The 450,440-nt window shown below is 71.5% G+C and carries 431 protein-coding genes, 6 tRNA genes, 5 pseudogenes and 1 riboswitch (2 of these 443 running past the window's edge); of the genes and pseudogenes, 273 read left to right on the top strand and 169 right to left on the bottom strand.

Features of this window, described 5'->3' with window-relative positions:
• Window positions 1-1,131 carry the 3' portion of an amino acid permease gene (locus OOJ91_RS18300; protein WP_266246513.1) on the top strand. It extends 366 nt beyond the left edge of the window, so 1,131 of the gene's 1,497 nt are visible here — the last part of the coding sequence; its start codon lies off the left edge, out of view; its stop codon occupies window positions 1,129-1,131.
• Window positions 1,132-1,172: 41 nt separating this feature from the next.
• On the opposite strand, the gene OOJ91_RS18295 is transcribed toward OOJ91_RS18300, so the two are convergent.
• Genes OOJ91_RS18295 through arfA form a run of 5 tightly spaced genes read right to left on the bottom strand, consistent with a single transcriptional unit; the run spans window position 1,173 to window position 6,929 of the window.
• Window positions 1,173-2,150 (bottom strand): glycoside hydrolase family 43 protein, encoded by a 978-nt coding sequence (locus OOJ91_RS18295; RefSeq protein WP_266246511.1) that lies wholly within the window; start codon window positions 2,148-2,150, stop codon window positions 1,173-1,175.
• 35 nt (window positions 2,151-2,185) lie between these two features.
• Complete coding sequence (locus OOJ91_RS18290) at window positions 2,186-3,043, bottom strand: carbohydrate ABC transporter permease (RefSeq protein WP_266246509.1); 858 nt, start codon at window positions 3,041-3,043, stop codon at window positions 2,186-2,188.
• Window positions 3,044-3,053: 10 nt separating this feature from the next.
• Window positions 3,054-4,019 carry a carbohydrate ABC transporter permease gene (locus OOJ91_RS18285; protein ID WP_266246508.1) on the bottom strand — a complete coding sequence of 322 codons (966 nt, stop codon included), beginning with the start codon at window positions 4,017-4,019 and terminating at the stop codon, window positions 3,054-3,056.
• 6 nt (window positions 4,020-4,025) lie between these two features.
• A complete protein-coding gene (locus OOJ91_RS18280; RefSeq protein WP_266246507.1) occupies window positions 4,026-5,354 on the bottom strand; it encodes an ABC transporter substrate-binding protein in 1,329 nt (442 codons plus the stop codon).
• A 60-nt stretch (window positions 5,355-5,414) separates the two neighbouring features.
• On the bottom strand, window positions 5,415-6,929 hold the full coding sequence (gene arfA / locus OOJ91_RS18275) for an arabinosylfuranosidase ArfA (RefSeq protein WP_266246505.1): 1,515 nt from the start codon (window positions 6,927-6,929) through the stop codon (window positions 5,415-5,417).
• Between the two features lie 147 nt (window positions 6,930-7,076).
• On the opposite strand from arfA, the gene OOJ91_RS18270 reads away from it, so the two are divergent.
• On the top strand, window positions 7,077-8,084 hold the full coding sequence (locus OOJ91_RS18270) for a LacI family DNA-binding transcriptional regulator (protein WP_266246504.1): 1,008 nt from the start codon (window positions 7,077-7,079) through the stop codon (window positions 8,082-8,084).
• A 108-nt stretch (window positions 8,085-8,192) separates the two neighbouring features.
• On the opposite strand, the gene OOJ91_RS18265 is transcribed toward OOJ91_RS18270, so the two are convergent.
• From OOJ91_RS18265 to OOJ91_RS18255, 3 genes and pseudogenes are all read right to left on the bottom strand, one after another.
• A complete protein-coding gene (locus tag OOJ91_RS18265; protein WP_266246503.1) occupies window positions 8,193-8,918 on the bottom strand; it encodes a methyltransferase domain-containing protein in 726 nt (241 codons plus the stop codon).
• 154 nt (window positions 8,919-9,072) lie between these two features.
• Window positions 9,073-9,318, bottom strand: a pseudogene (locus tag OOJ91_RS18260) (hypothetical protein); the annotation flags it as partial.
• A 38-nt stretch (window positions 9,319-9,356) separates the two neighbouring features.
• Window positions 9,357-10,994, bottom strand: a complete 1,638-nt coding sequence (locus tag OOJ91_RS18255) for an ABC-F family ATP-binding cassette domain-containing protein (RefSeq protein WP_266246501.1) — start codon at window positions 10,992-10,994, stop codon at window positions 9,357-9,359.
• A gap of 62 nt (window positions 10,995-11,056) precedes the next feature.
• Here OOJ91_RS18255 and OOJ91_RS18250 point away from each other — a divergent pair, with 62 nt between their 5' ends.
• The 3 genes from OOJ91_RS18250 to OOJ91_RS18240 all read left to right on the top strand — a co-directional run bounded on the left by OOJ91_RS18250 (window position 11,057) and on the right by OOJ91_RS18240 (window position 12,661).
• Window positions 11,057-11,827, top strand: coding sequence for an ROK family protein (locus OOJ91_RS18250; RefSeq protein ID WP_007465527.1), 771 nt, complete (start codon window positions 11,057-11,059; stop codon window positions 11,825-11,827).
• An 89-nt stretch (window positions 11,828-11,916) separates the two neighbouring features.
• Window positions 11,917-12,285: a tetratricopeptide repeat protein gene (locus OOJ91_RS18245; protein ID WP_266246500.1), complete on the top strand. Its 369-nt coding sequence runs from the start codon at window positions 11,917-11,919 to the stop codon at window positions 12,283-12,285.
• A gap of 121 nt (window positions 12,286-12,406) precedes the next feature.
• Window positions 12,407-12,661, top strand: a complete 255-nt coding sequence (locus tag OOJ91_RS18240) for a Smr/MutS family protein (RefSeq protein WP_007465523.1) — start codon at window positions 12,407-12,409, stop codon at window positions 12,659-12,661.
• Between the two features lie 112 nt (window positions 12,662-12,773).
• On the opposite strand, the gene OOJ91_RS18235 is transcribed toward OOJ91_RS18240, so the two are convergent.
• From OOJ91_RS18235 to OOJ91_RS18225, 3 genes and pseudogenes are all read right to left on the bottom strand, one after another.
• Entirely contained in the window at window positions 12,774-13,163 is a 390-nt protein-coding gene (locus OOJ91_RS18235; RefSeq protein WP_266246493.1) for an Imm32 family immunity protein, read from the bottom strand.
• A 241-nt stretch (window positions 13,164-13,404) separates the two neighbouring features.
• Window positions 13,405-13,860: a hypothetical protein gene (locus tag OOJ91_RS18230; RefSeq protein ID WP_266246490.1), complete on the bottom strand. Its 456-nt coding sequence runs from the start codon at window positions 13,858-13,860 to the stop codon at window positions 13,405-13,407.
• A 107-nt stretch (window positions 13,861-13,967) separates the two neighbouring features.
• Window positions 13,968-14,345, bottom strand: a pseudogene (locus OOJ91_RS18225) (helix-turn-helix domain-containing protein); the annotation flags it as partial.
• Between the two features lie 490 nt (window positions 14,346-14,835).
• On the opposite strand from OOJ91_RS18225, the gene OOJ91_RS18220 reads away from it, so the two are divergent.
• Window positions 14,836-15,180 carry a hypothetical protein gene (locus OOJ91_RS18220; RefSeq protein ID WP_266246488.1) on the top strand — a complete coding sequence of 115 codons (345 nt, stop codon included), beginning with the start codon at window positions 14,836-14,838 and terminating at the stop codon, window positions 15,178-15,180.
• Between the two features lie 277 nt (window positions 15,181-15,457).
• On the opposite strand, the gene OOJ91_RS18215 is transcribed toward OOJ91_RS18220, so the two are convergent.
• Complete coding sequence (locus OOJ91_RS18215; RefSeq protein ID WP_266246487.1) at window positions 15,458-15,949, bottom strand: NUDIX domain-containing protein; 492 nt, start codon at window positions 15,947-15,949, stop codon at window positions 15,458-15,460.
• Here OOJ91_RS18215 and OOJ91_RS18210 point away from each other — a divergent pair.
• The gene (locus tag OOJ91_RS18210) at window positions 15,893-16,675 is read left to right on the top strand and encodes a uridine kinase family protein (RefSeq protein WP_266246485.1); all 783 of its coding nucleotides are present in this window, start codon (window positions 15,893-15,895) and stop codon (window positions 16,673-16,675) included. The two genes, OOJ91_RS18215 and OOJ91_RS18210, sit on opposite strands and share 57 nt — an antisense overlap.
• Before the next feature lie 5 nt (window positions 16,676-16,680).
• Here OOJ91_RS18210 and OOJ91_RS18205 read toward each other — a convergent pair whose 3' ends face one another.
• Window positions 16,681-17,259, bottom strand: a complete 579-nt coding sequence (locus OOJ91_RS18205) for an AAA family ATPase (protein WP_266246482.1) — start codon at window positions 17,257-17,259, stop codon at window positions 16,681-16,683.
• Between the two features lie 119 nt (window positions 17,260-17,378).
• Between OOJ91_RS18205 and OOJ91_RS18200 the strand changes: the two genes are divergently transcribed.
• The gene (locus OOJ91_RS18200) at window positions 17,379-17,855 is read left to right on the top strand and encodes a DUF4279 domain-containing protein (protein ID WP_266246480.1); all 477 of its coding nucleotides are present in this window, start codon (window positions 17,379-17,381) and stop codon (window positions 17,853-17,855) included.
• Between the two features lie 42 nt (window positions 17,856-17,897).
• Here the strand turns inward: OOJ91_RS18200 and OOJ91_RS18195 are convergent, their stop codons facing one another.
• Window positions 17,898-19,046, bottom strand: a complete 1,149-nt coding sequence (locus tag OOJ91_RS18195) for a helix-turn-helix domain-containing protein (protein ID WP_266246478.1) — start codon at window positions 19,044-19,046, stop codon at window positions 17,898-17,900.
• Window positions 19,047-19,233: 187 nt separating this feature from the next.
• Between OOJ91_RS18195 and OOJ91_RS18190 the strand changes: the two genes are divergently transcribed.
• Entirely contained in the window at window positions 19,234-19,461 is a 228-nt protein-coding gene (locus tag OOJ91_RS18190; RefSeq protein ID WP_266246476.1) for a hypothetical protein, read from the top strand.
• Window positions 19,462-19,536: 75 nt separating this feature from the next.
• Here OOJ91_RS18190 and OOJ91_RS18185 read toward each other — a convergent pair whose 3' ends face one another.
• Together OOJ91_RS18185 and OOJ91_RS18180 are read right to left on the bottom strand one after the other, a co-directional pair.
• Entirely contained in the window at window positions 19,537-20,532 is a 996-nt protein-coding gene (locus OOJ91_RS18185; RefSeq protein WP_266246474.1) for an aldo/keto reductase, read from the bottom strand.
• Window positions 20,529-20,960, bottom strand: coding sequence for a VOC family protein (locus OOJ91_RS18180; protein WP_266246472.1), 432 nt, complete (start codon window positions 20,958-20,960; stop codon window positions 20,529-20,531). The genes OOJ91_RS18185 and OOJ91_RS18180 overlap by 4 nt, the downstream gene beginning before the upstream one ends.
• Window positions 20,961-21,026: 66 nt before the next feature.
• Here OOJ91_RS18180 and OOJ91_RS18175 point away from each other — a divergent pair, with 66 nt between their 5' ends.
• Window positions 21,027-21,641 (top strand): TetR/AcrR family transcriptional regulator, encoded by a 615-nt coding sequence (locus OOJ91_RS18175; protein WP_266249752.1) that lies wholly within the window; start codon window positions 21,027-21,029, stop codon window positions 21,639-21,641.
• A gap of 62 nt (window positions 21,642-21,703) precedes the next feature.
• On the opposite strand, the gene OOJ91_RS18170 is transcribed toward OOJ91_RS18175, so the two are convergent.
• Window positions 21,704-21,880, bottom strand: coding sequence for a hypothetical protein (locus tag OOJ91_RS18170; RefSeq protein WP_007465502.1), 177 nt, complete (start codon window positions 21,878-21,880; stop codon window positions 21,704-21,706).
• 294 nt (window positions 21,881-22,174) lie between these two features.
• On the opposite strand from OOJ91_RS18170, the gene OOJ91_RS18165 reads away from it, so the two are divergent.
• Complete coding sequence (locus OOJ91_RS18165; RefSeq protein WP_266246471.1) at window positions 22,175-22,975, top strand: 2OG-Fe(II)-dependent halogenase WelO5 family protein; 801 nt, start codon at window positions 22,175-22,177, stop codon at window positions 22,973-22,975.
• A gap of 16 nt (window positions 22,976-22,991) precedes the next feature.
• Window positions 22,992-23,933, top strand: a complete 942-nt coding sequence (locus OOJ91_RS18160) for a threonine/serine dehydratase (RefSeq protein WP_266246470.1) — start codon at window positions 22,992-22,994, stop codon at window positions 23,931-23,933.
• Window positions 23,934-23,937: 4 nt separating this feature from the next.
• Here the strand turns inward: OOJ91_RS18160 and OOJ91_RS18155 are convergent, their stop codons facing one another.
• Window positions 23,938-26,088 carry a tetratricopeptide repeat protein gene (locus OOJ91_RS18155; RefSeq protein ID WP_266246469.1) on the bottom strand — a complete coding sequence of 717 codons (2,151 nt, stop codon included), beginning with the start codon at window positions 26,086-26,088 and terminating at the stop codon, window positions 23,938-23,940.
• 283 nt (window positions 26,089-26,371) lie between these two features.
• Here OOJ91_RS18155 and OOJ91_RS18150 point away from each other — a divergent pair, with 283 nt between their 5' ends.
• Window positions 26,372-26,860 (top strand): hypothetical protein, encoded by a 489-nt coding sequence (locus OOJ91_RS18150; RefSeq protein ID WP_266246468.1) that lies wholly within the window; start codon window positions 26,372-26,374, stop codon window positions 26,858-26,860.
• A 98-nt stretch (window positions 26,861-26,958) separates the two neighbouring features.
• Here OOJ91_RS18150 and OOJ91_RS18145 read toward each other — a convergent pair whose 3' ends face one another.
• Complete coding sequence (locus OOJ91_RS18145; protein WP_439117075.1) at window positions 26,959-29,379, bottom strand: M28 family peptidase; 2,421 nt, start codon at window positions 29,377-29,379, stop codon at window positions 26,959-26,961.
• 328 nt (window positions 29,380-29,707) lie between these two features.
• Here OOJ91_RS18145 and OOJ91_RS18140 point away from each other — a divergent pair, with 328 nt between their 5' ends.
• The 7 genes from OOJ91_RS18140 to OOJ91_RS18110 all read left to right on the top strand — a co-directional run bounded on the left by OOJ91_RS18140 (window position 29,708) and on the right by OOJ91_RS18110 (window position 38,493).
• Window positions 29,708-30,907 carry a PP2C family protein-serine/threonine phosphatase gene (locus tag OOJ91_RS18140; protein ID WP_266246467.1) on the top strand — a complete coding sequence of 400 codons (1,200 nt, stop codon included), beginning with the start codon at window positions 29,708-29,710 and terminating at the stop codon, window positions 30,905-30,907.
• Window positions 30,904-32,649 (top strand): sensor histidine kinase, encoded by a 1,746-nt coding sequence (locus OOJ91_RS18135; protein WP_266246466.1) that lies wholly within the window; start codon window positions 30,904-30,906, stop codon window positions 32,647-32,649. Before OOJ91_RS18140 ends, OOJ91_RS18135 begins: the two co-directional genes overlap by 4 nt.
• Window positions 32,646-33,098 (top strand): response regulator, encoded by a 453-nt coding sequence (locus OOJ91_RS18130; protein WP_007465485.1) that lies wholly within the window; start codon window positions 32,646-32,648, stop codon window positions 33,096-33,098. Before OOJ91_RS18135 ends, OOJ91_RS18130 begins: the two co-directional genes overlap by 4 nt.
• A complete protein-coding gene (locus tag OOJ91_RS18125) occupies window positions 33,091-33,900 on the top strand; it encodes an inositol monophosphatase family protein (protein ID WP_266246464.1) in 810 nt (269 codons plus the stop codon). The genes OOJ91_RS18130 and OOJ91_RS18125 overlap by 8 nt, the downstream gene beginning before the upstream one ends.
• A gap of 259 nt (window positions 33,901-34,159) precedes the next feature.
• Complete coding sequence (locus OOJ91_RS18120) at window positions 34,160-35,173, top strand: coiled-coil domain-containing protein (protein WP_266246462.1); 1,014 nt, start codon at window positions 34,160-34,162, stop codon at window positions 35,171-35,173.
• Window positions 35,174-35,209: 36 nt separating this feature from the next.
• Window positions 35,210-36,772 (top strand): fused MFS/spermidine synthase, encoded by a 1,563-nt coding sequence (locus OOJ91_RS18115; RefSeq protein ID WP_266246461.1) that lies wholly within the window; start codon window positions 35,210-35,212, stop codon window positions 36,770-36,772.
• A 71-nt stretch (window positions 36,773-36,843) separates the two neighbouring features.
• Window positions 36,844-38,493, top strand: a complete 1,650-nt coding sequence (locus OOJ91_RS18110) for a serine/threonine-protein kinase (RefSeq protein ID WP_266246459.1) — start codon at window positions 36,844-36,846, stop codon at window positions 38,491-38,493.
• A gap of 39 nt (window positions 38,494-38,532) precedes the next feature.
• On the opposite strand, the gene OOJ91_RS18105 is transcribed toward OOJ91_RS18110, so the two are convergent.
• Window positions 38,533-39,201, bottom strand: coding sequence for a potassium channel family protein (locus OOJ91_RS18105; RefSeq protein ID WP_266246457.1), 669 nt, complete (start codon window positions 39,199-39,201; stop codon window positions 38,533-38,535).
• A gap of 17 nt (window positions 39,202-39,218) precedes the next feature.
• A complete protein-coding gene (locus OOJ91_RS18100) occupies window positions 39,219-40,553 on the bottom strand; it encodes a TrkH family potassium uptake protein (RefSeq protein ID WP_266246456.1) in 1,335 nt (444 codons plus the stop codon).
• A 140-nt stretch (window positions 40,554-40,693) separates the two neighbouring features.
• Here OOJ91_RS18100 and OOJ91_RS18095 point away from each other — a divergent pair, with 140 nt between their 5' ends.
• From OOJ91_RS18095 to OOJ91_RS18070, 6 genes are all read left to right on the top strand, one after another.
• Entirely contained in the window at window positions 40,694-41,815 is a 1,122-nt protein-coding gene (locus OOJ91_RS18095; RefSeq protein ID WP_266246455.1) for a glycerophosphodiester phosphodiesterase, read from the top strand.
• A 1,395-nt stretch (window positions 41,816-43,210) separates the two neighbouring features.
• Window positions 43,211-44,410 (top strand): substrate-binding domain-containing protein, encoded by a 1,200-nt coding sequence (locus OOJ91_RS18090; RefSeq protein ID WP_266246453.1) that lies wholly within the window; start codon window positions 43,211-43,213, stop codon window positions 44,408-44,410.
• 2 nt (window positions 44,411-44,412) lie between these two features.
• Window positions 44,413-45,156 (top strand): ABC transporter ATP-binding protein, encoded by a 744-nt coding sequence (locus tag OOJ91_RS18085; protein ID WP_266246452.1) that lies wholly within the window; start codon window positions 44,413-44,415, stop codon window positions 45,154-45,156.
• Entirely contained in the window at window positions 45,156-45,881 is a 726-nt protein-coding gene (locus OOJ91_RS18080; protein WP_266246450.1) for an ABC transporter ATP-binding protein, read from the top strand. The genes OOJ91_RS18085 and OOJ91_RS18080 overlap by 1 nt, the downstream gene beginning before the upstream one ends.
• Window positions 45,881-46,771, top strand: coding sequence for a branched-chain amino acid ABC transporter permease (locus tag OOJ91_RS18075; protein WP_266246448.1), 891 nt, complete (start codon window positions 45,881-45,883; stop codon window positions 46,769-46,771). The genes OOJ91_RS18080 and OOJ91_RS18075 overlap by 1 nt, the downstream gene beginning before the upstream one ends.
• Window positions 46,768-47,871, top strand: a complete 1,104-nt coding sequence (locus OOJ91_RS18070) for a branched-chain amino acid ABC transporter permease (protein WP_266246447.1) — start codon at window positions 46,768-46,770, stop codon at window positions 47,869-47,871. Before OOJ91_RS18075 ends, OOJ91_RS18070 begins: the two co-directional genes overlap by 4 nt.
• 61 nt (window positions 47,872-47,932) lie before the next feature.
• Here OOJ91_RS18070 and OOJ91_RS18065 read toward each other — a convergent pair whose 3' ends face one another.
• Entirely contained in the window at window positions 47,933-48,754 is an 822-nt protein-coding gene (locus OOJ91_RS18065; RefSeq protein ID WP_266246446.1) for a hypothetical protein, read from the bottom strand.
• A 142-nt stretch (window positions 48,755-48,896) separates the two neighbouring features.
• Between OOJ91_RS18065 and OOJ91_RS18060 the strand changes: the two genes are divergently transcribed.
• From OOJ91_RS18060 to OOJ91_RS18045, 4 genes are all read left to right on the top strand, one after another.
• Window positions 48,897-50,600 carry an AfsR/SARP family transcriptional regulator gene (locus OOJ91_RS18060; protein ID WP_266246445.1) on the top strand — a complete coding sequence of 568 codons (1,704 nt, stop codon included), beginning with the start codon at window positions 48,897-48,899 and terminating at the stop codon, window positions 50,598-50,600.
• A 36-nt stretch (window positions 50,601-50,636) separates the two neighbouring features.
• Complete coding sequence (locus OOJ91_RS18055) at window positions 50,637-52,766, top strand: RecQ family ATP-dependent DNA helicase (protein WP_266246444.1); 2,130 nt, start codon at window positions 50,637-50,639, stop codon at window positions 52,764-52,766.
• A 379-nt stretch (window positions 52,767-53,145) separates the two neighbouring features.
• Window positions 53,146-53,376, top strand: a complete 231-nt coding sequence (locus tag OOJ91_RS18050; RefSeq protein WP_266246442.1) for a heavy-metal-associated domain-containing protein — start codon at window positions 53,146-53,148, stop codon at window positions 53,374-53,376.
• Window positions 53,369-54,304 (top strand): hypothetical protein, encoded by a 936-nt coding sequence (locus OOJ91_RS18045; RefSeq protein ID WP_266246440.1) that lies wholly within the window; start codon window positions 53,369-53,371, stop codon window positions 54,302-54,304. Before OOJ91_RS18050 ends, OOJ91_RS18045 begins: the two co-directional genes overlap by 8 nt.
• Before the next feature lie 111 nt (window positions 54,305-54,415).
• Here the strand turns inward: OOJ91_RS18045 and OOJ91_RS18040 are convergent, their stop codons facing one another.
• Entirely contained in the window at window positions 54,416-54,832 is a 417-nt protein-coding gene (locus OOJ91_RS18040; protein WP_266246438.1) for a helix-turn-helix domain-containing protein, read from the bottom strand.
• 240 nt (window positions 54,833-55,072) lie between these two features.
• On the opposite strand from OOJ91_RS18040, the gene OOJ91_RS18035 reads away from it, so the two are divergent.
• Window positions 55,073-55,513 carry a hypothetical protein gene (locus tag OOJ91_RS18035; RefSeq protein ID WP_266246436.1) on the top strand — a complete coding sequence of 147 codons (441 nt, stop codon included), beginning with the start codon at window positions 55,073-55,075 and terminating at the stop codon, window positions 55,511-55,513.
• A gap of 213 nt (window positions 55,514-55,726) precedes the next feature.
• Here OOJ91_RS18035 and OOJ91_RS18030 read toward each other — a convergent pair whose 3' ends face one another.
• Together OOJ91_RS18030 and OOJ91_RS18025 are read right to left on the bottom strand one after the other, a co-directional pair.
• Window positions 55,727-56,893 carry a class I SAM-dependent methyltransferase gene (locus OOJ91_RS18030; protein WP_266246434.1) on the bottom strand — a complete coding sequence of 389 codons (1,167 nt, stop codon included), beginning with the start codon at window positions 56,891-56,893 and terminating at the stop codon, window positions 55,727-55,729.
• Between the two features lie 89 nt (window positions 56,894-56,982).
• Window positions 56,983-58,692, bottom strand: coding sequence for a DEAD/DEAH box helicase (locus OOJ91_RS18025; protein WP_266246433.1), 1,710 nt, complete (start codon window positions 58,690-58,692; stop codon window positions 56,983-56,985).
• A 316-nt stretch (window positions 58,693-59,008) separates the two neighbouring features.
• On the opposite strand from OOJ91_RS18025, the gene OOJ91_RS18020 reads away from it, so the two are divergent.
• Window positions 59,009-59,659, top strand: coding sequence for a ferritin-like fold-containing protein (locus OOJ91_RS18020; protein ID WP_266246432.1), 651 nt, complete (start codon window positions 59,009-59,011; stop codon window positions 59,657-59,659).
• Between the two features lie 76 nt (window positions 59,660-59,735).
• Here OOJ91_RS18020 and OOJ91_RS18015 read toward each other — a convergent pair whose 3' ends face one another.
• Both OOJ91_RS18015 and OOJ91_RS18010 read right to left on the bottom strand, forming a co-directional pair.
• On the bottom strand, window positions 59,736-59,963 hold the full coding sequence (locus OOJ91_RS18015) for a DUF3107 domain-containing protein (RefSeq protein ID WP_266246431.1): 228 nt from the start codon (window positions 59,961-59,963) through the stop codon (window positions 59,736-59,738).
• Between the two features lie 62 nt (window positions 59,964-60,025).
• A complete protein-coding gene (locus OOJ91_RS18010) occupies window positions 60,026-60,664 on the bottom strand; it encodes a TetR/AcrR family transcriptional regulator (RefSeq protein ID WP_039909051.1) in 639 nt (212 codons plus the stop codon).
• A 147-nt stretch (window positions 60,665-60,811) separates the two neighbouring features.
• Here OOJ91_RS18010 and OOJ91_RS34615 point away from each other — a divergent pair, with 147 nt between their 5' ends.
• The 6 genes from OOJ91_RS34615 to OOJ91_RS17980 all read left to right on the top strand — a co-directional run bounded on the left by OOJ91_RS34615 (window position 60,812) and on the right by OOJ91_RS17980 (window position 69,508).
• Window positions 60,812-64,396, top strand: a complete 3,585-nt coding sequence (locus tag OOJ91_RS34615; RefSeq protein ID WP_439117074.1) for a hypothetical protein — start codon at window positions 60,812-60,814, stop codon at window positions 64,394-64,396.
• Window positions 64,397-64,419: 23 nt separating this feature from the next.
• A complete protein-coding gene (locus tag OOJ91_RS18000; protein WP_266246430.1) occupies window positions 64,420-65,394 on the top strand; it encodes an alpha/beta fold hydrolase in 975 nt (324 codons plus the stop codon).
• Between the two features lie 5 nt (window positions 65,395-65,399).
• On the top strand, window positions 65,400-66,260 hold the full coding sequence (locus OOJ91_RS17995) for a DUF3152 domain-containing protein (RefSeq protein WP_266246429.1): 861 nt from the start codon (window positions 65,400-65,402) through the stop codon (window positions 66,258-66,260).
• Window positions 66,261-66,350: 90 nt separating this feature from the next.
• Entirely contained in the window at window positions 66,351-67,187 is an 837-nt protein-coding gene (locus OOJ91_RS17990; RefSeq protein WP_266246427.1) for a DUF3152 domain-containing protein, read from the top strand.
• Window positions 67,188-67,308: 121 nt separating this feature from the next.
• On the top strand, window positions 67,309-68,490 hold the full coding sequence (gene moeZ / locus OOJ91_RS17985) for an adenylyltransferase/sulfurtransferase MoeZ (protein WP_266246426.1): 1,182 nt from the start codon (window positions 67,309-67,311) through the stop codon (window positions 68,488-68,490).
• Window positions 68,491-68,614: 124 nt separating this feature from the next.
• Window positions 68,615-69,508: a prenyltransferase/squalene oxidase repeat-containing protein gene (locus OOJ91_RS17980; RefSeq protein ID WP_266249748.1), complete on the top strand. Its 894-nt coding sequence runs from the start codon at window positions 68,615-68,617 to the stop codon at window positions 69,506-69,508.
• Window positions 69,509-69,521: 13 nt separating this feature from the next.
• Here OOJ91_RS17980 and OOJ91_RS17975 read toward each other — a convergent pair whose 3' ends face one another.
• Window positions 69,522-70,763, bottom strand: a complete 1,242-nt coding sequence (locus tag OOJ91_RS17975) for a glutamate-5-semialdehyde dehydrogenase (protein WP_266246425.1) — start codon at window positions 70,761-70,763, stop codon at window positions 69,522-69,524.
• Between the two features lie 11 nt (window positions 70,764-70,774).
• Window positions 70,775-71,884, bottom strand: coding sequence for a glutamate 5-kinase (gene proB, locus OOJ91_RS17970; RefSeq protein WP_266246424.1), 1,110 nt, complete (start codon window positions 71,882-71,884; stop codon window positions 70,775-70,777).
• A gap of 61 nt (window positions 71,885-71,945) precedes the next feature.
• Here proB and OOJ91_RS17965 point away from each other — a divergent pair, with 61 nt between their 5' ends.
• The 3 genes from OOJ91_RS17965 to OOJ91_RS17955 are packed head-to-tail and all read left to right on the top strand — an operon-like array spanning window position 71,946 to window position 75,294.
• Window positions 71,946-72,260 (top strand): MGMT family protein, encoded by a 315-nt coding sequence (locus OOJ91_RS17965; RefSeq protein ID WP_266246422.1) that lies wholly within the window; start codon window positions 71,946-71,948, stop codon window positions 72,258-72,260.
• Between the two features lie 32 nt (window positions 72,261-72,292).
• A complete protein-coding gene (locus OOJ91_RS17960) occupies window positions 72,293-73,765 on the top strand; it encodes an MFS transporter (RefSeq protein WP_266246421.1) in 1,473 nt (490 codons plus the stop codon).
• A complete protein-coding gene (locus OOJ91_RS17955; RefSeq protein WP_266246419.1) occupies window positions 73,762-75,294 on the top strand; it encodes a pyridoxal phosphate-dependent decarboxylase family protein in 1,533 nt (510 codons plus the stop codon). Before OOJ91_RS17960 ends, OOJ91_RS17955 begins: the two co-directional genes overlap by 4 nt.
• 48 nt (window positions 75,295-75,342) lie before the next feature.
• On the opposite strand, the gene OOJ91_RS17950 is transcribed toward OOJ91_RS17955, so the two are convergent.
• The 4 genes from OOJ91_RS17950 to OOJ91_RS17935 form a co-directional block, all read right to left on the bottom strand.
• Complete coding sequence (locus tag OOJ91_RS17950; RefSeq protein ID WP_266246417.1) at window positions 75,343-76,551, bottom strand: hypothetical protein; 1,209 nt, start codon at window positions 76,549-76,551, stop codon at window positions 75,343-75,345.
• Window positions 76,544-77,107 (bottom strand): SigE family RNA polymerase sigma factor, encoded by a 564-nt coding sequence (locus OOJ91_RS17945; protein ID WP_266246416.1) that lies wholly within the window; start codon window positions 77,105-77,107, stop codon window positions 76,544-76,546. Before OOJ91_RS17945 ends, OOJ91_RS17950 begins: the two co-directional genes overlap by 8 nt.
• A 174-nt stretch (window positions 77,108-77,281) precedes the next feature.
• Complete coding sequence (locus tag OOJ91_RS17940) at window positions 77,282-78,487, bottom strand: hypothetical protein (RefSeq protein ID WP_266246415.1); 1,206 nt, start codon at window positions 78,485-78,487, stop codon at window positions 77,282-77,284.
• On the bottom strand, window positions 78,480-79,046 hold the full coding sequence (locus tag OOJ91_RS17935; protein WP_266246413.1) for an RNA polymerase sigma factor: 567 nt from the start codon (window positions 79,044-79,046) through the stop codon (window positions 78,480-78,482). The genes OOJ91_RS17940 and OOJ91_RS17935 overlap by 8 nt, the downstream gene beginning before the upstream one ends.
• Before the next feature lie 294 nt (window positions 79,047-79,340).
• Here OOJ91_RS17935 and OOJ91_RS17930 point away from each other — a divergent pair, with 294 nt between their 5' ends.
• Window positions 79,341-79,733: a hypothetical protein gene (locus tag OOJ91_RS17930; protein ID WP_266246412.1), complete on the top strand. Its 393-nt coding sequence runs from the start codon at window positions 79,341-79,343 to the stop codon at window positions 79,731-79,733.
• A 63-nt stretch (window positions 79,734-79,796) separates the two neighbouring features.
• Here OOJ91_RS17930 and OOJ91_RS17925 read toward each other — a convergent pair whose 3' ends face one another.
• Window positions 79,797-81,011, bottom strand: coding sequence for a hypothetical protein (locus OOJ91_RS17925; protein ID WP_266246411.1), 1,215 nt, complete (start codon window positions 81,009-81,011; stop codon window positions 79,797-79,799).
• Complete coding sequence (locus OOJ91_RS17920) at window positions 81,004-81,552, bottom strand: sigma-70 family RNA polymerase sigma factor (RefSeq protein WP_266246409.1); 549 nt, start codon at window positions 81,550-81,552, stop codon at window positions 81,004-81,006. Before OOJ91_RS17920 ends, OOJ91_RS17925 begins: the two co-directional genes overlap by 8 nt.
• A gap of 167 nt (window positions 81,553-81,719) precedes the next feature.
• Here OOJ91_RS17920 and OOJ91_RS17915 point away from each other — a divergent pair, with 167 nt between their 5' ends.
• Together OOJ91_RS17915 and OOJ91_RS17910 are read left to right on the top strand one after the other, a co-directional pair.
• Window positions 81,720-82,301, top strand: a complete 582-nt coding sequence (locus OOJ91_RS17915; protein ID WP_266246408.1) for an NADH-quinone oxidoreductase subunit B — start codon at window positions 81,720-81,722, stop codon at window positions 82,299-82,301.
• A gap of 34 nt (window positions 82,302-82,335) precedes the next feature.
• Entirely contained in the window at window positions 82,336-83,652 is a 1,317-nt protein-coding gene (locus OOJ91_RS17910) for a DUF2252 domain-containing protein (RefSeq protein ID WP_266246407.1), read from the top strand.
• 17 nt (window positions 83,653-83,669) lie between these two features.
• Here OOJ91_RS17910 and OOJ91_RS17905 read toward each other — a convergent pair whose 3' ends face one another.
• A complete protein-coding gene (locus tag OOJ91_RS17905) occupies window positions 83,670-84,716 on the bottom strand; it encodes a glucose 1-dehydrogenase (protein WP_266246405.1) in 1,047 nt (348 codons plus the stop codon).
• A 116-nt stretch (window positions 84,717-84,832) separates the two neighbouring features.
• Here OOJ91_RS17905 and OOJ91_RS17900 point away from each other — a divergent pair, with 116 nt between their 5' ends.
• Both OOJ91_RS17900 and OOJ91_RS17895 read left to right on the top strand, forming a co-directional pair.
• On the top strand, window positions 84,833-85,663 hold the full coding sequence (locus OOJ91_RS17900) for an NADH-quinone oxidoreductase subunit C (protein ID WP_266246404.1): 831 nt from the start codon (window positions 84,833-84,835) through the stop codon (window positions 85,661-85,663).
• Entirely contained in the window at window positions 85,663-86,625 is a 963-nt protein-coding gene (locus OOJ91_RS17895) for a complex I subunit 1/NuoH family protein (protein ID WP_266246403.1), read from the top strand. The genes OOJ91_RS17900 and OOJ91_RS17895 overlap by 1 nt, the downstream gene beginning before the upstream one ends.
• A gap of 9 nt (window positions 86,626-86,634) precedes the next feature.
• On the opposite strand, the gene OOJ91_RS17890 is transcribed toward OOJ91_RS17895, so the two are convergent.
• Complete coding sequence (locus OOJ91_RS17890; protein WP_266246401.1) at window positions 86,635-87,654, bottom strand: glutathione S-transferase family protein; 1,020 nt, start codon at window positions 87,652-87,654, stop codon at window positions 86,635-86,637.
• Between the two features lie 79 nt (window positions 87,655-87,733).
• Between OOJ91_RS17890 and OOJ91_RS17885 the strand changes: the two genes are divergently transcribed.
• A complete protein-coding gene (locus OOJ91_RS17885) occupies window positions 87,734-88,162 on the top strand; it encodes an ester cyclase (protein WP_266246400.1) in 429 nt (142 codons plus the stop codon).
• Here the strand turns inward: OOJ91_RS17885 and OOJ91_RS17880 are convergent.
• Window positions 88,143-88,718, bottom strand: a complete 576-nt coding sequence (locus OOJ91_RS17880; protein WP_266246398.1) for a Uma2 family endonuclease — start codon at window positions 88,716-88,718, stop codon at window positions 88,143-88,145. The genes OOJ91_RS17885 and OOJ91_RS17880 overlap by 20 nt on opposite strands.
• Window positions 88,719-88,813: 95 nt before the next feature.
• Between OOJ91_RS17880 and OOJ91_RS17875 the strand changes: the two genes are divergently transcribed.
• From OOJ91_RS17875 to OOJ91_RS17835, 9 genes are all read left to right on the top strand, one after another.
• Window positions 88,814-89,425, top strand: a complete 612-nt coding sequence (locus OOJ91_RS17875) for a NuoI/complex I 23 kDa subunit family protein (protein ID WP_266246396.1) — start codon at window positions 88,814-88,816, stop codon at window positions 89,423-89,425.
• 40 nt (window positions 89,426-89,465) lie between these two features.
• The gene (locus tag OOJ91_RS17870; protein ID WP_266246394.1) at window positions 89,466-90,038 is read left to right on the top strand and encodes an NADH-quinone oxidoreductase subunit J family protein; all 573 of its coding nucleotides are present in this window, start codon (window positions 89,466-89,468) and stop codon (window positions 90,036-90,038) included.
• Complete coding sequence (gene nuoK, locus OOJ91_RS17865) at window positions 90,035-90,388, top strand: NADH-quinone oxidoreductase subunit NuoK (RefSeq protein WP_266246392.1); 354 nt, start codon at window positions 90,035-90,037, stop codon at window positions 90,386-90,388. The genes OOJ91_RS17870 and nuoK overlap by 4 nt, the downstream gene beginning before the upstream one ends.
• Window positions 90,385-92,319: an NADH-quinone oxidoreductase subunit 5 family protein gene (locus OOJ91_RS17860; RefSeq protein ID WP_266246390.1), complete on the top strand. Its 1,935-nt coding sequence runs from the start codon at window positions 90,385-90,387 to the stop codon at window positions 92,317-92,319. The genes nuoK and OOJ91_RS17860 overlap by 4 nt, the downstream gene beginning before the upstream one ends.
• Entirely contained in the window at window positions 92,316-93,824 is a 1,509-nt protein-coding gene (locus OOJ91_RS17855; RefSeq protein ID WP_266246388.1) for a complex I subunit 4 family protein, read from the top strand. Before OOJ91_RS17860 ends, OOJ91_RS17855 begins: the two co-directional genes overlap by 4 nt.
• Before the next feature lie 40 nt (window positions 93,825-93,864).
• Window positions 93,865-95,343, top strand: a complete 1,479-nt coding sequence (locus OOJ91_RS17850) for an NADH-quinone oxidoreductase subunit N (protein WP_266246387.1) — start codon at window positions 93,865-93,867, stop codon at window positions 95,341-95,343.
• Window positions 95,344-95,454: 111 nt separating this feature from the next.
• On the top strand, window positions 95,455-96,330 hold the full coding sequence (htpX, locus tag OOJ91_RS17845; protein ID WP_266246386.1) for a zinc metalloprotease HtpX: 876 nt from the start codon (window positions 95,455-95,457) through the stop codon (window positions 96,328-96,330).
• Between the two features lie 142 nt (window positions 96,331-96,472).
• The gene (locus tag OOJ91_RS17840; RefSeq protein ID WP_266246385.1) at window positions 96,473-97,732 is read left to right on the top strand and encodes an MFS transporter; all 1,260 of its coding nucleotides are present in this window, start codon (window positions 96,473-96,475) and stop codon (window positions 97,730-97,732) included.
• A 351-nt stretch (window positions 97,733-98,083) separates the two neighbouring features.
• Entirely contained in the window at window positions 98,084-98,611 is a 528-nt protein-coding gene (locus OOJ91_RS17835; RefSeq protein WP_266246384.1) for a dihydrofolate reductase family protein, read from the top strand.
• A gap of 10 nt (window positions 98,612-98,621) precedes the next feature.
• Here OOJ91_RS17835 and OOJ91_RS17830 read toward each other — a convergent pair whose 3' ends face one another.
• Window positions 98,622-99,116, bottom strand: coding sequence for a YajQ family cyclic di-GMP-binding protein (locus OOJ91_RS17830; protein ID WP_266246382.1), 495 nt, complete (start codon window positions 99,114-99,116; stop codon window positions 98,622-98,624).
• A gap of 147 nt (window positions 99,117-99,263) precedes the next feature.
• Here OOJ91_RS17830 and OOJ91_RS17825 point away from each other — a divergent pair.
• Window positions 99,264-99,347, top strand: a tRNA-Tyr gene (locus OOJ91_RS17825).
• 144 nt (window positions 99,348-99,491) lie between these two features.
• On the opposite strand, the gene OOJ91_RS17820 is transcribed toward OOJ91_RS17825, so the two are convergent.
• The 5 genes and pseudogenes from OOJ91_RS17820 to OOJ91_RS17800 form a co-directional block, all read right to left on the bottom strand.
• Window positions 99,492-100,100 (bottom strand): hypothetical protein, encoded by a 609-nt coding sequence (locus OOJ91_RS17820; protein ID WP_266246380.1) that lies wholly within the window; start codon window positions 100,098-100,100, stop codon window positions 99,492-99,494.
• 47 nt (window positions 100,101-100,147) lie between these two features.
• Window positions 100,148-101,026: pseudogene (locus OOJ91_RS17815) on the bottom strand (tyrosine-type recombinase/integrase); the annotation flags it as partial.
• Window positions 101,027-101,036: 10 nt separating this feature from the next.
• On the bottom strand, window positions 101,037-101,765 hold the full coding sequence (locus OOJ91_RS17810) for an adenylate/guanylate cyclase domain-containing protein (protein ID WP_266246379.1): 729 nt from the start codon (window positions 101,763-101,765) through the stop codon (window positions 101,037-101,039).
• A gap of 2 nt (window positions 101,766-101,767) precedes the next feature.
• Window positions 101,768-102,424 carry a Pycsar system effector family protein gene (locus OOJ91_RS17805; protein WP_266246377.1) on the bottom strand — a complete coding sequence of 219 codons (657 nt, stop codon included), beginning with the start codon at window positions 102,422-102,424 and terminating at the stop codon, window positions 101,768-101,770.
• Complete coding sequence (locus OOJ91_RS17800) at window positions 102,424-103,353, bottom strand: hypothetical protein (protein ID WP_266246376.1); 930 nt, start codon at window positions 103,351-103,353, stop codon at window positions 102,424-102,426. The genes OOJ91_RS17805 and OOJ91_RS17800 overlap by 1 nt, the downstream gene beginning before the upstream one ends.
• 219 nt (window positions 103,354-103,572) lie before the next feature.
• Between OOJ91_RS17800 and OOJ91_RS17795 the strand changes: the two genes are divergently transcribed.
• A complete protein-coding gene (locus OOJ91_RS17795) occupies window positions 103,573-104,259 on the top strand; it encodes a hypothetical protein (protein WP_266246375.1) in 687 nt (228 codons plus the stop codon).
• 363 nt (window positions 104,260-104,622) lie between these two features.
• On the opposite strand, the gene OOJ91_RS17790 is transcribed toward OOJ91_RS17795, so the two are convergent.
• Window positions 104,623-105,531 (bottom strand): aldo/keto reductase, encoded by a 909-nt coding sequence (locus OOJ91_RS17790; RefSeq protein WP_266246374.1) that lies wholly within the window; start codon window positions 105,529-105,531, stop codon window positions 104,623-104,625.
• A gap of 67 nt (window positions 105,532-105,598) precedes the next feature.
• On the opposite strand from OOJ91_RS17790, the gene OOJ91_RS17785 reads away from it, so the two are divergent.
• Window positions 105,599-106,639, top strand: a complete 1,041-nt coding sequence (locus tag OOJ91_RS17785; protein WP_266246373.1) for an ArsR/SmtB family transcription factor — start codon at window positions 105,599-105,601, stop codon at window positions 106,637-106,639.
• 75 nt (window positions 106,640-106,714) lie between these two features.
• On the opposite strand, the gene OOJ91_RS17780 is transcribed toward OOJ91_RS17785, so the two are convergent.
• On the bottom strand, window positions 106,715-107,647 hold the full coding sequence (locus tag OOJ91_RS17780) for a hypothetical protein (protein WP_266246372.1): 933 nt from the start codon (window positions 107,645-107,647) through the stop codon (window positions 106,715-106,717).
• Between the two features lie 297 nt (window positions 107,648-107,944).
• Between OOJ91_RS17780 and OOJ91_RS17775 the strand changes: the two genes are divergently transcribed.
• The 57 genes from OOJ91_RS17775 (at window position 107,945) to truA (ending at window position 152,137) form a co-directional block, all read left to right on the top strand.
• On the top strand, window positions 107,945-108,622 hold the full coding sequence (locus OOJ91_RS17775; protein WP_266246370.1) for a hypothetical protein: 678 nt from the start codon (window positions 107,945-107,947) through the stop codon (window positions 108,620-108,622).
• 33 nt (window positions 108,623-108,655) lie between these two features.
• Window positions 108,656-111,184: a putative bifunctional diguanylate cyclase/phosphodiesterase gene (locus OOJ91_RS17770; protein ID WP_266246368.1), complete on the top strand. Its 2,529-nt coding sequence runs from the start codon at window positions 108,656-108,658 to the stop codon at window positions 111,182-111,184.
• 93 nt (window positions 111,185-111,277) lie between these two features.
• Window positions 111,278-111,350 (top strand) — tRNA-Thr (locus OOJ91_RS17765).
• A gap of 24 nt (window positions 111,351-111,374) precedes the next feature.
• Window positions 111,375-111,447: transfer RNA gene (locus OOJ91_RS17760), tRNA-Met, on the top strand.
• A 132-nt stretch (window positions 111,448-111,579) separates the two neighbouring features.
• Window positions 111,580-111,747, top strand: coding sequence for a 50S ribosomal protein L33 (rpmG, locus tag OOJ91_RS17755; protein WP_007073056.1), 168 nt, complete (start codon window positions 111,580-111,582; stop codon window positions 111,745-111,747).
• 124 nt (window positions 111,748-111,871) lie between these two features.
• Window positions 111,872-112,318 (top strand): MaoC family dehydratase N-terminal domain-containing protein, encoded by a 447-nt coding sequence (locus tag OOJ91_RS17750; protein WP_266246361.1) that lies wholly within the window; start codon window positions 111,872-111,874, stop codon window positions 112,316-112,318.
• A gap of 1 nt (window position 112,319) precedes the next feature.
• The gene (locus tag OOJ91_RS17745; protein ID WP_266246359.1) at window positions 112,320-112,712 is read left to right on the top strand and encodes a MaoC family dehydratase; all 393 of its coding nucleotides are present in this window, start codon (window positions 112,320-112,322) and stop codon (window positions 112,710-112,712) included.
• Window positions 112,713-112,875: 163 nt separating this feature from the next.
• Window positions 112,876-112,948: transfer RNA gene (locus OOJ91_RS17740), tRNA-Trp, on the top strand.
• Between the two features lie 211 nt (window positions 112,949-113,159).
• Window positions 113,160-113,552: a preprotein translocase subunit SecE gene (gene secE / locus OOJ91_RS17735; RefSeq protein WP_007465334.1), complete on the top strand. Its 393-nt coding sequence runs from the start codon at window positions 113,160-113,162 to the stop codon at window positions 113,550-113,552.
• A 39-nt stretch (window positions 113,553-113,591) separates the two neighbouring features.
• Window positions 113,592-114,314, top strand: coding sequence for a transcription termination/antitermination protein NusG (gene nusG, locus OOJ91_RS17730; RefSeq protein ID WP_234583445.1), 723 nt, complete (start codon window positions 113,592-113,594; stop codon window positions 114,312-114,314).
• Between the two features lie 187 nt (window positions 114,315-114,501).
• Window positions 114,502-114,933: a 50S ribosomal protein L11 gene (rplK, locus tag OOJ91_RS17725; protein ID WP_007465329.1), complete on the top strand. Its 432-nt coding sequence runs from the start codon at window positions 114,502-114,504 to the stop codon at window positions 114,931-114,933.
• A 78-nt stretch (window positions 114,934-115,011) separates the two neighbouring features.
• Window positions 115,012-115,728 carry a 50S ribosomal protein L1 gene (gene rplA, locus OOJ91_RS17720; protein ID WP_266246353.1) on the top strand — a complete coding sequence of 239 codons (717 nt, stop codon included), beginning with the start codon at window positions 115,012-115,014 and terminating at the stop codon, window positions 115,726-115,728.
• 83 nt (window positions 115,729-115,811) lie between these two features.
• On the top strand, window positions 115,812-116,651 hold the full coding sequence (locus OOJ91_RS17715) for an ABC transporter ATP-binding protein (protein WP_266246351.1): 840 nt from the start codon (window positions 115,812-115,814) through the stop codon (window positions 116,649-116,651).
• On the top strand, window positions 116,648-117,337 hold the full coding sequence (locus tag OOJ91_RS17710; RefSeq protein WP_266246350.1) for a hypothetical protein: 690 nt from the start codon (window positions 116,648-116,650) through the stop codon (window positions 117,335-117,337). Before OOJ91_RS17715 ends, OOJ91_RS17710 begins: the two co-directional genes overlap by 4 nt.
• 342 nt (window positions 117,338-117,679) lie before the next feature.
• Window positions 117,680-118,228 (top strand): 50S ribosomal protein L10, encoded by a 549-nt coding sequence (rplJ, locus tag OOJ91_RS17705; protein ID WP_007465325.1) that lies wholly within the window; start codon window positions 117,680-117,682, stop codon window positions 118,226-118,228.
• A 52-nt stretch (window positions 118,229-118,280) separates the two neighbouring features.
• Entirely contained in the window at window positions 118,281-118,670 is a 390-nt protein-coding gene (gene rplL, locus OOJ91_RS17700) for a 50S ribosomal protein L7/L12 (RefSeq protein WP_266246348.1), read from the top strand.
• A gap of 574 nt (window positions 118,671-119,244) precedes the next feature.
• Window positions 119,245-122,676, top strand: a complete 3,432-nt coding sequence (rpoB, locus tag OOJ91_RS17695) for a DNA-directed RNA polymerase subunit beta (RefSeq protein WP_007465323.1) — start codon at window positions 119,245-119,247, stop codon at window positions 122,674-122,676.
• An 80-nt stretch (window positions 122,677-122,756) separates the two neighbouring features.
• Window positions 122,757-126,644, top strand: a complete 3,888-nt coding sequence (locus OOJ91_RS17690; protein WP_266246346.1) for a DNA-directed RNA polymerase subunit beta' — start codon at window positions 122,757-122,759, stop codon at window positions 126,642-126,644.
• A gap of 305 nt (window positions 126,645-126,949) precedes the next feature.
• Window positions 126,950-127,318 (top strand): hypothetical protein, encoded by a 369-nt coding sequence (locus OOJ91_RS17685; protein WP_007465321.1) that lies wholly within the window; start codon window positions 126,950-126,952, stop codon window positions 127,316-127,318.
• 614 nt (window positions 127,319-127,932) lie between these two features.
• The gene (locus OOJ91_RS17680; protein WP_266249747.1) at window positions 127,933-128,313 is read left to right on the top strand and encodes a hypothetical protein; all 381 of its coding nucleotides are present in this window, start codon (window positions 127,933-127,935) and stop codon (window positions 128,311-128,313) included.
• 501 nt (window positions 128,314-128,814) lie between these two features.
• A complete protein-coding gene (rpsL, locus tag OOJ91_RS17675; RefSeq protein WP_007465318.1) occupies window positions 128,815-129,189 on the top strand; it encodes a 30S ribosomal protein S12 in 375 nt (124 codons plus the stop codon).
• 1 nt (window position 129,190) lies between these two features.
• On the top strand, window positions 129,191-129,661 hold the full coding sequence (gene rpsG / locus OOJ91_RS17670; protein ID WP_007465317.1) for a 30S ribosomal protein S7: 471 nt from the start codon (window positions 129,191-129,193) through the stop codon (window positions 129,659-129,661).
• A 77-nt stretch (window positions 129,662-129,738) separates the two neighbouring features.
• Window positions 129,739-131,835 carry an elongation factor G gene (fusA, locus tag OOJ91_RS17665; protein WP_266246344.1) on the top strand — a complete coding sequence of 699 codons (2,097 nt, stop codon included), beginning with the start codon at window positions 129,739-129,741 and terminating at the stop codon, window positions 131,833-131,835.
• A 212-nt stretch (window positions 131,836-132,047) separates the two neighbouring features.
• On the top strand, window positions 132,048-133,241 hold the full coding sequence (gene tuf, locus OOJ91_RS17660) for an elongation factor Tu (protein WP_266246343.1): 1,194 nt from the start codon (window positions 132,048-132,050) through the stop codon (window positions 133,239-133,241).
• A gap of 350 nt (window positions 133,242-133,591) precedes the next feature.
• Window positions 133,592-133,900 carry a 30S ribosomal protein S10 gene (gene rpsJ, locus OOJ91_RS17655; protein WP_007073037.1) on the top strand — a complete coding sequence of 103 codons (309 nt, stop codon included), beginning with the start codon at window positions 133,592-133,594 and terminating at the stop codon, window positions 133,898-133,900.
• A gap of 11 nt (window positions 133,901-133,911) precedes the next feature.
• The gene (rplC, locus tag OOJ91_RS17650; RefSeq protein WP_266246328.1) at window positions 133,912-134,577 is read left to right on the top strand and encodes a 50S ribosomal protein L3; all 666 of its coding nucleotides are present in this window, start codon (window positions 133,912-133,914) and stop codon (window positions 134,575-134,577) included.
• Window positions 134,574-135,224, top strand: coding sequence for a 50S ribosomal protein L4 (gene rplD, locus OOJ91_RS17645; RefSeq protein ID WP_007465305.1), 651 nt, complete (start codon window positions 134,574-134,576; stop codon window positions 135,222-135,224). Before rplC ends, rplD begins: the two co-directional genes overlap by 4 nt.
• The gene (gene rplW, locus OOJ91_RS17640; RefSeq protein ID WP_088998352.1) at window positions 135,221-135,523 is read left to right on the top strand and encodes a 50S ribosomal protein L23; all 303 of its coding nucleotides are present in this window, start codon (window positions 135,221-135,223) and stop codon (window positions 135,521-135,523) included. The genes rplD and rplW overlap by 4 nt, the downstream gene beginning before the upstream one ends.
• Window positions 135,524-135,535: 12 nt before the next feature.
• Window positions 135,536-136,375, top strand: a complete 840-nt coding sequence (rplB, locus tag OOJ91_RS17635; protein ID WP_007465301.1) for a 50S ribosomal protein L2 — start codon at window positions 135,536-135,538, stop codon at window positions 136,373-136,375.
• A gap of 12 nt (window positions 136,376-136,387) precedes the next feature.
• Window positions 136,388-136,669, top strand: coding sequence for a 30S ribosomal protein S19 (gene rpsS, locus OOJ91_RS17630; RefSeq protein ID WP_007465299.1), 282 nt, complete (start codon window positions 136,388-136,390; stop codon window positions 136,667-136,669).
• A gap of 41 nt (window positions 136,670-136,710) precedes the next feature.
• Window positions 136,711-137,169 carry a 50S ribosomal protein L22 gene (gene rplV / locus OOJ91_RS17625; protein ID WP_007465297.1) on the top strand — a complete coding sequence of 153 codons (459 nt, stop codon included), beginning with the start codon at window positions 136,711-136,713 and terminating at the stop codon, window positions 137,167-137,169.
• Complete coding sequence (rpsC, locus tag OOJ91_RS17620; RefSeq protein WP_007465294.1) at window positions 137,169-138,038, top strand: 30S ribosomal protein S3; 870 nt, start codon at window positions 137,169-137,171, stop codon at window positions 138,036-138,038. The genes rplV and rpsC overlap by 1 nt, the downstream gene beginning before the upstream one ends.
• 3 nt (window positions 138,039-138,041) lie before the next feature.
• Entirely contained in the window at window positions 138,042-138,467 is a 426-nt protein-coding gene (gene rplP / locus OOJ91_RS17615) for a 50S ribosomal protein L16 (RefSeq protein ID WP_053653940.1), read from the top strand.
• A complete protein-coding gene (gene rpmC / locus OOJ91_RS17610; protein WP_007465283.1) occupies window positions 138,467-138,703 on the top strand; it encodes a 50S ribosomal protein L29 in 237 nt (78 codons plus the stop codon). The genes rplP and rpmC overlap by 1 nt, the downstream gene beginning before the upstream one ends.
• On the top strand, window positions 138,700-138,978 hold the full coding sequence (gene rpsQ / locus OOJ91_RS17605; RefSeq protein ID WP_030489590.1) for a 30S ribosomal protein S17: 279 nt from the start codon (window positions 138,700-138,702) through the stop codon (window positions 138,976-138,978). The genes rpmC and rpsQ overlap by 4 nt, the downstream gene beginning before the upstream one ends.
• 101 nt (window positions 138,979-139,079) lie before the next feature.
• Window positions 139,080-139,448, top strand: a complete 369-nt coding sequence (rplN, locus tag OOJ91_RS17600; RefSeq protein ID WP_007073026.1) for a 50S ribosomal protein L14 — start codon at window positions 139,080-139,082, stop codon at window positions 139,446-139,448.
• Window positions 139,445-139,765, top strand: coding sequence for a 50S ribosomal protein L24 (gene rplX / locus OOJ91_RS17595; RefSeq protein WP_179781030.1), 321 nt, complete (start codon window positions 139,445-139,447; stop codon window positions 139,763-139,765). Before rplN ends, rplX begins: the two co-directional genes overlap by 4 nt.
• Window positions 139,765-140,331 carry a 50S ribosomal protein L5 gene (gene rplE / locus OOJ91_RS17590; protein ID WP_124776994.1) on the top strand — a complete coding sequence of 189 codons (567 nt, stop codon included), beginning with the start codon at window positions 139,765-139,767 and terminating at the stop codon, window positions 140,329-140,331. The genes rplX and rplE overlap by 1 nt, the downstream gene beginning before the upstream one ends.
• 1 nt (window position 140,332) lies before the next feature.
• Complete coding sequence (locus tag OOJ91_RS17585) at window positions 140,333-140,518, top strand: type Z 30S ribosomal protein S14 (protein WP_007465272.1); 186 nt, start codon at window positions 140,333-140,335, stop codon at window positions 140,516-140,518.
• 116 nt (window positions 140,519-140,634) lie between these two features.
• Complete coding sequence (rpsH, locus tag OOJ91_RS17580) at window positions 140,635-141,042, top strand: 30S ribosomal protein S8 (protein ID WP_007465270.1); 408 nt, start codon at window positions 140,635-140,637, stop codon at window positions 141,040-141,042.
• Between the two features lie 16 nt (window positions 141,043-141,058).
• Complete coding sequence (rplF, locus tag OOJ91_RS17575) at window positions 141,059-141,601, top strand: 50S ribosomal protein L6 (RefSeq protein WP_266246314.1); 543 nt, start codon at window positions 141,059-141,061, stop codon at window positions 141,599-141,601.
• Window positions 141,598-141,987, top strand: a complete 390-nt coding sequence (rplR, locus tag OOJ91_RS17570) for a 50S ribosomal protein L18 (RefSeq protein ID WP_007465265.1) — start codon at window positions 141,598-141,600, stop codon at window positions 141,985-141,987. The genes rplF and rplR overlap by 4 nt, the downstream gene beginning before the upstream one ends.
• A gap of 33 nt (window positions 141,988-142,020) precedes the next feature.
• Window positions 142,021-142,635: a 30S ribosomal protein S5 gene (gene rpsE, locus OOJ91_RS17565; RefSeq protein WP_007465263.1), complete on the top strand. Its 615-nt coding sequence runs from the start codon at window positions 142,021-142,023 to the stop codon at window positions 142,633-142,635.
• Window positions 142,635-142,817 carry a 50S ribosomal protein L30 gene (gene rpmD / locus OOJ91_RS17560; protein ID WP_007465262.1) on the top strand — a complete coding sequence of 61 codons (183 nt, stop codon included), beginning with the start codon at window positions 142,635-142,637 and terminating at the stop codon, window positions 142,815-142,817. Before rpsE ends, rpmD begins: the two co-directional genes overlap by 1 nt.
• Entirely contained in the window at window positions 142,817-143,260 is a 444-nt protein-coding gene (gene rplO, locus OOJ91_RS17555; protein ID WP_007465260.1) for a 50S ribosomal protein L15, read from the top strand. Before rpmD ends, rplO begins: the two co-directional genes overlap by 1 nt.
• A gap of 231 nt (window positions 143,261-143,491) precedes the next feature.
• Entirely contained in the window at window positions 143,492-144,820 is a 1,329-nt protein-coding gene (gene secY / locus OOJ91_RS17550; protein WP_266246312.1) for a preprotein translocase subunit SecY, read from the top strand.
• Entirely contained in the window at window positions 144,821-145,474 is a 654-nt protein-coding gene (locus OOJ91_RS17545) for an adenylate kinase (RefSeq protein ID WP_007465256.1), read from the top strand.
• Window positions 145,475-145,562: 88 nt separating this feature from the next.
• Window positions 145,563-146,414, top strand: coding sequence for a type I methionyl aminopeptidase (gene map, locus OOJ91_RS17540; RefSeq protein ID WP_266246309.1), 852 nt, complete (start codon window positions 145,563-145,565; stop codon window positions 146,412-146,414).
• Between the two features lie 101 nt (window positions 146,415-146,515).
• Window positions 146,516-147,064: a DUF1707 SHOCT-like domain-containing protein gene (locus OOJ91_RS17535; protein ID WP_439117117.1), complete on the top strand. Its 549-nt coding sequence runs from the start codon at window positions 146,516-146,518 to the stop codon at window positions 147,062-147,064.
• Between the two features lie 316 nt (window positions 147,065-147,380).
• Window positions 147,381-147,602: a translation initiation factor IF-1 gene (gene infA, locus OOJ91_RS17530; RefSeq protein ID WP_007073013.1), complete on the top strand. Its 222-nt coding sequence runs from the start codon at window positions 147,381-147,383 to the stop codon at window positions 147,600-147,602.
• Between the two features lie 91 nt (window positions 147,603-147,693).
• Complete coding sequence (gene rpmJ / locus OOJ91_RS17525; RefSeq protein ID WP_012184307.1) at window positions 147,694-147,807, top strand: 50S ribosomal protein L36; 114 nt, start codon at window positions 147,694-147,696, stop codon at window positions 147,805-147,807.
• Window positions 147,808-148,073: 266 nt separating this feature from the next.
• The gene (gene rpsM, locus OOJ91_RS17520; RefSeq protein ID WP_007465236.1) at window positions 148,074-148,454 is read left to right on the top strand and encodes a 30S ribosomal protein S13; all 381 of its coding nucleotides are present in this window, start codon (window positions 148,074-148,076) and stop codon (window positions 148,452-148,454) included.
• A 17-nt stretch (window positions 148,455-148,471) separates the two neighbouring features.
• Window positions 148,472-148,879, top strand: a complete 408-nt coding sequence (rpsK, locus tag OOJ91_RS17515; protein WP_030329919.1) for a 30S ribosomal protein S11 — start codon at window positions 148,472-148,474, stop codon at window positions 148,877-148,879.
• 13 nt (window positions 148,880-148,892) lie between these two features.
• Window positions 148,893-149,519: a 30S ribosomal protein S4 gene (rpsD, locus tag OOJ91_RS17510; protein ID WP_007465229.1), complete on the top strand. Its 627-nt coding sequence runs from the start codon at window positions 148,893-148,895 to the stop codon at window positions 149,517-149,519.
• A 98-nt stretch (window positions 149,520-149,617) separates the two neighbouring features.
• Window positions 149,618-150,640: a DNA-directed RNA polymerase subunit alpha gene (locus OOJ91_RS17505; RefSeq protein ID WP_007465227.1), complete on the top strand. Its 1,023-nt coding sequence runs from the start codon at window positions 149,618-149,620 to the stop codon at window positions 150,638-150,640.
• Between the two features lie 34 nt (window positions 150,641-150,674).
• Window positions 150,675-151,235 carry a 50S ribosomal protein L17 gene (rplQ, locus tag OOJ91_RS17500; RefSeq protein ID WP_266246262.1) on the top strand — a complete coding sequence of 187 codons (561 nt, stop codon included), beginning with the start codon at window positions 150,675-150,677 and terminating at the stop codon, window positions 151,233-151,235.
• Window positions 151,236-151,306: 71 nt separating this feature from the next.
• Window positions 151,307-152,137 carry a tRNA pseudouridine(38-40) synthase TruA gene (gene truA, locus OOJ91_RS17495; RefSeq protein WP_266246260.1) on the top strand — a complete coding sequence of 277 codons (831 nt, stop codon included), beginning with the start codon at window positions 151,307-151,309 and terminating at the stop codon, window positions 152,135-152,137.
• Window positions 152,138-152,331: 194 nt separating this feature from the next.
• Here truA and OOJ91_RS17490 read toward each other — a convergent pair whose 3' ends face one another.
• Entirely contained in the window at window positions 152,332-153,411 is a 1,080-nt protein-coding gene (locus tag OOJ91_RS17490; RefSeq protein WP_266246258.1) for a hypothetical protein, read from the bottom strand.
• 102 nt (window positions 153,412-153,513) lie between these two features.
• On the opposite strand from OOJ91_RS17490, the gene OOJ91_RS17485 reads away from it, so the two are divergent.
• Genes OOJ91_RS17485 through OOJ91_RS17475 form a run of 3 tightly spaced genes read left to right on the top strand, consistent with a single transcriptional unit; the run spans window position 153,514 to window position 156,839 of the window.
• Window positions 153,514-154,119 (top strand): class I SAM-dependent methyltransferase, encoded by a 606-nt coding sequence (locus OOJ91_RS17485; protein ID WP_266246257.1) that lies wholly within the window; start codon window positions 153,514-153,516, stop codon window positions 154,117-154,119.
• 40 nt (window positions 154,120-154,159) lie between these two features.
• A complete protein-coding gene (locus OOJ91_RS17480) occupies window positions 154,160-155,839 on the top strand; it encodes an ABC-F family ATP-binding cassette domain-containing protein (protein WP_266246256.1) in 1,680 nt (559 codons plus the stop codon).
• A gap of 37 nt (window positions 155,840-155,876) precedes the next feature.
• Window positions 155,877-156,839 (top strand): aldo/keto reductase, encoded by a 963-nt coding sequence (locus OOJ91_RS17475; protein ID WP_266246255.1) that lies wholly within the window; start codon window positions 155,877-155,879, stop codon window positions 156,837-156,839.
• A 93-nt stretch (window positions 156,840-156,932) separates the two neighbouring features.
• Here OOJ91_RS17475 and OOJ91_RS17470 read toward each other — a convergent pair whose 3' ends face one another.
• Window positions 156,933-157,454: a hypothetical protein gene (locus OOJ91_RS17470; protein ID WP_266246253.1), complete on the bottom strand. Its 522-nt coding sequence runs from the start codon at window positions 157,452-157,454 to the stop codon at window positions 156,933-156,935.
• A gap of 72 nt (window positions 157,455-157,526) precedes the next feature.
• Entirely contained in the window at window positions 157,527-163,370 is a 5,844-nt protein-coding gene (locus OOJ91_RS17465; RefSeq protein ID WP_266246251.1) for a ThuA domain-containing protein, read from the bottom strand.
• A gap of 291 nt (window positions 163,371-163,661) precedes the next feature.
• A riboswitch (TPP riboswitch) is annotated at window positions 163,662-163,771 on the top strand.
• On the opposite strand from OOJ91_RS17465, the gene thiE reads away from it, so the two are divergent.
• From thiE to thiC, 7 genes are all read left to right on the top strand, one after another.
• Window positions 163,766-164,389: a thiamine phosphate synthase gene (gene thiE / locus OOJ91_RS17460; protein WP_266246249.1), complete on the top strand. Its 624-nt coding sequence runs from the start codon at window positions 163,766-163,768 to the stop codon at window positions 164,387-164,389. It overlaps the preceding riboswitch by 6 nt.
• Window positions 164,386-165,690: a glycine oxidase ThiO gene (thiO, locus tag OOJ91_RS17455; RefSeq protein WP_266246247.1), complete on the top strand. Its 1,305-nt coding sequence runs from the start codon at window positions 164,386-164,388 to the stop codon at window positions 165,688-165,690. Before thiE ends, thiO begins: the two co-directional genes overlap by 4 nt.
• Entirely contained in the window at window positions 165,681-165,881 is a 201-nt protein-coding gene (gene thiS / locus OOJ91_RS17450; protein ID WP_266246245.1) for a sulfur carrier protein ThiS, read from the top strand. The genes thiO and thiS overlap by 10 nt, the downstream gene beginning before the upstream one ends.
• Window positions 165,882-165,886: 5 nt before the next feature.
• Window positions 165,887-166,657, top strand: coding sequence for a thiazole synthase (locus OOJ91_RS17445; RefSeq protein ID WP_266246244.1), 771 nt, complete (start codon window positions 165,887-165,889; stop codon window positions 166,655-166,657).
• A gap of 107 nt (window positions 166,658-166,764) precedes the next feature.
• Window positions 166,765-167,478, top strand: coding sequence for a thiamine phosphate synthase (locus tag OOJ91_RS17440; protein ID WP_266249746.1), 714 nt, complete (start codon window positions 166,765-166,767; stop codon window positions 167,476-167,478).
• Entirely contained in the window at window positions 167,475-168,260 is a 786-nt protein-coding gene (gene thiD, locus OOJ91_RS17435) for a bifunctional hydroxymethylpyrimidine kinase/phosphomethylpyrimidine kinase (protein WP_266246242.1), read from the top strand. Before OOJ91_RS17440 ends, thiD begins: the two co-directional genes overlap by 4 nt.
• 17 nt (window positions 168,261-168,277) lie before the next feature.
• On the top strand, window positions 168,278-169,870 hold the full coding sequence (gene thiC, locus OOJ91_RS17430; RefSeq protein ID WP_266246241.1) for a phosphomethylpyrimidine synthase ThiC: 1,593 nt from the start codon (window positions 168,278-168,280) through the stop codon (window positions 169,868-169,870).
• Between the two features lie 105 nt (window positions 169,871-169,975).
• On the opposite strand, the gene OOJ91_RS17425 is transcribed toward thiC, so the two are convergent.
• The 4 genes from OOJ91_RS17425 to OOJ91_RS17410 all read right to left on the bottom strand — a co-directional run bounded on the left by OOJ91_RS17425 (window position 169,976) and on the right by OOJ91_RS17410 (window position 175,534).
• Window positions 169,976-173,413, bottom strand: a complete 3,438-nt coding sequence (locus OOJ91_RS17425; protein WP_266246240.1) for a hypothetical protein — start codon at window positions 173,411-173,413, stop codon at window positions 169,976-169,978.
• Window positions 173,414-173,490: 77 nt separating this feature from the next.
• Window positions 173,491-173,799 carry a cupin gene (locus OOJ91_RS17420; RefSeq protein ID WP_266246239.1) on the bottom strand — a complete coding sequence of 103 codons (309 nt, stop codon included), beginning with the start codon at window positions 173,797-173,799 and terminating at the stop codon, window positions 173,491-173,493.
• Window positions 173,796-174,746, bottom strand: a complete 951-nt coding sequence (locus tag OOJ91_RS17415; protein WP_266249745.1) for an LLM class F420-dependent oxidoreductase — start codon at window positions 174,744-174,746, stop codon at window positions 173,796-173,798. The genes OOJ91_RS17420 and OOJ91_RS17415 overlap by 4 nt, the downstream gene beginning before the upstream one ends.
• 2 nt (window positions 174,747-174,748) lie before the next feature.
• Entirely contained in the window at window positions 174,749-175,534 is a 786-nt protein-coding gene (locus OOJ91_RS17410; protein WP_266246237.1) for an ABC transporter ATP-binding protein, read from the bottom strand.
• Between the two features lie 271 nt (window positions 175,535-175,805).
• Between OOJ91_RS17410 and OOJ91_RS17405 the strand changes: the two genes are divergently transcribed.
• Together OOJ91_RS17405 and OOJ91_RS17400 are read left to right on the top strand one after the other, a co-directional pair.
• Window positions 175,806-176,837 (top strand): ABC transporter substrate-binding protein, encoded by a 1,032-nt coding sequence (locus tag OOJ91_RS17405; RefSeq protein ID WP_266246236.1) that lies wholly within the window; start codon window positions 175,806-175,808, stop codon window positions 176,835-176,837.
• Between the two features lie 100 nt (window positions 176,838-176,937).
• A complete protein-coding gene (locus tag OOJ91_RS17400) occupies window positions 176,938-177,798 on the top strand; it encodes an ABC transporter permease (protein WP_266246234.1) in 861 nt (286 codons plus the stop codon).
• A 189-nt stretch (window positions 177,799-177,987) separates the two neighbouring features.
• Here OOJ91_RS17400 and OOJ91_RS17395 read toward each other — a convergent pair whose 3' ends face one another.
• Window positions 177,988-179,169: an ABC transporter substrate-binding protein gene (locus OOJ91_RS17395; protein ID WP_266246232.1), complete on the bottom strand. Its 1,182-nt coding sequence runs from the start codon at window positions 179,167-179,169 to the stop codon at window positions 177,988-177,990.
• Between the two features lie 446 nt (window positions 179,170-179,615).
• Between OOJ91_RS17395 and OOJ91_RS17390 the strand changes: the two genes are divergently transcribed.
• From OOJ91_RS17390 to OOJ91_RS17375, 4 genes are all read left to right on the top strand, one after another.
• On the top strand, window positions 179,616-182,807 hold the full coding sequence (locus OOJ91_RS17390) for a sensor histidine kinase (RefSeq protein WP_266246231.1): 3,192 nt from the start codon (window positions 179,616-179,618) through the stop codon (window positions 182,805-182,807).
• Window positions 182,804-183,211 (top strand): roadblock/LC7 domain-containing protein, encoded by a 408-nt coding sequence (locus tag OOJ91_RS17385; protein WP_007465177.1) that lies wholly within the window; start codon window positions 182,804-182,806, stop codon window positions 183,209-183,211. Before OOJ91_RS17390 ends, OOJ91_RS17385 begins: the two co-directional genes overlap by 4 nt.
• 91 nt (window positions 183,212-183,302) lie before the next feature.
• Window positions 183,303-183,668 carry a DUF742 domain-containing protein gene (locus OOJ91_RS17380; RefSeq protein WP_007465174.1) on the top strand — a complete coding sequence of 122 codons (366 nt, stop codon included), beginning with the start codon at window positions 183,303-183,305 and terminating at the stop codon, window positions 183,666-183,668.
• Complete coding sequence (locus OOJ91_RS17375; RefSeq protein WP_266246220.1) at window positions 183,649-184,272, top strand: GTP-binding protein; 624 nt, start codon at window positions 183,649-183,651, stop codon at window positions 184,270-184,272. Before OOJ91_RS17380 ends, OOJ91_RS17375 begins: the two co-directional genes overlap by 20 nt.
• A 56-nt stretch (window positions 184,273-184,328) precedes the next feature.
• Here OOJ91_RS17375 and OOJ91_RS17370 read toward each other — a convergent pair whose 3' ends face one another.
• From OOJ91_RS17370 to OOJ91_RS17350, 5 genes are read right to left on the bottom strand one after another with little or no spacing between them, the layout of a single operon-like run.
• Window positions 184,329-185,417 carry a uroporphyrinogen-III synthase gene (locus OOJ91_RS17370; protein WP_266246219.1) on the bottom strand — a complete coding sequence of 363 codons (1,089 nt, stop codon included), beginning with the start codon at window positions 185,415-185,417 and terminating at the stop codon, window positions 184,329-184,331.
• On the bottom strand, window positions 185,417-185,764 hold the full coding sequence (nirD, locus tag OOJ91_RS17365) for a nitrite reductase small subunit NirD (RefSeq protein WP_266246218.1): 348 nt from the start codon (window positions 185,762-185,764) through the stop codon (window positions 185,417-185,419). Before nirD ends, OOJ91_RS17370 begins: the two co-directional genes overlap by 1 nt.
• Window positions 185,761-188,295 (bottom strand): nitrite reductase large subunit NirB, encoded by a 2,535-nt coding sequence (nirB, locus tag OOJ91_RS17360; protein ID WP_266246216.1) that lies wholly within the window; start codon window positions 188,293-188,295, stop codon window positions 185,761-185,763. Before nirB ends, nirD begins: the two co-directional genes overlap by 4 nt.
• Window positions 188,292-189,731 carry an FAD-dependent oxidoreductase gene (locus tag OOJ91_RS17355; protein ID WP_266246214.1) on the bottom strand — a complete coding sequence of 480 codons (1,440 nt, stop codon included), beginning with the start codon at window positions 189,729-189,731 and terminating at the stop codon, window positions 188,292-188,294. Before OOJ91_RS17355 ends, nirB begins: the two co-directional genes overlap by 4 nt.
• A complete protein-coding gene (locus OOJ91_RS17350) occupies window positions 189,728-191,860 on the bottom strand; it encodes a molybdopterin oxidoreductase family protein (RefSeq protein ID WP_266246211.1) in 2,133 nt (710 codons plus the stop codon). The genes OOJ91_RS17355 and OOJ91_RS17350 overlap by 4 nt, the downstream gene beginning before the upstream one ends.
• Before the next feature lie 274 nt (window positions 191,861-192,134).
• Here OOJ91_RS17350 and OOJ91_RS17345 point away from each other — a divergent pair, with 274 nt between their 5' ends.
• From OOJ91_RS17345 to glmM, 7 genes are all read left to right on the top strand, one after another.
• Window positions 192,135-192,830, top strand: coding sequence for a class I SAM-dependent methyltransferase (locus OOJ91_RS17345; RefSeq protein WP_266246208.1), 696 nt, complete (start codon window positions 192,135-192,137; stop codon window positions 192,828-192,830).
• Between the two features lie 83 nt (window positions 192,831-192,913).
• Window positions 192,914-193,171 carry a DUF6364 family protein gene (locus OOJ91_RS17340; protein ID WP_266246207.1) on the top strand — a complete coding sequence of 86 codons (258 nt, stop codon included), beginning with the start codon at window positions 192,914-192,916 and terminating at the stop codon, window positions 193,169-193,171.
• A complete protein-coding gene (locus OOJ91_RS17335) occupies window positions 193,161-193,454 on the top strand; it encodes a hypothetical protein (protein ID WP_266246205.1) in 294 nt (97 codons plus the stop codon). Before OOJ91_RS17340 ends, OOJ91_RS17335 begins: the two co-directional genes overlap by 11 nt.
• A 131-nt stretch (window positions 193,455-193,585) precedes the next feature.
• Window positions 193,586-194,968, top strand: a complete 1,383-nt coding sequence (locus OOJ91_RS17330; RefSeq protein WP_266246203.1) for a nitrate/nitrite transporter — start codon at window positions 193,586-193,588, stop codon at window positions 194,966-194,968.
• A gap of 209 nt (window positions 194,969-195,177) precedes the next feature.
• On the top strand, window positions 195,178-195,621 hold the full coding sequence (gene rplM / locus OOJ91_RS17325) for a 50S ribosomal protein L13 (protein WP_007465158.1): 444 nt from the start codon (window positions 195,178-195,180) through the stop codon (window positions 195,619-195,621).
• A 20-nt stretch (window positions 195,622-195,641) separates the two neighbouring features.
• On the top strand, window positions 195,642-196,124 hold the full coding sequence (gene rpsI / locus OOJ91_RS17320; RefSeq protein ID WP_266246197.1) for a 30S ribosomal protein S9: 483 nt from the start codon (window positions 195,642-195,644) through the stop codon (window positions 196,122-196,124).
• Window positions 196,125-196,241: 117 nt separating this feature from the next.
• Entirely contained in the window at window positions 196,242-197,600 is a 1,359-nt protein-coding gene (gene glmM, locus OOJ91_RS17315) for a phosphoglucosamine mutase (protein WP_266246194.1), read from the top strand.
• Between the two features lie 30 nt (window positions 197,601-197,630).
• Here glmM and OOJ91_RS17310 read toward each other — a convergent pair whose 3' ends face one another.
• Complete coding sequence (locus tag OOJ91_RS17310; protein WP_266246192.1) at window positions 197,631-198,818, bottom strand: pyridoxal phosphate-dependent aminotransferase; 1,188 nt, start codon at window positions 198,816-198,818, stop codon at window positions 197,631-197,633.
• Between the two features lie 89 nt (window positions 198,819-198,907).
• Window positions 198,908-199,435 (bottom strand): MmpS family transport accessory protein, encoded by a 528-nt coding sequence (locus OOJ91_RS17305; RefSeq protein WP_266246189.1) that lies wholly within the window; start codon window positions 199,433-199,435, stop codon window positions 198,908-198,910.
• Between the two features lie 728 nt (window positions 199,436-200,163).
• On the opposite strand from OOJ91_RS17305, the gene glmS reads away from it, so the two are divergent.
• A complete protein-coding gene (gene glmS / locus OOJ91_RS17300; RefSeq protein ID WP_266246188.1) occupies window positions 200,164-202,077 on the top strand; it encodes a glutamine--fructose-6-phosphate transaminase (isomerizing) in 1,914 nt (637 codons plus the stop codon).
• 57 nt (window positions 202,078-202,134) lie between these two features.
• Here the strand turns inward: glmS and OOJ91_RS17295 are convergent, their stop codons facing one another.
• Window positions 202,135-203,892: an alpha/beta hydrolase gene (locus tag OOJ91_RS17295; RefSeq protein ID WP_266246185.1), complete on the bottom strand. Its 1,758-nt coding sequence runs from the start codon at window positions 203,890-203,892 to the stop codon at window positions 202,135-202,137.
• The gene (locus OOJ91_RS17290) at window positions 203,889-204,185 is read right to left on the bottom strand and encodes a hypothetical protein (protein ID WP_266246183.1); all 297 of its coding nucleotides are present in this window, start codon (window positions 204,183-204,185) and stop codon (window positions 203,889-203,891) included. Before OOJ91_RS17290 ends, OOJ91_RS17295 begins: the two co-directional genes overlap by 4 nt.
• A 175-nt stretch (window positions 204,186-204,360) precedes the next feature.
• Here OOJ91_RS17290 and OOJ91_RS17285 point away from each other — a divergent pair, with 175 nt between their 5' ends.
• The 6 genes from OOJ91_RS17285 to ung all read left to right on the top strand — a co-directional run bounded on the left by OOJ91_RS17285 (window position 204,361) and on the right by ung (window position 209,822).
• On the top strand, window positions 204,361-204,729 hold the full coding sequence (locus OOJ91_RS17285) for a holo-ACP synthase (RefSeq protein WP_266246182.1): 369 nt from the start codon (window positions 204,361-204,363) through the stop codon (window positions 204,727-204,729).
• A 54-nt stretch (window positions 204,730-204,783) separates the two neighbouring features.
• A complete protein-coding gene (locus OOJ91_RS17280; protein WP_266246181.1) occupies window positions 204,784-206,253 on the top strand; it encodes an NAD(P)H-hydrate dehydratase in 1,470 nt (489 codons plus the stop codon).
• Window positions 206,254-206,343: 90 nt separating this feature from the next.
• Window positions 206,344-207,459: an alanine racemase gene (gene alr, locus OOJ91_RS17275; protein WP_266246180.1), complete on the top strand. Its 1,116-nt coding sequence runs from the start codon at window positions 206,344-206,346 to the stop codon at window positions 207,457-207,459.
• 2 nt (window positions 207,460-207,461) lie between these two features.
• Window positions 207,462-208,565 (top strand): alpha/beta fold hydrolase, encoded by a 1,104-nt coding sequence (locus OOJ91_RS17270; RefSeq protein WP_266246179.1) that lies wholly within the window; start codon window positions 207,462-207,464, stop codon window positions 208,563-208,565.
• Window positions 208,562-209,044 carry a tRNA (adenosine(37)-N6)-threonylcarbamoyltransferase complex ATPase subunit type 1 TsaE gene (tsaE, locus tag OOJ91_RS17265; protein ID WP_266246177.1) on the top strand — a complete coding sequence of 161 codons (483 nt, stop codon included), beginning with the start codon at window positions 208,562-208,564 and terminating at the stop codon, window positions 209,042-209,044. Before OOJ91_RS17270 ends, tsaE begins: the two co-directional genes overlap by 4 nt.
• Window positions 209,045-209,120: 76 nt before the next feature.
• Window positions 209,121-209,822 carry a uracil-DNA glycosylase gene (ung, locus tag OOJ91_RS17260; protein ID WP_266246175.1) on the top strand — a complete coding sequence of 234 codons (702 nt, stop codon included), beginning with the start codon at window positions 209,121-209,123 and terminating at the stop codon, window positions 209,820-209,822.
• Window positions 209,823-209,899: 77 nt separating this feature from the next.
• Here ung and OOJ91_RS17255 read toward each other — a convergent pair whose 3' ends face one another.
• On the bottom strand, window positions 209,900-210,604 hold the full coding sequence (locus OOJ91_RS17255) for a helix-turn-helix domain-containing protein (RefSeq protein ID WP_266246173.1): 705 nt from the start codon (window positions 210,602-210,604) through the stop codon (window positions 209,900-209,902).
• Window positions 210,605-211,075: 471 nt separating this feature from the next.
• Between OOJ91_RS17255 and tsaB the strand changes: the two genes are divergently transcribed.
• The 4 genes from tsaB to OOJ91_RS17235 are packed head-to-tail and all read left to right on the top strand — an operon-like array spanning window position 211,076 to window position 213,543.
• Window positions 211,076-211,753, top strand: a complete 678-nt coding sequence (gene tsaB, locus OOJ91_RS17250; protein ID WP_266246171.1) for a tRNA (adenosine(37)-N6)-threonylcarbamoyltransferase complex dimerization subunit type 1 TsaB — start codon at window positions 211,076-211,078, stop codon at window positions 211,751-211,753.
• Complete coding sequence (gene rimI / locus OOJ91_RS17245; RefSeq protein WP_266246169.1) at window positions 211,750-212,235, top strand: ribosomal protein S18-alanine N-acetyltransferase; 486 nt, start codon at window positions 211,750-211,752, stop codon at window positions 212,233-212,235. Before tsaB ends, rimI begins: the two co-directional genes overlap by 4 nt.
• Window positions 212,228-213,274 (top strand): tRNA (adenosine(37)-N6)-threonylcarbamoyltransferase complex transferase subunit TsaD, encoded by a 1,047-nt coding sequence (tsaD, locus tag OOJ91_RS17240; RefSeq protein WP_266246167.1) that lies wholly within the window; start codon window positions 212,228-212,230, stop codon window positions 213,272-213,274. The genes rimI and tsaD overlap by 8 nt, the downstream gene beginning before the upstream one ends.
• Window positions 213,275-213,288: 14 nt before the next feature.
• Window positions 213,289-213,543: a hypothetical protein gene (locus OOJ91_RS17235; RefSeq protein ID WP_039906914.1), complete on the top strand. Its 255-nt coding sequence runs from the start codon at window positions 213,289-213,291 to the stop codon at window positions 213,541-213,543.
• A 22-nt stretch (window positions 213,544-213,565) separates the two neighbouring features.
• On the opposite strand, the gene OOJ91_RS17230 is transcribed toward OOJ91_RS17235, so the two are convergent.
• From OOJ91_RS17230 to OOJ91_RS17185, 10 genes are all read right to left on the bottom strand, one after another.
• Complete coding sequence (locus OOJ91_RS17230; protein WP_266246165.1) at window positions 213,566-214,306, bottom strand: DUF4142 domain-containing protein; 741 nt, start codon at window positions 214,304-214,306, stop codon at window positions 213,566-213,568.
• Window positions 214,307-214,459: 153 nt separating this feature from the next.
• Window positions 214,460-214,768 carry a DUF1707 SHOCT-like domain-containing protein gene (locus tag OOJ91_RS17225; RefSeq protein ID WP_266246163.1) on the bottom strand — a complete coding sequence of 103 codons (309 nt, stop codon included), beginning with the start codon at window positions 214,766-214,768 and terminating at the stop codon, window positions 214,460-214,462.
• Window positions 214,769-214,787: 19 nt separating this feature from the next.
• The gene (locus OOJ91_RS17220) at window positions 214,788-215,969 is read right to left on the bottom strand and encodes an ROK family protein (RefSeq protein WP_266246162.1); all 1,182 of its coding nucleotides are present in this window, start codon (window positions 215,967-215,969) and stop codon (window positions 214,788-214,790) included.
• Window positions 215,970-215,991: 22 nt separating this feature from the next.
• The gene (locus tag OOJ91_RS17215) at window positions 215,992-217,254 is read right to left on the bottom strand and encodes a sugar ABC transporter permease (RefSeq protein WP_266246161.1); all 1,263 of its coding nucleotides are present in this window, start codon (window positions 217,252-217,254) and stop codon (window positions 215,992-215,994) included.
• On the bottom strand, window positions 217,251-218,069 hold the full coding sequence (locus OOJ91_RS17210) for an ATP-binding cassette domain-containing protein (RefSeq protein WP_266246160.1): 819 nt from the start codon (window positions 218,067-218,069) through the stop codon (window positions 217,251-217,253). The genes OOJ91_RS17215 and OOJ91_RS17210 overlap by 4 nt, the downstream gene beginning before the upstream one ends.
• Window positions 218,070-218,183: 114 nt before the next feature.
• Window positions 218,184-219,278, bottom strand: a complete 1,095-nt coding sequence (locus tag OOJ91_RS17205; protein WP_266246159.1) for a sugar ABC transporter substrate-binding protein — start codon at window positions 219,276-219,278, stop codon at window positions 218,184-218,186.
• A gap of 179 nt (window positions 219,279-219,457) precedes the next feature.
• Window positions 219,458-219,937 (bottom strand): Cys-tRNA(Pro) deacylase, encoded by a 480-nt coding sequence (gene ybaK, locus OOJ91_RS17200; protein WP_266246157.1) that lies wholly within the window; start codon window positions 219,935-219,937, stop codon window positions 219,458-219,460.
• A 10-nt stretch (window positions 219,938-219,947) separates the two neighbouring features.
• Window positions 219,948-221,144, bottom strand: coding sequence for a THUMP-like domain-containing protein (locus tag OOJ91_RS17195; RefSeq protein WP_266246155.1), 1,197 nt, complete (start codon window positions 221,142-221,144; stop codon window positions 219,948-219,950).
• Between the two features lie 146 nt (window positions 221,145-221,290).
• On the bottom strand, window positions 221,291-221,479 hold the full coding sequence (locus OOJ91_RS17190) for a DUF397 domain-containing protein (protein ID WP_266246154.1): 189 nt from the start codon (window positions 221,477-221,479) through the stop codon (window positions 221,291-221,293).
• Complete coding sequence (locus OOJ91_RS17185) at window positions 221,470-222,270, bottom strand: helix-turn-helix domain-containing protein (RefSeq protein WP_266246153.1); 801 nt, start codon at window positions 222,268-222,270, stop codon at window positions 221,470-221,472. Before OOJ91_RS17185 ends, OOJ91_RS17190 begins: the two co-directional genes overlap by 10 nt.
• Before the next feature lie 335 nt (window positions 222,271-222,605).
• On the opposite strand from OOJ91_RS17185, the gene groES reads away from it, so the two are divergent.
• The 3 genes from groES (at window position 222,606) to OOJ91_RS17170 (ending at window position 226,430) form a co-directional block, all read left to right on the top strand.
• A complete protein-coding gene (groES, locus tag OOJ91_RS17180) occupies window positions 222,606-222,920 on the top strand; it encodes a co-chaperone GroES (RefSeq protein WP_030330046.1) in 315 nt (104 codons plus the stop codon).
• A gap of 70 nt (window positions 222,921-222,990) precedes the next feature.
• Complete coding sequence (groL, locus tag OOJ91_RS17175) at window positions 222,991-224,625, top strand: chaperonin GroEL (RefSeq protein WP_266246149.1); 1,635 nt, start codon at window positions 222,991-222,993, stop codon at window positions 224,623-224,625.
• Between the two features lie 125 nt (window positions 224,626-224,750).
• Window positions 224,751-226,430, top strand: a complete 1,680-nt coding sequence (locus OOJ91_RS17170) for a molybdopterin-dependent oxidoreductase (protein WP_266246148.1) — start codon at window positions 224,751-224,753, stop codon at window positions 226,428-226,430.
• Window positions 226,431-226,538: 108 nt separating this feature from the next.
• Here the strand turns inward: OOJ91_RS17170 and OOJ91_RS17165 are convergent, their stop codons facing one another.
• Window positions 226,539-226,922: a WhiB family transcriptional regulator gene (locus OOJ91_RS17165; protein WP_266246147.1), complete on the bottom strand. Its 384-nt coding sequence runs from the start codon at window positions 226,920-226,922 to the stop codon at window positions 226,539-226,541.
• A gap of 256 nt (window positions 226,923-227,178) precedes the next feature.
• On the opposite strand from OOJ91_RS17165, the gene OOJ91_RS17160 reads away from it, so the two are divergent.
• Window positions 227,179-227,997 (top strand): helix-turn-helix transcriptional regulator, encoded by an 819-nt coding sequence (locus OOJ91_RS17160; RefSeq protein WP_266246146.1) that lies wholly within the window; start codon window positions 227,179-227,181, stop codon window positions 227,995-227,997.
• Between the two features lie 37 nt (window positions 227,998-228,034).
• Here the strand turns inward: OOJ91_RS17160 and OOJ91_RS17155 are convergent, their stop codons facing one another.
• Window positions 228,035-228,454, bottom strand: coding sequence for a DUF5319 domain-containing protein (locus OOJ91_RS17155; protein WP_007465090.1), 420 nt, complete (start codon window positions 228,452-228,454; stop codon window positions 228,035-228,037).
• Window positions 228,455-228,640: 186 nt separating this feature from the next.
• Between OOJ91_RS17155 and guaB the strand changes: the two genes are divergently transcribed.
• The 4 genes from guaB to OOJ91_RS17135 all read left to right on the top strand — a co-directional run bounded on the left by guaB (window position 228,641) and on the right by OOJ91_RS17135 (window position 234,496).
• A complete protein-coding gene (gene guaB / locus OOJ91_RS17150; RefSeq protein WP_266246143.1) occupies window positions 228,641-230,203 on the top strand; it encodes an IMP dehydrogenase in 1,563 nt (520 codons plus the stop codon).
• A gap of 27 nt (window positions 230,204-230,230) precedes the next feature.
• The gene (locus OOJ91_RS17145; protein ID WP_007465086.1) at window positions 230,231-231,349 is read left to right on the top strand and encodes a GuaB3 family IMP dehydrogenase-related protein; all 1,119 of its coding nucleotides are present in this window, start codon (window positions 230,231-230,233) and stop codon (window positions 231,347-231,349) included.
• Between the two features lie 157 nt (window positions 231,350-231,506).
• Window positions 231,507-232,928, top strand: coding sequence for a M1 family metallopeptidase (locus OOJ91_RS17140; protein WP_266246140.1), 1,422 nt, complete (start codon window positions 231,507-231,509; stop codon window positions 232,926-232,928).
• Window positions 232,929-233,035: 107 nt separating this feature from the next.
• Window positions 233,036-234,496 (top strand): M1 family metallopeptidase, encoded by a 1,461-nt coding sequence (locus OOJ91_RS17135; RefSeq protein WP_266249743.1) that lies wholly within the window; start codon window positions 233,036-233,038, stop codon window positions 234,494-234,496.
• Between the two features lie 50 nt (window positions 234,497-234,546).
• Here the strand turns inward: OOJ91_RS17135 and OOJ91_RS17130 are convergent, their stop codons facing one another.
• Entirely contained in the window at window positions 234,547-235,665 is a 1,119-nt protein-coding gene (locus OOJ91_RS17130) for an LCP family protein (protein ID WP_266246138.1), read from the bottom strand.
• Window positions 235,666-235,810: 145 nt separating this feature from the next.
• On the opposite strand from OOJ91_RS17130, the gene OOJ91_RS17125 reads away from it, so the two are divergent.
• The gene (locus OOJ91_RS17125) at window positions 235,811-237,508 is read left to right on the top strand and encodes an FAD-dependent oxidoreductase (RefSeq protein ID WP_266246137.1); all 1,698 of its coding nucleotides are present in this window, start codon (window positions 235,811-235,813) and stop codon (window positions 237,506-237,508) included.
• On the opposite strand, the gene OOJ91_RS17120 is transcribed toward OOJ91_RS17125, so the two are convergent.
• A complete protein-coding gene (locus OOJ91_RS17120; RefSeq protein WP_266246136.1) occupies window positions 237,505-237,960 on the bottom strand; it encodes a GNAT family N-acetyltransferase in 456 nt (151 codons plus the stop codon). The two genes, OOJ91_RS17125 and OOJ91_RS17120, sit on opposite strands and share 4 nt — an antisense overlap.
• Before the next feature lie 145 nt (window positions 237,961-238,105).
• Between OOJ91_RS17120 and guaA the strand changes: the two genes are divergently transcribed.
• Window positions 238,106-239,662, top strand: a complete 1,557-nt coding sequence (gene guaA, locus OOJ91_RS17115; protein ID WP_266246134.1) for a glutamine-hydrolyzing GMP synthase — start codon at window positions 238,106-238,108, stop codon at window positions 239,660-239,662.
• Between the two features lie 7 nt (window positions 239,663-239,669).
• Here the strand turns inward: guaA and OOJ91_RS17110 are convergent, their stop codons facing one another.
• Window positions 239,670-240,026 (bottom strand): PspC domain-containing protein, encoded by a 357-nt coding sequence (locus OOJ91_RS17110; protein ID WP_266246132.1) that lies wholly within the window; start codon window positions 240,024-240,026, stop codon window positions 239,670-239,672.
• A gap of 144 nt (window positions 240,027-240,170) precedes the next feature.
• Here OOJ91_RS17110 and OOJ91_RS17105 point away from each other — a divergent pair, with 144 nt between their 5' ends.
• The 3 genes from OOJ91_RS17105 to OOJ91_RS17095 all read left to right on the top strand — a co-directional run bounded on the left by OOJ91_RS17105 (window position 240,171) and on the right by OOJ91_RS17095 (window position 243,544).
• Window positions 240,171-241,121: an NUDIX hydrolase gene (locus OOJ91_RS17105; RefSeq protein ID WP_266246130.1), complete on the top strand. Its 951-nt coding sequence runs from the start codon at window positions 240,171-240,173 to the stop codon at window positions 241,119-241,121.
• 239 nt (window positions 241,122-241,360) lie between these two features.
• Window positions 241,361-242,257: an NUDIX hydrolase gene (locus OOJ91_RS17100; RefSeq protein ID WP_266246128.1), complete on the top strand. Its 897-nt coding sequence runs from the start codon at window positions 241,361-241,363 to the stop codon at window positions 242,255-242,257.
• A gap of 348 nt (window positions 242,258-242,605) precedes the next feature.
• On the top strand, window positions 242,606-243,544 hold the full coding sequence (locus tag OOJ91_RS17095; protein WP_266249742.1) for a CDP-alcohol phosphatidyltransferase family protein: 939 nt from the start codon (window positions 242,606-242,608) through the stop codon (window positions 243,542-243,544).
• A 57-nt stretch (window positions 243,545-243,601) separates the two neighbouring features.
• Here the strand turns inward: OOJ91_RS17095 and OOJ91_RS17090 are convergent, their stop codons facing one another.
• From OOJ91_RS17090 to OOJ91_RS17080, 3 genes and pseudogenes are all read right to left on the bottom strand, one after another.
• Complete coding sequence (locus OOJ91_RS17090) at window positions 243,602-244,855, bottom strand: phosphatidylserine decarboxylase (protein WP_266246127.1); 1,254 nt, start codon at window positions 244,853-244,855, stop codon at window positions 243,602-243,604.
• 565 nt (window positions 244,856-245,420) lie between these two features.
• Window positions 245,421-245,690 (bottom strand): annotated as a pseudogene (locus OOJ91_RS17085) (hypothetical protein); the annotation flags it as partial.
• Entirely contained in the window at window positions 245,687-247,720 is a 2,034-nt protein-coding gene (locus OOJ91_RS17080) for a PspC domain-containing protein (protein WP_266246126.1), read from the bottom strand. The pseudogene OOJ91_RS17085 and the gene OOJ91_RS17080, both read right to left, overlap by 4 nt.
• Window positions 247,721-247,879: 159 nt before the next feature.
• Between OOJ91_RS17080 and OOJ91_RS17075 the strand changes: the two genes are divergently transcribed.
• From OOJ91_RS17075 to OOJ91_RS17040, 8 genes are all read left to right on the top strand, one after another.
• Window positions 247,880-249,145, top strand: a complete 1,266-nt coding sequence (locus tag OOJ91_RS17075) for an ATP-binding protein (protein ID WP_266246124.1) — start codon at window positions 247,880-247,882, stop codon at window positions 249,143-249,145.
• A 2-nt stretch (window positions 249,146-249,147) separates the two neighbouring features.
• Window positions 249,148-249,834: a response regulator gene (locus OOJ91_RS17070; protein ID WP_039906898.1), complete on the top strand. Its 687-nt coding sequence runs from the start codon at window positions 249,148-249,150 to the stop codon at window positions 249,832-249,834.
• Between the two features lie 190 nt (window positions 249,835-250,024).
• Window positions 250,025-251,194, top strand: a complete 1,170-nt coding sequence (locus OOJ91_RS17065) for a thioester domain-containing protein (RefSeq protein ID WP_266246120.1) — start codon at window positions 250,025-250,027, stop codon at window positions 251,192-251,194.
• A gap of 664 nt (window positions 251,195-251,858) precedes the next feature.
• On the top strand, window positions 251,859-253,499 hold the full coding sequence (locus OOJ91_RS17060; protein ID WP_266246117.1) for a peptide ABC transporter substrate-binding protein: 1,641 nt from the start codon (window positions 251,859-251,861) through the stop codon (window positions 253,497-253,499).
• A 149-nt stretch (window positions 253,500-253,648) separates the two neighbouring features.
• On the top strand, window positions 253,649-254,575 hold the full coding sequence (locus tag OOJ91_RS17055; RefSeq protein WP_007465043.1) for an ABC transporter permease: 927 nt from the start codon (window positions 253,649-253,651) through the stop codon (window positions 254,573-254,575).
• The gene (locus tag OOJ91_RS17050; protein ID WP_266246112.1) at window positions 254,568-255,527 is read left to right on the top strand and encodes an ABC transporter permease; all 960 of its coding nucleotides are present in this window, start codon (window positions 254,568-254,570) and stop codon (window positions 255,525-255,527) included. The genes OOJ91_RS17055 and OOJ91_RS17050 overlap by 8 nt, the downstream gene beginning before the upstream one ends.
• Window positions 255,528-255,552: 25 nt before the next feature.
• On the top strand, window positions 255,553-256,581 hold the full coding sequence (locus tag OOJ91_RS17045) for an ABC transporter ATP-binding protein (protein ID WP_039909015.1): 1,029 nt from the start codon (window positions 255,553-255,555) through the stop codon (window positions 256,579-256,581).
• Window positions 256,574-257,587: an ABC transporter ATP-binding protein gene (locus OOJ91_RS17040; RefSeq protein ID WP_266246110.1), complete on the top strand. Its 1,014-nt coding sequence runs from the start codon at window positions 256,574-256,576 to the stop codon at window positions 257,585-257,587. Before OOJ91_RS17045 ends, OOJ91_RS17040 begins: the two co-directional genes overlap by 8 nt.
• 232 nt (window positions 257,588-257,819) lie before the next feature.
• On the opposite strand, the gene OOJ91_RS17035 is transcribed toward OOJ91_RS17040, so the two are convergent.
• The gene (locus OOJ91_RS17035; RefSeq protein WP_323178495.1) at window positions 257,820-258,209 is read right to left on the bottom strand and encodes a chorismate mutase; all 390 of its coding nucleotides are present in this window, start codon (window positions 258,207-258,209) and stop codon (window positions 257,820-257,822) included.
• A 313-nt stretch (window positions 258,210-258,522) separates the two neighbouring features.
• On the opposite strand from OOJ91_RS17035, the gene pcrA reads away from it, so the two are divergent.
• Entirely contained in the window at window positions 258,523-260,928 is a 2,406-nt protein-coding gene (gene pcrA / locus OOJ91_RS17030; protein ID WP_266246109.1) for a DNA helicase PcrA, read from the top strand.
• An 85-nt stretch (window positions 260,929-261,013) separates the two neighbouring features.
• Here pcrA and OOJ91_RS17025 read toward each other — a convergent pair whose 3' ends face one another.
• Window positions 261,014-261,781, bottom strand: a complete 768-nt coding sequence (locus OOJ91_RS17025) for a M23 family metallopeptidase (RefSeq protein WP_266246107.1) — start codon at window positions 261,779-261,781, stop codon at window positions 261,014-261,016.
• Between the two features lie 273 nt (window positions 261,782-262,054).
• Window positions 262,055-262,762 carry a M23 family metallopeptidase gene (locus tag OOJ91_RS17020; protein ID WP_266246105.1) on the bottom strand — a complete coding sequence of 236 codons (708 nt, stop codon included), beginning with the start codon at window positions 262,760-262,762 and terminating at the stop codon, window positions 262,055-262,057.
• A 426-nt stretch (window positions 262,763-263,188) separates the two neighbouring features.
• On the opposite strand from OOJ91_RS17020, the gene OOJ91_RS17015 reads away from it, so the two are divergent.
• From OOJ91_RS17015 to sucD, 3 genes are all read left to right on the top strand, one after another.
• Entirely contained in the window at window positions 263,189-263,593 is a 405-nt protein-coding gene (locus tag OOJ91_RS17015) for a cobalamin B12-binding domain-containing protein (protein WP_203178796.1), read from the top strand.
• Window positions 263,594-264,083: 490 nt separating this feature from the next.
• Window positions 264,084-265,262: an ADP-forming succinate--CoA ligase subunit beta gene (sucC, locus tag OOJ91_RS17010; RefSeq protein WP_266246102.1), complete on the top strand. Its 1,179-nt coding sequence runs from the start codon at window positions 264,084-264,086 to the stop codon at window positions 265,260-265,262.
• Window positions 265,263-265,264: 2 nt separating this feature from the next.
• Window positions 265,265-266,152 (top strand): succinate--CoA ligase subunit alpha, encoded by an 888-nt coding sequence (sucD, locus tag OOJ91_RS17005; RefSeq protein WP_266246100.1) that lies wholly within the window; start codon window positions 265,265-265,267, stop codon window positions 266,150-266,152.
• Between the two features lie 63 nt (window positions 266,153-266,215).
• On the opposite strand, the gene OOJ91_RS17000 is transcribed toward sucD, so the two are convergent.
• Complete coding sequence (locus OOJ91_RS17000) at window positions 266,216-266,476, bottom strand: DUF4190 domain-containing protein (protein ID WP_266246098.1); 261 nt, start codon at window positions 266,474-266,476, stop codon at window positions 266,216-266,218.
• A 201-nt stretch (window positions 266,477-266,677) separates the two neighbouring features.
• On the opposite strand from OOJ91_RS17000, the gene OOJ91_RS16995 reads away from it, so the two are divergent.
• Entirely contained in the window at window positions 266,678-267,997 is a 1,320-nt protein-coding gene (locus tag OOJ91_RS16995) for a cell division protein PerM (RefSeq protein ID WP_266246097.1), read from the top strand.
• 258 nt (window positions 267,998-268,255) lie between these two features.
• On the opposite strand, the gene OOJ91_RS16990 is transcribed toward OOJ91_RS16995, so the two are convergent.
• The gene (locus tag OOJ91_RS16990; protein WP_266246095.1) at window positions 268,256-268,843 is read right to left on the bottom strand and encodes a DUF4190 domain-containing protein; all 588 of its coding nucleotides are present in this window, start codon (window positions 268,841-268,843) and stop codon (window positions 268,256-268,258) included.
• A gap of 207 nt (window positions 268,844-269,050) precedes the next feature.
• Between OOJ91_RS16990 and purN the strand changes: the two genes are divergently transcribed.
• Both purN and purH read left to right on the top strand, forming a co-directional pair.
• Window positions 269,051-269,671 carry a phosphoribosylglycinamide formyltransferase gene (purN, locus tag OOJ91_RS16985; protein WP_266246093.1) on the top strand — a complete coding sequence of 207 codons (621 nt, stop codon included), beginning with the start codon at window positions 269,051-269,053 and terminating at the stop codon, window positions 269,669-269,671.
• Complete coding sequence (purH, locus tag OOJ91_RS16980; RefSeq protein WP_266246092.1) at window positions 269,668-271,239, top strand: bifunctional phosphoribosylaminoimidazolecarboxamide formyltransferase/IMP cyclohydrolase; 1,572 nt, start codon at window positions 269,668-269,670, stop codon at window positions 271,237-271,239. Before purN ends, purH begins: the two co-directional genes overlap by 4 nt.
• Before the next feature lie 91 nt (window positions 271,240-271,330).
• Here the strand turns inward: purH and OOJ91_RS16975 are convergent, their stop codons facing one another.
• The 5 genes from OOJ91_RS16975 to OOJ91_RS16955 all read right to left on the bottom strand — a co-directional run bounded on the left by OOJ91_RS16975 (window position 271,331) and on the right by OOJ91_RS16955 (window position 277,072).
• Window positions 271,331-272,365 carry an ABC transporter ATP-binding protein gene (locus OOJ91_RS16975; protein ID WP_266246090.1) on the bottom strand — a complete coding sequence of 345 codons (1,035 nt, stop codon included), beginning with the start codon at window positions 272,363-272,365 and terminating at the stop codon, window positions 271,331-271,333.
• Window positions 272,349-273,377, bottom strand: a complete 1,029-nt coding sequence (locus OOJ91_RS16970; RefSeq protein ID WP_266246088.1) for an ABC transporter ATP-binding protein — start codon at window positions 273,375-273,377, stop codon at window positions 272,349-272,351. Before OOJ91_RS16970 ends, OOJ91_RS16975 begins: the two co-directional genes overlap by 17 nt.
• Before the next feature lie 4 nt (window positions 273,378-273,381).
• Window positions 273,382-274,338, bottom strand: a complete 957-nt coding sequence (locus tag OOJ91_RS16965; protein WP_266246086.1) for an ABC transporter permease — start codon at window positions 274,336-274,338, stop codon at window positions 273,382-273,384.
• Window positions 274,331-275,269: an ABC transporter permease gene (locus OOJ91_RS16960; RefSeq protein ID WP_266246084.1), complete on the bottom strand. Its 939-nt coding sequence runs from the start codon at window positions 275,267-275,269 to the stop codon at window positions 274,331-274,333. The genes OOJ91_RS16965 and OOJ91_RS16960 overlap by 8 nt, the downstream gene beginning before the upstream one ends.
• 201 nt (window positions 275,270-275,470) lie before the next feature.
• Entirely contained in the window at window positions 275,471-277,072 is a 1,602-nt protein-coding gene (locus tag OOJ91_RS16955) for a peptide ABC transporter substrate-binding protein (protein ID WP_266246082.1), read from the bottom strand.
• Window positions 277,073-277,520: 448 nt separating this feature from the next.
• On the opposite strand from OOJ91_RS16955, the gene OOJ91_RS16950 reads away from it, so the two are divergent.
• The gene (locus OOJ91_RS16950) at window positions 277,521-278,381 is read left to right on the top strand and encodes a bifunctional methylenetetrahydrofolate dehydrogenase/methenyltetrahydrofolate cyclohydrolase (RefSeq protein WP_266246080.1); all 861 of its coding nucleotides are present in this window, start codon (window positions 277,521-277,523) and stop codon (window positions 278,379-278,381) included.
• A gap of 128 nt (window positions 278,382-278,509) precedes the next feature.
• Complete coding sequence (locus OOJ91_RS16945) at window positions 278,510-279,460, top strand: malate dehydrogenase (RefSeq protein ID WP_266246079.1); 951 nt, start codon at window positions 278,510-278,512, stop codon at window positions 279,458-279,460.
• Window positions 279,461-279,586: 126 nt separating this feature from the next.
• Here the strand turns inward: OOJ91_RS16945 and OOJ91_RS16940 are convergent, their stop codons facing one another.
• The gene (locus OOJ91_RS16940; RefSeq protein ID WP_439117073.1) at window positions 279,587-280,417 is read right to left on the bottom strand and encodes an MBL fold metallo-hydrolase; all 831 of its coding nucleotides are present in this window, start codon (window positions 280,415-280,417) and stop codon (window positions 279,587-279,589) included.
• 138 nt (window positions 280,418-280,555) lie between these two features.
• On the opposite strand from OOJ91_RS16940, the gene OOJ91_RS16935 reads away from it, so the two are divergent.
• Complete coding sequence (locus OOJ91_RS16935) at window positions 280,556-281,773, top strand: NADP-dependent isocitrate dehydrogenase (protein ID WP_266246076.1); 1,218 nt, start codon at window positions 280,556-280,558, stop codon at window positions 281,771-281,773.
• A 285-nt stretch (window positions 281,774-282,058) separates the two neighbouring features.
• Here OOJ91_RS16935 and galT read toward each other — a convergent pair whose 3' ends face one another.
• The 4 genes from galT to OOJ91_RS16915 all read right to left on the bottom strand — a co-directional run bounded on the left by galT (window position 282,059) and on the right by OOJ91_RS16915 (window position 287,197).
• A complete protein-coding gene (gene galT / locus OOJ91_RS16930; RefSeq protein WP_266246074.1) occupies window positions 282,059-283,135 on the bottom strand; it encodes a galactose-1-phosphate uridylyltransferase in 1,077 nt (358 codons plus the stop codon).
• Window positions 283,132-283,956: a DeoR/GlpR family DNA-binding transcription regulator gene (locus OOJ91_RS16925; protein ID WP_266246073.1), complete on the bottom strand. Its 825-nt coding sequence runs from the start codon at window positions 283,954-283,956 to the stop codon at window positions 283,132-283,134. The genes galT and OOJ91_RS16925 overlap by 4 nt, the downstream gene beginning before the upstream one ends.
• Before the next feature lie 111 nt (window positions 283,957-284,067).
• Window positions 284,068-285,597 (bottom strand): adenylyl-sulfate kinase, encoded by a 1,530-nt coding sequence (cysC, locus tag OOJ91_RS16920; protein ID WP_266246071.1) that lies wholly within the window; start codon window positions 285,595-285,597, stop codon window positions 284,068-284,070.
• Window positions 285,598-285,685: 88 nt separating this feature from the next.
• Window positions 285,686-287,197 carry a glycosyltransferase family 2 protein gene (locus OOJ91_RS16915; RefSeq protein ID WP_266246070.1) on the bottom strand — a complete coding sequence of 504 codons (1,512 nt, stop codon included), beginning with the start codon at window positions 287,195-287,197 and terminating at the stop codon, window positions 285,686-285,688.
• Window positions 287,198-287,435: 238 nt separating this feature from the next.
• On the opposite strand from OOJ91_RS16915, the gene OOJ91_RS16910 reads away from it, so the two are divergent.
• From OOJ91_RS16910 to OOJ91_RS16890, 5 genes are all read left to right on the top strand, one after another.
• Window positions 287,436-288,350, top strand: coding sequence for an ABC transporter ATP-binding protein (locus tag OOJ91_RS16910; protein ID WP_266246068.1), 915 nt, complete (start codon window positions 287,436-287,438; stop codon window positions 288,348-288,350).
• Window positions 288,343-289,248 carry an ABC transporter permease gene (locus OOJ91_RS16905; RefSeq protein WP_266246066.1) on the top strand — a complete coding sequence of 302 codons (906 nt, stop codon included), beginning with the start codon at window positions 288,343-288,345 and terminating at the stop codon, window positions 289,246-289,248. Before OOJ91_RS16910 ends, OOJ91_RS16905 begins: the two co-directional genes overlap by 8 nt.
• Window positions 289,248-290,159 carry an ABC transporter ATP-binding protein gene (locus OOJ91_RS16900; RefSeq protein WP_266246064.1) on the top strand — a complete coding sequence of 304 codons (912 nt, stop codon included), beginning with the start codon at window positions 289,248-289,250 and terminating at the stop codon, window positions 290,157-290,159. The genes OOJ91_RS16905 and OOJ91_RS16900 overlap by 1 nt, the downstream gene beginning before the upstream one ends.
• A gap of 4 nt (window positions 290,160-290,163) precedes the next feature.
• Entirely contained in the window at window positions 290,164-290,874 is a 711-nt protein-coding gene (locus OOJ91_RS16895; protein ID WP_266246062.1) for an ABC transporter permease subunit, read from the top strand.
• A 93-nt stretch (window positions 290,875-290,967) separates the two neighbouring features.
• Window positions 290,968-291,612, top strand: a complete 645-nt coding sequence (locus OOJ91_RS16890) for a hypothetical protein (RefSeq protein ID WP_266246060.1) — start codon at window positions 290,968-290,970, stop codon at window positions 291,610-291,612.
• Window positions 291,613-291,691: 79 nt separating this feature from the next.
• On the opposite strand, the gene valS is transcribed toward OOJ91_RS16890, so the two are convergent.
• The 6 genes from valS to OOJ91_RS16860 all read right to left on the bottom strand — a co-directional run bounded on the left by valS (window position 291,692) and on the right by OOJ91_RS16860 (window position 301,671).
• The gene (valS, locus tag OOJ91_RS16885; protein ID WP_266246057.1) at window positions 291,692-294,307 is read right to left on the bottom strand and encodes a valine--tRNA ligase; all 2,616 of its coding nucleotides are present in this window, start codon (window positions 294,305-294,307) and stop codon (window positions 291,692-291,694) included.
• Window positions 294,308-294,363: 56 nt separating this feature from the next.
• Entirely contained in the window at window positions 294,364-296,247 is a 1,884-nt protein-coding gene (locus tag OOJ91_RS16880) for an ABC transporter ATP-binding protein (protein ID WP_266246055.1), read from the bottom strand.
• Window positions 296,244-298,124 carry an ABC transporter ATP-binding protein gene (locus OOJ91_RS16875; protein WP_266246053.1) on the bottom strand — a complete coding sequence of 627 codons (1,881 nt, stop codon included), beginning with the start codon at window positions 298,122-298,124 and terminating at the stop codon, window positions 296,244-296,246. The genes OOJ91_RS16880 and OOJ91_RS16875 overlap by 4 nt, the downstream gene beginning before the upstream one ends.
• 37 nt (window positions 298,125-298,161) lie before the next feature.
• Entirely contained in the window at window positions 298,162-298,671 is a 510-nt protein-coding gene (locus tag OOJ91_RS16870) for a methylated-DNA--[protein]-cysteine S-methyltransferase (protein ID WP_266246051.1), read from the bottom strand.
• Complete coding sequence (locus OOJ91_RS16865; RefSeq protein WP_266249739.1) at window positions 298,668-300,122, bottom strand: AlkA N-terminal domain-containing protein; 1,455 nt, start codon at window positions 300,120-300,122, stop codon at window positions 298,668-298,670. Before OOJ91_RS16865 ends, OOJ91_RS16870 begins: the two co-directional genes overlap by 4 nt.
• Window positions 300,123-300,225: 103 nt before the next feature.
• Window positions 300,226-301,671: an FAD-binding oxidoreductase gene (locus tag OOJ91_RS16860; protein ID WP_266246049.1), complete on the bottom strand. Its 1,446-nt coding sequence runs from the start codon at window positions 301,669-301,671 to the stop codon at window positions 300,226-300,228.
• 245 nt (window positions 301,672-301,916) lie between these two features.
• Between OOJ91_RS16860 and OOJ91_RS16855 the strand changes: the two are divergent.
• From OOJ91_RS16855 to ychF, 3 genes and pseudogenes are all read left to right on the top strand, one after another.
• Window positions 301,917-302,342 (top strand): annotated as a pseudogene (locus OOJ91_RS16855) (hypothetical protein); the annotation flags it as partial.
• A 393-nt stretch (window positions 302,343-302,735) separates the two neighbouring features.
• Window positions 302,736-303,470 carry a peptidase E gene (locus OOJ91_RS16850; protein WP_266246048.1) on the top strand — a complete coding sequence of 245 codons (735 nt, stop codon included), beginning with the start codon at window positions 302,736-302,738 and terminating at the stop codon, window positions 303,468-303,470.
• A gap of 59 nt (window positions 303,471-303,529) precedes the next feature.
• A complete protein-coding gene (ychF, locus tag OOJ91_RS16845) occupies window positions 303,530-304,615 on the top strand; it encodes a redox-regulated ATPase YchF (protein ID WP_266246046.1) in 1,086 nt (361 codons plus the stop codon).
• A 27-nt stretch (window positions 304,616-304,642) separates the two neighbouring features.
• On the opposite strand, the gene OOJ91_RS16840 is transcribed toward ychF, so the two are convergent.
• Window positions 304,643-305,095, bottom strand: a complete 453-nt coding sequence (locus tag OOJ91_RS16840; protein WP_266246045.1) for a hypothetical protein — start codon at window positions 305,093-305,095, stop codon at window positions 304,643-304,645.
• A 437-nt stretch (window positions 305,096-305,532) separates the two neighbouring features.
• On the opposite strand from OOJ91_RS16840, the gene OOJ91_RS16835 reads away from it, so the two are divergent.
• From OOJ91_RS16835 to OOJ91_RS16825, 3 genes are all read left to right on the top strand, one after another.
• Entirely contained in the window at window positions 305,533-307,101 is a 1,569-nt protein-coding gene (locus OOJ91_RS16835; protein ID WP_266246043.1) for a mucoidy inhibitor MuiA family protein, read from the top strand.
• A 111-nt stretch (window positions 307,102-307,212) separates the two neighbouring features.
• On the top strand, window positions 307,213-307,974 hold the full coding sequence (locus OOJ91_RS16830) for a class I SAM-dependent methyltransferase (RefSeq protein WP_266249737.1): 762 nt from the start codon (window positions 307,213-307,215) through the stop codon (window positions 307,972-307,974).
• A gap of 133 nt (window positions 307,975-308,107) precedes the next feature.
• Window positions 308,108-308,260 carry a hypothetical protein gene (locus OOJ91_RS16825; RefSeq protein WP_266246041.1) on the top strand — a complete coding sequence of 51 codons (153 nt, stop codon included), beginning with the start codon at window positions 308,108-308,110 and terminating at the stop codon, window positions 308,258-308,260.
• A gap of 25 nt (window positions 308,261-308,285) precedes the next feature.
• On the opposite strand, the gene OOJ91_RS16820 is transcribed toward OOJ91_RS16825, so the two are convergent.
• Together OOJ91_RS16820 and OOJ91_RS16815 are read right to left on the bottom strand one after the other, a co-directional pair.
• Entirely contained in the window at window positions 308,286-308,690 is a 405-nt protein-coding gene (locus OOJ91_RS16820) for a hypothetical protein (protein WP_266246040.1), read from the bottom strand.
• A gap of 16 nt (window positions 308,691-308,706) precedes the next feature.
• Complete coding sequence (locus OOJ91_RS16815) at window positions 308,707-309,081, bottom strand: VOC family protein (RefSeq protein ID WP_266246039.1); 375 nt, start codon at window positions 309,079-309,081, stop codon at window positions 308,707-308,709.
• A gap of 132 nt (window positions 309,082-309,213) precedes the next feature.
• Here OOJ91_RS16815 and OOJ91_RS16810 point away from each other — a divergent pair, with 132 nt between their 5' ends.
• A complete protein-coding gene (locus tag OOJ91_RS16810; RefSeq protein ID WP_266246037.1) occupies window positions 309,214-309,654 on the top strand; it encodes an SRPBCC family protein in 441 nt (146 codons plus the stop codon).
• On the opposite strand, the gene OOJ91_RS16805 is transcribed toward OOJ91_RS16810, so the two are convergent.
• From OOJ91_RS16805 to OOJ91_RS16790, 4 genes are all read right to left on the bottom strand, one after another.
• Window positions 309,638-310,897, bottom strand: coding sequence for an MFS transporter (locus tag OOJ91_RS16805; RefSeq protein WP_266246035.1), 1,260 nt, complete (start codon window positions 310,895-310,897; stop codon window positions 309,638-309,640). The two genes, OOJ91_RS16810 and OOJ91_RS16805, sit on opposite strands and share 17 nt — an antisense overlap.
• A 146-nt stretch (window positions 310,898-311,043) precedes the next feature.
• On the bottom strand, window positions 311,044-311,775 hold the full coding sequence (locus tag OOJ91_RS16800; RefSeq protein ID WP_266246034.1) for a class I SAM-dependent methyltransferase: 732 nt from the start codon (window positions 311,773-311,775) through the stop codon (window positions 311,044-311,046).
• Between the two features lie 235 nt (window positions 311,776-312,010).
• On the bottom strand, window positions 312,011-312,373 hold the full coding sequence (locus OOJ91_RS16795; protein WP_266246033.1) for a PH domain-containing protein: 363 nt from the start codon (window positions 312,371-312,373) through the stop codon (window positions 312,011-312,013).
• Between the two features lie 51 nt (window positions 312,374-312,424).
• Complete coding sequence (locus OOJ91_RS16790) at window positions 312,425-313,309, bottom strand: LysR family transcriptional regulator (RefSeq protein WP_266246032.1); 885 nt, start codon at window positions 313,307-313,309, stop codon at window positions 312,425-312,427.
• 114 nt (window positions 313,310-313,423) lie between these two features.
• Here OOJ91_RS16790 and OOJ91_RS16785 point away from each other — a divergent pair, with 114 nt between their 5' ends.
• The gene (locus OOJ91_RS16785) at window positions 313,424-313,792 is read left to right on the top strand and encodes a DUF1801 domain-containing protein (RefSeq protein ID WP_266246030.1); all 369 of its coding nucleotides are present in this window, start codon (window positions 313,424-313,426) and stop codon (window positions 313,790-313,792) included.
• Window positions 313,783-314,196 (top strand): VOC family protein, encoded by a 414-nt coding sequence (locus OOJ91_RS16780; protein ID WP_266246029.1) that lies wholly within the window; start codon window positions 313,783-313,785, stop codon window positions 314,194-314,196. Before OOJ91_RS16785 ends, OOJ91_RS16780 begins: the two co-directional genes overlap by 10 nt.
• Here OOJ91_RS16780 and OOJ91_RS16775 read toward each other — a convergent pair.
• Window positions 314,183-314,491, bottom strand: a complete 309-nt coding sequence (locus tag OOJ91_RS16775) for a 4a-hydroxytetrahydrobiopterin dehydratase (protein ID WP_266246028.1) — start codon at window positions 314,489-314,491, stop codon at window positions 314,183-314,185. The genes OOJ91_RS16780 and OOJ91_RS16775 overlap by 14 nt on opposite strands.
• Window positions 314,492-314,674: 183 nt before the next feature.
• On the opposite strand from OOJ91_RS16775, the gene OOJ91_RS16770 reads away from it, so the two are divergent.
• Entirely contained in the window at window positions 314,675-315,109 is a 435-nt protein-coding gene (locus OOJ91_RS16770; RefSeq protein WP_266246027.1) for a (deoxy)nucleoside triphosphate pyrophosphohydrolase, read from the top strand.
• 114 nt (window positions 315,110-315,223) lie between these two features.
• Here the strand turns inward: OOJ91_RS16770 and OOJ91_RS16765 are convergent, their stop codons facing one another.
• The 5 genes from OOJ91_RS16765 to OOJ91_RS16745 form a co-directional block, all read right to left on the bottom strand.
• Window positions 315,224-316,291 carry a succinate dehydrogenase/fumarate reductase iron-sulfur subunit gene (locus OOJ91_RS16765; RefSeq protein WP_266246026.1) on the bottom strand — a complete coding sequence of 356 codons (1,068 nt, stop codon included), beginning with the start codon at window positions 316,289-316,291 and terminating at the stop codon, window positions 315,224-315,226.
• Window positions 316,288-318,216, bottom strand: coding sequence for a fumarate reductase/succinate dehydrogenase flavoprotein subunit (locus tag OOJ91_RS16760; protein WP_266246024.1), 1,929 nt, complete (start codon window positions 318,214-318,216; stop codon window positions 316,288-316,290). The genes OOJ91_RS16765 and OOJ91_RS16760 overlap by 4 nt, the downstream gene beginning before the upstream one ends.
• A 12-nt stretch (window positions 318,217-318,228) precedes the next feature.
• Window positions 318,229-319,035 (bottom strand): hypothetical protein, encoded by an 807-nt coding sequence (locus tag OOJ91_RS16755; RefSeq protein WP_266246023.1) that lies wholly within the window; start codon window positions 319,033-319,035, stop codon window positions 318,229-318,231.
• Between the two features lie 245 nt (window positions 319,036-319,280).
• Complete coding sequence (locus OOJ91_RS16750) at window positions 319,281-320,687, bottom strand: TldD/PmbA family protein (RefSeq protein ID WP_266246021.1); 1,407 nt, start codon at window positions 320,685-320,687, stop codon at window positions 319,281-319,283.
• A 58-nt stretch (window positions 320,688-320,745) separates the two neighbouring features.
• Window positions 320,746-322,182, bottom strand: coding sequence for a TldD/PmbA family protein (locus tag OOJ91_RS16745; protein WP_266246019.1), 1,437 nt, complete (start codon window positions 322,180-322,182; stop codon window positions 320,746-320,748).
• A gap of 651 nt (window positions 322,183-322,833) precedes the next feature.
• Here OOJ91_RS16745 and OOJ91_RS16740 point away from each other — a divergent pair.
• The 11 genes from OOJ91_RS16740 (at window position 322,834) to OOJ91_RS16690 (ending at window position 332,565) form a co-directional block, all read left to right on the top strand.
• On the top strand, window positions 322,834-323,877 hold the full coding sequence (locus tag OOJ91_RS16740; RefSeq protein WP_266246018.1) for an ABC transporter ATP-binding protein: 1,044 nt from the start codon (window positions 322,834-322,836) through the stop codon (window positions 323,875-323,877).
• The gene (locus OOJ91_RS16735) at window positions 323,874-324,938 is read left to right on the top strand and encodes an ABC transporter ATP-binding protein (RefSeq protein ID WP_266246016.1); all 1,065 of its coding nucleotides are present in this window, start codon (window positions 323,874-323,876) and stop codon (window positions 324,936-324,938) included. The genes OOJ91_RS16740 and OOJ91_RS16735 overlap by 4 nt, the downstream gene beginning before the upstream one ends.
• A complete protein-coding gene (locus OOJ91_RS16730) occupies window positions 324,935-325,942 on the top strand; it encodes an ABC transporter permease (RefSeq protein WP_266246014.1) in 1,008 nt (335 codons plus the stop codon). Before OOJ91_RS16735 ends, OOJ91_RS16730 begins: the two co-directional genes overlap by 4 nt.
• A 10-nt stretch (window positions 325,943-325,952) precedes the next feature.
• The gene (locus OOJ91_RS16725; RefSeq protein ID WP_266246013.1) at window positions 325,953-326,939 is read left to right on the top strand and encodes an ABC transporter permease; all 987 of its coding nucleotides are present in this window, start codon (window positions 325,953-325,955) and stop codon (window positions 326,937-326,939) included.
• Between the two features lie 146 nt (window positions 326,940-327,085).
• Entirely contained in the window at window positions 327,086-328,828 is a 1,743-nt protein-coding gene (locus tag OOJ91_RS16720) for an ABC transporter substrate-binding protein (protein ID WP_266246012.1), read from the top strand.
• Window positions 328,829-328,977: 149 nt separating this feature from the next.
• The gene (locus OOJ91_RS16715) at window positions 328,978-329,352 is read left to right on the top strand and encodes an ArsR/SmtB family transcription factor (RefSeq protein ID WP_266246011.1); all 375 of its coding nucleotides are present in this window, start codon (window positions 328,978-328,980) and stop codon (window positions 329,350-329,352) included.
• Entirely contained in the window at window positions 329,349-329,855 is a 507-nt protein-coding gene (locus OOJ91_RS16710; RefSeq protein WP_266246009.1) for an SRPBCC family protein, read from the top strand. Before OOJ91_RS16715 ends, OOJ91_RS16710 begins: the two co-directional genes overlap by 4 nt.
• Window positions 329,843-330,406, top strand: coding sequence for a dihydrofolate reductase family protein (locus OOJ91_RS16705; RefSeq protein WP_266246007.1), 564 nt, complete (start codon window positions 329,843-329,845; stop codon window positions 330,404-330,406). The genes OOJ91_RS16710 and OOJ91_RS16705 overlap by 13 nt, the downstream gene beginning before the upstream one ends.
• A 136-nt stretch (window positions 330,407-330,542) precedes the next feature.
• Complete coding sequence (locus OOJ91_RS16700; RefSeq protein WP_266246005.1) at window positions 330,543-330,914, top strand: DUF805 domain-containing protein; 372 nt, start codon at window positions 330,543-330,545, stop codon at window positions 330,912-330,914.
• A gap of 157 nt (window positions 330,915-331,071) precedes the next feature.
• A complete protein-coding gene (locus OOJ91_RS16695; RefSeq protein ID WP_266246004.1) occupies window positions 331,072-331,641 on the top strand; it encodes an AAA family ATPase in 570 nt (189 codons plus the stop codon).
• 177 nt (window positions 331,642-331,818) lie between these two features.
• The gene (locus OOJ91_RS16690; RefSeq protein WP_266246003.1) at window positions 331,819-332,565 is read left to right on the top strand and encodes a nuclear transport factor 2 family protein; all 747 of its coding nucleotides are present in this window, start codon (window positions 331,819-331,821) and stop codon (window positions 332,563-332,565) included.
• Window positions 332,566-332,593: 28 nt separating this feature from the next.
• Here OOJ91_RS16690 and OOJ91_RS16685 read toward each other — a convergent pair whose 3' ends face one another.
• From OOJ91_RS16685 to OOJ91_RS16675, 3 genes are all read right to left on the bottom strand, one after another.
• On the bottom strand, window positions 332,594-332,866 hold the full coding sequence (locus OOJ91_RS16685) for a DUF1737 domain-containing protein (protein ID WP_266246002.1): 273 nt from the start codon (window positions 332,864-332,866) through the stop codon (window positions 332,594-332,596).
• A 279-nt stretch (window positions 332,867-333,145) separates the two neighbouring features.
• A complete protein-coding gene (locus OOJ91_RS16680; protein ID WP_266246000.1) occupies window positions 333,146-334,066 on the bottom strand; it encodes an alpha/beta fold hydrolase in 921 nt (306 codons plus the stop codon).
• Window positions 334,067-334,153: 87 nt separating this feature from the next.
• Window positions 334,154-336,298, bottom strand: a complete 2,145-nt coding sequence (locus OOJ91_RS16675) for a S9 family peptidase (RefSeq protein ID WP_266245999.1) — start codon at window positions 336,296-336,298, stop codon at window positions 334,154-334,156.
• A gap of 86 nt (window positions 336,299-336,384) precedes the next feature.
• Between OOJ91_RS16675 and mshB the strand changes: the two genes are divergently transcribed.
• From mshB to OOJ91_RS16660, 3 genes are all read left to right on the top strand, one after another.
• Window positions 336,385-337,311: an N-acetyl-1-D-myo-inositol-2-amino-2-deoxy-alpha-D-glucopyranoside deacetylase gene (gene mshB, locus OOJ91_RS16670; protein WP_266245998.1), complete on the top strand. Its 927-nt coding sequence runs from the start codon at window positions 336,385-336,387 to the stop codon at window positions 337,309-337,311.
• Between the two features lie 17 nt (window positions 337,312-337,328).
• Window positions 337,329-337,766 (top strand): hypothetical protein, encoded by a 438-nt coding sequence (locus tag OOJ91_RS16665; RefSeq protein WP_266245997.1) that lies wholly within the window; start codon window positions 337,329-337,331, stop codon window positions 337,764-337,766.
• A gap of 79 nt (window positions 337,767-337,845) precedes the next feature.
• Window positions 337,846-338,310, top strand: coding sequence for a hypothetical protein (locus tag OOJ91_RS16660; RefSeq protein ID WP_266245996.1), 465 nt, complete (start codon window positions 337,846-337,848; stop codon window positions 338,308-338,310).
• Between the two features lie 131 nt (window positions 338,311-338,441).
• Here OOJ91_RS16660 and OOJ91_RS16655 read toward each other — a convergent pair whose 3' ends face one another.
• The gene (locus OOJ91_RS16655) at window positions 338,442-339,440 is read right to left on the bottom strand and encodes a GNAT family N-acetyltransferase (RefSeq protein WP_266245995.1); all 999 of its coding nucleotides are present in this window, start codon (window positions 339,438-339,440) and stop codon (window positions 338,442-338,444) included.
• Between the two features lie 79 nt (window positions 339,441-339,519).
• Here OOJ91_RS16655 and fdxA point away from each other — a divergent pair, with 79 nt between their 5' ends.
• From fdxA to OOJ91_RS16630, 5 genes are read left to right on the top strand one after another with little or no spacing between them, the layout of a single operon-like run.
• Entirely contained in the window at window positions 339,520-339,846 is a 327-nt protein-coding gene (gene fdxA, locus OOJ91_RS16650) for a ferredoxin (RefSeq protein ID WP_007464872.1), read from the top strand.
• The gene (dapC, locus tag OOJ91_RS16645; RefSeq protein WP_323178575.1) at window positions 339,843-340,949 is read left to right on the top strand and encodes a succinyldiaminopimelate transaminase; all 1,107 of its coding nucleotides are present in this window, start codon (window positions 339,843-339,845) and stop codon (window positions 340,947-340,949) included. Before fdxA ends, dapC begins: the two co-directional genes overlap by 4 nt.
• A 16-nt stretch (window positions 340,950-340,965) precedes the next feature.
• Window positions 340,966-341,994, top strand: coding sequence for a prephenate dehydrogenase (locus OOJ91_RS16640; RefSeq protein ID WP_266245989.1), 1,029 nt, complete (start codon window positions 340,966-340,968; stop codon window positions 341,992-341,994).
• A 10-nt stretch (window positions 341,995-342,004) separates the two neighbouring features.
• A complete protein-coding gene (locus OOJ91_RS16635; protein ID WP_266245988.1) occupies window positions 342,005-342,649 on the top strand; it encodes an SIMPL domain-containing protein in 645 nt (214 codons plus the stop codon).
• Window positions 342,649-343,296 carry a nucleoside/nucleotide kinase family protein gene (locus OOJ91_RS16630; protein WP_266245987.1) on the top strand — a complete coding sequence of 216 codons (648 nt, stop codon included), beginning with the start codon at window positions 342,649-342,651 and terminating at the stop codon, window positions 343,294-343,296. The genes OOJ91_RS16635 and OOJ91_RS16630 overlap by 1 nt, the downstream gene beginning before the upstream one ends.
• 13 nt (window positions 343,297-343,309) lie before the next feature.
• Here the strand turns inward: OOJ91_RS16630 and OOJ91_RS16625 are convergent, their stop codons facing one another.
• Complete coding sequence (locus tag OOJ91_RS16625; RefSeq protein ID WP_266245986.1) at window positions 343,310-343,942, bottom strand: dihydrofolate reductase family protein; 633 nt, start codon at window positions 343,940-343,942, stop codon at window positions 343,310-343,312.
• 9 nt (window positions 343,943-343,951) lie between these two features.
• A complete protein-coding gene (locus OOJ91_RS16620; RefSeq protein WP_266245985.1) occupies window positions 343,952-344,509 on the bottom strand; it encodes a sugar O-acetyltransferase in 558 nt (185 codons plus the stop codon).
• A 138-nt stretch (window positions 344,510-344,647) separates the two neighbouring features.
• Between OOJ91_RS16620 and OOJ91_RS16615 the strand changes: the two genes are divergently transcribed.
• Window positions 344,648-348,007: a S8 family serine peptidase gene (locus tag OOJ91_RS16615; RefSeq protein ID WP_266245982.1), complete on the top strand. Its 3,360-nt coding sequence runs from the start codon at window positions 344,648-344,650 to the stop codon at window positions 348,005-348,007.
• 51 nt (window positions 348,008-348,058) lie between these two features.
• On the opposite strand, the gene dapD is transcribed toward OOJ91_RS16615, so the two are convergent.
• A complete protein-coding gene (dapD, locus tag OOJ91_RS16610; protein ID WP_266245981.1) occupies window positions 348,059-349,018 on the bottom strand; it encodes a 2,3,4,5-tetrahydropyridine-2,6-dicarboxylate N-succinyltransferase in 960 nt (319 codons plus the stop codon).
• 78 nt (window positions 349,019-349,096) lie between these two features.
• Between dapD and dapE the strand changes: the two genes are divergently transcribed.
• Window positions 349,097-350,170, top strand: coding sequence for a succinyl-diaminopimelate desuccinylase (gene dapE, locus OOJ91_RS16605; protein ID WP_266245980.1), 1,074 nt, complete (start codon window positions 349,097-349,099; stop codon window positions 350,168-350,170).
• 81 nt (window positions 350,171-350,251) lie between these two features.
• Here dapE and OOJ91_RS16600 read toward each other — a convergent pair whose 3' ends face one another.
• Window positions 350,252-350,428, bottom strand: a complete 177-nt coding sequence (locus OOJ91_RS16600) for a hypothetical protein (protein ID WP_007464846.1) — start codon at window positions 350,426-350,428, stop codon at window positions 350,252-350,254.
• A 154-nt stretch (window positions 350,429-350,582) separates the two neighbouring features.
• Here OOJ91_RS16600 and OOJ91_RS16595 point away from each other — a divergent pair, with 154 nt between their 5' ends.
• The 8 genes from OOJ91_RS16595 to OOJ91_RS16560 all read left to right on the top strand — a co-directional run bounded on the left by OOJ91_RS16595 (window position 350,583) and on the right by OOJ91_RS16560 (window position 362,217).
• Window positions 350,583-351,446: a TIGR00730 family Rossman fold protein gene (locus OOJ91_RS16595; RefSeq protein ID WP_266245979.1), complete on the top strand. Its 864-nt coding sequence runs from the start codon at window positions 350,583-350,585 to the stop codon at window positions 351,444-351,446.
• On the top strand, window positions 351,446-351,991 hold the full coding sequence (locus OOJ91_RS16590; RefSeq protein ID WP_266245978.1) for a TIGR00730 family Rossman fold protein: 546 nt from the start codon (window positions 351,446-351,448) through the stop codon (window positions 351,989-351,991). The genes OOJ91_RS16595 and OOJ91_RS16590 overlap by 1 nt, the downstream gene beginning before the upstream one ends.
• Before the next feature lie 131 nt (window positions 351,992-352,122).
• Window positions 352,123-355,704, top strand: coding sequence for an ATP-dependent helicase (locus OOJ91_RS16585; protein WP_266245976.1), 3,582 nt, complete (start codon window positions 352,123-352,125; stop codon window positions 355,702-355,704).
• Entirely contained in the window at window positions 355,701-359,138 is a 3,438-nt protein-coding gene (locus tag OOJ91_RS16580) for an ATP-dependent helicase (RefSeq protein WP_266245974.1), read from the top strand. The genes OOJ91_RS16585 and OOJ91_RS16580 overlap by 4 nt, the downstream gene beginning before the upstream one ends.
• Before the next feature lie 226 nt (window positions 359,139-359,364).
• Entirely contained in the window at window positions 359,365-359,568 is a 204-nt protein-coding gene (gene cspE / locus OOJ91_RS16575; protein ID WP_007464836.1) for a transcription antiterminator/RNA stability regulator CspE, read from the top strand.
• Between the two features lie 222 nt (window positions 359,569-359,790).
• Entirely contained in the window at window positions 359,791-361,104 is a 1,314-nt protein-coding gene (locus tag OOJ91_RS16570) for a DEAD/DEAH box helicase (protein WP_266245958.1), read from the top strand.
• A 104-nt stretch (window positions 361,105-361,208) separates the two neighbouring features.
• The gene (locus tag OOJ91_RS16565; RefSeq protein WP_266245957.1) at window positions 361,209-361,808 is read left to right on the top strand and encodes a DUF2690 domain-containing protein; all 600 of its coding nucleotides are present in this window, start codon (window positions 361,209-361,211) and stop codon (window positions 361,806-361,808) included.
• A gap of 208 nt (window positions 361,809-362,016) precedes the next feature.
• Window positions 362,017-362,217: a hypothetical protein gene (locus tag OOJ91_RS16560; protein WP_266245956.1), complete on the top strand. Its 201-nt coding sequence runs from the start codon at window positions 362,017-362,019 to the stop codon at window positions 362,215-362,217.
• A gap of 107 nt (window positions 362,218-362,324) precedes the next feature.
• On the opposite strand, the gene OOJ91_RS16555 is transcribed toward OOJ91_RS16560, so the two are convergent.
• The 4 genes from OOJ91_RS16555 to OOJ91_RS16540 are packed head-to-tail and all read right to left on the bottom strand — an operon-like array spanning window position 362,325 to window position 365,502.
• Entirely contained in the window at window positions 362,325-362,786 is a 462-nt protein-coding gene (locus tag OOJ91_RS16555; RefSeq protein ID WP_266245955.1) for an RrF2 family transcriptional regulator, read from the bottom strand.
• Window position 362,787: 1 nt separating this feature from the next.
• Complete coding sequence (locus OOJ91_RS16550) at window positions 362,788-363,672, bottom strand: ABC transporter permease (protein ID WP_266245954.1); 885 nt, start codon at window positions 363,670-363,672, stop codon at window positions 362,788-362,790.
• A complete protein-coding gene (locus OOJ91_RS16545; protein ID WP_266245953.1) occupies window positions 363,662-364,441 on the bottom strand; it encodes an ABC transporter ATP-binding protein in 780 nt (259 codons plus the stop codon). The genes OOJ91_RS16550 and OOJ91_RS16545 overlap by 11 nt, the downstream gene beginning before the upstream one ends.
• Window positions 364,438-365,502: an ABC transporter substrate-binding protein gene (locus OOJ91_RS16540; protein ID WP_266245952.1), complete on the bottom strand. Its 1,065-nt coding sequence runs from the start codon at window positions 365,500-365,502 to the stop codon at window positions 364,438-364,440. The genes OOJ91_RS16545 and OOJ91_RS16540 overlap by 4 nt, the downstream gene beginning before the upstream one ends.
• 141 nt (window positions 365,503-365,643) lie before the next feature.
• Here OOJ91_RS16540 and OOJ91_RS16535 point away from each other — a divergent pair, with 141 nt between their 5' ends.
• From OOJ91_RS16535 to nudC, 4 genes are read left to right on the top strand one after another with little or no spacing between them, the layout of a single operon-like run.
• A complete protein-coding gene (locus OOJ91_RS16535; RefSeq protein ID WP_266245951.1) occupies window positions 365,644-366,759 on the top strand; it encodes an LLM class flavin-dependent oxidoreductase in 1,116 nt (371 codons plus the stop codon).
• Between the two features lie 10 nt (window positions 366,760-366,769).
• A complete protein-coding gene (locus OOJ91_RS16530; RefSeq protein WP_266245950.1) occupies window positions 366,770-368,080 on the top strand; it encodes a M16 family metallopeptidase in 1,311 nt (436 codons plus the stop codon).
• On the top strand, window positions 368,077-369,420 hold the full coding sequence (locus OOJ91_RS16525) for a M16 family metallopeptidase (protein ID WP_266245949.1): 1,344 nt from the start codon (window positions 368,077-368,079) through the stop codon (window positions 369,418-369,420). The genes OOJ91_RS16530 and OOJ91_RS16525 overlap by 4 nt, the downstream gene beginning before the upstream one ends.
• A 52-nt stretch (window positions 369,421-369,472) precedes the next feature.
• The gene (gene nudC, locus OOJ91_RS16520; RefSeq protein WP_266245948.1) at window positions 369,473-370,432 is read left to right on the top strand and encodes an NAD(+) diphosphatase; all 960 of its coding nucleotides are present in this window, start codon (window positions 369,473-369,475) and stop codon (window positions 370,430-370,432) included.
• 126 nt (window positions 370,433-370,558) lie between these two features.
• On the opposite strand, the gene OOJ91_RS16515 is transcribed toward nudC, so the two are convergent.
• The 3 genes from OOJ91_RS16515 to OOJ91_RS16505 all read right to left on the bottom strand — a co-directional run bounded on the left by OOJ91_RS16515 (window position 370,559) and on the right by OOJ91_RS16505 (window position 372,343).
• Window positions 370,559-370,834, bottom strand: a complete 276-nt coding sequence (locus tag OOJ91_RS16515; protein ID WP_266245947.1) for a hypothetical protein — start codon at window positions 370,832-370,834, stop codon at window positions 370,559-370,561.
• A 214-nt stretch (window positions 370,835-371,048) separates the two neighbouring features.
• Window positions 371,049-371,288, bottom strand: a complete 240-nt coding sequence (locus OOJ91_RS16510; RefSeq protein ID WP_266245946.1) for a DUF397 domain-containing protein — start codon at window positions 371,286-371,288, stop codon at window positions 371,049-371,051.
• A gap of 74 nt (window positions 371,289-371,362) precedes the next feature.
• On the bottom strand, window positions 371,363-372,343 hold the full coding sequence (locus tag OOJ91_RS16505; protein WP_266245945.1) for a helix-turn-helix domain-containing protein: 981 nt from the start codon (window positions 372,341-372,343) through the stop codon (window positions 371,363-371,365).
• A 216-nt stretch (window positions 372,344-372,559) separates the two neighbouring features.
• On the opposite strand from OOJ91_RS16505, the gene OOJ91_RS16500 reads away from it, so the two are divergent.
• Window positions 372,560-373,858, top strand: coding sequence for an MFS transporter (locus OOJ91_RS16500; protein ID WP_323178490.1), 1,299 nt, complete (start codon window positions 372,560-372,562; stop codon window positions 373,856-373,858).
• 66 nt (window positions 373,859-373,924) lie between these two features.
• On the opposite strand, the gene OOJ91_RS16495 is transcribed toward OOJ91_RS16500, so the two are convergent.
• Window positions 373,925-374,167, bottom strand: coding sequence for a mycoredoxin (locus tag OOJ91_RS16495; protein WP_266245943.1), 243 nt, complete (start codon window positions 374,165-374,167; stop codon window positions 373,925-373,927).
• Window positions 374,168-374,260: 93 nt separating this feature from the next.
• Between OOJ91_RS16495 and OOJ91_RS16490 the strand changes: the two genes are divergently transcribed.
• The 3 genes from OOJ91_RS16490 to OOJ91_RS16480 all read left to right on the top strand — a co-directional run bounded on the left by OOJ91_RS16490 (window position 374,261) and on the right by OOJ91_RS16480 (window position 377,292).
• A complete protein-coding gene (locus OOJ91_RS16490; protein ID WP_266245942.1) occupies window positions 374,261-376,426 on the top strand; it encodes an ATP-dependent DNA helicase UvrD2 in 2,166 nt (721 codons plus the stop codon).
• Window positions 376,427-376,581: 155 nt separating this feature from the next.
• Complete coding sequence (locus tag OOJ91_RS16485) at window positions 376,582-376,797, top strand: hypothetical protein (protein WP_439117116.1); 216 nt, start codon at window positions 376,582-376,584, stop codon at window positions 376,795-376,797.
• A 129-nt stretch (window positions 376,798-376,926) separates the two neighbouring features.
• Window positions 376,927-377,292 (top strand): WhiB family transcriptional regulator, encoded by a 366-nt coding sequence (locus OOJ91_RS16480; RefSeq protein WP_007464802.1) that lies wholly within the window; start codon window positions 376,927-376,929, stop codon window positions 377,290-377,292.
• Window positions 377,293-377,598: 306 nt separating this feature from the next.
• Here the strand turns inward: OOJ91_RS16480 and OOJ91_RS16475 are convergent, their stop codons facing one another.
• The 3 genes from OOJ91_RS16475 to OOJ91_RS16465 all read right to left on the bottom strand — a co-directional run bounded on the left by OOJ91_RS16475 (window position 377,599) and on the right by OOJ91_RS16465 (window position 380,432).
• Window positions 377,599-378,945 (bottom strand): ABC1 kinase family protein, encoded by a 1,347-nt coding sequence (locus OOJ91_RS16475; protein ID WP_266245940.1) that lies wholly within the window; start codon window positions 378,943-378,945, stop codon window positions 377,599-377,601.
• The gene (locus tag OOJ91_RS16470; RefSeq protein ID WP_266245939.1) at window positions 378,942-380,054 is read right to left on the bottom strand and encodes a hypothetical protein; all 1,113 of its coding nucleotides are present in this window, start codon (window positions 380,052-380,054) and stop codon (window positions 378,942-378,944) included. The genes OOJ91_RS16475 and OOJ91_RS16470 overlap by 4 nt, the downstream gene beginning before the upstream one ends.
• A 210-nt stretch (window positions 380,055-380,264) precedes the next feature.
• Window positions 380,265-380,432 (bottom strand): DUF5679 domain-containing protein, encoded by a 168-nt coding sequence (locus OOJ91_RS16465; RefSeq protein WP_007464795.1) that lies wholly within the window; start codon window positions 380,430-380,432, stop codon window positions 380,265-380,267.
• Between the two features lie 527 nt (window positions 380,433-380,959).
• Here OOJ91_RS16465 and OOJ91_RS16460 point away from each other — a divergent pair.
• Together OOJ91_RS16460 and OOJ91_RS16455 are read left to right on the top strand one after the other, a co-directional pair.
• Window positions 380,960-381,490 (top strand): M48 metallopeptidase family protein, encoded by a 531-nt coding sequence (locus OOJ91_RS16460; RefSeq protein ID WP_266245924.1) that lies wholly within the window; start codon window positions 380,960-380,962, stop codon window positions 381,488-381,490.
• A 189-nt stretch (window positions 381,491-381,679) separates the two neighbouring features.
• A complete protein-coding gene (locus OOJ91_RS16455) occupies window positions 381,680-382,288 on the top strand; it encodes a hypothetical protein (RefSeq protein WP_266245923.1) in 609 nt (202 codons plus the stop codon).
• A 132-nt stretch (window positions 382,289-382,420) separates the two neighbouring features.
• Here the strand turns inward: OOJ91_RS16455 and OOJ91_RS16450 are convergent, their stop codons facing one another.
• On the bottom strand, window positions 382,421-383,746 hold the full coding sequence (locus OOJ91_RS16450) for a zinc-dependent metalloprotease (RefSeq protein ID WP_266245922.1): 1,326 nt from the start codon (window positions 383,744-383,746) through the stop codon (window positions 382,421-382,423).
• 115 nt (window positions 383,747-383,861) lie between these two features.
• On the opposite strand from OOJ91_RS16450, the gene OOJ91_RS16445 reads away from it, so the two are divergent.
• The 7 genes from OOJ91_RS16445 to OOJ91_RS16415 all read left to right on the top strand — a co-directional run bounded on the left by OOJ91_RS16445 (window position 383,862) and on the right by OOJ91_RS16415 (window position 391,028).
• Window positions 383,862-384,875, top strand: coding sequence for a YlbL family protein (locus OOJ91_RS16445; protein WP_266245920.1), 1,014 nt, complete (start codon window positions 383,862-383,864; stop codon window positions 384,873-384,875).
• 96 nt (window positions 384,876-384,971) lie between these two features.
• A complete protein-coding gene (locus OOJ91_RS16440; protein WP_266245918.1) occupies window positions 384,972-387,974 on the top strand; it encodes a UPF0182 family membrane protein in 3,003 nt (1,000 codons plus the stop codon).
• A 187-nt stretch (window positions 387,975-388,161) separates the two neighbouring features.
• Window positions 388,162-388,671, top strand: a complete 510-nt coding sequence (locus OOJ91_RS16435; protein WP_266245916.1) for a SigE family RNA polymerase sigma factor — start codon at window positions 388,162-388,164, stop codon at window positions 388,669-388,671.
• Complete coding sequence (locus OOJ91_RS16430; protein WP_266245914.1) at window positions 388,661-389,593, top strand: hypothetical protein; 933 nt, start codon at window positions 388,661-388,663, stop codon at window positions 389,591-389,593. The genes OOJ91_RS16435 and OOJ91_RS16430 overlap by 11 nt, the downstream gene beginning before the upstream one ends.
• 60 nt (window positions 389,594-389,653) lie before the next feature.
• Window positions 389,654-389,727, top strand: a tRNA-Met gene (locus tag OOJ91_RS16425).
• A 125-nt stretch (window positions 389,728-389,852) separates the two neighbouring features.
• Window positions 389,853-389,929 (top strand) — tRNA-Met (locus tag OOJ91_RS16420).
• A 115-nt stretch (window positions 389,930-390,044) separates the two neighbouring features.
• Window positions 390,045-391,028: a helix-turn-helix domain-containing protein gene (locus tag OOJ91_RS16415; RefSeq protein ID WP_266245912.1), complete on the top strand. Its 984-nt coding sequence runs from the start codon at window positions 390,045-390,047 to the stop codon at window positions 391,026-391,028.
• A 24-nt stretch (window positions 391,029-391,052) separates the two neighbouring features.
• Here the strand turns inward: OOJ91_RS16415 and OOJ91_RS16410 are convergent, their stop codons facing one another.
• Window positions 391,053-391,685 carry a hypothetical protein gene (locus OOJ91_RS16410; RefSeq protein WP_266245911.1) on the bottom strand — a complete coding sequence of 211 codons (633 nt, stop codon included), beginning with the start codon at window positions 391,683-391,685 and terminating at the stop codon, window positions 391,053-391,055.
• Window positions 391,686-391,789: 104 nt separating this feature from the next.
• A complete protein-coding gene (locus OOJ91_RS16405; RefSeq protein WP_266245910.1) occupies window positions 391,790-391,981 on the bottom strand; it encodes a hypothetical protein in 192 nt (63 codons plus the stop codon).
• A gap of 371 nt (window positions 391,982-392,352) precedes the next feature.
• Here OOJ91_RS16405 and OOJ91_RS16400 point away from each other — a divergent pair, with 371 nt between their 5' ends.
• A complete protein-coding gene (locus OOJ91_RS16400) occupies window positions 392,353-392,607 on the top strand; it encodes a hypothetical protein (protein ID WP_007464771.1) in 255 nt (84 codons plus the stop codon).
• An 83-nt stretch (window positions 392,608-392,690) separates the two neighbouring features.
• On the opposite strand, the gene OOJ91_RS16395 is transcribed toward OOJ91_RS16400, so the two are convergent.
• Window positions 392,691-394,022, bottom strand: a complete 1,332-nt coding sequence (locus OOJ91_RS16395) for an ABC transporter substrate-binding protein (protein WP_266245909.1) — start codon at window positions 394,020-394,022, stop codon at window positions 392,691-392,693.
• 135 nt (window positions 394,023-394,157) lie between these two features.
• Here OOJ91_RS16395 and OOJ91_RS16390 point away from each other — a divergent pair, with 135 nt between their 5' ends.
• Complete coding sequence (locus OOJ91_RS16390; RefSeq protein ID WP_266245908.1) at window positions 394,158-394,991, top strand: phosphoribosylaminoimidazolesuccinocarboxamide synthase; 834 nt, start codon at window positions 394,158-394,160, stop codon at window positions 394,989-394,991.
• A gap of 191 nt (window positions 394,992-395,182) precedes the next feature.
• Here the strand turns inward: OOJ91_RS16390 and OOJ91_RS16385 are convergent, their stop codons facing one another.
• A complete protein-coding gene (locus OOJ91_RS16385; RefSeq protein WP_266245906.1) occupies window positions 395,183-395,605 on the bottom strand; it encodes a DUF3592 domain-containing protein in 423 nt (140 codons plus the stop codon).
• A 47-nt stretch (window positions 395,606-395,652) separates the two neighbouring features.
• Complete coding sequence (gene glpK / locus OOJ91_RS16380) at window positions 395,653-397,137, bottom strand: glycerol kinase GlpK (protein ID WP_266245904.1); 1,485 nt, start codon at window positions 397,135-397,137, stop codon at window positions 395,653-395,655.
• 77 nt (window positions 397,138-397,214) lie between these two features.
• Here glpK and OOJ91_RS16375 point away from each other — a divergent pair, with 77 nt between their 5' ends.
• Entirely contained in the window at window positions 397,215-398,153 is a 939-nt protein-coding gene (locus OOJ91_RS16375) for a ribose-phosphate diphosphokinase (RefSeq protein ID WP_266245902.1), read from the top strand.
• A gap of 25 nt (window positions 398,154-398,178) precedes the next feature.
• On the opposite strand, the gene OOJ91_RS16370 is transcribed toward OOJ91_RS16375, so the two are convergent.
• A complete protein-coding gene (locus tag OOJ91_RS16370) occupies window positions 398,179-398,637 on the bottom strand; it encodes an ATP-binding protein (RefSeq protein WP_266245901.1) in 459 nt (152 codons plus the stop codon).
• Between the two features lie 118 nt (window positions 398,638-398,755).
• Between OOJ91_RS16370 and macS the strand changes: the two genes are divergently transcribed.
• Window positions 398,756-399,880, top strand: a complete 1,125-nt coding sequence (gene macS / locus OOJ91_RS16365) for a MacS family sensor histidine kinase (protein WP_266245899.1) — start codon at window positions 398,756-398,758, stop codon at window positions 399,878-399,880.
• A gap of 14 nt (window positions 399,881-399,894) precedes the next feature.
• Window positions 399,895-400,542 (top strand): response regulator, encoded by a 648-nt coding sequence (locus OOJ91_RS16360; RefSeq protein ID WP_266249734.1) that lies wholly within the window; start codon window positions 399,895-399,897, stop codon window positions 400,540-400,542.
• 5 nt (window positions 400,543-400,547) lie between these two features.
• Here OOJ91_RS16360 and OOJ91_RS16355 read toward each other — a convergent pair whose 3' ends face one another.
• From OOJ91_RS16355 to OOJ91_RS16345, 3 genes are all read right to left on the bottom strand, one after another.
• Window positions 400,548-401,120 carry a DUF5709 domain-containing protein gene (locus OOJ91_RS16355; RefSeq protein ID WP_266245898.1) on the bottom strand — a complete coding sequence of 191 codons (573 nt, stop codon included), beginning with the start codon at window positions 401,118-401,120 and terminating at the stop codon, window positions 400,548-400,550.
• An 88-nt stretch (window positions 401,121-401,208) separates the two neighbouring features.
• Window positions 401,209-402,015 carry an ATP-binding protein gene (locus OOJ91_RS16350; RefSeq protein ID WP_266245897.1) on the bottom strand — a complete coding sequence of 269 codons (807 nt, stop codon included), beginning with the start codon at window positions 402,013-402,015 and terminating at the stop codon, window positions 401,209-401,211.
• Window positions 402,015-403,010, bottom strand: a complete 996-nt coding sequence (locus tag OOJ91_RS16345) for an SDR family oxidoreductase (protein ID WP_266245896.1) — start codon at window positions 403,008-403,010, stop codon at window positions 402,015-402,017. The genes OOJ91_RS16350 and OOJ91_RS16345 overlap by 1 nt, the downstream gene beginning before the upstream one ends.
• Before the next feature lie 228 nt (window positions 403,011-403,238).
• On the opposite strand from OOJ91_RS16345, the gene OOJ91_RS16340 reads away from it, so the two are divergent.
• A complete protein-coding gene (locus OOJ91_RS16340; RefSeq protein ID WP_266245895.1) occupies window positions 403,239-404,438 on the top strand; it encodes a glycosyltransferase in 1,200 nt (399 codons plus the stop codon).
• Window positions 404,439-404,466: 28 nt separating this feature from the next.
• Here the strand turns inward: OOJ91_RS16340 and OOJ91_RS16335 are convergent, their stop codons facing one another.
• The 4 genes from OOJ91_RS16335 to aroA form a co-directional block, all read right to left on the bottom strand.
• The gene (locus tag OOJ91_RS16335; RefSeq protein ID WP_439117115.1) at window positions 404,467-405,321 is read right to left on the bottom strand and encodes a hypothetical protein; all 855 of its coding nucleotides are present in this window, start codon (window positions 405,319-405,321) and stop codon (window positions 404,467-404,469) included.
• Between the two features lie 59 nt (window positions 405,322-405,380).
• The gene (hisN, locus tag OOJ91_RS16330) at window positions 405,381-406,199 is read right to left on the bottom strand and encodes a histidinol-phosphatase (protein ID WP_266245892.1); all 819 of its coding nucleotides are present in this window, start codon (window positions 406,197-406,199) and stop codon (window positions 405,381-405,383) included.
• A gap of 28 nt (window positions 406,200-406,227) precedes the next feature.
• Window positions 406,228-407,238, bottom strand: coding sequence for a ribosome small subunit-dependent GTPase A (rsgA, locus tag OOJ91_RS16325; RefSeq protein WP_266245890.1), 1,011 nt, complete (start codon window positions 407,236-407,238; stop codon window positions 406,228-406,230).
• 126 nt (window positions 407,239-407,364) lie between these two features.
• Window positions 407,365-408,714: a 3-phosphoshikimate 1-carboxyvinyltransferase gene (gene aroA, locus OOJ91_RS16320; RefSeq protein WP_266245888.1), complete on the bottom strand. Its 1,350-nt coding sequence runs from the start codon at window positions 408,712-408,714 to the stop codon at window positions 407,365-407,367.
• 102 nt (window positions 408,715-408,816) lie between these two features.
• Here aroA and OOJ91_RS16315 point away from each other — a divergent pair, with 102 nt between their 5' ends.
• The 5 genes from OOJ91_RS16315 (at window position 408,817) to rsrA (ending at window position 412,122) form a co-directional block, all read left to right on the top strand.
• Window positions 408,817-409,527, top strand: a complete 711-nt coding sequence (locus OOJ91_RS16315) for an SOS response-associated peptidase (RefSeq protein WP_266245886.1) — start codon at window positions 408,817-408,819, stop codon at window positions 409,525-409,527.
• Window positions 409,528-409,724: 197 nt separating this feature from the next.
• Entirely contained in the window at window positions 409,725-410,117 is a 393-nt protein-coding gene (locus OOJ91_RS16310; protein WP_266245885.1) for a WhiB family transcriptional regulator, read from the top strand.
• 54 nt (window positions 410,118-410,171) lie between these two features.
• Complete coding sequence (locus OOJ91_RS16305; RefSeq protein ID WP_266245883.1) at window positions 410,172-410,789, top strand: alpha/beta hydrolase family protein; 618 nt, start codon at window positions 410,172-410,174, stop codon at window positions 410,787-410,789.
• Window positions 410,790-411,005: 216 nt separating this feature from the next.
• Complete coding sequence (locus OOJ91_RS16300; RefSeq protein ID WP_323178488.1) at window positions 411,006-411,833, top strand: sigma-70 family RNA polymerase sigma factor; 828 nt, start codon at window positions 411,006-411,008, stop codon at window positions 411,831-411,833.
• Window position 411,834: 1 nt separating this feature from the next.
• On the top strand, window positions 411,835-412,122 hold the full coding sequence (gene rsrA, locus OOJ91_RS16295) for a mycothiol system anti-sigma-R factor (RefSeq protein WP_007464731.1): 288 nt from the start codon (window positions 411,835-411,837) through the stop codon (window positions 412,120-412,122).
• A 124-nt stretch (window positions 412,123-412,246) separates the two neighbouring features.
• Here rsrA and OOJ91_RS34610 read toward each other — a convergent pair whose 3' ends face one another.
• Complete coding sequence (locus OOJ91_RS34610; RefSeq protein WP_369814844.1) at window positions 412,247-412,321, bottom strand: 50S ribosomal protein bL37; 75 nt, start codon at window positions 412,319-412,321, stop codon at window positions 412,247-412,249.
• Window positions 412,322-412,544: 223 nt separating this feature from the next.
• Between OOJ91_RS34610 and OOJ91_RS16285 the strand changes: the two genes are divergently transcribed.
• Both OOJ91_RS16285 and OOJ91_RS16280 read left to right on the top strand, forming a co-directional pair.
• Window positions 412,545-412,766 carry a biotin/lipoyl-binding carrier protein gene (locus OOJ91_RS16285; protein ID WP_007464729.1) on the top strand — a complete coding sequence of 74 codons (222 nt, stop codon included), beginning with the start codon at window positions 412,545-412,547 and terminating at the stop codon, window positions 412,764-412,766.
• Complete coding sequence (locus OOJ91_RS16280) at window positions 412,763-413,272, top strand: GNAT family N-acetyltransferase (protein ID WP_266245878.1); 510 nt, start codon at window positions 412,763-412,765, stop codon at window positions 413,270-413,272. The genes OOJ91_RS16285 and OOJ91_RS16280 overlap by 4 nt, the downstream gene beginning before the upstream one ends.
• Before the next feature lie 41 nt (window positions 413,273-413,313).
• Here OOJ91_RS16280 and OOJ91_RS16275 read toward each other — a convergent pair whose 3' ends face one another.
• Window positions 413,314-413,925, bottom strand: a complete 612-nt coding sequence (locus tag OOJ91_RS16275; protein ID WP_266245877.1) for a TetR/AcrR family transcriptional regulator — start codon at window positions 413,923-413,925, stop codon at window positions 413,314-413,316.
• A gap of 112 nt (window positions 413,926-414,037) precedes the next feature.
• Between OOJ91_RS16275 and OOJ91_RS16270 the strand changes: the two genes are divergently transcribed.
• A complete protein-coding gene (locus tag OOJ91_RS16270; protein ID WP_266245875.1) occupies window positions 414,038-415,618 on the top strand; it encodes an MDR family MFS transporter in 1,581 nt (526 codons plus the stop codon).
• A 56-nt stretch (window positions 415,619-415,674) separates the two neighbouring features.
• On the opposite strand, the gene OOJ91_RS16265 is transcribed toward OOJ91_RS16270, so the two are convergent.
• Window positions 415,675-417,504, bottom strand: coding sequence for a tetratricopeptide repeat protein (locus OOJ91_RS16265; RefSeq protein WP_266245873.1), 1,830 nt, complete (start codon window positions 417,502-417,504; stop codon window positions 415,675-415,677).
• Between the two features lie 184 nt (window positions 417,505-417,688).
• Here OOJ91_RS16265 and OOJ91_RS16260 point away from each other — a divergent pair, with 184 nt between their 5' ends.
• Window positions 417,689-418,720 (top strand): SIS domain-containing protein, encoded by a 1,032-nt coding sequence (locus OOJ91_RS16260; RefSeq protein WP_266249732.1) that lies wholly within the window; start codon window positions 417,689-417,691, stop codon window positions 418,718-418,720.
• 30 nt (window positions 418,721-418,750) lie between these two features.
• Window positions 418,751-420,343, top strand: a complete 1,593-nt coding sequence (locus OOJ91_RS16255; RefSeq protein WP_266245871.1) for a PAS domain-containing sensor histidine kinase — start codon at window positions 418,751-418,753, stop codon at window positions 420,341-420,343.
• A 342-nt stretch (window positions 420,344-420,685) separates the two neighbouring features.
• Here OOJ91_RS16255 and OOJ91_RS16250 read toward each other — a convergent pair whose 3' ends face one another.
• Window positions 420,686-422,227, bottom strand: coding sequence for a glycosyltransferase family 39 protein (locus OOJ91_RS16250; RefSeq protein WP_266245869.1), 1,542 nt, complete (start codon window positions 422,225-422,227; stop codon window positions 420,686-420,688).
• A gap of 36 nt (window positions 422,228-422,263) precedes the next feature.
• Window positions 422,264-423,289 (bottom strand): aldo/keto reductase family protein, encoded by a 1,026-nt coding sequence (locus OOJ91_RS16245; RefSeq protein WP_266245867.1) that lies wholly within the window; start codon window positions 423,287-423,289, stop codon window positions 422,264-422,266.
• A gap of 62 nt (window positions 423,290-423,351) precedes the next feature.
• Here OOJ91_RS16245 and OOJ91_RS16240 point away from each other — a divergent pair, with 62 nt between their 5' ends.
• The 5 genes from OOJ91_RS16240 (at window position 423,352) to OOJ91_RS16220 (ending at window position 427,969) form a co-directional block, all read left to right on the top strand.
• A complete protein-coding gene (locus tag OOJ91_RS16240) occupies window positions 423,352-424,263 on the top strand; it encodes an ArsR/SmtB family transcription factor (RefSeq protein WP_266245865.1) in 912 nt (303 codons plus the stop codon).
• 292 nt (window positions 424,264-424,555) lie between these two features.
• Window positions 424,556-426,268: a nitrite/sulfite reductase gene (locus OOJ91_RS16235; RefSeq protein WP_266245864.1), complete on the top strand. Its 1,713-nt coding sequence runs from the start codon at window positions 424,556-424,558 to the stop codon at window positions 426,266-426,268.
• The gene (locus OOJ91_RS16230; protein WP_167517323.1) at window positions 426,265-426,426 is read left to right on the top strand and encodes a hypothetical protein; all 162 of its coding nucleotides are present in this window, start codon (window positions 426,265-426,267) and stop codon (window positions 426,424-426,426) included. The genes OOJ91_RS16235 and OOJ91_RS16230 overlap by 4 nt, the downstream gene beginning before the upstream one ends.
• On the top strand, window positions 426,423-427,184 hold the full coding sequence (locus OOJ91_RS16225; RefSeq protein ID WP_266245860.1) for a phosphoadenylyl-sulfate reductase: 762 nt from the start codon (window positions 426,423-426,425) through the stop codon (window positions 427,182-427,184). The genes OOJ91_RS16230 and OOJ91_RS16225 overlap by 4 nt, the downstream gene beginning before the upstream one ends.
• On the top strand, window positions 427,166-427,969 hold the full coding sequence (locus OOJ91_RS16220) for a sirohydrochlorin chelatase (protein ID WP_439117072.1): 804 nt from the start codon (window positions 427,166-427,168) through the stop codon (window positions 427,967-427,969). Before OOJ91_RS16225 ends, OOJ91_RS16220 begins: the two co-directional genes overlap by 19 nt.
• 83 nt (window positions 427,970-428,052) lie before the next feature.
• Here the strand turns inward: OOJ91_RS16220 and OOJ91_RS16215 are convergent, their stop codons facing one another.
• Entirely contained in the window at window positions 428,053-428,310 is a 258-nt protein-coding gene (locus OOJ91_RS16215; protein ID WP_088950012.1) for a WhiB family transcriptional regulator, read from the bottom strand.
• A 447-nt stretch (window positions 428,311-428,757) separates the two neighbouring features.
• The gene (locus tag OOJ91_RS16210) at window positions 428,758-429,708 is read right to left on the bottom strand and encodes a diacylglycerol/lipid kinase family protein (RefSeq protein ID WP_266245855.1); all 951 of its coding nucleotides are present in this window, start codon (window positions 429,706-429,708) and stop codon (window positions 428,758-428,760) included.
• A 43-nt stretch (window positions 429,709-429,751) separates the two neighbouring features.
• Between OOJ91_RS16210 and OOJ91_RS16205 the strand changes: the two genes are divergently transcribed.
• A complete protein-coding gene (locus OOJ91_RS16205) occupies window positions 429,752-430,141 on the top strand; it encodes a hypothetical protein (protein WP_266245853.1) in 390 nt (129 codons plus the stop codon).
• A gap of 122 nt (window positions 430,142-430,263) precedes the next feature.
• Here OOJ91_RS16205 and OOJ91_RS16200 read toward each other — a convergent pair whose 3' ends face one another.
• The 3 genes from OOJ91_RS16200 to sodN are packed head-to-tail and all read right to left on the bottom strand — an operon-like array spanning window position 430,264 to window position 431,683.
• Complete coding sequence (locus tag OOJ91_RS16200) at window positions 430,264-430,671, bottom strand: ATP-binding protein (protein WP_266245852.1); 408 nt, start codon at window positions 430,669-430,671, stop codon at window positions 430,264-430,266.
• Between the two features lie 32 nt (window positions 430,672-430,703).
• The gene (locus OOJ91_RS16195; RefSeq protein ID WP_266245850.1) at window positions 430,704-431,282 is read right to left on the bottom strand and encodes a GNAT family N-acetyltransferase; all 579 of its coding nucleotides are present in this window, start codon (window positions 431,280-431,282) and stop codon (window positions 430,704-430,706) included.
• Window positions 431,279-431,683, bottom strand: a complete 405-nt coding sequence (gene sodN / locus OOJ91_RS16190; RefSeq protein ID WP_266245848.1) for a superoxide dismutase, Ni — start codon at window positions 431,681-431,683, stop codon at window positions 431,279-431,281. The genes OOJ91_RS16195 and sodN overlap by 4 nt, the downstream gene beginning before the upstream one ends.
• 69 nt (window positions 431,684-431,752) lie before the next feature.
• Here sodN and OOJ91_RS16185 point away from each other — a divergent pair, with 69 nt between their 5' ends.
• From OOJ91_RS16185 to OOJ91_RS16175, 3 genes are all read left to right on the top strand, one after another.
• Entirely contained in the window at window positions 431,753-432,118 is a 366-nt protein-coding gene (locus OOJ91_RS16185; RefSeq protein WP_266245846.1) for a S24/S26 family peptidase, read from the top strand.
• 144 nt (window positions 432,119-432,262) lie between these two features.
• On the top strand, window positions 432,263-433,441 hold the full coding sequence (locus tag OOJ91_RS16180; protein WP_266245844.1) for an NAD(P)-dependent malic enzyme: 1,179 nt from the start codon (window positions 432,263-432,265) through the stop codon (window positions 433,439-433,441).
• Window positions 433,442-433,547: 106 nt separating this feature from the next.
• Complete coding sequence (locus OOJ91_RS16175) at window positions 433,548-434,510, top strand: zinc-binding dehydrogenase (protein WP_266245842.1); 963 nt, start codon at window positions 433,548-433,550, stop codon at window positions 434,508-434,510.
• Window positions 434,511-434,613: 103 nt separating this feature from the next.
• Here OOJ91_RS16175 and OOJ91_RS16170 read toward each other — a convergent pair whose 3' ends face one another.
• Together OOJ91_RS16170 and OOJ91_RS16165 are read right to left on the bottom strand one after the other, a co-directional pair.
• Window positions 434,614-435,579 (bottom strand): alpha/beta hydrolase family protein, encoded by a 966-nt coding sequence (locus OOJ91_RS16170; RefSeq protein WP_266245840.1) that lies wholly within the window; start codon window positions 435,577-435,579, stop codon window positions 434,614-434,616.
• A 126-nt stretch (window positions 435,580-435,705) separates the two neighbouring features.
• A complete protein-coding gene (locus OOJ91_RS16165) occupies window positions 435,706-436,755 on the bottom strand; it encodes an aldo/keto reductase (RefSeq protein ID WP_266245838.1) in 1,050 nt (349 codons plus the stop codon).
• Between the two features lie 90 nt (window positions 436,756-436,845).
• Here OOJ91_RS16165 and OOJ91_RS16160 point away from each other — a divergent pair, with 90 nt between their 5' ends.
• Window positions 436,846-437,307 carry a MerR family transcriptional regulator gene (locus tag OOJ91_RS16160; protein ID WP_266245837.1) on the top strand — a complete coding sequence of 154 codons (462 nt, stop codon included), beginning with the start codon at window positions 436,846-436,848 and terminating at the stop codon, window positions 437,305-437,307.
• Here OOJ91_RS16160 and OOJ91_RS16155 read toward each other — a convergent pair.
• Window positions 437,189-437,734 (bottom strand): nucleotidyltransferase domain-containing protein, encoded by a 546-nt coding sequence (locus OOJ91_RS16155; RefSeq protein WP_266245836.1) that lies wholly within the window; start codon window positions 437,732-437,734, stop codon window positions 437,189-437,191. The genes OOJ91_RS16160 and OOJ91_RS16155 overlap by 119 nt on opposite strands.
• A 328-nt stretch (window positions 437,735-438,062) precedes the next feature.
• Here OOJ91_RS16155 and OOJ91_RS16150 point away from each other — a divergent pair, with 328 nt between their 5' ends.
• Complete coding sequence (locus OOJ91_RS16150; protein ID WP_266245834.1) at window positions 438,063-438,236, top strand: hypothetical protein; 174 nt, start codon at window positions 438,063-438,065, stop codon at window positions 438,234-438,236.
• Between the two features lie 30 nt (window positions 438,237-438,266).
• Here OOJ91_RS16150 and OOJ91_RS16145 read toward each other — a convergent pair whose 3' ends face one another.
• From OOJ91_RS16145 to OOJ91_RS16130, 4 genes are all read right to left on the bottom strand, one after another.
• Entirely contained in the window at window positions 438,267-439,382 is a 1,116-nt protein-coding gene (locus OOJ91_RS16145) for an acetate/propionate family kinase (protein WP_266245833.1), read from the bottom strand.
• Window positions 439,379-441,448, bottom strand: a complete 2,070-nt coding sequence (pta, locus tag OOJ91_RS16140; RefSeq protein ID WP_266245832.1) for a phosphate acetyltransferase — start codon at window positions 441,446-441,448, stop codon at window positions 439,379-439,381. Before pta ends, OOJ91_RS16145 begins: the two co-directional genes overlap by 4 nt.
• 158 nt (window positions 441,449-441,606) lie before the next feature.
• A complete protein-coding gene (locus OOJ91_RS16135; protein ID WP_007464679.1) occupies window positions 441,607-441,792 on the bottom strand; it encodes a DUF6104 family protein in 186 nt (61 codons plus the stop codon).
• A gap of 130 nt (window positions 441,793-441,922) precedes the next feature.
• Entirely contained in the window at window positions 441,923-445,669 is a 3,747-nt protein-coding gene (locus tag OOJ91_RS16130; RefSeq protein WP_266245831.1) for a multifunctional oxoglutarate decarboxylase/oxoglutarate dehydrogenase thiamine pyrophosphate-binding subunit/dihydrolipoyllysine-residue succinyltransferase subunit, read from the bottom strand.
• 257 nt (window positions 445,670-445,926) lie between these two features.
• Between OOJ91_RS16130 and OOJ91_RS16125 the strand changes: the two genes are divergently transcribed.
• A complete protein-coding gene (locus OOJ91_RS16125) occupies window positions 445,927-446,265 on the top strand; it encodes a hypothetical protein (RefSeq protein ID WP_266245830.1) in 339 nt (112 codons plus the stop codon).
• Window positions 446,262-446,669 carry a hypothetical protein gene (locus OOJ91_RS16120; RefSeq protein WP_266245828.1) on the top strand — a complete coding sequence of 136 codons (408 nt, stop codon included), beginning with the start codon at window positions 446,262-446,264 and terminating at the stop codon, window positions 446,667-446,669. Before OOJ91_RS16125 ends, OOJ91_RS16120 begins: the two co-directional genes overlap by 4 nt.
• Before the next feature lie 51 nt (window positions 446,670-446,720).
• Here the strand turns inward: OOJ91_RS16120 and OOJ91_RS16115 are convergent, their stop codons facing one another.
• The 3 genes from OOJ91_RS16115 to OOJ91_RS16105 form a co-directional block, all read right to left on the bottom strand.
• On the bottom strand, window positions 446,721-447,542 hold the full coding sequence (locus OOJ91_RS16115) for an ABC transporter permease (protein ID WP_266245826.1): 822 nt from the start codon (window positions 447,540-447,542) through the stop codon (window positions 446,721-446,723).
• Window positions 447,539-448,474 (bottom strand): ABC transporter ATP-binding protein, encoded by a 936-nt coding sequence (locus OOJ91_RS16110; protein ID WP_266245825.1) that lies wholly within the window; start codon window positions 448,472-448,474, stop codon window positions 447,539-447,541. Before OOJ91_RS16110 ends, OOJ91_RS16115 begins: the two co-directional genes overlap by 4 nt.
• A 141-nt stretch (window positions 448,475-448,615) precedes the next feature.
• Window positions 448,616-449,260 (bottom strand): hypothetical protein, encoded by a 645-nt coding sequence (locus tag OOJ91_RS16105; RefSeq protein ID WP_266245824.1) that lies wholly within the window; start codon window positions 449,258-449,260, stop codon window positions 448,616-448,618.
• A gap of 151 nt (window positions 449,261-449,411) precedes the next feature.
• Here OOJ91_RS16105 and OOJ91_RS16100 point away from each other — a divergent pair, with 151 nt between their 5' ends.
• On the top strand, window positions 449,412-450,194 hold the full coding sequence (locus OOJ91_RS16100) for a GNAT family N-acetyltransferase (protein WP_266245823.1): 783 nt from the start codon (window positions 449,412-449,414) through the stop codon (window positions 450,192-450,194).
• Window positions 450,191-450,440 carry the beginning of a lysophospholipid acyltransferase family protein gene (locus OOJ91_RS16095; protein ID WP_266245821.1) on the top strand. It continues 689 nt past the right edge of the window, so only the first 250 of its 939 coding nucleotides appear in the window; the start codon lies at window positions 450,191-450,193; the stop codon falls past the right edge of the window. The genes OOJ91_RS16100 and OOJ91_RS16095 overlap by 4 nt, the downstream gene beginning before the upstream one ends.

The following is a 450,440-nucleotide window of genomic DNA, read 5'->3' as shown; positions in this document are numbered from 1 at the left end:
GGCGCGGCGGTGGTGGCCCGCGGCTGGTCCGGCTACCTCGCCGAGCTGCTCGACCTGCCGACCCGCTGGTTCGGTGAGGAGGGCAGCACCGTCAACATCGGCGCGATCGCGATCGTGCTGATCCTGGGCATCGTGGGGATCATCGGCATCCGGGAGTCCGCCCGGGTCACCAACCTGCTGGTGCTGGTCAAGGTGGCGATCTGCGTGTTCGTGGTGGTCGCCGGCCTGTTCTTCGTCAAGGCGGCCAACCTCAGCCCGTTCATCCCGGCGGCCGAGCCCGCCGGCAGCGGTGACGACGGCATCAAGCAGCCTGTCACGCAGGCGCTCTTCGGGTTGGAGCCGTCGGTCTTCGGCTTCGTCGGGGTGCTCAGCGCCGCCGCGGTGGTCTTCTTCGCGTACACCGGTTTCGAGGCCGTGGCCAACCTGGGCGAGGAGACGCGCAAGCCCAAGCGGGACCTCACGCTGGGTCTGCTCGGCACGTTGCTGATCTCCACAGTGCTCTACATCGGCGTCTCCCTGGTGGTCGTCGGCATGGTGCCGTACACCGAGATCGACCGGGGCGCTCCCATCGCGTCGGCGTTCGAGTCGGTGGGCGCCGGCTGGGCGGCCACGCTCGTCTCCATCGCCGCCGTCGCCGGCCTGACAAGCGTCATCCTGGTCGACCTGGTGGCGATGGGCCGGATCGGCTTCGCCATCGCCCGGGACGGCCTGATCCCGCCCGCGATCGCTGCCGTGCACCCGCGCTGGGGCACCCCGTACCGGATCTCGGCGATCATGACGGTGGCGGTCGCGCTGCTGGCCGGCTTCCTGCCGCTCTCCGCGCTTGCCGATCTGGTAAGCATCGGCGCGCTCTGCGCGTTCGTGCTGGTGTCGATCGCGGTGCCGATCCTGCGCCGCAAGCGCCCGGACCTGGAGCGGCCGTTCCGGGTGCCGTTCTCGCCGGTGCTGCCGGTCGTCTCGGCCCTTGCCTGCTTCTACCTGATGCTCAACCTGTCGGTGGAGACCTGGCTGCGGTTCCTGGCCTGGATGCTGCTCGGCGGGATCATCTACTTCGGCTACGGCTACCGCCGCAACCGGCTGGCCCAGCACGAACCGGCGGTCGCCCCGGCGCCGCGTGAGCCGAGCGCCTGAACGACGTGCGGAGGGGCCGAGCGCCCCTCCGCACGCTCAGCTCAGGGGCGAGGCTGCGGCTCCGCCGTCGGGCCCTTGACGACCGGCTTGCCGTCGACCCAGGTCACCTCGTCGAGCCACACCTGACGGCCCGGGTCGGTGCTGCCCTCCTGGCCCGGAGGCCAGGCGTGGTACAGCAGCCACGTCCGGCCGTCCTTGACCACCATCGAGGCGTGGCCCGGGCCCGAGGCGGCCTCGCTGCTCTTCAGGATCGGATTCTCGGCGGCCTTCACGCACGGCCCGGTCGGGCTCTCGCAGACCGCGTAGCCCTCCGCGTACTCGGCCCGGTCGTAGGCATTTGCGGCGAAGAAGAGCAGCAGCCGACCGTCCTGACGGTGGAAGAACGGCCCCTCGATCAGGGTGCCCTCCCACGGCTCGGTCTGCTTGAGCAGCTTCGTCGGCTCACCGACGAGGGTCAGGCCGTCGTCGGCGAGGCGCTGCGACCAGAGCCAGGTGTCGACGCCTATCGCGTTGCCGTCGTTCTTCCACAGCAGCCAGAGACTGCCGTCGGTGTCCCGGAACGGGCTGGCGTCGATCGCCCCGCCGAGGTCGGCCTGGCAGATCAGCGGGCCTGCCGCGTCGTCTCGGTACGGCCCCTGTGGTGCGGTGGCCACCGCCCGCCCGACGCACTGCCGACCGGACTCCCGGCCCGCGACCGTGTAGTAGAGCAGAAAGCGGTCGCCGGCGAGCTGGATGACCTCGGGCGCCCAGGTCCTGCCGGCGTCCGCCCAGTCCGGCAGCGCCGGCAGGGCGTCCCCGGCCTCGGTCCAGTCGACCAGATCCGTCGAGGTCAGCACCGGGACGTTGCGGCCGCCGGAGTTGGTGTGGAACAGGTACCAGGTGTCGCCCACCCGGATCGCCTGCGGGTCCGGGGCGTCGGTCTGCACGATCGGGTTGGTGAACATGCGGCTCCCGCTGCTCGTGTAGGTGGCCTCGTCGTCGGCGCAGCCGCCGACGAGCAGTGCGGCGGTGATGAGCATCGCCGCCGCACCACCTCGCCGGAGGTTTCCGGCCGTCATCCCTTCAGACCGCTGCGGGAGACGCCCTGGATGATGTGCCGCTGCGCCAGCACGAACAGGATCAGCACCGGCAGGCTCGCCAGCACCGCGCCCGCCATGATCACCGGGTAGTCGGTGACGTACGAGCCCTGGAGCAGGCCCAGGCCCGGCGGCAGCGTCAACTTCTCCGGGCTGAACAGCACGAAGATCGGCCACAGGAAGTCGTTCCAGTTGGTCAGGAACGACAGCACGGCCAGGGTGGCAAGCGCCGGCTTGGACAGCGGCAGCACCACCTTGTAGAAGATCTGCCACTGGTTGGCGCCGTCGAGGGTGGCGGCCTCCTCAAGCTCGTTGGGTAGCGAGAGGAAGAACTGGCGCAGGAAGAACACCCCGAACGCGCTGGCCGCGCCCGGCACCACCACCACGGCGAGGGTGTCGATCCAGTTGAGCTGGTCGACGATCAGGAAGTTCGGGATGATCAGCGAGGTCGGCGGGATGAACAGCGTCCCGACGATCAACGCGAAGGTCACCCCGCGTCCACGGAACCGCAGCCGGGCCAGGGAGTACGCGGCCATCGAGGCCGTCACCAGCACCAGCAGCGAGTGCAGCGTGGCGGCCACCATGCTGTTGAGGAACCAGCGCAGCACCGGGTTCGCCGAGTTGTTGAGGATCTGCTCGTAGCCGTAACCCGAGAGCGGATTCGGCAGCCAGGTCGGCGGGATCTGCTGGGCGGCCGTATAGGTCTTCAGCGAGGTGATGACCATCCACACAAGCGGAACCAGGAAGACCAGTGTCAGCGCGACCAGGATGGCGTAGAGCCCGACCCGGCGCAGCCCCGATCCGGAGCCGTTGGCGGTCGGCGTGGGCGTCGTCATGGCGATCCCCTCAGTCTTCCCGGTAGCGGAAGAGGCGGAAGTTGGCGATGCTCACGACCGCCAGCAGCAGGGCGAACACGATGCTCATCGCGGCGGCGCGACCGGCGTTGTTGTTTCGCAGTCCCTCCTCGACGATGAACCACACCACCGTGCGGGTCTCCGTGCCGGGCGTCCCCTGGGTGATCAGGAACGACTGGCCGAACATGTTCGCCGAGGCGAGCACCGTCGTGGTGATCACGAAGAGCAGCACCGGCCGCAGCCCGGGCAGCGTGACGTTGCGGAACCGCTGCCACGCGCTGGCGCCGTCCATCCGGGCCGCCTCGTACAGCTCCGGCGAGATGTCCTGCAGCCCGGCCAGGTAGATCACCGCGTTGAAGCCGGAGGTCCACCAGACGGTCACCCCGACCAGGGAGATCCACGCCCACGGCATGTTCGTCACCCAGGGGGTGTCCGACGGCAGCCCGACGGCTCCGAGCAGCCGGTTGACCAGGCCCAGGTTGGCGTCGAGCAGGAACCGCCAGAGCAGGCCGATCACCGCGACACCCAGCACGTACGGGGCGAAGTAGATCGCCCGGAAGAAGGTGCGGCCCGGGAAGGAGCGGTTCAACAGCAGCGCCAGCCCGAGCGGTACGACCACAAGCAGCGGCACCGACAGCACCGTGAAGATCGCCGTGGCCCGGATGCTCTCCCACCAGTCGCCGTAGACGGCGGAGTCGCTGGAGAACAGCTCCTTGTAGTTGTCCAGCCCGACGAAGGGTCGGTTGGGTAGCTGGAAGTCCCACTGGTGCACGCTCAGCCAGAGGCCGAGGATGATCGGCAGCAGGCCGAAGACCCCGAACAGGACCAGGTACGGGGCGAGGAACAGGTATGGCGTCGCCCGTCCGGTCCGGCGCGCCGAGGCGCCCCGGCGGGCTGCGGTGGCCGCCGGGGGCGGCGCGTCACCGCGCGCCGCCCCGACCTCGATCACGTCCGCCACGGGTTATCAGCTCCCGTACTTCTTGCGGTTGTCCTCGAGCTGCTTGTTGGCCTTGGACACCCCGTCGTCGAGCGCCTGCTTGGGCGACTTCTTGCCCAGCGCGGCCTCGTTGAACGAGTTGTAGAAGGTCGTCATGACCTCGCCCAGACCCGGTGCCGCCGGCGGGAAGGCCGCGTACTCCAGCTCGGGGGCGAGCGACGAGATCTCCGGCAGCGCCTTGAACTCGGCGCCCTCACGGACCTCCTTGCGGGCCGGGATCTGCCCGCCCTTGGCCCAGTCCAGCGAGTGCTGGCTCAGCCAGTTGATGAAGACCTTCGCCCCGGAGACCTTGTTGGCGTCGTTGGCCCGCTGCTTCACGATCGTGAAGTTGTGCGAGTTGGCCCAGGCCGAGGGCTTGCTGCCGATCTGGGGGAGCGGAGCGACGCCCCACTTGACCTCGGGGCTCTTCTTGAGGTCGTTGATCTGCCAGATGCCGTTCCAGGTGAAGGCGTTCTTGCCGCTCTTGAACGAGAGGTAGTCGGCGTCCTGGCCGACGTTTGCCGGCGAGTAGCCCTGCTTGATCATGTCGACAAGCCAGGTGCACGCCTCGACTGCCGGGTCGGAGTTGAACGTCGCCTTGGCCACCTCGGCGTCGAAGAGGGTGGCGCCCCACTGGTTGAGCAGGGAGTAGAACGTCATGCCGCCGGTGAACTGGAACGGGCTGACCCAGAAGCCCTGCACACCGGCCTTCTTCAGCTCGACCAGGGCCGACGTGTACTCGTCCTTCGTCGTCGGCGGCTTGTTCGGGTCGAGGCCGGCCTTCTGCATGACGGTCTTGTTGTAGTAGAAGCCCAGCGGGTGCATGTCCAGCGGGATGCCGTACCGCTTGTTGTTGTAGATCCCGCCCTTCCAGACGGTCGGCGCGAAGTCACCCTCGGAGAGCTCCAGGTTCTTGGCCACGTCGTCCAGCTCGGTGATCACGCCGCGGGCGGCGAAGGTGGCGAGCTGGTCCATGTGCATGACCGCGATGTCCGGGCCGTTGCCGCTGGAGGCCGCACCGGGGAGCTTGTTGTAGTAGTCCTCCCACTGGTACGTGGCCACCGACACCGCGATGTTCTTGTGCTCGGTGTTGAACTGGTTGACAAGCGCCTTGAAGATGTCGCCGTCGCCGCCGGTGAACCCGTTCCACAGCTTCAGGTCGACCTTCGGGCCGGTGTACTCCTTGCCGCCGTTGCCGGCGGCCGGCCCGGAGGTGCTGTCGCCACCGCCGCAGCCGGCGAGGGTCAGCGAGGCCGCGGCACCGATTCCGAGACCGAGGCCGAGCAGGCGCCGCCGGCTCATGTCGTTCTGGATCATGCTTTATCTCTCCTTGGAGGGGGACGGGATGAATTGTGCCTGCTCAGAACCGGTACGACATCAGACGCCGGTCGGGCCGAAGCGCAGCACGCTCCACGACACGGCGGGCAGGCGCACTGTGCACCGGCCGCCGTCGGGGGTGGGGGTGGGCAGTTCCCGAGGCGTCACCCGGTCGGGCTCGGCCTCGGTGTTCGTCGCCGACGGGTCGGACCCGGCAGCGATGCTCTGGAACGAGTAACCGGACAGTCCTGGCAGGCCGCGCAGGTCGATGTCCAGTGCGAGGTCCGTCGTGTCACGGTTCGTCGCGAAGACGGTCAGCTCGCCGGTCTCCTCGTCGTGCACGGCGACCGTGTCGAGCACCGGCACGTCCCCGTACTTCTTCGTGTCGTAGCGCGGCGACACCGGCTCGGTGCGCAGCACAGTGCCCCGGGCGTACCTGGCGGTGAGCGCGAACGGGTGGAAGATGCTCTGCCGCCAGGCGGGGCCGCCGTTGCGGGTGCGGATCGGCGCGATCACGTTTGCCAACTGGGCCTGGGCGGCGACCCCGACCCGGTCGGCGTGCCGGAGCAGGGTGATCAGCAGGTCGCCGACCACCACCGCGTCCACAGCCGTGAAGTCGTCCTCGATGAGCGCGGGCGCCTCGACCCAGCCACGCCGGTCCAGGTCGGCCTGTAGGCGGGACTCGTACCAGACGTTCCACTCGTCGAACGAGATCTTCAGCTTGCGCTTCTGCCGCTGCTTGGCGGCCACGTGGTCGGCGGTCGCCACGACCTCGGTGATGAAGTTGTCCATGTCCACGGCCGAGGCCAGGATGCTGGCCTGGTCGCCGTCGGACGGGTCGTAGTAGGTGTGTGCCGAGATGTAGTCGACGTGCTCGTAGGTGTGCTCCAGCACTGTCGCCTCCCACGCGGCGAACGTGGGCATCCGCCGGTTGGAGCTGCCGCAGGCGACCAGGCTGATCGAGGGGTCGATCATCTTCATCGCGCGGGCCGCCTCGGCGGCCAGCCGGCCGTACTCGTCGGCGGTCTTGTGGCCTACCTGCCACGGGCCGTCCATCTCGTTGCCCAGGCACCACAGCTGGACGCCGTACGGGTCTTCCGCGCCGTGCTTGCGTCGCAGGTCGGACAGCGCGGTCCCGCCCGGGTGGTTCGCGTACTCCAGCAGGTCGAGCGCCTCCTGGACACCTCGGGTGCCGAGGTTGACCGCCATCATCGGCTCGACACCGGCCTCGGCGGCCCAGGTCATGAACTCGTCCAGCCCGAACGCGTTTGTCTCGATCGTCTTCCACGCCAGGTCGAGCCGGCGCGGCCGGTCACCGACCGGGCCGACGCCGTCCTCCCAGCGGTAGCCGGAGACGAAGTTGCCGCCCGGGTAGCGGACCACCGAGACGCCCAGCTCGCGGGTCAGGTCCAGCACGTCGCGGCGCAGGCCGCGGGAGTCGGCGTTGGGGTGGCCGGGCTCGTAGACGCCGCCGTAGACGCACCGACCCATGTGCTCGACGAACGAGCCGAAGAGACGTCGGTCGGCCGGCCCGATCGAGAAGGCCGGGTCGATCGTCAGCTGCGCGGTCCGCAAGGGGATGCCACCTTTCCTCGGTGCTGGGAACCGGGTGACCGCAGTCACCGCCCACCCGGTGTCCTCGTTTGTACAACGTTGTAGGCAACGTTGTAAAGAGCTGATGACGAGGTATGGTGCGCGGGGTTACATCGGGGAGGTTGCGGCGTGCGACACAGGCTCAAGGACGTGGCCGAGCGGGCGGGCGTCTCGGTGAAGACCGTCTCGAACGTGGTGAACGGGTACGTGCACGTACGTCCGGACACCCGGGCCCGGGTCGAGGAGGCCATCGCCGAGCTGAACTACCGGCCCAACCTCTCCGCCCGTCACCTGCGCAAGGGGCGTACCGGGGTGATCGCCCTGGCGGTGCCGGAACTGGACATCCCGTACTTCGCCGAACTCGCCCGCTACGTGGTCACCGCCGCCGCCGACTACGGCTGGACGGTGCTCATCGACCAGACCGGCGGCCGTCGCGAGCAGGAACGAGTGGTCGCCTCCGGCATCACCGACCACCTGATCGACGGGCTCATCTTCAGCCCGCTGGCACTCACCGCCGAGGACCTGGCCGGCTTGGACGGCACCCCGATGGTGCTGCTCGGCGAGCGGGTCGACCACGGCCCGGCCGACCGCGTGGTGATCGACAACGTGACCGCGGCCCGCGAGATCACCGATCACCTGATCAAGCTCGGCCACCGCCGGATCGCGGCCATCGGCTCGCAGCGCACCGACGAGGGCGCGAGCGCCCGCCTGCGCCTGGCCGGCTACGCCGAGGCGCTGAGCGCCGCCGGTCTGGCCTACGACGAAACCCTCGTGGCGCCCGCGCCGGCCTGGCACCGCGCCGACGGCGCGGCCGCGATGCGCGGCCTGCTCACCACGGGGGTACGCCCCGACGCCGTCTTCTGCTTCAACGACACGCTCGCCCTGGGTGCTCTGCGCGCCCTGCACGAGGCCGGCCTGCGGGTGCCCGAGGACGTGGCGGTGGTCGGATTCGACGACATCGAGGACGGCCGGTTCTCGATCCCGACCCTGAGCACTGTCGCCCCGGACAAGGAGCAGATCGCGAGGCTGGCGGTGGAACTCCTCGCCAACCGCCTGGACGGCGACCGCTCCGCCCCCGCCAAAGAACTCAAGGCCCCCCACCACCTGGAACTACGCGAATCAACCCAAACCGCCTAACCATGCCCCGGTGATCAAGAGGTTTGCGTCAGAAATGCCGCTCACCTTGACGCAAACCTCTTGATCACCGGGAACAGGTGGGTGGGGTGGGGTGGGTGGTGGGTGGGGTTAGTCGAAGAAGCGGGCCAGGTGGGTGGGGGGTGCGGGGTCCGCTTCCGGGGGGAGGGGGGTCAGGTCGGCGAAGATGGAGGCGCCGTCGCAACCGGCGTGCAGTGGGAACCACCGCGGGGTGCCCGGAGGGCGGAGCTGACAGATCCCCTTGAACGTCTGCACGTCCATCAACCGGACGTGGGTCGGGTCGGCCACCGCGTTGACATGCCCCCACCAGGGGCTCATGACGTGGAGTACGCCGTCCGGGCGCAGCACCCGGTGACACTCGTCCACCAGGGGCAGAAAGTCGATCAGGTGCTCCAGGATGTGCACCGCGAACAGGACGTCCACCGAGTTGTCGGCGAGCGGCAGCGAGCCGGAGAGATCCGCCACCGCGTCCACTCCCGGCGCGGGGTAGATGTCCAAACCCAGGTTGCCCGACCACTGCTTGGTCGGCCCGCAGCCGAGGTCCACCACCACGGGCTTGCGCCCGCCGACCCCGACCCGGCACCAGACGCCGTAGACGCCGGCCAGCCGTCCCACCAGGTCGCGTACCAGCCGGAGTTCTCCGGGCTCGGCCACCTCGCCGCTGAGATGGGCGACCCCCCGGTCGAAGCGCACCTCGACCGCCAGACCGCGCAGCCGATCGTCGTGCCGGATCTGGTCCGCCCACGCCTGCGCGAGGGATTCGTCGATCAACCGCAGCCGGTCGGCCGAGGGCGGAGTCTGTGCCAAAGCGACCATTCGGGCCACCTCCCGCCGCGCGTTACCCGCATTCGCGCCCGGTATGCCCGCTCGGCCCCGCTCAGGGAGCGAAACGGGATCAGCCCGAGAGGGTACGGCGGCCCGGTCGGCCTCCGCCGCGCATGCGCTGCCGGGGCGGGGGAGCGGCGGTTTTCGGCCGCTTGAGGTGGTAGCGGTGCAGTTCGTGGTTGCCGGGCAGCGAAGGGTCCTCGCTCATCGCGACCAACTCCCAGCCCTGGTCACCGGCCCGGTTCAGGTGGGCCAGCGAGGTGTCGCCGTAGGGCGTCACGTCGACCATCGAGCCGTCCGGGCCGTACCAGACGAAGACGACCTCCCAGCCGAGGTCGTTGGTAGCCGCCTGGCGGCGGCGGACCAGCAGGGCGTACTCCCACTTGAGCATGGCGTCATTCTCACCCCGCGCCGGCCCGCGGGCACGGATCAATCCTCGGCGATCCGCCCGGCGTCCACCCGCAGTCGACGGTTCGTCTCGATGGCGGCCAGCATCCGCCGGTCGTGGGTGACCAGCAGCAGCGTGCCGGGGTAGCTGGCCAGCGCCGATTCGAGCTGCTCGATGGCGGGCAGGTCCAGGTGGTTGGTGGGCTCGTCGAGCACCAGCAGGTTGACCCCGCGGCCCTGGAGCAGCGCCAGCGCCGCCCGGGTCCGCTCACCGGGGGACAGGGTGGCCGCCGGTCGCGGCACGTGCGCCGCCCGCAGGCCGAACTTGGCCAGCAGGGTCCGCGCGTCCGCCGGAGACAGGTGCGGTACGGCCGCGTGGAACGCGTCGATCAGCGGTACGTCGCCGAGGAACAGTCCCCGGGCCTGGTCGACCTCGCCGACCACCACGCCCGGCCCGAGCGAGGCGGTGCCCTCGTCAAGTGGCAGCCGCCCGAGCAGCGCGGCCAGCAGGGTGGACTTGCCCGAGCCGTTCGCCCCGGTCACCGCGACCCGGTCCGCCCAGTCGATCTGAAGGTCGACCGGCCCGAGGGTGAACCCTCCCCGGCGTACCACGGCGGAGCGCAGCGTGGCCACGACGGCGCCGGCGCGGGGCGCGGCGGCGATCTCCATCCGCAGCTCCCACTCCTTGCGGGGCTCCTCGACCACGTCGAGCCGTTCGATAAGCCGTTCCGTCTGCTTGGCCTTGGCGGCCTGCTTCTCGCTCGACTCGCTGCGGAACTTGCGGCCGATCTTGTCGTTGTCGGTGGCCTTGCGGCGGGCGTTCTTCACGCCCTTCTCCATCCAGCCGCGCTGGGTGCGGGCCCGCGCCTCCAGGCCGGCCTTGGTGTCGGCGTACTCCTCGAAGTCCGCGCGGGCGTGCCGCCGCGCGACCTCGCGCTCCTCCAGGTAGGCCGCGTAGCCGCCGCCGTAGTGGTGCACCTGCTGCTGCGCCAGGTCCAGCTCCACCACTCTGGTCACCGTGCGGGTGAGGAACTCCCGGTCGTGGCTGACCAGCACCGTGCCGGCCCGCAACCCGGTGACGAACTCCTCCAGCCGCTCCAGGCCGGCCAGGTCCAGGTCGTTTGTCGGCTCGTCGAGCAGGAACACGTCGTACCGGCTGAGCAGCAGCGACGCGAGCCCGGCGCGGGCGGCCTGGCCGCCGGAGAGCCCGGTCGTCGGGTGGTCCAGGTCGACCGCGAGGCCCAGGTCCGCGCTCACCTGCTCGGCGCGCTCGTCCAGGTCCGCGCCGCCGAGGGCGAGCCAGCGCTCCAACGCGTCGGCGTAGGCGTCGTCCGCGCCTGCCGTCCCGGCGGTCAGCGCCTCGGTCGCCGCGTCCAGGGCCGCCTGCGCGGCTGTCACCCCGGTCCGGCGGGCCAGGAAGTCGCGTACCGTCTCGCCCGGCCGCCGTTCCGGCTCCTGCGGCAGGTGCCCGACGCTCGCGGTGGGCGGGCTGAGTCGCACGTTGCCGGCCTCGACCGGCAACAACCCGGCGAGGGTACGCAGCAGCGTCGACTTGCCGGCCCCGTTCGGCCCGACCAGGCCGACCACGTCGCCCGGGGCGACGACCAGGTCCAGCCCGGAGAAGAGTGGGCGGTCCCCGTGCCCGGCGGCCAGGTCCTTGACGATCATCGTGGCGCTCATCAGGACGGCAGCCTATCCGGCTGCTCGCATAAGAGCCGACGGCAGCGGGCAGACTCAACGGCGTGGTGACCACTCTGGCGATCGACTGCGGTGGCGGCGGCATCAAGGCGTCGGTCCTCGACGAGGCCGGCACGATGCGGGCCCGGCCGCTGCGGGTGCCGACCCCGTACCCGCTGCCTCCCGCCCTGTTCGTTCGGACCCTGCGGGAGCTGGGTGGGCGGCTGCCCACGGCGGACAGGTTGACGGTCGGCGTGCCCGGCATGATCCGGCACGGGGTGGTGGTGGCCACCCCGCACTACGTCACCCGCAGCGGGCCCCGCTCCCGCGTCGACCCGGACCTACAGGCCGAGTGGTCCGGCTGGGACGCGCGGGGCGCGCTGGCCGACGCGTTCGGTGTGCCGGCGCTGGTGCTCAACGACGCCGAGGTGCACGGTGCGGGTGTGGTCGCCGGTACCGGCTGCGAGCTGGTGTTGACCCTGGGGACGGGGCTGGGCAGTGCCCTCTTCGACGGCGGGGTGCTCGCACCGCACCTGGAGCTGTCGCACGCGCCGGTGCGCTGGGGCACCACCTACGACACGTACGTGGGCGAGCCGGAGCGTCGGCGGCTCGGCGACGCCTTCTGGTCCCGGCGGATCCGGCAGGTGGTGGACGGGCTGCGCCCGGTGTTCCGGTGGGACCGGCTCTACCTGGGCGGGGGCAACTCCCGGCTGATCCGGCCGGAGCAGCTGGCCCGGATGGGCGACGATGTGGTGGTGGTGCCGAACACGGCTGGGATCGTCGGCGGCGTCCGCGCCTGGGAGCTGGCCGCCGGCCGTCGCGACGCCCGCACCTGACCCGATTTCGACCCGGGGAACAGTCGCCAAACGCCGAGTGTTGTGCCAGCGTCGGAACAGGTGACGGCGCGACCCGAGGAGGTGGGCAGATGGATCTTCTGGCGGACTACCGGCGGGCGACCATGTTCTTCGAGACCGGTGACCCGAGCGGAGCGGCCCGACTGCTGGAGCCGATCGTGGACGCCGAACCCGGCAACGCGGCCGTCCGGCAGCTGCTCGCCCGGGCGTACTTCCAGTCGGCCCAGCTCAACCGGGCCGAGGAGCAGCTACGGGAGTTGGTCGACCGGGACCCGAGCGACCACTACGCGCACCACGTGCTGGGCCGGACGCTTGAGCGGCTGAACCGGCACACCGACGCGCTGCGGCACCTGCGGATCGCCGCGGCGATGTACCCGGCCAACGACGACTACCGGATCGCGCTACAGCGGGTGGAGACTCGCGTGGGCGGCACTCGCTGAGCGCGAACCCGGTGACGAGCGAGGGGCGGTCCTACGGGCCGCCCCTTCGTCGTCCTGTGGGGGAGCCGACGGGCGTGCCTAGGATGGCGGACATGGGACCTGACCGGCCGGGGGCTGCGGCATGAAGCTCAAGCTGGACCTGCACGAGATCTTCAACAAGGGGCAGGACATCGACCGCGCGCTGCGCGGGATCATGGACGAGGCGGTGGCGAAGAAGGCCACCCTCGTGGAGATCATCCCGGGCAAGGGGTCGGGTCAGCTCAAGAAGCGGGTGCTGCGCTTCCTCGACCAGAAGGACGTCAAGCAGCTCTACCACCGCGTGGAGAAGGACTCGAAGAACTTCGGCCGCCTCTTCGTCCACTTCCGCTGGAAGTAGCGGCGGCATAGCCTCTGACCTGCGTAGCAGGCCGCTGCCAGGGCCGTAGAACCATGATCATGCTCCGCGTGGCCCTGGTTACGGTCAGTGCCACCGCACGCCAGTCGTGCACCTACGCTTCTGGCCAGTCGGACACGATGACCAATGGGACTGAGTCCGGCGAGCGGTAGTCGTCACCAGGAAAATACTCGATGTGCTGATGCCGGTGGACGGTCCGGTCATCGGCGGTCTCGGCTTGCTCAGCCACACCATCGAGCGCGTCCCAGATGATCTCGAGATACTCACGCCCGCCGGAGAAATGCAGCCTGGTCCCGCCTTTCAGACTGACGAGCAGCGGGCCTGCAGTCGCCTCTTGACTGACGGCCCCGTCGGTGACCGCCACCTCAAAGGGCTCAGCATGATGGCGTAGCAGCCGGCTGAGGGCGCGGAGCGCAGCCGGCGGACCGGCAAGCTCCAGCTCGTCGTCGCTGACGAAGAGACGACAGCGTCGGTGATCGTCCATCGGCGCATTGTTCCTCACCGCGGCCCCTACCGTCGCCCACCGTGAAGGCCTCCGCGAGCGCCTTGAGGATCATGTCGGGCATCAGGTGGGACGCGAGCGTCAAGCATCTCCCGTGACGGGACAGGCCGGACTGCCGGCGGTGTCGGGTCTCAGGACCTGCGTGACAGATCAGTCTCGGGACATGGGTGACACGTCCGGCTAGACGATCTTCCGTTCAGGGCAGCGCTTGTGCATGCCCTGGCTAGTTGGGGTTTGCAAGGACTTCGATGTGGATTGGCTCTTGACTGTTGAGGTAGAGCGCGTAGCCCGCTTCGTCATCGTCGGTCGTGTCGACAGGAACCACCCCAAGCACGTAGTCCGGCCGGGGTAGGAATCCGAAGTCGGCGGGAGGATCGAACCTCTCGATGGAGGTCACCCGCACCTCCGTCGGTGGGATGCCCACGAAGCAGGGGTCACCGGTTTGAAGTTCGGAGGGGTCGGGCTCCAGTCGCCAGGGTGTGTTGTGCCAGCCGTGAGCATCAGGGTCACGAGGAAAACCCACGGTGCCGTCCCATGAGTTGTTCGACTCGGGGTCGGCCTCCCACCATGGCCAGTCGATGAGCAGGCGCTGGGGCGTGGTCCTGACGACCCGCGCGTCGAACGCTTCGGCTGAGATCAGGAGCAGGTCGCCGACGGTGTAGCCGAGCGCCTTCGTCAACCTGATGCTATCCATGTGATCTGCCAGTCTTCTTGCTCCAGCTCATGAGCGACAAAGCTAGGAATGGCACCGCCGAGGCGTCAAGCCTCACCCTGGTGCTGCGGGGTGCGGCCCGTGCGTGAGGGTTCGGGTTTGCGGAGTCGGATAAGCACCCGATGCACCGTGATCCGCGACGGAACCGGCCCCGGGCAGTCCCGGCGGCCTAGTTCGAAGACCAGGCGACGGGCACCCCAGCGAGGATGATTCCGGCGCAGCTCACAGATCAGCGCCTCCACCTCCGGCAGGGTCTGCCCAGGCGAGGAACGTGGCCGGCTGGACCGATCGGCCAGCCCTTCCAGACCCTCCTGCTCATACCAGGCCAGCCAGCGATGCACCGCCTGACGGGAGACCCCGAATCGTTCGGCGACGTCCGTGACCGTGGATCCGGCAAACACGTCCTGGACGGCTCGATACCGCTGTTCCATCACGCTCATCTCCACCAACACTCGGCGGAGTGTCACGCAGGTCCTGATACCGATGTGTCACGCAGGTCCCGAGACCGGACATCGGACTGCCGGCGGTGTTGTGCAAAGTTTCTGTACGTCTTCAAGGCGGCCCGAGACGGGCCGCAAGCGCCGCCGCCTGGGCGCGCGTCCGTCGCTCCGCTGGCGCTCCGACTCCGGCCACGCAGGACGCCCGGCGGCTGGCGCGGGAAGCGGTGAGCCCGGGGCCGCCGCAGACGGTGGGGCCGAGGGTTGTTGGTGTTCGTGGGCCGGCAGCCGGTCGGGCCGCGCCCCGAGCGGCGCGGCGCAGCGAAGGGCACGCCGGGTCCGCGCGGCGGGTCGCGGCGGCGGGTCGGTCAACACCACCGAGAGCAGCGCCGCAAGACTGACGCTCTGTAGTTGTCGACCCGTGCGATGGTGGTCGTTGGTCTACCGAAAGTGACGATCAACCCGATTCCCAAGCTGAGCGTCCGAAGCTGCGATGATGCTTCCCGTGAGTCAGACGGCGGAATGGGACCGCATGGTCGAGGGCGCTCGTGTCCGCTTCGTGCCCGGCCAGGGCGATGAACCTGCGACTGCCGACAACATCGATGCGCACCTTTACCTTGCTGACGGCACCCATCGTTACGCCACGTTCATGACGACGGATGAGATCGGTCGCGTCCTGCAAAGGTGGGCTGGGACCGGGGAGGCTGGTGGCGGTCGGTACTTCTGGTGCTCCGACTTGGTCATCGTTCCAAGGCCCGGTGTCGAGGCGATGGTGGCGGCCCTGGGAGAGATGATCCGATCCGGTGACGTCGACGTGATGCTTAGCAAGGTGGAGGACGGCGCGATCTAGCTGAGTGACTAAATCCATGGGCGCATCGAGATGGAGCCGTGTCACCGAGGCGCTCGAAGCTCCGTCATTGGCGCGGCGATGTGGTCGGGAACATCGAGTGCGTCCATCTTGAGGTGTCTCGCCGACCTTCTCGGCGTCGAACACCCGTGAATCCGGCAGCAGCTGCTGCACGAGCGCGCTGGTAGTCGTCTTGCCCACGCCGTGGGTGCCGTTGAGCCATACGATCACGGGACACGGTAACGCGCGTTCGATCGACCACGCCTCTCGCTGAGATCGATCAATCCGTCTCCGCACACGCGCGGCAGTCGGCCTTGGCGTCTCGGTCGTCCCGTTCGCAGTCGGTGCCAACTGAGTTCCCACGGGCCCACTCAAACTCGGGCAGGGAACGCACCATCGCCGCCAGGACGCCATGCGGGAGGTGAAGACCGCCCAGCTCGCTGATCCCGACCCAGGCGATGTCGTCGTGCTCGTCAGGTGCACGGTTGGTCGGAGAGCCGATCCACTCTGCGACCTGCCAGACGCCCACGTGCAGGGCGACCCCACCAATGCCGGCATGCAGGACGCCCAGCCGGGAAGCGGATGCCGCCACAATGTGCACACCGAGTTCTTCGTGCATCTCACGCGCGAGGGCTTGTAGTTCCGACTCACCGGCTTCGACCTGCCCGCCGGGCAGATCCCAGACATCGGGGAACGCCCGTTTCGTCGGCCTGCGATGCGCCAGCAGGACCGCGTCGTTGTCGACGAGCGCGCCTGCGACAACGACATGCATGACGGGAGTAGAACACGGGGGTGGGACAAACGGCGGCGGGGAATCATCGACAGGCGCTGGGGGTACGAACCGTCGATGCGCCTACATCCCGGTGAGACCGAAGCCGTTGGCTGGCGAGTGGTGACGGTTTCCGACGCCGTCCGGCAGCTACGCGACGCATCACCAGGTGTCACCGGGCGCCCGCGGGTGATCGCGATCGACGGCCGCGGTGGTGCAGGTAAGACGACCCTGGCGGAGAGGCTGCGCAAGGCGGAGCCCAACTCCGCCGTCGTGCACACCGACGACGTCGCCTGGAACCACGCCTGTTTCGACTGGGGGATCGTGCTCGCCGAGAACATCCTGCAACCCCTGCACCGAGGGGAGTCGGTCGACTTCCGTCCCGATGCCTGGATCAGCCACGACCGAGCCGGGTCGATCACCGTTCCTGCCGGCGCCGATTTCGTCTGGGTCGAGGGTACGGGCATCATCCGGGACGAACTTGGCCCGTGGTTGGACGCCTCGGTGTATCTACAGGGCGATCTTGATGAGCAGGAGCGGTTGCTGGTCGCTCGTGACGGCGACTCTCCCGAGCAGCAGGAGCACGTGACGAACTGGCTCCGGGAGGAACTGCCCTTCATGCTGCGCGAACGACCGTGGTCCCGAGCCACCCTGATCGTCGCCGGCCCGTCGCGGATCGACCACGACCCGGACACCGAACTGGTCGTGGCCTCACCGACCAGCCTTTAGCGCGCTTACTCCATAGTGCCTTGAGCCTGCTTCAGCGGGCCCGCTAGCCAGCGATCGGCGGCGGTGTGACTGCGGAGGCGGACCACGGGAAGGTCCGGACGTCGGACCGCCAGGGCCTCGATACGCGTGGCCGTCCGAGGATGCGTGTTCCACGCCCAGCGGACGATGTGCTCGGGGTCGGTGAGCAGGGTCCAGAGTGGCGGTTCGACGTTGCCGTTCCAGAGCCGTTGGCGTCGAAGGCGGCGTACGACGGTCCGCCGGACGACCTGGCGCATGACGGTGATCTTCGGCAGATCCAGCCACACCACCAGGTCGGCGAGGTCGGCGAGGTGGTCGCGGACCACCCCGTACTGCCACTCGGTCACCCAGGAGGGGCCTGCGCTGAAGAGGCGTACGTCGTCTTCGAAGGACGGACGTCTGGTCCACGACGGTCCGTGGAAGAGGCCGTCGATCTCGACGTGCGGCGCCTGCAACGACGTGGCGATGCGGGAGGCGAGGGTCGTCTTTCCGGCGCCCGAGGTCCCGGCGACGAGGACGCGTCGGGGACGGCGCGGCAGGGGATCGGCGGCGTCCAGGTGCGGCATGACGATGAGGCTAGTTCGACCTGGTCGGCGGCCTGGGTAGCTGGACGCCGGGAGCACGGCGTGAGGCCTGACCTGCTTCTTCGGCCGCTGGCGATGTCCTCGTGGGTACAGTGCCCGCCATGCTCGTCTCCCAGTACGCGTACTTCGCGCTGTCCTCGGTTCGGGTGCCAGCGGCCGAGATCACCGCCCGGTTGGGCATCGAGCCCGACGAGGTGGTCGTTCGTGGCAGTCGCCAGGTCGACCCGGCTCGGCCCGCCACTCATCGGTGGAAGATCGCGTGCCGGAAGCCCGGACTTGGCGTGGACGAGCAGATCGCGCAGATCGTGGATCGGCTGTTCACCCACGCCGGGCGGATCGGGGAACTCGCCGCCGAACTGGACCGCGTTGATGAGGCGTCCGGTGCCAGCGTCCTGCAGGTCGTGCGAGTGTTCGAGCACCCGGACGGCGAGGAGGAAGACCTGGCCGGCCCCGTCGACGGGATGCAGAAGCTCCCGGGGCAGCACCAGTTGCTGGGCTGGCACCTGGACGCCCGGGTGCTGGAATTCCTCCGGCGCACGCGGGCGGAACTGGACGTGGACGAGTACCTCTACGGATGAAGAACCCGATCTTGGTGATCATGGCGGGCATGCCCGTACTTGCTACCGAATCGCGTTCAGCGCGTCCCGGAAGTCGGCGGTGGCCTGTTCCTGGGGATAGCGCCTGTGAAGTTCGACGTCAACCTCACCGGCGACGAGCAGCAGCGAGGGCAGGGATCGGCGCGTAGCGGCGAACGCCACCGCTCCCTGTTCGACGGCCCGATCCAGCTCGCCAGCGCGCAGGGCGGTGGCGGCGAGAGTGAGTCGGGCTTCGGCCATCCGCATGGGTGACCGCTCGATGCCGTCCGAGCCGGTGCCGAGACGCAGAACCTCGTGGGCGTAGTGCTCGGCGAGAGTGTCGTGTTCGGCGAGGCGGTAGGCGTCCATCGCGTAGAACAGCCATTTGCCGGGATCGACCTCGAAGTGGTTGTCGGGCCGGTCCGGCGTACCGAGGTCGTCGAGTAGCCGCCGACCTCGATCGAGCGCCGTCCGCGCGCCCTGGAGGTCGCCGAGGCGTGCCAGCGCCTTGGCTTCCTGCGCGATCAGTTGCACCCCCACCCGCTGCCGACCTGCGGCCTCCTGGCCAGATCGAGCGGCGGTCAGCGCCGCCTCGTGCCGGGACTGGGTGAGTGCGAACCAGGCCGTCATCTCCCACGCCCATCCGGTGATGCCAGCGTGACCGGCTTCGTCACCGAGCTGGCGGGCGGCAGTGCGGGTGGCCTCGGCGCTGGCGCGCATGCCGAGGTCGTACTCGACACAGCCGATCAGCAGTGCCAGCCAGCCCGCGCACACAAGCAGTTCGCGGTGCTGCCGTAGCCCGGTGGGTCGCTGGAGCAGCCGGGCGACCTCACGCAGCCAACCCTGACCTTCGGCACGCAGATCCCAGGCGTCGCGCCACCCGTACTGGCAGCACAGCTCGGTCACGGTCGCCTGCAACGTCTCGATGGTGGCGGGGGCGGTGTCGCTGGCATGCATGCGATGCAGCAGGTCGACGGTCTCCGACGGCCGGGTGTCGGTGGCGGCGGCGACATCCAGGGCGGCGCAGGCGATCAGCTCCCCGCGAGCGGCGAGGACGTCGTCGATCCGGCGGGCCAGATCCTCGCCGGGTCGGCGGCGGCCGTTTTCAAGTCGGGAGAGGTGCCCCTTGTCGGCGGGCAGCAGCTCGGCGAGAGCGGCCAGGCTGAGCCCGCGCGCCTCCCGCGCTGTCCGCATTCGGGCACCGAACGTTGGCATCTCTCGCGCCTCCCGCCGGGGTTGCCGGGTTGCCGGTGCGGGTTGGCAACGCGCAACCCGTCGACCGATGTGAGCGTACCGCCGCACGGTGTATCGGACGAGCACGCGCAGTGACGGTGGGAGGCGTGGTGGAGGTTCGGGAGCGGTTCAAGCTCGGGATTTCCGGATGAACGGGGAGCACCTGCCACGCCGGCCGCAGTGGCACTGTCAGATGTGTGCGCCGGACACGCCCTGGCCGTGCCATCCCGCGCGGGTGCGCCTTGCCGAGGCGTACGGGCGGGACCGCATCGGCCTTTCCATGTACGTCGGTGGGCTGCTCTTCGTCGTCGTCGCGGAGTTGCCCGAGGTGGCGCCGGCCGAGTTGTACGAGCGGTTCGTGGCGTGGACGCGCTGACGGGCGTCATCCACCTGCGAAGACGAGCGCCGCCGTCGCCGTCCAGCAGATGACCGCCCCGGCATCCGCCGAGGGTCAGAGTGCGGCGGCGCCGAGAACCCAGGGCGTGGTCTGGGCGATGAAGTCAGCCGGGAAGCCGAGGTCGAAGTCGGTTGCCGCTTCCAGGCGCGTCACCAGTTCTGGCGGCAGCGTGACCGCTGTGCAGCCCAGGTTGTCCCGCAGTTGGTCGAGGGTCCGCGCGCCGATGATCGGCAGCACGCCGTCGCGTCGGCGGGTCCACGCGAGAGCGACCTGAGCAGGGGTGACGCCCAGTTCGCCAGCCACGTCCTGTACGACCCGGGCCACACCGAGGTCCCGGTCGCTGATCGCGTCCCGGTTCAGGCGCGTCCTTTCGCCCGGCGCAGCGGTGCCGTACTTACCGGACAGCACACCGCCGCCGAGCGGGCTCCAGGCCGTCACCGCCAGGCCGTACGCCTCGGCCATCGGTATCAACTCCCGCTCGGCGTCGCGGTTGATCAGGCTGTAGGGCACCTGGAGGCCGGCGAACGCAGTCCAGCCGCGCCACTCGGCCAGCGTGTTCGCGCGGGAGACGACCCAGGCCGGTGTGTCCGAGACGCCGATGTAGAGAACCTTTCCGGCGGTGACTGCGTCGTCGAGCGCCCGCATGGTTTCGTCGATCGGTGTGTGCCGGTCCCAGATGTGCACCCAGTAGATGTCGATGTGGTCGGTGCGCAGCCGGCGCAGGCTGGTTTCCAGCGACAGCCTGAGATTCTTGCGGTGGTTGCCGCCGCCATTGGGGTCAGCCGGGTCCCGGGTCACCGTGTACTTCGTGGCCACGACGAACCTGTCGCGCCGGCCGACCAGTAGCTCGCCGAGGATCTCCTCGCTGGCGCCGCCGCGGTAGTTGATGGCGGTGTCGATGGCATTCCCGCCGGCCTCGGCGTAGGCGTCGAGGATGCGCTTGCACTCCTCGATCGGCGCGCCGACGCCCCCCTGCTCACCGAACGTCATGGCACCGAGCACCAGCTCGGACACCCGCAGGCCGGTGCGCCCGAAAGTCGTGTGCCTCATGCGAACATCGCCGCCACGTGCTCGGCCATCTCGTCGGCGGGGACGTCGCGCAGGTGCCGGTTGATGGCCCAGCGGTGCCCGGACGGGTCGAGGAACTGTGCGGTGCGGTCGCCCCAGAACGCGTCGTGCGGCGGCTCGAACGCGGTGGCCCCGGCGGCGATCGCGCGGTCATAGGCGGCGTCGACGTCGGATACCGGCAGCTGGAAGGCGGCCGGGCTGCCGCCCAGGGCCGTCGGCGTGCGCAGACCACGGTCCGGCCATTCGCCCGCCACGGCGAGCACGGTGTCACCCACCCGCAGCTCCACGGTGAGCGGGCGGCCGTCAGGCCGCGGAACGCGACTGATCTCCCGAGCGCCGAGCACCTCCGTGTACCAGATGGCCGCGGCGTCGGGATCGTTCACCACGAGATGGACAGCGATCTGTGTCATGCATCGACCATACATCCTGTCTGGTCACGCCGTCCAGATGGTACGTACGGTAGGCTGTGAGCCGTGATGGCCCGACGTGACGAACCTCCGCGAAACGATGTCGAGCTGCGCGAACGCATCCTCGACGCACTGCACGAACTGCTGCGTGAGCGCACCTTCGACACGCTCAGCGTTGCCGAGATCATCGCGGCCGCCGGGGTCTCTCGGGCGAGCTTCTACTTCTATTTCGCGGGCAGGCAGGCGGCGTTGGCCGAGCTGGTGCGTCGCGCGGTCGGCGCCGGCCACGAGGCCGCGCAGCCGTGGGTGCAGGGCAGGTCCAGCCCGCACGAGGCCCTGCGGGCGGGTGTCGACGCGGGCGCCGAGCTGTGGCTGTCCAACGCGGCGGTGTTGCGCGCCATCGTGGAGAGCTGGGCGTCCGACCCGCAGCTACGCGAGCTGTGGCTGACCCAGATGGCGACGTTCACCGACGCCGCGGTCACCCGGATCGAGGCCGAGCGGCAGGCCAAGCCCGCCGTCAAGGCCCGGCTCGACGGCGTCGACGTGCATGCGCTCGCCGCATCGCTGACGTGGGCCGGCGAACGGCTCTACTACCTGGCCGCGTGCGGGGTGCCGCCGTTCGATGATCGGAATCGGCTGGTCGACACGTTGACCCATCTGTGGGTGTCGGCCCTTTACGACTGACGCCCACCCCGACCCGCACCACAAGGGTTGCGAAGCCTGAGTGGCCGGTCGGGTCGGTGGGCCTACGCGTCTGAGCGGGCGCCGTGGCCGGCCGGTCGACGGGACCAGCACTGCGGGCGCTGGCGTACGGCAAGCTCCAGCGAGAGGTGGTCGGACTCGATCATTTCCCGGGCTATTCGACGTGCCATCTCCAGGCGATCGACGTACGCGTCAAGATCGGTCGGGCCGGCGCCAGCCATAATCGAACTCCTCGTCCGCATTCGAACTACTCGCATCATGCACCGGGCCGGGAGCCGTCACCATTCCCCGATCGGTGGAATCCGCCCGCCGTACGGCTCTGTGTGACGTACCCCTGGTGGGGCCGATGGTAACGGCGCATCCGCCACCCCGCCGTTGGACTGCGGAAAGTGTTCACGACATGGGCTGCGGTCAATGGTGACGTGCGGGTTTGCCGGGGGTCGCTACATTGCACGGTGCGCGGATCGGGGGGCGCGACGTGTCCGGTGAGGGATCTTCGATACGGGAGGACCGCCGTGCGACAACCGAGCAGAACCGATCCGTTGTTCGTGGCCGTCGAATCGGCGGCGATCACCCGGGCGCACATCGCCGGGCTCGTGGCGGGACGGATCGCCGCCGTCCGGGTGCCGGGGCTGCTGCCCGCCGCCCGCTGCCATGCGATCACCGCCGCGCTCGCCGACGCGGAGATGGACCGGTACGACGAGAGTCGGGTCTTTCCCGTGGTCGCCAAGTTCGGCCCGTCCATCAACGATCACCGGGACGGCGGTGACCTGCGCGACGACTACTGGGAGGCCGCGCGTGTCGCCGAGAAGGGCTGGTCCACCCTGGGTCTGCCGGACGCGCCGCGTGAGCTGTGCCTGGCCGCGTTCCGGTCGGCCTGGCCGGAGGTGGCGCCCGGGCGGCGGCAGGGGCGGGAGATGCACGTCGGCATCGTCCGCGAGATCAACGCCGGGCTTCAGGTGCACTTCGACGACGCGGTCAGGGAGTACGCGGGCCGGCTGCTCGACGCCGAGGTGGTGGCCCAGTTGGCGTTCAACATCTACGTCCGGGTGCCGCCCGTCGGGGGTGAGACGGTGCTGTGGCGTCGCCGGTGGCAGCCGAACGACGAGGACCTGCGGGTTCCCGGCGGGTACGGCTATCACGAGTCGGTGGCCGACGGCACGCAGTCCCTGACGTTGCGCCCCGCGCTGGGAGAGGGATTTCTGTTTGACCCGCGGCACTATCACACGGTGCGTCCCGCGACTGATGGCCGGCGAATCTCCATAGGATGTTTCGTCGGGCTCACCGACGACGGTCGACTGGCTCTCTGGTCGTAGTGAAGGGCGTTTCCCCATGGTGGACAGAAACGACGTCGAGGCGGCTGCGGCGCTGGTCGAGGGGCGGGTCCGTCAGACGCCTGTCATCACCGTCGACGGCGCCGACCTCGGGGTGCCCGGACTGCTCAGCCTCAAGCTGGAGCTGCACCAGCACACCGGCTCGTTCAAGCCGCGCGGCGCGTTCAACCGGATGCTCCAGGGCGCGCTGCCGTCGGCGGGGGTGATCGCCGCGTCGGGAGGCAACCACGGCCTCGCGGTCGCGTACGCGGCCCGGTCGCTGGGCGTGCCGGCGGAGGTCTTCGTGCCGGTCACCGCATCGCCGGTGAAGGTGCAGCGCCTGGCCGGGCTGGGCGCGCAGGTGCGGCAGGTGGGCCAGCACTACGCCGAGGCGCTGGCTGCCAGCACCCAGCGGGCCGGCGAGACCGGGGCGCTCGTGGTGCACGCGTACGACCAGCCGGAGGTGGTGGCCGGGCAGGGCACCGTGGGTCGGGAGTTGGAGGGCCAGCTCGACGGGATCGACACCGTGCTGGTGGCGGTCGGCGGCGGTGGGTTGGTGTCGGGCATCGCGAGCTGGTTCGACGGGTCGGTACGCGTCGTCGGCGTCGAGCCGGAGCAGATCCCCACCCTGCACGCCGCCCTGAAGGCCGGCCGACCTGTCGACATCGAGGTGGGCGGCATCGCCACGGACTCGCTGGGCGCCCGCCGGATCGGTGACATCGCCTTCGACACCGCCCGTCGTACCGGCGTGGTCTCGGTGCTGGTGCGCGACGAGGACCTGGTGCGGGCGCGGCGGCTGCTCTGGTCGGAGCTGCGGGTCGCCGCCGAGCTGGGCGGCGCGGCCGCGTTGGCCGCCCTGGTCGGCGGCGCGTACGTGCCACAGGCGGGGGAGCGGGTGGCGCTGATCGTCTGCGGTGGCAACACCGACCCGAGCGACCTGGGCCCGGCGGCGCCGCACTGACGGGTCAGTCGCCCTCGCGCAGGCGACGCAGCGCGTGCTCCACCTGGAGGGTGTCCAGGTGGGTGTCCCCGAGCAGCCGCCGACGGTCGGCCAGCAGGCGCTCGTACACCTCGACTGCCGCATCGACCTGCCCGTCGAGCAGCAGCACCACGGCGAGGGTCGCCCGGATGGTGAGCACCTCGCTGCGGTCGGCGTGCCGGGGCTCCACGGTGGCGAGCGTGGCCCGCAGTTCCTCCTCCGCCTCGGCGAGGCGGTTCTGCTCCTGCATGCACCGGGCCAGCGTGTGCCGGGCCTGCCAGGTCTCGGGTTGGTTGAGCGGCCACAACCGGTAGCGGACCTCAAGGATCGCGTGCAGCATCTCCTCGGCCTCGGGGGCCCGGTGCTGGGCGAGGACGGCCAGCGCGAGGCTGTGCCGCACGATCATCGTGTCCCAGTGCTCGTGCCCGCGGACCTGGTCCTCCGCAGCGACGATCTGCCGCAGCTCCAGCTCGGCCTCCGGCCACTGGCGTTGCGCCATGATCGCCTTGGTGAGCTTGTGGCGGCTCGCGAGGGTGTCGGGGTCGTCGCTGCCCAGCACGCGGGTGCGGTCGGCGATGACGTCGCGGAGCACCCGGTCGGCCATCTCCGGCTGGTTGCGCTCCAGGTAGGTGCGGCCCAGCTCGTGGCGCAGCGCCAACACCTGGGGCCGGTCCAGGTCATGGTCGTACGCGGCGCAGCCCCGCACGATGGGATCCAGGATGTCGAACGCCGAGCCCGGCAGACCGACCGCGATGAGGTAGCGGGCGGTGAGCCGGGTCAGTTCCAGCGCCCGGAGCACGGTCTCGGGGTCGTGTTTCTGCCTCTGCGGCACCAGGTATTCGCGCACCGCCTCGACGAGGTGCGGCACCAGCACGTCCCAGTTGGCCCAGACCGCGGAGTCGTCGGGGCTCTGCCCCTCGGTGGCGGCGAGCAGCAGCTTCATGACCACGCCGTGGTAGTCGGCGATCTGCTCACGGACCTCGTCGCGGTCGCGGAACATCGCGTGCACCAGCGGGTGCAGCGACAGCACGTGCGCGAACGCCGGGTCGGCGACGTCCTCCCGGACGTCGAAGTCGACGAGGGCGAGGTCGCCGATGCCCTCCAGCACCTTCACGCGCTGCCGCGAGGTCATCCCCTCGAACAGCGGCGATCCGGCCAGGATGGCCGGCTTGAGCACCACCTCGTAGGGCACCGGGGAGACGCTCAGGCAGGCCAGCACGTTGAGCAGCGGTCGGCTCTGCTGGAGCTGGCGGCGGGCCAGCAGGTCAAGTGAGATGTCGTCGACCTCGCGGACGATCTCCAGGCCGAGCGACTCGTCGAGGTCGACGTCGGCGGCGTCGCGCGGCGAGCGGAACCGCCGCTCCACAGCCGTGCGGTAGTCGGCGAAGGTGGTGATGGTGGACGAGCCGCGCCAGACCGGGCTGGCGTTGACCGACCGCAGGTAGTTGCCGGCCGCCCGCAGGGCCAGGGGCAGGCCGCCCAGCTCCCGGGCCAGCTCGCGGGCGTCGTCGAGGCCGCCGGCCTGCGCCCCGGCCCGGTCGATGAGCACCTGCGCGCCGGCGTCGGCGTCGAGCGGGCGTACCTGGTGCAGGGTCGACCAGGTGCCCCACGTCGCCCGGTTGCCGTCCCGGGTGGTCACCAGGACCATGCCGTCCTCGGCCTCCGGCCTGCGCAGCCAGCCGGTGCCGTCGGCGAGCACCCCGTCGGTGGGGCCCAGCGTGCCGGGCTCGTCGACGCTGTCGAAGATCAGCAGCCAGGGTTGCTGGGCCTGGTTGAGGTAACGCCAGACCAGGTCGGTCGCGCTGATCATGCCGGCCCACGCCTGGTCGACCTGACTCTCCGAGGCGCCGAGCTGACTGACCACCTCGCGCATCCCGGAGTTGAGCCGGCCGGCCTGCACCCACCAGACGGTCCGGCCGTCCGCCCGGGCCTGGCGGCCGATCTCCAGGGCCACGTGGCTCTTACCGGAACCGCCCATGCCGCACAGGATGTGCACCGAGGGCTGTTCCCCGCCGGTGCCTGCCGGATGCATGATCTCGTCGATCAGGTCGTCGCGCCCGTGCAGTGGGCTGTCGAGTCGTCCGAGTGGTGGGTCGACCGAGACACGACTCGGCCGGTCGTACGCGGGCCGGGGCACGCCGGCATCCTCGGGTGGAACGTCCGCAGTCAATGCGGTCCCCCTTCGGTGGCGAAATTGCGACGCGGCGGGAGGCGGAAAGATCATGTCCACTGAGTGGACATTCGGAGGGATGATCGCCCGCACCGCGTCAACCGCAAGGATATCCACCGCCGTGCTGGCTTGCACACTCTCCTTTTAGGCCGCCCGGTTGACCGGAATCGGTGCCCACATTTCCATTCCGACGTTGATTCGGGCCGATCCGCCGTGCTCGTTCCTCGCGCAGTGCCTCCACGATGGACGCATGAACTGGTTGCCGTACCACGATCTCGTCGACTGGGGCTCGGTGCCGGACTGGTTCGGCGCGGTCGGCTCCATCGCCAGCGTGCTCGTCGTCTACCTCGGGCTCCGGCGGGAGATCCGTGCCCGCCGCAGAGACGAGCTGCGGGTCCGGGCCACTCAGGCCCGGCTGGTCTCGTCGGTGACCGAGGTGCGGGGAAACTCGGTGCTGCGGGTGACGGTGGCCAACGAGAGCGACGCCCCGGTGCTGGACGTGACGGTGCTGCCACGCCTCGTCCCACCGGACGATCCGGACGGTACGCCCACCGAACTGGGCGCGGCGAAACAGGTCCGCCGGATACGCGGCGGGGAAAGTTCGGACCTGTTCGTCACCGTCACGGCGGAGCACCGGTTGCGCGCTGCCGACACCGTTCTGGTGGAACTGACGTTCACCGATCACGACGGAAACCGCTGGCGACGTATCGGCTCGGGTCAACCCGAACCGGTGGGCTGATCGAATATCGTCCGGAACGGTGTGGGGCGCATTTCCTGTCGCACGCCGAGCGGGTGGTCTGACGGAAATGCGACTCCGTCAGACCACCCATTGCCATGTCAGATCTGATAGGTGCGGGCAACCGCCAACATTTCGGAGGTGTGCGACCCGACGATGCCGACGGCCGGCGGCCGGGGGCGGAAGCCGGGCACCCCGTCCAGCCCGTCACTGGCGTCCATGGCCCGCAGCGCCACCTGTGCGCCGATCGGGCGTAGCGTCAGGGTGACCTCGACTCCCTCCGGCGGCGGGGCGTGGAAGACCAGCCCGAAGCCCCACCGGCCCGTCCGTGGCTCCACAGGCACCGACCGGCCGGCCACCTCGGCTCGCAGCACCGTGGCGGTCGACGTGTCGACGTGCAGGGTGGCGGTCCGCACCGCCCGCTGCGGGGTGAGTCGCAGCCGCAGGGTGCGTTCGCCACCGGAGCCGCTGTCCGTCAACACGTCCAGCTTGGGCGCCGGAAGGTTCGCTGCCTCCGCCGGGCCGGCGCGCAGATCGTCGCCGCCGATCCCGGGGAAGTCGTCCGCGACGCTTGCCACTCCGTCCACATAACCGTCCGTCCAGGGCTGCGGGTCGGTCTCGTGGCTCAGCCAGCGGGCCTGCCCGGTGCCGGCGTCCAGGGCGTACATCAGGTGGGTGGGCGCGGGATGGGCGGCGTCGAAGCGGTCCACGGCCAGCCCGACCCCGGCGAGTACCACCGCCGCCAGGGCAGCGGCCGCGGCCGGCAGCGCCGCGAGTCGTCGGGCCCGGAGCGCCACCAGGCCGCGCTGCCCGCCGGCCTGCGGATGCAGCAGGTCGACCACCGGCAGCGCGGTCAGGCCGAGCAGCACCGCGACCAGCGCGGCCACCCCACCCATGGCCATGCCCAGCGCGGGGAAGAGCAGCACCACCGTCGGCAGCAGGATCACCACGCCGACCGCGGCGGCGGCCGTCACCGCCACCACCGGCCACGGCCCGGTCTGCCGCGTCCGCAGCGCGACGAGGCCGCCGAGGGCGCCGGCCAGGGCCGGCAGGGTGGTGAGGTACGCCCCGCCGGGCACCGCCACGGCGAGCAGCACCCCGAGCAGTGCCAGCCAGGCCAGCCCGCCCACGGCGAGCGCGGCCGGGCCGACCCGGCGGCGGACAAGCGCGTACCAGGTGAACAGGATGGTGGTGGCGAGCGCCAGCACGGCCAATCGGTACCAGATCGGCCGGTACGGGTCGAGCAGTTCCGCGTACCCCGGACGGATCGCGGTGATCGCCAGCCAGAGCAGTTGGGCGGCGACAGGCGCGACAACGATCGGTACGAGAGCGAGGCCGAATCCGGCCGCCAGCCGTCCCGTGCTGGCCCGGCCGCTGCGGCGGGTCAGCCAGGCCAGCGCCGCGACGGCGAGCACCGCGAGCAGGGCCAGTGGTAGGACGAGCCAGCCCGGGTAGCGGACCAGCCCGCCCGGGACGGGGAAGTAGGTGGCGTCGTATCCGGAGCGCAGGTCGGTGAGGTCGGTGCGGCCGAACTCCCGGGCCAGGCCCAGCGCGTTGTCCCCGTGCTGCTGGAGGCTGCTGCGATCCATCGCCGCCGGAGTGTCCAGCGGCGTGTGGTAGATCGCGCCACCGTCGATGTACGCCGAGTTCAGTCCGACGAACTTCTGGTCCAGGAAGGCGGTGAAGTCGGTGTCGTTGGGCAGCGCCCGGTAGATCTCCACCGCGAACGAGGTGCCCACGGGGTGCGGGGCGGCCCGGCCGAAGACGTCCACCAGCTTCGCGTTGTTCTTCGACGTCTCGAACATGATCACCGGACCGGTGGAGCCGCGGGCCTCCAGGTTGAGCACCACACCGCCGTCGGCGGCGAGCGGATGGCTCGCGGCGAATGCAGAGGCGCCGCAGAGGCACGCCTCCTCGGCGTCGGTGAGCACGAAGACGATGTCGTTGCGGGGCCGCGGGCCGGTGCTCAGCGCGCGGGCCACCTCCAGGATGGCCGAGGTGCCGGCCGCGTCGTCGTTGCCGCCCGGCCCGGTCTGCACCGAGTCGTAGTGCGCGACCAGGAACACGCGCCCCGTCGGGTCGGTGCCGGGCAGTCGGGCCACCACGTTGCGCACGCGGGCCACTGTCGCCCCACCGGCCGCCCCACTGAGCTGGCCGGCCTCCGGCGCGACGGTGTCCTGCACCTCCGTCTCCAGGCCCAGGCCGCGCATCTGCTGCTCGATGTGCGTGCGAACCTGGTCGTTGGCCGGGCTACCGGCGACGTGCGACCGGGCCGCGATCACCTGCACGTCCTCGTACGCCCGGGTGGCGCTGAAATCGCCCGCCGGCGCGTCCGCCGGTCGCGGCGTCGGGGTGCGCAGGTCGAGCAGACTGCCGGCGCCGACGGCCGCCAGCGCGACAAGCGCCGCCGCGGCGGCCAGGAGCCGCCGGCGTGGTCGGGTCAGCGCACGGTCGGCCGGGGGTACGCCCGGACCCGGCCGGAGCGGTACGCCCGCCGTGACGGGGGTGGGGGGTGCGCCCACGGGAACTCCTCGGGGGTGGTGGGGCCTGGGGTGGCACCATCCTGCCCTCCGACGCCCCGGGACGGGATGGCCGGGCGTCCACCGATCGTCCGCCCGTCGGTGGGGACGATCGGCCGCCCGGGCACCTACCGGCCGCCCGGTTTGTCCCCCGACGAGCAGTGATGCGGCCAACCCCCGCAAGTGCCGCGGCCACCGTGTTGTGTGCGACCGTTGTCTAATACAGGATCAGCAGGGCACTCGGAAGGAGCCCGACATCACCAGCGAACTCCCGCGTCTCGCGGCGGTGACCCGGCCGTACCGGGGAAGCGGCCTGGCCGGTTCCCCTGTCGTGCCGTACCCGCACGGTGGCCTGGCGCGGCACGGCAACCTGCCGCCCGGCGAGCGGTTGCGGGTGCTGCTGGTGGAGGACGACGAGGGCGACGCCTTCCTCGTCGGTGAACTGCTCGCCGAGACGAACTCGATGATCGACCTGGTGGTCGCCACAAGCCTCCGGGAGGCGCGGCAGCGGATCACTGGCGTCGACTGCGTCCTGCTCGACCTGGGCCTGCCCGACGCGCAGGGGCTGGACGGGCTGCGCCTGGTGCTGGAGATGTCGAGCGGGGCCGCGGTGTGCGTGCTGACCGGGCGCTCGGACGAGCACCTGGGTGTCGTGGCGGTCGCCGAGGGCGCACAGGACTACCTGGTCAAGGGCCAGGTCGACGGCGTGCTGCTGACGCGGGCGCTGCGCTACGCGGTCGAGCGCAAGCGCGCCGACGAGAACGCCCGCCGGCTGCGTGAGGTCGAGTTGCGCCAGGCCGAGTCGGCCCGCCTCGAACGCGGCCTGCTGCCGCAACCGCTGATGACGACAGACCAGGTGGCGGTGCACACCTTCTACCGACCGGGTCGGCACGCCGCCCTGATCGGCGGGGATTTCTTCGACGTGGTGCAGACCCGTCCGGACCGTCTCTACCTGATCGTCGGAGACGTGTGCGGGCACGGGGTGGACGAGGCCGCCCTCGGTGTGGAACTGCGGGTTGCCTGGCGGGCCCTGGTGCTTGCCGGCGTGCCTGACGACGAGGTGCTGCCCGCGCTCGAGCAGGTGCTGATGAGTGAGCGCCGGCTCCAGGAGATCTTCGCTACGGTCGCCACCACCCGACTCGACCTGGACGCCAACCGGGCCACCGTCCGACTGGCCGGGCATCCGCCGCCGCTGCTGCTCTCCGGTGGCCGGGTCGTCCCGGTGCCCGCGCCCGGCGGCCTGCTGCTTGGCGTACGACCTCGCCGGCCGATCGCCTACGACCTGGAGTTCGACACCGATGACTGGTCCCTGCTGATGTACACCGACGGCCTGATCGAGGGGCGGGTGGGCGCCGGCAACGAACGGCTCGACGTGCCGGGCCTGAGCGGCCTGCTCGACGAGCCGGCCAACCGGGAGGTGTCGCTGCCCGACCTGCCGGCCTGGCTGGTCGGTCGGGCCGAGCAGATCAACGGCGGCCCGCTCGCCGACGATGTGGCCATGCTGCTGGTCAGCCGTGGTGGTGGCCGGTGAAGCCGGTGATCGGCGGCTGGAGTCTGCGCCGCCGGGTCATCACGCTGCTCACAGTCGTGGGCGTGCTGCTGATCGGCCTGGCCACCGCGGAGGCGGCGATGGCCGCCCGCAACCGCACCCAGATCGACGCGATCCTGAACCAGACCGGCCCGCTGCGGGTGCAGTCGCAGGAGCTGCTCAACGCGGTGCTCGACCAGGAGACGGCGGTTCGCGGGTACGCGGTAAGCGGTGATCCGGCCGACCTGGGCCCGTACGAGGCGGGGCTGGACCAGGAGAAGGCCACCATCGGCGCGATGCGGACGCTGCTCCACGACTACCCGCAGATCGGCCAGGAGCTGCGGATCGTCGAGGAACGCGCCGAGCAGTGGCGGCTGTCGGTCGCCGAACCGGTGATCACCACGACGGAGCAGGACGGCACCCGCGCCGGCCAGGCGTTGGTCACCGAGCAGGCCCGGCAGCGGTTCGACGAGGTGCGGTCGGCAGTCGGCGACCTCCAGCAGGAGATCCTCGAGGCCCGGGAACAGGCCGCCGCGAACGTCCGCAACAGCAGCAACCTGCTGGTCCTCCTGCTGATCATCGCGGCCCTGGTGGTGGTCGTGGCCGGCGCGGTGCTGCTGCTCTCGCTGGACCGGATGGTGATCCGGCCGCTGACCGGGTTGGCCACCCAGGTCCGCGAGGTCGCCGAGGGCGACTACCAGCACCGCATCGCCACAGTCGGCCCACCGGAGTTCATCAGGCTCGGCGACGACGTGGACGCGATGCGCCAGAAGATCGCCTCCGACCTGGCCGAGGTGCGGGAGGCCCGCGAGCGCATCGAGTGGGTCAACAGCCAGCTGCAGAAGCAGGCCGAGGAGCTGACCCGGTCCAACCGCGACCTGGAGCAGTTCGCGTACGTGGCCTCCCACGACCTGCAGGAGCCGCTGCGTAAGGTGGCCAGCTTCTGCCAACTGCTCCAGCGTCGCTACGCCGGGCAGCTCGACGAGCGGGCCGACCAGTACATCGCCTTCGCGGTGGACGGCGCGCAGCGGATGCAGCGCCTGATCAACGACCTGCTCGCGTTCTCCCGGATCGGCCGCCTCACCACAGGCTTCGTCGACGTCGACCTGAACAAGGTGATGGGCGACGTGGCGGGTCAGACCGAGGCCGCCCGGCAGTACGCCGACGCCGAGCTGACCTGGACCGACCTGCCGGTGATCCGTGGCGAGGAGCCGCTGCTCACCAACCTGCTGGCCAACCTGGTCAGCAACTCGATCAAGTTCCGTCGTCCCGACGCGCCGCCGAAGGTGCACATCTCGGCCCGGCTGGTCGGCGCCGAGTGGGAGATCACCTGCCAGGACAACGGCATCGGGATCGAGCCGGAGTTCGCCGACAAGATCTTCGTGATCTTCCAGCGGCTGCACTCGAAGGACGCGTACCCGGGCACCGGCATCGGGTTGGCGATCGTCAAGAAGATCGTGGAATATCACGGCGGTCGGGTCTGGGTGGACACCGACGTGCCGGAGGGCACGGCGATCCGGTTCACCCTTCCGGCACGCCCGGAGGACGTGGAGGCGGCGGCCGCTGCGGCCACTGCCGCAGACCCCGCCGAGCGGCCGCAGCCGGCCGACGCGGGGGAGCAGACGTCCGCGGACGAGGTGTCGTCCGAGCTGCCGGAGCGCTCCGCCGGGGCGGACCAGCCGGACCGGGCCGACGGGGCGTCGGAAAGCGGTAGAACGGGTGACATGAGGGAGACGGTGGGATGACCGCGCCGGCGGACGGCAAGAGCCCGATCGAGGTCCTGCTCGTGGAGGACGATCCGGGTGACGTGTTGATGACCCAGGAGGCGTTCGAGGAGCACAAGCTGCGCAACCGGCTGACCGTCGTCTCCGACGGCGCCGAGGCGCTCGCCTACCTGCGGCGGGAGGGCCAGTACGCCGACGCGGTGGCGCCTGACCTGATCCTGCTCGACCTCAACCTGCCCCGCCGGGACGGCAGGGAGGTGCTGGAAGAGATCAAGAACGACCCGGAGCTGCGCCGGATCCCGGTGGTCGTGCTCACCACCTCGCAGGCCGACGAGGACATCCTGCGCAGCTACCAGCTGCACGCCAACGCCTACGTGACCAAGCCGGTGGACTTCGAACGCTTCATCTCCGTCGTACGGCAGATCGACGAGTTCTTCGTCAGCGTGGTCAAGCTGCCGCCTCGTGGCTGACACCCTGCTCGACGACGTCGGTGACCTGCTCCTGGAGGCCGCCGACCAGGTCGTGGTGCCGCTGTTCCGCAAGCTCGACGACGCCGACGTGTCGGAGAAGGCGCCCGGCGAGGTGGTCACAGTCGCCGACCGTCGGGCCGAGGAGCTGATCTCCGCCGGGCTGCGCAGGCTGCGGCCGAACTCGGTGGTGGTGGGCGAGGAGGGTGTCGCCGACGACCCGGGGCTGCTGCGGCACCTGCGCGACAGCGGTGACGTGTGGCTCGTCGACCCGGTCGACGGCACCGCCAACTTCGCGGCCGGTCGCCGACCGTTCGCCCTGATGGTGGCGCTGCTGACGGACGGGCGTCCGACCGCCGGCTGGATCCTCGACCCGCTGGCCGAGACGCTCGCCGCCGGTTGGGCCGACGAGGGCACACTGCTCAACGGCCAGCCGGTCGGCGCCGCCGACGCGGTGCCGCCGCTGGGTGACCTACGTGGCGCGGCGATGACCCGGTTCCTGCCGCCGGAATCCCGTGACCGGGTTCGCGCCGGCGGTCGGCGGCTCGGCGAGCTGCTGCCCGGCCAGCACTGTGCCGGCCGCGAATACCTGGACATCCTCACCGGCGAGCAGCAGTTCACCCTCTTCTGGCGCACCCTGCCCTGGGACCACGCGCCGGGCACCCTGCTGGTCCGTGCCGCGGGCGGTGTCGCCCGCCGGTTCGACGGCGTCGACTACCACCCGGCCGACGAGGGCAGCGGGTTGCTCGTCGCGGTCAACGAACAGGTCTGGACCGAGGTGCGCGAGGCTCTGCTCGACTCCTGATCACCGCACCGCGACGACGACGGCGCGGCGTTTCCACGTGGCACTGCGACAGTCGCGGCGTGGCCTTCTCCACGCAGCGTGCGACGACGGCGGCACGCTGCGTCGACACTGGGCTCTGAGGGCGGTCACGGGGCTGGTCACCGGCGCGCGTTCCGGTATCGTGACGGCGTTCTCCGCCAGCAGGCCGCCGACGGGCGCCGGCGGGGACGCCGCCGCGCAGAGTTCACCGGGGGCCGGCGGTCGACGGAAGGACGCTGCCGTGCCCAGGACCAGGCTCAGTCAGCGGCGCGTTCGCCGCGTACTGCTCGCTCTGCTCACCGCCGTCGCGCTGGTGCTCGCCGGCGGGGTGCCTGCGTACGCGGAGCCCGGCGAGGGCGGCACCAAGAAGTTGCAGGACGCGCTTGAGCTGACCGCCAAGGGCCACATCGAGGCCAAGGCCAAGCTGGACAACTCCAAGCGTCGGCAGACGGCGTTGACGGGTGAGCTGAAGGCCGTCGAGGTGCGGCTGGTCGGGCTCACCGCCCAGGTCGGCGAGGTGGCTGCGCAGTCGTACCGGGCCGGTCGGCTCACCCCGACGGCGATGCTGCTCAACACCGCCACGCCGCAGGCGTTCCTGCAACGTGCCGCCGACCTCGACCTGATGGCCCAGCGGGACAGCAAGCGGCTGCGCGATCTCACCGAGGCCCGGCAGCAGGCCCAGCAGGCCAAGATCGCCATCGACACCGAGGTCCGGGAGCAGCAGAAGCAGCTCGCCGTGATGGCGAAGAAGAAGAAGGAGGCCGAGGCGGCTCTCGCCGAGGTCAGCTCGGGCAGCAGCAACGGTTTCAGCGGCGGCAGCTCCACGTCGGCGAAGCCCGCGCCGCGTAACTCCGACGGCTCCTGGCCCTCGGAGTCCTGCTCGGTGAAGGACCCGACGACCTCCGGTTGCATCACCCCGCGCACCCTCAACGCCCTCAAGCAGACCCAGGCCGCCGGCTACAAGCGGTACGTCTCCTGCAAGCGCAGCGGCGGCGGCGGCGAGCACCCCAAGGGGCGGGCCTGCGACTTCGCGGCCGCCACGAACGGCTTCGAGGACAAGAACGCGACAGGCGGCGACAAGGCGTACGGGGACAGCCTCGCCGCCTGGCACGTGCGCAACGCCGACCGGCTGGGTGTGCTCTACGTGATCTGGTACCGGCAGATCTGGCATCCGGGCACCGGCTGGCGGTCGTACAGCGGCAGTGGCAGCCCTGCCGCCAGCCACACGAACCATGTTCATCTCTCGATGTACTGACCCGCGACGCCAGCTTCGCTGCGTACCATCGCGACGATGAGCTCCCCATCGTCGGACGTCGCGACCACGCCGGTCTCCTCGGGCCCGCCCGCGCCGGTCACCGGCCGGGCGCTGCCGGGCGGTCTGGCCGCCTTCCTGGTCTTCTTCGCAAGCGGTGCGGTTCTGGTGCTGGAGACCGTCGCGTTGCGTCTGGTCGGCCCGTACGTCGGGGTGACCCTCCAGGTGACCAGCTCGGTCATCGGCATCGCGCTGGCGGCGATCGCGTACGGGGCGTGGGCGGGCGGTTGGCTCGCCGACCGACGTGATCCGCGTGGTCTCCTCGCGCCCGCGCTGGTGCTGGCCGGGATCGCCACCGCGGTGACCCTGCCCGTGGTGCGCTACGCCGGGGAGGTCCTGCGGGGCGGGGCCGCCAGCGCCATCCTCCTGCTGGTGGCGCTCGCCGTGTTCGTGCCGGCGGCGCTGCTGGCCGCGGTCACCCCGCTTGTGGTGAAGCTCCAACTCGCCGACCTGCGCCGCACCGGCCAGGTTGTCGGCCGGCTGTCCGGCATCGGCACCCTGGGCGGCATCACGGCCACCCTGCTCACCGGCTTCGTGCTTGTCGCGGCCCTGCCCAGCACCGTCATCGTGCTGGCCCTGGCGGTGGCGCTCGGGCTGGTCGGCCTCGGCCTCGGCTGGTATCTGCGCCGCCAGGCGTCCACCGAACTGCCCGGTCCGGCCCGCACCCGGGCCGCGCTGGCCGTGCTCGGCCTGGTCGGGGCGGGGCTGACCACAGTCGCGCCGAACCCGTGCGACATCGAGACCGCGTACCACTGCGCCCGGGTGACCACCGACCCGGCCCGGCCCAGCGGCCGGACGCTGCTGCTCAACTCGGCCCAGCACTCGTACGTCGACCTGGCCGACCCGAAACACCTGGAGTACGCGTACACCAGGTGGATCGGCGCGGTCGCCGACGTGATCGCACCCGCCGGGCAGCGGCTGGACGCGCTGCACCTGGGCGGCGGCGGGTTCACCGTGCCGACGTACCTCACCGCCACCCGGCCGGGCACCGACAACCTGGTGTTCGAGATCGACGGCGGGCTCGTCGAGCTGGGCGAGCGGGAGCTGGGCGTACGCCCGGGGCCGGGGTTGCGGACGGTGGTGGGCGACGCCCGGATGCTTGTCGCCGGTGAGCCGGCGGACAGCCGTGACCTGGTCGTCGGCGACGCGTTCGGTCACCTGGTGGTGCCCTGGCACCTGGCCACCCGGGAGATGGCCGCCGACATCAGGCGGGTGACCCGCCCCGGCGGCGTCTACGTGCAGAACGTCATCGACTACCCGCCGCTGCGGTTCATCCGCGCCGAGCTGGCCACGGTGGCCGCCGAGTTCACTAACGTCGCGTTGATCGCCCCGCCGGAGGCGCTCGCCGAGGAGCGGGGCAGCAACTTCCTCATCGTCGGCTCCGACGCGCCGCTGCCGCTGGCCGCCGTCCGCGCCCGCCTCGACGAGGTCGACCGGAGCGTCAGCCTGCTCTCCGGCGCGGACCTCACGGACTTCGTCGGGGAGGCGCTGGTGCTGACCGACGACTACGCCCCGGTGGACCAACTGCTGGCGACCGCCTGAACGGGTGATATTCCTGACCGATTCCGATCCTTCAGGTGTAGCCCGGTCACCTGCGGGCAACAACGGCCACCATGGGCGGTGGGGACCGGAACGGCGCGCAACTGCTCGATGAGCGGTACAGGCTCATCGAGCAGCTCGGCGCAGGCGGCATGTCGGTGGTCTGGCGCGGTTACGACGAGGTGCTGGGCCGCCAGGTCGCGGTGAAGGTGCTGGCCTCGCGGCTGGCCAGCGACCGGGCCTTCCGGCACCGGATCCGCGTCGAGGCGCAGGCCGCCGCGCGGCTCTGCCATCCGAACATCACAAATGTGTACGACTACGGCGAGTCCCAGCAGGTCGGCCTGACCGTGCCGTACGTGGTGATGGAGCTCGTCGACGGTGGTTCGCTGGCCGCCCGACTCGGCCGTGAGCAGCGGCTGCCGTGGCGCGAGGCGGTGACCATCGGCGCGGAGGTCACCTCGGCGCTCGCCACCGCGCACGGTCGCGGGGTCGTGCACCGCGACGTCACCCCCGGCAACGTCATGCTCACCTCGACCGGGGTCAAGGTGGTCGACTTCGGCATCTCCGCGCTTGTCGGGGAGAGCGAGAAGGGGCCGGACGGGACGCTGCTGGGCACGCCCGCGTACCTCGCGCCGGAACGGCTGGACAACGGCCAGGTCTCCCCGGCCACCGACGTGTACGCCGTCGGGCTGTTGCTCTACCGGATGCTCACCGGCCGGCTGCCGTGGGAGGCGAACACGACCACGCAGATGCTGCGTGCGCACATGTACAGCGACCCGGACCCGATGCCTGCGGTGCCGGGGCTGCCCGACGAGGTGACCGACCTGGTGCGGCGCTGCCTGGCCAAGCGCCCCGCCGACCGGCCGGCCACCCCGGAGCTGGCCCGGACTCTCGCCGAGGCGGCCGGAATGCTGGCGGCGATGCCTGTCTCGCCGGCGGGCGGTCCGCTGGACGCCGCCGAGCTGGCGAACGCCGGCACCACGATCCTGCCCTGGTCGGCGGAGACGGATGCGCTCCCGCTGTCGCGTACCCGCAACCGCACCCAGCGCCGACGGGTCAACCGCCGTCGACGTGTGGAGGCCGGGGTGGCGGCCGTTGGGCTGATCGCGGTCACCGGGGCGATGTGGGGGTTCACCTCCCGCAGCCCCGCCAGTGGGGAGGACCGGCCCACGACCGAGGCCCGGATGGGCCTGCCCGAGACGGCGCCCTGCGAGGTGGCGTACGCGCTGCGCACCGACTCCGGCAAGGACTTCACCGCCGAGCTGACCCTGACCAACACCAGTGACCGCGAGCTGCGCGACTGGACGATGAACTTCACGTTCCCCGGCCAGCAGACGGTGACGAAGGCGACGCCCGCCCCGGTGCAGCAGCAGGGCGGCACGGTCCAGATCCGGCCCGCCGCGCAGCGGACGACCCTGGCGCCCGGCGCGGCCGAGAAGCTCACCCTGGCCGGGACGTACAGCGGGGCGAACCCGTTGCCTGTGGAGTTCCGGCTCGGCGACGCCACCTGCGGGGTACGCGTCTCCGGGGTGGCCGGAACGACCCCGTCCACCGCGCCGCCGAGCAAGGCGGCCCCGACGAAGGCCCCGACCAAGAAGACGACGAAGACCACCACGAGGGTCGCTCCGAAGGCACCGGCACCGCCGAAGGCGCCCGAGAAGGACAAGGCGAAGGCAGCGAAGCCCTCCAACGCGAAGGGGCCGGGTGGTCCGGGAAAAGGGTGAAGGTTTCTGAGGGGCACGCTCGTCACCCGAGGTGAGACGTCAGCGTCGCCCCGCGAACCGCTGCACCTGCTCGATGCCGCCCTCCACGACCAGCACCCCACCCTGCGGCAGCTCGGTGTCGTCCGAGGCGTACCGGAAGCGTTCGCCCGGCACCTTCGCGCCGATGACCCGGACCCCGTAGCGCTCGTCCGGACGCAGGTCGAGCAGCGTGCGACCGACAAGCGACTGCGGCACCCGGACGGTGGCGATAGCGAAGTCGTCGTCGAACTCGATGAAGTCGAGCAGCCGGCTGACGATCAGGTGGGCCACCCGGTCCCCGGTCTCCGCCTCCGGGAAGATCACGTGGTGCGCGCCCACCGACGACAGGATCTTCGCGTGCTTCTGTGACGTGGCGCGGGCCCAGATCTGCGGCAGACCCAGCTCGACAAGCGCCAGCACGGTGAGCACGCTCGCCTCCACCGACGCCCCGATGGCCACCACCGCCCGACCGAAGCTGGTGACGCCGAGCTGCCGCAGGGCGCCCTCCTCGGTCGCGTCCGCCTGGACCACCCGGTCGAGCTGGGTCGAGAAGCGCTGCACCTGATCCGCGTCGCGGTCGATGGCCAGCACCTCACGGTCCATCCGATTGAGAGCGCCGGCCAGGTGGCACCCGAACCGACCCAGCCCGATCACCACGATGCCGCTGCCGTCCGATCGTCTCGCCGACACCTCGACCCTCCTCTTCGTCAGCCGACAATTGGTTGTTCCTGGGGATAGCGGTAGAGCCTGCGCCGGGTGTTCAGGGCGATCGCCGACCCGAGGGTGAGCGGCCCGACCCGGCCGATGAACATCAGCACGGTCAACACCAGTTGGCCGCTGGCCGGCAACTCGCTGGCCAGACCGATGGTCAGGCCAGTGGTGCTGAACGCCGAGGTGACCTCGAACAGGGCGGCGACGAACCGCTCGCCCTCGGTGAGCAGCAGCAGGAGCATCGTTCCGGCCGTGACAAGCGCGACGCTGAGCAGAGCCACGGTGACGGCCTGACGCTGGCTGGCGGTGGCGACCCGCCGGTGCCCGACCGTCACGTCGGGCTCGCCGCGCAGCTCCGCCCAGATGGTGAACGCCAGCAGGAAGAACGTGGACACCTTGATGCCACCGGCCGTGCTGGCGCTGCCGCCGCCGATGAACATCAGCACGATCAGCAGCGGGTAGCTCTCCTCCTGAAGGTCCGCGATGTTCAGCACGTTGAAGCCGCCGGTGCGACTCAACGCGATCTGGGTGAACGACGCGAGCACCTTGCCCTCGGCGTCGTACGAGCCGATGGTGCTGACGTTTGTCCACTCGGCGGCGAGCAGGCCGGCGACGCCGAGCAGCACAAGCGCCGCGCTGCCCCAGATGGTCAGCTTGGTGGCCACCGCCCAGCCCGCCGGTCTGCGCCACTCGCGTACGGCCTCGAACAGGGCGGGAAACCCGAGCCCGCCGACGATGGCACCGAACGCCAGCGGCAGCGCCACCCACGGATCACGGTCGAAGGCCAGCAGGCCGTCGGTGTAGAGCGAGAACCCGCCGTTGTTGAACGCCTGGACGGCGTGGAACACGCCCGACCAGAGCGCCCGACCGGGCGTGTAGTCGTACGCCCACCAGAGCCGGCCGGCGACCACCGCGGTCATCACGGCCTCGCAGGCGAAGACGGTGATCGCGATCCGGCGCAGCAACCGGGCCACGTCGCCGATGCCGAACTCCGCCGTCTCGGCCTGGACCAGCAGCCGGTTACGCAGCCCGAGCTGGCGTGAGACCACGAGGATGACAAGCGCCGCGACGGTGAGGATGCCGAGACCGCCGAGCTGGGTGAGCAGGGTGATCACCAGCAGGCCCCAGCCGGACCAGTAGTTGGGGGTGTCGGTGACGGCCATGCCGGTGACGGACACCGCCGAGGTGGCGGTGAACAGGGCGGTGATCAGGGGCGGACGTTGGTGCTGGACGGTCGACCAGCGCGCCAGCAGCAGCCCGGTGCCGAGCAGGATCGGCACCAGGAACCCCAGCGGCACCAGCCGCACGGGGTTGCGGAAAAACCAGCGCACCAGACAATCTTCCTTTTCCGGGTGCCCGCCCGAGTGGGAACGCCCATTCCGGATTCACCTGCCGGCCAGCCATCGACCAACTCCCGGTCAATCGCGGACGGTCTGCTGTCTGCGACATCCCTCGATGACAGGAGACGGCGTTGCGACGTACCCTCTCGACTCTCGGCGTGGCCGGCGCGCTGCTCGCCGCCGCCGTGGCCGTGCCCACGATGGCCGCCGCCGACCCCTCGACCGGGGCGGACCGCGTCCGAGGCAACGCCCGGCCGATCGTGATCGGTCACCGGGGCGCCAGCGGCTACCGGCCGGAGCACACCCTGGAGGCGTACCGGTTGGCGATCCGGATGGGCGCCGACTACATCGAGCCGGACCTGGTGTCCACGTCCGACGGTGTCCTGGTCGCCCGGCACGAGAACGAGATCTCCGGCACGACCGACGTGTCGACGCACCCGGAGTTCGCCGCCCGGAAGACGACGAAGACGATCGACGGCGTCGCCGTGACCGGCTGGTTCACCGAGGACTTCACCCTGGCCGAGCTGAAGACGCTGCGGGCCAAGGAGCGGCTGCCGCAGGTACGCGTCGCGAACACCGCCTTCGACGGACGCTTCGAGGTGCCCACCCTCCAGGAGGTCATCGACCTCGCCCGCACCGAGGGGCGGGCACGGGGCCGCACCATCGGCATCTACCCGGAGACCAAGCACCCGACCTACTTCACGTCGATCGGCCTGCCGCTGGAGGAGCCGCTGCTGAAGGTGCTGCGGCAGAACAAGCTGGACCACAAGAACTCGCCGGTCTTCATCCAGTCGTTCGAGACGGCCAACCTGCGTCGCCTGAGCCGGCTGACCGACGTGAAGCTCATCCAGCTCCTCGACGCCACCGGTCGCCCGTACGACTTCACAGTCGCCGGCGACACCCGCAGCTACCAGGACCTCGCCAGCGCGGCCGGACTGAAGTGGATCGCCGGGTACGCCGACGGCATCGGGGCGAACAAGAACCTGATCGTGCCCCGGGACGCCGCCGGCGCCCTGCTCGCCCCGACCAACGTGGTGCGCGACGCGCACCGCGAGCGGCTGCTCGTGCACTCCTGGACGTTCCGTGCCGAGAACCAGTTCCTCCCCGTGGACTTCCGGATCGGCACCGACCCGAACGCGCGCGGCGACATCACGGCCGAGTACGAACTCTTCCTCGGCCTGGGTCTGGACGGAGTCTTCAGCGACCACCCGGACACCGCAGTCGCCGCCCGCGCCGGCCTCGCCACGCGCTGAGACCGTCCGCGCCTCGGCGGTGTCCCCGCCGGGTTGACCTCGGCTGGGAGCTGACCCGCTCCGAGCCGACCGCCGGGCCGATCACGCCCGGCCCACACGCTGGCCCGTCGTCCGCCACCCGGACGACGGGCCAGCGACACGTTTGCCCTGCCACATACCCGGTCAGCTGGCCTCGGGCGCGGGGAGGTCGCCCCGCGGGCGTGGGCAGGTGGCTCACGGCGTCGGTAGGTGGCTCACGGCGTCGGTAGGTGGCTCACGGCGTCGGTAGGTGGCCGCGCGGCTGTGGGCAGGTGGCTCACGGCGTCGGTAGGTGGCTCACGGCGTCGGTAGGTGGCCGCGCAGCTGTGGGCAGGTGGCTCTCACGGCGTCTCGGCAGGTGGCCGCGTGGGCGTGGGCAGGTGCCGCGCGGGCGGGTGGCCCTGGCCGCGTGGGCGTGGGCGGGTGGCCGCGCCGGTGTGGGCAGCACCTCGCGGACGCTATGGAGCTGATGCCGTAAACGAATCGCGCCGCCGACGTCCGCCGACGTCCACGCCGACGTCTACGCCCGCTCACGCCTACCGGTACACGTGGGCCTGTCCAAGGTCACGCTCGATCCTGGATCAAGTGGTATCGCCGACGGCCCAAGGCCACTAAATCCATGATCGAGCACGACCTTGACCGGGCGAACCGGGGCTCGGGGCCGCAACTTCGCCAATGTTGCGGTATCGGGGCAGGTCGAGGCAGCAACATCGGCGAAGTTGCTGCCTCCCCGCCGAGCGAGGCACCATCTTCGCCGATGTTGCGGCGATCTTCGCCCGCTTGGCGTTCGACGGGGGCGCTCGGGCGGGCAGCGTCACCGGCGGGGGTGTTCGGGCGGGGGTGTTCGGGCGGGCCGCGTTACCGGCGGGGGTGTTCGGGCGGGGGTGTTCGGGCGAGCAGCGTTACCGGCGGGGGTGTTCGGGCGGGGGCGCTCGGGCGGGCAGCGTTACCGGCGGGGTGTAGGTGCTGGTGTCCGGCTCCGGTTGGTTCGGCAAACCCTCGACGAAGGGCCGACGGAAGGCCGACGGAAGGCCGACGGAAGGCCGACGAGCAGGCCGACGAGCAGGCCGACGAGCAGGCCGACGAGGCGAGGGTGCCGCCTGCTCGGCGGGCGTCGGCGGTGTCCGCGACCGGCCGACCACGACGGGCCCTGCGATTGAGCGGGCAGGCCCGGATGGCGCGAGGCGACACAGGGCTCGGGCGGTCCGTGGGGGTTCGGGCCATCGGAGGCGCGGGTCACCGGGTGGTGGTGCGGCCCGCTGTAACCCCCGGCCACCCCTCTCCCGTTACTTGTGTGTTTCCGCCACATAGCTCGTGGGTGACGTCACTTCTAGCGTGAGCCGACAACACAGCATCCTGTCCTCACCTGGAGTCGCGATGACGGTCCGGCACACGCGGCGGGCGTTCCTCTCCGCCGCCACGATGATGGCCGCGGCGTTGGCCGCCACGGCCTGTGGTAGCCCGCAGGACACCGCCACCGGCGGCGGCGACAGCGCCGCCCCGGTCAAGGTCGGCCTGGTGTACTCCCAGTCGGGAGCCCTGGCCAGTTACGGAAAGCAGTACGTCGAGGGGTTCAAGGCGGGGCTTGACTTCGCCACCAAGGGCACCGGCAAGGTGGGTGACCGGAAGATCGAGCTGACCGAGGTCGACGACGCGGGCGACCCGGCCAAGGCCGTCTCCGCCGCGAAGGACCTGATCGGCAAGGGTACGAAGATCATTGCCGGCTCGACCGCGTCCGGTGTGGCGCTCCAGGTCGCGCCGATCGCGGCGCAGAACAAGGTCCTGTTCATCTCCGGCCCAGCCGCGACCGACGCGGTGACCGGGGCGAACAAGTACACGTTCCGTTCCGGGCGGCAGTCCTACCAGGACGTGGTGACCGCCAAGTCGTTCATCGGCGACCCGGCCGGCAAGAAGGTAGTGGTCTTCGCCCAGGACGGCGCGTTCGGCGACGCCAACGAGGCGGCCGTCAAGGCAGTCATCGGCAGCGCGGGCGCCACCGTCAGCAGCGTCCGGGCGCCGGCCAGCGCCACCGAGTTCACGCCGTTCGCCAGCCAGATCAAGGCCGCCAAGCCGGACCTGCTCTTCGTCGCCTGGGCAGGCACCACCGCCCCGGCCATGTGGCAGACGCTCGACCAGCAGGGCGTGCTCTCCTCCACCACAGTCGTCACCGGCCTGGACATCCGGGCCTCCTGGCCGACGTTCGGGGCGGCCGGCGCGAAGATCTCCTTCCTGTCGCACTACTTCGACGGCGCGTCCGACACCGAGGCCAGCAAGGCGTTGAAGGCCAAGGTGAACACCATCGACCTGTTCCACCCGGACGGCTTCGCCGCCGCCCAGATGGTGGTCCGCGCGGTGCAGGAGGGCGGCGACGACGTCGACAAGATGGTCACCGCGCTGGAGGGCTGGAGCTTCGACGGGGTCAAGGGCAAGATGACCATCCGCGCGGCCGACCACGCGCTGCTGCAGCCGATGTTCCAGGCCAAGCTGACCGGCAGCGGCACCGCCTTCACGGCGACCGCGCAGAAGAGCCTCACCGGTGACGAGACCGCGCCGCCGGCCGTGGCCATGAAGGGCTGACCATGCTCGCCACCCGCGGTCTGACCTGGCGGATCGGTGAGGTCGCCATCGTCGACAGCGTCTACCTCGACCTGGCGCCCGGGGAGTTCCTGGGCGTCATCGGGCCGAACGGCGCCGGCAAGACCTCACTGTTCAACCTGATCACCGGCCTGCGCCGGGCCACGGAGGGCCGGATCACCCTGGACGGGCAGGACATCGGTGGGCTCGCGCCGCACCGGCGGGCCCGCCTCGGTCTGGGCCGTACCTTCCAGGCGTCGTCGGTCTTCGGCTCGCTCAGCGTGCGGGAGAACGTCCGGCTCGCCGTGCAGGCGCACCGCGGGGGCTCGATGGCGCTGTGGCGGCGGGCGGCGGCCGACCGGGAGGTCGCCGCCGCCGCCGACGCGGCGCTCGACCGGGTCGGCCTCGCCCACCGGGGTACGGCACTCGCCGGCACCCTTGCCCACGGCGAGAAACGCAAGCTGGAGATCGCCCTGCTGCTCGCCGGTGAGCCGCGGGTGATGCTGCTCGACGAGCCGATGGCCGGCGTCAGCGCCGAGGACATCCCCGAACTGGTCGCCGTCATCAAGTCGTTGACCGGGGACAGTGGCCGGGCGGTGCTGATGGTCGAGCACCACATGGACGTGATCCTCGAACTGGCCGACCGGATCGCCGTCATGCACCACGGCGCGCTGCTCGCCTGCGACACCCCGGAGACGGTGATGGCCAACCCCACGGTGCAAGAGGCATACCTGGGGGAGTCGCTCTGATGGAACCCGTTCTCACAGTGGAGGACCTGTCGGTCCGGATCTCCGGGCTGCACATCCTTCAAGGAGTGTCGTTCACCGTCGCGCCGACCGGCGTGACAGTCCTGCTCGGCCGCAACGGCGTCGGCAAGACCACCACGCTGCGCGCGATCGTCGGCCTCACCCCGCCCGCCGGGGAGGTCCGCGGCACCATCCGGATGGGCGCGCAGAGCCTGCTGGCCCGGCCCACCCACCGGCTGGTCCGCGGTGGGCTCGGCTACGTGCCCGAGGACCGGGACGTGTTCGCCGGCCTCACCGTCGCCGAGAACCTGCGGCTCGCCGAGCGTCGCGGCACCAGCCCGGCGTACGACAAGGTCTTCGCGCTCTTTCCGGAGCTGGACCGGCGCGGACGCCAACGGGCCGGCTCGCTCTCCGGCGGGCAGCAGCAGATGCTCGCGATCGGTCGGGTGCTGCTCAACGACAACCGGCTGCTGCTTGTCGACGAGCCGACCAAGGGTTTGGCGCCGAAGGTGGTGACCGAGGTGGCCGAGGTGTTGGAGCGGGTCGCGGAGTCGGTGCCGGTGCTGCTCGTCGAGCAGAACCTGGCGGTCGTACGCCGGCTGGCCCGCGACGCTGTGGTGCTGGCCGCCGGCAAGGTGGCCTGGACCGGCGACGCCCACGAGCTGCTGCTGGAGACCGCGTTGACGAAGTCACTGCTGGGTGTCGGCTCGGCGGAGGTGAGTCACTGATGGGGACCGTGATCCTGTTGGCGTTGACCGGGCTGGGCCTGGCGGCGCTGTACTTCCTCGTCGCGTCCGGCCTGTCCCTGGTCTTCGGCCTGGCCGACGTGCTCAACTTCGCGCACGGGCTGTTCCTCGGCGTCGGCGCGTACGGCACCTGGTGGGCGGCCGGCAACCTGCCGGGGGCCGGCTCCGACGGGTTCGGCTTCGTGCTCGCGGTCGCCTTCGGGGTGGCCGCCGGCACGCTCGTGGCGATCCTGGTCGAGTTGGTGCTGATCCGCCCGCTCTACTCGCGCACCATCGAGCAGGTGCTGGTCACCGTCGGGCTGTCACTGGCCGGGGTGGCGCTGCTCCAGGCGACCTGGGGTGCGGACGCCCGCACCTTCCCCCGCCCCGACTGGACCCGGCAGGTGACCGGGATCCTCGGTGCGCAGGTGCCCAACGGTGGCCTGCTGCTGATCGTCGCGGCGGTGTTGGTGCTCGGCGCGATCCTGGCGTTCCTGCGGTGGACCCGGTACGGCCTGGTGATCCGGGCCGGGGTGGAGAACCGGGAGATGGTGACAGCGCTCGGCATCGACGTGCGCAAGGCGTTCACGCTCGTCTTCGCCATCGGCGGGGCGGCCGCCGCGCTCGCCGGCGCGCTCGGCGGGGTCTACTTCGGCACCGTCTCGCCAGGCCAGGGCGGCTCGCTGCTGATCTTCGCGTTCATCGTGGTGGTGATCGGCGGGATGGGCTCGGTGGTCGGCTCCGCGTACGCGGCGGTCGTCGTCGGTCTGGTGCAGCAGTTCGTCAACTACTACGGCACGTCCGGGCTGGGCGACATCTGCGTGGTCGGGCTGCTGGCCGTGGTGCTGCTGCTGCGTCCGCAGGGCATCGCCGGAAAGGTGGCAACGGCATGACGGTGATCGACGCGCCTCGCGCGCAGGTGCCCGACGAACTGAGTCCGCAGCGGGGCAGGTGGCACCGGGTCCGCCCGTTCCTGCCGCTTGTCGCGCTTGCGGTCCTGGCCATCCTGCCGTACTCGACGATCTCCCTGCCGGGGATCTTCGAGGGGCCGGTCAACTCACCAGGCACCCTGCAACTGCTCGCCATCTGCCTGATCTTCGGCGGCCTGGCGGCCGGGTACGACCTGCTCTTCGGCCGGACCGGCATGCTCTCCTTCGGGCACGCGCTCTACTTCGCCGCAGGTGTGTACGGCACCGACATCCTGGTCACCCGGGCCGGGCTGCCACTGTGGCAGGCGGCGCTGCTGACCATCACCGGTGGGACGATCCTCGCCGCGCTGCTCGGCGCGGTGGCGCTGCGGACCGTGGGCATCGCATTCGCCATGGTCACACTGGCGTTCGCCCAGGTCGGCGCGATCCTGGTGGCGCGGGACTTCGGCGGGCTCACAGGTGGCGAGGAGGGCCTCCCGCTGGACGTTTCCGGGCTGCCCGCCGGGCTGGTGGGGGTGACAAACACCGTCAACCTGTACTGGCTGGCGCTCGCGTACCTGACGCTCGTGGTCTTCGTGGTGCACCGGGTGAGCGGGTCGCCTACCGGCCGGGTGCTCGCCGGGCTGCGTGACGACGAGCGGCGGATCGGCGTGCTCGGGCTTGACCCGTACCGCTACAAGCTTGTGGCGTTCACCCTGGCCGGCGGGCTGGCGTCGGCGGGCGGGGTGGTCTACGTCCTCATCGTCGGCGGCGCGTCGCCGCACATCACGTCCTCCGAGCTGACCCTGTCGCTGCTGGTCATGGTGGTGCTCGGAGGGCCGGGCACCCGGTGGGGGCCGGTGCTCGGCGGTGTCCTCTACATGTACCTGGACCACCGGCTCACCGCGTTCGGCACGAGCGACGCGGTGGACAACCTGCCGGCGGTCCTCAGCCGTCCGCTGAGCCAGCCGCTGTTCGTCCTGGGCACGGTCTTCATCCTGGCCGTCTACTTCTTCCCCGGAGGCATAACCAGCCTCGCCCCCCGCCTGTCCCACCTGACCCGATCCCTCCGCCCCCCACGCTGACCCCGGTTCCACCCAGCAGGGCGGCGGCCCCCCGTGTGGCCGCCGCCCTCTGCGTCGTGGGTCAGCCGTTCAGCAACTCGTACGCCATCGCCGGCGCCTTCGTGGCGGCGGCCCCGGTCGGCACGCTGATCTTCGGCGCGCTGCCGTAGTCGGCGTACTTGACGACGTAGTCGTACGCCTTCGCCTTGCCGGCGGCCGGGATCTTCAACGTCAGCGAGGCCAGGTGCTTGTCCGCGCCGACCACCGCCGTGAACGGCACCTTCTTCGCGGCCTCCCCGAGGGCCGCCGCCTCGCCGTCCGCAAGCGCCTTCGCCGCTTCCCCGCCGCTCACGTCGATGACGCCGACGTACTGCCCGGGACTCTTCTCCTCGACCGAGGTGGCCGCCTGGATGAGCGGCCCGGCGTTGCCCTGGTCCACGCCGTCGTAGGCGGGGATGTCCGCCGCGTCGGTCAGCTTCTTGGGGTCCAGCTTCATCCACTTGTCGGGAAACCGCGGCAGGCCGGGACGACCGCTGAACTTCGCCTTCACCCAGTTCTGATCCTCGATCACCAGGAACGACATCTTCACGACGATGCCGTCGGAGTCCGCCGGCATGGCCATGTTGAGCTCGAACCCCTTGGCCGCCGGGTCGATCCGGCCGCTGATCGTGCTCGACGAGTCCTTGCCGCTGAACCGGAACGCCCCCTCGGTGCCATCCGGGACGGCGTCCAGGAGAGCCTCCTTCGGGCTGGCGCTCGGGCTGGCGGACGGGCTGCTCTGCGGTGCCGCGGTCGGTTCGCTCTTTGGCCCGCAACCCGCGAGCAGGGTGGTCGCGGCCAGCACGGCGGTGGCCGTACCGACCGTCCGCAGGATGGTGCCGGGGGTGCCCGTTGCCTGTGTCATCGCACTTCTCTTTCTCGCTGCCTGGCTTCTGCCGACGACGATGCTGCCGGCCGGCACGGCGGTCCGGCTGCCGATATGCTGCCGTCCGGCTGCCGGGCACTGCCGTCCGGCGCTCCCGGGGGTGTCAGGAGCGGAAACTCGCATGTCAGGACAGCTGCGTTTCGAGATTCTCGGGCCTCAGCGGGCCTGGCACGCCGACCGGGAGATCGACCTCGGTCCGGGTAAGCAGCGCGCGGTGCTCGCCGTGCTGCTGCTCTCCGCCGGCCGCCCGGTGTCCACCGGGCAGATCGTCGACGCGGTCTGGCCGGAGGAGCCGCCCGCGAACGGCCCCAACGTCGTGCAGAAGTACGTGGCGGGACTGCGCCGGGTCCTGGAACCTGATCGTTCGCCGCGTACGCCGGGACAGGTGCTCAGCCTGACCGACGCCGGCTATCTGCTGCGGGTGAATCCCGAGGCGGTGGACGCGGTCCGCTTCGAACGGGGCGTGCAGGCCGCCCGCCAGCGGCACGCGGCCGGGCGTACGGACGAGGCGCTGGCTGAGCTGACCGCAGCATTGGACCTGTGGCAGGGGGAGCCGTTCGCGGGCATCCCCGCGGGATTCTTCGCGGCTGCCCGGCACCGTCTGGTGGAACTGCGGGCGGTCGCCCTGGAAACCCGTGTGGAGCTGGAGTTGGCCCGCGGGCAGCATCGCGAGTTGATTGGTGAGCTGGTCGAGCTGGTGGCCGAGTTCCCGGTGCGGGAGCGGCTGCGCCACCACTACATGGTGGCGCTCTACCGCAGCGGACGGCAGGCCGAGGCGCTTGCCGCGTACGGGGAGATCGACAGCTTGCTCCGTGAGCAGTACGGCATCGACCCCGGTCCGGCGCTGCGCGAGCTGCACGGGCGGATATTGCGCGCCGACCCGACCCTGACCGCCGGCGTTACCGAAGCGGAATGGCCCGCCCCGGCCCGCTCCGCGCGAGACGTGGAGACAGCAGCGCCCCCGACCGCAGCCCCGCGACCGGGCGTGATCGCCCCGCCCCCGGTTCCGCCCTACGCGGACCTCGCGCCGCCGCTGCACCCGGCACCGGGCGGTCTGCCCGCGGGCCCGCCTCCCGCGGTGCGGGCCGAGCCGGCGCGACGGGACCCGCACCCGTTGCCCACCTGGGTGAGCACCACGGCCACCGTCGCCGGCGCCAGTCTGGCGCTGCTGTCCTTCGGCATGGTGACCTGGCTGGCCATGGCGCCGTACGCGGTGCGGCGGCGGAGTCGGCGGCTCGGCCTCGTGGCGTTCGGCTATTTCCTCGCGGGGTCGTTGCTGGCCTACATGATCAACACGGATGACCTGGAGACGGAGGATTCGGCGGCGGAGGCGTTCTTCGGTCTCGGGCTCCTCGCTGTGTGCTGGCTGTGGGGCGCCGTGCACGTGATCCTGCTCAACCGCTGGGTCTGGGGACGGGTTACCGGCCGGACGGTCGAGGCCCAGGCGTACGAGGAGGAGCGACGGGTGCGTCGGGAGCAGGCACGGAACCTGCTGCACCGCTACCCCGCAGCCCGCCAGGAGTTCGCCATCGGCCGCCCGGACCTGGCCCGTGCCTTCGACGACGGCGGACTGATCGACGTCAACGCCGTACCCGACCACGTGCTCGCCGCCCTGCCGGGCCTTACCGACGCGCAACGTCGGCAGGTGGCGATGGACCGTTGGGTACGCGGCCCGTACGCCTCGATGGAGGATCTGGCGTCGCGCTGCCCGCTGCCGCTCGCGGTGACCGATTCGCTTCGCGGCGTCCTGCTCTTCCTGCCGCCACCCGGTACACCGGCGGGGGCCTTCGGGCCGTGGGCTGCGGAGCAGGCCGGGCCTCGCTGACAGTGGGTTGTCCGCCGCCCCTGGTAGAAATGCCGGATGGGCGACGAGCGGGCGGCGGTACGGGAGCGGGCCGAGGCGGTGCTGCGCCGGCTGGCCGGTGAGCACGCCCGGCTGCGCGAGGATCAGTGGCGGGCCATCGAGGCGTTGGTCGTCGACAGGCGACGGGTGCTCTGCGTGCAGCGCACCGGTTGGGGCAAGTCGGCTGTCTACTTCGTGGCCACCGCCCTGCTGCGCGACGGCGGGCAGGCCGACCAGGCCGGGCCCACGGTCATCGTGTCGCCGCTGCTGGCCCTCATGCGCAACCAGGTGGAGGCCGCCGCGCGGGCAGGCATCCGGGCTCGCACGATCAACTCGGCGAACCTCGACGAGTGGGACGAGATCACCGCCGAGATCCAGGCCGGCTCGGTGGACGTCCTGCTGATCAGCCCGGAACGGCTCAACAACCCGGACTTCCGTGACGGGGTGCTGCCGAAGCTGGCCGCGACCACCGGGCTGCTGGTGGTCGACGAGGCGCACTGCGTCTCCGACTGGGGGCACGACTTCCGGCCGGACTACCGGCGGCTGCGTACCTTCCTCGCCAACCTGCCCGAGCGCACGCCCGTGCTGGCCACCACCGCCACCGCCAACGCCCGGGTCACCCAGGACGTGGCCGAGCAGTTGGGCGATGCGCTCGTCCTGCGCGGCACGCTGGACCGCGAGTCGCTGCGGCTCGGCGTCCTCGACCTGCCCAGCCCGGCGCACCGGCTGGCGTGGCTCGCCGACCACCTGGACGAGCTGCCCGGCTCCGGCATCGTCTACACGCTCACCGTCGCGGCAGCGGGGGAGACTGCCGAGTTCCTGCGCTCCCGGGGCTACCCGGTCTCCTCGTACACCGGGCAGGTCGAGGACGCCGACCGGCGGGCCGCCGAGCAGGACCTGCTCGACAACAAGATCAAGGCGTTGGTCGCGACGAGTGCGCTCGGCATGGGCTTCGACAAGCCCGACCTGGGCTTCGTCGTCCACCTCGGCGCACCACCCTCGCCGATCGCGTACTACCAGCAGGTCGGCCGCGCCGGCCGTGCCGTCGAGCACGCCGAGGTGCTGCTCCTGCCCGGCGCCGAGGACGCCGCCATCTGGCGCTACTTCGCCTCGCTGGCGTTCCCACCGGAGCAGCAGGTCCGGGCCGTGCTGGCGGCCCTGCACACCGACCGCCCGCTCTCCACCCAGGCCCTCGAACCCCTCGTCGACCTCCGCCGGGCCCGCCTGGAGCTGATGCTCAAGGTGCTCGACGTGGACGGCGCGGTCCGCCGGGTGCGCGGTGGTTGGCTCGCCACCGGCGAGCCCTGGGTCTACGACGAGGTCCGGTTGCGCCGCGTCGCCGAGGCGCGCACCGTCGAGCAACAGGCCATGCGGGAGTACGCGACCACTACCGACTGCCGAATGCGGTATCTCCGGGAACGCCTGGACGACACCGCCGCGACCGACTGCGGCCGGTGTGACAGGTGCGCCGACCCGCTCTTCGCCGCCGACGTGTCGACGGCAGCGCTCGCCGCCGCGCAGACCTTCCTGGGCCGTCCCGGCGTGGAGATCGCCCCGAAGAAGCTCTGGCCGACCGGGCTGGACGCGGTCGGCGTCCCTCTCAAGGGCCGGATCGCCCCCGCCGAGCAGGCGCTCCCCGGCCGCGCGGTCGGGCGCCTGTCCGACCTGGGCTGGGGCGGCCGACTGCGGGATCTGGTCGGCCCGGAGGCGCCCGACGTGCCGGTGCCCGACGACGTCGCCGGCGCGGTGGTCGAGGTGCTGAAGGCGTGGGCGCACGGCGACGACCCGTGGCCCCGCCGCCCGGTCGGGGTGGTCGCGGTGGGCTCCCGCCGTCGGCCCCGGCTGGTCGGCTCGCTGGCCGAGCGGATCGCCGCCGTGGGTCGGCTGCCGCTGCTCGGCGCGGTCACACCGACAGGTCCGGGCGGCGCCGGCGGGCCGCGCGGCAACAGCGCCCAGCGTGTACGCGCGCTGCACGACGCCTTCACCGTTCCGGCCGACCTGGCCGACGCGCTGGCCGCGCTGGAGGGGCCGGTGCTGCTCGTCGACGACCTGGTCGACTCGGGTTGGACGATGACGATCGTGACCCGCGCGCTGCGGCGGGCCGGCGCTCCGGATGTGCTCCCGCTCGCTCTCGCCGTGGCCGGCTGAGCCGCCCTTCGCGTTCGTGGCGCTCGCGGTGCTGGCGGGCTGGCGGTGCCGGTGGTGCTGGCGGGCTGGCGGTGCTGGCGGGCCGGGGGTGCTGACGGTGCCGGTGGTGCTGGCGGGCTGGCGGTGCTGGCGGGCTGGTGGCGCTGGCGGTGCTGGCGGGCCGGAGGTCCTGGCCCCGGCGGTGCTGGTGGGCCGGCCTCCGGGGCCAGAGGGTGCTCGCGGGGCGGGGCTCTGGGCCGGCGTGGGGTGGACGGCGGGGGCCAGCGGTCCGCCGGCTCGGGTGCGGGGCGGAAAGTTCCCGGGCCGCGCGGATTGCGACGGTCGCCACGCCGCCCCGGCGTCGGGCGGGGCAGGCCGGGCGCGGCGGTACGGTGGCGGCATGACCGATCAGCAGCCCGTGACCCGCGCGTACGCCGTCACCGGCATGACCTGTGCGCACTGCGTGTCCGCGGTCACCGACGAGCTGTCGGCGCTGCCCGGTGTGCGGCAGGTCCAGGTCGACCTGGCCTCCGGCACCGCGACGGTGACCAGCGACAGCCCGCTGCCCGACGAGTCGGTGCGGGCGGCAGTCGACGAGGCCGGCTACGTGCTGGACGCTGGCGGTGCCTGAGCAGACCGCCGTCACGCCGGACCGGAGCACCGTCCGGCTGGCGCTCGTGGTTGGCGGGCTGGTGCTCGCCGTGCTGCTCGGCTTCGGCCTCGGCCGCATGAACGGCACCCCCGCCACCGGCGGCGTCAGCGGCGCTGCGGCGCTGACCGCCGACCACACCCACCCGCCGGGCACCGGGGCCCACGATCACGGGTCCGTGGCCGGCGCCGACCAGGGCGTGGCTGCCGAGCCCGGCGGCCTGTCGGTCAGCTCGGGCGGATACACGCTCGTCCCCCTGGCCACCGAGTTCCCGGTCGGCCGCCCCGGGCAGCTCCGCTTTCAGGTACGCGACGTGCAACGCCGCCCGGTCACCCGGTTCGCCATCGTGCACGACAAGCCGATGCACCTCATCGTGGTCCGTCGGGACCTGACGGGCTACCAGCACCTGCACCCGACAATGGCGGCCGACGGCACCTGGGCGGTGCCGGTGACCCTCCCTCAGCCCGGTGTCTGGCGGGCGTACGCCGACTTCACCGTGGTCGCCGACAACGGCGCCCAGAGCGCCCTCACCCTCGGCGTGGACCTGGTAGTGCCGGGCGGATACCAGCCTCGTCCGCTGCCGGCGGCGGCCACCTCGACGACTGTGGACGGGTTCACCGTCGGCTACCAGGGCAGCCCGCAGGTCGGCGTCACGGTGCCGCTCACCCTCCGGATCGACGGCGCGGACGGCGGCGCGGTGCTGCAGCGCTACCTCGGGGCGTACGGCCACCTGGTGGCGCTGCGCGAGGGCGACCTCGGCTACCTGCACGTGCACCCCGAACCGGAGCTGGCCGACGGCCAGGTGAAGTTCTGGCTGACCATCCCGGGCCCGGGCCGTTACCGCCTCTACCTCGACTTCCAGGTGGCCGACCAGGTGCACACGGCCGAATTCACCCTGACCGTCGCCTGACCCCGCCCGCCCCCTCCATTGATCATGAAGTTGTTGCCGCCCGCGTCGGCGTGTCTCGGGCGGCAACAACTTCATGATCGACACACGAGGGGGTGGGTGGGGTGGGGGTGGTTAGCCGGCGCGGCGGGTGGGGCGGCGGGCCAGGTAGCGGAGCAGGTCGCGGATGTGGTGCTTCTCCTCGGCCGGGACTGAGGGATCGGCCAGTCGGTCGAGGATCGCCCGCACGTCGGCCTCGACCGGGCCGTCATCGCTGCGGCGCCGGGTCGCCGGGCCCGTGTCGGGCAGCCCGAGGGCGCGGAACGCGGCAGCCACCGGCAGATCCAGTGCGGCGCAGAAGCCGCGCACCTTGGCCAGCTCGGGGTAATCCTGCCAGTCGCCGGCGAGCCAACGGAACACGGTGGAGCGGCCCACACCCGTGTGCGAGGCAAGATCAGTCACGGTCCAGCCGCGCTCGTCGCGAGCGTCGTCGATGGCACGCCGGACAAAGCGGGCGAACGCCATCTGCGGTGACACGTCTGCGGAACCCATCCCGGTATGTCTTTCCCTCCCGGCCGAGCACTGGGAAGATGCGCCTCCCGAGCGTAGTACGCCGGGAACCGGAAACCACTGACTGACCGCACAAACTGTCCCATGGATGAGACTCCGACGCGGGCAGTATTCGTACCGCCACCGAGCGATCATCGTCGTTGTTCCACTAAGCTCGGTGCCCGTCCCGGCACGGCGCACACGCGCGTGCCGCGTTCGCCCGGACCACCGCCGAGGAGCACCATGGCCGAATCGAGCCGTCCGCAGCCGTACCAGCCCGGTGCGGTGAGCCTCTTCTTCGTCGCCAAGGCCGGCGTCTTCGCCGCCGCGTTCTGGATCTGGTTGCTGGTCCTGGTGCTCCGCACCGACGCGGCCACCGGCACCCACGTGCTGGCCGCCACCGGCGCGATCACCACCACGCTGGCCGCGGTGGTGCTGGGGGCCCGGATGGCGCTGCAACGCAATGCGGCCATCCGGCACGCCGAGACGAAGAAGCTGCTCGTCGACATCTCCTGGAACGCGTTCACGGCCGCCGGCAACGCCGAGAGCTCGGGAAAGGTCGTGCCCTTCCCGAGCACTGCGGGCGACGACGACCGGTCGACCGTGCGCAGTGGGGACCGGGTGTCGGTCTTCGACCGCTCCGGCGTCCGGGACCGGGGCAACAACGGCGACCGCCGACGCTGAAGCCGAGGCGCCCTGCGGCGAAGGGGGCTTGTCATCCGCTGTGGCTGTCGGCCGTGTCGATGTGCTGGTGAGCGGTATACCGCAGAGGTATGAATATGACTCTGAGGTATACCGCTCACGACCGCATCCGCCCCCACGGAGGTGACCGACGGTCACCACAGGCCGCCGGCGGGCTGCCGGCCGCTGGCCGCGCCCATCGCCCGAGCCAGGTTATTAATTACCCGCCCGGGTGGTGGGTGGCTCGTCGGCGGCGAGCAGTGTCTCCAGCCGGGGCGTGACCCGCCACTGGTCGACGAGTTCGCGGTACTCCGACAGTCGTGGGTCGCCGGTGCCGCCACGGCGGGCTCGGATCAGCAGGTTGCGGGGCGTGTGCTGGGAGTCGACGAACTCCACCACCTCGGCCCGGTACCCGTGCACCCGCAGCAGCCCCGCGCGCAGCGCGTCGGTGAGCACGTCGGCGAAGCGTTCGCGCAGGATGCCCTGCCGGGTCAACAGGTCGTACGGCGCCGGGGTGGGCTGGGCGCGGAGCTGCTTGGCCAGGTCGTGGTGGCAGCACGGCGCGGCCAGCACCCAGCGGGCCTGCCAGCGCACCGCGCGGGCCAGGGCCTCGTCGGTGGCGGTGTCGCACGCGTGCAGCGCCAGCACCAGATCCGGGGCGGGGTCGACGACTGCCTCGGCGATCGTGCCGGCGACGAAGCTGACCTTGTCGGCCCAGCCCAGTCGCTGCGCCAGCTCGGTGTTGCGCCGCCGCTGGTCCTCCCGGACGTCCACGCCGACAAGCTCGACGTCGAGCCCCCGACTGGCGAGGTAGCGGTACGCGGCGAAGGTCAGGTAGGCGTTGCCGCAGCCCAGGTCGACCACCCGCAGTGGGCCGGTCAGGTCGTCGGGCAGGGTCGCGGCCAGGGCCCGGAGGAACGCGTCGACCTGGCGACGCTTGGCCGCCGAGCCGCCGATCTCCGCGAAGATCGGGTCGCCGGGGTCGAGCAGGTATTCCTTGGCCCGGTCGTTTCCGCCCGGCGTCGCCGCCGGCCGTGTCGTCGCGGCCCGGTGCACCTGCGCCTCACCGGATTTGGTCACCCGCAGTTGGAGGGTCGCGTCGGCCGTCTCCACGTGCCAGTTGCCGAAGGGCTCGGCCAGCAGTTCGTCGACCGCGACGGCGGCCTCCGGACCGGGGGCGACGTTGCGGGTGTACGGGCGTGCGCCGTCGGAGGTGGCGATCTGCAACCGGGGGCCGGCCTTGAGCGTCACCGGACGCAGCTCGGCCCGCACGACCGTGGGACGGTGTCCGCGGCGACGCCCGGCGGCGACCGCCCGGGTCAACGCGGGGTCGAGCAGCAGGGCACGAACCTCGGTCAGGGCGGCATCCAGTGGTTCCGGCATCGTTCCATCTTCGGCAGGTGGGGTGGGAAGGAGACATCCCCCGTACCGCGCTGAGGCGGTGCGGGGGATGTCGAGGGAATCTCGCTTCGTCAGTCCGCGGTCGCCTCGGCCGGCGTACCCGCGCCGGAACCGCCACCACGGCGACGCCGGCGGCGGCGCGGCTTCGCTGCCTCGCCCTCGGCGGTCGCGGCGGAGGCGGAGGCCGGTTCGGCCGGTGCCGTGTCGGCCGCGATCACCGCGGTCGGCTCGCCCGCCACCGTCTCGCCGGCCCGGCGGCGACGCCGGCGGCGCGGGGTGCGGCTGGCGTCGTCGCCAGCGGCGTCCGTGGGTGCCTCGGCGGCCGGCGTGCCGGCGTCGGTGCGGTCCCGGCGGCCGTCGCCCCGGCCACGGCGCTCGCCCCGGCCGTCGCCGCGGCCGTCGCCCCGGCTCTCACCGCGTCGCGGACCCCGGCCACCGCTGTCGCCCCGGCGGGAACGGGTCGTCCCGCCCAGGTCTTCCTCGATCTCGGCGGACAGCCCGGCCCGGGTGCGCTCGGCAGTGGGCAGAGTGCCGCTGACCTCGGTGGAGATGTGCAGGTCGGTGTAGAGGTGCGGCGACGTGTGGTACGTCTCCGGCGGCTCCGGCATCTCCAGACCGAGGGTCTTGTCGATGATCCGCCAGCGGGGCATGTCGTCCCAGTCGACGAAGGTCACCGCGACACCCGTGGCACCGGCCCGGCCGGTACGACCGATCCGGTGGGTGTAGGTGTCCTGGTCTTCCGGGCAGTCGTAGTTGATCACGTGGGTGACGCCTGTGACGTCCAGACCACGGGCCGCCACGTCGGTGGCCACCAGAATGTCGATCTTGCCGGCGCGGAACGCCCGCAGCGCCCGCTCGCGGGCACCCTGGCCGAGGTCACCGTGCACCGCGGCGACCGCGAACCCGCGGAAGTCGAGATCCTCGGCGACCCGGTCGGCAGCCCGCTTGGTGCGCGTGAAGATCATGGTCAGGCCACGCCCCTCCGCCTGGAGGATGCGCGCCACCACCTCGACCTTGTTCATCGAGTGGGTGCGGTAGACCAACTGTTCGGTCTGCGGCGACGGCCCGGTCTCGGCGGTGTGCCCGGCGTGAATCGTCATCGGCTGGCGCAGGAAGCGCCGGGACAGGGTGACGATCGGGTCCGGCATGGTCGCCGAGAAGAGCATCGTCTGTCGGTCCTCCGGAAGCATCGCCAGGATCTTCTCGACGTCGTCGAGGAAGCCCAGGTCGAGCATCCGGTCGGCCTCGTCGAGGACCAGCGCGTGCACCCGGTCCAGTCGGAGGTGCTTCTGCTTCTGCAGGTCCATCAGTCGGCCCGGGGTGCCGACCAGAATCTCGACGCCCTTGCGCAGCGCGTCGATCTGCGGCTCGTACGCGACACCGCCGTAGATCGGCAGCACGCGGACGCCGCGCGTCCGGCCGGCGGCGGCCAGGTCCTTGGCGACCTGGATGCCCAGCTCGCGGGTGGGGACGACGACAAGTGCCTGCGGCACGCCGTCGCTGCCCTCACCGGGCGCGAAGACCCGGTCGAGCAGCGGCACGCCGAAGCCGAGGGTCTTGCCGGTGCCGGTGGGCGCCTGGCCGATCAGGTCGACGCCACGCAGGGCGATCGGGATCGCGTACTCCTGGATGGCGAACGCGCGGGTGATGCCGGCCGCAGCCAGCGCCTCGACGGTCTCCTCGCGGGCGCCGAGTGCGGCGAAGGTGGGAGCCTCGGGTCGGACCGGGGCGGTGGGGGCCAGTTCCTGGCCGTCCAACAGATCTTGAGTCAGGTCGCTCATCTGGATGTGGGGGTGCCCTCTCGTGGGTGCGCCCGTCATGTCCTCAGGGCGCGTTCGGTATGACGCGGGCCACACGGTCGGCGGCAGATTGCCGAGCCGGACCGGGCCGCACGCGCGCCGCGGGCTGCGCTTCGATCAGATCGGCGCCCACGGCAACTGCTCTATGCTACCTGAACAGGCAAGCTCACGTCCCGATTCCCGGTCGGCCAGCCGCCACGCGGGGCCATTGGATGTGACCTGCGCCACACTTCCTCGGGTGCTCGTCCGTGCCCCGCGCGGGCCACGCGGCTCCCGTTCCGCACGGTAGCCTGCGCTCGTGTCCGCGCCGACCACCCCCGGTCCCGCCGTCGCCGCCCTGCTGGGCCTGGTCGCCTTCGGTGAGCTGCTCGCCTTCGAACGCATGGCCGGCGACGCGCGACTCGCCCCCGACCTGCACCGACGCGCCGCGCTGAGCCAGATGGCCGCAGCCGAGATCGGCAACTACCGGCGGCTCGCCGACCGGCTCACCGCGCTGGGCCTGCCGCCGGAGGAGGCGATGACGCCCTACGTGCAGCCGTTGCAGGCGTACCACGACTCCACTGAGCCGCGGGACTGGGCGGAGGTGGTCACCAAGGCGTACGTGGGCGACGCGATCACCGACGACTTCCTCCGGGAGATCGCCGACGCGCTGGACGAGCCCGACCGGGCGCTGGTGCTGGACGTGCTGCACGACTCCCGGTACGCGGAGTTCGCCGTCGCCGAGATCCGGGGGGCCGTCGCCGAGGATCCCCGGGTGGCCGGTCGGCTCTCCATGTGGGCCCGGCGGCTGGTTGGCGAGGCGTTGTCCCAGGCCGGGCGCGTCGCCGCCGAACGGGCCGCGCTCACCGCGCTGATCGCGTGGGGCGACCGGGTCGACGTGCCGGGGTTGTTCGGGAGGCTCACCGCCGCGCACACCGCGCGGATGGCGGTCGCCGGGCTGAACAACTGACCGCCACCCGTCGGGTGCGGAACCGGCCCGCGGCAGGTGGCCTGGAAACGCCTACCTGCCGCGACGGCCGGACCGGTCAGCGAACGGTGAAACCGACCGATCGCGGGGACGCCTCGGCGATCTCGACGTAGGCGACCTTCTCGACCGGAACGATGACCCGTCGGCCCTTCTCGTCGGTCAGGGAGAGCGTGCCGCCGTTGCCGGCGAAGGCGTCGGTGACGATCTGCTCGATCTCGGCCGGCGACTGCGCGCTGTCCACTACCAGCTCGCGCGGCGCGTACTGCACGCCGATCTTGACCTCCACTGTGCCTCCTCAACTGGGGCGATAACCGCCCTGCGAAGGCTATCCGATCACGGGGTCGGCGGTCAGGCTGACTCACCTTGCAGCGGGAAGCTCGCGATGCCCCGCCAGGACAACGCCGCCACCAGGGCCTCGGCCTCCGCCTTCGGCACCTGCCGGCCACCGGCCAGCCAGAACTGCGCGGCGGTCTCGGCCGCGCCGACCAGCCCGGAGGCGAGCAACTCGGCGTGCGACCGGCTCACGCCGGTGTCGGAGATGATGGTGTCGGTGATCGCCGCGATGCAGCCCTGCTCGACCCGCTCCACCCGCTGCCGCACCGCCGGGTCGTTACGCAGGTCCGACTCGAAGACGAGGCGGAACGCCTCGCTCTCGTGATCGACGAAGTCGAAGTACGCGCGCACCGACGCGCTGACCCGCTCCTTGTTGTCACTGGTGCCGCGCATGGCCTCGTGCACCTGAGCGACGATGGCGTCACAGTGCGTGTCCAACAGGGCCAGGTAGAGGTCCATCTTTCCCGGGAAGTGTTGGTAGAGCACCGGCTTGGAAACCCCGGCCCGCTCGGCGATGTCGTCCATCGCCGCGGCGTGGTAGCCCTGCGCGACGAATACCTCCTGCGCCGCCGCGAGCAGCTGCTTACGGCGCGCGGAGCGGGGCAGGCGGGTGGGCCTGCCAGCGGTCTGTGCGCCGTTCCCCACAGCGGTCATGGGATCCTCCGAGTTCTCCGTACGGGCCGGCATTTTCCCCCCAGATCGGGGCGGCCCTCGACCGCGTCGTGGAAATGGCCCGCCGCTGTAACTTATCGCCACTCTCCCCACACGGTAGCCTCAGCGAGGGCGACCAAGGAGCGCGCGGTGAGTGAAACAGGGCAACCCGGAGCCGCCACCCCGGGAGAGCACGGTGACGGAACGGGTCAGCACGACGACCCGGGCCGCCCCGGCAGCGGGTGGGCGCCCTCGACGGGCGGGTGGTCACCGTCTGCCGAGCGCGAGCCGGCCGGGGAGCAGGTGCCACCGTGGCAGCAACCTCCCGCGTCGGGTTGGCGCACCTCCTCCACGAGGCATGGCGATCTGCCCGCGCCTCTGCCCGGGCTGAACGGTGACTCCGAGCGGCAGGCCCGGGTCAACGGTCACCACCACACCAACGGTGTCCACCACGACGAGGCCGAGATCGAGAGCGACAGCGAGAGCAACGGCGACGGCGAGCGCAACGGCGTCCGCCACGGCGATGCGGAGATCAACGGCGTCGCGCACCTTGGCGGCGGGGGCTCGTCCGGCCGCCTGACGCCTGTGAGCGCGCCGCCCGTGCGGCCCGACGAGGACCGACCCGACGTGGGCACGGGCCGGCTCGTGGTGCCCGCCCAGCGTCCCGCACCGGCCGTGGAGCAGGGGCCGGGAGAGGCCGACCCGTCCCGGCACTCCACCGCCGACCCTGCCGCGCCGCGCAGCGTCCGCTGGGCCGACCCCAGTCTGCCCGGCACGGCGCCAGCCTCCATCCAGGTGCCGCCCGTCGGCACGGCCGCCTCGGGATTCGAGGTTCCGCCCGGTCTCCGCGCGCCCACCGGCGAACGGTCGGCCGTCGACGACCAACCTGCCGTGTCGCGCGACTGGCGGGCCCCGCTCGCCGCGGAGGCATCGGCCGGGCCCGGGCGCGGCGACGACTCCGAGCCGGAGCGCCCCACCGGGGACACGCACCGGGCCGGCGAGTCCTCTTCCATCGAGCCGGACTGGTCCGGCCCGAGCTGGAACCGCCCGAGCTGGGGCAGTGGGTGGGCCCCGCCCTGGTCCCGCCAGGACGGCGAGCCGGCCGGTCGACCGACGCGGGACGAGTCCACGCCGGGCTGGGTCGCCGAGCCCAACCTGCCGTACGAGCCGGTGCGGGCCGAGCCGACCCGTCCGTACGAGCCGGTGCCCGCCGAGCCGCCTCGCGCGTACGACATCACCAGGGACGCCCCGCAGGCAGAGGCGGACGCCGGCCGGGGCACGCCCCCGCGCCCGTCCTGGGCCGGTGAACGTCCGGCCACGACCCCGACCAGCGGGCCTCCGGTGGCCTCCCGACCGGAGCCGGCCGAGCGTCCCTCCTGGGCCGGTGGGCCGACGCCCGAGCCGACCAGCGGGCTCCCCGCGGACCGCCCGTCCTGGGCAGCGCCGGCCCCGATCCGCGCGCCGGCCGACCCGTCGCCCCGCGTGAGCGGCACGGACCCCACCCCGACCAGCGGCCCGCCCGTGCCCCCACGCACCCCGTCGCCCGCCGCCGAGCGTCCCTCCTGGGCCGGTGGCCCCGCTCCCACCAGTGGCCCTCCGGCCGTTGACCGTCCGTCGTGGGCTGGTGGGTCGGCGTCGGGCAGCGTCAGTGGTGAGCCGTCAAGCGGTCCGCCAGCCGCCGAACGCCCTTCGTGGGCTGGGGCTGCGTCAGGCAGTGCCGCCCGTGCCGAGCCGACCAGTGGCCCGCCTGCAGTTGAGCGCCCCTCCTGGGCCGGTGGGTCGGACCCGACACCGGCCAGCGCGCCGCCGCCGCGTCCGTCCTGGGCCGGCCCGGCATCGGCCCTCCCGCCGCCGCCCCGACCCTCCTGGGCCGGCGGCTCCGATCCGGCGCCGACAGGTGCCCCGCCGTCACGTCCGTCCTGGGCGGGCGATCCGACGCCCGCCAGCGCGCCTGCGAGTACGCGCCCGTCCTGGGCCGGCCCGGCACCTGCCGATCCGCCCAGGTCTGTCGATCCGCCGCTTCCGGCACCCGCCGGCCCACCCCCGACGTTGACCGATGCGCCGCCACCAGCGGCACCGGTCCGTCCGGTGGCCGAGCGGCCCTCGTGGGTCGGTGGATCGCCGACACCGGTGGCGGCCGAGCTACCCGACTGGTCCGAGGGGCGCATTCCGGCAGCCCCCGCCGAACGTCCGTCCTGGCCGGCCACCCGGCCGGCGACCTCTCCCCGGGCGAGCGACGCGGGCGAGTCGACAGGCCCGGTCCGGCCGACCGCACCGTTCCGGCTCCGCCCGGCGACCCCCGAGCCGCCCGAGCCCGCACCCGCCGAGCCGACCCCTGCCACCCCGACGGCGACCGGTCCTGCCTCCGCCGGTCCGCCGGCTCCCTCGACTGGCGCCGGTCCGGCCTCCGCCACGAGCGGCCCCGGGCGTCACGACCGGCCGTCACCCGCGTCCGCCCCTCCCTACGCGGCCCGCCGATCCGCCCCCGACCCGGCGTCGTCGGCCGAGCCCGCCGACGGCGGACGACGGCCCGACACGTCGGCGGTGCTGCCGCAGCGCGTCCCCGCGGAACCGGACGTGCCCGTTGTGCCGGAGCCGCCAGCAGTGGAGCCCGCCGAAACCCCCGAACTCGCTCGCATCGCCACCCACCTGCGTCGCGACGACGAGCCCGCTCCGTTGCGGGAGCGTCCCGAGGGGTTCGACGTCAACGCGATCCTGGACGCCGTACGGGAGGTGGCCGGCGTCCGGGACGCCGCCCTGCGCCGTACCCCGGCCGGCGCGCACAGCCTCCGGCTGGATTTGGCCGACGGTGCCGATCCGGCCGAGGTGAGTCGACAGGTGGCCCGGCTGCTCCAGGAACGGATGGGGCTCGCCGCAGCCCCGCAGAACGTGCCCGGCCTGCCCACCACGCCGGCCCCGCCGGTCCGCCGTCGCGCCGCCGAGCCGCGCCCTGCCGCGCCACGACCCGTCGAGCCGCGCGCCGTCGAGCCGCGCGCTGCCGCGCCACGACCCGTCGAGCCGCGCGCCGCCGTCGAGCCGCGCGCCGCGGAGCCACGCGTAGCCGAGCCGGGCGACACCGGCGCGGAACCGCGTACCGCCGAGGCCGCGCCGGCAGGCCCGGAGCAGTGGGTCGGGGCGGACGCGGCACGTCGACGGCGGGCTGGTGCTCCGCACCGGGGCCGCGCCACCGTCGAGGAGCCCGGCTCGGTCTCGGCCGCCCCCACCGGCGGAGCCACCGGCAGCCCGGCGACGGTCGGTACGTCGTACTCCGGGGGTCAGGTGACCACGACCGAGTCGGCGCCCTCCCGACCGCTGGAAACCGGCGGCGTGCCGGGGCCGCGCGTGGTCATCGACCACGTGCAGGTCAGCACCTTCGGTCTGGACGCCAACGTGGAGGTTCGGCTGCTGGCCGGCGACGACAACGCCGCCGGGTACGCGACCGGGCCGGCGGTGGACGGTTACGTGCTTCGTCTCTGTGCGGTGGCCGCGGCCGCCGCAGTGGACGAGTTGCTGCGCGGCGCCGAGAACGCCGAGCGTGGCCGCTGCTTCGTCGAGCACGCGGCGGTGGTGCCGTTCGGCAACTGCGAGGTGGCCACGGTGGTGGTGCTGCTTGTCTGCGAGGGCTGGGTCGAGCAGCTCGCCGGTTCCGCCCTGGTGGCCGGCGACCCGCGACAGGCGGTGGTCCGGGCGACGCTTGCGGCGGTCAATCGCCGACTGGAGGCGCTGCTGTCCTGAGTGGTCCGAGGCAGACTGGGAGGATGAAACGCGCCTCCCTCTGGCCGGACCACCTCCTCCCCGAGGTAGGTGTTCCGCCGCCGTGGCCGGGCCGGGAGGTCCGCCTCGACGGCGTCGCCACCTATGTGCGGGACACTCCGGCCACGAGCGTCGACGCGGAGCCGGCGTTGTACGTGCACGGGCTGGGTGGCTCGTCGCAGAACTGGACCGACCTGGCCGGGCTGCTCGCCGACCGGCTGGACGGCCAGGCCATCGACCTGCCCGGGTTCGGCCGCAGCGAGCCGGGCCCGCGCTACACCATCCCTGCCTTCGCCGACCTGGTCATCCGGTGGATCGAGCACTCCGGTCGGGGGCCCGTCCACCTGTTCGGCAACTCGCTGGGCGGCGCGGTCTCGGTCCAGGTGGCGGGGCTGCGACCCGACCTGGTCCGTACCCTCACCCTGATCTCTCCGGCGCTGCCGTTCCTGGACTTCCGGCGGTCGTTGCAGGGACGGATGCTGCCCGTGCTTGTCATCCCCCGGGGTGAGCGGCTGGTCGCCCGGCACCTCACCCAACTCGCGCCCGAGGTGATGGCCGAGCAGGTGTTGGAGGCGTGCGTCGCCGACCTCAGCCGCATCTGCGCGCAGCGTCGGGCCGAGGCGTTGGAGGAGATCCGGGTCCGGTACGAGGCGGAGCACTACGCCGCCGCGTACGTCCGGACGTTCCGTGGGCTGGTCTCCAGCTTCCTGCGGGCGTACCTGCCGGGGGCGGGCTCGCTGTGGCGGCTCGCGGGGGCGGTGCGCGCGCCGACGCTTGTGGTGGGCGGCCGGCAGGACCGGCTGGTCGACGTCCGCGTCGCGCCCCAGACCGCCCGGGTCATTCCGGACAGCCGCCTGCTGATGCTCGACGGTGTCGGTCACGTGGCGCAGTTGGAGGTTCCCCGGCTGGTCGCCCGGGCGGTGGTCGGCCTGCTCGCCGAAACGGAGGAGGCCGCTCGGCCGTCCGATCTGGCAGGCTGACCGGGATGGTCAGTTCCGTTCGCCGCCGCCGCCGGTTCGCACTTGTCGCCCAGCTGGTGGCGGTGGTGCTGGCGGTCGGCGCGGCGGTGACCGTGATCGCCGAGCGTCCGGGCGTGCCAGCCGATCGGCTGACCGCCGAGGAGGTCGCTCCGCCGCCGCTGGTGGGCGGACAGTTGCCGCCGTCGGTGGATCCGTCGCCCACCGCCACCGCCACCGCCTCCGCCGCCTCGCCGAGCCCGTCGCCGAGCCCGTCACCTGTGCTGCGGATGCCCGGTGCGGTGCCGACCGCGGGGACCGGCCGGTTCGGTCACGACGACCACTCCGGCCCGGTGCTGGGTCGGGCGGGTGAGCTGCGCCGCTACCGGGTGGCGGTCGAGTCGGGCAGCAACGAGGACGTCGCCGCGTTCGCCCAGGCCGTCCGGGTGGCGCTCGCCGGGCCGGGCAGTTGGGTCGACAGCGGCAGGCTGCGGTTGCAGCAGGTCCCGGGGGACGCTCCCCGGGACTTCACGGTCTATCTGGCGACCGCCCGTACGGCGGGCCGGATGTGTGCCGAGGGTGGCGTGGACATCCGGATCGGCGGGCGGCCGTACACCTCCTGCCGCGCACCCGGCCAGGTGATCATCAACCTGGATCGGTGGCGGTTGTCGGTGCCGCACTACGTGTCGGCGGGCGTGCCGCTGGCGGTCTACCGGACGTACGTGGTGAACCACGAGGTGGGTCACCAGCTCGGGCACCGGCACGAGCGCTGCCCGGGCGCGGGGCGTCCGGCGCCGGTGATGATGCAGCAGACCCTCTTCCTCAACGGGTGCCGCGTCAACCCGTGGCCGTACGTCGATGGTCGGCGCTACGCCGGCCCGGCTCTCTGACCCACCGCCGCCAAGCGCCGGAATCAGGTGCATTGCGTCTATAGCGGCAAAAGCGGAGAATTGCCGGCATAATCTGGCAGGCTGGATGTCATGACGCCGTCGTCCCCTTACGGCCCACCCGTGCCGCCCGACCCGCCCGAGGGGTCGGCGTACGAGGGTGTGCGTCCCACGCTGGTGCGGATGCGCCGCCGCCGACGCCGCAGCCTGCTGCTCGGCCTGCTCGTGGCCGCCACCGCGACCGCTGTCGGCGTGACCGCGACGCGTGGCGACGAACCGCCTGCCGACGTGCCGCCCGCCCCGGCCCAGGGCGGGATGGGCCTGGGCGGCGGGGAGGCCCACCCGGTGTTGCCAAGCGGCTACCCGTCGGTCGGCGCGGGACGCTTCACTGCCGCCGCCGGGGGAACATCAGTGCACGGTACGGACGGACCGCTGCGCCGCTACCGGGTCGTGGTCGAGCGGGGCAGCGGTCAGGACGCCGACGCGTTCGCCGCGCGGGTGGACGAGGTCCTGGCCGACCCGCGTAGCTGGACAGCCTCCGGCGAGCTGCGGGTGCAGCGGGTGGCCGACGCCGACGTCGCGGACTTCACCGTCTACCTCGCCACCCCGGTCACGTCGGAGCGGATGTGCGCCGAGGGCGGGTTGACCACCGAGCGCTACACCTCCTGCCGGCTGCCCGGCCAGGTCATCATCAACCTGGCCCGTTGGCAGGAGGCCGTGCCCGACTACGGGGCCCCGCTGGAGACGTACCGCACCTACGTCGTCAACCACGAGGTGGGCCACGAGTTCGGCGAGGAGCACGAGGCGTGCCCCGGCCCGGGGGAGCCCGCTCCGGTGATGCAGCAGCAGACGTACGGGCTGCGGGGCTGCGTGGCCAACGCCTGGCCCTACCTCGACGGCCGTCGCTACGCCGGCGACATCGTCCCCTGACCGACCGGACGTCAGTTATTCCCCTCCCGCATCGCGGGCCACGTGTCCTCCCTCATGGCCGAGTGCGGCCCGGGCGAGCAACAATGGCGCGGTTCACACCGCCGATCCCGGGGAGTCCACCGTGTCGTTGCCCCCGCTCGTCGAGCCCGCCGCCGAGCTGACAGTTGACGAGATCCGCCGCTACTCACGCCACCTGATCATCCCGGACGTCGGGGTGACCGGCCAGAAGCGGCTGAAGAACGCCCGGGTGCTCTGTGTCGGCGCCGGTGGCCTCGGCTCGCCCGCCCTGCTGTACCTCGCCGCGGCGGGGGTCGGCACCCTCGGCATCATCGACTTCGACACCGTCGACGAGTCGAACCTCCAGCGTCAGATCATCCACGGCGTGTCCGACATCGGCCGTTCCAAGGCCGAGTCCGCAGCCGCGTCGATCCGCGAGATCAACCCGCTGGTCAACGTGGAGATCCACAACACCGCGTTGGACCGCGAGAACGTCCGCGAGATCTTCGCCCAGTACGACCTGATCGTCGACGGCACCGACAACTTCGCCACCCGGTACATGGTCAACGACGCGGCGGTGCTGCTCGGCAAGCCGTACGTCTGGGGCTCGATCTACCGCTTCGACGGCCAGGCGTCGGTGTTCTGGGCCGAGCACGGCCCCTGCTACCGGTGCCTCTACCCGGAGCCGCCGCCGCCCGGCATGGTCCCGTCCTGCGCCGAGGGTGGCGTGCTCGGTGTGCTCTGCGCGTCGATCGGCTCGATCCAGGTGAACGAGGCCATCAAGCTGCTCACGGGCATCGGCGAGCCGCTTGTCGGCCGCCTGATGGTCTACGACGCCCTGGAGATGGAGTACCGCAAGATCAAGGTCCGGAAGGACCCGAACTGCGTGCTCTGCGGCGAGAACCCGAGCGTCACCGACCTGCTGGAAGACTACGAGGACTTCTGCGGCGCGGTCTCCGAGGAGGCCCAGGAGGCGACGCTCGACTCGACCATCACCGCCCTGGAGTTGAAGGAGTGGCAGGACGCCGGCAAGGACATCTTCCTCGTCGACGTGCGGGAGCCGGCCGAGTACGAGATCGTGCGGATCCCCGGCGCCACCCTCATCCCCAAGGGCGACATCATCTCCGGCGAGGCGCTGGCGAAGCTCCCGCAGGACAGGCAGATCGTGCTGCACTGCAAGTCCGGCGTCCGCTCGGCGGAGGCGCTCGCCGCGCTGAAGGCGGCCGGGTTCCGCGACGCCGTACACGTGCAGGGCGGCGTGCTCTCCTGGATCAAGCAGATCGACCCGTCACTGCCCGCGTACTGACCGGTCCGCCGGGGCGACGCCACACCGCGCCGCCCCGGTCCCGTTCCGCGCCCCGCCTCCGGCGGTAAATCGACGCAGTTGGCTCCGTGTGGCGATCCGGCCGGAGCGACGCAGCCATTTCCGGCTGGCCGATTCCCCGAGGCGGGATCGTGTCTGCGCAGGTAGCGTCTCCGCCGTGGTCGACTTGGAAGCCGCGATCGGGTTCGTCGTGGCGCATGGGGACGCGGTGGAACGCGCCCGCCTCTCCTGGCTGCGCAACGGCACCCCGGTGCCGCCGGAGTTGCTGGAGACGGCCGAGGTCGGCCAGTCGCCGGACGGCGGCTGGCCGGCGACCTGGGGTGGCGAGGTCGCCTCGGTCGACGCCACCTGTTTCCGGCTCTCGGAGCTGGACGACCTGGGCGCGCTGGGCCGTCCCGCCGCCCGCCGGGCGCTGGACTGGTTGGCGTCCCGGCAGCAGGCCGACGGCGGCTGGGACGAGGACCTGTCGTTGACCGGCGCTGCCCCGGAGTGGGCCCGTCCCGGCGATCCGGAGGCCAAACTCTTCCTCACCGCCAACGCCGGCTTCTGGCTGACGGTCGCCGGCCTGGACGCCCGCGCCTCGGGCCCGCTCGACCACCGGGTCGGCGGGGCGTACGCCGGTGTGGTGCAGGCGGCGGCCCAGTCGATCGTCGCGCGGCTGCGCCCGGACGGCAGTTGGCCGTCGTTCCTCGCCGCCGGCTGGCTGAGTGCCGCAGTGCTGCACCGTCAGGACATGTTCCAGGAGTCGGCGCGGATCCAGGTGGTGCTCGCCGAACGGATGTCCGCGATGTCGCCGGGCGACGTGGCCTGGCTGGCGGCCACGCTGCGCCGGGTCGGCATCGACCTGCACGACTGGATCATGGTGCGGGCTCTGCGGCGGCTCGCCGAGACCCAGCGCAGCGACGGTGGTTGGGAGAGCGAGGACGGTCACCAGTTCGACGTGCACGCCACGCTGTCCGCGATCCGGGCCTGCCGCCCGCCGGCCGGAGCCGCCCCGTAGCCGGGCTCAGGCCCTAGCGCAGGTGCCCGTCCCCGGTGACGACGTACTTGGTGCTTGTCAGCTCGGGCAGGCCCATCGGGCCGCGGGCGTGCAGCTTCTGCGTCGAGATGCCGATCTCCGCGCCGAAGCCGAACTCGCCCCCGTCGGTGAACCGGGTCGAGGCGTTCACCATCACCGCCGCCGCGTCCACCCGGGCCACGAACTCGCGGGCAGCGCTCGCCGAGTCGGTGAGGATCGCCTCGGTGTGCCCGGTGCCGAAGCGGCGGATGTGCGCGACAGCCGCGTCCAGTGACTCGACCACGGCCACCGAGATGTCGGCGGACAGGTACTCGGTGGCGTAGTCCTCGTCGGTGGCCGGAACCACCGCCGCCGAGTACGCGGCCACCTCGGGGGAGCCGTGCACCGTCACGCCCGCCTCGGCGAACGCGGCCAGCACCGGCGGCAGGAACGCGTCCGCGACGTCGGCGTGCACCAGCAGCGACTCGGCCGTGTTGCAGGTGGACAGGCGCTGCGTCTTGGCGTTCAACGTCACCGCGACGGCCTTCGCCAGGTCGGCGGCGGCGTCCACGTACACGTGGCAGTTGCCCACCCCGGTCTCGATCACCGGCACTGTCGACTCCTCGACCACGGCGCGGATCAGCGACGCACCACCGCGCGGGATGAGCACGTCGACGAGCCCTCGGGCGCGCATCAGCTCCTTGACCGAGTCGCGGGAGCTGGCGTCGAGCAACTGCACCGCGTCGGCAGGCAGACCAGCGTCGGTGATCGCGTCGCGCAGCACCGCGACCAGCGCGGCGTTGGAGTGCGCGGCCGAGGACGACCCGCGCAACAGGGCCGCGTTGCCGGACTTCAGGCAGATCCCGGCGGCATCGACCGTCACGTTGGGACGTGCCTCGTAGATGATGCCCACCACCCCGAACGGCACCCGGATCTGGCGCAGCTCCAGCCCGTTGGGCAGGGTCGACCCGCGGACCACCTCGCCGACCGGGTCGGGCAGCGCGGCCATCTGGCGCAGCGCGTCGGCGATGCCGGCCACCCGGCCCGCGTCGAGCGCGAGCCGGTCCAGGACGGCCGCGCTCAGCCCGGCCTCCCGGCCGGCCGCCAGGTCCGTCTCGTTCGCGGCCAGGATCTCCGGTGTACGCGCCACAAGCGCGTCGGCCATCGCGACCAGCGCGGCGTCCTTGGCGGTACGGGTGGCCGTGGCCAGGTCGGCGGCGGCGTCCCGCGCCCGTCGCGCCTGCTCGCTCACGCTCATGCCAGCACTCCTCACAGCAGGACGAGGTCGTCGCGGTGGACGACCTCCCGTTCGTACGCCGGGCCGAGCGCCGCGGCGAGTTCGGAGGTGGAGCGGCCGAGCAGCCCGGGCAGCTCCACCGCGTCGTAGTTGACCAGGCCGCGGGCGACCGGGGCGCCGCCGGTGTCGACCAGGTCCACCGGGTCCCCGGCGGTGAACGTGCCGTCCACGGCGGTGATGCCGGCGGGCAGCAGCGACTTGCGTCGTCCGACGACGGCGGCCACCGCGCCCGGGTCCAGGTGCAGGCGCCCCCGGGGCGAGGTGGCGTGGGCCAGCCAGAACAGCCGGGCGGTCGGGCGTTGCCGCTGCGGATGGAACAGCGTGCCCACGGGGTCGCCGGCAAGCGCCGCCGCGGCCAGGTCGGCGGCGGTGAGCACCACGGGGATGCCGAAGCCGGTGGCGATGCGGGCCGCCTCGACCTTTGTCACCATGCCTCCGGTGCCGACCCCGGACCGGCCGGCGCCGCCGATGGTGATTCCGGCGAGGTCCTCGTCGCTGTGGACCTCCGCGATCCGGGTCGAGTGCGGGCGGGTCGGGTCGCCGGTCCAGAGGGCGTCCACGTCGGAGAGGAGCACCAGCAGGTCGGCGTGCACCAGCGCGGCCACCAGGGCCGCCAGCCGGTCGTTGTCGCCGAACCGGATCTCCTCGGTGGCCACCGTGTCGTTCTCGTTGACGATTGGCACCGCGTGCAGGTCGAGCAGTTTGCGCAGCGTGCGGTACGCGTTGCGGTAGTGCGCGCGTCGGGTCACGTCGTCGACGGTGAGCAGCACCTGCCCGACGGTGCGGCCGTGCCGGGCGAAGCTGGCCGCGTACCGGCCGATCAACAGGCCCTGCCCGACGCTGGCGGCGGCCTGCTGGGTGGCCAGGTCGCGCGGACGCCTGGTCAACCCGAGCGGGGCCAGGCCGGCGGCGATGGCGCCGGACGAGACGAGCACCACCTCGCGTCCTTCGGCGGTGAGCCGTCCGAGGGTGTCGACAAGCGCATCGACGCGCTCGTCGGCCAGTCCGCCGGTGGCGGTGGTCAACGAGGAGGATCCGATCTTGACGACGACCCGTCGGGCGGCCGTGACTGCGTCGCGCACCCGCCCATTCTGCGTGGTCACGCCCGCGTCGCCCGCCGCCGTTCCCATATGGTGGCCGATTGTGACTCCTGACGAGTACGTCGAGGCGGTGCTCGACCTGGTGGAGCGGATCCCGGAGGGTCGGGTGATGTCGTACGGGGCGGTAGCCGACGCCCTGGCCGAGCGCTCGGGGCGTTCCTCCGCGCGGCTGGTCGGCAACATCATGTCCCGGCACGGTGGCTCGGTGCCCTGGCACCGCGTGGTGACCGCGGCGGGGCGGCTGCCACCGGGGCACGAGCGCGAGGCGCGGGCGCGGCTACGGGCCGAGGGGGTGCCGCTGCGCGGCGAGGGCGTGGACATCGCGCGGGCGGGCTGGTCGCCGGAGGAGGGGATGTGACCTCCGGCATAACGTGAGTAACATTCGGCCCCATGAACCAGCCGCCGGGTGCCGCCGGCCTGCCCGCCGCCGGCCCCGACGTGGCCGACTCGCCCACCACCGGCCCCGACGTGACAAGCCTGCCTGCCACCGGTCGGCTGCCCCGCCCGGTGCACGCCGGATACGCGCTCGGCTCCCTGGCCACCGGCGCGTTCGGCACCGTGCCCGGCCTGCTGCTGCTGCCGTACCTGACCGACACGTTGGGCGTGGCCGCCGGGCTGGCCGCCCTGCTGGTGCTGCTGCCCAAGGCCTGGGACGTCCTGGTCAACCCGGTCGCCGGGCGGATCTCCGACCGCACCCGGTCGCGCTGGGGCGCCCGCAGGCCGTACCTGCTCGTCGCCGGTCTCGCGCTCGCCGTACTCTTCGCGGCCATCTTCGCCGCACCGTTCGGCAACGGGCCGGCCGCTGCGGCGTACGTGGCGCTCGCCTTCCTCGCCACGGCCACCGCGTTCGCCTTCTTCCAGGTGCCGTACGTGGCGATGCCCGCCGAGATGACCGACGACTACGCCGAGCGCACCCGGCTGATGACCTGGCGGATCGCCGTGCTGGCGCTGACCATCCTGGTCTCCGGCGCGGTCGCCCCGCTGGTCGTGACGGCCGGCGGCGACGGGCTGCCCGGGCACCGCTGGATGGGCCTGTTCGTGGCGGCGCTCATCGCCGTCGGCGCGGTCGGCGCGTTCCTCGGCACCCGGTCCGCGCCCAGCGGTGTGGTCGGCGCCAGCGAGCCGACACTGCGCGCCCAACTCGCGGTGGCCGCCGCCAACCGGCCGTTCCGGGCGCTGCTTGTCTGTTTCGTGGTGCAGTCCGCGGGCGTGGCGACAATCCTCGCCGGGGTCAACTACTTCGCCGGGCAGATCCTGCGCGACGAGGAGAGCGGGCCGACACTGCTCTTCGCCTGCTTCGTCGGACCGGCGCTGCTGGTGATGCCGCTCTGGTCCCGCGTCGGCGCCCGGGTGGGCAAGCGGTCCGCCCTGGTCGCCGCCGGGCTGATCCTCGCCGCCGGTGCGCTCGCCCTGGTCGCCGCCCCGGTGCTGCCACCGGTCGTCGTCTACCTGGTGGTCGCGGTCCTCGGCGTCGGGTACGCGGGGCAGCAGGTGTTCGCGCTGGCCATGCTCCCGGACTGCATCGCGTACGACACGGCGCGTACCGGCCGCCGGCAGGCGGGAGTCTTCACCGGCCTGTGGACCGCCGGGGAGACGCTCGGCCTGGCCCTCGGCCCGGGCGTGTACGGGCTGGTGCTCCAGATCTCCGGCTACGTCTCCTCCGACACCGGAACGGCCGCCGCGCAGTCCGACACGGCGCGACTGGGCGTTCTCCTCGGCTTCACGATCATCCCGGCCCTGTTGCTGGGCCCCCCGATCCTGCTCCTGCGCCGCTACACCCTGACCCCCGCCGTCCTGGCCTCCGCGCAGGGCCAGCACCTCACGGCGGTGGGCCGCATCGAGAAGGGCACCAGAACTCCATGATCGACGAGAACACGGTCGGGGCGGGGGCGCTGTCCCGAGACGGGGTGGCCGCGGATGTCGCGCTGGCGGAGGTGCGACGGCTGCGCGCGGGCGACCGGCCCACCCACGGGGGACGGCTGTTCGCGTACGTGTACGACCCTGCGGTTCCGGGGCTCGACGAGTTGGCGGCCGCCGCCCACCGGGAGAGCGCCCACGTCAACGGGCTCGACCCGACCGCGTTCCCGTCCCTGCTGGCCATGGAGAACGCGCTCGTCGGCGCCGCCGGCCGGGTGCTCGGCGGCGGGCCGGGGACGACCGCGCCCGACGTGGTCGGCAGCGTCACCAGCGGCGGCACCGAGTCGCTGATCCTCGCCGTCAAGGCGGCCCGGGACGCCCACCCGGAGATCGCCGCACCCCGGATCGTGGTGCCGTCGAGCGCGCACGCGGCGTTCGCCAAGGCGGCGCACTACCTGCGGGTGGCGCTGGACGTGGTGCCGGTATCGGTGGACACGCTGCGCCCCGACCCGGCCGCGCTCGCCGCCGCGATCCGCCCCGAGACGGTGCTGGTCGCCTGCTCCGCGCCCTCGTACGCGCACGGGGTGGTGGACCCGGTGGCCGAGATCGCGGCCGTGGCCGCCGACGCCGGGGTGCGCTGTCACGTCGACGCCTGTTTCGGCGGCTGGACCCTGCCGTACCTCCGTCGCCTCGGCGAGCCCGTGCCGGCGTTCGACTTCTCGGTGCCCGGGGTCACCTCCATCTCGGTGGACCTGCACAAGTACGCGTACGCGCCGAAGGGCGTGTCGGTGCTGCTGCACCGCGACGCCGGGCTGCGCGCCCCGCAGTACTTCGCGTACGCGGACTGGCCGGGCTACACGATGATCAATCCGGTCATCGCGTCCACCCGGTCGGGCGGGCCGATCGCCGCCGCGTACGCCACCCTGCGGCACCTCGGCGACGCCGGCTACCTGCGGTTGGCCGCCGTCACCCGGGACGCGGTCGCCGGCCTGGCCGACGCGGTCCGCGCCGTCGACGGGCTGCGGCTGCTGGCCGAGCCGGAGTCCACTGTGGTCTGCTTCACCGCCACCGAGGGCGGCCCCGACCTGTTCGTCCTGGTCGACGAGCTGACCGCGCGTGGCTGGCACACCCAACCCCAACTGTCGTACGCCGGGCTGCCGGCCAGCGTGCACCTCACGGTGACCGCCTCGGTCGCGCCCCGGGTGGCCGAGTTCGGTCCGGACCTGGCGGCGGCGGTGGAGGCGGCCCACGCGGCCGGCCCGGTGCGGTTGCCGGCCGAGCTGGCGGCCCTGGTCGGCGCCCTGACACCCGAGGCGCTGACCCCGGACCTGGTCGTCGGCCTGGCCGCCGGACTGGGTCTGGGCGACGGTGGCCCAGGCAGCGGTGGCGGCGACGGACCCGGCGCGGGCCCGCTGCCGGAGCGGATGGCGCTTGTCAACACGCTGCTCGACGCCGCCCCGCCGGCGCTGCGCGAACGGCTGCTCGTCGAGTTCGTCGGCCTGCTGCAACGGCCCACCTGGGGTTCGGACGACTGAACGGCGGCGCCCCACCCCGACGGGGTGGGGCGCCGGACATCCTCCTCGTCAGAACACGCCGGGGAGTTGCACCTTGTTGTCCTTCTCGTTGCGGTCGCGCCACTGTCGGTCCTGCGCGTCGTAGTGGGTCACGAAGATGGACCGGGTCGTCGCATCGGGGCCCGAGCGGCTCGGCACCATCTGGACGAACGTGTAGCGCCGCGACTCGCCGGCCGGTACCCCCGGCACCAGACACGTCAGATCATTGTCGGCCGCTGCGGCCGCCGGGTCGCACCTGGACCAGTCACCTGTCGTCGGCGCACCCACTTCGAGGCCCCTGAACTGGACCTGTGGAGCGTCGACCGGCCCCGCGTTGGTGACGGTGAAGACTGTGGTCAGCTCGCGGCCACCCGTGACGTCGACAAGCGTGTGCGTCATGGACAGGCGCAGGTCGGTGAGCCGGGGATCCTTCCCGAACTTCGTGGGGCCGTCGGTCTGCACGAACCGGCCACCCTTGAACCGGTAGGTACGCGTCTGTTCCTGCGGCCAGTACCTCGGCGTGTCGCAGCACGGCTGAAGGTCGGCCACCCGCACGTCGATCGAGCCGTCCTCGGTGACCGTCACCCCGAGGATGTCCTCGACACCGTCGGTGGTCCTCACGACCCGGCCGAGCGTCACGATGCGCCCGTCGTCGTCCCGATCGAAGGCGACTACCTGCTTCGCCAACGCCTCGCCGTACCGGCAGGCGACGACGGCAACCGTCTCCTGGGCGCCGTCACCGTCCAGGTCGGCGTGGTCCACCGTCAGGTCGGTGAGCAACGGGACGAAGCTCTTGGTCGAGCTGGTCGCCAGGCGCACGTTCGACGTGGTGCAGGTGGACGGCACGGTCTGCGGCCACGTCGGCAGGTCGACACGGGCGGCGAGTACCTGCGCCCGGCTGATCTGGCCGTCCGGCGCCTCGGACGCGGAACCCGTGGGGCTGGCCGACCCGCTCGGCGTCGGTGGCGGTGTGGGCGTCGGGTCCGGCGTCGCCGGCGCCGTCGGCTCGACGGACACGGCCGGAACCGGCGGAGTATGGTCGCCCCTCCTCGCGGCGTTGGCGACGACCGGCGCCAGCACCAGGACGACCGCCGCCGCGGCGACGGCCACCGCCCTCGTCTGCCGGCGCCGACGCAGGGTGCGTCGGGCCTGGTCGGGACCGGGACCGACGGCCCGGGTGGTGACATCGGCGCGGTACGCGGTGAACCGCTCGCGCAGCCGCGGTTCGAGATCAGACATGGGACACCCCCTCGGTGTTCTCGTCGAGCAGTCCGGCCAGGGCGGTCCGGCCTCGGTGCAGCCAGGACTTGACGGTGCCCTCGGCCACCCCTTCCTGCAGCGCGATCTGACTGACCGACAGGTCGGCCAGGTAATGCAGGATGACGGCACGCCTGTGGTTCGCGGGCAGTTGCGCGAGCGCCGCGTCGATCGCCACCCGGTCGGGTGTCGGGCCGTCCACCTCGGCCTCGGTGCGTCGCTGCCGCAGGAGGTGGTCGCGGGCCGTCCGCAGCCGCCGCCAGCGGCTGCGGGCCAGGTTCCAGGCGACCCGGCGGACCCAGGCCACCGGATCGTCGTACCGGACCAGACGGTCCCAGCGTGCCAGCGCCCGGCAGAACGCCTCCTGGGCCAGATCCTGCGCGTGGCCCAGATCCCCCGTGTACGCGCACAGTTGAGCCGTGACGCTCCGGAAGTGCGCGTGGTAGAAGTCGTCGAAGGTGATCGCCGCTGCGGCCAGCCCTCCGGCCGTCAACGCCGCAGGTGGTTCGTTGGCGCGGGCTCCCATCGTTGCTGTCACTGCCCCTCCCCGTTGCCGTCGGGCCGGTGCCCTGAGCGCCCGTAACACTCCACGGCGGCGGGTGTGGTTGCGCCCGATCCTGCCGCGAACCCGACAGCGCGGCGCGAAGCGGTCAAGCGGTGAAGCGGCCCGGCCCCGATCGGCTGACCAGCCGGGACCGCACGCCGCAGTCGGTCAGCTGTAGTAGTGGGTGAAGGTGGCGAGGTTGTCGTCCCGCTCTCGTTCGAGCAGCGCGGTCCCGTCGGCGCCGCTGCCGAAAAGTTCGACTGTCGCCTTGCCCGAGGCCAACGGTGTGCCCTGTCCCCGCTTCAGTCCGAGGGTGAGCCGGATGTCCGCGTGCGGTGCCAGCCGGCCCAGGGTGCACCGGTACGGCACCAGCGCGTCGGCCATGTTCTCGCGACACCGTTTCCAGCCATCCCCGACCGGCCGCAACTGCCACGGCAGGTCGAACGACAGCACCGCCTCGGCCACCTCGCCCGCGCTGGCATTGCGTACCCGGACCTCGATCGTGCCCGCGAAGCTGTCGCCGGGCTCCCGGGTGAGGGCCAGGTTCGACGAGCTGACCGACAGGTCGGCGGCGTACGGGTTGGGGCCGAAGCCCTTGGGCCCCTCGGTCTGCCGGAACCGGCTCCCGTCCCACCTGTACCCGCGCCACTGCCGTTGCGACCGCTCGAGAGGCCAACCGGGCCCCGGCGCCCGGTCGGCCATCGCCACCCGGGTTATGCCGTCGGCCCGCACCTCGAGCCCGATCAGCCACTCCGGAGTCGGGTCGGCGGTGGCAGCCACCCGACCCAGTGTGACGATCCGCCCGACCGTGTCCCGGTCGAAGGCGACAACCTGCGCCGGCCCTCGGGTGCCGAGCAGACAGCGGACCAGCACGACGGTCTCCGTCGCCCCGTCGCGATCGACGTCCCCGTAGCCCATCTCCACAAGCAGGTTGGGGTCATCGCTTACCGGGTCGCCGTTGAGTCGAATCCCACGAGACGCACACGCCTTACCGTCCGGGCGCTCGGGCAGGTCGCCCCACGTGGGCAGGTCGACGGTGGCGGCGAGCAGTTCGGTTCGCTCGATTCTGCCGTCCGGCGCCTGTGGTGCGGCGGAGACGCTCGGCGTCGGCGTCGGCGTCGGCGACGGGGAATCGGACGGCGTCGGTGTCGCCGTCGCCGGCGGTCCCGGGTCCCGGCGGAGCCCCGCCTGTCCGGCCACCGGGACGGCCACGGCCACCACAAGCGCCGCGGCCACCGCCATCGCCGCGCGCCGCCGACGGTGACGGACGGTACGCCGGACCGCAGTCGGGCCGTCGGGCGTGATCGCCGGAAGCATTGCCGCCCGGTACGTGGAGAACTCCGCGTCGAGTCGAGTGCTGTCGAACTCAGGCATGGTCGGTCACCTCGTTCTGGGGAGCCAGCTGTGCCGCCAGCGCAGCTCGACCCCGGTGCAACCAGGACTTGACCGTGCCTTCGGGCACGTCCTCCTGCTGGGCGATCTCGGTGACGGAGAGGTCCGCGAGGTGATGCAGCACGACGACGCGGCGGTGGTTCGACGGCAACGCCGCGAGCGCCCGCGTCAACGCCACCCGATCCGGGTCGGGGCCGGGCACGTGTTCCTCACGCTGCCGCCGCAGGTAGGACTGGGCGGTCCGCAGCCGACGCCAGCGGCTGGTGGCCAGGTTCCAGGCGACCCGCCGCACCCAGGCGACCGGGTCGTCGTAGCGGGAAACCTTCCCCCACCGCGTGAAGGCCCGGCAGAACGCCTCCTGAACCAGGTCCTGCGCCTGGCTGGAGTCGCCACAGTAGGCGGCGAGCTGAATGGTCAGCGAGCGGAAGTGGGCATGGTAGAGCTGGTCGAAGTCGACGGCGTCGACCGAAGTCCGCCCGGCCGGCCGGGTCATGTCCTCTGGTGGAGGCTTGCCGAGCCTCGATTCGGCGCTCACCGTCACCTGGGTCCTCCCCGTCTCCTGTCACCCCCGGGTTCCGGGGCGACGTCGCTCACACGCGGGAGAACGGGCCGGGGTTTCAGCGTCTTCCGTCAAGTTCGGTGAACATCTGGTGACCTGCCCGACTGCTCCCACCTGGGGCATCGCCGCGAGGTGCCGAAGCAATGTGAAACGCCGCATACGATCCGCAGCTAATCAACGGGCATATGTATAGATAAGTGTCGCTAAACGGGGGTTTTATGGTATTCGCCGCTTCCGTACGGTCATATCCATCAACCAACGACACGGGAGAAGGCAATGACGATGCGGAAGATCCTGATGACCGGGCTGACTGCGGCGGCCGGACTGGCCCTCGGCGTGAGCGGAGTGGCGACGGCGGCGCTGGCGATCGGCCCCGGCCCCGGCGCCCCGGGCGAGATCGGCCCCGGCCCGGGTGTGTCCCTGGCGATCGGTCCGGGCCCGGGCGCCCCGGGCGAGATCGGTCCCGGTCCCGGTGTCGTGCTGGCGATCGGTCCGGGCCCGGGTGCGCCCGGTGAGATCGGTCCCGGTCCCGGTGTCGTGCTGGCGATCGGTCCGGGCCCGGGGGCCCCGGGTGAGATCGGTCCCGGCCCGGGCGTCGTGCTGGCGATCGGCCCCGGCCCGGGGGCCCCGGGTGAGATCGGTCCCGGCCCGGGCGTCGTGCTGGTCTGAGCCGCCGATTGGCGAGACGGTTCGCGGAGGGCGGTCGGTCGGTGACCGGCCGCCCCCGCACGCTCAGCGATAGTCGAACGTCGACTCGTTGTCACCGCTGTCGTTGTCCAGCCAGGGATCCCCGTCCGGGTCCGCCGGCCAGACCCGCAGCGCCACCTGTCCCGAGGCCAGGCTGGTCCCGGCGGCGACCCGCAGTTCAAGGGTCCGACGCACCTCGTCGTGCCCCCGCACAGCGCTCAGACGGCAGGAGACCTGCACGGTGCTCCCCGTCTGGATGTCACAGCCCGACCAGCCGTCGCCGATCGGCCGCAGGGCCTTCGGCAGCTCCATGGTGAGGAGCGCCTCCGGCGCCGTCCGGTCCGCGTCGTTGCGGATCCGCACGGTGACCGTCCCCGATCGGGAGCCGTCCGCCGCCGGGGTCAACACCAGGTCGGTGGCGGTGACTGACAGGTCCGTCGAGCGCGGGTTGGGACCGAACGTGCTCGGCCCGGACACCTGGTCGAACTCGTCGCCGGTCCAGCGGTAGCCGCGCCACTGCCGTTGGGAGTTCTTCAACGGCCAGCCGCCGCCGGGCGCGATGTCGGCCACCTCGACCCGGACCTCGCCGTCGTCGCGTACGTCCAGGGCGGTCACCCAACCGGGAGTGGGACGGGCGGTGCCTGTCACGCGGCCGAGGGTGACGACCCGGCCGGCCGGGTCCCTGTCGAACGCGACCACCTGGAACGGCCCGCGGGTGCCGAACACGCAGCGGACCAGGGCGACCGTCTCCGTCGCGCCGTCACCGTCCAGGTCGCCGTGGTCCAGCGCCACCAACTCGTTGACATCGTCCCGGGCCGGTTCGGCGCCCAGCCGCACCCGACCGGTCGGGCAGTCTGCCGGTGTGGTCCAGGCGGGCAGCGACACCGTCGCGGCGAGCAACTGGGACCGGCTGATCCGCCCGTCCGGGGCGGCACGGGTCGGACTGGCGCCGCCCGACGCCGTTGTCGACGGGCTCGCCGACGCACTGGCCGGCACGGTCGCCGACGGGCTGGCGGACGGCGTTCCGGTGGGCTCCACCGGGCCCGGCTGGGGCTGCGGACGGTCCAGCGTCGCGTACCCGAGCACGGGGCCGGCCGCCACGGCGAGCACGGCGGCGACGGCGGCGCCGAACGTCCGCCGCCGGCGCTTGCGGACGGCGACACGGACCGCCGCCGGACCCGGCGACTCGACCTCGGTCAGCGACTCCGCGCGGTACCGGGCGAAGCGCTCGGCGAGTGCGATGGACTCGTGCTCAGACATCGTGTGCCTCCTCGGGCGTCTCCCGCAGGGACGCGGCCAGCGCGGCCCGGCCCCGGTGCAGCCAGGACTTGACAGTGCCCTCGGCCACCTGCTCCTGAGCGGCGATCTCGTTGATCGGCAGATCCGCGAGGTAGTGCAGGATCACGGCCCGGCGCTGCTTGGCGGGCAGCGCGGCCAGGGCGGCCTCCAACGCCACCCGGTCGGGGCTCGGCCCCGCGACGTGGGTCTCGCGCTGCCGCAGCAGCCACGACCGCGCCGTGCGCAGCCGCCGCCACCGGTTGTGCGCCAGGTTCCAGGCGACCCGCCGGGTCCAGGCCAGCGGGTCGTCGTACCGGGACACCCGGTCCCACGTGGCGAAGGCCCTGCAGAACGCCTCCTGCACCAGGTCCTGCGCCTGGCCGAGGTCGCCCGTGTACGCCCGCAACTGCACGACCAGCCCGCGGAAGTGGGCATGGTAGAAGTCGTCGAAGGTCAGCTCCACCGCTGCCTGTCGAGGGTCCGGCGGCGCACCACCGGCCCGTACGTCTCTCGTCACACTCACTCGTCCTCCCCGTGGCGTCGCGGGCCGCCCGCCCGCACTCGGGTCGCACCGCTCGTGCCGGCCGTCCGGCTCTCGATGCCCCCTCTCCCGTCAAGGTCGTGACCGGCCCTCAGGGTTGCGCCCCGCAGCTGTGGTTGACTGTCCAGGAAGTGACAGGAGGGGGCGTCGTGCAGCTACCGGCAGTGCTCGGTGAGCCGATCCGGTTCGTGCTGAACTGGGGACGCCGCTACTCGCTCTGGGTGTTCAACTTCGGCCTGGCCTGCTGCGCGATCGAGTTCATCGCCACCAGCATGGGTCGGCACGACTTCATCCGGTTGGGTGTGATCCCGTTCGCCCACGGCCCCCGGCAGGCCGACCTCATGGTGGTCTCCGGCACCGTGACCGACAAGATGGCCCCGGCCATCAAGCGGCTCTACGACCAGATGCCCGAGCCGAAGTACGTCATCTCGTTCGGGGCGTGCTCCAACTGCGGCGGCCCCTACTGGGACTCGTACTCGGTGACCAAGGGCGTCGACCAGCTCATCCCCGTCGACGTCTACGTGCCCGGCTGCCCGCCGCGCCCGGAGGCGCTGCTGCACGGCATCCTGCGCCTCCAGGAGAAGATCGCCGCCGAGCAGTCCGGTATCGGCGGCGTGCCCCAGCGGGACCTGCTGGCCGCGCCGCTGGACGCCCCGCCCCGCGAGGCCGCCGCCCCGCGCTCGGTCGACTCGCTCACCGCCCCGCCGGTACGCCCACCCGCCGGGACCTGACGGGGTGGTGGCCGGGCCGGGCTAACCTGCGCTCATGAGCAACTCCGTGGACAAGCGGTCCGCCCACATCATCGACGTGCTCACCGAGGAGTTCGGCGCGTCGATGGCGATCGACCCGGCGGCCTTCCGCCGCAAGTTCCGCAAGATGGCCGCGTCGCCGTTCGCCTTCTACCGGGGCAGCGCCGCGCTGTTCTACGCCGACCAGCGTGGCGACTTCGCCGACGACAGCTTCCTCGACGAGCGGACCGGCCGGGTCTGGATCCACGGCGACCTGCACGCGGAGAACTTCGGCACCTACATGAACGCCTCCGGGCAGTTGGTGTTCAACGTCAACGACTTCGACGAGGCGTACGTCGGGCCGTTCGCCTGGGACCTGCGCCGCTTCGCGGCAAGCGTGGCGCTGCTCGGCTACAGCAAGGCGCTCTCCGACACGGTGATCGGTGAGCTGGTGGCCTGCTTCGCCCGCTCCTACCTGACCGAGCTGCGGGCGATCGCCGCAGGCGGGGACGACGCGATCGGGTCGATCACCCTGGAGAACGCCGACGGGGTGCTGCGTCGGGTGCTCCAGCAGGCCCGTCTCAACACGCGTGTCGACCTGCTCGCCGAGCAGACCACTGTCGACAACTACGAGCGGCGGTTCTCCATCGGGGACGGGGTCTTCGAGGTCGACGGGAAGACCCGGGATCGGGTGGTCGCCGCCTTCGAGGAGTACCTGGGCACCCTGCCCGAAGCCTCGGCCCGGCTGCGTCCGGTGGCGACGCGCATCAAGGACGTGGTGCTGCGCAAGGGGGTGGGCATCGGTTCGGCCGGCCTGCCGTCGTACAACCTGCTGTTGGAGGGGCACACGCAGGCGCTGGAGAACGACGTGGTGATCTACATGAAGCAGGCGCAGGTCCCGGCGGTGGCCCGCTACTCGACCGACGACTCGGTAAGCGGCTACTTCCAGCACCAGGGTCACCGGACCGCCGAGTCGCAGCGGGCGTTGCAGGCGCACGCCGACCCGTGGCTGGGCTTCACGGAGCTGGACGGGGCCGGTCAGCTCGTCGCCGAGGTCTCCCCGTACGCGGCCGACCTGGACTGGTCCGACGTCAACGAGCCGGACGAGTTGACCGGGGTGCTGGCCGACCTTGGCCGGGCGGTGGCCCGGATGCACTCGGTGGCCGACGACGAGTCCAGTCACGACCTGGTGGACTACTCCACCGAGGAGGCGATCGTCGCCGCCGTGGACACCGACGAGTCGGGCTTCGTCACCCACCTGGTGGACTTCGCGCACGCGTACGGGGTGCGCGCCCGTCAGGATCACCAGCTCTTCGTGGACCTGTTCCGCAACGGCCGGCTACCAGGCATCTGACGTCGACGGACCGCCGGTCAGGAGGCGAACTCCAGCACCACCTTGATGTCGTCCGGGCCGGCGGTGTACGCGTCGGCGTACCTGTTCACCGGGACCCGTCGGGTGATCAGCGACTCCAACCAGACCTGGTCGGCGCGGGTGAGTGCCTGCGCGGCCATGGTCCAGTGCCGTCGGTTGGCGTTCACCGAGCCGAAGACGACGTTGTTCTCCAGCACCAGCGCCCGGTTGAGCGCCCCGGCGTCGAAGTCGATGCTCCGACCGCCGCTGGACACCCCGGCCAGGCAGACGATGCCTGTCGGCGCCGCCTTGCACATGACGTCCAGGACGACAGTGGGTGCGCCTGTGCACTCGATCACCACGTCCGGCTCGAAGGGCAGGTCGTTCACCGGGACCGCGTGGTAGGTGGCGCCGAGCCCGGCGACCAGCTCCGGCTTGGGCCCGTCGGTGGCCCGGTCCAGCACGTGGACGGTGAGCCCGCGCTGGGTGCCGAGCAGCGCGGCCAGCAGGCCGATCGGCCCCGCGCCGGTCACCAGGACTGTCTGCGGCTGCCACTCGGCCCGGTGGCCGATCCGTTCGATGTGGTCCCACGCCTTGGCCACCACGCTTGTCGGTTCCAACAGCACGCCTACCTGGGCCAGCGCGGGGTCGAGTGGGACCGCGAACTGCGGCTCGATCCGCCAACGGTCCCGGGCGAACCCGGGCAGCGCCTTGATGCCGTGCTCGGTGTACTGACCGTTGCGGCACATGTCCCACTCGCCGACCGCGCAGTTGCTGCAGGGCACCGGGTCGGGATGCCTGACGATGCCGGCCACCAGGTCCCCGGGTTGCAGGGTGCCGCTCGGGTCCTCCAGCACCCGCCCCAGCGACTCGTGCCCGATGACCAGGCGGTCCGCGCCCGGCGGCGCCTCGCCGTAGGCGCCGGAGATGATCTCGTGATCGGTGCCGCAGATCCCCACGGCCAGTGCCTCGACCAGGACAGCGCCCTCCTCGGGCGCCGGCTCCGGCTGATCCTCGGCGAGGCTCAGCGAGTTGGCGACCCCGGGTTTCACAGTGACAGCGCGCACGCCCTCATCTTTCCCCGCCGACGGGCCCGCCGCTCGGTAAAGCGGGCAGATCACCTGTGGTCGGCCCTGGACCGCGGGCCGGGTCCGCGCCGGGCGGACGCCCTAGGATCAGCGGCATGACTGAGGAAGAGGTCGGCGCTCGGCTGGTCGCGCTGCTCGCGCCGGTCGAGGCGACCCCGTCGGTCTCCGGCGGGCAGCGGTTCGCCCGGGCCACCGTCGACGTACCCCTGGCGAGTTGGTCGGCCGCCGTCCGCGCCGCCCGCGACGACAGCGAGCTGGCCTGTGACTTCTTCGACTGGCTTTCGGCTGTCGACGAGTTGGCCGAGGGCTTCGACGTGGTGGCGCACCTCTGGTCGACGCGGTTGCGGCACGGCGTGCTGCTGCGCACCCGGGTGCCCCGCGACGCGCCCTCGGTGGCGTCGGTGGTGGACGTCTACCCGGGTGCCGCCTGGCACGAGCGGGAGACCCACGAGATGTTCGGCATCGACTTCGACGGCCACGGGGAGCTGCGACCGCTGCTGCTGCCCCCGGAGTTCGAGGGCCACCCGCTGCGCAAGGAGTTCGTGCTCGCATCGAGGGTGGCGAAGCCCTGGCCGGGCGCGAAGGAGCCGGGCGAGTCGGAGGCGGGCGGTGGTCGTCGACCGATCCGCCCGCCGGGTGTGCCCGCTCCGGGCGAGTGGGGAACGACGCCGACCCCGGCCGGCGCGGGCGGCGTGGGCGAGGGGCCACGCGGCGGCACCCCGGCCCGACCAGCCGCCGAGCGGCAGGCGCGGCCGGCGCCGGGGGCCCGTCCGGCGCGTACTCCCCGGGCCGCCGGCGCCGCCGACGCCCCGCCACCGGCCGACGAGCCCGCGCCCGGCGCAGGCCCGGCCGCATCGCGTGGCGAGCCCGTCGCGGACCCGCCGGTACGCGACGACCGGACCGACCACGACGGGGGTACGGCCTGATGCCGCTCTGGGTGGAGCTGGTGCTCCGGGTGGGCGGCGTGGTCGTCGCGTTCCTCACCCTGCCGCTGCTCGTCGGTCAGGCCGAGCACAAGGTGATGGCGCACATGCAGGGTCGCCTCGGCCCGATGTACGCGGGTGGCTTCCACGGTTGGGCGCAGCTCGTGGCGGACGGCGTCAAGTTCGTGCAGAAGGAGGACATCACCCCGCGCGAGGCGGACCGGGCGGTGTTCCGGCTGGCGCCCGCGGTGGCGCTGGTGCCGTATCTGCTGGTGCTGCTGGTCATTCCGCTCGGCCCGAACGACCTGGTCGGGCAACCGTTGGACATCGGCCTGTTCTTCGTGCTGGCCGTGGTCGGCATCGGCGTGGTGGCGGTGCTGATGTCGGCGTGGGCGTCGGCCAACAAGTACAGCCTGCTCGGCGGGTTGCGCGGGGCCGCCCAGCTACTCGGATACGAGCTGCCGTTGGTGTTGGCCGCCGCCTCGGTGGCGATGGCGGCGGGCACACTCAGCCTGTCCGGCATCGTGCAGGCGTGGCAGCCGTGGTGGCTGCTCTGGCAGGCGCCCGCGATGATCATCTTCTTCGTCGCCGGGCTGGCCGAGATCCGCCGGCCACCGTTCGACATGCCGGTGGCCGACTCGGAGCTGGTCTTCGGTTACATGACCGAGTACACGGGGCTGCGGTTCGCGTTCTTCCTGCTTGCCGAGTACGTCGGCATCGTGGTGATCGCCGCGCTGACCACTGTGCTGTTCCTCGGTGGCTGGCAGGGTCCTTTCGCCGACGACCAGCTCGGCTGGCTCTGGACGCTGCTCAAGATCTTCGCGGTGGCCTTCGTGATCATCTGGCTCCGGGTGTCCTACCCCCGGCTGCGCGAGGACCAGCTCCAACGCCTCTGCTGGCTGGTGCTGGTGCCAGCGTCGCTCGCCCAACTGGTCCTCACGGCAGCCGTCCGCGTCGCGCTGTAGGAGCCCCGGTCAGCGCAGCGGGGTGTGGGCCGGGTCGACCGGCTCGGCGGGGGGTGGGGGTGGGGTGCCGTCGCCGAAGGGGCGACCACCAAGGGCCTCCCGTCCGTGCGGGGTGACCCAGTTGGACAGGTCGGGGCCGAGCGGCACGATCCCGGTCGGGTTGATGTCGCGGTGCACCTCGTAGTAGTGCCGCTTGATGTGGTCGAAGTCGATGGTGTCGCCGAACCCGGGGGTCTGGAACAGGTCCCTGGCGTACGCCCACAGCACCGGCATCTCGCTCAGCTTCTGCCTGTTGCACTTGAAGTGGCCGTGGTACACCGGGTCGAAGCGGACAAGCGTGGTGAACAGCCGCACGTCGGCCTCGGTGATGGTGTCGCCGACCAGGTACCGCTGGTCGGTCAGCCGCTCGGTCAACCAGTCCAGCCGGTCGAACAGGCGGTGGTACGACTTGTCGTACGCCTCCTGGCTGCCCGCGAACCCGCACCTGTAGACGCCGTTGTTCACGTCGCGGAACACCACGTCGTTGACCTCGTCGATCTGCGCCCGCAGGTGCTCGGGGTAGAGCTGCGGGGCGCCCTCGCGGTGGTACGCGGCCCACTGGGTGGACAGGTCAAGGCTCATCTGCGCGTAGTCGTTGGTCACCACCTGCCCCGTCGGCACGTCCACGATCGCCGGCACGGTGATGCCACGCTCGTAGCCGGGGAAGCGCTTGAAGTACGCCTCCTGGATGCGCTCGATGCCGAGCACCGGGTCCCGGCCGTCCGGGTCGAGGTCGAACGTCCAGCTCCGCGCATCGTGGGTCGGGCCGGCGACAGCCATCGAGATGGCGTCCTCCAGGCCGAGCAGCCGCCGCACGATGATCAGGCGGTTGGCCCACGGGCAGGCCCGGCTGACGGCCAGCCGGTATCGGCCCGGCTCCACCGGGTAGCCGTCCCGCCCGTCCGCGGTGATCCGGGTGGCGATGTACCGCTGGTCCCGGGTGAACTCGCCACCCGGCTCGACGTACTTCCCGCCTGTTTCCTCGCCCACGTCACCCTCCCGGTCCGGTCAGTGTCTCTACCCCATCCTTACGGATCTACCGCTCAGCGACGCCGGATACCCTGCCGGCATGACGGATGTGGAGGCGGCGGCCCGGCGCTTCATCGCCGACGTGTGGAACGCCCGCCGGGAGGAGTCGGCCCACGAGTTGATCGCCGAGGAGTGCCCCGGACTGGGCGGGACCGGCCCGGAGGCGACGCTGGCCTGGCACCGCGAGCGGCGGGCGGCCTTCCCGGACCTGCGCTACAAGATCGTCGACGTGGTCGCCGCAGGTGAGCGGGTGGCAGTGCACTGGCGGGCGGCCGGCACCCACGCCGGGCAGTTCGGGCCGGTGCCCCCGACCGGGCAGGTGGTCAGCTACTCCGGGGCGACGTTCCTGCGCTTCGACACGGCGGGCCTGATCGTCGAGGTGTGGAGCTGCAACGAGCTGTTCCAGCTCCTGCAACAGCTCGGCGTCGAGATGCTCCCACCGACTGTCGTCAGCGGACCCGGGGCGTGATCCGACTGATCGGCAGGTTGATCGGGAACGGCTCGCCGGTGTCGACGAACTTCGTCCACCGCCCCGTCTCGGTGTAGACCTCGTTCACCGCGTCGATCCGGTAGGTGACGACCTCCAACGCGCCACCCTCCGTCTCGATCCGCCAGTAGAACGGGATGCCGGCCTGGGCGTACAGCGCCGGCTTCAACACCCGGTCGATCGAGCGGGTGCTCGGCGAGACGATCTCGATCGCGACGACCACTTCGTGCGGCTCGTACTTCGACGGCTCCCGAGCCGCCGCGGTAGCCGTCGTGATCAGCACGTCGGGGATGAAGGACCGGGTGCGGTTGATCCGCACCTCGACCGCCTGGGTCACGTCATAGCCGTCGGGGCAGTCTTCATCCAGCGCGGCCATCAGCCGGCCGGCGATGGTCTGGTGGATGCGGGTAGGGGAGGGGGACATCAGCAGCACTCCATCGAGCAATTCCCGGCGGCGGCCATCCTCGGGCAGCGCATCCAGATCGTCAGTCGTCCACTCGCTCTCGGGCGGGTAGTCGCTCTGCAGCGCGGCGGTCATGGCAGGTCCTTCCAGGTGCGTGCGTTCTCCCCGCGACCACGGTACCGCCTCGGACCTGTGGGTGGTGGTCGCGCGCGCCGAGGCCACAGGGCAGGATGGTCCACATGACCGACCCCAGCGAGCACGGTGGCCCGGCCGGCGGCGCCAGCGAGCGCGGCCTGCCCGGCGCGGGCCTGGTGAAGGGGCTGGCGGTCACCCTCAAGACGATGACCAGCCGCTCGACCACCCAGCAGTACCCGGACGTCGCCCCCGAGCTGCCGCCCCGCTCGCGCGGCGTGATCGCGCTGTCCGAGGAGAACTGCACGGTCTGCATGCTGTGCGCCCGTGAGTGCCCGGACTGGTGCATCTACATCGACTCGCACAAGGAGGAGGTGGCGGTGCCCGGCGCCGCCCGACCCCGCCAGCGCAACGTGCTTGACAAGTTCGACATCGACTTCTCGCTCTGCATGTACTGCGGCATCTGCATCGAGGTCTGCCCGTTCGACGCGCTCTACTGGTCTCCCGAATTCGAGTACGCCGAGTACGACATCAAGGACCTGCTGCACGACAAGGACCACCTGGGCCAGTGGATGGCCACGGTTCCACCGCCGCCGGCGCACGACCCGAACGGCGAGCCGGCCAAGGAGGAGACCGCGGCGGCCAAGAAGGCCGCGCGTTCCGTCCCACCGGCGGTACGTCCCGAAGCCGACCCGGGCCCCGCGTCGTGACGGGCCGAGGCGCGGCCCGCCCCGGCGGAAGGGCGGCCCGGTGACCGGGGCGGATCTGCTGCTGCTCGCCCTGGGCGCGGTCGCGGTGGGCGCCGGCGTGCTTGTGGTGACCACGAAGCACCTGGTCCGGGCGGGGCTCTACCTGGTGGTCTGCCTGGGCGCGCTGGCCGGCGACTATCTGGTGCTCGGCGCCGAGCTGGTCGCCTGGGTGCAGGTGCTGATCTACGTGGGCGCGGTGGTGGTGCTGCTGTTGTTCGCGGTCATGCTCACGCGGGCCCCGATCGGGGCCTCCGACGATCTGGACCGGCCGGGCTGGTCGGCCGCGCTGATCGGTGGCGGCGCCGGCCTGGGGCTGAGTGTCCTGCTCGTCGACGCGTACCGCTGGAGCACCGTCACGATGCCCGGCGCGGGCACCGCCGAGCGGCTGGGCGAGCAGATCTTCAGGTCCTGGGTGCTGCCGTTCGAGGTGCTCTCCGTCCTGCTGCTGTCCGCGCTGGTGGGGGCGGTGGTGCTGTCCCGTCCGGACATCGGCCGGCCCGCACCGCAGCGCGGTGACGCGACGGGCGACACGCCGGCGCCGCAGGCGGCCGGCGCGGATGGGGTACGCCGGTGAGGCCAGTCGTCCCGTACGTCACCGCGGCGCTGCTGTTCGGCCTCGGCGTGTACGGCGTGCTGCGTCGACGCAACGCCGTGCTGGTGCTGATGGCGGTCGAGCTGATGCTCAACGCGGTGAACCTCATCCTGGTCACCGCGGACACCACGGCCCGTCCGGTGCTGCCGCACTCCGGTCAGGTCTTCGCGCTGTTCGTCATCGTGCTGGCCGCCGCGGAGATCGGGGTGGGGCTGGCGATCGTCCTGCAGCTCTACCGCCTGCGGTCCACCGTGGCGGTGGACGACGTGCCGTTGACCGAGCCGCCGGTGTCGGCCCAGCCCATCGGCCAGAACGCGGAGGCGGGCCGGTGACCGGGCTGCTCGGGGCGGCGCTGCCGGCCGTACCGCTGGTCGCCGGTCTGCTCGGTCTGCTGCTGCCGCCGGCCCCGCGTCGCCAGGGTGGACCGGCCGGCGATGACCGGGCGCGGACGGCCGCCGTGACGATCGGCGTGGCCGGGGCTGCCGGCGCGCTGGCGTTGGCGGTCGCCCTGCTGGTGACTGTCAACGGTCCGACCGAGACGTCGACGACCTGGGTCGACATCGGTGGGCTGCGGGTGACCCTCGGCGTACGCCTGGACGGCGCCGCCGCCCTGGTGGCCGTCGCGGTCGCCGCGGTAGCCCTGGCCGTGCAGGTCTACTCGATCGGCTACCTGCGGCGTGGCCCGCACGACGACGTCGACGTCGACCACCGCTACCCGCCGTACGCCGCCCAGATCGGCCTCTTCACCGGCGCGATGCTGCTGGTGGTGGTCTCCGGCGACCTGATCATGCTGCTGGTGGGCTGGGAGGTGATGGGCCTCTGCTCGTACCTGCTCATCGCCCACGACCGCCGGCTCGCGGGGGCACCGGCCGCCGCGATGAAGGCGTTCCTGGTGACCCGGGTGGGTGACGTCGGGTTCCTGCTCGGCATCGCGCTGCTCGGCGTGTCGACGGGCAGTTTCCGGATCGCCGACGTGCTCGCGCACGACCACAGCGCCGCGACCCTGACCGCCGCCGGCCTGCTGCTGCTGGCCGGGGTGGCCGGCAAGAGCGCGCAGTTCCCGCTGCACACCTGGCTGCCGGACGCCATGGCCGGCCCGACGCCGATCTCCGCGCTGATCCACGCCGCGACGATGGTGGCCGCCGGGGTGTACGCGGTGACCCGCCTCTACCCGCTGTTCACGGCGGCTCCGGTGACGTTGACAGTGCTCGGGGTGCTCGGCGCGATCACCCTGCTGCTCGGGGCGCTCGCCGCGACCGCCCAGGACGACATCAAGCGTGTGCTGGCCTGGTCGACGGTGTCCCAGCTCGGCTACATGACCGGCGCGCTGGCCGTCGGCTCACCGTCGGCGGCGCTGTTCCACCTGCTCACCCACGCCGCGTTCAAGGCGCTGCTGTTCCTCGCCGCCGGCGCGGTGATCCACGCCGTGGGCACCACGCTGATGTCGGAGATGGGTGGTCTGCGGCGCAGCATGCCTGTGACGTTCTGGTGCACGGTGATCGGCCTCGGGGCCCTCGCCGGCGTGCCGCCGCTGGCCGGCTTCTGGAGCAAGGACGGCGTGTTGACTGTCGCCGAGTCGGCCGCGTTGGAGGGCACCGGGCCGGCGCCGTCGTGGGTGGGTTGGCTGGTCTGGATGGCCGGGTTGCTCGGTGTGGCGATCACCGCCTGGTACGCGGGCCGGCTGCTGCTGCGGGCCTTCTTCGGCGAGCCCCGGCTGCCGCTCGTCACGCCGCACGACCCTCCGGCGGTGTTGCGGTGGCCGGTGCTGCTGTTGGCAGTGCCTGCCGCGCTGCTCGGCCTGGCCGGGTTCGTGGGCGCGTTCGCCGACCGGCTGCGGTTCGCCACCGTGCCGGTCGCCGGCGCGGAGGACGGCCTGGTCCACGTCGGGCCGGCGCTGCTGCTGCCGTTGGCGCTGCTGGCGGTCGGCGCGGGCCTGGTGTGGGCGCGTTGGCAGCGGGACAGGACCGGCGACCCGGCGACCGCGCTGGGTCCGCTGCGGCCGGTCTTCGCCCGCGCGTTCCGGCTCGACGACGTCCAGCACACCCTTGTCGTACGTCCCGTCCGGGCGCTGGCCCGCCTCGCCCGCAGCGGCGACGAGGTGGTGGTCGACGGGGCGGTCGAGGGCAGCGGCCGTGCTGCCTCCGGCCTGGGCGCCGGGCTGGCCGCGCTGCACCGGGCGGCGCTGCCTCGGGCCGCCGCCGGTGTGCTGGCCGGCGCCCTGCTGATCGGCCTGGCCGCAGCCCTGCTGGGAGTGACCCGATGACGCTTGGGCAGGTTCTGCTCGTCGCCGTGCTTGTGGTGCCGGCGCTGGGTGCGGTCGCGGTGGCGGCGACTCCCCGGGACCTGGCGGCACGGATCGTCGGCACCGTCGCGGCGGCCCTGACCCTGCTGGCCGCCGTGCCGTTGGTGTTCGGTGGGCGGGGGTGGTTCGCCTGGTCGGCAGGTACGCCCGCGGTGCGCCCCTGGCACCAGGTCGATCTGCCCTGGGTGCCCGGTCTGGCCCTGCGCTTCCACCTCGGCGTCGACGGCATCTCCTGGCCGCTCGTGGTGCTGACCGCGCTGCTCACCCTGCTCTGCTGCGCGTACACGGTGTGGCGGGTGCCGGGCGGCGGCAGCGGTCGGGCGCTGGTGGCCCTGCTGCTGGTGGTCGAGGTGGGCATCCTCGGCACGTTCCTCGCCCTGGACCTGGTGCTGTTCTTCCTCTTCTTCGAGGTCGTCCTGCTGCCGATGTACGCGATCATCGCCGGCTGGGGAGGCGCGGACCGGCGGCGGGCGGCCCGCAAGTTCGCGCTCTACACCCTGTTCGGGTCGGTGCTGCTGCTGGTCGGCGTGTATGTCGTGGTCGCCGCGGCGGGCACCGCCGACGTGGTCGCGCTGACCGGTGGGGGCGGCCTGTCCCGGGGCACCCAGTTGGCCGCGTTCACGTTGTTGGCGCTCGCGTTCGCGGTGAAGAGTCCACTCTGGCCGCTGCACTCCTGGCTGCCCGACGCGCACACGCAGGCCCCGACCGTGGGCAGCGTCGTGCTTGCGGGCGTGCTGCTCAAGATGGGCACGTACGGCCTGATCCGGGTGGCGGTGGGGGTCGCCCCGGAGGGCGCCCGCTGGGCCGCGCCGGTGCTCGGCGTGCTGGCGGTCGCCGCGATCCTTGTCGGCTCGCTCATCTGCCTGGCACAGGCCGAGGTGAAGCGCCTCATCGCGTATTCCAGCGTGGGTCACATGGGCTTCGTGCTGCTGGGCGTCGCCACGCTTACCGCCACAGGCATCCAGGCGGCCCTGATCGGCAACGTCGCGCACGGCGTGATCACCGGTCTGCTGTTCTTCCTCGCCGGGGCCGTGAAGGACCGCACCGGCACGGGCGCGCTCGCCGAGCTGTCCGGGCTGCGGGAGACCGCGCCCCGGCTGGCCGGTCTGCTGGCGTTCGCGGCGATCGCGTCGCTCGGCCTGCCGGGGCTGGCCGGCTTCTGGGGGGAGGCGTTCGCGGTGGTCGCGGCGATCCAGGTGGGCGGCGCGCTGTGGACCACCCTCGGGGTGCTGGCGGCGGTCGGTGGCGCGCTCACTGCCGCGTACTTCCTGCGGTTGTTGCGTCAGGTCACCCACGGGCGGCCGAGCCCCGTGGTGGGCCCTGTCGGCTCGGGTCTGGCCGGCGCGGAGCTGACCGCGTGGGCCCCGCTGGTGCTGCTCGCGCTGGCCATCGGGTTGGTCCCGGCGCTGGTGCTCGGCGTCGCCGAGGCGCCCGTCGACGCCCTCATCGGGGTGGTCTCCCGATGAGCGCGCCGCAGTGGGTGGACACGAACGAGGGCAGGGCCGCATGAGCGCGGTGCAGAGCGTGGACAGCGTGGCGATGCTGCCGGCGTACCTGGCGGCCGGCACCGCCGTACTCGTGCTGATCGTCGATCTTGTGCTGGCGCGGCCTCGGGCCACGGTCGCGGTGGCCGCGCTCGGCGCGTTCGGCACCGCAGTCGGCGCCGTCGTCGTCGGCGCGGGCGGCGAACGGCGCACGTTCTGCGTCGGCGCCGACTGTTCCTGGGTCTTCGGCGGCCGGGCGGCAGTGGTCGCCGCGGTGGTGGCGCTGCTCACAGTGGGTGTGCTCGGGCTGTCGGTGCCGGCGCTAGGGGCCGGGCGGTCGCCGGTGGGGGAGTACGCCTTCCTGCTCGCCTGCTCGATGACAGGCGGTGTGGTGCTCGGCGCGGCCGGCGACCTGATCACCCTGATCGTGGCGTTGGAGACGCTTACCCTGCCGCTGTACGTGCTTGTCGGCCTGCGCCGGGGCAGCCTGGCCAGCGCCGAGGCGGCGGTGACGTTCTTCGTGGTGAGCGTGGTGGCCACCACGGTCAGCCTGCTCGGCGCGGCGCTGCTGTACGCGGTGACCGGTTCGCTGCACCTGGACCGGCTCGGCGCGCTGCTGGCCGAGCGGCCGGAGCTGCGCGAGCTGCCGCTGACCACCGCCGCCGTGGCGCTGCTGCTGCTCGGGCTGGCGTTCAAGGTGGCGGCGGTGCCGTTCCACGCCTGGGCGCCGGCCACCTACGACGGCGCTCCGCTGCCGGTGGCCGCGTACCTGTCGACGGCGTCGAAGCTGGGCGGCCTCGTCGCGTTGCTGGCGGTGGTGCAGCGGGCGCTCCCGGCGGACCAGACCGGCCCGGTGCTCGCCCTGCTGGCGGTGCTCACGATGACAGTCGGCAACCTGGTGGCGCTGCGCCAGCGGCGTACCGTCCGACTGCTCGCCTGGTCCTCGGTGGCGCAGGCCGGTTACATCCTGGCCCCGCTGGGCGCGTTGGCGCTGGCCGCCGGCCGCACCGACGAGGCGCGGACCGCCGCGTACGCCGCCGCGGTGGCGTACGCCGTCTTCTTCGTGGTGTTGGAGCTTGCCGCGTTCGCCGGGGTGACCGCGCTGCGCCCGGCGAGTGCGGACGGCGGCACGCTTGACGACCTGCGCGGGGCGGCCCGCCGGCACCCGTGGCGGGGCGCGGCGCTCGGTCTCGCGCTCGTGGGTCTGGCCGGGCTGCCGCCGGGCCTGGCCGGCCTGTTCGCGAAGGTGACAGTGGTCCGATCCCTGCTCGACGGCGGCGCGGCCTGGCTGGCGCTCGTGGTGGCGCTGAACGCGGTGGTCGGGTTGGCGTACTACCTGCGTGTGACGGCCGCGCTGTGGGCCCCGACGGCGACACCGGGCAACGCGGCGCCGGCCGTACCGGTGGGGGGTGTGGTGGCGGCGGTGCTGGCGGTGGCCACGGTGACAGCCGTGGTGCTGGGCTTCGCCCCACAGTTGGTGCTTGATCTCGCCGCCCGCTGACCTGCGACTCCAGTCTCAGTGAACTCTCAGCGTTGAGACGGATGGTTGACGGGTACCGGGTTGTTGAACCGGTCAGCGGATCCCGGCGATCCGTGCACCGAAGGAGAGATCGTGCACCACAACCGTCTGAAGACCGCCGCGCTGCTCGGTCTGCTCACCGCCCTGATCCTCGCGGTGGGCTACGGGTTCGGCGGCAGTGGCGGCCTGGTCATCGCCGTCCTCATCTCACTTGTCATGAACGGCATTTCCTACTTCTACTCCGACAAGCTCGCGCTGCGCTCGATGCGGGCGCAACCGGTCAGCGAGGCGCAGTTCCCCGAGCTGTACCGGATGGTGCGCGAGCTGGCGACCGAGGCCCAGCAGCCCATGCCGCGCCTGTACGTCAGCCCGACCGCCCAGCCCAACGCGTTCGCCACCGGACGTAACCCGCAGCACGCGGCGGTCTGCGTGACCCAGGGCATCACCGAGATCCTGGACTACCGGGAGCTGCGGGGTGTGATCGGGCACGAGCTGTCCCACGTCTACAACCGGGACATCCTGATCTCCAGCGTGGCGGCAGGTCTGGCCGGCATCATCACCTTCCTGGCGAACATCGCCTGGTTCATCCCGCTTGGTGGTGGGGACGACGAGGATTCGCCGAATCCGGCCGTCCTGCTGCTGACCCTGATCCTCGGCCCGATCGCGGCCACCGTGATCCAGTTGGCGATCAGCCGCAGCCGCGAGTTCCAGGCGGACCAGTCGGGCGCCGAGCTGAGCCGCGACCCGCTGGCCCTGGCGAGCGCCCTGCGCAAGATCGACGCCGTGGCCCGGCGACGCCCGCTGCCCGCCCAGGGCACGCTCACCAGCACCGCCCACCTGATGATCGCCAACCCGTTCTCCGGTGGTGCGGTGGCCGCGCTCTTCTCCACCCACCCGAAGATGGAGGACCGGGTCGCCCGGCTGGAGCGAATGGCCGCCAACGCGGGGCCTGTGCAGTTCCAGCGCTGACCTTCTCTGCTCTCCGCCCGTACCCGCGCTGCAGCGGGTGCGGGCGGAGTGCTGTGTCGGGGCCGATATCCGGTACAGCCCGGAGACCGGCGGCGTTAGGGTCATAACCGCTCACGCTCATTACATCCTCGGGAGGTTCACGGTGACCGCGCTGCGTCAGTACCTGGGTGTCTGGCGGATCCCCGGTGCGCCGATCCTGCTGGTCACCGGCATCATCGGGCGACTCGGAATCGGCATGACGCCCCTGGCGCTGCTGCTGGTGGTCGAGCAGGTGACCGGCAGGTACGCGCTGGCCGCCGTCGCCGGCGGCATCTACGCCGTCGCCGGCGCCGCGCTCAGCCCGGTGGCCGGACGGATCGCCGACCGCGTCGGCCCGAGCCCGGTGCTGCTCGTCACCGCCGTCGCCCACCCGCTGGCGCTCACCGGACTGCTGCTGGCCAGCCGCTCGGGCGACGACGCCCTCGCCGCCATCTACCTGACCGCAGGCATCGCCGGCGCGACGTACCCGCCGCTCACCGCCGCCATCCGCGGCGCCTGGAACGAGCTGACCAGCCCCGCCTCCGGCCGGTACGCCCTGCGCAACACCGCCCTGGCCGCCGAGACCTCGCTCTTCGAGATCGTGTTCGTGCTCGGCCCGCTGCTCGTGGCCGGTTTCGTGCTTGTCGCCGACGCGGCCGCCGCGCTGATCGGGGCAGCGGTGGTCACCCTGGTCGGCACCACAGCCGTCGCGCTCGGCCGGGTGATGCGCGGGTGGCGTCCCCACCCGCGCGAACACCACGCCCGTGGGCTCGGCCCGCTGCGGGTCGGCGGCTTCCCCGCCCTGCTGGTCTGCGTGGCCGGGCTGGGCATCGCGTTCGGCGCCGCCGGTGTGATCGTTCCGGCGTACGCCGGCAACGCCACCACCGACGACCCGGAGAGCCTGGCCGGGCTGCTGCTGGCGGTCTGGGGGATAGGCAGCGCGATCGGCGGGTTCTGGTTCGGTGTCCGCCGACCGGCGCCCAACATGACAAGGCAGTTCGCCCTGCTGCTCGGCGCGCTGGCCGGCACCTTCGTCGTCTTCGCGGTGATGCCCACGCCTCTGGCGCTGGGCGTCGCGCTTGTCGTCGGTGGGGCAACCATCGCGCCGGCGCTGACCCTGGAGAACACACTTGTCGGCCGGATCGCCCCGGCCGGCATGCTGAACGAGGCGTACACCTGGGTCGTCACGGTCGCCGTGGCGGCGAGCGCCGCCGGCGGCGCGGTGGCCGGCCTGATCGTGGACCGTGCCGGCGGCGTGCCGTGGGCCTTCGTCTTCGCGGGGGCGGCGGTGGCCGTCGGGGCCGCGGTCGCCGCGCTGCCCGCCGGGCCCATCGCCCGGGCAGAAGCCTCAGCGGTACGCGCCGAAGAGCCCGTCCCCGTCTGACGTCCCCGCGCCTGGCCTCCCCGCGGTCTGGCCTGCCGGCGTCGGGTCTCCCGGCGGTCTGGCCTGCCGGCGTCGGGTCTCCCGGCGGTCTGGCCTGCCGGCGTCGGGTCTCCCGGCGGTCTGGCCTGCCGGCGTCGGGTCTCCCGGCGGTCTGGCCTGCCGGCGTCGGGTCTCCCGGCGGTCTGACCTCCCGGCGGTCTGACCTGCCCGTGTCGGGGCGGTTTGCAGGATGTCGGGGAGTCCCGTTGCCGGGGATGCCCCGACTTCCAGGAACCCCAGGCGATCTCCGTGCGGCCCGGCTACCGGTTGCAGGCTCTGGCGCGGTGACCTCCGGGCCACCAGACTGATGCGATGGCCAAGCTTCTCTACTCGGCGACCGCGTCGCTCGACGGATACATCGCAGGCCCCGACGGCGACATGTCCTGGCTTACCGAACACCTCACGGGCGGCAACCCGACCGCGGGCCGCCTGCTGGCCAACGTCGGCGCGATCCTGGCCGGCAACCGCACCTTCGGCGGCGACGACCCGAACCGTGGCACCGACAGCGAAGGCGCGTTCGGCGGCCAGTACCACGGGCCGGTGTTCGTCCTGACCCACCGCCCGCCGGCCGAGCCACCCGCGGACGTCACCTTCGTCGGCGACCTGCACAGCGCCGTCGCGCAGGCCAGTGCAGCCGCCGGCGAGAAGTACGTGAACATACTCGGCGCGGACGTCGCCAAGCAGTGCCTCCGGGCCGGGCTGCTCGACGAAATCCTGATCTTCTTCGCGCCGGTGCTGCTCGGGGGCGGGGTGCCCATGTTCGACGACCCGGGCGGCGAGCGGGTGCGCTTGGCGCCGATCCCCGGCGAGACCGAGCACTGGTACCGCGTCGTCCGCTGACGAGCGGCGACTACCTGTAGTTGGTGAACTGCAGGGCGATGCCGAAGTCCTCGCCCTTGAGCAGCGAGATGACCGCCTGGAGGTCGTCCCGCTTCTTGCCGGTGACGCGCAGCTGGTCACCCTGGATCTGCGCCTGAACGCCCTTGGGGCCCTCGTCGCGGATCTTCTTGCTGATCGCCTTGGCCTTGTCGGTCTCGATGCCCTGGATCACCTTGCAGTCGATCTTGAACACCTTGCCGGACGGCCGCGCCTCGCCAGCGTCCAGCGACTTCAGCGAGATGTTCCGCTTGACCAACTTCTCCTTGAACACGTCCAGCGCGGCGAGGACCCGCTCCTCGGTCTCCGCCTGGAGGCCGATCGCCTCCTCGCCCGACCAGGAGATCTCCGCTCCCGTGCCACGGAAGTCGAACCGCGTCGCGAACTCCTTCTCGGCCTGCCGAAGGGCGTTGTCGACCTCCTGGCGGTCGGCCTTGCTCACGATGTCGAATGACGGGTTCGCTGGCATGCGTCTGCTCCTGCTGTCCGGCGGTCTGGGCGTGCCGTCGGCCGCCGACCAGCGGCACGACCCCCTGACCGTACCCGGTTGCGTCGGCCCCGGGGTGAGCCGCTATCCTTGCTTCCGCCGCCGCGTTACGACGCGGTGGGGTGCCCTGGCGGGTTGCCCGAGCGGCCAATGGGAGCGGACTGTAAATCCGTCGCGAAAGCTTCAGAGGTTCGAATCCTCTACCCGCCACCAGGTGCACGAAGAGGCCTCTGACCGGCGCGAACGCTGGTCAGGGGCCTCTTCTGTGAGTCTCACTCGGTCCCGCTCTAGCCCGCTCGATCTCGCTGGCCGTGTCGCATACGTGTCGCGAACCGGTGGGGGGTCGTCGGTCGACGGTCAGAGCATCAACAGGTTCGTCAGGACGTTGCCTACGATCCCGAGGACGACGCCACCGACGAAGGTGAGCAACGCAACGCGATTGCTGCTTTTTCGTTGACGGTCCGCCTGTTCCGCATGAGCAGCCTTCAGCTTTTCGATCTCGTCCGTCAGGCGCTGCTCAGTACGCTCGGTCAGCAGTAAAGAGATCCTTGAAGCTTGGCTCTCGTTCAGTTCGGCCATAGCCTGCGCTGACTCCGCCCGTTCGACGAGCGTTCGCACCTCGCCTTCGAACGCCTGAGCGTTTTGGCTGATTTCATGCAACTTAGATATTGATTGAATTAGTGTTTCCGAAACGTCGGATATCTCCTGCTCCAGGGACTTGCCATGAGAAGGAAGAGATCTCTTAACCGTAGTCAGGGCTTCTTCGGCGGCTGCCTCGAACTCGGCGGCTGCCTCGGTTTGCCTGGTCCGTGCTGCAACGACACCCCCAGTCAAAGCCGTGAGAGCACCGGTGACCAGGCCGATGATCAGAAGGATGTCTTCTAGGCTGAGTGGGCCGTCGCTCCGCCGGATGACCGTTCCGAATCCGACTAATAGTCCGACCGTGATCAACAAGTTGTTGGTCATGTCGCTGGAGGGTGCCCACTTGCGGCTCCTTCTTTGTTCCGTTCTTGTCACAGAGAGCACGATAAATGCCGGGAACCGGCTGTGGGGTTCGAGGGTGACCGGGCGGCATCATCTTCACTTCCCACCTTTCCGGTGTGCGTTCTTTCCGGCGCAGGTGGCGGTTCAGCCAGTGCCGACTCGATGCGCTGGCGGGCGCTCTCCTCTTGGCCGTAGACGCACTTCGCGTAGACCCGCATCAGGACGTGCACGCTGTGCCCGGCCCACTCGGCGACCTGGGTAGCCGGCACCCCGGCGTTGAGCCAGAGCGATACGGCAGCGTGCCGCAGGTCGTACGGCCGGCGAGCCAGTGGTGAGCGCTGCTGTGCCGGCGTGAGCACCTTCGCCCGCGCGTCGCGCCACGCCTTCCCGTAGGTGTTGCTCGGGATGGGCTGGCCAGCGGTGGGCACGTACCGGCCACCGGGGCCGCGCCGGGTGACGAACAGCTTCCCGTTCGATCCGGGCGGGTACTTCTTGACGTGGTGGTCGAGTAGCCGCACGAGCGGCGGCGGCACCGGCACGTCCCGCGTGGCGGCCTTCGCTCGATGCTTCAACCCTCGTTCCTCGGTCGTGTCGTCCCCGTCGCCCCAGTCCCGGCCCACGGCCACCGTCGAGCCGGTCAGGTGCAGTACGCCCCACCCGTCAGGCTCGGCGGGCCGTTCGTACTCGTCTTTGCGCAGGTGAAGCACTTCTTCGGGGCGTAGGGCGGCGTAGTACATGCATCCGAAGAACGCTTCCAGCTCGGGCACCGTTCGGCCGACCTCGGCGAGCAGTGCCCGCGCCTGATCCGGGTTGACCACCGCTCCTCGGTCGATCTCATCGGCCGTCTTCGGGGCGGTCCAGCTCACCAGGGTCATCGGGTGCGTGTCGAGTAGGCGCAGCTCAACCGACGAGTACGACCTAGAGGCAGTTCTCGTCGGCCCACTCGTCCATTACGGCACTTACGGCATCCGATGTGTACCATCCGCTGCGTCGATCATGATGGACGAGATCCGCGTTGTGACCATTGAGGTGAACGACGAAGTCCTCGTCAAGAACGATCGGCGGAGTGAGCCCCTTGCTGCCTTGGCTGGCCAACTTTGCGGCCCGATTGACGACTTGGCCCATGTATACGACATCATGGATACCGCTGCCGTTGAACCCTGCCTTAATCATCAAGGCGCGTCCATCGGCCACGCCGATGCCGACGCGGATAGGGGTTTCGTATCCAGCAGTTTTCATTTTGTGGTTCAGGATTCTGAGGAGGGAATTGATTTTAAAAGCTGCCGAGAAAACCTCGTCGTTGTCGCTCTTCTGGCTAGAGTTGAACACTCCCCACACTCCGTCGCCAACAATGTTGACCTCATGCACTTTGGGGACGCCGCTGAGTATGGCAACCATCTCACTGATGTATGCGCGGTAAATCTTTGCGAGGGCGGGTCGAGTGTAGACGTCCGGCAGTTTTGATGAGTCGCGAATATCCACGAATAGGGCAGAGCACCATTGAGCATGAAAGCCGTTTGTGTAGGTGAGCCGGTCGCGATCGGGAAGTTCATCAACTTCCTCGAAATTCCCGCGCGGTTGCTTGAGGTAACCGTCGATCCGCTCGATGCTAGCCAAGTAGTTGTACGGTCTGTACTTACCATCCATGCTTAGCCACCTGCCATTCGACCAACGATGATCGTAACTCCCGCCAGGGTTGCGAGTGCTAGCGCTAACCAGCGAATAGCGCGCTCCGCCCACCGGAACTTTCGATGTGCGACGCCTGCGTTGGCATGAACTTGCCGGGCGATGTGTTCGGTCAGTCGCTTCTTGTCGGTCGTCAGAGCGGTAAGAACCTCTGTGTAGGTCGGGCTGTCGTCCGCATAATCACGAGCAATGTGAGCGAAGAACAGCAAGTTGGATGGGTCCGGATCTGCCACGGTAGTGGCCTCGTCGACTCCGCCGTTCTCTCGCGGCCGGCTCTCGTCGAGGGTGTCCGGATCGGGCTTATTCGGCCGGTGCGTCATCGCCTTGAGCCTGGCGCTAAGGCGGCTGACGCGTCCGGTGCGCGGCGTGAGCGCAAGGAGGGCACACGTCCCGGCAAGAATTACGGCGGAGCCGCAGAGTATGCCAAAGATTGTGAGCCACCACCCAGGCCGGGTCTGGTTCTTCACGAGGTTGAAGAGAACTCCCCCGGTTACTCCGCTTGCAGCGAGGATGGTAGCGCTCTTCGCCTCGGCGTGCTTGACCCAATCGTTGACGAGGCTAAGCGCCTTCCATGCCTGATCCGGCTCGCAGTCGTCGCTTTTCTCCTCGGGCTGAGTCATCAGCGCAACCCAGCAATGCGAGCGCGCAGAGCAGCCCTCTCCCGTTGTGCCTTCAGAGCTAGGACGCTCCGTTGCCGCGCCGCTGCCTCTTGCGTCTTCGCGTGGTCTAGGTCGTCGCGCTTCTTTTCGCCGCGCAAGATGGCGGCGCAGAAATCCTCGCCGTGGATGGCACACCACTGTGAGGACAAGGTGCGGCCTTGTGCCTCTAGGTCGCCGTCTGGAAGCCGCTCAATGATGTGGTCCGACCAGATGGTCGGGCTCGGACCGTCGCCGCAGGGGCAGGAGTAAGTTAGATACTCATACTTCTCGGCCTGATCCCACACCGTGCCGGTGACGGCCATTACGTGCCTGTCTACGCCCTGAGCGGCCTTGGCAGCGTAATTCACCGCCTTGCCGGCCCATACTGGCTCCTGTTGGTTCGGGTTCCGTGGCGTCCCCACGCGCTTCACGAGGAGTCTGCTGGCAGCGACCCCTACCTTGAAGCCTGTCTTCGGCAGTTCCTCGTCATTAGGCCAGCGGGCCTCTAGTCGGCGCACGAGGTCAAGGCTGAATGTCTTGATCGTAATGCCAGCGCAAATAGCCCTCTCGTATCGCATCTCACCCCAGAAAAGAGCGAACGCCCCGTCGCCCTGAATAGCCAGGAAATCGGCATCAAACTCATCGAAGATCCGAACGACCCCGCCGGTGCTGGCCTGGTAGATGCTCGCGGTGCTCTTCGCGTGCTTGCCGGTCCCGAGCCGCGTAGAGTTCTTAAGGTCTGCGACCACCGCTACAGCGTCGGTGAGCTTGTGCCACCTGCGCGCCTGGACCGGCAGCTCATCCACGTCTAGCTCGTGACCCTTATCTACCACCTCTGGGCCGGAAGCGAACTCGTCCTTTGCCGCCTGGTCCAGTTCCTCGATGAGGCCCTTCAGACCTACCTCTGTCATAGCTCCGCCTCGCAGTCGTGTCCCAGAGTGGACGGTACGACGTAGGTGCGACAGCAAGGCCCCACCGCTCGGGCGAAAGTCGGTGACGGATGCACTGCGGACACCGGCACGTTCCGTCGACGGGCAATTCATCACCGGCCGCCGCGGTGGATGCGTCACCGCCGGCACGGCCCGGAATAGTCACGTGCACTCACGGCTGCGATCCGTGACCCTGGATGGGTGACGGAGATCTTTGCGGATGAGCGCCTGTTGGGATTCTGCATCTTCTGTGGTGGTAAGCCCGATACCAGGGATCACGTGCCCCCCAAGGTGTTCCTGGACAAGCCCTACCCCGACAACCTTCTGATCGTGGGTTCTTGCGACAGGTGCAACGGAGGGTCGTCGCTGGATGAGCAGTTCGTCGCCTGCCTCTTGGAGGTCGTCATGTGCGGGACTGTTGAGCCGGGAGCACTGCGGCGACCGAATATCGCGCGGACCCTTACCCGCAGCCCCGCGCTAGCTGCTCAGCTCGAACAGGGACTGCAGCCAGGCGGCGGCTTCCTTGTGAGCGAGCTGGGCGGGCAGCGGCTGGCGCGGGTCTTGGAGAAGATCGGCCGGGGGCTGTGGGCGTACCAGACGCAGGAGCCAACAGGCACCCTTGCCGCACGGGTCGGGTGGAACGCTTGGTCGACGTTGAGCGATGCTCAGCGGCAGGATTTCCTTACCGTCCGTGACGAGGTCTTTCCTGAGCTGGGTAGCCGTATGTTCATCAGGCTGCTTGAGGAAGGGCCGAACCGCTGGACGGTGGTTCAGGGGGGCCGGTTCGCCTACCTCGTCGAAGTCCAAGAGGGCGGCGGCCGAATCAAGCTGATCATTGGGGACTACCTGGCGGGGGAAGTCGATCTGGTGGAGGGCACGGACGACTAACCGCCGTGAAGTCGCATACGTGTCACTGAACGTGGCGCTGAGGGCGTTGATGCTGGTCAGAGGCTCGCGCTTGGCGCTCTGTAAATCCGTCGCGAAAGCTTCAGAGGTTCGAATCCTCTACCCGCCACCAGGTGCAGACACGGCCCCTGAGCAGCAGAGATGCTGATCGGGGGCCGTTGTCGTTTGTCTGGCCGAGTCCGGCTGAGTCCAGTCGCTGACGACTGGTTGTGGGCAGATGGTGGGCAGGTCGATCTTGCTCCTGCCGCGCCGACGTCGAGCGGCCGAGCGCGGGTTCCTGGGCTCCGGCAGATCGGTCCTGGGCGCCTCTCGACGGCGTACCGGCGCGGGGCGGCCTTTGCTTGCTCATGCCGTCTCGTGGTGGAGGGGGTCCAGGGCGGTGAGTGCTTCCTCCGACAGGCGTAGGGAGCCGACGGCGACGTTCTGGGCGAGGTGGTCGAGGTCGCCGGTGCCAGGGATGGCCAGGACGTGAGAACCCTGGTGCAGGGTCCATGCCAGCCGGATCTGGGCTGCGCTTACGCCGTGGGCGCGGGCGATGGTGTGCACCTCCGGGCTGTGGTCGGTGGTCGCGCCGCCTTCGCGTCCGGTGCCGGCGATCGAGTAGAACGGCACGAACGCGATGCGCTGTTCACCGCAGAGGTCCAGGAAGTCCTTCTGCTCGGGCGATGCGCCGATGACGTACATGTTCTGAACGCAGACCACCGGCGCGATGCTCTGGGCCTCGGCGAGGTGGTGGGGGCGGACGTTGGACAGGCCCAGATGACGGATGAGTCCGACCTCGCGCAGTTCGGCGAGTGCGCCGAAGCGTTCGGCGATCGAGTCGGTGCCGACGATGCGCAGGTTCACCACGTCGAGGTGGTCGCGGCCGAGCTGGCGCAGGTTCTCCTCGACCTGGCCGCGCAGTTGCTCGGCGGTGGCGTGCGCCAGCCACTGGCCCGAGGGATCGCGGCCTGGCCCGACCTTGGTGGTGATGACGAGGTCGTCCGGGTAGGGGGCCAGTGCCCGGTTGATCAGCTCGTTGGCCGAGCGCAGTGGCGAGAAGTAGAACGCGGCGGTGTCGATGTGGTTCACGCCGAGCTCGACCGCGCGGCGCAGCACACTGATCGCCTGGTCGCGGTCGCGTGGGACGGCATCGGCCGCGAACGCCCCACCGTGCTGCGTCAGGCGCATCGCGCCGAAACCGACCCGGTTGACCGTCAGGTCGCCGAGCTTCCAGGTGCCCGATGCCGCCGCGTTGATCGTCTGTGAGGTCATGGCGAAATGATCTCCGCACGGTAGGCTGGCCCGCCATTGATTCACACCTGACTGAATCTATTGAGGAGTGGTTGTCCTGGCGGAGCTGGCGTTCTCGACGAGCGATCTGGCACAGGTACGGTTCGCCGTCTCGCCGATGTGGGAGGTCGCTCCCAGCTTCCGACTGCTCAGGTCCGCCACTACGCATCCGGTCCACCGGCCCTGGGCCGACCAGGTACGCCCGCGCCTGGTGGCCGCCGGGCTGGACCGGGGCTGGCTCTGCGAGCTGATCCTGCCCACCGGCGGCTACGTCCCCGACTTCCTCAACCCGGCCCCCGCCGGACCGGCCCCCACCCCGGCGGCAGAGCGGGACGCGATCCGGGCCGCGCCCGCCGACCGGGTACGCCAGGACCTCGACCACCTGGCCCGCCACCAGGGAACCCTCGGCCCCCGGCTACGAGCCCTGCACAACGACCCACAGGGCCTCCTGGCCAAGGTCACAGAAGAAATCGAAACGTACTGGGAACTGGCACTCGCCCCCTACTGGGCACGAATCCGGGCAGTCCTGGACGCAGACATCCTCTATCGGGCCCGCCTGGCCGCCGAGCACGGCACCGGCCACCTCCTCAACGACCTGCACACGTCCATGAGCTGGGACAACAACGCACTGCGGATGTCCCACCGCAAGCAGCCACTGACCCGCACGACAGCAGGCACGGGACTTCTGCTGATCCCCTCGGCCTTCACCGGACCGGGGGTGCGCACCCGAACGACGCCGCCGGATCCACCCCAACTCGCCTATCAGGCGCGCGGTGTCGGCTCACTCTGGCAGGCACGGCCCGTCATGCGAGCCGACACCCTCTCCGCCGTACTGGGCCGCTCACGCACCCTGCTGTTGTCCGAATTGGAGATCCCAGCCTCCACCACACAACTGGCCCACCGCACCGGACTCTCCCCAGCCGGGGTATCCCAATACCTCACCGCGCTACGCAACGCGGGCCTGGTCAGCGCCCACCGCGCCGGCCGCTCCGTCCTCTACGCCCGCACCACCGCAGCAGAAACTCTCCTCCAAGCGGCCTTCGCCCGACCTCACGTCGACCCCCGAAGGACTTCCGGAGCCGACCACTAAGTCCAGCCGTTGACGACTGGTTGCGGAAGGTCGATTTTGGCCTTGGAGGGTCCGTTGCCGTCATGGACCAGTAGGTCAGCTCGGCTGGTAGACGACCGCTCTGCTGCCCGAGACCTGGCGGATCGACGCGGCGATGTTGCCATGATCATCAAGATCGACGACCTCGCCGTTCGTGTCGACCCCGGCGGAGCTGAGGTCGTACAGGACGCCACTTCGCCACAGCGCCGGACGGGAGCTTCCGTCGCCGGCCTGGGAGGTGGCCAGGATCTCGCCACGGTTGTTGATCGCCCGCAGTTCGGTGAAGCTGCCGCCGAGAGTGCCGACGTCCAGGGCGCGGCCGTTCCGCCAGAGGATGCCGCGCTGGGACTGGTCGGCCGAGAACTGCCAGCCGATCACCCAGCCGCTGTCGTTGATGGCGTACGTGTTGCTGCGGTTGAAGGGCCCGGCGCCGAGGTCGGTTGCCCGGCCGATGTGCCATCGGACGGCGTGGAAGCCGCTCGGTGGTACGTACACGCCGCCCGAGACCTCGCCACGCTCGTTGACGTCGGACACCTCGGTGAGAGGCAGGGCCCGGGCGTGGCCGTTCGTCCACAGGACGGGGCCCGCGTCGGTGTGGCCGACGACCTGACCGCGGTTGTTGATCGCGAGGGGCCACATGCCCAGCGGCCGCAGGACGCCGCCGTGCCAGACGTGTCCGGCGAAGCCGTTGTCGGTGTAGCCGACGACCTCGCCGCCGTCGTTGACGTCGATCGGTGTGAAAGCGCCGAGATCGATCATCTGACCGTCGCGCCAGAGAAATCCGCGGTAGATGCCGTCGGCGGCCTGGGCACGGCCGACCACGTCACCGCGGTCGTTCATGGCGCTGGCGAAGCTGCTGTCGCCGCCGAGGGTGCCGAGGTCCACCATGCGATAGCTGGCCAGGGCTCCGGGCACGGGGGAGGCGGCGGACGCGGTTGGTACGGCCGTCAAGGTGGCCGCGAGCAGGACGGTACCGAGGACGGATGGCATGGACAGCCCCTTCGGAGCGTCGCCGGGCGAACGGTGCGCTCAGCGTAGGCGCATCCGGTCAATCCACCAGGGTGCCGTCACCTGGCCGACAGACCCGTCGTCCCGCCCAGGAGTTGCTGCGGATCGCGGCCAACGGCGGCGTTCCGGGAGTTGACCTGCACGGCGTGCGGATCCACGTCATCCGGCTGCGGTCGTTGCACGAGGACGCCCTACCGCTGACCGTGACGTACGCCGAGATGCCTGGGCGGTTGCTGTGCGGCGCATGGCTACCTGAGCTACGTCGCACAGGGTGGCCACGTGGGCGCCGCCGTCACGGACGGGATCGGCCACCAGGGTCCGCTGCTCGGCATCCACGGCACCCTGTTCGGCGGTGCGATCGGAATCGGGGCCGACTGCCGGGCGACGTGCGCGCAGGAGCGTGCGGCGCACGACGCGCTGAACCTGGTCACGACGGACGGTTTCGGCTACTCTCAGCACTTTGGTGGTGAGTGGAGAGTGAGCAGTGCCCCCACGTTGCCAGCCGAAAGCTCACTCCAGTTCCGATGGTCAGGGACAGAGGGGTCTGTCGCCTCTCGGTCGGCAAGGGAAAGGTCCGAATCGCCGCCTTGGCTGGAAGCCGCACCATTTGCCGCTGGCTGGTCGGCGATAGCGTTCCGTAGTCGCTCCGTCTGCCATTTATCACCGAACGGCCATCTGACCGGTCCGGCTCGCCCGGTCGGCCATGCCGATCGGCCGTACGTGGGCTTTGCGGGCCGATTCGACTGTGGCACGATCGGGGTCACTGATTCTTGTTCTGCCCCCGACAGGAGCACGCTGATGTTTGGACGGTCGCCTCGCCGCCTTCGCGCCGCCCTCGCGCTCGCGGCCGTGGTCGCGTTCGTGGGCGCCTTTTCCGGTCAAGCCATCGATCTCCAGATGATGGACTACACGTGGGGTGCGCCGGTCTTCGACAAGGGCGTCACTGTCGCCCGATAGGCCCGGTTCCGCATCACCCAGTGAGGGAGCGGAATGACGGCTGGCTCGCCCTCAGCCCGTAGGTCCACTGAGCAGGCTTGGCTCATCACTGGGCCGTTGGCAGTCCTGGCCATCATCTGCTCATTCGTCCTCGCGTTGGCGGGGCCGCCGCCTCCGGGCAACCTCTTCGCTGCGGTGGCGATCTTCGGCGTCATGGTGGCGACCAGCACCCAGGTTCTGCAGGTCGTCGTGCGTAGGCAGGCGCTCGAAGTCATCGTCACCGAGATTCCGCTGGTCCTTGCCTTCTTCTACCTGCCGCCGCTGACGGTCGTCCTGATCTCCGTCATGGCTGCGTTGGTCGGCCAGCTTCGTCGGCGCCTCAGCGCTCCGAAGGTGTGGTTCAATCTCGCCAGGACTGCCGGAGCCGCTTCGGCCGCGGGGGCCGTGCTACTGGCACTTCCTCCCGTCGAGGGGGTGGGCCCGAAGACGTGGGCTGTCCTCTTCGCCGTGGTCAATGTCAACAGCTTGATCTCGTTGGCGGCCATCAGCGCCGTTATCACCCTGCTGCACGGGTGGCAGGCAGGGTGGGAGTTGATACGCAACGCCCCTGCTCCGCAGGTGATCTGCGCGATCAACGCCGTCATCGGGTTGGTGATCCTGATGGCGATCGATTCCAACCTGTGGTCCGTTCTCCTGATCGCGGTGCTGGCGATCGCGGTCGTCCTGGTCTACCGCTCGTATGCCCAGTTCCTTCGTCAGCACCGCACGCTCGGGAGCATGTACGAGCTGACCCGGGCGGTCAGCGAGAGCCGACAGGACGGAGGCCTGGTCGACGCGCTGCTGGACCGGGTCCGCGCGCTGATGCAGGCCGAGTACGCCACGCTCTGGCTGCCGGTGCAGGGTCGCCACCCCGAGGTCCTGTTGAGCGCCAGACTCGATGATCGCGGCCTGCTCGACGTCGCGCTCACCCCCTCGATAGTCCGCGAACGAGTCCGCCAGTCCGGCCGCACGCTGGCCGCCGGCCGAGCCTTCGACGATGACGAGGACGTCCGTGGGGCGCTCAGCAAGCACCAGGTCAAAGACCTCATCGTGGTTCCGCTGCGGTCTGGCCAGGCGGTGATCGGCACCCTCGAAGTGGTCAACCGGCTCAGCGACGTCGGCCATTTCTCGGCTGCTGACCTCCCGGTCTTCGAGACCGTGGCCGCCCACGTCGCCGTCGCCTTGGAGAATTCGCGGTTGGTCGACCGGCTGCGGCACGACGCGTACCACGACACGTTGACCGGGCTGCCCAACCGCCGGCGGATCACCGGGGCGCTGGACGAGTCGGTGAAGATCCGCGCGCCGGGCGAGGTGGTGGCGCTGCTGCTCTTCGACGTCGACGGGCTGCGCCAGGTCAACGAGTCCCTGGGTCACGCGGCAGGGGACAAGGTCCTCGCCGAGGTCGCCAAACGGTTGCGGGCCAGCGCGCCGTCGTCGGCCCTGGTCGGCCGTGCCGGCGGGGACGAGTTCCTGGTGACGCTGCGGTTGGAGAGCACTGAGGCCGCGCTCGAGTTGGCTGCTCAACTGCGCGACCAGATCCGCGACGAGATGGTCTTCGACGCGCTCACCCTGGACGTGAACACCGCCGTCGGGGTGGCCGTACACCCGGATCACGGCAGCGACGCGGCGACCCTGCTGCTTCGGGTCGACCTGGCCGCCACCGCGGCCAAGTCGGTGCCGGGCAGCGTGCAGTTGTTCAACCCCGCGCTGGAGTCCCGTTCACTGCGCCGGCTGGGTCTCGCCGGCGACCTGCGTCGCGCGCTCGACCAGGACGAGCTGGAGGTCTACTTCCAGCCCAAGGTGACACTGCGGGACCGGCGTCTGGTCGGCGTCGAGTGTCTGGCCCGGTGGGAGCACCCGACGCACGGCACAGTCGCTCCCGAGGACTTCGTGGCGGTGGCCGCGCACACCGGCCAGTTGAGCCGGCTCACCGAGGTGGTGCTCCGCGAGGGGTTGCGGCGCAGCCGGGACTGGGCCCAGGCCGACCAGCCGCTGCCCATCGCCGTGAACCTCGCCGCCCGTTCGCTCACCGACCAGCACTTCCCGGACCGGGTGCAGGAGCTGTTGACCGAGTACGGGGTGCCGGCGCAGCGCCTCACCCTGGAGATCACCGAGTCGGGGGTCCTGGACGGCACGGACCGGCCGATCCCGACGCTGCGCAGGCTCCGCGATCTCGGCGTCCGGCTGTCGGTGGACGACTTCGGCACCGGTGACTCGTCGCTCGCCCACCTGCGCCGGCTGCCGGTGCACGAGGTGAAGGTGGACCGGTCCTTCGTGCAGGGCATGGCGACCGATCCGGGGGACCTGGCGATCGTCAACGCGGTGGTGACGCTCTCCCAGCAGTTCGGTCTGGCCGTGGTCGCCGAGGGTGTCGAGAGCGAGCTGACCCTGGAGCTCCTCCAGGACATCGGGTGCGAGATCGGCCAGGGCTTCCTGTTCAGCCGACCGCTGCCGTACGAGCGGTTGGCGGCCTGGTTCGGCGCTCAGGTCGACCCCGAAACGATCTCTGGCGGGGAGCTTCCGCGCCTGCGTGTCGTGCCCTGAGCTGGGTGTAGACGATCACCGGGGATCCGATTTCACCTGCCGAGCCGGGCCGTGTACTCTTACTACTGCGCGCCCCACGGGGAGATCGCGCAGGCCCCCTTAGCTCAGTCGGCAGAGCGTCTCCATGGTAAGGAGAAGGTCTACGGTTCGATTCCGTAAGGGGGCTCGAGGGTTCAGCTGGACCCACCGCGGCGGTGTAGCTCAGATGGCAGAGCAAGCGGCTCATAATCGCTGTGTCGCCGGTTCAAGTCCGGCCACCGCTACTCTCGTCTTCCGGGCCCGTTCCCGGTGGTCGTGGAGATGGGCGCCACTGGCGCCCACTTTGCATGTCCGCGCAGTCAGCGTCTAGGCTGACGCGTCGTAGTTGTTTCCGTTAGCGAGGAAGGCACTCCGCCGTGGCGAAGGCTACCGATGTCCGGCCGAAGATCACTTTGGCGTGTGTGGAGTGCAAGGAGCGCAACTACATCACGCGCAAGAACCGCCGGAACGACCCCGACCGCATCGAGCTGAAGAAGTTCTGCCCGCGCGACGGTCGGCACACGGTTCACCGCGAGACCCGCTGATCTCTGGCCGGCACACGTCGGCCATTGACGAGGCTTTCCAATCGCCGATCTGACCGGTATGGCGCGGCTCCGCCGCTGCCTGCCGACCAGATCGGCGATTGTGCTTTCCGTGTAGGTTCGCGGCATGTCTCTGGACCCTTCCTTCGTCGGCCGGACGTATCCGCCGACCGCCCCCTACCAGGTGGGCCGAGAAAAGATCCGTGAGTTCGCCACGGCCATCGGCGCCACCGACGCGGCCCACCACGACCCGGTGGCGGCGCAGGCGCTGGGCCACCCGGACGTGGTCGCCCCGCCGACCTTTCCGGTGATCGTCACCATGGCGGCGAGCCGGCAGATCATCGAGGACCCGGCCCTGGGTGTGGACTACAGCCGGCTGGTGCACGGCGACCAGCGGTTCGCGTACACCCGGCCGGTGGTCGCGGGCGACGAGCTGGTCTGCACGAACACCATCGAGGACGTCAGCAACCGGGGCGGGCACGGCTTCCTGACCACCCGTACGGACGTGAGCACCGTCGCCGGGGAACCCGTGGTCGCCGTCTGGGCCCGGTACGTCATTCGCGGGGAGGCCTGAGATGGAGCTGCCAGTCAAGACGTTCCGGGTGACCCGGGCGGACCTGGTCCGCTACGCCGGCGCCTCGGGTGACTTCAACCCGATCCACTGGAGCGACCGGGTCGCCACGAAGGTGGGGCTGCCCGGGGTGATCGCGCACGGCATGTTCACGATGGCCCTGGTCGGTCGGGCGGTCGCGGAGTGGGCCGGGGCGCCCGACGCGGTGGTCGAGTACGGCGTTCGCTTCACCCGGCCGGTGGTGGTCCCCGACGACGACCAGGGGACCGAGATCGAGGTCACGGCGAAGGTCCGTGAGGTGACCGAGGACGGGCTGACCCGGCTCGATGTGACCGCGACCTGTCTGGGCGAGAAGATCCTCTCGCAGGCGCGGGCGACCATCCGCACAGGGCGCTGAACCGCCCCGGTGGCCGTCGGCGACGACACCCCCAACCGGGTCCGCCACGCGTGGCGGGGAGACCGGTTGGGAAAGTCGGGCGCCTACCCGTACACTGGTCCGCCGTGGGGCAAGTGACCCCTGCACGGTCGTCTGTGACCGCGTGGGGCGAGTGTTGCCGCACAGGGGTGTAGCTCAATTGGCAGAGCAGCGGTCTCCAAAACCGCAGGCTGCAGGTTCAAGTCCTGTCACCCCTGCGCCTCAGGCCTGACCGTTCCCGTGGGTCGCGCCGCCGACAAGGCGGCGTCCGGCCCGTGGTGGTGGCATCGGCGGGGTGGTTCCGAGGTTTCGGGCCCCCGGTTGATCCACCGGCCGCGGCCCGTCGCGGGACGGTTTGGCCCGGCCGGCGTGACCAGCGCCGCGCACGCCGCCCGGCGTGCGACCCGAGATTCCGCGACGGAGGGCGAAGTGGCCGACAACAAGCGGCGCGGCGAGGACGCCGGCGACGATCGTCTGGACGACGAGGTCGTCGACGACGTAGCTGACGACGACGCCACCAGCGCGGACGAGCCGGTCTCCCGGGGAGGCACCGCGACGCGGTCCCGCGCCCGGGCGGAATCGGCGGACAGCCGGCCGACCACGAGGTCGGAAACCGGTCGGGTGGGTGTGTTCGGCCGCATCGCCCGGTTTTTCCGCGAGGTCGTTGCCGAACTGCGTAAGGTCATCTGGCCGACCCGCAAGGAGTTGCTGACGTACACCGCCGTGGTGGTCACGTTCGTCGCCGTGATGCTGACGATCGTGGGCGTGCTGGACTACGGCTTCGCCAAGGTCGTGTTGTTCGTCTTCGGCAACTCGGACTGACCGGCTGTCTCCAGCCGATAGTGACGGAAGTGAGCGAGCGTGCCTGAGTACGACGAGACCGCCGGACCGGTGGACGAGCAGTCCACGGTCGCGACGGCGGCTGGTGACGAGTCGGTTGAGGCCGCCAGCGAGCCGGAGTTCCCCACCACCGAGCCTGCGCCGGACGAGGAGTACGACCCGGTCGCCGAGCTGCGGCAGAAGCTGCGCTACGCCCCGGGTGACTGGTACGTGGTGCACTCGTACGCCGGTTACGAGAACAAGGTGAAGACCAACCTCGAGACCCGGATCACGAGCCTCGACATGGAGGACTTCATCTACCAGGTCGAGGTGCCGACCCGGGAAGAGGTCGAGGTCAAGAACGGTAAGCGTTCGCAGATCCAGGCCAAGGTCTTCCCGGGCTACATCCTCGTCCGGATGGAGCTGACCGCCGAGTCCTACTCGTGTGTCCGTAACACCCCGGGCGTGACGGGCTTCGTGGGCGCGACCGACCGGGCCGACCGGCCCGCGCCGCTCTCCCTCGACGAGGTGCTGAAGTGGTTGGCGCCGGCCGTCGAGACCGAGCAGAAGAAGGCCAAGCCGGAGATCAAGGTCCTCGACTTCGAGGTCGGCGACTCGGTCACCGTCACCGACGGCGCGTTCGCGTCGCTGCCGGCCACGATCAGCGAGATCAACGCCGACCAGCAGAAGCTCAAGGTGCTGGTGTCGATCTTCGGCCGGGAGACCCCGGTGGAGCTCAACTTCAACCAGGTCGCCAAGATCTGACCGGTCGTCGGCGGCGGGCCCGGCCCGCCGCCGACGTCGGCGTACGCCCTCCCGCTCGACCTCGGCGGACGAGTGGGCTGCGGCCTGCGCTACTCTTGAACGTCGCCGCTGTCGCACCGCGCTGACCGTGCGCGTCCCGAGGGCGGCGACGGCCGCATTTTCCCAGCTCCAAGCCCCAGGAAGTGACATGCCTCCGAAGAAGAAGCTCGTCAAGACGTTCACGCTTCAGTTGCCGGCGGGCCAGGCCACGCCGGCGCCGCCGGTCGGCCCCGCGCTCGGCCAGCACGGCGTGAACATCATGGAGTTCTGCAAGTCCTACAACGCGCAGACCGAGTCCCAGCGGGGCGACATCGTCCCCGCCGAGATCAGCGTGTTCGAGGACCGGTCCTTCAGCTTCGTGCTGAAGACCCCGCCCGCTGCCCGGCTGCTGATCAAGGCCGCCGGTGTGCAGAAGGGTTCGGGCGTCCCGCAGGCCGAGAAGGTCGGCTCGGTCAGCCGCGCCCAGCTGCGTGAGATCGCCGAGAAGAAGATGGCCGACCTCAACGCCAACGACCTGGACCAGGCCGAGAAGATCATCGCCGGCACCGCCCGGTCGATGGGCATCACCGTCAGCGACTGACGTTCGGCCCCGCCGACGTTCCGACCGTGGGAGGGCCCGCGCCGAGCGGCCCGCCAGAGACCACAGGAGTAATCAGCAATGCAGCGCAGCAAGAGCTACCGCAAGGCCGCCGACGTCATCGACCGGTCGAAGCTCTACACCCCCTCCGAGGCCGTGAAGCTGGCCAAGGAGACCACCAATGTCAAGTTCGACGCCACGGTCGAGGTCGCCATGCGCCTCGGCGTCGACCCCCGCAAGGCGGACCAGATGGTCCGCGGCGTGGTCAACCTGCCGCACGGCACCGGTAAGACCGCCCGCGTGATCGTGTTCGCCAGTGGCGCGAAGGCCGAAGAGGCCACCGCCGCGGGTGCGGACGAGGTGGGCACCGACGAGCTGGTCGCCCGCATCCAGGGTGGTTGGCTCGACTTCGACGCGGCGATCGCCACGCCGGACCAGATGGCCAAGATCGGCCGGATCGCGCGGATCCTGGGCCCGCGCGGTCTCATGCCGAACCCGAAGACCGGCACGGTGACCATGGACGTCACCAAGGCGGTGCAGGACATCAAGGGTGGCAAGATCACCTTCCGGGTGGACAAGCACTCCAACCTGCACCTGATCATCGGCAAGGCCTCCTTCACGGAGACCCAGCTGGTGGACAACTACGCTGCGGTGCTCGACGAGGTGCTGCGCGCCAAGCCGTCCGCGGCGAAGGGCAAGTACCTCCGCAAGGTCATCCTCACCACCACCATGGGCCCGGGCGTTCCGGTCGACCCGAACCTGGTGAAGAACCTCCGTGAGGACCAGACCGAGGCCTGAGCCGACAGCTCACTCGTACCGGGGCGCCGCCACACGATCGTGGCGGCGCCCCGGCGCGTCTGTGGTGTGGCAAGCTCGACCGCATGCGGCTGGAGAACGTCTGGTTGCGGTACCACCGGAGTGGTCCGTGGGTGCTGCGGGACGTGGATGTGCAGATCGGTCCGGGTGAGGTCGCGGTCGTTCTGGGCCGCAACGGGGTGGGCAAGTCCACGCTGCTCCAGGTGGCCGCCGGGGTGCTGCGGCCGGGCCGGGGCCGGGTCGTCGACCGGCCGGCCCGGGTGGGCTGGGTCCCGGAGCGCTTCCCGGCCGACCAGCCCTTCACCGTCTCCCGCTATCTGACCGGCATGGCCCGCGTCGCCGGGTTGGGCCGGTCGGCCGCCGACGAGGCGGTGACGACCTGGACGCAGCGGCTCGGCCTCGGCGCGTTCAGCTCGGTGCGGCTTCCGGAGCTGTCCAAGGGCACCGCGCAGAAGGTGGGTCTCGCCCAGGCCATGCTGCGACCACCCGGCCTGCTGGTGCTCGACGAGCCGTGGGAGGGCCTCGACGCCGCTACCCGCGAACTGGTTCCCGAGCTGATCGACGAGGTGCTGGCCGACGGCGGCGCGGTCCTGGTCAGCGACCACCGCGGGGAGACGGTCCGGCTGCCGGCCGCGCGCCGCTGGGCGGTGGCCGCCGGCTCGCTTACCGAGGAGACCGCACCGACCGACGAGGCCATCGCGGTGGTCGAGGTTGCGGTGCCGGCCGCGCGGGTCGCCAGCACCGTCGCCCGGTTGCGCGCCGAGGGCCACCAGATTCTTCGAGTACGCGCCGACGCCTCCACCACCGCGCCGCAGGCTCGCCCCTCGGACCCGTCGCTCCCGCCGGCCCTCGGCCAGCCCGAGGGTGCGGACGCCGTCGAGCAGGCAGCGGGGGAGGCCCGGTGAGCGCCCTGGTGCGGATGCGGCTGGCGGGTTTCCTGCGGACCGGTCGGGCGTTGGCGCCGTTGCTCGCGGGTCTCGTCGTGCTCGGCACGCTCTACGGCGGCGGCCGGTCCCAGCCGGCGGAGGCGTACGGCGTCTCGGCAGTGGTGCTCTTCCCGGTGCTCGCCTGGCAGACCAAGATCCTTCTGGACATCGAGCCGGACGTGCAGCGCCGGCTCGCCCAGGTGACGGTCGGGGTGGCCCGGGAGCGCCTGGCCGGGCTCCTGGCGGCCGGCGTGGCGGCGCTTGTCGCGGTGGCTGTCGCGCTGGTCTTCCCGTGGCTGGTGGGCGGGGTCACCGGCCCGGTCGAGCCGGGGGACCGGTCGGTGCCTGTCGGCATCGCGCTGGGGCTGTGGGCACACCTGCTCGCCGTACCCGCCGCGGTCGCCCTCGGCGCGTTGGCGAGCCGGGCGTCGGTGGGCGGTGCCGCGTACGGCGTGGCGGTGCTGGCCCTCGGCGGTGTCGGCGCGGTGGTGCTCGGCCTGAGCGGTTCGGTGGCCCCCTGGCTGGCGCCGCCGATCATGGCCACCGCCCGGACGACCGCGGGTGACGCCGCCGCGTTGACCCTGCTCGGGCTCACGCTCTGGGGGTTGGCGTGGAGCGGTGCCGCCGTCGGCGGCTACCTGTGGCGCCGGCGGGCCCAGGGCTGACCCGGCGGACGGTCGGTGTGACCCGGCTCACCAGGGGCGATTTGGCGCTGCTGGTGGGTGCGCGTACTCTTCAACAGTCATCCGTGTTTCCATGGATGAGGAACCACCCAGAGACCGCTGGTCACCGTGCTCCGGCACGGTCGAAGGTCCCGCGACAACGGGCGACCCGCGTAGGGCGGCAAGCGTAACTCGGCAGTGAACATGGTCCGCCGACTGTGTTGATCCGCCGGCCCTCGCCCCGTGCGCCCTGCGCCGGGGCTTTTTCGTTGTCGTGTCGCCTCCGCCCCCGCTCCGGCTTCGGCCGTGTCGGGGACCAGCCTCGAGTAACGAGAGAGGAGGGACATGGCGGACAAGCCGATCCGGGCCGACAAGGCCACGGCCGTCGCTGAGCTGACCGAGAGCTTCCGCAACGCGGGCGCCACCGTGCTGACCGAGTACCGCGGTCTGACGGTTTCCCAGCTCACCCAGCTGCGGCGCTCGCTCGGCGCCGAGACCAGCTACACGGTCGCGAAGAACACGCTGGCGAAGCGTGCCGCGACGGACGCGGGCATCAACGGCCTCGACGAGCTGTTCACCGGTCCTACCGCGCTGACTTTCGTTTCGGGCGACGTCGTCGAGGCGGCGAAGGGGCTTCGCGACTTCGCGAAGGCCAACCCGAAGCTCGTCATCAAGGGCGGCGTCTTCGAGGGCCGGGCCATTTCCGCGGCCGAGGTCACGAAGCTCGCCGACCTGGAGTCCCGCGAGGTGCTGCTGGCCAAGCTGGCCGGCGCGATGAAGGGCAACCTGAGCAAGGCCGCGGCCCTGTTCCAGGCTCCGCTCTCCAAGGCCGCCCGCGCGGCGGCCGCCCTGGCGGACAAGAAGCGCGAGCAGGAGGGCGCCGAGGCGGCCTGAGGCCGCGCGGCGCACCCACGTTCTTAGACAACCTTTAGAAAGGACGCCAGATATGGCGAAGCTCAGCACCGACGAGCTGCTCGACGCGTTCAAGGAGATGACGCTGATCGAGCTCTCCGAGTTCGTGAAGCAGTTCGAGGACACCTTCGAGGTCACCGCCGCCGCTCCGGTCGCGGTTGCCGCTGCCGGCGGCGGCGCCGGTGGCGCTGCCGCCCCGGCCGAGGAGGAGAAGGACGAGTTCGACGTCGTCCTCGAGGCTGACGGTGGCAAGAAGATCCAGGTCATCAAGGTCGTGCGTGAGCTGACCGGCCTGGGCCTCAAGGAGGCCAAGGACGCGGTCGAGTCCGCGCCGAAGGCCATCCTGGAGAAGGTCAACAAGGAGACCGCCGAGAAGGCGAAGGCGAAGCTCGAGGGTGAGGGCGCCAAGGTCACCCTCAAGTGACCTGACGTTCCACAAGCGCGTGACCGGCTCGGTGAGCCGGGACACGATCGCGTCGCGGCGGGCGGTGATCCGACACGGATCACTGCCCGCCGTGTTTCGTGGATCGGGCGACAACCGTCCTGAGCTGGGCGTCGTTGGTCGATGCCTGCCCACCGGACGAGCGGCCCCGGTCGCCCTCAGGTGGGAAAGAACCGACGACCCGGATACCGGCCCTTGACGCGGCCCCGGGCTGCCAGGCACGCTGAACACCAGCAAGACACCGCGCTTGCGACGGCCACGACGTGGGTAATGACAGCGGCGGCATCATCGGCCGCGGCAACCCGAGCGGCCCAGTGGGGACGTTGCGTTCTGAGCGGCCCGGCAGACCCTGGTTTCCGGGGGGCCGAGGTGCGTTCCGCGAACGACCTGCGGGGTGGGCTGGACAGCGGTTAGCCTCTCGGCTACACTGCTAGTTTGCGCTGCCTTCCGACTTGACCCCTGCTCGGAAATGTCCGTTTACGGATATTTCTGGTGGGGTCATTGGAGTGCACGCGTACCAGCCGTTCTGCAGCACCGGTCCTCGGAAGGACGCATCTTGGCAGCTTCCCGCCCTGCGAAGACCAGTCGTACGTCGAGCGCATTCGCTCCCCGCCGAGTTTCATTCGGCAGGATCACCGAACACCTCGAGGTCCCCAACCTCCTTGCCATCCAGAACGAGTCCTTCGACTGGCTCGTCGGCAACGAGGCTTGGCAGGGCCGGTCGGCGGACGACCCGCACGCACGCTCGGGTCTCGCGGAGATCCTTGAAGAGATCAGTCCCATTGAGGACTTCTCCGGCACCATGTCACTCTCCTTCTCCGCGCCACGCTTCGACGAGGTCAAGGCCTCGATCGAGGAGTGCAAGGAGAAGGACCTGACCTACTGCGCTCCGCTCTTCGTGACCGCGGAGTTCACCAACAACACCACTGGCGAGATCAAGAGCCAGACGGTGTTCATGGGTGACTTCCCGATGATGACGCCCAAGGGCACCTTCGTCATCAACGGCACCGAGCGCGTCGTGGTCAGCCAGCTCGTCCGGTCCCCGGGCGTGTACTTCGACAAGCAGCCGGACAAGACCTCCGACCGCGACCTCTCCAGCGTCAAGGTCATCCCGAGTCGGGGTGCCTGGCTGGAGTTCGACATCGACAAGCGCGACACGGTCGGCGTTCGCATCGACCGTAAGCGTCGGCAGGCCGTCACGGTCCTGCTCAAGGCCATCGGATGGTCGGCCGAGCGGATCCGTGAGAAGTTCGGCTGGTCCGAGCTGATGATGACCACGCTCGAGAAGGACCACATCGCCGGCGCCGACGAGGCTCTGCTCGACATCTACCGCAAGCTGCGCCCTGGCGAGCCGCCGACGCGCGAGAACGCCCAGACCCTGCTCGACAACCTCTTCTTCAACCCGAAGAGGTACGACGTCGCCAAGGTCGGGCGCTACAAGTTCAACAAGAAGCTCGAAGTCGACGTGCCGATCACCACCGGCACGCTGACCGAGGACGACATCGTCGCCACCGTGGAGTACCTGTGCCGGCTGCACGCCGGTGAGGACGGCTACGAGGCCGACGACATCGACCACTTCGGCAACCGTCGCCTGCGCACCGTGGGTGAGCTGATCCAGAACCAGGTTCGGGTCGGCCTCTCCCGCATGGAGCGGGTCGTCCGCGAGCGGATGACCACGCAGGACGTCGAGGCGATCACCCCGCAGACCCTGATCAACATCCGCCCGGTGGTGGCGGCGATCAAGGAGTTCTTCGGGACGTCGCAGCTGTCCCAGTTCATGGACCAGACCAACCCACTGGCGGGCCTGACCCACCGGCGTCGGCTGAGCGCGCTCGGCCCGGGTGGTCTGTCCCGGGAGCGGGCCGGCTTCGAGGTCCGCGACGTGCACCCGTCCCACTACGGCCGGATGTGCCCGATCGAGACGCCGGAAGGCCCGAACATCGGCCTGATCGGCGCGCTGTCCACCTTCGCCCGGGTCAACCCGTTCGGCTTCATCGAGACGCCGTACCGGAAGGTCGTCGAGGGTCGGGTCACCGACCAGATCGACTACCTGACCGCGGACGAGGAGGACCGGTTCGTCAAGGCCCAGGCCAACGCGCGGTTGAAGGCTGACGGCACGTTCGCCGAGGAGCGGGTGCTCTGCCGTCGTAAGGGCGGCGAGACCGAGGACGTCGTCCCCGGCGCCGTCGACTACATGGACGTCTCGCCCCGGCAGATGACCTCGGTCGCGACCGCCATGATCCCGTTCCTCGAGCACGACGACGCCAACCGGGCACTGATGGGCGCGAACATGCAGCGCCAGGCCGTGCCGCTGGTCAAGGCCGAGGCGCCGCTCGTGGGCACGGGCATGGAGTACCGGGCCGCGGTCGACGCTGGCGACGTGGTGGTCGCCGAGGTCGGCGGTGTGATCGAGGATCTCTGCGCCGACTACGTCACCATCCACCAGGATGACGGCCACCGCCGGACGTACCTGCTGCACAAGTTCCGCCGCTCGAACGCCGGCTCCTGCGTCAACCAGAAGCCGGTGGTCTTCGAGGGCGACCGCGTCGAGGCCGGTCAGGTCATCGCCGACGGTCCGTGCACCGACGAGGGCGAGATGGCGCTCGGACGCAACCTGCTGGTGGCGTTCATGTGCTGGGAGGGCCACAACTACGAGGACGCGATCATCCTGTCGCAGCGCCTCGTGCAGCAGGACGTGCTCACCTCGATCCACATCGAGGAGCACGAGGTCGACGCCCGGGACACCAAGCTCGGCCCGGAGGAGATCACCCGCGACATCCCGAACGTCAGCGAGGAAATGCTCGCTGACCTCGACGAGCGCGGCATCATCCGGATCGGCGCCGAGGTCGTCCCCGGCGACATCCTGGTCGGCAAGGTCACGCCCAAGGGCGAGACCGAGCTGACCCCGGAGGAGCGTCTGCTCCGCGCGATCTTCGGTGAGAAGGCGCGTGAGGTTCGGGACACCTCGCTGAAGGTGCCGCACGGCGAGACCGGCACGGTCATCGGTGTGCGCACGTTCTCCCGCGAGGACGGCGACGAGTTGCCGCCGGGCGTCAACGAGCTGGTCCGGGTCTACGTCGCCCAGAAGCGCAAGATCCAGGACGGCGACAAGCTCGCCGGCCGGCACGGCAACAAGGGCGTCATCTCGAAGATCCTCCCGATCGAGGACATGCCGTTCCTGGAGGACGGCACCCCGGTCGACATCGTGCTCAACCCGCTCGGCGTGCCGAGCCGGATGAACATCGGCCAGGTTCTGGAGACCCACCTCGGTTGGGTCGCCAAGACCGGGTGGAAGGTCGAGGGTGACGACACCGACTGGAAGCGCCAGCTCCGGTCGATCGACGCCCACGAGTCCGAGGGTGACACAAACGTCGCCACCCCGGTCTTCGACGGTGCCCGCGAGGAGGAGATCTCCGGTCTGCTCGAGTCGACCCTGCCCAACCGGGACGGCAAGCAGCTGATCGGGCGTACCGGCAAGGCGCAGTTGTTCGACGGTCGTTCCGGTGAGCCTCTGCCGGACCCGATCGCGGTCGGCTACGTCTACATCCTGAAGCTCAACCACCTGGTCGACGACAAGATCCACGCTCGTTCGACCGGCCCGTACTCGATGATCACGCAGCAGCCGCTGGGTGGTAAGGCGCAGTTCGGTGGTCAGCGTTTCGGTGAGATGGAGTGCTGGGCGATGCAGGCGTACGGCGCTGCCTACGCCCTGCAGGAGCTGCTCACGATCAAGTCCGACGACGTGCTCGGCCGCGTGAAGGTCTACGAGGCCATCGTCAAGGGCGAGAACATCCCGGAGCCGGGCATCCCGGAGTCGTTCAAGGTGCTGCTCAAGGAGCTGCAGTCGCTGTGCCTCAACGTTGAGGTGCTCTCCAGCGACGGTGTGGCCCTGGAAATGCGCGAGACCGACGACGAGGTGTTCCGGGCCGCCGAGGAGCTGGGCATCGACCTGTCCCGGCGCGAGCCGAGCTCGGTCGAAGAGGTCTGAGGTGAGCGGTTGGGGGCCGGCTCGCCGGCCCCCGACCCCACCCGAGAATTAGCAGTACAGACGACGACATAGGGGACAGAGTGCTCGACGTCAACTTCTTCGACGAGCTGCGCATTGGTCTCGCCACCGCCGACGACATCCGTCAGTGGTCGCACGGCGAGGTCAAGAAGCCTGAGACGATCAACTACCGCACCCTGAAGCCGGAGAAGGACGGACTCTTCTGCGAGAAGATCTTCGGTCCGCAGCGGGACTGGGAGTGCTACTGCGGTAAGTACAAGCGCGTCCGATTCAAGGGCATCATCTGTGAGCGCTGCGGCGTCGAGGTGACTCGCTCCAAGGTCCGTCGTGAGCGGATGGGGCACATCGAGCTCGCCGCTCCGGTGACCCACATCTGGTACTTCAAGGGCGTTCCGAGCCGGCTGGGCTACCTGCTGGACCTCGCCCCCAAGGACCTCGAAAAGATCATCTACTTCGCCTCGTACGTCGTGACGAGCGTGGACGCCGAGTCGCGTCACCGTGACCTCTCGACGATCGAGAACGAGATCCTGGCCGAGAAGCGGCAGTCCGAGAACAGCCGCGACTCGGAGATCGAGAAGCGGGCCGCCAAGCTTGAGGCCGACCTGGCCGAGCTGGAGGCCGAGGGTGCCAAGGCGGACGTCCGGCGCAAGGTCAAGGAGGGCGGAGAGCGCGAGATGCGCCAGATCCGCGACCGGGCCCAGCGCGAGATCGACCGCCTGGACGAGGTGCTTGACACCTTCCGCAAGCTGGAGCCGAAGCAGCTGGTCACCGACGAGCTGCTCTACCGCGAGCTGCGCGACCGGTTCGGTGAGTACTTCACCGGTTCCATGGGCGCGGAGGCGATCAAGGCGCTGGTCCAGAACATGGACCTCGACGCCGAGGCCGAGAGCCTGCGGGAGACCATCCGGTCCGGCAAGGGCCAGCGGAAGATCCGGGCGCTCAAGCGGCTCAAGGTCGTGGCGGCGTTCCTGAACACCCGCAACTCGCCGCTCGGCATGGTGCTGGACTGCGTCCCGGTCATCCCGCCGGACCTGCGCCCGATGGTGCAGCTCGACGGTGGCCGCTTCGCGACCTCGGACCTGAACGACCTGTACCGCCGCGTGATCAACCGGAACAACCGCCTCAAGCGGCTGATCGACCTCGGCGCTCCCGAGATCATCGTCAACAACGAGAAGCGGATGCTCCAGGAGGCCGTCGACGCGCTGTTCGACAACGGCCGTCGCGGCCGGCCGGTCACCGGCCCGGGTAACCGCCCGCTCAAGTCGCTGTCCGACATGCTCAAGGGCAAGCAGGGCCGGTTCCGCCAGAACCTGCTCGGCAAGCGCGTCGACTACTCGGGCCGTTCGGTGATCGTGGTCGGCCCGAAGCTCAAGCTGCACCAGTGCGGTCTGCCCAAGCAGATGGCGCTGGAGCTGTTCAAGCCGTTCGTGATGAAGCGGCTGGTGGACCTCAACCACGCGCAGAACATCAAGTCCGCCAAGCGGATGGTCGAGCGTCAGCGCCCGGTCGTGTGGGACGTGCTGGAAGAGGTCATCGGCGAGCACCCGGTGCTGCTCAACCGCGCGCCGACCCTGCACCGTCTGGGCATCCAGGCCTTCGAGCCGCAGCTGGTCGAGGGCAAGGCGATCCAGATCCACCCGCTGGTCTGCACCGCGTTCAACGCCGACTTCGACGGTGACCAGATGGCGGTGCACGTGCCGCTGTCCGCCGAGGCCCAGGCCGAGGCGCGGATCCTGATGCTGTCGTCGAACAACATCCTCAAGCCGGCCGACGGCAAGCCCGTCACCATGCCCACGCAGGACATGGTGATCGGCCTCTACCACCTCACCCACCTCACCGCCGGTGAGAAGGGCGAGGGCCGGGCGTTCAGCTCGGACGCCGAGGCGCGGATGGCGTTCGACAACGGCGAGCTGCACCTGCAGGCGCCTGTGAAGATCCGCCTGCGTGGCGTGGTCGGTGTCGACAACGGCGCCGGCGCCGAGGCGTGGACCGCCCCGGAGGGCTGGGTCGAGGGTGACCCGCTGACCGTGGAGACCACCCTGGGCCGGGTGCTGTTCAACGAGACGCTGCCGCAGGGCTACCGCTTCGTGAACTACGAGATCCGCAAGGGTCAGCTCTCCGCGATCGTCAACGACCTCGCCGAGCGCTTCCCCAAGGTGGCGCTGGCCGCCACCCTGGACGGGCTCAAGGAGGCCGGTTTCCACTGGGCCACCTGGTCCGGCGTGACGATCGGCATGGAGGACGTCATCGCTCCGCCGCGCAAGGCGGAGATCCTGGCGAAGTACGAGAAGGAAGCCGACCGGATCGACAAGCAGTACCAGCGTGGTCTGATGACCGCCGAGGAGCGTCGCGGCGAACTCATCGAGATCTGGACCAAGGCGACCAACGAGGTCGCCAAGGAGATGGACACCGCGCTGCCGCAGGAGAACCCACTGTGGAAGATGATCAATTCGGGTGCCCGCGGTAACCTGCTCCAGCTCCGGCAGATCGCGGCGATCCGTGGTCTGGTGGCAAACCCGAAGGGCGAGATCATCCCGCGGCCGATCAAGGCCAGCTACCGGGAGGGTCTGTCCGTGCTGGAGTACTTCATCTCCACGCACGGTGCCCGTAAGGGTCTCGCCGACACCGCCCTGCGGACCGCCGACTCGGGTTACCTGACCCGTCGTCTGGTGGACGTCTCCCAGGACGTGATCATCCGCGAGGAGGACTGCGGCACCGACCGGGCGATCCCGATGCAGATCGGCGAGAAGCTGGACGGCAAGCTCGTCGTCCACACCCACGCCGAGACCAGCGTGCACGCCCGGACGCTTGCCGACGACATCAAGGGGCCGGACGGCACCGTGGTGGCCGAGCGTGGCCAGGACATCAACTCCATCGGGGTCGACAAGATCGTCGCCGCCGGGGTGGAGACGGTCCGGGTGCGCAGCGTGCTCACCTGCGAGTCCAAGCTGGGTGTCTGCGCGGCCTGCTACGGCCGGTCGCTGCCGACGGGTAAGTCGGTCGACATCGGCGAGGCGGTCGGCATCATCGCCGCCCAGTCCATCGGTGAGCCCGGTACGCAGCTGACGATGCGTACCTTCCACACCGGTGGTGTCGCGGGTGAGGACATCACCCAGGGTCTGCCGCGTGTCCAGGAAATCTTCGAGGCGCGGGTCCCGAAGGGTAAGGCGCCCATCGCCGACACCCCGGGTCGGATCCGGATCGAGGACGGCGAGCGCTCGCGGAAGATCATCGTGGTGCCGGACGACGGCAGCGAAGAGATCGTGTACGACAAGATCTCGAAGCGCGTCAAGCTCCGGACCCACGACGGCGGTCACGTCGAGGTCGGCGAGAAGCTCACCGAGGGCACCATCGACCCGCACGAGCTGCTGCGCATCCTCGGTCCGCGCGCGGTCCAGGTCCACCTGACCCAGGAGGTCCAGGAGGTCTACCGCTCGCAGGGCGTGCTCATCCACGACAAGCACATCGAGATCATCATCCGCCAGATGCTCAAGCGGGTGACTGTCATCGACTCCGGCTCGACCGAGTTCCTGCCGGGTGTGCTCGTCGACCGGGCGCTGTTCGAGTCGGAGAACCGCCGGCTCGTGTCGGAGGGTGGCGAGCCCGCCGCCGGCCGTCCGGTGCTGATGGGTATCACCAAGGCCTCGCTTGCCACCGACTCCTGGCTCTCCGCGGCCTCCTTCCAGGAGACCACCCGGGTGCTGACCGACGCTGCGATCAACTCGCGCAGCGACTCGCTTGTCGGCCTCAAGGAGAACGTGATCATCGGTAAGCTCATCCCGGCCGGTACGGGCATCAGCAAGTACCGCAACGTCCGGGTGGAGCCGACCGAGGAGGCCAAGGCCAAGGTCTACTCGATGACCGGTTACCCGGAGACCGACTACGGGTTCGGGCCGGCCAGCGGGCAGGCTGTGCCGCTGGACGACTTCGACTTCGGGTCGTACCGCTAAGCACCGACACCGACGAGGCCCCCGGCACCTGCCGGGGGCCTCGTCGTGTGCGGACCCAGGAATTTGGGTGGCTGCTGGCGGTGGGCAGGGATGAGGCGGAGGTCGTGAAGGGCTTGCAGGATGAGCCGGCCGGTGGGTCGGGGTCGGTTGGCGAAGCCGTAGAACCCGACCACGTCGGCGTCGCCCTGCCCGAATCCACGGCCACGGCCACGGCCGCCATCTCACCCGCCGTGAACGAGGCTACCGATCCGGACAGACGCCAGGACGCCGCCCCGGCCGTCGACCGGGTTGGGCATGATGGAGACATGACGACCGCACCCGGACAGGTGTCCGTCGCGTCCCAGGGCCTGCGCCACCCGCTGGATCCGGACCCGGCCCGTGCCACGAAGGCGCGGGCGGTCTTCGCGCTGGGGCTGCTCGGCATGTTGACCGGGCTGTTCATCGGCGGGGTGGTGCCGGCGACGGTGGCGCTGCAACTGGCCCGGCAGGCCCGCCGGGAGGCGTACGCCTCGGGGGGTTTCCTGACCGGTGGCGTCTGGCTGCGGCGGGGGGAGCGGTTGGCCTGGACCGGCCTGGTGCTTGTCGCGGTCAGCGTGGTCGTCGCCGTGGTGATCGGGGTGGTCCGGCTGGCCGGCACGCCGTTCGGCCACGACTACCCGGCGAACATGGACTGACCCGCTCCACCGGCCGCGCCCGGCGCGGACGGCGTCCCTTCCGGCGGTAGCCTGGCCGGTGTCCGCCGCGCGGCGACGGCGACTGTCGACAGGAGGACCTCGTGACGGAACCGGCGCGGCTCCCGGCGGATGAACCGGCCGGGCGTCCTGACGCGCCGGCCCCGGGCCCGGCTTCCTCCGCACCGAACGACTGGGCGCGACCCGAACCGGACGCGCAGCCAGCCCCACCGGCCGACGTCCCCGATCCGGGCGCGCCGCAAGCGGGCTGGGGCGCGCCGCCCCCGCCCGGGTGGGGTCCGCCCACGGCCGAGTGGGGAGGGGCCTTCCCGCCCGGCTCCGGCCCCTCTCCCGCTTCCGGGGCGCCGCTGCCACCCGGCTGGGGTCAGCCGCCCGGTGTTCCACCCGGCTGGGGTCAGCCGCCCGCCGCTCCACCCGGCTGGGGGCCGCCGCCGTCGGGGCCCGGAGTTCCGCACGGCTGGGGTCAGCCCTCGTCGGGGCCGGGAGCGCCGGCGGGCTGGGGTCAGCCGGTACCGGGTCCGCCGCCCGGGTGGGGTGTGGCTCAGGTCCGACCGGTGCCGCCGCCCACCGACGACAAGCGGCGGCCGCCGAAGCGGGTGGAGGCGGTGCCCGGCACGCCGTTCGGCGTGGTGCACCTGGACGTGGCGCCCGTCACCTCCGGCCTGGCGACCGGGTCGCTGGTGGCGGGCATCGCGTCGATCCTGGTCTCGCTCCTGGTGATCTGCTTCGGGGTGGCGTTCGGGAACGACGGCGGCGCCTGGGCCTCCGGCGCGTTCACAGTGCTGGGGGTGCTGGCGGGGGTGGCGGCGGTCGTCACCGGTCTGCTCGGTCGGCGGCAGATCGGCCGGCCGGCCGCGCCGTCGGCGGTCCGCTTCACCGGATGTGGGTTGGCGGTGGCGGGCATCAGCTGCGGCGCGGCGGGTGCGCTGCTCAGCCTGCTGGGTCTGGGTCTGGCGCTGCTGATCACCCTGACGTGACGCGGCACACCGCCGCTGCGACGCCGGGGGACCGGGTCCGCGGTGCCTGCCCGGGGGCGACGGGTGGTCCGGCGGGGAAGCCGGTACACTTGTATCCGTAGGTGCCCATCGCGGGCGACGAGGCGGGACGAGATCCGGCCGGCGAGTGTGAGACGGTCGCCGACCCATTCCGTTTTGACCTGGACGGCTGTGGTAGGTACTCTTTCCCCTTGTGCCCGGGCATGCCCGGGCAACTCGTGCGTGCGCTGGATCCGGAGTCCGGACGGCGGCACGACAAGCCAGAGATCCGGGGCGGGGCGATCCGCGTGCCGGTGACAGAAAACCCGGTACGCCTGCGAAAGCGTCCGCACCGGGACCGTGAGTTGGGCGACACGCCCGACCGCGGGTGCCGGGGCCTCCGCAAGGTGGCCCTGGTCGGAATGTAGGAGAGCCGGTCATCAGGCCGGCTAACGAGCAGACGGCGCGGCCGCGTACAGCGGCCGAAGGGAGCGGAGAAACCCGGTGCCCACCATTCAGCAGCTGGTCCGAAAGGGCCGTCAGGCCAAGACGACCAAGACCAAGACCCCGGCGCTCAAGGGGTCCCCCCAGCGGCGCGGCGTGTGCACCCGCGTGTACACCACCACCCCCAAGAAGCCGAACTCCGCGCTGCGCAAGGTCGCTCGTGTGAAGCTCAGCAGCCAGATCGAGGTGACCGCCTACATCCCGGGCGTCGGCCACAACCTGCAGGAGCACTCGATCGTGCTCGTTCGCGGCGGCCGGGTGAAGGACCTCCCCGGCGTGCGTTACAAGATCGTCCGCGGCTCGCTTGACACCCAGGGTGTCCGCAACCGCAAGCAGGCGCGCAGCCGTTACGGCGCGAAGAAGGAGAAGAGCTGACATGCCGCGTAAGGGACCCGCTCCGCGGCGGCCACTGGTCGCTGACCCGGTGTACAACTCGCCGCTGGTCACCCAGCTGGTGAACAAGATCCTGCTGCGCGGCAAGCGCCAGCTCGCCGAGTCGATCGTGTACGCGGCCCTCGAGGGCTGCCGCGAGAAGTCCGGCACCGACCCGGTCGTCACCCTCAAGCGGGCGATGGACAACGTCAAGCCGACCCTCGAGGTGCGCAGCCGTCGTGTCGGTGGCGCCACCTACCAGGTTCCGGTCGAGGTCCGCCCCACCCGGGCGACCACCCTGGGCCTGCGTTGGCTTGTCACCTACTCCCGCGCCCGGCGTGAGAAGACCATGGTCGAGCGGCTCATGAACGAGCTGCTGGACGCGAGCAACGGCCTCGGTGCCGCCGTCAAGCGGCGCGAGGACACGCACAAGATGGCCGAGTCCAACAAGGCCTTCGCGCACTACCGCTGGTAACACCCTGGTTCCGGCGCCCCCATCGGGCGCCGGAACCGCCACCAGTTGAGTCGAGACGACGATAAGTAGGGATTGAAGTGGCCGCCGCAGACGCGCTCGCCAACGTACGCAACATCGGCATCATGGCGCACATCGATGCCGGTAAGACCACGACCACCGAGCGAATCCTGTTCTACACCGGCATCACGTACAAGATCGGTGAGGTCCACGAGGGCGCTGCCGTCATGGACTGGATGGAGCAGGAGCAGGAGCGTGGTATCACCATCACCTCCGCTGCTACCAAGTGTGAGTGGAAGGGCCACACGATCCAGATCATCGACACGCCCGGTCACGTCGACTTCACGGTCGAGGTCGAGCGGTCGCTGCGTGTGCTGGATGGTGCGGTCGCGGTCTACGACGGTGTCGCCGGCGTGGAGCCGCAGACCGAGAACGTCTGGCGGCAGGCCGACAAGTACAACGTCCCGCGGATGTGCTTCGTCAACAAGCTCGACCGGACCGGCGCCGACTTCTTCCGCTGCGTGCAGATGATGATCGACCGGCTGAACGCCACTCCGCTGGTGCTCCAGATCCCGATCGGGCTCGAGGGTGACCACATCGGTGTCGTCGACCTGATCGGCATGCGCGCTCTCACCTGGCGTGGGGAGACCCAGAAGGGTGACGACTACGCGATCGAGGAGATCCCGGCCGAGCTGGCCGACTCCGCGGCCGAGTGGCGCGAGAAGCTGATGGAGACCCTGGCCGACGTCGACGACTCGGTGATGGAGAAGTACCTGGAAGGCGAGGAGGTCTCCATCGAGGAGATCAAGGCCGCCATCCGGCGTGCCACCATCGCCGGCAAGGCCAACCCGGTGCTGTGTGGCTCGGCGTTCAAGAACAAGGGCGTCCAGCCCATGCTCGACGCCGTGGTCGACTTCCTGCCGTCGCCGCTTGACGTTCCGGCGATCGAGGGCACGGCCCCCGACGGCGAGACCCCGCTGGTGCGCAAGCCGTCCAACTCGGAGCCGTTCTCCGGTCTGGCCTTCAAGATCCAGACGGACAAGCACCTGGGCAAGCTCACCTACGTCCGGGTCTACTCCGGCACGCTCGATTCCGGATCCCAGGTGGTCAACTCCACCAAGGACCGCAAGGAGCGGATCGGCAAGATCTACCAGATGCACGCCAACAAGCGGGAAGAGCGCCCGTCGGCGCAGGCCGGTGAGATCATCGCCGTGCAGGGTCTCAAGCAGACCACCACCGGCGACACGCTCTCCGACCCGGCGAACCCGGTCATCCTGGAGTCGATGACCTTCCCGGAGCCGGTCATCTCGGTGGCGATCGAGCCGAAGACCAAGGCCGACCAGGAGAAGCTGGGCACGGCCATCCAGCGGCTGGCCGAGGAGGACCCGACTTTCCGCGTCCGTCTGGACGAGGAGACCGGTCAGACGGTCATCTCCGGCATGGGCGAGCTGCACCTGGACATCATGGTCGACCGGATGCGCCGCGAGTTCAACGTCGAGGCGAACTTCGGCAAGCCGCAGGTGGCGTACCGCGAGACCATCCGCCGCAAGGTGGACAAGGTCGAGTACACCCACAAGAAGCAGACCGGTGGTTCCGGCCAGTACGCCCGCGTCATCGTGAGCGTCGAGCCGCTTCCGCTGGACAACGACTCGCCGACCTACGAGTTCGCCAACGCCGTCAGCGGTGGCCGTATCCCCCGGGAGTTCATCCCCTCGGTGGACGCGGGCGCCCAGGACGCGATGCAGTACGGCATCCTCGCCGGCTTCCCGCTTGTCGGCGTCAAGCTGACCCTGCTGGACGGCCAGTACCACGAGGTCGACTCGTCGGAAATGGCATTCAAGATCGCCGGCTCGATGGTGATGAAGGACGCGGCCCGCAAGGCCGACCCGGCGTTGCTCGAGCCGATGATGGCTGTTGAGGTCACCACTCCTGAGGAGAACATGGGTGACGTCATCGGCGACCTCAACTCCCGCCGCGGCATCATCCAGGCGATGGAGGAGCGCAGTGGCGCCCGCATCGTCCGTGCTCTGGTGCCGTTGTCGGAGATGTTCGGCTACGTCGGCGACCTGCGGTCGAAGACCCAGGGCCGGGCTAGCTACAGCATGCAGTTCGACTCCTACGCCGAGGTTCCGCAGAGCGTCGCGAAGGAGATCATCGCCAAGGCAACGGGCGAGTAACGCCCCGAGCAGGTGATTCGTGGTTGGTCGCGGGTGGTTCCACCCGCCCGCGGCCACCACGATCGGACCGCGTGAGACCGGGCCTGTAGGCTTCATCGCCGCAGAACCCACAGAGGCTCTCCGGCCGTTCGGCCGGAAAGGCTGTCGACAGAGTCCTAAGCGCCGACCGGCGCGCCGGGCGTACGAACCAAGAAGTCCACAGGAGGACACCAGTGGCGAAGGCTAAGTTCGAGCGGACTAAGCCGCACGTCAACATCGGCACCATTGGTCACATCGACCACGGTAAGACGACGCTGACGGCGGCCATCACCAAGGTCCTGCACGACCAGTTCCCGGACCTGAACCCTTACACGCCGTTCGACGAGATCGACAAGGCGCCGGAGGAGAAGGCCCGCGGCATCACGATCTCGATCGCGCACGTCGAGTACCAGACCGAGGCGCGGCACTACGCGCACGTCGACTGCCCCGGCCACGCGGACTACATCAAGAACATGATCACCGGTGCCGCGCAGATGGATGGCGCGATCCTGGTGGTCGCGGCGACCGACGGCCCGATGCCGCAGACCCGCGAGCACGTGCTGCTGGCGCGTCAGGTTGGTGTGCCGTACATCGTCGTGGCGCTCAACAAGAGCGACATGGTCGACGACGAGGAGCTCCTGGAGCTCGTCGAGCTCGAGGTCCGTGAGCTGCTCTCCTCGCAGGAGTACCCGGGTGACGACCTGCCGGTCGTTCGGGTTTCGGCGCTGAAGGCCCTCGAGGGTGACCCCGAGTGGACCGGCAAGCTCCTGGACCTGATGACCGCGGTCGACACCTCGATCCCGCAGCCGGACCGCGAGGTTGACAAGCCGTTCCTGATGCCGGTTGAGGACGTCTTCACGATCACCGGTCGTGGCACCGTCGTCACCGGTCGCGTGGAGCGCGGCGTTCTCCTGCCGAACGAGGATGTCGAGCTCGTCGGTATCAAGGAGAAGAGCTTCAAGACCAAGGTCACCGCGATCGAGATGTTCCGGAAGACCCTGGACGACGCCCGCGCAGGCGAGAACGTCGGCCTGCTGCTGCGCGGCACCAAGCGCGACGAGGTCGAGCGCGGCATGGTCGTCGTGAAGCCGGGCTCGAACACCCCGCACACGGAGTTCGAGGCGACGGTCTACATCCTCTCCAAGGAGGAGGGCGGCCGGCACACCCCGTTCTTCCAGAACTACCGCCCGCAGTTCTACTTCCGGACCACGGACGTCACCGGTGTCGTCACCCTCCCCGAGGGCACCGAGATGGTCATGCCGGGCGACAACACCACCATGTCGGTGAAGCTGATCCAGCCCATCGCCATGGAGGAGAACCTCAAGTTCGCGATCCGCGAGGGTGGCCGCACCGTCGGCGCCGGGTTCGTCACCAAGATCATCAAGTGAGCTAGGTAACCCCGATTAGACCCGCCGCCGGTCGTGCGGCATACTAGTCAGGTTGCGTAACGACAGTTCGTCGCCTGTGTTCGGCTTTCGCTGAACCTCCGGGTGGCGAGACAGTCGAGCGTGGGGTGGTTGGCGGCCCAGTCGCCAACCACCCTCGCACGGCGTTCAGGTCGCGGTAACGCGATCGGCGCCTTGACCCACCGCGCGGTCAGCACCACTCCGGAACCACGGGGCGGAGCCCGGCCCGAGGGCGCGACACGCCCGACCGCGGGGGTCGGCGAAGTGGGCCTGTGCCAGCCGGTACAGGCGCCCGCAACACAGCGGCATCGAGAGAAGGAACAGAAGCCACCATGGCGGGACAGAAGATCCGCATCCGGCTCAAGGCCTATGACCACGAGGTCGTCGACTCCTCGGCTCGGAAGATCGTCGAGACGGTGACGCGCACCGGGGCGCAGGTCGCGGGCCCGGTGCCGCTGCCCACGGAGATCAACCGTTTCTGCGTTATCCGCTCGCCGCACAAGTACAAGGACTCGCGCGAGCACTTCGAGATGCGCACGCACAAGCGGCTGATCGACATCATCGACCCGACCCCGAAGACGGTCGACTCGCTCATGCGCCTCGACCTGCCGGCTGGCGTCGACATCGAGATCAAGCTGTAGGGACCGGACAAATGGACAGGCAAGTCAAGGGGATCCTGGGCGCCAAGCTCGGCATGACCCAGGTCTGGGACAACAACCGTGTTGTTCCCGTGACCGTGGTCGAGGCCGGCCCGTGCGTCATCAGCCAGGTTCGTAGCGCCGAGAAGGACGGTTACTCCGCGGTCCAGCTCGCGTACGGCACGATCGACCCGCGCAAGGTGAAGAAGCCGGTCAGCGGGCACTACGCGAAGGCGGACGTGGCGCCGCGCCGGCACATCGTCGAGCTGCGCACCACGGACGCCGGGGAATACTCGCTCGGCCAGGAGGTCACGGTCGAGGAGTTCCCGGCCGGCCTCACGATCGACGTCACCGGCAAGACCAAGGGCAAGGGCTACGCCGGCCCGATGAAGCGGCACGGCTTCCACGGTCTGCGCGCCAGCCACGGTGTCGAGCGCAAGCACCGCTCGCCCGGTTCCATCGGCGCCTGCGCCACCCCGGGTCGTGTCTTCAAGGGCACCCGGATGGCCGGCCGCATGGGTGGCGTGCGCTACACCGTGCAGAACCTCACCGTCCAGGCGGTCGACACCGAGAACAACCTGCTGCTCGTCCGTGGTGCCATTCCTGGCCCCAAGGGCGCGTTGGTTCTGGTCCGTACCGCGGCCAAGAGCAAGGTGAAGAAGGGCGGTGCGGCCAAGTGACCACCGTTGACGTACGCACCGTCGAAGGCACCACCAGCAGCTCGGTCGAGCTGCCGGCGGACATCTTCGACGTGCAGGCCAACGTCGCGCTGATGCACCAGGTCGTGGTGGCCCAGCTCGCGGCGGCCCGACAGGGCACGCACAAGGCCAAGACCCGCGGCGAGGTCGCCGGTGGCGGCAAGAAGCCGTACAAGCAGAAGGGCACCGGTCGCGCCCGGCAGGGCTCGATCCGCGCGCCGCAGTTCGCCGGCGGTGGCGTGGTGCACGGTCCCGTGCCGCGCGACTACAGCCAGCGGACCCCGAAGAAGATGAAGGCCGCCGCGCTGCGGGGTGCCCTCTCGGACCGGGCCCGCGCCGGGCAGGTGCACGTCGTCGAGGCGTTCGTCTCGGGCGAGAAGCCGTCGACCAAGGCCGCTCTGGCCACGCTGACCAAGCTCACCGAGGCCCGTCGGGTCCTGGTCGTGTTGAGCAGCACCGACGAGCTGAACTGGGTGTCGCTGCGCAATGAGCCGCGGGTGCACCTGATCGAGTCCGGCCAGCTGAACACGTATGACGTGCTGGTGGCCGACGACGTGGTCTTCACCAAGGACGCCCTGGACGAGTTCCTGGGCGTGCCCGCCGAGACCACCGAGGAGGGTGGCAAGTGAGCACGATCGCCGACCCGCGCGACATCATCGTGGCGCCGGTCGTCTCGGAGAAGAGCTACAGCGAGCTGAACCGGAACTGGTACACCTTCCTGGTGCACCCGGACGCGAACAAGACCGAGATCAAGATCGCTATCCAGCAGATCTTCGACGTCCGCGTCCTGACGGTCAACACGCTCAACCGCCAGGGTAAGCGCAAGCGCACCAAGACCGGCTTCGGTCAGCGCAAGGCGACCAAGCGGGCGATCGTGAAGCTGGCTGACGGTGACCGTATCGAGGCCTTCGGCGGCCCGGTCAGCTGAGGGGTGTAGACAATGGCTATCCGTAAGTACAAGCCGACGACGCCGGGCCGACGTGGCTCAAGCGTCGCCGACTTCGCCGAGATCACCCGGTCCACGCCGGAGAAGTCGCTTCTGGCTCCGCTGCCGAAGAAGGGCGGGCGTAACGCCCACGGCCGGATCACCACGCGGCACCACGGTGGCGGTCACAAGCGCCAGTACCGTCTGATCGACTTCAAGCGGGTCGACAAGGACGGCGTGCCGGCGAAGGTCGCTCACATCGAGTACGACCCGAACCGCACGGCGCGCATCGCGCTGCTGCACTACGCCGACGGCGAGAAGCGGTACATCATCGCGCCGAAGGACATGAAGCAGGGCGACCGCGTCGAGTCCGGTCCGGGCGCCGACATCAAGCCGGGTAACAACCTGCCGCTGCGCAACATCCCGGTCGGTACCACGATCCACAACGTGGAGCTGCGTCCGGGCGGCGGGGCCAAGCTGGCCCGTTCCGCGGGCGTCGGCATCCAGCTGCTCGGCCGCGAGGGCGCGTACGCGACCCTGCGTATGCCGTCCGGCGAGATCCGGCGGGTGGACGTGCGTTGCCGCGCGAGCGTCGGCGAGATCGGCAACGCCGACCAGTCGAACATCAACTGGGGTAAGGCCGGCCGTATGCGGTGGAAGGGCAAGCGCCCGACCGTCCGTGGTGTCGCCATGAACCCGGTCGACCACCCGCACGGTGGTGGTGAGGGTAAGACCTCCGGTGGTCGCCACCCGGTCAACCCGCAGGGTAAGCCCGAGGGCCGCACCCGCCGTAAGGGCCAGCCGAGCGACAAGCTGATCGTCCGCCGCCGCTACGCCACGCGTAAGCGCGGCTGAGGGAGATAAGACATGCCTCGCAGCCTCAAGAAGGGCCCGTTCGTAGACGACCACCTGCTCAAGAAGGTGGAAGTGCAGAACGACAAGGGCTCGAAGAACGTGATCAAGACCTGGTCGCGGCGCTCGACGATCATCCCGGAGATGCTCGGGCACACGATCGCGGTGCACGACGGACGCAAGCACGTCCCGGTGTTCGTGACCGAGGCGATGGTCGGGCACAAGCTCGGCGAGTTCGCGCTGACCCGCACGTTCAAGGGTCACGAGAAGGACGACCGGAAGAGCCGTCGGCGCTGACGCCGCGGGCATACGGATAGAGGGAACAAGGGGTTACAGCGATGCCAGGAAAGGGCGACGCTCCGGTGCTTCCGGGCGCGCGGGCGGTTGCGCGGCACGTGCGCATCTCGCCGATGAAGGCGCGCCGGGTGGTCAACCTCGTCCGCGGCCTGCCCGCGAAGGAGGCGCTCACGGTGCTGCAGTTCGCGCCGCAGGCGGCGAGCGAGCAGGTGTACAAGGTGCTCGCTAGCGCGATCGCCAACGCGGAGAACAACGAGCGGCTGGACCCCGACGCGCTGCTCGTCAGCGAGGCGTTCGTGGACGAGGGCCCGACGATGAAGCGGTTCCAGCCGCGGGCACAGGGTCGGGCGTACCGGATCCGCAAGCGCACCTGCCACATCACCGTGGCGGTCGAGGCGGTCGCGCCGGCAGCGCCGAGGAAGGCCGCGGCGAAGAAGGCCGCCCCGGCCACGGAGGCCGCACCGGCCGAAGCGCAGAGCAAGACGGAGGACGCCGAGTAATGGGTCAGAAGGTTCACCCCACTGGGTTCCGGCTCGGCATCTCGACCGACTGGAAGTCCCGCTGGTTCGCAGACAAGCTCTACAAGGACTACATCGGCGAGGATGTCAAGATCCGCCGCATGATGTCCAAGGGCCTCGAGCGTGCCGGGATTTCCAAGGTCGACATCGAGCGCACCCGCGACCGCGTCCGCGTCGACATCCACACCGCCCGGCCGGGCATCGTCATCGGCCGTAAGGGTGCGGAGGCCGACCGGATCCGCGGCGAGCTCGAGAAGCTCACCGGCAAGCAGGTCCAGCTGAACATCATCGAGGTGAAGAACCCCGAGTCGGACGCTCAGCTCGTCGCGCAGGGCGTGGCCGAGCAGCTGTCCAGCCGGGTCAGCTTCCGTCGGGCGATGCGCAAGGCCATGCAGTCGGCCATGAAGAACCCGGTCTGCAAGGGCATCCGGGTTCAGGTCTCGGGTCGCCTCGGCGGCGCCGAGATGAGCCGGACCGAGTTCTACCGCGAGGGCCGGGTTCCGCTGCACACGCTGCGGGCCAACATCGAGTACGGCTTCTTCGAGGCCCGTACCACCTTCGGCCGGATCGGTGTGAAGGTCTGGATCTACAAGGGCGACGCCGTCCCGGGCCGGGAGGCTCCGGCCGAGGCCGGTCCGTCGCGCCCGCGTCGTGGTGAGCGTGGCGACCGTCCCGAGCGTCCGCGCCGTGGCCGGTCCGGTTCGTCCGGCACGACCGCTGGTGGCACCGAGGCCGGCCGGGCTGCTGCGACCACCATCGCGCAGCAGGCCGAGACGCCGAGTGGCGAGCCGGTCGACAGCGCTGCTGTCGCGGCCGCGGCTGCTCCGGCAGAAACGCAGCAGGAGGGCTGACAGATGCTGATGCCGCGCAAGCCCCCGAAGGGCTTCCGCAAGCCGCACCACCCGGACCGCAGTGGCGCGTCCAAGGGTGGTAACCGGGTGGTGTTCGGCGAGTTCGGGATCCAGGCTCTCGAGCCGGCGTACGTGACGAACCGGCAGATCGAGTCGGCACGTATCGCGATGACTCGCCACATCAAGCGTGGTGGCAAGGTCTGGATCACGATCTTCCCGGACCAGGCCCTCACCAAGAAGCCTGCCGAGACCCGGATGGGTTCCGGTAAGGGTTCGCCCGAGTGGTGGGTCGCCAACGTCAAGCCGGGGCGGGTTCTCTTCGAGATGTCCTTCCCCAACGAGCAGACCGCGCGAGAGGCCATGCGTCGCGCGATTCACAAGCTCCCGATGAAGTGCCGCATTGTTACGCGCGAAGTGGGTGAATCCTGATGGCAGCGGGCGTTAAGGCGACCGAGCTGCGTGAGCTCTCCGAAGAGGAGCTGGTCACGAAGCTGCGGGAGGCCAAGGCGGAGCTGTTCAACCTCCGCGTGCAGGCCGCAACCGGGCAGCTGGACAACAACCGGCGGTTGCAGGTCATCCGTCGGGAGATCGCCCGGATCTACACGATCATGCGTGAGCGCGAGCTGGGGCTCTCGGCCGCGCCGACTGAGGTGACTGCATCATGACCGAAGAGACCGCCACCGCCGCCGCGCGGTCGCGCCGCAAGGTCCGCGAGGGCCTGGTGATCAGCGACAAGATGGACAAGACCGTCGTCGTCGAGGTCGAGGACCGGGTTCGGCACGCGCTGTACGGCAAGATCATGCGCCGTACGGCCAAGCTGAAGGTGCACGACGAGCAGAACGCCGCTGGCACCGGTGACCGGGTTCTCATCATGGAGACCCGGCCGCTGAGCGCCACCAAGCGTTGGCGGATCGTGGAGATCCTGGAAAAGGCCAAGTAGCGAAGGCTCGAGCTCGCCCGGCGATGCGTCGGGCGTAGGTTCCGCCAGGCTCCGGCCGGCCGCGACGGCGGCCGGAGAACCGGCAGACATAGGAGATAGACGTGATTCAGCAGGAGTCGCGACTGCGCGTCGCCGACAACACGGGTGCTCGGGAGATCCTGTGCATCCGGGTTCTCGGTGGCTCCGGTCGGCGCTACGCGAGCATCGGCGACGTCATCGTGGCCACGGTCAAGGACGCGATCCCGGGTGCCGGTGTGAAGAAGGGCGACGTCGTCAAGGCTGTCGTCGTTCGCACGGCCAAGGAGAAGCGGCGGCCGGACGGCTCGTACATCCGCTTCGACGAGAACGCCGCCGTCATCATCAAGGACGGCGGGGACCCGCGCGGTACCCGCATCTTCGGCCCTGTGGGTCGGGAGCTGCGGGACAAGCGGTTCATGAAGATCATTTCCCTCGCGCCGGAGGTGTTGTGACCGTGAAGGTCAAGAAGGGCGACACGGTCGTCATCATCGCCGGCAAGGACAAGGGTGCCAAGGGCAAGGTCATCGCGGCCTACCCGCGGCAGGACAAGGTCCTGGTCGAGGGCGTGAACCGGGTCAAGAAGCACACCCGCATCAGCACCACCCAGCGTGGCGCCAAGACCGGCGGCATCGTCACTCAGGAGGCCCCGATCCACGTCTCGAACGTGCAGGTCCTGGACTCCGACGGCAAGCCGACCCGCGTCGGTTACCGGATCGACGACAACGGCCAGAAGGTCCGCATCGCGCGTAGCACCGGTAAGGACCTGTGATGACCACGGCTACCGAAAAGACCCTGCCGCGCCTCAAGGAGCGGTACCGCAACGAGATCGTGGCCCAGCTGCGTGAGCAGAACAGCTACGGCAACCCCATGCAGGTGCCGCGGCTGGTCAAGATCGTCGTCAACATGGGTGTCGGCGAGGCAGCTCGCGACGCCAAGCTGATCGACGGCGCGGTCCGCGACCTCGCCACGATCACCGGCCAGAAGCCGCAGGTGCGGCGGGCGACCAAGTCCATCGCGCAGTTCAAGCTCCGCGAGGGCATGCCGATCGGCGCGAAGGTGACCCTTCGCGGCGACCGCATGTGGGAGTTCCTGGACCGGCTGCTGTCCATCGCGTTGCCGCGTATCCGCGACTTCCGCGGTCTGGACGGGCGCAAGCTGGACGGGCACGGCAACTACACGTTCGGTCTGACCGAGCAGTCCGTGTTCCACGAGATCGACCAGGACCGGATCGATCGCCAGCGGGGCATGGACATCACGGTGGTCACCACCGCCACGACCGACGACGAGGGCCGGGCGCTGCTCAAGCTCCTGGGCTTCCCGTTCAAGGAGAACTGAGATGGCCAAGAAGGCGCTGATCATCAAGGCGGCCGCGAAGCCGAAGTTCTCGGTTCGCGCGTACACCCGCTGCCAGCGGTGCGGGCGTCCGAAGGCGGTCTACCGCAAGTTCGGGCTCTGCCGGGTCTGCATCCGGGAGATGGCTCACCGCGGTGAGCTGCCGGGCGTGTCCAAGGCTTCCTGGTAAGGGCGACCGCGTCCCGGCCGTCGGCCGGGAACTCCTGCACCGATTAGGTATTGCTCTTCGCCGTAGGCCCGGGGCTGATGCTCCGGGAACCCCGGCGAGAAAGGCTGACGAAATCCATGACGATGACCGACCCGATCGCAGACATGCTCACGCGTCTGCGTAACGCCAACCAGGCGTACCACGATCAGGTGAAGATGCCCTACTCCAAGATCAAGGCGAACATCGCCGAGGTCCTGAAGGCCGAGGGTTACATCGCCACCTGGTCGGTCGAGGAGCCCGAGGAGGGCGCCGTCGGCAAGCGACTGGTCGTCGAGCTGAAGTACGGCCAGAACCGCGAGCGGAGCCTGGCCGGCATCAAGCGCGTGTCCAAGCCCGGTCTCCGGGTGTACGCCAAGTCGGACGGGCTCCCGCGGGTGCTCGGTGGGCTGGGCGTGGCGATCATTTCGACGTCCCAGGGGCTGCTGACCGACCGGCAGGCCCGCAAGCGGAGTGTTGGCGGGGAAGTCCTCGCCTTCGTCTGGTAACGGGAGACTGGTAGAAATGTCGCGAATTGGACGTAAGTCGATCCCGGTACCAGCCGGCGTCGACATCACGATCGACGGGCAGACCGTCAAGGTCAAGGGCCCCAAGGGCCAGCTCGAGCACACCCTCGCCGAGCCGATCACGGTCGAGCGGGCCGAGGACGGGCAGCTGAACGTCAACCGCCCGAACGACGAGCGCAAGGCCAAGGAGCTGCACGGCCTGAGCCGTACCCTGGTCGCCAACATGATCGTCGGCGTGACCGAGGGCTACCGCAAGAGCCTGGAGATCGCCGGCACCGGTTACCGGGTCACCGCCAAGGGTTCGGACCTCGAGTTCGCGCTCGGGTTCTCGCACCCGGTGGTCGTTCCCGCGCCGGCGGGCATCACCTTCACGGTGGAGCGGCCGACCCTGTTCCACGTGGCCGGCATCGACAAGCAGCAGGTCGGTGAGGTCGCCGCCAACATCCGGAAGATCCGCCCGCCGGAGCCCTACAAGGGCAAGGGCGTCAAGTACCAGGGCGAGGTCATCCGCCGCAAGGCTGGAAAGGCAGGTAAGAAGTGAGCGCCACGCTGCTCAAGCGCCGCCGCGGCGTCGCCGCCAAGCGCGCCGTTGGGCGTGCGCGTCGGCACTTCCGCGTCCGCAAGAACGTCAGCGGTACGGCCGAGCGTCCGCGCCTGGTCGTCACCCGTTCGCTGCGGCACATGGTTGCCCAGATCGTCGACGACACCAAGGGCCACACCCTGGCGTCGGCGTCGACCCTGGACTCCTCGCTGCGCGGTACGGAGGGCGACAAGAGCGCCCTCGCCGGCAAGGTGGGCGCCCTGCTCGCCGAGCGGGCCAAGGCCGCCGGCGTCTCCAAGGTCGTCTTCGACCGCGGTGGCAACCGGTACGCGGGGCGAGTCGCCGCGCTTGCCGACGCCGCCCGCGAAGCCGGGCTCGAGTTCTAACAACCCCGTCACGAGAGATAAGGAAGGCTGCTGATGCCAGGTCAACAGCGCCGTGGCGGCGGGTCCGGTGGCAACGAGGGTGGTCGCCGCGACAACCGCCGTGAGGGCGGCCGCGGAAACGCGCCCGTCGAGAAGACCCCGCACCTTGAGCGGGTCGTCGCGATCAACCGCGTCGCCAAGGTCGTGAAGGGTGGTCGTCGCTTCAGCTTCACCGCCCTGGTGATCGTGGGCGACGGCGACGGCACGGTCGGCGTGGGCTACGGAAAGGCCAAGGAGGTGCCCGCGGCCATCGCCAAGGGTGTCGAGGAGGCCAAGAAGCACTTCTTCAAGGTTCCGCGGATCGGTCAGTCGATCCCGCACCCGGTGACGGGTGAGGACGCCGCTGGCGTCGTGCTGCTCAAGCCGGCCTCGGCCGGTACGGGTGTCATCGCCGGTGGTCCGGTGCGCGCCGTGCTTGAGTGCGCCGGGATCCACGACGTGCTCTCCAAGAGCCTCGGCTCGTCGAACCCGATCAACATCGTGCACGCCACCGTGGCGGCCCTGAAGGGGCTTGAGTCCCCCGAGCAGGTCGCGGCGCGTCGTGGCCTGCCGGTGGAGGACGTCGCGCCGGCCGCCATGCTGGCGTCGCGTGCGGGGGTGGCGCGCTGATGGCACGCCTGAAGGTCACCCAGCTCCGGTCCGGTATCGGGACCAAGCACAACCAGCGTGAGTCGCTGCGTTCGCTCGGTCTCAAGCGGATCAACGACGTGGTGGTCAAGGAGGACCGGCCCGAGATCCGCGGCATGATCTTCACTGTGAGCCACCTCGTGAAGGTCGAGGAGGTCGAGTAATGACGATCAAGGTGCACCACCTGCGCCCGGCGCCCGGTTCCAAGACCGCGAAGACCCGTGTGGGTCGCGGTGAGGGTTCCAAGGGCAAGACCGCTGGTCGCGGTACGAAGGGCTCCAAGGCCCGCAAGAACATCTCGGCGGCGTTCGAGGGTGGGCAGATGCCCATCCACATGCGCCTGCCGAAGATGAAGGGCTTCAAGAACAAGTTCAAGGTGGTCTTCCAGGTGGTCAACCTGGACCGGCTCGCCGAGCTGTTCCCGAACGGTGGCCAGGTTGGCCCGCTCGAGCTGGTCGAGGCCGGCGCGGTCCGCAAGGGCCAGCCGGTCAAGGTCCTCGGCACCGGGGACCTCGGCGGGGTGGCGCTCCAGGTGTCGGCGCACGCGTTCAGCGCGTCGGCCAAGGAGAAGATCGCTGCCGCCGGTGGCTCCGCCACCGAGCTGTAAGGCGTACGACCTCGGCGCCCGTCGGTTGTGAGCAACTGGCGGGCGCCTAGGTCTGCCTGGGCCGTGTGCGCCCGGTAATATCGGATTCGGTTTATGTAGCCGGGCACACCTGCCCGGAGCGGGACAGGGCTGTTAGAGTCCCATCCCAGCCATGGATTGCGGGCACTCGCCCGTGATCCACCCCCACCCGCCAGGGTTCACCGGCGGCCCGCCTCGCGCAGGAGGAAGAAGTTGCTGTCCGCCTTTCTCAGTGCGTTCCGTACGCCTGACCTGCGCAAGAAGCTGCTGTTCACAGTAGGCATCATCGCGGTCTACCGGCTGGGTGCCACGCTCCCCAGCCCGGGCGTCTCGTACGGCAACGTGCAGAAGTGCCTCGACTCCATCTCGGGTGACACGACGGGCCCGCTGAATCTGCTCAACCTCTTCTCCGGCGGAGCGCTGCTACAGCTCTCGGTCTTCGCGCTGGGCATCATGCCCTACATCACCGCGTCGATCATCCTGCAGCTGCTGACCGTCGTGATCCCGCGTCTGGAGCAGCTCCGCAAGGAGGGCCAGGCCGGTCAGGCGAAGATCACGCAGTACACCCGCTACCTGACCCTCGGTCTCGGCGTGCTGCAGGCCTCGGCGTTCGTGGCCCTGGCCCGCTCGGGTCAGCTGTTCCAAAACCGCTGCGACCAGTTCCCGATCATCCCCGAGGGCACCGGAATCCCGGACTGGCTGACGCTGTCCATCCTGGTGATCACCATGACCGCCGGCACCGGCATGGTCATGTGGCTCGGTGAGCTCATCACCGACCGGGGCGTCGGCAACGGCATGTCCGTCCTGATCTTCACCTCGATCGCTGCCCGGCTGCCCGGCGAGGGCTGGCAGATCAAGACCCAGCAGGGCTGGGGCAAGTTCGCCCTCGTCATCGCGCTGGTTCTGGTGGTCATCACCGCTGTCACGTTCATCGAGCAGGCGCAGCGCCGGATCCCGGTGCAGTACGCCAAGCGGATGATCGGCCGGCGGATGTACGGCGGCACCTCGACCTACATCCCGCTGAAGGTCAACCAGGCGGGTGTGATCCCGGTCATCTTCGGTTCGTCGCTGCTCTACCTCCCGCAGTTGGCCCTGCAGTTCTTCGACCAGAACGACCCGGGCAAGATCCAGGCGTGGATCCAGAACAACCTGGTCGCACCGAACAGCCCGATCTACATCTCGGTCTACTTCCTGCTGATCATCTTCTTCACGTACTTCTACGTCTCGATCACGTTCAACCCGACCGAGGTCGCGGACAACATGAAGAAGTACGGCGGATTCGTGCCGGGTATCCGGCCGGGCAAGCCGACGGCCGACTACCTGGACTTCATCCTCAGCCGGATCACCCTGCCGGGCGCGCTCTACCTCGGCATCATCTCGATCCTGCCGAACTTCTTCTTCATCTGGCTGGACAGCCAGCAGTACCAGAACTTCCCGTTCGGTGGCACCGCTGTGCTCATCATGGTCGGCGTCGGTCTGGAGACCGTGAAGCAGATCGAGAGCCAACTCATGCAGCGGAACTACGAAGGGTTCCTGCGGTAGATGAGACTCGTTCTGGTTGGCCCGCCGGGTGCGGGTAAGGGCACGCAGGCAGAGTTCGTTGCCGCGCACCTGTCGGTACCCAAGATCTCGACCGGAGACATCTTCCGCTCGAACGTCACCCAGGGCACGCCGCTCGGCGTCGAAGCCAAGCGTTACATGGACGCAGGCGAGCTGGTTCCGGACGAGGTCACCATCAACATGGTCCGGGACCGGCTGGCCGAGCCCGACGCCAGCGAGGGCTTTCTGCTCGACGGTTTCCCGCGGACCACTCCGCAGGCCGCCGCTCTGGACAAGCTCCTCGCCGACCTGGGCACCGCCCTGGATCTGGTCCTGGAGCTGGTGGTCGACGACGACGAGGTGATCCGGCGGCTTTCCGGCCGGCGTACCTGCCGGGGTTGCGGCAAGATCTGGCACGTGGAGTTCGACGCCACCACCAGGCCGGGCATCTGCGACCGGTGCGGCGCCGAGCTGTTCCAGCGCGACGACGACAAGCCGGAGACCATCGCCACCCGCCTGCGGGAATACAGCGAGAAGACCGCGCCCCTGGTCGACTACTACGGCGCCCAGGGCAAGCTGGTCGGGATCGACGCCACCGGCCCGGTGGAGGACGTCACCACCCGGGCCATCGACGCTCTGCGGTCGTACGGCGGCTGAGATCCTCCCCGCGCCGGGGTGGATAGAGTGCGAAAAGCGGGGTACGCGAGACGTGCCCCGCTTTTCGGCAACGAAAGGTAACCGCTCCATGCGTCGTCCCCAGCTGGACATCCAGCTGAAGACCCCTGACCAGATCGAGAAGATGCGCGCGGCCGGGCTCGTGGTCGCCGAGGCACTGCGCCGGATGCGCGAGGCGGTGGCCCCGGGCGTGAGCACTGCGGATCTGGACGCCATCGCCGAGTCGACGATCCGCGAGGCGGGTGCCGTCCCGTCCTTCAAGGGCTACCACGGCTTCCCGGCGTCGATCTGCTCCTCGGTCAACGAGCAGATCGTGCACGCCATCCCCTCGCCGGAGCAGGTGCTCGCCGACGGCGACCTCATCTCGATCGACTGCGGTGCGGTGCTGAACGGCTGGCACGGCGACTCCGCGATCACCGTCGGGGTCGGCGACGTCGACCCGGCGCTGCTCAGGATGGCCGAGGTCGCCGAGGACGCGATGTGGGCGGGCATCGCCGCCGCGGCGCGCGGAGCGGCCAGCGGCAAGGGGCGGCTCACCGACATCTCGTACGCGGTGGAGACTGCGGTCCGCAAGGGCGGCCGGTACGGCATCGTCGACGGCTACGGTGGCCACGGCATCGGCACCGAGATGCACCAGGACCCGCACGTGCTCAACCACGGCCGGCCGGGCAAGGGACCGCGTCTGGTCCCCGGCATGGCGCTGGCCATCGAGCCCATGATCACCATGGCGTCCCCGCGTACCGTCGAACTTGCCGACGGTTGGACGGTCGTCACCCGCGACGGGTCGACCGCGGCGCACGTCGAGCACTCGATGGCGCTGTTGCCCGACGGCGTGTGGGTGCTCACGGCCTTCGACGGGGGCCGTGCCCGCCTCGGCGACCTGGTGACCGCACGCCAACCCACCGCCTCCACCACCCCCTGACCCACCGCGCAGTTCCGTCGACCGCGACGTTGCCGGCATCCACGGTCGGACGGGACTGGCGTGGCGGTGGCATGCTTGCCGGCATGGACGGGCGCGACGGAATGCGGGCCGCGGATGCGGACCGCGAGGTGGTTGCCGACCGGCTGCGTGTCGCTCTCGGCGAGGGCCGGTTGGACCTGCACGAGTACGACGAGCGGGTGCAGCGGGCCTACGCGGCGCGCACGTACGCCGAGCTGGACGCCCTGCTCACCGATCTGCCCCCGGTGGCGCCCCCGGAGCAGTCGGCCCTGCGGCCGGCCAGCGCGCCGGCCGGGCCACCCGTCGATGGGCCCACCCCGCTCGCGCAGGACCACGTCAAGCGTTGGCTGGCGGAGGTGTGGCTGCCGTACGTGAGGGTGGTCGCCATCGTGGTGGCCATCTGGGGCGTGACCTCGCTGCTGAGCCTGCAGCTGCTCTACTTCTGGCCGGGCTGGGTGGCTGGCCCCTGGGGCGCGGTGCTGGTGCTCCGGACGGTCGGCGGGCTGGCCGGGGGAGAGCCCCGCCGCCAGGCGATCGAGCGGGAGCGCCGGCGTGAGCGCAAGCGGGCCAAGCGCGAGCGCCGCCGGGAGCTGCGCGCCACCGAACCGGAAGACCCCGAGCCGAGCACCTGACCCACCCGCCCCACCGGTCGACGATCATGGACTTGGCGTCGTCGAGCGCGGTTTTTCGCCCTGCCAACCTCATGATCGATGTGCGGTGGGCGGGGGAGCGGGGAGCGGTCCGAGGACGCGAGGGTGGCCGGTTTGGCGACGGCGCGTAGGCCGGCGTACACTTTCAGATCGGCGCACAGCGTCCACTCCGGCATGCCCACCCTGCGCTTCGGTGGGAGCTGGAGCCGCGGCTGGCGCGGGCTTCTGATTCTGATCAGATTTCCGTGTAAGACGTTGTGGGCCGCCCGGAGCAATCGACGTCAGGACAGCGGAGGACATGCCGAAAAAAGACGGAGCCATTGAGATCGAGGGTCGGGTCATCGAGCCCCTGCCGAACGCCATGTTCCGGGTGGAGCTCGCGAACGGCCACAAGGTGTTGGCTCACATCAGCGGCAAGATGCGGCAGCACTACATCCGCATCCTGCCTGAGGACCGGGTCGTCGTCGAACTCTCGCCGTACGACCTGACCCGCGGGCGCATCGTCTACCGCTACAAGTAGTCCTGACGGCGGCCGGGAAGTCCCGTGTCCGTCTTCGACGTCCGGTCTCGCGCATCGCGCGTTCCCGGGCCAGATGGGAAGTAAGGCAACCGTGAAGGTCAAGCCGAGCGTCAAGAGGATCTGCAACAAGTGCCGGGTTATCCGCCGGCACGGCCGGGTCATGGTCATCTGTACCGACCCGCGCCACAAGCAGCGCCAGGGCTGACTCAGCCCGTCCGGCCGGAACACGGCCGGGTGGTGTTGGTAGGCGCAGATCCTCAGCGACACACACATCACACATGCTCGTCCCAGCCGCGAGCGGTACGCGAGACGTACTTCTGCGTGGCTGACCCCCGGTCGGAGGCCGGGGCCCGCTCGGGCAGCGACCGATCCCGGTCGCCGGCGCTGAAAGCGTCGGAAAGACGGGACGGCCGGTAGCGGGGTGGGACGGGTCCACACCTCCGCCACACATCACGAGGAGTACGCCCGCACATGGCACGTCTAGTCGGCGTGGATCTCCCCCGCGAGAAGCGGATGGAGATCGCGCTCACCTACATCTTCGGGGTCGGTCGTACCCGCGCCCTGGAGACACTCGCCGCCACCGGCATCTCGCCGGACAAGCGCGCTCGGGACCTCACGGACGAGGAGCTCGTGCAGCTCCGCGACCACATCGAGGGCAACTACAAGGTTGAAGGCGACCTGCGCCGCGAGGTCGCCGCTGACATCCGCCGCAAGGTCGAGATCGGCTGCTACGCCGGCATCCGGCACCGCCGGGGCCTGCCCGTGCGTGGCCAGCGGACCAAGACCAACGCACGGACCCGCAAGGGCCCGAAGCGGACCGTCGCCGGCAAGAAGAAGCCCGGCAAGAAGTAATAGGAGCGCAGAAGACTATGCCACCGAAGGCTCGTGCCGGAGCCGCCGTCAAGAAGGTCCGGCGCAAGGAACGCAAGAACGTCGCCCACGGGCAGGCGCACATCAAGAGCACGTTCAACAACACCATCGTGTCCATCACGGACCCGACTGGTGCGGTCATCTCCTGGGCCTCCGCTGGCCAGGTTGGCTTCAAGGGCTCCCGCAAGTCGACTCCGTTCGCCGCGCAGCTGGCCGCCGAGGCTGCCGCGCGTCGCGCCATGGAGCACGGCATGCGCAAGGTCGACGTGTTCGTCAAGGGCCCCGGCTCCGGCCGGGAGACCGCCATCCGTTCGCTGCAGGCCGTGGGCCTCGAGGTCGGGCAGATCGCCGACGTCACCCCGCAGCCGCACAACGGATGCCGTCCGCCCAAGCGTCGCCGGGTCTGAGAGGTAGAGAGAGATGGCTCGTTACACCGGTGCTGACTGCCGCCGTTGCCGGCGGGAGAAGATGAAGCTGTTCCTCAAGGGCAGCAAGTGCGATGGTCCGAAGTGCCCGTTCGAGTCCCGGCCGTTCCCGCCCGGGCAGCACGGCCGCGGCCGCACCAAGGAGACGGAGTACCTGCTCCAGCTCCGCGAGAAGCAGAAGGCCCGTCGTGTCTACGGCGTGCTGGAGAAGCAGTTCCGTGGCTACTACGAGGAAGCCGTTGGCAAGCAGGCCAAGACCGGTGAGGTCCTCCTGCAGATCCTCGAGTCGCGGCTGGACAACGTCGTTTACCGGGCCGGCTACGCCCACTCGCGGGACATGGCCCGCCAGCTGGTCAAGCACGGTCACTTCACGGTGAACGGCAAGAAGGTCGACATCCCGTCGTACCGCGTCAAGGAGCACGACATCATCGAGGTCCGGGGCAAGAGCAAGGAGCTCACCCCGTTCGTGGTGGCGCAGGCTCAGGCCGGTTCGAAGACGGTGCCGGCCTGGCTGGAGGCAATCCCCAGCCAGATGAAGGTGCTCGTGCACTCCCTCCCGGCCCGGCAGGTCATCGACACGCAGGTCCAGGAGCAGTTGATCGTCGAGCTCTACTCCAAGTAGTCGGGCTCGTTGCGGTGGCCCGCCCTCCGGGGCGGGCCACCGGAACAGTTTGTGTCGTGGACGTCAAATAGCGGGCGTCCCGGAAGAGAAGAGACAAGATGCTCATCAGCCAGCGACCCTCCCTCTCCGAGGAGTCGATCAACGAGACCCGGTCGCGGTTCGCCATCGAGCCGCTCGAGCCGGGCTTCGGCTACACCCTGGGCAACTCGCTGCGGCGCACGCTGCTGTCGTCGATCCCGGGTGCGGCGGTCACCTCGATCAAGATCGACGGCGTGCTGCACGAGTTCACCACGATCCCCGGTGTCAAGGAGGACGTGGTCGAGCTCGTCATGAACATCAAGGAGCTGTGCGTCAGCTCCGAGCACGACGAGCCGGTCAGCATGTACCTGCGCAAGCAGGGCCCGGGCGACGTGACGGCGGGCGACATCCAGCCCCCGGCCGGCGTCTCGGTGCACAACCCGGACCTCAAGCTCGCGACCCTCAACGGCAAGGGCCGGCTCGACATGGAGCTGACCGTCGAGCGGGGCCGGGGCTACGTGACTGCCGCACAGAACAAGCAGTCCGGCGCCGAGATCGGCCGCATCCCGGTCGACTCGATCTACTCGCCGGTGCTGAAGGTGACGTACCGCGTCGAGGCGACCCGCGTCGAGCAGCGCACCGACTTCGACAGGCTCATCATCGACGTCGAGACCAAGCCGTCGATGGGCCCGCGTACCGCGCTGGCCTCCGCCGGTTCGACGCTTGTGGAGCTGTTCGGGCTGGCCCGTGAGCTCGACGAGACCGCCGAGGGCATCGACATCGGGCCGTCCCCGCAGGACGCCCAGCTGGCGGCGGACCTCGCTCTGCCGATCGAGGAGCTGGACCTCACCGTCCGCTCCTACAACTGCCTCAAGCGCGAGGGCATCAACTCCGTTGGTGAGCTCATCGGGCGTACCGAGGCCGACCTCCTCGACATCCGCAACTTCGGTCAGAAGTCGATCGACGAGGTCAAGATGAAGCTCGCCGGGATGGGTCTCGGGCTGAAGGACTCGGCTCCGAACTTCGACCCGGCGCACGTCGTGGACACCTTCGGCGAGGCCGACTACGACACCGACGACTACCGCGAGACCGAGCAGCTCTAGTCCGCGCTGCCGCCACAACTGAGGAGCACCAAAAATGCCCACGCCCACCAAGGGCCCCCGCCTCGGCGGCAGCCCCTCGCACGAGCGGCTGATGCTCGCCAACCTGGCGACCGCGCTGTTCCAGCACGGCAAGATCCAGACCACCGAGACGAAGGCCCGCCGGCTGCGTCCGCTGGCCGAGCAGCTCATCACCAAGGCCAAGCGCGGTGACCTCGCCTCGCGGCGGCGGGTGCTGGGTGTCGTCAAGGACAAGGACGTCGTGTACGCCCTGTTCGACCAGATCGCGCCCCGGTACTCCAACCGCCCCGGCGGTTACACCCGGATCGTGAAGACCGGTCCGCGCAAGGGTGACAACGCGCCGATGGCCATCATCGAGCTGGTGGAAGAGCTTCAGGTCGCCGAGCCCAAGGTGAACAAGAAGACCGCCGCCCGCAAGGCCGCGCAGCAGGACAAGGTCGAGGCGCTCGCCCCGGCCGAGGAGGCCCCGCAGTCGGCCCAGGCCGACCAGGACTCCGAGGCGCCGGAGTCGGCATCCGGTGACACCGCCGAGGCGCGCGAGGACAGCGACCTCGCCACCGAGGAGAACAAGGCCTGACCTCGGGCATCGTTTCCGGGCCCGGCACCCCTCACGGGGTGTCGGGCCCGACCCGTAACAGGAGGTACGAGGTGGACGAGCGGATCCGGCTGCGGCTTGACGTCTCGTACGACGGCGCCGCTTTCTCCGGCTGGGCGCCCCAGCCGACCCGGCGGACCGTCGCCGGGGTGCTCGTCGAGACCCTGGACCTGGTGCTCGGCGCGGGCACGGCGACCGGTCTGACAGTCGCGGGTCGCACCGACGCGGGTGTGCACGCCACCGGGCAGGTCTGCCACCTGGACCTCCCCGCCGAGGTGTGGCGCGAGCACGAGGGGCGGCTGCTGCGCCGGCTCGCGCGGCTGCTCCCGACCGACGTGCGGGTACGGGCGATGTCTGAGGTGCCGCCCGACTTCGACGCCCGCTTCTCGGCGACCTTCCGGCGCTACGAGTACCGGGTGACCGACGCCACGTACGGCACCGAGCCGCTGCGCCGGCACGAGGTGCTGGCCTGGCCGCGACCGCTGGACCTGGCCGCCCTGAACGCCGCCGCGGCGGGTCTGGTCGGGGAGCACGACTTCGCCGCGTACTGCCGGCGCAAGGAGAACGCGACGACGCTGCGCGAGGTGACCCGGCTGGACTGGCGGCGCGACCCGGACGGCATCCTGGTCGCCACCGTCCAGGCGGACGCGTTCTGCCAGGCGATGGTCCGCAGCCTGGTGGGGGCGATGCTGGCGGCCGGCGACGGCCGAAGGGCGGTCCAGTGGCCGGGCAGCCTGCTTCACCGGCAGGAGCGCTCCAGCGAGGTGACGGTGGCCCCGGCACACGGCCTCACGCTGGTCGCGGTCGGCTACCCGGCAGACCCGGCCGACTACGCCCGCCGTGCCGACCTGACGCGCCGCCTGCGCGTGCCCGTCGAGGGCTGACGTCCGCGGCCTCGTCGAAGGGCTGACGTCCGCGGCCGTGACGTGCGGCCGTCGAGGGCTGACGTCCGCGTGCCCGTCGAGGGCTGACGTCCGCGGCCGGCGGTGTGGCAGGCGAGGGGCTGACGGCCGGTGGGTCGCGGACGACGACGGGTGTGCCACCGGTCGGCGGCACACCCGTCGGGCGGAGTCGCTTGTCAGTCGCCGGGTAGATCGCCGTCGTCGCTGCCGCTCGGGCTCGCGCTGCCCTCGGTGGGCGCTGCAGTTGGTTGGTCGGCCGTGCCGCTGTCGGCCCGCCGTTGCAGGACGCCCCGGCTGAGGTGGACCTCGATCATGTCGTACAGGATTTCCCTGATCTTGGCGTCGCCGGACTTGACCGCGGCCCCGTCGGCGCGGACCACGAGCGCGTACGCCAGGTAGTGGCCCCTAACCTGCCATCCGACCCGTGCCGGGGCGCTGGTCAGGACGTCGGTGTCGTCGCCGGCGGTAAGCCCCCGGAACCGGCCCTGCCGGTCGTCGAGGATCTGCCGGATGCGGTCCCGGGCCCGTTCGGCGCTGGCCCTGTCGGTGAGGTTGAACAGGCCGGCGGTGACCAGGTGGTCGCCCCCGGGAGCCCGCAACGTCGCCCGGACGACCTGGTTGCAGCCGAGCCGGACCAGCAGGTCGGCCACCTCGTCGGTGGCGGCGACTGCGCAACTGCCACTGGAGTGCGTCTTGAGGATCGCGTAGCCGGGCTGGCCGTCGGCGAGCTTCACCTCCTTGCCGGGAAAGAGCTCCTTCGCGGTGAGCGGCGCCTGGTCGGTGTCCCGCGAGTCGAGATCCTGTCGCTGCGCCGGGGCGGACGCGGCGACGTTCGGTTGGTAGGTCGGGGTGGCCTGTGGCGCGGGGTCGTCGTCGACGAGCAGCGCGGCGGCGCCCAGGCCGCAGAGCGCGAGCAGGACCAGGACGGCCGCGCCGCCGACAAGCACCTGCCAGAGCCGCCCGCCGCCGCGCTGTGTGGACGGCTCCGCGGGCTGGGCCGAGGTGTAGACCTGACTGCGGGGGGCCGCGGCCGTGGTGCTGACGCGGGTGACCGGCGGCGCCTGGTTCGGCGGCGCAGGGGTCTGCGGCGCCTGGGTCGACGGCAGCATCAGCTGGTTGGGCCGGGGCAGCGACGGAGCGGGGAAGCGGGACGGTGAGGGGCCGGCCGGCGGAGGCGGACCGCTGAGCACGGCCAGGTCGGACCCGGGCTCCGGGTCCTCGTATGCGTCCTCTTCGGACTCGTACCGATACACCATGTCGCCCAGAGTAGGAGTCATTGTCCCTTTAGGGGGTAATATTGGGAAATGTGGCTGCGGGCCGTGTCGTGACCTGCCCGAGCCGGTGCGAGAATTGCCGACGTGACCGGCGACCACTACTTCACCGCCCAACCCGCCAGCGACGCTCCGCCACGCGAGGTCCAGTTCTCCGTCGCCGACCGCGACTACCAGCTCGTCTCGGCCGGCGGCGTCTTCTCCGCCAGCCGCCTCGACCCCGGCACCGCGGTGCTCCTGCGCAAGGCCGAGCTTCCCGCCGCCGACACCGTCGGTGACCTGCTCGACCTCGGTTGCGGATTCGGCCCGATCGCCTGCGTGCTGGCCGACGTGGCACCGGCGAGCACCGTCTGGGCGGTCGACGTCAACGCCCGCGCCCGCGAGCTGACCGCCGCCAACGCGGCCCGGATCGGCGCCGCCGACCGGGTCCGGGTCAGTGCGCCTGACGACGTGCCGGCGGACCTCCGGTTCGCACAACTGTGGTCCAACCCGCCCATCCGCATCGGCAAGGGCGAGTTGCACGAGCTGTTGCTGCGGTGGCTGCCCCGACTCGCCCCGGACGGCGTCGGCTGGCTCGTCGTCGCCCGCCACCTCGGCGGGGACTCGCTGCACCGCTGGATCACCGACCAGGGCTGGCAGGTCGAGCGGCACGCCAGCCAGAAGGGCTTCCGGGTGCTGCGGGTCACCCGGTAATTGGATGTCCCTCCCGCTCCCGCTGGGGCAGGATCCCGGCGTGGGATACGTGGACGTGGCAGCGGTCGGGCACATACTGCCCGACGGTCGGGAACTCTTCGCCGACGTGTCGTTCCGGGTCGGGGAGGGCAGCAAGGTCGCCCTTGTCGGCCCGAACGGCGCGGGAAAGACGACGCTGCTGCGGATGGTCGCCGGTGACCTGCCGGTGCGTACCGGCACCGTCGCGCGGGCCGGTGGGCTGGGCGTGATGCGCCAGTTCATCGGCATGATCGGCGACGAGACGACACTTGCCGACCTGGCACTGTCACTGGCCCCACCGCCGCTGCGCGCGGCCGGCAGCCGGCTCGCCGAGACCGAGACGGCCATGCGGGCCGCCGAGGTCCGCGGCAAGTTCAGCAGCGCCGCCGGCAAGGCCCAGGTGGCGTACGCCGACGCGCTCGGCGCCTGGGGCGAGGCCGGCGGGTACGACGCCGAGGTGCTCTTCGACACCGTCGCGACGATCGTGCTCCACCAGCCCTGGGACGCCGTCCGGGACCGGCCGGTGCGTACCCTCTCCGGCGGCCAGCAGAAGCGCTTCGCCCTGGAGTTGCTGCTGCGCGGCCCGGACGAGGTGCTGCTGCTCGACGAGCCGGACAACTTCCTCGACGTGCCCGGCAAGCGCTGGCTGGAGGCGCGGCTGCGCGAGTCGACGAAGTCGGTGCTCTACGTCTCGCACGACCGTGAGCTGCTGGCCCAGAGCGCCGACCGGGTGGTGGCCGTCGAGGGCGGCAGCGCGTGGGTGCACCCAGGTGGCTTCGCCAGTTGGCACGAGGCGCGGGTGGCCCGGCACGCCCGCCTCGACGAGCTGCGTCGGCGCTGGGACGAGGAGCACCAGAAGCTGCGTGAGCTGATGCTCATGTACAAGCAGAAGGCCGCGTACAACGACGGGTTGGCCTCGCGCTACCAGGCCGCGCAGACCAGGTTGCGCAAGTTCGAGGAGGCCGGGCCGCCGCCCGTACCGCCGAAGGACCAGGACATCCGGATGCGGCTGACCGGCGGGCGGACCGGCAAGCGCGCGGTCGTCTGCGACCAGCTTGAGCTGGACGGTCTGACCTTCCCCTTCGACCTGGAGATCTGGTACGGCGACCGGGTGGCGGTGCTCGGCGCCAACGGCACCGGCAAGTCGCACTTCCTGCGGCTGCTGGCCCGGGGCGGCACCGATCCCGACCCGGCGAACGGGCCTGTCGACGGGGCGGGCGCGCTCGCCCCGGTGGCCCACGACGGCACGGCCCGGTTGGGCGCTCGGGTCCGCCCCGGCCACTTCTCCCAGACCCACGACCGGCCGGAGCTGATGGCGAAGACGCTCGTCGAGATCCTGTGGCGGGGTGACGAACACCGCCAGGGGATGGACCGGCACGCGGCGATGGGCGTGCTCAGTCGCTACGAGCTGGCCGGGCAGGGCGACCAGCGCTTCGGCACGCTCTCCGGCGGGCAGCAGGCCCGGTTCCTGGTGCTGCTGCTGGAGCTGTCCGGGGCGACCCTGCTGCTGCTCGACGAACCGACCGACAACCTCGACCTGGCCAGCGCGGAGGCCCTGGAAGCGGGCCTGAACGCGTTCGAGGGGACGGTGGTGGCGGTCACCCACGACAGGTGGTTCACCCGCTCCTTCGACAGGTTCGTGCTGTTCGGCGGCGACAGCGAGGTGGTGGAGACCCCGGAGCCGGTCTGGGACGTGGGCTGAGCCGTCACCGGGCAGCGGTGCGTCCGGCCGGCATAGGGTGGATCTCGTGACTGAGATGACCTATCGCCGGCTGGGCGACTCCGGGCTCGTGGTGTCCGTCGTCGGAATCGGCTGCAACAACTTCGGCCGCAAGCTCGACCTCGACGGCACCCGCGCCGTGGTGGACGCCGCCCTGGACGCCGGGATCAACCTGTTCGACACCGCCGACATCTACGGCGAGCCGCAGGGCGGCTCCGAGGAGCTGCTCGGGCAGGCGCTCAAGGGACGCCGGGACGACGTGGTGGTGGCCACCAAGTTCGGCATGGACATGAACGGCCTCAACGGGCCGGACTACGGTGCGCGCGGGGCGCGGCGCTACATCGCCCGCGCGGTGGAGGCGTCGCTGCGCCGGCTCGGCACCGACCACATCGACCTGTACCAGATGCACGAGCCCGACCCGGGCACCCCGATCGACGAGACCCTCGCGGCCCTGGACGACCTGGTCCGCGACGGCAAGGTGCGCTACCTGGGCAACTCCAACTTCGCCGGCTGGCAGATCGCCGACGCCGACTGGGTCGCCTCGTCCAACGGCCGGTCCCGCTTCATCAGCGCGCAGAACCACTACAGCCTGCTGGAGCGGTCCGTGGAGACCGAGATCATCCCGGCGTGTGAGCGGTTCGGTCTCGGCATGCTGCCGTTCTTCCCGCTCGCCAACGGCCTGCTCACCGGAAAGTACAAGCGGGACGGGCAGCCGCCGGCCGGCAGCCGGCTCTCCGGCGGCGGCCGGTACGCGGAGCGGCTCGCGGCGGCCGACTGGGACACCATCGAGGCGATCGAGGCGTACGCGGCCGAGCGGGGTCTGACGATGCTCCAGGTGGCGATCGGCGGGCTGGCCGCCCAACCGGCGGTGACCTCGGTGATCGCCGGCGCCACCACGCCCGAGCAGGTGCACGCCAACGCCGCCGCCGGCACCTGGGAGCCCGGCGACGACGACCTGGCGGCGCTGCGCGCCATCCTCTGAGCACGACGGCCGCGAGTCGATCACCAACCGGTCGAACGGAACCGGGCCGGGCCGCTCGTCGCGGCCCGGCCCTGTTGGTGAAACGCCTGTCGGTCAGTCGGTGCGGCGGCGGCCGAACAGCATGGCCGCTCCCATCGCCGCGGCGACCAGCACGAGGCCGCCCGCCGCGAACGGCCACCAGCCGCCCAACCCGCCGCCGTCCGTCGGCCTGGTCACCGCGACCGGCCTGGGCGCCGGCGGTGACTGTGCCGCCTTCGCCTGCACCGTGGCGGTGGCCTTGCCCGGCAACGGAGCGGGGGAGTTCACAGTCACCTTCCACGTGCCGGTGGAGAGCACCGGGCCGCTGCTGTAGAAGCCGTGCCCCTCGGGCTGCGGCTCCAACTGCACCGGACCGATCCGCTGCCCGTCCGGGCCGGTGGCGGTGAGCACCAGCCGCACCACCTGGTCCAACCGGCGGCCGTCGGCGTAGGTGGCCTGGATGGTGACCCCCTGCGCGCCGTCGCCGGCAACCGTCAGCTTGAGTTTGTCGGCCTGGGCGGCCGCCGGGGCGGCGGAGAGCAGAGCCAGGGCCAGTCCGGCGAACACGGCGGCCACCGCCTTGCGGATACCCGTCACGGACATCTCCTCACTACGGATGAGGGAGGCCCCTCCCCGACACCGTGGCGTCGGGGAGGGGCCTCGATCGGATCAGAGTTGGCGACCGGGTGCCAGCCGGGTGGCGTCGCCACCGAGCCGTCCGGTGCCCTTGACCGTGTCGCCGTCGTTCGCCTTGCCCCCGGCCTTGCTGGCCGTGCCGCCGAGCCGCACGATCATGGCGTCGGCGTCCCGGATCAGGACGTCCCGAACCTCGGCCTCCGGCACCAGTGTGGCGTCGGCGGCGAGGTCACGGAATGCGGTCAACTGCTTGATCGCCTTGTTGTCGTTGCCGGCGGCCTCGGCCTGACGTGCCGCGTCGAGCTTCGCCGTCAACTGCTTGTGCGCCTTGGCCGAGAGCCGCCCCGTCGCCTTGAACCGGTCCAGCAGGTTCTGCATGTCCCGGAACGAGGTGGTGACGAAGAACCGGACCGCCGAGGTCGTCGTGTTGCCCGCCTTGTCGGTCGCGGTGACGGTCAGCTCGTGCAGGCCGAGCGGCAGCTCGTACATGGCCTGCAGGGTGCCGCTGGCGTACGCCTTGCCGTCGAGCTGGCCGACCACGGACGCGATGCCCGAGGTCGGGTCGACTGCCTGCCAGGACACCCGGACGTCCTGGCTGTCCCCGTAGAGCTGGCCGTCGGCGATTCCGGACACCAGCAGCGTCGGCTTGGTGCCGTCGATCCGCAGGACCGCCGACTTGAGCGTCTCGGCGTTGCCCGCCTTGTCGGTGGACCGGAACAGCAGCTCGTGCTGCCCGTCACCGGTCACGGAGACCGGCGCCGTGTACGGAGTCCACGCGCCGCCGTCAAGCGACCACTCGACCGTCTTGACCCCGGAACCGGCGTCGGTCGAGGTCAGCACCACCGGGATGGTCCCGTTGTGCCAGCCCGCGTCGTTCGCCGGAGCGAACGTCGCAGTGGTGACCGGCGCGGTGGCGTCGATCTTGACCGAGACGGTCTTCGTCGACTCCACGTTGCCGGCCTTGTCGGTCGAGCGGTAGCGCAGCTCGTGCTCGCCGTCGCCGCTCACCGCCACCGGAGCGGTGTACGCCGTCCAGGTGGTCGCCCCGTCCAACTGGTACTCCGTGCTGGCGAGCCCGCTACCGCCGGCCTCGTCGGCACCGGTGAGCGTCACCGTCACCGGCCCGGTGTACCAACCCTCGGTCGGCGTGCCGGACACCGCCGCCGTCGTGACCGGAGCGGTCTCGTCGGCGACAGTCGTGCTCAGCCGGAAGTAGTCGAACGAGGCAGTCTTCGACGCCGTCTGGTTGGCGCCGAGGGTGAACAGGCCGACCTTCGGGGTGGCCCCGACCGCGCTGTTGGTAAGCGCCTCCAGCGTGGTCCAGGTCGTCCCGTCGGCCGAGTACGACGCCGTGAAGGTGTCGCCCGTGCGAGCCAGCCGCAGGTGCCACACCGCCGAGGTGAGGCTCGTCGCCTCCGGCTGCGGGTTCTGGACGACGCCGCCGACCTCGCTGCGGAACTCGAGCCGCCGCGTCACCGTCTGGCCGGCCTGGTTGTCCGCGATGAAGTCGAACTTCAGGTAGTTGTCGTCGTCCGCCTGCACGAGCAGACCCGCCTGCTGGTACTGCTCGTTCAGCAGGCTGCCGTCGACCTTGGTCTCCAGGGTCCAGTCGCCGGAGGGTGCGGTCTGGAGGATGAAGTTCTTCGGCCCGGTGTTGTCGGTGCCGTAGATGTCACCGTTGGGCACGTCGATCCGCAACGCGCCACCGGTGACCCGGTAACCGTTCGGGTCTTCCCGCGTGACGGCGTCCCACCGGCACTTGTCCAGCGAGTCGCCTGTGAACTCGTCCGACGGGTCGACCGGGCCGGCCGGGGCGTCCGGCGTGACCACGAACGAGTCGAACGCGGCGTCGACAACTGGCGCCTCGGTGCCTCCGTTGAGCGCGAAGACCCCGATCCGCGGGTTGGTGATGCCGGCGAGCGCGGCCGAACGGCCGACCGGGGTGAACGTCTGCCCGTCGCCCGAGGCGGACGCGGTCAGGTTCGTCCCGTCGCTGGTGATCCGCAGGTACACGGTGTCACCCGCCGGTGCGGCGGTGCTGTCGCCGGCGTCGTTGCGCGGCGTGGCGGCCGTCTCCCGGATGAACTCCACCGAGCGGCTGCCGTTGTAGAGCAGGTCCACCTTGGCGTAGTTGTCGTCGTCGCCGTACACCAGCAGGCCCGCCTGCTGGTAGTTGGCCGTCACCGGCAGAGTGACCTTGGTGGTCATCTCCCAGGCGCCTGTCGGCGCCGCCTGGAGCACCAGGTTGGTGGCGTCGTTGCGCGCACCGTAGAGGTCACCCACCCCGGTGGGCAGCCGCAGCGCGCCACCCGACACCGAGTAGAGCTGGTTCTCCCGGACCACGCTTGTCCACCGGCCCTTGTCGAGGCTGGTGCCGTCGAAGTCGTCCGAACGCGCCCCGAAGCAGGACGTGTCCGGCGCGTTCACCCGCACCGGCACGGTGGCGTACGACTTGGCGCCCTTGCTGTCGGTCACCGTGAGGGTGGCCGTGAAGGCCCCCACACTCGTGTACGTGTGGCTGGCGTCCAGGGTGGACGCCGTGCCGCCGTCACCGAAGTCCCAGGCGTACGTCAACGGGGTGTCACCCTCGGCGTCGGTGGCCGTGCCGTCGAATGCGACGGTGACCGGCACGGTGCCGGTGGCCGGGGTCGCGGTGGCGGTGACTACCGGCGGCCCGTTCTCGGTGACGCCGCGGCCGACGAAGTCCATCCAGTTGACGTTGAACAGCGAACCCGTTCCGCCGTTCGGATCGCGTGCCACGAAGTACAGCGAGCCGCTCGCGGCACCTGTCACCGGCGCGCTCACGTCCGTGTACGTCTGCCACGCGCCTGTCGTCGGAACTGTGGCCGTGGCCACGACCGGTCCGTCGACGGCGCCCGCGTGGACCTCGATCCGACCGCCGGCGGCGGCCGAGGCGGCCCGGAACCGGATCTCGGTGATGTTCGTCAGGTCCGCCGGGACGACCGACCACCAGTCGCCGTCCTCGATGAACGCGATGCTCTGGCCGCCACCGGCGGTGTCGGCGCCGGCCTCCCGCTGCACGCCGGCGTCTCCGCCGCCGGTGCCGCCAGGCACTCGTCCGGTGGCCGTGAAGTACTCGGCCTGCTTCTGCTTGGGCTGCAGGATCTCGATGTCCCGGCCGGTGAGCGCGCCCGCGCCGCCGGCACCACCATCGTCGGTGTAGGTGGCCTCGAAGACCGCGAAGACGTTCGCCTCGGCGCCGTGCCCGGAGGCGAGCGACGTCTGGACCGTGCCGGTGCAGCCGGTGTGCTGCTCCAGCGGGTGGGCGTGCTCGTCGTGACCGAGCAGCACCTGGAGGTTCACCCGGTCGCAGTCGATCTGCCCGTCCTCGGGGTCGGTCACCTTGACCGTGTAGCGGACCTGGTCACCCCAGTTGAAGAAGCCACCGTCCGGCGGGAACTCGATGCTCACCGTCGGTGCGGTGTTGCCCACGGTGACCGGCACGTTGGCCACCGCGGTACGGCCCTTCGGGTTGGTCACGGTGAGCTGGGCTGTGTAGTTGCCCGCCGTGGCGTACGTGTGCGTCGGGTTGGCCTCGGTGGAGGTCTGCCCGTCGCCGAAGGTCCACGCGTAGGTGAGCGCGCCGCCGTCCGGATCCCGGGAGCCGGCGCTGGAGAAGGTGACAGCCAGCGGCGCCGGGCCCGAGGTCGGGTTGGCGGACGCCGCGGCGATCGGTGCGCGGTCACCTGCGGTGTAGTCGATCCGGTAGATGCCCGAGTCGTCGTTGTTGCCGCCGAACCCGGTGCCCCACTCGATCAGGTAGAGCGCGCCGTCCGGACCGAACTCGAAGTCCATCGGCCGGACCATCTTCATGCCGGTGAGCAGCTGGTTGATGTCCACCAACGACTTGCCGTCGGCGGTCATCTGCATCGTGTACATCTTGTTCTGGTTCCACTCGCCCAGCAGCGCCTTGCCGTCGTAGTAGGCCGGCCACTTGCGGGGGGAGTTGAGGTTGGCGTCGTACCTGTAGGCCGGGCCGCCCATCGGGGCGCCACCGCCACCGATCTCCGGGTACCGCGCGTCACCGGCGTAGCCGTAGTCGACGGTGGCCGGGACGACCGGCGGGAGGTTGGTCAGGCCCGTGTTGTTGGGCGAGTTGTTCACCGGCGCGGCGCAGTCGAACTTCGGGCCGCTCGGGCCGGACGGGAACGTGTAGTCGTTGTACGCCTCGTTCGTCCCGGTGCAGTACGGCCAGCCGTAGTTGCCGGGGGTCACGACGTTCCACTCGACCAGGCCCCGGGGGCCCCGGTCCGGGTTGTTCGCGTTGGCGTCCGGCCCGTAGTCCCCGACGTACAGGGTGTCGGTCTTCGGGTCGGTGCCGATCCGGAACGGGTTGCGGAAGCCCATCGCGTAGATCTCGGGACGGGTCTTCTCGGTGCCCGGCGCGAAGAGGTTGCCCGTCGGAACGGTGTACGTCCCGTCGTCCTCCGGGTGGATCCGGATCACCTTGCCGCGCAGGTCGTTCGTGTTGGCGGCGCTGCGCTGCGAGTCGTAGTCCTGACGGCCCGGCCGCTCGTCGAGCGGCGCGTACGCGTTCGACTCGAACGGGTTGGTGTTGTCGCCGGTGGCCAGGTACAGGTTGCCGGCGCTGTCGAAGGTCATGCTGCCGCCCGCGTGGCAGCAGGTGTTGCGCTGGGTGTCGACCCGCAGCACCTGCTTCTCGCTCGCCGGGTCGATGGTGTCGCCGGTCACCGTGAACCGGGACAGCAGGTTGCGCGTGACGCCGTCGTTCGGGGCGTAGTAGAGATACACCCACTTGTTGGTGGCGAAGTCCGGGTCGAGCCGGATGCCGATGAGGCCGTCCTCGTTGCCGGTGAAGACGTCCAGGTCGACGGCGGTGACGGTGCTGCCGGTGTCCGGCTTGATGATCTGCACCCGGCCGTCGCGCTCGATGTAGAAGACCCGGCCGTCGGGCGCGATGTCCAGCTCCATCGGATTACTGGTGTTGCTGTCCAGGGTGATCTTCTCGAAGCTTGAGGTCTTCGAGGCGCCGCAGTCGGCGTCGACCACGCCGGCCGCCGTCTGGATGCCGCCGAGCAGGTGCTTGAGGAACTCGGGCTCGGCGTACGACTCGCGGGTGTGCCCGCCGCCCGTGTACCAGGAACGACCACCGTCGAAGTCCTGGCACCACGCGGTCGGGTGGTCGGCGCCCATCGCGCCGGCGCCCGGGGTGTAGCTCTTCTCGTCCAGGCTGGCCAGCACGTGCACGTCCGGCCGGGGGTTGGTCTGGAAGTTGTACCACTCGTCGAACCGGGACCAGCGGTCCGGCAGTTCGGCGGTGGACGGGTGGGCGTGGTCCTCCACCTTGACGGTGGCCTGCTGGTTCTGCGGGTGGTTGGCGAAGTACGCGCCGACCAGGTCGCCGTACCAGGCCCAGCTGTACTCGGTGTCCGAGGCGGCGTGGACGCCTGCGTAACCGCCGCCGGCCTTCACGTACCGCTCGAAGGCCGCCTGCTGGTCGGCGTCGAGGACGTCACCTGTGGTGGAGAGCCAGATCACGGCCTTGTACTTGGCGAGGTTGGCGTCGTTGAACGCGGCGCCGTCCTCGGTGGTGTCCACAGTGAATCCGTTGGCCGCGCCGAGTTGCTGGATGGCGGCGATGCCTGTGGGGATGGCGTCGTGCCGGAAGCCTGCGGTCTTCGAGAAGACCAGGACGGAGTAGGGGTCGGCCGCTGCGGCCTTTGGCGCCTTCGGCGCCACCTGGGAGAGCGGAGCCGCGACAGGCACGTCTCGCGCGGGGATCTGCGCTCCGGCCGGCGCCGCCTGCGCCGGCGACCCGAGCAGGGTCGTCGAGGCGAGCGCCAGGGACAGCAGGGTAGCGGTGAGTGGTAAACGGGCACGACGAGAACGGGACACGCCGCCTCCAATGTCGCGGTGGACAGGAATCGCGGGGGCCGGCTCGCCGAAGACCGTCCCGGATGGAGCCGGTCGGGGACACCGTGCCAGGGCGTCCACGCCGGCATTTTGTCGAATCGCTGAACAAATTAATTCTGGTGTATCGATGTCGGGCAAGATGCCGGCGGGTAACGGTTCTGCAACGGCGGGCGACATTCCGAACAGGACCGGAGAAAGTACCCAGTCGATGTGGCCGAGTCGGCCGACGACCCCTCCCTTGGCAGACCCGCGGAACTGTCGTACGGTGACACGCAAGTAACCCACGGGAGCCCGGTGTACCGGGCTGAGAGGGGGGCTGACAGCCCCCGACCGTCGAACCTGATCCGGGTAATGCCGGCGCAGGGAGGAGCGTTGCCGTGCCGTCCCTTGGACGACTGCATCTGATCACCGACACCCGACCCGGGCACGACCCGCTCACAGTGGTCCGGGCCGCCCTCGCGACGGCCCGCGCCGACCTCGTCGTGCAGGTCCGGGTGGAGGACTCCGCGACCGACCGCGAGGCGTACGACCTGGCCGGCCGGGTGCTGGCGCTCTGCGCCCCGTACGGAGCGACCTGCCTGGTCAACGACAGGCTGCACGTGGCACTCGCGGTGGGCGCCGCGGGTGGGCACGTCGGGGCCGACGACCTGCCGGTCGCCGCCGCCCGGCACGTGCTCGGCCCGACAGGCGTGCTCGGCGCGACCGCACGCGCGCCGCGGACGGCGGTCGCGGCCGTCACCGCCGGGGCCAGCTATCTGGGCGTCGGCCCGTGCCACGCCACCAGCACGAAGAACGGCCTGCCGGACCCCATCGGGCCCGCCGGCGTCCGTGCCGTCGCCGACGCCGTCGACGTGCCGGTCATCGCGATCGGCGGAGTGACCGCCGCCCGGGTGCCGGCGCTGCGGGCCGCCGGGGCGTACGGGGTGGCGGTTGTCGGTGCGCTCTCCGCCGCCGCCGACCCGGCCGGCGCCACCGCCGAGCTGCTCCGGGCCCTGGCGTGACGGGTTCGGCCGCCCCTGCCGTGGACGTGGCGGTGGTGGGCGCGGGGCCGATCGGGCTGGCCATCGCCTGGCGCTGCGCCACGCGCGGACTACGGGTGGCGGTGCACGACCGGGCCCCCGGGTCGGGGGCGTCGGCAGTCGCCGCCGGAATGCTCTCCCCGGTCGCCGAGGCGTACTTCGGTGAGCGGCGGCTGACCGAGCTGCTGGTGGCGTCCGCCGCCCGCTGGCCCGGGTTCGCCGCCGGGTTGACCGAGGCGAGCGGCACCGAGATCGGCTACCGGACCGAGGGCACCCTGATGGTCGGGCTGACAGGCGACGACCTGGCCGAGGCACGCCGGCTGTGGGCGTACCAACAGGGGTTGGGTCTGCCTGTGACGCCGCTGCGCCCCAGCGAGCTGCGCGACCGCGAACCGGCGCTCGCCCCTCGGGTGCGCGGCGGCGCGGTCGCGCCCACCGACCACCAGGTCGACCCCCGGCTGCTGGTGCCGGCGCTGCGCACGGCCGCACAGCGGGCCGGCGCGGCGTTCGTGCCGCGGCCGGTCCGACGACTGTCCGACGTGCACGCCCAGGTCACGGTCGTCGCCGCCGGCTGCGGGGCCGCCGCCCTCACCGGCCTGCCCGTGCGGCCGGTGAAGGGCCAGATCCTGCGGCTGCGCGCGCCCGGCGGCGTCGCGCCGGGCTTCCGGCACGTGATCCGGGGGTACGCCGACGGCGAGCACGTCTACCTGGTGCCCCGCGCCGACGGCGAGGTCGTGCTCGGCGCGACTGTCGAGGAGCGCTCCGACACCACTGTCACCGCCGGCGCGGTGCAGCGGCTGCTACGCGCCGGTGTCGACCTGCTGCCCGAGCTGACCGAGTACTACCTGGTCGAGGCGGTCGCCGGTCTGCGGCCCGGCACCCCGGACAACGCGCCGATCCTCGGGCCGCTGCCCGGTCGGCCGGACGTCCTGGCCGCCACCGGGCACCACAGGCACGGCATCGTGCTCACCCCGATCACCGCCGACCTGATCGCCGACCTGGTGCTCACCGGCGTGCCCGACCCGCTGCTCGCACCCTTCGGCGCGGACCGGTTTCCAGTCGCGCCATCGACCGGGCCCGGTGACGCGGCCCGGCCCGGCGCCGACCGGTTCACCGACACGCCACCGGCCCAGCCGGGTGACGCGGCACGGCCAGGCGCGGGCGACCTGGGCGGACGCCGGTACGCCGTCGCGTCGTCGGCGGGGATTGACGACGCGGTACGGCCCGGCGCGGGCGAGGCGAGCGGACCTGGACCGACGACCGAGGAGGACCTGTGGAGTTGACTGTGAACGGGACCGGACGCAGCGTCCCCGGCGGCGTTTCGGTGGCCGACGTGGTCCGCGACGTCGCCCCGCACCAGCGTGGCGTCGCGGTCGCGGTCAACGGCGAGGTGGTGCCCCGGGCCGGCTGGCCGGCCACCGTGCTGCGCGACGGCGACCGCGTCGAGGTGCTCACCGCCGCGCAGGGCGGGTGAGGGGCATGTCGTTCGACCTGGGTGGGGTGGCCTTCACGTCGCGGCTGATCCTCGGCACCGGCGGCGCCGCGAACCTGCACGTGCTGGAACAGGCGATCCGGGCGTCCGGCACCGAGCTGGTCACGCTGGCGCTGCGCCGGGTGGACACCGCCCCGGGCACCACCGGAGGGTTGCTCGACCTGCTGGACCGCTGCGGGGTACGGCTGCTGCCGAACACCGCCGGCTGCCACACCGCCACCGAGGCGGTGAAGGTGGCCCGGCTGGCGCGCGACGCGTTCGACACCGACTGGGTCAAGCTGGAGGTGATCGGCGACGAACGGACACTGCTGCCCGACGGCGTGGAACTGCTCCGCGCCGCCGAGGAGCTGGTCGCCGACGGCTTCACGGTTCTGCCGTACACGAGTGACGACCCGGTGCTCGCCCGTCGCCTCGCCGACGTGGGTTGCGCCGCGGTGATGCCCGCCGGCGCACCGATCGGCTCGGGGCTCGGCATCGGCAACCCGCACCACATCCGACTGATCCGCCAGAGCGTGGACGTGCCCGTGATCCTGGACGCCGGCATCGGCACGGCGTCCGACGCGGCCCTGGCCATGGAGCTGGGCTGCGACGCCGTCCTGCTGGCCAGCGCGGTCACCCGGGCCGCCGACCCGGTGGCGATGGCGACGGCGATGCGGTACGCCGTCGAGGCCGGCCGACTGGCCGCCGGCGCGGGCCGGATCGCCCGCCGCTTCCACGCCCTCGGATCCACCCCCGACGAGGGAAGACCAGACCTGTGACCGGGCCGATGCCGTCGGCCGGGCCGTTGCCGTCGGCCGGGCCGCTGTCGTCGGCAGATCTTGGAGGTAAACCGCCCCTGGAGGTGCCCATTCCTTGCAAGATCTCATTGGGGACCGTCCCGTCGGGGGTTGTCGTGCTTACCGATCGCCGACTGGTCGGCGCGGGCGGGCTCGAGCGGGTCGTGGCAGGGGCCGTGGCGCAGGGAGTGCGCTGGGTGGTGCTGCGGGAGAAGGACCTGCCCCGCGCCGAGCGCGCCGCCCTGGCCGCCGACCTGCGCGCGATCCTCGGCGACGTCGGCGGGACCCTCGTCGTGGCCGGCCCCGACCCGCTCGGCGGCGACGCCGTCCACCTGCCCGCCGCCGGCCCGTACCCGCCGCCGCCCCTGCCACTCGTCGGTCGCTCCTGCCACAACCGGGCCGAACTCGACCGCCTGACCACCGAGCACTACGCGACCGTCTCCCCGGTCTGGCCAACAAAATCCAAGCCCGGCCACGGCCCACCGCTGCACGTGGATGGGTTGCGGAAGCTCGTCGCTGCCAGCCCGGTGCCGGTCCTGGCCCTCGGGGGAGTGGAGACACCAGAGCAGGTAACGGCCTGCGTCCATGCAGGAGCCGCAGGGGTGGCAGTGCTGGGCGCACTCATGCGAGCAAAAGACCCCACCGAAACAGCCGCCAAACTGACCAAAGCCTTTCAAGAGGCGGTCACCCCCAAGCTGCCCGAAAGCGGGCACCGGCGCACTGAGGTCTCCCGGCCGCAGTCCTCAACCGCAACCAGCCACGGTCGGCCGCAGCCCCAAAGAGCAACCAAAGAGGAAAGATGACCCCGCGCACAATCCTCACCATCGCCGGCTCCGACTCCGGCGGCGGCGCTGGCATCCAGGCCGACCTCAAGGTCTTCGCGGCGCTCGGGGCGTACGGCACAAGCGTCCTCACGGCGGTCACCGCCCAGAACACCAGGGGTGTCGACGCCGTCCTGCCGCTGCCGCCGCGCACGGTCACCGAGCAGTTGGACAGCGTCCTCGCCGACTTCACGGTGCGCGCGGTCAAGACGGGAATGCTCGGCACGCCCGCCGTCGCCGACGCGGTGGCCCAGGCCGCCCGGGACGGCCGGCTGCCCCAGCTCGTCGTCGATCCGGTGCTTGTCGCCACGAGTGGTCACCGGCTCGGCGTGGTGGGCGCGGTGGAGCGGCTGCTTCCGTACGCCCGGGTGGCGACGCCGAACTGCGCGGAGGCCGCGGCGATCACCGGACGTCCGGTGGACGACGTGGCCGGGATGGTCGTGGCGGCCGAGGCGCTCGCGGCCGGCGGCCCGGAGCACGTGGTGGTCACCGGCGGTGACCTCGGTGGGGACGAAGCGGTCGACGTGCTGCACGGGGACGGCGTCACGACCCTGCTGCGCGGGCCACGTGTGGACACCTGGCACACCCACGGCACCGGGTGCTCGTTCTCGGCGGCGATCGCCGTGCGGCTCGCGCTGGGCGATCCGGTGCCGGCGGCGATCGGGGCCGCCAAGGAGTACGTGCTCCGTGCGCTGACCGGCGCGCGGGGTTGGGAGCTGGGCGCGGGGCGCGGGCCGCTGGATCACTTCGGCTGGTCCGCCTGATCACCAGGGAGGTTGTCATGAAGGCACGAGGCAAGGTGTACGTCGAGGGGTCACGGCCGGATGTGCGGGTGCCGTTCGCCGAGGTGGCGCTGACCGGCGACCACCTGCCGGTGCGGCTCTACGACACGTCCGGCCCGGGATCGGACCCAGAGGTGGGGTTACCCGCGCTGCGCGGTCCGTGGATCGCCGAGCGGGGTGACGTGGCACCGGTGCGAGGCGCGGGTACGCCGCTCGCCGGTGTGGACGGACGGCGTCCGACGCAGCTCGCGTACGCGCGGGCCGGTGTGGTGACGCCGGAGATGGAGTTCGTGGCGATCCGGGAGAACGTCGACCCGGAACTGGTCCGGGCCGAGATCGCCGCCGGTCGGGCGGTGCTGCCACTCAACGTCAACCACCCGGAGTGCGAACCGGCGATCATCGGCAAGGCGTTCCTGGTCAAGGTGAACGCCAACATCGGCACGTCGGCGGTCAGCTCGTCGGTCGCCGAGGAGGTGGAGAAGCTCACCTGGGCCACCCGCTGGGGCGCCGACACGGTGATGGACCTGTCCACCGGCAAGCGGATCCACGAGACCCGCGAGGCGATCGTGCGGAACTCGCCGGTGCCGATCGGCACGGTGCCGATCTACCAGGCTCTGGAGAAGGTCGGCGGCGACCCGGTGAAGTTGAGCTGGGAGGTGTTCCGGGAGACCGTGATCGAGCAGGCCGAGCAGGGCGTCGACTACATGACTGTGCACGCGGGGGTGCTGCTGCCGTACGTGCCGCTGGCCGTGGACCGGGTCACCGGGATCGTCTCCCGGGGCGGTTCGATCATGGCAGCGTGGTGCCTCGCCCACCACGAGGAGAACTTCCTCTACACGAACTTCGCCGAGCTGTGTGCGCTGCTCGCGCGCTACGACGTGACGTTCTCGCTCGGCGACGGGCTGCGCCCCGGCTCGATCGCGGACGCCAACGACGAGGCGCAGTTCGCCGAGCTGCGCACCCTCGGCGAGCTGACCACTGTCGCCTGGGAGCACGACGTGCAGGTGATGATCGAGGGCCCCGGCCACGTACCCATGCACAAGATCAAGGAGAACGTGGACCTTCAGCAGGAGTGGTGCCACGAGGCGCCTTTCTACACGCTCGGTCCGCTGACCACCGACATCGCGCCCGCGTACGACCACATCACCTCGGCGATCGGCGCCGCGATGATCGGCATGTTCGGCACGGCGATGCTCTGCTACGTCACGCCGAAGGAGCACCTCGGCCTACCGGACCGCGACGACGTGAAGGCGGGCGTGATCGCGTACAAGATCGCGGCCCACGCGGCGGACCTGGCCAAGGGCCACCCCGGCGCGCAGGAGTGGGACGACGCGCTGTCGAAGGCACGGTTCGAGTTCCGCTGGGAGGACCAGTTCAACCTCTCGCTGGACCCGGAGACCGCGCGGTCGTACCACGACGCGACGCTGCCCGCCGAGCCGGCGAAGACAGCACACTTCTGCTCGATGTGCGGCCCGAAGTTCTGCTCCATGAAGATCACCCAAGAGCTCAAGGAGTACGCGGCGCGCGGCATGAAGGACAAGTCGGAGGAGTTCGTCTCCGGCGGCGGGAAGGTCTATCTGCCGCTCGCCTGACCTGAGGCCGCATGATCGACTCGGGTTCATCTGGAGTCGGGGTGTCCGGTAGCGGTGGACAGCCCGGATTCAGGGAACCCGAGTCGATCACGCTGGGTCGGGTGGTCAGTCGCGGTGGTGACGGCCGGTGGAGCGCAGCGAGCGACGGCCGTTCTCCTGCTCCGGCTCGTTGTCCGCGATCGGCTTGCCGAGCCCGGCGACCCAGTCGACGAACTCCTCGTCCTGCGTGGGCAGCGACTCCGCCGCATCCGCTGCGGGCCGCTTCTCCTCGTCGGTCCGGGCCCGGTTGCGCCGGAACAGGCCGCCGAGCCGTCCCCGCCGGGAGGGCTGCTCCGCGTCGTCGGTGGACGTCGCCCCGGCCCGCTGGGCGTCGCTGTCCGGTCCGCCCCTGTCGGCGGTGCCGGACGCGCCCCTGTCGGCAGCGGACGTGCCCGTGTCGGCAGCGGACGTGCCCCTGTCGGCGGCGGACGTGCCGCCCTGCTCCGGTATGCCCGGACTGGCCGACGGCGGCACGACAGCTCCCGCCGGGGCGGGCGCGCCAGCAGCGTCGGCGAGCCGGCCGCGCCAGCCGGCGAGCCGGCCCGTCGTGCTGGTGTCCCGATCCGTCGTGCTGGTGTCGCGATCCGTCGTGCTGGTGCCTCGGCCCGTCGTGCTGCTGTCCCGGCCCGTCGTGCTGCTGCCTCGGTCTGGCGTGCCGGTGACCTGGCCCGTCGTGCTGTCGGCCTGTTCGGTCGTGCTGTAGTCCTGGTCCGTCGTGCTGGCGACGCGATCTCTCGACCATGCCCCGCCGAGCGTGGCGGAGGACGGGCTGTCCTGGTCCGCGTTGCTGGCGGTCGGGTCGGTCGGCCCGCTCAGGTCCGGCGTGCTGGTGCTCTGGTCGGGCGTGTTGGCGGTCCGATCCGGTACGCGCCGAGTGGTGTTGAAGGCGTCCCAGGTGCTGGCGCGGCTCAGGTCCGGCAGCGGTGCCCGGTGCCGGAAGCGGGGCGTCCAGTCCGACTCCTCCGCGACGACGGGAGCGTCCGAAGCCGACGGGTCGGGGTCGGTCGTTCCCGTGGCCGGCGCGGTGGTCCACGCCGAGGTGGCCGGCCAGGCCGGCGCCGCCGGAGTCCACCGGTCGCTCGCCGGGCCGTCGGCGGCCCCATCGCGGAACAGCGAAGCGCTGCCACCGCCCTCGGTCGCGGACGGCTCGGCGCGGGCCGTCCCGGATTCCGCGACCGGTGCGAGATCACCGGCCGGGACGGTCGTGGCCTCCGGCTCGGTGCTGGTGGCCCTGTCGTGCGGGTTCTCTCCACCCGTCCCGACGGCCTGACCCTGCGGATCTTCCCCGTCTCCCCGGTTGTCCTGGCCGGGCTCGGCGTCCTGGCCGGGCAGCGGAGCGCCCTGGTCGACGGGACCAGCGAAGTCGACGCCGGTCACGTCGGTGGCCTTGCCCGACCGGGCCGGCCGCCTGGTGCGCCCACCTGTCGATTCGGCGGCTGCTGCCGTGCGCCCGTTGGTCGATCCAGCACCTGCCGTGCGGCCGGTAGCCGAACCGGCGCCTACCGTGCGCCCACTTGTCGATCCGGCGCCTGCCGTGCGGTCGGTGGTCGATCCAGCGGATGCTGCCGCAGTGGTGTCAGAGGTCGATCCGGCTGCGGATGCTGCCGCATCGTCGGTGGCGGCCTCCGCCGAGGCGTGGGCAGTGCCATCGGCGACGTTCGGGTCCGAGTCGACGGGTGCGGGAAGGCCCGCGGCTGCGGCGGGGGAGGACGAATCGGGCGTGCTCGCCTTCGGCGTACCGCCGCTGCTCGCCTTCGGCGTACCGCTGCTCGTCGCCTCGGTAGCGGCCAGCTCCTGCCCGGCCGGTGTCGTGCCCTCGATCGTGCCCGGCCCGGCCGGTGTGGACTTCGGCTTGCGCGTACGGCGCGGCTTGGGTGCGGGTCCGCCGGCCGCGCCATCGCCCGTGACCGGGGTGCCGGTGCTGCCCGCGACCGGAGTGGTCGCGCTGCCCGTGACCGGCGCGCTGGTGACCGGGGCCACCGGGTTGTCGGGTGTCGTGTGGTCGCTGCCCGGCTCGTCCCTGCCGGTTAAGTCGTCGGCGGACGCGTCGGACATCGGGCCGAAGGCTGCGGTATCGCCGGCCGAGACGGTGGACATCGCAGCGGCGGACGCCGGGACGACAGGGGTCGGGTCGGCGGCGTCGATGGTGTCCCCGTCCCGGCTCGACGGGGTCGACTGTCGCCCGGCGGTGAACTCGCCTGTCGGGTCGGTCAGCCAGGAGGCGGGGGCCGGCGGGTTGGTCGTGCGGTCGTACTGCCGGCTCGTGCGGAGCGCGTCCTGGGTCGGGGCGTCAGCCGTCGGCACGTCCGGGGTGGGGTGGGCGTGTTGACGGCGGCCGACCTGTCGGGGCGCCAGCTCCGGGCGGGTCGCGTCGGCGGGGACGGGGCCGTGCTGGCCGCTGGTCGTGGTCGCCGGCCAGTCCCAGTGGGCGGGGACGGTGCGTACGGTCGCGGTGTCGTCGGCGGCGCGCGGACCCGGACCGGTGTCGGCCAGGTGCGCACCGGTGGGGGCCGCGGCGGCGGTGGACCCGGCGTCACGGTGGTCGTCGACCGATTCCGTCGACGCCGCCGCGTCAGCGCCCGGCAGGGGCGGACCGGCGGGCAGCGGGCGCAGGATGTCGGTCGGCTCGATCGCCTGGGGGTCGGCGCTGCGGGCGCCGACGGGCCAGCGCAGCAGGGCGGCCGCCGCGGCGCCGAGGGCGCCGGCGAGGATCGCGATCAACGCGCCGTAGTAGGGGGTGGTCTGGTAACGGTCCAGCGCGTCGCCGGGGCCGGCGGTCAGGTACGCGAATGCCACGAGCACCGGACCGGCCACGCCTGTCGCTCCACTGACAAGCGGAACCTGGCCGCGCCAGCGGGCCAGCCCGGCGGTCGCGGCGCCCGCGAGCAGCGCCACCACGGGCAGCAGGAGCAGCGCCAGACGTTGCGCGGCGGCGTCGTCCAGCCAGTTCGGTTCGAGGACGCCGAGCCGGACCGTGGGCAACGGGCCGGCCGTGCCGAGCGACGGCAGTACGGAGATCAACGCCAGCAGCCAGACCACCCCGGCCACGGCCGCCATGTTCCAGCCCAGTTCCGGTCGGAACAGCACGGCGACGGCCGCGCCCGCTCCGATGACCGCCCCGAGGATGGCGCAGATGCCGACCGCCCAGACCGGGTCCACCGAGATCAACTCGGCGGCTCGGGCGGGCTGCATGCAGAGCGGAGCCACTGCGGTAGCGCCGAGCGCCGCCGCGCCGCCGATGGCCAGTTGCCGGCCGGTGCTGGCCGGCGGGGTGTCCCGGCGGGCCAGGCGCCCGGTCAGGACGGCACCGGCGACGGCGGCGTTCGCGGCGAACCAGCCCACCCAGACGAGCTGGGCGGGCCACTGGTTGACGGTCGTGCCGGTGAAGGCGCCGGTGAGCCGGACGATGCCGAAGCCGTACGCGACACCGAGCTGGCCGGCCCCGGCCAGCACGCTCACCCCGAGCGCCGTGAGCAGCAGTCTGCCCCAGGTCCGAAAGGCCATGTCCGGCACGTTACGCACCTGGTACACCCGATCGCCACCGGCGCGCCGCGCGGCGAGCCGGACCGCGCCCGGCGCGTCTACTTGAGTTCGACCAGCCGGGCCAGGTATGTCGTGTCCCCGACATTGGTCAGCATGTGTACCGCACCGGGGTCCCGGTAGACGACTCCGCCGGTGGGCTCGTCGGCGTCGATCCGGGTGCCGTCGATGGTCTGTACGACGTTCTTCGCGCCCTGGATCGCCACCACCAGGTAGGGGTGGTCGTGCCGGTGCAGGGGCTGCCGCTCGCCCGGTTCGAGCCGGATGTGCCAGACCCGGACCCGGTCGTTCTCGTACACGATCTCCTGGCCCACCGGCCCGAGTTCGGTGCCGTCGATCACGTCGGTCATCGTCCAGCCTCCAGTTGGGGGAGCACCTCGGCGGCGATCAGCTCGAGGTGGTCGAGGTCGTCGAGGTCGGTCATGCGCACGTGCACCCGGGTGGCGCCGATCTCGGCGAACTCGCCGATCCGCTGCACGAGCTGCGCGGGCGAGCCGACCACCGGGTCCTCCGGGGGCAGCGCGCTCTTCTCGTGCAGGGGCGCGGCCCGGAGCTGTGCCTCGGCGTCGGTGCGGCCGATGGCCACCACGATCCCGGCGGACAGCACCAGCGGCGCCCGCCCGGCGTCCGCCCGGCCCACGCGGTCACACGCCTCCCGCACCCGGTCGTACGCCGCGGCGGTCTCGGCCACGGACTTGAACGGCATGTTGAACTCGTCGGCGTAGCGGGCGGCCAGCTCTGGGGTCCGCTTGGGACCGCGCCCGCCCACGATGATCGGCGGTCCGGGCACCTGCGCCGGTTTGGGCAGCGCGGGCGCGTCCACCAGCCGGTAGTGGTCGCCTGTGAAGCTGTACGTCGCACCCACCGGGGTGGCCCACAGGCCGGTGATCACCTCAAGCTGTTCGGCCAGTCGGTCGAAGCGCTCGCTGACGGCCGGGAACGGGATGCCGTACGAGGTGTGCTCGCGCTCGTACCAGCCGGCGCCGATGCCGAGGTCGACCCGGCCGCCGCTCATCTGGTCGACCTGCGCGACGAGCACGGCGAGAGGGCCGGGCAGTCGGAAGGTCGCCGACGTGACAAGGGTGCCGAGCCGGATCCGTCGGGTCTCGCGGGCCAGCGCGGCGAGGGTCAGCCAGGCGTCCGTCGGGCCGGGCAGGCCCGGGTCGGCGCCCATCGACTGGTAGTGGTCGGCGCGGAGGAAGCCCTCGTAACCGCCATCCTCGACCAGTCGGGCGAACCGGAGCTGGGTGTCGTAGTCGGCACCCCGGTGCGGCTCGGTGAAGACCGACACCCGCATGGTCATCGTCCCTCCACGCCGGCCGCGGCCGGCTGGTCGCGTTCCATCAACAGCTCGTGCAGGTCGGCGCTGACCCGGGCGACGTCGGCGAGATGGGCGTTGCGGCCCAGGGTGCGGGGTCGGGGGATGGCCACCTCGACGACCTTGCGGATCCGGCCGGGGCGAGGGCTCAGCACGACCACCCGGTCGGCGAGCAGCACCGCCTCGTCGATCGAGTGGGTGACGAAGACGATTGTGGGCTTGTTCTCCATGTGCACGCGCTGGAGTTCGCCGGAGAGTTCCTCGCGGGTGAGCGCGTCGAGCGCGGAGAACGGCTCGTCCATGAGCATCACCCGGGGCTCGCCGACGAGCGACCGGCACAGCGACACCCGCTGCTGCATGCCGCCGGAGAGCTCGTGCGGCAGCCGCTTCTCGAAACCGGCCAGCCCGGCCACGTCGAGCAGTTGCCGGGCCCGCTCGCGGTGCTTGGCGCGGCTCCAGCCGAAGATCTCCACCGGCAGCAGGACGTTGTCCAGCACACTGCGCCACGGCAGCAGTGCCGGCTTCTGGAAGAGCATGGCGATGTCGCGGCGGGGCCGGGTGATCGGCGTGCCGGCCACGGTGATCTCGCCGGAGGTCAGCGGGAGCAGCCCGGCGATCAGCCGCAGCAGGGTCGACTTGCCGCAGCCGGAGCGCCCCAGCACGGCGACGAACTCGCCCTCGGCGACGTCGAGGTCGATGCCGCGAAGGGCCTCGACCTGGCCGGATCGGCCCTCGAAGGTACGCGACACCCCGGACAGTCGGATCATCTGCGGCGTACCTCCGCTGAGTGGACGGTCAGGAATCCGACAAAGGCTAGCTGCACCGTTGACATCTCGCACCGTCCGGGGTGGTCGTCAGGTTGTTTCCGTTCCGCAACCCGATACGCCTGGCGTCGCAACTGTGGGTTTCTCGTACGCTGTGCCCGCGAAGAGTCCCCTCACGATGGCGGTGCCCGGCTTCGACCCCTCCCGCCGGTCCCGTCGCGACAACCCCCTCCGGTGGCCTGCGGCCCCGGTCGGAAAGGACATGGTGCTACTGATGAGAAGGCTGACCCGTACGGTCGCTACGGCCGCGCTGGCCACCGCCCTCGCCCTTGTTTCCGCCTGCAGCAGCGGGTCGGACAAGACCGACGACGCCAAGGGCGGCAAGGGCGGATCGCTGGAGAAGGTGACCTACCTCACCTCCTTCGGCAACTTCGGTCGTGACTCCTACGCCTGGGTGGCGAAGGACAAGGGCTTCTTCAAGGAGGCCGGCTTCGACGTCGAGATCAAGGCCGGCCAGGGCACCGGTGGCGTGATCCAGACCGTCGTCGGCGGCCAGGCGGACTTCGGGCCGATCGACCTCACCGGTGGTCTGCTCCAGCTCGGCAACGGCCAGGCCAAGGACTTCACGGCGGTGGCCGCGATCCAGCAGCGCACCATGGCCGGCATCGCCACGGTCGAGGGCAAGAACATCAACTCGCCCAAGGACCTGGAGGGCAAGAAGCTCGCCGACACCCCCGGCTCCGTGGTCCGCAACCTGTTCCCGACGTACGCCCGGCTCGCCGGTGTGGACGCCAGCAAGGTGACCTGGGTCAACGGTGAGGCGCAGGCGCTGATCGGCACCCTGGCCAGCGGTTCGGTGGACGGCATCGGCCAGTTCGTCGTCGGCCAGCCGACGATCGAGGCGGTGGCCAAGAAGAAGGCCGTCATGCTGCCGTACAGCAACGTGATGCAGGACCTCTACGGCAACGTGCTGATCACCTCCTCCAAGATCGCCAAGGAGAAGCCCGAGATGGTGAAGCGGTTCACCGCGGCGCTGCTCAAGGGCCTGGAGTACAGCCTGGCGAACTCCAAGGAGGCCGGCGAGATCCTGAAGAAGAACGTCGACGCCGCCAACCCGGTGGCGGCCGCCGCCGAGCTGGACCTGATGGCCGCGTACGTGCGTTCCGGCAACTCCGGCACCGCCATCGGCACGCTTGACAGCGGTCGGGTCGCGAAGAGCATCGCGATCCTGCAGGGCGCGGGCGCGCTCAAGCAGAACATCACCCCCGAGCAGATCATCGACTTCAGCCTCGCGCCGAAGGCCTGATCGTCCGGTCGTCACCAGGGGGTACGTCCCGCCGGATCCGGTGGGACGTACCCCCGTCGCTCGTCGGCCCCCGCGGCCGGCGAATCACGAGGAGGACAAGATGACCGACGTCCGCTCAGCCGAGCCGGCGGTGACGGCGCCCCCACCCCCGGGCGCCGGCCGGGAGGCGCGTCGGGCGGGTCGGGGCGCCGGCCTGCGCGCGGGGACCGGGGCGGCGCTGCTGCCCGCGGCCGGCCTCGTGGTGGCCCTGGCCGCCTGGTGGCTGATCGCCCGGCTGGAGCTGGTCCACCCGGCCGCCCTGCCGCCGCCTGGGGACGTGCTCACCGCGTTCGTCGACAAGCCCGCCCAGATGCTTGAGCACACCTGGGCGACCCTGCTGGAGATCCTGGTCGGCTTCGTCCTGTCAGCCGCCGCCGGTGTCCTGATCGGCCTGTCCCTGGCCAGCTCCCAGACGGTCGAGCGGATGTTCACCCCGCTGCTGGTAGCGGTGAACGCCGTGCCGAAGATCACCCTGGGGCCGCTGCTTGTGGTGGCGCTGGGCTGGGGCCAGAAGCCGATCCTGACCATGGTGTTCCTGCTCTGCTTCTTCCCCATCGTGCTGTCCACCGCGACGGGATTGACCACCACGCCGTCCGACCTGGCCGAGCTGGTGCGGTCGTGGAATGCGTCCCGCTGGCAGGCGTTCCGCAAGGTGCGGTTCCCGGCGGCGCTGCCGCAGATCTTCGTCGGGCTCAAGGTGGCCATGCCGCTTGCCGCCATCGGCGCGGTGATCGGTGAGTTCCAGGCCGGCGAACGCGGCCTGGGTTACGTGATCACCCAGTACGCGGGCGTCGGCGACACCGCCACGGCCTGGGCGGCGATCATGCTGGTGGCGCTGGTGAGCATCCTGCTCTACTCCGCGCTCGTGCTCATCGAGCGGATCGCCCTGCCCTGGGTACGCGAAACCACAAGCAGCCGCTGACCCGTCCGGCAGAGCGAAGCGAACAAGGGCAACGCAGAAGGGCCGGCCCCCACAAGGAGGCCGGCCCTTTGACTGCCAGTGACGCGGAGGGGTTGTGGCCTACCGCGCCCGGCGCAGGGATCAAGCCTGACCGCCCGGAGCCGGGCGCGGTAGGCCACAACCCCCGACCCGGAGCACGACGAAAGCCGGCTACCCCGCCAACCGCCAACGACCGTTGCGGGCGACAAGCGTGGTGAGCGCCTGCGGCATGAGGCCGGAGTGGTTGTCGGGCGTCATGCGGATCGGGCCGGAGAGACCGTCGATCTGGGACGTCTCCAGCACGTCGCGGATGCCGTTCCGGTCGACCTTCCCGGCCGGGCCGCCGGCACGCAGTTCGGCGTCGGCGATCAGCTGGATGGCGTCGGCGGCGAAGGACGAGGATCCGTTGTAGCCACCGAAGCGTGCGGTGTAGTCCTGGAACCACTGCCGCCGGGCAGCCTTCGCCGGTGTGGTGGCGATCACGTCGTCGATCACCATGGTCTGCGTGAAGATCATCGTTGCTTTTTCGGTGGCCCGGGCCGCCGCGCCGAGGAAGAGGTCGCCGGCCGCTCCCGCGTCGAAGAAGAGCGACCCCCGGAACGCGGCCTGCTGAGCGCTGGTCGCGGCCAGCGCGGCCTGCTCCGGTGGGGTCCAGACGACAAGCGCGTCGGGCCTGAGCTTGGTGAGCTTGCCGACCTGCAGGGCGACCTCGGTGTCGGTGGTCTTCACCGACTCCTCGCCGGCGACCTTGATGTTGGCCTTGGTCAGTTCGCGGCGCAACGCGACCACACCCTCGCGGCCGTAGTCGTCGTTGCTGGCGAGCAGGCCCACCTTGCGGACGTTCTTGCGGCGCAGTTCGGTGGTGAGCGCGGCGGCGCTGTCCGCCGCGTTCGGGCCCAGCTTGAACACGTAACGTCGCTGGGCGACCGGGCTCGCGATCGCACCGGAAGCGGCGAGCGCAATGGTCGGAATCCGCTTGTCGTTGATGACACCGACGGCGCCGACCGCACATTCGTTACAGCCGCCCATGACGATGGCGCTGACCCGGGAATCGCTGCTGAAGTCGGCGATGTTGCGCAGTGACTCGGCGGCGTCGGAACGGTTGTCCTTCACCTTCAGTTCGATCTTCCGGTCGTTCAGTGCGCCGGAGGAGTTCAACTGCTCGACCTTGAGTTCCAAGGCCCGCTGGTATGCGCGGCCAACGGGGGCGGCGGCGCCGGAGAGTTCGAGGTCCGCGGCGATCACGATCGGACTCGTGTCCTGCTCCGCCCCGCCGAACTGGCAGCCGGTGAGCGTGGTGGCCACTACGGCCGATGCGAGCGCCGCGATGGTCGCGGAGCGGATGGGGCTCAACTCAGTCCTCCAGGTGCGGGCGCGGGCGCTGCCCGGTCACCGCCGCTAATCCGTCCTCAGTGGAGGACGGGATCTCCTCTGCCGTACGGTGTGTGCGCGAAGCCTGCAAAACCTTGCCAATGGCCGGCGCTGTGGTCAAGCGCGGACCCCGGTTGCATTTTCGGGACGGCCATCCCACATGCTGGGGTAACGCAATGTTTGCAAAAGCTCACTTTGCATACACGCGTGACCACTCTGGAGTTACATGCCCTGTTCAGGGGCTTGCGGAAATGAAGGTATCAGTTGACCGGATCAGGGGTTCCGCGCCGTCCGACCGTTTCCTACCTCACTGCGGCTTCCCAAACACGATCTTCTCTGATGAAATCGCGGCCGTGCCGCGCGTGGTCCCCTCCGCTTACGGCACGGTTCGGCGGGCCAGGCGGGGAAGAAACGACGGAGGCGATGTCGTGAGCACCGGACCGACGACCCTGCCCGCGCTCGGCGAGAAAGCTCGGCCTGCGCGCCGGCGTCTGCCGAGACTGCGGGACGCCCGGATCCGGTCCAAGCTGGCGCTGATTCTGGTCGTTCCGGTGGCCGCCGTCATCGCGCTGGCCACCGTCCGGCTCATCTCGGTGGGCGAGGGCGCCTACGACGCCACCCGGGCCCGGTCGCTCACCGCGCTGTCCATCGACGTCAGCGCGCTGACCCAGGATCTCCAGGCCGAGCGGATGGCCGCGGCGGCCTACCTGGCCGCTCCCCAGCAGCCGGCCGACGCGTACAACCTGCGGGTGCGCCAGACGCAGCAGCGCGTGGACGAGTACCGGGCCGAGCGGGGCCGGATCGGCGAGGTGCCGGCGGCGTTGCAGGACCGGCTGGCGGCGATCGACGACCACCTGTCCACCCTGGACGGCACCCGTCAGGAGGTGCTGGACCGCCGGCAGATGGCGGTCGCCGAGGCGGTGCTGCGCTACGGCGTCATCCTCACCGACCTGGTCTCCTACGGCGACGGGCTGGCCCAGTTGCCAGGCGACGAGAGCCTGTCGGACAGCCGTCGGGCGGTCGCCGCGTTCGCCCGCGCCAAGGCGTCCGTCGCCGAGGAGGAGGCGGTCGCCTTCACGGCGCTGACCGCCGGCCAGCTCGACCCGGAGCAGTTCTCCTCCTTCGTGGCCACGCTCACCAGCCAGCAGGAGGCCCTGGTCGCCTTCTCGCTCGCGGCAGACCCCGTGCAGCGGGCCCTCGTCGACAGCACCGTCTCCGGTGACGCCGTCGGCCTCTCCGACCGGGTCGCCACCGACATCACCCGCTCCGTCGGGCAGCGCCCGCTGGTCAGCGCACAGGACGCCACCGCCGCCATCGGTGCGGTGAACGACCTGATGCGCTGGGCCGAGATCCAACTGCAGGACCGACTGTTCGAGCAGGCCGACCAGGCGCGCTCGGACGTCATCCGGCAGGCCGTGGTCGAGTCGATCCTGGTGCTGCTCACCCTGATCATCGCCGTGTCGCTGGCCGTGGTGCTGGCCCGGTCGCTCAACCACTCCCTGCGCCGGCTGCGCGAGGGCGCGCTCTCGGTGGCCAACCACGACCTGCCCGACGCCGTGCAGCGACTGCAGAACATGGGCAGCGTGGGTGACGGTGGCGTGGACGAGATCGTCCGCCAGGTCCGGGACCCGATCCAACTGAACAGCCGTGACGAGGTCGGCCAGGTGGCGTTGGCCTTCAACGTCGTCCACCGGGAGGCGGTGCGGGTCGCCGCCGAGCAGGCCGCACTGCGTACCAGCGTCTCGGCGATGTTCCTCAACCTGGCCCGCCGCAGTCAGACCCTCGTCGACCGGATGATCGGCGAGCTGGACGCGATCGAGCGCGGCGAGGAGGACCCGAAGCGGCTGGCCCAGCTCTTCGAGCTGGACCACCTGGCCACCCGAATGCGCCGCAACGACGAGAACCTGCTGGTCCTCGCCGGCGCCGACTCCGCAGTGCCGCGGCGCGACGACGCCTTGGTCGTGGACGTGCTGCGCGCCGCGCAGTCCGAGGTGGAGCTGTACAACCGCATCGAGTTCGGCACCGTCGACACCGACATCTCGGTGGCCGCGCACGCGGTCAACGACGTGGTACGCCTCGTCGCCGAGCTGCTGGACAACGCCACCCGGTTCTCGCCCCCGAACACGACAGTTGTCGCCGACGGTCGCCGCATCCGCGACTACGTCCTGATCCAGATCGAGGACCGCGGGCTCGGCCTCACCGACGAGCAGCTCGACTCGCTCAACCGCCGGCTGGCCGCCCCGCCGAGCGTGGACGTCGCCGCGTTCCGGCTGATGGGTCTGGCCGTGGTGAGCCGGCTCGCCTCCCGCTACGGCATCCGGGTGGAGCTGCGCCGCAACGTGGAGGGCGGCACCGTCGCCCAGGTGACGCTGCCCGCCGCCACCGTGCTCCTGCCCAGCAACCGGGGCCGCGACCAGGTGCTCACCCGTCCGCGCCAGCCGATGGCTGTCGAGCAGACGCCGCTCACCCCGGTCAACCACGCCGAGTCGTACGCCGGCGCCACCACCGCGGCGGCGACGCTGCCCGACCAGTGGCGGACCAACACCCCGGCGCCCGCGCAGTGGCAGTCTCCGGTCGACGCTCGGGACACCGCCCCGGCCGTGCAGGCAGGCGGCTACAGCGGGGCCCGCCCGACGGTGCCACCCGCCGCCGCGCCGGCCACCCCGGTCCCGCCCGCCCGACCGGCGTACAGCAACGGCGCTGGCACCTCGCTGGGCAGCCCGACCGTGGCGTACCCGACCATCGACGCCCTGCCTCGACGCGGCTCGACGGCCGACACCACTGACGGTCGGAGCGCCCCGGTGCTGCCCGTCGGGCCGGTCGCCGGTCCCGGAGCGGTCGCCCCGCCTGCGCCGCCCGCGCCGCCGGCCCCGCCCGTGCGGCCCGCCCCGCCGGCCATGCCGCCGACACCCGCCGCACCTGTCAGCACCCGCCCGGAGTTCCCGGCCGAAGCGCCGATCTTCCGGGAGATGGAGGCGGTCTGGTTCCGGTCGCACGGCGACGACGCGACCGCGATCTTCACCCGGCCGCAGTTCGACACACCGCCCGCACCCGCCGACGCCGGCCCGCGCGTGACCAACGGCGGCCAACAGGCCACCGCGTCCGCGCCGGCGACCGCGCCGGCCCGACCGCCACTGCCCACCCGCACCCCGGGCAGTTCCGAGGGCACCGGAGCGCAGAGCGTGGGAAGCATGGACGGATTCGCCGGCGCCAACACCGGCGGTCGCGGCGCCTCGGCGCCGAAGCCACCGCCGTCGTACACCCCGCCGCCGGCCGCCCGGACGACGCCGGCAGCGGCCCCCGCTCCGGCCGCCACCGCGAGCACGGCACCGCCGGCCACGGACTCGGACGCCTGGCGGACGGCGGCCGACGAGGGCTGGTCGCTGGCCAGCCGGGCCGCGGAGCCGGCCGCCGCCGGCACCACCCGCTCGGGTCTGCCCAAGCGGGTGCCGCAGGCACAGCTCGTGCCGGGTGGCATCGAACCGAAGGGTGGCCGGGACCGCAGCCGGCGGACCCCCGATGAAGTACGCGGCCTGTTGTCGGCCTACCACCGCGGCGTGCAGCGTGGTCGGACGGCCGGCACGGACCTGAACAGCACCTCGACCAAGGAGAGCCGATGAACAGGCCAGCTGCCATGCAGGACATGGGTTGGCTGCTCACCAACTTCGCCGACAGCGTGGCGGGTATCGCCCACGTGGTGGCGGTGTCCGCCGACGGGCTTCTGCTCGCGTCCTCCCGGGACCTGCCGGGGGACCGGGCGGACCAGCTCGCCGCGATCACCTCCGGCGTGGTGAGCCTGACCGAGGGCGCGGCCCGGATGTTCAGCGCGGGCGGGGTGTTGCAGACAGTCATCGAGATGGACAGCGGTTACCTCTTCCTCATGTCGATCAGCGACGGCTCGTCGATGGCCGTGCTTGCCGCGCGGAGCTGCGACGTGGGCCAGGTGGGCTACGAGATGGCACTGCTCGTGGAGCGGGTCGGCGCCGCGTTGGTGCCGCTGCCGAGGGACGCGGTGCGCTCGTAGCGCCAGGAAGACCCGACGCGCGGCCGCGCGCCGGAACAGGGATGGGAGGCGGTGTGGACCGGCTCCGCTGGGGACGAGGAGGTGATCGTGGATGGACCAACGGCGCGCTGACCCGCGCGGCGCTCTCGTACGCCCGTACGCGGTCACCCGTGGTCGTACCGAGCCCCGGCAGGACATCGCTCTCGAGGCGGTCCTCACGGCTTCTCCCACCCAGGTTGCCGAGTCCCGCTTCGCGGGGCACGACAAGCACCGCATCGCCACGGTCTGCGAGGGCCGTGCACAGTCGCTGGCGGAGATCGCCGCGTACACCCGGATGCCGCTGGGCGTCGCCCGGGTACTGGTCGCCGACATGGTGGCCGAGAGCCTGCTGACGTTACACACTGCTGCTCCCGCCGAGGGGTTCGAGGAGCGGATGGAACTGCTTGGAAGGGTGCTAAGTGGACTTCGCAGGCTATGACCCCGCTGGGGGGCGGCCGGGCCGGGGAATCGTCTCCGCGAAGATCGTTGTCGCGGGCGGCTTCGGCGTCGGTAAGACGACCCTCGTCGGCTCGATCTCCGAGATCACGCCGCTGACGACCGAGGCGGTGATGACCGCCGCGGGTGTCGGCATCGACGACCCGTCCAAGGTGCCGGGCAAGGAGACCACCACCGTCGCCATGGACTTCGGCCGGATCACCATGGCCCAGGACCTGATCCTGTACCTGTTCGGTACCCCGGGTCAGACCCGCTTCTGGTTCATGTGGGACGAGATCATCCGAGGCGCGGTGGGTGCGGCCGTCCTGGTGGACACCCGCCGGATCACCGACGCGTTCGCCCCGCTGGACTACTTCGAGAACCGCAACCTGCCGTACGTGGTGGCGCTGAACCGGTTCGACGGCGCTCCCCAGTACGAGCTGGAGGAGGTCCGCGAGGCGTTGGCCATCTCGCCGCAGGTGCCGCTGGTGATGACCGACGCCCGGCACCGGGACTCGGTCAAGCAGGTGCTGGTGACTGTGGTCGAGCACGCCATGCTCCGGCTCCAGGCCGAGCACGGTCGGGGCTTCCCCACGCCGGTCGGCTGAACCGCCGCGTCGTGGCCGGCTCGCCTGGGCCGGCCACGACGCGTTCAGGGCGTGCCCTAGTCGACCCGGAGCCGGTAGCCGCGCTTCACCACTGTCTGCACCACGCGCGGCGCGCGCAGGCCGGCCCGTAGGCGTGCCACGGCCATCTCCACCGCGTGCTCGTCGGCGCCCCGGGGGAGGGTCCGCAGCAGCGCCGTGCGCGACAGCACCCGCCCGGGGGCCTGGGCCAGCGCCCGCAGCACCGCCATCGGGGCGGGAGCGAGAGGGCGTAGCTCGCCGTCGATCACCGCGGCGTGCCCGCGCAGGGTGAGCAGGTGCCCGCCGGCCTTGAACGTCACGGTCCGGCGGGGCAGCTCGTCGACGATGGTCCGCACCAACGCGCCCAGCCGGGCCCGGGCAGGAGCGCTCACCGGCACCCCGTGGCGCAGCAACGGTTCGGCGGTCACCGCGCCGACGCAGCTGGCCAGCACGTCGCCGCGGAACGCGGACACCACCGCGTCGGTACGGTCCCCGGCGGCCCGCAGCAGCGCCTCGACCGCCGGCGCCGAGGTGAACGTCACCGCGTCCACCAGCCGGCCGGTGATCAGGTCGATCAGCCGGTGCAGCGGCGCCGGGTCGGTAGGCGGCGCCCAGCGGTAGACCGGCACCTCGATCACGGTCGCGCCGGCCGCCTCCAACGCGAGCGTGCACTCGGGCTGCCGCTCACCGTGCAACTGCATGGCGATCACCTGCCCGGCCACGCCGCGCCGGCGCAGGTGATCGACCACCTCGTCGCAGCTCTCCGACGCCGGTGACCACTGGTCGTGCAGCCCGGCCGCCCGGATCGCGCCGCGCGCCTTCGGGCCCCGGGCGACGACGTACGAGCTGGCGAGCACCGAACGCAGTGGTTCGGCCAGCCCCCAGCCCTCGGCGGCCTCCAGCCACCCGCGCATCCCGATGCCGGTGTTGGCCATCAGGATGTCAGGTGGCTGGTCCAGGCAGGCGCGGGTCGCCTCGCGCAGTTCCGTGTCGTCGGACAGCGGCACGATCCGCAGCGCCGGGGCGAGCACCACGCGGGCGCCCCGGCGTTCGAGCAGCGCGGCCAACTCGTCGCGCCGCCGGTCGGCGGTCACCCCGATGGTGAAGCCGGCCAGTTCTTCCCGCATCAGCCCTCCCGTCGCAACCGCACTTCGACGATCCCGTCATGGCAGCGCGTGTCGTGCCGGGCCACCGCCATCCCGGGCAGGTCGAGGCAGTCGCCGTTGCGCAGGTCGTACACCTGCTTGTGCAGCGGCGAGGCAACCGTCGGTACACCGCCGCGGCTGCCCACGATGCCCCGCGACAGCACGTACGCCCCGGAGACCGGGTCGCGGTTGTCGATCGCGAACAGCCCGTCCACGGTGTGGAAGAGGGCGACCTGCACGCCGTCGACCAGGGCGGCGACGCCCCGGTTGGGCTCCAGCCGGTCGAGGGGGCAGACAGCGGTCCAGTCGAGCGTGGTCGTGTGGGTCATCGCCGTACCTCCGGAAGGCCGAGTGTGACGGGTTGCCGGCGGGCGTCTGCCGGCGTGGACCGGGTGGTCGTCAGGGCCCGTGCCGGCACCGGCTGGCCGCGTTCCACGGCGAAGGTGATCGACGGATCGGGCACGTCGGGGGCATTGACGAAGGAGGTGTAGCGGCGCAGCCGCTCCGGGTCGTCGAGCACGTCGCGCCACTCGTCGGAGTACGACGTCACGTGCCGGGCCATCGCCGCGTCCAGGTCGGCGCAGAGCCCCAACGAGTCGTCCACGATGACCGCGCGCAGGTGGTCCAGGCCGCCGTCCATGGCCTCGATCCATCCCGCGGTGCGTTGCAGCCGGTCGGCGGTGCGGATGTAGTAGATCAGGAACCTGTCGATGAGCGTGACCAGCTCCTCGGTGGACAGGTCGGTGGCGAACAGGTCGGCGTGGCGGGGCCGGAAGCCGCCGTTGCCGCCGACGTAGAGGTTCCAGCCGGTCTCGGTGGCGATGATGCCGAAGTCCTTGCTGCGGGCCTCGGCGCACTCCCGGGCGCAACCGGAGACCGCCGACTTGAGCTTGTGCGGCGCGCGCAGTCCGCGATAGCGCAGCTCCAGCGCCACGGCCAGCCCCACCGAGTCCTGCACCCCGTACCGGCACCAGGTCTCGCCGACGCAGGACTTCACGGTGCGCAGCGCCTTGCCGTACGCGTGGCCGGACTCGAAACCTGCGTCCACCAGGCGCCGCCAGATCTGCGGTAGCTGCTCGACCCGGGCGCCGAACAGGTCGATCCGCTGCCCGCCGGTGATCTTCGTGTAGAGCTGGAAGTCCCGGGCGACCTCGCCGATGACGATCAGCTTCTCCGGGGTGATCTCGCCGCCGGGGATGCGGGGCACCACCGAGTAGCTGCCGTCGCGTTGCAGGTTGGCCAGGAAGTGGTCGTTGGTGTCCTGCAACGACGCCTGCTCGCCGTCGAGCACGTGCCCGCTGCCCAGCGACGCGAGGATCGACGCCACCACCGGCTTGCAGATGTCGCAGCCGCGTCCCCGACCGTGCTCGGCGATGAGCTGGGAAAACGTGCGGATGCCACGGACGCGGACGATCTCGAACAGCTCCCGCCGGCTGACGTCGAAGTGCTCGCACAGCGCTGTGGACTGCGCCACCCCGGCCGCGTCCAGGAGCTGCTTCAGCATCGGCACGCAGGAGCCGCAGCTCGTGCCGGCACGGGTGCACGCCTTCAACGCCGGCACGTCCGCGCAGCCGCCCGCGATGGCGTCGTCCACGTCACCGCGGGTGACCGCGTTGCAGGAGCAGACCTGGGCGGTGGCGGGAAGCGCTCCGGCGTCCGCGCCGCCGCCCTCGGGGGCGAGCAGCGCCAGTGGGGCAGCCGGCAGCGGGCCGCCCACGCTGGCCCGCAACGTCGGGTACGCGCTGGCGTCGCCCACCAGCACCCCGCCCAGCAGGGTGTGCGCGTCGTCGGAGAGGACCAGTTTCGCGTAGACCCGGGTGGCCGGGTCGGTGAACGTGACGTCCAGGCAGCCCTCGGTGGCACCGTGTGCGTCGCCGAACGACGCCACGTCGACACCGAGCAGCTTCAGCTTCGTGGCGGTGTCCGCGCCCGGGAAGGTCGCCGCGCCGCCGACCAGCCGGTCGGCGACCACCTCGGCCGTCGCGTACCCGGGGGCGACCAGGCCGTGGCAGGTGCCGTCGACAGCCGCGCACTCGCCGACGGCCCAGATGTGCTCGTCGGCGCTGCGGCAGGTCTCGTCGACGAGCACCCCACCCCGCGGACCCAGCGGCAGGCCGGCGGCCCGTGCCAGCTCGTCGCGGGGCCGGATGCCGGCGGCCACCACGACCAGCTCGGCGTCGACCACGCGGCCGTCGGACAGCTCCAGAGCGGCGACCGCGCCGTCGGCCCCGGCGCGGATCGCGGTGGTGGCCACCCCGAGGTGGGTACGCACACCCAGCTCCTCGACGTAGCGGCGCAGCATCGCGCCACCGGCCTGGTCCACCTGCACCGGCATCAGCCGGGGCGCGAACTCCACCACGTCGGTGCTCAGGCCGAGCAGGCGCAGGGCGTTCGCCGCCTCCAGCCCGAGCAAACCGCCGCCGATCACCGCGCCGACCCGTCGACCCTGCGCGTACGTCCGGATCGCCGCCAGGTCGTCCAGGGTCCGGTAGACGAAGACCCCGGGCAGCTCGGCGCCGGGCACCTGTGGCACGAACGGGTATGACCCGGTGGCCAGCACCAGCGCGTCGTAGGCGTACTCGCCGGCGGCGGTGGTCACCACCCGCCGGGCGCGGTCGATTGCGGTGGCCGGCTCACCGAGGCGCAGCCGCACCCCGTCGTGCGGGGTGTGCACGTTCAGCTCGTCCTCGCTCACCCCGTCGAAGTACGCCGAGAGCCGCACCCGGTCGTACGCCGGACGCCCCTCCTCGGCCAGCACTGTCACCCGCCAACGGCCCTGCGGGTCGCGGGCGCGTAGCGCGTCGACGAAGCGCTGCCCCACCATGCCGTTGCCGATGACGACCAGGTCCTGACCGCTCATCGCGTCACCTCCACAGATTCCGCCTCGGACAGCCAGTCGACGATGCCGCCTACCGCATCCCGGCACCCGCCGCACCCGGTGCCGGCCCGGGTCCCCGCCGCCACCGCGTCGACGGTCCGCGCGCCGGAGCGCCAGCAGCGCACGAGCGCTCCCTTGGTCACGGTGTTGCACTGGCAGACGACTGCCGCGTCCGGCATCAGCGCCGGTGACGCGCTCGGCGCCGCGCCGGCCCCGCCGAGCGCGCGGCCCAGCAGCAGGGCCCGCCGGTCGGTCGGCACCGGGTGACCCCTGTCGAAGAGCTGGATCACCGTGCCGACCGCCGGGTTGTCGCCGAGCAGGATCGCGCCGATCAGCCGTTCGTCGTGGATCCGTAGGCGGGCGTACGTACCCCGGGCCGGGTCGGCGAAGGTCAGCTCCTCGCCCGGCCCGCCGCCCGCCGCGTCGCCCATCGCGGCCAGGTCGATCCCGGCTGCCTTGAGTCGCGTCACCACCGGCCGGGGTCGGTAGCGGGCCAGCGGGTCGGTGCCGGTGAGCACGTCGGCGAGCACCCGGGCCTGGGCCCAGGCGGGTGCGACGAGTCCGGTGAGCGTGCCGTCGTGTTCGGCGCAGTCGCCGATCGCCGAGACGCTCCGGTCGTTGGTGCGCAGCCGGTCGTCCACCACCACACCGCGTCGCACCGTCAGCCCGGCGGCCTGCGCGAGGGCGGTGTCCGGGCGTACCCCGCAGGAGAGCACCAGCAGGTCGGCGTGCAGCGACCGGCCGTCGGCCAGGTCGAGGCGGACGCCTGTGTCGTCGGCGACGACTCCGGTCGCCGGCACCGCGAGCTGGATGGTGACGCCGAGCCCGGCGAGCGTCCCGGCGAGCACCGCGCTGGCCCCGGGGTCGAGCTGCCGCTCCATCAGGTGCCCGGTGTGGTGCACCACTGTGGTGGCGAGCCCGCGTGTCGCCAGGCCCCGGGCGGCCTCCAGGCCGAGCAGCCCACCGCCGAGCACGAGGGCGCTGCGCGCGCCGTCCGCCACGGCGAGGATCCGGCGGCAGTCGTCCAGGGTCCGGAAGGGGACGACCCGCCGCGGCAGGTCGGTCGGGTCGAGGCCGGGCAGCGGCGGCACCACCGCCCGCGCGCCGGTGGCCAGCACCAGATGGTCGTAGGAGATCCGTTCGCCGTCGCCGGTGCGGACCTCGCGGGCGGACCGGTCCACAGCGGCCACCGGCACGCCGGGACGCATGTCGATGCCGTGCCCGGCGGCCTCGGTCAGCTCCACGTCCGGTTCGGCGATCCGGCCCGCCAGCAGCGTGGAGAGCATGATCCGGTTGTACGCGCGGTGCGGCTCCGCTCCGAGCACTGTCACCTTCCGGTCGCCCTCGCGGGCGTGCAGCTCGGCCGCGAGCCGGGCACCGGCCATCCCGTTGCCGACGATCACCACTCGTGCCGTCATGCCTTCTCCACCCGGACCGCGCAGATCTTGAACTCGGGCATCCCGGAGATCGGGTCCACCGCGTCGTTGGTCACCGAGTTGGCCCGGCCGGCGCCGGGCCAGTGGAACGGCGCGAAGACCGTGTCCGGTCGGATCCCCGTGCTGAGGCGGGCCGGCGCGCGCAGCTCACCCCGGCGGGACGTGACCCGCACCGGGTCGCCGTCGTCGATGCCCAGCCGGGCCGCCAGGTCGGGGTGCAGCTCGACGAACGCCTCGGGCGCGGCGCGGCGCAGCGCGGCCACCCGGCGGGTCTGCGTGCCGGACTGGTACTGGGCCAGCACCCGGCCGGTGGTGAAGTGCAGGGGGTACGTGGCGCAGACCTCCTCGGCGGCGGGCCTGTGGTCCACGGCGTGGAACCGGGCCCGGCCGTCCGGGGTGCCGAACCGGTCGGCGAAGAGCCGTGGTGTGTCCGGCCCGTCCGCGCTGGGGCAGGGCCAGAAGACGCCGTCGTCGGCGTCGATCCGGTCCCAGCTGATCCCGGCGTAGTCGGCGACCCCACCGGCGGAGGCGCGGCGCAGCTCGGCGAACACGGTGGCCGGGTCGACCGGAAACCGCGCCGTCGCGACGGTGGCGGCCGCCTGGTCCGGGGCCAGCCGCGCCGCCAGGTCGGAGAGGATGGCCAGGTCGGTCCGGACGCCAGGCGGAGGTGGGCGCAGCGCCCGTCGACGCAGCACGCGGCCCTCCAGGTTGGTCATGGTGCCGTCCTCCTCGGCCCACTGCGCGGTGGGCAGCACCACGTCGGCAAGCGCCGCCGTCTCGGAGAGCAGCAGGTCGGCGACGACCAGCAGGTCGAGGTCGCGCAGCCGGCCCTCGATCCGGGCTGCCCGGGGAGCGGAGACCACCGGGTTCGAACCGAACACCAGCAACGCCCGAGGGCCGTCCGCGGTGCCGAGCGAGTCGAGCAGTCGGTAGGCCGGCACGCCGGGGCCGGGCAGGTCGTCGGCCGGCACGCCCCACACACCGGCGACGTGCTCCCGGGCCGCCGGGTCGTCGATCTTGCGGTAGCCGGGGAGCTGGTCGGCCTTCTGCCCGTGCTCCCGCCCGCCCTGACCGTTGCCCTGGCCGGTGAGGCAGCCGTACCCCGAGCCCTCGCGGCCGGGCAGGCCGAGAGCGAGAGCGAGATTGACGTACGCGCTGACGGTGTCGACGCCCTTGGCGTGCTGCTCGGCGCCGCGCGCGGTCAGGATGATCACGCGGCCGCCGGTGCCCAGCGCCCGGGCGGTCGCCTCCAGGTCGGCCACCGGCACGCCGGAGAGCTGTTCCGCGCGGGCCGGCCACCAGGCGGCGACGCTGCGGCGGACCGCGTCGAAGCCGCTGGTCCGCTCGGCCACGTACGCCTGGTCGACCCAGCCCTCGGTGACCGCGATGTGCAGCAGCGCGTTGGCCACCGCGAGATCGGTGCCCGGCAGCGGTTGCAGGTGCAGGTCGGCCTGGCGGGCGGTGGCGGTGACGCGGGGGTCGACGACGATGAGCCGGCCGCCACCCCGGCGCTGCTCGGTGAGCCACCGCACCAGCGGCGGCATGGTCTCCGCCGGGTTGGCGCCGACAAGCAGGAGTGTGTCGGCCCGGCCGAGGTCGGCAAGCGGAAACGGCAGCCCCCGGTCGACGCCGAAGGCGCGCAGCCCGGCGGCGGCCGCCGAGGACATGCAGAACCGTCCGTTGTAGTCGATGTTGCGGGTGCGCAGCGCGACCCTGGCGAACTTTCCGAGCGCGTACGCCTTCTCGTTCGTCAATCCGCCGCCGCCGAAGACGGCGACCGCGTCCCGACCGGAGCTGTCCTGGATGGCGCGCAGACCGCTGGCGACCCGGTCCAGGGCGGCGTCCCAGGTCGCCGGGCGCAGTTCGCCGCTGACCGGGTCGCGCAGCAGTGGGGTGGTCAGCCGGTCCGGGTGGTCGAGCAGCTCGGCGGACGTCCAGCCCTTCTGGCAGAGCCCGCCCCGGTTGGTGGGGAACTGGCGGGGGAGCACGCTCACCCCGGCGTCGTCCTCGCGCAGCGTCATCCCGCACTGGAGGGCGCAGTACGGGCAGTGCGTCGCCACCTCCCGGGGGGTCCGCCCCGGTCGAGTTGCCGGCTGTGCACCGTCTGTCATGTCCAGAAAGCGTGCCGCCGGGCGGTTTCCGGTCCGGGTCCCTTCTGTTTCGGTCCTGTCAAGTGGGGCTCACACCGCACAGGGGCAACCCGAAGAACGGCTGGTCGCCAACGGTCGCCCCAACCAACGGCGGCCGGGGCGGGTTCCGTGGGGATCTTGGACAGTTTCCGTTCTCGCGCAACGGAAACTGTCCAAGATCTGGGCAGGTCGAGGGCATCCCCGGTATGTGGTGTTTATAATGTGGGAAATCTGTCTCAAAGTTTGGGAGACGCTGATGAGCGTGGCGGACGTCTTCGACGCGGTGGCCGGCACCTACGACGAGGCGCGTCGGCGACTGATCCCCTGCTTCGACGCGTTCTACGGCGCGGCCGTCGAGGTGGCGGCGCCACCACTGCGCGCCGCGCTGGCCGCCGGCCGTACGCCTGAGGTGTTGGACCTGGGCGCGGGCACCGGCCTGCTCTCGCTGCTGCTCGCCGCGGCGGTGCCCGGGGTTCGGCTGACCCTGGTGGACGGGGCGCCGGCCATGCTCGCCCGCGCCACCGAGCAGTTGCGCGACCGGGGCGTGCCGCACCGGACCGTCCGGGCCGACCTGTCCGACGAGCTGCCGCCCGGCCGGTACGACGCGGTGGTCAGCGCGCTGGCGATCCACCACCTGGACGACAACGGCAAGCGGACGCTCTACCGGCGGGCCGCCGCGTCACTCGTGCCCGGTGGCGTCTTCGTCAACGCCGAGCAGGTGGCCGGCCCGACACCGGCCCTGGACCGGCGCTACGACGAGGTGTGGCTGGCGCGGATCACCGAGCTGGGCGCGTCCACCGACGAGATCGCGGCTTCCCGGGAGCGGATGCGGCACGACAGGCCGGCGACCGTCGCCGACCAGTGCCGGTGGCTCGCCGAGGCCGACCTGGTCGACGTCGACTGCTACTTCAAGGAGTGGCGCTTCGCCGTGTTCGGTGGCCGGGCCCGGTGACGGTATGGGCGTTTCGGCGGCCGGGGGCGAGCCGGCCGACGTGTGGATGACTGACGGTCATACCGCTGGGTAGTCTCAGCGGCATGACTGCCAAGGTGACGCTGTCGTTCACGGACGAGACGATCGAGGACGCCCGACGCTTCGCCAAGCGCGAAGGGCTCTCCCTCTCGGCGTGGATGGACCAGGCCGCCCGCGAGAAGGCGCTGCGCGAGGTCTTCACCGCGCACGCCGCCGCCGTGGGCCGCGCCGGCCTCGACCTGGAGTCCGCAGCCCTCGCCGACGCCCGCGAGGTGGGCATGGTCAACGACCTCTTCGCCGGCGGACGGCCGCGTGCTGCGTAGGGGCGAGGTCTGGCGCATCGAGGGCGCCCGGGAACGCCTCGGGCTCGTGATCAGCTCGGACGTCTACAACTCCACAGACGTGCCCATCGTGATCGTGGTCGAGGTGGTCGAGGAGTCGCTGCTGCGCGACTCGCCCCTGGCCGTGTCGATGGGCCGGTACGTGGTGATGCCCGACCGGATCTCCGCGCCGATGAAGAAGTGGTTCAGCGAGTGCGTGGACGTCGCCGACACCGACACCATGCTCCGGGTCGGTCGCGCCCTGCGCATCCTCCAGGAGCTCTGAGCCTCCCTACCTCACCATCGCCGCAGGCCCGTGGTGCGGCAGCCGTTTCCGGGCCGACCCGTGACGGGCACTGCCAGGTAACCCCGCCTTCCTAGCGTTCCACCTCGTCGCATCGACGAGGAGGAGCCGCCGTGAGCACGCTCACCAGCACCGCAGTCACCACCGCGCCACCCGCCGTCGCCGGGCGTCGACCTCCGCTGGAGGACTGGCGGCCCGAGGACCCCGACTTCTGGCGTACGACAGGCGCCCCCATCGCCCGCCGCAACCTCTGGGTGTCGATCTTCGCCGAGCACGTCGGCTTCTCCGTGTGGAGCCTCTGGTCGGTGACAGTGCTCTTCCTCGGCCCCGCGTACGGCATCGACCCGGCCGGCAAGTTCCTGCTCACCGCCGTGCCGGCCGCGCTGGGGGCGGTGCTGAGGCTGCCGTACACACTGGCGGTGGCCCGCTTCGGCGGACGGCGCTGGACGACTATCAGCGCGCTGCTGCTGCTGGTCCCGACGGTGCCGATGACTGTGCTGCTGGAACCCGGGGTGTCCTACTCCACACTGATGGTGCTCGCCTGCCTCACGGGCGTCGGCGGCGGCAACTTCGCCTCCTCGATGGCGAACATCAACCTGTTCTACCCGTCCCGGCTCAAGGGGCGGGCCCTCGGGCTCAACGCCGGTGGCGGCAACCTCGGCGTACCCGCGGTGCAGCTGGTCGGACTGGCGGTGCTCGCCACCGCCGGCGCGGCGTACCCCCGGCTGGTGCCCGCCGTCTACCTGCCGCTGATCGTGCTGGCCGCGCTGGCGGCGACCCGCTGGCTGGACACCGTGCCCGGCGCGCGCAACGAGCCCGGTGCGCTGCGCGAGGCCGCCCGGGACCCGCACACCTGGATCATGTCGCTGCTCTACATCGGCACCTTCGGCTCGTTCATCGGGTTCGGCTTCGCGTTCGGCCAGGTGCTCCAGCTCCAGTTCGCCGAGCGGTTCCCCACCCCCGTCGACGCCGCCTGGCTGACCTTCCTCGGGCCGCTTGTGGGCTCGCTGATCCGGCCGCTGGGCGGCCACCTCGCCGATCGGCTCGGCGGGGCCCGGGTGACCTTCTGGAACTTCGTGGCGATGGCGCTCGGCGCCGGCACGGTGCTGTACGCAGCCCGCGAGCGCTCGTTCGGGCTCTACCTGGCCGGGTTCCTCGCCCTCTTCGTCTTCTCCGGCGTCGGCAACGGCTCCACGTACAAGATGATCCCGGCGATCTTCCGGGCCCGGGCGGCGGACGCCGTGGCCGCCGGCACACGCGACCCGGAGGCCGCCGCGCGGTGGGCGCGGAGGATGACCGGCGCGTTGATCGGCATCGCCGGCGCGATCGGCGCCTCCGGCGGGGTGCTCGTCAACATCGCCTTCCGTCAGTCGTTCCTCGGCTCCGGCAACGCCGATGCCGCCTACCTGGCGTTCATCGGCTGGTACGCGCTGTGCATCGCGGTGACCTGGGTCGTCTACAGGCGTCCGGGGTCGCACCGGCTCGCCGGGGTATGATCCGGGTCACGGCCGGCGCGTCGCCGCGCGGCATCCCACCCCCGTTTTGACCTGCCGATGGGGCGCCGGGTATCGTTGCCTGCTGTTGTACGACATCCAGAGGCGTGCCCTATCAGGTACGCTTGGTCGTTCGTGCGCGCTGGTCCGGCCTGCTAGCTCTGGTCACCTCGGCGCGCGACCCCAGACCGACGACGAGACAAGGTAGACCTGTGCGTACGTACAGCCCGAAGCCGGGTGAGATCGAGCGTCAGTGGCACGTCATCGACGCCTCTGATGTCGTGCTGGGCCGCCTGGCCACCCACGCCGCCACGTTGCTGCGTGGTAAGCACAAGCCGACTTTCGCGCCGCACGTCGACACGGGCGACTTCGTCGTCATCGTGAACGCGGGCAAGGTTGCGCTGACCGGCAACAAGCGCCAGACCAAGGTCGCTTACCGCCACTCCGGTTACCCGGGTGGTCTGAAGCAGGTCGGCTACGACGAGCTGCTGACCAAGCGCCCCGAGCGGGCCATCGAGCTGGCTGTGAAGGGGATGCTCCCGCACAACAAGCTCGGCCGTCAGCTGATCAAGAAGCTGAAGGTCTACGCCGGCGCCGAGCACCCGCACCTCGCGCAGCAGCCGGTGCCGTTCGAGATCAAGCAGATCGCGCAGTGAGCGCGGGCGAAGGAAGCAGCATGACCGACATCATCGAGACCGAGGCCGCCCCGGAAGCCACGGAGGCCCCCGAGGTCACCGAGGCGCCGGCGCCCGTTGCCCGCGCGCCTCGTGGTGACCGGCCGATCCAGACCGTGGGCCGCCGCAAGGAGGCCATCGTCCGGGTTCGCCTCGTCCCGGGCACCGGCAAGATCACCTGCAACGGCCAGGACCTCGAGGCGTACTTCCCGAGCAAGGTGCACCAGCAGCTCATCAAGGACCCGCTGGTCACCGCCGAGAAGCCCGAGCAGTTCGACGTCATCGCCAACCTGCGTGGCGGCGGCACCACCGGCCAGGCCGGTGCGCTCCGTCTCGGCATCGCCCGCGCGCTGATCATCAACGAGCCGGACGACCGCCCGGCCCTCAAGAAGGCCGGCTTCCTCACCCGGGACGCCCGGGTCAAGGAGAGCAAGAAGTACGGCCTCAAGAAGGCCCGTAAGGCTCCCCAGTACTCGAAGCGCTGATCTTTTCCAGCGCGTTGTACTTCTGACGGACGGCCGGTCCGCCTCCCCTCGACCGGGGAGGTGGGCCGGCCGTTCCGCTTTCTCCTTCTCGGTAGTGCTCATCGGAGGTTGGCGGGTATGGGTCGGTTGTTCGGCACGGACGGCGTACGCGGGCGGGCGAACGCTGATCTCACGCCCGAGTTGGCGCTCGCACTCGCCGTGGCCGCCGCGCACACGCTCGCCGAGACGGACCGCAGCCATCCGCCGCTCGCCGTCGTGGGCCGGGACACCCGGGCCAGCGGGGAGATGCTGGAGGCCGCGGTCGTGGCCGGGCTGACCAGCGCCGGCGCCAACGTGGTACGCGTCGGCGTGCTGCCCACCCCTGCCGTGGCGTTCCTCACCGCCGAGGCGAAGGCCGACCTCGGGGTGATGCTCTCCGCGTCACACAACCCCATGCCGGACAACGGCATCAAGCTCTTCGCCGCCGGCGGGCACAAGCTGCCCGACGAGATCGAGCTGCGGATCGAGGCGGCCGTCGAGACGAACGCCACCACCGCCTGGGACCGACCCGTCGGCGCCGGCGTCGGGCGGGTGCACGACCTGCTCGACGGCGCGGACCACTACGTCCAGCACCTCGTGAGCACCGTGCCGCACCGGCTCGAAGGGATCAAGGTCGTCGTCGACTGCGCCAACGGCGCCGCCGCCGAGGTCGCCCCCGTCGCGTACCGGGAGGCCGGGGCCGAGGTCATCGCGATCCACGCCGAGCCCGACGGGCTCAACATCAACGACGACTGCGGCTCCAACCACATCGAGGCGCTGCGCGAGGCCGTCGTCGAGCACGGCGCCCACCTGGGCATCGCCCACGACGGTGACGCCGACCGCTGCCTGGCGGTCACCGCGGACGGCGACGAGGTCGACGGCGACCAGCTGATGGCGATCCTCGCGCTTGCCATGCGGGAGGCCGGCACGCTCACCCAGGACACCCTGGTGGCCACCGTGATGAGCAACCTCGGCCTGCGGCTGGCGATGTCCGCGCAGGGCATCCGGCTGATCGAGACCAAGGTCGGCGACCGGTACGTGCTGGAGGAGCTGCGCGCCTCCGAGCTGGCGCTCGGCGGCGAGCAGAGCGGCCACATCGTCATGCCCGCGCACGCCACCACCGGCGACGGCGTCCTCACCGGCCTGCACCTGATGGCCCGGATGGCCGCGACCGGCAAGTCCCTCGCCGAGCTGGCGTCCGTGGTCACCAAACTGCCGCAGGTGCTGATCAACGTGCCGGTCGGCGACCGTACCGTCGGCGCCGCCGCGCCTGCCGTCCGTGCCGAGGTCGAGCGGGCCGAGGCGGAGCTGGGCGAGACCGGCCGGGTGCTGCTGCGCCCGTCGGGCACCGAACCGCTCGTCCGGGTGATGGTCGAGGCCGCCACCGAGGCGACGGCCCGCGAGGTCGCCGAGCGGATCGCCGCCCTCGTGCGTACCGCCAGCCCCGCCGCGTCGTAGCCGAGCCGGCCGGGGCGTTCGCCCGGCGCGTCAGCGGGTCAGGGCGCGCAACCGGGTGACCGCCTCGGTCAGCACCTCCGGGCGCTTGCAGAACGCGAACCGGACCAGTCGCCGGCCGGCCTCGGCGTCGTCGTAGAAGACCTGGGTCGGCACGGCCACCACGCCGCAGCGCTCCGGCAACGAGCGGCAGAACTCCACCCCGTCGACGCCGCCGAGGGCGGTGATGTCGGCGGTGACGAAGTACGTGCCCTCCGAGTCGAACACCTCGAACCCGGCGTCGGTCAGACCACCGACGAGCTGGTCACGCCGCTGCTGGAGACTGTCTCGGAAACCCGTGTAGTAGTCGTCGGGCAGGGCCAGCGCCACGGCCACCGCCGGTTGCAGTGGCGCGGCGTTGACATAGGTGAGGAACTGCTTCACCCGCAGCACCGCCGAGACCAGCGCCGCCGGGCCGCTCGCCCAGCCGACCTTCCAACCGGTGCAGGAGAACGTCTTGCCGGCCGACGAGATGCGCAGCGTCCGCTCCCACATGCCGGGCAGCGCGGCCAGCGGCACGTGCGGGCTGGACGCGTCCGTGAACACGAGGTGCTCGTAGACCTCGTCGGTGACCGCGTACGTGCCGTACTCCTGGCACAGCTCGGCAACCAGCGCCAACTCGGCCGGCGTGAACACCTTGCCGGTCGGATTGTGCGGTGAGTTGAGCAGCACCAGCCGGGTACGCGGCCCGAACGCCGCCCGCAGCGCCGCCGGGTCGAAGGCGTACCGGCCGTCCGCGCCGGGACGCAGCGTGACCGGCCGCCGGACCGCGCCGGCCAGCGCGATCGAGGCGGCGTACGAGTCGTAGTACGGCTCGAAGCAGACCACCTCGTCGCCCGGCTCGCACAGCGCGAGGATGCTTGCCGCCACCGCCTCGGTCGCGCCCGCCGTGATCACGATCTCGCCGTCCGGGTCGTACGCCAGGTCGTGGAACCGCCGCTGGTGGGCCGCCACGGCCGCGCGCAGGGCGGGTATCCCCGGGCCGGGCGGGTACTGGTTCTGCCCGCCGCGCAGCGCCTCGGCGGCGGCGGCCAGCATCTCCGGCGGGCCGTCCGTGTCCGGGAAGCCCTGGCCCAGGTTGACCGATCCGGTCCGTACGGCGAGGGCGGACATCTCGGCGAAGATCGTCGTGCCGAACGGCCGCATCCGGGCCACCAGCGGGTCGACATCGGTCGTCGTCACCTGCGCCAGCCTACGGGCACCCGGCGGCCGAACCTAGGGCGTGTGTCAGGGCCCCGGCTCGACCGAGGCTTCGACACACGCCCCGAGCCTCACTCGGGCTCGCAGCTCGTCGCCCAGGTCCCCGCAGTCTTGTTGACGACCGGTTTGCCGACGCCGGTGACCGTGACGGTGCAGTCGATCGGTCGCTCCTGATAGTCGGACCACCTGGCCTCCACCATGACCCGGCTCTGGCCGTCGGTCCGGATGGTGGTGCGCCAGGGCAGCTTCGCGCGGTCGACGTGGATGAGATCGCTCTCCGCGTCGAAGTACGCGATGTCCGCCTCGCCCGCCCCGGACACCTCGTAGACCACCGTCACCGGCGCCGGTCCCGACGTCGGGCGCGTGATCGGCTTCTTGGTGGGCGCGGCCGTGGTGGTCTCCGCGTCGGTGGGCGCGGTGGGCGCGGTGGGCTCCGGTGCGGCGGTCGGCGGCCAGCCGTCGTCGTACGGGTCGCTGTCGTACGGGTCCTCGGCGACGGAATCCGGGACCAGTTGGCTGATCAGGGGCCCGCCCACGCAGAAGCAGCCGCAGGCGGCGAGGACGAGCGCCGCGACCACCCCGACGACGATCCCGACCACCCGACCGTTGCCGCCGGGAGGACGGCCACCGACCTGCGGATAGCCGGGGTACAGATACTGCGGCGGGTAACCCGCTGGGGGATAGCCCCCTGGGGGATAGCCCGGTGGCGGGTGACCCGGGGGTGGCCAGGCTGTCGAACCGGGGGGCGTCCACGAGGTGCCGGTGGGATCGGGCGTCCAAGACGTGGACTGCGGCCCTGGCTGAGGTGTCGCCCCGGGCTGGGGTGTCGCGCCGGGCGTCGACGGCTCGGACGGGGCTCCGGGCGTCCAGGACGCGGACGGCGGGCCGGGCTCCCACGGCGCGGACGGCGGGCCGGGCGCCCAGGGCGACGGGGGTGCCCAGGGCTGGCTCGGCGCCAGCGGGTCGGGCATCGGGAAGGAGCCCGGCGCGGACCAGTCGGACGGCGGCGGTCCCGCCGTCGGATCCGGCGGCGTCGGGGTTGGCTCCGGGGGTGGCGTCGGGGACGCCTCGGGCGGCGGCGCGTCGGACATGGCTGCTCCGGGCGGGAGTGGGTATGGGGCCAACGGGCCAGGGGAGCGCGCCGAACCCGCCGGAAGACTGTCGTACCCGCTGGCCGTCCGCAACCCCGTCGGGTCGGTGGCACCGCGAGCGGGCCCGTGACACTCGTCCCATTGCCGCCTACCCACCACCGATCGCTCAAATTCGGTGCTTGTTTAGCCGACTTTCGAGCACCCATGCTGAGCGAAACTGGGTTAGGCTGCGGGCCATGTGTGGAATCGTGGGATACGCGGGCGCGCGCCCCGCACTGGGCATCGTGCTCGACGGGCTGCGGCGGCTGGAATACCGGGGCTACGACTCGGCGGGCGTCGCGATCGTCTGCGACGGCCAGCTGCTGACCGAGAAGAAGGCCGGCAAGCTCGCCAACCTGGAGAAGGTGCTCTCCGAGCGCGCCGCCGACGACCCGACCTCCTGTGCGGCCAGCCCGATCGGCATCGGTGACGGCACCACAGGCATCGGGCACACCCGGTGGGCCACCCACGGCGGGCCGACCGACCGAAACGCCCACCCGCACCTGGCCCCCGACGGCCGCGTCGCGGTGATCCACAACGGCATCATCGAGAACTTCGCCAAGCTCCGCGCCGAGCTGGAGGCCGACGGCGTCCAGTTCACCAGCGACACCGACACCGAGTGCGCCGCGCACCTGCTGTCCGCCGCGCTGGCCGACCTGCGCGCCGCCGGCCAGCCGGACGGTCCGCAACTGCTCGCCGCCGGCATGCGCGTCGTGTGCCAGCGGCTGGAAGGCGCGTTCACCCTGCTCGCGGTCGACGCCGGGGTGCCCGGCGCGGTCGTCGGCGCCCGGCGCAACTCGCCGCTTGTCGTCGGCCGGGGCGAGGGGGAGAACTACCTGGCCAGCGACGTGGCCGCGTTCATCGAGCACACCCGGGAGGCGGTGGAGCTGGGTCAGGACCAGATCGTCCTGATCACCGGCGACAGCATCGAGATCACCGACTTCGACGGTCAGCCCGCCAGCGGCAAGGACTTCCACATCGACTGGGACTCGTCGGCCGCCGAGAAGGGTGGCTACGACTGGTTCATGCTCAAGGAGATCGAGGAGCAGCCGCAGGCCATCGCCGACACGCTGCTCGGCCGGCTCACCGAGACCGGTGAGATCGCCCTGGACGAGGTCCGCCTCAGCGACCAGGATCTGCGCGACGTCGACAAGATCTTCATCGTGGCCTGCGGCACCGCGTACCACGCCGGCCTGGTCGCCAAGTACGCCATCGAGCACTGGACCCGGATCCCGTGCGAGGTGGAGCTGGCCAGCGAGTTCCGCTACCGCGACCCGGTGCTCGACAGGTCCACGCTGATCGTGGTGATCTCGCAGTCCGGCGAGACGATGGACACCCTGATGGCCCTGCGTCACGCCAAGGAGCAGAAGGCCCGCGTGCTGGCGGTCTGCAACACCAACGGCTCGACCATCCCCCGCGAGTCCGACGCCGTCCTCTACACCCACGGCGGGCCGGAGATCGCCGTCGCCTCCACCAAGGCGTTCCTCACCCAGGTCGTCGCCTGCTACCTGATCGGCCTGCACCTGGCCCAGGTCCGCGGGATCAAGTTCGCCGACGAGGTCGGCGCGGTCGTGGCCCAGCTTCAGGACATGCCGGGCAAGCTGCGCGAGCTGCTGGACCGTATCGAGCCCGTCCGGGAGCTGGCCCGCGAGCTGAAGTCCGAGCCCACAGTGCTGTTCATCGGCCGCCACGTCGGCTACCCGGTGGCCCTGGAGGGCGCGCTGAAGCTGAAGGAGCTGGCGTACATGCACGCCGAGGGCTTCGCCGCCGGTGAGCTGAAGCACGGCCCGATCGCCCTGATCGACAAGGGCACCCCGGTGATCTGCGTGGTGCCGTCGCCGGTGGGCCGGGGGATGCTGCACGACAAGGTGGTCTCCAACATCCAGGAGGTCCGGGCGCGCGGCGCGCGGACGATCGTGATCGCGGAGGAGGGCGACGAGGCAGTCGTCCGGTACGCCGACCACCTGATCTACGTGCCGCGTACGCCGACACTGCTGGCGCCGCTTGTCACCACGGTGCCGTTGCAGGTGCTCGCCGCCGAGATCGCCGCCGCCCGGGGGCACGACGTGGACCAGCCCCGCAACCTGGCCAAGTCGGTCACGGTCGAGTAGTCGTCGCCCACGTCCAAGGCCCCGGCGCACCGCCCCGCGGTGCCCGGGGCCCCGCCGTCAGCGGCCCAGCACCACGCGGGCCATCCCGTCCAGCGCCGGGTTGCCCGGCTCCCAGTAGCCGCTGTGCCCGCCGCGACCGCTGGGGAACACCCGGCCGCCGAACCCGGAGTCGGCCGGGTCGTGACCGAACCACAGCTCGTGGCCGGTCCGATCCGGCCAGGCCAGCACGGCGGCGAGCGGGGCGGCGCCGCGCAGGACACCGTGGCCCAGCTCGTCCACCGGCTTGGCCAGGCGGATCACGTCGTCCGGAGCCCTGCCGGCCCACACCTCTCCGGCCGGCACGCCAAGGTCGGCGGCGTGTGCCGCACCGACCCCCGGTGAGCCGACGAACATCAGCGCGTCGGCCGCCAGCCCGTGCTCCCGGGCGGCGACGCCCACCACCAGCGACCCGTAGCTGTGCCCGAGCACGGTCTGCCTCGCCGGCGGCCCCTCGTGGGTGGCGCGCAGACCCTCCTGGAACCGGTGCAGCGCCGGGCCGGCGTCCCGGGCCTGGCCGGCCGACGCCGCCTCGGTCAGGAAGTCCGGTGCGTCGTAGTCCAGCCACAGCACTGCCGCGCTGCGCTCACCCGGCGCGAGCGTGGCGCAGCGCTCCAGCACCCGGGCCGCCCGACCCAGCTCGCCGGATGCGTCGTCCAGCCCGGCGGTCATACCCGGCACGTACGTCAGCACCCGGTCGGCGTGGTCCGGATCGCCGAGCGCGACCACCACCCGACCCTCACCGGCCGGGTCCAGCCCCAGCAGGTACGCCCGCGGCTCCCCGGCCGTCAGGCGCTCGGCGAGCGCGTCCAGGCCCGCCAGCCGCGCCGCCACCCCCCGCAGCCGCAGCGACGCGAGCGGCCCCGGCGGCACCTGGGCCAGCAACCGTCGACGCTCGGCCAGCAACTCCGCACGCCGCGCACCGAGCCGCAGACGGTTGGCCTGGTCACGGGCGGCCACCGGCACCCCGTCCAGGCCGCCGACGAGGGCCGACTCGTGCCCGACCAGCCACCGTCGCTGCGCCGGGGTCAACCCGGACCACCAGGCGCGCACCAGCGCCGGTGTCGCCCCGGAGACCGGTCGGCCCGGCGGCGGTGGGGACGCCCAACCGGTGCCGGCGGCCCGGGCCAGCTCGTCCAACCGGTCGGTGGCCAGCCGGTCCGCCGCGTCGGCCAGCTCCAGCGCGCCATGGAGCGCCGCCGCCACCCCGGCCGCCGCCTCCGCCGCCGCCACGCCGGCTCCCGCCGCCGCTGCCCTCCCGGCCGCAGCCACACCCGTTCCGGCCGCACCCGTGCCGGCCGCACCCGTGCCGGCCGCACCCGTGCCGGCCGCACCCGTGCCGGCCGCACCCGTGCCGGCCGCACCCGCGCCGGCCGCACCCGTGCCGGCCGCACCCGCGCCGGCCGCTTGGGGATGAGCCGGATCGACGTGCACAGCGCCGGACCGGTCCACCACCAGGCCGGCCGCGTCGGCCCGGGCGACCGCCTCGGCGAGCCGCGCCTTCGCCACCACCAGCTGGCCGGCCAGCTCGGACAGCACCTGATCGGCCTCGATCAGCGCGGGCGTCACCGAGGACACCTCGCCCCGCAGGCCGGCCAGCCGAGCGTCCACCGCCACCGCGGCCGCGCCCGACCAGGCGCCTCGCAACCGCCCGGCGGAACCGGCCAGCTCGCCGGCGTGTCGTTCGACCGGACCTGTCAAGCCGGCCCAGGCCGCCCCGGCCGTCCGCCAGCCGCCCGGATCGGCGGCCCAGAGCTGCCGGTAGCCGACGCCGCTCACCGGGGCAGGACGGCGAACCGGCCGGCAGCCCGGTCGTCCACCGTCTCGTACGCCTCAGCAGCCGCCCGGACCCCACCGGCGGTTGCCGCCACGGCCGCCCCCAGCCGGCAGAACCACTCGTGCGTGGCCGACTCGAGCCCGGCCAGAGCCGTGGCGGCCCGCCAACCGGGCACCGGCACCAGCAGCCCGGTAACCCTCGCCAGGCCCCACGCCAACAGGTACGCCTCGTCGTCGAGCGCACCGGCCACGGCGCGCAGCTCCTGCGGTCGGACGGCGAACGGCTCCTCGGTCATGACCCCACCCCCGTGCACGATCGGCATTCCACGCGCTGACGCTAGGCAGCGCCGGGCCGTGCCGGAGTGCCCTGTGGACGCACCGGCTGCGGCCGTACCCCGGTGTGTCCACAGGCGTTGCCCACGGCGGGCCCGACGGCTAATCTGCGGCCTCCGCCGCCGGTAGGGTGGTCTGGTGATCGTCGCTGTCGGCATCGACGTCGTCCTGGTGGACCGGTTCACCCGGTCCCTGGCGCGGACGCCGCTGCTCGCCGACCGGCTCTTCACCGCGGCCGAGCGGGCCACCCGCGCGGGCACGCCACGCTCGCCCGAGTCGCTCGCCGCCCGGTTCGCCGCGAAGGAGGCCGTCGCCAAGGCGCTCGGCGCCCCGGCCGGACTGAGCTGGCACGACTGCGAGATCGTGCCCGATCCGACCGGCCGGCCCTGGCTGACCGTCTCGGGCAGCGTCGCGGCGGCGGCCGTCACGCGTGGGATCAACCACTGGCATCTCTCGCTGTCGCACGACGGCGGGATCGCGTCGGCGATGGTGGTCGCGGAACGGTGACGTCGGCCGGGTGGCCGTGGCGGCCCACCCGCGAGCGGAATGGGGCACGGTGACATGAGAGCGGTGTGGCGGGCAGCCGACGTACGGGCGGCCGAGGCGGGGCTGAAGGGCACACTGCCGGAGGGCACGCTGATGCAGCGGGCCGCCGCCGGCTTGGCCCGCCGGGCCGCCCTGCTGCTCGCCGAGCGGGGCGGGGTGTACGGCGCCCGGGTGCTGCTGCTCGTCGGCTCCGGCGACAACGGCGGCGACGCCCTCTACGCCGGGGAACGGCTGGCCCGCCGGGGCGTCGAGGTGTCCGCCCTGCTGCTCACCCCGGGGCGGGCGCACGCCGCGGGCCTGGCCGCGCTTCGCGCCGCCGGTGGCAGGCTGGTCGACCGCCCGACCGGTCCCGTCGACCTGGTCGTCGACGGCATCGTCGGGATCGGTGGTACGGGCGGGCTCCGGGCGAGCGCCGACGAGCTGGTCGAGCGCCTCGACGAGCTGCGCGGGCGCGACGGCGGTCGGGCCACGGTGCTGGCCGTGGACGTGCCGAGCGGGGTGGCGGTGGACACCGGGCACGTGCCGCTTGCCGCGTCCGGCCGGCCCACGGCGGTCCGCGCCGACGTGACGGTGGCCTTCGGCGCGTTGAAGCCCGCCCTGGTGGTCGGGCCGGCGGCCGTCCTGGCCGGGCAGGTGGAGCTTGTCGACATCGGGCTGCGGCCCTGGCTGCGGGGCACTCCCGCGCTGTGGGTCACCGAGTGGTCCGACCTCGAGCAGTGGTGGCCGGAGCTGGGCGCGGCGTCGGAGAAGTACACCCGGGGCGTGGTCGGGGTGGCGACCGGCTCGGCGACGTACCCGGGCGCCGCGGTGCTCTCCGTCGGCGGCGCGCTCGCCGGGCCGACGGGTCTGGTCCGCTACGCCGGTGGCGCGCGGGCCGAGGTGCTGCACCAGCACCCCTCGGTGATCACCACCGGGCGGGTCGGCGACGCCGGTCGGGTGCAGGCCTGGGTGTGCGGCTCGGGGCTGGGCACGGGCGACGACGCGGCGGCCGAGCTGCGGGCCGTCCTCGCCGCCCCGGTGCCTGTGGTGCTCGACGCGGACGCGCTGACCCTGCTGGTGGACGGCTCACTCGCCGACCGGCTGCGCGGCCGGGACGCGCCGATCGTGGTCACCCCGCACGACCGGGAGTTCACCCGGTTGTGCGGGGAGGAGCCCGGCGCCGACCGGGTCGGGGCCGCGCTGCGACTGGCCGCCTGGATGAACGCGGTGGTGCTGCTCAAGGGGGACCGCACGGTGATCGGCACGCCAGACGGCCGGGCGTACGTCAACCCGACCGGCTCCCCGGCGCTGGCCACCGGTGGCACCGGCGACGTGCTGGCCGGGCTGCTCGGCTCGCTCCTGGCTGCCGGGGTGCCGGCGGACCGGGCGGCGGCCTCGGCCGCGTACCTGCACGGGTTGGCCGGTCGGGAGGCGGCCCGCGGCGGCCCGGTGACCGCGCCCGACGTGGCGACCGCGCTGCGTCCGGTCATCGCCCGGCTGGGTTGATTGTTCCTGCTCAGGGGCGCCTGGCCGGTCCGCCGAGGCGGGCCGTGCGTCGCCGCCCACGGTCGTCGGGGTGGAAAGTAGGCTGGGCGCATGTGGCAGGCCGAGGTACGCGTCGATCTTGACGCCATCCGCGAGAACGTGAGCCGGCTCCGCTCCGGCACCACCGCCGAGCTGATGGCGGTGGTCAAGGGCGACGGGTACGGCCACGGGATGCTCCCGGCCGCCCGCGCGGCACTTGACGCGGGGGCCGACTGGCTCGGTGTCTGCACCCTCGACGAGGCGCTCACGCTGCGCCGGGCCGGGATCACCGCGCCCGTGCTGGCGTGGCTGCTCGCGCCGGGGCTGCCGCTGCACGAGGGCGTCAGCGCCGGGGTGGACCTCGCCGCCGCGAGCCTTGCGCAACTGGACGAGATGGTCGAGGCGAGCCGGCGTGCCGAGCGCCCCGCCCGGCTGCACCTGAAGATCGACACCGGGCTGTCCCGGGGCGGCGCCACAGTCGCCGACTGGCCGGCGCTGCTCGACGCCGCCGCCAAGGCGCAGGCCGACGGCCTGGTCGAGGTGGTCGGTGTGTGGAGCCACTTCGTGTACGCGGACATGCCCGGCCACCCGACCACCGACCGGCAGCTCGCCGTCTTCCACGAGGGCCTGGCCATGGTCGAGCGGGCCGGGCTGCGCCCCCGCTGGCGGCACCTGGCCAACTCGGCGGCCACCCTGACCCGCCCGGACACCCACTTCGACCTGGTCCGACCCGGGCTGGCCATCTACGGTCTGTCCCCGGTGGCAGGCGAGACGTACGGGCTGCGGCCGGCGATGACGGCGCGGGCCCGGGTGATGCTCACCAAGCGGGTGCCCGCCGGCACCGGCGTCTCCTACGGGCACACCTACACGACCGAGTCCGACGCGAACCTCGCCGTGGTGCCCCTCGGGTACGCCGACGGTGTGCCCCGGCACGCGTCCAACAGCGGGCCGGTGCAGCTCGCCGGCGCGCGGAGGACGATCTCCGGGCGCGTCTGCATGGACCAGTTCGTGATCGACTGTGGCGACGACCCGGTGGCCGACGGCGACGTGGCGACCCTGTTCGGCAGCGGCGCCGACGGCGAGCCGACGGCCGACGACTGGGCCGAGGCGGTCGGCACGATCAACTACGAGATCGTCACCCGGTTCGGCAGCACGCGGGTGCCGCGCGTCTACGACGGCGAGCGCTAGCCATGACGTACCGCATCCCGCGGCCGCGGACCGCGGCCGGCCGGGTCGCCGGCCTGGTCGGCGCCGCGGTCGGGGTGGCGGCGGCCGGCCTGGCCGCAGGCGTCGCGACCGAACGCACCCTGGTCCGCCGGCTCAAGGCCGACCCGGCCGACCGCTACGCGCACGAGAGGTTCGGCGAGCAGCGGTACGACGAGGCGTTCCGGCTGGAGCTGCCGGACGGCACCGACATCCACGTCGAGGTGGTCGAGCCGACCCGCCCGGTGCCGGGGCACCCGACGGTGGTGCTGGTGCACGGCTTCTGCCTGGACATGGGCACCTTCCACTTCCAGCGCAGGATGCTCGCCGCGCGCGGCGACTACCGTGTCGTCGCGTACGACCAGCCCGGTCACGGCCGGTCCGGCCGGTTGGAGACCGGGGAGTACGACCTGGCGGTGCTGGGTCGGACGCTGCGCCAGGTGATCGACCGGACCGCCCCGGAGGGGCCGCTGGTGCTCGTCGGTCACTCGATGGGCGGCATGACCATCATGGCGTTCGCCGAGCTGTTCCCGGAGCTGTTCGGTGACCGGGTGGTGGGCACGGTGCTGATGGCCACCTCGGGCGGGTTGATCGCGGAGACCAAGCTTGTCGCGCCGGCGCTGCTCGGCCGGGTCGGCGGTCCGGTGCTGTACATGGTCAGCAACGCCACCCGGTACGGCGGCCCGGTGATCGACAAGGCTCGCAAGTCCACGTCGAACGTGGCCTGGCTGCTCACCCGCAAGTACGGCTTCGGCACCCGCAAGCCCAGCCCGACGCTTGTCTCGTACGTGGAGACGATGAACTCCCGGACCTCCGCCGACACGGTGACCCGCTACCTGCGGACCCTGGCCACGCACTCGCGTTTCCCAGCGCTGGCCGCGTTGGCGAACGCGCCGGTGCTTGTGGTCGTCGGCGACAAGGACATGATCACTCCCGTGACACACTCCGAGGAGATCGTCCGGCGGTTGCCGCACGCCGAGTTCATCAAGATCAAGGACAGCGGTCACGTGGTGATGCTGGAGCACGCCGACGAGGTCAACGCCGCGCTGGCGCGGTTCCTCGAGTCACTGGAGAGCATGGAGGACCGGTGAGTTTCGTCGTCAAACTGCCGACCGTCGAGGACACTCGGGAGTTCGGCCGCCGGCTGGCCGGGCTGCTGCGGGCCGGTGACCTGGTGCTGTTGACAGGCCCGCTGGGGGCCGGCAAGACCGCGCTCACCCAGGGCGTCGGCGCGGGGCTCCACGTTCTCGGGGACGTCACCTCGCCGACGTTCGTGATCGCCCGCGTGCACCGGCCCGACCCGGCCCGGGGTGGTCGGGTGGCCCTGGTGCACGCCGACGCGTACCGGCTGGGCGCCGCCAGCGACCCGCGTGCCGAGATCGACGACCTGGACCTGGACGCCTCGGTGGACGAGTCGGTGACAGTGGTGGAGTGGGGCGAGGGCCTTGTGGAGCAGTTGGTCGACGCGCACCTGCGGGTCCGTATCGACCGCCGCGACGACGACACCCGGATCGTCGAGCTGGACCCGGTCGGTGGCGACTGGGCCCGACGGCTCGCCGAGCTGAGTTAGCGGCTGTGCCGGCGCGGCGCTGTCGGACCCGGTGCCTAGAGTGCGGGGGACCGACCCGCGCTGGAAGAGGTTCCTGATGCCCGACGATGCCCCCGCCCTGGATCTGCTGGCGCTGCTGCCGGAGCAGTGGCGTGCCGTGCTCACCCCGCACCTCGATCCGGGCCGCACCGCCGCGCTGGCCGAGTTCGTCGCCCGGGAGTACGCGACGCAGACCGTCTTCCCGCCGTTGGAGGATCTCTTCTCGGCGTACCGGCTCTGCCCCCCGCAGAGCACCCGGGTGCTGATCCTCGGGCAGGACCCCTATCACCGCGCCGGGCAGGCTCACGGGTTGAGCTTCAGCGTCCGCGACGGCGTGGCCGTGCCGCCGTCGCTGCGCAACGTCTTCAAGGAGCTGGGCGAGGACGTCGGCGTGGCCAAGCCGCGCAGCGGCAACCTCGACGGCTGGGCCGCGCAGGGCGTGTTGCTGCTCAACGCGGTGCTGACGGTGCGCCAGGCCACGCCGGGTTCGCACGCCAACTCGGGCTGGGAGGAGTTCACCGACGCCACCATCCGGGCGCTGAACGCCACACCCGACCGGGTGGTCTTCCTGCTCTGGGGCGGCTACGCGCGCAAGAAGGCGGCCCTGGTCACCAACCCGCAGCACGTGGTGCTGGAGGCCGGCCACCCCAGCCCGATGAACCCGCGTGGCTTCCTCGGCAGTCGCCCGTTCAGCGCGGCCAACAAGGCGCTCGCCGATGCCGGGCGGCCCACAATCGACTGGGAGCGCGCCGCAGGCTGACCGCGCCGCAGGCTGACCGCACTGCGGGCTGACCGCGCCGCAGGCTGACCGCGCCGCGGGCTGACCGCGCCGCAGGCTCAGCTTCCGCTGGCGAGTTGCCGGGCCCGGTAGCGGCGCAGCAGGTCGGCGGCCCGCGGCTCGGTCAGCTCCAGCTCGACCAGCGGCACCACCCGGTAGTCGCGCCCACCGTGGCGTACCTCGATCGTCTCGGGCAGCTCATCGCACATCGTTGCCCTGATCTCGCCCCATTTGGTCGACCAACGGTGCTCGCCCGGTTCCTCCGGCTCCAACCACACTCCACCGAACTCACCCCACCTGGCGTTCCACCGCTGGCCGTAGTTCGCCTGCAGCCAGCCGGTGAACCGCTTGGAGTCCTGCCAACGCAGGGCGATCTCCAGCGCGTCGACAGGCACCGGCGCACCCTGCAACAGCGCGGCCGTGCTGCCGGTGATCACCTCCGGGAAGTCGGTGAGCCGGTCCAGCGTCCGATCCAGGCCCAACTCGTCGATGCGCTCGGTGATCGGTCGGGCGGCCAGCTCGTCGATGCGGGCGTCGAGGTGCGCGTCCAGCGGCTCGACCCCGACCACCAACTGCACGTCCATCGCGGCGAACAGCGCCTCGAGGATCGTGATGCTGGGTGCGCGGCTGCCGCTCTCGATCCGCGCGACCGCGGCCTGGCTGATCCCGGCCGACTCGGCCAGCTCGCACTGGGTCAGCTCGCGCAGGTGCCGCTGCTGGCGGACGGCGTTGCCGAGCAGAGTGCCAAGACGTGTGGACGGCATCCCGACATGGTGGACCACGCCGGTCCGACGCAGATACCGCTGAGCCAGATTCACGACTGCGTGGGCTTGGTCCGAGATTCCGGTGAGCCAGCGACCCGGCGACCCGGCGCCGTCGGGTGGGCCATTCGCTGCTGAGCGGTATACCTGTGAGTCATAAATATGACTCACAGGTATACGGCTCAGCACAACAAGTGGCTCCCGGCCGAGCGGTGGCGTCCGCAAAAGGTCGAGGCGGTCAGCGGGCACCGGGTCATCCGCCATGTCCCAGGCAGCCAGGCAGCCAGGCAGCCAGGCAGCCAGGCAGCCAGGCAGCCGGGCAGCCGGGCAGCCAGGCGGTGGCCGGGCAGCCGGGGCTGAGCGCCCAGCACTCCGGGGTGCCAGGACGCTTTGGGAGTGAGTGGCTGACCCTGGGCACAGGCAGGGGCGGGGCGTGGCCGGGCGGCGATGGTGGGGCCGCTAGGCTGGCTAACCGTGCTCGTACTCGTGGTGGACAGCTCGACCCCCGCGGTGACCGCAGCGTTGGTGGAGATCTCGGCGGACGGTGTGACGTCCCGGGCGCACCGGTGCACGGTCGACGCCCGCGCGCACGGTGAACTGCTCGCGCCCCAGGTTGACGCGGTCCTCGCCGATGCCGGAGCGCGTCCGCGTGACCTGGGCGCCATCGTCGCCGGGCTCGGCCCGGGGCCGTTCACCGGGCTGCGGGTCGGCCTGGTCACCGCCGCCACGATGGGGCAGGTGCTCGGCGTGCCGACGTACGGCGTGTGTTCCCTGGATGGGATCGGCTACCCGGCGGCGGCCGGCGAGCCGGTGCTGGCCGCCAGCGACGCCCGCCGCAAGGAGTTGTACTGGGCCGTCTACGACGGCGCCGGTCAGCGGATCGTCGGGCCCGAGGTGTCGACGCCGACGGTGGCCGCCGCGCGCGCCCGGGAACTGGGCGCGACGATCGCGGTCGGCGACGGGGCACACAGGTATGCCGAAGCCCTGGACCTGCCGGTCCGGGTCGAGCCGCGCTACCCGGAGGCCATCGTGCTGGCGCAGCTCGCCGCCGAGCGGGTCCGGGCCGGCGCGCCAGGCGAGCGACTCACCCCGCTCTACCTGCGCCGTCCGGACGCCGTGGCGGCGACCGCCCGCAAACCGGTCCTCCCGTGACCGCGGCGGTACGGCTGGAGCCGTTCCGCTGGTGGCACATCGACGAGGCGCTGCCGATCGAGGCGGACCTGTTCGGCGCCGAGCAGTGGTCCCCCGCGATGTTCTGGAACGAGCTGGCCAACGGCCACCACTACCGGGTCGCGACCGACGCCGACGGCACCGTGCTCGGCTACGCCGGGCTGGCCGGGGCCCCGCCCGACGAGGTGTGGGTGCAGAACATCGCCGTCCGCCGGGACGTCCAGCGGCGTGGCGTCGGCCGTGCCCTGCTGGAGGAGCTGCTCGCCGAGGCGGCCCGGCGCGACGCCCGCAGCACCCTGCTGGAGGTCGCCGTGGACAACGCCGCCGCCCAGCGGCTCTACGCGATGTACGGGTTCGAGCCGATCGGGGTGCGTCGCGGCTACTACCAACCGAGCAACACCGACGCGCTGGTCATGCAGCGCGACGCCGAGCCGACCGGGGACGGACCACACCACCATGGCTGACGAACCGCTGATCCTGGGCATCGAGACCTCGTGCGACGAGACAGGCGTCGGCATCGTACGCGGGCACACCCTGCTGGCCGACGCGCTGGCGTCCAGCGTCGAGGAGCACGCCCGCTTCGGGGGCGTGGTGCCCGAGGTGGCCAGCCGGGCCCACCTGGAAGCCATCGTGCCGACGATGCAGCGGGCGCTGACCGAGGCCGGTGTCACCCTTGCCGACATCGACGCCATCGCTGTCACGTCCGGGCCCGGGCTGGCCGGCGCGCTGCTGGTCGGCGTCGCGGCCGCCAAGGGGTACGCGCTCGCCGCCGAGAAGCCGGTGTACGGCGTCAACCACCTCGCCGCGCACGTCGCGGTGGACACCCTGGAGCACGGCCCGCTCGCGGAACCCGCCATCGCGCTGCTGGTCTCCGGCGGGCACTCGTCGCTCCTGCTCGTCGACGACCTGGCCCGGGGCGTCACCCCGCTCGGCGCCACCATCGACGACGCGGCCGGTGAGGCGTTCGACAAGGTCGCCCGGCTGCTGGGGTTGCCGTTCCCGGGCGGTCCGCCCATCGACAGGGAGGCCCGCGCCGGCGACGCCGCATCGATCGCCTTCCCGCGTGGCCTGACCGCCGCCAAGGATCTCGCCGCCCACCGGTACGACTTCTCGTTCTCCGGCCTGAAGACGGCGGTTGCCCGCTGGGTCGAGGCGCGGCAGCGTGCCGGCGAGCCGGTGCCGGTGGCCGACGTCGCCGCGTCCTTCCAGGAGGCGGTGTGTGACGTACTGACCAGCAAGGCGCTCGCCGCCTGCCGTGCGCAGGGGATCGACACGCTGGTGATCGGCGGCGGAGTGGCCGCGAACTCCCGGCTGCGGGCACTTGCCGAGCAGCGCGCCGAGAAGTACGGCATCCGGGTCCGGGTGCCCCGACCGAAGCTGTGCACCGACAACGGGGCGATGGTTGCCGCGCTCGGATCGCACCTGGTCGCCGCCGGGGTCGCGCCGAGCCGGCTGGACCTGCCGGCCGACTCGGCGCTGCCGTTGACAACTGTCAGCGTGTGACGGGGGCGCCGGAGATGATCGTGCGGATGTGGGAGGCGCGCGCCGAGGCGTACGGCGTGGCCGACCTGATCACCTGGGTGTGCGACACCGCCCTGCCCGAGCTGGAGCACGACCCTCTGCACGTCTCCAGTGAGGTCTTCTCCTCCACCGACCACCGGGTCGTGGTCATCTCCAAGTGGCGCAGCAGCCCGCGTCCGCTGCCCGACCCGCCCGCCCTGCTGGTGGCCCGCGCCCCGCACTCCTGGGACTTCACCCAGGTGGACCGCTGACGGGGGCCACCGAACGGGGTGGTCAGCTGCGGCGCAGCATCCGGTAGGTAGCGATCCCACCGGTGCCGAGCGCGGCGAGGAAGACCAGCCAGACGACGGTGCTGCTGACCCCGACCTGCGGGCCGGTGTTCGCCGAGGCGGCGGCAAGCAGCCCGTCCTGGCCGGGTGCGGGCAGGGCGGCCGGCGGCAGCTCCGGCCAGCGGACCAGCCCGGTGCTCTCCAGCATCTGCATGTGGTGCTGCACGAAGGCGTTTGCCTCTTCGCAGAGCTTGCGGACTGTGGCGTCGCGGGTGCTGGCCCGCACCGCGCCGATCACCGGGAAGATCTTGCCGTGGGCCACCCGGAGCCGGGTGACGAAGATCTGGTCGAAGCGGGCGCCGGAGGCCTTCTGCATCTCGGCCAGCCAGCCCTTCTGCTCGGCGGTCGGCTCGGTGGGGATGGACGCGCCGAGCTTGTTGGCGGCGTCCACGACGAGCTGGTCGAGCTTCTGGTGCTCGCCGGCGATGTTCGCACCGATCTCCCGGACCTTCGCCGACTGCCCCTTCTCGGCGGCCATCTGGCCGGCCGGCATCTCCCACAGCCCGGCCAGCCGCACACCGTTGAGCAGTGTCATGTCGGCGGCGTTGAGCTGCTGCCCGCCAGCGGGGGCGGCGATTGCCACTCCGGGCAGGACAACGACCCCCGCGATGATCGCGATGACCAGCATCGCCGCGCGGTGCATCCGGTTGCCTGGCCGACGACGGGCGGATCTGAGCGGTGCCATGTCTGTGGTGCCTCCTCGGTCCGGACCGAAACGCGTCTGGACCGGGCAGCCGCACCCTGCCGACCGCCCGTCCGCCCACTGGTACGGACTGATCGCCCGATCAGTTCACCCAGGCACGTGGTGGAAATGGGCGCTGTGCGAAGTGGAGGCGGATCAGCGGCTGACGGCGAGGAATCCGCCGAGCAGCAGCAGGGTGAGCGCGGCGACGGCGAAGAGCACCAGCAGCTCCCGGCGGCCGTGCCCGATCGGGTCGTCGCCGCCGGCTGTCGCGGCGACGGGATCGGGCAGGGCGGGCAGGTCCCGGGTCAGCGCGGCCAGGTCACCGAGGGTACGCGCGGCCCAGACCGCGCCGGCCCGCTCGGAGAACTCGTCAAGCGTGAGCCGGCCCGCGGTGGTGTGCCGGTGCAGCTCGGCGACCACCCGGTGGCGGTCGTCGTCGGAGGCGCGCAGCTCGACATCCACGCCGGACAGGGTACGCGGATCAACCCACGTCGAGGGGGTCGGCGAGGAGCCGTTCGAAGGCCAGTTCGGCGGCGCCGATCAGGGGTGCGTCCTCGCCCAGTTTGGGGGTGCGCAACCGCACGTGTTCCAGGCAGGCGCCGAGGGCGTTGGAGTTGAGCCGGCTGCGGATCTGGGCCGCCGCCGCGAGGTAGAGGTCCCGCATGGTGCCGCCGAAGATGACCATCTCGGGGTTGAAGACGTTCACCAGGTTGGCAACCCCGAAGCCCAGCCAGTCACCGGCCTGGCGTACCGCCGTCTGGGCGCGGGCGTCCCCCCGGTCGGCGGCGTCGAAGACGGCGAGCAGCGCGTCGCGGCCCCGGGCGTCGGATCGTCCGGCCGCGCGGAGCAGGCCGTGCTCGCCGATCTCGGTCTCCCAGCAACCCCGGGCGCCGCACTCGCAGGGCATCCCGTCGCGGACCACCTTCATGTGGCCGACCTCGCCGCCGTACCCGCCGTGTCCGGTGAGTCGACGCCCGCCGGCGATGATGCCGGCACCGACGCCGACGTCGCCGTACAGGTAGATGACGTTGTCGCAGCCTGCCGCGACGCCCCGGGCGTGCTCGGCGAACGCCGCCACGTCGGCCACGTTGCCGACGGTGACCGGCACGTCGAGGCCCAGCTCGGCGCCGAGCGCCGCGCCGATCGGCTCGTCCACCCAACCAGTTGTGGGGCCGAGCCGGACCAGGCCGTCCTCGCGGCGGACCATCCCGCAGACCGAGACGCCGGTGCCGACGCAGATCGCGTCGGCGGGCACCGCCTGCTGCATCTCCTTCACCGCGCCGGCGAGCAGCGGCGCGGCCTCGGCGGCCAGCAGCCCGCGCGGTCGGTCCAGATCCCGGCGGTCCAGCACCGCGCCGCCCAGGCCGACCCGGGCGGCGCGCAGCCGGTCCACCTCGACGGAGTACGCGTACGCGTACACCCGGGTCGACTCGGGCCGGACGACAAGTGACGGCCGTCCGGCCCGGCCGGTCTCCTTCGGTGTTCCCTCGCTCACCAGTCCGACGCCGGCCAGGTCGGCGGTGAGCGCGCCGATTGTGCTCCGGTTCAGTCCCAGGGTGGTGGTGAGTTCGGCGCGGGTGGTCGCCCCGTGGACGTGCACGTGCCGCAGCAGGGCCCCGAGGTTCTGCCTCCGGACCTCCTCCTGGCTGGGTGCCGGGCGCATGCTGGTGCTACCTCCCGCGCGGTCAGCGGGTGCCGGTGGCTGCCGCGCGACGGCGGGAGAGCGCGTCGACGCTGGCGGCGAGCAGCAGCACGACACCGGTGACCACGTACTTGACTCCCGCGCTGTACCCCATCAGGCCCATTCCGTTTTCGATGACCGCGACCACCGCGCCTCCCAGCACCGCGTCGAGGACGCGACCCTTGCCGCCGAAGAGGCTGGTGCCGCCGATCACCGCCGCCCCGACGGCGTAGAGCAGTACGTTACTGCCCCCCGTGTTGGGGTCGACCGAGTTGGCCCGGCTGGCGGCCACGATGCCTCCGACGGCTGCCATCGACGAGCAGATCATGAAGACCGAGATCCGGATTCGGTCGACGCCGATGCCGGCCCGGCGGGCCGCTTCCCGGTTGCCGCCCACGGCGTAGATGTGCCGGCCGTAGCTTGTGCGTTGGAGTACGAAGGTCCAGACCACAAGCAGCACGGCGATGACCGGCACCACGATCGGCACGCCCTTGAGCGAGCTGATCAGGACGTTGCGGCTGCGCTCCAGGTTGAGGACGTACACGGCCGTGCCGAGGATGATGGCGAGCCCGGCGATCCGGAGCGCCACCACGGCGATCGGGTCGGTGATCAGGCCGCGGGCCACCCGGTTGCGGTGACGCAGCAGTTGCACAGCCGCGTAGCCGACGACCGCGAGGATGGCGAACGCCCACCCCAGGGTGGGGGTGAGGTTGCGGTTGGCGATGGCGACAAGCACGTTGTCGCGTACGGAGATGTTGGTGCCCTCCTTCACCAGCAGCAGCACGATGCCCTGGAAGGCGAGGAAGCCGGCGAGGGTGACCACGAAGGACGGGATACCGACCTTCGCGACGAGCATGCCGAGGCTGGTGCCGATGACCAGGCCGGTGGCGATCGCGGCGAGCACGGCGACCCACCAGGGGTAGCCGAGCACGGTGACCACATTGGCCAGCACCGCCGCGCAGACGCCGCTGGCGAAGCCTGCGGAGAGGTCGATCTCGCCGAGCAGCAGCACGAAGACCAGACCCATCGCGATGAGCGTGACCGCCGCGCCCTGGGTGAAGAGGTTGGCGAAGTTGCCGGCCGACAGGAACGACGACGGCCGCATGACCGCGAACACCGTGCAGAGCACGATCAGGCCGAGCACGGCAGGCAACGCGCCGACGTCGCCACCGCGTACCCGGCTCAGGTAGTTGCGGGCGTGCCTCCCGACTGTCGGGGGCGGTGTGACGGCCGCCGGGCCGTCCTTGCGCACGGCGGTGGTGGTCATCGGACGCCTCCTGAGATCGAGTCGGCCGGCTGCGGGCCGTCGCCGTTGCCGCCCGGGTCGGTGGCGAGGCCGAGCCCGCCCGAGCGCCCGGCGGTGATCAGCTCTACCACCTGGGCGTGAGTGATGTCGGTGGTCTTCACCTGGGCGACCATCTGGCCGAGGTACAGCGCGGCGATCCGGTCGGAGACGGCGAAGACGTCGTTCATGTTGTGCGAGATGAGCACCACGGCCAGGCCGTTGTCGGCGAGGCGGCGGACCAGTTCGAGGACCTGGGCGGTCTGTGCCACGCCGAGCGCCGCGGTCGGCTCGTCCAGGATGACGAGCTTGCTGTTCCACAGCACCGCCTTGGCGATGGCCACGGTCTGGCGCTGGCCGCCGGAGAGGCTGGCCACGTGCTGGCGCAGCGAGGTGACGGTGCGAATGGAGAGCCCTGCCAGGGTCTCGGCCGCGAGCTGTTCCATTGTCGGCTCGTCCAGGACGATGCCGCTGTGCTTCTCCCGGCCGAGGAACATGTTCTGCACGATGTCCAGGTTGTCGCAGAGCGCGAGATCCTGGTAGACGACCTCGATGCCGAGCGCGGCGGCGTCGCGGGGACTGCCGATGTGCACCTGTTCGCCGTTGAACAGGACCTCGCCGGCGTCGGTGGGGTAGATGCCGCTGATGCACTTCACCAGGGTCGACTTGCCGGCGCCGTTGTCGCCGACCAGCGCTGTCACTTCGCCCGGGTGGACGGTCAGGGCGACGTCGCGGAGCACCTGGACGGGACCGAAGCTCTTGTCGATCCCGCGGAGTTCCAGCAGGGGGGTCGCGGACACGGGGTCTCCTTCTTAAGGGAGGGTCTGGGCCCGTCCGGCGGGCGCCGCCCGGCACGGGAGGGGTGCTCCCGTGCCGGGCGGCGGTGGTCGTCCCGGCGGGTACTGCGGCGTCGGTCAGCTGATGCCGGCGTCGGTGCAGGCCTTGGCGTACGCCGCCGTGCAGACCTCTTCCTTGGTCACGTAGCCGTCGGCGATGACGTCCTTGATGTTGTCCTTGTAGATGGCCTTCGGGGTGAGCAGCACCGAGGGGACGTCGCGGCCACCCTCCGGGTCCTTCACCGTCTGGCCGGTGTCCTTCTTCTCGCCCTTGGCGAGCGCGACGGCCAGGTCGGAAGCGGCCTTCGCCTCTTCGCGGACGGCCTTGTAGACGGTCATGCACTGGTCACCGGCGAGGATGTTCTGCAGACCCTCGGTGCTGGCGTCCTGCCCGGTCACCGGCACCTTGCCGTTGAGCTTGTTCTTCTTCAGGATCGAGATGGCCGCGTTGCCGAGGCCGTCGTTGGCGGCCAGCACGCCGTCGATCTTGCCGCTGGCCTTGGTGAGCTGCTGCTCGAAGATCGTCGCGGCCTGCGCGTTGTCCCAGGCCGGCACGGCGTCCTCGGGGCCCTTGACGTACTCCTTCGAGTCGAACTTCGGCTTGAGCACCGAGTCGTAGCCGGCCTTGAACAGGGTGGCGTTGTTGTCGGTGGGGGAGCCGTTCAGGTACGCCACGACGGGGCTCTTGGCGTTCTTCTCAGTCAGGCACTTCGACAGGCCCTCGCCCTGGAGCTTGCCGACGGTCTCGTTGTCGAAGCTGACGTAGTACTGGGCCGAGCCGCCCAGGGTGAGCCGGTCGTAGTCGATGGTGGCGACGCCCTGCGACTTGGCCTTGTCGAGCACGGCCTTACCGGTGCCGGAGTCCAGGTTGACGATCATCAGGGCGGTGACGCCGCCGGTGATCATCTGGTCGGCGATGGTCTGGAAGGCGGTCTTGTCGTTCTGGGCGTTCTGGATGTCGTACTTGACGCCGGCGGCCTTGAACGCCTCTTCCAGGAACCTGCGGTCCGCGGTCTCCCACCGGGCGGAGGACTTGCTGTCCGGGAGGATGACGCCGATCTTGGGGGTCTTGGCGGAGCTGGACGAGTCGGAGCCGGAGTCGTCGCCGCAGGCGGTCAAGCCGCCGGTCGCGAGCAGGCCCACGGCGGCGATGGTGAGGATCCCCTTACGCATGTGCAGGGTCCTTTCGGAGGTGGGGGAGGTGTTGTTTTGTTGTGTCCGGCAACGTATTTCGCGTCACACTGGTCCCACAAGACCACGCAGGTGCCAAGTTTGTTGGAAGCGATAACAATTCAGCAACGCGACTGTTACTCCCCGGGTATCCCACGGGGGAGTCGACGTCACGGCTGCCGTCAGCGGGCCTGCAACGCCGCCGTACGGGCCTCGGTGAGCGCCACCAGATCCGCCGCCGCCAGCTCCAGTTGCAGACCACGCCGACCAGCCGAGACATAGATCGTCGGCAGGTCCAGCGCGGACTCGTCAAGCACTGTGGGCAGGCGTCGGCGCTGCCCGAGCGGGCTGATGCCGCCGCGCACGTAGCCGGTGGCCCGCTCGGCGACCGCCCGGTCGGCCATCGTCGCCCGCTTGCCACCGACCGCCGCCGCGAGCGCCTTGAGGTCCAGCTCGCCGGTGACCGGGACGACCGCCACGGTGAGGACGCCGTCGACCTCGGTCACCAGCGACTTGAACACCCGCTCGGGTGCCACGCCGAGCGCCTCGGCGACCAGCGCGCCGTAGTTCGGCGCGTCCGGGGACACCTGGTACGGATGGGTGCGATGCGCGATCCGACGCTTGACCAGCAGTGCCGTCGCCGGAGTGCCATGTCCCGCCACGCCGACGACGCTAGTCGACTCCTCGGCCGACCAACACGGTCGGTGCCCCGGCGATCCGGGTGAGCACCAGGCTCGCCGCCTGGTCGCCGCCCAGCCGCAGGTCACGCCGCAACTGCTCAGGGGTGAGCGCGGAACCCCGCTTGAGGATCTCCACCCGGCCCACCCGACGCTCGCGCAGCAGCGCCCGCAGGCGCTTCAGCGAGAACGGCAGCACGTCGGTGATCTCCAGGCACCTGGCGTACGGGGTGCGGGTCGGCAGGTCGGCGTAGAGGTAGGCGATGCTCGGGTCGCCAAGCGTGGCGTCCAGTTGGTCGGCCAGTTCGGCCACGAGGTGCGCGCGCACCACCGCCGGGTCCGGGTCGTACAGGTAGCGGCGCGGCGGTCCGACCGACGCCTCCACGGCGCCCGAGCCGGTGAGCTGGGAACGGCGCGTCTCGGCGCCCACCTGCCGGTAGAGGGTGGCGCGGCGGGGCACCTGGGCCAGGTCACCGCACCAGAGCGCGGCCTCGACCAGGTCGCCGTCCACACCTACCCACTCGGCCTCCGCGCCGTCCGGGATGAGCGCGTGGTCCAGACCGGGCGCCACCTTCACCACCGTGCGTGGCACCCGTTCCGCCAGCCCGGTCACGAAGTCCCACGGCGGCGAGTAGGCACGCGGGTCGAAGATGCGCCGGCCGGTGCCGCTCGCGCGGCGGGCGGGGTCGCAGAAGACCCCGTCGACCCGGGAGACGTCGAACGCGGTGGCGTCGCCGCACTCGACGGTGAACAGCTCGGCCAACCCGGCCGCCTCGGCGTTGGCGGCAGCCATCGCGGCGGTCACCGGGTCGGCCTCCACCCCGTACACCCGGATGCCGGCACGGGCGGCGGCGAGCGCGTCGGCGCCGAGGCCGCAACCGAGGTCGGCCAGGGTGCGTACGCCTGCCGCGCGCAGGCGCTCGGCGCGGCGCTCGGCGACGACCCGGCGGGTGGCCTGCTCCAGTCCTGCGCGGGTGAGGAACATCCCGGCGGCGGCCGGGCCGAACTTGCCGACCGCCCGGTGGCGCAGCTCGGCCTGGGTGAGCGCCGACGCGGCCAGCGTCGGCGGCACCCCGGCCGCGCGCAGCGCCGACGCCGCGGCCAGCGGATCACCGCCGGCCAGCGCGGCCGCCGCCGAGAGCGCGGCCGACCCCTCGGGGGTACGCAGCGCCGCCAGCTGATCGAGATCCACCCGCCCATTCTCCCGGCCCAACCTGGTCGCCCGGACGGTGGTGTCAACCAGCCGGTGTCGGGGCTTGGCCGGCGCGCTCGGCCGGCGCGCTTGGTGGGCGGGGTGTTGGGCGGCGGGCCCGCCCTGCGGGCTTGGTGGGCGTGGGGTCAGTCGGTGGGGGTGGCGGTGACGAAGGCCCGCCAGCTCGTCGGGGTGAAGGTGAGGGCCGGCCCGGTCGGGTCCTTGCTGTCGCGCACGGCGACCAGGCCGGGCAGGTTGTCGGCGACTTCGACGCAGGCGCCGCCGTTGGCATTGCTGCGGGAGGACTTGCGCCAGGTGGCGTGGGTCAGGTCCATGTCTGCACCACTTCCTCGATCAGCCGGGCGGACTGCCGGCACGGCAGTGCTTCGCCGGTCACAGTCTCCCAGCGGCGCTCCAGGGCGGCAACGTCGTTCGGGCCGTCCACGGTCTGCCCCCGGAGCTGGTTGTCCAGGTGGGCCAGCTCGACCCCGGTGTCGAGCCGGGCCAGGATGAACGGGCCGTGGAGCCCGATGTGCCAGGGAGTGTCGGCCGGCACGACCCGGACCTGCACGTTCGGCTCGGTGCTCATGGCCAGCAGGTGCTGTAGCTGTTCGCGCATGATCTTGTGGTCGCCGAGCTGCCGGCGCAGCGTGTGCTCCTCCAGCACCGCGACGAGGCGCGGACGCCGGTCGGCGGTCAGCACGGTCTGCCGGGCGAGCCGGGTCACCACACGCGTCTCGACCTGCTCGGCGGTCAGCTCGCCGAGCGTGCCGAGCATCGCCCGCGCATACCCCTCGGTTTGCAGCAGGCCGGGGATCACCGTCGGGTCGTACCAGCGCAGCGCCGCCGCCTCCCGCTCGTTGTCCTCCCAGGGGCGGAACCAGTCGGGCGCGGCGTGGAAGCGGATCAGCTCCAGCATGCCGACGAAGAGACCGCCGGTGTCCAGGGTCGAGTCGATGCGGGCGACGTAATCCGGTCTGACCGGGCTCTGCCCGGTCTCGACAGCACTCACGTACGACGGTGAGTAGTTGATCATCTTGCCCAGCTCCTCCTGGCTGAGCCCGCGCGCCTGGCGTGCGCGGCGTAGCTGTTCGAGCAGGAACGTCAGGGTCGGTATCCGGGCCATTCGATCCCTCTTTCCGCGGCCGTCGGTGATGGCAACCGACGGTAGGGAGCTGGCCACGGCGGGGCGATGCGCTCCCGGCGTGTTGCGGTAACGACTGGCGGAACTGTGGCGACACGGACAGCGGCGCGTTGGCACTCTCCTTGACGGAGTGCTAGCCACGGAATAACCTGCGATTAGCACTCTCACCCTGAGGGTGCCAGCTTCCGGGTCTCGCGACCCGGGTGCGCACGCCAGGCGGACCGGCACCCGCGACGACGGCACCGCCCGGTGGCATGAGGCAGATTGACGCTGGTCAGCCCCGCTGGCCGGCAACGAAACCAGTACCCCAGGAGGGTATGCCCGTGACTACCGCGACCAAGGTTGCGATCAAGCCGCTCGAGGACCGCATCGTGGTCCAGGCGAATGAGGCTGAGACCACCACGGCGTCGGGCATCGTGATCCCCGACACCGCCAAGGAGAAGCCGCAGGAGGGCACTGTCCTCGCTGTGGGCCCGGGGCGCGTCGACGACAACGGCAACCGGGTTCCGGTTGACGTGCAGGTCGGCGACACCGTCCTCTACTCGAAGTACGGCGGCACCGAGGTCAAGTACGCCGGCGAGGAGTACCTGGTGCTCTCCGCCCGCGACGTCCTCGCGGTCATCGAGAAGTAAGCAACCGATCAGTGTCGCTGCCCCGGTCCGGCTCGCCGGGCCGGGGCAGCGGCGCTTCGAAGGGACATTCATGGCGAAGATCCTGAGCTTCTCGGACGACGCCCGGCACCTGCTGGAGCACGGTGTCAACGCCCTCGCAGACGCGGTCAAGGTCACCCTCGGCCCGCGCGGGCGCAACGTCGTCCTGGACAAGAAATTCGGTGCGCCGACGATCACCAACGATGGTGTGACCATCGCCAAGGAGATCGAGCTCACCAACCCCTACGAGAACCTCGGCGCGCAGCTGGTCAAGGAGGTGGCGACCAAGACCAACGACGTCGCCGGCGACGGGACCACCACCGCGACCGTGCTGGCACAGGCGATGGTCCGTGAGGGCCTGCGCAACGTGACCGCCGGGACCAACCCGGCCGGCCTCAAGCGGGGCATCGACGCGGCGGCCGCCAAGGTCTCCGAGGCGCTGCTCGGCCGGGCCGTCGAGGTCGCCGGCAAGGAGTCGATCGCGAACGTGGCGACGATCTCCGCGCAGGACGCCACCATCGGCGAGCTGATCGCCGAGGCGATGGAGCGGGTCGGCCGCGACGGTGTCATCACCGTCGAGGAGGGCTCGATGCTCACCACCGAGCTGGACGTGACCGAGGGTCTCCAGTTCGACAAGGGCTTCATCTCGCCGAACTTCGTCACCGACCTGGAGGGTCAGGAGTCCGTCCTGGAGGACGCGTACATCCTGGTCACCACCCAGAAGATCTCGGCGATCGAGGAGCTGCTGCCGCTGCTGGAGAAGGTCCTGCAGAACAGCAAGCCCCTGCTGATCATCGCCGAGGACGTGGACGGTCAGGCGCTCTCCACCCTGGTGGTCAACTCGCTGCGCAAGACCCTCAAGGTCTGCGCGGTCAAGGCCCCGGGCTTCGGCGACCGGCGCAAGGCCATGCTCCAGGACATCGCGATCTCCACAGGCGCCGAGCTGGTCGCCCCGGAGCTGGGCTACAAGCTCGACCAGGTCGGCCTGGAGGTGCTCGGCACCGCCCGGCGGGTCGTGGTCGACAAGGAGAACACCACGATCGTCGACGGCGGCGGCCAGAAGGCCGATGTCGACGACCGGGTCTCCCAGATCCGCAAGGAGATCGAGGCCTCCGACTCCGACTGGGACCGGGAGAAGCTGGCCGAGCGGCTGGCGAAGCTCTCCGGCGGCATCGCCGTGATCAAGGTGGGCGCGGCGACCGAGGTCGAGATGAAGGAGCGCAAGCACCGCATCGAGGACGCCATCGCGGCGACCAAGGCCGCGGTCGAGGAGGGCACCGTGCCCGGCGGCGGCGCCGCCCTGGTGCAGATCCTCCCCGTGCTCGACGACGACCTGGGCTTCACCGGTGACGAGAAGGTCGGCGTCTCGATCGTGCGCAAGTCGCTCGTCGAGCCGCTGCGCTGGATCGCGCAGAACGCCGGTCACGACGGCTACGTCGTGACGCAGAAGGTCGCCGACCTGAAGTGGGGCAACGGCCTCGACGCCGCCAAGGGCGAGTACGTCGACCTGGTCAAGGCCGGCATCATCGACCCGGTGAAGGTGACCCGCAACGCGGTCACCAACGCCGCCTCGATCGCCGGTCTGCTGCTCACCACGGAGAGCCTCGTGGTCGAGAAGCCGGAGCAGGCCGAGCCGGCCGCCGCCGGTGGCCACGGCCACGGCCACCAGCACGGCCCGGGCTTCTGACCCGGTAGCGACACCTGTTGCGGGGCACACCGTCGTACGGCGGTGTGCCCCGGTTCGTCTCCGCGATCATTACCAAGCGCTGACATGGTTGGCGACCCGGCGCGACGATCGCGCACACTGGGCCGATGAGCACCACGTCGCGGCGGTACGCCGCGCTGGCCGGAATCACCGCCGCCGCCGTCGCCATCGGGATCGCGGAGCCGGTGGCGGTGCTGACCGGTCCCCGGTCGGCGCCGCTGGTCGCGGTCGGTGGGGTGGTCGTCGACGCCGTCCCCGAACCGCTCAAGCAGTTCGCCATCGACGTCTTCGGCACCGCCGACAAGATCGCCCTGCTGACCGGAACGGCCCTGCTGCTGGGTGGGTTCGCCGCGCTGCTCGGAATGCTGGCGATCCGCCGGCTGGCCCTGGGCCTGGCCGGCATCGCGGCGCTCGGCGCCGTCGGTGTGGCCGCCGCGCTGACCCGCTCGGGCGCGGACGTCTTCGACGCGCTGCCGTCACTTGTCGGCGGCGGGCTCGGCGCCCTGGTGCTCTGGCTGTTCATCGCCGGCCCGTTCGAGCTGGACCCCTGGCCCTGGACCCCACCCGCCGCGCCGGGCTCGGCAAGCACCCCGCCGGCACCACCCGCCGGACCGGCCGGGCGGCCGGTCTCGCCTGCCGGGCCTGTTGACCGGCCGGTGTCACCCGCCGGGCGGCCGGTGCCGGTGACCCCTGCCGCGCCTGTCGCGACTGTCGATCCGGAGTCGCGCCGGAGGTTCCTGACCGGCACCGGCGTGCTGCTCGGCACGGCCGTCGTGGCCGGTCTCGGCGGGCGCTGGCTGGCCGGTAGGCGCGGTGTGTCGGCCGCCCGGGACGCGATCCGGCTGCCCGCGCCGGTCGCCCCCGCACCTGCCGTGCCGGCGGGCGCGGACCTGTCGCTGGCCCAGCTCGCGCCGTACGTCAGCCCGAATTCCGGGTTCTACCGGATCGACACCGCCCTGGTGGTGCCGCAGGTGGACCCGGACACCTGGCGGCTGCGCATCCACGGCCGGGTGGGCACCGAGCGCACCTACAGCTACGCCGATCTGCTGGCCCGGCCGTTGGTCGAGCGGTACGTCACGCTTGCCTGCGTCTCGAACGAGGTCGGTGGGGACCTGATCGGAAACGCCCGCTGGCTGGGCGTACCCCTGCGGGAGCTGCTGGACGAGGTCCAGCCCGAGGAGGACGCCGACCAGGTGGTCGGCCGGTCGGCCGACGGGTGGACCTGTGGCACCCCCACCGCCGCGCTGCGCGACGGACGGGACGCGCTGCTGGCGATCGGCATGAACGGCGAGCCGCTGCCTGTCGAGCACGGGTTTCCGGTCCGGATGGTGGTGCCCGGCCTCTACGGCTACGTGTCGGCCTGCAAGTGGGTGACCGAGCTGGAGCTGACCCGGTTCGCCGACTTCGACGCGTACTGGGTGCCGCGCGGCTGGTCCGCCCAGGGCCCGATCAAGACCCAGTCGCGCATCGACGCGCCGCGGCGGCGCAACCGGTTGACCGCCGGTCCGGTGACGGTGGCAGGTGTGGCCTGGGCGCAGCACCGGGGCATCAGCCGGGTCGAGGTACGCGTCGACGGCGGCCCCTGGCAGGAGGCGGAGCTGGCCCCGACGGTGTCGGTGGACACCTGGGTGCAGTGGTCCTGGCGCTGGGACGCCACGCCGGGTGAGCACCAGCTCCAGGTCCGGGCGACCGACGCGACAGGCGAGACCCAGACCGAACGCACGCAGAGCGTCGCTCCGGACGGCGCCACCGGCTGGCACACGGTCCCGGTAAACGTCCGCTCCTGACCCCTACCCCTCGGACGCTGGCTGGAGATCGTGGACAGCTGTCCACGATCTGCGCAAACCGCGCCCCCGCAGGAGGGGGCGCGGTTCGTCCGGGGTGGGTGTGTCGGGTCAGGCGACGTTGCGCTGGGCCGGGACTGTCGACTTGTGCGGGCGGCCCAGTCGCGCCTCCAGGCGGGCGACGTCGACCCGGATCTGCCGGCGGTCGGCCAGGTCCTCCCAGCCGACGGCGAGCAGGCGCAGCCGCTCGGACTCGCTGAAGCCACCCCACACGCCGTACGGCTCGCGGACCGCCAGGGCGTGCGCGGCGCACTCGGCGCGGACCGGGCAGGCGCGGCAGACCGACTTGGCGGCGGACTCCCGCCGCAGCCGCGAGGAGCCCCGCTCCCCGTCCGGGTGGAAGAACTGGGCGCTGTCGCGGCCCCGACAGGCACCGAGCCGCTGCCAGTCCCAGAGATCGACGATGGGTCCGGGCAGTCTACGTACGTTCGACATCAGCACCCCTCCTCCCGCGCGGCACCGCGAGAATGCTTGTGGCCGGCTTCCGGGCGGCGGGCCGCGCAGGCGCACCGTTCCCGGCCTGGCCCTCCCGGTACCCGGGCCGCCGACGGCTCACACGTGTGTGATCCAAAACGTCTGGCAACTTGCGGCTTTTGCCCCATCTGTCGGAAAAGTTCAGATGATTGCCGGGAACCCCCTCCCCAGCCGACGTCGTCATGGTCTGCTCGTGTGCGGAGAGGAGACCACCACAGTGCGTACCGTTCTTGTGTGCGTTCGGACACCGCTCGCGGCTCAGCACCTCACTTCTGCTGCCGCCCGGCTGGGGTTGTCCGCGATCGTCCGTACCGCCGTCTCCGATCCCGAGGTGATGCTGCGACTCGCCGAGCGGCCGGCCGACGTGATCCTGGCCGACACGGCTCTCACCAGGCCGGACAGCGCGGGTTTCGTCCGCCGGGTGCTGGCCCGTGCGCCGCAGGCCGCGGTCCTGCTGCTCGGCGCGGAGGAGTCCGAGGCCGCCGCCGCCACCATCAGCGCCGGCGCCCGGGGTCTCATCCAGAATGCCGACCACGACCTGACGAGCGCGGTGGCCAAGGCCCTGCTGCTGCTCACCGCGCCCGGCCGGGCCTCCCGGCAGCGGGTCACCGACCCGGCCCGGGACACGGCGTCGGTAGGTGGGGCGGGTCGCTCCGCGCCATCGGTACGCGGCGCGGCCGAACCCGGCTGGACGGCCACGAACGGCGACGGGTCGTCGGGCGTGCCGTCGGTGCCCGTGCAGCGCGGTGACGACGAGGTCGAGTCGGCGACCGACGGGTCGACGGCCGGCCAGACCGATCCGACCCGGCCCGCACCGAACGCCCGCCCCAACCGGGCGTCGGTCGGGCTCACCGAACGGGAACTCCAGGTGCTGCTGGGCATGGCCGAGGGCAAGAGCAACGCGGAGATCGGCCGGGAACTGTTCGTGTCCGAGGACACCGTCAAGACCCATGCGCGCCGGCTGTTCCGCAAGCTCGGCGCCCGGGACCGCGCCCACGCGGTCGCCGCCGGCTTCCGCGCCGGCCTGGTCTCCTGACACCCGCGGCCCAGGCCCGGGCGTCGTCACACAGCGGTCAGTCGGCGCTGGTGGCGGTGCCCGGGTCGTCCTCGGTGCCCTCGGTCAGGGTGTCGTGCACCCCGTCGGCGTAACCGCGGGCGTAGTCCCAGGTCACGTAGTGGTCCGGATCCGGGTCGTACGCCGGCTCGTGCACCCGGGGTCGCCCCGAGTTGAGCAGGTGCCGCAGGTTGCCCCGCAGCAGGTCCCAGTCGAAGTAGTGCGGTTCCCGGCAGTCCTCGCATTCGATGACCAGCCCGCGCACCCCGATGGGCGCCAGCAGGGCCTGGTAGATCTCCAGGTCGGCGAGGTCCTCCAGCACATCCTGCCGCTCGACGTCGGTGAGCGGATCCGGCGTCGCGTCGTCGCCCGGGTCGTCCAGGCCCGCGGTCGGGTCGGCCGGGTCGCCGTTGAACGGGTCGATGGGCTCGTCGTGCACCCCCTCACCGTAGACCCAACGCGGCGCGAACGTCCGCCCCCCGGCACCGCGCCGAGGCGGCCGCCGCCGACGGAGGTCGCCCAGGTCACTGGGTACGATGAGATGACGTGCCGGCACCGTGGCGTGTTCCGGTGCCCGCCCGCGCCACCTCGCTGAAGCCCATCCGAGCAGCTCAGGAGAGCAATCGTGGAAAATTCGCCCAGCACCGATCTTCCGGCCGGCGACGAGCACGCCGAGCTGGGCGGCCACCTGCCCGAGCTGCCCGCCGGCTCGGCCCGGGTCGTTCCGCTCGGGCTCACCTTCGACGACGTGCTGCTCCAGCCGGGCGAGTCGGACGTCGTCCCCAGCCGGGTCAACACCCGGACGAAGCTCACCCGCGGCATCGAACTGACAGTTCCGCTGCTCTCCAGCGCCATGGACACGGTCACCGAGGCGCGGATGGCGATCGCCATGGCCCGCCAGGGTGGCATCGGCGTCCTGCACCGCAACCTCTCCCTGGAGGACCAGGCCCTCCAGGTCGACCTGGTCAAGCGCTCCGAGTCCGGCATGATCACCAACCCGGTGACCGCCAGCCCGGACGACACCCTGCGCGAGGTCGACGAGCTGTGCGGGCGGTACCGCATCTCGGGCGTCCCGGTGGTGGACGGCAACGGTCAGCTCGTCGGCATCGTCACCAACCGTGACATGCGTTTCGTCTCCGAACCGGACACCCCGGTCCACGAGATCATGACCCGGACTCCGCTGGTCACCGCCACGGTCGGGGTGAGCAAGGACGACGCGCTGGCGCTGCTGCGCCGCCACAAGGTCGAGAAGCTGCCGATCGTGGACGACTCGGGTCGGCTGCGTGGGTTGATCACCGTGAAGGACTTCACGAAGAGCGAGCAGTACCCGAACGCCACCAAGGACGACGCGGGTCGGCTGCGGGTCGCCGCCGCCGTCGGTGTGGGCGAGGACTCGTACAAGCGGGCCCGCACGCTCGTCGACGCCGGCGTCGACGTGCTGATCGTGGACACGGCGCACGGGCACCAGCGGGCCGTGCTGGACATGGTCCGCCAGCTCAAGAAGGACGTGACGATCGACATCGTGGGCGGCAACGTGGCCACGTACGCCGGTGCGCGCGCGCTTGTCGAGGCCGGCGCCGACGGGATCAAGGTGGGTGTCGGTCCGGGCGCGATCTGCACGACCCGGATCGTCGCCGGAGTCGGCGTCCCGCAGATCACCGCGATCATGGAGGCGGCCCGTGCCGCCCGCCCGGCCGGCGTCCCGGTGATCGGCGACGGCGGCATTCAATACTCTGGCGACATCGCCAAGGCTCTGGTCGCCGGCGCCGACACGGTGATGCTCGGCAGCCTGCTGGCCGGCTGCGAGGAGAGCCCCGGCGAGCTGATCTTCATCAACGGCAAGCAGTACAAGGCGTACCGCGGGATGGGCTCGCTCGGCGCGATGCAGTCCCGGGGGCAGGCCAAGTCGTACTCGAAGGACAGGTACTTCCAGCAGGACGTGCTCGCCGAGGACAAGCTGGTCCCCGAGGGTGTCGAGGGGCAGGTGCCCTACCGGGGCCCGCTGTCCGCGGTCGCCCACCAGCTCATCGGTGGGCTGCGGGCCGCGATGGGGTACGTCGGCGCGGAGAGCATCCCCGAGCTGCACCGGCGTGGCCAACTGATCCGGATCACGGCGGCGGGGCTCAAGGAGAGCCACCCGCACGACATCCAGATGACTGTCGAGGCGCCCAACTACCACTCCCGCTGACCATCCCCCAACAACCTGGAGTCCCCCATGCGTGACGTGGTCGAGATCGGGCTGGGTAAGACCGCGCAGCGCGGTTACCACCTGGACGACATCGCCATCGTGCCGAGCCGCCGGACCCGGGACGTCGACGACGTCTCGACCGCGTGGCAGCTCGACGCGTACCCGTTCGGCATCCCCTGTGTCGGGCACCCCTCGGACGCCACGATGAGCCCGTCCTCGGCGGTCCGGCTCGGTCAGCTCGGCGGTCTCGGCGTGCTCAACGTCGAGGGGCTGTGGACCCGCTACGAGAACCCGACGAAGGTGCTGGAGGAGTTGGCCGGCCTCGACGAGGAGGCCCGCGCCACCAAGCGGCTCCAGGAGGTGTACGCGGAGCCGATCCGGCCGGACCTGATCGCCGAGCGGGTCCGTGAGCTGCGCGCCGGTGGCGGCACGGTGGCGGTGCGGGTCTCCCCGCAGCACACCCTGGCGCTGGCCCCGGTCATCCTGGACGCCGGCGTGGACATCCTGGTCATCCAGGGCACGATCGTGTCGGCCGAGCACGTGTCGACGACCGACGAGCCGCTTAACCTCAAGGAGTTCATCGCCGACCTCGACCTGCCGGTCATCGTCGGCGGTTGCACCGACTACAAGACTGCGCTGCACCTGATGCGTACCGGCGCGGCCGGTGTGATCGTCGGCATCGGCGGCGACGAGTGGTCGACGACCGAGTCGGTGCTGGGCATCCGGGTGCCGATGGCCACCGCGATCGCCGACGCCGCGGCGGCCCGTCGGGACTACCTCGACGAGACCGGCGGCCGGTACGTGCACCTGATCGCCGACGGCGACATCCAGACCTCCGGCGACATCGCCAAGGCCCTCGGCTGTGGCGCGGACGCGGTGATGCTCGGCGAGCCGTTGTCGCTCTGCGACGAGGCGCCCGCAGGTGGCGCCTGGTGGCACTCCGCTGCCAGTCACCCGTCCCTGCCGCGGGGCGCGTTCGAGGTCGCCGGTGAGCCGCTCGGGTCGATGGAGCAACTGCTCTTCGGCCCGGCGGACGAGGCCGACGGTCAGCTCAATCTGTTCGGCGGGCTGCGTCGGGCGATGGCCAAGTGCGGTTACCGCGACCTCAAGGAGTTCCAGAAGGTCGGTCTGGTCCTCGACCGCTGATCACCTTCCGGTGACGCTGGAAGGCCGGCCCCGCGATCCTGCGGGGCCGGCCTTTCCGTCACCTGCCGCGAGGGGGCTCGCCCCCGATACGGGCATCCGAGGGCGTCTCGCTGGCTACGCTCGTCCTGACCCGGGGATGGCGGAGAAGGAGTCGTGCATGGTCCTGAGCGGACGCGCACCGTCCCGCCGCCGGCTGGCCGCCGCCCTCGCGGTGCTGAGCTGCGCCGTCACGCCGGCAGTCGCCGGCTGCACGGGCGACGACAACGGCGCCCGACCCGGCGCGGCGGACGTCGGCGACCCGTACGTGCCGGGCCGTGGCAACGGCGGCTACGACGTCACGCACTACGGGCTGGATGTCCGCTACGACCCGACGACCGACCGGCTCACCGGTCGGGCGACAATCACGGCGACGGCCACCCAGGATCTGTCCCGGTTCAACCTGGACCTGGTGGGCCTGGACGTCGGCGCGGTCACCGTCGCCGACAAGCGCGCCGAGCACCGCCGCGACGACGGCGAGCTGGTGGTGACCCCGCCCGACAGGCTTCCGCGCGGCGGTTCCTTCACCGTGGCCGTCGACTACGCGGGGGTGCCCACCGCCGTCGCCGACGGTGAACTGGGCAGTGGCGGCTTCCTGCACACCGACGACGGTGCGATCGCTCTCGGTCAACCCGACTCCGCGGCCACCTGGTTCCCGGTCAACGACCACCCGTCGGACAAGGCCAGCTACGACATCGCGGTGACCGTCCCGGACGGACTGTCCGCGCTGAGCAACGGGGTGCCCGGCCCGAGGAGCAGCGCCGACGGGTGGACCACCTGGCGCTGGTCCGAGCACGCCCCGATGGCCAGCTACCTGAGCACCCTCGTGATCGGAAACTATCGGGTGGTCACCGGCGAGCACGCCGGACGACCGCTTGTCACAGCGGTCGCGGCGAGCCTGCCGGCGAGCGGTGGGGCCGCCAGCTCGGTGGCCCGCACCGGCGAGATCGTCGACTTCCTGGCCAGCCGCTTCGGCCCGTACCCGTTCGACTCGTACGGCGGGATCGTGGTCGCCGACGACCGGATCGGGTACGCGTTGGAGACCCAGTCCCGGCCGGTCTACGGGCCCGCCTTCTTCACCGACGACCGTCCCAACCCCGGCGTGGTGGCACACGAGTTGGCCCACCAGTGGTTCGGCGACAGCGTGTCCCTGCACCGGTGGAGCGACATCTGGCTCAACGAGGGCTTCGCCAGCTACGCCGAGTGGCTGTGGGAGGAGCACGACGGCGGCCGGACCGCGCAGCGCAACTTCGAGCTGCAGTACGCGTCGACCGACTGGTCGCAGCCGTCGGTCGAGCCGGGACGGGAGCGGATGTTCGGCACCGCCGTCTACAAGCGCGGCGCGCTCGCCGTGCACGCGCTGCGCCGGGCGGTCGGTGACGACACCTTCTTCCGGATCCTGCGCACCTGGACCACCGAGCGGGCTGCCGGCACGGCCACCACCTCGGACTTCGTGGCGCTTGCCGAGCGGGTGGCGAATCGAGCGTTGCGGCCGCTCTTCGACGCCTGGCTGGTGGGCGGCGCGGCGCCCACCCCGCCGTGACGACCTCGTGATCATCTGTCGATAGGCTGCCGCCTGCGATCGGGCAGGAGCGCCTGTCGCGCGGGGCGGCGAGGCCACCCGCACCGGGCGTACGGGGAGGGTTCGTGATGCGGGAAACGCGGCACAGGCTGCGGATGGCTGCCGGTCTGCTGGTGACCGGGGCGCTCGTGCTGTCCGGATGCGACTCGTCCACACCGGAGGCTGCGGCGCCGTCGCCGAGCGCGTCCCCGACGCCGTCGCGGACCTTCACCGCCGGGGCCGCCGGGGTAGGCGACGCGTACTTCCCGACGTACGGCAACGGCGGGTACGACGTCGGCAAGTACACAGTCAAGGTGCGCTACGACCCGGCGAACGACACCCTCACCGGTACGGCCACCGTGCAGGCCACGGCGACGGCGGACCTGTCGACGTTCAACCTCGACCTGGCCGGTCTCACAGTCAAGACGGTCACCGTGGACGGCACGCCGGCCACCCACAGCCGGGACAAGAACGAGCTGGTGATCAAGCCGGCGGCCGGTCTGATCACGGGCAACGGGTTCGTCGCGGAGATCGTGTACGAGGGGGTGCCGAAGCCGCTGAAGAACGAGGTGCTCGGCGAGGGCGGGTTCCTGCACACCGCCGACGGCGCGATCGCGCTCGGCCAGCCGGAGTCGGCGAGCACCTGGTTCCCGGTCAACGACCACCCGTCCGACAAGGCCGCGTACGACTTCGAGATCACCGTCCCGCAGGGCCTGACCGCCGTCAGCAACGGCGTGCCGGGCGGCAACACCACCACTGACGGCTGGACCACCTGGAAGTGGTCGGAGAAGTCGCCCATGGCCAGCTACCTGAGCACCGTGGTGATCGGCAAGTTCCGGATCACCACAGGCCAGCACAAGGGGAAGCCGGTCTACAGCGCGGTCACCACAAAGGTGGCCAAGGGCGCCTCCGACGCGTCGATCGCGCAGACCGTCAAGGTGACCGACTACCTGGAGAGCGTCTTCGGGCCCTACCCGTTCGACGCGTACGGCGGTGTGGTCGTCTCGGACAGCCGGATCGCGTACGCGCTGGAGACGCAGAGCCGCCCGGTCTACTCCGCAGGCTTCTTCCGTCGTGGTGAGAACACCGAGGTGGTCGCCCACGAGCTGGCCCACCAGTGGTTCGGCGACAGCGTGGCGCTGGCCAAGTGGGAGGACATCTGGCTCAACGAGGGCTTCGCGACGTACGCGGAGTGGCTGTGGGCCGAGCACACCAAGAAGTACACCGCCAAGCAGGCGTTCGACATCCGCTACCAGCGGGTGCCGGCCTCGGTGTGGAAGACCCCGCCGGGCAAGCCTGGGGTGAAGGACCTGTTCAGCGAGTCGGTCTACCAGCGCGGCGGGATGACCCTGCACGCGCTGCGGGTGGCCGTGGGCGACAAGCCGTTCTTCCAGATCGTCAAGACCTGGGCGGCGGAGAAGCGCAACGGGACCGCCACCACCGCCGAGTTCGTGGCCCTCGCCGAGCGGATCTCCGGTAAGCAGCTCGACGCTCTCTTCGACGCGTGGCTCAACGGCACCAAGAAGCCCGCCCAGCCCAAGAAGCTCTAGGAATCCGGGCCAGGGTCCTCGGTCGCGCCGAGGACCCTGGCGCGCGGGGGTCAGGTCTTGACGACCAGCTTGGGGTGGGCCGCGAGGTACGCGTCGGCGCGGCCGGCCCGCAGTTCGGTGATGAACCTCCGGCCCTCGCTGGTGAGTTGTTCGCCCTGGTAGGCGCTGCCCTTGCCGACACCCGAGCCGGGCAGGCCGACAAGCACGAACTTGTCCTCAGGCACCCCGCTGAGCGCGTACGCCAGGTCGACGATCCGGTTGCCGCCCACGTAGATCAGGGTGTCGCCAAGCGCCGCGACGACCTGGTCGACGCGCTCCGGCTGCCGGGCCAGGCCCTCATCGAGGATCTTGCGGGTCAGGGCTCGGACGAGTTGCTGCTGGTGGCGTTGCCGGGCGTAGTCGCCGCCGGTGATGTAGCGCTGCCGCGCGTAGTCGAGCGCCTGCCACCCGTTGAGGTGCCGGTTGCCCTTCTCGTAGACCTGCTGCGGCCCGGTGTACCCGCCGGGGGCGCTGTCCCGGTACTTGCCGTCCGGCTTGCGGTGCAGGGAAGCGACCCGCTGGTCGACGTAGATGTCCACGCCGCCGAGGGCGTTCACCAGCCGGTCGAACCCGTTGAAGGTGAGCACCGCCCCGGCGTCGATCCGCAGTCCGGTGTAACCGCTCACCGTGCTGCGCAGCAGCTCGTACCCCTGGGCGGTGCTCGGCTGCTTGGGTTTGCCGGGCACCCGGCTGCCGAAGCTCATCGAGTGGGTGAGCTTGGTCCGGCCGCCCTTGTAGCCGGACTTCGGAAACGCCGGAATGTCCACCAGCAGGTCGCGGGGGAGCGAGAAGAGGTACGCCCGGCCCAGTCCCTTCGGGACGTGGAGCACCAGCACGGCGTCGGAGTGCGGCTCCCAGCCGGGCACGCTGACCCGGGTGTCCACACCGACAAGCAGCAGGGTCAGCGGGCCGGTGATGTTCGCGCCCGGCGGCGGGCCGCTCGGGCTGGGAGTGGGCGTGTCGACAGGCGACGGGCTCGGCGAGCCGGCCACCGGAGTGCCGGCGGGCGAGTCGCTCCCGGTCAGCCGGGTGATCACCACCGCGCCGCCCGCGATCAGCGCGACGACGGCGAGGGCGGCCAGCCCGAGCACCAGCCACCGCCGACGCGGCTCCATCGACCCCAGGATCATCGTGGTTTCCTTCCACCCGTATTCGGCACAACGCTCCGACGGGTGCCCCAGGTTGCGGCCGGGAGGCGCCGGGTCGGACGGCCGGTGCATGATCGCGCGAAAACTGCCGCTGGCGCGAGCGCTACTCACGAGTAATGATGCGTCCATGCGGTACGACGTGGTCGTCATCGGGTCCGGCTTCGGCGGCAGCGTCACCGCGCTGCGCCTGGCCGAGAAGGGATACTCGGTAGGCGTCCTGGAGGCCGGCCGCCGTTTCGCCGACGACGAGTTCCCGCAGACGTCCTGGCGGGCCCGCCGGTTCCTGTGGGCGCCGAAACTGGGCTGCTACGGCATCCAGCGGCTCACAGTGCTCCGCCCCGCCGACAGGCGATCCGGCGGCGGCGTGCTCGTCCTCTCCGGAGCCGGGGTGGGCGGTGGCTCGCTCGTCTACGCGAACACCCTCTACGAGCCGCTGCCGGCGTTCTACACCGACCCGCAGTGGCGCGACATCACCGACTGGCACGACGAGTTGGCCCGCCACTTCGACCAGGCGAAGCGGATGCTCGGCGTCACCACGTACCCGATGGACACCGGCGCGGACCGCGCCATGCGGGCGGTGGCCGACCGGATGGGGGTCGGCCACACCTTCCACGCCACCCCCGTCGGCGTGCACATCGGCCGCCCCGGCCAGCGCGTCGCCGACCCGTACTTCGGTGGCGTGGGCCCGGAACGCACCGGCTGCCTGCACTGCGGCTCGTGCATGACCGGCTGCCGGCACGGGGCCAAGAACACGCTTGTCAAGAACTACCTGTGGCTCGCCGAGCGGCTGGGCGTCACAGTGCACCCGCTGACCACTGTGACGGCCGTCCGCCCAGCCGCCGACGGCGGGTACGAGGTGCACACCGAGCGCACCGGCGCCTGGCTGCGCAGGCGACGGCAGGTGATCCGCGCCGACCAGGTGGTCTTCGCCGCCGGCGCGCTCGGCACCCAACGGCTGCTGCACGGCATGAAGACCGACGGCACCCTGCCGCGGCTCTCACCCCGCCTCGGCGAGCTGACCCGGACCAACTCGGAGGCGATCCTGGGCGCGTCGGTGGACCGCCGGCGGGCACGGTCCGAGCGGCTGGACTTCACCGAGGGGGTGGCGATCACCAGCTCGTTCCACCCCGACCCGCAGACCCACATCGAACCGGTCCGCTACGGGCGCGGCTCCAACGCCATGGGGCTGCTCCAGTCGTTGCTCGTCGACGGCGGTCCGCACCGCGTCCGGCGCTGGCTGGGCAGCATCGTGCGACAGCCGGGGCTGGCCGCCCGGATGCTGTCCGTGCGCGGCTGGTCGGAGCGGACCGTCATCGCCCTGGTGATGCAGTCGGTGGACAACTCGCTGACCACCCGCTGGCGACGTGGCGCGTTCGGCCGTCGGCTGGTCACCGGGCCGGGCCACGGCACGCCGAGCCCGACCTGGATTCCGGCCGGCAACACCGCCACGCGGCTGCTCGCCGAGGAGATCGGCGGTACGCCTGGCGGCTCGCTCACCGAACCGTTCGACATCCCGATCACCGCGCACATCCTGGGCGGGGCGGTGATCGGCGCCACCGACGCCGACGGGGTCATCGACCCCTGGCACCGGGTGTACGGCCACCCGGGGCTGCACGTGGTCGACGGCGCGGCGGTGTCGGCGAACCTGGGCGTGAACCCGTCGTTGACGATCACCGCACAGGCGGAACGGGCGATGTCCCTCTGGCCCAACCGGGGTGAGGCCGACCCCCGCCCGCCGCTCGGTTCCCCGTACCGTCGCCTGGCACCCGTACCCCCGAGGCACCCGGCGGTGCCGGCGGACGCCCCGGGCGCGCTGCGGCCCTAGCTCAGCGGCTTGCGGAGGATGTGGTTGATCCCGAAGTCGGTCTCACTGATCCGGACGTCGTGGTAGCCCAACCGGTGGTAGAAGCCGTGCCCCGTGATGCTGGCGCCGGTCTCCATGTGGTCGTGGCCGTCGGCGGTGGCCAACCCCTCGATGTGGCGCATGAGCAGGCGGCCGACACCCCGGCCGGCGCAGTCCGGGTCGACGAACATCGTGTAGACCTTGTTGCCGTCCCGGGAGACGGTGCCGACCACCCGCCCTTCCTGCTCCGCGACGTACACCTCCCGGACGGTGGCGAGTTCGCGGAAGCGGGCGGCGTCGAAGTGCGCGCACATCCGCTCGATCAGGTCGGCCGGGTAGTCGCGGCTGTTGACCTCCCGCAGGCACCTGGTGACGAGCACCGCCAGCGGCTCGGCGTCGGTGTCTCGGAAGGGTCGTACGGTCACCTCGGTCACACCCGTCCTCCGCCCGGTCGTCATCGCCCCGCGTCGATGCTAGGGCCCCTCCCGGCCGGCCGTCGCGCCCGGAGGCGCCGCCGCGGCACGCCGGAGGGCCGGCCCGCGCCCGGCGCGGCCGTGACTGTCGGTAGGCTTTGCGCACATGAGCCTGCCTCGCCCCGTCCTCGTGGTGGACTTCGGAGCCCAGTACGCCCAGCTCATCGCGCGCCGGGTCCGCGAGGCGAAGGTCTACTCCGAGATCGTGCCGCACTCGATGCCGGTCGCCGAGATGCTGGCGAAGAACCCGGCCGCGATCATCCTCTCCGGCGGTCCCGCAAGCGTGTACGCGCCGGACGCCCCGCAGATCGACGCCGGCGTCTTCACCGCCGACGTGCCGGTCTTCGGCATCTGCTACGGCTTCCAGGCGATGGCCCAGGCGCTCGGCGGCACCGTCGCGCACACGGGCAGCCGCGAGTACGGCGGCACGCCGCTGCGTCCCCGCCTCCTCGACCCGGGTGTGCTGCTGCGCGACCTGCCGGCGGACCTGCCGGTCTGGATGAGCCACGGCGACTGCGTCACCGAGGCTCCCGAGGGCTTCACGGTGACCGCCGAGTCGGCGGGCGCACCGGTGGCGGCCTTCGAGGACGTGGCCGGACGGCGGGCCGGCGTGCAGTTCCACCCGGAGGTCGGGCACACCGCGCACGGCCAGGAGATGCTCACCCGCTTCCTGTACGGCATCGCAGGCATCGAGCCGACCTGGACGCCCGAGAACATCATCGACGAGCAGGTCGCCCGGATCCGCGCCCAGGTCGGCGACAAGGAGGTCATCTGCGGCCTCTCCGGCGGGGTGGACTCGGCGGTTGCCGCCGCGCTCGTGCACCGGGCGGTAGGTGACCAGCTCACCTGCGTGTTCGTCGACCACGGCCTGCTGCGCGCGGGCGAGGCCGAGCAGGTCGAGAAGGACTACGTGGCGGCCACCGGCATCAAGCTGAAGGTGGTCGACGCCGCTGACCGGTTCCTCGGCGCGCTGGCCGGGGTGACCGACCCGGAGCAGAAGCGCAAGATCATCGGCCGGGAGTTCATCCGGGTCTTCGAGGCCGCCGCCCGCGAGATCGCCTCGCGCGGCGACGTGGAGTTCCTCGTCCAGGGCACCCTCTACCCGGATGTCGTCGAGTCCGGCGGCGGCACCGGCACCGCCAACATCAAGAGCCACCACAACGTCGGCGGCCTGCCGGAGGACCTGAAGTTCGCCCTGGTCGAGCCGCTGCGCACCCTCTTCAAGGACGAGGTCCGGGCGCTCGGCCTCCAGCTGGGCCTGCCCGAGGCGATGGTCTGGCGGCACCCGTTCCCCGGCCCCGGCCTGGCCATCCGGATCATCGGCGCGGTCGACCGTGAGCGGCTCGACCTGCTGCGCCAGGCCGACCTGATCGCCCGGGAGGAGCTGACCGCCGCCGGGCTCGATCGGGGTGTCTGGCAGTTCCCCGTGGTGCTGCTCGCCGACGTGCGCAGCGTCGGCGTGCAGGGTGACGGGCGCAGCTACGGGCATCCCGTGGTGCTGCGCCCGGTCTCCAGCGAGGACGCGATGACCGCCGACTGGTCACGGCTGCCCTACGACGTGGTGGCCCGGATCTCCACCCGGATCACCAACGAGGTCGCCGAGGTCAACCGGGTGGTGCTTGACGTGACCAGCAAGCCGCCGGGCACCATCGAGTGGGAGTGACAGCGGCTCACGCGGCCGGCGGCGTGTGCGGCGGGGTCGTCGGCGGATAGGGCGGCGTCGGCGCGTACCCCGGCTGTGGCCCGCCGGGCGCGGGCCCGGCGGTGGTCTGCGGCGCGACGCCCGCCGCGTGCGGCCAGGCGGGCGCGCCGGTGGGCTCCTCCGGCATCAGGAACCACATGATGGGGTACGCGAACAGCGCGAGCCCGCCGGTGAGCAGGCCGGTGACCGCGAAGGCCACGCGGACCAGTGTGGGGTCGACGTTGAAGTAGCGGCCGAGGCCGCTGGCGACCCCCGCCACCATGCGGTCGGTGGTGGGTCGCCGGAGCTGCTTGTACGGGGCGTGGGGAGCGGCGGTGGATGTCATGTCTCCACGGTCCGCGCCGGTGCCCGGCCCGCCCTCGGTGACCGCCCGGATCCTTACCCTGACCGATCCCTGAGCGGGTAGCAAAGAGTCAGGAATCCGACTCTTTTCCGTTCCGGTAACCAGGCCCGGGGAGAATTTGGTCCCGTGACCACCTTGCTGGAGCCGCTTCGCAGGATCGCGGCATACGCAGTTTGTGCTGATTCAGACGGCCGAGTGTTGCTGGTCCGCGCATCGGAGCGCTCCGGCACCCCCGGCACCTGGTCGCTGCCCGGCGGGGCGGTCGACCACGGCGAGGACCCGAACCACACGGTCGTCCGCGAGACCGCCGCCGAGACCGGCCTCTCGGTCGCCGTCTCCGGCCTGGCCGACGTGCTCGCCGACATGCGGGCGCTGCCCGAGCGCGGCATCACCATCCACACCGACCGGCTGATCTACCGGGTGGCGGTGCGTGGCGGCACCCTCGCCGACCGGGTCGGCGAACGCCCCACCGACCTCGCCCGGTGGTACACGCTCGACGAGGCCCGCGAGTTGCCGCTGCGCTCGTTCACGGCCCGCGCCCTCGGCCTGCCCGCCTCCTCGGCCGACGTGGTGCCCGACGAGGTGCCCGAGTTCCCCTCCTTCTACGCGGTGCCCGGCCCCGACGGGCTGCACCGGGCGCAGCGCTTCGCCGCGTACGCCGTGTGCACCGACCCGGCCGGTCGGGTCCTGCTCACCCGCATCTCCGACGGCTACCCGGGGGCCGGCTGCTGGCACCTGCCCGGCGGCGGCACCGACTACGGCGAGCAGCCCGGCGCGGCACTCATCCGGGAACTGGTCGAGGAGACCGGCCAGTCCGGCCGCCTCGTCGAGCTGCTGGGCGTGGCGAGCCACCGCGACGCCGCCTCGCTCGGCCCGGAGGGCTACCCGATCGACTGGCACGGCGTACGCGCCTTCTACCGGGTCGTGGTCGACGAGCCGAACGCGCCCACGATCACCGACGTCGGCGGCTCCACCTGCGAGGCCCGCTGGTTCGCCCGCGAGGAACTGGGCGCCCTCGGCACGGACCGCCTGACCGAGGTAACCGCAGAAGCAGTCCAAGCAGCCCAACTAACCTAACCCCACCCCCCCGGGCCCTCCGGGCCCCGCCCCCCGCCCCCACTCGGGTGATCAAGAGGTTTGGGTCACCGGAAGCCGTGATCCTGACGCAAACCTCTTGATCACCTCGCCGGCGCCGGGCCGGTCCTCGCCCGCCCCGCTGGGCTTGAGCATGACGTTATTGTCGGGACGCGCCAGCATGGGCGGCGATAGCTTCGTGATCACTGGCTTGGGTGGGTGCGCGGGGGAGCGGGGCGGGGATGGTGCTGGTGCGGCGGGTTGCGGCTTACGGTGCTCTGTGGGCCACCGGGCTGGTGTTTGTCGTTCGCGATCGGGGTTCTGAGGTCTGGTCTCTGCCCGGGGGCGTGGTCGCGCACGCCGAGCATCCGGAGCACGCCGTCGTCCGCGTGGTCGCCGGGCTGACCGGACTGACCGTGGCGGTGGGCCGCCTGCGGGCCGTCGTCGCCGACGTGTCCACCCTCGCGGACGACGTGTCGTTGCACACCGACCGGTTGCTGTTCGAGCTGGCCGTCCACGACGGTGCGGTCGGTGCTCTGCGCGGAGCTGCGGGCGGCGCGGTCGAGACGCGCTGGGTCAGCCCCGAGGAGGCGGCCGGGCTGCCGCTGACGCCGTTCAGCGCCGAGCTGCTCGGACTGCCTGTCACCCCGCTGCCGACCGGCGCACAGTCGTCCGCCGAGCCACTTCCGCCGTCGCATCCGGATCGCCGGTTGCGCTTCGGGGCGTACGGGTTGGTCACCGACCCGGCCGGGCGGATCCTGCTCACCCAGATCGCGGACGGCTACCCCGGGGCCGGCACGTGGCACCTGCCCGGCGGTGGCACCGATCACGGCGAGCAGCCGACCACCGGGCTGCTTCGCGAGCTGGTCGAGGAGGGTGGTCAGGTGGGCCGGGTCGTGGAACTGCTCGGCGTGGACAACCTGCACAACCCGGCCGCGCTCGGCCCGGAGGGCCGTCCGTTGGACTGGCACGGTGTACGGGTGATCTATCGGGTGCTTGTGGACGTACCCACTGACGCGGTGGTGACCGAGGTCGCCGGTGGCTCGACCGCACGGGCGGGCTGGTTCACCATCGCCGAGACCGCTGACCTGCCGCTGACCGGCATCGCTGCCTCGGCAATCGGACAGCTGGGTCGATAGCACCCGGCTCGACGAGCCGAGATGGTGACCCTCCGGTACAGTCAGAGACGGGAATGGTGGAGGAAACGGGCGATCAAGCCCGGGATGGGAATAACAAGGCGGTTCGCGCGGTTTGCACCAGATATAAGTACCGCCGGCAGCTATCGCCAAGCCACGTTCCCCTATGCGATGGTGTACTCCGCAAAACGGCTGCCGGGCCACGCAAGGTCCGGCACGAGACAGCCGGACACCCGCCCCCAAACGGCGGCAAGCCGATCCGGTGATGGAGGAAACGTGCCGAGAGCCCCATGGCGCCGGCGTCGTACGACTGACAGTCCGCGCCCCGCAGGGCGTCGCTGGGCGGGCCCGTTGCGCCGCAGCAGCACGTTCGCCCGCCAGGTGCTACTGGTCCGGGTGGGTCGCCGTGACGGCGACCTGCGGACCACCGACGTGACACTTCCCGAGCACCGGTACGCCGACCGCCAGCGCCGCCGTTACGGCCTGGACCGGCTCGGCCGTCCGTCGCTCGGCGTCAGCCGGGCCGAGATCGAGGCGGTCATGCCGGTCAGCCCGGCACTGCCGCCGATGGCGTACGCCGACGAAGCCACCGCCGGGTCGATCCCCCTGCTCCCCGGTGAGCGCACGATGGCCCGCCGGATGAAGTTCGGCGTGGTCAACGCCTGCACCCTGGCCAGCCTCATGCTCGGCATGCTGGCCATCTTCCTCGCCATGCAGGGCGAGGTGCGCATCGCCGCTCTCTGCCTGATCGCCTGCGTCGCCTTCGACGGCCTCGACGGCGCGTTGGCTCGCCGGCTCGGCGTGGCCAGCCCGTTCGGCGCTCAGATGGACTCGTTGGCCGACATGTGCTCGTTCGGCCTCGCCGCGCCCGTCGTGGTCTACGCCTCGCTCGCCGGCTCGGTGTCGACGGCTGCGGCCGCGGTGGCCTGCTTCCTGGTCGCGGCGTGTGCGGCGATCCGGCTGGCCCGCTTCAACGTCTCGCCGAAGGACGGCCGCTTCTTCTGCGGCGTCCCCACCACCATGGCCGCGGCCGTGCTCGCCGTGACAGTGGCGATCGGCCTGCCGGTGCCCGGCCTGGTGCTTGTCGCCGGGGTGGCGCTGCTCGCCTTCGCGATGGTGTCCAGCTTCCCGTACGCCAAGCTCGCCCGCCTGGTGAAGCTGCCGCCGTGGCTCTGGCTGGCCCCGGTGATCGGCGCGCTCGTCGACATCCGGCTCACGTTCGCGCTGATCGTGGTGGGCTACCTGGTCAGCGGGCCGGTGCTCTGGCTGCGCCAGCGTCGTACCGCCTGATCCGACACACGAAACGGGGCGCCGCGGACAGCGGCGCCCCGTTTTCGCGTCTGGATGTCAGCGCCAGCGGGCGATGACCGTGGAGCCGCCGATCACCTTGTCGCCCGGTCCCACCAGCGGGTCCGCCGCCTCGGCCGGCAGGTAGACGTCGGTCCGCGAGCCGAATCGGATGAGCCCGAAGCGCTCCCCCTTGGCCAGCAGCGCGCCGATCGGCGCGCGCTGCACGATGCGGCGGGCGATCAGGCCGGTCCGCTGTGCGACCACCACCGTGCCACGGCTGGTGTCCAGGACTGTGTACGCGGCGACGTTGTGCTCGGCGTCCGGCTTCATCGCGTTGACGAAGCCGCCGTCGGCGACGAAGTAGTCCACCACCTTGCCGGCGACCGGAGACCGGTTGACGTGCACGTCCAGCACGGAGAGGAAGACCGCGACGCGCAGCCACTCGCCGTCGCCGAAACGCTCGTCGTGCAGGCGCTGCACCGACAGGACCTTCCCGTCCGCGCTGGCCACCACGGCGTTCGGGTCCTCCGGCACGTCCCGCTGGGGGTCCCGGAAGAACGCGGCGACCGGCGCGGCGGCCAACGCCGGCAGCAGCCAAAGCTTGGACGACGGACGCGCCACCCGGGCCAGCGCCGCCAGACCCAGCGTGATGCCCGCCGCGGCCACCCCGTTGGAGTCGATGTGCATTCCCCTGGTCAGCGGCACGCTCGACGGCCGGTACGCCGGAGCCAGCCGGTCGGCCGAGGCCGGGCTGGCCGGAGTGAACCGCAGCCGGTAGACCCGCACCGGCGGCGTGTTGCGCAGCACCAGGTCCCCGCCGACGCCGTAGAGGGCGTCCTGCCGGGCCAGCTCCGTGGCCGCGCCTGTCGTCCGGCCGGGCGTGGCGGTGGTCGCCACGCTCAGCACCCCGCCGTCGGTCAGGTACTTGGACAATCCGTCGACGCCGCTCCGGGTCTCCTCGGCGGTGCCGGTGAACGCCTCGCCGGCGATGACCACGGCGGCGGCCTCGGCGTCAGCGAGCGAGTCGACCACGCGTACCCGGTCGGAGACCCACCGGCCCTGGGCGGTGACGTGCTCGCGGAGCACGGCGGCGCCGGACGAGTCGCCAGGCACCACGGTGAGCTGGTCACCGGGGAGCAACGCCTCGATCGCCGCGGCCAGGACCGCGGACTCCGGGCTCGCGCCGACCAGCAGGGCGGTCTTCGGGTCGTTCATCCGGGCCAGCTCGGTGACGAGGGTACGGGCGGCTCGCTCGCCGATGCGGACCGGACCGGACCGGCCGGTGGTACGCACGGCGGGGGACTGCGTCATGTCGGGCGGGCTCCTGACGGGGTAGAGACGGGAATCGCGGCGGGGCCGCCACGGCGGGACGGGCCGGCCGGCGGAGGCGAGATCTCCACCGGTCAGCATATGCGCCTGCCCGCGCCGGCCGCACCGCCGTGGCGGTGGTGCGGGCCGTCACGGGCAGGCAGGCGGGTCAGGATTCCCGCCGTCGGCCCTCCTGCTCGTCGGCCGGATCGTCGCCGATCGCCGTGCTCGGGTGGCCGGGCCGGGTCGGCTCGTCCGCGTCGTCGTCGGTCGGGCCGGAGACCGGCGACGTCTCCGGCTCCGACGCGGCGTGGGCCAGCCAGGCCGGGTGGATGGCCTCGGTCGGGGCCTCCGGTGCCCGCAGTTCGGCTGTCGCCGCCTCCGGCACACGCAGCTCGGCGGTCGGCGTCTCCGGTGCTCGCATGGCCACGGTCGGCGCCGCTGGCATCGGTCCCGGGAGGGGAGCGTCCCAGGTGGAGTGTTCGGCGGTCCACGTCGGAAGGCCCGCGCCGGAGGTCGGGGTGGGTGCCCCGGAGGTCGGCACGCCGTACTCCGCGGTGGCCGTGACCGGCCCGGACGCCGAGGTCGGCATGCCGGGCTGTTGGGCCACTGTGGCGGCCGGGTCGGCGACGTCCTTCGGCTCCGGGCGGCCGGATCGGCCGGAGCGCAACGCGCCGACCAGACCGAAGACCCCGATCAGGATCAGCGCGCCGGCCAGGAACCAGCCGACCGGAGGCAGCGCGAGCCCGAGAATCTGGGCGAGCAGCCACCAGGCCGACAGCGCCAGGAACACCAGCCCGAAGGCGAACGAGAGCAGGTCCGTGCGGTGAGCCTTCACCGGGTCACCTCCAGGTTGCCGGCATTGACGTGGATGTACAGGCGCAGCTTCCCGCCGCCGGGACCGTCCGCGCCCAGGTCGGTGGACTCCCGCGGGCTGCCGTCGAACCCGCCGGAACGGTTGCCGAAGACTGTGGCGTCGCCGGCGTTGACGTCGGCCACTGTGGTGACGTCCACGTTGGGCGGTACGACAACTGTCGCCTGACCGAAGTTGATCGCGACGGTCACCTGGCTGTCCTTCTTCGTGAAGTCGATGCCCCGCAGGTCGAGCACTGCGTCGCCGAAGCTGTTCTCGTACCTGTCGGCGAGGTCGCGATAGTCGGTGGGCGCCCAGGTGACCGCCCCGTCCACGCCGCGGATGCGGTCGTAGGACTCGGCTACCGTCGCGGTTCCCAGAGCCGCGCCGGTCACCAGGCCGAGTGCGATCAGCCAGCGGGCCCGACCGAACCAGGTGCCGACCAGTAGCCCCAGCCCGATCGTGGCCAGCGCGGCGGCGAAGTACGCCGAGGCGCTGACGGCGAAGACGTCCAGCAGGTCGAGCAGGGCGACCACGCCGAGGGCCAGGAAGATCAGCGAGAAGGTCACCGCGCCGAGCGGCGAACGCTCCCGGGGCCGCTTCGGCGGCTTCGGTGGTTTGGGTGGCGGCAACGCGGCCGGGGCCGGCGCGGCGTACGGGCCGTGTGGCGCGAACGGCTGGCGGTACCCGCCAGGCGTCGCCGCGACCGGGTAACCGGACGAAGCTGCGGGCACCGCGGTCACCGGCGCCGACGGCCAGCCGGCGGTGGACATGCCCTCGGTGGCCGTGCCGCTGCCCGTCCAGCCCTGCTCGGGCTGCGGCCAGGTGGCCTCCTGCGGCCCCGTCGTGGCGCCGGCCGGCTGCCCCGACACCGGCGCCGCCCCGGACACCGGCTGCACGCTGACGAACGGCTGCGTGGCGGTGGCCGGCTGCGTGCCGTGCACGAGCGTGGGTGCGCTCGGCGGCTCGGCCGGCGCCGCGGCGTACACCGGAGCGCCACCCGCCAACGGCGCGGTCGCCAGCGGACCGCCGGGCGGCACCGCGCCCTGCGTCGGAGCGGGCCAGGCGACCGGCGGGACGGGCCCGGGCGGCGTACCCGCCGGGGTGGGCGGGACCGGTCCACCCGGGGCGCCGGGCTGCGGCCCCCGGCTGTCCCGGTTGAGCAGCAACGCGCCGCCGATCAGGATGGCCGCGCCGAGCAGCACCGCGCGGAAGGCGTCGGTGACGATGTAGCCGAAGCTGGCCGCCACCAGGATGCCCAGCACGATCACGGTCACCGGGGACATGCTGGAACGGCCGCGCCCCAGCATCGACTCCACCGGGGATGCCGTGTCGCCCTCGTTCGGGATGATCAGCCAGGCGGCGACGTACACCAGGATGCCGATGCCACCGAAGAACCCGAGCACCGCGAGCAGCACCCGCCAGAGCACCGGGTCGGTGTTGGTGGCTCGTCCGATCGCCGCGCAGACCCCGGCCAGGTAACGGCCGTCGCGCGGTCGGACCAGCCCGTACCGCGAGGTGAAGCCGGTGCCGCCCAGCGGCCCCACGGACGGCCCCGGCCCACCCCCGCCGGGCCCCGGAGGCGTACCCGCGCCCCCGCCGGGCCCGTAGCCCCCGCCGGGCGTACCCCCGCCGGGTCCGAAGCCCCCGCCGGGCCCGTAGCCCGCACCGGCCGTACCCCCGCCGGGCCCGTAGCCCTCGCCGGGCCCGTAGCCCTCGCCGGGCCCGTAGCCCCCGCCGGGCGTGCCCCCGCCGGGTCCGAAGCCCGCACCGGCCGTACCCGCGCCGGGCCCGTAGCCCGTGCCGGCCGCGAAGCCGGCGCCGGGCGCGTAGCTCGCGCTCGGCGGCTCGTGGGCGGCGCCCGGTGTCGGTCCGGCGGTCGGGCCGGCGCCGACGGTCGGGCCGAACGTGGTGGGCTCGGTCCAGCCGGCAGGTGTCTGGGCAGGTGCGGGCGGTGCTGAACCGCCCGGCTGTGCCGACCCGGGACGGGGCGGCGGGGCAGCTTCCTCGGTCATGCCTCGATCCTGCTGCCCGCCTCGCCCGAACGGCCTCAGGATCCGACCCTGACCCCACCCTGAGATCCGGGCGGCCGGAATGTCGGGGGCGTCCCCGTGGTCGGCGGACGCCGCAGCGTGTGACGATCGGACTCACCGACTTCCGCCCAGCCCACCACCGTGACCAGGGAGCCTCCGATCAGCACCGTGATTCCGCCCCCGCGCCTCTACCGCGCTCCCGAGCACCGGATGGCCGCCGGCGTCGCCGCCGGTATCGCCGACCATCTCGGCATCTCGGTGCTGCGGGTGCGCGTCGCGTTCATGGTGCTGCTCGGGCTGAGCGGGCTCGGCCTCCTGCTCTACGCGGCCTTCTGGGCGGTGGTGCCGCTGCGACCCGGTGACACCGCCGTGCCACCCCGGCGCGACGTGGCCCAGCTCCTGCCGTTCGTCGGGATCGGGCTCGGTGTCCTGCTGATCCAGGTGATGGTCTTCGACTCGGTCGGTGCCGCGGGCACCGCCGGCTGGCTGGTGGCCATCATCGCGGTCGGCGCCGGGGTCATCTGGCACCAGTCGGCACCCGAGCGGCGACGGCGCTGGGGCGACACGATGCCGGTCCCGTGGCTCGGTGCGGTCGTCGAGGAGAGCGACAGGCGGGCCTTCGTGCTCCGGTTCATCGGCGGCGGGGTGCTGGTCGCGGTCGGCATCATCGGTGTCGCGGCGGTCTACTCGCCGGCACAGAACTTCGACGCGGTGATCAACGGGGTGATCTTCGCGCTGGTCGGGTTGGCCGGGGTCGGCGTGGTCGCCGCGCCGGTGCTGTGGCGGACGTACAGCCAGCTCCGCTCGGAGCGCGAGGGACGCATCCGCGAGCAGGAGCGGGCCGAGCTGGCCGCGATGGTGCACGACCAGGTCCTGCACACGCTCGCTCTGATCCAGCGCAACGCCGCCGACGTCAAGACTGTGCAACGGTTGGCCCGCGGGCAGGAGCGTTCGCTGCGCAACTGGCTCTACAAGCCCACGGCGTCACCGAGCGAGCGCTTCGCCGCCGCCCTGGAGCAGGCCGCCGCCGAGGTCGAGGACACCTTCGCGATCACGGTGGAGACCGTGGTGGTGGGCGACCGGGAGACCGACGAGAAGGTCGGGGCGCTTGTCGCCGCCGCGCGGGAGGCGCTGGTGAACGCGGCCCGGCACGCAGGCGTGCAGACCGTGTCGCTCTACGCCGAGGTGGAGCCCGATCAGGTAAGCGTCTTCGTCCGGGATCGGGGGAAAGGCTTCGATCCGGATACGGTGGAGGACCACCGGCACGGCGTACGCGGTTCGATCATCGGACGGATGAAGCGGCACGGCGGACGGGCCGAGATCCGGTCCGGCCCGGGGGAGGGGACCGAGGTCCGGTTGATCCTGCCGATCTCCCGGGACTCGTCCGCAGCAGAGAGGAACAAGTGACAATGGCGGAGCAGCCGATGGAGCATCTCGACCCGGCGACCAGCCGCCCCGAGCGCCTGCGGGTGTTCCTGGTGGACGACCACGCGATGTTCCGCGCCGGGGTGCGTGCCGAGCTGGGCGCCCACGTCGAGGTGGTGGGTGAGGCGAGCACGGTGGCCGAGGCGGTCACGCGGATCGCCGCCACCGGGCCGGACGTGGTGCTGCTCGACGTGCACATGCCCGACGGCGGTGGCCGCGCCGTGCTGGAGGCGATGCGGCGCAGCCATCCGCAGGTCAAGTTCCTGGCGCTGAGCGTCTCCGACGCGGCGGAGGACGTGATCGGGTTGATCCGGGCCGGCGCGCGGGGGTACGTCACGAAGACCATCTCCCCGGACGAGCTGGCCGCGGCGATCCGTCGGGTCGCCGACGGTGATGCCGTTTTCAGCCCCCGGCTCGCCGGGTTCGTGCTGGACGCCTTCGCGGCCCGCCCGGACGCCCCGGTGGCCGACCCGGAGCTGGACCAGCTCACCAACCGGGAGCGGGAGGTGCTGCGCCTGCTCGCCCGGGGGTACGCGTACAAGGAGATCGCCAAGGAGCTGTTCATCTCCATCAAGACGGTGGAGACGCACGTGTCGAACGTGCTGCGCAAGCTCCAGATGTCCAACCGCTACGAGTTGTCCCGCTGGGCGGCGGACCGCCGGCTCGTGTGATCTATTCCTCCGCCAGGGCATTTCGGGCAGATGCCACGGATGCCGCTGGGCGGGGCTGACAAACGATCAAGCGTCGTCCCATACTGCCCCGGTCCCGTTTCCGCGCGTGGGTGTTGGCATCCCGCGGAGGCGGTGGCTCACACGTGCCCGCGGTCGCGGGTCACCCCTGGGGGAGAGGTACACACTCTTGATGTTCGGACAACGAGGACGACACTGGGCGCGGGTCGCGCTGGCGGCCGTCGCCGGCGGCGCGCTGGCGCTCGGCGTGGCGGGTGCCGCAGCCGCTGCTCCGGCCACCGGCGTGGCCAAGGCGGTCGAGGGCAGCCAGGTCACCCTGAAGCTCGACGGCAAGACGCGCACCACGTCTGCGCTCGCCCTGAAGGTCGACGGCAAGCTGGTGCCGGCGTTCTGCATCGACTACCACACGAACGTGAAGCTCGACGGCACGTACGAGGAGGGCACCTGGGACAAGTCCGAGGTGCAGAACCTCGGCAAGGTCCAGTGGGTGCTCACCCACGGCTACCCGAACGCCGACGCCACAGCGCTTCTCGCCGCCGCTGGTGTCACGCCGCCGGCGAAGATCGGGCAGAAGCGGCTGGACACGCTGCTCTACTTCGGCACCCAGACCGCCGTCTGGCACTTCAGCGACAAGATCGAGCTGGGTGACTGGGAGAAGGGTCTGCTCGCCCGCGATCAGTACGCCGTGATCCAGGGTGTTCGTAACTACCTGGTCAACAACGCCACCGACCAGCCGGAGCCGCGTGCCGAGCTGTCCGTCGACCCGGCCAGCGCCACCGCTACCGTCGGCGGCAAGGCCGGTCCGTTCACCGTGAAGGGTCCGGCGGGTGCCATCACCGTCGCGGCCACCGGCGGCACCGCCGTCGACGCCGAGGGCAAGCCGGTCACCACGACCACAAACGGCGGGCAGTTCTGGCTGTCCGCCGAGGCCGCCGGCACGGTCAACGTGACCCTCACCGCGCAGGACTCGGTCTCCTTCGGCCGGGTGTTCCTGTTCACCGGCGCCAAGAAGGCGCAGAAGCTGATCCTCGGCGGCAGCACCGGCGCCACCGTCACCGCCCGGGCGGCGGCCACCTTCACGGCCACCCCCGCGACCCCGCCGGCCACCGCGTCGCCGACCCCCAGCGCGTCGCCGTCGCCGACCACCCCGTCGGCCACGCCGTCGGAGTCGGCGCAGCCGGCCAGCCCGGCCCCGTCCACCTCGCCGGCCAGCAACGGCGGCGCCCTGCCGCTGACCGGTTCGCCGATCGCGATGGCGGCGACCGCCGGTCTGCTGCTGCTCGCCGCGGGTGCGGTTGCCGTGCTTCTGGTGCGTCGTCGCAAGGTCCGCTTCACCGCCTGATCCATCCCCACCACACCACCGGCCCCGGCCCCGCCTCGTGCGGCGCCGGGGCCGGTGTCGTCGTACCGGCCGCGGTCGCCAGTTGATGATCAGAGAAGCGCCCGCGGCGCCCTCGTCCACCCAGCCGGCCATGGTGCCCGTGCAGCCGACGGTGACCTCGTCCGGACGGGCAAAGAAAATCGAGCCCGCGACGGGCGGTGGACCGCGCGTTCGTCATGCGGAAAAGCTCACAGAAGCCGAGCCTGAGCGCGGCGCGAGCGCTCTAGCAGGTCATGTGCTTCCAGGTCAGAGACACCTGCCCCGACCGTTTTGTGATCATTTTTCAAGTATCGGCAACGTGGCGGGCAACTAACGGCTTGATAACGGCACCTTCACGGAAGAGGCCAGTGGGTGTCACAGTGGCAGCACCTCACCCTTGGTGTGTGGCACTCCGTACGGCCCACGACCACGACCTCCGCTGTTTCCCGGCGGGTTCGTGGCTGTGTCGCCTGCGTAGGGTCGTGCCTCGTCGGGTGAGGGAGCCCGGCGGATCGGAACATCAGGGGTGTCCCCAAACTTCCCTGTGGTCCCGGCGACCCCCGCCCCGGGGTGGTCGGGCGGTGTCACCCCCAAACGTGCGTGAAACCCACGACGGAACCAGGTTAGAAAGAGGAGGCCCCTCGGAATGAGAGTCTCGAAGCGGGCGACGAGCGCGATCGCGCTCAGCGCGGCTGCCGCGCTTGTCGCGAGCGGTTGCTCGAGCGGTGACGGCGACGGCGACGCCGCCGCCAGCAAGGATGGCGCGATCGTCATCCACGGCGTCCAGCCGGAGAACCCGCTGGTTCCGTCGAACACCACGGAGACCGGCGGTGGCAAGGTCATCGACTGGCTGTTCACCGGCCTGGTCGAGTACCCCAACGACGGTGGGGCCCCGCGTAACGCGCTGGCCGAGTCCATCGACACCAAGGACTCGAAGGTCTTCACGATCAAGATCAAGAAGGGTACCAAGTTCCACGACGGTACCGAGGTGAAGGCGAAGAACTTCGTCGACGCCTGGAACTGGGCCGCGTACTCGCCGAACGGCGCGCAGAACGGCTCCTTCTTCGCGGACATCGCGGGCTTCGACAAGACCTACACCGAGGACCCGGACGGCGCGGACGGCCCGCAGAAGGCCCCGACGCCGACGGCCAAGGAGCTGTCCGGCCTGAAGGTCATCGACGAGCAGACCTTCGAGGTCACCCTCGCCGCCCCGACCGCGGTCTTCCCGACCAAGCTCGGCTACAGCGCGTTCATGCCGCTGCCGGACGCGTTCTTCACCATGAAGCCCGAGGAGTTCGGCAAGAAGCCGATCGGTAACGGCCCGGTGAAGTTCGTCTCGTGGCAGGACAACGTCCTCATCAAGCTGACTCGTTTCGACGACTACAGCCTGCGCGACAAGATGAAGATCAAGGACGTCGACGTCAAGCTGTACCAGGACGAGACGGCGGCCTACGCCGACCTGCTCGCCAACAACCTGGACTTCATGGAGGTCGTCCCCACCTCGGCGCTCGCCGGCGACAAGTGGAAGACCGACCTCGGTGACCGTGGCCTGAACACCGTCACGCCGTCGACCGCGCTGATCGCGTTCCCGATCTACGACAAGCGCTTCCAGAACCCGAAGCTGCGTCGTGCGGTCTCGCTGTCGATCAACCGGCAGGAGATCTCGGACAAGATCTTCTTCGGCACCCGCAAGCCGGCCGACAGCTGGGCGAACCCGCTGACCCCGGGCGCCAAGCCGGGTAACTGCACCGCCTGCAAGTTCGACCCGACCACGGCCAAGCAGCTGCTGACCGAGGCCGGCGGCTTCACCGGCGAGATGGTCTTCTACTACAACTCGGACTCCAGCCACAAGGACTGGATGGACGCGGTTGCGCAGCAGGTCAAGACCAACCTCGGCATCGACGCTCGCGCCGAGGGCATCCCGACCTTCGCGGTGTTCCGTCAGAACATCAACGCCCACAAGATGACCGGCCCGTACCGTGCCGCCTGGCAGCAGGACTACCCGGACGTGGAGAACTGGGTCAACCCGCTCTACGTCAAGGGTGGCTCGTCCAACGACGGCCTGTACAGCAACCCCGAGGTCGACACCCTGGCCAAGCAGGCCAGCTCCGCGCCGAGCCTCGAGGCTTCGCACGAGGCCTTCGCCAAGGCCATCGAGAAGGTCGACCAGGACGTCCCGAGCATCCCGATCTACTTCTACGGCCAGCAGTCCGGCCACTCGGAGAAGATCAAGAAGCTCGAGCTGAACAACGTCGGCGAACTCGACATCACCTCGGTCGAGCTCTGATCCGAACGGTCTGACCCCGGGTCGGGCTCGCCACATCCGGTGAGCCCGACCCGGGGCCGTTCCGCGAGTGGGTGCCACAGCACGCCACTCGCCACGTTGTCACCACCGTGTCGGCCGTCCGACGCGCCCCCTGTCTGGAGGACCACCCCATGGGCCGTTATCTGTTGAGACGGCTGCTCCAACTCGTGCCGGTCTTCATCGGCTCGACCTTCCTGATCTACTGGCTCGTCTGGTCCGTCCCCGGCGATCCGTTCGCCGGCAAGTGCGGCGAGCGCCGCTGCCCCGACCAGTACGTCGCGTACATGACCGAGAAGTACCACCTGGACCAGAACGTCTTCGTGCAGTACGGCAACTACATGAAGAACCTGCTCCAGGGCGACTTCGGCCAGACGTTCTCGCAGCGCGACATCGGCGACATCATCGCCACGGCGTACCCGAACACCCTGAAGCTGGCCCTGGTCGCGCTCGCCATCGAGGCCGTGATCGGCCTCGGCGCCGGCATCCTGACCGGTCTGCGCCGCAACGGCTTCCTGGACAATCTCGTCCTCGTCTCGACCCTCTTCCTGCTCGCGCTGCCGGTGTTCGTCGTCGGCTTCGTGCTGCAGTGGCTGCTGGGTGTGCAGTGGGGCATCGTCAAGCCGACCGTCTCGTCCGAGATGCGGTTCTCCGAGCTGATCGTGCCGGGCTTCGTGCTCGGTAGCGCGTCGGTGGCGTACATAGCCCGGGTGGCCCGAACGAGCATCGCGGAGAACCGTCGCGCCGACTACGTGCGCACCGCCATCGCCAAGGGCCTGCCGATGCGCCGGGTCGTGGGTGTGCACCTGCTGCGCAACTCGCTCATTCCGGTCGTCACCCTGCTCGGCACCGACCTCGGCGCCCTGATGGGCGGCGCGATCGTCACGGAGGGCATCTTCGGCATCAACGGGATCGGCCGCGAGGTCTACCGCGCGATCGTCACCAAGGAGAGCGCTACCGTGGTTGGCATCGTGGTGGTGTTGGTGGTCGTCTATCTGTTGATGAACCTGCTGGTCGACCTGCTCTACGCCGCCCTGGACCCGAGGATCCGTTATGAGTGACCCGAGTACCGCATCGATCGTCAGCACCCCTGCCGCGCAGCCGACCGACACCCCCGCCACCCCCGGGCCGCAGGGCAACGAGAAGCCTCGTGGTCTGCTCGGTGACGCCTGGCGGGACCTGCGCCGCAAGCCGCTGTTCTGGATCTCGGCGACGATCATCGTCATCTTCCTGTTGATGGCCGCCTTCCCGTCGCTGTTCGCCCCGGGCGACCCGGTCAACGGAGCGCTCTCGCGCAGCCTCAACAAGGCGTCCGGCGACGCGTGGTTCGGGTACGACCTGCAGGGCCGGGACGTCTACGCCCGGGTCATCTACGGCGCCCGTGCCTCCATCGTGGTCGCCGTGCTCTCCGTGGTCGGCACCCTGCTGGTCGGCGGCTTCATGGGCATCATCTCCGGATACATGGGTGGCTGGGTCGACACGATTCTCAGCCGGGTCGCGGACGTGTTCTTCGGAGTGCCGTTCGTGCTCGGCGCGATCGTCATCCTGACCACGTTCAACGGTTCGGGCAGCAGCAACAGCAAGGCCGAGATCATGGGCCTGGTGATCATCTCGCTGATCGTGCTGAGCTGGCCGGTCGTGATGCGGTTGATGCGCTCCTCGGTGCTCTCCACCAAGGAGGCCGACTACATCGTGGCGGCGCGTGCGCTGGGTGCCGGCAGCGGCCGGATCATCCTCAAGCACCTGCTGCCGAACTGCCTGGCCCCACTGCTGGTCTACGGCACGATCATGGTCGGCTCGTTCATCGGCGCCGAGGCAACCCTGTCGTTCCTGGGTGTCGGCCTGAAGTCGCCGGTGGTGTCCTGGGGCATCATGATCAGCGAGGGCAAGGATTTCATCCGGGTCGCGCCGGGGCTCGTGTTCTTCCCTGCCGCATTCCTCGTCGCCGCGGTGCTGAGCTTCGTGATGCTCGGTGAAGCGGTCCGCGAGGCCCTCGATCCGAAACTCCGCTAGGGGAAATCCAGTGTCCGACATTCTCGTGTCTGAGCAGTCCGCGCCGGGATCCGGCGGGTCCGGGCGCCCCTCCGGCCGGCTGCTCGAGGTCGACGACCTGCGGGTGGAGTTCCGTACCCGGGACGGCGTCGCAAAGGTCATCAACGGGGTCACGTACCACGTCGACGCGGGGGAGACCCTCGCCGTGCTCGGCGAGTCCGGCTCCGGTAAGAGCGTCACGGCGCAGACGATCATGGGCATCCTCGACACGCCCCCGGGCTTCGTCACCGGTGGGCAGGTCCGCTTCCACGGAAAGGACATGCTGCGCATGTCCGCCGAGGAGCGCCGCCGCATCCGCGGTGAGGGCATCGCGATGATCTTCCAGGACGCGCTGTCCGCCCTGAACCCGGTCTTCACCGTCGGGTTCCAGATCGCCGAGCAGTTCCGGGTTCGGCGGGGCCTGGGTCGCGCGGAGGCCAAGAAGCGCGCGATCGAGATGCTCGACCAGGTCAAGATCCCCAACGCCAAGGGCCGGTACAACAACTATCCGCACCAGTTCTCCGGCGGTATGCGGCAGCGCGCGATGATCGCGATGTCGCTGGCGCTCGACCCCGAGGTGCTGATCGCTGACGAGCCGACCACCGCGCTCGACGTGACCGTGCAGGCCCAGATCATGGACCTGCTCGCGGAGCTGCAGCGTGAGCGGCAGATGGGCATGATCCTGATCACCCACGACCTCGGTGTGGTCGCCGACGTCGCCGATCGGATCGCCGTCATGTACGCGGGCCGGATCGTCGAGGAAGCCGACGTGTACGACCTGTACGCCAAGCCGGCGCACCCGTACACGCTGGGCCTGATCGACTCGATCCCGCGTCTGGACGAGAAGGGGCAGCAGCTCCGGACGATCAAGGGCCTCCCGCCGAACCTGATGAACATTCCGCCGGGCTGCCCGTTCAACCCGCGCTGCCCCATGGCTCAGCCGGTGTGCCGGGAGAAGGTTCCCCCGCTGCTCCAGGTGGGCCCTGCCCGGGCCAGCGCCTGCCACTTCGCCGAGGAGCTGGTGAACCGTGTCTGAGAACATCCTCGAGGTCAATGACCTGGTCAAGCACTACCCCGTCACCCAGGGCGTGGTGTTCAAGAAGACCGTCGGTCAGGTCAAGGCCGTCGACGGGGTCTCGTTCGGTCTGCGGGCCGGCGAGACGCTCGGTGTCGTCGGCGAGTCCGGCTGCGGCAAGTCGACCCTCGCCCGGGTTCTGATGAACCTGGAGAAGCCGACCGCCGGCAGCGTGGTCTACAAGGGCCAGGACATCTCCAAGCTCTCCGGTGGGGCGCTGCGTCGACTGCGTCGACAGATCCAGCTGGTGATGCAGGACCCGTACACCTCGCTCAACCCGCGGATGACCGTCGGTGACCTGATCGGGGAGCCCTTCGAGATCCACCCGGAGGTGGCGCCCCGGGGCAGCCGTCGGGCCAAGGTCCGCGAGCTGCTCGACCTGGTCGGGCTCAACCCGGAGCACATCAACAGGTACCCGCACCAGTTCTCCGGCGGTCAGCGTCAGCGCATCGGCATCGCCCGCGCGCTCGCGCTGCGGCCCGAGGTGATCGTCTGCGACGAGCCCGTCTCGGCGCTTGACGTCTCCATTCAGGCGCAGGTGATGAACCTGCTGGAGAAGCTGCAGACCGAGCTGGGGCTCTCGTACATCTTCATCGCCCACGACCTGTCGGTGGTCCGCCACCTGTCGGACCGCGTGGCGGTGATGTACCTCGGCAAGATCGTTGAGATCGGCACCGAGGACGAGATCTACGAGCGGCCGACCCACCCGTACACCCAGGCGCTGTTGTCGGCGGTGCCGGTGCCGGACCCGACCCAGCGGAACAACAAGACGATCATCCGGCTCACGGGTGACGTGCCGTCGCCGATCAGCCCGCCCTCGGGCTGCCGGTTCCGGACCCGCTGCTGGAAGGCGCAGGAAGTCTGCGCCGAGCAGGTCCCGCTGCTGGAGATCCGGCGCGACACGGACCACCCGAGTGCCTGCCACTTCGCGGAGCGGCGCGAGATCGTCGCCACCCACGAGGTGTGAGTCACCGAAGCCGCCTGCCGCCGTCACCACGACGACGGCAGGCGGTTTCGTCTGTCCGGGGGCCCTGACCGGGCCGCCACGCTCCCGCGCCGCCGGTCGGCCCGGCCGGCGCCCGCTGCCCACCGGGACGCCGCAGAGCGGCCCGCCGCCGCCCACCGGGGTGCCTCAGAGCGGCCCGCGGCCGCCCACTGCGACGCCGCAGAGCGGCCCGCCGCCGCCCACCGGGGTTGCCTCAGAGCGGCCCGCGGCCCGCGCGCAGCAGCAGCAGCGCCAGTTGGGTGCCGTCGGCGCCCAGCGCGAGCCGGAAGCGCTCCAGGATGTCCCGTTCCCGGGAGAGCACCAGGCGGGTGCCACCGGACGCCATCCGGGTCGCCCCGACCTCCTGCGACAGCGCGGCCCGCTCCTGCCAGAGCGCGATCAACGCGTGGTCGATCTCGTCGATCCGTTCTCTGATCTGCACGATCCGCGCAGCGGCGGTCGGCTCCACGGTGCCGGTCCGTGCCTCGGTCGGGTCGTCGGCCCGTACCGCAGGCACCGCCTCCGGCACGCCCCCGGTCGCCGGGGGCTGCCCCGCCTCCGGCCCGGCCGGGCCGCCGTTCTGCTCCACCACGTCTGTCATCATCGGGTACCTCTCGCGCTGTGGTGCCCGGTGCCCGGAACCCGGGACGGAAAAAGCCCCGGACTCCAGGAGCCCGGGGCTTTTCGCAGGTCTGTCGATCAGGCGCGACCTACGGCAGCCGGACTCCCGGTGCCGTAGTAAAAGTAGTAACGCGCAGCGATCACGCCGTCGAGTATGCCCACGCCGGTGGCCGGCGCGCAAGGATTTCCGCGCAAAAGGGCGGCCCGACCGCGTACGCGGGGCGGCGGCACGGCGGCCGGCCGCCCGGACGGCGCGGTCGGGAAGTGTCCGGCTGGCGGCATAGACTTGGCGCGCGATGCATCCTCTCTTCGACATTCCCGCGTCCCCGTCCGCGCCGGAGTCCGCGCCGGCCCGTCCGCACCGGCCCGGGTCGGCCTCCGCCCGCCTCGATCCGCAGCAGCTCCTCGCCGGGCTGAACGGGCCGCAGCGCGACGCCGTCAGCCACGCCGGTTCGCCGTTGCTGATCGTGGCCGGCGCGGGGTCCGGCAAGACCCGGGTGCTCACCCACCGGATCGCCTACCTGCTCGCCGCACGGGACGTGCATCCCGGTGAGATCATCGCCATCACCTTCACCAACAAGGCCGCGGGCGAGATGAAGGAGCGGGTCGCCGCGCTTGTCGGCCCGCGGGCTCGGCTGATGTGGGTGTCGACGTTCCACTCGGCGTGCGTCCGCATCCTGCGCGCCGAGCACGAGCACGCCGGCCTCAAGTCGACGTTCTCGATCTACGACGCGGACGACTCCCGACGGCTGATGCAGTTGGTGACCCGCGAGCTGGATCTCGACCCGAAGCGCTACCCGGCGCGTGGGTTGGCCGCCCAGGTCTCCAACCTGAAGAACGAGCTGGTCGACCCGGAGCAGTTCGCCGCGCGGGCCAGTGGGCCCAACGAGCGGGCGCTCGCCGAGGCGTACACGCTCTACCAGCGCCGGCTGCGCGAGGCGCACGCGCTGGACTTCGACGACCTGATCATGACGACGGTGCACCTGCTCCAGTCCCACCCGCACGTCGCGGAGAGCTACCGCCGACGGTTCCGGCACGTGCTTGTTGACGAGTACCAGGACACCAACCACGCCCAGTACGTCCTGATCAAGGAGCTGGTCTCCGGCACCGAGGGGCTGGAGCCGGCGGAGCTGTGCGTGGTCGGTGACGCCGACCAGTCGATCTACGCGTTCCGGGGCGCGACGATTCGCAACATCCTGGAGTTCGAGCGGGACTTCACCGACGCGCGGACGATCCTGCTGGAGCAGAACTACCGCTCGACCCAGACCATCCTCAACGCCGCCAACGCGGTGATCGACCGGAACACCTCCCGCAAGCCGAAGCGGCTGTGGAGCGAGGCCGGCGACGGCGAGCGGATCGTCGGCTATGTGGCCGACACCGAGCACGCCGAGGCGGACTGGGTGGGCCGGGAGATCGACCGGCTTGTCGACGCCGACGAGACGCGCCCCGGTGACGTGGCGGTCTTCTACCGCACCAACGCCCAGTCCCGGGTCTTCGAGGAGGTGTTCATCCGCGCCGGCCTGCCGTACAAGGTGGTCGGCGGGGTGCGCTTCTACGAGCGCAAGGAGGTCCGCGACGCGTTGGCGTACCTGCGTTCGGTGGTCAACGACGACGACACGGTGAGCCTGCGGCGAGTGCTCAACACCCCGCGCCGGGGGATCGGCGACCGCGCGGAGGCGTGTGTCGAGGCGCTGTCCAGCCGTGACCGGATCTCCTTCGGCGCGGCGCTGCGCCGGGCCCGGGAGGCGCCCGGCATCTCCACCCGGGCGGCCAACGGCATCGCCGACTTCGTGGCGCTGCTCGACGGCGCACGCGAGTTGGCGGAGACCGGCACCCCGGAGGAGGTGCTGGAGGCGCTGCTGACCCGCTCGGGCTACCTCACCGAGCTGGAGGAGAGCCTGGACCCGCAGGACGCCGGCCGGGTGGACAACCTCCAGGAGCTGGTGAGTGTCGCCCGGGAGTACACCGAGCGGATCGAGGCGACCGGCGCCGACGGCGAGCGCGCCACGGTGGCGGGCTTCCTGGAGCAGGTCGCGCTGGTCGCCGACGCCGACCAGATCCCCTCCGACGACCCTGACCACCAGGGCGTGGTCACCCTGATGACGTTGCACACCGCCAAGGGGCTGGAGTTCCCGGTGGTCTTCCTGACCGGGCTGGAGGACGGCGTCTTCCCGCACCTGCGCTCGCTTGGCGACACCCGCGAGCTGGAGGAGGAGCGCCGGCTGGCGTACGTCGGCATCACCCGCGCCCGACAGCGGCTCTACCTCTCCCGTGCGGTGACCCGCTCGGCGTGGGGGCAGCCGTCCTACAACCCGCCGTCGCGGTTCCTGGAGGAGCTGCCGCCGGAGCTGGTGCGCTGGGAGCGCACCGAGGGGTCGTACACCTCGTGGGCCGGCGGGGGCGGCGGCGTCGGCGGGCGCGCGGACCGCGCGCCCGGCGGGCGCGGCACCTTCACCGGGGGTACGCCGAAGGCGGCGCAGCTTGCCCAGCGGCTCGGGGTGGACGCCAGCCGCCTCACCACGGCCAGTGAGTTGCCGCAGGGGCCGAAGGTGGCTGCCGGCGACCGGGTCAACCACCAGCGCTACGGGCTGGGGCGTGTGCTCGCCGTGGAGGGGCACGGCCCGGGCGCCCGCGCGCAGATCGACTTCGGCGACCAGACCATGTGGCTGGTGCTGCGCCACGCCCCGGTCGACAAGCTCTGACGTCCCGAGGCGGTCCACTCCACAACGCCGACGTGGGGGCATCCGATCTCCCGGACACCCCCACATCGCCGATCTGACGCCAGGTTCAGCAGCCCAGGTCGACGCCGTGCGCGCGCATGAACGGCGCGGGGTCGATCTGGTTCCACATGCCCTGGTGCACCTCGAAGTGCAGGTGCGGGCCCGTGGCGTCGCCTGTGGCGCCCTCGTAGCCGATCACCTGGCCGGCCTTGACCTTCTGCCCGACGGTCACCGCGATGCGGCTCTGGTGGGCGTAGTGGGTCAGGTAGCCGTTGCCGTGGTCGATGAAGACGGAGTTGCCGTACCCGTCAGCGGCGTCACCGGCCTGGGTGACAGTGCCGGCGGCCGCGGCGCGGATGGGGGTGCCCGAGGGCAGCGCCAGGTCGATCCCTGCGTGCAGGGTGCCCCAGCGCTCGCCGAAGCAGGACGTGACCGAGGCGCCCGGCATCGGGTCGACCCAGGCGGCCGTCGGCCTGGTGGTCTGCTTCGGCTTCGGCTTCGGTTTGGCGGTGGCCTTCCTCGTCGGTGTAGGGCTGGCGCTGGCCGTCGACGGGCTCACCGTCGGGCTGGCCGGCGGGGAGGTCGGCGCGCTCGACTCGCGGGCCGAGCGGTCCGCCCGGCTGGCGGCCTCGGCCCGGGACTGGGTGTCGATCGAGACGGCGGTGGGCGTTGGCCGGTCGGGGCCGGCGGTGGCGACGGCGACCCCGCCCAGGCCGAGGGCGACAAGCGCGGCCGCGCCAAGCACGATGAGGCGGTTCCGCCGGCGGGCGTTCCGCGGCTGCTCGACTGTGGTGTCGGGGGTGTTCTCGTTCTGGACGGGGCTGTCTTCCTGCACGGCGGACCTTCACAGTCGAGGGGCACTTGACCTCGAAATACTGGTGTCGGGCCGAGCTGGACGGCTGTTCGGGACCGGGCGGCCGGACCGTGGGCCGCAGGCGGGCTGACCTGGTATAGGCCGGTCTGAAGCATTCCGTCCGGAAAAGTGATCATGCAGTGGCGTGCGGTCGGTCACAGTCCGTCCTGTGATCCAGCAGACATCGGCCGTCAACGGCGTAGAAAAAACCGCCCGGATCGACAGATCCGGGCGGTCAACGGTCAGTACGCAGAGTCAGGATCCCGCTACGTCGCTGTAGATTGCCTCGACTTGCAGCTTGATGTCCACTCCGCGCTCCTGCAGGTACGGAACGGGGTCGATCGGCGCGCCCTTGACATGGAGCTCAAGGTGCAGGTGGGTGCCGTAGGCGTGGCCGGTCTGGCCCACCAGGCCGAGCTGGTCGCCCGCCTTGACCTGCTGGCCCTCCTTGACGCTGAGCGCGGAGGAGTGGCCGTAGATGGCCTCGCTGCCGTCGGCGTGCTGGACGATCACCGCGTAGCCGTAGCCGCCGAACCAGCCGGCCTTGGTGACCAGCCCGTCGTGGACCGCCACGTACGGAGTGCCCTCGGGGACGACCAGGTCGACGCCTGTGTGCAGCTTGCCCCACCGCATCCCGTACGGGGAGTTGAAGTCGTAACCCTGCAGCGGCAGCATCCAGACCTCGGGCTCGGCCGCTTCCTTCGTGCGGCTGTCCCGGGAGGCGCGCTCGGCGTTGTCCGCACGGGCCGCGACGTCCTGACTGGTGACCGACGCCTGCTTGAGCTCGTCGAGCACCGTCGGGCTGACGTCCTTGGCGTCCGGCAGGGCCGACGCGCCCAGCGCGACGATGCCCGCGCCGACGAAGGCGGTGGTGACGACGGCCGCGTAACGGCTACGCGGGGGGGTGGGCACGCGGCGACGACCGCGATATCGATCGGGCTCAGACGACAGGCGCTGGCGCACGCACACCCTCCGTTGTCGGGGTTCCGAGGCGGCCGATGGACGTCCGTGAAGCTCAGGTGAACGTCTGCCGACCGCGTCGTCACCCGTCCATGGACCTGATGACAACCGTGGACACGTTAGCCAACCACCAGGCGAGTCACAAGCCAGAGCGCCGAATTGGCGTGTCGATCTGTCCGTTTGCGTCCGAGATTGTCATGCATCGCGCCGTCGAACGGTGCCCCCGTAACCACCCGTTCGTCGCCGAGCGTGACCGATCCGGCGGAGTCGTCCGGCTTGACGCCGGGACCCGGGTAAGGCGGTGCCGAAGGCCACGCCCGGTGGCGGCGGAATGTCGGACGTGTTTCCGGCCCGGATTTCCCGGCTCCGGTCCGGCGGGTTACCGTTCGTTCAGGTAAAGGCCGTGGAGCCGGTGAAAGGTGTGCGCTGATGAGCTCTCGTATTCGGGTCGTCGTCGCGAAGCCCGGTCTGGACGGTCACGACCGTGGCGCGAAGGTCGTCGCACGCGCCCTGCGCGACGCGGGGATGGAGGTCGTCTACACCGGCCTGCACCAGACGCCCGAGCAGATCGTGGAGACGGCCATCCAGGAGGACGCCGACGCCGTCGGTCTCTCCGTGCTCTCCGGCGCGCACATGACGCTCTTCCGTCGCGTGCTGGAACTGCTGGGCGAGCGCGACGCCCGGGACATCGTCGTCTTCGGCGGCGGCATCATTCCCAACGGCGACATCCCCGAGCTGGAGAAGCTGGGCGTCGCGAAGATCTTCACGCCGGGCGCCACCACGCAGGCGATCGTCGAGTGGGTCCGGCAGAACGTCGCCCAGCCGGTCGCCTGAGGCGGCAGCCGGTCGCCTGAGGCGGCAGCCGGTTGCCTGAGGCGGCAGCCGGTCGCCTGAGGCGCCCGCTCTGCGGCGCCTACCGAATTTGGGCACGGGGGAGGGGCCGGACGCACCCCTCACACGTCCGGCCCCTCTATGCACGATGCCCCGCCGCCACCCCTCGACCGACAGGGCATCGGCCGTATCCCGTCTTTGCGCTGCTCAGCGCGCCGACACCTGACTCAACGACGCCCCGACGGGCGGGTTACGGACCCCCGGCAACATCGCCCGGACGACTGATGCCGCCCACGACGCGGCAGGAATCGGCCCCAGTCGGCGCGGGGTTGTGCATTACCGCACACCGTGCACCCGCTCGGTTGCCGGCGGTGCCCGCCTCGCTAGGCTGCCGCCAATGGCCTGTTTCAACTGATGACAGGCGTCAAACTGTTTTCTGAACGCTGGTGGCGGCGCGACGGCGCGCCGCGGAGACGGGACGGGACGCGCAATCGTGGACCTGTACGAGTACCAGGGGCGGGACCTGTTCGAGCGGCACGGCTTGCCCGTGCTGGCCGGCGGCGTCGCCACTACCCCGGAAGAGGCCCGTGCGATCGCCGAACGCCTCGGCGGTCGCGTGGTCGTCAAGGCGCAGGTGAAGGTCGGTGGCCGAGGTAAGGCCGGCGGCGTCAAGCTGGCCGAGGGCGCCGAGGAGACGGTGGCCCGCGCCACCGACATCCTCGGCATGGACATCAAGGGCCACACCGTCCACAAGGTCATGATCACGGTGACGGCGGACGTGGCCGAGGAGTACTACTTCTCTTACCTGCTCGACCGGGCGAACCGCACCTTCCTCTGCATCGCCAGCGTGGCCGGCGGTATGGACATCGAGCAGGTCGCCGCCGACACCCCGGACCGCGTGGTGAAGGCGCCGATCGACGCGAACACGGGCGTCGACGAGGCCAAGGCACGGGAGATCGTCACCGCCGCCGGCTTCCCGGCCGAGGTCGCCGACCAGGTGGTCGACGTGGCCGTCGGCCTGTGGCAGGCGTTCGTCGCCGAGGACGCCACCCTGGTCGAGGTGAACCCCCTCGCGAAGAACGGCGACGGGCGGTTGCTGCTGCTCGACGCGAAGATCACCCTGGACGAGAACGCCGCGTTCCGGCACCCGGACCACGAGGCCCTCGTCGACCAGGCCGCCGTGGACCCGCTGGAGCAGGCCGCCAAGGCCAAGGACCTCAACTACGTCAAGCTCGACGGCGAGGTCGGCATCATCGGCAACGGCGCGGGTCTGGTCATGTCGACCCTCGACGTCGTCGCGTACGCCGGTGAGCGGCACGGCAACGTCAAGCCGGCCAACTTCCTCGACATCGGCGGCGGCGCGAGCGCCGCGGTGATGGCGAACGGGCTGGAGATCGTGCTCTCCGACCCGGCCGTGAAGAGCGTCTTCGTCAATGTCTTCGGCGGCATCACCGCCTGCGACGAGGTCGCCAACGGCATCATCCAGGCGCTCGCCCTGCTGGAGCAGCGCGGCGAGAAGGTCACCAAGCCGCTCGTCGTCCGGCTCGACGGCAACAACGCCGAGGCCGGCCGGGCGATCCTGGACGGCGCGAACAACCCGCTCGTACAGCGGGTGGACACCATGGACGGCGCGGCCGAGCGGGCCGCCGAGCTGGCAGCTGCGGGGGTCTGATCATGGCTATCTGGCTGACCAAGGACTCGAAGGTCATCGTTCAGGGGATGACCGGCTCCGAGGGCTCCAAGCACACCCGGCGGATGCTCGCCGCCGGCACCAACGTGGTGGGCGGCGTCAACCCGCGCAAGGCGGGCCAGAAGGTCGACTTCGACGGTACCGAGCTGCCGGTCTTCGCGTCCGTGGCGGACGCCATGGCCGAGACCGGGGCCGACGTCTCTGTCATCTTCGTGCCGCCGCAGTTCACCAGGGCCGCCGTCGTCGAGGCGATCGACGCCGCGATCCCGTTGGCCGTGGTGATCACCGAGGGCGTGCCGGTGCACGACACCGCCGCGTTCTGGGCGTACAACCTCGCGCAGGGCGAGCGGACCCGGATCATCGGGCCGAACTGCCCCGGCATCGCCTCGCCGGGCGCCTCCAACGCCGGCATCATCCCGGCCGACATCACCGGCGCCGGCCGCATCGGCCTGGTCAGCAAGAGCGGCACGCTCACCTACCAGATGATGTACGAGCTGCGTGACATCGGCTTCTCCACGTGCGTCGGCATCGGCGGCGACCCGATCATCGGCACCACGCACATCGACGCCCTCAAGGCGTTCGAGGCCGACCCGGAGACCGACGCCATCGTGATGATCGGTGAGATCGGTGGCGACGCCGAGGAGCGGGCCGCCGAGTTCATCAAGGGCAACGTCACCAAGCCGGTGGTCGGCTACATCGCCGGCTTCACCGCGCCTCCCGGCAAGACCATGGGTCACGCCGGGGCGATCATCTCCGGCTCGGCCGGTACCGCCGAGGCGAAGCAGGCGGCGCTCGAAGCCGTCGGCGTCAAGGTCGGCAAGACGCCTACCGAGACCGCCAAGCTGATGCGGGAGATCATGTCCGGCAGCTGAGCCGGCACGGCAACAGCGAAGGGGTCGACCGGTTCCGGTCGGCCCCTTCGTCGTACCGGCGGGTCAGTCGTTGTTCCAGAACGGGTAGTTGCCGGTGAGACGCAGGATCGAGCCGCCGATGATGTTGATCACGCCGAACACGATGGCGAGGTAGCCGAGAACCGGCGACTTGCCGTTGCGCCGCGCGTCGCGCAGCGACAGGTAGCCGAAGATGATGCCGAGGATGCCGCAACAGATCAGACCGAGGACGATGCCAAGCACGCCCCAGAGCGTGGTGCGGTCGCGTCCCCTGGCCGGTGGGGGTGGCGGGTATGCGGTCGTCACGGGTGCCTCCGGGCTGTCGTGGGCGGCGGGCCGACCCGGGCCGCGACCGGTGGATGCGACCCGGTTGGCGACGACGGCCACCCCCTCTGGCCCGACGCTAGACCCGGCGGGGCGCCTCCGACCGCGGTTCGCCCAACTCGCCGCCCTCCGGGGCGGGTTAACGGACTGCCACCGCCCGCGCGACGTGCCAGAGTAGAGCGGATGTCCCCCGTCACCCCTGACCCACCCAGCCGGGCCGGCGGCGTACGCGCCGACGACCGGCCGGTCGACCGCGCCACGCCGCGTCGGCGGGTGCCCGCGCCGCGCGCCGGTGGGTCGCCGCGTGGGCGTGCGCCACTGCCCGTCGCCGCCGGGGTGGCCGCCGCCGGGGCGGCCCTCACCTCGTACCTGCCGGTCGCCATCGTGCTCGGCCTGGTCCAGCTCGGCGCGGACTCCACCACGCTGGGCGGCACTCTGCGCACCGCGCTGGCGGGTTGGCTGGTGGGGCACGGGGTGCCGCTGCACACCGAGGCGGGCCCGTTCGGGCTCGCCCCGCTGGCGCTCACCGTCCTCGCGCTCTGGCGACTGACCCGCGCCGGCGTGCACGTGAGTCGCGCGATAGGTGCCCGTGACACCCGCTCACCGCGCCGCGCGCTTATCGCCGCCGGAGCTGTCGGCCTGGCGTACGCGCTGCTCGGCGCGCTCGCCGCGGTGCTGATCGGCGCGAGCGGGCCGCAGGTGTCCCCGGTGCGGGCGGCGGCCACGTTCGCGGTGGTCGGCACGCTCGGCGCGCTGGTCGGCGCGATCCGGATCACCGCCGTGACCCGGCTGCTCGTCACCCGGATCCCCGGGCCGCTGCGCGACGGCGTACGCACCGGGCTGGTTGCCGCGCTTCTGCTGCTCGGTGCGGGCGCGGGGGCGGCCGGCCTGGCCGTGGCCACCGGTGGCGGTGACGCCGCGGACATGATCGGCGCGTACCGGACCGGGGTGGCCGGGCAGGCCGGGATCACAGTGGTCAGCATGGCGTACGCGCCGAACGCCGCGGTCTGGTCGACAAGCTACCTGCTCGGGCCGGGCTTCGCGGTCGGCGTCGACACGGCCGTGCGCACCAGTGAGGTGTCTGTCGGCGCGCTGCCGGCCGTACCGCTGCTCGCTGGTCTGCCGCGCGGCCCGGTGGACGGCGTCGGCGCCCTGCTGCTCGCGGTGCCGGTCCTGGCCGGGATGGTCGCCGGTTGGTTGCTCGCCCGCCGGCTGGCCCGGTCCGGCGGGCCGGATCGGCCGCCACGGCGGTGGGCGGAGCTGTTGGCGCCGGCGGCGCTGGCCGGGCCGGTGGCCGGCGTGCTGCTCGGCGTCGCCGCCGCGGCGTCCGGTGGGCCGCTCGGCGCCGGGCGGCTGGCGCAGCTCGGGCCGGTGGCCTGGCAGGTCGGCGCGGTGGCGGCCGGGGTCGTCGCGGTCGGCGCGCTGCTCGGCGCCGCTGCCACCCGGGTGCTCGTCCGGAGCCCGCGCGCCGCCCAGACACCGCCGGTCCGGCCCGGAGCCTGACCACCCGCCCGGCACGACGGCGAACGGCGGCCCGGCCAACGGCGGCCCGGCGAACGGCGGCCCGGCCAACGGCGGCCCGGCCAACGGCGGCCCGGCCAACGGCGGCCCGGCCAACGGCGGCCCGGCGAACGGCGGCCCGGCGAACGGCGGCCCGGCGAACGGCGGCCCGGCCGTCGGTGGGTCTGGCCGGCAGGGGTGCGGAGACGGCGCGGGGCGCCCCGGACGAATCCGGAGCGCCCCGTCGGGAGCAGCGTCTCGTCAGGGCTCGGTCGGCAGGTTGAAGTTGCCCAGGATGCCCACGATGAGCAGCAGGATGCCCAGGCCGACGCCGACCGCGCCGCAGATCAGGCCGGTCTTGGCCTGGCCGGCGTTGCTGGCCTGGCCCTGGGCGACCTTCTGCTTGGCGAGGTAGCCGGTCACCACGCCCGCGATGCCCACCGGGATGCCCAGGTAGAGGCAGCAGATCAGCGGGATCGACGCGATGCCGAGGATCATCGACACCAGGCCCAGGGTGTTGTTCTGGCCCTGCTGCTGTGGGTAGCCGGCGTTCGGGTACGTCGGGGCGCCGTAGGGCTGCTGCTGGCCGTACGGGGCCTGCGGTGCGCCGTACGGGTCCTGCGGCTGCTGACCGTACGGGGCGCCGGGCTGCTGGCCGTACGGAGCCGCCGGCGGCTGGCCGTAGGGCTGACCCGAGGTGGGCTGGCCGTAGGGCTGACCCGAGGTGGGCTGCTGGCCGTACGGGGCGGCCGGCGGCGGGGCGTACGGGTCGTGCGGCGGCTGGGGTGCGGTCGGGTCCTGGTTGGGCTGCTGGCCGTACGGGTCCTGACCGGGATTGCCGGGCTGCATTCGAGAAGCTCCTTGGACTGGTTCCGTCAGTTGCTGCTGTTGTTCCCACCCATGATCGCGGTCAGACCACCTCAGGCACAGCACAGCAGCGTGACGACATACCACGCGTTACTCCCGATAACCGCTCACTCCGCCCGTCGGTCACTGTCACAGATCGGCGAACCGCCCAACCGAGGGGCGTCCTGACCTGCCCGATAGGGTGGCCCGGTGACCGAGCCCGCGTCCGTCGCCCGCATCGTCGTCCTCATCTCCGGCTCCGGGAGTAATCTGCAGGCCCTGCTGGACGCCGCAGTCGATCCCGCGTACGGCGCACAGGTCGTCGCGGTCGGCGCGGACCGCGACGGCATCGCGGGCCTGGACCGGGCCGACGCGGCGGGGGTGCCGACGTTCGTCGAGCGGGTCCGCGACCACGACACCCGGGAGGACTGGGACGTCGCGCTCACCGCGCACGTCGCCAAACACCAGCCCGACCTGGTCATCTCCGCCGGCTTCCTCAAACTGGTGGGCCCGCACTTCCTCGCCGCCTTCGGCGACCGCTACCTGAACACCCACAACACCCTGCTGCCGGCGTTCCCCGGCATCCACGGCCCGCGTGACGCCCTCGCCTACGGCGTGAAGCTCACCGGTGCCACGCTCTTCTTCGTCGACGCCGGCATGGACACCGGGCCGATCGTGGCGCAGGTCGCGGTGCCGGTGCTCGACGACGACGACGTGGACGCGCTCACCGAGCGCATCAAGGAAGCCGAGCGCCGCCAGCTCGTCGAGCAGGTCGGCCGCCTGGTCCGCGAAGGCTGGACCATCACCGGAAGGAAGGTCACGGTTCCGTGAGTCCCACTCAGGACGGGCGCCGCCCGATTCGGCGGGCGCTTGTCAGCGTCTACGACAAGACCGGGCTGGTCGAGCTGGCTCAGGCCCTGCACGCGGCCGGTGTGGAGATCGTGTCCACCGGCAGCACGGCGGGCACCATCGCCGCCGCCGGGGTTCCGGTGACGCCTGTGGAGACGGTGACCGGCTTCCCCGAGGTGCTCGACGGCCGGGTGAAGACCCTGCACCCGAAGGTGCACGCCGGCCTCCTCGCGGACCTGCGCAAGGACACGCACGTGGCACAGCTCGACGAGCTGGGCGTGGCGGCGTTCGACCTGCTGGTCTCCAACCTCTACCCGTTCCAGGCGACAGTCGCCTCCGGGGCCGGCGTCGAGGAGTGCGTGGAGCAGATCGACATCGGTGGCCCGGCCATGGTGCGGGCCGCCGCCAAGAACCACGCCTCGGTGGCGGTCCTCACCGACCCGGCCGGCTATCCGGCGCTGCTCGGTGCGCTCGACGAGGGTGGTTTCACGCTGGCCCAGCGTCGCGCGCTGGCCGCCCGCGCGTTCGCCGACATCGCCGAGTACGACGTCGCGGTGGCCCAGTGGTGTGCCAGGGAGTTGGCGCCCGCCGACGACTCCTGGCCGCAGTTCGCGGGTCTGGCGCTGCGCAAGTCGACAGCGCTGCGCTACGGGGAGAACCCGCACCAGCCCGCAGCGCTCTACACCGACCCGGACGCCCCGGCGGGGCTGGCCCAGGCCGAGCAGTTGCACGGCAAGGAGATGTCGTACAACAACTACGTCGACGCCGACGCCGCCTGGCGGGCCGCCAACGACTTCACCGACCAGCCGGCGGTGGCGATCATCAAGCACGCCAACCCGTGCGGCATCGCGGTGGGCGCGGACGTCGCCGAGGCGCACCGCAGGGCGCACGCCTGCGACCCGGTGTCGGCGTTCGGCGGCGTCATCGCTGTCAACCGGTCGGTCTCGGTCGAGCTGGCCCGGCAGGTCGCCGAGATCTTCACCGAGGTGGTGGTCGCCCCCGGCTTCGACGAGGGCGCCGTCGAGGTGTTGCAGGGCAAGAAGAACATCCGGCTGCTGCGGGCGCCGGCCTGGACGCCGGCGCTCGTGGAGTTGCGGTCGGTGACCGGTGGGGTGCTGGCCCAGGTCGCCGACCGGGTGGACGCCCCCGGCGACGACCCGGCCAACTGGCAGTTGGCGACAGGCGAGGCCGCCGACGAGGAGTTGCTGCGCGACCTGGCGTTCGCCTGGCGTGCTGTCCGCGCGGTGAAGAGCAACGCGATCCTGCTCGCCAAGGACGCCGCCACCGTCGGGGTCGGCATGGGTCAGGTCAACCGGGTCGACTCGGCGCAGCTCGCGGTCACCCGCGCAGGTGCCGACCGCGCCCGGGGGTCGGTCGCGGCGTCGGACGCGTTCTTCCCGTTCGCCGACGGCCCGCAGATCCTCATCGACGCCGGTGTCCGCGCCATCGTGCAGCCCGGCGGCTCGATCCGCGACGAAGAGGTGATCGAAGCGGCCCGAAAGGCAAACGTGACGATGTACCTAACGGGAACCCGCCACTTCTTCCACTGACCAAAGACCCCGTCGATCATGAAGTTATTGCCCCGACACGCCGATGTGCGGGGCAATAACTTCATGATCAGCGGGGCTGGGCGGGGTGCGATCAGGCTGGGGTTGGCGGGCGGAGTTCGGCGAAGTGGCAGGCGGACGGGTGGGGGTCTGCTGCTCTGGGGACCGTTTGGGGGTCCTCCTTGGCGCAGATGTCCTGGGCCTTCCAGCAGCGGGTCCGGAAGTGGCAGCCGCTCGGCGGGTCGGCCGGGCTCGGCACGTCGCCGACCAGCCGGATCATGTTCCGCTGGTCGCGTACCTCCGGGTCCGGCACCGGCACGGCCGAGAGCAGTGCCTGGGTGTACGGGTGGGTGGCGCGCTCGTAGATCTCGTCCTCGGTGCCGATCTCGACGATCCGACCGAGGTACATGACCGCCACCCGGTCGGCGATGTGCCGGACCACCGACAGGTCGTGGGCGATGAAGATGTACGACAGCCCGAACTCGTCCTGGAGCTGCTCCAGCAGGTTGATCACCTGGGCCTGGATGGAGACGTCAAGCGCCGAGACGGGCTCGTCGCAGACGATCACCTCGGGCCGCAGCGCGAGCGCGCGGGCGATGCCGATGCGCTGACGCTGACCGCCGGAGAACTGGTGCGGGTACCTGTTGATGTGCTCCGGATTGAGCCCGACGACGTCCAGCAGCTCCTGGACCCGCCTGGCCTTGCTGCCCTTCGGCGCGGCGTCCGGGTGGATCTCGAACGGCTCGCCGATGATGTCGCCGACAGTCATCCGCGGGTTCAGCGAGGTGTACGGGTCCTGCATGACCATCTGCATGTTGCGGCGCAGCCGGCGCAGCTCCGACCCGGAGGCCTTGAACAGGTCCTTGCCCTCAAGGGTGGCCCGCCCGGAGGTCGGCGTCTCCAGCCGCATCAGCAGCCGGGCGAGTGTGGACTTGCCGCAGCCGGACTCGCCGACCACACCCAGCGTCTCGCCCCGGCGCAGCTCGAAACTCACGCCGTCGACGGCCTTCACGGCGCCGATCTGCCGCTGGAACAGCACACCCTGGCTGATCGGGAAGTGCTTCACCAGGTTGTCGACGGAGAGGATGGTCTCGCCCCGGACCTTTGTGGAGCTAGCGGGCGCTGTCATCACGAACCTCCTGCGCGAAGTGGCAAGCGCTGGTCCGGCCGTCGCCGAGGACCAGGTCGTGCGGCACCACGTCCACGCAGACCTGCTGGACGTACGGGCACCGGGGGTGGAACGGGCAGCCGGAGGGGATGCGCATCAGGTTCGGCGGCAACCCCTTGATCGTCGACAGCTCCTGGCCGCGGACGTCCATCCGCGGGATCGACTCCAACAACCCCTTGGTGTACGGGTGGGCCGGCGCCCTGTAGAGCGAGCGGACGTCGGCGTGCTCGACGATCCGGCCCGCGTACATGACCGCGATCCGGTCCGCGACGCCGGCGACGACGCCCAGGTCGTGGGTGATCAGGATCATCGCCATGTCGAGGTCCCGACGCAGGTCGGCCAGCAGGTCCATGATCTGGGCCTGCACTGTGACGTCGAGCGCGGTGGTGGGCTCGTCGGCGATCAGCACCTTCGGGTCCAGCGCCAGCGCCATGGCGATCATGACGCGCTGCCGCATGCCGCCGGAGAACTGGTGCGGGTAGTCGCCGATCCGCTTGGCGGCACCCGGGATCTTGACCAGGTCCATCAGCTCGACGGCCCGGCGGCGGGCGTCGCCTCGGGACATGCCGGAGCGCTGACGCAACGTCTCGCCGATCTGCCAACCGACGGGGAAGACCGGGTTCAGCGCGGAGAGCGCGTCCTGGAAGATGATCGCGATCTCCTTGCCGCGGACCTGCCGGCGCTGCTCCTCGGAGGCGGTGAGCAGGTCCTGACCCCGGTAGAGGATCTGGCCGGAGCGGACGAACGCGGGCGGCGTGTCCAGGATGCCCATGATCGCCTGGGCGGTGACCGACTTGCCCGAGCCGGACTCGCCGAGCACCGCGAGGGTCTCCCCGGCGTCCAGGTGGTAGGACACGCCGTTGATCACCCGGGCCACGCCCTCGTTGGTCCGGAACTCGACATGCAGGTCCCGCAGCTCCAGCAGATGGCCGCCCTCGGGTGTGGCGGAGGCGGGAGTGGGATTGACGGTCATGAGGTCACCGCAGCTTCGGGTCGAAGGCGTCACGGATCGCGTCGCCGAGCATGATGAACGCCAGCACGGTCAGCGCGAGGAAGGCCGACGGGACGATCAGCGGCGTCGCCGCCTCCCGCATGTGGATGCGACCGGTGTCGATGTCCTGGCCCCACGAGATGGTCGGCGCCTTGAGGCCGATCCCCAGGAAGGAGAGCGTCGCCTCGGCGGCGATGAACGAGCCGAGCGCGATGGTCAACACGACGATGGCCGGGGCCAGCGAGTTCGGCAGGATGTGCCGCCACATGATCCGGCCGTTGCCGGCGCCGAGCATCCGGGCCGCCGCCACGTAGTCCTGCTCCTTGGCGGTGATCACCGAGGAGCGCACCACCCGGGCGGCGGTGGTCCAGCCCAGGATGGCCAGCACGAAGATCACCGCTGCGATGCGCGCGTTGTCGCTGTCGCTGGACACCCGCTTGAGCAGCACGATCGCGGCCAGCAGCAGCGGGATGCCGAGCACCACGTCGATCACCCGGGAGAGCACGGCGTCGACCCAGCGGCCGAAGTACCCGGCCAGCATGCCGATGACAAGCGCGATGACGCCGGTGCCGAGCGCGGCGAGCGTGCCGACCAGCAGCGAGGCCCGCGTCCCGTAGACCGCCCGCGAGTACGTGTCGCAGCCCTGGAAGTCGTACCCGAAGATGGCCCCGCCGGACGGCCCGGCGTGCTGTCGGGACAGCAGGCAGTCGTTCGGGCTGTTGGCGGTGAACACGCCTGGGGCCAGCGCCATCAGGGTGAAGACGACGACAAGCGTCAGCGAGATCCAGAAGATCGGGTTGCGGCGTAGGTCGCGCCAGGCGTCGCCGGCCAGGCTGCGCGGCTTGTTCGCGGCGCCCACCTGGTTGGGTGTGCCCGGCTCGCCCGAGGGGCCACGCCGTGCGGCCTGGTTCTCGCTGGCCGCCACAGTTTCAAAGTCACTCATAGCGGATCCTCGGGTCGAGTACGGCGTACAGGACGTCCACCACCAGGTTCGAGACCAGGTAGACCACGACGAGCACGCTGACGATGCCCACCACCAGGGGGCCGTCCTCGGTGCGGATGCCGCGGAAGAGGTTGAAGCCCACGCCGGGGATGTTGAAGACGCCCTCGGTGATGATCGCGCCGCTCATCAGGTTGCCCAGCTCCACACCGAGGAAGGTGACCACCGGGATGAGCGAGTTGCGCAGCACGTGGACGGTGACGATGCGGCGCTTGACCAGGCCCTTGGACCGCGCGGTCCGGACGTAGTCGGCGCGCAGGTTCTCGGCCACCGAGGTTCGGGTCAGCCGCAGCGCGGTGGCCAGCGACAGCGAGCCGAGCACGATGCCCGGCAGCAGCAGCGCGTAGAACGTCGGCTGGGAGCCGGCGGTGGGCGGGAAGAGCTGCCACTTGACGCCCAGGAAGAACTGGGCGAGCGGTGCCAGCACGATGGTCGGGATGCCCAGCACGAGCAGGGTCAGCACAAGCGTCGAGTTGTCGAAGATGCTGGCCCGGCGGATGCCTGCGACCACGCCGGCGCTGACTCCGAAGATGATCGCCACGGCGAGCGCGATGAGCGCGAGCTTGAGGGTGACCGGCCAGGCCGCCTGGAGGATGTCACCGATCTGGCGGCCGGTCAGAGACTGGCCGAGATCGCCCTGGAGCAGGCTCTTGACGTAGTCGAAGTAGCGGTAGAAGAAGCCGCCCACGCCTGTCGCGTCCAGGTGGTACTTCTCCGTCAGGTAGGCCCGCTGGGCCGCGGTCACCGGTCGTTCGCCCGCGAGGGCCTGAATGGGGTCGCCCTGGCCGGCGAACATCAGCGCGTAGACGATCAGGGTGGTCCCGAAGAACGCCAGGACCATCTGGAGTAGGCGCCGCAAGATGTAGCGGAACATGCTTAGCAGTCTCTCCGGAAATATGCGAAAGGGTCGCAGGACGGCATCTCTGGTCGTACCCGAAATATCCGAGACGTGCCGTCCGGCCCGGGGGAGGCCGGCGCCACCGACGCGCCGAGCCCGCGTGCGGGCCCGCGCCGGATAGCGCGGTCCGGGCCACCCGGGCGTCGTAGCCCGGGTGACCCGCAACCGTTGGTCAGCTCAGCTGGCCGCTTCGATCTTGACGAGGTTGACCCGCTGGAACAGGTCCATCTGCACGTTCTTGACCTTGGACGAGTGGCCGAACACGTTCTCGCCGAAGCGGAGCGGGATCACCGGCATGTCCTTGGCCAGGATGTCCTCCGCCTGCTGGTACTTGGCGATCGCCTCGTCCTGCGTCTTGGCGGCGGAACCCTCCTTGACGAGCCTGTCGAACTCCGGGTTGCTGTAGCCGTAGTAGTTCGACGAGCCGTTGGTGCTGTACAGCGGCCCGAGGTAGTCCTCCATGGTCGGGTAGTCCATGACCCAACCCATCCGGAACGCACCCACAGGCGTCTTCTTCTCGACCTTGGTCAGCAGGTCGGCGAACTTCGGCTCGGCGACACCGACGGCGTCGACACCCAGGTTGGCCTTGAGCTGGTTGACAGTGGCGTCGACCCAGTCCTTGTGACCGCCGTCGCCGTTGTAGGAGATGACGATCTTCTTCGGGCCGCCGGCGGCCTGGTAGAGCTTCTTGGCCTCGGTCGGGTTGAACTCGCCCGCCTTGCCCGCGGTGTTCTCCCGGTAGCCCGGCAGGACCGGCGAGACGAAGGAGCGCGCCGACTGCTGCGAGCCCTTGAAGACCGACTTGGTGATCTCGTCACGGTCGATCGCCATCGAGATGGCCTTGCGCACGTCCGGGCTTGAGTAGTCCTTGTCGAACGTCGGGAACGCGAGGAACTGGAACGACGACATCGGGCTGGTCTGGTACCTGTCGCCCAGGTCGGTCGGCGCGGTGCTCAGGCTCTCGCTCGGGATCGTCGGCAGCACGTCCAGGTTGTCGGCCAGGACGTCCGCGTAGGCCGCGGTGAGCTGCTGGTAGATCCGGAACTCGATGTTCTGCACCTTGGGCTTCTCGCCCGGGTACGCGTCATAGCGCTCGACATCGATCTTGCTGTCGTGCTGCCAGGTGCCCTTCATCTTGAAGGGGCCCTGCCCGATCGGCGCCTGCTCGTAGGAGTCCTTGAGCACGCCCGGGGCCGAGAACGCGGCCTCCGGCATCGGGTAGAAGGCTGTGTAACCGAGCATCGTCCGGAAGTCGATGTACGGCTCGGCGAGCGTCACGGTGAAGGTGAGGTCGTCGACCTTCTTCAGACCGGACATCTCCTTGGCCTTCGGCTCCTTGCCCTGCAGGTCCGGGTAGCCAGCGATCTTCTCGAAGAAGTAGTTGCTGTCCTGACCGTTGGGGGCGTACGCGCCGTAGTTCCAGGCGTTGATGTAGTCCTCGGACGTGACCTTCTGGCCGTTGTGGAAGGTGAAGCCGTCCTTGAGCTTGATCGTCCAGACCTTGTTGTCGGACGAGGTGATCGACTGCGCGGCGACCTCGTACGGCTTGTTCTGGGCGTCGTAGTCGACGAGCGGGCTGAACAGGCCGGTGAGCACCTGTGCGCCGGCCGTCTCGGTGGTGTTCGTGGGAACCAGGTGCTTCGGCTCGCCGATCTGGATGCTGACCGCCGAATTGCCGCTGCCGCCGGATCCACCGTCTCCGCCGCTGCCGCAGGCCGCGAGGCCCAGCGTCACCGCGAGCGGGAGGGCGGTCCAGGCGGCGAGTCTACGAACTCGCATTGAGCCTCCTCATCTCCTCACGCTGCGCAGTCAGGCCCGACGCTGGGTTTACGCTGCGCAACAAGCGGTAACGGTAGGTCGCGATACCGGCCGTCGACAACGACCCGGTTGCGGGTGCGTAACGGTCCGAGGACACCTTCCTTGCCGGGTGCCGCCGCGCGTGCTACCCCAAACGGGACGGGTGGCACTGAGCTGCACATTCGCCGTCGGCGAGGGGGCGATGTCTGGCCGACTGGGCCGTATTCGGCAGCCTTCGGCGAGTTGTCCGGTCCCGGCCCGGCCCTGGCGGGTCCGACCGTTTTCCCGGTGACAGGTTGCACAGAATGTCACGCATAGTGATGAGCGACACCTAACTCATCGTTACCGTTGGCGGCGTGACTGGGGCCTCGGTTGCCGGCCGGAGCGAGGTCGCCGGATCGGCAGGTGCCGGACATGAGACGATCTGGTGGTGACGGCGACGGTTCTGGACGGCAAGGCGACCGCGGCGGAGATCAAGGACGAGCTGCGGATCCGGGTGAAAGCTCTCGCGGAACGCGGCATCACCCCCGGGCTCGGCACGGTCCTGGTCGGGGCCGACCCGGGCAGCCAGGCGTACGTCAACGGCAAGCACCGTGACTGCGCCGAGGTGGGCATCGCCTCGATCCGCCGGGAGCTGCCGGCCGACGCCACCCAGCAGCAGGTCGACGACGTCCTGGCCGAGCTGAACGCCGACCCGGCGTGCCACGGCTACATCGTCCAGTTGCCGCTGCCCGCCCACCTGGACACCCAGCGGGTGCTGGAGCTGATCGACCCGGCCAAGGACGCCGACGGCCTGCACCCGGTCAACCTGGGCCGCCTCGTCCTCGGCTACGACGGTCCGCTGCCCTGCACCCCGCGCGGCATCGTCGAGCTGCTCCGCCGCCACGACGTGGCGCTGCGCGGCGCCACAGTTGCGGTCGTCGGCCGGGGCAACACAGTCGGTCGCCCGCTCGGCCTGCTGCTCACCCGGCGCAGCGAGAACGCCACAGTCACCCTCTGCCACACCGGCACCCTCGACCTCGCCTCGCACACCCGGGCCGCCGACATCGTCATCGTCGCGGCCGGCGTACCAGGGCTGCTGACCGCCGACATGATCAACCCGGGTGCGGTGGTCGTGGACGTCGGCATCACCCGCGTGATCGGCCCGGACGGCAAGGGCCGCTACACAGGCGACGTCGACCCCGAGGTGGCCGAGACGGCCGGCGCGGTGGTGCCGATGCCCGGCGGCGTCGGCCCGATGACCCGCGCCATGCTCCTCACCAACGTCGTGGAGCGCGCCGAGCGCGGCTGAGCCGTCGCGGCCGTCCCACGAGTGCCGTTCGCGTCCGTCCGGTCATAACTGTCCGCCCCTGGCCGGATCGGTGCCAGGATGGCTGATACGGTCCGGAAAACCGACTGGTATCAGGGAGTGGGACGACCATGGGTAAGAAGGTCACTGTCGTCGGGGCTGGCTTCTACGGCTCCACCACCGCACAGCGCCTGGCCGAGTACGACGTCTTCGACACCGTTGTGATCACCGACATCGTGGAGGGCAAGCCCGCGGGCCTCGCACTCGACCTCAACCAGTCGCGGGCCATCGAGGGCTTCGAGACCAAGGTCGTGGGTGTGACCACCGGCCCGAACGGCGAGGGCTACGAGGCCATCGAGGGCTCCGACGTCGTCGTGATCACCGCTGGCCTGGCGCGCAAGCCGGGCATGAGCCGGATGGACCTGCTGGAGACCAACGCCAAGATCGTGCGGCAGGTCGCCGAGAACGTGGCCAAGTACGCCCCGAGCGCCGTCGTCATCGTCGTCTCCAACCCGCTCGACGAGATGACCGCGCTGGCGCAGATCGCCACCCAGTTCCCCAAGAACCGGGTGCTCGGCCAGGCCGGCATGCTCGACACGGCCCGGTTCAGCAACTTCGTCGCCGAGGCGCTGAACGTGCCGGTGGCGTCGGTCCGCACGCTGACCCTGGGCTCGCACGGCGACACCATGGTCCCGGTGCCGTCCAGGAGCACCGTCGACGGCAAGCCGCTGCGCGACGCGATGCCGGCCGAGCAGATCGAGGAGCTGGTCGTCAAGACCCGCAACGGTGGCGCCGAGGTGGTCGCGCTGCTCAAGACGGGTTCGGCGTACTACGCCCCGTCCGCCGCCGCCGCCCGGATGGCGAAGGCCGTCGCCGAGGACTCCGGTGCCGTCATGCCGGTCTGCGCCTGGGTCGACGGCGAGTACGGCATCTCCGGCGTCTACCTGGGTGTCGAGGCCGAGATCGGCGCCGAGGGTGTCCGTCGGGTCGTCGAGACCGACCTGGACGCCGACGAGCGGGCCAGCCTCCTGGCCGCCGCCGAGGCCGTCCGCGCCAAGCAGGGCGACGTCTCCAGCATGTAACCCGATCCCACCGCTTCGGGAAGGGCGCGCCGGCTCCGCCGGCGCGCCCTTCCGCGTCCCACCCCACCCATGGTGATCAAGAGGTTTGCGTCACCACGAGCGCGATTCCTGACGCAAACCTCTTGATCACCCAGGAAAGGGGGTGAGGGGGGTGAGGGGGGTGAGGGGGGTGAAGGGGGTGGAGAGGTGGGGGGTGGCCAGGACGGTGGGGACGTGGGTGTGCAGGGCGTTCAGCCGGGAGGTGCGGGCTTCGTCCGGGTCTTCCTCGTGGGCGTACGCCAGGGTGGGGTCGACAAGTTGCACCATGTGCACCAGAAGGTCGCCGGTGAGCAGCATCCGCTCGTCGGCCGCGCTCAGGAGCACCGACTGGTGGCCGGGGGTGTGCCCGGGAGTGGGCAGCAGGCGTACCGCAGGGGTCACTGTCGTGTCGCCGTCGACCACCCGGAGCTGGCCGGCGGCGCGCAACGGCGCGACCAGCCCGGCCGGCAGGCGCGGGTTGATCGCCTCGGCCGCCTCCAGCTCGGCGCGCTGGAGCAGGTAGCTCGCGTTCGGGAAGTAGGGCCGGCCGGGTGTGCCGGTGACAGCCCAGCCGATGTGGTCGCTGTGCAGGTGGGTCAGCACGACCGTGTCGACGTCGGCCGGATCGATGCCGGCGGCGGCAAGTTCGGCGGGCAGCCGGCCGGGCACCGGCGCCCAGCTCGCGGCCAGGGAGTCGGCCGGGCCTACCCCGGCGTCGACGAGTGTCACCGGCCCGTCGCCGGAGCGGATCGCGAAACTGCGGAACGGCAGCCACCACTGCCCGTCGGCGGTGACCGAGGCGGGGTCGCGGCGGTCGGCCTCCTGCCAATGGGCCGCCGTGGCGTGCGGGAATGCCTCCGCGCGAGGCTGGAAGAAGGCACCCTCCGCGTCCGTGAGTGCGGTCACCGTGATAGACCCGAGGGTGCGGCTCAGTGGCATCGAGCGATGGTGTCAGGGAACTGCTGTGCCGCGCAGCCCGGTTTTTCCCGGTCGGTCGAGGCCGGCTGAGGGCTGCCGGCCCAATTGCAGTACGCTCGTACTGCTTGAGCACGTGTCCCCCGAGAGGAGCGCCGGCCGATGGCGAAGATCAAGGTAAACAACCCGGTCGTGGAGCTCGACGGCGACGAGATGACCCGGATCATCTGGAAGCAGATCCGGGAGCAGCTGATCCTGCCCTACCTCGACGTCGACCTGCACTACTACGACCTGTCGATCCAGTACCGCGACGAGACCGACGACCAGGTCACCATTGACGCCGCCAACGCCATCAAGGAGCACGGCGTCGGCGTCAAGTGCGCGACCATCACCCCGGACGAGGCCCGGGTGGAGGAGTTCGGCCTGAAGAAGATGTGGCGGTCGCCCAACGGCACCATCCGCAACATCCTCGGCGGCGTCGTCTTCCGCGAGCCGATCATCATGTCCAACGTGCCGCGGCTGGTCCCCGGCTGGACCAAGCCGATCATCATCGGCCGGCACGCCCACGGTGACCAGTACAAGGCCACCGACTTCGTCGTCCCCGGCCCGGGCACGGTGACCATCACCTACACCCCTGCCGACGGCGGGGCCCCGATGGAGATGGAGGTCGCCAACTTCCCCGGCGGCGGCATCGCCATGGGCATGTACAACTTCGACGACTCGATCCGCGACTTCGCCCGGGCGTCGTTCCGGTACGGGCTGGACCGCAACTACCCGGTCTACCTGTCCACCAAGAACACCATCCTCAAGGCGTACGACGGCCGGTTCAAGGACATCTTCGCCGAGGTGTTCGAGACCGAGTTCAAGGCCGAGTTCGACGCCGCCGGCATCACCTACGAGCACCGGCTCATCGACGACATGGTCGCCGCCGCGCTCAAGTGGGAGGGCGGCTACGTCTGGGCCTGCAAGAACTACGACGGTGACGTGCAGTCCGACACCGTCGCGCAGGGCTTCGGCTCGCTGGGCCTCATGACCTCGGTCCTGCTCTCCCCGGACGGCCGTACCGTCGAGGCCGAGGCCGCGCACGGCACTGTCACCCGGCACTACCGGCAGTACCAGAAGGGCGAGAAGACCTCGACCAACCCGATCGCGTCGATCTACGCCTGGACCCGGGGCCTTGCCCACCGGGGCAAGCTGGACGGCACGCCTGCGGTGACCGAGTTCGCCAACACCCTGGAGCAGGTCATCGTCGACACCGTCGAGGGTGGCCAGATGACCAAGGACCTCGCGCTGCTCATCTCGCGCGACGCCCCGTGGCTGACCACCGACGAGTTCATGAACGCGCTCGACGAGAACCTGGCCCGCAAGCTCGCCGCCTGATTCGACAGCAGCAGCACCGGAGCCCGTCGGCACCCGCCGGCGGGCTCCGGCGTGTCCGTGGGGCGACACACCTGCGGCGTCACCCAGGTCCGGCGCGCCTCGTTGACCAGGGTGGACGAGATGCCAGTCGCGTCCACGGAAGGTTGACCGCGGTCGACCCGCGACACGCGTGCCGATCAGCCAGCCTTCCCGGCTGTGGCGAGCACAGCCAGCCGTCCCTTCCCTGCGGGGGGCCCTGTCCCGGGCCCCCCGCGCCCTGTTTCCCGCAACGTCCGTCCCGCCGGGTCAGGCGGCGCGCAGCAGTTCGGCGGCGCGTTCGGGGGAGATGTCGTTGATGAAGACGCCCATCCCCGACTCGGAGCCGGCCAGGTACTTCAGCTTGTCCTTGGCCCGCCGGATGCTGAACAGCTGAAGGTGCAGGTGGCCAAGCTCGCGGTCGATCCGCACGGGCGCCTGGTGCCACGCCGCGATGTAGGGCATCGGCATGTCGAACAGGCCGTCGAAGCGGCGCAGCAGGTCCAGGTAGAGCGGCCCGAAGGCGTCCCGCTCGCTGTCGTCGAGCGCCGGGATGTCCGGCACCACGCGGCGCGGCGCGACGTGCACCTCGAACGGCCAGCGGGCCGCCGCCGGCACGAACGCCGTCCAGTGGTCGTTCTCGGTGACCACCCGGTCGCCTGTCGCGCGCTCGGCGGCCAGCACGTCCGCGTACAGGTTGGCCCCGCCGGTCCGCTCCGCGTGCCGGCGGGCCGCGGCCAGCAGCGCCCGGGTGCGCGGCGTCACGAAGGGGTACGCGTAGATCTGCCCGTGCGGGTGGTGCAGCGTGACGCCGATCTCGACGCCCCGGTTCTCGAAGCAGAACACCTGCTCCACGCCGGGTAGCTCGCCGAGCACCTCGGTCCGGTCGGCGAGCGCGTCGAGCACGGTGCGGACGCGACGCGGCGGGAGGCTGGCGAACGAGGCGTTGTGGTCGGAGGTGAAGCAGACCACCTCGCACCGACCGACGCCGGGCCGTACCGGCGTGAACGGGGTGATCTCCCCGGGCTCGTCGGCGACGCGCCCACTCAACGACGGGAACCGGTTCTCGAAGACCACCACGTCGTAGTCCGGAGCGGGAATCTCGGTCAGTCGGTCGCCCACCGAGGGATCGAGCGGGCACTCGTTCGCGGGCGGGAGGAAGGTGCGGGTCTGCCGGTGCACCGCCACGGCCACCCACTCGTCGGTGAGCGGGTCGTAGCGCAGTTGCGACGCGGGTGGCGGTGGCGGCAGGTCCCGGCGGTCCGGCTGGTCGCGGACGGCGTCGTCGTTCTCGTCGAAGTAGATCAGCTCCCGGCCGTCGGCCAGGTCGATCGCGGTGCGCTTCACGTCGCCGTCTCCTCACTCGTCGGCGTGCGCGTCGCGCGGCCCGCCCCTGTCGCCCTTGCCATGATCAATTCGCCCACCTGTTCGCCGAGTACCCGTCGTGCGGGCGGAGGCAACGCCTCGTCACTGACAAGTACGTGGGCTGCCGCCAGCTCGACGATCGAGGAGATGCCCACAGTGCCCCACTTCGTGTGGTCGGCGAGCACCACCAGTCGGTCCGCCGCGGCCACCAGCGCCCGGTCGATCTCCGCCTCCATGAGGTTCGGGGTGGTGAAGCCGGCCCGTTCGGTGATGCCGTGGACGCCGAGGAAGAGCAGGTCCAGGTGCAGCCGCCGGACTGCGCCGACCGCGAGCGGGCCGACAAGCGCGTCCGACGGTGTCCGTACGCCGCCGGTGAGCACCACCGTCTGGTCGGGGCGGCCCGCGCCGTGCAGGATCTCGGCCACCGGAAGCGAGTTGGTCACCACGGTCAGGCCGGGGATGTCCACCAGCCGGCGGGCCAGTTCGGCGGTGGTGGTGCCGGCGGAGAGGGCGACCGCCGCGCCGGGCCGGACGAGCCGGGCCGCGCGGTCCGCGATGGCGGCCTTCTCCGGCAGTTGGCGGACCGACTTGGCGTGGAAGCCCGGCTCGTCGGTCGAGCTGGGGCCGGCCGCGGTGGCGCCGCCGTGCACCTTGGCCAGCAGGCCACGCTCCTGCAGGGCCTCCAGGTCGCGGCGGATCGTCATGTCGGAGACGCCGAACTCGGTCGCCAGGTCGGTCACCCGAACGCCACCGGTGGATCGGACCCGATCCAGGATCGCCGTTTGCCGCTGTTGAGCGAGCATTCGCCGTGCCTCCCAGGGTCCACGCACTCTCACGCGGTCGAACGTGTTCCAACAAAGATGAACACTAGCGCGTGCCCGGAACCGGCGGAAGGAAAGGGGTGGGACGACGCCTCAGGCAGACTGGATCTTCAACTCCACCCAGCCGCTCTCGGTCAGGTGGTGCAGCACGGCCTGCACCGCGTCCGCGATGCTCAGGTGGGTGGTGTCGAGCACCAGGTCCGCGTCTGTCGGCTCCTCGTACGGATCGTCGATGCCTGTCATGCCGGTGAGCAGACCGGCACGGGCCCGCGCGTACAGGCCCTTGCGGTCCCGCTGCTCGCAGACCTCCAGCGGCGTCGCGACGTGCACCAACACGAAGCCCGCCCCGGCGGCCAGGGCCATCTCCCGCGCCGTCGCGCGGGCCGCCGCGTACGGGGCGATCGGGCAGCAGATGCCCACCCCGTGGTGCCGGGCGATCTCGGCCGCCACCCAGCCGATCCGCCGGACGTTGAGATCGCGGTCGGCCTTGCTGAAGCCCAGCCCGGCGGAGAGCTCCCGGCGTACCACGTCCCCGTCGAGCAGGGTCACCGTCCGGTCGCCGTTCTCCCGGAGCGCGTCGGCCAGCCCCCGGGCGACTGTGGACTTGCCGGAGCCGGAGAGGCCGGTCAGGAAGACCACCAGCCCCCGGTGCCGGCGCGGCGGCCGGGCCCGGGCCAACTCCTTCGCCACCGCCGGAGGCGTGTGCCACTCCGGCAGCGGGAAGCCCCGGTCGAGCAGGTCGTCGATCTCGTCCTGGGTGAGCGCGAGGCGGCGGTTACGCGGGGGGATGTCCTCCCGCCAGCGCCACTGCCCGTCCCGGTTGTCGTACGCCAGCTCACGCGGCACCAGCACGCGCAGCCCGGCGCCGGAGAGCATCTCCCCGGTCGAGAGCAGGTGGGTGACCCCGTACGCGGCGGAGACGCGGGCACGCAGCAGAGCGTCGCTGATCTCCTCCCGGCGATGGGACAGCGGCACGGCCACCAGGGTGGCCGGGGGCATCCGGTCCCGGGCGGCGAAGATCGTACGCACCAGCGCCTCCGGCGCGAGCCCACCGACGCCGCCCTCGCCGACCGGGATCATCACCAGCAGGTGCGCGGCCAGGGTCCGGGCGGCGTGCGCGATCTGGGCGAGCTGCGGCCGGTGCAGCGGACGGTCGGCGATGACCCCGAGCACCCGACCCGGGGGCAGCAGCGCGCGGACTTCCTCCGGGCTACGACGCAATCGCTGGAACGGGCCGTGGCCGCCCTCGCCGAGTCGGCGGAGCTGACCACCCAGGCCCGCCACGCCCTCGCGTACCGGCCAGACGTCCGCGACGTCCAGGGCGGCGGCCGGCGCCCCCTCGCCGTCGGTCAGCACCAGGGCCCGGCGGGCCGGGTCGCGCGGGTCGAAGCCCTGCGCCAGCGCGGCCGGCACCTGCAGGGTCACCGGAACCTGCCACGGCGTGCCGTCGGCCAACCGGCCGCGTCGGCTCACCGACACCAGGTCGGCGCGGGTCATGAAGCCGGTCAGGGGAGCGTACGCGCCGGTCAGCAGCAGCTCAAGATCCGCGAGCTCACCCGGACGCGGCGTGTACGCCGGCGCATCCCGGAGCACCTCGTCGGGCAGCACCCAGCCGTTGCTCATCCACACCCCCCACTCGCTGACCGGCACACAGTTTCGCAGCAGACCGCCGATCGGTCGAGGCCGCCACTCCACGACCCGAACGGACGGGTCAGCGCCGGACCCGGCGAACCACCGCCCGCAAGCGGTTCCAGACCTTCCGCTCGTCGCGGATCCGCGGCGGCACGCCGTCGGCCGGGCAGATGAAGAGCAGCGGCAGCCGCGCGTCCTCGGTCCATCCGGCGTTGGTGATCCGTGCCTTGAGGAGCCAACTGCCCTGGGTGCGACCCCCGTTGAGGGCGCGGAAGTCGATGGTGGTGGTGGCGCGGTGCACGAGGTGGACGGTCTCCGCGCCGTCGCCGCCCGCGACCCGCTCGACCTGGAACTCCACCGGCAGGAAGATCTCGTCCCCGGTCTCCCGGCGGCGGGCCACCACGTCGAGGCGGGCCTTGCGGACCTGCGCGGTGGAGTCCAGCACGTCGGAGGAGATCTCATCGACCGGAAGCACCAACACGTCGCGCCCCTCGTCGGCGCGGAAGCCGATCGGCTGGTTCGCGGAGCGCAGCTCGGCGGCGACGGTGACCGTGACGGCGTGCTCGTCCGGCTGGAGGTCGTCGATCCTGCCGTGCCCCGCGATGCCCGCCTCCCACCGGGCCAGCCGTCGCAGGTCCGCGACCCGGCCGTGCTCGGCCAGGTACGCCACGGCCCGTTGCAGCGGCGGGAGACCAGCGGCGACCCCGGGAGCCAGGTGCTCCTTGATGATCTGCTGGATCTCGGCCGCGACCTGGTCCACCCAGTCGTCGGGAGCCCCCAGCAGACGCTTGCCGCGCAGCCGGTTGATCATTTCGTTGCGCAGCCACCGCCGGTGCAGCCGGTCGCGTAGCGGCCCCGGCTCGGTGTGGGCGGTGACGACGTCGAGCGCGTCACGCACGTTCGCGAAGTAGCTCGCCGGCTCCAGCCGCGACGCGGTGACGTTGCCTGCGTCGCCGCGCTGGGCGTGGTGGTAGCAGGTGTAGTCGGACAGCACGCAGGTGCGACGGGACAGGAAGTAGGCCCGTACGACAAGGGCGTGGTCCTCGAGTCGCCGCTTGCCGCCCTCCGGGAACCGCAGCCCGTGTTCGTTGAGGAAGGAGCGGCGGAACATCTTGTGACAGGTCAGGCTGTCGATCAGCGGGGAGTTCTCCAGGGTGGCGTCGAAGCGGTTCTTGCGGAACAGCTCCCGGGGCACGGCGCGCCCGTGCCCGGCCATCTTCCCGATCACCAGGTCCGCGTCGTACGTCTTCGCGCAGTCGTAGAGCCGTTCCAACGCCTGGTCGGTGAACCAGTCGTCGTCGTCGGCGAAGAAGACGTACTCGCCGCGGGCCGCCTCGATGCCGAGGTTGCGCGGGCGCGACGGCCAGCCCGAGTTCTCGATGTGCAGCACCCGGATGTGCGGGTGTTCGGCGGCCAGCCCGTCCAGCCGTTTGCCCGTGCCGTCGGTCGACCCGTCGTCGACGAAGATCGCCTCGAACTCGTCGGCCGGTAACGACTGGCGCAGCAGCGACTCCACAAGCTTCTCGATGTGCCGACCGCAGTTGTACGCGGGCACCACGACACTCACCTTGGGGACGCCAACCTCGACCATCACGATCCTCCCGCTTTGGCGGCCGAATATCCCCCGGAACACTGCCCGGTGAACGGGAAGTGAATCGTGCCACCCGGGAGGGGTCTTTCCGGCGGCGGGGTCTGGCCGAACGCACGACCGGCGCAAACGTTCGTCGTTGTCCCCCGCGGACCTTAGGGGTGGCTCGCCGTGAGGATCAGGGGAGCACCCGGGGGCGCGCCGGTGTCGGTGTGGGCCATCGACTCCCTACGCTGGCGTCGTGACACTGATCGCGACCCAGTCGCTCACCAAGACGTACGGAGGTCGGGTCACCGCGCTCACCGACCTCACCGTCGCCGTCGAGCCCGGGATCATCGGCCTGGTGGGCGCGAACGGCGCCGGCAAATCCACCTTGATCAAGATCCTGCTCGGCCTGATCGCCCCGACAAGCGGTCAGGTCTCGGTGCTCGACATCGACCCGACCACCGAGCCCGCGGCGGTCCGTGCCCGCGTCGGCTACATGCCCGAGCACGACTGCCTCCCACCGGACCTGTCCGCCGCCGAGCTGGTGACCCACCTCGGCCGGATGAGTGGCCTGCCGCGCACCGCGGCCCGCGAGCGCGCCTCGGAGGCGCTGCGCCACGTCGGGCTCTACGAGGAGCGCTACCGCCCGGTCGGCGGCTACTCCACGGGCATGAAGCAGCGGGTCAAGCTGGCCCAGGCGCTCGTGCACGACCCCGACCTGCTGCTGCTCGACGAGCCGACCAACGGGCTGGACCCGGCCGGCCGGGACGCGATGCTGGCGCTTGTGCACCGGATCGGCACCGAGTTCGGCATCTCCGTGCTGGTGTGCTCGCACCTGCTGGGCGAGGTCGAGCGGATCTGCGACACGCTGATCGCCATCGACGGCGGCAAACTGCTGCGCGCCGACCACATCTCCGCGATGACCTCGGCCACCGACGTGCTTGCCGTCGAGGTCAGCGAGGGCACCGAGGAGTTGGCCGCCCGGCTCGCGGAGCTGAAACTGCCGGTGGCGCGGGACGGCCGGCTGTTGCTCGTACCGCTCGCCGACGACAGCACCTACGACCTGATCCTCGGCGCGGTCGCCGAACTGGACCTGCCGCTGCACCGGCTGGACCAGCGCCGGCACCGGGTGGCCGAACTCTTCGCCACGAGGGAGCTCACCCATGCCTGAGCTGTCATCCGCCACCGTGCGGCCCACGCCGACAGGCGTCATCCACGACATCGGCTACCAACGCTACGAGGGCCCACGGTTGGGCCGCCGGCACGTCTTCGGCGCGCTCTACCTGCACGGGCTGCGTACCATCTTCGGGTTCGGGCGCAGCGCCAAGGCCAAGATCTTCCCGTGGCTGGTGGTCGGCATCGTCACCCTGGTCGCGGTGGCGCTGGCCGCCCTCCGCAGCCAGCTCGGCGAGCCGGTCGCCACCTACGCCCAGTTCGCCGACGCGATGAGCTGGCTGGTCCTGTTCTTCGTCGCGGTGGCCGCGCCGGAGCTGGTCTCCCGGGACCTGCGCAGCGGTGTGCTGCCGCTGTACTTCTCCCGACCGCTGCCCCGCGCCGACTACGCGCTCGCCAAGTTGCTGGCGCTCGTCACCGGCCTCTGGCTGCTGCTCGGTGGGCCGCAGTTGGTGATGTTCCTGGGTGCCGCGTTCACCACCAAGGACGGGCTGCACGGGGTCTGGAACGAGCTGCTCGACCTGCTCCCCGGCCTGCTCTACGCCGCGCTGTGGGCGGTCGTCTTCGCCTCGGTGGGGCTGCTCATCGCGTCGCTGACCGGCAAGCGCGCCTTCGCCGCCGGCGGCGTGGTCGCGGTCTTCCTGATGACGACCCCGATCGTGGGCGTGCTGAGCATCCTGCCGTCGCACACGGCCAACGAGTTGGCCGGGCTGGCGTCGCCCACCACGCTTGTGCAGGGAGTCGGCATCTGGTCGCTTGGTGACCTGCTGGTCGAGGGCGATCCGGGCGAGATGCTGATCGGCGGGTTCGGCCCGGTCTACGCCCTGGTCGCGGTGCTGCTGGTCGCCGGCGCGACAGCCCTCCTGCTGGCCCGCTACCGGAAGGTCGCCTCCTGATGAGCACGCTGAGCCTGACCGGGGTGTCCCGGTGGTACGGCAATGTGGTCGCCGTCAACGACATCAGCATGGCCCTCGGGCCGGGTGTGACAGGTCTGCTCGGCCCGAACGGCGCCGGCAAGACCACGCTGCTGCACATGATGGCCGGGTTCCTCGCCCCGTCGCGCGGCACGGTGACCCTGGACGACGAGCCGACCTGGCGCAACCCCGACGTCTACCGTCGGCTGGGACTGGTCAGCGAGCGCGAGGCGGTGCAGAGTTTCCTCACCGCGTACGAGTTCGTGCTCGCCAGCGCGAAGCTGCACCGGTTGGCCGACCCGGCGGCGGCGGCCCGACGGGCCATTGACCTGGTGGAGCTGGAGTCGGCGCAGGACCGCCGGATCGGCACGTACTCCAAGGGCATGCGGCAACGTGCCCGGGTTGCCGCCGCGCTTGTGCACGACCCGCAGGTGCTGCTGCTCGACGAGCCGTTCAACGGCATGGACCCACGTCAGCGGCTGCACATGATGGATCTGCTGCACAAGCTGGGCGACGCCGGCCGGACGATCCTGTTCAGCTCGCACATCCTGGAGGAGGTCGAGCAGGTCTCCGGGACGGTGCAGGTGATGGTGGCCGGTCGGCTGGCGGCCTCCGGTGACTTCCGGACCATCCGCCGGCTGATGACCAACCGCCCGCACGTCTTCGCGGTGCGCTCCACCGACGACCGGGCGCTTGCCGTCGCCCTGATCGCCGAGGCGTCGGTGAGCGGCGTCGAGCTGGACCGCACCGGCCTGACCGTGCGCGCCGGCGACTACGGCGCCTTCACCCGGGCGCTGCCGCGGATCGCCCTGAGCCAGGGCATCCGGGTGCGCCAGCTGGTGCCGTCCGACGAGTCCCTGGAGAGCGTCTTCTCCTACCTGGTGGAGGCCTGAGAACATGTCGACAATTACCTGGATCACCGCGCGTGGCCTGTTCGGCCGACGCCGGTTCCTGCTGCTGCTCCCGCTGCCGTTGGTGCTCCTCGGCCTTGCCATACTCTGCCGCTCGCTTGATGTGGACCCCGGCCAGTGGGCGCCGCCGGTGCTTGTCGGCCTCGGCCTGGCGGTGGTGCTGCCGGTGGTGGCGTTGATCATCGGCACCGGCGTGCTGGGCGCGGAGATCGACGACGGCACCGTCGTGCACATCCTGACCAAGCCGCTGCCGCGCTGGCAGATCATCCTGCCGAAGCTCGCGGTCGCCGCCGGTGTCACCGCGGCCACCGTCGCGGTGCCGCTCTACGTCGCGGGCGTGCTGGCCCATTCGGTACGCCTCGGTCTGGCGCTGGCGTTCGCGGCGGCGCTCGGCGCGCTGGCGTACTCGGCGCTGTTCCTCGCGCTCAGCCTGGTCACCCGGCGGCCGGTGCTGCTCGGCCTGGTCTACGTGTTGATCTGGGAGGGGTTGCTGGGCAACTTCGTCAGCGGCACGAAGGTGCTCTCCATCCAGCAGTACGTGATCGCCCTCGCCGACCGGCTCGCCCCCAGCGGGCTGCTGGAGACCACCGTGTCGGTGCCCGTCGCCTCGGTGATGACCGCGCTGGTGAGCGTCGGCTTCACCGTGCTGGCGGTCAACCGACTGCGTTCGTTCAGCGTGGCCGGCGAGACGAGCTGAGGTCGGTGCGGGGTACGGTTCCGGCCAGCCCCCGGCGACGGGTAGGGCTGGCCGGATGGACCGGACGGGGCATCGGGGCCCAGGCTCGTGGGTGTGAGCGTCGAAGCGGAGTGGACATCGTTGGCTGAGCCGTACTCCCGGAGCAGCCGGCCGTGGCTCACGAGCCTGGCGGTCGCAGGGCTGGCGTGCGCGACGGTAGCGACGGCCGCCCAGGGCAGCGGCCGGTTCCACTGGTGGGCCGGCTTCATCCTGATCCCGGCCGCGTTGATCGCGGCCAGCGGCGGGCCGTTGCTGGCCCGCGGCGGCGGTCGGGCCTTCGCCGGGTACGTCATCGCCTGCGTCGGCACGTTGGTGTTCGTGGTGGGCGCGTTGCTGATGTTCGGGGCGATGGGGGAGGGCTGGCCGCTGCTGGTGGGGCTGCCCTGCCTGGCGGTCGCCGGCACGTACGGCTGGCGGGCCGCCCACCCACTGGCTCGTGGCCTGCACCGCGCGGTGGCGCTGCTCGCGCTCACCGGCGCGCTGCTCGGCGCGACCCTGCAACTGATCCACATCCGCCTCATCCACCTGGAGACGGGCTGGTGGGGCGTGTTCCTGATGTTGGCCGGGGCGATCGTGCTGGGCAACGCGGGCGAGCTGACGCGGCATCGGATGCCGTACCGGCTCCAGGCGATCACCCTGCTGGTCGGGCCGGCCGTGGCGGCCATCCTGCTCGGCCTGCGCTTCCTGCGCGGCTGGTGAGCGACGGGTCCGCCGCCGCCCCGGGGGGTGGCGGCGGCGGACCCGTCCCGCCCTCCGCCCGGCGGGTGTCGGACGCCCGTCAGAAGGCGCAGGCGATGACGAGTTCCGGGGTGCGGTCGGGGAGCAGGTCGAGCTTGCCGATTCGGCCGGCCGCGCGCAGGTCGTCGGCGACCAGGGTGAGCTGCTCCAGCAGCGCCGCCGGGCCCAGCGCCTCGGCCAGCGGCACCTCCGCCTTCATGGACAGCTTCCGCTCCGACTTGGCCCGCCGCACCTGGCCCAACGCGTCACCCGCGAGCCGCAGCAGCGCCGGCTCGCCCGTCCCCTCGATCGTCCGGTCCACCTCGTACGTGGTGGGCCAGGGCGCGCGGTGCACCGACCCGTACCGCCACCACGACCAGATCTCCTCGGTGACGTACGGCAGCACCGGGGCGAACAGCCGTAGCTGCACCGACAGCGCGGTGGCCAGCGCGGCCCGCGCCGAGTCGGCCGCCGCCCCGGTGCCGTACGCCCGTTCCTTGACCAACTCGATGTAGTCGTCGCAGAAGCGCCAGAAGAACGCCTCGGTGACCTGCAACGCGGCCGTGTGGTCGTAGGAGTCGAAGGCGGTGCTCGCGGCGCTGGCCACGGTGCCCAGCTCGGCGAGCATGGCCCGGTCCAGCGGGACGGTCGCCACGGCGCGCAACGCGTCCCCGGCGCCCAGGCCGAGCGCGAACTTCGTCGCGTTGAGCAACTTGGTGGCCAGCCGCCGGCCGACCTTGATCTGCGCCGGGTCGAAGGCCAGGTCCATGCCGGGCTTGCCGCTTGCCGCCCAGTAGCGCACCGCGTCCGCGCCGTGCTGTTCCAGCAGCGGCAGGGGGGTGACCACATTCCCCTTGGACTTGGCCATCTTCTTGTGGTCCGGGTCGAGGATCCAGCCGGAGAGCACGGTGTCCCGCCAGGGCAGCATGCCGTGCTCGAAGTGCGATCGGACCACGCTGTCGAACAGCCAGGTCCGGATGATCTCCTGCCCCTGCGGGCGCAAATCCATCGGGAAGACCTGCGCGAACAGGTCCGGGTCGGTCTCCCAGCCACCGACGATCTGCGGGGTCAGCGACGAGGTGGCCCAGGTGTCCAGCACGTCCGGGTCACCGAGGAAACCGCCCGGGCGCCCGCGCTGCGACTCGTCGTAGCCGGGCGCCGGATCACTTGACGGGTCGACTGGCAGCGCGGACTCGTCGGGCGTGAGAGGGTGGGACCAGTCCGGTTCGCCAGCGTCGTCGAGCCGGTACCACACAGGCACCGGCACGCCGAAGAAGCGCTGCCGACTGACCAGCCAGTCGCCGGTCAGGCCGCCCACCCAGTTGTCGTAGCGGTGCTTCATGTGCGCCGGCACCCAGTGCAGCTCCGCGCCCCGGGCCAGCAGCGCCGCCCGCAGGTCGGCGTCCCGCCCGCCGTTGCGCAGATACCACTGTCGAGTCGAGACGATCTCCAGTGGCCGGTCGCCGCGTTCGTAGAACTTCACCGGGTGGGTGATCTGGCGGGGCTCGCCGATCAGGTCACCCGCGGCGGCGAGCATCCCCACGATCTCCCGGCGGGCGCCGTTGACGGTCTGCCCGGCCAGCGCCGCGTACGGCGCCGCGGGCACCCCGGCCGGTGGCTCGGGCAGCAGGCGGCCGTCGTGGCCGATGACCACCCGGGTGTCGAGGTCGAGATCCCGCCACCAGGTCACGTCGCTCAGGTCGCCGAACGTGCAGACCATCGCGATGCCTGTGCCCTTCGCGGGGTCGGCGAGCGGATGGGCGCGCACCGGCACCTCGACGTCGAACAGCGGGCTGCGCACCGTCGTGCCCACCAGATCGGCGTACCGCTCGTCGTCGGGGTGGCAGACGAGCGCGACGCAGGCCGGCAACAGCTCCGGCCGGGTGGTGTCGATGAGCACCTCGCGCCCATCCGGCCCGGCGAACCGCAGCCGGTGGTAGGCGCCGGGGCGCTCCCGGTCCTCCAGCTCTGCCTGCGCGACAGCGGTGGCGAAGCCGACATCCCACAGCGTCGGTGCCTCCGCCTGGTACGCCTCACCGCGGCGCAGGTTACGCACGAACGCCCGCTGGCTGGTGGCGCGGGCCACCCGACCGATGGTCGTGTACGTCAGGGACCAGTCCACCGAGAGCCCGAGCCGCCGCCAGAGCGCCTCGAAGACCTGCTCGTCGGCGACGGTCAGCAGCTCGCACAGCTCGATGAAGTTGCGCCGCGAGATCGGCGTGGGGTCGCGGCGCGCGGCGTCGTCGACAGGGGTGGCCGGTGGCCGCCACACCGGGTCGTACGCCAGGGCCGGGTCGCAGCGCACCCCGTACACGTTCTGCACCCGACGCTCGGTGGGCAGGCCGTTGTCGTCCCAGCCCATCGGGTAGAACACGGTCTTGCCGCGCATCCGCTGGTAGCGGGCGACGGTGTCGGTGTGCGTGTACGAGAAGACGTGACCCATGTGCAGCTCGCCCGATACGGTCGGCGGCGGGGTGTCGATGGCGTACACGTCCTTCCTACGACCATTCCGGCTCGGCGCGTCTGACGCCGCGCCGCGACCCGGAACGGTCGCCTTCGCCCGGTCGAACGCGTACGTGCCGTCCTCCTGCCAGCGGTGCGCCCAGCGCTCCTCGAGCCCGTCCAGGCTCGGACGCTCGGGAACGCCGGCGCGGGCCGTCCTCGCCGTATCGGTCATCTGCCGATCGTAGGCATCAGCAGGGTGCCGGGCCACGGAGTTGCGTATCGCCGGCTCTACACCAGCGAGTCGCGCCACTGCCGGTGCAGGTCCGCGTACCGACCGTCGGTGGCGGCCAGCACGGCGGGCGGCCCGTCCTCGACGACCTGCCCGCCGTCGAGGACGAGCACCCGGTCGGCGGTCTCCACAGTGGTGAGCCGGTGCGCGATCACCAGCGCGGTGCGGTCCCGCAGGATGGTGCCGAGCGCCCGCTGCACCAGCCGTTCCGTCGGCACGTCAAGTGACGACGTCGCCTCGTCGAGGATCAGCACTGTCGGGTCGGCCAGGAACGCCCGGGCGAACGCGACAAGTTGCCGCTGCCCGGCGGAGAGCCGACCGCCGCGCCTGTGCACCTGCGTCGCGTACCCGTCGGGGAGCGCGGCGATGAAATCGTGCGCGCCGATCGCCTGCGCGGCGGCCCGCACCTCGGCGTCGTCGGCGTCCGGCCGGCCGAACCGGATGTTCTCCGCGACCGTGCCGCTGAACAGGTGGTTCTCCTGGGTCACCAGCACCACCGCGCGGCGCAGGTCGGCGTCGGCCACCTCGCGCAGGTCGATCCCGTCCAGCAGGACGGTGCCGGCGTCCGGATCGTGGAACCGGGCGACAAGCTTGGCGATCGTCGACTTGCCCGCGCCGGTCGGCCCGATCAGCGCCACAGTCTGTCCGGCCGGCACGGTCAGGTCCAGCCCGGCGAGGATGGGCGTGTCGGCGCGGTAGCCGAAGGAGACGCCCCGGAAGGTCAGCTCGCCGTGACCGGGGCCGGTCGGCAGCGACACCGGTCGGGCGGGTTCGGCCACGGCCGGCCGCTCGTCGAGCACCCCGGCCAGCTTCTCCAGCGCCGCCGTCGCCGACTGCAACGAGTTGTAGAACTGGCTCAGCTCCTGCATCGGCTCGAAGAAGCGGCGCAGGTAGAGCAGGAACGCGGCGAGCACCCCGATCTCGGTCCGTCCGCCGAGCACCCGCCACCCGCCGTAGCAGAGCACGAGCGCGACAGTGACGTTGCCGATCAGCTTGATCGCCGGCGAGTAGGTGGCGATGAGCCGGAACGCGTGCAGGCTGGTCTGCCGGTAGTCGTCGCCGAGCGCCACGAAGATCCGCTGGTTGCGGGGCTCCCGGCGGAACGTCTGCACGGCCCGGATGCCCCGCATGGACTCGACGAAGTGCACGATGACGAGCGCGACGGCCTCCCGGGTCCGCCGGTACGCGCCCGCCGACGCCCGGGCGAACCAGCGGGAGAGCCAGAACAGGAACGGGAACGCGAACAGCGTCACCGCGGCCAGCGGCAGGTCCAGCCAGAGCAGGATGCCGGCCACCGTCAGGATCGACAGCCCGGCCAGCACCAGGCTGTCGATGCCACCGTCGACCAGTTCGGCGATCGAGTCCAGGTCGCTTGTCAGCCGGGACACCATCCGGCCCGACGTGTACCGCTCGTGGAAGCCCACCGACAGTCGCAGGAAGTGTCCGAACACCCGCTGCCGCAGGTCCAGGAGGACCGCCTGGCCGATCCGGGCGGAGAGGGCGAGGAAGCCGCGGCGGGCCGCGTACTCGGTGACGGCGGCCACGGCGAACGCCCCGGCGACGGCGACCAGCGGGGTGGCGTTCCCGGCGCGCAGCGGCCCGATGGCCCGGTCGATGCCGACCATGACCAGGTACGGGCCGGCCATCGCTGCGGCGTTCTGCGCCAGCAGCAGGCCGACCGCCGCGGCGAGCCGACCCCGGTGCGGGCGCAGCAGGTCGGCCAGCAGGGCTCGGCTGTGCCGGCGCAGCCGGGCCTCCGCCTCCGGGGTGGTCTCCTCGGCCCGGCTCCGGTCGGCCTCCGGGTCGGTGGCCGTTCCCCGCCAGCGGGTCAGCTCCGGCTCCTTCCCATCGGGAGGCGGGTCGACCTGCTCCGCGGAGGTCACGAGCGCACCAGCCCCCACCCGTCCGGGGTGGACGCGCCCGGCCCCGCCGGCCCGGTGCGCCCCGGCGCGGTGTCGGTCGCCCCGGCCGGTTGCGCGGGCGGCGGTTCGGCGGCGAGCAACGCCCGGTACGCGGGCACGCTGGCCAGCAGTTCCGAGTGCCTGCCGATCGCCGCGATCCGTCCACGGTCGAGCAGGGCGACGCGGTCGGCCAGCGCGATCGTCGACGGCCGGTGCACCACCAGAAGCGCGGTGCTGGCCCGCAGGACCTGCCGCAGCGCCGCCTCCACAAGCGCCTCGGTGTGTACGTCGAGGGCGGACAGCGGGTCGTCGAGCACCAGCAGCGCCGGGCGGCCGAGCACCGCCCGCGCCAGCGCCAACCGCTGCCGCTGGCCGCCGGAGAGGGACAACCCCTGCTCACCCACGCGGGTGGCCAGACCCCACGGCAGGTCGTACGCGAAATCGGCCTGGGCCAGCGCGAGGGCGGCGCGGACCTCGTCGTCGTCGGCGTCCGGGCGACCCAGGGTGAGGTTCTCCCGCACCGACATGGAGAAGAGCGTGGGTTCCTCGAAGGCCACCCCGACCAGTCGGCGCAGCGAGGCCAGCCGCAGCTCGCGCAGGTCGTGCCCGTCCAGGGTGATCCGGCCGGCGGTCACCTCGTGCAGCCGGGGCACCAGAGAGAGCAGCGTGCTCTTGCCGCAGCCGGTGGCCCCGACCAGGGCCAACGTCTCGCCCGGCTCGACGGTCAGGTCGATCTCGTGCAGTACGGCGGTGGTGGCGCCCGGGTAGCGGAAGTCGACCCGTTCGAAGCGGAGCCGGCCGTGGACCGCGTCCCGGCCCAGCACGCGCGCGTCGGGAGCGTCCACGATCTGCGGCGGAGTGTCCAGCACCTCCTGGATGCGGTCGGCGGCGGTGGCCGCCTCCTGACCGTTGGCGATGATCCAGCCCAGCGACTGCACCGGCCAGATGAGCATCAGTTGGAGGCTGGCGAACGCCACCAGCTCGCCGATGGTGAGCACGCCCTGCGCTGCGGCGGCAGCCCCGGCCACCAGCACCACGCCCAGGGTCACGTTGGGCACCAGGTCGAGCAGCGCCGCGGTGTTCGCCAGCAGCCGGCCCTTGCTCACACCTGTGTCGTGCAGCGTCCGGGCCCCGGCGGCGAAGCGGGCCGCCAACTCGGGCCCCCGGCCGTACGCCTTCATGGTGCGCAGGCCCTGCGCGGTCTCCTCGACAAGCGTCGCCACGTCGCCCTGCTGGTCCTGCATCCGGCGGGCCGCGGTGTGGTAGTGCCGGCCGAAGCGGCGGGTGATCAGCAGCAGTGGCACCGCGCTGGCCGCGACCAGCAGCCCGAGCGCCGCGTGCAGATGGATCAGCAGCAGCACCACCACCACGTAGGTGGTCAGGTTGAGCACCAGGAAGAAGACACCGAACGAGAGGAACCGGCGGATCACCGACAGGTCGCTGGTGATCCGGGAGAGAAGCTGGCCGGACTGCCAGCGGTCGTGGAAGCTGGCCGGCAGCCGTTGCAGGTGCGCGTAGACGTCGGCGCGCAGTGCCGCCTCCATGCCCACGGCCGAGGACGACTGCACCCACCGCCGGATGAAGATGAGGACCGCCTCGACCACGCCGAGCACCAGCGCCAGACCACCGAGCTGGAGCAGGCCGGCGGGCTCGTGCCGGGCCACCGGCCCGTCCACCACGCGCTGCACCACAAGCGGTACGGCGATCCCGGCGGCCGTGCCGGCGAGCCCCGCGACAAGCAACCAGGCGAACTCGGCGGCGTACGGGCGCAGGTAGCGGCGCAGCCGCCAGAGGTTGTGCACGGGGTGGCGGCCCGCGGCGACCGGGGCGGCCCGGTCGCCGTCGCTCTCCACAGGCACTACCCGACGGTAGCGTCAATAGGTGTCGATGCTGCTGTCAGCTTGCTGTCAACAGCCGCTCATGACCGAGAAGCCACTCCTTCACGTCCAGGCCCCAGCGGTAGCCGCCGAGCGTGCCGTCGGTGCGCAGCACCCGGTGGCAGGGTACGAAGAGAGCCGCCGCGTTGCGGGCACAGGCCGCCGCCGCGGCGCGTACCGCCGGTGGTCGGCCGGCCAGCGCCGCGTACCCGGTGTAGGTGACCGGGGCACCCGCCGGGACCTCGCGCAGCACCTGCCAGGCGTGCGCCATGAACGCGCCGCCGGTGTGCTGTCGTACCGGCACCGAGTCGATGGCGGTGAGGTCGCCGTCCAGGTAGGACCGGACGGCCACGGTGGCCGGTCCGAGGTCGGCGCGTTGCCGCAGCGGCGCCCGCAGGGTCGGGTGGATCAGCGGCAGCAGCGCCGCCGGGTCGGGTGTGAAACCGGCCGCCAGGACCTCGCCGTCCGGGCCGGCGAGGATGCTCAGCGGGCCGGTCGGAGTGGTCAGGACTGTGCTGTCGATGCTCATGCCGCTCTCCAGAGTCTGATCGTGGCGTAGGACCGCCAGGGGCGCCACCGTTCGGCGTGCGCGGTGAGGGTCGTGTCGGGCAGGCCGAGCGCGGTCGCGCCGCGCCGGATCGCGAGGTCGGTGTCGAGGAGGACGTCCGGGTCGCCGAGGGCGCGCATGGCGAGGTAGCCGGCGGTCCACGGACCGATGCCGGGCAGCGCGAGCAGCCGCCGTACGGTCTCCTCCCGGTCACCACCCGGCGCCAGGTCGAGGGTGCCGTCAACGACGGCGCGCGCAAGCGCACGAATGGTCTCCCGCCGCCGAACCGGCATCCCAAATCCGTCGTCCGGAACCTCCAAAACCTCCTCAGCCCCCAGAAACCCCCGCAGCTCTCGGTGATCATGAAGTTGTTGTCGCGACACGCCGTCGGTGGTGGTATCGGGAGGGGTCAGGAGGCGGGTCAGGGTGGTGCGGGCTGAGGTGACCGAGACCTGTTGGCCGATGACGGCTCGCACCGCCATTTCGAAGCCGTCTACCGCGCGGGGGACGCGGATGCCGGGCTCGGCGGCCACCGCCGGGGCCAGCGCCGGGTCCGCCGCGAGCGTGGCGTCGACCGCTACCGGGTCCGCGTCCAGATCGAGCAGGCGTCGGCAGCGGGCCACCGCCGGCGCGAGGTCGCGCAGGTCGGCCAGGCGCAGCGTCGCCGCCACGTGCCCGTCCGCCGGCGTCAGCGCCACCTGGCCGACGCCGTGCGGCAACCGCAACCCCCTGTGGTACGTCCCGTCGCGAACCTCCTCCACGCCGGGCAGCGCGCGCACCGCGAGGAAGTCCAGCAGCGCCCGCGCGTGCAGCGGCGGACGGTACGCCAGCCGGAGCGTGATCGTTCCCGCCCCGACCGCCGCCAGGTGCCGGCCCCGGGCCGTCCGCAGCTCGGACGGTGCGCTGGCGTACACCTCGCGGACCGTGTCGTTGAACTGCCGCACGCTGCCGAACCCGGCGGCGAACGCGATCTCGGCCATGCCGAGACCTGTCGTCTCGATCAGGATCCGGGCGGTCTGCGCCCGCTGGGCCCGGGCCAGCGCGAGCGGCCCGGCGCCCATCTCGGCGCGGAGCATCCGGTGCAGGTGCCGTTCTGTGTAGCCGAGGCGAGCGGCCAGCCCCGGTACGCCGTCCCGGTCGACCACCCCGTCGGCGATCAGCCGCATCGCCCGGCCGACCACGTCGGCGCGGACGTCCCACTGCGGCGAGCCGGGTGCGGCGTCCGGCCGGCAGCGTCGGCAGGCGCGCAACCCGGCGCCCTGCGCGGCGGCGGCCGACGGAAAGAACCGGACGTTGTGCCGCTTGGGCGTGGTCGCCGGGCAGGACGGCCGGCAGTAGATCCCGGTCGACGTCACGCCCGTGTAGAACCAGCCGTCGAACCGTTGGTCACGGCTGTCCACCGCCCGGTAGCACCGTTCGAAGTCCATCTCCACGTCACCCATGGTGCCCCGCTGGTCGGGCCCTCGGCTGGCGGGAATCGGACCTGGGCGTGCGCGGGCCGTCGCTAGGGGGTTCGCCGGCCCGGACGCCGCCCGCTCAGCGGCGACGGCGGTGCGGCTGGCCCGACCGCTGCCCGGACCGGGCGGAGTGGCCGGACCGCCCCGACCCGGCGGACTGCCCGGACCGCGTCGACTGCTCCGACCGGTTGGACTGCCCCGATCGATCGGCCTGGCCGTTGAGCAGGGGCGAGCGGAACACGCCGTCCGGGTCGTACCGCTTCCACAGCCGGCGCACCCGGGCGCCGGTCTCGCCCGGGTAGATCCGGGCGAACGCGGCCGGGTCCGGTCGGCTCTCGAAGTTGACGTACTCGCCGTCGGCGCGCGCGCCGACGGCCCGCCAGGCGGTGTCCAACGCCGCGCCGCCCTGCGGTGGGAACGTCGAGGCGATGACCAGGGTGCTCTGGTGCCGGTGCGGGTAGGCCGTCGCGTCGGCGGCGACGTCGTTGACCGCCCCGCCGACCGAGCGCAGTTGGACCACCGCGCGGCCCGGACCTGTGGTAGCCCGCATGACCGCTCGGGCGACGCCCGGGTCCAGCTCGGTGAACAGCCCGTTGGTGGTCGTACCCCGTTGCTGCCCGACGTTCGGGTGCAGGTGCGCGGTCGGCACCAGCGTCGGGTACGGCAGCAGGTCACTGCGGTGTTCGAGCACCCTGCCGATGGCCAGCAGCGGCTCCACGACGGGCCGGACGCGGCGCAGGCTCTCCGCGGCCACCACGGCGGTGACGGACATGAGCGTCGAGCGGCCCTCGGCGAACAGCACGGCGGCGGCGGACAGCTCCCGGGGTGCCTGCGCCAGACAGCTCGCCCACTCGCGGACGGTACGACCGTCCGGGTGCGCCTCGACGACCAACTGCGCCACGCCGACGTTGCGCTGCTCGGCGGCCTCGATCTCGAACGCCACCACGACGCCGGCCCCCGCGCCGGCCCCCCGGACCAGCCAGAACAGCTCCGGTTCGTGGGTGGCGTCGGCGCGTACGAGCGTCCCGTCGGCGAGCACGACCTCCACCGCGCGGACGCGGTCGATGGTGAGGCCGTGGGCGCGTACCAGCCAGCCGACGCCGCCGCCGGTCGCCAGCCCGCCGACGCCGACACCGCCGTAATCGCCCGAGCTGACCACCAGGCCGTACGGGGCCAGCGCCTGCGCGACGTTCGCCAGGCGCGCGCCGGCCTCGACCCGGACCAGTCCGGCCCGTTCGTCGAGCACCCGCACCCGGTTGAGCATCGACAGGTCGATGACGATCCCGCCGTTGTTGGAGGAGACCCCGGAGAAGCCGTGCCCGCCGCTGCGGACGGCGATCGGCAGTCGCTGCTCCCGCGCGTACCGGATGGCGTCGATCACCTGAGCGGTGGTCCTGGGCAGCAGGACGGCGGCCGGCGAGGCGGTGGTCGTGTACGTCGAGCGCAGTTGCGCGTACCGACGGTCGCCGGGCGTGACGATCTGCCCGGTCAGCGACTGAGGCACCCGGCCCAAGGCGGCGCCCACCCCCAACCCTCCCACCCCCAACCCTCCCACCCCCAACCCTCCCACCCCCCAACCCTCCCACCCCACCCCCTGCCTCCCCCCACCTCCCCGCACGGTGATCAAGAGGTTTGCGTCACCAGACCCCGTGCCCGGTGACGCAAAGCTCTTGATCACCAGGGGAAAGAGGGCCGGGTGGGGGATTTCCGCCCGGAAGTGTCGGTCGTGGCGGGTAGCGTCCGGCCACCAACTCAAGAAGGGGTGCGGCGATGGCGAGCGTGGCGGGTCGGGCGGCGGCATCGACACCTGGCGCGTTCCCGCCGCTGCCCCGTGCCGTGGTGCAGTCCTTCTACCGCCGGATGCGGGCCGTCGCGCCGGCCGCCGTCGGCGCCATCGAGCGGGACCGGGCGGGCGACCACGAGCGGGCGTTCACCGACACCGCCTGCGGCCGGCTCGCCCGCTCGCTCGACGACGCCGGCCTGCGGGCGCTCGGCATGTGGACGCACCACTGGTGCATGCGCTTCTACGACGACGACACCCGAGCCGCCCGGCGGCTGGTCCGTGAGATCGCCGCCCGACCGGAGCTGGGCTGGACGGCCGACGAGGTCCGCTGGATGCTGCGCGAGTCGGTCTGGGCCGGGCCGGGCGCCGCCGAACGGTTCACCCTGCCCCGCGCCGCCGCGGCGCAACTGCCCGCGACCGACCGCCCGCTCGACGAGCTGCCCGACGGCGGCGTTGCCCTCCGCGACGCGTCGGCCGGCGCGTGCACGGAGGCACCGGGGGAGCAGGCGTCCAGCAGGTCGGCCGGGACCGGCGCCGACCCCGCCGACGGGGAGCCCACCGAGCCCCACGTCGGCTCGGCACGGGCGCCGGGCGATGCCCCGCCGTCCGGCCCGGTGGCCCTGGTGCCCCGCCAACGCCGCGCCAGTTGAGCCTGCGCTCCGCCGATCACCGCGCGCCGATGGTTGAGCCTGCGCTCCGCCGATCACCGCGCACCGATGGTTGAGCCTGCGCCCGCCCATCCGCTGCGCGGCGGATGATCGACTGCGGCAGGATGGATGCCGGACCGCCCCGATGGAAGGACTCCGATGCCCACCAGCGAACCGACAATCCTCGCCACCAGCATGGGCTTCTTCCGGGGCGATCGTGGGCCTACCGACCTGCGCCCCGGCCCGATCTTCGAGCTGGCCGCCGAGCTGGCCGAGGCCGGCTCGCAGCCGCGGATCTGCTACCTCGGGCAGGCCGTGGGCGACCAGCCCACCTCGTTCGCCGCCGTCTACGGGGCGTTCGCCGACACCCGGTTCCGCCTGTCGCACCTCGCGCTGTTCCCGATGCCGAACGTCGACGACGTCCGCGCCCACCTGCTCGCCCAGGACGTCATCTGGGTCGGTGGCGGCAGCGTCGCCAACCTCGTCGCGGTCTGGCGGGTGCACGGCCTCGACGAGATCCTGCACGAGTGCTGGCAGGCCGGCGTGGTGCTGGCCGGCGTCTCGGCCGGCTCGATCTGCTGGCACGTGGGCGGTGCCACCGACAGCTTCGGCCCCCGGCTGCGCGGTTTCACCGAGGCGTTGGGCTGGCTCCCGTACGGCAACGGCGTGCACTACAACAGCGAGGCCCAGCGCCGCCCGCTGATGCACGAGCTGGTCGCCGACGGGACGCTGCCCACCAGCCACTGCACCGACGACGGCGTCGGCCTGGTCTACCGGGGGACCCGGCTGGTCGAGGCGGTCGCCGACCGCGAGGGCGTCTCGGCGTACGAGGTCAGCCGCGCCGCCGACGGCACCGTCGCGGAGACGGTCATCGCTCCGCGCCTGCTCGGCTGACCGGCCGAATCGGAGCCGCGTGGACCGCTCCGGCCGGCACCGGCGTAAGCTGTCCCGTCGTGAGTCTCACCATCGGCATCGTCGGCCTGCCCAACGTCGGCAAGAGCACGCTTTTCAACGCGTTGACCAAGAACGACGTGCTGGCGGCGAACTACCCGTTCGCCACCATCGAGCCCAACGTCGGCGTGGTCGGGCTGCCCGACGAGCGGCTGGGCAAGCTGGCCGAGATCTTCTCCTCGCAGAAGGTGCTGCCGGCCCCGGTGTCGTTCGTCGACATCGCCGGCCTGGTGCGCGGCGCGTCGAAGGGCCAGGGCCGGGGGAACGCCTTCCTGGCGAACATCCGGGACGCCTCGGCGATCTGCCAGGTGGTCCGCGCCTTCTCCGACCCGAACGTGGTGCACGTCGACGGCAAGGTCTCCCCGGCCGACGACATCGAGACGATCAACACCGAGCTGATCCTCGCCGACCTGCAGACCCTGGACAAGGCGCTGCCCCGGTTGGAGAAGGAGGCCAAGCTCCGCAAGGACCGGGCCGCCGCGGTCGCCGCCGCGAAGGCCGCCATCGAGGTGCTCGACGGTGGCACCACCCTGTACTCCGGGGCCGCCGCCGCCAAGATCGAGCTGGAGCACCTGCGCGAGCTGCACCTGCTCACCACCAAGCCCTTCCTGTACGTCTTCAACGTCGACGAGGCCGAACTGGCCAACGAGACGTTCCTCGACGAGCTGCGCGCCCTTGTCGCTCCCGCCGAGGCCGTCTTCATGGACGCCAAGATCGAATCCGAGTTGGTGGACCTGCCCGAGGAGGAGGCCCGCGAGCTGCTGGAGTCGATCGGCCAGAACGAGCCCGGCCTCAACCAGCTCGTCCGCGTCGGCTTCCGCACGCTCGGGCTCCAGACGTACCTCACGGCCGGCCCCAAGGAAGCGCGCGCCTGGACCGTCGCGGTCGGCGCCACCGCGCCGGAGGCCGCGGGTGTCATCCACTCGGACTTCCAGCGCGGCTTCATCAAGGCCGAGGTGGTCTCCTACGGCGACCTGGTCGAGCACGGGTCGATGGCGGCGGCCAAGGCGGCGGGCAAGGTCCGCATCGAGGGCAAGGAGTACGTCATGCAGGACGGCGACGTGGTGGAGTTCCGCTTCAACGTCTGACTTGAGAAGATCAGCCGGGACCGTCGGTTAGCCATCAACGCTCCGCTGGCTCACCGATGCGCAGTACGACGGAGTCGGATCATTCGCTCCATCGACGAGGCACACCTTGATGCCGACCAATTGTCCTGCCTTTACATTGCCGGACGGGAACGGATCCCAGACCACGGAATCGTAGCCCCATCCTATGCCGTTGTACTCCTTGCCCAGGTAAACACCATCCAGCCACGCGTAACCCATTACGCCATGGCCGTCCGGACACAGATCCTGAATTGTTATGTAGTCGTCGTTGGGTCCGCCTCCGGGCGCTCCCTCGCCGTAATCAGTGAAGAATATGTACCCGCAGCCATCGGTGCCATCGGCGGTCCAAGTCCAAAAACTGTCGTTGCTGGCGGCGGACGCAGGCATTGCGGTTGAGGCTCCCGATCCGACCACGATGGCAGCGGCAAGCCCGACACGCAACATAACTTGGCGAAACCCCATGAACTCACTCCTTGGGACTTGGTGATCGGGGTGGCGTCAGGCCCACGTGGGCGGACCCGACCATCCCCAGTGGACGATTCGACAGACTAGCTGTCATCGCAGCGAGCCTTGCCGACGGTTTGGGCTGCCGACAAGGACCTGAGCTGTGCGGAACTGTCCCGCACACGCCGCCCTGACCGCACCTGCGGTCGGTGAACGAAGCTCGTGTCGGCCCGCGGCCTCAACCACCTCGCCCACCTGGTCAAACGTCGGCTACGCGCTTGTCAGCAACAGACCGATCTCCTCGGCACCACACCTGCGAATTGAGCAAGCCGACCAGCGTGGACCGGAGCGGAATGGGTTGGCGGCCCACAATCCTCAGCCAATTCCGCACGTCATCGTGCCCTGCGGGTGCTGCGGGGCGCGCTGGCGCGGCAGGCTTGGACTACCCTCGCGCCGTGGAGAGCACAGAGATCGATGCACCAATCGTCGGTGTCACCGTCTACCCGGACCGGGCCCGGGTCACTCGCCGGAGCAGCCCCCGGCTGACCGCCGGCGAGCACCGCCTACGCGTCGCGCCGCTCCCACTCGGCCTGCGACGCGACTCCATCCGGGTCGGTGGTCGAGGCGCGGCCACCGTCCTCGGTGTGGACGTGACCACCTGGCGGCAGGCCCGCAGCGCCGACCCGCAGATCGTCACCCTCGAACAGCGCCACCGCGAGCTGAGCGACGAGTCGGCAGAGGTCGAGGACGCGGACGGAATCGAGGGACAGCGCGGGGAGTTCCTCACCCGGTTGGCCGAGCGCGCCGGTGGCACGTACGCCCGGGCGTTGGCCTCCGGCGACGCGGCGCCGACCGACGTGGCGGCCTTCACCGACTCGGTGGCCGGTCAGCTCGCCGAGTCACGCGGCCGGCGGCGCGGGCTGTCTCGGCGGCGCACCGACCTGGCCGCGGAGTTGGCAGCGGTCGAGCGCGACCTGAAAGCCGCGCGCGGCAAGCGGACGCCGGACCGGTTGGCCGCCGAGGTGACGGTCTCGGTGGCGGCCGATGACGCGGAGTTGGAGCTGGAGCTGACCTACCTGGTCGAGGGTGCGGTGTGGCGGCCCTCCTACGACCTGCGGCTGGTCGAGGACACCGTCACCGTCACCTGGTTCGGGTTGGTCAGTCAGAACACCGGAGAGGACTGGCCGGAGTGCGAGCTTCAGCTCTCGACCGCCCGGCCCGCCGCGACGACAGTCGTACCCGAACTGTCGCCCTGGTATCTCGACCGGTTCCGGCCGGCGTTGGTCGGCCCCGCGGCGGTGGCCGTGCCGGCCGGAATGTCGCCTCCGGCACCGGGCGGGGCGCCGGCCCGGTCCGCGGCGCCCCTGCCCCGGATGAAGGAGAGCGTCGCCCAGGTCGAGCAGGGCGTCAGCGCGGCCACCTATCGGCCGGCGAGGCCGGCAGCCGTGCCGGCCGACGGCAGCGCGCACCGAGCCACAATCGCCGTGGTCGAGCTGCCGGCCCGACTGGACCACGTGACCGTGCCGGTCCGCGCCGCCGAGGCGCACCTGCGAGCCACGGTACGCAACACGTCGGATCACACGATGCTGCCCGGTCCGGCGGCGGTGTTCCACGGCGCCGATTTCGTCGCGGCCACGGAACTGCCGATGTGGGCGCCGGGCGAGGAGATCGAGCTGGGGCTCGGGGTCGACGACCGGCTGCGGGTGGAGCGGAAGCTGCACCGGCGCTCGGAGACCAAGGCGACGCTCGGGTCGACGCGGCGGCGGGAGGTGGACTACCGGATCACCGTCGCCAACCACACGCCGCGCTCGGCGACGGTCGAGGTGCGTGACCAGTTGCCGGTGTCCCGCGACGAGGCGGTGGTGGTGCGGGAGACGAATCTGGCGCCGGCGCCGGCGGAGCGTACGGAGCTGGGAGAGCTGGCCTGGCGGCTGTCGCTCGCGCCTGGCGAGAGCGGCGAGATCAGCATCGGCTTCCGCGTGGAGCTGGCCAAGGGAGTGGAACTGACCGGTTGGCGGGAGTAGGCATCGTAGCCCGGTTTGATCAACTCGGATTCCTGAGAAGCGGGGTGTCCGGACGGCCGGGACACCCCGATATCCAGGAACCCGAGAGGAGGTGCGCCCGTGGAGGAACTGATGTCGCTCAGCTCGTCGTTCGGCTCGGCGGCGTCCGCGTACGCCGAGCATCGCCCGGATTACGCGCAGGCCGCGGTGCGGTGGGCGCTTGAGTTCGCGCCCGGCTCGCGAGTGCTCGACCTTGGCGCCGGCACCGGCAAGCTGACCGCCACGTTGGTCGCCCTCGGCGCGGACGTGGTCGCGGTCGAACCCGATCCGGCGATGCTCGCCGAGCTGCGCCGCGCAATGCCTGCCGTTCGTGCCCTGCCTGGTGGTGCCGAGGCGATTCCGTTGCCGGAGGCGTCCGTCGACGCCGTGCTTGCCGGCAACGCCCTGCACTGGTTCGACATGGCCGTCGCGGGGCCGGAAATCGCCCGGGTCCTGGCACCCGGCGGCGTCCTGGCGGGCCTGTGGAACACCATGGACGACCGGATCGACTGGGTCGCCGGCCTCGAACGGGTCAGCGGGAGCGCGGCGATCGGCCCGCGTGACACGGTCACCAGTTGGCGCGCGGCTACCGCCGACATGCTCGTTCCGCGTACCGGCCCGACTGCCCGGTTCGGTCCGGCGGAGCAGGCGGAGTTTCCCCATGGACAGCTCAGAACGGCCGATTCGCTTATCGCGACACTCGCCACCCGGGCCGGAATGCTTGTCATGCCGGAGCCGGAACGGGAGGCCACGCTCGCCCGGATCCGCGACTTCCTGGGGAGCAGGCCCGAGACCGCCGAGGGTGAGTTCACAGTGCCGATGCTTACCGGCGTGCTCCGCGCCCGCCGGCGGTGACCATCGGATCATGCTGTCGCGGCGACCCGGGCCTACTGTGTCTGGGTGCCGCGCATCCAGCTCACTACTGACGTACAGGCCGTTCCGGAGGCCGTCTTCGACGCCGCACCCGGCCGACCCCTCGGCGACGGTCATGCGCGACGTCGTCGACTTCACCGCACCGATGGGCCTCGCCGGCCGTCTCGTGGCCAGCCTCGTCCTGCGGCCGTACCTGCGACGACTCATTGCACGTCGCAACGCCTACCTCGCCATCACCCTGGGCGGGGCGTTGCCGCCCCGAGTGTGACGACGTCGCGGCTGGCAGCGGTCCGTCAGGTCAGGTAGTAGTCGGCTCTCCAGCGGGACTGCTCGGCTGCTGAAAAGCCGTCGAAGTCGCCGGCGGCCTCGCACTCCAGCAGGTACTGACGTGCGTCGGCGGCGTCCGGGGAGCCATCGGCCTCCAGGTGCGCCTTCGTGGCGGCCAGTCCGGCGCCGCATAGCAGTTGGACGTCGATCGAGCAGTGGGCGTCGAAGCTCGACTCCTTGGCTCGCCAGATCACGAGCACGTCGCTCAACTGCCCGGCGTTGAACAGTTGCAGGCAGCACAGCTTCATGAGCTCGGTGTCCTGGTCCTGCTGGTCACGCTCAGCTTCGGCGAGCAGCACCTGGCGGATCCGCGGCAGGTCCGCAGAGGACGGCCGTAGGCCGTAGCGGCGAAGGCTCTCGTCTTCGTTCACGTGTGGCCGTTGCCCGCTACTGGTCGGCCCAGACGCCCAGCTCGTTGCCGCTGGGGTCGGTGAAGTGGAACCGGCGGCCCCCGGGGAACTCGTACGGCCCGTCGACCACCTGGCCTCCGGCCTCCTTCACCGCCTGCACGGACCGGTCCAGGTCGGTCGAGTAGAGCAGCACCAGCGGCCCGCCCACTCGCACCTTCTCGTCCCGACGGAGACCACCCACCTCGGGTGCGGCGTCACCGTGCGGGCTGCGGATGCCCGCGTACTCCGGCCCGTAGTCGGTGAACTGCCAGCCGAACGCGTCGGCGTAGAAGCGCTTGGCCTCGCCGAGGTCGGTCACCGTGAACTCGATGTAGTCGATGGTGTGGTGTCGCTGGGGACCTGACTCAGACATGCACCGCATTCTGTTCCTCGGGTACGACACGATCGTGACGTGCAACTAAAGGTTGCGTCGGTGAGGCGGTCGGCATACGGTTAAGCAACTAAAGGTTGCACGTTGGCGTAGGCGAAGAAGGAGTCTCAAGTGGTGGACATTCTGCATCAGGTGGGCGTCGTCGCCCCGCTCGCCGAGGTCTACGGCGCGGTGGCGACTCCCGAGGGCGTCGCGGGCTGGTGGTCGATCGACACGACCGGCAAGAGCGAGGTCGGCGGGCGGTTGGCCGTGCGGTTCGGTGCCGACGGCGGGTTCGACCTGGAAATCCTTGAGCTGGACCCGGTTGGGCGGGTGCGGTGGCGGGTCGTCGGTGGCCCCGACGAGTGGATCGGCACCGAGGTCGAGTGGCGCTTCGAACAGCGCGGGACGTACACGATTGTTGATTTTACGCAGGCGGGTTGGCGCGAGCCGACCGACCTCATGCGCGAGTGCAGCACCAAGTGGGCGATCTTCCTGATGAGTCTCAAGCAACTGGTGGAGACGGGGCGCGGCAGGCCGGCGCCGGACGACGTCCAGATCAGCGACGGGCACTGACCTCGGCGGCCGTTGGGGCGTGCGCGCTCCGCCGCAACGTCACGAATCCCGCGGCGACCAGGCCGAGGCTCACGATCGCCACGGCGCAGAACAGCAGCGTCGGGCGTGCGCCCATGGCACCGACCAGCGGGCCGCCGAGCATCGTCCCGAGCGGCACCGCGAGCACGAGGACGGCGCCGTTCGCGGCAAGCACCGCGGGGAGCTGCTCAGTGGACGCGCTGCGCTGGAACAACGCCATCGACGTGGACATGTACGGTGCCCAGATCAGGCCCGCCACTGCGAACGCCGGCAGGGACAGGCCCACGGGTGCGCCCAGGCCGAGGGGCAGCATGGCGACGCCGAACCCGATGACGATGCCGATCGTGGTGGCGCGCAGCGGCCAGCGGCGAAGGTGCCCGGCCGCCACGCCGCCGACGAGGCCGCCGACGCCGAAGGCGGTGTAGTACACGCCGAGCAGCGTCGCGGAGGCGTGCAGGTCGTCGGTGACGTGGATCGGCATGGCGACGTACACCGGGCCGAAGAGGAAGAAGAACCAGAGGCTCAACACCAGCAGGCCCAGCAGCGCGGGCTGGCGGCGGATGACCGACAAACCTGCGGTACGCGAGGCGCCGCGCTCGTACCGATGAATTGTCCGGCTGCCGGGTAGCGCGAGGCGATAGGTGAGCGTGAGCACGGCGAACGTCGCGGCGTCGACGGCGATGACCCAGACCGGGCCCGCCCAGCCGATCAGAATGCCCGCCAACGGCGGGCCGACGATGGTCGCGAACCCGGAGATGGTGGTCAGCACCGCGTTGGCCGGCAGGTGGTGGCGCTCGGGCAGCAACTCGGCGATCAGGGTGAACCGCCCGGCCGAGCCCCACGAGTGCAGCAGCGCGGAGGCGGCGAGCAGGACGACGTACGGCCCGATGGTGAGCACCCCGGCGAGGTGGGCGATCGGGATCGCCGCGAGCGCGGCGGCGCGCAGGATCGCGTCCCAGCCGGCGAGTTGAGCGCCACCGCGCCCGCGCAGCAACCGACCGAAGATGACAGTTCCCGCCGCGCTGGGCAGGGTGTACGCGGCCACCGCGACCGCGATCCACAGGCCGCGCTGGCCCTGCGGCGCGAGCTGGATGGCCAGCCAGGTCACCGCGACAACCGCCATGCCGTCGCCCAGGGCGGACACGGCCAACCCGGGCAGCACACGCCGCAGCAGGGGATGACTGACGACGGGCCAGTAGGGCGAGGTACGCGGAAAACGAGGCATGACGTCAGTCGACCCGGCGCGGGTCCTCCCGACCAGAGAAGACTGCCAACAGCAGAATCAGCCCAGAGCGCAAGGGCGATCGACTCCGGTCCGTGCGGGTGGGGGTTCAACCACACCCGCACGGAACCGGAGTCGACGAACCGCTGCTACTCCGCCCGGTAGACGGAGATGTGGGACGGGCTGTCGGCGGTGAACGGCCGCCGGTGCCAGTCGGCGTACCGCTCGGTGAGCCGGAGCCCCGCCTGCCGCGCCATCTCGTCGATCTGGTGCGGCCAGGCGTAGCGCATGGCGAACGGCTTCAGGTGCACACCGTCGCCGTCGAAGGTGATCGTCTGCCGGATGAACCGCTGCGCCGGCCGGTCGTACCGGTGCAGTCGGATCGTCGCGGAGTCCTCGGTCACCTCGCGGACCTGCACCTGCTCATCGGCGTCGAAGCTGCGCGGGTCGGGTACGAACGTCTCGATGACGAACGCTCCGCCCGGCGACAGCACCCGGGCGACGTTGCGGAAACAGTCCGCCTGCCGCTCGGCGTCCACCAGGTTGAACAGTGTGTTGAAGACCAGGTACGCCAGGCGGAACGGGCCCGCCACCTGTACGTCAGCCATGTCGCCGACGACCACGGGAATCTGGTCGCCGCCGGGCTTGGCCCGCATCTGCGCCACCATCTCCTCGGACGCCTCGATGCCGTGCAGGGCGAGACCACGTTCGGCGAGTGGTAGCGCGACCCGGCCGGTGCCGATCGCCAGTTCGAGAACCGGCCCACCGTCGGCCAGATCGGCCAGGAAGTCCACCGCTGGCGCCGGGTCGGGGTTGCCCGGGCTGTCGTAGCCGGCGGCCCACAGCCGGCCGAAGAGGCCGGGATCGTCGAAGACCGACATCAGCGGCCTCCGGGGTTGGTCAGGGGGTCAGCGGCGCACTTCCGCGCCGCGATGGTCGGAGCAGTGCTGCTCACGAAGCCTCGTTTCCTCAGGTCGGATGACATTCGGTCGGGGGGACTTCGTCGAGTACGGCATGTCGGCTGCTCCTTCCGCGCGGCTGTGGACCGAGGACATCAGAGACGCCATGGGCCCGGCAAGGCAATTACGCCCACCGGGCCCACGGTCGCGGGGATGGTCAGGAGATGTGGTGCAGGATCACGTTGTGTACGTGGTGGCTCTTCTGCGCGCCGCGGAACTCCACCTCGTAGGTGTGGGTGCCGACGTGGATCGCGATCGAGCCTGTGGAGAAGAACGTGCCGCCCCACGACTTGTTGCTGACCACGCTCACGCTGGTGATCTTCGAGTACGGGATGCTGGTGATCGCGTGCCGCTTCCCGACGAAGGAGCGGTCCTGGATGATCACGCGCCGGTCGGTCAACCCGATGAACCCGGTGCCGGTGCCGACGGCGTCGTAGACGGCAATGATCTGCTCCCCGTCGAGCAGCCCGCTCTCGATCTGCTGGACCTGCTCCTTGCGGTCGTACGCGATGTTCGCCATGCGACCCAGGCTAGAAAACCGGTGCCAGCGTGCCGGCGCGGACGGCATGTCTCATCGGGGGTTCGCGTCGGTCGCGGCGCGGACGAACTCGCGTACCCGGGTCGTGGTGTTGCTGGGTAACCAGACCGGCCCTCGTTCGATCGATGGCGCATCGTGGATGGGCACGTACGCCACGTCAGGGCGCGGGTAGTAGCGCCGCGTGTGCTCGCCGACCGGCAGGACACCCCGGCCCAGCGCGACCAGGGACAGCATCTCGGAGAAGGTGTTCCCGGCGGGACCCTTCGGCACCGGCCGGCCGGCAGAGGTGCGCTCCGGTGTGCGGTCGTGCTTGAACTCGGCCGAGGTCACGGTCGGGTACTGCACCACCGGATGGTCGGCGAGCACCTCCAACGACACCGACCGCTCCCGTGCGAGCGGGTGACCAGCCGCCACCGCCAGCACCCGACCCTCGGAGAGCAGCGCCGGGCCGGTGGCCATGCCGTCGAACGGGTACGAGGCGATCAAGACGTCAGTCGAGCCGTCGAGCAGCCCGGATCGGGTGGTGGACAACTGCGCCTCGTGCACCTCCACCCGACAGTCGGGGTGTCGGTCGCCGAACAGGGCCACCGCCCGGAGCAGCACCGGCGCGGTCCATTCGCCGAGGAACGCCACCCGGAGCGTGCCGGTCACGCCCCGGGCGGCGTCGGTCGCGCGGCGGACGGCCTCGTCCATCCCGGCGACCAGCGGAGCCAGCTCCTCGGCGAACTGCCGGCCGATCGGGGTGAGCCGGACGACCCTACTGGTGCGGGTGAACAGCGGTGCGCCGATCCGGCGTTCCAGCCTCTTCACGATGTGGCTGACCCGGCCGGTGCTGAGGGCCAGCCGCTCGGCGGTCCGGCCGAAGTGCAGTTCCTCCGCGAGCGTCAGGAACGTCTCGACCTCGTACCGCTCCAGCACACCGTTCCCATCGTTGACCTGTGGGCAACGATCGTAGCGGCATCAGGTCTTGGTCGGCCTCCCTCGTGCGGGGATCGTGAACGCGGCAGGCAACACCGAGCGAAAGGCTCTGACGTGAGTATTGACGACTACCTGGCCGGCCTGGCCGACCCGCTGCGCGAGATCGGCGAGAAGCTGGCGCCGATCATCGCGGCGGCCCTGCCGGGGGCGACCGGGGCGATGTGGCACGGCCACCCGGTCTGGGGCCTGGGCGACCGGCCCGGCCAGCGCCAGGTCTGCCTGGTCAAGGCGTACGGGTCGTACGTCACCTTCGGGCTGTGGCGGGGGCAGGAGATCGCCGACCCGTCCGGGCGGCTGACGCCGGGCGCGCGGGCGATGGCGGCGGTGAAGTTGCGCGACGTCGGCGACATCGATCCGGCCCTGTTCAGCGGCTGGTTGCGCGCGGCGGCCAGTCTGGAGGAGGCGTGCGCGCGGTGCGGGTAACCGGTTTCGACCACCTGGTGCTGACCGTCGCCGACGTGGAACGGTCCTTGGATTTCTACTGCGGCCGGCTGGGGCTGGCGCCGGTACGGGTCGACGAGTGGCGCGCGGGCAGCGTCCCGTTCCCGTCGGTGCGGATCAGCCCCGGCAGCATCATCGACCTCGTCCGAGGTGAGCCGCAGGGCGCGAATGTGGATCACTTCTGCCTGGTGGTGGCACCACTGGACTGGGCGCAGGTGATCGAATCGGGGGTCTTCACGGTGCTGACCGGGCCGGTCAGCCGGTTCGGCGCCCGTGGCTCGGCGACCTCGATCTACGTGCGGGACCCGGACGGCAACTCGGTCGAGCTGCGCTGGTACCCGCAGGACGCCGTGTCGGACTCGGAGGCGGTCGTCAGGATTCGGTGACCGCGCGGTACGCGTCCTCGATGCGGGCGGCCAGCAGGACCTCGCCCTCGGTCAGTGGCTCGTCGTTGCCGTGCCCGACCCGGATCTGGGTGCTGTCTGACCGGCGACTGATCTCGGGACGCAGGTGCAGAGCGTCGGCGACGACCTTGACCCGTTCAGTAAGCGCCGCGTGTTGGGTATCGTCGATCACCAGCGTCCGCCGGATCTGTTCACCTTCCCGCGTCCAACCGCTTAGCAAGGTCAACGCGTCGGACAGGTAGTCGTGCTTGGCTCGGCTGTTGAACAGCACGCGCATCACCGCACCCCCCAAGCGCCGTTGCCGGCTTGTGGCCAAATCGTCGCCATCCCGTGTCTTGTCGGTGCCTCCTAGTCTGTCGTCGCTCGATAGAGGTGTCCACGCCCACACTTCCGTGTTCTATTGGCCTAGCGGACGGCGTCGGTACCCAAACCGCCGATTGATCTGGCACCCTGGACGCCCGTGCAGACCGAACGGGCTAATGGTGGCGGGCAGGCCGAACGACGGGACCTGAAGGTGATCGTGGGAGCGGCGATCATCCGGGACGGACGGGTGCTCGCGTGCGCGCGTTCCGCCCCGCCAGAGGTGGCCGGCATGTGGGAGTTTCCCGGCGGAAAGGTCGAGCCGGGGGAGGGGGAGACCGAGGCGCTGGTCCGGGAGTGCGCCGAGGAGTTGGCCGTACGCGTGGAGATCGGCGACCGGGTCGGCCGCAACGTCCGGATGGCTCACGGCCGCTCGGTGCTCAAGGTGTACGCGGCCCGCCTCCTGCACGACGACGAGCCGCAGGCGCTGGAGCACCAGGCGCTGCGCTGGCTGGCAGCCGACGAGCTGAACGAGGTCACCTGGCTCCCCGCCGACGCCCCGATCGTGGCAGCCCTCCGCCCGCACCTCCGCTGAACCCGTTGATCATGAAGTTATTGCCGCGACACGCCGGTCGGCAGGGCAATAACTTCATGATCAACCAGGCGGGGGCCCCGGCGTTAGCCGGGGCCCCCGTTCGTGCAGGTGGGGTCAGTGCTTTTCGTCCTGGTCCGGGTGCGCGAAGTTGAGGTGCTCCGGAGGCATCGGGAAGGTCACGTCGTCGCCGAACGGCGACGGCGCTGCGGCCCGATCGAAGGTCAGCTCCGTCAGCGGCAGCCGGCCCCGGTCGTCGACCGCCGGCGCGGTCGGGTGGGGCACCTCCCGGTGCCAGTTGACGCCGCTCTGCGCCTGCGCCTCGGCCTGCGGGTCGTGCGAGCCACCCGCGTGCGAGTGCACCCCACCCCGGCTCGTGCCCGGCAGGCTCGCCGAGCCCTGGCGGGCGGTGGTCACGCTGGTCTGGGGCGTCTCGCCCCGACGGAAGATCTTGCTACCAAGCCACACAAGGGGATCGTACCTGCGGTCGACGACGCGTTCCTTCATGGGGATGATCCCGTTGTCGGTGATCTTGATGTGCTCGGGGCAGACCTCGGTGCAGCACTTGGTGATGTTGCAGAAACCGAGGCCCTGTTCGGCCTGCGCGTACTCCTTGCGGTCGGGCCGGGCGTCCAGCGGGTGCATGTCCAGCTCGGCCGCCCGGATGAAGTACCGCGGGCCGGAGAACGCCTGCTTGTTCTCCTCGTGGTCGCGGATCACGTGGCAGACGTTCTGGCACAGGAAGCACTCGATGCACTTGCGGAACTCCTGCGAGCGCTCGACGTCGACCTGCTGCATTCGGTAGTCGCCCGGGGCGACGTCCGCCGGAGGGGCGAACGCCGGGGTCTCCCGCGCCTTCTCGTAGTTGAACGAGACGTCGGTGACCAGGTCCCGGATGATCGGGAACGTCCGCAGCGGCGTGACCGTGACGGTCTCCTCGTCACCGAAGGTCGACATCCGGGTCATGCAGCCCAGCCGCGGCTTGCCGTTGATCTCCATCGAGCAGGAGCCGCACTTGCCGGCCTTGCAGTTCCACCGGCAGGCCAGGTCGGGCGCGTCGGTGGCCTGCAGGCGGTGGATGATGTCGAGGACGACCTCGCCCTCGTTCACCTCGACCATGTAGTCCTGCAGGTCGCCGCCGGTCTCGTCGCCCCGCCAGATCCGGAACTGACGCTTCGCGCTCATCGGTTGTCCGCCTCTCCAGCGTCGGCGACGAGAGCGTCGAAGTCGGTGAGCTCCTCGTCGGTGAGGTACTTGGCCAGCTCGGCCCGGTCGAAGAGGCCGATCAGCTCCGGCCGCATCTTCGGCAGCGGCTTACGGGTCAGCCGTACGCTGTCGCCGTCAAGCGAGCAGACCAGGTTGACCTGCCGCCACTTCGGCTCCATCGCCGGATAGTCCTCCCGGGTGTGCCCGCCGCGCGACTCCTGCCGCTCCAGCGCCGCCTTCGCGGTGCACTCCGAGACCACGAGCATGTTGCGCAGGTCCAGGGCCAGATGCCAGCCCGGGTTGTAGCGCCGGCCGCCGGCGGCGCTCACCTTGGCGACCCGCTCGCGCAGCTCAGCCAGTCGCACCAGCGCGTCGGCCAGCTCACCCTCGCGCCTGATGATGCCGACCAGGTCACCCATGACCACCTGGAGGTCCTGCTGGAGGGTGTACGGGCTCTCGCCGGTGTCCCGTTGCAGCGGCGCCAGAGCGGTCTCCACGGCAGCCTCGACCGCGTCCACTGCCACCTTCGGCCGGGCGGAGAGCCCGTCGGCGTAGCTGGCCGCGTGCCCACCCGCGCGCTTGCCGAAGACCAGCAGGTCGGACAGGGAGTTACCGCCCAGCCGGTTGGAGCCGTGCATGCCGCCGGAGACCTCACCGGCGGCGAACAGCCCCCGGACGTGGCCGAAGGCGGCGCCCGAATCCGGGTCCACCTCGACGCCACCCATCACGTAGTGACAGGTCGGCCCGACCTCCATCGGCTCGGCCGTGATGTCGACGTCGGCCAGCTCCTTGAACTGGTGGTACATCGAGGGCAGTCGGCGGCGGATCTCCTCGGCCGAACGCCGGCTCGCGATGTCCAGGAAGACGCCACCGGCGGGGGAGCCCCGGCCGGCCTTGACCTCACTGTTGATCGCGCGGGCCACCTCGTCGCGGGGCAGCAGCTCCGGTGGACGCCTGTTGTTGTCCGGGTCGGTGTACCAGCGGTCCGCCTCCTCCTCGGTCTCCGCGTACTGCTTGCGGAAGACGTCGGGGACGTAGTCGAACATGAACCGCTTGCCCTCGGAGTTCTTCAACACTCCACCGTCACCACGTACCGACTCGGTGACCAGGATGCCCTTCACCGAGGGCGGCCAGACCATGCCCGTCGGGTGGAACTGGAGGAACTCCATGTTGATCAGCGTCGCCCCGGCGCGCAGCGCCAACGCGTGCCCGTCCCCGGTGTACTCCCAGGAGTTCGACGTGACCTTGTAGGAGCGTCCGACGCCGCCGGTGGCCAGCACCACGGACGGGGCCTCGAAGAGGATGAACTCGCCGGACTCGCGGTAGTAGCCGAAGGCGCCGGCGACCCGGTCGCCGTCGAGCAGCAGCTCGGTGATTGTCGTCTCGGAGAACACCCGGATCCGGGCGTCGTACGAGCCGAACTCGCGCTTGTCCTCCTGCTGAAGCGAGACGATCTTCTGCTGGAGGGTGCGGATCAGCTCCAGGCCGGTCCGGTCGCCCACGTGCGCCAGCCGCGGGTACTCGTGCCCGCCGAAGTTGCGCTGGGAGATCTTGCCGTCCTTCGTACGGTCGAAGAGCGCGCCGTACGTCTCCAGCTCCCAGATCCGCTGCGGCGACTCCTTCGCGTGCAGCTCGGCCATCCGGAAGTTGTTGAGGAACTTGCCGCCGCGCATGGTGTCGCGGAAGTGCACCTGCCAGTTGTCCCGGCTGTTCACGTTGCCCATCGCGGCGGCCGCGCCGCCCTCGGCCATCACCGTGTGCGCCTTGCCGAACAGCGACTTGGAGATGATCGCGGTCTTCTTGCCGGCGAGCCGGGCCTCGATGGCCGCGCGCAGGCCGGCGCCGCCGGCCCCGATGACGACGACGTCGTAGTGGTGTCGTTCGATGCGAGTGGTAGTGGTCATGTCAGGGGCCCTTTAGTTGATGAACCGCAGGTCGTTGAACCAGCCGGCCGAGAGCGCCATGACGTAGAAGTCGGTGAGCGCGAGGGTGCCGAGGGTGATCCAGGCGAGCTGCATGTGCCGGACGTTCAACGCCGAGACGAAGGTCCAGGCCCGGTAGCGCACCGGGTGCTTGGAGAAGTGCTTGAGCCGCCCGCCGATGATGTGCCGGCAGGAGTGGCAGGAGATGGTGTACGCCCAGAGCATCACCACGTTGAGCAGCAGGACGAGGTTGCCCAACCCGAAGCCGAAACCCTTCGGCGAGTGGAAGGCGAGAACCGCGTCCCATGTGTTGATCAGCGAGATGATCGCGGCGGCGTAGAAGAAGTAGCGGTGCAGGTTCTGGCCGAGCAGCGGGAAACGGGTCTCACCGCCGTACTCCTTGTGGCCGTCCGGGACGGCGCAGGCCGGCGGCGACAGCCAGAACGACCTGTAGTACGCCTTGCGGTAGTAGTAGCAGGTGAGCCGGAACAGCAGCAGGAACGGCAGGGTCAGCGCCGCATCCGGGATGATCCACCAGCCGGGCAGGAACCGGCCGAAGTGTGAGGCTTCCTCGACGCACCTGTCGGTCACGCACGGCGAGTAGAACGGGGTCAGGTAGTGGAACTGGTCCACCCAGTACCACTTGTGCATGAAGACCCGGACCGTCGCGTACGCCACCCAGGCGCTGAGCCCGATCACGGTGATCAGCGGGGCGAACCACCAGCGGTCGGTACGCAACGTCTTCGCCGCGATGGCGGCGCGCGCCCGCGCTCCTCGCGGCCTCGTTGCCGTTGAAGTCATTCGAGTCGTCTCCTCGACGGGCCCGTACGGGCGGGCTGGTCTCTCTCCGGTCGGCACGCGGACCGGCGAACCCGCACCCGCTGCCACGTCATGCGCACACCAACGACCACGCCGGATCGACCGACGCAGCTAAGTGACACACGTTACGCCGATCTCTGCGGGCCGTCCCCGCAAGGGAGTGTCCCGTGTGTCTGGCCTGCGGAAAAGCCCTCGACGCGCCGGTTTGCCGCCCGTCGTCGAGGTCGTCAGCCGGAGGCGCCGCCGGTGAAGTGCCAGGACGCGAGCCGCACCGACGGCGCCGCCCACCAGGCGCCGTCCACCCGGTCCGGTTGACGCACCGCCCGCGAGCCCAGCCCGAGCACCGCGCCCGGCCCGAGCGCCCGCGGGTACGACTCGGTGAACCGCAGGTCGCGGACCGCCCGGACGACAGTGCCGTCCTCGATCAGCCACACCCCGTTGCGGGTCAACCCGGTGACGACGAGGCTCTTCGGGTCGAGCACCCGCGTGTACCACAGGTCGGTGACGAGCAGCCCGCGCCGCACGTCGGCGACAAGCGCTGAGGTGTCCGCGTCGACCACCGCACCGGCCGCCGCGCCCGTGGTGCTCCGGCCCACCGCGCTGGCCGGGCCCGCCACGGCGGGAGAGAGCCGCAGGTTGCGGGCCATCGGGCCCCAGGTGGCGCCGCCCGCGATCGCGTGCCCGGTGGACTCCGCGCCCGCCTCGGCGGCGGTCCGCCTGTCGTGCGCGACCGCACGGGTGGTGCCCGCCTCGACCACTGTCAGCGCCCGCCGGCCGGTGCCCTCGGCGTCGAACGGCAGACCCGACGCGCCAAGCGGATCGTCCACCAGGGTCACCTGTCGGTCGAACTGGGCGGCGCCCGGCTCGGCGAAGGACTGCCGCTCCGCGTACCGCTTGCCGTTGAAGCCGTACCAGGAGAGGTTCTGTAGAAGGTCCGCTACTGCTGCCGGCTCGAACACCACCTCGTAGCGCCCGGGCGGCAGCTCGACCGGGTCGGCTGCCGCCTGCGCCTTCGCGGCGGCGTGCGCGCCCAACTCGGCGCCGTCGAGGTCGGACAGCCGGTCGACGCAGCGTCGGGCCACCCCGTCCGCGCCGTCGCGCCGCGCGATGCCGTCCATCGCCGCCTCCGCCGAGCGGCCGTACGCGGTCTGCCCGGCCGAGTTGACGAACGCCGACGAGCGGTGCGCGGTACGGCAGTATCCCGCGGTGGTGAGGCCCCCGGCGGCGGCCACGAACGCCCCGACCCGGTCGGCCCGCTGGTCCGGCTCGGCGTGGGCGGTGGCCTCGTCGACGGGCGGGGCGGCCGGCGCGGGCGTGGGCGGGGCCAGCCCCGGCCAGCCCGGGTCGGGCGGGCAGAGCCGCGCCGCCACCAGGGTGCGCTCGACAAGCGCGCGCAACCCGTCGGTGGTGACCACACTGCCGCTGCCGGCGGCGGTCCGCCCGTCGATGTGCACCCGCAACCGGACGCCGACTGTGGATTCGGCGACGTTCTGATGGATCGCCGAGTTGGCGAACCTCGTCAAGGCCAGGTCGGCCCGGGTCACCACCGCCTCGGCCTGTGCGGCCGGCCCGCCAAGACGCCGGACCAGCTCGACGACCTGCCCGGCCAGCTCCAACTCGTTCCTCGCGCTCATGCCGAGCCACCTTTCGTTCGCGACTGCGGGGCTCGCAAACCCGGCTCACTCCTCGCGCTCACGCTGACACCCCGACCCGGACGTTGCGGAAGCGGGCCGGCGCGGCCGGGTGGCCGGTGTGCCCGATCTGGCCCGGCTGGCCCTTCCCGCAGTTGGGCGTCCCCCAGGGCACGGTCTCGCCGGAGAGCATGTCCATCGAGCGCCAGAAGAGCGGGCCGATTCCCGTGTACGTGGGATTGCGCAGCATCCGCCCACGCCGCCCCTTCTTGATCTCCCAGCCGACCTCGCAGCCGAACTGGAAGTTGAGCCGCTTGTCGTCGATCGACCAGGACCTGTTGAGGTCCATCAGGACGCCGTCGTCGGTGGCCGCGATGATCTCGTCCAGGGTGTGCGGGCCGGGTTCCAGGCCCACGTTCGTCATCCGGACCATCGGCAGCCGAGCCCACCCGTCGGCCCGTACGCTGCCGCCGTAGTCCAGGCCGGCCATCGCGGCCGAGTCCCGGCCGGCGAGCACGCCCACCCAACGACCGTCGCGCACCGCGTCCCGCTTGACCGCGGGGGAGCCCTCGTCGTCGAAGCCGAAGCTGCCCAGCGCCCCCGGGATCGTCGGGTCGATCGTGATGTTCATCAGCTCGGAGCCGTAGCGCAGCGAGCCGAGCTGGGCCAGGTCCAGCCAGGACGTGCCGGCGAACGCCGCCTCCCAGCCGAGGATCCGGTCCAACTCGATGGCGTGCCCGACCGACTCGTGGATCTGCAGAGCGAGCTGTTCACCGCCGAGGATCAGATCCGTCTCGCCAGCCGGGCACTGCGGCGCGGTGAGCAGCGCCCGGGACTCCTCGGCGATCTGCGCGGCGTGCGCGGCCAGGTCCAACGACTCGACCAACTCCCAGCCGGTGGTGCCGTACTGCCCCCGGTAGCTCGGCCAGGACCGCCGCTGCGTCTCGCCGTCACCGATCGAGGTGGCCGAGATGCCGCCGCCGCACTCGCGGATCCGCTGGTCGATGCGGTGACCCTCGCTGGACACGAACCACTTCGCGGTGTCCCAGATCTGGTAGAGGCCCTCGGCCAGATCCGCGCCGTGCTCGGCCATCGTGCGGGTCGCGCCGACCAGCAGGTCGCCCTTGTCCGACAGGGGCACCCCGAGCGGGTCGATCTGGCAGCCGGAGGCCCAACTCGCCGTCACCGCCTCGACCGCGACCAGGTCGACCGGGGGGCCCGGCACCCGCGCGCTCGCCATGGCCGTCCGCGTCGCCCGCCGGCCGGCGTCGCGGGCTGCGGCGTCCGACAGATCGGGTACGGCGTGGAAGCCCCAACTCGCGCCGACAAGCGCCCGAACGCCCAGCCCGATGCTCTCGTCCTGGGTCAGCTCCTCCACGTCGCCGTTGCGTGCGGTCATCGACTCGTAGCGGCGGTGCATCACCCGCGCGTCGGCGTACCGCGCTCCCGCGTCGAGGGCGGCCTGGACGGCGGCGGCGGCCGCGTCGAACTCGGTCATGGACCGACCCTAGGCCAGCCGACCGACACTCGTCAGGGGACGAGGTCCTCCGGCCGGATCGTGGCCTTCACCGGCTCGGTCAGCACCAGCAGATCCCGATGCGCTGGGCCGTCTCACCGAGGGCGAGGTACTCCGACTCGGTCCACGGCAGTGGATGGCTGGGAACGCCAGCGGTAGTCACGCGTCCATTGCAGCTGGCGCTGAGTCGCTGAGGTCGCACCCGAGGTGCGAGCACGAAATGAAAGGCCCGCTCTGGGCGCGGTGATCGCCAAGGTCGAGCCACCAAGATCGCGCTCGATCGTATGTGTAGTGGTCTCTCGACGCTTCGTGGCCACTCTCGGGGGTGGTGTGCGCCGTCGAGATCCGCGCAAGATCGGGGATGTTGCTGTCTCCCGCGCGCCGGAGGCAGCAACTTCGGGGAAGTTGAGTAGATCTTGGCGCGGGGCGCGGGGCGCGGGGCGCGGGGCGCGGGGCGCGGGGCGCGGGGCGCGGGGCGCGGGGCGTGGGGCGCGTGTGGACGGCGAGGTGACGGGGGTGCGGGGCCGATGCCGACTCGTTACGCTCGGTCCCGCTGACACGCGCCGGCTTTGTAGCTTATTTTCACCCTCGAAAGTTTGATGTAAGTTCTCTTCGTCACTGAGGGAGGCGGCCGTGGACAGTTCGGATGCCTACCTGCGGGTGCGCGACCTGCGGGTCCGGTTCGACACCTCGGACGGCGTGGTGCGCGCGGTCGACGGGGTGTCGTTCGCCGTTGAGCGGGGCCGCACTCTTGGCATCGTGGGCGAGTCCGGCTCCGGCAAGAGCGTCACCTCACTTGCCATCCTCGGGCTGCACGACCCCAAGCGGGCCACCATCACCGGGGAGATCTCCGTCGGCGGGCGGCAGCTTGTCGGCCTGCCCGACGAGGAGGTTCGCCGGCTGCGCGGCCGGGACATGGCCATGATCTTCCAGGACCCGCTGTCCGCGTTGCACCCTTACTACAGCGTCGGTCGGCAGATCGCCGAGGCGTACCGGGTGCACCACCCGAAGGCCGGTCGGCGCGAGGCCCGCCAGCGGGCGGTGGACATGCTGGACCGGGTCGGCATCCCGCAGCCGGCCCGCCGCTTCGACCAGTACCCGCACGAGTTCTCCGGCGGGATGCGCCAACGGGCGATGATCGCGATGTCCCTGGTCAACGACCCCGCGCTGCTGATCGCCGACGAGCCGACCACCGCGTTGGACGTCACCGTGCAGGCGCAGATCCTGGACCTGCTCGCCGACCTCCAGGCCGAGTTCCACTCCGCGATCATCCTGATCACCCACGACCTCGGTGTCGTCGGCCAGGTCGCCGACGAGGTGCTGGTGATGTACGGCGGGCGGGCCGTCGAGCACGGCAGCGTCGAGCAGGTGCTCCGCTCGCCTCAGCATCCGTACACCTGGGGGTTGCTCTCCAGCGTGCCGTCGCTGCACGGCGACGCGGACGCGGACCTGGTGCCCATTCCCGGCAACCCGCCCAGCCTGATCAACCTGCCGACCGGCTGCGCCTTCCACCCGCGCTGCCGCTACGACGACCGCGTCGGCGACCTGTCCCGCACCGAGGTGCCCGAGCTGCGCGCGGCCGGGGCGGACGGCCACTTGGTGGCGTGCCACCTGAGCGCCGAGGAACGCGCCTCGATCTACGCCGCGAACGTGGCATCCGTGGGGGTGGCCCGATGACCGACGAACCACTGCTGCGCGTACGCGGACTGACCAAGCACTTCCCGGTCCGCCAGGGGCTGCGCGGCGCCGGCCTGGTGCGGGCGGTCGACGGCCTCGACTTCGACGTGCGCCCCGGCGAGACGCTCGGCCTGGTGGGGGAGTCCGGCTGCGGCAAGACCACCACCGGCCGGATGCTGGTGCGGCTGTTGGAGCCGACGGCCGGCAGCATCGAGTTCGACGGGCGGGACATCACCCACGCCGGGCGTCGAGAGCTGCGCCCGCTGCGGCAGGAACTGCAGATCATCTTCCAGGACCCGTACGCGTCGTTGAACCCCCGGCACACAGTGGGTCGGATCGTGGCGATGCCGTTGCAGGTCAACGGCAGCAAACCGCCGGGCGGGATCAAGGCGCGGGTGCAGGAGCTGTTGGAGCTGGTCGGGCTGAACCCGGAGCACTACAACAGGTACCCGCACGAGTTCTCCGGCGGTCAGCGTCAGCGCATCGGCATCGCCCGCGCGCTGGCCCTGCGGCCGAAGCTGATCGTCGCGGACGAGCCGGTGTCGGCGCTGGACGTCTCGATCCAGGCGCAGGTCGTCAACCTGCTGCGCGACCTGCAACGGGAGCTTGGTCTGGCGTTCGTGTTCATCGCGCACGACCTGGCCGTGGTCAGGCACTTCTGCCAACGGGTAGCGGTCATGTACCTGGGGCGGATCGTGGAGATCGGCGACCGGGCCGACATCTACGAGCGCCCGCAGCATCCGTACACCCGGGCTCTGCTCTCGGCGATCCCGGACGTCACGCAGCTCGGCCCGGCGGGCCGGATCCGGCTGACCGGTGACGTGCCCACCCCGCTGGACCCGCCGTCGGGCTGCCGGTTCCGCACCCGGTGCTGGAAGGCGCAGGACATCTGCGCCACCGAGGAGCCGGCACTGGTCCCGCGCGACGGCGGAAACCAGGCCACCGCATGTCACTTCCCGGAAAGGGAATCGGCCAGCACGAGCCCCGAAGGGGAAGCAGCCAGCACGAGTCCGGAGGTCGCGGGGTCGGCTGCTCCGATTACCGAGGAGGTGTCGTCGTGAGCCTGTCCCCGGTGGAGGGTGTGGCGCTGGCCGAGATCGAGTCCGATCCGGACGCGATCGCGACCACGGCGAAGGGCATCGTCGGCCGTTCGCCAGGTCAGCTCGCCTGGCTGCGGCTGCGTCGTGACCGCACGGCCGTGGTCAGCGGCGTACTCCTGGTGTTCTTTCTGCTGTTGGGGTTGTCCGCTCCGCTGATCGAGATGGTCTACGGGATCGGGCCGCGCGAGCAGTTCCAGAATCTGCTGGACGGCTTCGGCATGCCGCTGGGGTACGTCGGGGGTGTCACCGGGGAGCACTGGTTCGGCCTGGAGCCGGGGTTGGGCCGGGACATCTTCATCCGGCTGATCTACGGCCTGCGGACGTCGCTGTTCATCGCGTTCGCCGCCGCGCTGATCACCGCCACGATCGGCATCGTGCTCGGCGCGCTCGCCGGCTACCTCGGCGGTTGGCTCGACGCGGTGATCAACTGGATCACCGACCTGACGCTTGCCATGCCGTTCCTCATCATCGCGCTGGCGCTCACTCCCACCATCACGCTGCGCTTCTACGGCGAGCGGGGGCAGGTGTCGTCCGCCTTCGGGGTGGGTGTGCTGATCGCCGTGTTCGCGATCTTCGGCTGGACCAGCACGGCGAGGCTGGTCCGCGGGCAGGTGATCGCGCTGCGCGAACGGGAGTTCGTGGAGGCGGCCAAGGCCAGCGGCGCCGGGTTGGGGCACATCATCTTCCGGCAACTGCTGCCGAACATCTGGGCGCCGATCCTGGTCTCGTTCTCGCTCGCGGTGCCGCAGTTCATCACCAGCGAGGCAGCGCTGTCGTTCATCGGCGTCGGCCTCAGCGACGAGACGCCGAGCTTCGGCCGGATGATCTACCGCAGTCTGGACTTCCTCCAGACCGACCCGGCGTACGTGTTCTTCCCGGGCATCACGATCTTCGCGCTGGTGTTCGCCTTCAACCTCTTCGGCGACGCGTTGCGGGACGCGCTCGACCCGAAGTCGTCCCGGTAGGGGTGGACTCATGATCCGGTTCCTGATCAAGCGGCTGTTCTCCGCGACGCTGACCCTGTTCGCGGTGAGCGTGCTGACCTTCCTGATGTTCTTCGCCCTGCCGCGCGACCCGGTCACCAGCATCTGCTCGAAGAACTGCAACCCGGAGCGCCTGGAGCGCGTCCGCGACGACCTGGGCCTCAACGACCCGCTGATCAGCCAGTACGCCGGTTACATGAAGGGCATCGTCACCGGCCGGGACCTGGGCAGCGCGCAGGGCGGCAGGTGTGACGCGCCCTGCCTGGGCTGGTCGTACGTCTCCAACGAGGCGGTCTCGGACACCATCGGCCGGGTGCTGCCGGTGACGCTGAGCATCGTGATCCCGGCGGCGATCCTCTGGCTGCTGCTCGGCGTGGGGCTGGGCATGGTCTCGGCGCTGCGCCGGGGCACCTGGCTGGACCGCCTGGCCATCGGCTTCTCGCTGACCGGCGCGTCGTTGCAGCTCTACTTCGTGGGCGCGGTGCTGCTGCTGGTGTTCGTCTACAACCTGCGGTGGCTGCCGGTACCCAGCTACACCTCGATCTTCGACAATCCGGCGAAGTGGGCAAGCGGGCTGGTGCTCGCCTGGGTGGCGCTGGCCTTCCTGTTCTCGGCCATCTACGCCCGGCTGTCGCGGGCGCAGATGCTGGAGACGCTGTCGGAGGACTTCGTCCGGACCGCGCGGGCGAAGGGCCTGGCCAAACCCACGGTGTACGGGCGGCACGCGCTGCGCGCGGCGATCACCCCGGTGGTGACCATCGCCGGCCTGGACGTGGGCGGGGCGCTGGGCGGCACGGTGATCACCGAGACGACGTTCGGCATCCAGGGGCTGGGGCGTACCGCGGTGGACGCGGTGCGCTCGGGTGACCTGCCGACCATCATGGCCACAGTGCTGATCGCGGCCGTCTTCGTGGTGTTGGCGAACGTCCTGGTGGACCTGCTCTACGCGGCCATCGACCCGCGGGTGCGGCTGCGCTGAGCCGCCTGGTGTCCGCCACGCCGACCGGTGGCGAAATTTATCGACAACTGTTACACAACTCGTAGGTTTTCTTCCTTACGATCCTCGGGACGTCGGCGGTTCTCGCCCCGGCGAAACCGCACGGCACATGGGTGAAGGGGGTATTCATGAGACCACGCGTGGTGGCTGCCGCAGGCGGCGCGATCGCTCTGGTGGTGGCATTGGGTGCGTGCTCGAAGAACACGGGCGAGGGCACCACTGTGGACACCGAACGGCAGCAGACCGGGGTCATCGCGACCGACCCGAAGGACTCGCAGGGGCCGGCGGCCGAGGTGAGCGGCGCCGCGAAGGGCGGCATCTTCACCATCATCCGGGAGTCGCCGATCTCCCACCTGGACCCGCAGCGCACGTACTCGTTCGCGGGCCTGATGACCAACCCGCTCTTCGCCCGCTACCTGACCACCTGGAAGGACGACGGCAAGGGCGGCCTGGTTCTCGTCGGCGACCTGGCCGAGACGCCTGGCAAGAACGTCAACAACGACTGCAAGGTCTGGGAATTCACAGTCAAGGACGGGGTGAAGTTCGAGGACGGCCGGCCGATCACCTCCAAGGAGATCGCGTACGGCATCGCCCGCTCCTTCGACCCCGACCTCGCCGGCGGCCCGACCTACATCCAGGAGTGGCTGGCCGACACCCCGCAGTTCGACACCAAGTGGGACTTCAAGAAGAACAAGACGTCCCTGCCGCCCGGCCTGAGCACGCCGGACGCCAAGACGCTGCGCTTCGAGTTCGCCAAGCCCCGCTGCGACCTGCCGTTCGCGGCCTCGCTGCCGACCACCGCGCCGCTGATCGCCGACAAGGACACAGGCGTCGACCTGGACAAGCAGCCGTTCTCGTCCGGCCCGTACAAGGTCGCCAAGAACCAGGTCGGCGTGCAGATCACGCTTGACCGCAACCCCAACTGGGACCCGAAGACCGACCCGGTCCGGCACCAGTACCCGGACCAGTTCGTGTGGAGCTTCGGCCCGACCGCGGACGCCGCCAGCAACCGGGTGATCGCCGACAACGGCGCCGACCAGAGCGCGCTCGCCTTCAACAGCGTGCCCGCCTCGCTTGTCGCCAAGGTGGCCGGGGACGCCGCGCTCAAGTCCCGCACCATCCTCTCGCCGACCCCGAGCGCCAACCAGCTCGTCATCAACAACCAGCGGGTCACCGACCTGAAGGTGCGGCAGGCGCTCAACTACGCCATCGACCGCGAGGGCCTCATCAAGGCGATGGGCGGGCAGACCGTCGCCGCGCCGCTGACCACGTTGATGCCGCCGGCCACGATCGGCTACAAGGCGTACGACGCGTACCCGGCGGGCGCCAACGGCAACGTCGACAAGGCCAAGGAGCTGCTCGGTGGCAAGACGCCGGAGCTGGTCCTCGGTGTCGCCGACAACTCGACCGAGCAGCAGCAGGGTGCTCAGCTCAAGGCCAACCTGGAGCGGGCCGGCTTCAAGATCACGCTGCGGAACATCTCGGACGACGCCAAGCTCGACGAGGTCAAGAAGAAGAACAACCCCTGGGACCTCTACATCGGTAACTGGGCGGCGGACTGGCCGAGCGGGGCTTCGATTCTGCCGGTGCTCTACGACGGCCGGACCATCAAGCCCGAGGGCAACAGCAACCAGTCCTACTTCAACGACCCGACGATCAACGCCGAGATGGACCGCATCCAGGCCATGCCCGCCGCCGACCAGGGCCTGGAGTGGGCCAAGCTCGACGAGCGGATCATGAAGGAGCACGCGCCTGTGGTGCCGCTCTTCGTGGATGTGGCCTACCACGTGCACGGGTCCAAGGCGGGCGGGGTCTTCATCTCCAGCGTCTTCGGCTATCCGTCGTTCGTGAACGCGTACGTCACGTCGTAGCTCGCACCGCAGAAACCAAGGGTCCCCTCCCGACAGCGTCGTCGGGAGGGGACCCTTCTGTTTTCGTCGGGACCGCGTCGGCCCGTTCGTTGACAACATCGTTCGCGTCTCAATACACTTAACGAGTTGGTTAAGTGAAGGGAGCTTCGGTGGCTGGTACCGATCAGCTCAGCGCGGTGTTCTCGGCGCTTTCCGACCCAACTCGACGGGCGATCATCGCCGAGTTGGCCGAACGCGACGCCACGGTCACCGAGCTCACCGCTCCTCTGTCGATCTCGATGCCGGCGGTGTCGCGGCACCTGAAAGTGCTCGAGAGCGCCGCGCTCATCTCGCGGTCGCGGTCGGGCAAGTGGCGCGCGAGTCACCTCGAATCCGCCCCGCTGCGCGAGGCCGCCGACTGGATCGCGCGCTACCGGCGGCTCTGGGACGCGTCGCTGACCCGCCTCGACGCCCACCTCGCCGCGGTGCAGGCCGCCGGGCCGGCAACGGACCGGACTGCCGACGACCCCGGGGAGCCCGAATGACCACCGGAACACCGCAGCTCGTCATCTCGCGTGTGTTCGACGCGCCACGGGACCTCGTCTATCGGGCCTTCACCGATCCCGACCACCTGGCGGCGTGGTGGGGCCCGATCGGCAACTCGCTGCCGCGTGACGAGATCGAGTTCGACGTGCGCCCCGGCGGCTTCCAACGGTGGACCGAGGTCAACGCCTCCAACCCCGGCCTTCGCGTGCGCATCCACGTCGACCTCACCGACGTCGCCGACGGCGAACTGCTCGACGGCATCATGCACGTCAGTGGCCGGCTGCCGGAGGGCATCGAGCCGTTCGAGACGAGACTCCGGGTCGAGTTCCACGACGAGGCTGACGGACGGACGCGACTGGAGATCCGCCAGTGGCTCCCCGAACATCTGGCGCACCCCAGCGCGGAGGGTTGGCGCCAAGCGTTCACCAAGCTGGACGCCACACTGACGAATGTCCACGCTGTCGCCACTGATCATCGAGAGGTAGCGGTATGGCAAAGCTGATCTACGTGAACAACGTGTCGCTCGACGGCTACATGGAGGACGAGCGCGGCGCTTTCGACTGGTTCCCCATCGGCGACGAGGTGTTCGCGTTCCACACCGACCTCCTGCGGTCCGCGGGCACGCTTCTCTACGGGCGACGCCTGTACGAGGCGATGGCCCTCTGGGAGACCGATGCCGCTCTGGCAGCGCAGTCCGACCTCACTGCCGACTTCGCGAACGCCTGGCAGGCGGCGGGCAAAGTCGTGTATTCCACGACCCTCACCGCGGTGTCGACTGCCGACACCCGAATCGAACGCCAATTCGACCCCGCCGCGGTACGCGAGCTGAAGGCCACGGCCGACAGTGATCTCACCGTGGGAGGTGCCAACCTCGCCGCGCAGGCTTTCGCGGCCGGGCTGGTCGACGAATGCCAGCTTCTCATCCTGCCCGTCGTCGTCGGCGGCGGAAAGCCAGGGTTGCCGACAGGCATCCGCGCCAACCTCGAGCTCCTCGATGAGCGCCGATTCCGAAACGGCGTCGTACACCTCCGCTACCGCGTACAGGGACAGTGACGGGCAGCCCTGTCCGGCTCGTCGGCGCATGCATGGCTACCTTCACGTGCCTGATCAGCCGTTGACCCCGCGACATCGATCTGTTTGGCTGCCTTCGCGTTGACCATGAGAACCCCTCAAATAACGGGAGATAGCTATGTCCTTCGGTGCCGCAATCAAGTCGGTTCTTAACCAGTACGTCGGTTTCTCGGGTCGGGCCCGCCGGTCTGAGTACTGGTGGTTCGCCCTCTTCACTCTTCTTGTCAGCATTGTCGCCGCCATCCTGGACAGCGCACTGGGATTGACCTTCGAGGGCTCGTCGACCGGCTTCATCGGTCTTATCGCTTCGCTGGCGCTGCTGCTGCCGTCACTTGCGGTCGCGGTGCGACGCCTGCACGACACCGACCGGACGGGGTGGTGGCTGCTGATCGCCTTGGTGCCGTTCGTGGGCGCCGTCGTCCTGATCGTGTTCTTCGTGTTGGAGGGCACCCCCGGAGCGAACCGCTTCGGCCCCAGCCCCAAGCACTGAGCTGTCCACGCCCAGCAGCGTGTGAACATCCCGATCGCCTACCTCAGGCCGTAGCTCGATCGCGGACAGGCAAGGGTCCCTTCCCGACATTCTTGCGGGAGGGGACCCTTCGCCGCCGTGAGCGGTGAGCCACCTGCGGTCCGGGCGGATGTCGGCAATGATGGTGGCGTTCGGTCGGAAGCGGGTGATGATGAGCCAACCAAAACTGTTCCTGACTGTGGGGCTGCCCTGCACGGGGAAGACCACCGCTGCTCGACGCATCGAGAGCGAGCAGAGAGCACTTCGCCTCACGAAGGACGAGTGGGTGAAGGCTCTCTATGGGGACGAGAATCCGCCATCGGCTCAGGACGTGATCGAAGGACGGCTCATCCAGATCGGGCTCCGCGCCCTCGAACTCGGCAACAACGTCGCGATCGACTTCGGTCTCTGGGGTCGGGACGAGCGCTCCGCGCTACGGCAGGCGGCAGCGGACGTCGGCGCGACGGTGGAGATGCGCTACTTCGAACTCACCCCGGCCGAGCAGCGCGAACGAGTCGATCGACGCCAGGCCGAAGCGGCACACACGACGTGGCCCATGTCCGACGACGAGCTCGCCGAGTGGGCTGCCAGCTTCGAGATCCCCACGTCGGGCGAACTGGACGGCACCGAACCCATTGACGACCCGCCGGCTGGATTCGCGACATGGGACGAGTGGCGCACCCACCGCTGGCCCCCGTTGGTCTCTTGACCTCTGCCCCGTGCAGCGCGCCACGACGGCTCGTCGACATGATCAACCCCGCGCCGCGTACGTCCTTCCGAGGACGTGTGATGGAGTACGCGAGGGCGCTGCCCGGGTCGCGTCCAAGGTCACGCTCGATCGTGGATCGAGTGGCCGTCCGGCGCCGGGATACCACTCGATTCAGGATTGAGCGCGATCTTGGGGGTCGGGCCGCGCGCATCGGAGGCTGCAAGCCCAGAAGTCCGCGGCGCGACTCCGCAGAGCGCCCAGGGCGCCCCTGGGATGCGGCGGGCCGGCCCCTCATGGAGTGCGGGGTCCGCCATGGCCCTGGTTGTCGATCTCGGTAGCCGGTTCACCGGCGAACGGCACGACTACGACGAGGGCGTGGTTGTCGTCATGGCCGACCCGGAGGACCACGAATTCTGCCTGGTCCAGTACTACCGCCGACGGTGGCCGCACCGCTTTCGGGACGAGCGGCCGGCTGACGTCGTCGGTCTCGCAGGCGCGGCGTCTGACGTCCGCGCGGCGGCGAAGGCTAGGGTCCGCGTCGTGGACGACACCTCGATAGCCCGGCAGACCGCCCACGCATACGTGGACGTTCTGGAGCGTCGCGACTGGTCTGGATTGGCCGCCCTGCTCACCGATGACGTGGTGTACGAGATGCCGCAGACTCGGGAGCGCATTCGCGGCAGGGACGCTTTCCTGCGGTTCAACACCGAGTATCCCGGCGATTGGCACCTCCGGCCGCGACGGGTGATCGCCGATGGTCGTTCCGCCGCCCTGTTGCTCGACGTCCACGTCGGCGTCGAGCAACAGGACGCGTGCGTCTGGCTCGAGACGTCCGACCAGGGCCTGATCAGCAAGATCATCGACTACTGGCCCGAGCCGTACGATCCACCACCGGGCCGGGAACACCTTGTGCAGCGTTGGTGATCGGACCTCGACAACAGCGGCGTGGTCTCTATCTGGCGCTCCCCTCGGCAGCCTCGGAGCCGACGGAGTGCGGCAGCACCAACGCCTGCGCGGCGATGACGCGTTCGCCGTCGAAGGTCAGCGCCGGCGACCCGTGCAGCTGATAGCCGTGATCGAGAAGGGCGCTGACGCGGGCGCAGAATTCGGCATCGTCCGGCCCCGTGATGAGGCGGTAGCCGAGTGGCTTCGGGGAATCCGACACCAACGCATTGTCCCCGCCCGGCGTGACCACCACCACTGTTCGTTCGTCGGGACTGCGCAAGAACGGGCCATCGTCGTGGTCACTCGTTTCGATACTCTGCGGCGATTCTGCTCTTCGCCGTGCCGTTTCCGCTGTTCGTGTTCAGCGCCATCGGGCCGCGGGAGGCTGTGCCCGTAGCGGGTGCCCAGTTGGTGACCGCACTGCTCATTGTGCAGCCCCGGACGAACCCGGACGCGTGGGCAAGCCGGGCTCCCGCCGTGGCGGACCACCTCTGACAGCGGATCGGGCGGCGCGCGCTCCTCGACCACGAGTGGCGAAGTGGCCGAGCCGTTCCCGCCTTCAGGGACGGCCGATGGAGCGGTCGAGGAAATCGTGGATCATCGGGGCGGCGACGTCGAGCTTGTCCTCCAGCAGGAAGTGGCCGGTGTCGAGCAGATGGAACTCGGCCGACGGCAGGTCCTGCCGATAGGGGTGTGCGCCGGCGGCGGGAAAGACCGGGTCGTTCTGGCCCCAGATGATCAACGTCGGTGGCTGGTGGTCGCGGAAGAAGGCGTGGAATTCCGGGTACAGCGTGACGTTGCTGCCGTAGTCGTAGAACAGATCCAGCTGGATGTCCGCGTTACCGGGCCGAGCGAGCTGCGTGTCGTCGTGGAGCCACCTGTCCGGGTCGAGTCGACTGAGATCGCTCACCCCCGCCGTGTACTGCTGCTTGACGGTGTCGGAGCTGAGGATGAACGCGATGGCCTGACGGTGCTCGTCGGTCTTCTCGGCCCAGTAGGTCTTGATCGGGTCCCAGAACTCGCTCAGACCCTCTTCGTACGCGTTGCCGTTCTGCACGATGAGCGCGCTGACCCGATCGGGCCCCTTGAGGGCCAGCCGGTAGCCGGTCGGCGCCCCGTAGTCGAAGCAGTAGAGCGCGTAGCGATCGACGCCGAGCTGGCCGAGCAGGCCGTCCATGAGGTCGGCGAAATTGGCGAAGGTGTAGTCGAACGTCGACCGGTCCGGGCTGGCGCTGTGGCCGAAACCCGGGAAGTCCGGCGCGATCACCCGGTAGCGGTCGGCGAGCAGGGGGATCAGGTGGCGGAACTGCGACGACGCCGTGGGAAATCCGTGCAGGAGCAGGACTGCGGGGCCGTCGGCCGGGCCTGCCTCGCGGTAGAAGATCTCGATCCCGTTGACGGTCGCCGTGCGGAAGTGCGTGATCGGGAACTCGCCTTCCTGAACGGCGGCGACCGACGGTTTCTGCGCAATGCCCACCATGCTGGAATCCTTTCGGCACAAGGGAAAGCCGGGTCCCGCTTTCGTCAGCATGGCACGCGGCGAAGGGCCCGGTCTGCCGATTGCCGGTCAGCGCAGATGCGTGCGCAGGAAATCCAGTTCCAGCGGGAGCAGGCGTTCGGCGGTGCCGTTCGCGGCCATGTGCGTGGCGCCCGTCAGCGGCAGCACCGCGTGCGGACGACCCGTGCTCAGCAGCGCCGCCGAGAGTCGCAGCGTGTGCGCGGCCACCACGTTGTCGTCGGCCAGGCCGTGCACAAGCAGCAGCGGGCGGGCCTGGTCCGGGCCGATGACCGGCTCCGCGGCCAACTCGATGAGCGAGTGGTGCGCGTACACGTCCATGCCGTCCTCCGGCAGACCGAGATAACGCTCGGTGTACGCGGTGTCGTACAGCGCCCAGTCGGTCACCGGGGCGCCGGCGATGCCGCACTTGAACAGCTCCGGATGGCGCAGCACCGCCAGACCGGCCAGCCACCCACCGAACGACCAGCCGCGCACGGCCACCCGATCCAGGTCCAGGTCCGGGTGCTTGCCGGCGAGCGCGGTCAGCGCGTCGATCTGGTCGGTCAGGATCACGTCCGCCACCCGGCGGTGGATCGCCTTCTCGAACGACGGCGCGACTCCCGGCGTACCCCGGTTGTCGATGGTGACCACCGCGAACCCGGCGTCGGCCCACCACTGCCGCTCCAACCACGCGGCCCGGGCCGCCACCACCTCCTGGTGCCCCGGGCCGCCGTAGATGTCCAGCAGCACCGGTAGCCGCCGGCCCGTCACGTGGTGGTCGGGGTAGAGCACCGCCGCCGGCAGCCGCCGGTCGGTCACCCGCTCCAACAGGGGCAGCGGGGAGTACGGCGGTGTCGCGGCAAGCGACCGCAGCTCGGCCAGCTCCTGCCCACCACGCGACACCGTCCACCGCACCCCGGCGTGGTCAAGCGACGCCGTCCCGACCACAAGCACGTCCCCACCGACTGCCGCCGTGTGCCAGCCCGAGTCGGTGGTGAGCCGCCGGGCGTCCACCCCGCCCCCGATCGTCGTGCGGACCCGGAACAGGTGCCGCTCGCTCGGCTCCCCGTCGCTGGCCTCCACCAGCAGGTCGGCCGGGCCGCTGACGGCAGGCAGCCGACCCACGACCCGCCGCACGTACAGCGACGGGGGAGTGAGCAGGGTGCCGTCGGCGAACAGGCACCGCGCGTCGTACCCGTCGTGGGCCAGTTCGCCGCCGACAAGCACCCGGCCGTCCGGCAGGTGCGCGGGGGTGCCGGCGATCGGTTCCACCCAGCGTGGGTCGGCCAGCTCGGCGTGCACCTGCGTCTCACCTGTGCGCGGGTCCACCGCGAGCACCAGCCCGTGCTGCTGCGAGCGGCGCAGCACGGTGATCAGCGGGCTGCCCTCGCCCCAGCTCACCGCGGTCAGGTACGGGTAGGTCTCCCGGTCCCAGTGCACGTCTACCCAGCCGTCGTCCAGGTCCAGCAGGTGGAGGCTGACCTCGGCGTTCGGGCCGCCGGCCCGGGGGTACGCGACGGCCGTCGGAGGGCTGGCCGGCTCTGCCGGGTCGTGCAGGTGCCAGCGGTCGAGCCGGGACTCGTCCACCCGTGCGGCGAGGACCATCCGGCCGTCCGGTGCCCACCAGTAGCCCCGGAACCGGCCGAACTCCTCGGCCGCTATGTGCTCGGCCAATCCCCAGCTCACCCCGGCGTCCTCGCCGGCCAGCAGGGTGTCCGTGCCATCCGCCTCGATGACCCGCAGCTCACCCCGGCGCACACCACCGGCCGCGTCGGTCACGTAGGCCAGGCGCTCCCCGGTCGGATCCGGTCGGGGATCCAGCACCGGACCGACCGCGGCCACCTCCACCACGTCGCCGTGCACCAGATCGGCCCGGAACAGTCGACCGGCCAGCGCGAACACCGCCACCCGGCCGGCGGCGTCGAGCGCGTACGAACCGATGCCTGCGGCGGTGAGCCGCAGCCGCTCACGCAGCGCCCGCTCACCCGGGGAGAGCACCCGGACGTCACCGTCGGCGCCCAGCAGGGTCGCCGGATCGGCCACCAGGCGTTCCTCTCCGGTCGCCACGTCCAGCAGCCAGAGCGCGTCCGCCGGGTCCTCCGGGCCCGCGGAACGCAGGAAGATCACCCGGGAGCCGTCTTCGGCCACGGAGACAGCGCGCGGCGCGCCGTGGCTGAACCGGCGGGTACGGGCGGCCAGCTCCGGAAAGTCCACAGGCCAAATCGTAGAGCCGCGCCGGGCGTGATGTGGCCGACCTGGGCGGACGCGTCGACGACTCCTGGGGAGAACGGCCGGTTAGAGTGACCGTCGTGACGACGTTGCCCGACCGCCGCCTGCTGCTGGTCCACGCGCACCCCGACGACGAGTCGATCGGCACCGGCTCGACCATGGCCCACTACGCCGCCGCCGGCGCACACGTCACGCTTGTGACCTGCACTCTCGGCGAGGAGGGCGAGATCCACGTTCCGGCGCTCGCGCAGCTGGCCGCCGCCGAGGCCGACCAGCTCGGCGGGTACCGGATCGCCGAGCTGGCCGCCGCCTGCGCCGCGCTCGGTGTCAGCGATCACCGCTTCCTCGGCGGCGCCGGTCGCTACCGCGACTCGGGAATGATGGGCCTCGCGACGAACGACCACCCCCGCGCCTTCTGGCAGGCCGACCTCGACGAGGCCGCCGGGCACCTGGTGGAGATCATGCGGGAGGTACGCCCCCAGGTGCTGATCACGTACGACCCGAACGGCTTCTACGGCCACCCCGACCACATCCAGGCGCACCGGGTGGCGATGCGCGCCGTCGAGTTGGCCGCGGCCGAGGGCTGCGCCCCGCTCAAGGTCTACTGGACGGCCATGCCGCTCAGCGTGCTGGAGGCCGGCATGGCGCACTTCGCCGAATCCTCGGACAATCCGTTCGCCGGCATCCAGGATCTGGCCGAGCTGCCCTTCGGCACCCCGGACGAGCAGATCGCCGCCCGGATCGACGGCACCGACCAGCACACGGCCAAGGAGGCCGCGATGCGGGCGCACGCCACCCAGATCCCGGCCACCTCCTGGCTCTACTCGATCGCCGGCAACTTCGGCGGCGAGTTCATGGGCGTGGAGTTCTTCACCCTCGCGGTCGGCGCGAAGGGCCCGGGCGTCGGCCCGTACGGCTGGGAGGACGACCTCTTCGCCGGGCTGCCCGGAGAGGCCCCCGCGGACCGGTCCCCGGTCGCGGCGGCCGGTCTCCGGTGACCCTCCCCGCCGCGCCGATGTCTGTCGTCGACGATCAGGACACCCCGCCCGAGGCGGGGCCACCGCCGCGCCTGCTGGACCTGGGGCTGCGGGTGAGCGGCGCGATCGTCGTGATCGTGGCGGGGGTCGTGACAGGTGTGCTGGAGCTGCTGCTCGCCACCCTCCGGGTCGGCGGGCAGCTCATCGGGGTCTCGGCGCTGCTCGCCGTCGGCGCCAACATCGTGCTGAGCTGGTTCGCGCACGAGGTGGTCGGCCGTCGCTGGGCGGTGGCGCTGCCTGCCGTGCCGTGGTTCGCCCTGATGGCGGTGGCCGCCATCCGCACCACCGAGGGCGACCTGTTGCTGGCCGGCGACAACTGGGTCGGCCTGGCGATGATCGTGGCCGGCGCGATGACGTTCGCCGTGATGGGTTTCCGTCAGGTCCTCGCCCCACCGCCCACGCTCGGCAGCTGGTGACGTCACACAGGTACGGGTGGTAGATATTCCTGCCAGGGATGTGGCCCCGCGCACGGGGCGTTCGGCAGGAGGTCGTGCGATGGACAGACGGTGGGGGACCATCGGGGTGCTCGCGGGAGGACTGTTCGCGGTCAACGTGGTCGCCCGGCTGATCACCCGGTTCGGTTTCGACGGCGACGACGCTGCCGCGGACCGGGTGTCGCTTGTGATGTTCGTGGTGATCGGGCTGACTCTGGCCGTTGTCGCCTTCCGCTGGGGACGCCTGCGGCCGCTGGCCGAGTGGGCGGGCGATGTGGCAGTCGTGGTGGTGGTGGCCATGGCCCTGACCGTGCTGGTCGGGCCACTTGTGGTCGGCCACAACCCGTTCGCCGGCGGCGCGGGCACGTTCTTCGCCCAGATCTGGCTCTACCTGCTCGCCGGCACCCTCGGGACCATGATCGGGTACCTGGTGGCGACAGCCCTCGGCCTCGACCACCGCTCGCAGCAGCTCAAGCGGTACGCCGAGGTCAAGGCGGCCAAGCCCCGTCGCGTGGTCCGCCGCTGAACGGGTCGCGCGCCGGCGGGCGGGGCGGTGATCGACTCGGCTTCCGGGAAGTCGCGGTGTCGGCCCGGCCGTGATGCCCCGACTTCCTGGAACGCGAGTGGATCACCGCGCGGCCGCGGCGGAGCGTCCGGTCAGTGCGGCGCCACCCGGGTCAGGTACGTGTGGTGGGTGGTGAAGCCGAGCTTCCGGTAGAGGGCCACCGCCGCGGCGTTGTGCTGCTCCACCTGGAGGAACGCGTGTGTCGCGCCGGCCGAGGCGCCCCACCCCGCCAGCGTGTCGATCACGTGTCGGGCCAGCCCCTGCCGGCGTAGCGGCGGCAGCACCTCGATGAGGCTGAGCCCCAGCCAACGCCCCTGACCGGTCACCGCGCCCCGCCCGATCGCCACAAGCGTGTCGTCGACGTACGCGTGGGCGAAGCGGATCTGGTCCACGGCGGTGAGCACGTGGCGGGCGGCATCCGGTAGGCCGCCCTTGCGGCCGGCGGCGACGGCCAGCCACTCGTCGCTCGGCGCGGTCGCCACCTCGACGACCGCACCACCCGGCCCGGCGGTCCCGGCGAGCGGGGCGTCGCCGGTGGGTGGGGTCGGACCGGGGGCGGGCGTCGCCAGGGGGAGCGGCGCGGTCTGTACGAGTGTCGGTGGACGGCTGCCCCAGCCACGTTCGTCCAGCTCGGCGCCGACAGGCGCGGCGAGCGGCAGCGGTGTGTTGATCATTGCGGGTTGGCCCCGATCGGCGTACCAGCGTTCGACCGCGTCCACCGCCGCCGGCAGCGGTCGGTCCGGATCGCCGATCGGCAGTGCCGAGTTGGCCCGGCCGGTCCAGCCCTCGGCCGAGCGCAGCAGCCAGTCACCGAGCCGGCCGCGTGTCGGCGCCGGCCAGGCCTCGTCGGCGGCCCGTTCGAGCGCCACCACCGCCGCGGCGGTGGGCCGACGGGTCGGCGGTACCCGCTTCGCCCGGTGCACCTGGGCCACCGGAACCCGCAGCGGGCCCTGGGCCGTGGCGAGGGTGAGATGAGTCTCGCTCAACTCCACCAGCTCGCCGAGAGCATCGGAAAACAGCGGGCGGCCTTCGCGAATCCCCACAATCCGGCGGACCACGATCCGGTGTCCCACATCCTGCTGTCGGAGCACGATCGACCCCCTCCCCGGCGAGATACTAGGCTCTTACCGTCGCGGGAGATCGCGGCGCGTCTTGCGGAGGAGAAGACCGGTGACCTACATCATCGCCGAGCCGTGCGTGGATGTGCTCGACAAGGCATGCATCGAGGAATGCCCGGTCGACTGCATTTACGAGGGCAACCGGATGCTCTACATCCACCCCGACGAGTGCGTCGACTGTGGTGCCTGTGAGCCTGTCTGCCCAGTGGAGGCGATCTTCTACGAGGACGACGTCCCGGAGCAGTGGAAGGACTACACCGGGGCGAACTACGAGTTCTTCGAGGACCTGGGCTCGCCCGGGGGCGCCTCGAAGATCGGCAAGGTGGAGAAGGACGCCACCTTCGTCGCCGCGCAGCCGCCGCGCGGCGAGGGCCACTGAACCGGCCCGCGCCGGTATCGGCACGGCTGCCCGAGTTCACCTGGGACACCCTGGACGCCGCGGCCACGCTGGCCGCGGCGCACCCGGAGGGCCTGATCAACCTCTCCATGGGCACGCCTGTCGACCCGGTTCCGGCGGTGATCCGTCAGGCGTTGGCTGACGCGTCCGACGCCCCGGGTTACCCGCTGACCGCCGGCACTCCGGCCCTGCGTGACACGATAGCCGCGTGGGTCGCCCGGGCCTGCGGCGCTGGTGTCGACGGTCTCGGCGTGCTGCCCACCATCGGCTCCAAGGAGCTTGTCGCCTGGCTGCCCACCCTGCTCGGCATCGGCCCCGGCGACGTGGTCGTCGTGCCGTCGATCGCCTACCCCACCTACGAGGACGGGGCCCGACTGGCCGGCGCCACAGTGGTCCGCGCCGACTCCCTCACGGCGGTCGGGCCGACCTCGCGCGTCCGGCTGGTGTGGGTCAACTCGCCCGGTAACCCGACCGGGCGGGTGCTGCCCGCGGCGCACCTGCGCAAGGTGGTCGACTGGGCCCGGGAACGCGGGGCGGTGGTCGCCAGCGACGAGTGCTACCTGCCGCTGGGCTGGTCGGCCGAGCCGGTCTCGGTGCTGTCCCCGCAGGTCTGCGGCGGCGACTACACAGGGGTGCTCGCCGTGCACTCGCTCTCCAAGCGGTCCAACCTCGCCGGCTATCGGGCCGGGTTCGTGGCAGGCGATCCGGCTCTCGTCGCCGAGCTGTTGAAGGTCCGCAAGCACGCCGGCATGATCGTGCCCGCGCCGGTGCAGGCCGCAATGGTGGCCGCGTTGCAGGACGAGCGGCACGCCGCCGAGCAGCGGGAACGCTACCGCGCCCGGCGCGAGGTGCTGGCCGCCGCGTTCACCGGCGCCGGCTTCACGGTCGAGCACTCGGAGGCGGGCCTCTACCTGTGGCTCACCCGCGACGAGGACTGCTGGCAGACAGTCGACTGGCTGGCTCGGCGCGGCATCCTGGTCGCGGCCGGTGTCTTCTACGGCCCCTCCGCGCAGCGGTACGTCCGGGTGGCGCTCACCGAGTCCGACGAGCACGTCGCGGCGGTCGCCGGCCGGCTGCGGGCCTGACCCCGGGCGGCCGGCGATGACCGACGGCGTCACCGGGCGGTACGCCACCGTCCGGGCGGCGGTGCTCGGCACCGGCCTGATCGGTGGGTCGCTGCTGCTGCGCCTCGCCGCTGCCGGCCTCGACGTGAGCGGCTGGGACCCTGATCCGTTGACCCGCGAGCAGGCCCGCTCGCGGGGTGTGTCGGCCCCGGCCACGATCGAGCAGGCCGTCGCCGGCCGGGACGTGGTCTTCCTCTGCGGTCCGCTGCCCACGCTGCCCCGGACTCTCGCCGAGGTGGCCGACCTGACCGCGCCGGGTTGTGTGCTGACCGACGTCGGTAGCACCAAGGTCGAGGTGGCTGCGGCCGCCGACCGGCTGGGGCTCACCGACCGTTTCGTACCCGGGCACCCGATGGCGGGCGCGGAGTCCGCCGGCCTGACGGCGGCCTCACCGACGCTGCTGGCCGGCGCCGCCTGGGTGCTCTGTCCGACGACGGGTGCCGCGACTGTCGCCTTCCGCTGGCTGACCGGGCTGCTGGTGGACCTGTTCGACGCCCGGGTGGTGCCGATGTCCGCGCCGGCGCACGACTCGGTGGCCGCGCTCGCGTCGCACGTGCCGCACCTGTTGGCCGGCGCGCTGGCCGGGGCGGTGCAGCGGTCGCCACTACGCGACGCGGTGCTGGCGCTGGCCGCGGGCAGCTTCTCCGACGGCACCCGGGTCGCCGGCACACCTGCCGAGCGGACGGCGAACATGCTGCTCGGCAACCGTGAACGGGTCCTGCACGAGCTGGCCGAGGTCCGGGTGCTGCTGGACGAGCTGGCCGGCGCGCTGCGTGCCGGCGACGCGCCCGCGCTGACCGCCGCATACGCGCAGGCCGGCGCGGCGCGGTCGGCGTTGCGGGGCCGCCGGTTCACCCCGGCGGACCGCGAGTTCCCGGCCGGCGGCGACCACGGCGTGGAGGTGGCCTGGCTGCGTGGGCTGGGCGACGCCGGTGGCCATCTGACGGGCTGCCGGATCGACCCGGACGTCGTCTCCTACCCGGCGTGGCTGCCGGTGGCTGACTAGGCTGGCAGGCATGGCGACGGACGGCCCGGTGGTGCAGGTGCGCGGCGAGGTGACCCGGGAGGTGCCGCCCGAGTTGGCGCGGTTCGCGGTCACCGTGACGGCCCGCGGTCGGGATCGGGAGGCGACGCTGACGCAACTCGCCGAGCGGGCCGCCGCCGTCCGGGTGCTGTTGGACGGTTCCGAGCCGGCGGTGGCCGGGCGGGAGGCCGGCGACCTGTGGGTCCGGCCGCAGACCAAGCGCTCGGGTGAGCGCGTCGTGGGCTGGCTCGGCAGCGTCACCACGACTGTCACCGTCACCGACTTCACCGCTCTGGGTGAGCTGATGCTCCGGCTGGCCGACCAGGACCAGGTCTCGGTGGTCGGCCCCTGGTGGGCGCTGCGCCCGGACAGCCCCGCGCACCGCGAGGCGCGGTACGCCGCGATCAGCGACGCGCTGCTGCGCGCCCGGGAGTACGCGGAGGCGCTCGGCGCCCGCGTCACGGCGCTGATCGAGCTGGCCGACGCCGGTCCGGCCGACCGGCCGATGTTCGCCCGCGCGGGGTTCGACGTCGGTGCGGGCGGCGGGGTGCCCGAGCTGGAGCTGGACCCGCAGCCGCAGACCGTGCAGGCGGCCGTGCAGGCACGGTTCACGATCAGCGATCCGGTGCTGGGCTGATGCCGCCGGCCCGGGTGCTGGCCGTCGACGAGCTGGTGGCGCGGGCGCGGTCACTTGCCGACGCGGGCCCGCGGCAACTGCTCGGCATCACCGGGGCGCCAGGCGCCGGGAAGTCGACTCTGGCCGAGCGGGTCGTCGCCGAGGTCGGGCCGAGCGCCCGGCTGGTGCCGATGGACGGCTTCCACCTGGCCCAGTCGCAGCTGGTCCGGTTGGGCCGCGCCGACCGCAAGGGCGCTGCCGACACCTTCGACGCCAACGGGTACGTCTCGCTGCTGCGCCGGTTGCGCCGATTGGAGCCGACGTCGGTCTACGCGCCGGAGTTCCGCCGGGAGATCGAGGAGCCGGTGGCCGGGGCGATCGAGGTGCCGCCGTCGGTCCGCCTCGTGGTGACCGAGGGCAACTACCTGCTGGTGCCGGACTTTCCGTGGCAGGAGGTCCGGACGCTGCTGCACGAGGTGTGGTTTCTCGACCTGGACGCCGAGCTGCGCCAGCGCCGGTTGACCGCCCGGCACGAGGCGTACGGGCGGTCGCCGGAGCAGGCACGGGCCTGGGCGCTGGGCAGCGACGAGGCCAACGCGGCCCGGGTCACCCCCACGGCCGACCGGGCCGACCTGGTGGTCCGCCTGCCCGATCAGTCGGTGGCCTGAGCGGGACCAGCTCTCACTGGCCGCGGCCGTCGCGGGTCATGTCCCCGGTCTCGGGCGTTCCGGGGTCGAGGCGGTACCGCAGGAGCACCGCGCCCGTGGCGGAGGTGGCGGGCGGCTCGACGAGGGTCAGGTTGGCGGGTACGGCCCCACCGTCGAACACCTTCTTGCCGACGCCAAGCACGATGGGGAAGATCCACAGGTTGAGCCTGTCGAAGAGGCGTTCGCGCAGGAGCGTCTGGACCAGGTTCAGGCTCCCGATCACGTGGATCTTCTCGTGCCTGTCCCGCAGCTCGCGCACGGCGTCGCCGAGGTCGGCGCCAAGCTGGGTCGAGCCGGCCCAGCCCAGGTCGGGGTTGCCCCGTGAGGCGACGTACTTCGGGATGCGGTTGAACAGGGTGGCGATGTCGCCGTCGGTCCCCTCGCCCTGCTTCGGCCAGTACCCGGCGAAGATGTCGTACGTCCGGCGGCCCAGCAGCAGGGCGTCCATGCCCTGCATGCCCTCCATGACCTGTTGGCCGCCCGTCTCGTCGAACAGGGGCGCCTGCCAGCCCCCGTACGGGAATCCCTCCGGATCCTCGTCCGGGCCGCCCGGCGCCTGGGCCACCAGGTCGAGTGTCGCGAAGATGTCGATGTGGATCGTGCCCATGCTGGTCTCCTAGTCGAGTTCGCGGACCGGTCGGGCCGGGTTGCCGACCGCAACCACATTGGCGGGTAGGTCGCGGGTCACCACCGCTCCGGCGCCGACGACTGTGTTCGCGCCGATCGTCACACCGGCCAGCACGATCGCGCCGCCGCCGAGCCATGCATTGTCGCCGATGGTGATGGGTTTGGCGGCCTCCCACTTGTCGCGGCGCGGGCCAGGCTCGACCGGGTGGGTGGGTGTGAGGAGCTGGACGTTCGGTCCGACCTGGACGTCCGCGCCGATGGTGATCGCCGCGACGTCGAGGAAGACCGCGTTGTAGTTGACGAAGCTGCGGGGCCCGATCCGGATCTGCCAGCCGTAGTCGCAGTGGAACGGTGGACGGATCCAGGTGTCCGCACCCAGGTCGCCGAGCAGGTCGCGCAGCGCCGCGAGCCGCGCCGCCGGATCCGCCGCGGGGCTGGTGTTGAAGCGTTCCATCAACCGGGCGGCCCGGTCCAGGTCGGCGATGAGCTCGGGATCGTCGGCGAGGTAGGGCTCACCCGCGAGCATCCGGTCCTTCATGGAGGTCACCCGGTCGATGATGCCCGGTCGGTTCGTCGCCTTGTGTCAGGTCCGTCATATTTCTGGCTTCTTTTTGCATACGCGGTATGCAATTCTGGGTTGTCAATGTGACTCCCGTACATCAAGACGTTTGACGAGGAGGATCCGTTGCACCAGGCAAGAAGATTGGCCGCTCTCGGCCTCGTGTTCGCGCTGGCGCTCTCCGCGCCGGTCCCCGCATCGGCCGCACCCGCCGCACCCGCCCCGCCGGGCGGCGCCGGCGCACAGTCCACGTCGGGTGGACCCATCGCCAACCGTTCGACCACCGTCACGCTGATCACCGGTGACCGGGTCACGGTCACCGCTTCCGGCGCCTCGGTCCGCCGCGGCGCCGGCCGCGAGGGCGTGCGGTTCCTGGTCCAGCGTCAGCGCGGGCGCCTCTCGGTGACACCGACGGACGCGCTGCCGCTGCTGCGCTCGGGTCGGGTGGACCGGCGGCTCTTCGACGTCACCGGGCTGGTCGAGGCGCGCTACGACGACGCCCACCGCGACACCCTGCCGCTGCTGGTGTCGTACGGCTCGGCGGGCACCGCCCGGCGTACCACTGCCGCTCTGCCCGGCACGCGTGTGACCCGCGACCTGCCGGCGATCCGCGGCGCCGCCCTGACCACCGGAAAGTCCTCCCTCGGCGCGGTCTGGGCGACGGTCACGACCGGTCCCGCCGGGGCTCGCCTCGACGCGGCGGGGGGCGTCGAGCGGATCTGGCTGGACGGCCACCGCCGGGTGACCCTCGACCACAGCGTGCCGCAGATCGGTGCGCCCGCCGCCTGGGCGGCCGGGTTCACCGGCAAGGGAGTGTCCGTCGCGGTGCTGGACACCGGCGTCGACGCGACCCACCCCGACCTGGCCGGCAAGGTGGGCGAGGCACGCAACTTCACCGAGGTCCCCGACGCTCGGGACACGGTCGGCCACGGCACCCACGTCGCCTCGACCATCGCCGGCACCGGCGCGGCCTCCGGCGGTAAGTACCGGGGTGTCGCGCCGGACGCGACGCTGCTGGACGGCAAGGTCTGTGAGGACCAGGGCTGTACCGACTCGGCGATCCTCGCCGGCATGCAGTGGGCCGCTGTGGAGAAGAAGGCCGCCGTGGTCAACATGAGCCTCAGCGGCTGGGACACCCCGGAGGTCGACCCGCTGGAGGAGGCGGTGCAGACCCTGACCGCCCAGACCGGCACCCTCTTCGTCACCGCCGCCGGCAACGACGGCCTGGACGGTTCGGTCGGCTCCCCGGCCAGCGCCGACGCCGCCCTCGCCGTTGGCGCTGTGGACCGCGACGACAAGCTTGCCGACTTCTCCAGCCGGGGCCCCCGGGTCGGCGACGACGCGTTGAAGCCGGACATCACCGCGCCCGGTGTCGACATCGTCGCCGCACGGTCCGCCACCGGCGTCATCGGCGATCCGGTCGGGGACCGCTACGTCACCCTCTCCGGCACCTCGATGGCCACCCCGCACGTGGCCGGTTCGGCCGCGCTGCTGGCCCAGCAGCACCCGGGCTGGCGGGCCGACCGGCTCAAGGCCACCCTGATGGCCGCCGCCAAGCCACACCCGGACCAGACCGCCTACCAGCAGGGCGCCGGGCGGGTCGACGTCGCGCACGCGATCACCCAGCAGATCAGCACCGATCCGGTCAGCGTCTCGTTCGGGCGTACGCTCTGGCCGCACGGTGACGACGACCCGATCACCCGCACGGTGACCTGGCGAAACGATGGTCCGGCACCGGTCGGTGTGGACCTGAGCGTCGAGGGCGCCGGCCCCGACGGTCGGGCTCTGCCGGCCGGCCTGTTCCGGCTGGGCGTCAACCGGCTCACCGTGCCGGCGGGCGGCACTGCCGCGACGACAGTCACCGCGGACACCCGGCTCGGCGACGCCGACGGCTACTGGACCGGGCGGATCGTGGCCCGATCCGGGGCGGCGGTCGCGGTCACCCCACTGGCCGTGCACCGCGAGGTGGAGAGCTACACGCTGACCGTGGAGCACCGCAACCGGGCCGGCGCGCGCACCGGGGAGAGCGGAAGCACGCTCGTCGGGCTGGACAGCTTCGCCTGGTGGGACCTCGACAGCGCCGACGGCGTGGCCAGCGTGCGAGTGCCCAAGGGGCACTACGGCCTGACCAGCGTCGTCTACGAGCCGGCACCGGACGGTGCGCAGGGTGCGACGTCAGTGCTGGCGCAGCCCGAACTGACAGTCGACCGGGACACCCGGATCGTGGTGGACGCCCGCCGGACCAAGCCGGTGCGGACGACGATCCCCGAGCCGGGCGCCGTTCCGGAACTGATCGACATCAGTGGCAACTTCACTGCCGACGACGGCAGCGCGTACACCATCGGGATCTGGGCGGACACGTTCACCGGCCTGACCAGCGGTCAACTCGGCAAGCCGGTCTCCGACGAGCGGTTCGTCTCCACGATCAGCAGCCAGTGGATCAAGCCGGACACGGCCAACACCCCCTACCTGTACTCGCTGGCCGAAGCCATCCCGAGCCGGCTGCCCACCGGGTTCGTCCGCGACTACACCAGGCGGGACCTGGCCACAGTCGTGCACCGGTTCCGCGGTGGCCAGCCCGGGCTGGAGGCCGAACGGACCGTGTACCCCGTGCTGGAGTACAACGTCGGCGGCGCCGCCCTGGTCCTGCCCACAGTCGTGCCCGGCCAGCGGGTCGAGCACTACAACACCAGGGGCGTGAAGTGGGAGTCCGACATCTACTTCGGAACGCGGGACGAGGACGGCTGGTTGAACCCGCAGACGGCGCTGTTCTCCGTCCCGACCGCGTACCGGGCCGGGCGGACGGTGCAGGAGATCTGGAACCAGGCCCCGTACGGGCCGTCGTTCCCGGCCCCGCGCTGGCCCGAGGACAGCGTCACCCGCGTCGGTGACACCATCCTGGTCAACCTGCCCATGTTCAGCGACGCCGCCGGGCACCCGGGCGCGTCGCTCGTCGACAGCGAGCGGACCGAGCTCTGGCGCGACGGCAAGCTGGTCGGCGAGAGCGAGTACTCCGGCTACGGCGAGTTCACCGTGCCGCCCGGCACGGCGAACTACCGGCTCGTCACGTCGGCGAAGCGCAGCGTCACCGACCTGAGCACCGAGGTGGAGTCCACCTGGACCTTCCGCTCGGGACACGTCGCCGGTGATACGCCGGCCCGGCTGCCCCTGTCGGCGGTGCGCTTCGCCCCGCCGTTGCGTGTCGACAACAGCGCTCCGGCCGGTCAGGGCTTCGTCGTCCCCGTGCGGGTGCAGCGGCAGCCCGGCGCTCCGGCCGCCCGGGTGGACACGCTCACCGTCGACGTCTCGTACGACGGCGGGAAGACCTGGCGCAACGTGAAGCTGGTCCGCGCCCCCGGCGACGGCTGGTTGGCGGTGCTGCGCCATCCGGCCGCACCCGGCCACGTGTCCCTGCGGGCCACCGCTCGGGACACCGCGGGCAACACGGTGACCGAACGGATCATCCAGGCGTACCTGTTGCGCTGAGGCGTACCCTCGTCGGGTCCGCGGCCGAGCGCCGCGGACCCGGCGGGGTCGTCAGTCGTTGGCGTGCAGGGCGGCGTTCAGTTCGATGCCCCGGCCGGTGCGCGGCCGGGCCTCCAGCGCGCCCGTCACCGAGTTGCGCCAGAACAGCAGGCCGTCGACGCCGGACAGCTCCCGGGCCTTGACCACGCGGCCGTCCGGGAGCGTGATCTTCGACGCGGCGGTGATGTAGCAGCCCGCCTCGACCACGCAGTCGTCGCCGAGCGAGATCCCGACGCCGGCGTTCGCGCCCACCAGGCTCCGCTCGCCGATGCTCACCTTCTCGGTGCCGCCGCCGGAGAGGGTGCCCATGATCGAGGCGCCACCGCCGATGTCGGAGCCGTCGCCGACAAGCACGCCCTGCACGATGCGCCCCTCGACCATCGAGGTGCCCGCGGTTCCGGCGTTGAAGTTGACGAAGCCCTCGTGCATCACCGTGGTGCCGGCGGCCAGGTGGGCGCCGAGGCGCACCCGGTCGGCGTCGGCGATCCGCACACCGGAGGGCACCACGTAGTCGGTCATCCGGGGGAACTTGTCCACCCCGTACACCGTGAGGTGGCGACCGGCGGCCCGCTCGATCACCCGCAGCTCGTCCACCCGCTCCGGGGGGCACGGCCCGGCGGACGTCCAGGCCACGTTTGCCAGCTTGCCGAAGATGCCGTCGAGGTTGAGCTGGTTGGGCCGCACCAGGCGGTGGGAGAGCAGGTGCAACCGGAGGTACGCGTCGGAAGCGTCCTTGATCGGGTCGTCAAGCGAGCCGATCACGGTGACCACCTGGACGGTACGCAGACCGGGCAGCGACCGGTCGCCAAGCGCGCCCGGCGGCAGGTCCAGCACGTCCGACTCGCCCTCACCGGCGACCAGCGGCAGCTCACCCAGGCCCAGCTTGCCGGTCGGATACCAGGTGTCGAGCACCTGCCCGTCGGCGGTGACGGTGGCCAGGCCGATGCCCCAGGCGGAATCTGCGGACGTCACTGTTACACCTCTCGGTCGCGGCCGGGCCGGCCTCGGCTCGCTCCTCGCGCTGACAGACCTGAAGGTACCGTGCGAACCATGGAGAACCCGCTGACCCCCGAGGTCCTCGCCGATCCGGTGCAGCTGACCCGCGTACTTGTCGACATAGAGTCCGTGTCCCTCAACGAGAAGGCGATCGCCGACTGTGTCGAGGAGGTGCTGCGGGGCGTACCGCACCTGTCCACGCACCGACACGGCAACACCGTGATGGCGCGCACCGACCTCGGCCGGTCGCAGCGCGTCGTGCTGGCCGGTCACCTGGACACGGTGCCTCTGAACAACAACTTCCCGTCGACCATGCGCGGCGACCTGATGTACGGCTGCGGCACCTCCGACATGAAGTCCGGCACCGCGTACGCCCTGCACCTGGCGGTGACGCTGCCCGAGCCGCGCTACGACGTGACGTACTTCTTCTACGAGGCCGAGGAGATCGAGTCGCGGTACAACGGGCTGAACCTGGTCGCCCAGGCGTTCCCGGAGTGGCTGGAGGCGGACTTCGCGGTGCTGCTGGAGCCGACGTACGGCATCGTCGAGGCGGGCTGCCAGGGCACCATGCGGTCGGTGGTCACCACGACAGGCGTACGCGCCCACTCGGCGCGCTCCTGGCACGGGGTGAACGCCATCCACGCGGCCGGTGAGGTGCTGCGACGCCTCCAGACGTACGAGGCGCGCAGGGTCACCATCGACGGCTGCGACTACCGCGAGGGCATGAACGCGGTACGGATCAACGGCGGCGTGGCCGGCAACGTGGTCCCCGATCTCTGTGAGGTCGAGGTCAACTACCGGTTCGCTCCGGATCGCACCCCCGCCGAGGCGGAGGCGCACCTGCGTGAGGTGTTCGCCGGTTTCGAGGTGCGGGTGACCGACACCGCGGCGGGTGCTGCCCCGGGCCTGGACGCGGCCCCGGCGAAGGAGTTCCTGGCAGCTGTCGGCGCCGCCCCGATCGGCAAGCTGGGGTGGACGGACGTGGCCCGGTTCGCGGCCATGGGGATCCCCGCGCTGAACTTCGGCCCGGGTGACCCGAACCTCGCCCACCACCCCGACGAGCACGTCGAGATCAGCAAGATCCGGGACGGCGCGGCGACCCTGCACCGCTGGCTCGCCCCGGCCTGACCCGCTCCGGTCGCCCCGGCCTGACCCAGCCCGACCCGCTCCGGTCGGTCGGCCCCGTGCCCGGCGATCAAGAGGTTCGCGTCAGCCTGGCCCGTTGTCGGCGGCGCGAACCTCTTGATCGGCTCCGGATCCGGTGGTGGCGGCGGCGGGCGACAGGGCGGGGTCGAGATCGCGGGTGCGGCGGCGCTCGGCCACCACGTCGTGGATCCGTCGCTGCATCTGTCGACGGATCCGGATCATCTCGCTGTTACTGATCACGCTGTCTCCTCCCCCGAAGGCGCGCGCCGGGGCATACCCGGTATGTGAATAGTAAGACGTACGGGGAAGCCAAATAGTTGCCCTTGATCGCGAACTATTTCTCGGCGTCGGTAGCCCGCGCCCCGGACGTGTGCGGCTCCACTACGGTTGCTGCATGAGCCAGAACAACGGACGGGAGGCCGGTCGCGGCCCGGGGCAGGAGCGGCACCGGGGCGCCGTCACGCTGCGCCGGGGGGCGATCCCGACCAGCACCGCCGACCAGCGGCTGCTGGACTCGCGCGGGCGCGACGACTGGAAGACCAGGGACGCCTGGCGGGCGCTGCGCATCCTCTCCGAGTTCGTCGAGGGCTTCGACACCCTCGCCGACCTGCCGCCGGCGGTAAGCGTCTTCGGCTCGGCACGCAGCGGCCCGGACACGGCCGAGTGCCGGCTCGCCGAGGAGGTGGGTGGCGCGCTCGCGCGGGCCGGTTACGCGGTGATCACCGGGGGTGGCCCGGGAGTGATGGAGGCCGCCAACCGGGGCGCCACCGAGGCCGGCGGGCTCTCCGTCGGGCTCGGCATCGAGCTGCCGTTCGAGCAGGGCATCAACGACTGGGTCGACCTGGCCATCGACTTCCGCTACTTCTTCGCCCGCAAGACCATGTTCGTCAAGTACGCGCAGGCGTTCGTGGTGCTGCCCGGCGGATTCGGCACCATGGACGAGCTGTTCGAGGCGCTCACGCTGGTGCAGACCGGCAAGGTCACCCGGTTCCCGGTCGTGCTCATGGGGGTCGCCTACTGGCAGGGGCTGCTCGACTGGCTGCGCGACACCATGGCCGCCAGCGGCAAGATCGGCCCGGTGGACCTGGACCTGATCTGCCTCACCGACGACGTCAACGCGGCCGTCCGACACATCGTCGAGGCCGAGGCGGCGCTCTCCGTCGAGCAGGACGCGGTGCGCGACGAGGCCGTCGCCCGTACCGGCGCCGACCAGCAGGCCGCCGCCGAGCAGGCCGCCGACCAGTCCCGGGAGCGCTGATGGCGGCGGTCTGCGTCTTCTGCGCCTCGTCCCGCACCCTCGACCAGCGCTGGTTCGACCTCGCCGCGGAGACCGGTGCCGAGCTGGCCCGGCGCGGGCACACGGTGGTCAGCGGCGGTGGTTGCGTCGGCATGATGGGCGCGGTGGTCGACGGCGCGCGGGCCGCCGGCGGGCGCACCGTGGGCGTCATCCCGCAGGCGCTCGTCGACCTGGAGGTCGCCGACCTGGCCTCGGACGAGCTGCTGGTGACCGACTCGATGGCCAGCCGCAAGACCCTGATGATCGACAGGTCGGACGCGTTCCTCGCCCTGCCGGGCGGGCTGGGCACGCTTGACGAGCTGTTCGAGGTCTGGACCACCGCCACCCTCGCCCTGCACGCCAAGCCGATGGTGCTCGTCGACGCCGACGGCTTCTACCGGCCCCTGCTGGACTGGCTCACCACCCTCACCGACCAGAACTTCCTCAAACCCGCCGGCCGCAACCTGCTGACAGTTGTCGCCACGGTCCCCGAAGCCCTGAAAGCGCTTGAGTCGCACCTACCCTGACTCCGATCCACCGATCATGAGGTTGGCGGCACGGCCGTCGGCGTGTCGTGCCGCCAACCTCATGATCGACGGGTCTGGATGGGGTGAGGTTGGGGCGGATGGGTGTCGTACAGGCGTGATGGGATTTGGTGATGCAGGCGTACCGGTTGGTGCGACGGTCCGGCGGGCCGGCGCGGGGTGACGGGGCCGGCGCCTCGCCCGCTGGCGGCGGTGCCGCCGCTCTCGCCGCCGGGCCTGAGTCCGTCGGCGACTCCGGGCCGGCGACCGGTGACCCGGGCTTCCGGGCCGATCAGACGCAGGCCGAGGTCGTCGGGCACACCGACGGGCCGATGCTGGTGCTCGGCGGTCCCGGCACCGGCAAGACCAGCACCCTCGTCGAGGCGGTCGCCGCCCGGGTCGCCGAGGGGGTCGATCCCGAACGCATCCTGGTGCTGACCTTCGGTCGCCGCGGCGCCACAGCGCTGCGGCAGCGCATCGAGGCCCGGGTCGCGCAGGACGGCTACCGGGTGCTGCGCGAGCCGCTGGTGCGCACCTTCCCGGCGTACGCCTTCGGGCTGCTGCGCCGGGCCGCCGCCGAACGCGGCGAGCCGTCGCCCCGCCTGCTCACCGGCCCCGAGCAGGATCTGATCATTCGTGAGCTGCTGGACGTGGTCGGCGAGGAGCCCGAGGACGACCCGGTCGGCTGGCCCGACGACCTGCGTCCGGCGCTGCGCACCCGGGCCTTCGCCGGTCAGCTGCGCGACCTGCTCATGCGCGCCGCCGAGCGCGGGGTGGGCCCGGTCGACCTGGCCCGGCTCGGCGAGAAGCTCGGCCGCGCCGACTGGCCGGCCGCCGCCCGCTTCCTACGGGAGTACGTCGCGGTGCTCGCGCTGCGCGACGTCAGCAATCGGGGCTCGATCGCGTACGACCCGGCCGAGCTGGTCCGGGCCGCCACCGGTCTGCTGCGCGACGACGAGGAGCTGCTGGCCGCCGAGCGTCGCCGCCTCGCCCACGTGTACGTCGACGAGCTGGCCGACACCGATCCCGCGCAGCTCGAACTGCTCTCGGTCATCGCCGGTGGTGGCAAGCCGCTGGTCGCCTTCGCCGACCCCGACTCCTCCACCTACGCCTTCCGCGGCGCGGACCCGGCCGGGGTGACCACCTTCGGGCACCGGTTCCGGACGGCTTCCGGGGCGCCGGCCGCCCAGGTGCTGCTGAGCACGTCGTACCGGGCCGGCCCGGTCCTGCTCGCCGCCATGGCCCGGCTGGGTCGCCGGCTACGCGGTCCGCTGGCGCACCGACGGCTGCACCCGTTGCCGGACGCCCCGGGCGGTGTGGTCGAGGTGCACACGTTCCGGTCGGCGACCAGCGAGGCCGCCTGGCTCGCCCACGCGCTACGCGCCGCGCACCTGCTCGACGGCGTGCCGTGGTCGCGGATGGCGGTGCTGGTGCGATCCACCGCGTTGCAGTTGCCCACCCTGCAACGCGCGCTGCACGCCGCAGGCGTCCCCACCGTCGTGCACGGCGAGGACCTGCCCCTGCACCTGCAACCGGCGGTCGCGCCACTGCTGCTCCTGCTGCGTTGCGCGTTGGAACCGGCCCGGCTGGACGAGGAGGCCGCGGTCGCGCTGCTGCACTCGCCGCTGGGCGGCGCCGACCCGCTTGCCGAACGGCGGCTCCGGCAGGGTCTGCGTGCCCTGGCGCTGGCCGGCGGCGACCGCCGACCGTCCGGTGAGCTGATCGTCGAGGCATTGCAGGACCCGACGGAGCTGGCCGGCATCGACAGGCGGTGGGCCGAGCCGGCACAGGCGGTGGCCGGGCTGCTCGCCACCGCCCGGGACGCCGCCGCCCAACCCGGCGCGACCGCCGAGACCGTGCTCTGGGAGGTCTGGGACGCCAGTGGGCTGGCCGAGCGCTGGGCCGGCGCGATCGCCCAGGGGCGGCCGGCGGCCGGCGAGGGTGACCTGGCCCGCCGCCGGCGAGCCGAGGCAGCCGACCGGGACCTGGACGCGGTGCTGGTGCTCTTCGACGCGGCGGCCCGCTTCACCGACCGGCTGCCCGGCGCCCGTACCGAGGTCTTCCTCGACCACGTGCTCGCCCAGGACCTACCGGCGGACACGATCGCGCCGACCGCCGACCGGGGCGCGGCGGTACGACTGCTCACCGCGCACGCCGCGAAGGGCCTGGAGTGGGACCTGGTCGCTGTCGCCGGGGTGCAGGAGGGCATCTGGCCGGACCTGCGTCTGCGCGGCAGCCTGCTCGGCTCGGAGCGGCTGGTCGACGTGCTGGCCGGCAGGTCCGTCGGCGGCGCCCGGGCGGCGAACGTGGTGGGCCAGACCTCGGCGCTGCTGGACGAGGAGCGCCGGCTCTTCCACGTCGCCATCAGCCGGGCCCGGCACCGCCTTCTGGTCAGCGCGGTGGCGTCGGCGGCAGTCGGTGGCGACGACCACGAGGAGCAGCCCAGCCGCTTCCTGCACGAGCTGGGCCCGAGCGCGCCGCCCAGCACCCCGCCTACCCCGCCGGGCACTCCGCCCACCCCGCCGGGCACGCCGCCCGGCCCGCGTTCCGGCCCTCCGGGTGGCGAACCCGTCGCCGGCTCACCGAGCGACACCCCCGCCGCCGACGGTGCGACCGGCACTGGCGCGACCGGTGGTGCCGCCGCCTCCACAAGTGATGGTGGGGGTGCCGAGGACGACGACGAGGACCAGCTCGGCGCGCTGCCCGTCACCCGGCCGCCCCGGGCGCTCACCCTGCCGGCGCTTGTCGCCGAACTGCGTACCGCAATCACCGACCCGGCCGCGCCGGCGGCCCGGCGGCGCGCCGCGGCGACCGAGTTGGCCCGGCTTGCCGCCGCCGGTGTGCCCGGCGCGCACCCCGACGACTGGTGGGGTCTGCGCGGGCTCTCCGACGACCGGCCGCTTGTCGACGAGGGGGCGCCGGTGCGGGTCACCCCGTCGGCGATGGAGAGCGCGCTGCGGTGCAGCCTGCGCTGGCTCCTGGAACGGCACGGCGGCAGCGGTCCGACCAGCACCGCGCAGGGGGTGGGCAACCTGGTGCACGCCGCCGCGATGCTCGCCGAGGACGCCAGCGCCGACCGGGGCGCCCTGCTCGACTACGTGGCAGCCCGGTTCGACGCGATCGAGTTGGCCGCCCGGTGGATGGCAGGCCCCGAGCGGGAACGCGCCGAGGCGATGGTCGACAAACTGCTGCGCTGGCTGGCCACCAACCCGCGCCGGCTGCTCGCCATCGAGCACGAGTTCGCGGTCCGCCTGGACGATCCGCAGCGACCTGTCGACCTGACCGGGCGGGTCGACCGGCTGGAGGTCGACGAGGCCGGCCGGCTGGTGGTGATCGATCTCAAGACCGGCAAGTCGACAGCGGTGACCGGCTCGGAACTGGCCGAGCACCCGCAGCTCGGCGCGTACCAGGCGGCGGTGGAAGCGGGCGCGTTCGCCGAGTTCGGCGACGAGTCCGGCGGTGCGGCGCTGGTGCAGCTCGGCACCTCCGCGAAGGATGCCCGGGAGCAGAATCAGCCGGCGGCGGGCGAGGGTCCGGCGGCCGGCTGGGCGACGGCGCTGGTCCGGCGGACCGCCGATACGATGGCAGCCGCCACGTTCGCCGCGGTGGCCAACTCGAAGTGCCGGGTCTGCCCGGTGCGCACCAGCTGCCCGGTCTCCGGGCAGGGGCGCCAGGTGGTCGAGCCGCCGACCGTCCGACGTCCGGAGAATCCATGACCCAGCCCACCCTGTTCGGCGCGGGCCCCGCGCCGACGCCCCGGCTGGCGGACTCCGGACCCCGCTACACGCCCGTGGAGCTGGCCAAACTGCTGCGGCTGCCGGCGCCCACCCGGGAGCAGGCCGCGATCATCGCCGCCCCGGTGGAGCCGCTGCTGGTGGTGGCGGGGGCCGGGTCCGGCAAGACCGAGACGATGGCCGCGCGGGTGGTCTGGCTGGTGGCCAACTCGTACGTGCGCCCGGAGCAGATCCTCGGGCTGACCTTCACCCGGAAGGCGGCCGGTGAACTGGCCCACCGGGTCCGTACCCGGCTCGACCAGCTGATCCGCCGCCTCGGCAGGCAGGGCCGCGACCCGCTGGACGACCCGCTCGCCGGTGAGCCCACCGTCTCCACCTACCACTCGTACGCCGGCCGGATCGTCACCGAGCACGGTCTGCGGGCCGGCTACGAGCCGTCCACCCGACTGCTCACCGAGGCGTCCCGCTGGCAGTTGGTCGACCTGCTGGTGCGCAACTACGACGGTGACATGTCCGAGGTGGACCGGATGCCGAGCACCATCACCGACGCGGTGCTGGCGCTCGCCGGTGAGCTGGACGAGCACCTTGTCGCGCCGGACCAACTGGCCGCCTGGACCGGCCGGTTCTTCGCCGAGGTGCAGTCCCGGCCGGGCCGGGTGTACGCCGACGTGCGCAAGGCGCTCACCCTGCAACAGACCCGGCTGCGTCTGCTGCCGCTGGTGCGGGCGTACACCCGGCGCAAGGAGGACTTCGAGGCGATGGACTTCGCCGACCAGCTCGCCCGGGCGGCGCGGGTGGCCCGGGATCACCCGGGGGTCGGCGAGATCGAGCGGGACCGTTTCCGGGTGGTGCTGCTCGACGAGTACCAGGACACGAGCCACGCCCAGGTGGTGCTGCTCAACGCGCTGTTCGGTGGCGGGCACCCGGTGACGGCGGTGGGCGACCCGTGCCAGTCGATCTACGGCTGGCGGGGCGCCAGCGCGGGCACCCTCGACCGGTTCCCCACGGAGTTCGCCCGCGCCGACGGTCAACCGGCCGAGGCGCTCGGGCTCACCACGAGTTGGCGTAACCGCCCGGAGATCCTGCGGGTGGCGAACGCCCTGTCCACGCCGTTGCGGGCGGCCGGCGCGCGGGTGCCGGAGCTGCGCTCCGCGCTTACCGTCCGCGACCCGATTCCGCACCGTAGCCCGGGGGGCGTGGCCGGCGGCACCGTGCACTGCGCGCTGCTGCCCACGTACGCCGACGAGGCGGCGTGGCTCGCCGACAGTGTGCTCGCCGCCTGGCGCGGCGCGGCCCGGATGCCCGGCGCGGCCCCCGAGCACATCCCGGTGGCGCAGCGGCCGACGACAGCCGTGCTGGTGCGGGTCCGCAGCCAGATCCCGGCCATCGAGTCGGCGTTGCGCGAGCGCGGCCTGCCGGTGGAGGTGGTGGGCCTCGGCGGTCTGCTGGACACTCCCGAGGTCCGCGACGTGGTGTGCACGCTGCGGGTGCTGGCCGACCCGACCGACGGGGCCGCGCTGCTGCGGCTGCTCACCGGCGCCCGCTGGCGGATCGGGCCGCGTGACCTGGTGGCGCTGCACCGACGGGCCCGGGCCATCGCCAACGCCCGACGTCAGGTGGCCGCCGACGAGACCTCGGAGATCAGCCCCGATCTGCTGGACGAGGCGACCCTGGTGGAGGCGCTGGCCGACCTCGGCCCGGCGCAGGCGTACTCGGCGGAGGGGTTCGCGCGGCTGCGCGCGTACGGCATGGAGTTGGCGCTGTTGCGCTACCGCCTGGACCAGGCCCTGCCGGATCTGATCGCGGACATCGAACGGACCATCGGCCTGGACGTGGAGGTCGCGGTGCGCGCCGGCCGGGACGGCGCCGGTGACGCCGGCCTGGCCCGGGGGCACCTGGACGCCCTGGGTGACGTGGCGGCCCGCTTCAGCGGGGAGACGCCAGGCGCGACGCTGTCCGGGTTCCTGTCCTACCTGGCCGCCGCCGAGGACGAGGAGCGCGGCCTGGCGCCGGGCGAGGTCGAGGTGGTGGAGGGCGCGGTGCAGGTGGTCACCGCGCACGCCGCTAAGGGTCTGGAGTGGGACGTGGTGGCGGTGGCCGGGCTGTGCCGTGGGTCGTGGCCGGGGCCGGTGCGCAACTCCGACCACTGGTTGGGCGGGCTGGGCGTGCTGCCGTTCCCGCTGCGGGGCGACGCCGACGGGCTGCCGGAGCTGGCGCTCGACGACGCGGCCGACCAGCGGGCCGTGGCCCGGGCGGTGAGCGACTTCACCGACGCCTGGCGGGCCCACGACGAGCGGGAGGAGCGCCGGCTGACCTACGTGGCGGTGACCCGGCCGCGCCGGCTGCTGCTCTGCTCGGGGTACTGGTGGGGGGAGGGGACGAAGCGACCGCGCGGTCCGTCGGTCTTCCTGCGGGAGGTGTACGACGCCTGCCTGGACGGCGGCCCGGGGCATGTGGTCGACGTGTGGGCGCCGGAGCCCACCCCGGATGCCACGAACCCGACGGCCGAGGTGGTGCTGCGCGCGGAGTGGCCGGCCGACCCGCTGGGCGGCCGCCGGCCGGCGCTGGCCGAGGCGGCCGGGCTGGTGCGCCGCCTGATGACCGACGGCCCGGCCCCGGTGGGCGTCGGCCCGGTCGGCCCGGTCGGTTCGACGGTTACCGGTCCGGTCGGCCCGGTGGTCGCCGGGCCGATGGTGACCGTCGAGCCGGAGGTGGACCCGGAGGTGGCGCGCTGGCGTCGCGAGGCCGATCTGCTGCTGGCCGAGCGGGCCGAGCTGACCCGGCTCTCCGGCGCGGTCGAGGTGGCCCTACCCGGTCAGTTGAGTGTCACCCAGTTGGTGGCGTTGCGCCGTGACCCGGCGGCGCTGGCCCGTACGCTGCGCCGTCCGGTGCCCACCGAGCCCAACCCGTACGCCCGTCGCGGCACCGCGTTCCACGCCTGGCTGGAGCAGCGTTTCGGCGCCGACCGGTTGCTCGACCTGGACGAGCTGCCCGGCGCGGCAGATGCGGACGCCGCGCCGGACGAGGCGCTTGTCGAGTTGCAGGAGCGCTTCCTGGCCAGCGAGTGGGCCGACCGGGTGCCGGTGGAGGTGGAGGTGCCGTTCGCCACGGTGATCGCTCGAGTGGTGGTGCGGGGGCGGATGGACGCCGTCTTCGCCCGGCCGGGTGGGCGGTTCGACGTGGTCGACTGGAAGACGGGCGCGCAGCCGACCGGGCCGGCGGCGGACGTGGCCGCCGTGCAGCTGGCCGTGTACCGGTTGGCCTGGGCGGAGCTGGCCGGCGTGCCCGTCGACCGGGTGGGCGCGGCCTTCCACTACGTCCGGCACGGCGTGACGGTTCGACCCGCCGACCTGCTGGATGTGACAGGGCTCACGGCCATGATCGCCCAGTTGCCCGAAGATTCTGCCCAAGATTGACCGCGGGCGGGAAAACCATGATACGTTGACCGGGTTGCAGTTTTGGTTACCAGAGACTCTGTGTGCGCCTGGCGGGATTGTGGCCCCAGGCGCTCTTTGTTGTGTCCGGAGTTCTCCGGGCGGGGCGACCAGAAGCGACAGGCGATTCGCGCATTCCCGCGCGGAGCGCTCCTCTTCGAGCCCGCAACACGTGCGGGTTCGACGTTCCGTCAAGGAGACGAAACACATGGCTATTGGCACCGTGAAGTGGTTCAACGCTGACAAGGGCTTCGGCTTCATCACCCCGGACGGCGGCGGCGCTGACGTCTTCGCCCACTTCTCGGCGATCCAGTCCTCCGGCTACCGGAGCCTGGACGAGAACCAGCGGGTCGAGTTCGAGGTGACCCAGGGCCAGAAGGGCCCGCAGGCGGAGAACATCCGCCCGCTCTGATCTTCGGATCGGTTCGTAGTACCCGTCGCGCCCTCCGGGTGTGACGGTGACGGGACCGGCCCGCCCCGCCGTCGACCTGCCCAGCAGGCGGCGGCCCGGCGGCGGGCCGGCCCGTACCCTAATCGGTTCGTGCTTGTGAGTCCTGGCGGCCTTTTGCCGCCGGTGACAGCGCCGACTTCGGCGCCCTCCCTCGACACGTGCCGCGTCGAGGAAGGCTTCTGCGTGACCACAGTTATTCCGTCTTTCGCCCATACCGGTCTGGCGCCGGCGCTGCTGAGCGCCCTCACCGCGCAGGGCATCATCGAGCCGTTCCCGATCCAGTCGGCCACGCTTCCGGACTCGCTCGCGGGTCGCGACGTGCTCGGCCGTGGTCGTACCGGCTCGGGTAAGACGCTCGCCTTCGGGCTTCCCCTGCTGTCTCGCACCGCCGGCCGCAAGGCCCGGCCGGGTCGCCCGCTGGCCCTGGTGCTGGTGCCGACCCGGGAGTTGGCGCAGCAGGTGACCACCGCGCTGGCCCCGTACGCCCGGGCCGTCGGTCTGCGCTGCGCCACGGTGGTCGGCGGCTTGTCGTTGCAGCGGCAGGCGGACGCGCTGCGTGCCGGCGCCGAGGTGGTCGTGGCGACCCCCGGCCGGCTGCACGACCTGATCAACCGCGGCGACGCCCGGCTCGACCAGGTCGAGATCACCGTGCTGGACGAGGCCGACCAGATGGCCGACATGGGCTTCCTGCCGCAGGTGACCAAGCTGCTGGAGCAGGTCGCCCCGCAGGGTCAGCGGATGCTCTTCTCCGCCACCCTGGACGGCGGCGTGGACCGGCTGGTCCGCCGCTTCCTCAGCAGCCCGGTGACCCACTCGGTCGACCCGGGCACCGCCACGGTCACCGCGATGACCCACCACGTGCTGCACGTCGACGCGCTCGACAAGCCCGACGCGTTGACCCGGATCGCCGCCCGTGAGGGCCGCACCATCCTGTTCATGGGCACCAAGCACCGCGCCGACAGGCTCGCGCGCCAGTTGCTCTCCAAGGGTGTACGCGCCGCCGCGCTGCACGGCGGCAAGTCCCAGCCGCAGCGCACCCGCATCCTGGAGCAGTTCCGCAACGGCCAGGTGACCGCCCTGGTCGCCACGGACGTGGCGGCGCGGGGCATCCACGTCGACGGCCTCGACATGGTGGTCAACGTGGACCCGCCGACCGAGGCGAAGGACTACCTGCACCGCGGTGGTCGGACGGCCCGTGCCGGCGAGTCCGGCGCCGTGGTCACCCTGGTCCTGCCCGAGCAGCGCCGGGACGTGTCCCGGCTGATGGCCACCGCCGGCATCCGGCCGCAGTCGGTCCAGGTGCGTCCGGGTGACGAGGCGCTGGCCCGGGTCACCGGGGCGCGCGAGCCCTCAGGTGTGCCGGTGACGATCGCCGCCCCGCCGGTGGCCGTGAGCCGGGGACGCGCAGTCGGTGGCTCGGCCACGGAAGGCGGCGCTCGTCCGGCGCACCGCGCGTCGGGCCGGTCCCGTCGTCCGCGCCGCCCGCGTACCGTCTGATCACTCAGGCACCTCACCGACCCGTTCCGCTTCGGCGGGGCGGGTCGGTTCCGTCTTCGGCAGGTCCATCACCGCTCGTCCGGCCTGATGGTTATGACGGGGCTGTGATCGAGTCGTGGCGGCCGCTGATGGCATGTCCGCACGCACACACCTCCGGTGCGAAGCGATTGGATGAGGACATGCGCATGATCAGTTTCCTGCGGCGTGCCGGCGCGGCCGCCACCGCAGTCTCCCGTCGTCGCCTTGCGCGCACCGCCGGCGTACTGGCGGCCGCAATCGTGGTCGGCGCGATGGCCGTCCCGGCAGCCGGATCAGCGGCCACCGTCGGGTGCGGCAGCCCCTGTGACGGCAAGGACTCGCAGACGTATTCCGCCTTGGTCGGGAGCGTCCGCGGCTCCTGCGCCAGCGACGCGAAGACGGTGAAGACCGCGACCAACGTGGAGCTGCGGTACAGCGCGTTCTGCCGGACGGCGTGGGCGCGGCAGACCGACAGCTTCGGTTACATGAGCGGCGTGCTGGTGTTCAGCTGGTACTCGGATGGCCGGCAGCGCGCCTGGTACGACGATCTGGGTACCTCCGGCTCCTGGTCGAAGATGGTCAACGACAAGGGTCTGACGGCCTCGGCCTGCTTCTACCAGTACGAATCGGAGTTGGATCAGGTCAACGACGTCAAGACCGTCCAGTGGTGCACCGCCAGGTACTGATCGACTGATGCCGTCAGGCGTCCCGCCGACCGAGTCCAACGGTCGGCGGGACGCCTGTTCGCGTGCGATGCCCCCGGCCGCTGACCGTTCGGTTGAATCGGTAATCAGCCTCTGTTGGGTCGGCTGGCCGACTGTGCTCCAGGCCGGTGTGGTCGAAGCTGGCCACCGGGGGGAGTCGGGCGGGGGGCCCGGCGCGGGAGGGGTGACCATGGCGGGCGAAGCCGGCTCGGGGGCGCTGCGCGAACTGATCCTGGTGGTCGCGGTCGGGCTCGCCGGGTTGCTGCTCGCGACGGTCGCGGCCTTCGCGCCCTGGCATGCCACCTCGGCGGGCAATGCTCCCGCCGGTCTGGTGGAGCTGCGCAGTCCCGGCGACCCGGGCTCCGGCCCGACTGTCGAGCACCGGGGCTGAGCAGCGACCGGTCGACCGGTGCCGGCGGAGGGGCAGGCCCGGTCAGGATCGGTACGAAGGTGTGGTCGGGCCGGCGGGGCACCGACCCGACCACACCGCCCCGGTGGTCAGGACGTCGTGGACGCCCGGTCGGTAGGGGTGCGGCTGAGCAGGTCGGCGAGGCTGGTGCTGTCGACGACTGTGGCGATCGCCCCGTGCACCGCCAGCCAGACGTCGGTGAGTCCGGCAGCCACCCCGTGGTAGCCGGCGCGGTCGGCAGGCAGTCCGCGTACCGTGGTCAGCGAGCCGCCGACCGCGCGCAGCACGTCCCCGACGGTGATCTCCTCGGCTGGCCGGGTCAGCGCGTAGCCGCCCTCGGCGCCCCGATGGCTGAGCAGCAGACCGGCCCGGCGCAGGTCGAGCAGGATGCCCTGCAGGAAGCTGAGCGGGATGTCCTGCACCTCGGCCAGGCTGCCCGCCTTCACCAGCTCGCTGGCGCCACCACCGCCCGCGTCGCCGCCGCCGCGTACGGCGGCGGCGACGGCGAGCATCGCCCGGAGCGCATAGTCGCTGCGCGCGGAGACGTACACGTCACTGACCAGCCTGGTCCAGTACGCCCCAGCGACGGCGGATCGCCTTGTCGGCCGCGCCGAACGCCGCGTCCACGACCAGGCCGAGCACCAGGATGACGATCATCGTGGAGAGGAGCCACGGCGCGTCGGACAGCTCTCGCGAGTAGGTGAGCTGGGCGCCGAGCGAGGTCTGCGAGATGCCGACGACGAGCAGCTCGCCGGCCATCAGACTCCGCCAGGAGAACGCCCAACCCTGCTTGAGGCCCGCGATGATCGCCGGCAGGGCGGCCGGCGCGATCACGTACCGGTAGAGGTTGAGCCCCCGGGCGCCCAGGTTGCGACCGGCGCGCAGCAGCAGCGGCGGCACGTAGTCCACACCGGAGATCACCCCGTTGGCGATGGACGGCGCGGCGCCGAGCACCACCACGAAGAAGATCGCCTTCTCGCTCAGCTCGAACAGCAGGATGGCAAGCGGGAACCAGGCGATCGACGGCATGGTCTGCAACGCGGTGATCATCGAGCCGATGGCGGCCCGCAGCACCTTGGACCGGGCCACCGCCAGGCCCAGCAGCAGGCCGACGGCGACCGAGAAGACGTACCCGACGGCGGCCCGCCGCAGCGTGGTGACCAGGCCCTCCCAGAGCTGGGGGCCCTGGGCCTGGGAGACCAGCTCGCGGCCGACGACGAGCGGGCCGGGCAGCGAGTACGGCGGTTTCCAGCCCGACAACACGACCAACTGCCAGGCGGCGATGACGATTGCCAGCGCGGCGAGCTTGGGCCAGGTGGCCGCCCAGAGCCGGGTGCCGCGGGACACCTCCTTCTCTCGCCCGGCGATCTCCAGCGCGTCCAGGCCGGAGATCTCCGCGTCGCTGCGCGCCGTGCTGGTGAGGGTGTCACTGGCCATGGCGGCCCACCTCCGTACGGAGCCGTTCGGTGACCTCGGCGGCGATCGCGGCGACCTCTGGCGAGTCGATCCGTCGTGGCCGGGGGATGTCCACCTCGGTGGAGTAGATGATCCGGCCGGGGCGGCTGGAGAGCAGGATGATCCGGTCGGCCAGGCGTGCGGCCTCGCGGACGTTGTGCGTCACGAAGAGCACCGAGAGCTGGCGCTCGGACCAGATCCGTTCCAGTTCGTCGTGCAGGATGTCCCGGGTCATGGCGTCCAGCGCGCCGAACGGCTCGTCCATCAGCAGCACCGGCGTGTCCAGGGCCAGGGTGCGGGCCAGCGCGACCCGCTGCCGCATGCCGCCGGACAGCTCGTGTGGCCGCTTGCGGCCGAACTCGGCCAGGTGCACCGTGCGCAGCAGCTCGGCCACCCGTTCGCGGCGCTCGGCGCGGGGCAGCCCGCGCAGCTTCAGCGGCACCTCGACGTTCGCGTCCACAGTCAGCCAGGGGAAGAGCGCCGGCTCCTGGAACATGAGCCCCGGATTGGCGCCGCCGGCGATGCCGATCTGCCCGCCGCTGGGCCGGTCCAGGCCGGCGACCAGGTTGAGCAGGGTGCTCTTGCCGCAGCCGGACGCGCCGACGAGGCAGACGAACTCGCCGGGCGCCACGTCCAGGGAGACCCCGTCCAGGGCCAGTACGGCGTTCGACCCTCGTCCGTACACCTTGGTCACGCCGGAGAGCGCGACCGCGGTGGTCGCGCTCTCCGGCGCCGTCGTGGTCGACGTCATGGCTGGACGACCTCGGGCTTGCCCTGCGCCTTGAGCGCCTTGTTGAGGTACGTCAGGTCGTAGAGGCCCTTGAGGTCCACAGGTTCGGTCAGCTTGACCTCGACGGCGTGGTCGAGCCCGGCCTTGAGCGAGGTGGGGATCGGGTCGTTGGTGAACTCCAACGTCGGCCACGCCTGCTTGATGAGCTTGAGGTCCAGCGGCTTACCGGTGATCTTGCCGATGGCGTCGGAGATGGCCTGCTGGGCCTCGTCCGGCTTGGTGTTGACGAACTCGTTCGCGGCGACCTGGCCGTCGACAAGCTTCTGCACCACGTCCGGGTGTGCCTTGAGGAACTTCGTGCTGACCAGCAGGTTGGTGATGACGAACTTCTTGTCCGGCCACAGGTCGCGCTCGTCGACGAGCACCTTGCCGCCGGCGTTGACCAGCCGCGAGACGAACGGCTCGGGCACCCACGCGGCGTCGATCGCGCCGCTGTTGAACGTCTCCACCGTCTGGGCGTTCTCCTGCGGCACGATCTTGACGTCGCCGCCGCCCTCCTTGGTGGTGGTCAGCCCCTGCTGCTTGAGCCAGTAGCGGACCGCCACGTCCTGGGTGTTGCCGAGCTGCGGGGTGGCCACCTTCTTGCCCTTGAGGTCCTGCGGGCCGGTGATGCCGGGCTTGACCACAAGCGCCACGCCTCCGGAGGCGGCGCCGGAGACGACCCGGACGGCCTCGCCCTTGGACTTGGAGAACGCGTTGACTGTGGGGTTCGGGCCGATGTATGTCGCGTCCAGCGCGCCGGAGAAGACGGCCTCGATGGCGGCCGGACCGGCGTTGAAGGTCTTCGGTTCGAGCTTGACGTCGGCGCCGAGCTTCTCGGCGAAGATGCCCTTCTCCACGCCGACGACGGCCGGCGCGTGGGTGATGTTGGGGAAGTAGCCGAGCCGCAGGGTCACCGGGCCGGAACCGCTCTCCGCGCCCTCGCTGTCGTCGCCGCACGCGGCGGTGGTGCCCAGGGTCGTCGCGCTGAGGGCGGCGAGGGTGGCCAGGGTGACCAACCGGCGCAGGGGATGCCGTCTCATCGTCCATCCAATCCGCAGTATTCCTACTTAGTTGGTAGGAAGAGTGGGCCAGAGCAGGGCCAGCGTCAAGGCTCATCCACATGCCGGGAAGGGGCGTCTCAGTTATGTCGGTAATTCCTACCGGCTCGGTAGGGTGACTGCGTGATTTTCCACTGGTTCCTCCCCACCTCCGGCGACGGCGACCAGGTCGGCGCCGCCACCGTCACCGCAGGCGCCGCCCGCCACGACCGGGCCGCCACCGTGGCATACCTGGCCGAGGTCGGCCGCGCCGCGGAGGCGGGCGGCTTCGCCGCCGTGCTCACCCCCGTCGGCGCCGGCTGCCCCGACCCGTGGATCGTCTGCGCGGCGGTCGCCCAGCACACCGAGCGGCTTGGCATGCTTGTCGCCGTCCGGGCCGGCTTCGCGCTGCCCACGCTGATCGCCCAGCAGGCCGAGGCGTTCCAGGCCGTCTCCGGCGGCCGCCTGTCGCTCAACATCGTGACCGGCGGCGACCCGGCCGAGCAGCGCGCGTACGGCGACTTCCTGGGCCACGACGAGCGCTACGCGCGCACCGGGGAGTTCATCGAGGTCCTGCGTCGCGCCTGGGCCGGCCGGCCGTTCGACCACGCCGGGACGCACTACCGGGTCGACGGCGGCGGACTCGCCACCCCGTTGGCCGACCCGCCGCCGATCTACTTCGGTGGCGCGTCCCCGGCCGCCGAGACGGTGGCCGCCCGGCAGGCCGACGTGTACCTGATGTGGGGCGAGCCGCCGGCGGCGATCGCGGCCCGGGCCACCCGCATCCGTGCGCTCGCCGCCGAGCACGGCCGCACCCTGCGCACCGGCCTGCGGCTGCACGTCATCGCCCGGCCCACAAGCGAACAGGCGTGGGCCGAGGCCGACCGGCTTCTCGCCGGCATGAGCCCGCAGCGGATCGCCGCCGCCCACGCCCGGTTCCGCAAGATGGACTCCGTCGGCCAGGCCCGGATGGCCGCGCTGAACGCCGGCCGCACCGACGGGCTCACCGTCGCACCGAACCTCTGGGCCGGTGTCGGCCTGGTCCGCGAGGGCGCCGGCACCGCGCTCGTCGGCAGCTACGCCGAGGTCGCGACCCGGATCGACGAGTACGCGGCACTCGGCGTCGACGAGTTCATCCTCTCCGGTTGGCCGCACCGGGAGGAGGCCGAGCGGGTCGGCGCCGAGGTCCTGCCCCGCCTCGCCAACCCGGTGACGGTGGCTCCGCGGAGGTCGCCGGTGGCGGGGGTGCCGACGCGCTAGGGTCGATCCCGTGGCGGCGCGGAGATCCAGAATTCCAGCGACGAAGTATCCGGTCGAGCGGTTCACCCTCGACAACGGCCTGCGGGTGGTCCTGACCCCCGACCGCAGTGCCCCGGTGATCGGGGTGGCGGTGGTCTACGACGTCGGTATCCGCTCCGAGCCGGAGGGGAGGACCGGGTTCGCCCACCTCTTCGAGCACCTGATGTTCCAGGGCTCGGAGAACCTGGAGAAGCTGGCCCACTTCCGGCACGTGCAGGGCGCCGGCGGCACGTTCAACGGCTCCACCCACCTGGACTACACCGACTACTTCGAGACGCTGCCGAGCAACGCGCTGGAACGCGCGCTGTTCCTCGAGGCGGACCGGATGCGCGGGCCCCGACTGACCGAGGAGAACCTGCGTAACCAGGTCGACGTGGTCAAGGAGGAGATCCGGGTCAACGTGCTCAGCCGGCCGTACGGTGGCTTCCCCTGGCTGACTCTGCCGCCTGTCATGTTCGACACGTTCCCGAACGCGCACGACGGCTACGGATCGTTCGACGACCTGGAGTCGGCCACCGTCGCTGACGCCGCCGACTTCTTCCGCCGCTACTACGCCAGCGGCAACGCGGTGCTGGCCGTCAGCGGCGACATCGACGTGGCCGAGGCGACCGAGCTGGTCACCCGGCACTTCGGCGACGTCCCGTCCCGTCCCGCGCCGCGGCGGCCCGATTTCACCGAGCCCGACCTGACCGCTGAGCGGCGCAGCTCGTACACCGACGCCCTGGCGCCGCTGCCGGCGGTGGCCGGCGCGTGGCGGGTGCCCGACCCGGTCGGCGACTTCGCGGGCTACCTGCCGTACGTGGTGCTCGCCGAGGTGCTCACCGACGGCGACGCGTCCCGGCTTGTCGAGCGCCTGGTGCAGCGGGACCGCACGGTGACCAGCCTCGGTGGCTACCTCGGGTTCATGGGCGACCCGTTCGACGTCCGCGACCCCACCGCGCTGCTGCTCCAGGCGCACCTGCCGCCCGGGGGCGACGTGGAGAAGGTGCTGCGCACCGTCGACGAGGAGCTGGACCGGTTGGCCACCGACGGGCTGACCGACGGTGAGCTGGCCCGCACCCAGGCCCGGATGGCCACCCACCTGCTGCGCGACACCGACGCGGTGCTCGGCCGGGCGCTGCGGATGGCGGTCCTGGAACAGCAACGCGGCGAGCCGGGCCTGCTCAACGACCTGCCCCGACTGGTCGGCGACGTCACCGAGGAGCAGGTCCGGGCCGCTGCGGCCACCCTGCGCCCGGAGCGCCGCGCCGCGGTCGAGGTCATCCCCGGAGGTGCCCGATGACCACCACCGCAACCCCCGGGCCGCGTACGCTGCCCGCGCTCGGCCCCACCCGCAAGCTCAAGGTGCCCAAGCAGGCCGAGCGCACGCTGCGCAACGGGCTCACCGTGATCGCCGTACGCCGGCCGGCGGTGCCCCTCGTCGAGCTGCGGCTCTGGGTGCCGTTCGGCCGCGCCCACCTCGCGCGTGGCGCGATGCTCTCGCAGACGATGCTCTCCGGCACCGATTCGATGACAAGCGTGCAGTTGGCCGCCGAGTTGCAGAAGGTGGGCGGCGGACTGTCCGCGGGCGTCGACCCGGACCGGCTGATGCTCTCCGGCGCCGGCCTGGTCACCGGCCTGGATCGGATGCTGGAACTGCTGGCAGAGGTGCTCACCGGTGCCAGCTACCCGGGCGACGAGGTGGCCGCCGAGCGGGACCGGCTGATCGACCGGATCCAGGTCGCCCAGAGCCAGCCGGCGCACCTGGCCCGCGAGGCGCTGCTGAAGCGGATCTACGGGCGACACCCGTACGCCACGCAGACCCCGGAGCCGGCCCAGATCCGTGCCGTCCGACCGGCTGCCCTGCGCAGCCTGCACGCCGAGCGGGTGCACCCCGCCGGGGCGCAGCTCGTGGTGGTCGGCGACGTGCAGCCGGAGAAGGCCCTGGACGCGGCCGAGCGGGCGCTCGGTGGGTGGGCCGGGGCCGGTCGTACGGCCACCCTGCCGGCCACCCCGCCGCTGGAGCCGGGGCCGCTGCTGCTCGTCGACCGGCCCGGATCGGTGCAGTCCTCGCTGCGGGTAGCGCTGCCCGCCGTGCCGCGCACCGACCCCGACCACGCCCCGCTGCAACTGGCCAACCTGATCTTCGGCGGCTACTTCTCGTCCCGCTGGGTGGAGAACATCCGCGAGGACAAGGGCTACACGTACGGCCCCCACTCGGTGATCGAGCACTCGGTGGCCGGGTCGGTTCTGGTCGCCGGCGCCGAGGTGGCCACCGAGGTCACCGGCCCGGCGCTGCTGGAGACCACGTACGAGCTGGGCCGGCTGGCGTCCCTGCCGCCGAAGCCGGAGGAGTTGGAGCAGGCACGGCAGTACGCCCTGGGCACCCTCCAGCTCGGCATGTCCACACAGGCCGGTCTGGCCGCGCTTACCAGCGCGTACGCCGGCAACGGCCTGCGGCTGGAGTTCCTCGCGGAGTACGCGGCCCGCCTGGCGAAGGCGACAGTAGACGACGTCGCGCGGGCTGCCGCCCACTACCTCGCGCCCGCCCGGGCGGCTGTGGTCGTGCTCGGCGACGCCGAGCGGATCACCCCCGGGCTGGCGGCGCTGACGCCTGTGCACACCGAGCCGGTGCAGCCGTGAGGCGTCGTCCCGGCGCGTCCGGCCGGGCCGCCGCCGGCGCCGGAGCGCGGGCGTGAGCGGGGAGACGGCGCCACCGCTGGCGCGGTCCACGCTTGATCGCGCCGCGCACCGGCGGGGCGACGCGCAGTGGCTGACCGAGGCGTGGCTGCGGGGTCGGATACTGCTGCTCGACTCGACCGACGACGGACGGACGCTCGCCCGCACCGACGTGTCGCCTCCCGTGCTGGTGCTGTTCGGCGCGGCCGACGTGCCGGCCGGCGCCGAGTCGACGGCGATGTTCCTCGGCGTCGAGCCGGACGGGGTGCCGGTCTTCGCGCTCGACGCGCCGCTGCCGACGGTGCCGGGCACCCGGCCGGTCAACCTGCGGGAGGTGGGCCACCTGCTCGGCGACCGGGAGGCCGGCATCTTCACCACGGCGCTCGCGCTGCTCAACTGGCACACCCGGCACGGCTACTCGACGGCCACCGGTGCGCCGACGGTGATGGACGAGGCCGGCTGGTCGCGTGTGGATCGCGACGGCGGGCGGATCTGGCCGCGTACCGACCCGGCGATGATCGTGCTGGTGCACGACGGCGTCGACGGCCCCGAGGGCCGCTGCCTGCTCGGCAACAACGCCGGTTGGCCGGGCACCCCGGGCGGCCGGCGCTACTCCTGCCTGGCCGGATACGTCGAGCCGGGGGAGTCGGCGGAGGCCGCCGTGCTGCGCGAGGTCCGCGAGGAGGTGGGCATCTCCGTCGAGCGGATCGCGTACGTCGGCAGCCAGGCCTGGCCGTTCCCGGGCTCGCTGATGCTGGGCTTCCTGGCCACCGCCGACCCGGCGGATCCGGTGCGGGTCGACCCGTCCGAGATCGCGTACGCCAGGTGGTTCAGCCGCGCCGAGATCGGGGCAGCGTGTGCGGGGAGGGCCGTGGACGTGGGGGACGGGGCCCGGCTGATCCTGCCGCCGCCGTCGTCGATCGCGCTGTTCCTCATCCATCGTTGGTTGGACGGCTGGGTGGACGCCGACCACTGAGCACGGTCCCGGCCCGCGGCCGCCGTTGCCGCGGCGGTCACGGGCCGGGAACACGGGCCGTCGTGGCCGGTGGGAGCGAATGACGCGGCGGGGGAGCCGAGCCGACCACGACGGACGTCTGTGGGGTCAGGTGCCGGTGCGGCCGGGTCTGCGGCGGAAGACGGGCCGCGGCTCGCCGAGCGGCAGGACCTTGACCCGTTGCTTGCCGGCTCGCACCGCGCCGACCGTGGACAGGGCCCGGGCCAGCAGCAACGCCGCGTCCCGGTCCTCGGCGTGCACGGTCTGCCGGCGCGGTTCCGGCGCGGTCGTCTCGTCGCGGAGGCGATGACCGTCCGCCCAGGCGGCGGCGATGTCGCCGTCGGCGACGGTGCGGATGTCGGTGCGAACGATCAGGAACCGCATAAGGGTCTCCGGATGAACCGCGACGAATGAGCCAGTGTGGAAGTTCCACGTTCTCGTGGGTCATGTTACGCCCCGTGTTCATCCCAGCAAGTGAAACGCGCCTATTGGTTCCGAGCCTCGTCCGATCGGCGGATGCCTGGTCAGCGGGGTCGTCGCCGCACATGACGACGGGGCCGCCGGCAACCTGCCGACGGCCCCGCCCGGTTCGGGAGGCTCAGTTCAGATCGAACTGGCCCGTCTTCGCTCCGGTGATGAAGCCGAGCCAGCCGGCCCGGTTGAACAGCAGCACCGGGCCGCCCCGGTCCTTGCTGTCGCGCAGCGCGACCGCCGACGGGCCGGTGCCCAGGGGTGCGACCTCCACGCAGTTGGAGGTCTGGCTGCGTGTGCTGGTGCGCCACGGGGCGTCCGCCAACGAGTTGGCGGAGACGGACGGCGTGTTGTGGATGTCGTTCATGGCTCTGCTCCTGATGTGAACCGATCCGATGGGACGAGTGGTGCCGCACGCCTCGACGGAGGGTCCCCCGTGGATCACCGATCCGTCAGTCGCCCCGAATCCCGGCGGCGTTGGGTCGGCGCCGTTGCCGGCCCGAACGCCACTGTGGATGGGGACGTCGCCCCGGTCGGCCGTCCCGTCGCCTCGATCAGCCAGGAGAGGGTGTCCGAGGCGTCAAGTGCCGCCGTGCATAGCCACTCGAACACCACTTTATAGCGATTTAGCGTGATTGACTCGGTCGACATGACGTCGGTGAACCCCCCTTCGATGGCCAATGTCTCCGGATCGAGCGGATCGGCGAACCGATAGAGGGAGAAGGCGGTCGGCGGAAGGTACCAGTCGCCTATCTGCGTATCCCGCAGAAGCAGGTGCAGCGTCACGTTGGGCAGCAGGGCCAGGTCGCACAACTGGACCAACTGCTCGTGCAGCACGTCGGGTGGGCCGGCCCGGCGGCCGAGGGCCGCCTCCTCCAGCACTGCGGTGTAGCTCGGCGCGTGCGGCTCGCGGGTCAGCAGCAACTGGCGGGCCAATCGGGCCTGCACCTCGGTCTCCGGCTCATCGGTCGGGTCCGGTTCGCCTGCGCCCTCGCTCACCTGGCGGGCCGAGACGATCCGGACCTTCGCGTACCCGGCGGTCTGCAGCAGGCCCGGCACCAGAACCGGGTTGTACTCGGAGATCTCCGCGCAGCCCGCCTCCAACTCGGCCCAACTGCGCTGCTGCTGCGTCATCACCGGAAAGTTCTTCAACCACCCGCGCATGTCGCCGGCCTCACCGGCGATCCCGAGCAACTCGTCGCGGGCCGCGGCGTCGGCCCCGTACAGGTCGAGCAGAACGCCGACGTCCTGCGGGTCCGGTCGGCTGCGGCCGTTCTCCAGGCGGGACAGTTTGGACGCGGACGCCCAACCGATCCGTTCGATAACCTGGTCACCGGTGAGGCCCGCGGCTTCGCGCAGACTGCGCAGTTCGATGCCCAACCGTCGGCGACGCATGATCGGGCTGGGTGCGGCAGGAGGCACAGTGTCCTCTTTCCCGTCGACCGCCGCAGACGCGACGGTAACTGTATGAAATTCGCCCCCCACGGTCAGTATGGACGGCGCGACCGGCGTCGGAGGGTCCGGCGGGGGCGTGTCTTGCGAAAAATGGACCACGGTTACGCCCGACGACGACGGACCCGTGGTCCACGCCCCGTCGACCGCGCCCAGCCGGGCACGCCATCCCGCCGGAGGGACCCCATGCGCACCGTCCTGCGCCGACCCGACTTCCGCCTGCTGTTCGGCGGCCTGCTCGCCAGCATGACCGCCGAGTCGATCCTGCTGCTCGCGCTCGCCATCTGGGTCAAGGACCTGACCGGCTCCAACGGGCTCGCCGGCGGCATCATCTTCGCCGTCATCGCCCCGATGATGCTGGCGCCGCTTGTCGGTTGGTTCGTCGACAGGTACCCGCGCCGGCCCTTCTTCGTGACCGCGAACGTGGTCACCGCGCTGCTGCTCGTGCCGCTGTTCACGGTCCGCGACGCGGGTGACGTCTGGCTCGTGTACCTGGTCGCAGCCCTGTACGGCCTCTCGTCCATCACGCTCGGCGCGGCGCTCAGCGGGTTGCTCCGGCAGTTGGTGCCGCTGGAGCTGCTCGCCGAGGCGAACGGCGTGCTGCAGACCGTACGCCAGGGGCTGCGGCTGATCGGTCCGCTGGCCGGCGCGGCGCTCTACGCGGCGCTCGGCGGGTGGGCGCTGGCCGGGATCGGCATGGTCGGCTTCGTGACCGCGGCCGCGGTGGTGAGCGCGGTGCCGAGCCCGGCGCTGACGCCGCCGACCGTGCGGCTGCGCTGGCCCGCCGAGCTGGGCGCCGGCCTGCGGCACCTGACCGGTGAGCCGGCCCTGCGCCGGGCCCTGCTCGGCTACGGGCTCGGGTCGCTGGTGATGGGCTTCAGCGAATCGCTGATCTTCGCCTACGTCGACCAGGGGTTGAACCGGGACGCCGCCTTCGTGGGCGTGCTGGTCATGGTGCAGGGCGTCGGCGGGCTGTTCGGTGGGCTCTGCTCACCGGCGCTGGTCCGCCGAATCGGAGAGATCGGCACACTGGCCGCCGGGGTGGCGTTCTTCTCACCTGCCGCGCTCGCGCTCGCGTACCCCGACCTGCGACTCGGTTTCGTGGCGGTGCTGCTGGCAGGCGTCTCGCTGCCGTTGACGATGGTGGGCCTGCACACGCTGATCCAGCGACGTACGCCACCGGGGCTGGTCGGACGGGTCGCGGCGGCCACCCAGGCGTTGGTCAGCGGCCCGCAGGCGCTGTCCATCGGCGCCGGCGCCCTGCTTGTCGGCGTCCTGGACTACCGGGCGCTGTTCCTGCTGGTCGGGGTGGCCACGTTTGCCGCCGGCGTCTACCTCTGGCGGGGCCGGCACCTGAGCGCGCCGGCCGGCCGCCGTGGACCCACACCGCCGCCCCGACCGACGCTCCCCGCGCCGCGCCGCCCGGTCGACGCCGACATCGACGCGCCGGTGGCCACGGGACCCCGGCGGCCGCCCCGGCGGTGACGGATGTCGGACACGACGAACGGCCGCCCGGATGGGCGGCCGTTCGTCGAGAGGTGACCCGGCCGGTCAGGCGTTGAGGGTCGCCAGGTGCTGCTTGACCTGTGTGATCGAGGGGTTGGTCAGGGCGCTGCCGTCATCGAAGCGCAGCGTCGGCACCGTCTGGTTGCCGCCGTTGACGCTCATCACGAACTCCGCGGCCGCCGGGTCCCGCTCGATGTCGACCACCTCGTACCCGATGCCCTCCCGGTCGAGCTGCGACTTCAGCCGGTGGCAGTAGCCGCACCAGGGGGTGGAATACATCGTCAGCATGGTCGGATCCTCCAACTCCTCTGACCGCCGGCTTGCGGGTCAAGCCGAGGCTGTCCGCTACAACGTCCGGAGGAGCTGAGATGATTCCTGGTTGTGGTGGTTCACTCAGCGTCGGAAGGCGTACTTGCCGGGCTGGACCCGGAGCAGCGCACCGCGGTGACCGCACCCGCCGGCCCGGTCTGCATCCTCGCCGGCGCCGGCACCGGCAAGACCCGCGCGATCACCTCCCGAATCGCCCACCGGGCGCTCTCCGGGGAGATCTCCCCCCGGCACGTGCTCGCGGTCACCTTCACCGCCCGCGCCGCCGCCGAGATGCGACAGCGTCTCACTCTGCTCGGGGCGCATGGTGTGCAGGCGCGGACGTTCCATGCGGCGGCGTTGCGGCAGGTGCGGTACTTCGCCCCCCGCCTGCTGTCCGGCCGGGCCATGCCCGAACTGCTGGACAGCAAGGTACGGCTGGTCACCCTCGCCGCCGCCCGGGTCGGCCTGCGGACCGACCGGGCCGCCGCGCGGGACCTGGCCGGCGAGATCGAGTGGGCCAAGTCGTCGCTCGTCGAGCCGGGGGACTACGTCGTGTCGGCGGCCCGGGCGTTGCGGGACACGCCGCACGAGCCGACGAAGGTCGCCGAGGTGTTCACCGCGTACGAGCAGCTCAAGCGCTCCAACGGGGTGATCGACTTCGAGGACATGCTGCGGGCCGCGGTGTGGGGCATCGAGGAGCACCCGGACGTCGGCGAGCAGATCCGCACCCAGTACCGGCACTTCGTGGTCGACGAGTACCAGGACGTCAACCCCCTCCAGCAGCGGTTGCTCGAGGCCTGGTTGGCCGGCCGCAACGACCTGACAGTTGTCGGCGACGCCAGCCAGACGATCTACTCGTTCACCGGGGCGACCTCGTCGTACCTGGTCGACTTTCCCCGCCGGCACCGCAACGCCACTGTGGTCCGGCTGGTTCGCGACTACCGCTCGACCCCGCAGGTCGTCGGGCTGGCGAACGCGGTGATCTCCCAGGCCCGGGGCACCGAGGCACGGTTGCGGCTGGAGTTGAGCGGGCAGCGCCCACCCGGTCCCGAGCCGGACCTGCGGATCTTCACCGACGAGCCGGCCGAGGCGAACGCGGTGGCTGCCCGCTGCCGCGCGCTCATCGACGCGGGCACCCCGGCGAAGGAGATCGCGGTGCTGTTCCGGGTCAACGCCCAGTCCGAGGCGTACGAGAAGGCGCTCACCGAGGCCGCCGTCCCGTACGTCGTGCAGGGGGCCGAGCGGTTCTTCGAGCGGACCGAGGTGCGCCAGGCGATGGTCGCCCTGCGGTCGGCCACCCGCTCGATCCCCGGGGAGACCCCGTTGCCGACCGCCGTGGTCGAGGCGCTCACCGCGGTCGGCTGGGCCCCGGACGCGCCCCCGGCCGGCGGCGCCGCCCGCGAGCGCTGGGAGGCGCTGTCCGCGCTGGTCCAGCTCGCCGAGGAGTACGCGGCGACCCCCGAGGTGGTGCCGATCGGCGAGGCCGCGTCGGTGGAGCGCCCGGTCACCCTCACCGACTTCACCGAGGAGCTGGCCCGGCGGGCCGCCCAGCAGCACGTGCCGACGGTGGACGGGGTCACGCTGGCGTCCCTGCACTCGGCCAAGGGGCTGGAGTGGGACGCGGTCTTCCTGGTCGGCCTCGCCGAGGGCACCCTGCCCACCACGTACGCAAAGACCGTCGAGCAGGTCGAGGAGGAGCGCCGGCTGCTCTACGTCGGGATCACCCGCGCGCGGCAGTGGCTCTGGCTGTCGTACGCCGCCGCGCGCTCGCCGGGCGGACGGGCCCGGCGGCCGTCGCGGTTCCTGCCCCAGCTGGACCGCTCCGGCGGCACCGAGCGGGCCGGCGCCTCCACCGGTCCCGCGCGCCGTCCCGAACGACGCCGGACGCAGATCGTCTCCTGTCGGATCTGCGGCGCCACCCTGCTCGCCGGCCCCGACCGCAAGTTGGGTCGATGCCCCACCTGCCCGTCCGACATCGACGATGAGCTGCACGAACGGCTGCGCGAGTGGCGGCAGCGGGTGGCCGGCGCGCAGAAGGTCCCGGCGTACGTGGTGTTCACCGACGCCACGTTGACAGCGCTTGCCGAGCGGCGTCCCGGCAGGCCGGAAGAGTTGATCGCCATCGCCGGCATCGGCCCCCGCAAACTGGGCCTCTACGGGGAGTCGGTGTTGGCGCTCGTGCAGGGCGCTGGGGTGGACGACGTCTGCCCGGAGAAAACTTTCGAAATCTCGTCGTAAATTCGTTTGCCCTCGCCCCCGGGCGAGGAATAGCCTCAGAACACACCACGCGAGCGGCGCCATTCCGGCTGCTCACGGGGGTTGGTCCAGTCGATTCGAGGAACGTGAGGGAGGTGGCCACCGTGGAGATCTTCACCTATGAGCGTCTGACGGCGATGCCGTCTGTCTGCGCTCCGTTGTCGGCTGTCCGGGTGGCCCTTGCGGCCGCACGACCGTCGGTTCCGCAGGTGCACCAGGTTCAGGCCGAGCTGACCCTGGCCGTCGCGCCCACCGGATTCAACGGGACCAGTGGCATCACGGGCATGGACATCAATGGCGTCAAGCGGCGCACGGATGTCCGCGGCGTTCCACCTCGAGGCAAACCGGTCTGATCTTCAGACACCGGCTCACCTCGAGGCCGCGGAACCCGCTACCGGGATCCGCGGCCTCAGTTTTTTGCCCCGCCGAAGTACGTCGGAATGCGATCCACGAGATCGATGTGAGAGAGAGGTGACCGGGAGATGAGTCTGGCGTTGGCCCCCCTCGATGTGAGCGTCGAGCTGGAGGCGAACCTGCCCTGCCGGAAGTTCGACCCCGACCTGTGGTTCTCCGACTCGCCTGCCGAGCTCGAGCTGGCCAAGTCGCTCTGCGGGGACTGCCCGCTGCGCGTCGAGTGCCTGGCCGGGGCGGTGGAGCGAGCGGAGCCGTGGGGCGTCTGGGGCGGCGAGATCTTCGAGCGTGGCGCGGTCGTCCCGCGCAAGCGGCCCCGTGGCCGTCCGCGCAAGGAGGACGTCGCTCGTGACGCCGAGCTTCGGGTCGAGGCCGAGGCGCGCCTGGCAGCCAGTGGGCTGTCCGAGGTGCGTGGCGCGGTCCGGCTGGCAGCCTGACATGTTCCCGACCCGTACCAACTACGCCGGTGGCACACCGGCAGTGAGTGAGAAAACGATGTTGAACGTTCCGAGTGGAGCCTTCGAGATGCAACTACTCCACGAAGCGTTGACCAGGGCTCGAATGCGCCGGCCTCAGGCCGGTCGTACCACCACGCGCACTGAGGCAACCCGATCCGCCCGTACCGTCGCCATGAACAGCCGCAACCAGTCGGCGCGCGACCTGGGCGTTCTCTAGTACCACCCCACGCAGAAGGGCGGGTGCCGACCGGCACCCGCCCTTCGTGACGTCTGGCCCCGACCTGCTCAGGCCACCGGGGCGAAGCCCGGCAGCCAGCGCTCCAGGATGCTGCGGTACGGCGCCTTGGCCTCCAACTGGCAGAGCACCCCGATCGAGCCGAGCGTCACCCGGTGGATGAGCAGGTACGACGGGGGCAGGTTGAGCTGCCTGCTCAGCTGGTAGGTGGGGGAGCGGGGGCTGGCCAACCGGCCCGCCTCGGCCCGCAGCCAGGCCCGGGTGAAGCGGAACCCGTCGGCCGCGATGGGCTCCAGCATCGGGCGGAGGAAGTCGAGGACCCCCTCGGCGTCGATCTCGTCGGTGGCACCGATGAACCCCTCGTCCCGTAGGCCCGCCACCACCCCGTCCGCGTCGCCGCGCAGGGCCCGCCCGGCGATGCGGCCGATCGGCTCCGGCGTGCCCTCGGGCATCCGGGCCACCGCACCGAAGTCGATCACCCCGAGACGGCCGTCGGGCAGCAGCCGGAAGTTTCCCGGGTGCGGGTCGGCGTGCAGGAGGCCGGCCCGTTGGGGTGCGGAGAGATGCAACGTGGCCATGAGCCGGCCGGCCTCGTCCCGCTGCTCCTCGGTGCCCTCCCGGATGATGTCGGCAAGCGGTGTGCCCGTCACCCATTCGGTGACCAGCACCCGGGGCGACGTGGAGACCACCTCCGGGATGAAGATCTCCGGATCGTCGGCGTACGCGGCGGCGAAGGTGCGCTGCGACTCGGCCTCCAGCTCGTAGTCCAGCTCCTCGGTGATCCGCTCACGCAGCTCGACGAGGAGTGGCTTGACGTCGAGGCCCGGCTGGATCGCCCGGAACATCCCGCCCAGCCGGGAGAGCTGCTTGAGGTCGGCGAGCAGCGCGTCACCGGCGCCCGGATACTGGATCTTGACGGCCACGTCGCGGCTGTTCGGTTCGCCGGACGGGCCGTACCCCGGCTCACGCCACCGTGCCCGGTGCACCTGCCCGATGCTGGCCGCCGCGGCCGGGGTGTCGTTGAACTCGACGAACCGGTCGCGCCAGTCGGGGCCGAGCTGCTCGGCCAGCACCTTGTGCACACTCGCGGCCGGCAGCGGCGGCGCGGCCTCCTGAAGCTTGGTCAACGCCTGCCGGTACGGCGCGGCGATCTCCTCCGGCAGGGCCGCCTCGAAGACCGACAGCGCCTGGCCGAACTTCATCGCCCCGCCCTTGAGCTGGCCCAACACGCTGAACAACTGCTCGGCGGTGCGCTGCTGGATCTCCGCGGAGATCACGTCGGAGGCGAGCCCGGTGACGCGCTTACCCATGCCGAGGACGGTCCGGCCGGCGAAGCCGAGCGGCAGAGCGGCGAGCTTGGCGGTCCGGGACACGGCCCGGCGCGGGATGTCGGTCACTTCGCCATTGTTACCGACCGGAGGGGTCCGCTGCTGCTGTGCGGCCGGGCTGGTGCGTACACCCGGCTCGGCGAGCACCCGCACGCCGGGTGCGGCGGCCAACCCCGGCGGCGGAACCGGCCCGCTCCGGTGATCTCCATGGCGCCGCCAAGCGTCTCGGGGTGACCGCCGTCGAGGTGCGCCAGCGCCTCCGCGACCGCGTACCCGATGGCCGCGAGCAGGGTGCCGGTCGCGCCGGCGGCCACCGACTCGGCCGCGGCGAGCTGGGCGGCGAGCCCCGGCCAGGCCGGATCGCGGTCGGCGCGGTGCAGCTCGACGCAGCGCAGGCACGGGCCGGCGGGTGGGCGGACCAACGGCCCGATGACCGGTACGCCCTCGCGGAGGGTCACCAGCAGGTGCGGTTGACGGCGCTGGGCGAGACCGGCGGCGAGCAGCGCTGGCGGACGATCCGCGCCGAGCTGGATCACCAGGTCCACCCGGGCGGCCCGGACCGGGTGGGTACCGGTGCCAGGCGCGACACGGTCGACCGCCGCCCGGATCGCCGGGGCCAGCGGCCGACCCAACTCGGTGGCGGGGATGCCCGTCGCGATCAGGTCGGCCGGGCGCACCGAACCGGTGAGGTGCGGGATCACCTGTCCGACGCCGGCCTGGGCCAGCGCCACCGCCAACGGACCGCCGAGCGCGCCGGCGCCGGAGAGCAGCACCCGGGCCGCCCGCCGGCGACGCAGCACCTGTGCGGGAGTGCCGGGCAGCCGGGCCGCGACCAGGGCCAACGCTCCGGCCTCGGCGGCGAGCCGGGCGCGGACCGGCCCGGCCAGGTCGCGGGGGAGCAGGCTGTGCGCCGGCACCAACAGGCCCGCCGCGCGCAGGGCGTCCAGCAGCGTACGCGCGTCGTCGGTGGCGACCTGGGCCGCGCTTGCCTGGACCAGCACGTCACGCTCGCTGCGGGTGCCGTCCAGCAGGTCGAGCAGGGCGGCGGTACGCGGGTTGGCCAGCTCCACCAGCACGGCGGGCCCCGGGCCGACACCGAGCTGGAGGGTGTGTCGATCCCGCCAGAGCCGGCTGAGGCCGGGCAGGAGCGTGGGGCGGGGCAGCGCGGTACGACTCATGGTGACGAATCGTGACCGCTTCCCTGCGCTCGGTCGATCGTTGTCCACAGGCGGCCGGGGCCGTATCCAGCCTTGTCCACAGGATCTGCCGGGTTATCCACAGGCCACCGGACGTGCTGTCGGTCACCCGACAGGCTCGCCTTCTCCCGGGACCACAACGGGGGGCGGGACGGCCGCACGGCCGTCCCGCCCCCCGTCGATCCGTACCTGTCAGACCTTCGCCTTGCCGAGAATCCGGTTCACTGTTGTGCCGCAAACCGGACACTTGCCCTTGGCCATGTTCATGCCGGTCTTCGAGACCTCCACGTGCCCCTCGAAGTCCCGCTTCTCCTTGCACTTCACGCAGTAACCGTTGTAGGTCTGGGCCTGGTCGGCCACGGTGCCCCTCCTCGTCTCGTCCGCCGGTCAATACGGTCCCGGCGGGGTGCCCGGCGGCGGGCCACACGGGGCGCCGGCGCTGGGTCTCACTCCACGGCCACCTCCGTGACCGCTGGTCCGCGGACCCTACCCAGGTCTGGGCAGTTCCATGTCAGCTGTGCATCGACACTGTGAGCAAGTCGACGTCGAGAGTGTGCATGGCGAAATAGGTCGGATAAGTCAGTTTGGCGGGGACACGCCGACCAAACCCTCACAGCCACCCGTGCGAGTGCCCCCGCGGCGGCGCCGGACTCGGTGATCACCTACGGTGGAGGGGAGCCGCGCGGCGGCGCGCCGTCGGCGTACACGGTGGGTGACGAGACGGCCCGGCGGAGTCCCGGCGACCACCGGCCCAAGAAATTTTCGGGACGCCTGACGACCAATCACCATTTTTTGGGCGCGTGTCGTGCGGTTGACCCTTGCGGACCCCTGGTCAGTACGCATTAGCTTTCCTTCGTGACACGTAGCCGAGGCTGCGCGGGCCAGTGATGGCGGGGACGCGTAAGCCGGTCGTCGAGGTGCGGCGCAGCCAGCGTCGGCGACGCACGGTGTCTGCGTACCGTGACGGTGAGCGCGTGGTCGTCCTCATCCCGGACCAGTTCTCCCGGGCCGAGGAGAGCGAGTGGGTCGACCGCATGTTGGCGCGACTCGCCGCCCGCGAGGGTCGGCTCGCCCGCTCGGACGACGAACTGGTCGCCCGTGCCAACCGGCTGATCGACCTCTACCTCGGCGGCTACGGCGTGAAGGCGGTGCCCGCAAGTGTCCGCTGGGTCACCAACCAGAACGGCCGCTGGGGCTCCTGCACGCCCGCCGACCGCAGCATCCGCATCTCGCACCGCGTCCAGGACATGCCCGACTGGGTGATCGACTATGTGCTGCTGCACGAGCTGACCCACCTCATCGTGCCCAGCCACAACGCCCGCTTCTGGGCACTCGTCGGCCGCTACCCCAAGTCGGAGCGCGCCCGCGGCTACCTCGAAGGCGTCGCCGCCGCCTCCTGCACCCCCGTCCCCACCTGATCAAGAATGTCCCGAGTCGCCGGGCTGCCGAGGTTGATCGACTCGTGTTCCTGGAACCCGCGCTGTCGATGCCCTCCGGAGACCACGACTTCAAGGAAGGCGAGTCGATCACGCCTTCGCGCGGGCGGGGCTGGCCGTGCCCGGCGAGCGGGTGGTCGGGGCGGTCGGGGTGGGCGCTAGGGTCGGGGTGTGGCACGACGGGTGGTAGTGGCGTTGCTCGGGCCGGTTCCCTGGTCACCGCCGGGCGTCGACCGGGCCGAATGGCGAGCGGCCCTCGCGGAAGACGTCATCGACCTGTTCGCCACGCTCAACGAGGTGGAGGTCGCGGTCGCGGTCACCCCCGCCGACCGGGCCCTCGCCGACGCGTTGGTCTGGCCCGGCACGACGGTGTACGAGGTGGCCGAGTCGACGCCGAACGCCGTGTTCGCCGCGCTGGAGGGCTACGACCAGGCGGCCGTGCTGGTCAGTGACGTGCCTGACCTGCCCGCACTGACCGTCGGCAAGCTGCTGCGCCCCCTCACCACCCGACCGGTCGCGGTGGCTCCTGTCGAGGGCGGCGGCCCGGGTCTGCTCGGGGTTGCGGTACGGCTGCCCGCGCCGGACTGGCTACCGACGCTTGAGTTGGACACGGCGACGCCGGCTCAGGCGCGCGCCAATGCCCCGCACCCTGGTGACGTGGCGGTCACCACGGGCTGGCGCCGACTGCGCGGCCCGGCTGACCTGGCCACCCTTGACCCAGCCTTCGAGGGTTGGGAAGCGACTCGCGCGCTTCTCTCCGGGTCGGGCAGACCCGGCTGAACCGTCAGCCTGCCCGCCGACAAGACCCGAGCCACCGCCGGCCAGCCGCGTCGACCGGCCAGGTCCGTCGGCCGCGCCGGGTGCCCGCCGTCGATCTGCGGGCACCCGGCGCGGGACGTCGATGCGCGGACGTCAGGACTTGGCGTCGCCCTCGCCGTCGGTCTCGTCGGACCGACCCGACTGCCCAGGTTGATCCGGTTGATCCGACTGCCCGGGGGCCTTCTCCTCCACTCCACCGGGAGCGGTGAAGTCGAAGCTGTCCAGCTCGCTCAGGTCCGTGTCGTTCATCGCGAAGGCCACCGGGTCGGCGAAGTCGTCGTCCGACGGGAGCAGGTCGGGGTGGCCCCAGACGGCGTCCCGGCCTTCGATGCCGCGGTGCTGGGTGAGTGCCGCCCACAGGGCCGCCGCCTCGCGCAGCCGACGGGGGCGCAGCTCCAGGCCGACGAGCGCGGCGAAGGTCTGCTCGGCGGGGCCGCCGGCGGCCCGGCGGCGGCGGAACGCCTCGCCCAGCCGGACGACGTTGGGCAGGCGGTCGCTGGCCGCGCTGTCCACCACGTGGCACACCCAGCCCTCGACCAGGGCCAGCGCGGTCTCCAACCGGGCCAGCGAGGCCTTCTGCGCCGGGCTGTCCTCGGGTGTGAAGATGCCTTCCAGGGCGATCGCCTGCATCGACTCCGGGTCGGTCGGGTCGACGCGGCCCATCGCCTCCTCGATCGCCTCGCGGTTGACCCGGATGCCCGAGGCGTACATCTCCACGGCGCTGAGCACGTGCCCGCGCAACCACGGGACGTGCTGGAACAGCCGCTGGTGGGCGGCCTCGCGCAGGGCCACGTAGAGGCGCACCTCGTCCTCGGGCAGCTCCAGGCCCTCGCCGTACGCGCGGATGTTGGCCGGGATCAGCGCGGCCGTGCCTGCCGGGCCGAGCGGCAGCCCGATGTCGCCGGCGGAGAGCACCTCCGCGGCGAGCGAGCCGAGGGCCTGCCCCAGCTGACCGCCGAAGAGCGCGCCACCGAGGCTGGCGACCATCGACTGCATCGGGCCGAGCTGGGCGCGCGCCTCCGGCGGCACCAGGTCACCCATCGCGCCGACCATGCGGCTGGCCACCGGATCGCAGAGCTTGCGCCACACGTCGAGCGTCTTGAAGATCCACTCATTGCGGTTCCAGGCGACCGGGGACTGGATGCCCGACGGCCAGGACGAGGCCGGCTCCAACCACAGGTCGGCCAGGCGCAACGCCTCCTCGACCGCGTTGCGCTCGTACGGGGAGACCGCCGGGTCGCCGGCGGCGGCGAGCTGGCTGGCCGCCACCTGCCGGGCCAGGTCCCAGTTGACCGGCCCGCTGCCCGGCGCCGAGAGCAGGTGCTGCAACTGCGACATGAACTGCTGCATCTGCGCGGGATCGTTGGGGTCTGGTGGTTGCCCACCCGGGAGCGCGAAACCGAACGGAATATCAGGCACGACGTCTACGGTACGCGCGCCGCGCCCCTGGTAGCCGCCGCTGGCGTTGCGCTGAGGGCGAAGTCGCGTGGCGCATCCATCGGGCGGGCCCGGAGCAATCGGTACGCTCTGGCGCATGAGACGTCGCGGCCTGACGGTCCTGCTCGGTGCCCTGTTCACCGCCCTGCTGAGCATCGGGGTGCTCCGGGTGCCGATCCCGTACGTGGTGCTCGGCCCGGGCCCGACGGTCAACACCCTCGGCACTGCCGATGGCAAGGAGGTCATCCAGGTCACCGGCCGGGAGACCTCCACCTCCGCCGGCCAGCTCCGGCTGACGACAGTGGGGGTGCAGCCCACGGTGCGGCTCCGTTCGGCGATCGCCGGCTGGTTCTCCGACGACGAGGCGGTGGTGCCGCGCGAGCTGGTCTACCCGCCGGGGGAGTCGACGGAGCAGGTCGAGCAGCGCAACGCCGAGGACTTCAAGGTCTCGCAGACCAGCGCCGAGACGGCCGCGCTGCGTGAGCTGGGCTTCCCGGTGCAGGTAGTGATCAAGACGGTCGCCGCGGACGGCCCGTCCGCCGGGGTGCTCAAGGTCGGCGACGTGGTCACCTCGGTCGACGGTCAGCCGGTGCCGGTGGCCGCCAAGGTCACCGAGCTGATCCGGGCCAAGCCGTCCGGTACGGCCCTGCGGATCGCTTACACGCGCGACGGCGCGGCGGCCACCGCGACGGTGACGAGCCGGGAGCAGGACGGCCGGCCGCGGATCGGCGTCGAGATCGACCAGCAGCAGCCGCACCCGTTCACGCTCGGCATCGACCTGGGGGACATCGGTGGGCCGAGCGCCGGCCTGATGTTCGCCCTGGGCATCGTGGACAAGCTGACCCCGGCCGACCTCACCGGCGGGAAGGTCATCGCGGGCACCGGCACCATCGACGACGAGGGCACCGTCGGCCCGATCGGCGGGATCGCCCAGAAGCTTGTCGGCGCGAAGCATGCGGGGGCCAAGGTATTCCTGGTGCCGGCGGACAACTGCGCCGAGGCGGTCCGCAATCCGCAGCCCGACCTGCCGTTGCTGAAGGTGGGCTCGCTGGACGAGGCGCTCACCGCTCTGGAGACGTTGCGGGCGGGTGGTCAGCCGACCCGCTGCTGACCGGTGTGACCGTGCCCCGACACGCTCAGGAACACCCCGTACTCTGGGTGCCTGATCGGAGCCGATCACATCGAGCGTGCGGAGCCAACAGTGGTAATGCGTAGCAGCAGCCCCCTGCCGAGGATGAGCCGGCGCGGCCGCGTCACCATCGCTGTCCTGGTCGGGGTGTTCGTGCTCTTCACCCTGCTCGGCTGGGGTGTTCAGGCCTGGACGGACTGGCTCTGGTTCGACGAGGTCCGCTACACCGAGGTCTTCACAGGTGTGCTCGTCACCCGGCTGACGCTGTTCCTCGTCATCGGCCTCGGCATGGCGGTGGTCGTCGGCGGCAACCTCTGGCTGGCATATCGGCTGCGTCCGCGGCTGCGGCCGCACTCGGTGGAGCAGGCCACCCTGGAGCGTTACCGGATGGCGCTCAGCCCGCGCCTCGGCACCTGGATCGCGCTCACCGCCGCCGTGGTCGGGCTCTTCGCCGGTCTGTCCGCGCAGAGCCGGTGGAACCAGTGGCTGCTCTTTCGCAACGGTGGTGACTTCGGGGTCAAGGACCCGGAGTTCGGGGTGGACATCGGCTTCTACGTCTTCCAGTTGCCGTTCTGGCGCTACCTGCTCGGTGTCGGCTTCACCGCCGTGGTGCTGGCCCTGATCGGCGCGCTGGCGGTGCACTACCTCTTCGGCGGGGTTCGGCTGCAGGGCGTCGGTGACCGGATGAGCAACGCCGCGCGCGCCCATCTGAGCACCCTCGTCGCGGTGTTCGTGCTGCTCAAGGCCCTGGCGTACGTGCTGGACCGCCGCGCGATGCTGCTTGAGTACAACGAGGGCGCCAAGCTGTACGGCGCCGGCTACGCCGACGTCAACGCGCTGCTGCCGGCGAAGGAGATCCTGGCGTACATCTCGATCGTCGTGGCGATCGCGATCATCGTGTTCTCCAACGCCTGGATGCGGAACCTGGTCTGGCCGGGCATCTCGCTCGCTCTGCTGGGTGTCTCCGCGGTGGCGATCGGCGGCATCTACCCCTGGGCGGTGCAGACCTTCGAGGTGAAGCCGAGCGCCAAGGACAAGGAGGCGCCGTACATCCAGCGCAGCATCGACGCGACGCGTGCGGCGTTCGGGCTGGGGGCCACCGAGACCACCCCGTACGCGGCCAGCAACCTCACCCCACCGGGGAACCTCGCCACCGACACGTCTGTGGTGTCGAACGTGCGGCTGCTCGACCCACAGTTGGTGAGCGAGACGTACACCCAGCTCCAGCAGGTGCGGGGCTTCTACGACTTCGGCCCCAAGCTGGACATCGACAGGTACGGGGTGAACGGCAAGACCTCCGACTACGTCGTCGGCGTCCGTGAGATCAACTACGGCGAGCTGACCGACCAGCAGAACACCTGGATCAACAGGCACACCGTCTACACCCACGGGTACGGGCTGGTGGCCGCGCCGGCGAACCAGGTGGTGTGCGGCGGGCAGCCGTTCTTCGTCTCCGGCTTCCTCGGCGAGAAGACCCAGGAGGCGTGCTCCTCGCAGACCGAGCAGATCCCGGCCAAGCAGCCGCGCATCTACTACGGCGAGCGGATGGCGGCCGACGACTACGCCATCGTCGGGCAGTCGGACCCGAACAAGAAGGCCGAGTTCGACAGGCCGGTCGGTGAGGGCGGCGGCGAGTCCTACACCTACACCGGTGCGGGCGGCGTCAAGATCGGCTCCTTCACCCGGCGGCTGCTGTACGCCATCAAGGAGCAGGAGTCGAACTTCCTGCTCTCCGAGGCGGTGAACAAGGACTCCAGGCTGCTGTACGTGCGCAACCCGCGCGACCGGGTGGAGAAGGTCGCGCCGTTCCTCACACTGGACGGCGATCCGTACCCGGCGGTGGTCGACGGCCGGGTGCAGTGGATCGTCGACGGCTACACGACGGCGGCGACCTACCCGTACGCGGAGCGGGTCAACCTGCAGACCGAGACGACCGACGAGTTGACCAACCGGGGCACCTTCCAGCTCGCCCGGGAGAACGTCAACTACATGCGCAACTCGGTGAAGGCCACCGTCGACGCGTACGACGGCACCGTGACGCTCTACGAGTACGACGACACCGATCCGGTGCTCAAGGCGTGGAACAAGGCGTTCGGCGGGGACCTGATCAAGCCGAAGGCGGACATCCCGGTCGAGCTGACGGAGCACCTGCGCTACCCGGCCGACATGTTCAAGGTGCAGCGCAACCTGCTCACCAAGTTCCACGTGACCAACCCGGGTGACTTCTACTCCGCACAGGACTTCTGGCAGGTGCCGAACGTGCCGGACGCTCCGGACAGCGGCCAGAAGCAGCCTCCGTACTACCTGTTCACCCAGTTCCCGGGCCAGGAGGGCCCGCGGTTCCAGCTCACCTCGGCGGTCACCCCGAACGGCCGGCAGAACCTGGCCGCGCTGATCTCCGGGTCGTACGTCGACGGGAAGCCCCGGCTGGAGGTGCTGGAGCTGCCGGACCAGACCCGGATATCCGGGCCGGTGCAGGTGCACCAGCAGATGACAAACAACGCGAACATCCGCCAGCAGCTCAACCTGCTCTCCAGCAACCAGGCGCAGGTCCAGTACGGCAACCTGCTCTCGCTGCCCTTCGCCGACGGCATGCTCTACGTCGAGCCTGTCTACGTGAAGAGCAACCAGCAGGACGCGTACCCGCTGCTGCAGAAGGTGCTGCTCTCCTACGGTGACGGCGGCTCGTTCGTGGCGCTCGCCGACAACATCAACGACGGCATCAAACAGTTGGTCGAGCAGGGTAAACGGGCCGGGCAGGGCACCTCGCCGCCGCCGACCACGGGGGGCAACCCGACCAACCCGTCGCCGACCGCGACCCCGACCGGGACGCCGACGCCAGGCGGCACCAACCCGCCGCCGACCGGCCAGCTGGCCACCGCCGCGGACCGGGTGCAGGCCGCCATCACCGAGGTCCGCGCCGCGCAGACCTCCGGCGACTTCGAGCGGTACGGTCGCGCGCTCAAGGCGTTGGACGAGGCGCTCACCGCGTTCCAGCAGGCGCAGCAGGCCGCCAATCCCGGTGGTACGCCGAGCGGCAGCGCGCCGCCGCCGTCGCCCAGCGCCACCCCGGGCGGCTGACCGGCCACCCGAGGAGCACCCCGGAGCCCTCGTCGTCGGACCCGCGCGGTCCTGACGTCGAGGGCTCCGTCATATCCGTACGTTATGCCGGCCTGTCGCCTCTCCGACATGCTTTGTCCGGCTGAGCCGCAACCCGCGACCACTCCCCGCCGTCCTTGATGCAACGGGGGCGGACAAGGGGGCAGGCGTGAGGCACGCACAGAGCTTCGACGAGTTCTACCGCAGCACCGCCCGGCGGATGATGAGCTACGGCTACGCGGTGAGCGGTGACCACACCGAGGCGCAGGACCTCGTTCAGGAGGCGTTTGCGCGGGCCTGGCGGCAGTGGGGGCGACTGTCCGAGCATCCGGCGCCCGAGGCGTGGCTGCGGTTGGTGGTGTCCCGGCTGGCGAACGACCGCTGGCGGCACCTGCACCGCTGGCGCGCGATGGTGAGCCGCAGCGGGCCGCCACCGACCACGCCGCCGCCGAGCGAGAACGGGGTGCTGCTCGTCCGCGCCCTTCGCCAACTGCCGGCGACGCAGCGACAGGCGCTTGCCCTGCACTACCTGTTCGACATGCCTGTCGAGGAGATCGCCCGGGAGGCCGGCGTCCCGCTCGGCACCGTCAAGTCCTGGTTGTCGCGAGGTCGGTCCCGGCTGGCCGTACTGCTGCCCGACGTCCACATCGACGAGCTGGAGGCGAACGATGTCAACTGAACTTCCCGACCTGTACCGGTCGCTCACCGTCGTGGCCGACGGTGTGGAGGTGGCCCACCCCGAGCTGGTTCGGCGGCACGCCGACCGGCGGGCCCGGGTCCAGGTGGCCGGCAGTGCGCTGGCGGTGGCGGTGCTGCTCGGCGGGGTGGCCGCCGGTGGGCGGCTGGCGTTCTCCGCCGACGGGTCCGCGCCGCTGCCGCCACCGGCAGGCACGCCGGTCCCGCCGCCGCCGACCGGGTCGGCTCCACCACCGTCCCCGTCGGCGGCGTCCACGGCACCCTCGTCTCCGACGCCGTCGCGTGCCACGCCGAGCGGTACGCGGTCGGCCGAGCCCACCGGCGCGGCGACCGCCCGCCCACCGACCTCGATCCCGGACCGCGCCTTCTTCGTCCTGGCGGCCGCCAACCGGACGGGCCTGGAATCGACCGGGGCGGGCCCGGTCCTGCCGGCGCTGTGCGGAGCCGGGTATCCCAGCGAGTCGGCTGTGGTGCAGCGCCGTGCCCGCTCGTTGGCCTACAAGCGACCGGAGACCCGGGTGGGGAGCGTGCCGGACGGCAGTTACCGGCACAGCATCACGATCTACCGTCCCGGCCGCGCCGACGACGCGCTGCGTGAGCTGCGGCAGGCCGTCCGCGCCTGCCCGGAGCAGAGGATGCCCGACGACCCCAGGACCTGGCGGCAGCGACTGCTGGACCCGGGAGCGTACGGCGACGAGTCGGTGCTGTTCGAGCTGCGTGCGCCGTACCCGCAGGGCATCGGCGATCCGGGCGCGTACGAGGTGCGACTGGTCCGGGCGGTCCGGGTCGACGACGTGGTGACGGTGCTCTGGGAGCAGGGCTGGGAGTACACCGCCGCCGAGCGCGCGCAGGTCGACGCCGACAGTCGACTGGCGGTCGCGGCTGTCGAGAAGTGGCTCGGCTGACGGCGGTATCGGAGTCGTTTTGCGGTGCCCCGGGTCGGTGCGCTACGGTTAACGAGCCGACGCGGGGTGGAGCAGCTCGGTAGCTCGCTGGGCTCATAACCCAGAGGTCGCAGGTTCAAATCCTGTCCCCGCTACGACTGAAAGCCCGTCTCCGGTTCGCCGGAGGCGGGCTTTCGCCATGTCCGGGACTCGTGTTCCGGACATGGCGAGGACCCCGCTGATCATCGTCGGGGCGGATGGGTTATGGTTAACACGTCGACGCGGGGTGGAGCAGCTCGGTAGCTCGCTGGGCTCATAACCCAGAGGTCGCAGGTTCAAATCCTGTCCCCGCTACCACGGAAAGTGCACATCAGAACGCGGTTCCCATTGCCGGGGGCCGCGTTTTTGATTGTGTTCGGCCTGACCCGGTCAAAGGTCAGGCGGGGTGGACCCTCGGCAGAGGTGGTGAGAGATGTTGCGCGAGTCCGTGTTCCGCAGCGAGGACTGGCCGGCCGAGGAGCGGTTCGACGCCTGGCGCGAACGGATGGACAACACGCACGCGCCGCTGCGGCTGGAGAGCGAACAGGCCGCCGATTTCCACGCGTGCCAGCGGCTGATCGATCTCGGGGCGGTGTCGATGTGGCCGGCCCGCTTCGAACAATTGATCTTCCTGCGGACGCCGCGGCTGATCCGGCAGTCCGACCCCGAGGTCTATCACCTCTCGCTCCTGCGCGAAGGCGCGGCCAGGGTGTCCTGGGGTAGGCGGGAGAATGCGTACCGGGCAGGTGATTTTCACCTGAACGACTCATCTCGGCCGTACGAGATCTGGACGAATCACGGCTGGGCCTCGTCCGTGGGCGTGGAGATTCCCAGAGCGCTGCTACCCCTGCCGCAGCGCATCGTTGACCGAGCCATCGGCCGGCACCTGTCGAGCCGGTCGGGCCCGGGACGTCTGCTGTCGCAGTTCCTCACCCAGTTGGCCGCCGACACCAGCCTCTACGGCCCCTCGGACGGGCGCCGGCTGGGCACCGTACTGGTCGACCTGGTGTCCGCCATGCTGGCGCACGCGGTCGAGGCGGACGAGGAGCAGTCGCCGGAGGCCCGAACGCGTGTGTTGACGCTGCGTGTCAAGGAGTTCATCCAGCAGAACCTGCACGACCCGGAACTGGCGCCGCCACAGATCGCGGCTCGACACCACATCTCACGCGGCTACCTGCATCGTCTCTTCCAAAGAGAGAATGAGACGGTTGCCTCCTACATCCGCCGCAAACGGCTGGAGGGGGCACATCGGGACCTCGCCAATCCGGCCTTCGCGGAAACACCCATTCACCTGGTGGCCGTCCGCTGGGGATTTCCGCGGGCCGCCGAGTTCGCGCGCGCATTCCGCTCGGCGTACGGCATTCCGCCCTCGGAGCACCGTCGCAGCGCGGACGTGAGCCGGACCCGCCGGGCCTGAGCGTGCGGCATCACCTGCTGTTGCTCAGGCGACCCGGCAGGACTTCGCCCCCTTGACCCAGTTGTAGGTCGTCACCTGCCAGTCGCCGACGGCCCCCTTGCGCAGCACGAGTGACCAGGAACGGAAATCCGAGAGCGACGGGGTGGTCACCGCAGCCTTACCGGTCTTCGCGTCCTTGTCGTACGCCTCGCGTTGGTCTTCGCAGTAATCGACGATCCGGGCGCCACCCTGGCCGGGTTTGACCGTCGCGGAGTAGTAGCGGTAGGTACCGGTGATCGACTTCCCGCTCTTGATCCGCCCAATGATCATGTCCGCGTACTCGGCCCCGTGGGGTCCTGTCCAGTAGCGCTTGAAGTTGGGCGTCTCCACGGTCTGGTCGCCCGCCTCGGCTTCGAGGATTGCCTGGATCGCATAGCTGGCGTCCCTCAACACGGAACTTTCCGTCGCATCTTTCGATTCGAAGCCCTGGATGTCGACCGTCAGGTCCGGTGGAAATCGGAACGTCGGGGTGTTCGTGCCCGTTGTCTGAGCGGCTGGCGTGACGGTCGCTGCCGATGGCTCGACCTTCTTCGCACTGCCGGAGGTGTCTCCACCGCAGGCGGTCAGGCTCGCGGAGACGGCGAGGAGGACCGCGATGGACGCGAGAGGACGGGCCACGTTGGAATCTCCGGTGCGTCATCGGATGGTCATCGACGCCCTGCACACCCTGGCCCGCCAGGTGTTTGGCGGGCCAGGGTGTGGGGCTTGATTGCCGGTAACGGCTACGGAAGCCAGTTGCCGGCCGTCACGGCGGCGGGGGGTGCCGGCATCCAGTTGCCGGCCGTCGCGGCGGCGGGGGGTGCCGGCATCCAGTTGCCGGCCGTCGCGATCGCGGGGGCGACCGGGCCGGCGAATACGGCCACGGCCGCCCCACTTGCAGCAATCGCGGCGGCGAGCCTGCTGATGACCTTCATCGCTAATCCTCCTGGAACGAGCATGGGCGGACGGATTCGGACGTCGCGCGGCTCCGGGGTCGGCCCCGGATCCGACTGACGAATATCAGGCTGCCCCCCGGATCGCGGAGTGTCGTTAGCGCACAGTTCCCAACCGTCTTGGCGCTGCGTCACAGCGGGGCATCCGAGGAGGGCTCTCGGGAGGTCGTGCACGAACGCCGTCAGCTGGCGCCCACAGGCGTACTAGGCCAAGATCTCCGACGACCTGGGCGAGGGGCGCGGACCGCAGCTACGGCCTGCTGGCGAGGCCACCCGATCCTGGTGCCGGCGCGATCCGGTCGTTCGGCGTGGACCGAGGTGCCGAGGTTGCGTCCTTCGGCGAGGATGAGCGCATGTCTTCATTCGGGAAATGGTGGGGCCGGCTCAGCGCGGTCCTCGGTGCCGTCGTCCTGGCGGTCTTCGTGCCGGTGGCGGCCTGGGCGTCGACGGGGACCGGCGAGGTGGTGGTGGAGGCCGCGCGGCGGCGCTCCCGTGGCGGCGGCGGCTTCGGTTTCCTCGGTCTGCTCTGCTGCCTCGTGGTGGTGGCGATCATCGTGTTCCTGGTGCTGCGTCTGACGCGCAACCGGCGCGGCGGTCCCCCGCGCTGACAGTCGCCCATCCGGCCGGCCGCCGACGACCACCCGTCGACGGTCGGCCGGGCCGGCCGGCAGGCGTGGCTGGCGGCGGTGGGTCAGGCTGCCAGGGCGGCGTTGGCCTGGGCGAGGAAGCGTGCGGTAGCCGCCCGTGTGCCGGTACGCCTGGCGCGGAGGCTCTCCGCAGCCGTGACGAGCAGGGAACGCACCTTGGCGTGGCCCTTCGGCGGTGGCGCGGGGGCCGGCCCCAGTTGGCCGGCGATGCTGGCGCCGAACGCGGCGGCGCGCTGCTGAGCCGGGTCGGTGATGCTGCCCTCGGTGTAGCGGCGGACGGCGAGACTGGCGTTGAGGCCCCGCTCGTGGCCGAGGATGGTGCCCGCCTCGCCGTTCGTGGTCAGAAAGTTGATCACGTCGGCCACCGTGTCCGGGTGGCGGGTGCCCCGGAATCCGGCCCAGTACATCGACGCCCGTGCCCACTGGGCACCCGGCGGGCCGGGGAAACCCACCACACCCAGCTCGGAATCGGTGAGTCGTTGCAGCTCCGGCAACTGGTGGGACCAGGCGAAGGACGCGGCGGTCAACCCGGTGACCACCAACTGTCGGGCCGGCTCCCCGCTGTCGGCCTGCTCGACGAGGGCCGCGCCCGGTGTGGCCCGCCCGGTGCGGGCGCGCTGCCACAGCTCGAACCAGGCGATCAGCTCCTCGGCGCCGAAGCCGAGCTGCCGCCCCCGGTAGAAATCGCTGCCCTGGGACCGGAGCCAGAGCCAGAGGGCACGGTAGTCGCCCGACGCGTCCATCGTGCCGGCCACCTGGCCATCGCTGGCCTCGGTGACCTGCTGCGCCCAGGCGATGTAGTCCACCCAGGACATCCCGGCGCGCGGCTCGGGCACCCGCAGCTCACGCAACAGGTCACGGTTGAAGACCACTGCCGCGAGGGTCTGCCCGGCGGCCACCGCCATCGTCCGCCCGTCCACGGTGCCGTAGCGGATCAGACCCTCCGGCAGGCCACGCAGGTCCAACCGGTGGTCGGCGATCTGGTCGGTGAGGTCGAGGGCGATCTGGCGTTCGGCGTACTCGGTGAGCATGGCGTCGTCGAGTTGGATCAGGTCCGGAATGTTGCCGGCGGCGGCCTGGGTGGCCAGCCGCTCGTAGTAGCCGTCGGCGCCCTGCCAGGTGACCCGGAAGCTGATCCGCGGGTTGCGCTCCGAATACAGCCGGAGGGCCTTCTCCGTCAACTCGGCCCGCTTCGTCCCGCCCCACCAGAAGACCGACAGCTCGACCGGCCCGTCCTGGGTCGAGGTGTCGGCGCCGTCGCTGCATCCGGCCAGCCCGCCGGTGGCCAGCAGGGGAGCGCCGAGCAGCGCGGTGAGCACTCGGCGTCGGCCCGGGTCGGCGCCGAGGCGGGCGATCGGGGGACGAACAACGGGCACGGGGGCTCCTGGCACGTACGGACGGGTCGGACCATTCACGCAGGCGGCGCAGGAGGGTGTCAACGTCCGTCCGGTCATCGCCCGGCGCGGGTGGTCGAATCGGGCCTGCCGATGTCGCGTGATGTACTAGGGCGCGTGGAACTTCTGCACTCGGGCAAGGTTCGGGACATCTACGCCGACGGCGACGACCTGATCCTGGTCGCCTCGGACCGCATCTCGATCTACGACGTGGCGCTGCCGACGCCGATCCCGGACAAGGGTCGCTTGCTCACCGCACTCTCTCTGTGGTGGTTCGAGCAGCTCGCCGACCTGGTGCCGAACCACGTCATCTCGGCCACCGACGTGCCCGCCGAGTTCGCCGGGCGGGCGATCCGCTGTCAGCGGCTGGACATCATCCCGGTCGAGTGCGTGGCCCGGGGTTACCTCACGGGCGGCGGCCTGCGGGAGTACGAGCGGACCGGCGCCGTCTCCGGCGTTCCGTTGCCCCGCGGGCTGGGCGAGGCGTCGATCTTGCCCGAGCCGATCTTCACGCCGTCGACCAAGGCGCCGATGGGCGAGCACGACGAACCCATCACGTACGACGACGTGGTGGACAAGGTCGGCGAGGAGACCGCCGGGCGGCTGCGGCAGATCACCATCGACGTCTACCGGCGTGGCGCGGAGCTGGCCGCCGACCGGGGCATCCTGATCGCCGATACCAAGATCGAGTTGGGGTGGGCGCCGGACGGCACCCTGGTCCTCGCCGACGAGCTGCTCACCTCCGACTCGTCGCGGTTCTGGCCGGCCGACTCGTACCAGCCGGGCCGGGTGCAGTTCTCCTACGACAAGCAGTACGTGCGGGACTGGGCCACGGGCAGCGGTTGGAACAAGCAAGTCCCGGCCCCGGACGTGCCCGCCGAGGTCGTCGAGGCGACCCGCGCCCGCTACGTCGAGGTCTACGAGAAGCTCACCGGCAACCGCTGGTCGTAGGTGGCCAGCCAGTCGCCGCCCTTACGCATGATCGTCTCTGGGTCGCACTGGTTGAGGTAGACGATCTGGGCGATGGGCCAAGGCGGCGGGGACGGCCGAGGCGGCCGCGCTGATCTCCACCATCGCGATCTTGGCGAAGGCTGCGGGGTAGGTGGGGGCCGCCACCAGGGCCAACCACTGTGGAGGGCGGATCAGCTCAGGCTCAGGAAGACCACGATGCCGACGACCAGCACGGCCACGCTGACGGCGAGCAGCGAGACGAAGGGCACGACCACCGAGGACGTGCCCGCCTGGCCCGGCGCCTCGACCAGGATCCGGGTCGGGCGGGTGGGTTCGTGCACCACGGTGACCGGCCCGGGCGCCGTCGACAGCGGGGTCTGCCGCCAACGCCCCGGCGTCGCGGTCACCACGGAACCGTCGACGGGCTGGTACCGCACGACCGGGTAGTAGGTGCGCGGGCCGTGGCCGAGGGTGACCGGTCGCAGCTCCACCACCTCGCCCGGCACCCGGACGCCCCGGCGCAGCAGGCCGAGGTCCCGCCAGAGGCGGAAGACCGCGTACGCCATGCCGGCCACACCAAGGCTCGCCATGATCGTCAGAACCAGGTACGGCATCTCGTCCTCCTCTCGGGTCGCTCCGGAGATCGATCACCGACGCGGGCTCACTCCACCCAGTCCAGGGTGCGCTGCACGGCCTTGCGCCACTGGCGCAGCTCCTTCTCGCGCAGCTCCGGCGCCATGGCCGGCTCCCACTGCGCGTCCGAGCGCCACTGGGCGCGCAGGGTGGCCAGGTCCGGCCAGAAGCCCACCGCCAGACCGGCGGCGTACGCGGCGCCGAGGCAGGTGGTCTCGGTGATCCGGGAGCGGACCACCGGAACGTCGAGCACATCGGCGAGGAACTGCATGAGCAGGCCGTTGGCGGTCATCCCGCCGTCCACCCGGAGTCGGCGCAGCGCCACGTCGGAGTCGGCGTTCATCGCGTCGACCACCTCGCGGGTCTGCCACGCCGACGCCTCAAGCACCGCCCGGGCCAGGTGCCCCTTGGTGATGTAACCGGTCAGCCCGGCGATCACGCCCCGCGCGTCGCTGCGCCAGTGCGGGGCGAAGAGCCCGGAGAACGCCGGCACCACGTAACAGCCGCCGTTGTCGTCCACCGTGCGGGCCAACTCCTCCACCTGGGCGGCCGTGGAGATCAGGCCGAGGTTGTCGCGCAGCCACTGCACCAGCGAGCCGGTGACGGCGATGGCGCCCTCCAGGGCGTACGCCGGAGGTTGGCCCTTGATCTGGTACGCGACGGTGGTGAGCAGGCCGTGCGTGGAGGGCACCGGGCTGGCGCCGGTGTTGAGCAGCAGGAAGCTGCCGGTGCCGTAGGTGCACTTCGCCTCGCCCGGCTGGAAACACGTCTGCCCGAACAGGGCGGCCTGCTGGTCGCCGAGCGCGCTGGCCACCGGCACCCCGGCGAGCACGCCGCTGGCGGTGCCGTACACCTCGGCGGAGCAGCGGATCTCCGGCAGCATCGCCGCCGGCACGCCCAGCGCGTCAAGCAGTTCCGGATCCCAGTCGAGGGTGGTGAGGTCCATCAGCATGGTCCGGCTGGCGTTCGTCACGTCGGTGACGTGCTCGCCGGTCAGCTTCCAGATCAGCCAACTGTCAATCGTGCCGAAGAGCACCTCGCCGCGCTCGGCGCGCTCGCGCAGGCCGTCGACCTCGTCGAGCAGCCAGCGCACCTTCGGCCCGGCGAAGTAGGTGGCCAGCGGCAGGCCCGTACGGGCACGGAGGCGCTCCTCGCCGTACGCCGAGGCCAGCTCGCGCAGCAGCGGCCCGGTGCGGGTGTCCTGCCAGACCACGGCGTTGGCCACCGGCCGGCCGGTGGCCCGGTCCCAGACGAGAGTGGTCTCCCGCTGGTTGGTGATGCCGACGGCGGCCAGCCCGGCGGCATCGGTGTCGGCGGCCCGCAGCGCCTCGGCGACCACCTGCTGGACGTTGTCCCAGATCTCCTCGGCGTCGTGCTCCACCCAGCCGGGCCGGGGGAAGATCTGCCGGTGCTCGCGCTTGGCCGCGGCGACGATGTCCCCGGCGGAGTCGAAGACGATGCACCGCGAGGAGGTGGTGCCCTGGTCGATGGCGGCGACGTACTGGGGGGTCACGGCAGCACCGTACCCAAACCGGCGGCGCGGAGCGACAGACGTCACGTTGGCCTCCGCATCGCCTACGATCTGCGAACGTGCGCGACATCGCCGTTTTCAGTGGAACCGCCCATCCCGACCTGGCTGCCGAGATCTGCGCCCACCTGGGGGTGCCGCTGCATCCGGTGCGGGTCTCCCGGTTCGCCAACGACTGTCTGGAAGTGCAGTTGCAGGCCAACTGCCGAGAACGGGACGTCTTCCTGATCCAGCCGCTGGTGCCGCCTGTGCAGGAGAACCTCGTCGAACTGTTGCTGATGATCGACGCGGCGCGGGGCGCGTCCGCCGGCCGGATCACCGTGGTGCTTCCGCACTACGCGTACGCCCGCTCGGACAAGAAGGACGCCCCGCGGATCTCGATCGGCGCGCGACTCGTCGCGGACCTGCTCACCTCGGCGGGGGCGGACCGGGTGCTCGCGATGACCCTGCACTCGCCGCAGGTGCACGGCTTCTTCAGCGTTCCCGTGGATCATCTGCACGCGCTGCGCGAGCTGGCCACCCACTTCCGGCGCTACGACCTCAGCGACACGGTGGTGGTCTCGCCCGACCTGGGCAACGCCAAGGAGGCCGCCGCCTTCGCCCGGCTGCTCGGCACGCCTGTGGCGGCCGGCGCGAAGCAGCGGTTCAGCGACGACCTGGTCAAGATCAGCGCGGTGATCGGCGAGGTCACCGACCGGGACGTCATCGTGCTGGACGACGAGATCGCCAAGGGCAGCACTGTGGTCGAGCTGATGGAGCACCTGCGCGGCCTGAAGGTGCGCTCGATCCGGCTGGCCTGCACGCACGGCCTGTTCTCCGGGGACGCGCTGCGGCGGCTCAGCGAACAGGACGGCGTGCTGGAGATCGTCTGCACCAACACGGTCCCCATCCCGGCCGAGAAGCGGGTCGGGAAACTCGAGGTCCTCTCGGTGGCGCCCGCCCTGGCCGAGGCCATGCGCCGGATCCACAACGGGGAGTCGGTCTCGGCCCTCTTCGGCTGATCCGGCTCGCGCCCCGGGCCCGGTCTCAGCGCTGGGTGCTGTCGGTGGCGGCGGCGAGGGTGGCGGTGATGCGGACGGTGGTGCCGGCGGCGCTGGTGGCGATCTCCATGTCGTCGGTCAGCTCCCGGGCCAGCCAGAGGCCCCAACCGCCGGCGGTGTCCGGGGCGGGACGGCTCCGGTCGCCCAGCCGCTGCGGGGTGATGCCCTGCCCGTGGTCGGCCACCTCGCAGAGCAGCGCGCCCGGCTCCCGCCAGAGTCGCAGCCACCCGCGCCCACCGCCGTGCCGCACCGCGTTGGTGATCAACTCGTTGACCGCCAGCACGAAGTCGTCAAGCCGTTGGCCGTCGAGGCCGGAGGCGTGCGCGCAGGTGGTGACCGAGTGTCGAATCTCGGTCACCTGGGCCTGCTCGAAGGCCTCGGCGATCAGGAGGGAGGGTTCGATGGGCACAACCGTACGCGGTGCGTGCGGATCTGCATTCGTCATGGCCCGTCCCGACAGCGGATCTCGGAGTATTTCGCGGCTTTTCCACCGTACGTCAGGGTTCCTTGAGGCGCACTCCGTGGCCCCGCGCCGCAGGCACGGCTGTGGCATCCTGACCGCCATGCCGTCGCCGCCGGGTGGTTTCGAGGTGCCGCTCTGGCGGGCGCTCACGGTGTTCCGGGTGGCCTCCCTCGTGTACGTCTGCGCACTCGCCGTGCGCGACGCCGACAGGTACGCCCACCCGTTCGCCGTCGGCGCCCTGATCCTGACGATGATCGTGTGGACCGGGGCGACAGCCGTCGGGTACGCCCGGCCCGCCTGGCGCCGCTGGCCGCTGCTGCTTGCCGACCTCGGGTTGGTGCTCGCCATCGTGCTGTCCACCCCCTGGTTGGTCGGGCGGGAGGCGCTCGGGCACGGCGTATCCACCCTCGGGGCTGCCTGGATGGCCGGCCCGGTGCTGGCCTGGGCCGTCTCCGGCGGCCGGCGGCGGGGCACGGTGGCCGGGCTGCTGGTCGCCGGCGCGGACCTGGCCATCCGGGAACGGATCAGCCAGACCTCGTTCACCGGGGTGATCCTGCTGCTGCTCGCCGGGGTGGTGGTCGGGCACGTGGCGCGGCTCGCCGTGGCCGCCGAGGAACGCCTGCAACACGCCGTGGAACTGGAGGCGGCCACCCGCGAGCGGGAGCGACTGGCACGCGACATCCACGACTCGGTGCTCCAGGTGCTGGCGCTCGTGCAGCGGCGCGGCGCGCACCTGCCCGGCGAGGCAGGCGAACTGGCCCGGCTCGCCGGTGAGCAGGAGGCCGCTCTGCGGGCCCTCATCGCGGGCACCGCACCTGCCGCTGCCGCCGGTACGGACGCGGTGGACCTGCGGGGCCTGCTCGGCCGGTACGCCTCGGCGGCGGTGTCGCTCTCGGCCCCCGCCACCCCTGTCACCCTGCCGCGGCAGGTGGCCGGCGAGTTGGCGGCGGCCGCCGGTGCGGCCCTGGACAACGTGGGCCACCACGCCGGCGGGCGGGCCTGGGTGTTGATCGAGGATGAGGGGGAGACCGTGACCGTGTCGATCCGTGACGAGGGGCCGGGCATCCCGGACGGCAGGCTTGTCGAGGCCGCCGCGCAGGGACGGCTCGGCGTGGCCCAGTCGATCTGCGGTCGGGTGGCCGACCTCGGGGGTACGGTCCGGATCCTGTCGACCTCCGATGCGGGCACCGAGGTAGAGCTGACCGTGCCGAGGAGACCGCGGTGACTGCCGTGCGGGTGATGGTCGTCGACGACCATCCGATGTGGCGCGAGGGCGTGGCCCGCGACCTGGCCGAGGCCGGCTTCCTGGTGGTGGCGACAAGTGGCGAGGGGCGGCAGGCGATCCGGGTCGCCGCCGCCGCCCGACCCGACGTGGTAGTCCTCGACCTGCAACTACCGGACATCTCCGGTGTCGAGGTGGTCGTCGGGCTACGCGCCGCGCTGCCCGACGTCCGGGTGCTGATGCTCAGCGCCAGCGGCGAGGAGCAGAGCGTGCTCGACGCGGTCAAGGCGGGCGCCACCGGCTACCTGGTGAAGTCGACGGCGCCCGCCGCGTTCCTCGACGCCGTACGCCGCACCGCCGCCGGTGACCCGGTCTTCACGCCCGGCCTGGCGGGGTTGGTGCTGGGGGAGTACCGGCGGCTGGCCACCGGGCCGGGGCAGGGCACGACCGGGAACGCGGAGCCGGAAATGCCCCGCCTCACCGACCGGGAGACGGAGGTGCTGCGCCTGGTGGCCAAGGGGATGTCGTACAAGCAGATCGCGCAGCGACTCGGCCTGTCCCACCGCACCGTGCAGAACCACGTGCAGAACACGCTGGGTAAGCTGCAACTGCACAACCGGGTCGAATTGACCCGTTACGCGATCGAGCGTGGCCTGGACGACTGATCGGCTCAGACCGAGCGCGGCGGCTCGGTCTCGTGGATGGCCAGCTCCTCCGCGGTCGCCCCGCCGCCCGCCGACCCGGCGTCGTACGCCACGGAGTCGGTCTCCTGGTCGGTGTGCGCCCCCTCGTCCGGCTCCACCAGCCGGCCCACCGTGTGGTCGGCGGGCGTGCCGAGCTGACCGTGGTCGTAGAGGGAGACCGGCGAGTTCGGATCCGAGGTGGGGCCCGGGTCCATCACGTCGGCGTCCAGCTGGGCCTCCGCCGCGGCCTCCAGATTGTCCGCCTCGAAGGCGATCTTCGGGTCGATCGTCCCGGCCAGCGGATCGTCCGCCGGACGCTCGTAGACCTCCCGGTCGAGCTTGTAGTCCAACGACTCCCCGTCGAGTTGCTCCTCGGCGGTCGTCCCGAAGCGGTCCACCGCCACCGGCGTCCGGTCGCCGGGCAGTTGGGCCGGCTCCGGGCCGTCCGCCTCGCGCCCGGTGAGCACGTCGTCGTTGGCGGTCGAGTCGTCGTCGGCGGTGTCGGGCAGCCCCTCCGCCTCGGTGTCGGACACGGGGGTCGGGTACTCGTTGTCGCGCATGTCTGATCACTACCCGCTGCCCTCCCGCCGTAACCGGAGCGCCGCCGGTCATACCCCAGCGAACCGGACACCGGGCGCGGGAGGCCCGTCAGTCGTGCGCTGCCTCGTCGTCCGGGTGCAGCACGCACCAGACGACCTTGCCGTCCGGCACCATGCTGGTGCCCCACCGGCGGGCCACGGTGTCGATCAGCAGCAGGCCCCGGCCCCCCACGCGGTTGGGCGGGGACAGGCCGGCGAACGTGGGCCGGCGCGACGAGTGGTCACGGACCGCCAGGTGCAGGGTGTCGCCCTGCGGCGCCAACCGGACGTCCATGAGCGTCCGGGCGTGCGTGACCACGTTGTTGACCATCTCGGTGACCGCGATCTGCGCCGGCTCGGTAAGGGTCGGCATGCCCCAGCGCGCACAACCGGTGGCGACCAGCTCGCGGGCCTGCCGGGCGGACTCCACGGTCGGCGGCAGCTCGGCGGTCAGGACCGCCGCCAGCGGGGCCGCGACGACCGCGGCCAGCGCGGCGTCCAGGGTGGGCCAGGCCGGCACACCCGCCAGGACCGCATCGGGGCGACCGGGCCCGGAGACCGCCGGGTCGCAGAGCAGCAGGTCCGCGGCGGGCCAGTCGGCGATCTCCCGGCGGACCTCGGCGAAGACGTTCCGCCCGGCCGGGTCGGTGACCAGCAGCCCGGTCACGTCGGCGACCACCGGGCCGGGCCTGTCGCTGAGCCGTGCGAGCAACACGTCGTGGACCCGGCCCGCCTCCTCGGCGTCGAGCACACCAGTCAACCGGACGACCGGGGACGACTCGTCGACCTCCACCCGACAGCGCTCGTCCACTCCGATGGTCGCCTCGGGGTGTGGGCCGCGGACCAACGGCGCGTCCGGTCGGTCGACGCCTGTCATCAGCGATCCGATCGGGATCGGCGGTTCATGGCCATGGTGCCGACGGCGGTGCCGGCCGCCGCGAGCCCGAACGCGGCTGTCATCCGCACCAGCTGACGCCGCCGGCCGTGCCAACCCCCGCTGCGGTCGGCCTGCCCATCGGCGTGGAACACGTTTCCGGTGCTGTCCAGCCGCGCGCCCGGACCGAACTGGGTGCGGTGGACGTACCAGCCGAGGGTGCGCTCCATCAGAGCCGGCGCCAACCGCCACTGGAGGCCGACCAGCCGGGCGGCGCCACCGGCGTACGCCTCGCGGCGCGGCCGGCGCAGCAACCGCACGATCGTCTCGGCGACCACCTCCGGCGGGTAGACCGGCGGGGGTGGCACCAGTTCCCGACCGCTGTGGTTGGCCGCGTGCCGGAAGAAGGGCGTGTCGATGGTTGCCGGCAGCACTGTGCAGACGGAGATCTGCCCCCGACCGGTGACTCGCAGCTCCTGCCGGACGGTGTCGGACAGCCCGCGGATGCCGTGCTTGGCGGCGTTGTACGCCGACTGGTACGGCATCGCCACCTCGGCCAGCACCGAGGCGTTGTTGACAAGCACGCCGCCGCCGGCCGCGCCGAGGTACGGCAGCGCGGCCTTGATCCCGTGCACCGTGCCCAGCAGGTTGACCTCCAACACGCGTCGGAACTCGGCGACCGGGATCTCGTCGAACAGACCCACCGCGCTCACCGCTGCGTTGTTGACCCAGGCGTCGATGCGCCCGAACTCGCCCACCGCGCGGTCGGCCAACTGCTGTACGGACTCCAGATCGGTCACGTCCGTCGGGACGGCCAACGCCCGCCCGCCCAGCTCTCGGCAGCGCTGCGCGACCTGTCGCAGCGCGGGCTCGCTGCGGGCGGCGAGCACCACTGCGGCGCCCCGGCGGGCCAGCGCGTACGCGGTGGCCGTGCCGATCCCGCTGGACGCGCCGGTGATCACCACGGTCGAATCGTCGAGGGTGCGGGTCAGCGGCATTCCTGAGCGGTACCCCCGGTCGGGCCCGGTCATACCACCAGCGGCCGGAGGATCATCGGGAAGCGTCCCTACCGGCACCGGAACGGGGCTCGTGTGATTGCCGTGGCGCAAGTGTCGGTGGCACCTGCGGTGACTGTTCCCGATCTGCCAGGTTTCGGCTCCGGGTCCCCAGGTTAATGGGACGCTCTGACCGGGACCGCCGAGGAAAAGATCGCAGGGAGGTGACCCATGCGCGTCGGCCTCGTCTGCGCGCACACCAGTTCGTACCGGCACGCCGACGGCCCGCCGGTCGGCACCCAACAACACATCGCGCGGGTCGCCGCCGAGCTGGTTGGCAGAGGCCACGATGTCCGCATCTACGAGCGCCGGGACGACCCGGGGCTGCCGGCGACGGCGGAGGTCGACGGCTACCGGGTGCACCGGGTGCCCGTCGGCCCGGCGACCGCCCTGCCCACCGCCGGTCTGATACCGCACGTCACCGAGTTCGGACGCTGGCTGACCGACGAGTGGAGCGGCGCCTGGCGTCCCGAGGTGGTGCACGGGCACTACTGGATCGGTGGCCTGGCGGCGGCGCACGCAGTCCGGGAGACCGACATCCCGGTCGTGCAGACCTTCCACTCGCTCGGGGTGGAGCAGTTGCGCCACCTGGGCGGCAACTACGACGGCCCGGGAGAGCGGATCCCGCTGGAGCGCGCGCTGACCAGGGCTGTGGACATCGCCGTCGCCCAGTGCAACGACGAGGTGGACGAGCTGACCCGGATGGGTCTGCAACGCACCTCGGTGGCGATGGTGCCCGCCGGGGTGGACATCGCGCAGTTCCACCCGGACGGCGAGGCGGCGCCGCGCGAACAGCGGGCCCGCATCCTCTCCGTCGGTGGACTGTCCCCGGGGCACGGCCAGGACGACCTGATCCGGGCCATGCGGCTGGTCGGCGACGCCGAGCTGGTGATCGCCGGTGGCCCAGCCGCCGGTGAGCTGGCCAACCACGCGGAGGCGCGTCGCCTCCGTGAGCTGGCCGAGCGCGCCGGGGTGGCCGACCAGGTGCGCCTGGTCGGGGCGGTTCCGCACGACCAGATGGCGACCTGGTACCGGTCCGCCGACGTGGTGGCCTGCACCCCGCACTACTCCTCGGCCGGGCGGGTCTCGCTGGAGGCGATGGCCTGCGGCGTGCCAGTGGTCGGCTACGCGATGGGCGGCCTGGCGGACGCCGTGGTCGACGAGGTCACCGGCCGGCTCGTGCCTCCCGGGGACGTGCGGGCGCTCGGGGTCTCCCTGCGCCGACTGCTCGGCGACAACGCCGGCCGGTTCGCCTACGGTCACGCCGCCGTGGACCGCGTCCGCAGCAGCTACACCTGGGAACGGACCGCCGGGGCGCTGGAGCGCCTCTACGAGCGGGTGGTGAGCCGCCGCAAGCCCGTCGAGGCGTGAGCGGCGTGCAATCGGATGCGCCGGCCGGTCAGAGGGACCGGCCGGCGCCGACCATGGCCCGATCCCGGCGGTGTGCCACCGAGCGGTGCTGCTGCGGCTGGGCGTAGCGGGTCAGGCCGATCACGGCGGCGAGGGTGACCAGGAAACCGGTGGCGGCCAGCCACTCCCGCCCCGGCCAGATCTTGTCGTTGAGCAGCAGCAGACCGACGATTGCCGCCGGCACCGCGCCGGCGGCGTCCATGGCGGCGACCGCCGCGGTCGTCGAGCCGCGCTGCATGGCCAGGCCGAGGAGCAGTTGGCCGACGACCGAGTGGGCGATCAGCAGGTAGAACAGCGGGTCGGCGAGGAACGCCTCGGCCGACGGCGCGGAGGCCAGCGGCCGGGCCGCGACCGCGGCCGAGGAGAACGCCAGCCCGGCCAGTGAGCCCAGGGCCACCGACCCGGGCGCTCCGTGCAGTCGGACGGTGAAGACGCCGAGCACCGCGATCACCCCGAGCGCCACCAGCAGGGCCACCGAGCCGGCGGTGCCGAGCTGTTTCGACGGCGCCGGCCGGGCGGCCAGCACCAGGGCGGTGATCCCGGCGAAGAGCAGCGCCAGCAGGGCCACCTCCGCCATCGGCAACCGCCACTTGAGCACCAGCACGCCGATGATGGCGGTCACCCCGAGCCCGGCCGCCACGCTCGCCTGCACCAGGAACAGGGGCAGGTCCCGCCGGGCCAGGAAGGCGAGCACGAAACCGCCGATCTGGCAGCTCAACCCCACCAGGTACGTCCGGTGCCCGGCCAGTCGCAGCAGCAGACCCGGATCGAACGTGTGGTGGACTGTGGTGCGTGCCGCAGCCACCGACTGGAGCAGGTTGGCGAAGCCGTACGCGACGATCATCGCCGCGAGGAAGCACCAGCCGGAGGAGACCACCTGGCGAGGATAGAGGTTGCCGGGGGTCAGCGCTCGGCTGGCCGATTCAGCCGGGCGAGGATGTCGGCGTGCAGCACACAGTTGGTGGCCACCACGCTGCTCTCGGTGCCCGGCTCGCCGGTCGGGGACTGTCGACCCTCCAGATCCGTGATCGTGCCACCCGCCTCCGTGATGATCGGTACCAGCGCCGCCACGTCCCACAGCGACAACTCCGGCTCGGCCATCACGTCGAGTGCGCCCTCGGCCAGCAGCATGTAGCCGTAGAAGTCGCCGTACGCCCGGCTGCGCCAACCGGCGCGCAACAGGTCGAGCAGCGCGTCGAGTCGCCCGGCGGCCTCCCACCCGGTCAGCGACGAGTAGCAGACGCTCGCGTCGGCGACCCGACGCACCGCCGAGACCCCGATCCGGTCGCCCGCGGCCGGACCCGGCCCGGCGTACGCGCCCGCGCCCGCGCTCGCCCACCAGCGCCGACCCAACGCCGGCGCCGACACCACGCCGACCGCCGGCCGGTCGCCGTCGTACAGCGCGATCAGGCTGGCCCACACCGGCACGCCACGGACGAAGTTCTTGGTGCCGTCGATCGGGTCGATGATCCACCGACGGCCGTTCGGATCGGCGGACGGCTGCGCGCCGTACTCCTCACCGAGCAGTCCGTCGGCGGGCCGGTGCTCGGCCAGCAGCGCCCGGATCTCCCGCTCCACTGCGGTGTCGGCGTCGGAGACCGGCGTCAGGTCGGGCTTCGTCTCCACCCGCAGATCGAGCGCCCGAAACCGGTCCAGGGCGATGGCGTCGGCCCGATCGGCGAGCAGGTGGGCGAGGGCGAGGTCGTCGGCGTACCCGGTCATGCCGGCAACCTAGCCGACGCCCGCCGGGTCACTCGTCGGGCCCGCGCCTGTCACCCTCGCCGGGCCCGCGCCTGTCGCTGTCGCCGCGCGCGTCGCCGTCGCCGGCCCGGGAGGCGAGCAACCGGCGGTACGACGCCAGCCGGCGCGGGTCGGCCTTGCCGGCGGCCACCCAGGCGTCCAGCCCGCAGTCGGCCTCGTCGGCCGTGTGCGGGCAGTTGGGCGGGCAGTCGACGGTGCCCTCCACCAGGTCCGGGAAGCCGTGCAGCAGGCTGTCGGCGGAGACGTGCGCCAACCCGAAGCTGCGGATGCCCGGCGTGTCGATGATCCAGCCCGGATCGGTGTCGACCCCGGGCACCGGCGGCAGCCGCAACGCCACCGCGCTCGTCGAGGTGTGCCGGCCGCGACCGATCGCGCTGACCACGCCGACCGCGCGCAGCGCGTCCGGGACGAGGCGGTTGACGAGCGTCGACTTGCCCACCCCGGAGTGCCCGACCATCACCGACACCTTGCCGCTGAGCAGCGCGCGGAGGGCCCGCAGGTCGGAGTCGGGGCGGTTGAGCACGTACGGCAGCTCCAGCTCGGTGTAGTAGCCGAGCACCTCCTCCGGCCCGGCCAGATCGGCCTTGGTGAGGCAGAGCAGCGGCTCGACGTCCGCGTCGTACGCGGCCACCAGGCAACGGTCGATGAACCCGGTGCGCGGGGGTGGGTCGGCCAACGCGCTGACGATCACCAACTGGTCGGCGTTCGCCACCACCACCCGTTCCAGCCGACCCTCGGCGGTGGTCTCGTCGTCGTCGGCGGTGCGGCGCAGCACCGAGCGGCGCTCGGCGATCCGGACGATGCGGGCGAGCGCGCCCTCGGCGCCGGAGGTGTCCCCGACGAGGCTGACCCGGTCACCCACGACCACCGACTTGCGGCCCAGCTCCCGGGCCCGCATCGCGGTCACCGTGGGCAGCTCGGCCCCCACCACGCCACGTTCGGCGCCGGCCAGCACGCACTGGTAGCGCCCCCGGTCGACCGCGATGACGAAGCCGTCCACCGCGTCGCTGTGCTGGGGTCGGGTGCGCGTACGCGGACGCGAGGACTTTCCGGGCCGGACCCGTACGTCGTCCTCGTCGTACTCCCGCCGTCTGGTCGCCAGGACCTGTCCTCTTCTCGCCTCAGCTCAGTGAGCGTCCGGAAACCCCGCAGCGGCCGCGGCGGGGTTTCCGGACGCGCACTTTCCGGTCACCATCGCTGACCATAGTGCCGGGAACTCGGGCATGGTCTTGGAGGTACACCCCACGTCGTCCACCTCGATGCCCGGCACGGCGAGCCCGACAACCGCGGCGGCGTGCGCCATCCGGTGATCGTGGTAGGTGCCGAACGTCCCGCCGCGCAGCGGCCGGGGCCTGATCTCCAGCCCGTCCGGCGTCTCCGTGATGTCGGCCCCGAGGGCGGCGAACTCCCGCGCCAGCGCGCCCAGTCGGTCGGTCTCGTGGCCGCGGATGTGCGCGACGCCGGTGAGGACCGACGGTGAGTCGGCAAGCATGGCCAGCGCGGTCAGCACGGGGGTCAGCTCGCTGACGTCGGACAGGTCGGCGGTCAGGCCGTGCACCACCCCGGTGCCCCGCACGGTCAGCCCGGCGGTGGTGAGGGTGACCTCGCCGCCCATCCGCTGCAGCAGCGAGCGGAGCTGTTCGAGCGGCTGGGCGCTGCTGTGCGGCCAACCCGTGAGGGTGACCTCGCCGCCGGTGACGAGGGCGGCGGCGAAGAACGGCACGGCGCCGGAGAGGTCGGGCTCGATCTCCCAGCCGCGCCCGGTGAGCGGGCCGGGCTCGACGGTCCACACGTCGGGAGTGGTGTCGTCGACAGCGGCGCCGGCGGCCCGCAGCATCTGCACGGTCATCCGCAGGTGCGGCGCGGAGGGCACCGGCGGGCCGACGTGGCGGACCACGACGCCCCGGTCGAAGCGTGGGGCGGCCAGCAGCAACGCGGAGACGAACTGGCTGGACACGGACGCGTCGATCACCACCTCACCGCCGGTGACCCCACCGGTGCCGCGCACGGTCAGCGGCAGGCTGCCCGTGCCTGTGACGTCGATCCGGACGCCGAGCGAGCGCAGCGCGCCGACCAGCGGGCCGAGCGGGCGGGTACGGGCGTACGGGTCACCGTCGAAGGTGACCTGCCCGTCGGCCAGGCCCGCCACCGGTGGCACGAACCGCATCACGGTGCCGGCCAGCCCGACGTCCACGTGCGCCGGGCCGACCAGCGGGTGCGGCCGGACCAGCCAACGCTCGTCGTCGCTGATCGAGACGTGCGTACCCATCGCCCGCAGGCCGGCTGCCATCAGCTCGGTGTCGCGGGCGCGCAGCGGCTCGGCGAGCGTCGACGGCCCGGCGGCCACGGCGCTGAGCACCAGGGCGCGGGCGGTCATCGACTTGGAACCGGGCAGGCGCAGTGTCGCCGTCACCGGGTCGGATGCGGTAGGTGCGGTCCACGGCTGCGGCGGCCGGGTCGCGGTCAGATTCCCCACGGTTACATTCTGCCGTGTCCGCCGGTGGGTGACGCGGACCGGCGGTCGTACTCCCGGTTGGCGGGACAGCAGGCCGGGCCCCCGACGAGTTAGCGTGAGCGCATGTGCGGCAGGTACGCGACGACCCGTGGCTCCGGCGAGTTGAGCGCGCTGTTCGAGTCGTCCGACGACACCGACGGCCCGATCCGACCGGATCACAACGTCGCGCCCACCGATCGCGTGCCGCTGATCCGGCTCACCGCGGAGGGGCACCGCAGCCTGTGCGTCGCCCGCTGGGGGTTTCTGCCGCACTGGTCCCGGTCCGCCGCCGGCGCGGCCCGCATGATCAACGCGCGGGCCGAGACGGTGGCCACCAGCCGGGCGTACGCCGGGGCGTTCGCCCGCCGCCGCTGCCTGGTCCCGGCCGACGGCTGGTACGAGTGGGTCCGCCAGCCCGACGGCGGCCGGCAGGCGTACTTCATGACCCCGGCCGACGGCTCGGTGCTCGCCCTGGCCGGCATCTGGTCGGTGTGGGAGTCCGCCGCCGAGAGCCGGCTCACCTTCAGCGTGCTGACCACCGCTGCGCTCGGCGAGCTGGCCGAGGTGCACGACCGGATGCCGGTGCTGCTGCCGCCCGATCGGTGGTCGTCCTGGCTGGGGCCGTGCGACGAGCCCGAACGCCTGCTCGCGCCCGCGTCGCCCGACCGCCTGGCCGGGTTGGAGATCCGCCCGGTCGGGCCGGCGGTGGGTGACGTCCGCAACGACGGCCCGGAGTTGACCGCCCGGGTGTCCGTTCCGCCGCTGCCGGCCCCACCGGAGCTGACCCTGTTCTGAAAATGACAGGCATCGTCGGGCACCGATTTGCCAGGGTTCTGCTCGATTCGTCGCCTGGCCGTTCAGCCATGTTCTCCGTAGCCCCTTGTCCCGGTGTCGGGAAGTGCGATACAACACAGCGCCGGTAGTGGCTGTCGATTCGCACGGGGCGGACGACGTCCACCGATCTTGCCGGTCCCACGGGGGAGGTGGGTGGAATGACACGGGCGCGTATGCCCCGCCCGCACGAGGTGGCTGCGGCACGGAGAGATCCGCGGCTGCTGCGGGCCTTGCGAGAACGCCGAGAGGACGACGCGTGGCGCACCAGAGGGACGTGCCAGAGCGTCGATCCGGAGACGTTCTTTCCGGCGCCGAACGAGCCGGCGGACGCCGCCGTCGCGCTGTGCCGCAGTTGTGACGTGCAGGGTTCCTGCCTGGCGTGGGCGCTGGAGGTCGGTGACTGCCACGGCGTGTGGGGGGCGACCACACCCCGCGAGAGGCGGGCGATGCTTGTCGCCTGGCGCGGCGAGGTCGAGCCCGATCCGGACGCGGCCGACGACGCCGGGCCGCCGGTACGCGACCGCCTGCTCACCCTGGTGCCGCTGAGCTGACCGCCGGGGGCGAACCCGTCCCGGTGACCGGCCAGGTCGGCGCAGAATGGGTCGGTGCTGCCCAGCGAAGACATCGACACCCCCCGCGGCCCGGCGCGGATCGACACCGACCTGCCGGCCCGGTCGGCTGCCGCCCTGCTGGTGCTCGGGCACGGGGCGGGCGGCAGCGTGGACGCGCCCGACCTGCTCGCGGTACGGGACACGGCGGTCGCGGCCGGCCTGGCGGTGATTCGGGTGACCCAGCCCTACCGGGTCGCCGGCCGTCGCGCGCCGGCCCCCGCCGGGCACCTCGACGAGGCGTGGACGGCGGTGCTCGCCGCGCTGCGCGCCCGCCACGGCGAGGTGACCACCGTGCTTGTCGGTGGTCGTTCCAGCGGCGCGCGGGTGGCCTGCCGGACGGCCCGCGCAGTGGGCGCGGCCGGTGTCGTCGCGCTGGCCTTTCCGCTGCACCCGCCCGGCCGGCCGGAACGCTCCCGGGCCGCCGAGCTGGCCACCGGCCTGCCGACGCTTGTGGTCAACGGTGACCGGGACCCGTTCGGCGTGCCCGCGTCCGGGCCGACCGTGCAGGTCGTGACCCGGCCGGGCGAGACGCACGACCTACGGCGGGACCCGGCCGGCACGGCGGACGTGGTGGGGGACTGGCTGCGCCGGCACCGCTGGGTGGCCGACTGAGCCTCCCGACCGTTTCCGCTGCCGGTCGCGGGTCGTTGCATCCGATGGTGCCGCCGGCCCGAATCGGACGGACGGCACCAGTCCTCCCAGGCCCTTCCTGGTCCCAGCGCCGGCGCCACCGGGGCCGGGACCAGGAACGGGAGAGCCGGGCGGAATGCCTCACCGGTCATCTCGCGTTACTAACCCCGGACGACTTTTCTGCGAGGGGGGTGACCGGTGCCGACCGAGACACGAAGCCTGGAACGGGACGAGCGGGACGCCCGGCAGCTGCGACAGCTGTTGGATGGTCCGGACTGGCCCGTGACAGCGGGACCGGGCGGGGTGGGTGCGGTGAGCACGGGCACACCAGCCGGAAGTGAATCTGTGGGCAGGTCCGTGCGCGTATCCTCGGCGGGAAAGCATCCGACGCGAGGGGATGTGCGGTTGACCACCGAGAAGACGGACGAGCGCAGGGCCCGGTTCGAGCGGGACGCGATGCCATTCGTCGATCAGCTCTACGCTGCTGGGCTGCGCATGACGCGCAACCCGGCGGATGCCGAAGACCTGGTCCAGGAGACCTACCTGAAGGCGTACGCGGCCTTTCACCAGTTCGAGCAGGGCACGAACCTGAAGGCCTGGCTCTACCGGATCCTGACCAACACCTACATCAACTCCTACCGCAAGCGGCAGCGCCAACCGATCCAGGCGCCCACGGAGGAGATCACCGACTGGCAGCTCGCCGAGGCCGAGTCGCACACCTCAAGCGGTCTGCGCTCGGCCGAGACAGAGGCGCTCGACCGGCTGCCGGACAGCGACGTCAAGGAGGCCCTCCAGCAGTTGCCTGAGGAGTTCCGCCTGGCCGTCTACCTGACCGACGTGGAGGGCTTCTCCTACAAGGAGGTCGCCGACATCATGGGCACGCCGATCGGCACCGTGATGTCGCGTCTGCACCGCGGCCGTCGTAATCTGCGCAAGCTGCTCGAGCAGTACGCCGCGGAGCGTGGCTTCAGCCCGGCCCGGTCCGCGAAGGGCTCGACCGCTGCCGCTGCCGGCCGGGAGGTGTGACGTGAGCTGTGGAAAGCCGCACGAGACGGACTGCCGCGAGGTGCTCGCGGAGGTCTACCTCTACCTGGATCTCGAGTGCGCCGACGAGCGGCGCTCGCTGATCCGGCACCACCTCGACGAGTGCGGGCCGTGCCTGCGCGAGTACGGACTCGAGCAGGAGGTGCGGGCGCTTGTGGCCCGTTGCTGCGGTAACGAGACCGCACCCGATCAGCTGCGTGAGCGGCTGCGGGTCAAGCTCACCGAGTTGGTGGTCTTCGAGACCAGCGACTCCCGCGAGCTTGCCGACTGAGCGTCGGCGTACCGAAATCGTGAAACACCTGTGGCCCGGGTCGATCGTCGACCCGGGCCACAGGCGTACCCGGCCTCCGCCGGGTCCAGCTGACCGGTGACGGGCCGTTGGCCCGTCGGCGCGTTCAGGAGTTGGGACGCTTGCCGTGGTTCGCGGCGCTCTTCTTACGAGCCTTCTTCTTGCGGGACTTCTTCGCCATGCTGACCTCCTCGTGTCGGGTCGGATCCGTGCTGCGCGCGGCCTCGCGCCGGTGCACCCACCGGCCGCCCGGCGTCGGGTCCGACCCGCTGATGGTAGTGCGCTCGGCACCCGGTGCCTTTCCCCGGGGCAGCCCCGGCACGCGGGCCGCACCGCTCCGCTCCCGCGTCCCACCCTCGCGTGATTGGATACGTCGGCAGGCACATCGCGAAAAAGGGAGGGCCGTGGACATGGCCGAGGAGATCCGCGCCGAGATGGTGGCGAACGTCTGGAAGGTCGTCGCGTCGGCGGGCGACACCGTGTCCGAGGGCGACACCCTGGTGATTCTCGAGTCGATGAAGATGGAGATCCCGGTGGTCGCCGAGGCCGACGGCGTGGTCCAGCAGCTCGCCGTGCACGAGGGCGACGTCGTGCAGGACGGCGACCTGATCGCGGTGATCGGTTGAGCGGCCTGCTGGTCCGGCTCGCCGACACGGCCGACTTCCCGGCGGTCGCCCGGCTGACAGTTGCCGCGTACGAGGCGGATGGGCAGCTCAAGGGCGAGCACGGGTACGGGGCGGTGCTTGCCGACGTGTCGACCCGGGCGGCCAGCGGTGAGGTGCTGATCGCTGTGGACGAGGCGACCGGCGCGGTGCTCGGCTCGGTCACCTTCGTGTTGCCGGGCACCCCGTTCGCCGAGCTGTCCGGGCCGGGCGAGGCGGAGTTCCGCATGCTGGCCGTCGACCCGGCCGCGCAGGGGCGGGGTGTCGGCGCGGTGCTGGCCCAGGCGTGCGTCGACCGGGCGGCCGAGTTGGGCTGCACGGCTGTCGTGATCTGCGTCCGGGCGGGGATGGCAGTTTCGGCCCACCGCCTCTACGAGCGCCTCGGGTTCGTCCGAATGCCGGAGAAGGACTGGTCGCCGGTGGAGGGCGTGGCCCTGCTCGGCCTGCGGCGGGAGTTGCCCCGCGCCTGACCGGCCGGCCCGTCGAGCCGCCTGCTTGCCGAGCTGGCTCGTCAGCCGTGCGCGCCGGCCGTGTTGGCCGAGGCCGGGTCCTCGTCGGGCTCCGCGCCGATCGCGGCCAGCAACTCGTCGGCCACCTCCAGCGCGAGCCGGCGGCGATCCCCGTCGGTGATGCCCGGTGCCCGCACGGCGAACCAGCTGGTGTGCACGGCGAACAGCGACAGGGCGCCGCGTAGCTGCGCGGCGGGGGAGTCGTCGCCTCGGCAGAGCGCGCTGGCCAGCCGCATCATCCGGTCACGCATCTGCTGGCCGGAGGAGAGGCTCTTGAGCACTGTCTGGTTCTGCTCGAAGAAGCGCATCACCGATGGCATGTCGCCGCCGAACATCGTGTCGGCGTAGCGGGAGATGAGCGTACGGCGGGTGGCCAGGGTCGCCGGCTGTGAGTCGGCCCAGGCGGTAAGCGCGTCCATCTGCTCAAGCCGGTCCTCGACGAAGCTGGCGACGATGTCGTCCTTGCTCTTGAAGTGGTAGTAGAGCGCCGCCTTGGTGACATTGAGGCGTTCGGCGATCTCCCGGAGCGAGGTCTTCTCGTACCCCTGCTCGGTGAAGAGCTCCAACGCGACGGCCTTGATCCGCTCTCGGGTGCCGCCTGTGCTCTCCCTCACCCACGCCCCCCAAATCACTTGACCGCCAGTTGGTACCCAACTTACCGTGCGGCTAGTAAGGTGACTAGCCGGGCGGCAAGTAAGTATGGCAATTCTCGGGGGGAGCTTACCCATGACTCAGGCAACACAGGCCGGCGCACGACCCAACGTACGGGTCGTGCTGTTCGGGCTGATGATCGCGATGATGCTCGCGATGCTCGACAACATGATCGTCAGCACCGCGCTGCCGCGGATCGTCGGCGAGTTCGGCGGTCTCGACCACTTCACCTGGGTGGTCACCGCGTACGTTTTGGGCACCACAGTCTCCACCCCGATCTGGGGCAAGCTCGGTGACCTCTACGGCCGCAAGTCGGTCTTCCTGACCTCGGTGGTCATCTTCCTCGTCGGATCGGCCCTCTGCGGCATGGCTGGCTCGGGCATGTTCGGCGGCCCGCAGGACGGCATGGTGCAGCTCATCGCCTTCCGCGCCGTGCAGGGCCTGGGGGCCGGTGGCCTGATGGTCGGCGTGATGGCGATCATCGGCGACCTGGTTCCGCCGCGCGAGCGTGGGCGTTACCAGGGCATGATCGCCGGCATCATGGCCATCGCCATGGTCGCCGGCCCGCTTGTCGGTGGCTTCATCACCGACAACCTCTCCTGGCGCTGGGCGTTCTACGTGAACCTGCCGCTGGGTGGCATCGCGCTACTCGTGCTGATCACCACGATGCACCTGCCGAAGTACCGCACCGAGCACCGGATCGACTGGCTGGGCGCCGGCCTGCTCTCGGTGGGCATCACCGCGATCGTGCTGATCACCACCTGGGGCGGCAACGAGTACGACTGGACCTCGCCGCAGATCCTCGGCCTGGCCGTGCTGGCGCTTGTGACGCTTGTGGCGTTCGGCCTGGTGGAGCGCCGGGTGCCGGAGCCGATCCTGCCGCTTGCGCTCTTCGCCAACCGCAACTTCGCGCTGATCTCGTTGATCGGCTTCCTGCTCGGTTTCGCGATGTTCGGCGCGATGAACTTCCTGCCGCTCTACCAGCAGACCGTGCAGGGGGCCTCGGCCACCAACAGCGGGCTGCTGCTGCTGCCGCTGATGTTCGGCATGCTTGTCGTCTCGCTTGTCATCGGGCGGGCGATCACCAAGACCGGCAAGTACCGGGCCTACCCGATCATCGGCGGCGTGGTGATGACCGGGGGCATGGCGCTGCTGTCCATGCTCGACACCGAAACCAGCAAGCTGGAGTCCTCGCTCTTCATGGTCGTGCTCGGCGCCGGTATGGGCTTCCTCATGCAGACCTCGATGCTGATCGCGCAGAACAGCGTGGAGCAGAAGGACCTCGGCGCGGCCAGCGGCGCGGCCACCTTCTTCAGGTCGATCGGCGGCTCGTTCGGCATCTCGCTGTTCGGCGCGATCTTCGCCAACCGGCTCGCCGACTCGGCCGCCGGCAGGGCGTTCAGCGGCGGCGGCGAGGGCGCGATGGACCTGGAGCAGCTCAAGAAGCTGCCCGCCCAGGCACGTGAGCTGGTCCTCACCGGTCTCTCGGACGCGATCTCGCACGTGTTCCTCTGGGCCGTGCTGTTCACCATCGTGATCCCGGTGCTCGCCTGGTTCATCAAGGAGATCCCGCTGCGCACCGCCAACGAGGCGCCGCCGCAGGCCACCCCGGAGGAGGAGGCCGAGATCGCCCTCGGCAAGGCGCCGGTCGCCTGACCCCCACCGAGAGCGCGCGCCGCGTCGTCCCCCGAGGGGAGGCGCGGCGCGTTCTTTCACGGGCGGCGGGTCAGGCGTTGCCAGAGGCGGCGTAGCGGGTTGCGGGGGCGGGGGAGTCGGGGGGTTCGCTCGCCGAGCATCCGGGTGGCCAGTGCCGCCGTGTCCGGGTCCACTGTGGGCGCGGCCAGCGCGAGGTGGGCCAGCGAGACCGCGATCGGCACCGGCCGGGCCTGGGCCACGGCCGCCGCGTCGGCCAACCGCTCGGCCACCACGCGCGCCACGTCCGGTCGCACCGCCGGGTCCACCCAGGCGGCGGTGATCAGGGCGAACAGCGCCGCCTCGGTGACCCAGTCCTCCACACCCCAGACCAGGTCCAGCAGCACCCGCCGTCGGGTCGAATCCGCCCAGGGCTCGTCGGTGCGCTGGTGCAGCAGCCCCAGACAGGCCCACACCTGCACCCCGCGGACCCAGATCGACGGATCCTGGGCGGCAAGCAGTCGACCCAGCCCGCTCGCCGGCGCCGCGGGCGGGTGCACCAGCAGCCCGAGCAGATCGTCGACGTCGAGACCGGCCAGGCCCACCGCCGCGTCGTAGGCAGCCGGCGGGTGCGGCCACGCCGGGTGCGCCACCTGGGCGATCCGTTCCACGGCTGCCGGCGAGGGCGCCGGCAACGCAGGCGTCGGCACGTCCTCCGCGAAGTGCCACAGCCGCTGCGCGGACGGGCGTCGGGGCTCGCGCGGGTCCGGCTCCGCCGCGCCGGCGACCTCGATCCGCAGTCCGGGGGCCACCGCCGTCGCCGTCCGCAGGGCGCTCGGTGGGGCTGCCGCCGCGAGGCGTACGGCGCCGCCGATACCGATGTCGTCGTGGGCGACCGCCTGGCGGAGCGCGTCGACGAGGGGACCGCCGGCCGGCGTCAGTTGCCCGAGCCAGGGCCGGCCCCGGCAGCACTGGGCCAGATCGCCGTGCTCGTGGCTGTCGTCCGGGTGGTCACGGATGAAGTCGGCGAGCGCTACCAGGTGGGACAGGTCGCCGTCGCGCAGGTGCCGCAGTCGGTGGGCGGTGTGCACCGCGCAGTCGAACGACGGGTCCCGGGCCAGCGCCCGCTCGGTCCACTCCAACGCCTCGTCGAGTCGGCCGCTGTCGGCAAGGGTGCCGGCGATGTCGGCGTAGATGGCCAGGTCGCCGGGGTCCAGGTCGACGGCCCGGCCGAGCGCCGCGAGGGCGTCACGAGTCCGACCCGCGCTGCGGTACGCGTACCCGAGCCAGACCTCGCCCATCTTCGACGGCTGGCACCGTACTCCCCGGCTGGCCCAGCGGATCGCCAGCGCGACCTCGCCGAGCCGCCGGGCCAGCGCGGACGCCGCGCCCAGCAGGAGGCCGTGCTCGGGGTGCACGGTGGCGGCGTTGCGGGCCAGCGTGAGGTACGGCGCGAGGGCTGCCCGGCCGGCCCGTGGCACCGGGTCGGTGAGCGCCGCGCAGACCTGCATGAGGACGCGGGCGATGTGGTCAGGTTCCAGCCGTTCGACAAGTTCGGAGGCTGTCACCCACGGCACGCCCGCCCACTCGGTGCCGGGGGCGTGACCGGTCGCCGCGGCCAGCAGTTCCAGCCCTTCGGCGGGGCGACCGGCGGCGGCGAGCAGGTGGGCGCGGGCGACGACCGCGCCCACGAAGGTGTGGTGGTTGATCGGGAAGAGGTCGAGCCCTCCGCCGTCGGCCGCGGCGAGACGGGCCAGCGTCTCGTGCACCTCGGGCAGTGTGGGCGCCCGTGCCAGCGCGCCGGCGAGGTGGCCGGCCGCGTGGTGGAGGTCACCCTCGTCAAGTGCCAGCCGAGCCAGGGCCAGCTCCTCCGTCGCGGAGAGCGCGGGGTCGTCCCTTCCCTCGGGCACGGTGTCCTCTCGTCGCAGCTTCAGACAGCGGGGCCAGCGTAGTTGATATTGAGATGATCAAGTGATCAACTGCGCAGTGCTGCTCGAACAATTGCTGCTGTCGACCCTACCGTGCAAGACTGAGCAGGAAACGCGCGGCAATCGCGCACGAGGGGAGTTGTTCGTGACACGTGCAGGGTCCGGAATGGCCGCCGACATCGACGAGCAGCCCGCCGGCTACGCGCGCCTGCTCGACAGCGCCAACGCCGCGGCTATCGCCCGTGTCGCGGCCGTCGTGGCCGAGCGGCGACCGCGACACGTGGTCTTCACCGCCCGGGGCACCTCCGACCACGCGGCCCTCTACGGGGCGTACCTGACCGAGATCCGGCTCGGGCTGCCCGCCGGGCTCGCCTCGCCGAGCGTGGTCACGCTGTTCGGCGCCCGGCCCGACCTGTCCGACGCGCTCGTCGTCGGGGTCAGCCAGAGCGGTGGCTCACCCGACCTGGCCGAGGTGTTGCGCTCCGCGCGGGCCTCCGGCGCGCTCACCCTCGCGGTGACCAACGCCCCCGGCTCCCCGCTGGCCGACACGGCCGAGTTGAGCATCGACATCGCCGCCGGGCACGAGCGGGCGGTGGCGGCGACGAAGACGTACACCGCCGAGCTGCTCGCCCTGCTCATGCTCATCGAGGGCATCCGGGCCGGCGACGGCGTGCTCCCGGCGGCCGAGCGGGAGGCGCTCGCCGCGCTGCCCGACCTCGCCACCAGAACGCTCGCCGACGACACCCCGGCCCAGCTCGCGCCGCGCTACCGCTTCGCCCGCCAACTGGTCACCACAGGCCGCGGGTACGCCTATCCGACCGCCCGCGAGGCCGCGCTGAAGCTGATGGAGACCTCGTACCTGCCGGCGCTCGCCTTCTCCGGCGCCGACCTGCTGCACGGCCCGCTCGCGATGACCGACCCGGAGGTCCCGGTGCTCGCCGTGGTCGGCTCCGGCCCGGGCGGCCGGTCCATGGGCGAGGTGCTGCCCCGCCTCGGCGAGCGCCGTGCCGACGTGGTGGTCGTCGGCTCCGCCGACGTGCCGGGCGCCACCCGGCTCGCCGTCCCCGAGGTCGACGAGCGGTACGCGCCACTGCTGGACATCCTGCCGTTGCAGCGCCTCGCGCTGGCGTTGGCACTGACCCGTGGCGAGAACCCGGACGCGCCGCGCGGCCTGAAGAAGGTCACCGCGACGATGTGAGGCGCGGCGCGGCGTGGCACCCTGGTCACCGTGTCCACGCTGCGCGACCTCGCCGAGGAGCACACCCATCTCCGTCCGGCCGACATCGACCACCTGCACCGCATCGCCGGCGACTGGCAGCTGCTCTCCGATCTGTCCTTCGCCGACCTGCTGCTCTGGGTGCCTGTCGACGCCGAGGGCACCTTCCTCTGTGTCGCCCAGGTCCGCCCGACGACCGCGCCCACCGCGTACCAGGACGATCAGGTGGGCCGGATCATCGGCGGCTCGGAGGTGGCCCACCTGGGGGTCGCTTACTCCCAGGGGCGGATCTGGCGGGAGGGCGACCCGGTCTGGTACGGCGACGTGCCGGCCCGGCACGAGGCGATCCCGGTCCGGCTGCGCACCGCCGACGGCGAGGCCGGCGAGGTGATCGCCGTGGTCGGTCGGGACACCAACCTCTCCACCGCCCGTACGCCCAGCCAGCTGGAACTCAACTATCTGACCACCGCCGACGACCTCGCCCAGATGATCGCGGACGGCACCTTCCCGCCGCCCCGGCACCCGGGCGAGACGACGTCCGCCCCCCGCGTCGGCGACGGGCTGGTCCGGCTGGACGCCGGTGGCAAGGTCACCTACGCGAGCCCGAACGCGCAGTCCGCGTACCGGCGGTTGGGTTACGCCTCCCACCTGGTGGGGGAGGACCTGGCCGCGCTGCACCGCCGGCTGGCGGGCGACCCGCTGGACGGCACCGAGGCGGCGAACGGCATCCTCGCGGCGTTGCGCGGCGAGGCGCCGCCCCGGCGGGAGATCGACGCACGCGGGGCCACGATGCTCACCCGGGCGCTGCCGTTGATGCCCGCCGGCGTGCCGATCGGCGCGCTGGTGCTGGTGCGGGACATCACCGAGGTCCGTCGCCGGGACCGGGCACTCATCACCAAGGACGCCACCATCCGGGAGATCCACCACCGGGTGAAGAACAACCTCCAGACGGTGGCCGCGCTGCTGCGCCTGCAGGCCCGCCGGGTGGCCATGCCGGAGGCGCGGGTAGCCCTGGAGGAGTCGGTCCGCCGGGTCGCCTCGATCGCCCTCGTCCACGAGACGCTGTCGATGTCCAGCGACGAGGCGGTGGAGTTCGACGGCATCGTCGACCGGGTGGCCAGCGCGGCGACCGAGGTCGCGGCGACCGAGGTGAGCGTCGGCATGCGCCGTCGGGGCAGCTTCGGCGTACTGCCGGCGGAGATCGCCACGTCGCTTGTCATGGTCCTCAACGAACTGCTGCTCAACGCCGTCGAACACGGCTTCCCGCCGGCCGACGAGACGGACGACGCGCCCCCGCCGCCCACCACGGGCGTGGTGCCGGCAGCCGTCGCCGAGGTCGATCCGTCGGCGCGACCGGAGGTGGTGGTCTCGGCGCACCGGTTCCGCAAGATGCTGCACGTCTCGGTGACCGACAACGGGCGCGGGCTGCCGCCCGAGTTCGATGCCGAACGCGGCAGCCGGCTCGGTCTGCAGATCGTGCGGGCCCTGGTCACCGGCGAGCTGCGCGGCACCATCGAGCTGCGCGCGGGTGCCAAGGGCGGCACCGAGGCCCTGCTCGTCGTCCCGCTGGCCCGCAACGCCCCGGACGGTCGATCGCAAGGCTGACGGGCAGTTGTCGACCTCTCCCCGGCCACGCGCCCCCTGGCCGCCGACGGCCCGCGCGCTGGCTGCTCCTCGGGTCCGCTCGCCATCGCCCTGGCGTGTCTCCGTCCGGACGCACCTGCCCTGGTGAGCGGTATACCTGTGAGTCATAACTATGACTCACAGGTATACCGCTCACCGACGTGCGTGGGTCAGGCGCGGTCGAGGGCGGCGCACCCGCTTCAGGACCGCGTCGCGGTCCTGGCGCTCCCCCCCGAACAGGCTCGAGAGGCGTTTGGGCTCGGGCAGTCGGCGGTCGGCGGCCGCTCGGGCGTTTGGCGTGGCAGGGTGGCTGAGCGGGTCGGGTCAGCGTCCGGGACGGCTGGTCAGCAGGGCGACGGTCAGGCCGGGGCGTTGCCAGACCTGGGCGACTGTGAAGTCCGCGCGCAGCGCGTCTCCCTTGGCGCCCGGCACGTCGGCAAGCGGCTCGGCACGCCGGCCGGCGACGACCAACCACACCCGTGACGTGCCCGCCAGGCACTGTGCCGGTTGCGGGCACTCGGCTGCCCACAGGTCGCCCCGGCGGACCTCGTCCTCGGTGACAAGCACGTCCCGGGGTGGGTCGCCGAGGTGGTACTCGATGCCGAGGTCGAGGAAGAGCCAACTGTGCCGGGGCGAGTAGACCACCGCGTCGCCCGGCCGCTGGCCCGCGCCGATCACGTGGGCCGCGCCCGCGTAGTCCACAGGCGCGCTGCGCGGCCACTCGTGGGTCCGTCGCAGCGCGGCCTGGTCGGGCAGGCCGAGCAGCCCGGTCAGGACCACCACGACGAGCGCGGCCGGCACCGGGACCGCGGCCAGCGCCGCGCCGGCCAGCAGACAGGCGAACGGCACCACGAAGACCAGGTACCGGGGCACCCACAGGGGTACGACCGTGCCGGCGGCGAAGAGCAGCAGCACGGGCAGCAGCATCGCGCTCACCGGCAGCAGGGCGCGCCGCCCGAGCCGGGCAGCGCCGAGCGCGGCGACCCCGACCAGCAGACCGCCCACCACGCTGCTCTGGGCCACGCCGCCGGGCAGCGCGCTCAGGTCGTCCGGCCGGGCCAGCCCGACCCAGTTGAGCTGCCGGGACTGCTGGGCCCGGGCCTTCAGCAGCAACGGTCCGACCAGCAGCGCGGCCGGAACCACGGCGACCACCCACCGCCACACCCGCCGGTCCCGGCCGGCCGAGCCGTCGCCCGGCGTGGTGTCGTGGCCCGGCCTGGTGACGGCGACCGGCGAGGCGATGCCGGCCGCGGCCGGGCCGCGCCACCAGGTGACCAGCACGACCAGCGCATGGGCGGCCAGCAGGGTGAGCGCGATCAGGTGCGTGAGCCCGAGCGCGGCCACGGCGGCGGCGTAGCCGGCCCAACGAGCCCACCCCGGTCGCCGTAGCGCCGTCACCAGCAGCAGGGTGGCGAGCACCGCGAGCGCGGTGGCCAGGGCGTACGGGCGGGCCTCCTGACCGTAGCGGGAGGTGCTCGGCAGCACCGCGAACAGCAGCCCGGCGAGGAGGCCGGCACGCCTGTCGACGAGCCGCGCCCCGAGCACGGCGAGCAGCCCCGCGGTCACTGTCATCGCCAGCGCGGCAGGCGCGCGGAGCGCGATCGTCGAGTCGCCGAAGACCGCGACCCAGACGTGCATCAGCAGGTAGTACGGCCCGGTGGCGGCGTCGATGGTGCCGGCCAGGCGGGCCAGGTCGCCGGGCGACCGGGTGGCCGCGCTCCAGGTCGCCAGCTCGTCGCGCCAGAGCTGCGCCGACCCGAGCCCGGTCACTGTCACCGCCAGGGTCAGCAGCGCCGGGGGGACCCAGACCGGCAGGCGGCGCAGGTGCTCCCACGCCGTCCCGGTCGACTCGGACAATCCGCCCACGGTCCGAGCCTGCCACGGCCATGGTGTTCGCGGGTGTCAGCCGGCGGTAGGCGGTGGACGCCACGCGGGCATGACGTCGTTCGGGCGGGCGGTCTTCGCCGGATCGCGTTCGACGAGGTCACCGAGCACGGCGTCGATCCGTGCCAGCAGCTCGTGGTCCAGCCGTACCGTGGTGGCCCCGGCCGTCTCGGCGAGCTGCTCGGGTCGGGACGCCCCGACGATCGCCCCCGCCACGGTCGGTCGGTGCAACACCCACGCCACCGCCAACTGGGCCATCGTGCAGCCGGCGGCTTCGGCGATCGAGCGGAGCTGGCGTACCCGGGAGAGCAGCAGATCCGACGAGTAGCGGGCGATGAACGACCCGCCGAAACTGTCGGTGGCCCGGGAGCCGGCGGGCGGACGCCGGCCGGGCTGGTACCGCCCGGTCAGGACGCCCATCGCGAGCGGCGCCCAGGCGAGCTGGCCCAGGCCGAGCTCGGCGCAGGTGGGCGTCACCTCGGCCTCCACCACCCGCCACAGCATCGAGTACTGCGGCTGGTTGGCGATGAGCGGAACGTGCAGCTCGGCGGCGAGCCGCCGACCCTCCCGCAGCTGCGGCGCGGTCCACTCGGAGACGCCGACGTAGAGCACCTTGCCCTGGCGGACCAGGTCGGCGAAGGCGAGCATCGTCTCCTCAAGCGGCACGCTGTCGTCGTACCGGTGCGCCTGGTAGAGGTCGACGTAGTCGGTTCCCAGCCTGTTCAGCGAGGCGTGGCAGCCCTCGATGATGTGCTTGCGGGACAGCCCGGCGTCGTTGGCGCCCGGACCGACCGGCAGGTACACCTTCGTGCACAGCTCGATCGAGCTGCGCCGGACGCCGCTCAGCGCCTTGCCGAGCGCCTCCTCGGCCCGCCCCTGCGCGTACCGGTCGGCGGTGTCGAACGTGGTGATGCCCCCGTCCAGGGCGGCTGCCACGCAGGCCGCCGCCGCATCGTCGTCGAGCTGGTTGCCGTGGGTGACCCAGTTGCCGTACGCGACCGCGCTCACGCGCAGGCCCGACCGGCCCAGTTGCCTGTACTCCATGTGCGGATCCTCGGGTGGTCCGGCGCTGTCGCCGAACCGTTCGAACGTGGTCGAATCCGTCGGTGATCGAGGTTGGGTTCTCACCCGACGACCTGAGTCGGGTCCGGTTCGTGCACTCGCCGCTGGCGGAGTTGGTGGCCAGCTCCTGGGCACTGCGCAAGCCGGCGAAGTACTGGATGCACCGTCCGTGGCGGGAGCGCGCCGAGCGGCTGCTGCCGGGCGCCGGGCTGGAGCCGCTGTTGGCGGTGCTCCGGTCGTCCAACGGCTACGTGCCGGACTTCCTCACCCCGATCGGTGTGGCGCCGAACCTGGCGGCCGAGTTGCGGGCGGTCGCCGGCACCGACCCGGCCCGGGTGCGGCGGCAACTGGACCGGGCCGGCGCGCCCCGGCTCGCCCCCGACGAGCTGGTCGCGCAGCTACGCCGGTACTTCACCCTGCTGATCGCGCCGGACTGGCCCCGGCTGCGGGCGCTCGCGCTTGCCGACATCCGGCGGCGGACGCTCCTCGCCGCCGAGCAGGGCGGGCGGACCCTGCTCCGCGAGCTGCACCCGTCGATCCGCTGGGACGGCGCGGCGCTGCGGGTCGCCGTCGGCACGACTCGGCCGCCCGGCCTGGAGGGACGCCCGTGGACGCTGCTGCCCACCTCGTTCTCCGGACCGACGGTGCACGCGATCATGGAGGGGGACGCCGGGCCGGCCCTCTGCTATCCACCGGTGGGGCTGGGTGGGCTGTGGGACTCGCCGCCGCCCAGCGCGGCGCTGGGCGCCCTGCTCGGCGGTACGCGGGCGGCGGTGCTCTCCCTGCTCGACTCGCCGCTGAGCACCGGCGAGTTGGCCGCGATGCTGGGCCTCGCGCCGGCCACCGCGTCGCACCACCTCACCACGCTGCGGGACAACGGCCTGATCGTCGGCGTACGGCAGGGGAGAGTCGTGCGCTATGCCCGAACTGTCCTCGGTGACCAGCTCGTCGACTGACCCTGGGCCCGTGATGTGGGATCGAGCACGTGTACATTGGCCGGCCCCCATGCCGTGTGGCAGCATGGCCCGTATGACCGCCGCAGTCGTCCGCCGCTTCGTGGCTCGTCGCCACGTCGATTACGGCCGCGTGCGCAGCGCGATCTGTCCGGCCTACTGACGACGCCCGACCAATCCGTCTCGGGCGCGCTCCGCGCCGGCTGTCTGAAGACACCGTTGTCCCGCCCGCTACGCGGGCCGGCCGCCGCGCCCCGCGTAGCCCGAGGCACAGCAGACAACGGAGGACGCCGCGATGGCGGTCAGCAGCATCCCGGCCCGTTCCGAGGACCCGACGGCTCGCCCGGCCCGAGCGCCGCGCAAGCCACGGGGTGAGGGTCAGTGGGCGCTCGGCCACCGCGAGCCGCTCAACCCCAACGAGCGGATCAAGAAGGACGACGACCCGCTCAACGTCCGGGCCCGGATCGAGAACATCTACGCGCACCGCGGCTTCGCCTCCATCGACCCGCAGGATCTGCGCGGTCGTTTCCGCTGGTGGGGCCTCTACACCCAGCGCAAGGCGGGCATCGACGGCGGGCGTACCGCAGTGCTGGAGCCGCACGAGCTGGAGGACGAGTTCTTCATGCTCCGGGTCCGCATCGACGGCGGTCAGCTCAGCCTGGCCCAGCTGCGGGTGATCGCGGACATCTCCCGGGAGTTCGCCCGGGACACCGCCGACATCACCGACCGGCAGAACATCCAGTTCCACTGGATCCGCGTCGAGGACATGCCGGAGATCTGGCGTCGGCTGGAGTCGGTCGGCCTGCAGACCACCGAGGCGTGCGGCGACTGCCCACGGATCGTGCTGGGCAGCCCGGTCGCCGGGGTGGCCCGCGACGAGCTGCTCGACCCGACCCCGGCGATCGACGAGATCGTCGCCCGGTACGTCGGCGACAAGCAGTTCTCCAACCTGCCCCGCAAGTTCAAGACGTCCATCTCCTGGCTGGTCGACACCCCGTACGAGTCGAACGACATCGCTCTCCTCGGTGTCGACCACCCCGAGCACGGCCCCGGCTTCGACGTCTGGGTCGGTGGGGGTCTGTCCACCAACCCGATGCTCGCCAAGCGGCTCGGTGTCTGGGTGCCGCTGGCCGAGGTCCCGGACGTGTGGGCCGGCGTGGTCGGGATCTTCCGCGACTACGGCTACCGCAGGCTGCGCAACCGGGCCCGGCTGAAGTTCCTGGTGGCCGACTGGGGCGTGGAGCGGTTCCGGGAGGTCCTGGAGAAGGAGTACCTGGGCCGTACGCTGCTCGACGGTCCGGCGCCGGAGCTGCCGGCGAAGCCTGTCGACCACGTGGGCGTGCACGAGCAGGCCGACGGGCGGCACTACGTGGGCGCCGCCCCGGTGGTCGGGCGGGTCTCCGGTGGGCAGCTCGCCCAACTGGCAGACGTGGTCGAGGCGCACGGCAGTGACCGGGTGCGGCTCACCCCGTACCAGAAACTGCTGGTGCTCGACGTGCCGTCGGAGCGGACGGAGTCGCTTGTCGACGCGCTGCGCGGGATCGGGCTGGAGGCCCGGCCGTCGGCCTGGCGACGCGGCACGATGGCGTGCACCGGCATCGAGTACTGCAAGCTGGCAATCGTCGAGACGAAGGCCCGCGGCGAGGAGCTGGTGGCCCGGCTGGAGCAGCGGCTGCGCGACTTCGACGCGGACATCTCGATCCACATCAACGGCTGCCCGAACGCGTGCGCCCGCACCCAGGTCGCCGACATCGGCCTCAAGGGTCAGCTGGTGGTCGGCCCGGACGGCCGACAGGTCGAGGGCTTCCAGGTGCACCTGGGCGGCGGCCTGGGCATGGCCCAGGGCCAGACCGCCGGTTTCGGCCGCAAGCTGCGCGGCCTGAAGACCACTGCCGAAGAGCTTCCGGAGTACGTGGAACGGCTGGCCCGTCGCTACCTGGCCGGGCGGAGCGCGGGCGAGACGTTCGCCAACTGGGTGATCAGAGTCGACGAGGAGGAACTGCGGTGAGCAGCGAGAACCGAGCGGCACCCCTGTACTGCCCGTACTGCGGCGAGGAGGATCTGCGGCCGCACGAGGCGGGGCACGGCGCCTGGGAGTGCCACGCCTGCGCACGGGTCTTCTCGGTGAAGTTCACCGGGCTGCTCTCCCGGGCGGTGACCCGATGAGCCTCGTGTCCGCCGCGAGCCTGCGCCTGGTCGGCCCGGGCGCGCAGACGTCGACCGACCCGGCCGGGCGCGGCCCGGACGAGCTGCGGACGCTTGCCGAGCAGGCCGCTCGCGACCTGGAGGGCGCCCCCGCCCTGGAGATCGCCGGCTGGGCGGCGCAGACCTTCGGTGACCGCTTCTGCGTGACCAGCTCGATGGCCGACGCCGTCCTGGCCCACCTGGTGTCCCGGGTGGCCCCGGGCGTGGACGTGGTCTTCCTCGACACCGGTCTGCACTTCCCGGAGACGCTGCGGGTCCGCGACGAGGTGGCCCGGACGCTGCCGGTGAACGTCCGGTCCATCCGGCCCCGGCTCACCGTCGGCCAGCAGGACGGCCAGTACGGCCCGCGACTGTTCAACAAGTCGCCGGACGACTGCTGCCAGCTGCGCAAGGTGGAGCCGCTGGAGCGGGCGCTGTCCGGGTACGACGCCTGGGCCGCCGGCCTGCGCCGGGACGAGTCGCCGACCCGCGCCAACACGCCTGTGGTGACGTTCGACGCGCGGCGCGGCAAGGTCAAGGTCAACCCGATCGCGGCCTGGTCGCAGCAGGATGTGGACGCCTACATCGCCCGCTGGAACGTCCCGGTCAACGAGCTGTTCAAGCAGGGCTACGGCTCGATCGGCTGCTGGCCGTGCACCCGACGGACGAAGGCCGGCGAGGACCCGCGGGCCGGCCGGTGGGCCATGTTCGAGAAGACCGAGTGCGGGCTGCACGTCTGATCCCGTCATCGACGACCCCGACCGGCCCCGACGCGGCCGGCGGGGCGGCCCCGGTGGTGCTTGTCGCACACGGCAGCCGGGATCCACGAGCGGCCGAGGCCACCCGGGCGCTGGCCCGGGCGGTGTCGGCCGTCCGGCCCGGTCTGTCGGTGTGGGCGAGCTGGCTGGACCACACCGAGCCGGGCCCGACCGACGTGCTGCGCATGCTGGCCCACGCCGGGCATCGGCGCGCGGTGGTCGTGCCACTGCTGCTGACCGCCGCGTACCACAATCGGGTGGACATTCCGGCGGCCGTCGCCGCCGCGACGGAGACCGGCCCCCCACTTGCGGTACGGGTGACCGACGTGCTCGGCCCGGCGGACGGAACTGTGGCGCCGGCGTTGCTGGCGGGGCTGCGCCGTCGGCTCGGCGAGGTCGACCCGGGGCGCTTCGACGCGCTGGTGCTGGCCGCCGCGGGCACCCGGGACGCGCGGGCGCGCGGTTCGGTGGGCCGGGTGGCCGACGCGCTCGGCGCGGAGTTCGGGGTGCCCTGCCGGGTGTCGTACGCCTCGGCGGCCCCGCCGACGACAGGTGTTGCGGTCACCCGGCTGCGGGCGGCCGGCGCGCGACGGGTGGCGGTGTCCGCGTACTTCCTCGCGCCCGGCCTGTTCCACGACGCCGTGGCCGAGTCGGCTCGGGCTGCCGGCGCGGTGGCGGTGGCGGCCCCGTTGACTGATGCGCCCGAGTTGGCCGAGCTGGTGCTACGCCGGGTCGACGACCGGGGCGCGCTGGCGCCGACGGGCTGACGGTTCGGGCGCCGGCAGCTCGGGACAGCAGTACGCCCCGGCAGGCGGACCCGCCGGGGCGTGCGGCTGTGTCGTTGGGGGAATCAGGCGGAGTGAGCGCGCAGCACCCGGAGGCCGCCGCGCCGCTTCACAGCGCGCCGCTCCTCCTCGCTCATCCCGCCCCAGACGCCGGCGTCCTGACCGGACTCGAGCGCCCACTGCAGGCACTGGTCGGTCACGGAGCAGCGCCTGCAGACGGCCTTTGCCTGTTCGACTTGCAGGAGAGCCGGTCCGGACGTCCCGATCGGGAAGAACAGCTCCGGGTCCTCGTCGCGGCAGACACTATGGTGACGCCAGTCCATGGCGGCAACACTCCTCATTCTGGATGGGTGGCGAACAATTGCTTGTCGTGCTTTTCCTATATGCATCAGCAGTGCCGATGGTGACAGTTAGCGTCCGTCCATTCGGCAGTGCGTGAGCAGGCGTTCAGCGCCGGGGACCTGCTGGAACAGCTCAACCTGACGAGCATATCCAGGCAATGTCCCGGTAACTCAAGTCCGCTTGTGAATACTTTCACGAACTCTCGTGATGTCAAGGGTGACGCTCGGAAAAACTCCGGGCGGTGAGCAAGCCCACAACCCATTTGTCCGGGTTCCAGTGCGTTCCTGGTTACCCGCCGTGCCACAGTCGAGGATCAATATAGTACAGTCCGCGTGACATTGCTGACATTTCCGGCACCTGCCCCTCGGTGTGGCGGCACCCGTCGTTGCGGTTGCGGTGCCGCGTCGACCAAGGGCAGTACCCGAGACCTAGCAGATTACTCTGAGTGCGGCCGGAATGGATGCGAATCTGACTTTCTCCCGCTCGCCAAGATAGTCGCCGTCGAGCTGGAACGCCTGCGGACGGCTGGAGAGCAGGGTGAACTCCGCCGTGTCATGGAGTCGTAACACCTGACGTCCACGCGGATCCGGCTTGCGGGATGCGAACTGCGTCACTGTCCGTGTTGTGCTAGCCACCCGGAGCTGACGCAACGCCAACACGTCGAGCCCGAGGTCGAACGACGCCGACGGGTTCGGGTTGATCTCACGGTCGCCCAGGTACGTCCACGGGGCCGTGTTCTGGATGATGACAGTGGCCAGCTCGCCCTCCACCGGCTCGCCCGGACGCTCCAGGCTGATCGCCGGGTGCCGCCGGTCCGAGGCGAAGAAGTACTGGCCCATGATCGAGCGCAGGTAGAGCCCGGGGGTGGAGACCCGACCCTTCCGCCGGGCCTGCTCCACCCGGTGGATCACCGCGGCGTCCAGGCCGAAGCCGGCGCAGAAGGTGAAGTAGCGGTCGTCCGCTCGGCCCAGCCCGACCGTGCGCTGCCGGCCCAGGCGCAGCCCTTCGAGGATCATGCTGGTCGCCTCCGGCCATTCCCGGGGCAGGCCCAGCGCGCGGGCGAACACATTCGTCGAACCGCCCGGCACGGTGGCCAGCGCCGGCAGCCGGTCGGCCATCGAGGCGCCCTCGGCGCCGGCCGGTGGTTCGGCGGTCATCAGGCCGTTCACCACCTCGTTCACGGTGCCGTCACCACCCAGGGTGACGACGAGATCGACCCCCTCGGCGGCGGCCTCCCGGGCCAGCGCCATGGCGTGCCCCCGGCGACGGGTGTAACGCACACTGAGGTCGACTTCACTGCGCAGCGCCCGGACAAGCACGTCCCGGCTGCGTTCGCTGGTGGTGGTGGCCTTCGGATTGACCACCAGGACGGCCCGCATGGGCGGCACTGTACCTCTCGGTAGCCCGGGTATCGTGGCGCGCGTGACCATCGACTCGGCCCCGATTCCCGTCACCCTCCGCTGGGCGGTACGGCTGCTGTGGGCGGAGGCGGTCGCCGTCGGGCTGATCGCGGTCTGGCTGGTCTGGGCCGACCTCACCGCCACCACCACCGACCTCGCGTCGGCGTTGCTGGTGACCGCGTTCGCCGTCGGGGCGGCCGTCGCGCTCTGGGCGCTCGGCCGGGCGCTGCTGCGTCGACAGGCCGGCGCGCGGGCCCCCGCGATCGTCCTTCAGCTCATGCTGCTGCCGATCGGCTGGTTCATGATCCAGGGCGGCCTGGGCTGGCTGGGCGTCCCGCTCATGGTGCTCGGCCTGGGCGTCGGCTGGCTGCTCGTCAGCCCGCCCACGACGAAGGCCCTCGGCTTCGAGTGACCCGGGCGGCGGGCGGCGAAACGCGGACCCGCTTCGAGTGCCCCCGCCGGGCGGGCACCGCTGGAGGTCACGACGGCTGCGCCTGCCTGCCCGGTCCGGCCGGGGGAGGCGTCGCGCGTCGGTCAGTAGCCGCCGGAGCGGCGGGTGAGCAACGAGATCGTCGCCCGGCCGTCGGTGGCCGTGGCGGACGCCGACGTGGTCAGCGCGGTGAGCACCTTCCAGGCGAAGGACGACTCGGCGGGCAGCGTCGCCCCGCGCACGGTAGGCACTGTCACCTCGACGGTCAGCGCGTCGTTGGTGACCGAGAATCGGCACTCCAACTCGGCGTCGCGGGTGGCGATGGCGAGCAGCATCGCGCACGCCTCGTCGACAGCGATCCGCAGATCCTCGATCTCGTCGAGCGCGAACTGCAACCGCGCCGCGAGACCGGCGGTGGCGGTGCGGAGCACGCCGAGGTAACCGCCGTCGGCGGGCACCGTGAGGTGCACCACGTCGTCGTCGGTCGCTGGCTGGCCGGTCAGTTGAGTCACGCCTCATCCCCCCGGTCGGGGACTCTACCCGGTCAGTCGTTCGGGCGCGTGTCGGCGGCCGCCTCCGCCTGAGCGGCCAGGCCGCGCAACGCGGCACCGCTGAGCCGGTAGGGGACCCACTCGCTCATCTGCTCGGCGCCGATGGAGGCGTAGAAACCTGCTGCGGGATTCCAGTCGATCATCCACCACTCCAGCCGTCGGTAGCCCCGTCGTACGCAGATGTCGGCAAGCGTGGCGAGCAGCAGCCGGCCCGCGCCGGTGCCCCGGGCGGCCGGGGAGACGTAGAGGTCCTCCAGGTAGATGCCGTGCACGCCGGCCCAGGTGGAGAAGTTGAGAAACCACAGGGCGAAGCCGATCGGCTGATCGCGCTCGTCGACCGCGACGTGGCCGAAGAGCGCCGGGGCGGTCGCCCGACCACTCCAGCTCGGCCCGTCCGACGCCGCGCCGGGACCTGGAGCAGTCGGGAACAGCGCCGCGGTGAGCTGCTCGGTGGTGAGGTGGCACTCGTCGGGGGCGCGTTCGTACGCCGCCAGCTCGTGCACCATGGCGACGACGGCCGGCACGTCCTGGGGACGTACCGGCCGGATCGTCGGTGTGACCGGGTGGGTCACGCCTTCTTGGTCTCCCAGAAGATCTTCGCGATCTCGTCGATCTTCGCGAGGAGCTTGTCGGCGGTGGCCGGGTCGAGGCTGCCCTTGACGCCAGTGGCGCCGGCGAGCTTGGTGGCCTCGTTGAACAGGGTGTGCAGGTTCGGGTACTTCTCGAAGTGCGGCGCCTTGAAGTAGTCGGTCCAGAGCACCCACAGGTGGTGCTTGACCAGCTCGGCGCGCTGCTCCTTGATGATGACCGCTCGGGTGCGGAACTCCGGGTCGGTGTTCGCCTGGTACTTCTCGCAGATCATTTTGACCGACTCGGCCTCGATCCGGGCCTGGGCCGGGTCGTAGACGCCGCACGGCAGGTCGCAGTGAGCGCTCGCGGTGACGCGGGGCGCAAGGATGCGCGGAAGTCGCATCGGGATCCTCCATGGGAAGTTTGCGATGATCAAAGGCGACATTACTCCTGGGAATGCTCCCCGAACCGGATGGAGGTGAAACCAGTGCGCGCCGATCACCCGCCGGAGGCACCGCGTCTGCGCGGGCCGTTGACGCCCGTCTCGGTGACCGGTCCGTCCATGGCGCCGACGCTGCGACACGGCGACGCGGTGCTGGTCCGCTCGGGTGGACGCCCGATCCGACCCGGTGACGTGGTGGTAGCCGTCTTCCGGACGCGTCCCGAGCTGCTGGTCGTGAAGCGGGCGGTACGTCCGCAGGACGGCGGCTGGTGGCTGCGCGGCGACAACGATCTGGTCACCGACGACTCCCGGGCGTACGGGGTGGCCGACGTGCGCGCGAGGGTGGTGTTCCGCTACTGGCCCCGCCCCGGACGGGTGCCCCGTCGGCCGTTATGACCCTGCTCACATCCGAGGGGCAGTGCCGACACTATGCTCGGAAAGTGCCCGGGTGACCCCCGCACCGCGTGCCACCGCTCGCCGCCCACCTCGCGGCCGGCCCGGCCGCCTCACATCTGCTCGACAGATCCTGGAGTCACCGCCATGTCTTCGTCCACCGTGGACCCCGCTGATCCCGTCTTCCAACTGCACCTGGGCGGCAAGATGGCCGTCGCCTCGACGGTCCCGCTCACCAGTCGCGAGGACCTCTCCCTCGCGTACACCCCTGGTGTCGCCCGGGTGTGTGAGGCCATTGCCGCCGACCCCGCCCTGGCCGACGACTACACGTGGGCGTCGCACGCCGTCGCCGTGGTCACCGACGGGTCGGCGGTGCTCGGGCTCGGCAACATCGGCCCGCGCGCCGCGCTGCCGGTGATGGAGGGCAAGGCGGTGCTGTTCAAGCAGTTCGCGGGGGTGGACGCGGTGCCGGTCTGCCTGGACACCCAGGACGTGGACGAGATCGTCGCGGTGGTGCGGGCGCTGGCCCCGTCGTTCGGCGGGATCAATCTGGAGGACATCAGCGCGCCGCGCTGCTTCGAGGTGGAGCGGCGACTCGACGAGGCGCTGGACATCCCGGTCTTCCACGACGACCAGCACGGCACGGCAATCGTGGTGCTCGCCGCGCTGCGCAATGCCGCCACCCTGCTCGATCGCAAGCTCGGTGACCTGCGGGTGGCGGTGAGCGGCGCGGGCGCGGCCGGCGTGGCGGTGACGAAGATGCTCATCGCCGGTGGGGTCGACCCCGACCAGGTGGTCGTGTGCGACTCCAAGGGGATCATCGGCCGGCACCGCGCTGAGCTGACCGGCACCAAGGCCGAGCTGGCCGCGAGCACCAACGCCGACGGCCGTCAGGGCGACATCACCGAGGCGCTGCGCGACGCGGACGTGCTGATCGGGGTCTCCGGCGGGCAGATCCCCGAGGCGGCCGTCGCTCGGATGGCACCGGGCGGCATCGTGTTCGCGCTGGCCAACCCGACCCCGGAGGTGCACCCCGAGGTGGCCGCCCGGCACGTCGCGGTGGTCGCCACCGGGCGCAGCGACTATCCCAACCAGATCAACAACGTGCTGGCCTTCCCCGGCGTGTTCCGCGGCGCGTTGGACGCGCGGGCCACCCGGATCACCGAGGGGATGAAGGTCGCCGCCGCCGACGCCATCGCCGGCGTGGTGGCCGAGTCGCTGACCGCCGACGCGATCGTCCCGTCGCCGCTCGATCCGCGCGTCGCCCCGGCCGTCGCCGAGGCCGTCGCCGAAGCGGCCCGCCGCGACGGGGTCGCCCGCCGCTGAGACGCGTCGGCCGGAGGCGCTCCGGCGCAGCATGCGCCGCCGGCCCACGCGCCGGGGCCCTCTCACCAGGAAGGGGCCCTTCTTAACGCGCGCTCAGCTTGTTACCGTGCCGATCATGCGTGCCGCCTTCGCCTCCCGTTTCGACGACGCCGATCCGCTCGCCGCCCTCACCGTCGGTGAGCAGCCCGAGCCGCCCCACCCCGAGGACGACTGGGTGACCGTGCAGGTGCGGGCCACCTCGCTCAACCACCACGACCTCTGGTCGCTGCGCGGGGTGGGCCTCACCGAGGGCCAGTTGCCGATGATCCTCGGCTGCGACGCGGTAGGCGTGGACGCCGACGGCAACGAGATGGTCGTCTACCCGGTGGTCGTCACACCCGGTGACCCGCGCGGGATCTCCATCCTGTCCGAGCACTTCGCCGGGACCCTCGCCGAGCGGGTCGCCGTACCCCGGTCGAACCTGATCCCACTGCCCGACGGCATGGCGGCGACCGACGCGGCGTGCCTGCCCACGGCCTGGCTGACCGCGTGGCGGATGCTGACCACCAAGGGCCGCGTCGCGGACGCCGACAGCGTGCTCGTGCAGGGCGCGGGCGGCGGCGTCGCCACCGCCGCCGTCGCGCTCGCCCTCGCGATGGGCAAGCGGGTGTACGCGACCAGCCGGGACGCCGCCAAGCGGGAACGGATCACCGCGCTCGGGGCGATCGCCCTGGAGGCCGGCGCCCGGCTGCCGGAGCGGGTCGACGTGGTGATCGAGACGGTGGGCGCGGCGACGTTCGACCACTCGTTGAAGTCGGCCGCGCCGATGGCCCGGATCGTGGTCTCCGGCGCCACCGCCGGCCACCAGCCGTCGGTGAACCTGCGCCGGGTCTTCGCCATGCAGTTGGAGATCCTGGGCACCTCGATGGGCACGCCGGGGGAGCTGTACGAGCTGCTGGCGTTCTGCGCCGAGAACGAGGTCCGCCCGGTGATCGACAGTGTGGTCCCGTTCAGCCGGGTCGAGGACGCCTTCGCCCGCCTGCACTCCGGCGACGCCTTCGGCAAGGTCGTCATCGACCACACCGCCTGACGCCACGCCCCGCGAAGATCCGCGCAACTTCGGGGAAACTGCTGTCTCCTGGCGCGCCGAGGCAGCAACATCCCTGATGTTGCGCGGATCGTGGGGATGCGGATCAGAGGTGGTTGTCGAAGGTGGCGATGTCGCCGCGTGTCGCATCGGTTTCGATGCGCTTCTTCGCCTCCGCGTCGCCGTACAGCGACCAGCGCAGGAACTCGACTGACGTGTCCGCGACGACCCGCAGCGTCGCCGCGTCGCCGAGCAACGCCCGCCCGTGGTCGCCCTTCGGCAGGCTGAGCAGCGCCTTCGGCCAGGGCACCTTGTCGTACGCCGCCTTGCCCGCCGCGTAGTCGACCACCTCGTCCAGCTCGCCGTGCACGAACAGTTGCGGCGCGGTCGCGCCCGCGAACGCCGTACCCACGCCGACGGCCGTGCCCGCGAACACCACCCCGGCGTCCAGCCGCTCGTCCCGGCTGGCGGTGAAGAGGCCGATTGTGGTGACCCCGCCGGCCGAGTGCCCGGCCGCGGCGACCCGGTCGGTGGCCAGCCGGCCGCGCAGCCCGTCGCCGGCCCTGCCGTCGAGCGCCAACACCTGGGTCAGCGCGTACGACACGTCGGCCGGCTGGTTGAGCACGTCGAGGATGTTGCCGTCGCTGCCCCGGGAGGTGTGCGGGAAGGTCGGCGCGGCCACCACGAAGCCCGCCGCCGCCCAGCGGGTCAGCAGGGTGGCGTAGTCCTCCGGCCGCCCGGTGAGGCCGTGGCTGAACATGACCACGGGAAACCGGCCCGTCGCTGCCGTCGCGGACCGCTTCGCCGCGCCGCCGGTCTTCCCGGCCGCCGGATACCAGACCGTCACCGGCAGCGCACGGCCGTCCCGGTTCAGCTTGAGCTGGCGTACGCCGACGCCGAAGGCGCTCTTCGGTGCGGTCCCGGCGGGCACCTGCGGCGTCGGCGTGGCGGCGGGCGGTGGCTCGGCGGGCGCCTGCCAGCTCTCGTTCTTACGGGCGTCGGCGGAGCAGCCGACCAGTCCGGCCATGAGCAGGGCGCTGGCCAGCAGCGCGGGGGTGACGCGACGCGACATGACGCCAATTGTGCCCTGCCGCGCCGACGGGCTCGGCGCGGTTCGACGCACGGTGCCTACGCCGCGACCGCCTGGCTCGGGCCGCGCCGCGACCGCCTGGTTCGGGCCGGGCCGCGATCGGCTCGCTCAGGCCGCGGCACGGTCGGCGAGCGGGCGTCGTCGCCGGGCGGTGTCGGTCAGGGAACGGGGCGGGAAGGCGGCGTTGGGGTCGTACCGGTTGGCGCCGGGCGGCACGATCTCGTCGATCCGGTCGAGTGTCGCGTCGTCCAGGGTGAGCGTGGCGCCCTTGAGCAAATCCTCCAGGTGCGCCATGGTCCGCGGTCCGATGATCGCCGAGGTGACCGCCGGGTGGGCCACGGTGAAGGCGATGGCGAGCTGCGGGAGCGTGCAGCCGATGCCCGCCGCGAGATCGACGAGCTGCTCGACGATGTCGAGCTTGGCGGCGTTCTCGGCGATAGTGGGATCGAACTGCGCCGGCCGGAGCGCGGCCCGCCCGGTCGACATGTCGACCGGCCGGTCCCTGCGGTACTTCCCGCTGAGGAACCCGAAGGCGAGCGGGCTCCAGACCAGCACCCCCATGCCGTAGCGCTGACAGACCGGCAGGGTCGACGCCTCGACCCCGCGGGCCAGGATCGAGTACGGCGGCTGCTCGGTGCGTAGGCGTGCGAGGCCGCGACGCTCGGACACCTGGTGCGCCTCGACGATCTCCTCGGCGGGGAACGTCGAACAGCCGAAGGCGCGGATCTTTCCCTCGCGGACGAGGTCGGTGAGCACCGAGAGCGTCTCCTCGATGTCGGTCGAGGGGTCGGGGCGGTGGACCTGGTAGAGGTCGATCCAGTCGGTGCCCAGACGCCGCAGGCTCCCCTCGACCGCCTTGAGGATCCAGCGCCGCGAGTTGCCCCCCTGATTGGGGCCCTCGCCCATCGGAAAGTGCACCTTGGTGGCGAGGACGACGTCGTCCCGGCGCCCCCGCAGCGCCTTGCCCACGATCTGCTCGGACTCACCCCGGCCGTACATGTCGGCCGTGTCGACGACGTTGATGCCCTGGTCCAGGGCCGCGTGGACGATGCGGACGCAGTCGTCGTGGTCCGGGTTTCCGACGGCACCGAACATCATGGTTCCGAGGCAGTGGGTGCTCACCTCGATGCCGGTGCCGCCGAGCGTGCGATAGCGCATGCCGATGCTCCCTTGGCGGTGTCGTAACGGACACGGGGGACCTTAGGAGCTTGAGTCGGCTCTAGGTCAAGCCTCGTTACCCTGCTCGGCATGGCCGAGGACACCGTGAGTCTGAGCATCGGGCAGGTCGCCGAACGCACCGGCTTGAGCGTGCACGCCCTGCGCTTCTACGAGCAGGAGGGCGTCTTCGTCGAACCCGTACGCCGTGGGACCGGCGGGCGTCGCGTCTACAGCCAGGACGACGTGGACTGGCTGACCGTCTGCATCATCCTCCGCGCCTCGGGCATGCCGTTGCCCGCGCTCCGCCGGTACGCCGACCTCGTCCGGGAGGGCGCCGGCAACGAGGAGGAACGGCTCGCCCTCCTGCGCGAGCACCGGGAGCGCGTCACCGGCCAGATGGGCAGGCTCACCCAGTGCCTGGACCTGATCGGCTTCAAGATCGGGGTGTACGAGGACCTGCTCGACGAAGCAGAGCCCGCAGTCGAGCCAGGTCGTCCGTGTCCTTCGGGCGGCGGGGCCGCTCCGGCATCCACACCGGGAACATCTGCTTGAACTCGATCTGGGCCGGCACCGAGATCGTCGGCACGGTCAACGCGCCGATCCGACCGGGTGGCGCGTCAAGCATCCCGGCCGGCAGCGGCGTGCCGGCCCAGGACCCGGCGCCCACCGTCGGTCGACAGGCGTCGTCCCGACCCAGGTACGCGACGCTCACCTCCACGTCGGCGGCGAACAGGTCGAGCTGCAACTCGACAGGCATCCGGGGGTCGGGGCGCCAGCCCCGGGCCAGCAGGAGGGCGGCCAACCGGTCCGCGTCCTCGCGCCAGCAGTACCAGTCGACGTCGACGTGCGGTCGGGACACCTCGCCGAGCGCGAAGTCCATCGCCCAGCCGCCCCGCAACCACACCTGGACACCGGCGGATCCGGCCACCTCGACGACTTCGGCGATGCTCGCCAACTGGCGTTGCACGAGATCGTCCACGGGGGCACCCTAGCGGCACGTCCGGGCGGGGCGCGCCGAGCGCGGATCGAGGGTGAGCGTACGCACGCCGACGACGTACGACCCCTCGGGCGCTCGGCGCGCGGCTGCGGCCCGGTGGACCGCCCGCCACGGCGCTGGCCGGTGCGCAACCGGCGAGCCGTCCCGCCCCACCGTCTCACCGTAGGTGCCCGGGCGCGTCCGGCGACCCCGCCGTCCGGCCCGGCTCTGCCCGCCACCCGGTCGGGTCACCTCCGCCGGCCGGCTCGACCCCTTCCGACGGCGGAGGCGGGGGCGGTGCGCCGCGACAGGCTTCGCTAGGGTCACCGACATGGCTGAGAACTACACCGACCCCAGCGGCAACACCGAGGCGTTCCGCGCCTTCACCCAGACGCCGGAGGCCGCCGGTCCGGCGGAGGCGCCGTCCCGCCTGCCGCTCATCGTCGGTGCGGCGGTCGTCGTCGTGCTGCTGGTGGCAGTCGTCGCCTGGTTGGCGATGCGCTGATCGGGCCCGCCTGGACGGGTCGTGGCGGCGTCAGGCCGCCCCGACCACGTCCCGGGTCTCCCGGGCGATCTCCCATTCCTCGTCGGTGCGGATGACGCAGACGCTCACCTCGGCGCCGTCCGGCGAGATCAGCCGGTCGCCGTCGCCGTTGTTGCGTGCCTCGTCGACGGTGATGCCGAGCCGGGTCAGCCCGGCCAGCGCGGCAGCCCGGACGGGCGCGGCGTGCTCACCCACGCCGGCGGTGAACGCGATCGCGTCCACGTGGCCGAGCAGCGCGTAGTACGCGCCCACGTACCCGGTGATCCGCCGGCAGTACACGTCGAAGGCAAGCGCGGCTGCCGGGTCCCCGGCCGCCCGGCGTTGGAGCACCTCACGCATGTCGTTGGCGCCTGTCAACCCGAGTAGGCCGCTGCGGTGGTTGAGCAGGTCGTCGATGTCGTCGACAGACAGGCCGCCCTCCCGCCGCAGGTGGAAGATCACCGTCGGGTCGAGGTCGCCGCTGCGGGTGCCCATCACGAGCCCTTCGAGCGGGGACATCCCCATCGAGGTGGCGACGCTGCGGCCGTTCGCCACCGCGCAGGCGCTGGCACCGTTGCCCAGGTGCAGGGTGATGGTGTTGAGCTTGTCGTACGGGCGGTCCAGCAGCTCGGCGGCACGCCGGGAGACGTACGCGTGCGAGGTGCCGTGGAAGCCGTACCGGCGGATGTCGTACCGCTGCGCGGTGTCCCTGTCGATCGCGTAGGTCGCGGCGGCCTCCGGCAGGGTGTGGTGGAACGCCGTGTCGAAGACGGCGACCTGCGCGACGTCCGGCAGGGCGGCCCGCGCCACCTCGATGCCGGCCAGGTTGGCCGGGTTGTGCAGCGGGGCGAGCGGGACCAGGTCCTTGATCGCGGCCAGCACCGTGTCGTCGATCAGCGCTGGTGCGCTGAACGTCCGGCCGCCGTGCACCACCCGGTGCCCGACCGCCGCCAGCCCGGTCAGGTCCAGCCCGGCCAGGATCTGCCGGACGGCGCTGGCGTGGTCCGCCGGGCCGCCGCCGGGCTCACCGACCCGCTCGACGGTGCCCTGGTCGACGGTCCGGTCCCCGTCATAGTGACGCCACTTCACCGACGAAGACCCGCAGTTGAGCACCAGCACCCGACTCATGACGTCTCCTCGACGGCCGCCTGGATGGCGGTGATCGCCACCGTGTTCACGATGTCCGGCACTGTGGCGCCGCGGGACAGGTCGTTCACCGGCCGGCGTAGGCCCTGCATGACCGGGCCGACGGCGACCGCCCCGGCCGAGCGCTGCACCGCCTTGTACGTGTTGTTGCCCGTGTTCAGGTCCGGGAAGATGAAGACCGTGGCCTGGCCGGCGACCGGACTGTCGGGCAGCTTCGTCGCCGCCACCGCGGGGTCGATCGCCGCGTCGTACTGGATCGGTCCCTCGACAAGCAGATCGGGCCGACGCTCCCGGACCAGCGCGGTGGCCGCGGCGACCTTCTCCACGTCCGCGCCCGCGCCGGAGCTGTCGGTGGAGTACGACAGCATGGCCACCCGGGGTTCGATGCCGAAGCGGGCGGCGGTGTCGGCCGACGAGATCGCGATGTCGGCGAGCTGGGGGGCGTCCGGGTCGCGGTTGACCGCGCAGTCGCCGTAGACCAGCACCCGGTCGGCGAGGAGCATGAAGAAGACGCTGGAGGCCACCGAGACCTCCGGCACGGTACGGATGATCTCGAACGCGGGTCGGATGGTGGCGGCAGTGGTGTGCGTGGCGCCGGAGACCATGCCGTCGGCGTACCCGGCGGCCACCATGAGCGTCCCGAAGTAGTTGGGCTGGGCCACGATGTCGTGTGCCAACTCGGAGGTGACGCCCCGGTGGGCGCGCAGCCGCGCGTACTCGGCAGCGAACTCGTCGCGCCACCCGCTGGTGGCCGGGTCGACGAGCCGCGCGTCGCCGAGGTCGATGCCCAGCTCGCGGGTGCGCCGGGCGATGTCGTCCGGGCGGCCCAGCAGCGTCAGGTCGGCCACGCCCCGGCGCAGCAGGATCTCGGCCGCCCGCAGGATGCGCTCCTCGGCGCCCTCCGGCAGCACGAGGTGCCGGGGCTTCGAGCGGGCCCGGTCGATCAGCTCGTTCTCGAACATCAGCGGGGTGACCCGCGCCGACCGGCTGACCCGCAGCCGGCGGGCCAGGTCGTCGGTGTCCACGCAGCGCTCGAACGCGCCGAGCGCGGCCTCCACCTTGCGTGGGTTGGCGATGCTGGGCCGCCCCTCGATCCGGCTGGACGCGGCCACCGTGTCGTAGCTGTCGCTGACCACGGAGAGCACCGCCAGGCCGGTGTTCAGGCCCTCCACCAGCCGCATCACCCGGGGGTCGGGCTGCTCGCCAAGGGTGAGCACGAGCCCGGCCACGGACACCTGCCCGGCCACGTGCGCCGCGCTGGCGGCGACGAGCAGGTCGGCCCGGTCTCCGGGGGTGATCACCAGAGCGCCCTCGGTGAGGTGACCCAGCAGGGTCGGCACGTGCGCCGCGCCGACCACGAAGTCCAGCACGTCCCGCCCGAGCGCGGCGTCGTCCCCGGCCAGCAGGGTCGCGCCGAGCGCCGCCGCCACCTCGGCCACCGTCGGCGCCGACACGCTCGGCACCTCCGGGATGGCGTACGCCGGCACGGGCAGCTCCGGCAGCGTCATCGGCTCGGACACCCGGTTGGCGATCACCGCCAGCACCGTCGCGCCCAGGTCTGCCACATCGTGGTACGCCCCCCGCATGGCCGCCGCGACGGCCGCGGGCTCCTGTTCGTAGCCGTCCACCACAGGCACCACCACGCTGCCGAACTCGGTGGCCAGCCGGGCGTTGAAGGCCAGCTCGCGGGGGTGCGCCGGGTCGCCCGGCTCGTCGAAGTCACTGCCCACCACGACCACCGCCGGGCACTGCCGCTCCACCGCCCGGTAACGCTCCACCACGATGGAGATCAGCTCCTCGCGGCGGCCGTCGGCCACCAGCGCGGCTGCCTCGGCGTACGTCGCCCCGGCCAGCTCCGACAGCGGCAGTTCGACCCGGTACCGCTCGCTGAGCAGGGCGAGGATCGGGTCCGGGACGGCGTCGGGGACCAGCGGTCGGAACACGCCGATCCGCCCCACCTGTCGCGACAGCAACTCGGCCAGCCCGAGGGCGATCGTCGACTTGCCCCCGCCCGAACCGACGCTTGTCAGATACACACTGCGAGCCACACGCCAACCCTAGAAGATCGCGATCCCCAAAACCCGGGCCCTCCGCCCCCTCCCCACCGTCCGCACCCCGCCCTGCCGGTTGATCATGAGGTTGTAGCTCGACACGCCGACGACACGCGCGGCCAACTTTATGATCAACTTCGACGGGGTGGGGGCTGTTAGGCGTCTTCGTCGTCGGGGTCGTCCAGGCGGGCCAGGTAGGTGGCCAGGCGCTCGATGGGGGTTTCGAAGTCGGGGTTGAGGTCGACGAAGTCGCGCAGGCGCTCACCCAGCCACTCCAGGGTCACCTGCTCGTCGCCCCGGCGTTCGACAAGTTCCTCGATGCCACGGTCGGTGAAGTACACGGCGTACGTCCTCGTGCTCGGCCCGGCGTTGGCCGGGCGGGTCGGTGGTTCGGTGGTTCGGACGGACCGACGCGAGCCGGGGCAGGACCGTGGTCGACGGCCCTGCCCCGGCTCGTGTGGCGCGGTCAGGTCACGGGCGGGGGAGTGCCGCCTCGATCAGCGCGGTCTGCTCGACCTCGTGGGTCTTTGCCGAGCCGACCGCCGGGGCCGCCGCGGCCGGGCGGGAGATCCGCCGCAGCCGGACGTCGGTGAGGTGCTCCAGCAGGTTGAGCGCGACGAACGACCAGGCGCCCTGGTTGGCCGGCTCCTCCTGCACCCAGGCGAAGTCCTCAGCGTTCGGGTACTGCGCGAGGGCTGCCCGGATCTCCTCCACCGGCAGCGGGTACAGCTGCTCGATCCGGATGATCGCGGTGTCGGTGATGCCGCGCTCCTGCCGGGCCTGGAACAGGTCGTAGTAGACCTTGCCGGAGCAGAGCAGCACCCGCTTCACCGACTCCGGTGCCGGGGCCGCCGTGTCGCGCAGCACCGGCTGGAAGGTGCCGGTGGTGAAGTCCTCCACCGAGGAGACGCAGAGCTTGTGCCGCAGCAGCGACTTCGGCGTGAACACCACGAGCGGCTTGCGCTTGGGCGACAGGGCCTGGCGGCGCAGCAGGTGGAAGTAGTTCGCCGGGGTCGTCGGGATGGACACCCGCATGTTGTCCTCGGCGCACATCTGCAGGAACCGCTCCGGGCGACCGGAGGTGTGGTCCGGGCCCTGGCCCTCGTGGCCGTGCGGGAGCAGCAGGGTCACCGCGGAGCGCTGACCCCACTTCACCTCGCCGGAGGAGATGAACTCGTCGATCACCGACTGGGCGCCGTTGACGAAGTCCCCGAACTGGGCCTCCCAGGCGACGAGCGCGTTGACGTTCTCCACCGAGTAGCCGTACTCGAAGCCCATCGCCGCGTACTCGCTGAGCAGCGAGTCGTGCACGAAGAACCGGGAGCGCTCGCCGTCGCCGGTGAGCGACTTCAGCGGCAGGTAGTCGTCGCCGGTGCGGGAGTCGACCACCGACGCGTGCCGCTGGACGAAGGTGCCGCGCCGCGAGTCCTGCCCGGCGAGCCGGACGGTGACCCCGTCGTGCAGCAGTGCCCCGAACGCGATGATCTCGCCGAAGCCCCAGTCGATGGTGCCCTCGACGGACATCTTGGCCCGCCGGTCGAGCAGCTGCTGGATCCGCTTGTGCGGGGTGAAGCCCTCCGGCAGGTTGACGTGCGCCTCGCCGATCGCCTTCACGACTGCGGCGTCGGTGGCGGTGTCGACCGCAGGCTCCGGCTCCTCCTCGCGGCGGGGGCGGTTGAGCTGACGCGGCGCGGCGGCGGCGTCCCGGGTGGCCTTGAAGACCTTCTCCAACTGCGCCTGGTAGTCGCGCAGCAGCTCCTCCGCGTCCTCCACGGTGATGTCGCCGCGACCGATCAGCTCCTCGGTGTAGAGCTTGCGCACCGAACGCTTCGAGTCAATGATCTTGTACATCTGGGGGTTGGACATCGACGGGTCGTCGCCCTCGTTGTGGCCGCGCCGGCGGTAGCAGACCATGTCGATCACGACGTCCTTGTTGAACGCCTGCCGGTATTCGAAAGCCAGCCGGGCCACCCGGACCACGGCCTCCGGGTCGTCGCCGTTCACGTGGAAGATCGGCGCCTGGATCATCCGGGCCACGTCGGTGCTGTAGAGGCTGGACCGGCTGTACTCCGGTGCGGTGGTGAAGCCGACCTGGTTGTTGACCACCACGTGCACGGTGCCGCCGGTGCGGTAGCCGCGCAACTGCGACAGGTTGAGCGTCTCGGCGACCACACCCTGCCCGGCGAACGCCGCGTCACCGTGCACCGCAAGCGGCAGCACGGTGTAGCCCTCCAGCTTGAGGTCGATCCGGTCCTGCTTGGCCCGGACGATGCCCTCCAGCACGGGGTCGACGGCCTCCAGGTGCGACGGGTTCGCCACCAGCGACACCTTGACGACGTGCTCGCCGTCCGGGGTGGTGAACTTGCCGTTCTGACCCAGGTGGTACTTCACGTCGCCGGAGCCCTGCGTCGAGCGCGGGTCGAGGTGACCCTCGAACTCCGAGAAGATCTTCTCGTACGGCTTGCCGACGATGTTGGCCAGCACGTTGAGCCGGCCCCGGTGGGCCATGCCGATGACGACCTCGTCCAGCCCGCTCTCGGCGGACGACTCCAGCACCTCGCCCAGCAGCGGGATCAGCGACTCGCCACCCTCCAGCGAGAAGCGCTTCTGGCCGACGTACTTGGTCTGCAGGAAGGTCTCGAACGCCTCGGCGGCGTTGAGCCGGTTGAGCACGTGCTTCTGCTCGTCGGCGGCCGGCTTCTCGTACTTGCGCTCGATCCGCTCCTGGATCCAGCGCCGCTCCTCCGGGTCCTGGATGTGCATGTACTCGATGCCGACGCGCCGGCAGTACGAGTCGCGCAGCACACCGAGGATCGAGCGCAGCTTCATTCGCTGGCGGCCGGCGAAGCCGTTCACCGGGAACTCGCGGTCCAGGTCCCACAGGGTCAGCCCGTGCTGCAGGACGTCCAGGTCCGGGTGCTTGCGGATGGTGAATTCCAGCGGGTCGGTGTCGGCCATCAGGTGACCGCGCACGCGGTACGCGTGGATCAGCTCGTGCACCCGGGCGGTCTTGTTGATCTGACCCTCGGAGTTGACCGCCACGTCGCGCACCCAGCGCACCGGCTCGTACGGGATGCGCAGCGAGGTGAAGATCTGGTCGTAGAAGTTGTGCTCGCCCAGGATCAGCTCGTGCATGACCTTGAGGAACTCACCGGACTGCGCGCCCTGGATGATCCGGTGGTCGTACGTGCTGGTCAGCGTGATGATCTTGCTGACCGCCAGCTCGGCGAGGGTGGCCTCGGACATGCCCTGGTAGGGCGCCGGGTACTCCATCGCGCCGACGCCGATGATCGCGCTCTGCCCCTGCATGAGCCGCGGCATGGAGTGCACAGTGCCGATGCCGCCCGGGTTGGTGAGCGAGATCGTGGTGCCCGAGTAGTCCTCCATGGTCAGCTCGTTGCGCCGCGCCCGCCGGACCACGTCCTCGTACGCCTGCCAGAACTGCCGGAAGTCCATCTGCTCGCAGCCCTTGATGGAGGGGACCACCAGGTTGCGGCTGCCGTCCGGCTTGGCCAGGTCGATGGCGATGCCCAGGTTGACGTGCGCCGGGCGGACCACTGCCGGCTTGCCGTTGGCCTCGGCGAAGGAGTTGTTCATCTCCGGGTGCGCCACGAGCGCCCGGACCATCGCGTAGCCGACCAGGTGGGTGAAGCTGACCTTACCGCCGCGCCCCCGGGCGAGGTGGTTGTTGATCACGATGCGGTTGTCGACGAGCAGCTTCGCCGGGACCGCGCGGACGCTCGTCGCGGTGGGCACGCTCAGCGAGGCGTCCATGTTCTGCACGATCTTCGCGGCGACACCCCGCAGCGGGGTGGTCTGCGGGCCGTCGGCGGTCGGCGCGGCGGCCTTCGCGGCCGGCTTGGCCGGTGCGGCCTTCTCCGGGGTGGCCTTCGCGGGCGCGGCCTTGGCCGGCGTCGACGGCGCGGCGGCCGGCTTGCTGGCGGCGCTCGGCTTCGCCGGGGCGCTCGGCTGGCTGACCGTGGCCGCCGGCTCGGGCTGGCCGTCCGGCTCGGGCGCGGCGGCGGGCTTGCCCGACGTCTCCGCCCCGCGCGGTGTGCCGGCGCCGGGCGCCGGCCGGTAGTCGGCGAAGAAGTCGTGCCAGGCCGAATCGACGCTCGTTGGGTCGGCGAGGTAGCGCTGGTACATCTCCTCGACGATCCACTCGTTCGGGCCGAAACCCGCCAGTGGGTTCTCCTGCGAAGTCTGCTGGGTCGACACGGCCGGTAATCGCCTCTTTCACGCGGGTTCTGTTTGTCACGCGGTGTCCGTCGCGTCCAGTTGATGGACTACGGACAGGACGACTCCCAGGCTACGCCGTACGGATCCCGCAGGCATTTCCGCCTCGGCCGGGTGGCCGGTTTCACAGAAGATGCCAGAAGTTCAGCAACCCCTGCGCGGCACGTCACCGGCTGGTACGTCGGAACTGAGTATCCCTACCGTTGTCCGGGCGGTGGCCGTTCGCCAGGATCGGGCGCATGGATCAGCACGGGGTACGGGGGCGCTACGGCCGGAGCATGGCGGTGGCGTCCGGTTGGTACGGGACCGCGATAGCGGCCCTGGCGGTGGGCACGACGAGTGTGCCGAGCGCGCCGCGGAACGACTGCGCGGCCTGGTTCAGTTGCCTGTCGCCGGGCGAGTCGCTGGTGTTCGTGGGGCTGGTGTGGGGCACGCCTGTGCTCCTCGGCCTGCTGGGAGTGACGGCGCTGGTGGCCGCGCTCGTCGTCCGCGTCATCCCCTCGGCGGTGCTCGCCGGCACCACCTCGGCGGCGCTCAGCGTCGGGGTCTGCGCCGCCGTGTACCTGGGTCGCTCGTGAAGCGGGCCGGCCTCGGCGGGCTCTTCTTCGCCTGGCTCTACGGGGTGCCGTTCCTGCTGCTGGTGGGCCTGATCCGGCGCGTGTCCAGGCCGTACACGCCGAGCGCCGACGACGCGCAGGCGTTCGGCGCGACCACGGACGCCGTGCTGACGACCGGGCTCCTGCTCAACGCGGTGCTCCCGGCGCTCGGCCTGCTGCTCGCCGTACTGGCCGGGGAGGCGGTCTGGCGGCGGCACTTCGGCGGGGCGCTCGGCGGGATGGTGCTGCTCTACGTGGCGGTGGCGCTTGTCGCCAGCATGACCACCACCGGGTTGACCGGGCACGTCCCCGCCGACCAGGAGTCCGACCCGCCCGTCACGCACTGCGTACCGATCAGCGGTGGCCGGGGCTGCCCGGGCGGGTGACTGGTGATCCGGGGTGGCGGCCGTGCCGCCGCCACCCCGGAACCCAGTCGATCAGGAGATGTCGCGCCGGCGCAGCAGCAGGCTGCCGACGAGGCCGGTGACCACCGCGTACCCGATGAGCACGGCGGCACCCGCCCAGCGCGGCGGGTTACCGGGGATGTCGGTCCCGGTGACCATCAGCGACGAGGCGAGCGACGGCACCAGCAGTTGCAGGTTGTTGATCCAGTCGCCCCACCTGTCGGCCAGGATGGCGATCACGAAGATGGCACCGATCGAGCCGCCCAGGTAGAGCAGGATGCCTGTCACGGTGGCGCCGATCTGGCTGCGGATCAGCACGCCGATGCCGACGCCGAACACCGCCCACAGCAGGTACGCGAGCAGGTTCAACCCGATGGCCCGCCAGGCGGCGTCGTTGCCCAACTGGGAGTCCACCCCGACGGCGCTCAGCACCGCCGAGCCGGCGATCAGGTTGAACACGGTGGTGACCAGCCAGAACAGCAGCGCCAGCACACCCGCCGCGACCAGCTTGGCGATCATCACGGCGGTGCGGTGCGGGTTGGTCAGGAACGTGGTGGTGACCGTCTGGTGGAAGAACTCGCTTGTCACCACGATGATGCCGAGCAGCATGATGATCAGCAGGCCGAAGAACTGCCCGGTGGTGAAGAGGTTCGACGAGAGCGCGTCCGGAGTGGCCGCGGCCTCGAACTGGGCCGCCTGGTCGCCCACGTCGGCGGGGCTGGTGCTGGTCAGGGCGTCGGCCTGCAGCCAGTTGATGAGCAGTGTGAGCGCCCACAGCGGCAGGCTGATCAGCGCGAAGATCCACCAGGTGTTCGTGGTACGGATCTTGAGTAGCTCGGATCGGACCAGGTTCATCGGATGCCCGCCTTTCCGGCCGTCAGCTCCAGGAAGACCCGTTCCAGGTCGGGCCGTTCGGTGGTCAGTTCGTGCAGCTCCACGCCCGCGGCCAGGGCGGCCCGGCCGATCGTCGGGGCGTCCACCCCGGCGACCAGCAGCACGCCGTGCTCGTCGGTGTCGACGGTGGCCGACTGCGCCTTCAGCGCGGTGGTCAGCGCCTCGGCCTGCGGGGTACGGACCCGCACCCGCGCGCCCTGCGCCATCGAACCGAGCACCTGCTCGACCGGACCCTGCCGGACGAGCTGCCCGGCCGCGATGATCACCACGTCGTCGGCGAGCAGCTGCATCTCCGACAGCAGGTGGCTGGAGACCAGCACCGTACGACCCTCGTGGGCGAGGTTCTTGAGGAACCCGCGCATCCACCGGATGCCCTCCGGGTCCAGCCCGTTGGCCGGCTCGTCGAGGATCAGCACCCGGGGGTCACCGAGCATCGCGGCGGCGATACCGAGCCGCTGCTTCATGCCAAGCGAGTAGCCCTTGAACTTGCGCTTCGCCGCCGGGGTCAACCCGACCAGCTCCAGCGCCTCGTCGGCCCGCGACCGGGGCAGACCGGCCGCCGCGCAGATCACCCGCAGGTGGTTGACGCCTGTGCGGCCCTTGTGCGCGCTGGACGCCTCCAGGATCGCGCCGACGTGCCGCAGTGGGTCGGCGAGGTCGGCGTAGCGGTGGCCGCTGATGGTGGCCGTGCCTCCGGTCGGCGTGACCAGGTTCAGCAGCATGCGCAGCGTGGTGGTCTTACCGGCGCCGTTCGGGCCGAGGAAGCCTGTCACCCGCCCCGGTGCCACGGTGAAGGACAGGTTGTTCACCGCCCGCACGTTCTTGTACTGCTTCGTCAGACCGGACACCACGATCTGACCGTCGCTGGTGGGGCTTCGCTGCCCGTCAGTCATCATTCTCCTCCCGTGTGGCGTCGAGGTACGCCGTGGCACAGCGTGACGGTACCGAGCAACAAGGTCAATCAGGCCCGGTCCGTACGGCGTGGTCCCCCTCGGGGTGGAGGCGTCTCCTCCCTGCGGACGAGACGGCGGGCCTCAGCTGGCGATCCAGGTGGCCCGGGCCGCGCCGAGCAGCGCGCCGCCGGGGCCGTACAGGCTTGTGTGCACGAGCGCCTTACGGCCGTCGACGCCGATCAGCGCGCCGGTCACCACGCACTCGTCGCCGGGCGCCGGCCGGGCGGTGACCACCGCGGCGATCCGGCCGAGCAGGTACGGGCGGCCCGGCGCGAGCACCGTCCAGCCGCCGGGGCAGTCCAGCGCGGCCCAGATCGTGGCGTCGCTCACCTGCTCGGGCGCGCGAAACGGCGCTGCGGTCCGACCGTCCGGCAGCCGGCCCGGGAAGATCCGCAACCCGTCGGTCCGGGTCGGACCGCAGACGAAACACCCGGGGTACGGGTGCTCGACGAAACCGGGGTAGCGCGTCGACGCCTCCACTGCCGTCTCCCGGTCGACCGGGGGCACGACGGCGTCCAGGGCGCTGGCGGGGCGTACCTCGGCCACCAGTTCGCCGGCCGGGTCCCGCACCTCACCGTCGACAAGGCTCAGCGTCGTCTCCAGCGGCGGTGGCCGACGCAGCGTCACCTCCACCGGTCCCGGTCCCGCCTCGGCGGCGAAGAGGCCGGCGCTCCAGCCGCCGTTGCCGGAGCCGGTGGGCCCGTTGTAGCGGGACTCGATGCGCATGGGCGACCTCCGTGGGGCGTGGGGCGGCGCCGTCGCCGGCCCGTCGGGCAGCCTCGCACGGCCGCGGTGGGAGGGATCCGCCGGTCGGCGTTCATCCGGTCGACACCAGTGGTGCCCACCGATGGCAACCCGGGGCACCTACACAGTTCCCATGGCCGTTCTGCATGTCGCTGGCGCACCCCTGACGACCAGCGGATACACCCTGCTGATCGCCGACGACCCCACCCAGGTCGCGGCCGCGCAACGCCTGCGTCACGAGGTGTTCGCCACCGAGTTGGGCGCCACCCTCGCCCCCGGCGGCGCCGGGCTGGACGTGGACCCCTTCGACGCCCACTGCGACCACCTCATCGTCCGCGAGGACCGCACCGGGCAGGTCGTCGGCACGTACCGGCTGCTGCCGCCCGGTCGCACCGACCGGCGGTACGCCGAGGACGAGTTCGACCTCGGGGCCCTGGATCCGCTCCGCGACGACCTCGTCGAGGCGGGCCGGTCCTGTGTGCACCCGGACCACCGTTCGGGCGCGGTGATCAACCTGATGTGGGCGGGGATCACCCGCTACCTGCACCTGCGCGGCTCCCGCTGGCTCGGCGGCTGCGCCTCGGTGCCCGTCGACGACTGCGGTCGGACGGTCGCCGGGGTGTGGGCCCAGGCCCAGGCCCGGCACCTGTCGCCGCCACCGCTGCGGGTGCGCCCGCTGCGTCCGTGGTTCGCCGAGCCGGCCGCCGCCGCGGCTGCCCCGGCCTTCGCCACCGATCCGGCCGACCGCGTGGCGGTGCCCCCGCTGCTGCGTGGTTACCTGCGGCTCGGCGCGTGGATCTGCGGTGAGCCGTCGTACGACCCGGACTTCGGGTGTGCGGACTTCTACGTGCTCTTCTCCCTGGACCGGATGAACCCGCGCTACCTGCGGCACTTCCTGGGCGGGGACCAGCGGTGACCGTCCGGGCGCACGACCTCTGGCGGCCCTTCTCGGGCTGCGACGACGACTGCCTGCCGGCGGCCGGCGAGGTGCCCACGGTGCCGGTGGCCCGCCGGGTGCTCCGGTTGGTCGCGGCGAGCGGGATGCTGTTGGCCGGGGTGGGCGTGGCGGTGCTGCTGCCCGTGCTGCCGGCACGCGAGCGGCAGGCGGTGCTTCGCGGCTGGGCCCGTGGCACCGTGCGCGCGTTCGGCGTGCGGCTGGTGA

The sequence above is a fragment of the Micromonospora lupini genome, assembly GCF_026342015.1.
Taxonomy (GTDB): domain Bacteria; phylum Actinomycetota; class Actinomycetes; order Mycobacteriales; family Micromonosporaceae; genus Micromonospora; species Micromonospora lupini_B.
The sequence above is the reverse complement of the archived record's forward strand: the minus strand, read 5'-3'. Positions and strand labels throughout refer to the sequence as shown.

Excerpts from the sequence above, each read along its gene's own strand:
- OOJ91_RS18295 (WP_266246511.1), bottom strand. The coding sequence starts at position 2,150 with ATGCTCATCACCGCCGCACTGCTCGTCGGCGGCTGCGCCGACGACGAG.
- OOJ91_RS18290 (WP_266246509.1), bottom strand. The coding sequence starts at position 3,043 with ATGACGACGCCCACGCCGACCGCCAACGGCTCCGGATCGGGGCTGCGC.
- OOJ91_RS18280 (WP_266246507.1), bottom strand. The coding sequence starts at position 5,354 with ATGATCCAGAACGACATGAGCCGGCGGCGCCTGCTCGGCCTCGGTCTC.
- OOJ91_RS18265 (WP_266246503.1), bottom strand. The coding sequence starts at position 8,918 with ATGGTCGCTTTGGCACAGACTCCGCCCTCGGCCGACCGGCTGCGGTTG.
- OOJ91_RS18255 (WP_266246501.1), bottom strand. The coding sequence starts at position 10,994 with ATGAGCGCCACGATGATCGTCAAGGACCTGGCCGCCGGGCACGGGGAC.
- OOJ91_RS18245 (WP_266246500.1), top strand. The coding sequence starts at position 11,917 with ATGGATCTTCTGGCGGACTACCGGCGGGCGACCATGTTCTTCGAGACC.
- OOJ91_RS18240 (WP_007465523.1), top strand. The coding sequence starts at position 12,407 with ATGAAGCTCAAGCTGGACCTGCACGAGATCTTCAACAAGGGGCAGGAC.
- OOJ91_RS18235 (WP_266246493.1), bottom strand. The coding sequence starts at position 13,163 with ATGGACGATCACCGACGCTGTCGTCTCTTCGTCAGCGACGACGAGCTG.
- OOJ91_RS18210 (WP_266246485.1), top strand. The coding sequence starts at position 15,893 with ATGCGCCAGCAGGACCGCGTCGTTGTCGACGAGCGCGCCTGCGACAAC.
- OOJ91_RS18215 (WP_266246487.1), bottom strand. The coding sequence starts at position 15,949 with ATGCATGTCGTTGTCGCAGGCGCGCTCGTCGACAACGACGCGGTCCTG.
- OOJ91_RS18205 (WP_266246482.1), bottom strand. The coding sequence starts at position 17,259 with ATGCCGCACCTGGACGCCGCCGATCCCCTGCCGCGCCGTCCCCGACGC.
- OOJ91_RS18200 (WP_266246480.1), top strand. The coding sequence starts at position 17,379 with ATGCTCGTCTCCCAGTACGCGTACTTCGCGCTGTCCTCGGTTCGGGTG.
- OOJ91_RS18195 (WP_266246478.1), bottom strand. The coding sequence starts at position 19,046 with ATGCGGACAGCGCGGGAGGCGCGCGGGCTCAGCCTGGCCGCTCTCGCC.
- OOJ91_RS18190 (WP_266246476.1), top strand. The coding sequence starts at position 19,234 with ATGAACGGGGAGCACCTGCCACGCCGGCCGCAGTGGCACTGTCAGATG.
- OOJ91_RS18185 (WP_266246474.1), bottom strand. The coding sequence starts at position 20,532 with ATGAGGCACACGACTTTCGGGCGCACCGGCCTGCGGGTGTCCGAGCTG.
- OOJ91_RS18180 (WP_266246472.1), bottom strand. The coding sequence starts at position 20,960 with ATGACACAGATCGCTGTCCATCTCGTGGTGAACGATCCCGACGCCGCG.
- OOJ91_RS18175 (WP_266249752.1), top strand. The coding sequence starts at position 21,027 with ATGGCCCGACGTGACGAACCTCCGCGAAACGATGTCGAGCTGCGCGAA.
- OOJ91_RS18170 (WP_007465502.1), bottom strand. The coding sequence starts at position 21,880 with ATGGCTGGCGCCGGCCCGACCGATCTTGACGCGTACGTCGATCGCCTG.
- OOJ91_RS18160 (WP_266246470.1), top strand. The coding sequence starts at position 22,992 with ATGGTGGACAGAAACGACGTCGAGGCGGCTGCGGCGCTGGTCGAGGGG.
- OOJ91_RS18150 (WP_266246468.1), top strand. The coding sequence starts at position 26,372 with ATGAACTGGTTGCCGTACCACGATCTCGTCGACTGGGGCTCGGTGCCG.
- OOJ91_RS18130 (WP_007465485.1), top strand. The coding sequence starts at position 32,646 with ATGACCGCGCCGGCGGACGGCAAGAGCCCGATCGAGGTCCTGCTCGTG.
- OOJ91_RS18115 (WP_266246461.1), top strand. The coding sequence starts at position 35,210 with ATGAGCTCCCCATCGTCGGACGTCGCGACCACGCCGGTCTCCTCGGGC.
- OOJ91_RS18110 (WP_266246459.1), top strand. The coding sequence starts at position 36,844 with ATGGGCGGTGGGGACCGGAACGGCGCGCAACTGCTCGATGAGCGGTAC.
- OOJ91_RS18090 (WP_266246453.1), top strand. The coding sequence starts at position 43,211 with ATGACGGTCCGGCACACGCGGCGGGCGTTCCTCTCCGCCGCCACGATG.
- OOJ91_RS18085 (WP_266246452.1), top strand. The coding sequence starts at position 44,413 with ATGCTCGCCACCCGCGGTCTGACCTGGCGGATCGGTGAGGTCGCCATC.
- OOJ91_RS18080 (WP_266246450.1), top strand. The coding sequence starts at position 45,156 with ATGGAACCCGTTCTCACAGTGGAGGACCTGTCGGTCCGGATCTCCGGG.
- OOJ91_RS18075 (WP_266246448.1), top strand. The coding sequence starts at position 45,881 with ATGGGGACCGTGATCCTGTTGGCGTTGACCGGGCTGGGCCTGGCGGCG.
- OOJ91_RS18070 (WP_266246447.1), top strand. The coding sequence starts at position 46,768 with ATGACGGTGATCGACGCGCCTCGCGCGCAGGTGCCCGACGAACTGAGT.
- OOJ91_RS18065 (WP_266246446.1), bottom strand. The coding sequence starts at position 48,754 with ATGACACAGGCAACGGGCACCCCCGGCACCATCCTGCGGACGGTCGGT.
- OOJ91_RS18060 (WP_266246445.1), top strand. The coding sequence starts at position 48,897 with ATGTCAGGACAGCTGCGTTTCGAGATTCTCGGGCCTCAGCGGGCCTGG.
- OOJ91_RS18055 (WP_266246444.1), top strand. The coding sequence starts at position 50,637 with ATGGGCGACGAGCGGGCGGCGGTACGGGAGCGGGCCGAGGCGGTGCTG.
- OOJ91_RS18050 (WP_266246442.1), top strand. The coding sequence starts at position 53,146 with ATGACCGATCAGCAGCCCGTGACCCGCGCGTACGCCGTCACCGGCATG.
- OOJ91_RS18040 (WP_266246438.1), bottom strand. The coding sequence starts at position 54,832 with ATGGGTTCCGCAGACGTGTCACCGCAGATGGCGTTCGCCCGCTTTGTC.
- OOJ91_RS18035 (WP_266246436.1), top strand. The coding sequence starts at position 55,073 with ATGGCCGAATCGAGCCGTCCGCAGCCGTACCAGCCCGGTGCGGTGAGC.
- OOJ91_RS18030 (WP_266246434.1), bottom strand. The coding sequence starts at position 56,893 with ATGCCGGAACCACTGGATGCCGCCCTGACCGAGGTTCGTGCCCTGCTG.
- OOJ91_RS18025 (WP_266246433.1), bottom strand. The coding sequence starts at position 58,692 with ATGAGCGACCTGACTCAAGATCTGTTGGACGGCCAGGAACTGGCCCCC.
- OOJ91_RS18010 (WP_039909051.1), bottom strand. The coding sequence starts at position 60,664 with ATGACCGCTGTGGGGAACGGCGCACAGACCGCTGGCAGGCCCACCCGC.
- OOJ91_RS18000 (WP_266246430.1), top strand. The coding sequence starts at position 64,420 with ATGAAACGCGCCTCCCTCTGGCCGGACCACCTCCTCCCCGAGGTAGGT.
- OOJ91_RS17995 (WP_266246429.1), top strand. The coding sequence starts at position 65,400 with ATGGTCAGTTCCGTTCGCCGCCGCCGCCGGTTCGCACTTGTCGCCCAG.
- OOJ91_RS17990 (WP_266246427.1), top strand. The coding sequence starts at position 66,351 with ATGACGCCGTCGTCCCCTTACGGCCCACCCGTGCCGCCCGACCCGCCC.
- OOJ91_RS17975 (WP_266246425.1), bottom strand. The coding sequence starts at position 70,763 with ATGAGCGTGAGCGAGCAGGCGCGACGGGCGCGGGACGCCGCCGCCGAC.
- OOJ91_RS17960 (WP_266246421.1), top strand. The coding sequence starts at position 72,293 with ATGAACCAGCCGCCGGGTGCCGCCGGCCTGCCCGCCGCCGGCCCCGAC.
- OOJ91_RS17955 (WP_266246419.1), top strand. The coding sequence starts at position 73,762 with ATGATCGACGAGAACACGGTCGGGGCGGGGGCGCTGTCCCGAGACGGG.
- OOJ91_RS17950 (WP_266246417.1), bottom strand. The coding sequence starts at position 76,551 with ATGTCTGATCTCGAACCGCGGCTGCGCGAGCGGTTCACCGCGTACCGC.
- OOJ91_RS17940 (WP_266246415.1), bottom strand. The coding sequence starts at position 78,487 with ATGCCTGAGTTCGACAGCACTCGACTCGACGCGGAGTTCTCCACGTAC.
- OOJ91_RS17930 (WP_266246412.1), top strand. The coding sequence starts at position 79,341 with ATGACGATGCGGAAGATCCTGATGACCGGGCTGACTGCGGCGGCCGGA.
- OOJ91_RS17925 (WP_266246411.1), bottom strand. The coding sequence starts at position 81,011 with ATGTCTGAGCACGAGTCCATCGCACTCGCCGAGCGCTTCGCCCGGTAC.
- OOJ91_RS17910 (WP_266246407.1), top strand. The coding sequence starts at position 82,336 with ATGAGCAACTCCGTGGACAAGCGGTCCGCCCACATCATCGACGTGCTC.
- OOJ91_RS17900 (WP_266246404.1), top strand. The coding sequence starts at position 84,833 with ATGACTGAGGAAGAGGTCGGCGCTCGGCTGGTCGCGCTGCTCGCGCCG.
- OOJ91_RS17895 (WP_266246403.1), top strand. The coding sequence starts at position 85,663 with ATGCCGCTCTGGGTGGAGCTGGTGCTCCGGGTGGGCGGCGTGGTCGTC.
- OOJ91_RS17885 (WP_266246400.1), top strand. The coding sequence starts at position 87,734 with ATGACGGATGTGGAGGCGGCGGCCCGGCGCTTCATCGCCGACGTGTGG.
- OOJ91_RS17880 (WP_266246398.1), bottom strand. The coding sequence starts at position 88,718 with ATGACCGCCGCGCTGCAGAGCGACTACCCGCCCGAGAGCGAGTGGACG.
- OOJ91_RS17875 (WP_266246396.1), top strand. The coding sequence starts at position 88,814 with ATGGTCCACATGACCGACCCCAGCGAGCACGGTGGCCCGGCCGGCGGC.
- OOJ91_RS17855 (WP_266246388.1), top strand. The coding sequence starts at position 92,316 with ATGACGCTTGGGCAGGTTCTGCTCGTCGCCGTGCTTGTGGTGCCGGCG.
- OOJ91_RS17850 (WP_266246387.1), top strand. The coding sequence starts at position 93,865 with ATGAGCGCGGTGCAGAGCGTGGACAGCGTGGCGATGCTGCCGGCGTAC.
- OOJ91_RS17835 (WP_266246384.1), top strand. The coding sequence starts at position 98,084 with ATGGCCAAGCTTCTCTACTCGGCGACCGCGTCGCTCGACGGATACATC.
- OOJ91_RS17830 (WP_266246382.1), bottom strand. The coding sequence starts at position 99,116 with ATGCCAGCGAACCCGTCATTCGACATCGTGAGCAAGGCCGACCGCCAG.
- OOJ91_RS17820 (WP_266246380.1), bottom strand. The coding sequence starts at position 100,100 with ATGACCAACAACTTGTTGATCACGGTCGGACTATTAGTCGGATTCGGA.
- OOJ91_RS17810 (WP_266246379.1), bottom strand. The coding sequence starts at position 101,765 with ATGGATGGTAAGTACAGACCGTACAACTACTTGGCTAGCATCGAGCGG.
- OOJ91_RS17805 (WP_266246377.1), bottom strand. The coding sequence starts at position 102,424 with ATGACTCAGCCCGAGGAGAAAAGCGACGACTGCGAGCCGGATCAGGCA.
- OOJ91_RS17800 (WP_266246376.1), bottom strand. The coding sequence starts at position 103,353 with ATGACAGAGGTAGGTCTGAAGGGCCTCATCGAGGAACTGGACCAGGCG.
- OOJ91_RS17790 (WP_266246374.1), bottom strand. The coding sequence starts at position 105,531 with ATGACCTCACAGACGATCAACGCGGCGGCATCGGGCACCTGGAAGCTC.
- OOJ91_RS17780 (WP_266246372.1), bottom strand. The coding sequence starts at position 107,647 with ATGCCATCCGTCCTCGGTACCGTCCTGCTCGCGGCCACCTTGACGGCC.
- OOJ91_RS17770 (WP_266246368.1), top strand. The coding sequence starts at position 108,656 with ATGACGGCTGGCTCGCCCTCAGCCCGTAGGTCCACTGAGCAGGCTTGG.
- OOJ91_RS17750 (WP_266246361.1), top strand. The coding sequence starts at position 111,872 with ATGTCTCTGGACCCTTCCTTCGTCGGCCGGACGTATCCGCCGACCGCC.
- OOJ91_RS17745 (WP_266246359.1), top strand. The coding sequence starts at position 112,320 with ATGGAGCTGCCAGTCAAGACGTTCCGGGTGACCCGGGCGGACCTGGTC.
- rplK (WP_007465329.1), top strand. The coding sequence starts at position 114,502 with ATGCCTCCGAAGAAGAAGCTCGTCAAGACGTTCACGCTTCAGTTGCCG.
- rplA (WP_266246353.1), top strand. The coding sequence starts at position 115,012 with ATGCAGCGCAGCAAGAGCTACCGCAAGGCCGCCGACGTCATCGACCGG.
- OOJ91_RS17715 (WP_266246351.1), top strand. The coding sequence starts at position 115,812 with ATGCGGCTGGAGAACGTCTGGTTGCGGTACCACCGGAGTGGTCCGTGG.
- rplJ (WP_007465325.1), top strand. The coding sequence starts at position 117,680 with ATGGCGGACAAGCCGATCCGGGCCGACAAGGCCACGGCCGTCGCTGAG.
- rplL (WP_266246348.1), top strand. The coding sequence starts at position 118,281 with ATGGCGAAGCTCAGCACCGACGAGCTGCTCGACGCGTTCAAGGAGATG.
- OOJ91_RS17685 (WP_007465321.1), top strand. The coding sequence starts at position 126,950 with ATGACGACCGCACCCGGACAGGTGTCCGTCGCGTCCCAGGGCCTGCGC.
- rpsG (WP_007465317.1), top strand. The coding sequence starts at position 129,191 with ATGCCGCGTAAGGGACCCGCTCCGCGGCGGCCACTGGTCGCTGACCCG.
- rpsJ (WP_007073037.1), top strand. The coding sequence starts at position 133,592 with ATGGCGGGACAGAAGATCCGCATCCGGCTCAAGGCCTATGACCACGAG.
- rplC (WP_266246328.1), top strand. The coding sequence starts at position 133,912 with ATGGACAGGCAAGTCAAGGGGATCCTGGGCGCCAAGCTCGGCATGACC.
- rplB (WP_007465301.1), top strand. The coding sequence starts at position 135,536 with ATGGCTATCCGTAAGTACAAGCCGACGACGCCGGGCCGACGTGGCTCA.
- rpsS (WP_007465299.1), top strand. The coding sequence starts at position 136,388 with ATGCCTCGCAGCCTCAAGAAGGGCCCGTTCGTAGACGACCACCTGCTC.
- rplV (WP_007465297.1), top strand. The coding sequence starts at position 136,711 with ATGCCAGGAAAGGGCGACGCTCCGGTGCTTCCGGGCGCGCGGGCGGTT.
- rpsC (WP_007465294.1), top strand. The coding sequence starts at position 137,169 with ATGGGTCAGAAGGTTCACCCCACTGGGTTCCGGCTCGGCATCTCGACC.
- rplP (WP_053653940.1), top strand. The coding sequence starts at position 138,042 with ATGCTGATGCCGCGCAAGCCCCCGAAGGGCTTCCGCAAGCCGCACCAC.
- rpmC (WP_007465283.1), top strand. The coding sequence starts at position 138,467 with ATGGCAGCGGGCGTTAAGGCGACCGAGCTGCGTGAGCTCTCCGAAGAG.
- rpsQ (WP_030489590.1), top strand. The coding sequence starts at position 138,700 with ATGACCGAAGAGACCGCCACCGCCGCCGCGCGGTCGCGCCGCAAGGTC.
- rplE (WP_124776994.1), top strand. The coding sequence starts at position 139,765 with ATGACCACGGCTACCGAAAAGACCCTGCCGCGCCTCAAGGAGCGGTAC.
- OOJ91_RS17585 (WP_007465272.1), top strand. The coding sequence starts at position 140,333 with ATGGCCAAGAAGGCGCTGATCATCAAGGCGGCCGCGAAGCCGAAGTTC.
- rpsH (WP_007465270.1), top strand. The coding sequence starts at position 140,635 with ATGACGATGACCGACCCGATCGCAGACATGCTCACGCGTCTGCGTAAC.
- rplF (WP_266246314.1), top strand. The coding sequence starts at position 141,059 with ATGTCGCGAATTGGACGTAAGTCGATCCCGGTACCAGCCGGCGTCGAC.
- rpsE (WP_007465263.1), top strand. The coding sequence starts at position 142,021 with ATGCCAGGTCAACAGCGCCGTGGCGGCGGGTCCGGTGGCAACGAGGGT.
- rpmD (WP_007465262.1), top strand. The coding sequence starts at position 142,635 with ATGGCACGCCTGAAGGTCACCCAGCTCCGGTCCGGTATCGGGACCAAG.
- rplO (WP_007465260.1), top strand. The coding sequence starts at position 142,817 with ATGACGATCAAGGTGCACCACCTGCGCCCGGCGCCCGGTTCCAAGACC.
- OOJ91_RS17545 (WP_007465256.1), top strand. The coding sequence starts at position 144,821 with ATGAGACTCGTTCTGGTTGGCCCGCCGGGTGCGGGTAAGGGCACGCAG.
- map (WP_266246309.1), top strand. The coding sequence starts at position 145,563 with ATGCGTCGTCCCCAGCTGGACATCCAGCTGAAGACCCCTGACCAGATC.
- OOJ91_RS17535 (WP_439117117.1), top strand. The coding sequence starts at position 146,516 with ATGCGGGCCGCGGATGCGGACCGCGAGGTGGTTGCCGACCGGCTGCGT.
- infA (WP_007073013.1), top strand. The coding sequence starts at position 147,381 with ATGCCGAAAAAAGACGGAGCCATTGAGATCGAGGGTCGGGTCATCGAG.
- rpsM (WP_007465236.1), top strand. The coding sequence starts at position 148,074 with ATGGCACGTCTAGTCGGCGTGGATCTCCCCCGCGAGAAGCGGATGGAG.
- rpsK (WP_030329919.1), top strand. The coding sequence starts at position 148,472 with ATGCCACCGAAGGCTCGTGCCGGAGCCGCCGTCAAGAAGGTCCGGCGC.
- rpsD (WP_007465229.1), top strand. The coding sequence starts at position 148,893 with ATGGCTCGTTACACCGGTGCTGACTGCCGCCGTTGCCGGCGGGAGAAG.
- OOJ91_RS17505 (WP_007465227.1), top strand. The coding sequence starts at position 149,618 with ATGCTCATCAGCCAGCGACCCTCCCTCTCCGAGGAGTCGATCAACGAG.
- rplQ (WP_266246262.1), top strand. The coding sequence starts at position 150,675 with ATGCCCACGCCCACCAAGGGCCCCCGCCTCGGCGGCAGCCCCTCGCAC.
- OOJ91_RS17490 (WP_266246258.1), bottom strand. The coding sequence starts at position 153,411 with ATGGTGTATCGGTACGAGTCCGAAGAGGACGCATACGAGGACCCGGAG.
- OOJ91_RS17445 (WP_266246244.1), top strand. The coding sequence starts at position 165,887 with ATGTCGTTCGACCTGGGTGGGGTGGCCTTCACGTCGCGGCTGATCCTC.
- thiD (WP_266246242.1), top strand. The coding sequence starts at position 167,475 with ATGACCCCGCGCACAATCCTCACCATCGCCGGCTCCGACTCCGGCGGC.
- thiC (WP_266246241.1), top strand. The coding sequence starts at position 168,278 with ATGAAGGCACGAGGCAAGGTGTACGTCGAGGGGTCACGGCCGGATGTG.
- OOJ91_RS17425 (WP_266246240.1), bottom strand. The coding sequence starts at position 173,413 with ATGGCCTTTCGGACCTGGGGCAGACTGCTGCTCACGGCGCTCGGGGTG.
- OOJ91_RS17420 (WP_266246239.1), bottom strand. The coding sequence starts at position 173,799 with ATGACCGACGTGATCGACGGCACCGAACTCGGGCCGGTGGGCCAGGAG.
- OOJ91_RS17415 (WP_266249745.1), bottom strand. The coding sequence starts at position 174,746 with ATGCGGGTGTCGGTCTTCACCGAGCCGCACCGGGGTGCCGACTACGAC.
- OOJ91_RS17410 (WP_266246237.1), bottom strand. The coding sequence starts at position 175,534 with ATGATCCGACTGTCCGGGGTGTCGCGTACCTTCGAGGGCCGATCCGGC.
- OOJ91_RS17405 (WP_266246236.1), top strand. The coding sequence starts at position 175,806 with ATGAGAAGGCTGACCCGTACGGTCGCTACGGCCGCGCTGGCCACCGCC.
- OOJ91_RS17400 (WP_266246234.1), top strand. The coding sequence starts at position 176,938 with ATGACCGACGTCCGCTCAGCCGAGCCGGCGGTGACGGCGCCCCCACCC.
- OOJ91_RS17385 (WP_007465177.1), top strand. The coding sequence starts at position 182,804 with ATGAACAGGCCAGCTGCCATGCAGGACATGGGTTGGCTGCTCACCAAC.
- OOJ91_RS17380 (WP_007465174.1), top strand. The coding sequence starts at position 183,303 with ATGGACCAACGGCGCGCTGACCCGCGCGGCGCTCTCGTACGCCCGTAC.
- OOJ91_RS17370 (WP_266246219.1), bottom strand. The coding sequence starts at position 185,417 with ATGCGGGAAGAACTGGCCGGCTTCACCATCGGGGTGACCGCCGACCGG.
- nirD (WP_266246218.1), bottom strand. The coding sequence starts at position 185,764 with ATGACCCACACGACCACGCTCGACTGGACCGCTGTCTGCCCCCTCGAC.
- nirB (WP_266246216.1), bottom strand. The coding sequence starts at position 188,295 with ATGAGCGGTCAGGACCTGGTCGTCATCGGCAACGGCATGGTGGGGCAG.
- OOJ91_RS17355 (WP_266246214.1), bottom strand. The coding sequence starts at position 189,731 with ATGACGGCACGAGTGGTGATCGTCGGCAACGGGATGGCCGGTGCCCGG.
- OOJ91_RS17350 (WP_266246211.1), bottom strand. The coding sequence starts at position 191,860 with ATGACAGACGGTGCACAGCCGGCAACTCGACCGGGGCGGACCCCCCGG.
- OOJ91_RS17345 (WP_266246208.1), top strand. The coding sequence starts at position 192,135 with ATGAGCGTGGCGGACGTCTTCGACGCGGTGGCCGGCACCTACGACGAG.
- OOJ91_RS17340 (WP_266246207.1), top strand. The coding sequence starts at position 192,914 with ATGACTGCCAAGGTGACGCTGTCGTTCACGGACGAGACGATCGAGGAC.
- rpsI (WP_266246197.1), top strand. The coding sequence starts at position 195,642 with ATGACCGACATCATCGAGACCGAGGCCGCCCCGGAAGCCACGGAGGCC.
- glmM (WP_266246194.1), top strand. The coding sequence starts at position 196,242 with ATGGGTCGGTTGTTCGGCACGGACGGCGTACGCGGGCGGGCGAACGCT.
- glmS (WP_266246188.1), top strand. The coding sequence starts at position 200,164 with ATGTGTGGAATCGTGGGATACGCGGGCGCGCGCCCCGCACTGGGCATC.
- OOJ91_RS17290 (WP_266246183.1), bottom strand. The coding sequence starts at position 204,185 with ATGACCGAGGAGCCGTTCGCCGTCCGACCGCAGGAGCTGCGCGCCGTG.
- OOJ91_RS17280 (WP_266246181.1), top strand. The coding sequence starts at position 204,784 with ATGAGAGCGGTGTGGCGGGCAGCCGACGTACGGGCGGCCGAGGCGGGG.
- alr (WP_266246180.1), top strand. The coding sequence starts at position 206,344 with ATGTGGCAGGCCGAGGTACGCGTCGATCTTGACGCCATCCGCGAGAAC.
- OOJ91_RS17270 (WP_266246179.1), top strand. The coding sequence starts at position 207,462 with ATGACGTACCGCATCCCGCGGCCGCGGACCGCGGCCGGCCGGGTCGCC.
- ung (WP_266246175.1), top strand. The coding sequence starts at position 209,121 with ATGCCCGACGATGCCCCCGCCCTGGATCTGCTGGCGCTGCTGCCGGAG.
- OOJ91_RS17255 (WP_266246173.1), bottom strand. The coding sequence starts at position 210,604 with ATGCCGTCCACACGTCTTGGCACTCTGCTCGGCAACGCCGTCCGCCAG.
- tsaD (WP_266246167.1), top strand. The coding sequence starts at position 212,228 with ATGGCTGACGAACCGCTGATCCTGGGCATCGAGACCTCGTGCGACGAG.
- OOJ91_RS17235 (WP_039906914.1), top strand. The coding sequence starts at position 213,289 with ATGATCGTGCGGATGTGGGAGGCGCGCGCCGAGGCGTACGGCGTGGCC.
- OOJ91_RS17230 (WP_266246165.1), bottom strand. The coding sequence starts at position 214,306 with ATGGCACCGCTCAGATCCGCCCGTCGTCGGCCAGGCAACCGGATGCAC.
- OOJ91_RS17220 (WP_266246162.1), bottom strand. The coding sequence starts at position 215,969 with ATGCGCCCGGCACCCAGCCAGGAGGAGGTCCGGAGGCAGAACCTCGGG.
- OOJ91_RS17215 (WP_266246161.1), bottom strand. The coding sequence starts at position 217,254 with ATGACCACCACCGCCGTGCGCAAGGACGGCCCGGCGGCCGTCACACCG.
- OOJ91_RS17205 (WP_266246159.1), bottom strand. The coding sequence starts at position 219,278 with ATGCGTAAGGGGATCCTCACCATCGCCGCCGTGGGCCTGCTCGCGACC.
- OOJ91_RS17190 (WP_266246154.1), bottom strand. The coding sequence starts at position 221,479 with ATGGACCTGACCCACGCCACCTGGCGCAAGTCCTCCCGCAGCAATGCC.
- OOJ91_RS17185 (WP_266246153.1), bottom strand. The coding sequence starts at position 222,270 with ATGGCCCGGATACCGACCCTGACGTTCCTGCTCGAACAGCTACGCCGC.
- groES (WP_030330046.1), top strand. The coding sequence starts at position 222,606 with ATGCCCGTGACTACCGCGACCAAGGTTGCGATCAAGCCGCTCGAGGAC.
- groL (WP_266246149.1), top strand. The coding sequence starts at position 222,991 with ATGGCGAAGATCCTGAGCTTCTCGGACGACGCCCGGCACCTGCTGGAG.
- OOJ91_RS17170 (WP_266246148.1), top strand. The coding sequence starts at position 224,751 with ATGAGCACCACGTCGCGGCGGTACGCCGCGCTGGCCGGAATCACCGCC.
- OOJ91_RS17165 (WP_266246147.1), bottom strand. The coding sequence starts at position 226,922 with ATGTCGAACGTACGTAGACTGCCCGGACCCATCGTCGATCTCTGGGAC.
- OOJ91_RS17145 (WP_007465086.1), top strand. The coding sequence starts at position 230,231 with ATGCGTGACGTGGTCGAGATCGGGCTGGGTAAGACCGCGCAGCGCGGT.
- OOJ91_RS17140 (WP_266246140.1), top strand. The coding sequence starts at position 231,507 with ATGGTCCTGAGCGGACGCGCACCGTCCCGCCGCCGGCTGGCCGCCGCC.
- OOJ91_RS17135 (WP_266249743.1), top strand. The coding sequence starts at position 233,036 with ATGCGGGAAACGCGGCACAGGCTGCGGATGGCTGCCGGTCTGCTGGTG.
- OOJ91_RS17130 (WP_266246138.1), bottom strand. The coding sequence starts at position 235,665 with ATGATCCTGGGGTCGATGGAGCCGCGTCGGCGGTGGCTGGTGCTCGGG.
- OOJ91_RS17125 (WP_266246137.1), top strand. The coding sequence starts at position 235,811 with ATGCGGTACGACGTGGTCGTCATCGGGTCCGGCTTCGGCGGCAGCGTC.
- guaA (WP_266246134.1), top strand. The coding sequence starts at position 238,106 with ATGAGCCTGCCTCGCCCCGTCCTCGTGGTGGACTTCGGAGCCCAGTAC.
- OOJ91_RS17110 (WP_266246132.1), bottom strand. The coding sequence starts at position 240,026 with ATGACATCCACCGCCGCTCCCCACGCCCCGTACAAGCAGCTCCGGCGA.
- OOJ91_RS17100 (WP_266246128.1), top strand. The coding sequence starts at position 241,361 with ATGGTGCTGGTGCGGCGGGTTGCGGCTTACGGTGCTCTGTGGGCCACC.
- OOJ91_RS17090 (WP_266246127.1), bottom strand. The coding sequence starts at position 244,855 with ATGACGCAGTCCCCCGCCGTGCGTACCACCGGCCGGTCCGGTCCGGTC.
- OOJ91_RS17080 (WP_266246126.1), bottom strand. The coding sequence starts at position 247,720 with ATGACCGAGGAAGCTGCCCCGCCGCCCCGTCCCGGGTCGGCACAGCCG.
- OOJ91_RS17070 (WP_039906898.1), top strand. The coding sequence starts at position 249,148 with ATGGCGGAGCAGCCGATGGAGCATCTCGACCCGGCGACCAGCCGCCCC.
- OOJ91_RS17065 (WP_266246120.1), top strand. The coding sequence starts at position 250,025 with ATGTTCGGACAACGAGGACGACACTGGGCGCGGGTCGCGCTGGCGGCC.
- OOJ91_RS17060 (WP_266246117.1), top strand. The coding sequence starts at position 251,859 with ATGAGAGTCTCGAAGCGGGCGACGAGCGCGATCGCGCTCAGCGCGGCT.
- OOJ91_RS17055 (WP_007465043.1), top strand. The coding sequence starts at position 253,649 with ATGGGCCGTTATCTGTTGAGACGGCTGCTCCAACTCGTGCCGGTCTTC.
- OOJ91_RS17050 (WP_266246112.1), top strand. The coding sequence starts at position 254,568 with ATGAGTGACCCGAGTACCGCATCGATCGTCAGCACCCCTGCCGCGCAG.
- OOJ91_RS17035 (WP_323178495.1), bottom strand. The coding sequence starts at position 258,209 with ATGATGACAGACGTGGTGGAGCAGAACGGCGGCCCGGCCGGGCCGGAG.
- pcrA (WP_266246109.1), top strand. The coding sequence starts at position 258,523 with ATGCATCCTCTCTTCGACATTCCCGCGTCCCCGTCCGCGCCGGAGTCC.
- OOJ91_RS17015 (WP_203178796.1), top strand. The coding sequence starts at position 263,189 with ATGAGCTCTCGTATTCGGGTCGTCGTCGCGAAGCCCGGTCTGGACGGT.
- sucD (WP_266246100.1), top strand. The coding sequence starts at position 265,265 with ATGGCTATCTGGCTGACCAAGGACTCGAAGGTCATCGTTCAGGGGATG.
- OOJ91_RS16995 (WP_266246097.1), top strand. The coding sequence starts at position 266,678 with ATGTCCCCCGTCACCCCTGACCCACCCAGCCGGGCCGGCGGCGTACGC.
- OOJ91_RS16990 (WP_266246095.1), bottom strand. The coding sequence starts at position 268,843 with ATGCAGCCCGGCAATCCCGGTCAGGACCCGTACGGCCAGCAGCCCAAC.
- OOJ91_RS16975 (WP_266246090.1), bottom strand. The coding sequence starts at position 272,365 with ATGACAGCGCCCGCTAGCTCCACAAAGGTCCGGGGCGAGACCATCCTC.
- OOJ91_RS16970 (WP_266246088.1), bottom strand. The coding sequence starts at position 273,377 with ATGACCGTCAATCCCACTCCCGCCTCCGCCACACCCGAGGGCGGCCAT.
- OOJ91_RS16965 (WP_266246086.1), bottom strand. The coding sequence starts at position 274,338 with ATGAGTGACTTTGAAACTGTGGCGGCCAGCGAGAACCAGGCCGCACGG.
- OOJ91_RS16960 (WP_266246084.1), bottom strand. The coding sequence starts at position 275,269 with ATGTTCCGCTACATCTTGCGGCGCCTACTCCAGATGGTCCTGGCGTTC.
- OOJ91_RS16955 (WP_266246082.1), bottom strand. The coding sequence starts at position 277,072 with ATGCGAGTTCGTAGACTCGCCGCCTGGACCGCCCTCCCGCTCGCGGTG.
- OOJ91_RS16945 (WP_266246079.1), top strand. The coding sequence starts at position 278,510 with ATGGGTAAGAAGGTCACTGTCGTCGGGGCTGGCTTCTACGGCTCCACC.
- OOJ91_RS16940 (WP_439117073.1), bottom strand. The coding sequence starts at position 280,417 with ATGCCACTGAGCCGCACCCTCGGGTCTATCACGGTGACCGCACTCACG.
- OOJ91_RS16935 (WP_266246076.1), top strand. The coding sequence starts at position 280,556 with ATGGCGAAGATCAAGGTAAACAACCCGGTCGTGGAGCTCGACGGCGAC.
- OOJ91_RS16925 (WP_266246073.1), bottom strand. The coding sequence starts at position 283,956 with ATGCTCGCTCAACAGCGGCAAACGGCGATCCTGGATCGGGTCCGATCC.
- cysC (WP_266246071.1), bottom strand. The coding sequence starts at position 285,597 with ATGAGCAACGGCTGGGTGCTGCCCGACGAGGTGCTCCGGGATGCGCCG.
- OOJ91_RS16915 (WP_266246070.1), bottom strand. The coding sequence starts at position 287,197 with ATGGTCGAGGTTGGCGTCCCCAAGGTGAGTGTCGTGGTGCCCGCGTAC.
- OOJ91_RS16905 (WP_266246066.1), top strand. The coding sequence starts at position 288,343 with ATGCCTGAGCTGTCATCCGCCACCGTGCGGCCCACGCCGACAGGCGTC.
- OOJ91_RS16900 (WP_266246064.1), top strand. The coding sequence starts at position 289,248 with ATGAGCACGCTGAGCCTGACCGGGGTGTCCCGGTGGTACGGCAATGTG.
- OOJ91_RS16895 (WP_266246062.1), top strand. The coding sequence starts at position 290,164 with ATGTCGACAATTACCTGGATCACCGCGCGTGGCCTGTTCGGCCGACGC.
- valS (WP_266246057.1), bottom strand. The coding sequence starts at position 294,307 with ATGACCGATACGGCGAGGACGGCCCGCGCCGGCGTTCCCGAGCGTCCG.
- OOJ91_RS16870 (WP_266246051.1), bottom strand. The coding sequence starts at position 298,671 with ATGAGCATCGACAGCACAGTCCTGACCACTCCGACCGGCCCGCTGAGC.
- OOJ91_RS16850 (WP_266246048.1), top strand. The coding sequence starts at position 302,736 with ATGCCCACCAGCGAACCGACAATCCTCGCCACCAGCATGGGCTTCTTC.
- OOJ91_RS16840 (WP_266246045.1), bottom strand. The coding sequence starts at position 305,095 with ATGGGGTTTCGCCAAGTTATGTTGCGTGTCGGGCTTGCCGCTGCCATC.
- OOJ91_RS16830 (WP_266249737.1), top strand. The coding sequence starts at position 307,213 with ATGTCGCTCAGCTCGTCGTTCGGCTCGGCGGCGTCCGCGTACGCCGAG.
- OOJ91_RS16825 (WP_266246041.1), top strand. The coding sequence starts at position 308,108 with ATGCGCGACGTCGTCGACTTCACCGCACCGATGGGCCTCGCCGGCCGT.
- OOJ91_RS16815 (WP_266246039.1), bottom strand. The coding sequence starts at position 309,081 with ATGTCTGAGTCAGGTCCCCAGCGACACCACACCATCGACTACATCGAG.
- OOJ91_RS16805 (WP_266246035.1), bottom strand. The coding sequence starts at position 310,897 with ATGCCTCGTTTTCCGCGTACCTCGCCCTACTGGCCCGTCGTCAGTCAT.
- OOJ91_RS16800 (WP_266246034.1), bottom strand. The coding sequence starts at position 311,775 with ATGTCGGTCTTCGACGATCCCGGCCTCTTCGGCCGGCTGTGGGCCGCC.
- OOJ91_RS16795 (WP_266246033.1), bottom strand. The coding sequence starts at position 312,373 with ATGGCGAACATCGCGTACGACCGCAAGGAGCAGGTCCAGCAGATCGAG.
- OOJ91_RS16775 (WP_266246028.1), bottom strand. The coding sequence starts at position 314,491 with ATGCGCGTGCTGTTCAACAGCCGAGCCAAGCACGACTACCTGTCCGAC.
- OOJ91_RS16765 (WP_266246026.1), bottom strand. The coding sequence starts at position 316,291 with ATGAGCGCGAAGCGTCAGTTCCGGATCTGGCGGGGCGACGAGACCGGC.
- OOJ91_RS16760 (WP_266246024.1), bottom strand. The coding sequence starts at position 318,216 with ATGACCACTACCACTCGCATCGAACGACACCACTACGACGTCGTCGTC.
- OOJ91_RS16755 (WP_266246023.1), bottom strand. The coding sequence starts at position 319,035 with ATGACTTCAACGGCAACGAGGCCGCGAGGAGCGCGGGCGCGCGCCGCC.
- OOJ91_RS16750 (WP_266246021.1), bottom strand. The coding sequence starts at position 320,687 with ATGAGCGCGAGGAACGAGTTGGAGCTGGCCGGGCAGGTCGTCGAGCTG.
- OOJ91_RS16745 (WP_266246019.1), bottom strand. The coding sequence starts at position 322,182 with ATGACCGAGTTCGACGCGGCCGCCGCCGCCGTCCAGGCCGCCCTCGAC.
- OOJ91_RS16735 (WP_266246016.1), top strand. The coding sequence starts at position 323,874 with ATGACCGACGAACCACTGCTGCGCGTACGCGGACTGACCAAGCACTTC.
- OOJ91_RS16725 (WP_266246013.1), top strand. The coding sequence starts at position 325,953 with ATGATCCGGTTCCTGATCAAGCGGCTGTTCTCCGCGACGCTGACCCTG.
- OOJ91_RS16720 (WP_266246012.1), top strand. The coding sequence starts at position 327,086 with ATGAGACCACGCGTGGTGGCTGCCGCAGGCGGCGCGATCGCTCTGGTG.
- OOJ91_RS16710 (WP_266246009.1), top strand. The coding sequence starts at position 329,349 with ATGACCACCGGAACACCGCAGCTCGTCATCTCGCGTGTGTTCGACGCG.
- OOJ91_RS16705 (WP_266246007.1), top strand. The coding sequence starts at position 329,843 with ATGGCAAAGCTGATCTACGTGAACAACGTGTCGCTCGACGGCTACATG.
- OOJ91_RS16700 (WP_266246005.1), top strand. The coding sequence starts at position 330,543 with ATGTCCTTCGGTGCCGCAATCAAGTCGGTTCTTAACCAGTACGTCGGT.
- OOJ91_RS16695 (WP_266246004.1), top strand. The coding sequence starts at position 331,072 with ATGATGGTGGCGTTCGGTCGGAAGCGGGTGATGATGAGCCAACCAAAA.
- OOJ91_RS16680 (WP_266246000.1), bottom strand. The coding sequence starts at position 334,066 with ATGGTGGGCATTGCGCAGAAACCGTCGGTCGCCGCCGTTCAGGAAGGC.
- OOJ91_RS16665 (WP_266245997.1), top strand. The coding sequence starts at position 337,329 with ATGTCTGTCGTCGACGATCAGGACACCCCGCCCGAGGCGGGGCCACCG.
- OOJ91_RS16660 (WP_266245996.1), top strand. The coding sequence starts at position 337,846 with ATGGACAGACGGTGGGGGACCATCGGGGTGCTCGCGGGAGGACTGTTC.
- OOJ91_RS16640 (WP_266245989.1), top strand. The coding sequence starts at position 340,966 with ATGACCGACGGCGTCACCGGGCGGTACGCCACCGTCCGGGCGGCGGTG.
- OOJ91_RS16635 (WP_266245988.1), top strand. The coding sequence starts at position 342,005 with ATGGCGACGGACGGCCCGGTGGTGCAGGTGCGCGGCGAGGTGACCCGG.
- OOJ91_RS16630 (WP_266245987.1), top strand. The coding sequence starts at position 342,649 with ATGCCGCCGGCCCGGGTGCTGGCCGTCGACGAGCTGGTGGCGCGGGCG.
- OOJ91_RS16625 (WP_266245986.1), bottom strand. The coding sequence starts at position 343,942 with ATGGGCACGATCCACATCGACATCTTCGCGACACTCGACCTGGTGGCC.
- dapE (WP_266245980.1), top strand. The coding sequence starts at position 349,097 with ATGGAGAACCCGCTGACCCCCGAGGTCCTCGCCGATCCGGTGCAGCTG.
- OOJ91_RS16595 (WP_266245979.1), top strand. The coding sequence starts at position 350,583 with ATGAGCCAGAACAACGGACGGGAGGCCGGTCGCGGCCCGGGGCAGGAG.
- OOJ91_RS16590 (WP_266245978.1), top strand. The coding sequence starts at position 351,446 with ATGGCGGCGGTCTGCGTCTTCTGCGCCTCGTCCCGCACCCTCGACCAG.
- OOJ91_RS16585 (WP_266245976.1), top strand. The coding sequence starts at position 352,123 with ATGCAGGCGTACCGGTTGGTGCGACGGTCCGGCGGGCCGGCGCGGGGT.
- OOJ91_RS16580 (WP_266245974.1), top strand. The coding sequence starts at position 355,701 with ATGACCCAGCCCACCCTGTTCGGCGCGGGCCCCGCGCCGACGCCCCGG.
- cspE (WP_007464836.1), top strand. The coding sequence starts at position 359,365 with ATGGCTATTGGCACCGTGAAGTGGTTCAACGCTGACAAGGGCTTCGGC.
- OOJ91_RS16560 (WP_266245956.1), top strand. The coding sequence starts at position 362,017 with ATGGCGGGCGAAGCCGGCTCGGGGGCGCTGCGCGAACTGATCCTGGTG.
- OOJ91_RS16550 (WP_266245954.1), bottom strand. The coding sequence starts at position 363,672 with ATGGCCAGTGACACCCTCACCAGCACGGCGCGCAGCGACGCGGAGATC.
- OOJ91_RS16545 (WP_266245953.1), bottom strand. The coding sequence starts at position 364,441 with ATGACGTCGACCACGACGGCGCCGGAGAGCGCGACCACCGCGGTCGCG.
- OOJ91_RS16540 (WP_266245952.1), bottom strand. The coding sequence starts at position 365,502 with ATGAGACGGCATCCCCTGCGCCGGTTGGTCACCCTGGCCACCCTCGCC.
- OOJ91_RS16525 (WP_266245949.1), top strand. The coding sequence starts at position 368,077 with ATGACCACCACCGCAACCCCCGGGCCGCGTACGCTGCCCGCGCTCGGC.
- OOJ91_RS16515 (WP_266245947.1), bottom strand. The coding sequence starts at position 370,834 with ATGCGGTTCCTGATCGTTCGCACCGACATCCGCACCGTCGCCGACGGC.
- OOJ91_RS16510 (WP_266245946.1), bottom strand. The coding sequence starts at position 371,288 with ATGAACGACATCCACAACACGCCGTCCGTCTCCGCCAACTCGTTGGCG.
- OOJ91_RS16500 (WP_323178490.1), top strand. The coding sequence starts at position 372,560 with ATGCGCACCGTCCTGCGCCGACCCGACTTCCGCCTGCTGTTCGGCGGC.
- OOJ91_RS16495 (WP_266245943.1), bottom strand. The coding sequence starts at position 374,167 with ATGCTGACGATGTATTCCACCCCCTGGTGCGGCTACTGCCACCGGCTG.
- OOJ91_RS16485 (WP_439117116.1), top strand. The coding sequence starts at position 376,582 with ATGCCGTCTGTCTGCGCTCCGTTGTCGGCTGTCCGGGTGGCCCTTGCG.
- OOJ91_RS16480 (WP_007464802.1), top strand. The coding sequence starts at position 376,927 with ATGAGTCTGGCGTTGGCCCCCCTCGATGTGAGCGTCGAGCTGGAGGCG.
- OOJ91_RS16470 (WP_266245939.1), bottom strand. The coding sequence starts at position 380,054 with ATGAGTCGTACCGCGCTGCCCCGCCCCACGCTCCTGCCCGGCCTCAGC.
- OOJ91_RS16460 (WP_266245924.1), top strand. The coding sequence starts at position 380,960 with ATGGCGGGGACGCGTAAGCCGGTCGTCGAGGTGCGGCGCAGCCAGCGT.
- OOJ91_RS16445 (WP_266245920.1), top strand. The coding sequence starts at position 383,862 with ATGAGACGTCGCGGCCTGACGGTCCTGCTCGGTGCCCTGTTCACCGCC.
- OOJ91_RS16440 (WP_266245918.1), top strand. The coding sequence starts at position 384,972 with ATGCGTAGCAGCAGCCCCCTGCCGAGGATGAGCCGGCGCGGCCGCGTC.
- OOJ91_RS16430 (WP_266245914.1), top strand. The coding sequence starts at position 388,661 with ATGTCAACTGAACTTCCCGACCTGTACCGGTCGCTCACCGTCGTGGCC.
- OOJ91_RS16415 (WP_266245912.1), top strand. The coding sequence starts at position 390,045 with ATGTTGCGCGAGTCCGTGTTCCGCAGCGAGGACTGGCCGGCCGAGGAG.
- OOJ91_RS16405 (WP_266245910.1), bottom strand. The coding sequence starts at position 391,981 with ATGAAGGTCATCAGCAGGCTCGCCGCCGCGATTGCTGCAAGTGGGGCG.
- OOJ91_RS16400 (WP_007464771.1), top strand. The coding sequence starts at position 392,353 with ATGTCTTCATTCGGGAAATGGTGGGGCCGGCTCAGCGCGGTCCTCGGT.
- OOJ91_RS16385 (WP_266245906.1), bottom strand. The coding sequence starts at position 395,605 with ATGCCGTACCTGGTTCTGACGATCATGGCGAGCCTTGGTGTGGCCGGC.
- OOJ91_RS16370 (WP_266245901.1), bottom strand. The coding sequence starts at position 398,637 with ATGACGAATGCAGATCCGCACGCACCGCGTACGGTTGTGCCCATCGAA.
- macS (WP_266245899.1), top strand. The coding sequence starts at position 398,756 with ATGCCGTCGCCGCCGGGTGGTTTCGAGGTGCCGCTCTGGCGGGCGCTC.
- OOJ91_RS16360 (WP_266249734.1), top strand. The coding sequence starts at position 399,895 with ATGGTCGTCGACGACCATCCGATGTGGCGCGAGGGCGTGGCCCGCGAC.
- OOJ91_RS16355 (WP_266245898.1), bottom strand. The coding sequence starts at position 401,120 with ATGCGCGACAACGAGTACCCGACCCCCGTGTCCGACACCGAGGCGGAG.
- OOJ91_RS16350 (WP_266245897.1), bottom strand. The coding sequence starts at position 402,015 with ATGACAGGCGTCGACCGACCGGACGCGCCGTTGGTCCGCGGCCCACAC.
- OOJ91_RS16345 (WP_266245896.1), bottom strand. The coding sequence starts at position 403,010 with ATGCCGCTGACCCGCACCCTCGACGATTCGACCGTGGTGATCACCGGC.
- OOJ91_RS16340 (WP_266245895.1), top strand. The coding sequence starts at position 403,239 with ATGCGCGTCGGCCTCGTCTGCGCGCACACCAGTTCGTACCGGCACGCC.
- OOJ91_RS16335 (WP_439117115.1), bottom strand. The coding sequence starts at position 405,321 with ATGATCGTCGCGTACGGCTTCGCCAACCTGCTCCAGTCGGTGGCTGCG.
- hisN (WP_266245892.1), bottom strand. The coding sequence starts at position 406,199 with ATGACCGGGTACGCCGACGACCTCGCCCTCGCCCACCTGCTCGCCGAT.
- OOJ91_RS16315 (WP_266245886.1), top strand. The coding sequence starts at position 408,817 with ATGTGCGGCAGGTACGCGACGACCCGTGGCTCCGGCGAGTTGAGCGCG.
- OOJ91_RS16310 (WP_266245885.1), top strand. The coding sequence starts at position 409,725 with ATGACACGGGCGCGTATGCCCCGCCCGCACGAGGTGGCTGCGGCACGG.
- OOJ91_RS16270 (WP_266245875.1), top strand. The coding sequence starts at position 414,038 with ATGACTCAGGCAACACAGGCCGGCGCACGACCCAACGTACGGGTCGTG.
- OOJ91_RS16260 (WP_266249732.1), top strand. The coding sequence starts at position 417,689 with ATGGCCGCCGACATCGACGAGCAGCCCGCCGGCTACGCGCGCCTGCTC.
- OOJ91_RS16245 (WP_266245867.1), bottom strand. The coding sequence starts at position 423,289 with ATGGAGTACAGGCAACTGGGCCGGTCGGGCCTGCGCGTGAGCGCGGTC.
- OOJ91_RS16235 (WP_266245864.1), top strand. The coding sequence starts at position 424,556 with ATGGCGGTCAGCAGCATCCCGGCCCGTTCCGAGGACCCGACGGCTCGC.
- OOJ91_RS16225 (WP_266245860.1), top strand. The coding sequence starts at position 426,423 with ATGAGCCTCGTGTCCGCCGCGAGCCTGCGCCTGGTCGGCCCGGGCGCG.
- OOJ91_RS16215 (WP_088950012.1), bottom strand. The coding sequence starts at position 428,310 with ATGGACTGGCGTCACCATAGTGTCTGCCGCGACGAGGACCCGGAGCTG.
- OOJ91_RS16210 (WP_266245855.1), bottom strand. The coding sequence starts at position 429,708 with ATGCGGGCCGTCCTGGTGGTCAATCCGAAGGCCACCACCACCAGCGAA.
- sodN (WP_266245848.1), bottom strand. The coding sequence starts at position 431,683 with ATGCGACTTCCGCGCATCCTTGCGCCCCGCGTCACCGCGAGCGCTCAC.
- OOJ91_RS16185 (WP_266245846.1), top strand. The coding sequence starts at position 431,753 with ATGGAGGTGAAACCAGTGCGCGCCGATCACCCGCCGGAGGCACCGCGT.
- OOJ91_RS16180 (WP_266245844.1), top strand. The coding sequence starts at position 432,263 with ATGTCTTCGTCCACCGTGGACCCCGCTGATCCCGTCTTCCAACTGCAC.
- OOJ91_RS16170 (WP_266245840.1), bottom strand. The coding sequence starts at position 435,579 with ATGTCGCGTCGCGTCACCCCCGCGCTGCTGGCCAGCGCCCTGCTCATG.
- OOJ91_RS16165 (WP_266245838.1), bottom strand. The coding sequence starts at position 436,755 with ATGCGCTATCGCACGCTCGGCGGCACCGGCATCGAGGTGAGCACCCAC.
- OOJ91_RS16160 (WP_266245837.1), top strand. The coding sequence starts at position 436,846 with ATGGCCGAGGACACCGTGAGTCTGAGCATCGGGCAGGTCGCCGAACGC.
- OOJ91_RS16150 (WP_266245834.1), top strand. The coding sequence starts at position 438,063 with ATGGCTGAGAACTACACCGACCCCAGCGGCAACACCGAGGCGTTCCGC.
- OOJ91_RS16145 (WP_266245833.1), bottom strand. The coding sequence starts at position 439,382 with ATGAGTCGGGTGCTGGTGCTCAACTGCGGGTCTTCGTCGGTGAAGTGG.
- OOJ91_RS16125 (WP_266245830.1), top strand. The coding sequence starts at position 445,927 with ATGGATCAGCACGGGGTACGGGGGCGCTACGGCCGGAGCATGGCGGTG.
- OOJ91_RS16115 (WP_266245826.1), bottom strand. The coding sequence starts at position 447,542 with ATGAACCTGGTCCGATCCGAGCTACTCAAGATCCGTACCACGAACACC.
- OOJ91_RS16110 (WP_266245825.1), bottom strand. The coding sequence starts at position 448,474 with ATGACTGACGGGCAGCGAAGCCCCACCAGCGACGGTCAGATCGTGGTG.
- OOJ91_RS16105 (WP_266245824.1), bottom strand. The coding sequence starts at position 449,260 with ATGCGCATCGAGTCCCGCTACAACGGGCCCACCGGCTCCGGCAACGGC.
- OOJ91_RS16100 (WP_266245823.1), top strand. The coding sequence starts at position 449,412 with ATGGCCGTTCTGCATGTCGCTGGCGCACCCCTGACGACCAGCGGATAC.